The following is a 461373-nucleotide window of genomic DNA, read 5'->3' on the forward strand; positions in this document are numbered from 1 at the left end:
GCGCAATAGCGCCTAAGGCTAGCGCACATTGTTGGGCTGCCTTGATACGGGATGGGGTTTCAATGAACATACTATTGGAATGATCAAATACCATATAAACTGGCAAGTTTTGTTGTTCTTCGAATACGCGGACAAATAAGCGGCCTAATCGTTGGTAGACATGCCAGTCGATCGCGCGCAGCTCATCACCGGCAACGTAGGGTTTGTAATCAGCAAATTCGAGCCCTTGCCCTCTGGCATTGGTTTTTTGTTCGGCTAAGCGGCCGCCTTTGCCGGCCTGAGCAATACGCAAACTGAATTGTTGAATCTGCTCAATCAATTCAGCTTCAATTGGGGGCATCGAAAAATCGTTCATTCTGCTTACAACTCAGACAACAGTGTGTTGATGAGGGAGTCAGCAGTTTGATTTGACGCCTGAGCTTTAAAATTAAGCACAAGTCGATGGCGTAAAACAGGCAATGCCACTTTACGAATATCGTTTGCATAAACTTCGAACCTACCCTCTAACAGCGCTTCTACTTTTGCCGCTAACATGAGACTTTGAACCCCGCGGGGTGATGCGCCAAGACTCACAAAATTATTGACTGACGTAGTGGCATACTCACTAAACGGTTGCGTACCAATGACTAACTTAATGGCAAAATCCTTGGCGCTTTTGGATACCCCTACATCACGTACAATTTTTCTCATCGTCATGAGAGCGTCTCTGTTTGAAACCGCTTGCAGAGTCACGTCCTGGCCACTGGTGGTGCGATCGATAATCAACTGATAATCCTGTTCAGTTGGATAACCCACTATCAGCTTAAATAAGAAGCGGTCTAGTTGTGCTTCAGGCAATGGGTATGTACCTTCCTGGTCAACCGGATTTTGTGTTGCCATCACACAAAAAGGCTCTTCGAGCTCAATGGTGCGTCTGCCAACAGTAACCTGTTTTTCCTGCATGACCTCAAGTAGCGCTGATTGTGTTTTGGGCGTTGCACGGTTGATTTCGTCGGCAAGTACCAGGTTTGACACTATCGGTCCGGGCTGGAAGGTTAACTCATGACCGCCATTTTCAAGCTCCTGCAAAACCGAGGCACCCTGAATGTCAGCTGGCATCATGTCTGGTGTGAACTGGATGCGGGAAAATGGCAGGTCTACCGACCGGCTCAGTGCGCTAATTAGCATGGTTTTGCCAAGTCCTGGTACACCTTCTAGCAGTACGTGCCCGCCCGCACACAACGCTGCAAGTACTCCACTGACAACCTGTTCCTGACCAACGATCATTTTGCCTATTTCAGCTTTAATGGCATTAAAGGTATCACAGAAAAATAGGATATCGTTTTTGGCAGTGTCGGTTACGTCTTTCATCATGCCGCTAGTGTTCATCTGTTTTCTCACTCTGTTGTGATCGCTGATGTTGCTGACTAAAAAAGTCGCTCATCATTTGTTTTTGCCAGGACTGCATTATGGGTTTCTGGTGAAGTGTCGCTGACTGCGAGTTTTGACCTCGTGCTTGCGAAGGCTCCTCGGTGAAGGCCTGCTCTTCAGCTGGCTGTTGTTCGGGAGTGGACTTTTGCTGGCCGGGCCCAGGCGTACCAATAAACTGATCTTGCATTGGTACTGACAGCATCAGTTGATTAACACCCCGTGATTTCTTTTGTGAGCCATCACCTTGGGTACTTCTGTTTTGACTGTTGCTGTCTTGCTGTGAACCCGATGATTGCCGTTGTCCACTGTTTTTACCTGAGTCCTGTTGTTTGGATTTACGCTGAGCCTGCTTGGGGGCAACTCGTGAAGTGGGCGCAAGCGACCCCGGTTGCTGTTGTTTAGTTTGCTGGCTTCCAGTCGTAAAAGAAGACGGTGTATTGCTGTTTTTCTTTTGCTCACTACTGGGCTGGCTGCCATCAACCGCCTCACTGGATGCCCCATTTCCTGAGGGGGCTGTCGTTTTAGACGATGTCGTCGTACTGGGTTTTGTCAACTGTGTCGACGACGTTGAGCGTGTCGATGCCGACAACGGATTGTTGTGGTTGGCGGTTATATTTTTCGCTGACGCGTGCGGGGCAGTGTTACCGTCAGTGACAGCTGAGGTACCCATCGCCGATTCGGTTGAGGTTGAGTCTGGCAACGCATTGGCTTGCGTCGACAACGTTGTGCTTGCCCGCGAAGATGGGGTCTCTGAAGACGTAGTGCTTGGCGGCGTATCAGAGATTGGCGTTTGGGTATCCTCGATAGGTTCTTGTCTAACAAGGGGGGTATTGGTTTCTTCACTTTTTGCGGTGGAATGATTAACGTTGCCGTTATCAACGGTTTGTAACAGCCCGTTGCTAATTAGCGTTATGCCAGCCGCTGTGAGTATTGCCAGTACACTCATAGCGATCTGCGCTTTCGACGGTAACGAGGGGCACATAGGCATAGATAAAGGCGTCAGAGGAAGGTCTGTTGCGCGTTTCACACTGGTTGAGCAGTTCGCCAGTGCCGCTTGCTCAAAGCTTGTGGGAGATGAAATCCGTAGAAATTGATCGGCTATCTGCAAGTCGTCTTTCAGACCGAGTTGGTTATCAAGCAATGCCAGTGATTGTTGTCTGGATGGCGTGGTAGTTAATACTGCGAATAACACGGTAAACAGATAGGTTAGAAAAGGGATCACGACCATTCCCACCACAAGGACAATGAGGGTAGTGGTAACTGAAAGCTGCACCAAAAACAGTAATGTCAGGCTTAACAACGGCAAGGTAACTAACGATAAACACGCATTACCAGCCGCTTTAGGCCGACTGGATTTCATTGCCGTCTGGCGAATGATCTTGGTGCCTTTCTGCGCGAGCAAATCGAGCTGCGACGCGATTAGAGTTGCACTGGCGAGTTGCATTGTCGACCTGCGTTACGTAGTTCTTCCATGATTCTATTTCAACTCAATAAACTTGCACCAACCTTGCAAGCCGCTTATTTATTCTACTTTTTTACCTTTATTTAAAGCAATGCTTGTCGATCAGGCTCGTGCAAGGTTGCTGTGAAATAACTATGCCACATATGATTCCTTGCTGGAGAAAAGGTGTGTTCAAAAATAAGAAGCTTTGTGCTGGCGTAGTGTTGGGCTGTTTGCTCATGCTTGCTGGCTGTGCGACTGTCGTAAAGGCACCAGAAATATCGGCATTTGAAAAAATCGATATTCAGTACGATAAGTTCACGTTACCCAATGGTCTGACAGTACTTGTACACAGTGATCACAGTGTACCCAATGTGTATGTTGGTGTTTGGTATAAGGTAGGTTCCAAAAACGAGGCACAAGGAAAAACGGGGTTTGCTCACCTTTTTGAACATCTCATGTTCCAAGGAACCATTCATCGCGAAGGAGAATACTTTGCTCCACTAGAACAGATTGGCGCGGTAGGAATTAATGGTACGACTAACCTAGATCAGACCAATTTCTATCAGACTGTGCCATCAAATGCGATTGACGTGGCGCTATGGATGGAATCTGATCGTATGGCTTACCTTGGTGATAGCATTGATCAGACATTGTTGGATGAGCAGCGTGCGGTGGTTAAAAATGAAAAACGCCAACGAGAATTGCGTCCTGGAGCCAAGGTTTATGAGCGATTTCTAAAAACCTTTTACCCCAAGGGTCATCCGTACGATCACACTACCATTGGCTCAATGGACGATTTAAATAATGCCAGCTTAAAGGACGTAGCGGACTGGTTTGACATGGCCTATGGCGCGTCAAATGCGGTATTGGTGTTGTCTGGCGATATTGATTTAGCCTCGGCCAAGCAGAAAGTCGCACACTATTTTTCCGATGTGCCGCCAGGACAGCCGATCGACAAAATCAGTCAATGGATCCCAGAATTGACATCCATTAAACGCGATATCATTTATGACAAAGTCCCCACAGTAAATCTGCAACGAATTTGGCCTTTACCCCGCAGTAGCGATCAGCAAACTACCGTGATGGAATTAGTGGCTCGCTCTTTTGCCGGGGGCAAGAATACTCCCCTTTATGACCTGCTGGTGGATGACGAGGGCATTGCGCTCAATGCCAGCGCAAGAGTTCAGCCTAATGATATTACCAGTGCCTTTACTCTTTCTGTAACGCTCAAGCCTGGTGTTGACGTGCAAAAAGCCAATGGGCTTATCGATCAAGCTTTACAGCGTTATTTTAATCAGGGGCCGGAACAAGAAAAACTGGATGGGATAAACCTAGCTGGCGAGATATCGTTACTGAGGTCGATGGAAAGCAATGAGGAGATAGGCAGGCAACTGGTTAACGGGGAGGTTCATCATAGCGATCCTTTGTTTGTGAATACCCAACGACAATGGTTACAAAATACGACTCCAGCGCAAGTTACGGCTACCGCGCAAAAATGGCTATCGACACCGTATTACGAGATACAGCTTCATCCTGCACCTGAGGTTGTCAAAATGAATACTTCGGTGAATCGCGCAACGCTGCCAGAGGCGGGTGCTTTTACTGGCAAAGTATTGTTGCCTGGCATTGAAACTACAACGTTAGATAACGGTATGAAGATTGTGGTTGCCCGCCGTGACAATTTGCCATTAGTGGATATCGCCATGCAATTTAAAACTGGCTCTTTGGCAGACGCAAACTATGCACCAGATGCCGCTAGTAATGTATTTAGGCTGCTGACTAAAGGTACAGAACGTTTTACTGAGGCCGAGCTGTCTCGGAAAATGGAAGCGCTAGGGGTGCAATTTAACAGTGGCGCAGGCACCCAGCAAAGTGGCATAAGTTGGAATGCATTAAGTGAGAATCTCGATGACACATTCAAACTCGCAGCTGAGATTATCCGCCATCCTGTTTATCCAGAGTCAGAAGTTAACAAGGTACTCGACAGTATTGATACCAATTACGATGGCTATGAGCAGGATCCAATGCGCTCGGCTTCCGATGTTTTTGGAAAAGCGGTTTGGGGAGCAACTCACCCGTTTGGCAAAATTGTCAGTCGTGAAGAAGCAAAAACCCTTGATAGGGATACTATTGTGGCAATGTACCGTAATGAAGTGAGCCCTGAAAATGCCACTTTCTACATGGTAGGCGATATTACCCTAGCTGAGGCAACTCGACTGGCAAACGATTATTTTGGTGACTGGCGTAAACAGAAACCTTCGAATCTTGAAAACATCCCCCAGCCCCAAAGTGAAATGGGTAAAGTCATACTTGTAGATGCGCCAGGCGCTGTGCAAAGCAGCATTAGTGCTGGCCATATAACCGGGCCGTTCAATGAGCAAACTTCGGCGATTGAGTCGTTGATGGATGATGCCTTGGGTGCTGGGTTCAATAGCCGCTTGAATATGAATTTGCGCGAAGACAAAGGGTGGACCTACGGCTTTAGAGGGGGAATTAAAAATGCGCCTTCCGGCCCCCGCGTATTTATTGCCAGTGGCACCGTGCAGACCGATAAAACAGCTGCCGCGATGCAGGAAATTAAAAAAGAAATTACTGCCTATGTAACCGATAAGCCCGTCACAAAAGAAGAATTATTGCGTGATAAAGATGCTGCAATGTTCTCCATTCCTCAAGGGTTTAATCGAAACGGGGCTATTTTGAACAATCTGATAAATGCAGACCTGTATCAGTTACCTTATCGTCGTGTGGAAAAAGCTGTTGAAAGATTAAAGGCCGTCACTGTCTCTGAGGTGGAGTCGTTAGCAAAACAAACCATTCACCCTGAAGCACTTGTCTGGGTAGTAGTGGGCGACCTTAAACAGATAGAACAGGATATCCGCGATACACACCTTGGAGAAGTAGAAGTTTGGGATGTCTACGGCAATAAGGTGCGATAACAACCGATTTTTTATTGTGTGACCCTGACCCTTTGCCCGGTTCGATCCAGAGCCGGGCTTTTTTATGTCGTAAGGCATTTAACGAAAAATAAGCGACTGCCAGCACCACTCACCCTATTTAATGTCAATGTTAGTTCTCACTAATAGTACTGAGTACTGTACCAGGCTATTGTGTGTTGAATTTAAAATAATTCGAAGCCATTAGTTGCCAATCTACATGCCCGTTTAAGGTCATATAAAATTTTGCGGTAAGAAAAATATCTTCAATAGTAACCTGGCTTTTAAGTGAGTTCACTGAAGCTGATTGGACTCAAAGCTTCTAAAAGAAAGAGCGAATAGCAAACTGTTACCGTACCTTGGGTGTATGTCTGCTTAAGACAAGGACGGTCAACACTTTGACACTGAATTTCTGCATTTGGTCAAAAGCGGTCATTTCGATAAAGTCCACCAAGCTCACTCTAGAACCAATAATTTTCCTAAAGCGGACATTAACGCCTGCATCACCCGCAAGTCCAGAGCGAGGCACGAGCGACGGGGTGGTCGAGTGTATGTGCTTGTTAAACCCGCGACAAGCAAAATTGTTGATAATGCTAAACTCTTACTAAATCTACTTCCCATGAGGAAAGTTTGTTTTTATTGTGAAAGGCAAAACCTCGATTTTTATATGATTTGGAATCAGTCATCACTAAACTTTCTGATCCTGAGTATTGTCCGTCTTCCGTACTATATGATGAAAGTATAGTATCGCCTATGATCATGAATTTTCCTATCAGCATTCCCAACGCTGGATTCTCAGATGTCCAGAATGTAAAGTCTTTAGTAGGATCAAGTGACTCAATTGAATATCTATTCAAGAATTGCACTGGATCCGCTAATTTTAATTCCATGAAACCATCAAGAATCCATTCATCTTTATTGTGAATAATCTGTGTTTCCCCTATAACGTCTACACAATTATGGTTTCCATCGTAGTATTTTCCTGAGGCTTTCCAGCTAGCTTCTTCTAAAATGTATGTGTGTTTCATGTTTTATCTTGTCTTTTTTATAGGTTTGGACGTCAACTGTTAGGCATTTCTCAAACTACTAATCCAGTTATTTAATACACCTCTCGCTATGTATTCAAACATATGTAAAAGCATAGGTGTATCTTCTGCTAGCCATACCCCACCGAGAGTTGAGCAGGCAAGACCTGTCGGCTTCTCTGCCATACAACCCTCAATCATCATTTCCCCACTACACATAGGCTCGGGAAAGGGTATTCCTCCATGCAAAGCATCCGAGCGATACCCATATATTTTACCTAAAGCAGCTTTCATTGATGTTCGTGACCAACTTATTTTTGCCCATTCACGTGGGCGCTTTTCAGGAGGTTCAGGTGAATATTCCATCACAAACTTAATGAATTTGTTTGTAGCACCAAGAGAATGAACTATTTCTTTGGCTACACTTTCCGTGAGCCCCTCAATGCCATACTGAGACTTCATAGTAACACCCGTTTCCCCTGAAAAACCATTATCTGTGTTTTCATAGGAAAGAATGCTAGCCGTCCGGTTTACGTACAATTGCCGCCCCACAAGCTTTGTTGAAGGGCTTAAAAAGACAAGGAGTAGGCATTCAGGACTATGACACTGGATTTCTGCAATTGGTTGTGAGTTCAATTGATGTCTGCAACTGCTTCCCCTAGTTATGTTGAGGAGCTGAAGCTGACGCACTTCCACCTGTTACTGTAAATCTATTTTGTAACAATTTCTCTTCATTTCCCCTGAAAATCTGCATTCAAAAGAAAAAACGGTTCGGCGATAAATTCTTGGAGAATAGTTGACAGTTCACAAATTGATCTCTACATTTGTGGAAGTTAAATCTACAAATGTAGAGATTGAAATGAAATTGAGCGATTTTGAATTAGACGTTATGCAAATATTCTGGCAACAAGGGGCTTGTTCGTCGCCAGAAGTGTTTAAAAAAATTGGATCAGTAAAGAAGGTTACTTATTCCACTGTTAAAACGATTATTGATCGTCTTGAAGAAAAAGGAGCAATTGAGAGGGCCCGAAATGAAGGTCGAACTATTTATTATGTGCCCGCAGTTGAACAGTCAGCTATAACAAAGTCTGTGTTACCTGGATTTATTCGACGTTTTTTTAATGGAAAACCGACTGATTTAATTGCCCATTTGCTAAAGGCTGAATCACTCAACAAGGAAGATATTGCCTATCTGGAAGCTTTCTTGAAAGAACAAAAAGATAAATTTAAGGATGAATGACGATGGATTATATAGTGACTAACTGTCTTATTACGGCTATTTCGTTACTCACTTACGGACTTCTTAAAAACGCACCTGCCAGGCTGCGCTTTTACTCAGTGACAATTGCGTTAATCTCTTGGTTTATACCTTGGGAGCACATCGCCACTGTAAAGGCGCTATCCGATACATCGAAACCCTTTGCCAATGTGATATTCAGCTTACCGCAATTTATTCTTTATGGGGCTGATCACAGCAGCACACAAGGTCTGCCTCCACTAAATATCATTTCAGCACAATCTGACGTAAGCTGGCTTTCAATGTTATCAGCCAGCAATTTGTGGGGGCTTTTAGCAAGTGTCGGTCTTTTATTCTTCATCGTAAAAGTTTATGCCTATTTGCGCTTAATACGCGACTGCAGAATCCACGCTAAAGATGTGAGTCATTTATGGCAACAATATCAACTTGATGCAGGCTCAGTGTTTCTTTATGTCACAAAAAATTGTGACACGGCTATGGTAACTGGTATCAGAAAGTCGAAAGTCTGGATATCCGAAGCTCTTCTCGAAACGCCGGAGTTAAAGTCGGTGCTAGCTCACGAACTTAATCATGTGCGTCAGCATGATCCAGTTTGGATGTGGTTTATTACTTTTGCCCATTGTGTCTTTTGGTGGAATCCACTGGTTCGTTTATTAGTTTTCCTTGCGCGCCGTAACATTGAATTGAGTTGTGACGAACGTTGTCAGGAGCAGCTGAGCCATGATTACACTCGTGATTTAGCAAAACTTTTTTTACACCATCAAACTAACGCAGTTTATACGGTTATGCCTCTAAGCCATTTCCACAATTTTAATATATATCGCATTAAACACCTAAGTAAGGAAACAAAGATGAAAGCAAAATATATTGTAGTTTCAATTTTCGGTCTTACATTGAGCTTGCTTGCAGCCGCCACTATCAGTGAAACAGCACAAACCACGAATACCAATCAAGCTCAACCTATAACAAAAGAAACAAGGAAAAAGTTAGCTATTTTTAATGGCAATGTACTTCACGATAAACAAGTCAATGAACTCCTAACCATTTTAGATGGAGCAAAAAGCAACGATTCTGAAATACTCAATGATACTTATAGTGACTTACTGAACTGGTATGAAAACAGGTCTGACACTCAAGATCCCCAATCTGAATATTCTCTGAAAGTTATGAGTTTTACGATGATGAGTTATCTACTCGAAAAGTTACAGCGACCTCAAGAGATCCTGTCTCGCTATGATGAAATTTTTGATGGTGAGCCACTCAAGCGAGTGATGTTTATACAGCACCATCGAGCAATTGCGCTAATGGAGCTAAACTCAACGTCTGAAGCAATTGGTCTGCTTGAGCAAGTCATCAGCTTACAACCCACACCAAAACCAGGGTCGCTTTTATTGCTTGCACAGGCATATCTGCAAAATAACGATGGTGCCAACGTAATTCGTATCGCAAATAAAATAGTAGAATTGGGAAGTCAGAGTCAACTCGAGATGCTGGCGATAAATTATAAACGAGCTGGATATGAGGCGATAGGAAATATGCAGAAAGCCGCAGAGATGCGTCAACTATTGACAGAACGCTTTGAACGAACCAGTTGGGCTCCAGCGCCGATGAAAATGGGTTCACCATTGTTGGCTTACTTACCAGAGTCTGTATAAAGAATCTGAATACCACTTAGTGTTATTAAAAGTACTTTCAGTATCGCGCTCACAGCGCGAATACTGAAAGTTTAATCAAGTATAAGCCCAAGCCAAAAGAGTGAGTATTGGTAGAGCAATGCTGAGTAGCGGAGAATTTGTCCGATAGTAGTGCTTTATTACGCTTTACTACCATCAGGTAGTTCCAATTTTAATTGCTTGTTGAACTCTTTTGGCGTGGTAATGACTGCAATATCACTTAAATCACCTACATCTAATAAATATGGGCCAGGTTCAGCACGATTCAGATCAATTTTTACTCTATACTCGCGCTGATGAGAGAACATACTTCTCTTTTGGTATCCGAGCTTGTCATTTGGCATGTCTCCGTGAAATTCGTGCTCATTGAAATAATCAACCAAACCAAGATTGCCATTGACGTTTAGCTTTTTGATTGCAAGCTCGCAGCGCTCAATAAATTGTGAATAAATACCCACGCAGATAAGCTTTTGATAACGACTCCGTTGTATGTCCAGGAAACAGGCAGCTTATTTCAATACAATCTGTGTTCTTTTCTTTGTTAACATTTATTGAGGGGGCCTCATTATTTTTTTCATTTAAAATGTTAAAAGACAATTCTTCTAAGCTGTCAATATTCGATTTTTCTGAAGAAGTAGATCCCTCTAGGACTGAATCATTCCAGTAAAACAATGATAGACTGATAAATATAACGCAGCCCCAAATTACAATTCCAAATTTCATTTTCGTATTTCCTTATTAATTTTATGCGCAAAGGGTCAGGCCGAAAGCATGAACGTTCAAAGTTTTACCTGAAAAAGCTACTCTTGCTCTGACCGGTTGAAGCGAATGGTAAAGCGCGCACCGCCATCCTCTGCGTTCTCGGCGCTTACCGAACCATTATGTAAAAGCGTGATCGCTTTAACGATGGCCAGCCCCAAACCATGACCGTTGCGATTGGGTGGAAATTTCGCAAAGGGTTTAAACAGGTTGGCCAGTTTATCAGAAGGTATCCCCGGACCATGGTCGCGAACGCTAATGGAATAGTCAGCGTTCACGCTAAGTTCTACTGATGCGCCCGGGGAGGAGAATGACACGGCGTTGTCTATCAGGTTAGCAATAGCGACTTCCATCAAGCCCTCGTCGCCGGGAATGATTCTGGCTGGCCTTTCTGTGTCGAAGCAAAGTGTTACTTTCGCCGTTTCTGCAAAGAGTTGACGCTCTCTGATAACGCGCTGACAACACTGGACTAAGTCGATATCATGTTCATGTTGTCTAGGGCCGCCAATGCGCATCAGGCGTAACAACTGATTCACCAGGTGAGACAAGCGACGAACGTCATCAATCAACTTCTCTTTAAGTGTACCCTCGTCCATCATTTCCAGACGAGTACGCAGTACTGTTAAGGGCGTTCGCATTTCGTGTGCAGCAGTCGACAAGAAAAAATTATGCTGTTTCTGGGTTTCGTCGATACGAGAGAGCATCTCATTTACCGCCTGCACGAGTGGCAGTACTTCATTGGGTAACCCTTTTTCAGGAAGCTGATGATGAAGGTTCTTAGGGTTAAATGAATAGGCAACATTTGCGACTTTATTCATTAGTCGCCAGTTAAACAGTAGGATCAGTGCGGTAATGATGAAAACACCGGCAGCGGCCAGAATAAGGTTAAAACCTACATCGACTACGGTGCGTTTATAAAATCGCCAAAGTGACATCTTTGGGGGGTGTTCAGCGACCTCAATACCCGAAAATTCAAGGTAAAATTGGTAATTGTTACAGTTGCTATACTGCACGTAGCCATGGCTGTTATTGTCTGAAGTGGCGTTATAAAATGAGGTACACAAATCAGCATGGTTAACATCCTGACTGATGGTATCTATGTCATCCAGCCGATACTGCTCATAGTATTTAGGGGTTCTGCCATTACTAAAGCGCTCTCCATCGACCATAAAGAAATAGCTAAAATTAGGATTACGGCGCTCAAATTCGCTAAGTGATTCAGAAAGCGCAAAGGATTGCGCATCATTTTTACCTTCGTGCCTGGCATCCATGAAATCGCGAAATTCTCGTCTTACTTTTTCCACAGTAAAGTACACAGGATCTGGTTCGGTGAGATCTAACTCAGAAATTGGCAAATAGGCGATGTAGTAAATGGTGGCGCAAATAAACACAAACGACAAAATAAGCATCTGTCCAATCATCGAACGATGTATTTGCTTAAAAAAACGAAGGCTGAATATCCGTTTCAATTGCTTGTCCTTGTACGCGCGTAGCCTGCTTTAGCTTAAGGGTTGCCGTGAGAGTCAGTTAACAGATAATTTAGCTCATGCTATTGGGTCTAGCCACATGAGACAAGATATCACGAATGATGGCATCGGTAGTAATGGCAGATGCCTGCGCTTTAAAATTAACCGTGATTCGATGTCGTAGTACCGGCAAAACAATAGATTCAACGTCGTCGCAACTTACGGCAAAACGATTATTAAGTAGCGCTTTTACCTTTGCGGCGAGCATTAAGCTTTGGATGCCCCTGGGGGAAGCACCAAGCGAGACATACTGATTTACCATGTCAGTTGCATAGTCGCTGCCCGGTTGTGAGGCCATCACTAGTCTTATGGCAAAGGTTTTTGCAACAGAGGGGACCGGGATTTCCCGTACTGTTTGACGTAATTGCAGTAGTTCAGTAGCCGAAATAACAGCTTGTACATCGATAGTGGTGTTGCTGGTCGTACGGTCGATGATCGTATGGTAATCCGACTCCGATGGATAGCCGACAATCAGTTTAAACAAAAAACGATCCAGTTGCGCCTCGGGCAACGGGTAAGTGCCTTCCTGATCAACCGGATTTTGGGTTGCCATCACACAAAACGGATCAGGCATTTTGAGGGTTGTGCGGCCAGCTGTTAGTTGCTTTTCTTGCATCACTTCCAACAACGCGGATTGGGTTTTTGGAGTGGCGCGATTGATTTCATCGGCCAATACGAGATTGGATACGATGGGGCCTTGTTGAAACGTGAGTGTATGTTTACCGCTGCCATCGTCTGTGAGAACTGAGCTTCCTACAATATCGGCAGGCATCATATCCGGGGTAAACTGGATACGGTTAAACTGCAGGTTTGCTACTTTACTGAGCGTGCTAACCAGCATTGTTTTACCGAGTCCAGGCACGCCTTCGATGAGTACATGACCTCCTACCATCAACGCCGTGAGAACGCCTTCTACGACATCGCTTTGGCCAACAATGACTTTATTGATTTCATCACGAATTTTTTCAAATGACTCAGAAAACTGACGAACACGCTGGGTGGCTGCATCGATCGAATGTATTGTCATATATTGTATGGCTAGCGCTTAATCAGGCTGTAGCCAAGTCCTCGGGTAGTTTGAATTTTAATGTCGTTAGTATGATCTGCCAGGTTTTTTCGTAAACGGCTGACTTGCGACTCAAGGGAGTTTGGCGAGACGAATTTATCGTAACCATACACTTTAGATTCAATGGATTCGCGTGATACCAGGCTTCCAGGGCGTTGCATGAGTGCTTCTAATACCAACGCTTCTGTGCGTCTTAGATTCAGCTCTTCGCCGTTGATTGCAAAGCTCCGGCTTTCAACATCATAAGTGAGCGGGCCTAAAGTTTTGACCTCTCGTTTTATTTTTATAGGTTGTCGTAAGGCATTGCGAATGCGTGCTAATAATTCGCGTGGCTCAAACGGTTTCGGGATATAGTCGTGAGCGCCAGATTCTAGCCCTCTAACTCGGTCATCTACATCACCCAACGCGGTTAACAATATAACCCGTTGTGGTTTGCTGATATCTTCAAAGTAGCGAAGCATCGACATGCCTTCGCCGTCAGGTAACAGTCTATCTAATAAGACTAAGTCAAAATTGTTCTCGGCAACGGCCGCTTTGGCGATGCTCAAGGTGGGCGCCAGATCCACCACAAATCCGTTTTTTTCGAGGTAAGCTACTAAGGTTTCAGCAATATTCTCATCATCTTCAATAAGTAGTAAACGCATGCTAATACCTCCAAAAGCGAAAAAAGCGCCTCAAAAGAGGCGCATATGTGATGCTAGAACTCGTATCGAAGCTCCAGTGACAGGGTACGACCTGCTACGTTATAACGCGCGGGGTCGAACGGTAGCTTTTGAACCACGACAAACGGCGGGGTTCTGTCAAACAGATTACGCCCTGCAAAATTTACCTGCAACTCTGGGGTAAGCTGATAATTTACCGTTAAGTCAAAGGTTGTCATCGATCCAACGTTTTTAACTAGTTTAGGGGTTGTGTTAACTCCCCCTGTAACTAACGCCTCATTATCGTTGACATAGCCCGGTGTGTAATAGGCAAAAAGCATCGCGTTCAGATCGCCGTAATTATACCGTAGCGAAGCGTTAATCTTATACTCATCGATGCCCGTTAGCGTGCCGAGTGTTGACAACGCCTCAGTGTCAAAGAAAGCTTGAGTTTCTGATTTCAGGTTGTCCACATAGGTTATTTGTGGATTAAATGTCCCAAATTCAGTACGCAAGAGATAACTGACTTCATACATTAGCGATGAGTATTCTGAACCGACCAAGTTAAAGGTCATATTACGGAACTCTGTCACTTTGCCGTTTTCATCACGAGGGTAATATTCGTCTAGCTTATAAATATCAGCAGCCGGCATCAGGCGCGTTAAGTTGGCAGAATCGGCATACTCGTTGCTAACTTTGGTTTTATTATAGGTGACATCCACAGTTAGCCCAGCTAACACGTTGTCGGGATACCATGAAAAGGTATACGAACTCTGTTTTGATGTTTCTGGCTTCAGATCTGGGTTAGGGGCCAGCACTGCTGGCACGTAATACCCGAAATATTCGTCTCCATCATAGCTGTATTCGTAGTCACAACTACCAGACTCACGGCAATTGTATGTTGGGTCGTTAGCGATATCCGTGGAGTACTGTGTCGATCCGCTAACATTGAAAAGGCGAGTATAAGGTGGTGCCTTAAAGCCTTCGGTCCATTTGGCACGTAGGGTAATATCCTCTGTAGGTTGCCAGTTAAAACCGAAGGAGGGGGTTGTTCTGGCAAAGGTATTTTTGCCGTATATTATCTCGCCTCCCGCATCGACCGGAATATTATCAACGGTACCAATAGCGCCTTCAGTATTGTATTCATCGCGGCGTGCAGCAAGGCTCAGAGTCAGTGATTTAGCATAGGGTAGGTTAAATTCCCTACCAAACACGGGGATCGATGTTTCAATAAAATAGCTATCACGTGTACGGTTTACCGCTTCGCCCGTGCGGAAAGCTACTTCACCGCTGTCTACACCATCGTCGTTGTATTCGCCGCCCAATGCGTACTGTATTTTACCTGCGGGAAGTGCAAAGGCAGAGCCCGTTAGCCGTAATTCATAGTTTTCTAATTTTGAACTGCGATTCTCGGTGGCCTCCTGGTAGAAAAAGTCGTTAACAGACCCACCGCTGCCATCAGCAGAGGACTTCCAGGGGTTAAATGCTACGGTCGGATCAGAGCTGGTTAATGCCGCACATTGGCGGTCAAACAAATCCTGGTAATAGTCCTGTTGATCGCCATAGCGTCCCTGACTCAGGAAAAAGTTATAACAACTCCATCCGGTAGGGCTGGATGAGTCATTATTGATAGTGACTAATGAACTAGAGGTGTAACTGCTTCCACGAGTGCTTGAGCGCGATGTGGTATAAATAAAATCAAGTGTAGTATCGTCGTTGATTTCATAGGTCAACCCAAGGTTTAAAGTCCAGGCATCATTGGTACTTTCACTGTAACCTAATGGGAGCTCGCCCGAGGCAATTTCGTCTTCCGGGTAGTAGTACGCCGTCACGCCGGGAGACCAAGAGCTCATAGAATAAGCGGGAAATGGGTTATACGCCTGGCCGGGGGCTAAATTGAGATCTAATCCACCCCATTCAATGGCGTTTTGTGATGTTTCGGTACGGGTAAACAAGCCATAACCGTTCATAGTAAGACGCTCAGTAAGACGCTGTTCAAAGCTAAGTGTGGCACTTTTACTTTCTGACTCTGGCCCACCAACGCGGGGCACAAAATCGCGTACTTCACTACCATCTACGAGTATCATGTCGTCCAGCGTAGGTTGACCGGTAAACCCTGGGCGTACGGTATAAGCCTGGGGAATGGTTGTTGGTTCGAAGGTTACAGGATCCCATGTGGTAATCGAGTTATCGATATAGGCTGGCTGACCACCATCGGTGAATGAACGTTTGTCGTATTCTGAATTGTTGTCAAAGTATGGCGCGTAGTTATTGGTAACATACCCAGTTTTTCGATTAATAATTGGGTCACGTTTTGAATAATCGAGGATCAGGGAGATATCCCCTGACGTCCATGCTTTACCTGTATACAAACTGATGCGGGAATTATCTGCTCCGTTATTGGAGTTTTCATATTGCACACTAACGGTAGAGCCAGAGTAGCCACTTTTCAAAATAAAGTTAATTACGCCGCCCATGGCATCGGCCCCGTAAACAGCAGACGCACCATTGGTATTGATTTCAACCCGTTCGATTGCACTAAGTGGAATACCGTTTAGGTTAACAAAGCCATCTTCTATACCGGCTGCACCAGCAACGCGGCGGCCGTTGATCAGAATAAGAGTTCGCCCTGCGCCTAACCCGCCGAGGTTAGCAGCAGAAACGCCAAGTGCACCAATGGTCGAAATACTGCCATTATTACCAACACCTAACGGGCCTTTTGAATTTAAATTTGCCATGCCACCAATCGTTGCCAGGTTTTGTGGCAAAGTACGAATGAGCTCTTCTACACTAGTAACACCGCGACGCTTGATATCTTCAGACGTGATCACCGTGGGTTTGTTAACCTGATTGCCCTCTTTCAGGCGCGAGCCTGTTACCAGAATACGATCCTTTATCTCTGGTGAAGATGGCTGTTCATTCGCTTCCTGCGTCTGTATTTCAGTATCGTTTGTAGCTGTTACAGCAATATCAGATTCCTGAATCGTTGCTGCAAGGGTTGCTGTTGGTATTCCAAGTATCGCGATCGTGACTAACGAAAGCGGGAATTTATGGTTATTCACTTGTTAATTCTCCGAATTGAGTAAAGTTGCCCATTCGAGTTGGTGGCTAGCTTATGTTTTATTTTTATGACAAAGCTCGAACACCGTAGTTATAGCGAATAAACCTTGCACCAAACTGACAGCGGTTGTTTTTTAATCTCTTGGCATCATTATATCATTACCATTTTTCGACACTCGTTCCGCAACGCAATTGATTATATTTAAAATGTGCCGCCAAGCCTAATCTGGCTTGGCGTTAAGAGGGTGGTAATTGCGCCTCCAATAACCAAATCAACGAGTTTGGCTCACGCTGTTTACCTAACCATGAGGCGTTACTCAATTATCCAAAGAATACTGTAACGCGTTGTATTGTGATGGGGCTGAATAGTGTTAATTATTCGAGAAGATGACATTTTTACTATGAGCTAATCGCAAGTTGAGTATGCAAGCAATCAACAAGAAAAGTAACGACATGATTGCACTAATAGTGAAACATAAATGTTTTAGGCTGATTCTTTGGCCTTCAGCCAGCAACGTAATTCGTCCAGCGGCATTGGGTTGGCAAAGTAATATCCTTGTGCAAATTTGTTACCATTCTCAATAAGTAAATCACGCTGTGCTTCAGTTTCGACACCTTCTGCAATTAAATTGAGCTTATACCGCTCAGATAGTTGAGTAATTGACCCTAATGAGCCGATAGCAATAAGAAACTAAGTTCCTTTAAGTGGTGCTGCATTTCTTGATGTTTGAAGAAAAAAGCCCCTGGAAAGGGGCAAAGTGGATCATTGAGGAACACATTGAAAATGATGGTTTAGATAGGGTAGTTCCGGGCTTGTGTTTCTAGCGTAACCCATCTTAATTCTGTGAAAGAATCGATGCCGGCTTTACCGCCAAAGCGGCCATAGCCAGACTGTCCCACGCCGCCAAACGGCATCTGAAATTCGTCATGAACCGTTGCGCCATTAATATGGCAAATACCTGAGCGAATTTGTTTGGCTAGCACAAGGCCGCGGGCGGTATCACGAGTAAAGATGGCTGAAGAGAGTCCGTATTCAGAGTCATTAGCAATGCGGATGGCATCAGCGTCATCAGATGCTTTAATCACAGTGGTGATGGGGCCAAAGGTTTCTTCCCGGTAAATGCGCATTTCGCTGGTTACATCCACGAGTAACACTGCATCCATGGTAATGTTATCGCCCTTGTCGCCCACCAGTAATCGAGCACCCTTACTCATTGCGTCATCAATCAGGGCATTCACTCGCTCTACTGTTTTGATATCGACAACCGCCCCGAGAGGATGTTTAGCTTCGCCAGGGTCGCCGGCTGTCAGGGTTTGCACCTTCGAGCTCAACTTATCAACAAATTCATCATAAACCCGGGCATCAACGATAACGCGTTCGGTCGACATACAAATTTGACCCTGATTAAAGTACGCGCCAAAGGCCGCCGCTTTGACAGCTTCATCCAGGTCTGCATCATGCAGCACTAAAAAGGGCGCTTTCCCCCCTAATTCAAGCAGACAAGGTTTAAGGTGCTCTGCTGCGCGTTTAGCAATAATGCGTCCTACGGTAGTCGAGCCGGTATAATTGATTCGCCGTACCGCCGGATGATCGATTAACGCGCCCACCACATCTCCTGCGTCTTGCGGGGCGTTGGTGACTACGTTTACCGTTCCATCCGGGAAGCCGGCTTCATTAAAGGCATCCACGATCAGGGCATGGGTTCTTGGGCATAACTCGGAAGCTTTAAAAATAACAGTATTACCACAAGCTAAAGGCATTACGATTGCTCTTACACCCAGGATGATCGGCGCATTCCAGGGCGCAATGCCAAGTAAAACACCAACTGGTTCCCGGGTCGCCATAGCCACTGTACCGGGCACATCTGATGGGATAACTTCGCCAGCTATCTGGGTAGTCATGGAGGCGGCTTCGCGTATTTGTATTAAAGAACGCTGCACATTAAATTTGGCCCAGCCGAAGGTAGCACCCACTTCGTCAATCATAGCCTGGATCAGGTCGTCTTCCCGTTTTGCCATGCAATCTACGGCACGCATTAATACGTCACGTCGGGCATTTGGACCCATTGCTGACCACACCGGGAAAGCGGCTTCGGCTTTGGCGACAATAGGTGCAATATCTGCAACCTGCATAGCTTCCGCATGGCTGACTACCTTGCCGGTAATGGGATTCATTCGTTCAAATTTCATGATAGGTAATCCTTAAAACTAACTGTTCATATGGCGTATAGCCAGTATGGTTACTTAAGCCCTTTGCTGATCTAACTGCAGTGGCAGTATGGCGATCGCGGCCAGTACCGAGCCGATAGCCATTACCATCGCTACGGTTGGAAGAGACAAATCAATACTAAAAAGTAAGCCCGCAAGAATGGGGGAGATAATCGCGCCTGCTCGTCCTATCCCCAAGGTAAAGCCTGTTCCTGCACCTCTGACATTAGTGGGATATAGTGTTGCCATCGCTGCATACGCCCCGGCTAAGCCTGACACGCAAAAGAAACCATTTAGTGCGTTAAAAAACGATAAGGCAAATATCGAAGTGGCATTTTGACCAAACAATACCAGCGTAGCACCAGATAGAATCAACACAGCAACATATAATCCTTTAAGACGAAATTTTTGCGCCAGAAAACCAAACAGTATGCCACCAACTACGCCCCCTACGTTGCCCCATACCAGCACTGAACCTGCTGTAGACGGATGGTATCCCAAATCAGCTACTATCTTTGGAGCCCATTTCAATGTGAAATAAAAGGTCACGCTGTGCAGCAGGTAAGCAATGGAAATGAGTACGGTGCCTAAGACCAGCTCCTTAGAAAAAAGATCTCTAAGTTTGCCGTTGTACTGCGAGGTTTCAATAGTCGGTAGAGCGTTTATGACTTTATAGCCAAGTCGCTGCAGGGTTTGATTGGCTTTTACCAACCCATTTTTTGGATGCTTCCGACACAACCAGGGCAACGATTCAGGGAGGGTTAACCAGACAATCGGAATACACAGGCCGGTGACTACAGCACCAAAATAAAAGACTGAGCGCCAGTCGTAATGAGCCAGTAAGTTGGTCGCAACAAAGCCGCCAACTACGCCGCCAAGCGAGAAACCAATGACCATTAAAGCAATACATAAACGGCGACGGGGACCGTTGGAAAACTCAGATACCAAGGCATTGTTAACCGCCAGCATACCACCCAGGCCAACCCCGGTGATTACGCGATAAACCGATAGTGAAATTATGCCAGTAGCAAAAGTCGCAGCGACCATGCCAATCAACATAAATGTCAGGCATAACAGTGCGGCTGGCTTTCGGCCATAGCGATCAGCTACACTGCCCAGAAGTAGTGCACCAATTCCCATACCGATAAGTTCCATGGATAGCACAACCCCCAAAGCTGCACGAGTGACCTGCCACTCAGCCGCAATGCCAGGCGCGGCGAAGCTAATAGACAAGAGATCAAAGCCGTCTAACGCGTTCAAAAAAACGGTCATTGCTACCACCCAGATTTGCACTCGGCTCATTGGTGATGATTCGAGGCGCTGCAAGGGCGAAATTGGTTCATTCAACATAAGTTTTCCAGATAAAAGCAATAAGAAAGCGGTCTGCAATCATGCAGACCTTTGTTGATTTTACAAGCCCGCTTCGTCTGCGGTTACCCAGTTTCCGTGTAAGCCAAAACGTAATCTCACCGGGACATTAATAATCGTGATAGGCCCTTTAGCGATATCCAGTGCATCAAATAAGGCTAAGTCAGTAGTGTTACTGTTTAATCTGTTTATCACCATCGCAATCCATCCGTCAGCCTCTTTGGTACTGCCAGGACGGGGTATAAAGCATGGCTCCTGAAGAGAAGACGTGGGGCCGCACCACCAGGTCGTTTCTTTACCGGTTTTCACATCCAGCATTACCAGGGTATTGATTAAGAAGCGACCTGCACTCGAACCTTCTACTTCAGCAGGTTTACTCATATCAACCGATAACATCCAGGAATACTGATAAGCCTGAGTGGTAAAGCGGTCATCAATACGCGGAAATTCACAAACCAGCTGACCAAGTTGGGTTACTTCAAACTCCTCACTGTCACTATCCAGGTCTGCAGTCCAGCGCGTGATGCGTGGAGCAGCCTCTTTAGGATTGAACTCACCAGTATGATAGTCTGGAAAAAACGCAAAGAAGTTATTTGGCGATACCGGCATGTCCAGATGAACCTTATTGCCTTCCTGGAACGCTGCTACTACATGACTGGCCCAGGCATTAGCGCCTTTGAACCAGCGAATATCGTTAGCTGTTGTACCTGGTTTGCGTGGCATCACAGCCATGTAGGATGGTTTAGTGGTGTCAAAGCCAAAGTGTGGCAGACCTTTTTCTAAGCGCTCCCAACTGCTGGTAATGGGGGTTACTGAAAATAGTGCATAATCCGGTGTGATCGCAAAGTCATGCATCATGCAGTAGTAAGGCGTTTCAAACCATACGTCGTACAGTAACTCTCCCTCAGGTGATACTTCGTAGTAGGTCATGTCTTTAGTCAGTATGCCTTTGGAAGCGTAACCAAAACCTGCCATGTTGCCGGTCGCAGGATCAATTTTGGGGTGCGCGGTAAAGGTTTGCCCCTTCATTTTGTCTTTAAACCAGGTATACCCCTGGGTTTCCAGACTTACAGGATCCATTACCAGCGCCGGTGAATCTTCTTTCAATGCGTAAAGTTTCTTGCCGTGAATAAATGCATTGGTGTTGGCCGTGCCACGAATTTTGCCCTTTACGCTGGGATCATCAGTTAATGGATTTCGATACGCACCAAACAGTGCTTTACCAGCTTCCATTTCCAGGTTGAGCTTGTCGGTGTATGCCCAGCGTTGCTTAAAATCGACCTGGCCATTGTGAAAGCGAAAACGACTGATCATGCCATCGCCATTGAAGACAATGTCGTCGCCCAGTCTCGGGGGAAACGCCGGGTCAGGCTGCACCCTGAAAAATGCCCCATCTAACTCTTCAGGTACTTTTCCTTCCGCTACATTCAAAAAGGGAACATCAGCTTCGACACGAGAGGGCGTATGAGCCCCGGTAAAATTAGGAGTATTAGGAAAAGTAGTCATATCTGAATCCTCTTTAGCGGTATTTTTTAGTTTGGTTAATAGAATCAGTGTCTTATATCTTTATTCTGTCAATGGAACGGTATTCTATTTTCGTAATAGTACATTGAAATTAACATTTGGTAAACACTTTTCAGCTTCAAAATTTTCTTCATTTTAACTAATCCAACAATTTGACATTAGCGAAATTACGGAATAATGTAATTTATAGAATATCATTCTACCTGATAGAATTTAGTGTAGTTGAATAGGGCTTTGGCGTTCCTAAGTTGCTCTGTTGTAAAGCTTTTTATGCTGGCAGGGTAGCTTGGCAAGTCGTTGTCCCCGGTTACAGAAAATCTCAGTGTCAGGTGGATTAGCGGTACTAACCTGGAGAAGACTTAATGAGAATCGCTCGATTTAAAAACGGCAGAATTGGCGTAGTCAGAGGGAAAGAGATTACGGATGTGACCGACTTACTGGATATTGATACTGCGAGCTGGCCGCCGGTTGCGCCTGTTCAGCTGATTGATAAATTCGAACAGTACAAGCCAATTATTGATGCTGAAATAGATAACTTACCTTCATCCCCAGTAGCCGAAGCACTCTTGGATACGCCGGTTCCCTGGCCTAATAAGATTATTGCTTATCCCGTCAATTACCATGATCACGGTAAGGAAATGCAAGCGGGCTACAGGGCAACAAATCAAGGTTTCTTTCTGAAACCTAATTCATCATTGTGCGGTCCCCAGGACGAAGTGATTTTGCCACATGTACCCGGCCGAGAGGTTCATCACGAATGTGAATTGGGCATCATTGTGGGTAAAACAGCCCGGGCCATCGATGCGGACGACTGGCGTTCTTATATTTTTGGCTACGTATGTCTTATGGATATGGTGGTCAGAGGGCGTGAGGAACGGGTTTTCAGAAAGGCTTACGATACGTTTTGTCCGGTAGGCCCCTGGATCACAACGGCCGATGAGATATCGGATCCTCAATCACTGGAAATGAAGCTTTGGGTGAATGATGAACTGCGCCAACACGCCAACACCCGCGACCTGGTGCTGGATATTCCGGGCATGCTAAAAACAGCGTCTGATGTGATGACCCTGTACCCCGGCGATATCATTGCCACCGGCACGCCTGCAGGGGTTGCCCCCATTGTGGATGGTGACGTAGTGCGAATTGCCATTGACGAAGTGGGTGAGATGTCGCTCAAGGTACGTCAGGGCGAACTAGGGGCGACTGAAGTCTTTGCGCAGCCTTACGTACCACCCATTATCAAACAGGGCTAGTGTGATGAGCAACCAATCAATTAACACACTCGATGAGCTGTATCAGGCATTTGAAGGCCTCAACTCCGAAGGTGGCTGGCACCGTAAATTTCCTGCTTTATGGCCTGAGCCCAGAGCCAACTTTTTACCCACGCGATGGCGTTACCGCGACATGAAGCCTGTACTCAATGCCGCAGGCGACCTCGTTGATACTCAGTTTGCAGAACGACGCAACCTGACCCTTCGAAATCCGGCTGAAGGTAATCAATACGCCACGGTCAGAACGCTGGTGGCTGCTTATCAGATGATAAAGCCAGGCGAGACCGCGCGGGCACACCGCCATACCCCGGCAGCATTACGCTTAATCCTGGAAGGTACAGGTACCTACACAGTGGTTAATGGTGAGCGTATCGAAATGTGTCCGGGCGATGTATTACTAACGCCAAGTATGGCCTGGCACTCTCATGAGTCAGTAGGCAATGAAGATTGCTTCTGGATGGATTTTCTGGATGTTCCGCTAATTCATCTGCTTGAACCCATGTTTTATGAAAAACATCCCAACGAATTTGAGGCGGATCCCGTTGATGTAACGGACTCACCTGCTGCCTTTCGTTGGGAAGATACCCTGCGGCGACTAGAAGACGCCGCATATCAGCAGGATCCGCAGGCCGACAAGGTCATCGAATTAGGCTCGCCAGCTTTAACCACAATCGGCTTGCACATGCTTGCGCTGCTAAGCGATTCGCAGTCTGCCGTGATGCAAACAACGGCAAACAGTATTTTTGCAGTCGTCAAAGGGAAAGGCAGCGCCTGTATTGAGGGTGAAACCTTTGACTGGGAAGTGGGCGATACCATTGCGGTGCCTGCCTGGCGCCGCTATCAACATACAGCTAAGGATGACGCAGTATTGCTGCGGGTTACTGACGCACCGGTATTTGCCAAGTTGAACTTGCTCAAAACCCATGTGCTGGCGTCATTTTAAAGATTAAAAAGGTAACAACTATGAAAAAGAATTTAAAAGTAATTATTGCTGGCGGCGGTATCGGTGGCGCTGCAGCGGCTTTGGCGTTATTACGCGCCGGTTACGATGTTGAGGTTTACGAACAGGCAGCAGAGTTGGGCGAAGTCGGGGCTGGCGTACAGTTGAGCCCCAACGGTGCGCGCGCACTGGAACACCTGGGCGTGTTTGAAACATTAAAAGGCGTGTCCTGCGCGCCGGAGAAAAAGGAATTTCGTTTGTGGAACAATGGCTACCGCTGGCCAATGTTCGATTTAGGCGACAGGGCCATCGAAAAGTACGGTTATCCCTACCTTACGGTGTATCGCCCTGATTTGCTCGACACGCTGGTTAAGGCGGCGCAGGCAATTAAGCCGGATGTTTTCCATCTGGACTCTCGGGTAAAAGCCATAGGACAGGATGAAAACTCAGCTACGTTAACGCTGGATAATGGCACGGTAGTAAAGGGCGATATTCTGATTGGGGCTGACGGTGTTAAGTCTACGGTCAGACACGAATTATGGGGCCCTGACCTGCCTAAATATGCTGGCATGATTGCCTGGCGCGCGGTGATTCCGATGGAAAAACTGCCCAAGCATATGCAGGTTATGGTGGGGTCTACCTGGATTGGGCCTGGTGGCCACGTGGTGAACTATCCGCTGCGTGACGGCAGTCTGATGAACTTTGTGGGTACCATTGAGCGCTCAGACTGGACTGAAGAAGGCTGGCAGATTAAGGGGGAGGCCGAAGAGTGTTTGCGTGATTTTGCGGGCTGGCATGAGGACGTGACGACCCTTATTACCACTGCGCCATCCCTAGTTAAATGGGCGTTTGGTGAACGAGAGCCTATGCAGAAATGGAGCCAAGGGCGGATTTCCCTACTCGGTGATGCTTGCCACCCAACGCTACCTTTCCTCGCCCAGGGCGCGGTCATGGCCATTGAAGATGGTGTCGTTCTGGCCCGTTGTATCGATAAATATGCTCATGACAGCGTTGAAGAAGCGTTATTGCGCTTTGAACAGGCCCGGGTGCAGCGCACCAGCACCATGGTGAAAAGTGCCCGCGCTAATACCGATAGGTTCCACAGTGCAGAACTGGAAAGTGTTGAGCGTGCCGAGGTTTACCTTAGTCAGGAAATGGGCGCCGATCCACTTCATGAACGCTATAACTGGTTATACAGTTACGATGTCAGTACTACAGCCATTTAATGAAAGAGCATCCTGTGTTTAATTTTGATTGGTTGGGAAAGGGCAAATTATGACTGATAACAAAGGTGATAATACAGCCAATGCCAGGTTGCTAGAAGGCATTCGCGTACTTGATTTAACGAATGTGTTATCGGGCCCGTTTTGTACTTATCAGCTAAGCCTGCTGGGTGCTGATGTCATTAAGATAGAAAACCCCAACGGTGGTGATCTTGCCCGCCAGTTGGGGGCATCCGCTTCATTGAATAAAAAGCTTATGGGCGCGTCATTTTTGGCGCAAAACGCGGGTAAGCGTTCAGTAACGCTAAATCTCAAAACGCCCGAAGGCATTAGGATTTTTAAGTCTCTGTGTGAAAACGCAGACGTCGTGGTCGAAAATTTTCGTCCGGGCGTGATGCAGCGGTTGGGCATCGGTTATGAAGTACTTAAAGAACATAATCCCGGTTTAATTGTGTGTTCTATTTCCGGGTTCGGACAAGAAGGCCCGATGCATAAAAATCCGGCGTATGACCAGATTGTTCAGGGCCTTTCGGGCGTGATGAGCATCACTGGGAGTGACGCCGAAGGCACCGCACCATTGCGGGTGGGCTTTCCGGTATGCGATACCATTGGCGGTTTAACCGCCTCGTTTGCCATTGTCTCTGCATTAATGCATCGGGAGCGCACTCAAGAGGGACAGTTGCTGGATGTTTCGATGTTGGATTCCACGATTGCCACGCTTGGTTGGGTGGTTTCAAATTACCTCTCTGCCGGTGTGATGCCACAGGCGATCGGCAATGAAAATATGACAGCTGCACCCTCAGGGGCGTTTCAGACTGGCGATGGTATGCTCAATATCGCTGCAAATAAGCAAGAACAGTTTGAGGCGTTGTGTAAGCTCATAAAGCGGGATGATTTAGTGACAGATCCACGCTTTGCCGGGCGGGAAGATAGAAAGAAAAACCGGAATGTGTTGAATGCCGAGTTAACCCGCGCCCTGTTGGATAATACGGCAGCTTACTGGGAACAGCTGTTTAATCGGGCCGGAGTACCGGCTGGCAGAGTGCTGAGCGTGCCTGAAGTGCTGGAGCATCCGCAAATTGTGTCCCGGCAACTCGTACAGGAATTTGCTTCAGATATCCTGGACGATGGCCAACTACGGGTTACCCGTGCAGGGTTCACTTGTAGCAGCGGATTACCAGGAGTGAGTACAGTGCCGCCAACCTTAGGTGAACATACTGCCGAAGTTTTGCAGTCCATAGGCATTAACAACAAACAGCTCAGTGACCTGGCAAAAGCGAAGGTGATTTAGTGGGTACGGAATATAAAACAGAAAAAGAGGTGGCATGGTGAGTGATACTCCACGTACGGTGCATATTAACGAAGAGGGCCCTCGGGAGGGCTTTCAGATAGAGTCAGCAGCAATTCCTACCGCCGATAAGGTTAGACTGATTAATGCGCTGTCTGCGACTGGCGTTAAACATATTCAGGTAGTGTCTTTCGTCAATCCCAAAGCGGTACCTGGCATGGCTGATGCAGAGGATGTAGTGGCCGGAATGGAGTGTCATGCCGGTGTAGAGTATACCGGATTGTGGTTTAATGAGCGCGGATATCAGCGGGCGCTTAGCACCGGTCGACTGAGCGTCGAAGGCGCTTTAACGCTCTCGGCATCATCCGCTTTTTTAAAACGTAATCAAAGGCGTACACCGGAAGAACAGTTTGCCTTGCAGAAATCGCTGTTGGCCCAGTATAGAGCAGATAATGTACCGGTTGCCAGAGGCTTTGTGTCGGCTGCCTTTGGATGTAATTTTGAAGGGGATATTCCGGTGCAGCGGGTCGTTGAGCGAGTACGTGAGTTGCGGGAAATTGCCGCTGAACAAGGTACCGTCTTACCACGTATTGGCCTGGGCGATACTATGGGATGGGCAACGCCTGAGTCGGTTAAACGCGTTGTTGGCGCCGTTCAGGATGCTTTCCCTACACAAAAATGGTCTCTTCATTTACATGATACTCGTGGGATGGGGATTGCCAACGCCTACGCTGGATTGCTGATGGGCGTTGATGCTTATGATGCCTGCGTCGGTGGGCTTGGTGGCTGTCCTTTTGCCGGACATCGGGGGGCAGCAGGTAATGTATGCACCGAAGATCTGGTATTTTTATGCAACGAAATGGGCATAGAAACGGGAATTGATCTGGATAAGATGATTGAGTGCGCTAACCTGGCCGAGTCTATTGTTGGACACCCGCTGCCGGGGTCGGTGAAAACCGGCGGACGCTTACCAAGAACTTAATCTGCTATTGTCGTTATGTCGCTTAGTGCGGAGAAATTATGAAAAGAATATTGCCTAACGGGGTCAGTGCAACCCGGTTTGACTCAGCCATGCAGGAATTTGCAGGCGTAGTTGGACAAGAATGGGTACTCAATACCGATCAGGACAGAGATCACTATCAGGACTTTTTTGCTATCCATCCGGAAGAACATCATCCGGCGGGTGCGGTGGCGCCCGTAACCACGGAAGAAGTTCAGGAGGTGGTAAAAATTGCCAACCGCTACCAGATCCCGCTATGGGTGACCAGCCGCGGTAAGAATTTTGGTTATGGCAGCGCCGCGCCGGTAGTGGAGGGCTCCTTGGTATTAGATCTCACCCGCATGAAAAAGATCGACATTGACGAGGAGAACGGTACCGTCATCGTTGAGCCGGGCGTGAGTTTTTACGACCTGTACTCATTTATCCAGGAACGCAACCTGCCATATTGGTTATCGGTGCCGGGGAATAGCTGGGGCTCGGTCCTGGGCAATGCGCTGGAGAGAGGGGTGGGCTATACCCCCTATGGCGATCATGCGGCCAGGATTCACGGGATGCAGGTAGTCTTACCCGATGGCGATCTTGTGCGTACCGGCATGGGCGCAATGAACAATTCAAAACTATGGCAATTACATCCCCATGGTTTTGGGCCTAACTGGGATGCGGTATTTGTGCAGTCTAACTTCGGTATCGTTACGCAAATGGGCTTATGGTTAATGCCTGAGCCAGAATCGGTGATTACTTTGGATCTCGATCTGCAGGAACCGGATGATCTTGGCTGGGTGATTGATGCGCTGGCACCTTTTCGTCGCGAGGGCTTAATCAACCAGTCTCCGACTATCGGTAACTGGCTGAGGGCGATTGCTGGTAGAACAGTTCGTAGTGACTGGTATGACAAACCAGAGCCATTTCCGCCTGAAATCGTGAAGAAAGTAATGGAAACCCGCAATATAGGCTGGTGGGGCATTGGCGTGAACTTTTACGGCCGCTCGTCGGTGGCCAGCCCTGCTGCTGATATTGTTAAAGCCGCGTTAGACAAGGTAAGTCCTTATAAAGTTGAACGAAAAGTCTGGCAAAAAGGCGACAAGCGCCCGCCATTTCCGCCATTTGGTGTGCCCTATGCGCTGGCTCTAAAAAATGCCGGATGGTATGGCGGCAGAGGCGGGCATGTATCTTTCTCACCGGTATTGCCACAATCAGGTAAAGCGGCGCTTGAGTTATTCCACCAGAACTGGAAACGCTTTGACGAATTTGGCTTTGACTTCCATCCTGCGTTTAACCTGGGGGAGCGGCATTTAACCAATATTAATCAAATCCTGTTTGATCGGGATGATCCGGATATGCGTCGCCGCGCCGATGAACTGTTCAGGGCCATGGTAAAAGATGCCCATCAGTTGGGATATGGCGAATACCGGGCGCATATTTCTTATATGGATTTAATTGCTGATACCTTCGATTTTAATGGCCATGCGATGCAGCGACTGAATCAAAAGGTAAAATCGGCTTTGGATCCCAATGGCATTTTGTCGCCGGGTAAAAACGGCATTTGGCCGGGCAAAGCAGCAGGAGACAACGCATGAACCGCCAACTTATCAGCCTATTACTGGGTTTGTCTTGTGCTTCGTTTACTGCCACAGCTAATCAAACCCAGGTGTCGGTTAGCCGTGACAGCGGTAAAGCGTTGTTCGAAGAAAAATGTGCCATGTGTCATCGTTTCCTCGGTATGGGTACACGTAAGCTAGCGGAAAATTATCAGGTAGCACCAGAAGAGGCCTGGCTGGAACGGCGAGAGAACCTCCCCGCGGCTTATACCGAGTATGTAGTGCGTAACGGGAAAGGTATCATGTTTTCTTTAAGCCGTGCCGAAGTCAGCGATGAGCAGCTTAAACAAATAGCCCGGTATCTTGCTAAGGAGACTGAAGAATGAATCGCCGCAAGTTTCTGCAATTAAGCACTTCGGGGTCGTTGTTGCTCGCCGGTTTTCCTGTGTTTAGCTCGGAGTTTGCAAGTAATAACGAGAAAAGTACTTTTATGCTGGTATCAGAAGAGCTTGTTGCACCCTTAAAGCGGGCCTGGCCGTTAACATCAACTTCGGCTCAGTGGCTTGAAATACAGAGTGATCCTATTCTCCAATTCGCTGGGCTTGAGCAAACGTTATTAACAGAGAACGTCATTGTGGGTGTTTCGACCTGGATGGATTACATTGTCATGAGTGGCTTATTTCGTGAGCAAGGGCTCAGGGTAAATATGATCAAAGAACAGCTAATTACGGATAAACGCAATAACTCTATTAAAGCGTATCACTGGGTAGTTGTCTGACACTACCCAGATCGTTTTATTTAATTATCCAATTCACTAAATAGCCTGAATACCGAATTAGAAGCGCCCATTCGTAACGACAAGTTAATGGCTTCCTGAGTCAGTATTTGGGCTATTTCATTAGCTTTTTCTTCAGTAAAACGAAACAGCGGTCCGGTAACGGCTATCGCACCCAGCAGTTGGTGCTGGTGATCGATTATCGGTGCAGCAACCCCGGCAACTTCAGGATTCCTCTCGCCAAATGAGAACTGACAAAACGTCGCCGGGTCAAAGGGCTCACCATTATAGGTTGAGAAAAACTGTAACGATTTAGCCGAAGCGCCCCCCTCTGTAATTAATGAAGTGTCGCCAACTTTAAGATAATCCCGAATACGGTGATTTGTGTCACTACGAAACCTAATGACCTGGTAATCACCATCACGAACATAAAGTGAAGCACTTTCTTTGGTTATATCTGAAATAGTGTCGAGCGTTGGCTGAATAAATTCTGACAGTCGAAATGAGTCCAGGTATAGCTGGCCCAAAGCCGAAACGATGGGGCCTAGTTTGTAACGTCCATCAGGTATCTGGCGGATATAGCCAAATTCTTCAAGTGAATTCACTAGTCTAAGTATCGTGCTTTTGTATAAGCCAGTATGGGCAGCAAGAGCAGCTAGCGATAAGGCCCCTGCTTTACTGTCATTAAAAGCTTTGAGTATCGTTAGCGCGCGGTCAACTGCTGCAACACCATTGTTACTTTTATTATTAGGCATAGACTATCCATTCCGTGTTTAAGTTGGGTATATTAAATTAGCTTTGCAAGGCTTTCAATCTTATCTATACGGCTAATTAACGTATTGATTGCTAGTTGAATAAAAAAGCCCACTTATAGTTCAGTGGGCTTACTTAGTGTTTTGACGCATCAAAAATAAGCAAAAAAGTTATTGTTTTTATAGAGGTTTAGCAGAAAATCGATGACAAGGTCAATTCTCGGCAACCAAAAACAATCAACTACCTATTAATCAAAACGCTTGTTGAATATCAGCGATGCCGTTCTGGGGCGCGCTGGTGTCGCTAACACCGCACCTGCTGCTGCAAAGGCAAAGGAGGTTAGATCATAATATTCATCGGTAAGATTGGTGATAGCCAAAGCGATTGAAATATCATCGTCGGCATTTTTCCAGGTCAATTTTGCATTAGTTACTGTATATGATTCTATCAGACTGCCTGGTACGTTGGACAGTATGGTATAGATTTCATCCTGGTAAGACGCATCGACTCGCAAAGACACTAATCCGTTTTCCTCAAGCTCCCAAAAATACTGACCACCAATACTCCATTTGAGTTCCGGCATAAAAGGAGCTACCACATCAGGTGATATTGCGCCTGCATAATCAGGGTTAATGGTTTGAATTTCAAAATCGGTATAGCTAGCTGAGGCATCGATAGTAAATGAATCGGTTACATCAGCGGTCAGCTCTGCTTCAGCCCCGATAATTTCTACATCACCAATGTTCACGAACATTGCGCATGGCGATCCACTAAATGGTGTGCCGTCGGCATTGTCAGGGCCAAACCCTGGGCAACTCTGAAGTGATACCTGATAGTTTTCGTAATCGTTGAAATAGGTAGAAGCATTCAATCTTACGCGGCGATCAAATAAATCACTCTTGAAGCCGACTTCATAGACGGTGGATGTTTCACTTTCAAAGGACTGTACCTGTTCAGCAAAAAAAGCTCTTGGATTAATACCGCCGCCTTTATAACCTGTAGCAACCGTTGCATAAGTCATAAACTCATTATTCCAGCGTTTACTTAAACTGAGTCGGTAGTCCAGTTCATCAGCAGTATAGATACCAATTTCGCCGTCAGCGGCACCCAATCCAGGTACATCGGGTAATCCGTCATCCGGGTTTGCCGGATTGGCTCGATAAATTTCGATTTGTTTATCTTCTGACGTATAACGCAAACCTGCAGTTAAATTAATGGTGTCGGAAACATCCCACATTAAGGTACCAAAAACTGCCTGGGTTTCCATATCAACCGGATCGCGCTCCAGGAACTGTCCCGGGAACGGCGGAATATAACGTAAATCTACGTTACCCAGATTAAGCGTGGTTTGATCAGAGTAATAAACTCCAACTGTTGATTGTAAATTGTCGCTTAACTCATTATTCAGGCGTACTTCCTGGCTAAAAAAGTCGTGCTCCATGCCCCGGGTCTCGGCCTGCACATTGGCTGGCGATAAATCTCCATCTTTGCTTGAACGTGTAGAAAACTCGCGATAGGCAGTGATAGACGTCAGATAGGCTGTATCCGACAATGTATAGTCGACTTTTAGTGAGTAAGAATCGCTGTCAAATGTCGTATCTTCGTGCCCGCCGTTTGGCGCCAAAACGCGACCATCAAAGGTGCCGCCAACCCAGGTGCCACCTTCTGTGCCTGGCGCTGAGTAGTTACAAAAATCGCCGCAAATAAAGCGTTCATCAAAAGGAATGTTGGTACCCGATGGATAGACATTCGGTAAGTCCAGGTTACCGGCACGTAATACTTCACCGATACGACTTTGGTTTTGACGAACAAAGTCAGCACTAAAAACCATGTCTAACTGACGGTTAGGTGCATAGCGTAGCATTACCCGTCCAGCACTGTAACCCACACCGCCGTGTTGATCGCGAACGCAATCACCACCGGCTGGTACGTAAGCTTTTATGCCGCTATCAGGAAATGCACAGCCATAATCGATAACGTCAACATAGCCATCCTGAGATCGGCTAACTCCGCTTATCCGCATAAACAGATCATCAGCCAACGCAAAATCACCACTGCCGCGAATACCCAGCAGGTTATCTTCACCCATGGTCAGCTCAAAGTAACCAATGTCGTCGCCCTGCGGCTTTTTGGTGAACATCTTAATGGCACCACCAATAGAGTTTCGGCCGGTTAACGTGCCTTGAGGACCACGCAGGATCTCAATACGTTCAAGGTCGACCAGTTCCAGCATAGCACCGGTAAGTGTAGGGAAATACACATCGTCGACGTAAATACCGACACCTGGCTCCAGTGCAGGGTTAAAGTCGTTCTGACCAATCCCGCGAATATTTGCCGCCATGGCCGGACCGCCACCTGCATGAGTAGGGGCAAGGGTAACACTGGGTGCTTGCTTGGCAATGTCGGCGATATTAGTTTGGTTACGTTCATCAAGTAATTCTGCGCTAACAGCAGTAATTGCTATAGGGACATCCTGAACAGGTTGTTCTCTGAATTGGGTAGTAACAACTATCGACTCTATGGCCTTTTGTTCTTTTTTCTCACTGTCCTGAGCCACTGCCTGATAAATTGGACTCAATGCCATAGTGATGGCACTCAATGCAAAAAAGCATTGTTTACTGGTGGTTTTCATCTTGTTTTGTCCCATGTCATTCTAAGATCATAGTTTATGCACTGTTGACGACAATATTTTACTAAAAGGAATGCCGTTCTATTTTTAATGTTTGCAGCTTTATTTTACGCTGTCAATACAATATTTACAGTCTCTTAACAAATGGGCTGGTGGTTAGGTGTTTGTGTTAGTTTGGTCTCTGCTCATTTAAATGAAGTGTACCTTTAATAGTTTTTATAAATTAATGGTTTAACTTTTATTTCTACAAGTTTTAAAGAGTTTCAGATGCCGCCGTTGAACTAAATTATTCTACCTGTTGGCTTCTTATTGTTGGTAAATACGTCATATAAGAATTGTGAATGGCGGAACATCCACCGGTTTTTATCCGCATAAATTGGCTATATAAAAATATAGAACGTCGTTCTTAAATGTGTTAAAACTCTAAGTATTGTTTGTGAAGTAAATGTAACGACTTGTTGTTTCACCAAAAAAAGAATCATTATTGAGGAGTCCGGGGATAATCATGAGGCTAATTCTAAAAGTGATGGTGTTTGGGTTACTAGCTGTAGCAGCTGAGACCTTAGCACTTGTAAATGAAAAGGCGGACAATACGTCAATTACACCACAGCGTTTGTATACAGCAGATAAAGAAAGCGAGCAGTGGCTGGCAATTGGCAGAGATTACAAAGAGCAATTCTATAGTCCTTTGAATCAAATTAATGCAAACAACGTTGATGAGTTAGGCCTGGCATGGACTTTTGATCTGGACACCAACCGGGGGCAGCAAGCGGCGCCACTGATAGCCGATGGTAAGATGTATTTCTCTACAGCGTGGAGCAAAGTTAAAGCGCTCGATGCACTAACCGGCGAGCTCATATGGGAATATGATCCCCAAGTCGATCCGGTTAAAGCCACCCAAGCCTGCTGTGACGCAGTTAACCGGGGTATTGCCTTATGGCAGGACCGGCTTTTTGTTGCCACCCTTGATGGACGACTTGTGGCGTTATCACTGGCTAGCGGCGAACCCCTTTGGGATGTAAACACCATCCCGGAAAATTCACTTTATACCAGTACTGGTGCGCCCAGGGTCGCCAAAGGGATGGTATTTATCGGCAATGGCGGGGCGGAGTATGGAGCGCGGGGATATGTGACTGCCTACGATGCTGACAGTGGTAAACAACTCTGGCGTTTTTATACCGTGCCTGGCGATCCCGCTAAGCCCCAGGAGAATCCTGTACTCGAAGAAATTAAACATACATGGAATGGTGAATGGTGGAAACTCGGTGGGGGCGGCACTGTATGGGATGCGATTGTCTATGATGCGGAATTGGATCAACTGTATATCGGTGTGGGTAACGGCGGGCCTCATAACCCGGTAGTGAGAAGCCCTGGCGGTGGTGATAACCTCTTTGTCGGCTCCATTGTGGCTTTAAACCCGGATACGGGGAAATACTTATGGCATTTTCAGGCCACACCTGGCGACGCCTGGGACTTTACCTCAACACAACCTATCATTCTTGCTGATCTTAAAATTAACGGACAATTGCGTAAAGTGCTGATGCAGGCCCCCAAGAATGGCTTTTTTTACGTGCTCGACAGAAAAACCGGTGAGTTTATATCAGGCGAAGCCTATGCCGAGGTAAATTGGGCCAAAGGGTTAGATAGCAACGGGCGTCCCATCCTCAACCCTGAAGCGTTGTATTATAAAACCGGTAAACCCTATTTAACCCGGCCAGGTCCTGCTGGGGCACATAGCTGGCAGCCGATGGCGTTTAATCCGGATACCGGGCTGGTCTATATCCCGGTGATGGAATCGCCTTTTATCAGCATGGGCACCTATCAGATGGAAGGTGGCACTCACGCTAAAGTGCTTGAACCAGAAAGAGATGATCCAGAACTGGCTAAAACGCTGGCAACCATGCGACAAACCATTAAGACGGATTTAGACGGTTATTTGCTGGCGTGGGATCCGGTTAATCAGCAAGCCAGGTGGCGGGCACAACGCGCCAAAGCGTTTAATGGTGGCGTGATGACAACGGCTGGAAACCTCGTATTTCAGGGCGATGCCAATGGTGAGTTCGCTGCTTATCACGCAGAGACGGGGGAGTTACTCTGGCAGTATGACACCTATGGCGGCATTATTGCTGCGCCTTCGAGCTTTAGTATTAACGGTGAACAGTACATCAGTGTGATTCAGGGTTGGGGTGGTGGTTTTGCGCTGCTGGCCGGTGATCTTGCGCAACTTTCTGGCCCTAAACGTAATATTAGCCGGGTGCTGACGTTTAAATTAGGCGGCAAAGAAAGCTTGTCCAAACCATCACCGGTAACCCATATTGCGCCTCCGCCTGCTGAGGGCAGCGCAGACTCGGTTAATCTTGGCAAATTACTCTATGCTAAAAATTGTCGTCGCTGTCATGGTTCTAATGTTATATCCGGCGGCACGGTACCGGATTTACGCCGTAGTCCGATGCTGCATTCTTTGGCCGGATTCGAAGCGGTTGTAACAGGAGCGCTGCTGCCTCGTGGGATGCCTTCCTTTAAAGCACAGTTTTCTAAAAACGACATTGTGGCTTTGCGCCAGTACATACTGACTGAAGCAAATCGTGCTGACTGATAACCCTGACGTAGGAATAAGCTTATGACAGATATAACACTAACGGTAAATAATCAGAAGGTGACGGTCAGCGATGTTTTGCCTGATACGCCATTGCTTTGGGTGTTGCGCGATCATTTAAAGATGCCCGGCACCAAATACGGATGTGGTGCAGGCCAGTGCGGAGCTTGTACCGTTCACCTGAATGACCAGCCCGTCCGTTCATGCCTGTTACCTGTGAGCGCGATAGGCAATGCCAGAATTACCACCATCGAAGGTATTGCCAATGGTGAAGTGTTGCACGCTTTGCAGCAAGTTTGGATAGATCTCGACGTGCCGCAGTGTGGCTATTGTCAGGCGGGCCAAATTATGTCAGCGGTGGCGTTGTTGGAAAAAACACCATCGCCAACGGATGAAGATATCGACGCCGCGATGTCTGGTAACCTGTGTCGCTGTGCCACCTATGTGCGTATTCGCAAGGCCATTCATGTCGCCGCCGCTACCATAAAAAACGCGCAAACGCCGGAGGTGTAGAGTATGAAAAGTCACAAAACTTCGGCCCTAGCCGATGATGAGCGGCTGCATCAGGCGATTTATCAGCAGATGCTCAATAACAGTAACGCCCAGGCGATCAATCGCCGCCAATTTTTAAAATTAGCGGGTTTGGCCGGTGGTGGGTTTGCTATTGCCATAGTGTGCCCGCCCAAAGCCCTTGCAGCGGGGCGGATGGCCGATTTAAACGCCAGTGCCGTAAGCACAGAGCTCAGTGCATTTGTGCACATAAGAGAGGACGGAAAAATTGTGATACTGGCCAAAAATCCGGAAATAGGCCAGGGAGTTAAAACATCTTTACCCATGATTGTAGCCGAAGAACTGGAGGCAGACTGGGACGATGTTATTGTTCGTCAGTCGCCAGTGGATAGTGCAAAGTTTGGCATGCATCTGGCGGGCGGATCACTTTCGGTAAGTATGAACTGGGAACGGTTGCGTCGTGCTGGTGCCATGGCCCGAACATTATTGGTGAGCGCTGCGGCCAGCAAGTGGTCGGTGCCGGAAACCGAATGTGAAGCCCGACTCAGCGAGGTAAAGCATTTGCCAACGGGCAGAAAAATAACGTTTGGAGAGTTAGCTAAAGAGGCGGCTAACTTACCTTTGCCTGATGCAAAGTCGCTAACACTTAAACCGTCTAGTGAGTTTCGGTTATTGGGTAAGCGCATTAGTGGTGTAGATAACCCGGCCATAGTAACCGGTAAACCACTGTTTGGTATTGATGTGGATTTACCTGGATTAGTCTATGCGGCGTTTGTGAAGTGTCCGCGGGAAGGTGGCAAAGCTCTCAGTTTTAATCAATCTGAAATTCGCCAGCAGCCCGGTATTAATGATGCCTTTATTATACAAGCCGGTGGCGGACCAACCGCAGTTAAATCCGGTGTTGTGATTATAGGGCAGTCAACCTGGCATGTGTTCAGAGCTCGTCGGATGCTTACTATTCAGTGGGATTACAGTGAGGCTTCGTCAGACAGTTGGTCACAACTGGTTACTCAGGCTAACACTATTGCAAAGCAGGAGCCTCAGCATATTTATTATACGGCTGGCGAGCCTGCTGCCTCTTTGGCGCAGGCCAATACAACGGTTAACTCATTTTATACCTTTGGATTTGTTGGGCATGCCAATTTGGAGCCGCAAAATTGCACAGCGGTGATGCATGAAAATGCTATCGAGTTCTGGGCGCCTACTCAGGCACCGGACTGGGGCATAAAGCAGGTCGCCGAGTTACTTGCACTGCCGCCAGAAAATATTAAGGTAAACCAGACCCGTGTAGGTGGCGGTTTTGGTCGGCGCCTGCTAAATGACTACATGTGTGAGGTAGCATTAATCGCTAAACGCGTCACTACACCGGTAAAACTGGTTTGGAGCAGGGAAGATGACTTCCAACACGATTTCTTTCGTCCTGCTGGCTTTAATGCAGTGCATGCTGGCCTGGATGAAAATGGAGAGTTGATTGGTTGGTCTAACCATTTGATTACGTTTACCCATGATGGCGAGAAGCCGGTGATGGGCGGTGGCTATTTGTTTCCCGATACGGCGCAGTATGAGTTTCCCTCGGCTGCGACCGGGCACTATCAGCATGGTTATTCGATGCTCCCGCTAAAGACCATGACCGGGGCCTGGCGAGCACCATTTACCAACACCTTTGCCTGGGTAACGCAATCGGTTTTGCATGAGTTATCAACGGCATCAGCTCAGGATCACCGCGACTTTTTGCTCCGCCTGTTAGGACAGCCGCGCTGGCTGGTAGAAGGTAATCAGAATCTGCTGCATACCGGCAGGGCAGCCGGGGTCATCAGGTTGGCTGCAAACAAAGCAGGTTGGGGACGCCAGGAAGAACCCGGACGTGCCTTGGGCTTAGCATTTCACTTTTGTCATGGCGGACATTTTGCCATTTGTGCTGATGTGAGTGTCGACGATAGTAAAAAAGTCACCATTCACCACATCACTTGTGTGGGTGATATTGGACCGATAGTTAACTTATCTGGTGCAGAACATCAATGTCAGGGCGCGGTGCTGGATGGGTTAAGTACCATGCTGGATGCAGAGATCCATATCGAAAACGGCACAGTGAAGGAACACAACTTTCACCAGTACCCGCTGTTACGCATCGGTCAGGTTCCGCCGGTTGAGGTGTTCTTTATCGAGGGGGATTATACCCCAAGTGGTGCAGGCGAACCGGCACTACCGCCGGTGGCACCGGCTATATGTAATGCCATCTATTCGGTAACCGGGGTACGGATAAACACCATGCCGATATCCCGGCAAGGTTTCCGACTGTAAGTTTTCCAATGAGATGATGGCTTCTGGTAAGGGAATGTAAGAAGCCATATTTTTCGTTGTATCAATTAGTTATCTCAGGGAAGATAATACGAGGTCTTTACTTGAATGGCGCATATATCCACCACTTTTTAGCAACGTCATAATGTCTCACAGCTGGGAATGAGGTTTCACACCTACGCTAGCCGGTACAAAAACATACCCTAAAGATCAACACGCTTTTGTTAAATGGTAAACATGTTAAGAGTGCGCTTCGTGAGATAAAAATTGTAGTAACAAGCTATTAAATCGCTGACGCTTTTCCCATTGCACCCAGTGCCCACAATGGTTAAATACATGTAGTTCGGCGTTGGGAATTGCAGCTACCAGGCGAAAGCCAATATCCAAAGGTACGAATTGATCTTCACGACCCCAGATCACTAGAGTCGGACACGCTATTTCTGGTAAGCGATGATTTACGTCAGGGAACTGAGCAGGGTAACGTGACTGAGAAAGAATAAAATTGTTCAGGTACTCAGGATATGCCTGAATGCTTGTTAATCTGGCTTGTAGCATGTCTTCGCTCAGTGCGTTGGGATCAAACACAAAAATATCCATCATCGCTTTTAGGTTTGCCATTGTAGGTTGGCGATATACCTTTTGCAGGCGCTTAATACCTTCTGCAGGTGTTGGCTGAAACAGAGATTTTCCGCCGGTCCCACCGCCCAGTAACACCAACTTATTCACCCTCTGCGGATAAGTCAGTGTAAATGCAACAGCGACATGACCACCCATTGAGTTTCCGACCAAACTCACGTTGTTGATGTTAAGCGCCTCTAATAATCCCATTAACACTGTTGCATTTAAGTCAGAGCGCGAGGTTTCGCAAATAATCGGAGAGCTTTTCCCCCATCCGGGGCAGTCCATTAGTATCACGCGATAGCCCGCATCTGTTAACGGCGCAATATTGCCATTAAAGTTGTCCCAGGCCGTGGTGCCGGGTCCTGAACCATGCAGCATTACAATGACCTTATCACCGCTACCACAATCGTGATAATGGATTCGGTAATCGGTACCCTCGATAGAAATTTCTAATTGATGACTACTTGTTGCCTGTTCGTGTAATGCCATGCTTTATCTCTTAGTTATTCAATTAAATATGTATTTTAATAAATACACAATAGTATCCTAAATGTTGTTTTTATTTTTATCTTAAAAGTGAGCGGGTAAGTTAATTCTTTATTATCAATGTTATATTGGTTAACTTTCGGTGAGTCAATCAGTTGATATGTATAATTTCTGTTAATTTTTATTGATCTGAAACATACAGTTGTGTATTTTTCATGAGGTCCTACAAAAACAAGGTGAACACTCATGAAAACTATAAACAAACTTTTGGTAGGCGGTGTGATGGCGAGTGCTCTTTTGTGTCACTCAGCAGCCAATGCGTTAACACTGCGATATAACCAATGGTTTCCTTCACAGCACTGGTCACAAAAAGACGGCTTGCACGACTTTTTTGACGAAATTGAAAAGGTCACTGATGGCAGAGTAAAAGTGCGTCCATCGGCCAAACCGCTGGCGCCACCAACCAAAAATTACCAGGCTGTGGTGAGCGGTATTGCTGATATTGCCTGGGGACCACACGGGTATACACCTGGCGCATTCCCGCTTACCGAAATGGTTGAGTTTCCTTTTGTAACCATAGATGCAGGTATTAGTTCCAAGGCTTACTGGCGTACTTATAAGAAGTTTTTTGAGCCTACCGGGATGCAAGATAACGTCGTCACTCTGGGTATGCATGTTACCTCTGGCGGTAACATTCATATGCGCGAAGACCCAATTATCACGCCTGCTGACTTTGCCGGTAAAAAACTACGTGTGCCTACAAACGTGTTAGGTGAAGCAATCAAAACCCTGGACGCAGTGCCCATTTCAGGTTCGCTTAATGAACTAAGGGAGTTTCTCTCTCGCGGCATTATTGACGGCACTATGCTATCGGATGAGTTGTTGTTCGGATTTAAAGTGGACAAGTACGTTAAGCAGGTTACGCAGGTACCTGGCGGTATTTTTACCAATAGCGCATTCATCATTATCAACAAAGATCAATGGGAACGGATCAGCGAAAGCGATCGTAATGCCATCATGGCAATTGCCGGCGAAAAACTGTCGGTAAAAATGGGTAGCCTTTGGCACAAGAACGATTTGGTAGCCCAGGAAAAACTCAGCAAGCGCTTAGGTGATGACTATCAGGTTGCCAGTGACGAGTTAATTCAGGCGATTGATAAAGCCTTTGAGCCGGGTCGTGAAGCATGGTTTGAAGCCGCTGCCAAAGCGGGTATCGACGGCCAAGCCGCCTGGAATTATTACAAAGAGCAGGTGAAAGAGCTAAGTGCGCAATAATGTATTAATGTCTCTTTCAAGCAGGTTAATGATAGGAACATTTCATTATGTCATTGCTTAAAATACTGGAAGCATTATGCAGCAAGATATCCAGTTATACATTGCTGCTCATGGCTGTTATCACATTTGCCGACGTTTTTGGACGGGTTGTTTTCAACTCGCCCTTAGGCTTCGCTTATGAATTGGTTGCTATTCTTCTTGCGGTTTCTTTTTATGCGGGGTTGTACCACGTAAACAAGAAGCGCAAACATATTCAGATTGATCTACTTGAAAAATATTTTCAGGGGCCACTGGGAACTTCTCTCAACTGGTTTTGCTACATCGTCGAAGTGACTTTTTTTGGTGCTCTGGTTGTCATGATGTATGAGCAAACAATGCTCTCAAAAGACTTTGGTGAAGTGTTTATGTTTCTCGGCGTCGAGAAATGGAAAGTTCTGATGTTCATTTTTGGGCTCGCTGTGATTGCGCTAATCAGCCTGATTGAAGCGTTTCCTGATGTCGTAAGTTTTAACAAAAGTGAAAGTCGCTCATGATTATGACCATCGCGTTTATTGTTTTAATGCTGCTGTTGTTCATCAGAGTACCCATCGCAGTTGCAACCGGTACAGTTGGCGTGTTCGGACTGGCTTACTTTCAGGGCTGGGGACCGGCGCTTAGTCAGTTAGGCATGATTGCCACCGAAACCGTACTGTCTTATGAGTTTGCAGTGATTCCGTTGTTTATCCTTATGGGGAATATTATCGCGCGCTCCGGCTTAGCCGAAGAGCTATATAATGCAACCCATGCTTTAGTCGGTCATTACCGCGGCGGTCTTGCTATTACTACCATTGGAGCCTCGGGTGGTTTTAGCACCTTTTGCGGTTCGAGTTTTGCTACCGCAGCAACCATGGCCAAAATAGCCTATCCATCGATGAAGAAATATGGCTACAGCGACGAGCTGGCAACAGGCTCAATAGCTGCTGGTGGCACACTGGGTATCTTAATTCCGCCGTCAATAGCGCTGGTTTTCTATGGCATCATTACCGAAACTGACATAGGTGCATTGTTTGTTGCTGGCGCAATCCCAGGTATTTTAGGTGTAGTGTTATACATCTGTGCGGTACTTGCCGTGGTTTATTTTGGCAAAAATAAAGCCAAAGGCAGTGAAGAATGCAGCTTTAAAGAGAAAGTCAAGGCGCTAAAAGAGCTGTGGGCATTCAGCTTGCTTGTCATTTTTGTTCTGGGTGGGATTTACATGGGATTGTTTTCGCCTACCGAAGCTGCTGGAGTTGGCTCTGTTGGCGCCATCCTTATAACGTTTATCCGTGGTAAGTTTTCCTTCAAAAGCTTGCTCGCAGCGTTAGATGATTCGGCGTCTACTACAGTGTCGTTGGTTGCTATCCTGATTGGCTCGCTGATCTTCGCCAACCTCGTCAATGTATCTGATTTGCCGTTTGAAATTGTTGATTGGATCGACAGTATGGAACTTAGTCTGATGGGGGTATTACTGGTTATTATCTTCATCTATTTTGTGCTAGGTGCCGTTCTTGAATCCATATCAATGCTATTACTCACTGTGCCTGTGTTCTTTCCGGTAGTCTATGGTCTTGGTATGGATCCGGTGTGGTTTGGTATTATCGTAGTGGTGGCGACTGAAATCAGTTTAATAACACCGCCGGTCGGTCTCAATGTGTTTGTGCTTAAATCCGTTCTCCCCGATGTTCAGCTCAAAACCATTTTCAAAGGCGTATTTCCGTTTGTGATCGCTGACCTGGTCCGGCTGGTTGTACTGCTATTGTTTCCGGGGTTATCGTTGTTTCTGGTTGAACATATGTAAAATAACCGGACGGCCAGTGCGTTGGACTAAATCTATACAATAAGGGCGCTTTTAAGCGCCCTTATTTTTTGGGTATCACATCCGTCAGTAAGGCGGTTATCCTTTCTCCCCGTTCCTTGGCCTCCTCTCCCTTGAGTTCCGCCGGTAGTAAGCTGGTCATTTGCATGTAAGAGTAAAAGAGGAAAGCTAAATCTGCCGCTTTTTGAGGAGAATGTCCCAATTGCACAAACAGATTCTGAATAAACGATGTGCGGTATTTATCAATCTCTTCCAACGTCATTCGTGCCATTTGATCCCTGCGCGCCCAACCTCGCAAGGCCAGCTCAGTGGATGCGGCATCAAACGCACGCTGACCTTTTAATGGCAACTCCGCCAGACTGAGCAGTTGCTCCTGAGGCGATGTAAACTTATGTTGTAAACTGGTGATGACTGACTCTGTTGCCCTTGCCCGCCATTTATCCAGCATTGCCTTTAACAGTTCTTCGCGACTGTTAAAGTGATAATAAAAACTTCCCCGGGTAATGCCCAGTTTTTTAGCGAGTTTGTCAATTCTGACATGATCTATCCCACCACCAGAAAGCAGGACATCGATTGCTGCATCGATCCAATCATCCCTGGTCAGGCGCTTCTTTGCCATTGGTTATCTATCTCTTGTTCTTTTATTTAACTTGCATGTTAACGGTATTGAGTCGTTTGTTTTCCCTTAAAGCACTTACTAAGTCCTTTATTTAAATAGGATACATAATATTTTAAAAAAAATATGTAAATTCTCCCAATTAGATATGTTTAAATATTGTTAAGTACACATGTGTATGTTAATTTTCTCTATGAGAAGTTGCTCTGATAACAATAAGATCAAGCTGTAGCAATAAAGTATTCTCACCTCTATACCCTATTATAAAAAGGTGAAAGCGTATGAAGCTAAAAATTAATAAATTGGTATGTGCACTCCCATTAATAGCTTTGAGTACATCTGTGTATTCTCAGTCTGAAGAAAAAATAGACGCATTGCAGGCGCAAATAGAGTCACTGCAACGTAGCCTCGAAAGTTTAAAGAAAGAGCAAAAAGGTATTAAAGACGACCAAAGACAAGCTCAGATAGAAATTGAAGCGGTTAAAGCCAAAAGCCTGCTACCAGAAGGCAGTCCAGGCTTACTGAACAAAGTAGGTGAGAAAGCGGGTGTGCGTATTAGTGGTTTTGTACATCTTGACGCCGGAGTCATCGAAGACGGTTCGGGTATTAATGACACTAACTTTAGTATTTATGCACCTGTACTTAATGGAACGGTGATAAATCGTGATAAACGTGACACCCTTGACATGTCGATTCGACGTAGTCGATTAAATTTTGATACGAATCATGCTGTTAACGAGAAAAGCCTGAAGACCCATATTGAGCTAGACATGATTGGCACAGGCGGAGACGAAGCCTTCACAAATGGTTATGATGCGCGAATTCGCCAAGCTTATGCTACTTATGATGGTTGGCTTATTGGTCAGTCATTTACCACCTTCTTAAATTTCGCATCATTGGGTGAAATTGCTAACTTTGGTCAACATGCAAATGCCTTATTTATCCGTCAGGTGATGGTCCGATATACCGGTCAGTTTGAAGGAGGGAGTTGGAGTGTGGCTGCTGAAAATCCATATGAAAACAAAGTGCTTACCATTTCAGGAAGTACCGCAGACACTAATAAAGATGACCAGGTAATGCCGGACTTAATTGGACGCGTTGATTTTAAGGGCGAGTGGGGAACAGCGAGTTTAGCTACCTTAATGCGTAAGTTTGTGTTGGATGATCCAGCCATAGGCGGCCAGGATGATTCAACCTGGGGAAGTGCAGTGAGTGCTGTAGCACGCTTCCCGGTATTCTCCGGCAGCATTGGTTTTCAGGTCAACTATGGTGCTCTGGGCCGTTATCTTGAACTCGGTCCTTATCCGGATGCTTATGTCGAAGATGGGGAAATTAAGCCATACATTACTGGCGGTATTTCAGCGATTTACAGCCACACCTGGCGTAAAGGCTTACGCTCGACTTTTGCTTATGCTATCACCGATTCTCAAGAAGATATTGACGTTACTCTGCCAACATCCATTGACAAGACCTCGTCAATTCAGGCTAACGTCTTCTGGGATCCGATGGAAAGGACTACACTCGGACTGGAATACGGGCTCTATGGTATAGAGCTGGCCAATGGCTTAAAGCAAAATGTTTACCGCTGGCAGGCAACAGCACAATTTAACTTTTAATCGTCAGGTTTAAGCTGGCTAAAGTGAGAGGACATCGGTAACCCACGATGTCCTTTTTCCTGGCTAAACGTTAGAGATATCGGTTTAAAAATGCAATGCTGCGGTCAAATGCCAGCCTGTGACAGGCGGGTTCAAACGACGCGCGTTCGTTGCAACTAAAGCCATGTTCGGCGTCATACTCGTAAATTTCACCGTCTGGTTGGTTGGCTCTAATTGTCGCGACATCGTCGGCCGGAATGAATTTATCCAGTTTGCCAAAGTGGTATTGAACCGGCACCTGAGGTTGCAGCTTGCTCAGACCTGCTATTTGTCCGCCATAATAAGCGACACTGGCGCTCACCGATAACTCACATGCACACTTAAAGGCCAGACTGCCACCCCAGCAATAACCAAGTGTTGCCACATTACCGTACTGTTTGACCAGTTCAATGGCTGCGGTAATATCCAGCAAGGTTTCCTTTGGATCCAACGAAGTCACGTACGCCACTCCTTTTTTTACATCAGTATAGGGCACCACTAAAGCAGGCTGAATGCGGTCAAACAAATGCGGAATAACCACGTTAAATCCAGCATCACAAAACGCTTTGGCCACTGAGTAAATGTTATTGGTGATGCCAAATACTTCCTGAAGAATGACCAGCGACCCCTTTGAGCTATTCGTGGCCAGTCTTAGTGATACGGTGAACGTATGACCATCAGAGGCGGTCAGGGAGCGGGTTTCAAACAACGACTTAACATTTTCCATAGAACTCTCTTTTAATAAATATTTAACGTTTGTGTTATTAAAATACCGGATTCTGTACGTTTAAATACATTACTGTATTTTTTTAATTGGAGTCAAAACCATATTAAGTTAGTTAACAAAAACAATAGGGAGCAGATTGTTTGCTGACAGTACCGGCTAAAACAGTGGCTGAAGACTAATGACAGGCAGAATAGCTGACAAAGGCAGACTGGCTTAACTAATCAACCAGTCTGCTGATGGTTCGGCAGATTCGGACAACGCTATCCTAAAATGCGCAAATATCTAGAAAAGTGAGTCGAATATGCGGTTAATTTTCGAATCATCCAACTGTTTGCCAAGTACCGCTATGCCTTGCATTGCACAATAAAAACGCATGGCTTTCAGCTCCGCTTCAGCATCGTCATTACCCAGAGCTTTAAAATTTCCGGAAATAAAAGCTAAACGGTGCCTGTCGACTTCATCCAGCACCGAACTTACCTCGCGATCGCTTTGCGCCCAGTTACGTATGGCCTGTTCCAGGTTAGCCGCTTCGGCCTTCTGACTGCGTCTGGCAGGTAGTAAAAACAACTCTTTAAGCCGCTCTTCAGGGCTAAGGGAGGCGCTGCTAAGGCGCTCTATGATGGCACTGGTTGAGCGCGTTCTCCATCGGTTAATTATCTGATCTAAAAGCTCTTTCCTGTCTTTGTAATGCCAGTAGAAACTGCCTTTTGTGACGTTCAGTTTTTTCGCCAACGGCTCTACTCTGACCGCAGTAATGCCGTTTTTTGCTAATTCGAATTCAGCCTTGTTGAGCCAATCTTCAGCTGTCAGTCGCTGACTGGCAGGCACGGCGTCTGGCACTGATGGTGTTGCCATATCAAATACTCACCTCTTGCTAAATAACGGCATTGTAAATCAACTCACCGCAAAAAACGTATCCCTGTCTAAGATAACCACATTAACATACGGTAGCGTATTGACAATTCGGCCATCAAGTAATAACGTGATAAAAAAGTAAATAATTATATTTTCCTTATAGCAGGTTGTACGAGGTGCAAAAATGAAACAGGGCAATGTGCCTGGCAAAGGCAAAACCATTGAAGCGTTTGGTTTACAAACTAATTATCTGGAAGAAGGTGAAGGACAGCCGTTATTGCTGTTACACGGTTCCGGGCCTGGTGTTTCGGCCTACACCAATTGGCGTAAAATCATCCCTGAACTGGCTAAGCATTTTCGTGTCATCGCACCAGACTTAGCCGGTTTTGGCTATACCGAGCGCAAAGCGGACTTTTCTTACGATATTAAACACTGGGGTAAACACCTGCTGGCATTCCTTGATGCGCTGGGTATTGAGAAGACTCATGTGGTTGGTAACTCATTTGGTGGTTCACTGGCGCTGGCCACCGCAGCGCGTTTTCCCGAGCGATTTGAGCGAATTTGCCTTATGGGTACGCCCTGCGACAAATTTATGATGACACCAGGCCTGCGCGCCGGGTGGGATTACACCCCCTCACTGGAGAACATGCGCAAAACATTGTCTCACTTCCCATATTCCGCAGATTCTATTACCGATGAACTGGTGGAAGAACGTTACCAGACAAGTCTTATTCCCGGCGCGCAGGAAGGGCTTCGTAAGTTGTTAGCAGAGCCTAACCCTGAGGGCGATACCCCGCTGTCTGGTATGCCTGAACATATCGCTGCCAAGATTGAACATCCAACGCTCGTTTTACACGGCCGTGAAGATAAGGTTGTGCCAACTGAAATGGGTATGAAGTTAGGTCGCTCTATGCCAAATGCAGATATGCATATTTTTGCCAAGTGTGGTCACTGGGTAATGGCTGAGCGTCCTAAAGAGTTCCTTGACCTGGTTGTCAACCATTTCAAAGCCGCTTAAGTCACGGGAGTTTACGATGTTGTTTGTTTGCAAATTAGATGAACTTGAGCCTGGTGAAGCCATTAAAGTCGATTCAGTAAAGCCACCTATCGCGGTGATTAGAGGCGAAAGTGGCGAAGTCTATGCTATCGATGATACCTGCTCTCATGCTGAAGCTTCATTTTGTGACGGTTTTGTCGAAGGGGATACGGTTGAATGTCCGCTGCATATGTCAGTGTTTTGTCTTAAAACTGGCGAGCCGGAAAATCCACCAGCCACCAAGGGGGTGGGCACGCACATTGTGGATATCCGCGACGGTGAAATATACCTTGAGGTGCAGCGATGAGTGCGCCGATTGAATCGGTGATTGTGGTAGGTGCCAGTGCTGCTGGCATCAGCTGTGTTCGACAACTGCGTAAAGGTGGTTTCGAAGGCAGTATTACACTCATCGACAAAGATGAAAATGGCGCTTACGAACGCCCGCCGTTGTCCAAGCAGGTACTCATGTCTGCAGAGACTACAGCGCAAGATATCTTGCTCATCGACACTGCTGAGCTGGACGAGCTGAAGGTCACTACGCTGTACGGTAACGCACTGGTTGAACTGAAAGCGCAAACTCGCGAAGTCGTGCTTGCCTCAGGCGCAACGCTTACTGCCGACGCCATTGTTATTGCAACCGGCGGTGAAGCACGCCGCTTGCCCATTGAAGGCGCCGATCTACCTGAAGTGTTGGTAATGCGACATTATGCGGACGCGATAAAGCTTCGTGGAATCGTCAAGCCGGGCGCCAAAATTGCAGTTATAGGCGGAGGGTTTATTGGCGCTGAAACGGCAGCGTCACTGGCTAAACTCGGCGTTCAGGTTGAATGGCTTGATGCCGCCTCACTACCCATGGGTCATTTACTACCGCAATCATTGAGTGAAGCGCTGGTAAAACACCACTTGCAGTCGGGTATTAAACTCACCACAAATTGCCGTATCAGCAAATTTACTAACGAAGGCGACGCCGCCGTCACTATCGAATTTACCAATGGTGACAAACTAGAGGCCGATGCCATTGTACTGGGTGTCGGCATGCTCCCTCATTTACCGTTTATTGCCGACGATACCAGCAAGGAACTCCTGCTCAGCGATGCCGGCGGTATTAGCGTTGATGAAACACAATCAACACGCATTAATGGTATTTATGCCGCAGGCGATGTTGCGGCAGTAACCCAGGCAGACGGCACCACTATGCGTCATGAGCACTGGCAGTCTGCGCAGTTTCAGGGCGAGCGCGTAGCCGCATCGATTCTTGGCACTGAGCAGCCCGAAGCGCCTACACACTGGTTTTGGTCAGATCAGGGCGATCTGCATATCGAAATGGCTGGCCACATGCTAGCCGAGAGTGAATACCTGGTGAAACGCGAAGAAGGAGATTGGCCAGTGTATTTCAGTGTGAAAGACAACCGTGTGGTTGGCGCTGTCAGCGTCAACAACCCCAACGCTGTGCGCGTTGCACTCAGAATGATTAAAAACAACGTGAATGCTGATCCGGAGAAACTGGCTGATCCGGCAGTATCACTGCGTGCCCAAATGCGCGGCTAACGGCTGCGCTTACTCAATTTTAGGAGATGGATGATGTCAGAGATTAAAGCGCTAGGATACCTGGGCTTCTCAGTGTCAGACACCGACAAGTGGCGTGATTATGCTCAAAACGTGCTTGGTGTAGCCGTAAAAGAAGCCGACAATGGCGACCTGGTTTTACGAATCGACAGCTACGCCTGGCGAATCAAACTGGCCAAAGCAGACCATGACCAATTGGATTACGTGGGCTGGGAAGTTAGTGACAAGCAAGCCCTTGAGCAATTGAAACAACGGTTAAGTGCCGCCGGTATAGCCTGGGAAGATGGCGGTAGAGCGTTAGCCGATGAGCGCCTGGTTAAAGAACTTATTATTTTCAATGATCCCGATGGAACACGTTGCGAAGCCTTTTTTGGGCCGTTGCAGAAAACCAACAAGGCGTTTGTCAGTCCACAAGGCTTTCGTTTTATTACTGGCGAGCAAGGCCTTGGGCATATCGTACTGGTTACCCAGGACCACGCCGCTCAGGAAGCTTTTTATACCGAACTACTCGGTTTTAAAGTCTCTGATTATATCAACACCGAAGTGGTACCCGGTAAGCCACTAAGTATTACCTTTTTACGTTGTAACGGACGCCACCATTCACTGGCGCTGGCACCGGTTCCCATTCCGGCTAAGGTGGCGCACATTATGCTCCAGGTCGACAACATCGATGATGTTGGCCGCGCAATGGATAAAGCAGAAAAGGCTGGCTGTCACTTCTCGTTTACCCTTGGTCGTCATTCCAATGACGAAATGTTGTCTTTCTACACAATGAGCCCGTCTGGCTTTGATGTCGAATTTGGCTGGGGGGCAATCGAGGTAGATGACGACACCTGGCATGTCAAAACCCACGACGTTAACTCAGCCTGGGGCCATAAATTTCAGTTTCCGCCCCGTAAAAAGAAATAAAGTCAGGTCTGTACCCTATGAGTAAAGCAATTATAAAAGAGATGGCGTCGCATATCTTTGACGCATATCAAGGCACTGCAATTTCACCGATCCGTACGCTGATGGATCACCCACAGGTTGAGGACGCTTATGCAGTTCAACACCAAAATCACCTGCGCTGGACCGAAGCGGGTCGCCGCACTATTGGCCGTAAAATCGGCCTGACATCTGTCGCCATTCAAACTCAGTTGGGTGTTGATCAGCCTGACTACGGCATGGTTTACGCTGATACCTGTTACTGCTCTGGCGAAGAGATCTCAGCCAGTCAGTTTTTACAACCTCGTATTGAAGCGGAAGTGGCATTTGTTCTGAAGCGGGATCTGACCGCACCGGATATCACCATTATTGATGTGCTTAATGCCGTGGACTACGCCGTGGCGGCGCTAGAAATTGTGGATAGCCGTATCGCCAAGTGGGATATCTCGTTGTTCGATACCATCGCAGATAACGCCTCTTACGGCGGTATTGTGATGGGCACTACACCGGTGCCACTGTCGCAGTTGGATCTGGAAGGTTGCGCGATGCAAATGACCAAGGGTGACGAGGTTATTTCCACTGGCGTCGGTCGCGCCTGTTTAGGTAATCCATTACACGCCACCCTGTGGCTGGCTAAAACCATGATTAAAAACAACCAACCGCTTAAAGCCGGTGATGTTGTGCTGTCTGGCGCGTTAGGCCCGATGGTTCCCGTTAAGGCAGGTGATAGCTTTACTGCCACGATCGACGGCCTGAACGGCGTGTCTGTTCGGTTTACTGAATAGGAGATTTGTGATGTCTGATAAAGTAAAAGTAGCCATTATTGGCTCAGGTAACATCGGTACGGATTTGATGATTAAAATCATTCGTACTTCTGAACACCTTGAAATGAGCGTACTGGTGGGTGTCGATCCGGCATCTGACGGCCTTGCTCGTGCCAACCGTATGGGCGTAGCAACCACTCACGAAGGTATAAACGGCCTGATGGCGATGCCAGAGTGGAACGATATCCAAATCGTTTTTGATGCCACCTCTGCCGGCGCCCACGCGACCCACGCAAAGCTATGTAATGAAGCGGGTAAAACCATGGTTGATTTAACCCCGGCCGCCATTGGTCCGTTTACCGTACCAGTGGTTAACGGCGAAGAAAACATAAGTCAGCCAAATGTGAATATGGTGACCTGTGGTGGACAGGCAACAATTCCTGTTGTTTACGCGGTTTCACGCACCACCGATGTGCTTTACGCCGAAATTGTCGCGTCTATTTCGTCTAAATCCGCCGGGCCTGGTACCCGCGCGAATATCGATGAATTTACCGAAACCACCTCACACGCCATTGAGCAGGTAGGCGGGGCAAAGCGCGGTAAAGCTATCATTATTCTGAATCCTGCCGAGCCACCTATGATGATGCGCGATACGGTATTTACCTTCTCGCCAGATGGCGACGAAGCTGAAATCGCAGCCAGCATCGATGAAATGGTAAAAGCGGTGCAAAGCTATGTACCGGGTTACCGTCTGAAACAAAAGGTACAGTTCGATCGCTTTACCGATGACGCTCCGCTGGACTTGCCCGGTGTTGGCAAAATCAGCGGCTTGAAAACCTCAGTATTCCTTGAGGTGGAAGGCGCAGCGCACTACCTGCCGTCGTATGCCGGCAACCTGGACATCATGACGTCCGCAGCGCTGAAAACGGCGGAAAAAATCGCCATTGCAAAGCAGAACTAAGGCGGAGACAGACCAATGACCAAAAAATTATATATTCAGGATGTAACGCTGCGTGACGGTATGCATGCCATACGTCACCAATATGGTATCGAGCATGTTCGTAACATTGCCAAAGCGCTGGAAGAAGCCGGTGTAGATGCTATTGAAGTGGCACATGGCGATGGCCTCAGCGGCAGTAGCTTTAACTATGGCTTTGGCGCCCACACCGACTGGGAATGGCTGGAAGCCGTTGCTGATGTACTGGATAAGTCCGTACTGACTACGCTGTTGTTACCCGGTATAGGTACCGTAGAAGATTTAAAGCGCGCCTACGACTTAGGCGTGCGCTCAGTTCGTGTTGCAACACACTGTACTGAAGCTGATGTATCTAAACAACATATCCAGACCGCTCGTGAAATGGGCATGGATACCATTGGATTTTTGATGATGTCGCATATGACGTCACCAGAAAAACTGGCTGAACAAGCCAAACTGATGGAGTCCTACGGGGCCACGACTGTTTATGTGGTAGACAGTGGCGGCGCCATGAACATGGACGATATCGAAGCGCGCTGTCTGGCCATGCGGGATGTGCTCGAAGAAAGTACGGCGCTTGGCATTCACGCACACCATAACTTAAGCCTTGGCGTAGCCAATAGCATTATGGCGGTGAAAAGTGGCGTCACTCGCGTCGATGCATCCCTTACCGGCATGGGCGCCGGTGCAGGTAATGCGCCATTGGAAGTGTTTATTGCGGCAGTCGATCGCATGGGCTGGGATCACGGCTGCGATTTGTACAAATTAATGGATGCTGCGGAAAACCTGGTACGCCCTTTACAGGATCGCCCGGTTCGCGTTGACAGAGAAACCTTAACTCTCGGTTATGCCGGTGTTTACTCCAGCTTCTTACGTCACGCCGAACAAGCCGCTAAACGTTATAACCTGGATGTTCGGGAAATTCTGGTAGAAGTAGGTCACCGTAAACTGATCGGCGGTCAGGAGGACATGATTGTTGATGTGGCGCTGGATATTCTGGAAAAGAAAGGGCAGTAACCATGGCTAATCGTGAATTGGTAAATTCGTTGTACCAAAAAATGCGTCTGCCAACCATCATCGCGCCGATGTTTTTAATCTCGGGGCCGGATTTGGTTATCGCCGCCGCAAAAGCTGACATACTCGGCTGCTTCCCGGCCCCTAACGCCCGCACCATTGAGGACTTAAAAGGCTGGCTGGCCAAAATCGATGCCGAACTTGCAGGCACCGACAAGCAAGGCATGTGGGGCATGAATATGATCGTGCACAAGAGTTACGATCGTTTTGACGCCGAAATGGAGCTGGTAGAACAGTACAAACCCAAGTTCGTAGTGACTGCGTTAGGTAGTCCCAAACGTGTACTCGAACGGGTTCATGCCTTCGGTGGTAAGGTATTCGCCGATGTTATTTCTCTTGAACATGCCCGTAAAGCCACTGAAGCCGGTGTGGACGGTTTAATTCTGGTGTGTGCCGGTGCCGGTGGTCACACCGGCAACTACTCACCGCTTTCCTTTGTGGAGGAAGTTCGCCGTTTTTACGATGGCCCGCTGATTGTTGGCGGTTCTGTTCAAAACGCCAGTTCTATCGCAGCGCTGCTCGCATTAGGTGCAGACTTCGCTTACATGGGTACCCGCTTTATCAGCTGTAAAGAAAGCCTGGTTAACGACGACTACCGTGAAATGCTGGTTCGCGCCAGTATGGAGGATGTGGTGACTTCTGATGCGGTATCCGGGGTGCGTGCCAACTGGCTGAAAGAAAGTTTGCAACAGGCCGGCTTTGACCTGACTGCTAAGAAAGGTGGCACTACTGACATTGATTTTTCCAATATTCAGGGTGAAGGCAAAGCCTGGAAAGATGTATGGGGTGCAGGCCACGGTGTGGGTGCTACACAGCAGATAGAGACCGTTCAGCAAGTTGTGAATGCACTGGCTGACGAGTTAGAAACCGTTAAAACCGTGTTGGCTGACAAACTGTCTGCCTGGCCAAATCAATAAGGGAAGGACACAACATGCTTGAGCATATAGCAAACGAAAGCCCCGAACTGACAATGGGCACTCATGAAGTAGTTAAACAGGTTCTTGCTGGTGGTGGTGTGATTTTGCGTAATGCAGAAACCATCGACCTCGACGATAAAACCATGCTGGACTGTATTGATTTTTGGTCGCAGAAAAGTCCTAACATGGTGTTCTTACGCGAACGTACCTCCGATGGCTGGGCTGAAATCTCCTATAAAGAATTCAGTTTGCGGGTAAAAAACGTCGCCGGTCACCTTGGTACCCTGGAGTTGTCAGCCGAAAAACCACTGATTATTGTTGCGCCTAATTCAATTAATCACGCGATTGTGGCTTTCGCCGCAATGACCATTGGTGTACCAGTTACCCCGGTATCTGTGGCGTATGCGCAAATTGGTGATACCTTTGAGCGTTTACAGAGCATTATCAGCACGATTGAACCTGGCGCTATTTACTTTAGTGACACTATCTTTTTCAAACGCGCGATCAACGTTATTCAGTCTACGTTTGATATTCCGTGCATCGCCTCACACTCCAATAATGAGAAAGTGCCGGCAATCCGCAATATGCAAAGCATCAGTGAAGAAGAGGTTGCTGCCTTGCGGGCTAAGGTCACGCCGGATACCGTATGTAAAGTCATGATGACCTCCGGTTCTACTGGTGTGCCTAAAGGTGTTATCAACACCCATCGTATGATGTACAGCAACCAGGTTGCGGTTTATAAAATGTGGCCGATGCTGCAGGACCTGACGCCTAATCTGGTTGACTGGTTACCCTGGAGCCACACCTTTGGTGGCAATGCGGTTTTCAATATGGTGTTGTTCAATGGCGGTACTATGACTATCGACGATGGTAAGCCAGTGCCGGGTCAAATTGGCCGAACCGTAGAAAACATCTGCCTGATTCAGCCAAATATCCATTATAACGTACCGGTAGGAATCGAGGCGCTGGTTGCTCAGTTTGAAGACAACCCCGTGATCGCCAGGAAATTCTTCTCCGAAGTAAAGATTATCTTTGTCGCGGCGGCAGCGTTACCAGATAAAACCCGTAACCGGTTAAAAGAATTGGCTGTCGAAGCCGTGGGCAAAACACCTAAGCTGTTTGCTGGTTGGGGATCTACTGAAACGGCGCCGTTTTCTACCTGCCTGAACTTTGATTCAGACCTGTCGGTAAATATCGGTGTGCCGATTCCGGGTACTGAAATCAAACTGACACCGGTGCAGGACAGACTCGCACTGGCGGTGCGCGGTCCCAACGTGATGCCGGGTTACTGGCGTAACGAAGACGCCACCAGGAAAGCCATCGATGAAGAGGGTTTTTATTCAATGGGTGACGCCGGTCGTCTGATCAATCCGGAAAACCCCTCAGATGGTCTGGTGTTTGAAGGGCGTATTTCAGAAAACTTCAAACTCAATACCGGTACCTGGGTTAATGTCAATCAGGTACGTGTAGCCGTTTCTGCAGCGCTGAAAGGCTTATGTCTGGATGCCGTAATTACCGGCCATAACAAGCCCGATATTGGTGTGCTGCTGGTGCCCAATATAGGCAAGCTGACAGAGCGCTTTGAATTAAGTGATGCAGAACAAACGGCAGCGCATTTGCAGACCATCGAGGAGTACATCAGAGATGTGACTGAACGCCTCTCCGAATACAATGAAACGCATTATAGTGCAAGCACCCGTGTTCGTCGCTTTGCATTGTTGCCAGTCCCACCGTCCGTTGAGAAAAACGAGATGACGGATAAAGGTTACCTGAATCAACGCGCACTGCTGGACAACTGGTCTGAACTCATCGAAGCCATGCATGACCATAAGGCCAGCTCTTCACTCACTTTTCACGCTTTTTAAAGCAGGCCGGTGCGTGTTCACCGGCTTAGTTAGAGGAAATTAAAATGTCCATTAATTTTAAATCATTGATTGACCACGAAAAGGGCATCGTCGATCGCCGTATTTTCTGGGATCAGGAAATTTACCAGCAAGAACTGAAACAGATATTTGCCCGCTGCTGGCATTTTGTGGCGCATGAGTCACAGATCAAAACATTCGGTGACTTCATTACAACCTATATTGGTGAAGATGCCGTTATTGTTGCCCGTGCAAAGGACGGCAGCATTAACGTTATGCTTAACAGCTGTCCGCACCGTGGTAACAAAGTGTGCTTTGCTGGTGAAGGTAAAATCCGTTCATTCGTGTGTAACTATCACGGCTGGGCATTTGGTCTGGACGGTAAGTTAAACGGCATGCCGAATAACGAACTTTACGATAATACCGAAGGCTTCAATAAAGAAGACTGGGGATTACACAAAGCCCGCGTAGAAAGTTATAAAGGTTTGGTATTTGCCACGTTTGATCCGGAAGCACCTTCACTGGGTGATTACCTGGGGGACTTCCGTTGGTATCTGGATGCCATTCTGGACATTGATGAACAAGGTACCGAGTTCCTGCCCGGTACTACCCGTTCTGTGATGCAGTGTAATTGGAAATTCCCGGCCGATAACTTTGTTGGTGATATTTACCATGCACTGTGGACTCACCTCGGTGGCGCCGAAGCAACATTGAAAGAGCATGGCGGTGTTGTGGTATCTAACGAAAATTCTTATCAGGCCAGTGTTAACGGCCATGGTTGGGAATTCAGTTTGGGTAACAACTTTGGTAATGCGGCCACCATGGGCGAAAAGGATATCGTTAAATACCTGCGTGCCCGCGAGGAAGAAATCAGTAAACGTTTAGGCAGCATCCGCGCCAAAATGTGGGGCTCGGTCGCCTCAGGCGCTATCTTCCCTAATTTTGCGTTCTTGCCGGGTTATTTTACGTTCCGTACCTTTCTGCCAAAAGGCCCGATGGAAACCGAACTGCACAGCTGGACGCTGGTACCCAAAGAAGCGTCGGATGAAATTAAAGCCAAATGGCGTTTAGGCACCATGCGCACCTTCTCTCCGAGTGGCATTCTGGAAATGGACGACGGTGAAAACTGGGAACACGCCACCGCAGCGAACTCAGGTTACGTTACCCGACATCAGAAGTTGTGCTACAGCATGAATCCAACCAAAGGGCAGACAGTGCCATTGGATATGCCGGGTGAAACCGTCGTTGGTCAGTTGAATGACAGCAACCAGCGTTTATTCTTCAAACGTTATGCTGAGTTTATGGATGCAGCCAGCTGGGCTGACATTCCGTTAGCACCGATTACTAAATAGGGGGAGGGATAATCATGAGTACTAAAGAACAATTACTCGCTCTGGAATGCAAAGGCGAACACGTTGACATGCAAACCTATTTTAACGTTCAGCGTTTTGTAAATCGCGAAGCGAACTGGCTGAATCATGAGCTACTCAATGAGTGGAGTAACAGCCTGGAAGACGATCTTGTGTATTGGATCCCGCTGCGCGAAAACCGTTTGCGTCGCGATAAAACACCGGAAATCAGCCCTTTTTATGTGTCAATGTTTGACGAAGACAAAGCCTCTATCATGATGCGCCTGAAGCGTAACGATTCGGGTATGTGCTGGACCGAAGATCCGCCTACCCGTCAGGTGATGTCGGTTTCTAACCTGGAAGTATTCCACACCGATAAAGTCGATGAGTTTGAAGTACACACCGTATTTGCCTTGTACCGTAATCGTTTTGAACGCGACGATTCCACCATTATGGGTCGCCGTAAAGACATCTGGCGTAAGGTAGGCACTGAATACCGTTTGGCGGGTCGTCTGGTGCTGTTACAGCAATCCACGTTGCTGACCAAAAACTTAAACGTATTTATGTAAGCAAAGGTTATTCATGCAAATGTTACAAGACAGACGGGTCATTGTTACCGGTGCCGGCAGCGGCATTGGTAAAGCTATCGTCACCCGCTTTTTAGCCGAGGGGGCAAAAGTCATTGCTGTGGTACGCAAAGCGGAGCAGGTAGAGGCTTATACCGACACTGATAATTTTTGCTATGTGGTGGGCGATATCAACGACTACCAAACCAACGCTGAGGCTGTTGCAGTAGCTGAAGAAAAATGGGGCGGTCTGGATTCAATGATCGCTAATGCGGGCGTTTGGGATTTCTTTAAGAAATTGCAGAAAATGACCCCGAATGAGCTTGAAGATGGCTTCGGACAAATGATGAATACCAATGTCCGTGCCGTTCTGATGGCGGCTCACGCCAGCTTTGAAGCGCTTAAGGCATCCGGCGGTAATCTGATTGCCACTGGCTCCAATGCCTGCTTCAGACCAGGTGGTGGAGGTCCGTTATACGTTGCTTCCAAGTATGCTCTGCGCGGCGTTGTAGCACAGCTAGCGCTGGACTTTGCCCCCCACGTTAGGGTGTGCGGCGTCGCGCCGGGCGCCACCGATACCCCGATCAAGGGGACTGATGCGCTCAATCAAACCGAAAAAGCCATGAACAGCGATCGTTCACGCCTTGACACCATGGGCGAGCATATCCCACTGGGACGCGTTTCTGAACCGGAAGAGCATATGGACTTATATGTGTTGCTCGCCAGTAAAACCGGAGCGAGATACGTCACTGGTTCGATTCTGGTTAGTGATGGTGGCTTAACGTCAGGGCAGTAATTCTCCTCCTGCCTTGATTGTCCAAAATGCTGGTAGCCAATTGACTGCCAGCATTTTTTTTAGAAAGCATCATTGATGCCCTGCTTTTGTCACTGGCCATTTTAAGACTTTATCGATATGAAACCAGGTGATTTGAAGTTAGATTTAATTACTCTATAGATGCCCTTTAGTATGATGTGTCATTTCCAGCGCAATCTAATTTGCCAGGCCGCTGAAGCTATTGTGGGGATAAATGGGATGGCACGTTAGTGCTCTTCAAGATTACTTAGAGATTTAACGTTTAACTGGGAAAAAGCGTTTTTGCAGATGGGTTTTACGTTAATAAAATGAGTAGGACAGACTGTCTTACAGTAGGAAGGGTCTCGACCACCACCCGTATCAGATACTTCTGATGGCGGCCGAGGGGGCAAGGCGGATTTAATATTCTACATAGGGAATAAGGCGTCCACCTATAATTACGCAGGTCCAAATTAGCAGTGACGTACCGCTGGTCAACTTAGCCAGAACGTTCTGCGTTGTGCTACTGCGGCCAGCCAGTGAAGGGCGGAACACCGCAAACTCAAATACCAGGGCGTTAATACCCGCTACGAGAATTAGCAACATTTTTACCTGAAAGGCAATATTGATAAAATAACGGTCCGGATCGGCAAAAATAAAAATGATGCCAGTTAGCAGGTTGACCGAGAAGGCTATGAGCGCAATGGGGACAAACTTGTGAGCCGTTTCCATTGAAATGCTTTTTAAAAAGCCCATGCCGCGAAGGTCTACCACCAGTAATGCGCCGACTAACATCGTCAGGCCCATAAAATGGAGGGTCTCTGCCGCCGGGAAAATGACGTAACTTGAGGTGATGAATTCGTGCAGTGTGGTTGATTTCAACCAGCTTGAAAGTTCATTAAACATAAAGAATATATCCAATTAAGCGCCCTGATAAAACAACGCTAAGCCACCAGATCCCTAGTGTGATCGCCGCTATTATTTTATGGCTCTGGCAAACAGCAACTGCTCCATCGTTAACCATAGGTTTGAGCAAGTGCTTATCGAGATAAATAACCAGTATCAAGCCAATTATGATCATCAGAATCTTGATTTGAAATGCGATGTTAAAAAACAGCTCACTGGCTGCTGCCATAAACAAAGCAACGCCCGATACGAAATTCAGTAACAGGCCAAAAATCAGCACCGGGGCGAGCGTCCGAAGACTGGATGGCTTTACTGCTTTGGGAAATCCCAGGATATTGATAGCGATAATGGCCGTAAGGCCCACAACAATAGCCATACCTACCGCATGGGAGGCTAGTGTGATGGCATACCCCCAGGCGGAGGCGGCGACCCATTCGCCGATCGTGCTCTCTTCCAGGGACATTAAAAAGTCAATCATAGTCATGATTCCGAAATAACATGCAGTTTAATCTAATGCCTTGTCGAGGCCTTTGGGATCACCCATTACCGTACCGTCCGGCAGATGAATTTCACGTAAGTACATTAAAGGTGAGCCATCTTTTGAGGGGTGGCCAATCAGTGTGACAGTCATACCACGTTTTACTCCTTTAAAGTCCCAACCCCGGCGTCTTAACAGGTTTGCAGCCGCTGTTTCGACCTCCCATTCCTGGGCTTTGCCCTCAATGGTCACACCATCCTTTTCGGTCACTTCTATTTCAAGCGTGCCATGGGGATTTCTGAATCGTACTCTGGAGAGTTCACCTGTTATAGATATTCGGTTTTCGATATCATAGCCTACCGCTGAATGGTGAGCTTCCACCCGGTCAGATAAAAAACCACCCGCGACAAATAAACAACAAACAAGTAAAAAGTAATTTTTCATAACAACTACCTAAAATAGAACGTTGGTCTATTTTACATTTAAAAGGTCGATATACAATAGCTTTAAACAAAATAATTACCGATTGTTAACATCGGTTGCGATTTGTGTTTGGCAATAGATAACCCTGGGTACTTATTGTATAGATTGATTTCTCGCCATTTAATCCGGGTATTACCGGCCTTACGGGAAGGTTTTGTTCAGAGTGAAGTAAATCTTAAGTTGAGCAAAGCGATACCAATCACCTTAGCGGATTGGCAGGGTTGCATTGATGCTAAGGTATTTACTGCTTAGTTAAGGAGCAAATGTGTTAGCTTGAATGGTTCATAAAGCGAAGTGCTCTGATTAAGAACGCTTTGCTTAAACGTGCTGGGACAGCGTACGTTTAATACACCCTGATCAGCAATATCAGTCTGACCGATCTCCATGATATTATGCTATCAGCCTGACCATTCAACTGACTATTGGTGGCTCCGGCGGTGACCGGTCAAATATCAAAATTAGAGCTGATGCAGGGGAAAGGTGATGTTCTCGTTGGTTTCAGAGCTCACTGAGTTCGGTTACCAGTTGAGTACACCATGTCAGGATCCGTTCATCAGTTTGATCATATTGATTTTCGTCGTCCAGTGACAGACCGACAAAGTGTGAACCATCCTCACAAAGTGCTTTGGAGTGAGTAAATTCGTAACCCTGATTAGGCCAGTAACCAATAAACTGACAACCTGCTGGCTTAAGCGCATCGTGCAGCATGCCCAGCGCATCCTGAAACCAGTCTGCATAACCGAGTTGGTCGCCCAAACCATAGAGTGCAACAATTTTGCCCGACAAATCGAGTTGATGAACGTCGTCCCAACTGGACTCCCAGTCTTCCTGCAACTCGCCAAAATCCCAGGTAGAAATACCCAGAATTAAAATGTCATAACCAGCGGTCTGACTCAGTGAAACATCCTTTATGTTATGCAACTCCACAATCGGCTCACCCAACAGGCTATTTAGCTGGTCCTGAATTTTCTCAGCCGCCATTTCCGTATAGCAAGTGGTTGAGCCATAAAACAGGCCAATTTTTAATGCGGTATCACTCATTTACTGTTCTCTTGCTGGTGTTTCGTCATCCGACAGTTCGTTGGTGAATTCTACCGTGTCGCCATTACTACACAAGGCAATACAACGAACATTTTCAATATCGGGATCAATCAGCATCTGGCCAATGGCCGACTGATTAAGCAGTGCAATACTGTCGTTGCTACCAGGATGGCGGTCGTGTACCGACATATTTCGTCGCCGGGTAAAAATATTGAGTGGTGAACGAGTCCCGTAAAACCATTGATTGAATCGGTCGAGCCAACGAATAAGGGTATTCGGGAAGGTGTTTTTAATGCCACTACAGGTAAACTGGGTGATTTCAGGGCTATTTCGGCTGAAACGCAAACGCACATCGTAAACAAAGGAATAATGTACGTCGCCAGACAGAATAATAAAGTGCGGAGGCGTTTTATAGTGTCTGAAGATATTCAGAATCACACTGGCAGTACCTTTATGCGCCATCCAGTTTTCCGCATCTACCGTTAACGCTTTGCCGGCCAGGGTGAATAGTTTTTGAATAACCTCGATAAACTTTACCCCGTAAATGGGGGCGGCAGACACCACAATAACGGCGTCCTGACCGATAAGTTGATGCTGAAATTCACACAACGCTTCCCAGTCCATCAGACCTGATGGTTTATCAAGGCTGGATTCACTGCGCCAACGTCGGGTTCGGGTATCTAAAACATGTAAAGGTGGCTGGGTATCCAACTGGTAATGCCATTGCTCCCAGTCGAATAACGCGTCGATGAAGGCGGAGTGGTTTAGGATGCCGGAGGCAGTGAAGCTCTCATTTGCGAGCTTTTCTATGGCGCAAAAACTCTCGGGCTGATTTGCCCAGCCCTGACAAAGCCAGTAGCCGGCCAGGGCATTGCCTACCATACGACGGGATAACGGATGTCCGTATACCTCCTGCTCCCAGCCCCGGGTCAGGTTCCAGTCATCGGTGACATCATGATCGTCAAATATCATGTAGGTAGGAATGTGCGCCAGCGCCCGGCGAACCAGCGGTAATGATAGGCTGAACTGCTCTATAATGCCTGCTTCGCGGCTAAATAAGGTCTGGTGAACGGAGTCGACATCGTCGGCGTTAAATGAGATATCAGCCCACAGTGAATCCGACCATACCAACAAGTACATCGCGATCACTTCCGCCAGTCCAATAAGGTGATTCTGCGCGTTAACCGAAGTAAACACCGGTTTTTTCTTGGCGCCAAAAAAGAGTTTGGATAACGCCGTGTTGGTGGCTACCTGAGGCAGAATTTGCTGGCGGTGATAATAACAGTAAGGATGACCATCCAATTGGGCTGTGGATTCAACGATGGCCTCATCGAGGTCTTCATGAAATAACCCCAGTCGCCTGATGGTTTGCATAATCGCCTGAAGCATGGGGCCGGCTACGTCATCAGCGTAGATTTGATCGCCGGTCATCAGCAGTAGGTCAGGTCTCTGCGCGCCGCCCTCACATGCCTGATGAATGAGTTCATCCACCCGCACCAGGCTGTCTTCTGACGGGTGATGCGGTTTGCGACAACTGCCATGAAGCACATTGGATAACACGCCGGGCACGCGGAAATGCAGGTCGGCCTGGCCAGGGTAGCACAACGACGGTAACGCGCTTTGCCAACGCTTTTGTTGCTCAGGTTGGTCAAAATTGAGCTGGTAATGATACAGGGTATCGGTCGTCAGAGGCGTTTGTGGTGCACAGGTCACCACGTGAATAAACGCTTTCTTTCCCACCTGAATAACGCGGTCGGTGCTTTCACTGCTATGTTGCTGGCGGGCCTGATACACAGATACATCAATATCGGCCGGTTCACTGGTAACCAGCCACAAGGTAAAACCAGTCTGTTGCGTATGCCTTAAAACAGGACCGGCGATAACAAGAGGAAGGGGTGATGAGGTCAAAACTGCTCCTGTAGTAGTTACTGCCAGACTATACGGTGCTGTTCGGTTTCAGGCAAGTGCGCTTAACCGCTCAAGTCGTTTGCTTAACGGCCTTGACCGTAATGTGCCAGTGAGCGACGATAACCGCAAAATGACTACGGATTGGACCTGACATGAAATCAGCCTGGTTTTTAAGCCTGGTAGCCGCAGGCTTGCTAAGTGCCTGCAGTAACGACAAGCAACCTACCGAAAATAACCAACTTAAGGGAACGCCAAAAGAGCATGTACTGGCTGGCGCCTGGATAATGGAAGCGGCTGGAGGAGTGATGCTCGACCCGCAAACCTCCGGACTGACCCATGCTGATGGGATGCTCTACACCATCTCCGATGGCAGTGCAAAAGAGTATCAACGCCGCCGGCTGCACAAAATCGACCCTGCCAGCGCGACTTTAGCGCCACGTCCCGACGATATGGGCATGGCAAGCCGTGTTCGCCGCAGCTGTTTCTCCCAGTATCTGGCTGACGAGCCCGATCTGGAAGCCCTGGTGGCCGACCCCGAACGGCCCAAAGTGTTTTACACCGTCACTGAGGATGCCACGCGCACTGGTGCATTGTCGGACCGCTGTCAGCAACGCTATGAGGCAACCGGCTCAACCGATTACCCTACATTGCTGGTGCGCATTGAGCAGCACGACAGCGGCAACGCTACCATGACACACGTGCGCCCCCTGCAGTTTCCCCTCGATTTCGCCGTCGGCGATTTTCCGAATGACGGCATAGAAGGCATGGCATTGGGCCCAAATCGTACCTTATACCTGGCCCTTGAACGGGACAATGCGGGCAATCCGCGGGTATTTTCGGTCACCCTGGACGACGATTTCTGGGACAGCGGTGACTTTGCCGTAGTGACCGATCCGGGGCTGCAGGTCCCTGCGTTCGACAGTGGCCGCCACCCCATCAACGGACTGGAGTATTATCAGCCAGCCGGTGCTGACAGCGGCTTTTTACTTGCCGCCGCGCGTAACGATAACGAGTTGTGGGTGATTGACGCTGCGGGGCACAAGCCAACCCGGAAAATCCCATTGCAATTCAGTGCCCCCAGTGGCGATCCACAAAACTGCGTAGAGCAGGAAGTAATGGACAATGCTTCAATTGAAGGGCTGGCAGTGATTGGTGATACCCTGTGGATGGTGAACGACCCATGGAAAGTCAACTATATGAAAAACCTGCAATGCGAGGCTAATCGTGCTCGCTACGAAGGTATGGCGCCATTGTTGTTCAGCATGCCGCTGGATGCCAGCTGGTTTAATTAGGTAAAGAAATAGAGCGGGCTGGGATTTACCAGTCCATTTTGTTTTCAGCCCTTAACAACCTACTCCAGTACGTTGTTATCAATCCAAGTAGGGCCTTGCTGCACAGATATAAGCTAGCAAAGAAAGATGTTTATAGATTGTTGTCGGAGTCGCCGACAGCGACCAGAGGGGGTTGTGCGACCCCCTCTGGACTCCCCGCAGCCCTTATCAGTGAAAAGCGTCATCGTCTCTGGCAGAACAAACTAGACAGTCAATGACGGCACGTCCCTGTGCCGCATCGACTGAATCCCCATCCGTGATGATTCTTCTAGTTTGTTATGTATGCCAGAAACGATGACAACACTGAAGAAGGGCACAAATATTTTTCTTTCTTCGATTTAAATAGGGTCCGCTATAGGGGAATAAAGCAAACCCACTTTCTTTAGAAGGTAGATTCTTTAACGTAAACGTTCGGCAAAGGTCTTTTTGAACTTCGCCAGTTTTGGTGCGACAACCATAGCGCAGTATTGATTTTGCGGATTATTTTTAAAGTAAGACTGATGGTAATCTTCCGCGTCTGAATAATTAGATAACGGCACTACCTCGGTCACGATAGGATCTGGCCAGACCTGGTCGTCAGTCATTTCCTGAATAATCGCTTCTGCTGCGGCTTTCTGTTCCTCGTTATGATAAAACACCGCGCTGCGATATTGCTTGCCCACATCATTACCCTGGCGGTTTAACTGGGTTGGGTCATGCAGTGCAAAAAAGATTTCGAGAATTTCCCGATAACTGATTTGGTCCGGATAGTAAGTAAGCTGTACCACTTCCGCGTGGCCGGTATCGCCTTTACAAACGGCCTCATAACTGGGTGAGTCGGTGTGGCCACCGGCATAACCGGAGGTCGCCAGTTTAATGCCCTGAACCTGGTTAAAGGCTGATTCGATACACCAGAAGCAGCCGCCGGCCAGCGTGGCGGTTGCAGTGATTTCTGTCGCTGTGGTTGTCATAAAAAACTCCGCGTTTTTGTAATGCATGAAGTGTGGTGGCGTAAAGACAGTTCTTCAAGTCATCCAGGCGATAAATTTGTGCGTATAAGGAGGCATGAATACGAAAACAACCCCACAACTCACCATATTCTATGACGGCGGTTGCCCGCTATGTGCCATAGAAATGCGCCATCTGAAACGCCTCAATGAAGATAATAAGCTTGGCTTTGTCGATATTATGGCGGCGGACTTTGCGCAGCGTTTTCCTGAGCTGGACTGGCAGGCCCTCAATGACCGCATTCACGCTATGCGAGCCGATGGCTCCATGCTCATTGGCCTGGATGTCACCTACGAAGCCTGGCGGCTGGTGGGGAAAGGCTGGCTGTATGCGCCACTGCGCTGGCCATTGGTTAAACCGCTGGCCGACCGCTTTTACCTGTGGTTTGCCAAACATCGTTACCGTATTTCCTATTTGTTAACCGGGCAAAAGCGTTGCCAGCAGTGTGAGCTCAAAAAACCATGAATGTATTAGTGATTGGCAGCAGCGGTGCAATAGGAAAGGCGATTGCGTGGCAAATGCACAAGCAATTTCCACAGGCTACCGTTTACGCGGTTTCGCGTAAGGGGCAGGAGATCAGCGGCGCGGAAGCAAACCTGAAGTCGGTACAGCTGGACACAACGGATGAACAGGCGGTTACCGGGTGGCTGGCTGAATGCAAACAACACGACATGCAGTTTCACCATGTGGTGTGTACCACCGGCATATTGCATGACAACGAGGTGCAGCCAGAAAAACGGCTTGAAGACATCACGCCTGAAGCGTTGCAGCATTACTTCGCCATTAACACCGTGCTGCCGATGCTGTGGGTAAAGCAGTTGGTTGGCTTTTTTCCATCTGAACACTCAACCTTAGCCGTGTTAAGCGCCCGGGTTGGCAGTATCGAAGATAATGGTCTCGGCGGCTGGTATGGTTACCGGGCTTCAAAGGCGGCGCTCAATATGCTGATTAAAACAGCTGCAGTGGAATATAAGCGGCGAGCCAGGCAGACCAGCCTGATTTGCTATCACCCGGGCACCGTGGATTCGCACTTATCAGAGCCTTTTCAGCGTAACGTAAAACCGGAAAAACTGTTTACACCTGAATTTACGGCGCAGCAACTGGTCGCTATTATTCAGCAACGTGAAGTTGAACACAGCCCTTACTTTCTTGACTGGGACGACAAACCTATTCCCTGGTAAGTGGCGCGTACAGCGCTTGCCGCCTTCTGGCAGATTGCTTCCGATGAAACCCAAGACTTTTTTACAGGGTATTGATAGTATGCCTGTTGGAAAAAATCGGACGACAGGACGCAGCCAACCGTCATTACCAATAAAAGAAGTTGTGCGCACCGTTCCGAAGTAAAGCAACAATAAAAATCACAAGAGGAACTTATATGAGCGGGACCAGAGAACAGTTCGGATCGCGCCTTGGATTTATTCTGGCCGCCGCAGGCTCTGCGGTAGGTATTGGCAACCTGGTGGGATTTCCGGTCGGCGCTGCAAAAAATGGTGGCGGCGCATTCCTGCTGATGTATGCCATTTTTGTATTCGCTATTTGTTTACCGGTGATGATGGCTGAAATGTCGGTGGGACGGCATACCAAGAAAGATCCGCTGGGAGCCTATTCTGATCTCACCGGCAATTCGGCAAAGTGGAAGATCGCCGGTTGGTTGTCTATCGTTACGCCCTTTATGATTGCCGTGTTTTATCTGGTGATTACGGTATGGATATTTGGTTACTTGTTTTATGCGGTGACCGGCGATTTAGAATTACTCGCCGATCCCGCTACCTTCGGCAACTTTATTAACTCGCCGGTAATTTTTGCTTACATGGCAGCTGTTTTGGGCATTATGTACGGCATTTTACAGGGCGGGGTGAAACAAGGCATCGAGAAAGCCGCCAAGCTACTGATGCCCACTTTGTTTGTAATGCTGGTGTTACTGGTTATTTTCGTACTTACCCGCGACAACGCTATGGCCGGAGTGAGTTTTTATCTGGTACCGGATTTCACCAAAATTAATGCATCGGTGATCAACGGCGCCCTATCGCAGGCGTTCTTCTCGTTAAGTCTGGGGATGGGGATCATGATTACCTACGGTAGTTACATTGATAACCAGTCCGACATTCCTAACTCGGCTAAATTAGTCGCGATTACTGACACGGCGGTAGCGTTTACGGCCGGTCTGATGATTTTGCCCGCGATATTTTCGTTTAATCCGAATATTGATACTACCGAGCTGAGTGAATCATCAATAAGCATGATCTTCTCATTCTTGCCACAGATATTTCTGGCTTTACAAACCAGTATCGGATTCATTGGTGCCAGTATCGTGGCCAGCATCTTCTTCCTGCTGGTTTTCTTTGCCGCCATTACTTCCCTGGTCTCTATCTTTGAGGTGCCCGTAGCAGCTTTAATGGACGAAAAAGACTACAGCCGTCGCAAGTCGTTATTGGTTCTCGGTGTGCTGCTGGTGATCTTAGCCGCGTTATGCGCATTGTCGTTTGGTTTTGTGCCGGCCCTGACTGCGTTCACCGCTTACGCCGGAGCAGATAAGTCATTCTTCGATGTGGTGTATGACGTATTCTACGACACGATTTTGCCACTCAATGGCCTGCTGATTTGTATTTTTGTGATGTATCGCTGGAAACGTCATAATTTCAACAAGGCATTGCAGGTCGGTGCGCCTAACTACAAAGGCAGCTGGGTTGAACGCTATGTGGATATCTCAGTGGGGACCTTTATTCCGCTTATCCTGGCGGTGATATTCGTTAATACGGTAGCGCTGAAATATCTCGGTGTCAGTCTGATTGGCTAATTTTCGCCGGCGTCAGGCCGGCCATCAGGCCAGCTGCATTGTCCACGGTGTGGGATAAGAAAGCGTTAATCCCAGGCCGCTAAGGGTTGCCCCGGGATTAATTTGTTTACCTGAAGGCACACTTTCGCTGGTTAATTCGTCACTAAATTCAACGGCTGGTAACCCCAGCCGTTTTGCCATTTGCGGATAATATTCACCGCGCATGGGGTGCCCATCGCTACATAAATGCCAGAGCTTGTTGGCGGGCTTTTGCGTCATAAGGGCATGGATAACCTTTACCACATCATCCACATGTACCAGGTTGACTACCTGAGTCGCGCCACTGAGTGTTCTGCCTGCCAGAGTGTTTACCGGGTGCCGGTCGGGCCCGGTCAGGCCGGCCAGGCGTAATAGATAACCCGAGTCCGGTGCTGTGGTCTGAATCCATTGCTCAATTGCTACGTGGGCTTCACCCGACGCGGTGTTCGGGGCAGGCGTAGTGTTTGTAGTGATAATGCCTTCCTGATCACCATAAACCGATGTGGTACTGATAAAAATAAGTTGCTTGGGCGGTACCTGACTGTATAACGCGGTTATTAGTTGCTGCATCGCTGAGGTAAATTGACTCAAGTCGGTATTGCGTCTGCCCGGCGGAATATTAAGAATAAAGGTACTGTCAGGAGCTACCGCGAGAAGCGCTTCAGGGTTATTTCCCAGCGCAAAAGAGATGGCGTGAATACCTTGTTGATTTAAGTGCCTGGCTTTGTCTTCGCTACGGGTAGTACCGTAGATACTCATCTGGGAACGGAAATGGCTGGCGAGATATCCTCCCAGCCAGCCACAACCACACAGTATGAGTTTATTTTCTTGTTGGGATGTCATGTGCGCTACCGTTTTTTTGTTTGGCTCAAGCTTAACATTTCCGGTAGCGATTTCATTATTGTTTCAGCGCAGACTTACCGGTGGTTTCCAGTAAATCCAGCCCAGACAATCCAGCGATGTTCTTTTGCATGCGTGATTCGGCATAGTCAGCTTTAGCAAGCACGGTGCATAATGCTTCGGCTTTGCTTTCCAGTGCATCAGTCTGGCCTTCAACACGTTGTTCAAACATTTCACCAAAGTTTTCCATACGGCCGGCAAAAGCTTCCATGTCGCCGTCCTCAAACAGCATCTGGCGGCCAATTGCCATTAACAGGTGACCGGTAGAACGCTCAACCAGAGATTCAATTTTTTCATCAAACTCTTCGCTCCATGCCGCATCAGCCCAGTCGCCGTCCAGCCCCGTGCTGTCAAATTTATAAGTGCCATCGGCGGCGTAGAAACGCTCGTCAATCCGGGTCGACAGATCGGTGAACAGCGTATCAAAATCCTCAGTAAGGTCATTATCTTCACCCAGCAGTTCAGTGAATACTTCGGTGATGGCGAAGCTGGCAATCTTGATGCCGTCACGGGCAATTTCAACTGTCATGGGGATGGCGGTTTCAATACTGCTGTAATAATCAGACACCCAGCGTTGTTCGTCGTTATCCAGGTTTACTGCCTGATTATCAACGTATAGCTGGTGACTTGGCGTGATCAGAACCTTCTCGCCACTTTCGGTGGTGATGGTCAGATCGCCATGATCAAAGGTTACCGAGCCGTGCAGTTCCATATTACATTTATTATCAACTTCAACGTGTGCCAGTGCAGGTTGAGCAATCAAGGCGGTCGTTAAAATTAATGATGCAGCAACAGTTTTCATGGTTATCCTCAATTTTGCTTTTAAACAATACGAATGTCGTATCGCAATTCACAGGCCAATCTGTTAAATTTTTATAAAACAATGGGTTATGTTTTTTGTTGTACTAAAGTTGAGAATTTATTCCCTATTGTTTTGGAAGTAACACTAATTATTAGCATATTTGACCATGTTCATTATTCAGCGGAATATTGATTTTGCGCATGTTCATTTTTGTTTCCTTAGTGCATAATACGCGCAGAATTTTTATAGGGTAAAGATTATGAGTGACTGGATTGATGCAATTTTATTTGGTGTTGCGTTAGTAGCGTTTACTTTAGGCATGAGCAGCATAGTCATGGGCTTTATGTCTGGCAAAGAGGGCAGCGAAGCCCTGCACGAGCGCATTGAAATGGGTTATCTGGGTGTTAGTGGCCTGGTGATCAGCCTGTTGATGCTCTACGTCATCAGCTAATTAACGGCTCATCGACTTTCGGTAAAGAAAAAGCGCTCTTCAAGAGCGCTTTTTTTGTGTCAGTCTTTTACTGTCTCAGGGGCTTTATCCGTATGATTTTGTTGGCTTGCCGGGCCCGACAGAGCGGCCAGGTGACTGTCACGCTGATAGGCTCTTAGTTCAAACAACGGCAGCATGGCCATGATATGGTCGAAAATATCCGCCTGAACCTTCTCGTAGGCCACCCAGGACTTATCCCGGCAAAAGCAATACACTTCCAGCGGTAATCCTAACTCATTGGGCGGCAGTTGCCGGACCATCAGCGTCATGTCCTGATTGATTTTGGGGTGTTTGTCCAGATAGGCTTCCAGATAAGCGCGAAATGTACCAATGTTGGTTAACGCACGACGATTGAGTAAGTCACCCTCATCAATAGAATTGTCTTTATGATAACGCTGTAGTTCGTCAATTTTACTTTTGATGTAATCAGCAATAAAACGAATTTTTGCTACCTTTTGCAGGCTCTTCTCATCGTAAAGACGGATTGAATGGATATCGATATACACGGCGCGCTTGATGCGCCGCCCGCCTGACTCCTGCATGCCGCGCCAGTTTTTAATCGCTTCGTTGGTCAGTGAATAGGTTGGAATGGTGGAAATGGTATTGTCCCAGTTTCTGACCTTGACGTTGGTTAGTCCCAGCTCGATGATTTCGCCATCAACGCCAAACTTGTCAACCTGGATCCAGTCGCCATTGTTGAATAAACGGTTAGCGGTAATCTGGATGCCCGCTACAAATCCCAGAATAGTGTCACGGAATATCAGTAGCAGTACTGCAGCAATGGCGGTCAGGCCGGAGAGCAGTAACAGCGGGCTCCGCTCTACGATAAGCGATACGCTGAGTAACATCAGCACAATAAACAGCACTAGCTTGGCGACCTGAACAAAACCAGTAATCGATGCCTGTGCCGCAAAAGGAGTGGAGTTATACCAGTCTTCAAAGGTATTCAGTAACGCACTCACCGACAATGCTGCGACGGTCATCAAATACAATAATGAGCCTTTCAGTAACACGGTGTACAGCAGACTGTCGCTGGTCAGCAGCACATGAGTACTGGCAAAAATGATTAGCGCTGGCGCCAGGTGAATGAGTCGTTTGAAGAAGCCATGGCTGTGCAGTGCGTCATCCCAGTGGGTTTTGCTTCTCAGGATAAAGCGGGTGACAAACGAATTCAGCATGACCCGGCTAACTAACAGGCCGGTAACAGCCAGTACAAAAATGAGTAATAAGGAAAAGCTGTTGTACAGCGAACCGTTTAATACGATGTCGGTATCAACCTGCCTGAGCAGTCTAACGAAGTTTTCCCGAAGCGTTTCCGCTGTGACCATTTAATTACCCTTTTTTAATCCAATAATGTTGCGGTCTTTATCCTGCCACAGGGTATTTACCCATTGCTGGAAGCCGGCTTTAAACTGTGCATCGGTATAATAGTCGCCAATGGCTTGGGCTGGAATGTCAATCACATTCACATCCACAATGATTCGTCGCATTTGACCACTTAACATGGCCAGCATGGGATGCTTTGGATTATCCGGATAAAGCAGTGAAATATCCAGGATATTGGTAAACAGCTCGCCCATTGTTGCTAGAGTGAAAGCAATACCCCCGGCTTTTGGCGGCAACAGCTGCTGATAGGGGCTTTTTTTACTGGCATGCTTGGCCGGGGTAAACCTTGTGCCTTCAACAAAGTTGATCACCGTGGTGGGCTTGTGGCGAAATTTCTGGCAATAGCGTTTGGTCGTGTCGATATCAGTGCCCCGTTTATGCGGATATTTTTTAAGATAGGCTGGCGAATAGCGCTTCATAAATGGCATTTCCAGTGCCCAGGCAGCAAGCCCAACAAACGGAAGCCAGATGAGTTCTTGTTTTAAGAAAAACTTGGGGGCCGGGATCCTGAATGCCGAAAACTCAATGAGCAGGACGATATCCAGATAACTCAGGTGATTGGCAATAATCAGGTACCAGTTTTCTTTACTCAGCTGACCCCGCACCCGGTAATCAAGGGTGACCGGATTAAATAGTCGGATAAGCGCCAGACTGCATTTACCAAAACATAGCATATAAAAGTTCATCAGTGGTGCCAACGCGCGTTGTACTGCCGGAATGGGCAGCACAAAACGCAGCAAACCAAACATGATGACCAGGCCCCCCCACAAGGCCAGGTTAGCCAGTTGCAGAGGCAAATGGATAATAAATATTAGCGGGGACAGTATTGCTCTTAGCATTACTTACACCGTCTTCCAGTTTTCTAATCGCTGATCTTTCGCGCGCCATTGGGCATTGAGCCATTGCTGAAAACGGGCGCGTTGTTCCGGATTTTCAAAGTATTCCATGACCTTTATATCTTCCGGGAACAGCCCTTTCAGAGGTTTTACATCTACGTGCAGCTTTATGTTTCTGACCGAGCCGTTAATGAAATCCCAGAAAGAGGGAGTACCGGCCGGATAAAAAATGGTGACGTCGATAAACTGATGAAGTTGGCCACCCATGGCATTGAGCACAAACGCAATACCTCCTGCCTTGGGTTTTAACAGGTGTTTAAACGGCGACGATTGGCGGGCATGTTTTTCTTCGGTATAGCGCGTTCCTTCCACAAAATTCATAATGCTGGCGGGTTTGTACTTAAATTTCTCGCAAGCCTTTTTGGTGGTTTCCATGTCTTTCCCTTTTAAATGCGGGTTTTTGGCCAGAAACGATTTGCTGTAGCGGCGCATAAAGGGAAAGTCCAGCGCCCACCAGGCCAGACCTAAAAGGGGCACCCAGATCAGTTGCTGTTTAAGGAAAAATTTCAAAAATGGGATTTCACGGTTAAATATACGCTGAAGTAATAAAATGTCGACCCAGGATTGATGATTGGCAATGACCAGGTACCAGTCATTACGGGCTAGCCCTTCCAGCCCAGAGACTTCCAGCGTGGTGCGGCTGAATATTCGCTGATTAAAATTATTAACGCTGATCCAGCCTACGGCGCAGGCATCCAGCAGATAGGTCATAAAGGTCCGCCAGGGTTTGAGCGGAACAACAAGCTTTAACACCGCCAGGGCCAACACTAATGGTACCCAGAACAGCGTATTGAGCCCATAAAGTAGCGCCGACAGCGCGCCGTTGAGGCTATGAAACAGGGTTTTCACTACAGTCATCTTACCAGTTGCAAAATTGCGCACAGTGTAACGTAAACCGGGCTTAAAACCGATACTTAATCGAGTTAAGTAGGGATAAAAGTATATTCAGAGGGTGTTTTCATTGTGACTACTGAAACGCCCGGTGCGTGCCAGTTAAAGGGACATGAATGAAGTAAGATTCAACGGTAAGTCTAGCGTTTTTTAACTTTTTGTTTACGTTTTGCCGTCCTTTGATTGTGCCTGGTAACCCATCAGGTATGGTGCCAGTAATTCAATTGTTGAGGCATCCGATGAAACTACCCATCCACAAAAAAAGCACTATCGACCTGCGAGCCAAATGCCGGCTGGCAACCTGGCTGACTCTGGCTCTTACCCTCAGCGCTTGTAGCGAAAGTAATACTACAAACAGTGTAAATGAGAGTGAAAACTCACAAACTGAGCAGGTTCTGCCGTATCAGGATACGTCATTGCCGATGAATCAACGGGTCAATGACCTGGTGAGCAGAATGTCGTTGGCAGAAAAAGTGGCTCAAATGTACAACGATGCACCGGCCATCGAGCGGCTGGATGTACCCGCCTACGACTATTGGAATGAGGCATTACATGGTGTAGCCCGGGCAGGTGAGGCAACGGTTTTCCCCCAGGCCATTGGTATGGCAGCGATGTGGGACAAAGCGTTGCTCAATCAGGTTGCCACGGTAATCTCCGATGAAGGACGCGCGAAGCACCATGCCTTCAAGCAAGAAGGTTTGAGCTACCGCTATACGGGTTTAACCTATTGGTCGCCGAACATAAATATATTCCGCGATCCGCGTTGGGGGCGGGGCCAGGAGACCTACGGTGAAGACCCTTTCCTGACCGGCGAGCTGGGCGTAGCGTTTATTAATGGCCTGCAGGGCGATGACGAAACTTACTTAAAAACTGCTGCTACGGCCAAACACTATGCGGTACATAATGGTCCGGAAATATCACGTCATTCAGACGATTATGTCGTTTCCGATAAGGATCTCTACGAAACTTACCTGCCTGCTTTCGAAAAGGCGGTAGTAGAGGCCGACGTCGAAGCCGTAATGTGTGCCTACAACCGGGTGAACGGTCTGCCGGCCTGTGGCTCCGATCGGTTGTTAAAGGAAATCCTGCGCGGCAGTTATCAGTTTGACGGGCATGTAATGTCTGATTGTGGTGCCATTGCTGATTTTTACGACCCTAAAGCGCACAACGTAACGTCCTCGCCGGCGGCAGCTGCAGCCTGGGCGGTAAAAAGCGGTACCGATTTGAATTGCGGAACAGGGCGTCTGAGCAGTTTTGCTAACCTTACCTTTGCCGTACAGAAAGGCTTTATTGAGGAGTCGTTGATAGACCAGGCGGTAGGTCGCCTGATGATGACCCGGTTTAAGCTGGGTATGTTTGATCCCGACCGTGACGTGCCCTTTGCTGATATTCCGATAGAGGTGGTAGGGTCTGAAGAACATCTGGCACTAACGCAAAAAGCGTCGGAACGTTCCCTGGTCTTGTTGAAAAACAATGGTGTGCTACCTCTTAAGCCTGATGTCAAAGTGGCAGTGATCGGACCCAACGCGGATAATCAGGATGTTCTGCTGGGTAACTACAATGGTCTGCCGGTCAATCCGGTTACCGTACTTCAGGGCATTAAAAACTACACGGGCAATGAGGCAGTTCCTTATGCTCCCGGCAGTGCCCTGATTGACGACATTTACGGCCACTGGCAAATCCTGGATGATTCGGTGTTGTTCCATCGGGATGAAACCGGCGAATTAAGCCCCGGGGTGAAGGTGGAATACTATGCCGTCGCGCGTGAACCTATTACCGATTTCTCCTCATTAAGAGTGCCAGCTAAACAAACGGGAAGCGCAGTAAATTCTGAGTTACTAAGTAAATTGCAAATTCGTCCCCTGCGTTCGCCGGTTAGCGGGAAGTGGCTGGATGATTTTGCCATGGTGGCACGCGGCCAGCTTGTGCCACAGGAGTCGGGCAGTTACCGATTTGACGGGCCGGGTGAAGTTACCCTTAATGGTGAAGTGGTAAACGGCGCGGTGGAGCTTAATGCAGAGCAAAGCTACGACTTTAAAGTCAGTCATATGGTCGTCTCCAATCCGGTTAGTAATACCGCTGGCGGCCTGCGGGCAGAGTGGCAGTTACGTTGGGTAAACGAAAGTACAGACTTGCAAAAAGAGGCAATTGCCAAAGTACAGCAAGCCGATGTCGTGGTAATGGCTGTTGGCATTTCGCCTCGCATCGAAGGGGAGGAAATGCCGGTAAAACTGGAAGGGTTTAACTATGGCGATCGCACTAGTATTGACTTACCAGCGGAGCAACAGGCACTGATTAAAGCGGTAGAAAAGCTCGGCAAGCCTGTCGTGCTGGTTAACTTCAGTGGCAGTGCCATGGCGCTTAACTGGGAACAGCAAAATATCGATGCGATCATTCAGGCGTTCTACCCAGGTGAAGCGACCGGCACTGCCCTGGCCCGGATCCTGTGGGGAGAGGTGAATCCTTCCGGGCGCTTGCCGGTTACCTTCTACAAAAATCTTGATGGCTTTGCGCCACTGGATGATTATGCCATGGCTAATCGCACCTATCGCTACTTTGAAGGAGATGTACTCTATCCTTTCGGCTACGGTCTCGGCTACAGCACAATGCAATACAGCAGTTTACAAGCGCCTGCAACGCTGTCATCAGGTGAAGATTTAACCCTGCAAGTAACGCTTAACAACCTGGGGGAGCAGGCAGCCAGTCAGGTTACCCAGGTTTATGTGAGTATGCCGGATGCACCGGTGAACACACCGAAGCTCAGCCTCAAAGGCTTTACCCGCACGGATATTGGCGCGGGCGAACAACTGACGGTTTCACTCACTCTTAGCGCGGACGAGTTGGTATACATCAACGAACAGGGACAAAAAGTGCCTTATGTCGGCGCTCTCGATGTATACATGGGAGATGGTCAGCCAGGCTACGGTAATCCGGATGCGGTTGCCCACTCACGTATTGCGTTGCAGTAAAGGAGCCTGATGATGTTGAGTCGTCTGACGGCCTCGTTAATTCTGCCGTGTCTTGTTGCCAGCTGCGCCGCGAAGGCGGGAGCCGGTCTGGCCGACAAATATGAAGCTCAATTTCTGATTGGTACAGCGGTGAAATCAAGCGATCTGAGGTCAACGTTGCCGGCTAAGCAGGCACCTGTTTGTCGTGAATTTAATGCTTTCACCGCCGAAAATGCGATGAAATGGCAGCATGTTCAGCCAGAGCCAGGCGTTTTTTCCTTTGCCATGGCCGATCAGTTAGTCCGCATTGCTCAGCAATGTAACGGTAAAGTGATTGGCCACACGCTGGTGTGGCATCAGCAAACACCTGACTGGGTGTTTGAGGATGAGGCAGGCAAGGCGGTGAGTCGGGAGGTTTTACTCGCCCGCCTGCGCGAGCATATATATACCCTGGTGAGCCGCTATAAAGGGCAAGTGACAGGCTGGGATGTAGTGAATGAAGCACTGAATGAAGACGGCTCCTTGCGTGATACGCCCTGGAGGCGGATCATCGGCGACGACTACATTGAATACGCTTTTAAATATGCCAAACAGGCCGATCCATCCGCTGAGCTGTATTACAACGATTACAATCTGTATAAGTCGCCAAAAGTGGCGGGCGCAATCAGGCTGGTTAAACAACTAGCCAGCAAAGGTATTCAGGTAGATGCCGTGGGCATGCAAGGCCATTATTCGCTGTTTTATCCCGCGCTCAGCGACGTTGAGCATAGCATTATTGCCCTGATTGACGCCGGAACCCAGGTAGCCATTACCGAACTGGACGTCACAGTACTACCGCTTCCGGAAAATGCCCATACCGGCGCGGATATAACCCAGAGTTTTACCGCGCACCCGGTTTACGACCCTTATACGGCTGGCTTACCGGAGAAACAGCAGCAATTGCTGGCCAGCAAATATAAAGAATTGTTTGGTCTGTTTCTGAAACACGCCGGGCACATTAGCCGAGTCACCTTGTGGGGCAGTACCGACGGTGATTCATGGCGCAATAACTGGCCTATTCGAGGGCGAACGGATTATCCGCTGCTACTGGACCGTGAGGGCAAACCCAAAGCTGCCTACCTGGCAGTATCTGAGTTGGCTACCCACAATCACTAACGCAGAAACGCAGAAACGCAGAAACGCAGTGACAGTAAAGCGTGCGTTATAGGGATTTAAATTGCGAACAAAGTCTTTGGGAATATTCCCGGAGTGAAGTATCGCACAGGGGGAAACCACTGCCCGGTTAAACTTACAGGGCACCTGTAAAACCCGCTCAAACAGCGGCGTATCACCGTTAATGTAGCCAGGCTCAGGCGACTGCGCGCGCAAATGTCTGGCCAGATTTTGTTGATAGGCCGCGCAACCTGACTCCGTTATCGCTACATGCCCGGTAGGTTTGTAGCGGTAAAAGCTGGTTCCACCAAACGCAGGTGAGCAGAGGTTTTGGCGATAAACTCGGCCTGGCCTGGCATGTAATTCACGGATTTTCTGACGACCCGCTGGATCCCTTCAAGGCGTCGGGCCAGTTTATCATCCGGAAAAATGTCTGCCAGCGCGTGATATCCCTCAGGACGAAGACCTTGCCCATACATCACTTCAAACCAGCTTAAGTCACTAAACAATTCGTTATTAAAACGGCTAATGCGGCCGTTGGCCTAAAATGGTCGATTTTTTCCTGCAAGGTATCGGGAATAGCCATGTACTTACAGTACCGCCAGAACTCAGTATCCTCACGCTCGGTGGCATGATAGTGCAGGATCAGGCAATCGCGGATACGGGTGAAGTCAAAGTCCATTTCTGTGTTGTATTGGTCAATATCACTCTGGCACCGTTGTTGGAAAGGGAAGTAACTAAAGAATTTGGAGATAGCGACCTGCACCAGGTGTAAGCTGGTGGACTCCAGTGGTTTCATAAAGCCGCCAGATAACCCTACTGCCAGACAGTTCTTATGCCAGAACTTGTGCCGTTTGCCGGTCACAAAGTGAATTTGTCTGGGGTCTGCCTGGAAAGAGGCTGCTTATATTAAAGCCAATGCTGGTCTAAAAATATTCGGCGAAGGCGGGGTATCTATCAACAGAATGTTAAAAAATCACAAATTGAAAACCATATATATAGCATATAGCGACATTTCATTAGCACTTGTTTGGAGCAAAACGAAAGACTCTATTTATAGCGATGTTTCACATGGTGAGTAATGTAATGGATATCAGCGTCAGAGAGAAAGGGATAGCAAAAGTGTTATCCCTTCTAATATTTTAGTCTTCCCTCGCCAACATCGCTGCGAGTGAATAAACCAAAGGTGCATTCCAGTTTATAGTGACTTCGTTAGTTGAGTAACTACACCAACTGTCGGTATAAGAAGTTGCTGGCAAAGATGAAGGGTACCGGCAGTGATCCTGTTGACCATTCTGGGCTCCACCGGCTAAAAAGCCAGGTACTGGTTCTGCGATCCCATCAGCCTGTGACTGGCGATGATGAATAAACAGTGGTGTCTGTTCGCCATAGCCTGTGACATAGCTGTACCCGGTGGGATTTTTCCCTAATACGTAGTCCACCAGGCCGGTAAAAGCATGGTGGTAATCAGGGTTATTCGTAAGCCGGTAGGCGCTGGCCAGTATCATGGCATGGTTCATGGCGACACCATTGCTGCCCCAAACAAAATCCTGAGCGGCCATGGCAGTTCTGAATGGTGAGTTTTTGCTGGTTTTTACCAGCGTATCCGCATAATCCAGAAAACGCGTTCTAAGCAAATTATAACGCTGTGAGGGTAAAGTTCTGCGCCCCTCATCAGCGAGTAATGACAGATACGCTAATCCCATGGTGTTTGACCAGCCGGGGGTGGTTGGAGGGCCCAGATAGCGCTCTACCTGAGTGAGATAATGTTGCTCATCGGTAGCCAGAAACAACTCACTGGCGGCCCAGGCAAACTCATCTGTGAAATCGCTGTCGCCGTATTCGCCGGTTTTCACGTTGCCTTCATTGGTGTAACGAATATCCGGATGCTCTAGCGCCCATTGCCATGCCCGCTCTGCTGCGCCTAAGTAGGTATGCTGCATATCAGGATAAACGCGGGCTGCGGTGGCCATTACCGCAGCAAAATTGAGCGTAGCGGCAGTCCCCTTTGCCACCACAAAACGCTGATCGGTGGCTTGGTCTGGCATCACTGCAGGGGCAAAATTCAGGGTGGTGAGCTTGTGAAACACACCGCCATCAGCGTCCTGCATGGTAAGCATCCAGTCAAGATTCCAGCGAACTTCATCGAGAATGTCCGGCTGCGTATTTGTCGACTCAGGAATATTCCAGCGACGTTCGGCGTAAAATTTTGGGAAGTCAAGATAGGCCCGCATCAGGGTATAGGTAGAAATACCCGAATTAACAACATATTTGTTGTAGTCTCCCGCATCATACCAGCCTTTGGTACTGGCTATTATTTGTTGAGAGGCATTCAGGTTAATTACACTGGTATCCGGATGACCGGCTGCCCTGTGCCATTTTCCGGCAAAAGCCGGATCAAGCTCTATGCCTGCACGGTTATAATAGTATGCTTTGATGGTGGCGTCGTGCAGTGCGCCAAGTCGGGCAGGGGAAATTTTAAATGTGGTGTAATTATTATTACTTAGCTCCAGACGGTACAGACCAGGTTGAGTAATACTGCTGACGTCAGCGACCGAAACGACCTGATCAGCGAGAGACCAGTGCTCAGGTGAGCTGGCTGTGCCCTGCATTACCGTTTCGCCGGTCGCGGCATTCGTCACCGTAAACTCAACTGGCAGTGAACTGCGCACAATAACGTGCTTTTGCTGATCAGGTAAAAAGCCCACCTGATTCTTGTAAAAGGCAATTGTTGGGTCTGTCACCGTGTTGCCCTGAGCTGAGGGCGAAGTGTCACTGTTGTAGGCCGAGCAGCCAACCGTCGCGATTGTCAGAGATACCGCGATTGCCAGTCTGGAAAAACGTTTTACCTTATTATTCATTATTATTCCCCGCTGATGAAGGTTGCTGGTTACTGTCCGAGGGGCTGATTGTCAGGGAAAACGGTGCAGCAGGCAGACCGTTGCTGCTAAATATTCCGGGCTCCGGATTATCCGCCCAGCCATAACGAACGCTAACCGGATCACTGACCTGCTCGCTGGTTAATGCAACGGAGTTGGCATTGACTTTCGCGCTGGCCCAGTGATACTGCCCATTTTCGCCGGCAATTGCGAAACTGTATTGGAGCGGCGAGGCGGCTCGCAGACCTTCACCGGTATGACTAAATTGCACAACCACAGTCCCGCTATCCACACGCATTGAGGTAACTACCGGACCTTGGTAAGCGACGTCTTGTTCATAGGCCAGATGCCGGGCAGTTAGCGCTAATCGTTCACCTACGGCGGCTTTATTCACCGGATGAATGTCATTCCATTCGCCCACATCTATCGTCACTATCGAGGATGTATTGGCTAGCTCCGCGGCTTGTATTTGTTGATCACGCATAACTGCCCAGTTACTTTCTACAGGTTGGTTCTGGCGCTGCATGAAGTTGCTCAACTGGACGATTAAAAACGGCATATCCGGCTGTTGCCATTGGGTTCGCCAATGGTTAATCATTGCTTTGAGTTTTTCCGCGTAGTCACGGGGCGCCCCACTGTTTGACTCACCCTGATACCAAAGCGCGCCAGTGATGGGGAACCCGGTAGCCGGCGCAATCATGGCATTATATAACCCTGTCGGTTGCCAACGTATAAATGTCGAGCCAATCAGCGAGGGCATTTCGGCACCGATTTTATAACGCCATTCACCTGAAAGAGGATAACGGGCCTTATCAGTCCCTAAGAAATAAGCTTTATCTTTTACAAAACCGCTCTCGTTACCATTGGCGGTAATTCGGACTGCAATCACGTTATCACCTTTTTTCAGTATCTCCGGCGAGACGCTGTAGCGTCGTGGTGGATACTGATAACCAGTGTTGCCGACTTCATGGCCGTTAATATAGGCTATGTCTGCGTCAACAATGCGGCCTAAACGAAGTTTCACTGGCTGAGTGGGTACTTCATCCAGGTGGATAGTTTTGCGTAACCACCATACTCCGTTAAAACCTGGGCCTTTGATTGGCAGGTTGCCGGGTAGTGCGATGCGCTGCCAGTCGCTGTCATCCAGTTCCGGAGCAAACCATTTGGTCTCGGATTGCAGGCCTTTATCCTTTTGATTCAGGGTTGTATACCAGGCATCTGAACGGGCTTTGTCTTGTGCACGTGTCTGGGCATCCACCTGAGGGTCGGCGAAGCGTTCTGCTGCCGTTATTTTGTCCGGGTAGGGAGCCAGAATATCGCGGTGCATCCAGGCTTCAATCGGCGATCCACCCAGTGATGCATTAACAATCCCAACAGGCACGTTCTGGTCGAGATAAATATGTCGGGCAAAGTAATAAGCCACTGCTGATAGTTGACGAATATTTGCTTGTGTTGCCGTAAGCCATTGTCCGCCATTATAATCGTTGTTTGTACCATCAAACCGGTAGGTATCCGGAACGGTAAATTCGCGAATTAATGGAAAGTTGGCTTCTGCCACATCAAGAGGGTAAGCCTCTTCAACCCTGGCCATGGGAAGCTCCATGTTTGATTGCCCGGAGGTGAGCCATACATCGCCAAAATACAGATTGTTAATGGTAAGGGTGTCGGTACTTTTGATGATAAGTTGATGGGGGCCTCCGGCAGGCTGCGCTGGCAATTCATAGCGCCATTGACCATTAGCTGCGCTGGTTACACCGAGCAGGTTGCCATCAAAGAATACTTGAATCGGAACCTTTGAATCTGTTGTGCCAGTTAACGGGATAGGCTTATTGCGCTGTAACACCGCGTTGTCTGAAATAAGCCTGTGTAAGGTGGTGACTGCCTCAGCACATTGCGTCATCAGGCAGGTACATAGCAAAAGAATCCGAATCAAATTATATCTCCTTCAGAAACAAAAAAAGTGCAGAGAATGTCTGCACTTTTCTAAGTAAAAATAATAGCTTATCGGAAGATAACCTGGTTAACCTTGTTCTCCAGCAGTTCCTGCTTGCCCGATACCTGTTTCGGATTAAGCTGCTGTTCTGTAGCTAAGCCCGCCAGTGATTCCAGAGAAAAACCACCGTTGAGAATCTTCTCGCCCAGCTCGCCGTTCCAGCCTGCGTACCGCTTGGCTTTCGCATCGGCAATAAAATCATTTTCAAGCATCGCAGCCGCTTTCTTCAGGCCCAGAGCACAGGTATCCATACCACCAATATGACCGTGAAACAGGTCTGCAGCATCAATACTCTGACGGCGTAACTTGGTGTCGAAGTTGAAACCTCCTGAGGTGTAACCGCCGTTTTTGAGGATTTCGTAACAAATCAGGGTCATTTCTTCCACGCTGTTAGGGAACTGGTCAGTATCCCAGCCTAACTGAGCATCACCACGGTTGGCGTCAATTGAGCCAAATACACCCAACGCAAAAGCGGTCGCGATTTCATGGTGGAAAGAGTGGCCGGAAAGTGTGGCATGGTTGGCCTCAATATTCACCGCAAACTCTTTCTCCAGTCCGAACTCTTTCAGGAAGCCGTAAACAGTCGCGGTATCGTAGTCATACTGATGCTTAGTTGGTTCCTGCGGCTTAGGCTCAATAAGCAGCAAGCCGTCAAAGCCAATCTTGTGCTTATGTTCTACTACCATGTTCATAAAACGTCCGAGCTGTGCACGCTCTCGTTTCAGGTCGGTATTAAGCAGCGTTTCGTAACCTTCGCGTCCGCCCCACAATACGTAGTTAGCGCCGCCCAGGGTTTTGGTGGCATTCATCGCGTGAAATACCTGAGTTGCCGCGCGGGCGAAGATTTCGGGATCCGGATTGGTTGCCGCCCCGGACATATAGCGTGGATGACTAAAGACGTTGGCAGTGCCCCATAACAACTTCATGCCGGTAGCTTCTTGTTTGGCTGCCAGAACATCCGTCATTTCGCTGAAGTTGCGAATATAGTCGTTAACACTGTCACCTTCTGGTGCTACGTCGATGTCGTGGAAACAGTAATAGGGGGCCCCAAGCTTGGCAAAAAACTCAAAGGCCACATCGGCTTTTTGCTTAGCCCGTTCCATGGCATTGCCTGGTTGTAGCCATGGACGGTCGAAGGTATTGCCACCGAATACATCCGCACCATCCCAGCAGAAGTTGTGCCAGTAGCAGGAAGCAAAGCGCAAATGCTCTTCCATGGTTTTGCCTAACACCACTTCTTTGGGGTTATAGTGTTTGAAAGCCAGTGGGTTAGTGGACTCGGCACCTTCGTACTGAATGGGGCTGATGTCCTGGAAAAAATCCGCCATAGTTAACTCCTGAGTGGGCCGAATGGCCCGTTATAATGATAATTGCTAATACTGTGCAATCGGCGTGAATTCGACAATTATGTAAACTTCATCGACTTTTGTGTTTTTTGTTAAAGTTGTGAATTAACTGAAAAGTACAGCTCGCGAAACTGTTGGCGCCGCTGACTATAGTAGGCTTTGAGTGCAGAATCTGGCTCGTAACTGGCTACCAGTTCCGGCACCGGGCAGATATCTCTGACTGGCGTTTGCGGAGAAACGCCCATTTGGGCCAGTCTTGCCGCGCCCAGTGCTGGCCCAACGTCACCGGCTTTGCGGTAATTCATGGCAATACCACTGACGTTGGCTAGCAGTTGACGCCAGTAAGTACTTTTTACCCCGCCACCGATCAGGCTGATACCATCGACCTGAATGCCGCACCCATGCACCGCATCAATACCGTCGGCCAGCGCCATGGAAACGCCCTGCACAACGGCCTGGGCCATATGTGCCCGGGTTGTTGAGGCTGTCAGTCCAAAAAAGCCGGCTTTGGCATTGGGGTTATTGTGTGGCGTGCGCTCGCCGGTTAAATAAGGTAAAAAAAATGGTGTATTCGGGTCATCCGGCCGGGTGTTATTAACCACATCGTCAAACACTTCGGCTACTGAACTGTAGCCGGAGTTTTTGGCAAACCAGTCAAGACAGCTGGCTGCGCTTAACATGACTGACATCAGGTGCCAGCGGTGTCCAACGGCATGACAAAAGCTGTGGACGGCTGATTCCGGATCACTGCGGTAATCGTTGGTGACCGCGAAATACACACCGGAGGTGCCCAGCGATAGCATGGCCTGGCCTGCATCAATAATGCCGCAACCAACGGCTCCGGCGGCATTATCGCCCGCTCCTGCTACAACGGGAATAGCATTCATGCCCCAGCGACTGGCTACTTCTGTACGCAAATATCCGGTAATCTCATTACCTTCAAACAAGGCTGGCATGTGCTTTTCGCTTAACCCGCAGGCCATCAGCATGGATTTACTCCAGCTACGTTCACCAGTGTTCAGCCAACTGGTACCGGCCGAATCTGACATGTCTGAGGCAAATTCACCGGTAAGTTTGTAGCGTAGATAATCTTTAGGCAGAAGTACCTTATCTACCTGCTTGAACAGGTCAGGCTCGTTTTCCTTTACCCATAATAATTTGGGAGCCGTGAAGCCGGGCATCACCAGGTTACCCGTGATCACGCGCGCCTTTGCCACCGTGCTTTCCAGGGTCTTGCACTGCGATTCGCTGCGACCGTCATTCCATAGAATGGCAGGGCGTAGCACCTGACCCGCTTTATCGAGCAGGGTCGCACCATGCATTTGCCCAGCCAGGCCCAGGGCTTTTACCACCGATAAGTCGTTACGTAGCTTTAGTTCATCCAGCGTTTCACAGGTTGCTGCCCACCAATCCTTAGGGTCTTGTTCAGACCATAGTGGGTGTGGCATGGCTACCGTTAACGAAGAAGACGCTGAGTCTACCACCGTGCCACTTTCATCGGTCAAAATGGTTTTGACACCAGATGTGCCTAGATCAATACCAATATACATAATTGTTCTCATGGGAAATATTAGGGGCTTATGCTGATTGCGAAATCACTAAATCGCAATTACGAAAATTTGTTGTTTTTTTGTTAATTCGAACAAGGTGTATTAGTATGCTCTGAAACAAGAAATATCGTAAAAAAAAGTTATTTAATTTAAATAAAGTGGTTAATCAGTATACAGATTTTGAGTGTGACATTAATCGCTATGGGCACAACCGGCAAGCACGGAGCAATTTATGTTTGATAATAAACACAGTATTACGCTTTTATTCAATGCCAATAAAATCTACGACCGACGTATTATTGCGGGCGTGGGAGATTACCTGCAAACGTCTAAGGTTGACTGGGATCTGTATCTGGAAGAAGACTTTATGGCGCGCCTGGATCATCTTGATGAATGGAGCGGCGACGGTATTATTGCCGATTATGATAACCCGGAAATTCAGGCGGCCCTGCAAAAGGCTAACGTACCGGTGGTAGGCATTGGCGGTTCATATGCAAATCCGGCTGATTACCCCGATGTGCCTTATGTGGCAACTGATAATTATGCGCTGATTCAAGCCGCTTTTGAGCATCTTCGACAAAAAGGCATTCAACGTTTCGCCTTTTACGGCGCGCCGGTGAATGAGCATCATCGTTGGGCTCAGGAACGTGAAAATGCAATGCTGGAAATCACCCGTTCACAAGGTTATGAGTGTCATGTTTATCGTGGACATCCGGTTCGACCGGAGACCTGGCAGTATACAACCAAACGGCTGGCAGATTGGTTAAGAAGTTTACCCACGCCGGTGGGTATTATTGCGGTTACGGACTCACGAGCACGTCATTTGCTGCAGGTATGCGATCATATCGGCATGCTGATCCCTGATAGGATGTCAGTCATTGGCATTGACGATGATGAACTGGCCCGCTACCTGAGTCGGGTGAGTCTGAGCTCCGTACGCCAGGGCTGTTTTGAAATGGGGGTTCAGGCGGCGAAAACCCTGCATCGGATTCTTAAGGGGCATAACAAGCCGCGTAAGCCAGTGCTCATTCCGCCTGAATGTGTTGCCGAACGCCAGTCTACTGACTTTAAAGCCATTAGTGATCCGCATGTTATGCAGGCTATGCACTATATCCGTCAGAATGCGTGCCGCGGCATTAAGGTAGATCAGGTGCTTGACTACGTTGGAGTTTCACGCTCAAACCTTGAGCACCGTTTTAAAGAAGAACGTGGCCACAGTATTCACAGCGAGATCCATAACGAAAAGCTGAACCGTGCCTGCAAGATGCTGGAGAATTCTGACGAAGCAACTTCACAAATCGCCAAGATCTGTGGATATCCGTCGTTGCAGTATATGTATGCAGTCTTTAAAAAGCACTTCGATCAAACGCCAAAAGAATACCGCGACGCGCGGCGCGATAAGGAAGATCAGGACCTGGCATTGAAGGCTTCCTGAAAGGTATAGCAGGCAGCAGGACGGTATTATACGTCCTGCTTCCGGTAATTTGGCTCTGTCTCCCTATGCACTTTGAACATCTCTTTATTTCAATGGTTTAACTTAATACAGCGAACCATACTCTGGGCAGTTATTCGTTTACATTTAGTTCACAGAAAACGCAATTCAGGTTGGGATTTTTCATAACGCCAGCGCGTTGAAGCCTTGCTGGCTTTAACGTTAAATGCCAGTCACATTAATACACAGAGAATGTTTATGAAGCAGCGTGTTATTTTATCTTTACTGACCGGACTGTTGGTAACCGGGTGTCATTCCTCAGGCTCATCAGAGGCTGCGCAGCAGGCAATGGTGATGCCTGCAGAAGTTACCTTCGACTGGTTTAAGTATGCTACGCCGAATAACCGCCCCACGGCACCGGCCGGCGAGTTTGCCAATCCGGTTTTGCCCGGCTTCTATCCTGATCCGTCGATTACAAAAAAAGGAGAAGACTACTACCTGACTACGTCTTCTTTTAGTTATACCCCCGGTTTACCGATCCTACGCAGTAAAAATCTAACCGACTGGGAACTCGTGGGGTATGCGCTGAACCGCGAAGCGCAAATGGAATTCTCCGGTTCGCGCATATCGCGTGGCATTTTTGCGCCGACCATTCGTTACCATGATGGCCTGTTTTATATCATTACCACCTCAATAGATAATGGCGGTAATTTTATCATCACAGCCGAAGATCCGGCCGGTGAATGGTCTGATCCTATCTGGTTACCCGAAGTAGGGGGTATTGACCCGGATATCTTCTTTGATGATGATGGCCGTGTATATATTACCCACAACGAAGCACCTCCCGGAGAGCCGTTATATGAGGGGCACCGTGCTATCTGGATGTGGGAGTATGATCCGGCCAGTCAGAAAGTGTTACCTGATAGCCGCAAGCTGCTGGTCAACGGTGGCGTAGATATCAGTAAAGAACCTATCTGGATTGAAGCGCCGCATATCTACAAAGTGAATGGCTGGTATTATTTATCCTGCGCCGAGGGCGGCACCGGGCCACAACACTCCCAGGTGGTATTCAGATCCCGTTCGCTGGACAAACCTTTTGTTCCCTATGAAAACAACCCGATTCTGACTCAGCGAGATCTGAGTTGGCCACGACCCAATCCGGTGGATACTGCGGGTCACGCCGATATGATTCAGACTGACGCCGGTGAGTGGTGGGCAGTATTCCTGGGCACCCGGCCTTACGAGAACTTCCTGTATAATACTGGTCGAGATACTTTTTTACTGCCCGTGGAGTGGCGTAACGAATGGCCGCATATACTGCCGGCAAAAACGCCTATTCCACCTACCAGTCCGCGTCCGGCCGGTTCAAGCAAACAGCCAGGGACCGACTTTTATGATTGGTCAGATGAATTCAACGGCAACCAGCTCAGCGTGCGCTGGCAAACCCCGAGGGATTTCGATCGTCATTGGGTGAGTATAGAGAATGGTGTACTGGCCATGTCGCCACTGGAAAACCCGCTGTATACCAAAGAGATGGTCAGTTATGTGGGTTCCCACCAGGCTGCAGCATCGTTTGCGGCCAGCACCGAAGTAACCATAGCCAAAGCCTCAACTGCAGAGGCCGGTCTGGCGGCTTTTCAAAGTGCCGCCTACCACTATTTTCTTGGGGTACGTGGTGAACAAGGTCACTATGAGGCGTTTGTTGAACAGGTGGTTGACGGCAAGGTAACCACTGTTGCCCGCCGGGCGCTGACAACCGAAGTAGGTGAACCTGTAAAAGTGAAAGTGCACGGCGAGGGCGCATCAATCGAATTTGCTGTTGAACAGAAAGGTGAGTGGCTGGCGGTTGGCGAACCACAGGATGCTACCTGGTTGAGTACACAAAAAGCGGGTGGCTTTGTTGGCACCACTATTGGCCCGCACGCCAGAAAATAATCAGAGATAAAGGCATGATAAAGCGCTTTGTTAGTATTTTACTGTTGTGTCTCTGTACACCGGCCCTGGCGAGTGAGTATGTTGCCCATCAGTTTGCGGCAGGAGATTTCGTGGTGGCCGACAGCGCCGGAAAAAAAACGGCGACTATCTGGGTAGACAGGAAAGCCAATCCGGGGATCAGAATGGCGGCTGAATCGCTGCAGCAGGATATTAGTCGGGTAACGGGCCTCAAGCCACGCTTAACCAGCAACACAGAAAGTCTGTCGGGCCATGTGATCATTATTGGTGAGCGCGGCCAGGCTGCGCTGGTGGACAAACTGATTGCCAGTAATCAACTGACCGTACAGGCAAAAGCCCGGCAGTGGGAAGGCTATCAGCTTGATACGGTCGCCAATCCGCTCCCCGGAATTGAACAGGCCTGGGTGATCAGCGGTAACGATCGCCGAGGGGTGATTTTTGGTGTTTATGATTTAAGTGAAAAAATCGGTGTGTCGCCCTGGTATTGGTGGGCTGATGTACCGGTGGAAAAACACCAGACATTGGTCATTAAGGCTGGTACGCACATCAGCGATGCACCCAAAGTAAAGTACCGCGGGATCTTCCTCAATGATGAAGCTCCAGCCCTTACCGGTATGGTTCATGAAAAGTTTGGCGGCTACAACGCCAGGTTTTATCAGCATGTGTTTGAGCTGCTGTTGCGTTTGAAATCTAATTTTTTATGGCCGGCGATGTGGAACAATGCGTTTGCCGATGACGATCCGCAAAATATGTATCTGGCCAACGATATGGGCATAGTGATGAGTACTTCGCACCACGAGCCTATGATGCGCGCCGACAAAGAGTGGAACCGCTATGGCAGTGGCCCCTGGGAATATTCTACTAACCCTGAAAAGCTCTACGAATTCTGGGTTGAAGGCGCTAAACGCTACAAAGATAAAGAGGGTATTTTTACCCTGGGAATGCGAGGGCAGGCTGATACGCCCATGAGCGAAGGTGAAAATATCGGTCTGCTGGAGAGAATTGTTCACGATCAGCGCGAAATTCTCGCTGATGTAATGGATAAGCCACTTACTGAGGTGCCCCAGGTGTGGGCGTTGTACAAAGAAGTGCAAGGCTTTTACGAACGCGGTATGCGCGTGCCGGATGATGTGACCTTACTTTGGTCTGACGATAATGCCGGGAATATCCGCCGCCTGCCGACCAAAGCCGAGCGTGAGCGCAGCGGTGGTGCCGGCGTTTACTATCATTTTGATTATGTTGGTGGCCCACGTTCTTACCGGTGGATCAATACCGTGCCACTGGGCAAGGTTTGGGAGCAGATGAATCTGGCCTGGGAATATGGCGCCGATAAAATCTGGATCACCAACGTGGGTGACTTAAAGCCGATGGAATTACCGATCAGCTTTTTCCTGGCCCAGGCCTGGGATCCGGATGAGTTTAATGCGCAGTCGGCTGCGAGTTTCACTCGCAATTGGGTTGAGCAGCAGTTTAACGGCCAGTTTACTCATGGTATCGCTGAACTGTTAACTACCTATACATTGCAAAATGGCCGTCGTAAACCAGAGTCATTGAGTCCGGATACTTACAGTGTACTTAATTACAACGAAGCCGGTCGTATCAGCCAGGAGCTGGCAGCGGCTGCAGCGCGGGCTGAGAATATCTATCAGCGTATCGGTGCCGAATACCAGGATGCCTTTTTTCAGTTGGTCGGACACCCGGTATGGGCAACCCAGGCCATATTTGAGTTAAACCATGCGCAGGCACTTAATGCGCTGTATGCCGAACAGGACCGCGCCTCCACGTCGGCTATGGCGGCTACAGTGAATGCGTGGTTTGAGCGGGATGCCGAGCTTACTGAGAGGTATCACAGTATCAAGGGCGGTAAATGGAACCGCATGATGTCGCAGCCGCATATTGGTTATGTGTACTGGAATAATCCGCCGGCCAATATTCCGCCGGTGGTGCAGACTAAAGCGCTGGCGCAACCTACGGTGGCTGACATGGGAGTTGCGGTTGAAGGCAGTCGAGCTTACTGGCCGGCAACCGGTGGACTATCGTTGCCGGAATTTACGCTCTATGGTCAGGTGAGTCGTACCTTTACCGTGTACAACCGCCAGGGCAAAGCTTTCAACTGGTCGGCGACTGCCTCACACCCGTGGATTATTCTGGGGGAAGAGGGCGGTGAGTTGCTAAAGGATACGGCCGTGGCGGTTTCCATTGATTGGTCTCAGTTAGAGGCTGGTTATCATGAGGGCACCATTACAGTTAAAGGCACCGGCTGGGGCGGCGCGAACATCAAGGTTACTGCGCACAAACCGGAACTGACTGCCAACCCGGTTAGCGGCGATTTCATTGAAGCAGACGGTTATGTGGTAATGAATGCAAGTGAGGCCAAAGTAAAGTCGACCCCGAATGGCAGCTGGCATAAGGTAGCTGTACATGGGCGTACAGGTGATGCCATGAGTGCTGCGTTGCCTGCCTATACCAGCCTGACACCCCAACAGGCGCCGGCATTGGAGTTTCCGGTATTTTTTACTTCAACCGGTGAGTTTCCGCTAACGTTACAGTTGTCACCCTCCTTGCCGTTTGATGCGGCAACGGGCATTAAGGTGGCGGTCACGCTGGATGGTGAACCTTTGGCTACACTGGCGCTGCCTTCACAAAAAGACAAGCAAGCCTGGGCACAGGGAGTGATGGATAACGTGAAAACGCTTACTACTACATTGCCCGTTACTCAGGCCGGTCGCCATCGTCTGGCGGTAAAAGCCTTGACGCCCGGCGCCGTATTGCAACGGGTAATTATAGATACCGGGAATCTCAGGCCCAGCTATCTTGGACCGCCGGAAAGACGTGCGCCCTAAACACGTAACCCATTACAACCAATAAAAATAAAGGGGTCAGAGTACATTAATGAACATCGTTAATGTACTCTGACCCCTTTATTGTCTTTTAGAAGCTTACCCGTTCCCCTTCGTTGAGAATGTGTAAGGGAATATCTGAGGCCAGGCGCTCATGCATGGTAAGCAGCCGGAACAGGGCTGAATGGGAGGTTTTATCCCCCATCTTCCAGCTGTTATTGCCATAACCCCATGGCACCATCACTTTGCAATTGAGTTCTTTTGCTGCGATGAGAGCGTCTTCCGGTGTCATATGGACTTTTCGGTACCAGGCCGGCGACTCTGCGCTGAAATAAGAAGCAATGGGCAGTAAGCACACATCAATTTCGCCGTACTTTTCTCTGATTTGCTTAAAATGGGGGGAATAGCCGGTGTCACCAGCAAAGAATAATGTGTTGCCCTGATGTTCGAGCAGCCAGCCGCCCCACAGGGTTTTGTTCTCGTCTTCATACAGATAAGGCACCAGAATACGGTTGCTAAAGTGATGGCCGGGCACAAAATGCACATTCACTTTGCCCACCGGTTTACTGGCATACCAGGCCATTTCGGTAATGTTAAAATCGCCGCTGGGAAAGTGCTCAGCAAAGCCTAAAGGAGTTAAAAAGGTAGTATCGGCGGGGAATGTCTGGATATCATCTTTGTTAAAGTGATCGTAATGGATGTGCGAATACATCACAGCATCGGTTGCATCGAGCACTGACTTGGCTGGCTGTTCTGGTTCGTTACGGTTAAAGCCAGCCGAAAGTCGAAAAGCCCAGTTTACCGGCCAGTCAAACTGATTGAATACCGGGTCGAACAGAAATTGTTGGTTATCCGGGGTGGTGATCTGAAAGCTGGCGTGGCCATACCATTTAACCGTATACCCGGTGTTGAGCGACACCGGCGTTGAATCGCCGGTATAAGTGCATTGTTCCATGGGTTCATTACATGCCAGAAGATCACTGGGCTGGTAGCAGTCTTCACTGCAGGTTACCGGGTAGTCTTTAAATTTTGGGAACAGATTAATAAAGCGATCCTGATAGCCTTCCATGCTGGAATATTTTACCACTGAGTCGGGTGGGGTTAATCGTTCTGCTTGATTATTGCTGCTACAGGCTGCAATACAAAACGTTAGCGCTGAGGCAAGCGAAAAAGCGATGTACTTCACTGGTGTTTAGATCCCTTCGAATGTTCTGACCTTCAGTTTATCAACTGATGGCCGGCGACAAACGTAAAAAGATGTAAACAAACTTAACGGCTGCGGGCGGTTAGTGAAGTTTCGCACCAGTCAAGGCCGCTTAGATAACCGGACACTAGATAGTTAGATTTGTTTAGTCCGCAAAAGACAAAGTACGTTCAACACTCTGACACTGAATTTCTGCATTTGGTCAGAAGCGGTCATTTCGATAAAGTCTACCAAGCTCACTCTAGAACCAATAATTTTGCTAAAGCGGACATTAACGCCCGCATTACCCGCAAGTCCAGAGCGAGGCACGAGCGGCAGGGTAGTCGAGTGTATATGTTATGTGCGCTTAAATAATTCCTTTTTTACGGTTTATCGAGCCTAACTTTACCGTGAGCGAATAACAAATATTGGGGAGCAGAACCGGTGAATAATACACTCCCTGAAACATGCAACATTAAGGCACCAACGACAATTGCTATTAAGTCAATATAATGAAATGGCTCTAGAATTAATGCTTTAACTGCTGCTATTAATGCAATACCTGAACACAATACGAGAAAAAAGCTCAAAGCTCTTACAACAGGGCCCAACTTTTGTATTTCGGAATATTCTTCGTCCTGAGTAGTCATAGTTTTCCCTTTGGCAACGCCCTAATTTGGCGGCACAAACGCGTGGGCTAAACTGCGAAGCAGAGCCCGCGTGTCTGTGTCCCCAACGATTGACTGTATGCGCTATTGACCTATAACGCGCAAATACCATAGTTAGGTATATATTGGTACTTGGAGAAAGCAAATGGCTAAAAATACCAGCATTACCCTTGGAGACCATTTTGATGGCTTTATTGCTAGCCAAATTCAAACTGGTCGATATGGTTCGGCGAGCGAGGTTATTCGTTCAGCTCTCCGCTTGCTAGAAACACATGAAACCAAATTAAACACTTTGCGTCAATTACTTGTAGCCGGTGAAGAAAGTGGCGAAGCTGAATACGACCTTGAGCACCTGATATCAGAACTAGATGGTGAGTTAAAAGAGTGAAACCATTTAAGTTCACTGTTCTGGCAAAGTCCGATTTAAAAAATATCGCGTTGTTTACGCAAAGGAAATGGGGCCGAGAACAGCGAAATGTATATCTTAAACAGTTCGACGATTCATTTTGGATGTTGTCTAAAAATCCTGATATCGGCAAAAGCTGCGACGAAATAAGAGAAGAATACAGAAAATTTCCGCAAGGTAGCCTCGTTATTTTTTACAAACAAACAGGTAGCCAGGAAATTCTTATCATAAGAATCCTTCATAAAAGTATCGATGCAAATCCTGTACGCTTAGGTGCATAGACACAATGACTCCCTGTGAAATGCTAGCCTCCGCATTTTCGTGGGTTAGCTGAAAGCCACCGGAGCGCCGGCCGGAGCCATAATTAGTTTGCTTAAGACTAAATCATTTGGAGGCTAGCATGAACAAACATGGCATGATTTTTATCGGTTTGGATACGCACAAAGAATTCCATGAAGTGGCGTATTGTGAAGAACAACGTGGGGCGAGTCCTATTCATTATGGTCGCATTCCGTCTTCCAAAGTCAGTGTTAAAAAGCTGCTATGTCAGTTTGAATCTGAATATCCTGGGGCGACAATTCACGTTGTTTATGAAGCTGGCTCGTGTGGCTACTGGATTTACCGTTTGATTACCAGCCTAGGGCACTGCTGTTATGTGGTAGCCCCATCTCTCTCTTATTCCTAAAAAGCCCGGGGAGCGAATTAAAACCGACCGCCGGGATGCGCGAATTTAAGCTGTTTTCCGTGGAGGATGATGCAGAGAAGCCTTATATCAGCGTGTCGGCCATTCATGATGAGCGGGGTTACCATACTATCCGCGAGAAGCTGTCCGCTCCGTATAACTTAAGTAATCTGGAACCTAACATTCAGGTGTTCGATGTGGATGTTCGCGGCGACCGTTCTCTCACTTTACGTTATGTCCCGCAAAATGGTATTTCGCTGGCCGACAGTAAAGATAAGGTCATGCTACACCTTCACCGGCTTTGGAAATTTGACGTAAAACTGGGGCAATTACAGGACGACGGCGAACCTTCTGTCATTGCCCGTTGTGTGCGACAGTAACCGGGTCGTCATGTTAAAGCGCAAACCGACACCCGGTTTGCGCTTTATGTAATAGTTGAATACTCATGAGCCTAGTGTGGCGGTGGCTGTATTTCTCCGACAAGTTCTCGGGTTATGATAGATCTAACGTGGTAGGTCACAGCGTTTTTAGCAATACCTGAGCGCTGTTAATTGGCATTGATTATTTATCTTATTTTTTTGATAATGAGAATTATTATCATTAGATGGTTTTATCAATGCGCCCCTCACATTTTTCATTACTGCCCTTTTCTCATAGCGCGGGTATTATTAACGTCAGCCAACGTCGCACCGAAGTGGAACGCTTGTCAGCCGGAGTGAAGCTGGCGTTTATCAAAAGCGGTGAGTTTGATTTAGTCGTAAATGAACAACACAAGCTAAACGTTGTCGCTGGAAAGTGTTATTGCTTGTCCAGTCAGACTGATTGGCAGCTTGAACATGACTTTTTTCAATGTGTCCCTATTGAATATGTGACGATTGATCTGCACCACGACTTTGTAAAACAAAGTATTGCCTCTTTTGCTCCTTGGCTTTCTGGGCAACAGAAATTTAAGCTTTGTGATGTCGGTTTAGATGCAAGAATGGCCGCTATCATCAGTCAACTACTCTCATGTCCATATACGAACGCCGCCAACGAACTGTTTAAGCACGCGAAGAGCCTCGAATTGGCCGGCTTAGTAGCTCAGCATATGGCGACAAAACATCGCTGTGGTGGGTCAGCCTTACCAAAGGAGATTGAGCGCCTAAATGCGCTTGTTGACTACATACGCCGCGATTTATCCCAACAGTACCCGACGCCGCGTTTAGCTAGTCTCTCGGGCTTTAATATACGTAAGTTGAACCATTTGTTTTATTTAATCTACGAATGTTCCGCCGCTGACTATATTCGTCGTTTAAAGATGGAAAAAGCGTGGGAACTCATTGTCATTGATGGTCTCGACGTCACCAATGCTGCCTTATCTATCGGCTATAGTTTAGCCCACTTCTCTACGTTGTTTCAGCGCTATTTTGGCTGCGCTCCAAGTACCCTGCGTCATTAGCCTGTAAATCTAAAACAAAAAGCCGAATTTCTAAAACTTCTTTTCTGTAATGGCGATAAGCTCAATCGCGAATAAGAATCAATCTTAAATGTCCACGTTGGTTTTGTCGTCAGGAGCGCTCATCGCAGTGAGCGCTCTCGAGTCGAAACAATGGCTTAAACAGAATTAGGAGTAAGGTATTCGTGTTGGAGCTTTCATGCGTTCACAAACAGTCCCTATTTGCTATGACTTTGGTAACTTGTGCTGTTAGTAATGCAGTACATGCCAAAGAGGCTGACGCAGATGATATCCAAGATATCGAGCGTATTGTTATTACCGCAAGTTCAGAACCTGGGACTGATATAGGTTTAAAAATCCCAGCCAAAATTTCAGAAATTCCGCAAAGCATTACCATTCTCGACGAAGACAGGCTGAATGCCCAGCGCTTGGTTACGCTCGACGACGTTATGTTAAAAGCTCCCGGTATTACTACTCAACCCGGCGTTCAATTACGTACCGCATACTATTCAAGAGGTTTTGCGATTAGCTCTATGAGCTTCGATGGCATTCCAACTTCCGGCTGGAATGAGGCCATAAATACAGAAGACATGGCTATTTATGAACGTGTAGAACTGTTACGCGGGGCATCAGGCCTGCTGCAGGGCGTAGGCGATCCTGCAGGTACAATTAATTTAGTCAGAAAGCGTCCTACCGAATCGCTATTAGTCAAAGGCGCGGTCGTTGCGGGCAGTGACAGTAATTACCGAGCGCAAGCAGATGTAGGTGGGGGACTAAATAGGGATGGGTCTTTACGTGCTCGAGCTATCACTGTTTATGAGAATAAAGACTACTTTTATGATGAAGGAGATCGAGATAAAGCCCTGTTTTATGGCACGACTGAATGGAATATCTCACCAGATACAGTATTGGCGTTAACCGCCAAGTATCAGGATACCAAGGATACAGGAGTGATGATTGGCGGGTTACCGCGCAATACTGACGGTACTTCAGTTACGCTAAGTCGATCAGCCAATACCGGTACTCGTTGGTCAGAGAGAAACTGGGAAAACGCCCAGTACTTTGTTGAGCTGAAACATTATTTCAATGACAGCTGGTATGGAAAAATCTCGGTGTCACATATTGACGGCGATAGTGATCTTTCCTACGCGAGCTTATATGGTGGCATTGACAAGCGCACAGGTGACGGCGCAATGCTAATCAATGGCGCTTATGACTTCGATAATAAAGAAACCGATTTAGATGCGTACATCACAGGAGAGTATGAATTCCTCGGAGTTTCAAATCACTTAGTTGCTGGTGTCAATTATTGGGATGCTGATGAAGGGCAAACCTCTTATGCATTAGGGGGTATTAACGGCGATACGAATATCTATCGCTATCGTGCATCGGCAATAACGGCTCCTACTTCGAAAAGCCCCACCGGAGAACAGGTTACCAGTACGCGCCAATATGGTGGTTATTTTGCTAATCGCACTTCATTGGGCTTTGATTTAACGCTTATTTTAGGTGGCCGATTAAGCTGGTGGGACACCGACGTTAATCGTCGAGCCAGTGTCGGCGGCCCCTTGTCTCCGCTCGGCGACTATGACATTGATGCCGAATTCACGCCTTATGGGGGGATCGTTTACGCGGTCAATGACCAGGTATCTGCTTATTCCAGTTATACCGCCATTTTCAATCCCCAAAGTTATCGCGATGCTGCCGGAGAAATACTTGATCCAATGACTGGCTATAACTATGAGGCTGGCCTGAAAGGGTCGTTTTATCAAGGCAATTTATACAGCGCGCTTTCACTGTTCAGAATTAAGCAAGAAGATCGCGCTCAAGTCGATCCCAACGTTCCCTGTACTGGCGGTTCTGATTGTGTGTATATCGCTAATGGGATCGTAGAAAGCGAAGGAATTGATATCGAAGTATCAGGGTCATTGACGGATAACCTTAAACTTCAGTTCGGTTACACATGGGTTAATACTGAGTATGTTCGTGATCGCAATGCTGCTGGCGATGCGACCGAAAATGAAGGGCATCCCTACGCGAGTTTCACGCCTCGACATATGCTCAAAATATGGACCTATTATACCCCCTCATATTTCAATCAAGCGCTCAGTTTAGGTGCCGGCGTTAACATTCAGAGCTCACAGTACGTAGAAAGCAGCGGCACACGCCTAAGCCAAGGGGGATACGCTGTCTTTGATGCAGACGTGCACTACACGATTAATCAACAATGGCAATTATCATTCAATATAAACAACCTGTTTGATAAAACCTATTATGCGCGACTTGGCAGTGTTGGCTGGAATAACTGGTATGGCGAGCCCAGAAATATTCAACTTACGTTGCGCGCTCAGTATTAGGTTTGGTCATGAAGCTATTACGAACCCCTTCTCCTTTTATAGCTTTATCGAAAGATAATGTGTTATCGGTGTTAGATATAGGTAATGAAAAATGGCGCGGTGCAGTAAAAAAAGTTGATGGTTATGTATTGAGCGTACTCACCATAACTGAGGATAAAATGTTGCATCCCGATTTGTGGGAACGGCATACAAACGGTGATGAGTTCCTTTATGTGATCTCAGGAGAGATTAAAATCACCTCATCCCAACCGCAGATGGCCTCTTCAGAACTTTGTAGTGGTCAGGGTTGTATCGTGCCACAAGGCGAGTGGCACAGACTCAACCTGATCACACCAGCAACGTTGTTGTTCTTAACACCTACTCAAAACACTGAGCGAAAACCTGTCGCAGACGAACTGGAAGACCGATGAAGAAACGAACCTGGATGACCTTGCATCGCTGGGTCGGATTAGTCTCTGTGCTCCCTTTTATCGGTCTTGTTATTACTGGCTTAGTATTGGTCTTATTGGCACCGATTACATCGCAACAGCAAATAACAGCGAACCAACAACGGCTTGTTTTACCGCATATGGTCAACGCTATCGAGAGGTTGACCGCTGATCGACCTGAAGCGTCAATCACTATGCTCCTTCCAGGCGCTAAGGCGGCTGATGATTGGCGTGTCCAGTTCACCGACCGCTCGACTCTTTGGTTCACCCCTGACAGCGGCGAAGTGAAAAATGAGAGTAGTGATGGGCGATTTCATTCATGGTGGCTACATGCTCACAATACGTTGCTGCTTGGGCATTACGGTCTCTATTTCGTGATCATTTCCGCTTTTTGTATTCTCGCGCTAGCGATGAGTGGCCTGTGCACGCAATCCAATTTGTATCGTACCGTTGTCGCAAAACCTACGCTGACATCTTTTCGCTACTGGCATCGTTGGTTATCGGTCGTTTTTTCCATTTTTTTGCTGATCAGCTGTGCTAGCGGGGTACTGCTGGTGGGATACAAACTTGCCTTGCAAAGACATCACGATAGGCCCACCGCTGGTATTCAGCAGCCACCTCAGGCTTCATCGGTGATTAACATCAAACCCATTGTGGCTACTTTACTAGAACAACCGCAAACCCGTGTTGTGCAAGGTGTAATGGTTTCCCACTCAGAGCCTCAAATTGTGACGGTCATGATGCTCGATCGAGAGGCGGTCTGGTGGAACAAATCAATAGCGCTTTCTTTTGATGCTAAAACGGGGGAACAGCATGTTTCTCAGCCGTCATCCGCTTTTTGGAACGTTATGGTTGCGATAAAGGCTATTCATATTGGTATTTGGGGTAGTACAGCGACCGCTTGGTTATATCTGTTTTTTGCTACCGTCATGTTGTTTTCGATCGGCACCGGTTTAGTGCTCTGGGGACAACGTTGTTGGCGCGTAAACAATCGCTATTTAAATTCTTCGATGCAGAGCAAATATTTATGAAATATCAACATATGGATTTTAGGACTTGCACCAGCTTGGTCGCTGTTGGCTTACTGTATATTTGTCAGGGACTGCCATTGGGTTTAGCGATGGACTTTCTGCCGACTTACTTAAAAATACAAGGCGCCGATCTGCAACTACTCAGTTGGTTACCTATCATAGGCTTACCTTGGATAATAAAGTTCTTATGGGCACCATTTGTTGATAACCACTGGTACCGCAAACTGGGTAAACGCAAAAGTTGGATTTTGCCGATGCAAGCCAGCATTACGCTACTGCTAGCGATTGTCGCTTTTCTGAAAATTAATGAGAGTAATCTAGCATTATTGATCACCTTGTTCCTGCTGATGTCTATGGCGGCTGCGACACAGGATATTGCAACCGACGGCTATTTAGCGGAACGCTTTGATCGCGCTTTGCTGCCAGTTGCCAACGCGGTACAGGTGTCCAGTACATTAATCGGTTTTTTTATTGGTGGCGGTTTAGCGCTGATGCTCGTTAGCAAACTGGGTACAACGTTGGGGCTATTATCATTGTCACTCATTCCACTCGTCGGAATGCTCTTGTCGTTGTTGATGCCAAATAAACGCGCACCGGTGATACGTGCACGACATGATAAAACAGCTAAAACGACATCAGCAAGTTTACTCGGTTTTTTCGTCCGCAAAGGCGCGACCATGATTGTTTTGTTTGCTGTCATTTCGTCAGTGCTTGCGGTGGGCGGATTTTCTTTAGGGAAACTATTTTTGGCATCGCGAGATTGGAATACCTTTGAAATTGGTCAATTAGCGATGTTTAGTGGTGGGGTGACTATTTTCTTTGGTTGTGGGCTGGTTGCTTTAGCGATTCGCCGGTTTGGTATTAGGCCACTCGCTGTTATTAGCGTTAGTATGGCTATACTGGGAGCCTTAACCTGGTTAACGCTTATTTCTGGTTATCTCACACTCGACAAGCAATCGGTCTATGTTGCGGTTGCATTTGGTGCCCTTGCGACAGGTGGAATGTCAGTTTGCGTGATGACCATGGCCGCGCAATTTGCGTCATACGGCAAGCAAAGTGGTACAGATATGACGGCCGTACAAAGTGCCAGAGATCTCGGTGAAATGACAGCCTCATCGGGAGCTATCTCAATTGCTGCTGCAATAGGCTTTTCCAACACTTTTACCATATGGCTGATACTGGGAATCATTGCTCTGTTTTGCCTATTTATCTATCGTTATGAGGCGGTTTCGGTAAAGTACGATACCGGTTACCAGGGAAACTGAAATTTAATAAATTGCCGCGCAGGGATGCAGAGTGGCAAATCGACACGCGTCCCTGTAATGCCTTGGAATTGAGAAAGCGGGTATATGTGATACCTGCTTTCGCTAGTTTACCTAAAAACGCATACGAACGCCCAGGCTAAGATTCCTGCCTGGTAACGGAGCTTCGTCTTTCAGGTACGAAGAGTGGACCCTAGCCTCTTCGTCGGTGAGATTGTCCCCCTTAACGTAAAAGGTCATATCAACCCTATCCAGCTCAAGATAATAAATGGCTGATGCAGATAAGATTGTATAGCCTTTGGTTTTGGTTTTGGTTTCGCTAGCGGCAACTTTATCCTGACGGCTGTTATGTACGACTTCCACTTCTGAGTGCCAGTTATCCATTTCATCGTGCAATGATGAGTCAACGCGCATCGTAATATCCTTGGCACATTGCCGCGCTCATCCAGTTTGGCCCGGGTGTAATCTGAGAACACATTTAACCGTCACGCGTCAGCCAGATGCTAATCTAGCTGTGCTTCATAACCATAGAGTTCGGCATCCTGTTGGGAAATGGTCGCGACGTAACGTGGATTAGAGTGCAATGCCATCGTCATTTCTCTTGTGACGTTACAAGCGGTGGGCTGGGGCTTTTGTTGACTGACCAACGAGGTTGTTCATTTGTGGTGACTTTAGGCATAAATAACACTCATTTGTATTTATAAGCCACATTTTACAATGAGTACAGGCAGAAGTTATTGCGACAATTGGCCACATTATTATGCAATACGGTCAAATACACGTGCCTCAAGAATGGAAGGCGAGAGTCGGATAGGAAGAGGCGAGCTCGGCGATGCCCCGCTATTTTAATCGGTGTTAAATGTGTTCGGGGAGAATAATGCCGCGTGGCGAGGCCGGCTCTTTATCTGCCATACGATCGGAGAGATATTGAGCGGGGGGCTGGCCGACGGCCTTGCGGAACATGGTGACGAAGCCGCTGGCATTTTCGTAGCCCAACCCTAACGCCACGGTCTGCACGCTTTCACCTTTGGTCAGGCGCTGAAGTGCAAGGATCACATGCAGTTGCCGGCGCCAACGTCCGAAGTTCATACCGATTTCGTGTAGCAGAAGCCGACTCATGTTTCGTTCACTCATGCCAATACGAGCCGCCCACTCTTTTTTCAATGCTTTGTCTGTCGGATCCGCCAATAGCATTTCAGCCAGTTGGCGTAATCGTGGGTCCCTTGGCATGGGCAGGTGCAAGTTTTCAACGGGAGCCACGGTCAACTCATCCAATAAAGTGGCGATTAGTCGTTCTTCTCGACTGCCTAGCTCATACAACGCTGGAAAACTGACCACTTTAACCAGTAACTCACGCATGAGTGGCGATACGGAAAGGGTACAGCAGGTCTTAGGAAGATCTGGGGCGGCATCGGCATCGACGAATAGGCAGTAACACTCGGTTTCGCCAGAACCACGTGCCGAATGAGGTAAGTTTCCTGGTATCCATACCGCGCATTGCGGTGGGACAATCCAGACCCCGTCTTCGACTTCGCAGTTGAGGATGCCGCGAACCGAGTAAAGCAGCTGTGCCTTATTATGCTGGTGTTGGGCATGTTCCCAGTCCTGAGTTACCGAGGTCGCACTCAGAGCCACAGTCGGGCGAGGAACATTATCAACATCTTGGCTGGTGATCAGATCGGTGATAGCAATGCGAGACATAGTCAGTTTTGAACCTCAAAGCGAAGATGATGCACGATCAAAATGGCCGAATTGAAAAATAGTATGGCTAAATCATGCAATGACGTCCAGCAACTCTGTCAGTATCTTAATAGAGACGAAGTCGGCCAGCGTGACTGGATTGAGAAAAGAGGTTGTCTTATTAGAGAGCCTAGTCTATTCGCTGCGGTCCTGTTGTATTTTTTGAGATGTTTTGAAGGAGTTTTGCTATGCAGATTGATACGTCGCAGTTTCCCCTTGTCTGGATGCGCTTTAATACACCGAGTGCCGACGCTAATGCATCGCCATTTGCTGACTTTGAGGCATTGTTAGCACGTAATACAGTCTTCGTGTTACTAAATGATGAGGGGCTGGATAAAGGCGATCACGAACATTCGTCAGAAGATATGAAGCAAACATCGCGTTGGATGAAACGGCACAAAAGCGAATTAACCGCCTTTGTTAAAGCGGCTATCTATATCGAACCGAATATCGCCAAACGGGTCGCTACGAAAGCCTTCGCGTTGGTTTATGAAAAATTTTGGGGCTATCCGATGCTGATGGTGGCAACCAAAGATGAGGCGCTGACTTTAGCGCAGACATTGCTCTCAGACCAGAAAAGGGCGGTGGAACAGGGTAACCAATAAGCTTATATTGTAGAGCGGCTAACGGGAGAGCTTTAGAGTGAGGCTCTCCCGACAGCGTCACGCGAATGTTGCTCTTGAGCGGGATACTGCATCGAACGCAGCCGACCAGTGAACGCATCTTCATTGATTAATTTCACTTTTATCATCATACAGGTATGTGATATGTCTTTTGGGGCTTTCAGTAACTGATAAAGCACCAAGAAAAGATGTTATACGGCAGAGCGCTGCTGTTTACTCATTATTATGTAAGAAGATAACCCTTATGAATTCAATAATCGTATCAACATCATTGCTGCTCTGCAGTAATATTTTCATGACATTTGCTTGGTATGCACATATTAAAGAACTCGGGAATAAACCTTGGGTTATCGCCGCTTTGATCAGTTGGGGGATTGAGTATAAGAACTATTAATGCTATTGGCTAAGCATAGTGACAGCTGTATTTGAGTCTGGTTTTACTTTTTTCTAATAGGTATTTTGAAGAAAACATGGAATGGGTTGTCGTCAAGATAAGGAAATGATCGGGTCTTTGGTACTGAAATTCGATATGCTTCGATCGTCGAAAGTAATATGGATGGCGTTCGTTGCATGCCCTGAGTATTCGTTATGAGCAAAGTAACTCATTGCATCGAAAGTAAAGCGGTAATCATCAAGTGACTTACATACAATGTTCATATGCAATAAGCACATAACCTAAATCATTTTAATCCAGATCAAGTAGGTTGAAAGACCATATTACGTACAAAGCCGTCCTTAGGCCGTAATCCAGCTAACGTCCGCTGCTAATCATTATCAGTTTAAAACCATAACGCTCTCTAATATTGGCTATTCTGTTTACAGAGATAAACAGGCATAAAAAAGCCAGCGCAGAAGCGCTGGCAACACTGATTATTATAATTGTAAACAGTGCGGGAGTGGGTACTGCTATCCCTGCATTTGTTCCAGTTCTTTGCCTTTGGTTTCGTTGATAAACTTCACAACAAAGATAACCGAAAGGAACGCGAAGATGGCATAAATGCCGTATGCGCCACCTAAACCAATACCGGCAAGCAGTATCGGGAAGGTGATGGTAATGACAAAGTTAGCAGTCCACTGCACCAGGCCACTAACCGCAAGGCCTGAGCCACGGATTTGGTTGGGGAACATTTCGCCCAGCATAACCCACATTACCGGTCCCCAGGACATGTTAAAGAAGAACACGTAAAGGTTTGCCGCTACCAGAGCTGTTGTACCCCAGTCCCCCAGGATCAGCTTGCCGTCCGGACCTTGAGAGGCGTTTAAGAACGCTACAACCATAATCCCAAGGGTGACTGTCATACCGATGGAGCCCCACTTAAGCAGTGGCTTTCGGCCAATCTTGTCGATCACCAGTAAGGTAATAATACAGGCTGCAATACTAATAGCACCGCTCAGTACGTTAATTAACAAAGCATCTGATTCGGAAAATCCGACTGCCTGCCAAAGTACCGCGCCATAGTAAAATACCACGTTGATACCCACCAGTTGCTGAAACGCTGCCAGGCCTAAACCCACCCATACGATAGGGCGGACTTTGTTGTGCGTTTTATCAATAAGGTCTTTTAACTGTGGGCGGTGATCGTCGGCCAGTGACTGCTGAATTTCGGCGAGCTTGCGAGTGGCTGACGCTTCGCCAAGTAAACGGCCAAGCACCTGTTGCGCTCGTTCTGTTTTGTTACTGGAAACCAGAAAGCGAGGGCTCTCCGGAATGAACCATAACATGACAAAAAACAGCGTAGCTGGGATAAGTTCAATCCAGAACATCCAGCGCCAGGCCTCGAAGTTCAGCCATAGTAAATTGGTTGAGCCACCGGCTTCGCCGGCCAGCATGTAGTTGCTTAAAAACGCAACGAACAAACCACTGATAATGGCGATTTGCTGAATACTGGTTAGCATACCGCGGTAACGCGCAGGCGATACTTCTGAAATATAAGCAGGCGCCATCACCGACGCAGCGCCAACCGCTAAGCCACCCAACACCCGATAAATCACAAACTCAAAGGATGAAGTAGCGATTCCGGAGCCCCAGGCACTTAGAATAAACAGTACTGAAGCCGCAATCAGCAAAGCGCGGCGGCCGTATTTGTCGGCAAACCGGCCGGCAAAAAATGCCCCCACCGCACAGCCAAGCAGCATACTGGATACGTTAAAACCAGTACCGGCATTCTCTGAGTTAAAGGCTTGCTGCAAGCCATCCACCGTGCCGTTGATTACGCCGCTGTCGAAGCCAAAGAGAAATCCGCCAATGGTAGCTACAATACTGATAAAAATGACAAAACCGATATTTTCACCCGATGGGGTATCCATCGATGCTGCTGTTGCGGTTGATTCAAGCATTACTTCTGCTCCAGGTAAGGATCGATGGTAACGATGCTGCCATCCGGGTTATAGGTGAGTTCGGTCATTTTTACGCTACGCAGATGAGTCTGACCGCCGGACAGTGAACTGTCGTGGTAAAACAGATACCACTTACCGTTAAACTTGGCTATCGAGTGGTGGTTAGTCCAGCCTTCTACCGGCTGAAGGATCACCCCCTGGTAAGTAAAGGGGCCATAAGGATTATCGCCGGTTGCGTACACAATCTTATGGGTGTCACCGGTAGAGTAAGAGAAGTAATACGTACCCTGATACTTGTGTACCCAGGCAGCTTCAAAGAAGCGGCGGTCATTATCACCCTGCAATATGGGATCACCGTTTTTGTCCAGCAATTCAATTTCTTTAGGCGTTTCGGCGTAAGAGAGCATGTCATCCGCCATTTTGGCGATACGCGGTTTTACTGCCGGGGCGTCATCTGCGGGATAAACATCTTCAGGGTTGTAAGTGCCGCCTTCATAGCGTTGCAACTGGCCACCCCAGATACCGCCGAAGTACATGTAGTACTCGCCATCGTCATCTTTAAAGACGGTTGGATCCATACTGTAGCTGCCGGCAATAGGCTCTGGCTCGGCGGTAAAAGGTCCTTCCGGCGTATCACTGGTTGCTGCACCAATGTGAAACACATCGTTCTTATCTTTAAGCGGGAAATACAGGTAATATTTGCCGTCTTTCTCAGCTGCATCTGGTGCCCATAACTGACGTCCTGCCCATGGAATATCTTTAACCGACAACGCTACGCCATGATCGGTTACTTCACCACCCACTTCGTCCATGCTCAAAATGTGGTAGTCACGCATGTCGAAATGGTCGCCGTTATCGTTCTGGGGGATACCTGACTCCACATCATGTGAAGGGTAAATATACAGGCGGCCGTTAAATACATGGGCTGAAGGATCAGCGGTATAAATATGTTTTACCAGCGGCTCGGCAAGGCCACTTTTTACCTGTGGTTGTGCTTGAGGCTCAACTTGAGCCTCAGTGCTCTGGGCTTCAACGTTTTGTTGTTGTGGCTGACACGCTGTTAGCGCCATGGCTGATAACAACGCAGAAAAAGTCAGTGAATATTTTGGTTGAAACGTCACAATACGCTCCCGGTCAGTGATTAAAATTCAGTTCAAATAATGCAGCGACTGATAACAATCGGCAATGTTAACACGCTGTGAAACGATAAAAAGATAAAGCGGTAATGAATAACATAAATTCCACAGTAATCAGGCATTAAAAATACGCTTCTTAACTGAATAATCAGAAAAAAATCTTTTGGTTATAATGTCTTCGTTGTGGTCATAAAATAAGCTTAAGTGGCGTGGGAATCGTAAAAAACGTTGCGTAAATGTGAAAAATGACAATATTGCCTGAGGCTATCCACCGCTACTGTACTGCTTTTACGAGGTAATAATAGTCAACCCTTTGTGATTAGACACTATCTGTACAACTGGATAATTGGTTTTCTGCTGGTTTTTTATGCCACCGGTGGCATTGCTGCTGTCGCGTCAGACAAAGTGACATCATTAAATGTGGTGACGTCGCTCAGTAGCAGCGATCCTATGTATAAAGGCCTGATGCATTTTAAGCAGTTGGTCGAAACGGGCAGTAATGGCTCGCTTAACGTCAATCTGTTTATTGGCTCGCAGCTTGGTAACGACGATGACATTCTTGAACAAGCTATGGCTGGGGCCGGCATTGCAGTGTTGGTGGATGGCGGACGTCTATCGGTTTATGCTCACGAAATGGGGATCCTGGGAGCGCCTTATCTGGTGAGTAATCTGGCCGAATTACAACGGCTGGTTAGTTCTGATCTTTTTAATGATTGGAATATCACTCTGCAGCAGAATGCTGGTTTGAGGGTACTGGCATTTAACTGGTGGCAGGGGGCCAGGCATCTGCTTACCCAGCAGAGCGTGGCACGACCACAGGATTTACATGGTTTAAGGCTGCGCACGATCAGTGCTCCGGTGTGGATTAGCACCATCGAAGCTATGGGGGCCACACCTACACCTCTGAGCTGGTCTGAAGTATACAGCGCCCTGCAGCAGCGCGTTATCGACGCTGGCGAAGCTCAATTGGCAGCCGTATGGGGAGCAAGGCTTTATGAGGTGATAAGCCATGTGAGTAAGACTGGTCATATTCAACTGATTTCCGGTCTGGTGACCAGTGATGACTGGTTTAACCGTTTATCTCGCAAGGAGCAGGCGGTCATTATCACCGCAGCCGTTGCCGCCGGAGACTATGCAACCGGGCAGGTGCTGCAGGTAGAAAGTGAAATTGAAGCTTCGCTAGAGGCTGCAGGGGTGAATATTTCTCAGCCTGCTATTGAACCATTCAGGCAGGCAACCGAGTCTGTCTATAAGGAATTGGGTTACAGCCAGCTCCGCAACAAGGTTCGCACCGTGCTGAATGAGGGGGCGGAACAGTGAGCAGGTTAGATAGCATTGAACGTTTTGTATGCATTGCTTTGTTGTCGGCTATCGTTCTGTTGGTTTTTGCCGCGGCGATCATGCGTACCCTGGGATTACCGATTATCTGGTCGGTGGATATCGCTCAGCTTTTATTTGCCTGGCTATGCATGCTCGGCGCAAATCAGACCTTAAGGCATGCGCAGCATGCCACCGTGGATATTGCTACCCAATACCTGCCTGCACGTTGGCAGCAAAGGCTGTCGGGCTTGTCCTCGTTGATTATGATTGGCGTACTCGCCGTTATCGTGGTGTATGGCATTGCGCTGTTTAATCTAAATCCTCAACGTACCCTGGGCAGTACGCCGATTCCCTACCGTTACGTAGCCCTTGCACTGCCGGTTGGTGCCGGACTGATGCTGCTAAGTTTGCTGGAACAAAGCTGGTTTAAGTGGTTCTCGGCAACAAAGAGGGCGGCGCAATGATGATGCTGCTGGTTTTTTTAGCCTTGTTACTAGCCGGGGTACCACTGGCGTTTAGTCTGATGGCCAGCGGTCTGCTGTTTTTCGTAATGAATGACTCACTCCCGGTGTTGGTAGCCGTACAACGAATGGTTGCCAGTAGTCAGAGCTTTCCTTTGTTAGCGGTGCCGTTTTTCATTCTGGCCGGGCACATTATGAATGCATCGGGGATAACCACTCGACTGATTAGTTTTGCCAACCTATTGGTATGTTGGATCAGTGGCGGCCTGGCCCATGTCACTATTGTGCTCAGTGCACTGATGGGCGGTGTATCGGGATCGGCTATTGCTGATGCGGCCATGCAGGCCCGTATTCTTGGTCAACCCATGGAAGCCTCCGGCTTACCGCGAGGTTTTAGTGCCGCCATTATAACAGTGAGTGCCCTGATCACCGCCTGTATTCCACCCAGTATCGGCTTAATTTTGTATGGCTATATGGGCAACGTCTCTATTGGTAAATTGTTCATTGCCGGGCTGTTACCCGGAGCAATACTAACCATAGCGCTGATGCTATGTGTGCGTTGGATTGCCCGTCGCCAAGCACTCGGTGATGCCGATACTCATCATCCTCCGGCATTTAAGGAGGTTATACGTGCCGCCGGTCGTTGCAAATGGGCACTACTATTTCCGGTATTATTGATTGTGACCATTCGCTGGGGAATTTTTACGCCATCTGAGGCCGGTGCATTCGCCGTAGTGTATGCGGTTTTGGTAGGACTGTTTGGCTATCGGGAGCTCACGTTCGTGCAACTTTACCGTGCTTTAAATGAAAGTGTGCGGGATATCGGCATGATTATGTTGATTGTACTGGCAGCCGGAACGGTAGGGTACGTGATTGCTTTTCAGCAATTGCCGGTTGAACTGGCGCAAAGCGTATCTGCCGTCACCCAATCACCGCTGCTGGTGCTGATGATATGCCTGGCATTGTTGCTGGTGATTGGTACGTTAATGGAAGGCACCATTACGGTACTGTTACTAACTCCAATTCTGGTGCCTGTGATCCAAAGCGTGGGTATTGATCCGGTTCACTTTGGCATTTTGCTGGTGTTGGTCGTTACTTTTGGCGGCACTACACCGCCGGTAGGTATTGCCATGTACACCGTGTGCAACATTATGGATTGCTCCATCACCGAGTTTGTTCGCCATGTCTGGCCGTTTTATCTGACCGTGCTGGTGGTGTTGCTGCTACTGGCACTGCTACCTCAACTGGTGTTGTTTTTACCTGACTATGTTTATGCCACGCCTTAATCCGGTTTATAGATGAGATTTTACTATGAAAATTACTGACGCGTATGTGATTGTTTGTTCACCAGGTCGCAACTTCGTTACCCTTAAAATCGTAACCGATGAAGGGGTCTATGGCATTGGCGATGCAACGCTCAATGGCCGGGAGAAAACGGTGGCCAGTTATCTTGAAGATTACCTGATCCCGGCGCTAATCGGTAAGGATCCTGCGCGGATTGAAGATATCTGGCAATTTATTTACCGGGGCGCCTACTGGCGGCGAGGCCCGGTGGGTATGACAGCCCTGGCTGCGGTAGACATGGCACTTTGGGATATCAAAGGCAAAGTAGCTGGCTTGCCGTTATACCAGTTACTGGGTGGGCGAAGTCGTGACCGAATTATGACTTATACCCATGCTAACGGCAGTGATCTGGTGTCTACCCTCGAAGCAGTGGGTGAAGCTATCGATCAGGGGTATCAGGCAGTACGAGTACAGTCAGGCATACCCGGTATGGCGAGTACATACGGCGTAGCGAAAGAGGGTAAAAAATATGAGCCAGCAGACGCTGCGCTGCCATCCGAGGCGGTGTGGTCTACCGAAAAGTACCTGAACTTTGTACCACACTTGTTCAGTGAAGTGCGCCGTCAGTATGGCGAAGAAATCCATCTGTTACATGATGTTCATCACCGCTTGACACCGATTGAAGCCGCACGGCTGGGTAAGGCGCTGGAACCTTATCACCTGTTTTGGATGGAAGATGCAGTCCCTGCCGAAAACCAGCAAGGGTTTGAGCTTATCCGCCAGCACACCACAACGCCACTGGCCGTTGGTGAAGTGTTTAATTCAATTTATGACTGTAAGGAGCTTATTCTTAATCAGTCGATTGATTATATACGCTCCACGCTTGTTCATGCCGGTGGCATTACGCAAATGCGCCGGATTGCCGATTTAGCAGCCCTCTACCATATACGTACCGGATTTCATGGTGCAACCGATCTGTCTCCTGTATGTATGGGGGCCGCGCTTCATTTTGATTACTGGGTACCTAACTTTGGTATTCAGGAGCATATGCCGCACAGTGAATTAATGGAGTCGGTATTTAGTTTTGACTACCAGTTTGATCGTGGCTTTTTCATTCCGGGTGAAGCCCCCGGCCATGGTGTGGACATTAATGAACAACTGGCAGCGCGTTATCCCTATAAACGGGCTGCGTTGCCGGTTAATCGCCTTGAAGACGGAACCTTATGGCATTGGTAACGAAGTCCTAGTCTGAAGAGACGGGCCGGCAATTTCCGACCTGAACTCAACACATTCAATACAAGCCTGGTTGGAAAACCAGCTTTCAGCAAAGTACATCAGAACCTATCTTTCTGAGGGCCCCTGGTGGGTGCTCTAATTGTATCTATATGATTTTATTAAATAATAATGTTAAACAAATGAATTTGGTTTGTTAATAAACGTAAATTCATTGTTAATATTGTATGTTAATAATATATCCGGTGTGAGTGATATGAGTGCGCAAGCGACACGGGATGTTAGCTTGAACTTAAACTCACAGTGGCCTTCATTAAGGCTGAGAATCATTGAAACCGGAGGGCTGCAAAGCATGCCTAGAGCAAAGAGCAGAAAATTAGATTTACCAGGTGAGCAGTATGACTTACTTACCGGAGAGGCATTCCCGCGCTTTAAGAAGTCGCTACTTGCGGCTGCTATCATGTCGTGTACCACCGCGGTAATGGCACAAGAAGCGGTTGATGAAAACCAGGAAAACGAGGATACCAGTGCAGTAGAGGTTATCTCTGTTACGGGTCAGCGCCAGTCTCTGGAAAGTGCCATCGATTTAAAGAAGAATGCCGATACCATTGGGGATTCCATCGTACTCGATGAAGCGGGTAAAGTGCCCAGTACTTCATTACTTGAAATTCTTGAACGCTCACCGGGTGTCACCATGAACCGGGTAAGAGCGGGTAGTGAAGGGTCTCCGGACGGATTTGCCTTTGAAGGTTCGGGCATTCAGGTTCGAGGCCTGAATAAATCCAAAACACTGATAAACGGTCGGGAAGTATTTTCCGCCAACGGTGGGTCGGGGTTAAATTGGGCCGATGTAGGGCCAGAACTCTTGAAAGCAGTCACCGTTTATAAAGCCAGCCGGGCCGATCTGATTGAAGGTGGCGTAGCGGGCACGGTAAACCTGCAAACCCGTATGCCCTTTGACTTTGAAGGGTTTAAAGCGAATGGCTCAGTAACCGCTGATTACGGTGACTTTTCTGAAAAGTTGACCCCGGCTTATTCAGGCTTGATCTCGGATCGCTGGGAAACCGATTACGGTGAGTTTGGTGTGTTACTCAATATGGGTTACTCAAAAATCGCCTCGCACGACAGTAATATTATTATTCCCCCTTACCACGCGACTAACTACAACGGTCAGCGCGTATATGCCCCGGCTGGTGTTCGCTTTACCCAGGATCAGTTTGAGCGTGAACGGACCGGTTATTACGCGGCGCTGCAGTGGAAACCAAGAGAAAACCTGGAATTCTTCCACACTACTTTTATTTCAGAACGTGAGAGTAACCGCGATAGTCAGATTTTGACTATTGAGCCGGGCGCACCTGTAGGCGTGCTCGATGGTGCCCAGTTTGACGATGACGTATTTGTTAGTGGCGCAATTTCGAGCACTAATCTTACGTCGGGGCTGCCAGTGGCAATGAACTCCAGCTTTACACCCGGCTTCAGTAAAACGGCGGACCACAGCTTTGGTTTTGAATACGAGTCTGATTACTGGGATTTAAGCGGTAGCTATCAGTACGTTAAAGCTGAATCACGTTCAGGCAAATACAGCCTGGGTGGTGCGGTGCTTGAAAACATTATTGAAACCAATATGGATTTAACCGGCAATCGACCGGCGGTAACCTTTGGCAACCCACTGTCCACCGATCCAGCAGATACCGGCATGTCACGGATTAACTGGCTGGATATGGAAAATGAGGGCGAAGCACATGCCTTCCAGCTCGATGCAAATTTTTATCTGGAACATGACTTCTTCCGTAAAGTGGCTGTGGGCGGACGTGTTGCGGACCGGGAAGAATCAGACAGCTTCGTGGGTACCTGGTGGTCGGCAACAGGCCGCAACTGGAACGGCGTACCGCGGGCGTTTGTTGATACGGCACCGGAAGGCGACTTTTATTTAGAAGAGTTCTCAGACTTCTTTAAAGGTGAAGTGCAGGCGCCAGGCGCAGTGTGGTTAGGTACCGACCAAATCAACTCTGCCGACCAGTTTGTGCGTGTCTATAATACCTATACGGCCTGTGGACCGGATCTGTATTACCAGTGTAGCGATCCTGAAGCTAGTAACTACCTCTATGGCAACCCGCCAAATCGTAACTTTGATCAGCGTCCGTCGTTTTACGATACCAAGCATAAAACTCAGTCGTTATATGCCATGGTAGGGTTCGAGAATTACGGCGATTCGTTCTGGTCTAACTTTACCGGCAACTTTGGTGTGCGTTGGGTGAATTATGACATAGAAAGTGTGGGTAACTTTGCTTTCAATGGTGGTGCCCGTTATTACGCCAGCGTTGCTGATGCCCAGGCCTCGGTAGAAGCGATGGGCGGGCTGTCTAATATCCTTGCCTGGCAGGAAGCCAATGAAGGAGTTCAACCGCCGTTTACCCGCGAGAGTGTAGGGTTTGAAACCGAACGTGTGGGTGAGTTGACCAAAGACTACTTCCTGCCGTCCTTTAACATTAAGTTTGAACCGGTTGAAAACTGGATTGTTCGCTACGCATTTACCAAAACATTAACGCCGCCGCGTTATCCGGACATTCGTGCTCAGGGTATTGCCTCAGTACAAACTACTGAGAACGTGATTAACCAGGAACTGGATGCGTTGTATCCGGATGACGATGTATCGATTCCGGCTATTTTCTCGGGCTACACCAATACTTCGGGTAACCCGTTCCTGGAGCCGGAAATTGCCGTTAATCATGACGTATCCGTGGAGTGGTATCCGCGTAAAGGCTCTTCGGTGCATTTATCGTTGTTCCATAAAACCATTGAGAATTATATCACGTTCAATAACTTCTCTAGTCCGGGGGCGGAGTACTTTAATGAAGACAACTATCCACAGTCAGCGTTTACCGACGGCAGTGGCAGTTCCTTCCTGGAAGGGCCGGTACAGAGTCGAACCAACTTTAACGCAAATGAAGACACCATTATCAGCGGTTTCGAATTGGGTGGCAGGACCTACTTCGATGACTTGCCGGGTTGGTTAAGTGGTTTTGGGGTGGATGCTAATGTCACTTACATTGGTAACGACTCTCCGGATGCCTTCGCCCTGGATATTAATGGTGATGAACTGAATGTGCCTGTGATTGGTTTGTCTGAGTGGTCTTACTCAGCCACCCTGCTTTACGATAAAGGCGACCTGAGCGCACGTCTGGCCTATAACTGGCGAGACCGCTACCTGACCACCACCAATGACTCAAGTACTACGCGGGTGTATACCGACCCGTTCAGCGGTGATGATATTCAAATCGGTCTGCCGGTTTATGCAGCGGCCATCGGGCGTCTGGATGCCAGTGTCTCTTACCGGGTGACTGACGCCATCAACGTTAAGCTGAACGTACAGAACCTGACCGACGAAGATCAGCGTACCGAGATGGAAATCCTTGACGGAGTTTTTGTTGACCGGGCCGTGTTTGTAACCGACCGTCGTATCAGCCTGCACGTTGGATTTGACTTCTGAGCAGGCTGTTGAGATGGTCCAATTTAAGTTGTAAACAAAAGGTAAATGTAAGATGAGGAAGAGTGTATTGATTGTTGGCGGTGGCACCGCAGGCTGGATTACCGCAGCGTACATGGCACGGATGCTGGCAGCAGACACCCCCGGTGGCGTATCAATCACTCTGGTCGAATCTGAAGAAATCGGTATCCTCGGCGTAGGCGAGGGTACCTTTCCTATCATTCGTAAAACCATGGGCCGTATTGGCCTTGACGAAAGCGATCTAATTAAACACGCGGATGCCACATTCAAGCAGGGGATCCGTTTTAATAACTGGAAGAAGAACCCGGCTGACGACCCGGGTGACAGCTATTTTCACCCCTTTCAGGTAGCCTCCCAGCATACTGATATGGATCTGTTGCCCTACTGGTTGCTAGGCGTAGCAGGGGATGTCCCCTGGTCTGAATGCTGCACCGTGCAGGAGCGGGCGGTAGAGGCTAAACTAGCTCCTAAGCTAATATCGCACCCCAATTATGAGGCGCCACTTAATTACGCCTACCATTTTGATGCGACCAAGCTGGCTGCGCTGGTGCGTAAGCGGGCCACGGAGATGGGGGTAAAACGGCTCATCGACACCATCGACGATGTGAAGCTGGATGACGACGGTGCCATTGCTGCAGTTACTGCGAGGCAGCATGGCGATCTGACGGCCGATCTGTTTATTGACTGTACCGGCTTCAGCGCCAGACTCATTGGTGAAACCATGGGCTCGGAATTTACTTCCTATAAGAATGAGTTGTTCTGCGACCGGGCCGTTGCTCTGCAGGTACCCTATGAGCAGGCAGGATGTCCGATACCATCCTGTACTTATACTACCGCCAAAGATTACGGCTGGATTTGGGATATTGGATTGCATGAGCGCCGTGGATTGGGGTATGTGTATTCGTCGAAGTATTGTGACGAAGAAACCGCAGTCGCTACCCTCAAGGTGCATATCGGGCCGGCGGCCGATAACCTGCAACACCGCTTACTGAAATTTGAGCCGGGTTATCGTAAACTCCAGTGGCATAAAAATTGTGTAGGAATTGGCTTGTCGGTGGGCTTTATCGAGCCCCTGGAAGCCACGGGGATAAGCTTTGCTGAGGTGGCGGCACTGATGCTGTGTAACTTATTTCCGTGGTCCGGCGATTATGAACGGTCTGCCACACAGTTTAACAACGCTATGAGTAAGCGCTTCGAACACGTTAAAGACTTCATCAAACTTCACTACTATCTTACCGAGCGTGATGATACCGCGTTCTGGCGGGACAATCAGGACCCGGCCACGGCTTCTGAATACCTTAAAGGAAAGCTGGAACAGTGGCGTCACCGGCCGCCTTCGTTTTTAGATATTGATGCCAGCCACGATATTTTTGATGAAAACAGCTGGCAATATATTCTCTATGGTATGGGCTTTAAAACCGACATCTCGGCCCGTGAGGGCGCGTTGCGTTTCTTTGATGATGCACGTAACGAGTTTGCCAGCATCCGCCAGCAAAGCGAGAATGCCAAACGGGCAGTTCCCAGCCACCGGGAGTTGGTTACCGAGGTGTGTCAGAGTGGCTTTAAGCCACAACCACGGAGGGCTCGTCGATGACCCGGACTGCTAGCCCCGTCAATACACCTGAAGTAAATCGTGTGGTGATAGTAGGAGGTGGCACGTCAGGCTGGATGTGTGCTGCGGCGATTGCCCGCATTGCGCCGCCGGAAACCCATATTACCTTGGTGGAATCCGAAGATATCGGCGTGATAGGCGTGGGTGAAGCCACAATTCCAACGTTGATGGAGTTTAACGATTTTCTCGGCATAAAAGAGCACGATTTACTCCGCGAGTGCCAGGGCACTTACAAACTGGGCATCGACTTTGTCGACTGGTATCAAAAGGGGCAAAGCTACTTTCACCCGTTTGGGTTTTATGGCCGCGATACGCCGGAGTTCTCTTTTCATCAACTGTGGCTCCGGTTAAATGCAATGGCAGCAAATGGGGAAATCCCTGCCGATGCACCGGGTAATCTCAGCGATTATAATCTGTGTACCGTAGCGGCAAAGCAAGGTCGCTTTACGCCGCCTCAGGGGAGCGCTGATACCATATTATCGACCATGCGCTACGCTTATCATTTCGACTCTGCCCGTTATGGACAGATGCTCCGGCGCTATGCTGAACAACGTAATGTAGAACGCATTGAGGGCATTGTTAACCGTGTCGAACAAGACCACAGTGCTGGTCTGTTGAAATCAGTCACGTTACAAAGCGGGCAGGTACTTGCCGGAGACTTATTCGTTGATTGCAGCGGCTTTAAGGCGCTGTTGATTGATGGTGCAATGCAAAGTGAATTTGTCGACTGGCATCACTATTTACCTTGCGACCGGGCCATTGCTGTGCAAACCCAATTAACCGAAGCGCCCGACCCGTTTACCCGCTCCACTGCCGACGATGCAGGTTGGCGCTGGCGCATACCACTGCAAACCCGGCTGGGGAATGGCCATGTCTACAGTAGTGACTTTTTGGCTCAGGATGAGGCGTTGCAAAAGTTACTTGCAGGCGTTGAGGGGGAGCCGCAAACGCAGCCGTTGCCGCTTAAGTTTCGTACCGGGCATCGCAAAGCATTCTGGGAAAAGAATTGCGTGGCCATTGGCCTGGCTGGCGGGTTTATAGAGCCATTGGAGTCCACCAGTATTCACCTCACTCAAATGGGGATCCAGCGACTCGTGAATCTGTGGCCGGGGCGAGGCTGTAACCGCGCAGAGATAGCTCAGTATAATGCATTAATGTCCGCCGACTATGAACGCCTGCGCGACTTTATCGTGCTCCACTATAATGCTACAGAGCGCGAGGATACGGAATTCTGGCGCTACGTAAAGCATATGGATATTCCGGATTCGCTGGCAGCGAAACTGGAAATATTTCGCAGCAGTGGCCGGATAATTCCATCCCCGGAAGATCTGTTTACGCCCCATAGCTGGCTGGCCGTTATGCTGGGGCAGGGGATCTACCCGCAACATTACGATGTGCTGGTGGATAGGGTACCCGCTCAGGCGTTACTTAAAAACATGCAAATGCTGCGCATGTCTGTAGCGAAAACGGCAGAATCCATGCCATCGCATGAGGAATTTATCCGCCGTTACTGTGCTGTAGTTAGCGAATAGAGTTAAGTTCTGGAGCAGTGGACTTATTCGGATCACGTGTGCGGTTTAGTGCTCGAAACCACCATTATAAATTGACAAAAAGTCATCTGCCCTTTGTTTTTATGCCCTACGCAAGTAAACTACTTGGCCCCATCGCCATGGATCTGCTTGATGGTTACGTCAAAGGTTAGTTTCTAATATAATTTGTATAGGTAATGGTTGTGTCTAACTTCCCCTTAAATCGCACACTCTCAGTCGCGCCAATGCTCGATTGGACAGACAGGCATTGCCGGTATTTTTTGCGGCTGATATCCCGCCACACGCTGTTGTATACCGAAATGGTAACCAGTGGCGCGATTATTTATGGTAAAGGCGATTATCTCGGGTTCAATGAAGAGGAACATCCTGTGGCTGTGCAACTGGGCGGCTGCGATCCGGAGCATATGACACAATGTGCGGTTAAGTCCCAGGAATACGGTTACGATGAGGTAAACATCAATGTTGGTTGTCCTTCCGACCGGGTGAAAAACGGCAGTTTTGGTGCGTGTTTGATGGGTCAGCCTCAGGTAGTGGCGGATTGTGTCAAAGCCATGCGGGCCGAAGTGGATATTCCGGTTACCGTGAAATGCCGGATTGGCATTGATGATATGGACGAGTACGAAGACTTCAGCCGTTTTATTGATGTGGTGGCAGGGGCCGGATGCGATACGTTTATCGTGCATGCCCGAAAAGCCTGGCTGCAAGGGCTCAGTCCGAAAGAAAACCGTGATATCCCGCCACTCAACTACGAGCGGGTGTACCAGTTAAAAGCACAGCATCCCGAGCTGAACATTTCGATAAATGGCGGTATTACCAGCCTGGAACAGGCCGAAGTACATCTTAATCAGGTCGATGGCGTTATGATTGGCCGCGAGGCGTATTCCAATCCCTACATGTTGACCGGGGTTGACAAGCGCTTTTACGGTGACCACGCAGAACCGCTGGACCGGGCAGAAATTGTCCGGCTGATGCAGGCATACATTGAGCGTCAGGATGCGCCATACTTTAAGCCATGGCACGCCGCCCGGCATATGCTTGGGCTGTTTCAGGGGCAACCGGGTGGCAGAGTATGGCGACGTTACCTGAGTCAGCAGGGCACGGGCAAAAAACCGGATCCCAACTTGCTGATGAATGGTTTGGCAGCGATGCAGGAAACAGCATCGAAAGCGATAGAGTATCAATCAAAAGAAGTTGGTTAATTTCACAATGTTATTTGGTTAAATTAACCAACTGTTAGTGTGCATCTTTTTTATACGACAATTGGTGTGTCCGTCTGAAAATAAAAAGTCATTTAAATTCAATATATTAAAATATTTTGAAAGAATGGCACAGCTTTCGCTATCTAGTGTGTAACAAATCACTTGTTTAACTAAATAGAGGAAACACCATGAAAATCAAATCAATCATCATTACTTCAGTCGTTGCTTTAGGTCTGTCTGTTAGTGCTCAGGCTAATGCTCAGGAATCAGCGGTAGAGCGTTTAATGAGCAGCCTGATCTCCAGTGCTGTATCAGTGACTCAGGCCGAAATCAGCCGTGAAGTTCAGCAAAACATTGCTAACGCCACTTATCATATATCGCTGTCTGATGCGCCAGTAGGTAAAGTATCGGTACAGGAACTGACGGCAAATACTGCGCAGGAAAGCAAACAGGCTGATAGCGAGTAACAGGCAGCACTGGCTATGATGTTCAGCCATGCATTACTCGCCAGCTACGTAGTACTTTTACCGATAGTCAGCATAGGTCTTTGCGCTTTGGTGACATCAGCAATACGGAGCTACGTACAAAGGGTCAGATCCATAAGGTCCCAGGTCTTACTAAGACAAATTCGAAGGCACAGGTAACCGTAAAAACGTTACCTGTTTTTTTTTGCGCAGCTTTTTAGTTCTTTCCCTGTAAGCTCTGCCTGTCCTCCGGGCCCGATAAACCCTTTAATACTTCTTGCTATCCTGCATTTATCTCTTACCTGAAGCTCTCTTCTGCGTTTACTGGTGCCGTTTATCATTGATGTGAACATCTTTAACAGCGTCGGATTTCGCTTTTGGTCAATTAAGCTAAACAGTTAGTCAATATTACTAACATGTGGTTTTGATTGTGTTGGATTCGACGTGCTGAATAAAAGTTTTAATTTTAAGTCAATAAATTCAATTGGTTATAAGTTGGCATGCGAATTGTTATATCTAAGCAAGTGTTAAGTAATTTTTTAAAAATGTTTCGCCAATCGGAGATTTAATTATGGGAATGTTCACACGTATCAACGACATCATTCAGTCTAACATCAACGCGCTGCTGGATAAGGCAGAGGATCCTGAAAAAATGATCCGCCTGATTATTCAGGAAATGCAGGAAACTTTGGTTGAGATCCGCACGCTGGCAGCACAGCATATTGCTGAGCAAAAGCACCTTAACCGTCAAATTGATAATCTGGCAAAACGTGCCGCTCACTGGCAGGAAAATGCAGAACTGGCAGTCAGTAAAGGGAAGGACGATTTGGCTCGCGCAGCACTGAAAGAAAAGAAAGAGCTGGAAGCGAAACAAACCGAGCTGCAGGAGCACTTGCAGGTAATCGACGAAGCTCTGCTGAAAGTGCAGGAAGATACCGGTCGTTTAAATGAGAAGTTAAACGAAGCCAAAGCCAAGCAGAAAGCGCTGGCAGTGCGTCGTCAGTCGGCCTCAGTAAGAATGCAGGCCAAACAGGCAACGCACAGTGACAAGCTGGAAAGTGTTATGGGGCGTTTCGATCATTATGAGCAACGGGTCGATGAACTGGAAGCACGGGTAGAAGCTTATGATTTGACCGAGAGTGCTTCGAAGAACTCATTGCAGGCAGAGTTCGATGCCCTTGAGAAAGATGAGTCTATTGAGCAGGAACTGGCAGCGTTAAAAGCTAAACAAGCCGCTTAAACGCATAAGTGCCCGCACGGTGCGGGCCTCGCCAGCAACCAGTTCATTCAAGCAGGAGTTAGGTTATGAAAACTATTTATGAAAAAAAACGTCTTTCAAGAGATTTAGGTCGGGCCGTTATTTCAGGTGTATGTGCTGGTGTAGCCCGCTATGCCGATATCGATCCGGTTTGGGTTCGCGCCGGAGCCGCGTTAGGCTTAGTGTTCATGCCAATGATCACCTTGCCTGCTTATGTCGCGGCCGTAATCCTGTTACCAAGGAGAGCATAATGAAAAACTTTATTCTTGCCATCCTGATTGCCATTGTTCTGACCAAAGTACTGGGCGGCGTGGCATCCGACTGGTTTGATTTACATCTGGTAATGGGCGATGAGCTGGTTAGTGGTACGCTGGAATGGTTAATTATGGCCGGGGTTGGTGTACTGTTAGTCGTTATTGGCTTTGTGGTAGCCATGAGTATTGCCGCAGCCCTGGGCATCGCCGCCATTGCGGTACTCGGAGGACTGGTGTTTGCCGGGGTAGGTGTTTTCTGGCCGGTACTGTTAATTGTTGGCATTGTCATGCTGGTCGGGAAATCAAATAGCGCAACAGCCTGATTTCTCGTTCGCCAGCCTGAACCAACCTCCGTGGATTTACTTTCTGAGATGAACAACTTAGCATAATGGGCCATACTTTGAATGTATGGCAGCTTGTTCACCAGAAAGGCCAACCGCAAACAAGGAAAACTATGAAACAGTATTTAAATGTAAAAACCGTCAGTATAACCGTAGGTGTTTTGTTTCTGCTTCTTTGGCTGGTTGGTTTTTACTGGAGTTTCGAACCCGATACTTTCGACGTTAAAGCGAATGCCAGGGCACAAATGAGCAGCACCAATGCGCAGCCAGTGCCTGGTTATACCATTACTACCACGTTGATCACAGTTGCCGATACCCTTATGGATAAACCGGGCGGCTACTTATCAAACGATGTAATGCCACCTTCCGTGTTCCTCGATAATATGCCCAGCTGGGAATTTGGGGTGCTGGAAATGGTGCGTGACATGTCGCTGTCTATGCGCAAGGACTTCAGCCGTTCTCAGTCGCAATCGGTTGAAAACCCCCATTTGGTGAAGGCGCAGCCGAAATTCAATATCGACAGCCGTAACTGGCTGTTTCCTTCCGCGGAATCTCAGTATTCAGAAGCTATTGATTACCTGAGCCAGTACCGCGATGATCTGGCCGACCCAACCCTGGGTGACAGTCAATTTTACACCCGCGCTGACAACCTCCGTGAGTATTTAAAACAGGTTGAGAAAAAGCTTGGCAGTTTGTCGCAGCGACTCAGCGCCAGTGTTGAGGCCGAGCGGGTAAATACTGATCTGGCGGGCGATAAGTCTGCCTCCAACAGCACACCGCGTCCAAGCTCTATTCAAACCCGCACCAGTTGGTGGCAACTGGATAATGTATTTTATGAAGCCAGAGGTTCTACCTGGGCACTTTTACACCTTCTCAAAGCCATTGAAGTTGACTTTGCCAGTGTTCTTGAAAACAAAAACGCGTTAGTGAGTTTACAACAGATAGTCAAAGAACTAGAAGCAACTCAACAGACTATCTGGAGCCCTATGATACTCAATGGCAGTGGCTTTGGTATGTTAGCTAATCACTCGTTAGTCATGGCGAACTATATTTCTCGTGCAAATGCAGCCATAATTGAGTTATCTGAATTACTCAATCAAGGATAAACGATGAAAAAACGTGTCATTGCCGCCGCTCTTGGGGCGTTATGTCTTGCCCCAGCTACTAATGCAGATACTCTGCTGGGTATTTATGCTGGCGCCCAGGGATGGAACACTTCAACTTCGGGCGGTTTCTCAGAAACCTCCAATACGGCTGACTTTGATTTTGACAGTACTACAAACGCTTCACTCTACGTGGCGTTTGAGCACTTTGTACCGCTGGTCCCCAATGTAAAGGTTAATTATCTGCAATTGGATACCGACGGTGTAACCAACCTGAATGCAGCCTTTGAATTTGAAGGTACTGTATATGAAGCCAACACCTCGCTATTAACCGATGCAAGCATCGATAGTGCCGATCTGATCCTTTATTACGAGATCTTCGATAATGATCTGGTTAGCTTTGACATTGGTGTCAACGGTAAATACATCGACGGTACGTTCTACGTTGAAGACGTTGATAGCGGCGAAAATGGCGAGGCATCTTTCAAAGGCATTATCCCAATGGCCTACAGTCGGGTGGAGTTTGGCCTGCCATTCACTGGTTTAGGTGTTTACGCTGAAGGTAGCTATCTGGCCTTTGACGACCACGAGGTTCGTGATATACAGGCTGCACTAACTTATTCTTTTGTCGAGAATTTAGCTATCGATATGACCTTACAGGTCGGCTATCGTGATATGACTGTAGACATTGAAGATCTGGATGATATCTACGCTGATCTGGGCTTCGACGGCGTCTTTGCCGGTCTTGAAATTCACTTCTAGTATTTTAAGATATAAAAAAGTAATTTTAATTCTTTCCAGTTATCAAGAAAACTCATTAGCCTAGTAGTATGCAAATAAGGCTAATGAGTTATGTCAGCAAATTCTAACAACCAAAACACTTCAGTCGGTGCACCAGGAGCAATTCTGAGTGAGCCGCAATGGAATGCTATTACCCAGTCAATCTCCGGGTTAAACGCACAGCAGTTAACCTGGGTAAGTGGTTACCTGGCGGGTCTGGCTGCGTCCGGGCAAGCTTTACCACAAGGGCAGGCTGCAGCCGTGACCGCAGCGACCGGCGATGCGCCGGTACTAACCATTTTGTTCGGTTCGCAAACCGGTAACGCCAAGGGTATTGCCCAGTCGTTACAGGCTAAAGTGGAAGCGGCAGGTTACTCCAGTAAATTAATCAGTATGGCCGATTACAAACCGCGCCAGATTAAAAATGAAACGCACCTCGCCATTGTGGCCAGTACTCATGGTGAAGGAGAACCGCCGGATGATGCCATCGAGTTACATGACTTTCTGGGTACCAAAAAAGCTCCTAAAGTCGATAAACTGAAATACGCTGTATTGTCGTTAGGCGATTCAAGCTACGAGTTTTTCTGCCAAACCGGTAAAGACTTCGACGAGCGCCTGGCGAAGCTGGGCGGCAAACTGGTTGTGCCGCGCGTAGATTGCGACGTTGATTACGAAGCGGAAGCCCAGACCTGGGTAGATAAACTTATTGAAACGTTGAAAGAAGATTTTACTTCGGCAGGCTCTGCTGCCGTTGCGATGCAAACCGGTTCTGCCGTAGCGGCGGGTACTGCGGCGCAGGTGTACACCAAGAAAGCGCCTTATCAGGCCACCTTGTTAACCTCGCAAAAAATCACTGGACGTGATTCGGTTAAAGATATCCGCCACATCGAAATCAGCCTGGAAGATTCCGGTATTGTTTATCAGGCCGGTGATGCGCTGGGTGTCTGGTTTAAGAACGATGCCGCGCTGGCAGACGAAATTATTACGCTGATCCAGGCGTCTGCTGATCAGGAAGTGACTGTCGCTGAGCACAAGTTGTCGTTTAAAGACGCGCTGATCAATAAACTGGAGTTGACCCTGAGCTATCCCGGTTTTGTTAAAGCCTATCAGCAAGCTTCCGGCTGTGAAGCGTTAGGTAAATTATTGGAAGATAAAGCCGCGCTGCGCGATTACCTGGCCGACCGTCAGATCATTGATATTGTCCGCGACCATCCGCATCCGGTAACGGCTGAGCAGTTTGTGGCGGCTTGTCGTCCACTCACGCCACGCCTGTACTCTATTGCGTCGAGCCAGTCAGAAGTGGAAGATGAAGTTCACTTAACCATTGCACACGTGGATTACGATGCCTTTGGTAACCGTCATCAGGGTGGCGCTTCAGGTTTCTTGTGTGACCGTTTAGAAGAAGGCGGCGAAGTAGACATTTTTGTTGAGCCAAACGATAACTTCCGGCTACCGGAAAATCCTGACACGCCTGTGATCATGATTGGTCCGGGTACCGGTATTGCACCATTCCGCTCGTTCATGCAGGAACGCGACGCCCAGGGGGCTGAAGGGAAAAACTGGTTGTTCTTTGGTAACCCTAACTTTACTCAGGACTTCCTGTATCAGCTTGAGTGGCAAGGCTACGTGAAAAGTGGTCTGCTGAGCAAAATCAGCCTGGCTTTCTCCCGTGATCAGAAAGACAAAATTTATGTCCAACATCGCTTACTTGAAGAAGGTAAGGCGGTTTACGAATGGTTAGAAGAAGGTGCTCACCTGTATGTGTGTGGCGATGCTAACCAAATGGCCAAAGATGTTGAAAGTGCGCTGCTTGAAATCTTCAGGACCCACGGTGGTAAGAGTGATGAAGAAGCCAAGGCTTACTTACTGTCACTGCGCAAAGCCAAACGATATCAGAAGGATGTCTACTAATGAGCGATACTAAGTCTCCTTTTATTGTTGAAGGCAAACTGGCCGACAACGAACGCCTTAAGGCAGAGAGTCGCCATCTGCGCGGCACCATCGAACAGGATCTGCAGGATCCGTTAACCGGTGGGTTTACCGCGGATAACTTTCAGCTGATCCGCTTTCATGGCATGTATCAGCAGGACGACCGTGACATCCGCGGTGAGCGTACCAAGCAAAAATTAGAGCCATTGCACAACGTAATGCTGCGTGCCCGTTTACCGGGTGGCGTTTGCAACCCCGAGCAATGGCTGGCCATCGACAAGTTTGCTGATGAGTACACCATGTACGGCAGTATTCGTTTAACGACCCGTCAGACTTTCCAGTTTCACGGCGTGTTAAAGCCCAATATTAAGTTAATGCATCAAACCCTTAACTCGGTAGGGATTGACTCTATCGCGACCGCGGGTGACGTAAACCGTAACGTTCTGTGTACCTCTAACCCGGTTGAATCAGAAGTGCATCAGCAGGCTTATGACTGGGCTACCAAAATTAGTGAGTACTTACTGCCAAAAACCCGCGCCTATGCCGAGATTTGGTTAAATGGTGAGAAAGTGGAAACCACCGATCAGGAGCCAATTCTCGGTGACACCTACTTGCCACGTAAATTTAAAACCACCGTGGTTATCCCGCCGCAAAACGATGTGGACGTGCATGCTAACGACCTCAACTTTGTCGCCATTGCCGAAAACGGCGAGCTGGTGGGCTTTAACGTATTGGTAGGTGGTGGCCTGGCCATGACCCATGGCGATAAAACCACGTTCCCACGTAAAGCTGATGACTTTGGTTTTATCCCGTTAGAGCATACTTTGGCCGTTGCTGAAGCAGTGGTAACCACTCAGCGTGACTGGGGCAACCGGGTGAATCGTAAAAATGCGAAAACCAAGTATACCCTTGAGCGCGTTGGTGTGGATAACTTCCGCGCTGAAGTGGAAAAACGTGCCGGTGTAACGTTTGCCGAGAGCAAGCCTTATGAATTCACCAGCCGTGGCGATCGCATTGGCTGGGTGGAAGGTATAGATGGTAAATTTCACTTAACGTTGTTTATCGAAAACGGCCGTATTCTGGATTATCCGAATAAGACCCTGAAAACCGGTTGCCGCGAAATTGCCAAAATTCACCAGGGCGATTTCCGCATGACGGCTAACCAAAACCTGATTGTGGCCGGTGTGCCAGCCGATCAAAAAGAAGCTATTGAATCGCTAGCCAAAGAGCACGGTCTAATTCAGCCAGACGTATCGGCGCAGCGTTTAGACTCCATGGCTTGTGTAGCATTACCTACCTGTCCGCTGGCAATGGCGGAAGCCGAGCGCTTCTTACCCGGCGCAGTAGACCAGCTTGACGAGCTACTGGCCAAGCACGGTTTGAGTAATGACAGCGTGATATTCCGGGTAACCGGTTGTCCTAATGGTTGCGGTCGCGCCATGCTGGCGGAAGTTGGTCTGGTGGGTAAAGGTCCGGGCCGCTACAACCTGCACTTAGGTGGTAACCGCGAAGGGACTCGTATTCCTCGTATGTTTAAAGAAAACATCACCGAGCAGGAAATCATGGCTATTCTCGATGAGCTTGTTGGCCAGTGGGCCGGCTCGCGTGAAACGAATGAGTCATTCGGCGATTTCGTAGTGCGCACAGGCGTGATTGCCCCGGTGATCAACTCCGCTCAGGATTTTTATGACTGATCACGATCTTCAATCGATTCGTCAGCCGATTACCTCTGATACCAGTGATGAGGAACTGGCGGCGATCAATCAGGTGCTGGAAACACTGGATGCATCAGAGCGTATCCGGTGGGCCCTGGAGTATTTGCCGGGTAACCATATTGTGTCGTCAAGTTTTGGCGCACAATCGGCGGTTATGCTGCATTTACTTACCCAGGCAAAACCTGATATTCCGGTGGTATTAACCGACACGGGTTATTTGTTTCCGGAAACGTACCAGTTTGTTGATGAACTGGCTGAACAGCTCAAACTCAACTTAAAGGTGTATCGCAGTGATATGTCACCAGCCTGGCAGGAGGCGCGCTTCGGCCGCTTGTGGGAGCAGGGGATTGATGGCATCGAGCGGTACAACAAAATGAATAAGGTTGAGCCAATGCAACGAGCGTTAAAAGAGCTTGGTGCGCAAACCTGGTTTGCCGGGTTACGTCGTAGCCAGGCCGACACACGTCAGCATTTGCCAGTACTACAGCGAGCCGGTAACCAGTTTAAGTTGTATCCGATTATCGACTGGTCGAATAAGGATTTGCACTATTACCTCAAAGATAACGGCCTGTCCTATCATCCGCTGTGGGAGCAGGGTTATGTTTCCATTGGTGACTGGCATACCACCCAGTCACTACAGGAAGGGATGAGTGAACAGGATACCCGTTTCTTTGGGCTTAAGCGCGAATGCGGCCTTCACGAATTCGGTGACGGTATCTAAAGGCTGTAAGATGGTTGTTTACTCCACAATGAAATGTGGAGTAAACAGCGATTTAATATGTGCAGTAAACGCCTCTGATTGCTGTTTTGCCAGCAAGCGTGCCAACTCACTGCCTACCGAAGTAAACTTATAATACGTTATCAGCAACTGCTTGCTTCGCGCTTCTAACGTCAGGTTTTCGGTCGAAAACTTTAGGGCCATGGATACGCCCTTGTCCAGTAAACCAGTCTCAATCTCTGTAGAATACAATAACTTCATACTGCCCAACGCAAGAATATCGGTGTACGAAAGTCCAAACTGTGCGAGTTGAGTTTGTGCAGAGGGTGCCGTAAACAGTGTATTGAGCAATCCGGGTTGTTGATGGAATCCGGTAATGATTATGGGCGCCGGATCGCTGTTGCGCCGACAGGCCAACTGGCACGCCCGACTAAATAAGCCTGCATCCCGCTGGGTCAGTTTGGTTAGCGTTTCCAGACTGCGTAACGAAAAGCTACCAGGCCGCTGAACCTCCACCGCAAGAATTTTTCCCCACAACTCCTGCATGGTAGGTGAATAAATGTTTTCAGCCATGGAAATAAACGAGTGAAACCAGTCCGGGTCGACCTGTTCCTGTGACTGATCGCCGGTGGATACAGATAAGGCTACCGACATGATTTTTTGCAAGTTTTTCAGGCGCTTTTGTTCCCGTAAACGTTGATACTGGGCCAGTTGCCGGGAAGGGTGAGTGGAGTAGTCCAGCGCCGACTGCTCGATACCGATAGAGGAGAACCAGTGAGTTATGCGGTGTTGAGTTGAGCTACTATGCTGCGTAGAGCGGCGTTTGGCGGATGACGTTTCTTCACTGACAGACTTTGGGACTTTACGTTCCTTACCGGTAGCACCGGTAGCGCTGGTCCATTGTGTGGCTGAGGTGTGTGTGGGTATTTTCATCTCATAACATTAGCCGTAAACCCATAACTAAAAATACCCTGTTTCGACTTTAGTGTATAGGAAGTTTACTATGCAAAGCTCTATATTAGGGGTAGGATACTGATAATATTGGTCACAACGTACACAAGATGTCTGCGGAATACGATAACGATGAGCTGGTATTTCTTGATGAAGACACCCATCAGGAATTAGAACAGAGCAACAAACGGGAATGGAATATCTTGATCGTTGATGATGATGAAGAAATCCATACAGTAACCCGCTTCGCTTTATCCGACCTTGAAGTTCACGATCGCACGTTAAACTTTCTTCATGCCTATTCCGGCAAAGAAGCCAAAGCCATACTCGATGAATACGGTAGCAGCATTGCTATCATCCTGCTTGATGTGGTGATGGAAACAGATGATGCCGGCCTGAATGTGGTGCGTTATCTTCGTGAAACGCTGAACCACCATGAGCCGCGTATTATACTGCGCACTGGCCAGCCAGGTTTTGCCCCTGAAGAAGAGGTAATTAAAACCTACGATATTAATGACTACAAAACTAAAACAGAGCTGACTCGGGCAAAATTGCTCACTACGGTCATTTCTTCGGTTCGGTCATATCAGCAAATTCTGACCATTAATCAAAGCCGGATTGGTTTGCAGAAAATCATCCACTCAGTGTCCAATCTGTTGGAAGAGCATTCTATTAAAGGGTTTTGTGAGGGAATCGTTACCCAAATCAGTTCGATGGTAGGGCTGGAAGCGGAAGGTATTGTGTGTGCCCGGGCGGGTTCGGTGCTCGATCGCGATGATGATGGCGTTTACGTACTCGGCGCTGCTGGCGATTACGCCACCTACATAAATGAACGCATCGAGTCATTGCATAATGCGCTGATAGTTGAGCATGTCGGCCGCTGTTTACGTCTTAAGAAGCATATTTTTGACGCCGGTGTATCCGTGCTTTACTTAAATAGCTCGGGCTTTGAAGCGGCTGTTTATTTAAATCTGCACAGCGAGATCAGTGAGTTGGATAAGCAACTGCTGGAAGTGTTCCTGTCTAGTATCTCAGTCGGGTATGAAAACGTTTATCTGTTTCATGAGTTGCGTAACGCCGCCTTCAGAGACTGGCTAACACGGCTGCCCAACCGTAACGAGTTTATTAATATTCTCGATCACTCAAAAAACTACCATACCCAGGAACAGCTCTGCGCGGCGTTAATTGATATAAACCAGTTTTCAGATATCAACGACGGATTGGGACAGGAAGCCGGCAACGATCTTCTTAAAGCCGTGGCGCAACGGCTACACAACTGCTTTGGTGAAGAAGTTAAGAAAAGTCGTATTGCTGCCGACGTATTTGGCCTGTTTGGCAAATCTGAAGAGATCACCCCGGCGCTCATTAATCAGGCTTTTCAGCAACCCTTTAGTGCTGGTGATAACACCATGCCACTGAATGTCACCATTGGCTTGTGTTTGCTGGGGCGTAAGCCGGAAGCGGGTGTGGATATACTTAAACGAACCAACATTGCGCTTAACCGGGCAAAGAAAATCCCCACCACTAACTTTGAGTATTTTGCCCCTGAAATTGAAGAGCAAACCACTTGGCGATTGCATATGATCCGCCGTTTGCGAAACGACTTTACGGCCCGCAAACTGGAACTCTGGTTTCAGCCTCAGGTAGATATCTCTAGCGAAAGAGTCATTGGTATGGAAGGCTTATTGCGCTGGCCCGACGGCAACGGCGGCTTTATTTCACCAGCTGAGTTTGTGCCGCTGGCTGAGTACTCAGGGCTTATTGTTGATATTGGTTACTGGGTGGTTGAAGAGTCATGCAAACGGCTTCAGGAACTCGCTTTACTCGGTTATCCGAATCTCAGGGTTGCGGTAAATGTGTCTATTCCACAGTTTCGTGATCCGCAGTTTGTTAAGAGTATAAAACGCTTAATCACAGAGTCCGGGATAAGTCCTAGTTTACTTGAATTGGAGATTACAGAGAGTGTGGTAATGGATGAGCCGCAGATAGTCATCGATGCGCTCACTGACCTCAAACAGTTTGGTGTGACTATCGCTATCGACGACTTTGGTACCGGCTTTTCGTCTATGAGCTACCTGCAAAAGCTACCCTTGGATCGACTTAAGGTAGACCGCTCCTTTGTCGCCGAAATCCGTCCTGGCGAAACGGCCTTCATTGCCGAAACCATCGTTACCCTGGGCAGTAAACTCGGCCTTACCACCATTGCAGAGGGTATCGAAAAGCGTGAACAGGCCAGTTTTATGATTAAGCTCGGCTGTGATGAAGCCCAGGGATATTTGTTTGGTCGGCCTATGCCATTTCCGAGCCTGGTTGAGTTTTTGGCTGCGAAAAGCGCAAACTAACCAGAAATGAGATTCTTTTGATTTGTTACCGTCTATGTCATATTACTGTCATAAAGCTGTGATTTTGCAATTTGCTAATTGGACAAAAATACAGTACAGTAAACATATCGTTAACAAAAGGAGATAATCTCATGCGTAAAGTTGTATTAGCATCACTGTTGCTTGCTGGAGCTAGTGTGGCGCATGCTGACACCGGTAACGATAAAGCATTTTCTTGTATGGACGCTAAGACGTTTGAAATTAATAGTACATGTATGGTTGATACAATCAGCAACAACATGAACTTCCAGGCTGCTCAACAAAGTATTGTTGAAACTGCTGATACCAACAGCAGCAAGTATGCGATGGCAACTATGACTTTTAATGTCGAAGAAATGACTATCGATATCGTCGCTCACAGAGATGCACTGTTAGTGCGTAACGCCACCGAGCAAAAATAGCTTTCAGCATCGACTGAATAAAAAAACCGGAGTTTATCTCCGGTTTTTTTCGTTTCAGGCGTTAATATTTAGTCGCTAAAGACCCGGTTTAAACCATTGAGTGCGGCCACCCGATAGGCTTCCGCCATGGTGGGGTAGTTAAACGTGGTATTAATAAAATATTCAATGGAATTGCCACTGCCCTGTTGCTGCATAATCGCCTGACCGATATGAACAATCTCCGAAGCACGCTCACCAAAGCAATGGATACCCAGTACTTCTTTGGTTTCACGATGAAAGAGAATTTTTAAACTCCCGACCTGAGTAGACGCAATCTGCGCTCTGGCCAAGTGTTTAAACTGGGCACGGCCCACTTCATAAGGGACCTTAAGTTGCGTGAGTTCCTGTTCATTTTTACCCACAGAACTAATTTCCGGGATAGTGTAGATTCCTGTCGGAATATCTTCTACCAACTGGGCATTAGCATTACCGTGCAACATAGCTTCAGCCGCGAAACGACCCTGGTTATATGCGGCTGAGGCCAGACTGGGATAGCCAATAACATCACCGATGGCATAAATGTTATCTACCTCGGTCTGATAGTTATGATTTACTCTAAGCTGACCGCGAGAATCGGCTTTCAAGCCGATATTTTCCAGCTTGAGCATGTCGGTGTTACCGGTTCGGCCGTTAGCAAAAAGCAAGCAGTCGGCACGCATCCGTTTGCCGGATTCAAGGTTTAAGATAACCGAGTCTTCTCTGCCTTCAACTGAGCTGTAGGTTTCGGTATGACGGATCACAACGCCGTTATTCCATAAATGATAGCTCAGGGCGTCAGAAATCTCGGCATCAAGGAAAGACAACAGCCGATCACGCATATTCACCAGATCAACTTTTACGCCCAATCCCCGGAATATCGACGCATATTCAGTACCAATAACCCCTGCACCATAAATAATAATGGATTGCGGCTCATGATCGAGATTCAAAATCGTATCAGAGTTATAAATTCTCGGATGATTAAAATCGATGTCCTTTGGACAATACGGACGAGAACCCGTGGCGATAGCGGTTTTTTCGCCGGTGATAATTTCTTTGGAACCGTCGTTACGGGTGATTTCAACCGTGTGAGCATCAATAAAACTGGCTTCACCATGAATTAGCGTGACTCTGTTGCGATCATAAAAGGTTGAACGAAGCCGGGTCTGACTGCGGATCACGCCGCTGGCATGCTTCATGATGTCTGAAAAGGTGAGACTACGGGATACATGATTATCAGCGAATAATGGCGTGTTGTTATATTCAATCAAACGACTCACCGAATGCCGCAACGCTTTAGATGGGATGGTTCCCCAGTGAGTACAGCCACCACCCACTGCGTGATATTTTTCGATTACTGCGACTCGCTTGCCAGCTTTGGCCAGCTGCATGGCAGCACCTTCACCACCAGGACCGGTACCAATCACGATCGCGTCAAATTGATAGTTGGGTTTAGCTGTTTTCTTTTTGGTTGTCATAATTATGCGCTGTTCAACTTGCGTTAACTGAATAAGTGGGAGATATCAAAATTATAGTAGCAAAAAATACTGATATGTTTAGGATTTTCTGACTGCCTGCGGCAACGATTAATTCCTCGTTTCAGATAAAGGGGTTCTCCGCTTTTTTATCCTTGGCTAATTTATTTGTCAGTTTTCGCGCCGAGCGAAAAATCAGTTTGAAAGTTGTCCCCTTGCCTGGCGTTGATTCTACCCGAATATCGCCGGAAAAAGCCTGTTGTATCCAGACTTGCGCCATGTGCAGCCCCAGCCCGGTGTGTTCATGATGCCTTTTAGACGTGACAAAGGGTTCGAAAATGTGGGCTAACTCTTCTGCTGCGATACCTTTACCGTTATCACGGATCATAACGATAATATCGTTGCCATGCTTTTCGCAGCTTATTCCTATGCAGGCGCCCGCCATGTTATCAAAAGCATGATCGATGGCATTGTTAATAATAATTTGTACAATCTGACTAAATGCGCCGGCATAACCGGTAAGGGTTATATGGTTGGGGAGCCTGGTGTCCAGTCGAATGTTGTGTTTGTTCAACAGTCCGTGGATAGACTTGCAGAGATCATCAAGGTGCTGAGAGACATTAAAGGTATTGAGTTCATTATTGGCTCGTTCAAAGGTGAGGCGTTTAAAGCTCTGGATCAATTCGATTGCCCGTTGATTATTGCGTTTCGCTTGTTGTAAGGATTTACCGGACTGCTCAAGGTAGTTGTCGAATGCCGATTTGGTCAGACCGGTATTCTTATTCTCAATCAAGTTTTCCAGTAAAGATGCCTGACTGGAGAGTGCGAGTTGGGTAGCTCCTACAGGCGTATTAAGCTCGTGGGCAAGACCTGCGACCATGATGCTTAATGATGACAGCTTTTTGGTCTCAGCCAGTTCGTTGATAAGTGAAGACTGACGTTCCAGCGTGTTTTTCAGGGTGTCCCGTTCTTTCTCCAATTTAACACTTAGCGTATTCACTTCCCTGAGGTAACGGGAATACAAAGTTAGCAAAACCAAACCGGCAATAGCGGTAGCAAGGGCGAATAACGTGCCGTGCAACAGCGCTCGCTCCTTCAGAGTACTCAGTGCAAATGGGGCTGTTCGACTAATCACTACAATGTCTTGTAAACCGCCTTCGTTGTTATAAAGCGATTTAATGCGCTGTGCAGCATAAAGCTGATTGTTAATCTCAGCGCCTTGAGCAACACCATCATCTTCAATTAAATGCACCAATTCAGGAAGGTCTGTTGCGATATCAGAAGGCTCCGCGTTGAGATCGCTGCGCCATTCATGGCTCTTATCCGGGTGCACTATCCAGCGGTCTTCACCGGCGGCTACCAATACACGGATATCATTCTTGCTGAGAGCAGCCACTTCCTCCAGTAATGAGCGTAAATCAAAGTTAATGACCAGCAGACCGTCTCCCATACTCGCTAAACTGGCTTTGATTACTCCCCGCAGTGTAGGCTGAAATGGTTGCTCTACCACGCCTTGTTCTACATTAAGATCAATTTGAGAGATAAACACGTCATCGCTGGCCAGGGTAAGCCCAGCTTCAACGTAATAGCGGTTTAACTTGTTTTGTAATTCTTCGGTAGGCACAGCTACTACGTCATTGTTGACGGATTTATTCAACCGCACTTGTTCGAAGCCTTGTAGATTAATCCAACGTACCTGTAACGAATCGCTGTACAACTTGAACATGGAGATCATTGCCTGTTCAAGCTCAGTTCTCGTTGGCTGAAGTAACTCGAGCTCATGACGAAATAGTCGAATCTGCGTTTCTACCAGACTTACCCTGGAGTTCAGGAGTAGTGCGGCGTGATCGATAAGTGCGCCCTGGCGAATTTCATAGGGATACTTTAGTTCGTTGAAGCGATCAACGTAGGATAAGCGAAATACCAGTGCGCACATCAGAACAATGAAAAACAACCATAGGTATCGCCAACGAGCCGGTATATGCAATGTGCTTCTCTCTGTTTCAGTTTAGGTTTGATCCATCCAGCGTAACAGTTCATCGATGGGCATGGGTTTGGCAAAATAATAGCCTTGGGCATGCTGATAGCCATTCTCCATAAGCAGTTGGCGCTGCTCTTCGGTTTCCACGCCTTCTGCAATCAGTTTAAAGGCAAAGCGTTCTGCTAGTCGGGCTATCATCTGAATAATATGCAGGGTTTTATCCTTATTTTCAGCAGACAGATCGTTAACGAATTTTTGGTCCAGTTTAATGGTAGTGGCGGCTAAATCTGCAAGCTGAGATAGCGAGGAGTAACCGGTACCAAAGTCATCAATGCTCACGCCAACCCCTTTTTCCATAAAAGAGCGCAGAATGGGGTTGATAATGGCGTAGTCTTCCGTTGCCTGGGTTTCGGTAACTTCGATATCCAATAACGAAGCATCGATTTCATGCTCATCAATACACCGGTTAATTTCGTTAAATATAATCGGGCTGACAATATCACTGTTAGCCAGATTAAATGAAACCGGTAGTGCGTACCCCTCATGGTGTAAACGTTGAATCGCTTCAATGGTTTTAGCCAACACCATCTCCGATATTTCAAGGCTTAAACCCGACGCCTCAGCAATAGGAATAAACTCTGACGGCGGGCACAGCTTGTTGTCATCTATTCGCCAGCGCAGTAAGGCTTCAAAGCCGACCGGTTTTCCGGTGGCCAGATGAACCTTGGGTTGCAACACCAGGAAAAACGTTTCCCGGGTAGTTAAGGCCGACTTCAATGCGGTAAGAATTCGCATGCGGTTAGCGAGGTGTTGAATCATGGCATGGTCGAAGTGATAGATGGGCGTACCAGCCTGATAGGCTTTGGCCAGTGCATTATTGGCCAGCACCAGTATCTCAGAGAGTCTTAAAGACTGGCTGTCTTTAAAATCCATTATGCCTACCTGAAACTGAAGCTGAATGTCGAGCTCATCCATTTCAATAGTGGCTTGTCGAATTTGCGCAAGCTTGTCCTCAGAGGGCTTGTTGTCTAGTGTGAAAACCAGAGCAACGGTTTCTTCATCCCAGACGGCCAGTAAGTAATGGTTGTTGAGTTGTTTTTTGATAAAGTCACAAAACACCTTGAACATTTTGGTGGCATATTCACTTCCGGCTACCATTTCTGCGGTGTCGTAGTTCAGTAAGCGGAACAATACCAGTGAGCTGTTGTTAAGGTGATAGGAAGATTGTTGGTTTAATTCTCTTACCAACCAGTTGCGATTATGAATGCCGGTTGGCGTGTCAAGATAGGCTAACTGACTCAGCTTGCTCATTAGAGCCTGATTAATAAAACCGGAGCTAATGTTTTCTGCAAACACTTGTAAAAGATTAAGCTGGTTTTTATCAAGTGGGTTAGGAGAGTCCACCAACATAAGATATTGCTTGTTATCGTGCTCACTGGTGTCGAAAAACAGCAGTGAAAAATCCTTCTCGAAAATGTGCTGTTGAGTTTGCCAGGCATCGAAGATTGCTTTTTCGACCAACGCTTTTCTGTTTTTCTCATAAACAGTAAAGACTGATTCAAGGCGGGCATTGATAAACTCCCTGAAGTGGCTGCTGGTAGCCACGATAGGAGCCAATTGCAAACTTTCTATGCCCGACTTAACGATACAAACAATACCACCGGTGTTAGGGACGTTAAGTATTCTGGCTATTTCTTCTAACACCGTATGGGAAAATTCTGTAGTATCCTGCTTGGCGGTGAGCGACCGCGAGGCATCAACGATCATTTGTAAACCACGCCGTGCGATCTTGAGTTCCTGAGACATTTGCCAGGTTCTCAGGTTGCTTACTACCACACTTTTGAGCTTATCAGCGCTTAGATCGGTTTTATTCCAGTATTCCGAAATATTGTATTCGTTAATGGCCTTGTCGTGAGGTTTTACACCGGGCTGGCCGGTAAGCACAATAATTCTGACCAGGTCGTCGCCAATAATATTGCGGATTGTATCAATAAGGTAAAAGCCCGCATCGTCTGTTTCCATCACGATATCCAGCAGGATCAGGCTGATGTCCTGGCGTTTAGATAATATTGTTGCCGCAGATGCCGCTGATGACGCGCGCAGAAGCTCAATGGAGCGGCCTTCAAAGGTGACTTCCTGTAAGGCCATCTCCAGTACATCCTGGTAAGGTTGATTATCTTCTACACTGAGAACCACCCAACTTTTTTGTGATGTGTCGGCAATATCTTCCTCTGCGCTAAACTCAAACAGCTCGTTCATTCACACTCCCTCATCTCCTGCCAGAATTCATAGCCGGTGGTGTTTTGCGTCGAAATAAGTTTTGGGGTACAGGAGTAAGTTTCGTCGAAGTTTGAGAAATATCAAGTCAGGATGACAGAGGTAAGCGGAAAGTATACTGTGCAGAAAATTGTGGTGGGCAGTCACCCACCACGGAAAAATCGGGTAAGGGATTAGCTAAAGGAAAATTCCATCTGACTAAGCTTGAGCCATTTTTCTTTTTGTAGCAGCAATGATTGCTTAAGCTCTTTATATTTAAAGTCCAGTTCCAGCCGCTCCATGCTCTTTAACAGGTGATTCTTGCGTAACGTCATAATACGCTTTTTAGTGGTGTAGTAGTCAGTCATCTTCTGCATCAGTACATCATACTCGTGCTGCAGTTTTTGCATTACCTCTTCTGCATTCGGCAATTTAGACACTTTTTGGCTGGCATATTTTAACTGCATGGCCAAACGCGCTTTCTCTATGCGCTCTTCGGGGCAGGTGCGCAGGTTTTTGGTTAAGCCTATATAGGAAAGCCCCTTAATCAACCACTTGGTTGGGTCGTATTGATACCACCTAATGCCGTTACGATAATCGTACTCAAAAATGTGGTGGTAATTATGATACCCCTCACCAAATGTGAATAACGCGATTATTCCGTTGTCCCGTGCGGTATTGGTATCGGTGTAAGGACGGCTGCCCCAAATATGCGCAAGGGAGTTGATAAAGAAAGTCACATGGTGAACCATGACCAGGCGGAATACGCCTGCAATCAGAATCATGCTCAGAATGTCGCCATTGATCCAGCCAAGTAATGCAGTGATACCAAGGTTTGCCGCTAATACGATAGCCAGATAGTGATTGTGTTGCCACATAACCACTTTGTCTTTCAGCAGGTCTTTACAGTTGCTGTAATCGTTGTAGCGGTGTGACTGATACTCGCGCAGCATCCAGCCCATATGTGAAAACCAGAAACCTTTTTTGGCTGAGTAGGGGTCTTTGTCGTTTACATCAACATGGCGATGGTGCACCCGGTGATCTGAGGACCAGTGTAAAATACTGTTTTGCAGTGCCATGGCGCCGCCAATGGCAAGGAAGACTTTTACGACAGGGTGAGCCTCATAAGTTTTATGCGCCCACAAACGGTGATAACCGGCAGTAATAGACATGCCAGTGACGAAAAACAGTACAATAGTGGTGATTATTTCAGTGGTATCAAATCCATGTGAGAAAGCCCATAACGGAGCTCCTACAAATGCGATAAGTCCGGTCACCACAAAGACCAGCACATTAGTAATGATTAGACGTGGCTTATTCATTTATTTCTATCTCAGCTTACAACTGTACGCTAATTTAGCTTTAAAAGAGGTGTTTCGCAAGGGAAATACCGTTAAGATTAGTCTTAAGAATAAGCCATAGGTATCAGTCGGGGACAGTCGTTGAGCCGTCAGGAACAAAAACAAAAAACCAGACAAAATATAATAGCTGGTGCGTTTCAACTACTTAATGAAAATCGCACCCTGTCGGCGATTAGTTTGCGTGAAGTCGCTCGGGAAGCCGGTATAGCCCCCACTTCTTTTTATCGACACTTCAAGGATATGGACGAACTGGGTTTAACCCTGGTTGACGAAGCCGGACTAGCGCTACGCCAGTTAATGCGTCAGGCCCGGCGGCGGATTGCTTCCGGTGGTGGCGTTATTGATACGTCGGTGGATACCTTTATGGAGTTTATTTCTGCCAACAGTAACGTTTTTCGTTTGTTACTGCGAGAGCATACCGGCACTTCGGCTGCTTACCGACTGGCAGTGTCCCGTGAAATCCAGCACTTCACCGACGAACTGAGTGACTACATCATTGAGCAACTGCGTATTCCCCATGATATTGCCGTGTTACAGGCCGAAAGCATGGTACGCCTGGTGTTCAGTGCCGGCGCGGATGCCCTGGAGGCAGACACGATTCTCAAAAATGACATCAGTGACAGGCTAAAGCGCCAATTACGGTTTATCCAGTTGGGCAGCCTTGCCTATTGGCAAACGATGCCCGACACGCAAGCATAAAAAATCTAGGTTTTGCGAGTCAGCCACACTCCTGACTCCATGTGGTCAGTGAAGGGAAACTGGTCAAACAGTGCGGCTCGGCTTACTTTATGAGTTGCCGACAGTGCGTCGAGGTTAGCAACCAGCGTGTGCGGGTTACAGGATATATAAATAATGTTATCAAACTGACTAATCATTTGTGTGGTGGCTGGATCCAACCCCGCTCGAGGCGGATCAACCAGCACCGTATTAAACTGTCGTTCAGCCAACTCAATGCCTTTTAGCCGTTCAAACTGACGTTTACCGGCCAGTGCTTCAACAAACTCTTCGGCAGACAGCCGGGCAATCTGTACATTATCAAGCTGGTTTACCGCAATATTATATTGCGCCGCTTCCACCGAAGGCTTTGCTATTTCGGTGCCTACCACATGATTAAAGTGCGCGGCCAGCGGAATGGAAAAATTCCCCGCGCCGCAATACAGCTCCAGCAGATCGCCGGTTAACCCCTGGCTTTGCGCAATGGCCCATTCAATCATATGGGTATTCACGTAGGCGTTAGGTTGCGTAAAGCTGTTTTCGATATGTTTAAACCGGTACGTTTTGCCGTCGGCAGGCAGCTTCTCGATAACAAAGTCGTCACCCAGGATCACTTTTTGTTTGCGTGCACGACCGATAACGCTGACCTTAAACTCTTTGTTCAACTCGGTGCGCAGTGCTTCGGCTTGCGCTTGCCATTCTTCATCTAACTGGCGATGGTAAAGCAGGCTGATCACACACTCCTGCGATAACCCGCTCAGGAAATCGACCTGAAACAACTTTTTGCGGAGCACAGCATTGGGCTTTACCAGCTCAATAATACGCGGCATTAACGCATTGATGGTTTCTGAAGCCGCCGGGAACTCGTCGACCCGGTAGGGGGTTTTGGTCTCTTTATTGAACATGATGTAATAAAGATCATCACCATCATGCCATACGCGGAATTCAGCGCGCATGCGGTAATGCTGCTCAGGCGACGGGTAAACATCCAGGGTTTGCTTATAAAAAGGGTCCAGCAGTGACGATAAGGTGTCGACTTTAGCCTGAAGCTGGTCCTGATAGGTGATAGTAGTTGTTGGTGCTGTGCTCATTTTGTTCCCCGTACCGCATTTGCTGCGGCATTGTAGAGACTTTTCAAAAAACTTCCAATGTAGCGGCGCTACGTTAATTATGTATTAAAATTAAACAATCCTCATTAACTGCCGATAACTATAGTGAGGTGTGAGAGGATTAAATTATGAGTGTGGATTCAATTCCTGCTGCAAAAGGCAGCCAGGCGACTGTTGAAAAGCCTGACGTTGCCCTTAAAAAGCAGCTTCAACAAGAAGGCTTGCGGCAGGCACGCGAGTTTCAACAAAGTAGCCAGGCAACACAAGTGACTTTGTCACAAACCCGGGTGGGCAGTACCGTTCTGGTGAGCTCTCTCGAACAGGAAGTTGTATTAAATGAAAGGCGTTTCGATAACCGGCGGTTCGACAAAGCTGAGGAGAACAAGTCTGCCTTTGACTTTGAGAAAGTAGCGGCCAATGTTCTGAAGTTTGTCGGCGGTGTTGTGCGTGGCGCGGCAAAGAGTGGTGCAGATGAAGCACAGCTAACCGATTTAATTAGTCAGGCCCGGTCCGGAGTAGCCAAGGGTATTGCTATGGCAGAAAAAGACCTGGCCGGGTTTATGAATCCGGAAATCACCGATGGTATTCGTAACAGTAAAGAAGCCATTGGCGAAGGTATCGATAACATCGAAAAAGAAGTCTTATCGCCATTTCGCGGTACCATGGAAGTTGGCGCAACGCTATCTGCTCAGCATGCCCAGTCGCAGTCGGGTGGGCTCAAGATAACCACTAAAGACGGTGACGAGGTAGAAATAAACTTCGGTCAGTCACGTCACTATCAGTATAGTGCCCGTGAGCGGATAACGTCATCAGGCAATAGCGATGCGGATCCTAATGCATCTGCTGCACCGCAAAGTGATGTTGTTGCGCAGCGTTCGCTGAATGTACAGTTCTCTGAATACCGGGGTATTAGCTTTTCTGTGCAGGGGGAGCTTGACGATGATGAACTCGGTGCTATTTCTGATTTGGTGAAGCAAATTACCGATGTCAGCAAGTCATTCTTTAAGGGGGATTTGGATACTGCGCTGGATAAAGCCCTTGATCTGGGGTATGACGAAAAAGAGCTGGCGGGTTTTGCATTAAAGCTTAACAGCCGTGAAATCGTTAGCGAGAAAATCTCAGCGTATAAAGAAGTCAGTGATGGTGATTCATCAGAGCTCAAAAAGTACATGCGCCCTATTAAAGAGTATATGGATGAGCTGAAGTCGTTAAATCAGCTACTCGATACAACTTTAAAAGAGGGGGAAGGCTATAAGGAGTTAGTAACCGGCGTTATTAACCAGATGAAAGAGGTTCATGTTCCGGATGTGCTTTCGGCAATAAACCGCTTTCATTTGTTTAACGGGCGCATCAACGCACTTAAAGCAGAATGAAAAAGGCCCCGTGATAGGGGCCTGCTTATTTGGACTAATCGGTGACTTTGTCTTTCGCCGGTCGAACTTTTAAAGTGCGGTCCTGAAATACCGAATCATTAAACTGACCAATAATGGCCTCAACATCACCGTCGATGACTTCTATAAAACCATATCCTTTACGCTTACCGGTTTTCTTGTCTTTCATTAACCGTACCGATTGAATACGGATATGGTCTTCAAAGTAAGCTTTCACTGCTGCTTCATTTGCTTTGTACGGAAGGTTACCAACATATAATGTAGAAACGTTATCTGACGAAGAATCGGAGACAGGGTTTGTGGTGGGGGCAGGCCCCTGAGAATGACTCTGATTATTGGTTCCTATAAAAGAAGCAATCCAAGGCGTCACAATACCACTAATTAATAAAGACAACGCAACCACTGTTGGCGCTTGACCATCAAATGAAACCTGATGAGTAATTACAAATCCTAAAACAGCCAGAACAAGACTGACTAAAAAACACTGCATTAAGCTGACTTTCATAATGCTACCTTAATAATTGTTATGGGAAGAACGGGTCGGCTTTTTAAATTTTACTCATTTATAACAAAATGAACAATATTGATTCACATATATAGACAAAAGAATAACTCTCAGTATAGCTTTTGCTGTAAAAATAGACGCTTAAGCCTGATTTTCATAAAAACGCATTAAAAAAACAAAAAAGGGGTTGACGAAAAACCTCTGATGCGTAGAATGCGCCCCACTTCGACGGGGAACGTCACACGGGACACGAAGAAGGCGTTATGGAAGGTAAAGTAAGCCTTTAATAACGGTTTTCACCGAAAACAACTTGCGAAATTAAATTTCAAAAAGATGTTGACACTGAAAACCAAAAGCGTATTATACGCATCCCGCTTCGGCAGGTTCTTAAAGAGCGCTGAAGCAGCAAGCAGAGCTTGCATTGTTCTTTAACAATTTATAACAAGACAATCTGTGTGGGCACTCATTAAGAGTGTCAACAACGACAATTCAAAATTTCGATATTTAATTGAAGAGTTTGATCATGGCTCAGATTGAACGCTGGCGGCAGGCCTAACACATGCAAGTCGAACGGTAACAGGATTAGCTTGCTAATCGCTGACGAGTGGCGGACGGGTGAGTAATGCTTGGGAACTTGCCTTCAGGAGGGGGATAACAGTTGGAAACGACTGCTAATACCGCATAATGTCTCCGGACCAAAGCGGGCTTTTAGCTCGCACCTGAAGAGAGGCCCAAGTGAGATTAGCTAGTTGGTAAGGTAAAGGCTTACCAAGGCAACGATCTCTAGCTGTTCTGAGAGGAAGATCAGCCACACTGGGACTGAGACACGGCCCAGACTCCTACGGGAGGCAGCAGTGGGGAATATTGCACAATGGGGGAAACCCTGATGCAGCCATGCCGCGTGTGTGAAGAAGGCCTTCGGGTTGTAAAGCACTTTCAGTTGTGAGGAAAGGTTGGTAGTTAATACCTGCCAGCTGTGACGTTAACAACAGAAGAAGCACCGGCTAACTCCGTGCCAGCAGCCGCGGTAATACGGAGGGTGCGAGCGTTAATCGGAATTACTGGGCGTAAAGCGCACGCAGGCGGTTTGTTAAGCTAGATGTGAAAGCCCCGGGCTCAACCTGGGATGGTCATTTAGAACTGGCAGACTAGAGTCTTGGAGAGGGGAGTGGAATTCCAGGTGTAGCGGTGAAATGCGTAGATATCTGGAGGAACATCAGTGGCGAAGGCGGCTCCCTGGCCAAAGACTGACGCTCATGTGCGAAAGTGTGGGTAGCGAACAGGATTAGATACCCTGGTAGTCCACACCGTAAACGCTGTCTACTAGCTGTTTGTGGATTTAATCCGTGAGTAGCGAAGCTAACGCGCTAAGTAGACCGCCTGGGGAGTACGGCCGCAAGGTTAAAACTCAAATGAATTGACGGGGGCCCGCACAAGCGGTGGAGCATGTGGTTTAATTCGATGCAACGCGAAGAACCTTACCTACACTTGACATGCAGAGAACTTTCCAGAGATGGATTGGTGCCTTCGGGAACTCTGACACAGGTGCTGCATGGCTGTCGTCAGCTCGTGTCGTGAGATGTTGGGTTAAGTCCCGCAACGAGCGCAACCCTTGTCCTTAGTTGCCAGCATTTAGTTGGGCACTTTAAGGAGACTGCCGGTGACAAACCGGAGGAAGGTGGGGACGACGTCAAGTCATCATGGCCCTTACGTGTAGGGCTACACACGTGCTACAATGGCAAGTACAGAGGGAAGCGAGACAGTGATGTGGAGCGGACCCCTTAAAGCTTGTCGTAGTCCGGATTGGAGTCTGCAACTCGACTCCATGAAGTCGGAATCGCTAGTAATCGCAGGTCAGCATACTGCGGTGAATACGTTCCCGGGCCTTGTACACACCGCCCGTCACACCATGGGAGTGGGATGCAAAAGAAGTAGTTAGTCTAACCTTCGGGAGGACGATTACCACTTTGTGTTTCATGACTGGGGTGAAGTCGTAACAAGGTAACCCTAGGGGAACCTGGGGTTGGATCACCTCCTTACGTAAAGTCGTTGGACGACTTAATGTAGTGCCTACACAGATTGTTTTGTTATAGAAAGTAAAGAACACCAAAGGTAGTACTCACCTAAAACAGAGTATTGCGTAGCGGATTTGTTGTTCAGGCAACGCCGCGAGGAATTTGACGCAGGGAACAATCGTCTGATTGTGACCAAGCAAATTCCGGAGCAAGGCCGCATGAGCGACAAAGACCAAGCAATAGGCTTGTAGCTCAGCTGGTTAGAGCGCACCCCTGATAAGGGTGAGGTCGGCAGTTCAAGTCTGCCCAAGCCTACCATTTCTTCCTTATGCTTTGTTATCGCAAACCTCACGTGCTGAAGCACGCTTCGGTTGACGATGCCGCGCCTAAGAAAGAAAACACCGAGAAGTAACTTTCTTGGGGCTATAGCTCAGCTGGGAGAGCGCCTGATTTGCATTCAGGAGGTCAGCAGTTCGATCCTGCTTAGCTCCACCACTTCTAAGCGCATTTGATATTGAGTGCGTTTAGAAGTGGTTTAAGACCACGATATGTTCTTTAACAATTTGGAAAGCTGATATTAGTAATCAATCAATATTGAGTAACTGAGAGAATAAGCAGTAAGTTTAGTTTACACAACTGAGCGTACTGTGAGTCCTCCTTGCGCAAAAGTTTCCATCAACGCTAACGCAATGATGAAAATTTTGCACGAACTACTCTCTACTTGACATACGGTGTAGCAAGAAAGATGAGTTTACACTCTTGAGTGTACTGTTCGTCCTCCTTGCGCAAAAGTCGCCATCTTCGATGACGATTTTGCACCAAATTGATTAGACAGTCATGCATACAACAGAGATTCAATTCTCACCTGACTCCGGATAAAAAGGCGGAGGTAGGCGCAACGCAGTCCATCCTTTTAGCGTGTCGCACGCTTTGGGTTGAGTTGTAACGGCTATGGACACTTATGAGTCATGTCAATAAGTGGAAATAGCGACGATTGAGGTTCTGGGTAAGCGGCTACGACGAGTGAGCGAAGGCGTGTGTGAATAACACATAACTGAGCGAACGAGGACGTAACGCGCAACACAGGTTCTCAAGCGGAAGCTATTTAGGGTTGTATGGTTAAGTGACTAAGCGTATACGGTGGATGCCTTGGCAAATAGAGGCGATGAAGGACGTGTAAGTCTGCGAAAAGCTGTGGTGAGCTGACAAAACGCATTTGAGCCACAGATGTCCGAATGGGGAAACCCACCTGTTTACAGGTATCTGCAACTGAATACATAGGTTGTAGAGGCAAACGAGGGGAACTGAAACATCTAAGTACCCTTAGGAAAAGAAATCAACCGAGATTCCCTTAGTAGCGGCGAGCGAACGGGGAGCAGCCGATAAATAAAGTTGTAGTGGAACCTTCTGGAAAGTTGGACGGTACAGGGTGATAGTCCCGTACATGAAGCGGCTTTGTTTACATATTAAGTAGGTCGGAACACGTGTTATTCTGACTGAAGATGGGGGGACCATCCTCCAAGGCTAAATACTCCTATTTGACCGATAGTGAACCAGTACCGCGAGGGAAAGGCGAAAAGAACCCCTGTGAGGGGAGTGAAATAGAACCTGAAACCGTATACGTACAAGCAGTGGGAGCCTTTAGGGGTGACTGCGTACCTTTTGTATAATGGGTCAGCGACTTATATTTAGTAGCAAGGTTAACCATGTAGGGGAGCCGTAGCGAAAGCGAGTGTTAACTGCGCGTCTAGTTGCTAGGTATAGACCCGAAACCCGGTGATCTAGCCATGGGCAGGTTGAAGGTTGAGTAACATCAACTGGAGGACCGAACCCACTAACGTTGAAAAGTTAGGGGATGACTTGTGGCTGGGGGTGAAAGGCCAATCAAACCGGGAGATAGCTGGTTCTCCCCGAAATCTATTTAGGTAGAGCCTCGGACGAATTCCATTGGGGGTAGAGCACTGTTAAGGCTAGGGGGTCATCCCGACTTACCAACCCTTTGCAAACTCCGAATACCAATGAGAACTATCCGGGAGACACACGGCGGGTGCTAACGTCCGTCGTGAAGAGGGAAACAACCCAGACCGCCAGCTAAGGTCCCAAAATATTGCTAAGTGGGAAACGATGTGGGAAGGCCCAGACAGCTAGGAGGTTGGCTTAGAAGCAGCCACCCTTTAAAGAAAGCGTAATAGCTCACTAGTCGAGTCGGCCTGCGCGGAAGATGTAACGGGGCTAAGCAATATACCGAAGCTGCGGCAGCATGTTTACATGCTGGGTAGGGGAGCGTTCTGTAAGCCGTTGAAGGTGAACTGTGAAGTTTGCTGGAGGTATCAGAAGTGCGAATGCTGACATGAGTAACGATAATGCGGGTGAAAAACCCGCACGCCGGAAGACCAAGGTTTCCTGTCCCATGCTAATCAGGGCAGGGTAAGTCGGCCCCTAAGGCGAGGCAGAGATGCGTAGTCGATGGGAAACGGGTTAATATTCCCGTACTTATATAATCAGTGATGGAGGGACGGAGAAGGCTAAGCAAGCTTGGCGTTGGTTGTCCAAGTGAAAGCGAGTAGGCTGGAATTTTAGGTAAATCCGGAATTCTAAGGCTGAGACGCGAGACGAGCCACCAAGGTGGTGAAGTTGTTGATGCCCTGCTTCCAGGAAAAGCTTCTAAACGTATGATTATGTAAACCGTACCCCAAACCGACACAGGTGGTCAGGTAGAGAATACTAAGGCGCTTGAGAGAACTCGGGTAAAGGAACTCGGCAAAATTGTACCGTAACTTCGGGAGAAGGTACGCCCCTGATTGTGATAGGACTTGCTCCTTAAGCGGTCGGGGGCCGCAGTGACCAGGTGGCTGGGACTGTTTATTAAAAACACAGCACTCTGCAAACTCGAAAGAGGACGTATAGGGTGTGACACCTGCCCGGTGCCGGAAGGTTAATTGATGGGGTTAGCTTAGGCGAAGCTCTTGATCGAAGCCCCGGTAAACGGCGGCCGTAACTATAACGGTCCTAAGGTAGCGAAATTCCTTGTCGGGTAAGTTCCGACCTGCACGAATGGTGTAACCATGGCCACGCTGTCTCTACCCGAGACTCAGTGAAATTGAAATCGCAGTGAAGATGCTGTGTACCCGCACCTAGACGGAAAGACCCCGTGAACCTTTACTACAGCTTGGCACTGAACATTGAACCTACTTGTGTAGGATAGGTGGGAGGCTTCGAAGCAGAGACGCTAGTTTCTGTGGAGCCGTCCTTGAAATACCACCCTGGTATGTTTGATGTTCTAACTTAGGTCCCTTATCGGGATTGAGGACAGTGTCTGGTGGGTAGTTTGACTGGGGCGGTCTCCTCCCAAATAGTAACGGAGGAGCACGAAGGTTAGCTAATCACGGTCGGACATCGTGAGGTTAGTGCAATGGCATAAGCTAGCTTAACTGCGAGACAGACACGTCGAGCAGGTACGAAAGTAGGTCATAGTGATCCGGTGGTTCTGTATGGAAGGGCCATCGCTCAACGGATAAAAGGTACTCCGGGGATAACAGGCTGATACCGCCCAAGAGTTCATATCGACGGCGGTGTTTGGCACCTCGATGTCGGCTCATCACATCCTGGGGCTGAAGTCGGTCCCAAGGGTATGGCTGTTCGCCATTTAAAGTGGTACGCGAGCTGGGTTTAGAACGTCGTGAGACAGTTCGGTCCCTATCTGGTGTGGGCGTTGGATGATTGAGGGGAGCTGCTCCTAGTACGAGAGGACCGGAGTGGACGAACCGCTGGTGTTCGGGTTGTTTTGCCAAAGGCATTGCCCGGTAGCCAAGTTCGGAATCGATAACCGCTGAAAGCATCTAAGCGGGAAGCGAGCCCCAAGATGAGTCATCCCTGCACGTAAGTGCTGGAAGGGTTGTTATAGACTATGACGTTGATAGGCAGGGTGTGGAAGCGTTGCAAGGCGTTAAGCTAACCTGTACTAATTGCCCGAGAGGCTTAACCATACAACGCCTAAATGGCTTTACATTTAGAAGTTGATGGAATGGCTGACTAATTAAGTCAAAGAGAGTAGTGACGTTACTCAACAGATTGAATACGTATCAGATTCCAAAGTTGTTAAGATTTTAAAGTAAGGTTGACTTGACTCGCTGCAGAGCGTAAGTCGAGTCCTCCTTGCGCAAAAGAAATTGCTACGCAGTATTTTTTGCACCAAGTTTTGCCTGGCGGCAATAGCGACGTGGTCCCACCTGACTCCATTCCGAACTCAGAAGTGAAACACGTTAGCGTCGATGGTAGTGTGGGGTCTCCCCATGTGAGAGTAGAACACCGCCAGGCTCCCATTCTAAGAAAAAGGGCTATCCATGTGGATGGCCCTTTTTTGCATCTGGCGTTTAATAAAACGTAATCACAGCTTTCAACCTCATCAGGATAGCCCTTTTACTTAGAAAGCACTAAGGTGCTCTATCTCGATGCTCGTCCGCGGCTGAGCCGGGCCTTCAGTCTTCGCCAGAGGCGAAGCCGCTCCGAACGGCGCAAGCAAAACGGTTTGCTTGCTTGAAACCGTTCTCCGCCGGTGATTGCCCTAGCCTCATGTGAGAGAGAAATAGAAAAAAGTAGAACATAGTCCGTGCCGGCTATGGGATTAAGTATCTGTTTTGTTTTATTCGCTCATCTCATATTCAGTCTATTAGTGTTAGACTCCCATTTAATACATAAAGTAAAGATAAGCGCGTGATCAGAAAGCATTTTAAAACAAAGGGATTTATTGAAGGGGGAACGGTTACCAATCACCGTGGTGAAGAAGTTGACCTCTCCAAATTGCCTCCTTTCTTACGAACGTTATTAGTAACGGATGGAACAGTCACCAAAAGCCTTGAAGCGTATTATTGGGAACCTGTAATTGTTGTAAGTATTACGCAGGATTTGGTTGATCTACCAGCAAGGGAAACGGTGTTTGATACATCTTTACATAACCAGTATTTGCACAGAGAAATTAAGTTGGTTGGGCAGAACACCAATAGAGTTTATGCTACTGCTGATTCATACATTTGTTTGGATAAGCTGCCTTCTTCTGCGGCGCAACGACTCATTGCCAATCAAATTGGTATTGGTGAGCTACTTAGAGATGAGGGGCTTGAGTCTTATCGTGAGATCTTTGATTTTGGGCTCAATATTCAACATATTGCAGACGATAAACAACCGCAATCAGTTGCTTACCGTACCTACGTGATCAATATCAATGGTGCTAACGCGATAGAAATAGCAGAGTATTTCCCAGTCAATTGTTATCGCCTAGCTATAGATTAGTTAAAATACAGCTCTTCTACTGCACCACAGAGGATGTGGCCAAGCATAATGTGGCACTCCTGTATGCGAGCAGTATTCGAAGAGGGCATGCGCAGCGTACTGCACATATCTGCCATCTTGCCGGCCCCCTGACCGGTCCATCCCCATGTTTTGATGCCTTTCGCATTCGCTACCTTCACAGCTTGAACTATATTTTTGCTATTACCACTGGTTGATATGGCGATAAAAATGTCCTTGTCCTGACCAATACTTTCTAACTCTCTTGAAAATACATATTCATAGCCATAGTCATTGCCAATTGCGCTTAGCGTTGAACTGTTAGTCCCCAAAGCAACAGAAGCCAATGATGAACGTTCTCGCTCAAACCGTGCAGTAAACTCGGCAGACAAATGCTGGGCATCGGCAAAACTTCCCCCGTTACCACAAAAGATAATTTTACCGCCACTTTTTAAAGATGAGATACAAGCTTCTATTAGTGTCTGTAATTCTGAGAGCAGTGCCTCGTCCTGGATAACCAGTTCTTTAACGGTAATGGCGTCGCGTATTTTTGATTTTATTTGAGTTAGCATAGAGATCAATTTCAATTTATAAAAACTTGGAATATTATAACGTTAATTGTGACTTTATGCGTAATCCAGTTAATCCGCACATTCTGAAACCAACGGAACATTCAATATGCCAAAGCCAATGCATAAAGCATTTTTCCTCGACAGGGATGGTGTAATAAACATTGATCATGGCTATGTATGCGAGCCCGAGAGTTTTGAGTTTGCGTCCGGTGTGTTTGAGGCCTGTAAACGTATAGTGGATGAAGGTTATGCCATTATTGTTGTCACTAATCAGGCGGGTATTGGGCGTGGATACTATACCGAGGCTCAGTTTGCTGAATTAACCCGTTGGATGTGTCAGCAATTTGAAGAGCACCATATCACTATTACCGATGTCAGACATTGCCCACATCATGCCACTCATGGGCAGGGCGCTTATCTGAAAGAGTGTACTTTTCGCAAACCCAATCCGGGGATGATTATCGCTGCCGCTGAAAAACACGGAATTGATGTGACAAAATCCGTGCTGGTAGGTGACAAGATGTCCGATATTCAGGCCGGGCAAAGTGCGGGTGTGTCGCACCTTTATTTGGTTGACTCGGATTATAAGCCTGACGGTACGGCTACTGGCTACTCGCGCTGTACTGACCTGAAGGACGCTGTGAGCGCTTTCTTTGCGAGTAAACGCTAGTTAATTATGACATTGCTCTGTCGGACACCGACAGAGCAATGTCCGATCTCACGCGGATTAGAAGCTGAAACTAAAACCTGCCATCAGTGCGTTAGTACCGCTATATGACTCGTAACGAAACTCAGCTGCCGCTGCATCACTGATTTTATAACCAATACCACCGCCGATACCTGAGTCCCAGTCACCTTCTGATTCGGTGTAGCCTTCATATTTAACGCCAATGCGCGCGTAGGCATAAGAAGGGGCAATAAACGCATAAAACTGTTTGTTGAAATCATATTGAGCACGCACTGATAGTGCGGCAAATAATTCCAGCTCAATGTCGAGCTCTGAGCCGTAGATGAAATCGATGCTGTCATCCAGCAGACCGGTACCAAGACGCACGTCTGGTAAGATACTAAACTGGTCACTCACCGGATAGCTGTAGTTAACGTGTCCAACTACACCGCCTAATGAAATCGTTTCATTGGAATAGAGATCGATATCTTCAGACAGATTGAAATAGGAGATACCTGCATTCCATTGGTTTTCTGCTGCAAACGCAGTATGGCTGCAAAGTAGTATTGCCGAAGCAACGAGTACTTTTTTCATTTTAAAGTCCTTTTTTGGGGATTCTTCTTCACTTAAGCGTAATTTCAACATCACCTGATATCATCAGTCAATCACGCCGACGCCAGATTATCAGTGCAGGCAAGATGCTGCCAGACCAATACTGAATTATTCTGTAACAGATTGTTTGTAGGTGAAATAAGAGATAAGAATAGAAGCGGATTATTAGTGAAAGCATCAAGGCACCTTTGGGTGCCCTGATACTGTTGTTTTTATGCCTATACGCGTTCGAAGATAGTCGCAATACCCTGGCCTAAACCAATACACATGGTAGCCAGACCTATCGACTTGTTATTGGCTTCCATCAGGTTAATCAGCGTGGTGCTGATACGCGAGCCCGAGCACCCCAGAGGGTGACCAAGCGCAATCGCCCCGCCGTTTAAGTTAACGCATTCGTCGTACTTATCCAGCCAGCCAAGTTGCTTAATACAGCTTAGCGCCTGTGCCGCAAAGGCTTCGTTAAACTCCGCAATTTCAATGTCATCCATGGTTAAGCCCGCACGCTTGAGGGCTTTTTGCGTAGCCGGCACCGGGCCGTAACCCATGATCGCCGCGTCACAGCCAGCCACACCCATTGAGCGGATCTTAGCGCGTGGTGTCAGGCCCAGTTCTTTGGCACGATCGGCCGACATTAACAGCATTGCCGAAGCACCGTCTGAAATCGCCGAAGCAGAACCGGCGGTAACGGTACCGTTCACCGGATCAAATACCGGGCGTAGCGCAGCCATGGTCTCTGGTGTACTTTCCGGGCGGATAACTTCGTCAAAGTCGATCATCTTTAAAACGCCGTCGGCATCATGACCTTCGGTGGCGACAATCTCACTGGCCCAGCGGCCTTCCAGGTGTGCCTGGTGTGCTTTCTGGTGTGAGCGGGCAGCGAAGGCATCCTGCATTTCACGGGTAATGCCATTCTGGCGGCCCAGCAGTTCTGCTGTCATGCCCATGTTTCCAGAGGCTTTGGCAGTATATTTTGCCAGTCCCGGATGGAAGTCGAGGTTAAAGGTCATTGGCACATGCCCCATGTGCTCCACACCACCAATCATGTACACATCACCCTGACCGGTCATAATGCTTTTAGTGGCATCATGCAGCGCCTGCATGGATGATCCACATAAACGGTTAACCGTTACCGCAGAAGTACTGCGTGGAATTTCGGTTAACAGCTGGGCATTACGGGCAATATTAAAGCCCTGCTCTTTGGTTTGCTGAACACAGCCCCAGATAATGTCTTCAATTTCTGCCGGATCCACATTGGGGTTTCTGGCAATCAGGGCACTCATTAAGTGCGCCGATAAGCTCTCGGCACGAACGTTTCTGAATATGCCACCTTTGGAGCGACCCATGGGCGTGCGAATACAGTCAATAACTACTACATCTTTCATGATTATGTCTCCTAAGGTGATTAAGCGAAGTAAGATTTACCTTCAGCGGCCATTTGACGAACGCCGTCTGTAATTTGGTAAATCGGACCCAAATGGGCGTATTTGTCGGCAAGTTCGACAAAATTCGCTAATCCCATAGTTTCGATGTAACGGAAAATACCACCACGGAACGGCGGGAAGCCAAGTCCGTAAATCAGGGCCATATCAGCCTCAGCAGCGCTTGCCACGATACCTTCCTCAAGACAACGAATGGCTTCGTTGGCCATCGGGATCATCAGGCGGGCGATGATTTCATCACTGCTAAATTCGCTGGCCTCTGCCTGGTGAGGTTTAATCAGCTCATAAGCTTCTGGGGCTGCGTCTTTCTTCGGTTTACCACGCTTATCCTTGCTGAAGTTATAGAAGCCTTTGGCATTTTTCTGACCTAAACGCTCTTCGTTAAACAGCAGTGTAACCGGGTCGTTTTCGACTTTTGCCATACGCTCAGGAATACCGTCTGCCATTACAGAAGCTGCATGGTCTGCCGTATCCATCCCAACTACATCGAGCAGGTAAGCCGGGCCCATTGGCCAGCCAAATTGTTTTTCCATCACTTTATCGACGGCAACAAAGTCGGCACCATCGAGAACCAGTTTCGAGAAACCAGCAAAGTAAGGGAATAATACGCGGTTTACCAAAAAGCCCGGGCAGTCATTGACGACGATAGGCGTCTTGCCCATTTGCAGGGTGGTAGCCACTACCGCTGCAATGGTGTCGTCTGAGGTTTTTTCACCGCGGATTATTTCTACCAGTGGCATGCGGTGCACCGGATTGAAGAAGTGCATACCACAGAAACGCTCTGGTTTCTCAAGGCTTTCTGCCAGCTGGTTAATGGAAATGGTGGAGGTGTTTGAGCACAGGATAGTGTCATCATCCACATTCTGCTCAGTTTCTTTCAGTACTATGCTTTTAACCTTCGGATTTTCAACCACCGCTTCAATTACTAAATCAACGTCTTTAATGGCGCTGTATTCAAGTGATGGCGTAATGGCGTTGAGGGTTTTAGCCATTTTTTCAGGCGTGACTTTACCCAACTGCATCCCTTTGTTGAGGATCTTAGCAGCTTCAGAAAGGCCCAGGTCCAGAGCTGGCTGGTTGATATCTTTCATCACTACCGGCAACCCTTTTACGGCGCTTTGGTAAGCAATACCGCCACCCATGATACCGGCACCTAACACAGCATTCATTTTTACCGCTTTACTGGCCGACTTGGCTAATTTTTTACCTTTGCCTTTCACCAGCTGATCGGCCATGAAAATACCAATCTGAGCTTTCGCTGCATCGGTTTTGGCCAGTTTTACAAAGCCCTGGTTTTCCAGTGCCAGTGCGCCGTCACGATCCAGTGATGCGGCGTTTTTAACGGTTTCTACCATCATGTGTGGCGCTGGGTAGTGTTTGCCTGCCTTAGCTGCAACAAAAGCCTGAGCGGTAGAGAAACTCATCATGGCTTCGTTGCTGTTTAGTTTAAGCGGCGCTTTTTTGCTGGTCCGGCGAGCCTGCCAGTCAATGTTACCTGCGGCTGCATCGGCCACCATGCTTAGTGCGGCTTCAGTCAGCTTTTCAGGTGCAACAACGGCATCTACGGCGCCTTCATTCAGTGCCTGCTGACCTTTTCTGTCTTTGCCAGTGGTCATCCACTCAAGAGCGTTGTCAGAGCCGATGAGCCGTGGCAGACGAACGGTACCACCAAAGCCTGGCATCAGGCCTAATTTTACCTCTGGCAAGCCAATGGAAGCGGTAGTATCAACAACGCGAAGGTCACAAGCGAGTGCCATTTCACACCCGCCACCTAATGCAAAACCATTCACGGCCGCGACGGTAGGGACCGGCAGATCTTCGAAACGGTTAAACACTTTCGATGTTTCGGCAACCCAGGCCAGAATGTCTTCTTCAGGCTGAGCAAACATGTCGGTAAATTCTGTGATATCAGCCCCAACGATAAAAGCCGGCTTGGCGCTGCGAACTACCACACCTTTGACGTCGCGGTTGGCGGCGATTGCCTGGGTGGCTTCGTCCAGGTCACTGATTGTCTGGCGGTCGAATTTATTTACTGAGCCCTTGGCATCAAATACCAGCTCAGCAAAACCGTTATCCAACAGTGATACCGTTAGATTTTGGCCTTCGTAGATCATTGTTGTCTCCTTTCAGCGTTACGCGTGAAATTAATAAAATTGTAGGGAGGCGCGTTTTCTTTAAACCCTGATTCTTTCCAATGCAGAGAAAAATATCAACAAAAATTCAAACAGGTGTTTCAATTATGTTGAGTCAATGGTGTCTAAGGTAACGTTTTCAAGCCCTTTAACGCATATTTAATTTATTTATAGTTGTGTATAGCCATTCCTGTCGCTGCCATTTTTCGCCAATTTTGCTAAATTAGAACTACGGGCAGGCGATTCCGATAATGCTGTTATTGATGTTAGCACTGTTGGCTACTTTTTGCCCTGAAACTCGTACAAAAGCGAGTCATCGAATATCGCTGTCATCCCGGCCGCAGAGTCTCTACACTACGAGACTCTAATGTAGCCCGGGCAAAAAGGAGATGTTGTGCAGGCATTGCGGTTAGTACTGCTGTTCACGTTACTGAATTGGTTTGCTTCGTCGTATGCGGTGGCCGAAGATGGCAAACTGCGTGTAGAACAACGCGCACAATTTTTAAGCCTGGAGAAACAACTCAACACGCTGCCGGTATCTAAGCTGCCAGCGATCCATAAAGATATTGAGGGTCTGGCTAATTACCCGCTGGTGCCATATTTAAAGCTGCGACTTGCCGAGCGCACCCTGGGGAGTCTTTCCGACACCACAGTCAATGAATTTCTCGCCCGCTATGCTGGTACCCCTCTGGCTACGCAGTTACGCAAGCGCTGGCTGGACCTGCTAAGCGAGCAGCAAAGAAAAACAGCTTTTATAGAGGCCTATCAACCGGGACTTGGTACTAAATATACCTGCCGCTATCTGCACTATCAGTTACAAGAGTCCGACAATCCCGATTACTGGTTCGAGCAGGTCGATACGCTCTGGTTGTCCGGGCAGTCGCGTCCGGACGAATGCGACCCGGTATTCAAACAATGGCAACAGGCCGGCCACATGACTACCGATATGGTTCTCAGACGCATTGAAAAAGTCGTGCGCGGTGGTAATCGAAATCTGCTGGGGTATTTACAGCGCAGGCTGCCAGCCTCGCACCATTATCTGGTCGATTTATGGCGACAAACCCGTCGTTCATCGTCGACTGTCCTTAATTATCGTTTATTCCCGGGTAAATTCCCTGAGCAGGAAAAAGCCGTACTGTATTACGGTCTGATCCGGTTGGCGTGGCAGACGCCCACAAAAGCAATAAAAGCCTTTCAGTACTGGCAGGGGAAAACAGCCTTCAGTGAAGCTCAAGTCAGACAAATTTATCGCGCAATTGCCATTAGTCTGGTCATTGAAGGCGATGATAACGCCGGTGAGTGGCTGGCAAAGGCTAACGTCCCGGATGCCGAAGAAGATGTCAGGCACTGGCATCTTGCCTATACGTTGCGGCAAAATGACTGGCAGCAGGCTTTGGAAGTGATTCAAACTGCGCCGGCAGATGAGCAGCGTCAGGACGCGTTTCGTTACTGGCGGGCACGGGGACTTTCAGAGCTTAGTGCTGAGCAGGTACCGCAACAACTTTACGGTGAGTTGGCCAAAGAGCGTCATTATTATGGATTTTTGGCCAGCGCTCGCTTACAACAGGCCCCGGAACTGGCCGATCAACCCCTTGAAATGAGCGATTACACCCTGGCCAGAATGAGCACTGTGCCGGCAGTGCAACGCGCCTATGAGTTATTTAAGCTGGGCCGGTATGTGGAAGCCAGGCGCGAATGGTATTACCTGAATCGACGCCTGACCAACGAAGAAAAGCGTGCGGTAACGCTGCTTGCCAGTGACTGGGGATGGCACGATCAGGCGATTATTGGCTTTGCTCAAACCGGTTACTTTAACGATGTGCGTCGGCGCTTTCCCATGGCCTTTGCCGAAGAGTTCCAGCAGCAGGCCTCCCAGCATGAAGTAGATCCGGCGCTGGCAATGGCGATTGCCCGTCGGGAAAGCTCGTTTATGGTTGATGCCGTATCTCCGGCAGGTGCCCGGGGTTTGATGCAGTTGATGCCGGGAACCGTGAATTACATCAGTAAGCAGCGGGTAGGCTACCGCACTCTGCTGGAGCCCGAGCAAAATCTGGAGTTCGGCATTCAGTATCTAAAATACCTCAATGACAAACTCAATCATAATCCGGTATTGGTGTCGGCCTCTTACAATGCGGGTTGGCAGCGGGTAATGGAGTGGTTGCCAACCAGCGGTGAGCAGTCGCTGGATGTGTGGATTGAAAACATTCCTTACCGGGAAACCCGGCATTATGTGAAAGCGGTGATGGCTTACCGCTACATCTATCAGGTACAACTTGGCCAGCCGTCGCAGTTGTTCGATACTTTGAGTCGCATGAAACTCTCGGCAGACAGCCTGACTTTACCTTAGGCGCATGGTAGTGTTATGCGCCACAATACAAGCATAAAAGATAACGACAGAGGCACCATGACAGAGCATCACGACCTGTATGCAGCGCATATTAAAACCCTTCAGCAACGCACCCGCGAAGCCTTGGAACGAGAAGGTCTGGAAGGGTTGGTTATTCACTCAGGTCAAAGCAAACGATTGTTTTTAGACGACAACCATTATCCCTTTAAGGTTAACCCACAGTTTAAGGCCTGGTTACCGGTTATCGATAACCCAAATTGCTGGCTGGTAGTTAACGGGGTTGATAAACCCAAGTTAATTTTTTACCGGCCCACTGACTTCTGGCACAAGGTACCACCTGAGCCGAATGAATACTGGACCGACTGTTTTGATGTGGTAATGCTTAAGCAGGCGGATATGGTGGAAAAGCACCTGCCTTATGACAAGCGCAATTTTGCCTATGTAGGCGAGTATATTGAGGTGGCCAGCGCATTGGGCTTTAATAATGTGAATCCCGACCGGGCATTGCATTATTTGCATTATCAGCGCGCCTATAAAACCGACTATGAACTGGCATGCATGCGCGAGGCTAACCGTATAGCGGTGGCGGGTCACCGCGCGGCGGCGGATGCTTTTTTTGCCGGCGAAAGTGAGTTTAATATAAACTTGGCTTACAATGCCGCTACCCAGCAGGGCGACAATGACGTGCCCTATACCGGTATCATTGCACTCAATGAGCATTGTTCGATACTCCACTATATGCACTACGACACGGCTAAGCCAGACCAGCATCGTTCATTTCTGATTGATGCCGGTGCCAATTATAACGGTTACGCGGCTGATATTACCCGGACCTATACCATTGGTGATAATCCGTTTAAAGCGCTCATCATTGAACTGGATAAATTGACTTTGTCACTGGCAGAACGTTTAAAGCCCGGTGTAGAGTATGCCGATATCCACCTGGCAGCCCATGAAGGTATTGCCAATGTGCTGGTGCAGGCCGGTTTGGTCAACATGACTGCCGAGGACTGTCTGACACAGGGGATTACCCGTACTTTCTTCCCGCACGGGATTGGCCACTTCCTGGGGTTACAGGTACATGATGTGGGCGGACTGGTAATGGATGATCGTGGCACACCGAAGCCGGCCCCTGATGAACACCCGTTCTTACGATGTACTCGCGCTGTGGAAGCCCGTCAGGTATTTACTATCGAACCGGGTTTATATTTCATTGCGTCGTTGCTGGCCGACCTCAAAAGCAGTGAGTCATCAAAATATATCAACTGGGATGTGGTCGATACGTATCGGCCCTATGGCGGGATCCGTATTGAAGATAACATTATTGTTCATCGTGACAGTAACGAAAATATGACCAGGATTGCCGAACGGATTGCCGAACAAAAAAACTAAGAGCTCGCGAAATAACACGTTGGACGTACATTTTACAGAGGCAAGCGCGTGACAGACCCGTCGGTAGTATATGTAGTGATCGTTGCACTGGTGGCGGGGTTAGCTATGCCCGCCGGTGGCTTATTGGCCAAGGTTGAAGGCGTGTTCCCGGCCTGGCTGGATGAAGAGCTGCGTCACAGCATTCTGGCGATGGGGGCGGGGGCTCTGTTGTCGGCTGTGGCGCTGGTACTGGTGCCCGAAGGCATGAAAGACCTCGGTACCACGGCGTCCTGTGTTAGCTTTTTACTTGGTGCTTTTGCTTTTATGGGGCTGGATATCTGGCTGGCCCGCAATGATTTACCTGCCAGCCAGCTAGCGTCTATGTTATCTGATTTTATTCCTGAATCTATCGCCCTTGGCACTACCGCCGCATTAGGCGGAGGCAGTGTTTTACTGGGCTTGTTGGTTGCAGTGCAGAACTTTCCAGAAGGGTTTAATGCCTACCGGGAGCTTAAAGCGGCCGGACACTATAGCGCCCGTCGGATCCTGGTGATGTTTTTATTCATGGCGTTGCTTGGACCCGTCATGGCATTGATAGGCTATTATTTGCTGGCACAGTATACGGTAATTGTTTCTGCCATTATGTTATTCGCCGCAGGCGGCATTTTATATTCAGTACTGCAGGATATCGCGCCGCAGGTGCGGATGGAAAACAGTTGGGCACCGCCATTGGGCGGGATCCTGGGTTTTATGATAGGGATGCTTGGATTTAGCCTTTAGTTACTGCGGTCTACCGCAATATGAGCCAGCGCTATCAGCGCCTGCTTGTAGTCATTTTCGGGCAATACGTTAATTGCTGATATGGCCATGTCCGCCTCTTCAAGGGCCTTCTGACGGGTGTAGTTGAGAGCGCCCGTGTCATTCATCACTGTGACGATACGTTGTAAATGCGGTAACCCATTGGCCTTTTCGATGGCTTCACGGATTAACGCGGCATCTTCGCTACCAGCATGCCACATGGCATAAAGCAGTGGCAAAGTCGGTTTTCCTTCGGCCAGATCGTCACCTGCATTTTTACCCATGGCGTCGCTGTCTGACTCGTAATCAAGGATATCATCGGCCAGCTGAAACGCTGTGCCTAAGTGGCGACCATAAGCCTGCATGGCCTGTTCAATTTCTGTCGACTGTCCGGTTATTACCGCTGCTAACTGGGTAGCCGCTTCAAAAAGCCGGGCAGTTTTTCCGTAAATTACGTCGAAATAGCTGGCTTCGGTCGTATCTGGGTCGTTGCAGTTCATTAATTGCTGCACTTCGCCCTGGGCAATGCGGTTGGTTGAGTCAGATAAAATTTCCATTACCCGCATGCTTTGCAACTCAACCATCATCTGAAAACTGCGGGTATACAGGAAGTCACCCACCAGAACGCTGGCCTGGTTACCAAACAGCGCATTCGCCGTTTCGCGGCCACGGCGCATAGTTGACTCATCTACCACATCGTCGTGGAGCAGCGTTGCGGTATGGATAAATTCGATGATGGCTGCCAGCGTATGATGCTGAGCAGACTCAATTTGCAGTGCTCTGGCCGCCAGTACAGTTAACAGCGGGCGAAGACGTTTGCCGCCACTGTTGACAATATAAAAGCCAAGTTGATTGATCAGGGCAACATCCGAATCTACCTGTTGCTGGATCAGTTGATTAACTGCCTGCATGTCGGATTCGGCCAATGCTTTTATTTGATCAATATTCATAGCGTCTCGTAGTGTCCGGTACGTGTAAGCTGACTGGCAGCAGATTGTACATAAATATTACCGTCTATCCAGTGAATTAGATTAATTTCGCTATAATTAACAGCGTTACCGGGACAAACGACCCCGGATCCTGCGATCTCAGGATCCTGATCCCCCGGTGTTTGCGACAAACACCATCCAGGCTATGAGCAGTGTTAATATTCGCAGGAGCCTGAAATCATTGATAAATATAAATAAAAACAAGCGTTTTGGCTAACCGCTAAACCTGCTAAAATAGTCCCTCTGTCCGGGGATTGATAACTTCGTTCGAAAAATAAACTTTTTTCGCATTATGGGGGTTGTGATCGAAAATCGATTCACGTACAATTCGCGCCCTGTTTTAGAATTGAAAGCGCAATAAAATTAGGCGCAGAGCGGAGAAAGTTATGTACGCGGTTTTCCAAAGTGGTGGTAAACAACACCGTGTGGCCGAAGGTCAAACCGTTCGTCTCGAGAAGATCGAAGTCGCTCCAGGCGACAGCGTAGAGTTTGATAACGTATTAATGGTTAGCAATGGTGACGACGTAAAAATCGGCACACCATATGTTGCCGGTGGTAAAGTGACTGCTGAAGTTGTTACACACGGTCGTGGCGATAAAGTAAAAATCGTTAAGTTCCGTCGTCGTAAGCACTCGCGTAAGCAAGCGGGTCACCGTCAGTGGTTTACTGAAGTGAAAATCACTGGTATTAACGCATAATAGGAGCATAGACACATGGCACACAAAAAAGCTGGTGGTAGTACCAAAAACGGTCGCGACTCAGAAAGTAAACGTTTAGGTGTTAAACGTTTTGGTGGTGAGTCTGTGCTGGCCGGTAACATCATTGTTAGACAGCGCGGCACTCGTTTTCACGCTGGCAACAACATGGGTATCGGTAAAGACCACACCCTGTTCGCATTAGCTGACGGTAAAGTGAAGTTCGAAGTTAAAGGACCTAACAACCGTAAGTTTGTGAGCATTGTTGCTGAATAAAGCGCAATCGTTTACTGATTTAAAAAACCCCGCGCTCGCGGGGTTTTTTGTTGCAGGTAACATAGTCAGGTTATACTTAGCGGAGTGGGAATGCAGGCCATGTTGGCAGCGCACTTCGTGAAAGTGAGTTACACTTAAAAGTTTAGGGTTCGGTCCGGGGTAAACATGAAATTTGTAGATGAAGCTGAAATTCGAGTTGAAGCAGGTGATGGCGGCAACGGTACCATTGGATTTCGTCGCGAAAAATATGTCCCCAAAGGCGGCCCGGACGGTGGTGATGGTGGCGACGGCGGTAGTGTGTACTTACAAGCAGATGAGAACCTGAACACGCTTATCGATTACCGTTTTGAGCGTTTCCATCGCGCGGAACGTGGCCAGAATGGTATGGGCGGCAACTGTACCGGCAAAGCCGGTGAAGACCTCACGGTGCTGGTACCTGTTGGTACCCGTGCAACAGATGTTGATACTCAGGAAGTTCTCGGTGATTTAACCCGTCATGGCCAGCGTTTGAAAGTGGCCCAGGGCGGCTTTCACGGCCTTGGCAATGCACGCTTTAAAAGCAGTACCAATCGTGCGCCACGGCAAAAAACTAACGGTACCCCAGGCGAAATTCGTAACCTTAAACTGGAGCTAATGCTGTTGGCTGATGTTGGCCTGCTGGGCTTACCGAATGCCGGCAAATCCACCTTCATACGTTCAGTTTCAGCAGCCAAACCAAAAGTAGCGGATTACCCCTTTACCACGCTGGTGCCTAATTTAGGCGTCGTCAGACAGGATGCACAACGCAGCTTTGTCATTGCCGATATTCCCGGTTTGATAGAAGGTGCTTCAGAGGGCGCGGGTCTTGGTATTAGATTCCTCAAACATCTAGAGCGTTGTCGGGTCCTGCTGCACCTGGTTGATCTTATGCCGGCGGATCAGTCTGATCCGGCCGAAAATGCCATTACCATTATAAACGAACTGGAAAAGTACAGCCCCAAGCTGGCTGGTAAACCACGCTGGTTGGTATTTAATAAAATCGACCTGTTACTCGAGGAAGAAGCCGAGGAATTGTGCCAGCAAATCGTCGACAAGCTCGAATGGGACGGTCCGGTATTCTACATCTCTGCCTTCCAGCGCATCGGCCTTGAGCCGCTGTGTCACGAGATTATGAGTTTTATTGAGAATCTGCCGGATGAACTACAAGAAGAGCAGGATAAACGCGAAGTTGAGTTCAAGTGGGATACTTACACTCCGGAACCTGAAGCGGATGACGACGATGACGACTGGGATGATGACGACGATGATTACGACGTCGAAGTGATTTACCGTAAATAGTCAGGCATTAGCAGTAAGGTGGCAATAAATATGAAAATAGCGATGATTGCCGCAATGGCGAACAATCGGGTGATTGGTAAAGATAACCAGATGCCCTGGCATATGCCTGCGGATTTGGCCCACTTTAAACGCACAACGCTTGGCAAGCCTGTCATTATGGGGAGAAAGACCTATGAGTCTATTGGCAGAGCCTTACCAGGCCGGTTGAATATCGTGATCACTACTGATACCAAATATCAACTGGCAGACGCTGTGGTGGTTAATGCTATTGAAGACGCACTCACTCAGGCCCAACAAGATGCGCCCGAAGAAGTGATGATTATTGGAGGCGGCAAAATTTATAGCAGTCTGCTTCCTGAAGCCGACCGCCTGTATCTCACACTGATAGATTTAGATACTGACGGCGATACCCATTTTCCGGACTATCAGGCCGGTGGTGACTGGTTACTCGTTGATGAGCAGACATTTGAGCCAGACAAGAAAAACCCGCACCCTTATCGCTTTGTCACTCTGGACAGACAATAAACACAAAAACGCCCCTATCTAAGGGGCGTTTGTATGTCTGATTAGCTCAGACGGCTAAAGACGCTTTCTAAATCCAGGCCCTGACTGCTAAGCATGTCTTTCAGACGACGCAAGCCTTCTACCTGTATCTGCCGCACCCTTTCACGAGTCAGGCCAATCTCTGCGCCGACATCTTCCAGAGTGGATGGTTCGTAACCCATCAGGCCAAACCGTCTTGCCAGAACTTCACGTTGCTTGGCATTGAGTTCCTGCAACCAAGACACAATATTCTGTTTAATATTGCTATCTTGTAGCTCGTCCTCCGGACTTGACTCGTTATCGTCCGCCAGAATATCGAGCAGTGCTTTATCGTTTTCGCCACCGATGGGGGTATCAACGGAGCTGATGCGTTCGTTAAGACGCAGCATCTTGCTGACTTCATCAATAGGTTTATCGAGGTGCAAAGCAATGTCTTCTGCCGTTGGTTCGTGGTCAAGCTCCTGAGCCAGCTCACGCGCCGCACGCAGATAAACGTTTAATTCTTTCACCACATGAATTGGTAACCGAATGGTTCGGGTCTGGTTCATAATGGCGCGTTCTATGGTTTGACGAATCCACCATGTGGCATAAGTTGAAAATCTGAACCCACGTTCCGGATCAAATTTTTCGACTGCCCGAATCAATCCCAGATTACCCTCTTCAATAAGATCCAGCAAAGCCAGGCCTCTGTTATTGTAACGTCGGGCAATCTTCACTACCAACCTTAGGTTGCTAACGATCATTCGTTTGCGGGATGCATCGCAGCCTTTCAGTGCTCTGCGCGCAAAATGGACTTCCTCTTCTGCAGTGAGCAGGGGAGAATAACCAATTTCGCTCAGGTACAATTGCGTTGCATCCAGCGTTTTAGAGACCTCCTCCTGGTTAATCCAGGCTTCGGTCTTGGTTTTTTCATTTTCTACATCTAACAACTCGTCGTCTTTGATCTTTTCATTAACGTCGATGTTGTTTACTTCGTCTTGGGGTGTTGCGTCGATGACAGCGATATTTTGTTGACCCACAACTGTATCTCCTGCGTTGTTTTACCTTACGACGTTCTCCTGATTTCTTAATTATTATTATTATTTATTGTTATTGTTTGTTTGGTAGATATTTCATCGGTTCAACTGTTTTTCCCCGATAGCGTATTTCAAAATGGAGTTTCACGGATGTTGTACCGGTATCCCCCATTTTGGCAATTTCCTGACCGGCCTTAACCCAGTCCCGCTCACTGACCAGTATTCGGTCATTGTGCGCATAAGCACTTAAAAACGATTCGGTATGTTTTATTATTATAAGGTTCCCGTATCCGCGCAGCGCGTTACCAGCGTATACAACTTTCCCTGATGCAGCAGCAACAATCTCGCTGCCCTGATTAGAGTAAATGTCGACCCCTGTTTGGGTGATCTGACCGTTACTGTTTGATAATTTGATCCGGCCTTCTGCAGGCCACACCCATCTTTCTACACGTTGTGGAAAACCGTTTTTCTTTGGTTTACTCACAACTCCTTTTGTGTTGTTAACATCTGATTCACAATCACAATACGCCTGGCTATCTTTTTGGTCAATAGGCATTTTTGGGTTTTGCTTTCTGGTTTGACCAGTCACATTGTTGACAGTGCGTGATTTTTTTGACACCCTCCTTGATTGCTGTAAATTCAGTGTTTGACCGGGATAAATATTGTAGGGTTCAGGCAACGAATTCCATTTCGCAATGTCCCGGTAATCATTCCCTGTATACCAGGCAATCGCATACAGCGTGTCCCCGGCTTTTACCGTATAATGAGTGAGCTTTTCCTCGGTTTCAGGATAGTGCTGACTATTGAGTACCACCACTGGAGCCGGTCGTTCGGGACCTGCACAGCTCACTAATGCGATGCTGGCAACAATACCACTCAGTTTACGTATTAGGTTAGCGCGATGCCTATTCATCGTAGCATCAGGTAGGTGACAACCGCTAGTCCAACCACTGCCCACCCCAGAACCTCCACGTATTTACGCAATTGCTCTTCCATTTTCGCGCCGCCCCATTTCATGAGTGTTGCTACTAAAAAGAATCTCGCACCCCGGCCAATAGCTGATGCAATTAAAAAGGGCAGAAAAGCCATCTGTAAGAAACCGGCGCTGATGGTGAATACTTTATAGGGGATAGGAGAGAAACCGGCCAGGAAGACAACCCATACGCCATAGGTTTCGAACCAGCCAATAGCGGTTTCCAGTTTGTGCGTATAACCTGATGACTCGATAAATGGCTGTAACAATGTGTCGAAGGCGAAAAATCCCAACAGATAGCCAGCTATACCGCCAATGATCGAAGCCAGGGTTGTGATCATAGCAAAGTGCCAGGCTCGCGAAGGCTGTGAGAGTGACATGGGAGCCAACATCACATCTGGAGGTATAGGAAAAATCACCGATTCGGCAAAGCTCAGCAACGCGAGGTAACGACTGGCAGCCGGGTGTTTAGACCAGCGTAAGGCCAGGTCGTAACAAGGTTGGAATAGTTTCAAAGGAGGTCCCCGGCCACCAGGGGAACAAAACGCACGGCTTCCACAGTAGTGCTGTGTAGCTCGCCCTCAATTTTATCGATGCACAACAATTGTTGTTGATCATCGCCCACCGGGATCACTAGCCGGCCGCCTTCATTGAGCTGACCGGTGAGAGCGTCGGGTACGCTGCTGGCGGCAGCAGTGACAATAATACAGTCGTAGGGGGCTTTACTGCTCCAGCCTTGCCAGCCGTCACCATGCTTCATTTTTATGTTGTGTAAATCCAGTTGATTCATACGCCGTTTAGCCTGAAATTGCAGTGCTTTAATACGCTCAACCGAGAATACCTGGGGAAACAGCAGCGCCAGAATGGCAGTCTGGTAGCCTGAACCGGTACCGATTTCCAGTACAGAGCTAGCCGGATTAGGGGCTGCCAGTAGCAGCTCACTCATTTTGGCAACAATATAAGGTTGCGATATGGTTTGTCCCTGACCAATGGGTAAAGCCGTATTCTGATAGGCCTTATGCTGCAATGCATCCGGTAAAAAGCGTTCGCGGGGAACGCTGGCCACTGCATTGAGCACCTTTTGATTCGAAATCCCTTCGTCGCACAACAGTTGCGCCAGTGCATCGCCTTTTCTTGTTGTTCTCATGTGTCATTAATTCTTATTACGGGTTATTTTTCTTGTCGGGCCTACATTTCAAGCCATTTTTCCATTTCCGCGATACTGTCGCGGGCTGTCATATCAACACTTAAAGGTGTTACAGAACAATAGCCGTTAGCGATAGCATGAAAATCCGTTCCCGGTCCGGCATCCTGTTCTGCGCCGGCCGGACCGTACCAGTATATTGGCCGTCCAAAAGCATCTTTAGCTTTTACCATGGATTCCGCCCGGTGGCGTCGCCCCTGGCGGGTAACTTTCACACCTGCTAATTCTTCATAGGGTAGATCCGGCACGTTAATATTCAGGATCTGATTAGCAGGTAGCGGGTGAGTGGTTAGTTTTTCAATCACTTCTACTACTACCCGGGCTGCAGTCTCAAAATGACCACCGTCGTAGTTACACAGTGACACTGCAATGGCCGGTAGACCCATGTAACGGCCTTCGGTGGCCGCGGCTACAGTGCCGGAGTAAATAACATCGTCACCCAGGTTAGCACCGTGATTAATGCCCGAGACTACCAGTTCAGGATCCTCTTCCAAAAAACTGTTAACGCCCAGATGGACGCAGTCTGAAGGTGTGCCGTTGACGGCGAAAAAGCCACTGTCCATTTTCTGAATGCGCAATGGCTGATGTAATGACAAGGCATTACTCGCACCGCTACAGTTGCGGTCGGGGGCAATGACCGTTACATCATGCTGTTTTGCCAGCGCTGCATGCATGGTGGCAATGCCTTTGGCAAAAACGCTGTCGTCATTACTGAGTAGTATTTTCATAAGCTGTTAACGTATACCGGTTGAATCTACAGGGAATGTGTTCCATCAGGCTAATTCGGTGGTAAGCAGACACTCTCTTAAAACCGTGGTAGCAAAACAGCCTGAGGGCAGGAAAAACCGAATGTTTAATGTATCACCTTGCTGATTGCATTCAAGCCGTTGGGGCCAAATAATCGCAGCGCGACGCTCCATGCTAAGCTTCTGGTCAGCTAAAAATGTGGTCACTTCCGGATAACTGGCAGCTGTCTCCAGTTCTGCCGTTCTGGCTTCACCGGCTGAGCCGATATCACCTTTACCCCACAGCGGAACAGTGGTTGACAGGTCCTGCCGGTTTAATCGCTCACGAAGGACTTCAATCTCTTCATCGGCAATAAAAATGCTGTTTGAACCGGTCAGGTTGATCACATCGCCAGGTAAAATGGCCTGCAGGCAGCCCTCGGCAATGCGGGCAGACAACATTTCATTAAACAGCCAACTGCGTAACGCTGATAATGCCATAGACCGTTTATTGCGATTTTTAATGACCTCTCCATTAAGCATACGCTCTGCCATCATGAGATTCCCGCCGCGATTTACTTCGCCACTCTCATTAATGCGCTGGATACCAAAGCGCTGGCTGCCATAATAATTGGGTACGCCTTGTTGGGCGGCCAGCTGGAGCCGGTTTATTACTGCTTCAGGGGCGGTCACGTTCCGCAGGGTAATTTCAAAGGTATTGCCTTTTAATTGCCCGGTTCGCAATTTTTTATTGTGACGCTGCACCTGAAGAATTCGTGCGCCTTCAAGGGTAAAGTCGTGCCAGTTAAATGTTGTTTTGCCCGGTACATGTATACCAAACCACTGACGGGTGACGGCATATTTGTCTTTGCGACCGGCATAGGTCACCTGACGAAGCGGCAAGCCGCAGAAACTGGCTAGTTGCTCAGCCACATAGGCGGTATTGAGCCGCACTTTTTCAAGCTCGACATAAATATGCTCACCCTCGCCGGACAGCGTATAGCCGAGTTCTTCGGTCACTTTAAAGTCTTCGACCTGTTGTTTCAGCAGTCCGCTGGCGACGGGTTTATCATTGAGATACTGCCAGTGTTCAGTGTTTAATTGCATGGTATTCACTTGGTAATCAGCACAACTGCGTGCGCCGCAATGCCCTCTTTGCGGCCGGCAAAACCGAGCTTTTCGGTGGTCGTGGCCTTTACATTGATCTGATCGGTGTCGACTGCGCAGTCCTCAGCCAGTAATTGCTGCATGGTGGCAATATGAGGCGCCATTTTGGGCGCTTGGGCAACAACGGTCATATCAGCATTCACGAGCTTATAACCGAGGTTGTGTAGCCGGGCGACTACATCGCGTAATAGTTCGCGGCTATCGGCACCGGCATAGGCGCTGTCGGTATCCGGAAAGTGCTTACCGATATCGCCCAGTGCGGCCGCGCCTAGCAGTGCGTCGCAGAGTGCATGAATAAGTACGTCGCCATCTGAGTGGGCCAGCAGACCCTGTTCATAGTCAATGGAAACACCACCAATAGTAATTGGGCCTTCACCGCCGAATTTGTGAACGTCGTAACCGTGTCCGATCCGCATATGTGTCACTTACCTGCTTTGTTGTAAATAAAATTGCGCCAGCGGCAAATCTGCCGGGCGTGTAATCTTAATATTGGCCGGATCGCTGTCGATCAACTCCACCCTGTGGCCGGCAAACTCCATGGCCGAAGCTTCATCGGTAACGACAGCACCTGCCTGTAGTGCTGTCGCCAGCGCTTCACGTAACCTATCGGCTCTGAATAACTGAGGGGTTAGTGCATGCCAGAGGTTATCCCGCTCTTCTGTTTTGAGCACCACCGGGTTGGCATTATCTGCGTTGGCTCGTTTCATGGTGTCACGAACTGGCGTGGCAAGGATGCCGCCACCGAAATTCGCCGAGCCAGTGCGTTCAATTAAGCGGCTTATGTCGCGACTGCTAACGCACGGGCGCGCGGCGTCATGCACCAGCGCCCACTCGTTATCGGCTAACGCTGTCAGTGCATTGTTGACCGACTCTGCGCGACTCTCTCCCCCGTCGACAATAGTCAGCCATGTTGCATTCTGTAGGGGCAACTGGCAAAAATATCTATCGTCGGGACTAAGGGCAACTACCACCCTTGAGATAGCGGGGTGGGCCGCCAGTTTTAATAAAGTGTGCTCCAGAATCGTTTGCGAGCCAATGGTGAGGTATTGCTTGGGGCGGTCGGCCTGCATACGTGAACCAATACCTGCCGCGGGAACCACGGCAACAATAGGTGTATTAGCTAAGCTCAAAGGTCTGTTTCTCTTTGTTGTTGTTTTTGATGGCCATTGTCAAAGTAGATTAAAGAAACCAAGTTTACCTGTACCACTTAGTCTTGTTCGGTGGGCAATATGCGGTAAAAGGTTTCACCCCGTTTGATCAGGCCAAGCTCGTTTCTTGCTCTTTCTTCTACCGCCTCAAGGCCGATAGTAAGGTCGCTGATGTCCGCCTTTAACAGGGCGTTACGCTGCACCAGGTTAGCATTTTGCTGATGCTGCTTTTGCACTTCTTGTTGTTTGGTCAGATAGTCAGGAATACTGTTTTTCCCCAGCCATAGGCGATACTGCAGCGCGCCTAACAGCGCCAACAGAATAAAAAGGATTGCCCGATCTCGCCACACAATGAACACCTGTTCGAATAAGTCGAAGTTATTATGCCGCGCCGGATGCTTAACGTCCATCCAGTTTATCGAACAGTTTGTTCAGCAGCTTGTCTTTCTGTTTTTCCACCGCGTTTTTGAATGTGGCCTGCAGCAACTCCTGCAACGCGGCTTCATCGCGCTGAGTAGCGCTCATCCAGGTCGAGATATTGCCCAGTTCGCTAGCCAGGTTATCATCCTGACTGCCTACCATACCCTGCAATTTGCTGTTCAGTTCGTCGAGCTTATCCTGCTGTGAGGCGTTCAGACTAGATAACGCTGCGTTGGCCAACTGGCGGTCGAGGTCGGATGAAAAGCCAAAGTTCGGTGCACTCAGGGTTCCGCCAATGTTCATGGTCATGTCAAGTTGTTGCAGGCTATCGAGCAGGCTGGCAATGGCGTTGGTCAGGTTATCGCTGCCTGTAGCTGCCATGGTCAGCTTTGTCAGATCAACGGTGCCCGAACCATCAAGTGCATTATCGGTGATTTGCAGCGAGCCACTGGCTGCCAGTAATGCCTGTTTAATGGAAGCATCAAGGCGCGGATTTTTACTCAGAGAGACGCTGTCTAGTAGTAGTCCGGCAATATGCCATGTCTGTGACGCATCCAGCCCATTGGCGTCCATAAAAAACTGCCCTTTAGTGGCAAACTTTTGGGCGCCTCCGGCGGCTGCATTTAGCATGAAGGTGGTCGGATTACCAAATACCGAGTGCTTGTTGGTGATATTTTTCCAGTCACCGGTAAGCAGTGTATCCTGCCAGTTGACGGATATATTGGCCTGCCTGACTAACACGTCCAGTGGCGGACCAGACTGTTCTTCCGCCACCGGCGTTTCGCCGCCTTTGAGTAGGGGGACAAGTAAATCAAAAGCGCTGAATAAATAGCGGTTATACTGGGCAGCTTTATCGCCGAACACCGCCTCAGTGAGTTGTGACAGGGCCGCCTGATCGCCGGCATAAACGCCTTTGAGGAGTTCATAATCCTGCTTTGGTGCGGTTTTTAATGTTTCTAAAGTACCGCTCATAGCGGTTTTGGCTTCACTGGCTTTTTCTCTGAATGCGGTTATTTTTTCTTTATCGGTGCGGATTTGTTGCTTTAATTCATCAAAAGCGGCTTTGGCTTTTATTACCTCGGCTGGATTTTTAAAGTCCGTGTCGCGAAGTTTCTGAATTTCCGCTTTGTAGAACTCAAGGCGAGATTTGTCGGGTAACGCCTGATAATCAGTTTTCAGTTCAGTGGCATAGGTATTGTAGGTTGCTTTGGCTTTTTCTATTGCAGCGGTGGTTTTTAGTGGCGAGCGGTCCAGCAATTCATCCACCGTTGGCAAAGCTTCCTTCGCTTCGGTCAGGAGTTCATCGAAACTTTGTCCTTCGGGTTGTCGCAGCACTTTGCCCGGCACCGGACGCGGCTGATTAAACGCAACATCCAGTAAATCCACCTGATTCATGATGAGTTGGTCAGACAATAGGGGCATCAGTTCTACATCGCCTGCCAGACGCCCAATCACCAACTGGTTATTTTGAGGCTGAGCCGGGTCGGTAAAGCCAATTTCAGTCATTTCGACTTCGAGGGGGAACAACCGGTGCTCAAAACCGCCGATATTCACCTCTGCGCCATGAGCCTGGGTTAGCTGAGCCTGCAACACTGATTTAATCAGCATGTCGGCAAACAGCCAGTAAAGAATGACTGGGGTGAGAATTATCCCTGCTATCCAGACGGTAAACTTAGCGGCTCGACTCTGCATAACTTGCTCCTTTACTGTAATATACGCCATTTCCGTCGGGCTGTTAGATATCGCTTAGTGACGCAGCGCTCCGGCTCTGGCTTGACGCACAAAAACTGGCCGGTTAATGTGGCAACAAAATCTTACGTTAGTTCACCGGCTTTCTCGTCGCGGGCAGGTATGGGGGAATACCCCCGCGCAGTCGTCTTGGTTAGAATAGATAACCGTTTTTAAAAAGGCATCAATAGACGCTTCTACAAATAAAACAGTGATCTGTATTCAAACTTCCGCGTTAAAAAACGGTGATTATCTTAAATTTTATACGACAGAAAGTACACAAGGGGTTCAATGTTAACTAAAAGCACGTTTACGACTACCAGCCCGATCCGACAACTGATCCGCGATTATTATCGCATCCCTGAAACTGACGCGGTCGATCAGATCCTGCCGATTGCCGAAGTCAATCCCCGCGCCCGCAGCCGGGCATGGGAGCGTGCCCGACGCATGGTGCTTAAAATTCGGCGCGAGCAGGAGGGTCATGGCGGCGTTGACGCTCTGCTGAATGAATATTCTCTGTCTACCTCGGAAGGCGTGGTATTAATGTGTCTGGCCGAAGCGTTATTGCGGGTGCCGGATAAAGACACGCAGGACGAACTGATCCGCGACAAATTATCCAAAGGCCAATGGACCCCGCACCTGGGCAACAGCGAATCTTTGTTCGTTAACGCTTCATCCTGGGGCTTATTGTTTACCGGCAATATGGTCAACTATGCCGACAAACGTAAGAGCGAACAATTCGGTCTGCTGAAAAAGACGCTGGGTCGTCTTGGTGAGCCGGTGATCCGCCGTGCCATGAATATCGCGATGCGCGTAATGGGCCGTCAGTTTGTCATGGGCGAAAGTATCGAAGATGCGGTGGAACGAGCTCAGGAGAAAGAAAAGAAAGGGTACGTGTACTCCTACGATATGCTTGGTGAAGGTGCCCGCACCTTTGCCGACGCCGACCGTTATTATGATGCCTATGTAAAAGCCATTAAGGTTATTGGTAAAGCCGCCGCCGGGAAAGGGCCGCGTAAATCGCCCGGTATCTCCGTCAAACTGTCGGCAATTCATCCGCGCTATGAGTTTTCACATTACGAGCGGGTGATGGAAGAACTACCGGAAAGGCTTAAATCACTGTGCATGATGGCCAAGGAATACGACATTGGCCTCACGGTGGATGCTGAAGAAGCTGACCGGCTAGAAACTTCACTGGATATCATCGAAAAAGTGTTCCGCGATCCAGAGCTGGACGGCTGGGAAGGGTTTGGTCTGGCCGTACAGGCCTATCAAAAACGTGCCATCCATGTCATTGAGTGGCTGCGAGAGCTGACCCTGGATGTAGGCCGTAAGATGATGGTTCGCCTGGTGAAAGGGGCGTACTGGGATACCGAAATCAAGCTCACCCAAACGGCTGGTGTGGATGCGTTTCCGGTATTTACCCGTAAATCGTCTACCGACGTGTCGTATCATGCCTGTGCTAACCAGTTGCTGGCGTACCGGGATACGATTTATCCGCAGTTTGCCACACATAACGCCTATACCGCCTCGGTTATCGTAGAACTGGCCGGCGATGACAAGCAGGGATTTGAGTTCCAGTGTCTGCATGGTATGGGTGATACGTTGTACGACCAGGTAGTTACCGAAGAACAAATTCAGTGCCGTGTGTATGCGCCGGTGGGTATTCATGAAGATCTGCTGGCCTATCTGGTGCGCCGTTTGCTGGAAAATGGCGCCAACTCTTCGTTTGTTAACGCCATTGTCGATGACAGCAAGCCGGTCGAGGCCCTGTTGGAGGATCCCGTTGAACTGACCCAGCGCCTGACCTATCGCTACAATAAGCAAATTAACAAAGCCTCAGAGTTGTTTGCTCCGGAGCGGGTTAATTCCAAAGGCATGGATCTAACCGATCTCAATACCGTCAATACCCTTAAGTACAACTTAGGACGGTATGCACGTCAGTACGTTGTGCAGGCAGAGGATGTGCCGGAAGGCGCGGTGCCGGTGAAGAATCCGGCCAACCTTAATGACATTGTTGGTTATCACCATTATGCCGATGAAGCGGCAATCAAACAGGCCCTAGATAACGCCGAAAGCGGCTTTCCGGAGTGGTCGGAACGCTCTGCCAGTGAACGGGCAATGCTGCTGAATCAGGTGGCTGACTCCCTTGAGCGGCATATGGACGAGCTGATTGCTATTTGTATTCGCGAGGCGGGTAAGGTAACCCAGGATTCTATCGACGAAGTGCGCGAAGCCGTGGACTTCTGTCGCTATTACGCTGCCAGAGCCGTGGAACTTAGCCAGGATGAACGACTGGTTCCACGCGGGGTGGTGCTTTGTATCAGCCCGTGGAACTTCCCGCTGGCGATTTTCCTGGGTCAGGTCGTTGCTGCCCTGGCTACCGGTAACACCGTGGTGGCCAAACCTGCTGAGCAGACCAGTATGGTTGCCCTGCGTGCAGTGCAGATGATGCACTCGGTGGGTTTGCCGGATAACGCTCTGCAACTGGTTATTGCCAAAGGCCCGGATGTAGGCAACGTGTTGCTACCGGATGAGCGTATCAAGGCCGTTATTTTTACTGGCTCCACCCAAACCGGTACGCTGATTTCAAAAACACTGGCACAGCGTGGTGGCGAACAGGTACCGTTGATCGCCGAAACCGGTGGCCAGAACTGCATGATTGTCGATTCAACCGCTTTGCCTGAGCAGGTGGTTGATGATGTTATTCATTCTGGCTTTCAGAGTGCCGGTCAGCGTTGTTCCGCATTGAGAGTGTTATTCGTACAGGAAGACATTGCCGATAACCTGATCAAAATGCTTACCGGTGCGGTGAAAGAGTTGACCATCGACGATCCGTCGTGGTTGAGCACCGATGTGGGCCCGGTGATTGATCAGAAAGCCCTGTCTTCGTTGCAGGAACATGCCGAATACATGAAAGAAAACGGCAAATTGCTATATCAGTCGGAGCTGCCTGAAAACACTAAAGAGGGGACTTTCTTCCCGCCAACCCTTTACGAAATCAGTGATCTTAGCGTTCTCAAACGTGAAGTGTTTGGTCCGGTTGTGCACGTGGTGCGCTTTAAAGGCAAAGAGCTGGATAAAGTGCTTAAGCAAATTAACGATACCGGTTATGGCCTGACCATGGGTATTCATTCTCGTATTGAAGAACGGGCTTATGAACTGGCAGCACGCTCCCGGGTCGGTAATGTGTACATTAACCGCAATATGATCGGCGCCATTGTGGGCGTTCAGCCTTTTGGTGGTCGAGGATTGTCTGGCACCGGACCTAAAGCGGGTGGCCCAAGCTACCTGTCGCGTCTGATGATGGAAAAAGCCACGCCGAAGCCTACTATTCTGGAAGAGCCTGAAAGTATCGATGATGCGCTGTCGGGCGGCGATACCCAGCACGAAGAGGCGGCTGCCATTATGCGTAAGGCAACCGAGACGGAAGAGTCGTGGCGCTATCTGCCGCTACATGAGCGGATTTCCAAAGTACGTCAGCTGCTGGCCAAACTGGCCACGGTAGATATTGTTGAAGAGTTGGCCGACGACCTTAACCGCACACTGGCTTCGGCCCGTTCGCAGTTAATCAGCATTGATAAAAAGCTCGCGAAGCCCACGGTACTGCCCGGCCCAACTGGCGAGTCGAATAAACTCTACCTTGAGCCTCGCGGCGTACTGGTGTGTTTTGCCGATAAGGAAGTGGCGTTCGAATACTGGATGTTATCTATCGTGTCGGCACTGGCCACCGGTAACTGTGTGGTATCTGTTGTCTCTGATCTGTTCTATGAAGAGGCGCTGGCAGTGAAAGAGAAGTTTAAGGCTGTGGGCGCACCCGACGGCGTATTCCAGGTAGCCAGACTAAGCCACCTTGATGCACTGTTAATGGATGAGCAATTGGCTGGTGTGGTCGTCGACAGTAATACCGAGCGTACTGCCCACATTACAGCGATGCTAGCTGAACGCCAGGGCGCTATTTTGCCGGTCATCACCGCCGAATATAACGATAAGTTGATTCAGCGTCTGATGACCGAGAAAACCATCAGTATTGATACGACGGCGTCCGGTGGTAATACTTCGCTGATGACCATGGTGGATGAAGACGAGTAATTACGTCATCACCAACGAAAAAAAGGGCGCTTTAATAAGCGCCCTTTTTGATCGGAAAAACAATTACATCCAGGAGTCGTTGCGGCGACGACGCTTAGGAATAAACGTCACGATAATGCCAAGTAAAACGCCAGCGCCCGCAACAATACCGCCATAGCTGAACATCTTATAGCGTTCCTGCGTATCCTGATCGCTGATTTGCGCCTCCAGCGACGAAACCGATTGCTGTGATTCATTCAGCGCCGCTTCCAGTTGCGCATTTTGTTGTTTAACCTGCGCCAGCTCCTTGCTCAGTTCGGCGTTGCGCGACTGAATTCGGTTGAGCTGCTGTTCACTGTCGGCCAGACGTTGGCTTAGCTGTGGCAATTGCACCCGACGGGAAATGGTGTCGATAAGATATTGCGTTTCTACCCAACCCTCACGGCCGTCGGCATCGCTGATTTGGGCAAAATCATTTTCGCTATCAGTTTGAAGCACGGTTACCGGCAATCCGGCTTCAATAGAGCCCAGGATCCGATAATTTCGACCCGGCCCGGAATGCATGTAAACAATAAGGTTATCGGCAATATAATGATCGCTTTCGGCCGTTGAGTTGTTTGAAGATTGTTGAGCTGCGGCTGGCAGGCTCACAAAAACCAGGCCGAAAAGAAAAGGTAGCAAGCGCATGAGTGTCTCTACATCATAAAATAATGCTCTGATGTTAGGGGCTGATACCATGAAAGGCAAGTGCTTCGCGATATACCGTGTAATACAAAACAGTCAGAGGGCTGTCTGCGCCCAGAGCCTATTGCTAAATGACCCATCGGCAGGTAATGTAGCCGGACTATCTCGCAACTGCTTATGAGTACGACTGTTCCATGTCGGAAACCGAAATCAAATTTGTGCTGCGCGAAGATCCGTTGCCCGCACTTAAAAACAACCTCTTTACCGCCTTAACGTCTCAGGATGTAGCCATTGAGGAAAAAGGTCAGATTGATCTGCTCAACGATTACTACGACACCGCCGACCACTTGTTTCAGCAAAATAAAATAGGCATGCGGGTGCGTGGTGCAGATGGCCGCTATGAGCAAACGGTAAAAACCACCGGGCAAATCAGCGGCGGCCTGCATCAGCGTTTGGAGTTTAATGTAGATTTGGATAGCCCGGAGCCCGACCTGACAATGTTTAATGATGTGCCGTGGCCGCAAGGGCATCAGGCAGAAACATTAAACGAGCAGTTGGAAAAGCAGTTTGGCACTCATTTTAACCGGACCATCTTTGATATTAGCTATCCCGATGCCGAAATTGAACTGGTTTATGATAACGGCAAAGTTTCTGCGCAGCAGCAGGAAGCACCGATCCGCGAAATCGAACTTGAGTTAAAAAGCGGAGAGCTCAGCCGCATGTTCGACCTGGCAAACCAACTGGTGGATGCACTGCCTGCAAGGTTAAGTGATACCTCCAAAGCGGCCCAGGGTTACCAATTGCTGCACGGTGTTTCACACAAGGTCACGCCATTACCGGATTTTCTGTCCCTCAAAGAGAATATTTCTACCGAAGATGCTTTTTGCCGGGCGCTGGAATGCGGTTTACTGCATTGGCAAAAACATGAACATCGGTACTTTGAAACCGGCGCGACCAAAATGCTCACTGAGGTTACCCGCGCTGTTCGAATGCTGCTTCAGACGGTGTCATTGTACTTACCGGTTTTGCAATGCCCGGCTATGCTGACATTGCATAAGCAGCTGCTCAGTTATGCTGATAACTGGCTATGGCAGGATGATCTGCAAAGCTTACGGTTATTACTATCCAAGAAAAGCCTGTTTAATAAAAAACTGTCCCGTTACCCGGCATTAATGAGTTACCTGCAGGGGCGGCAGGCCGGGTTGGTACAGGCTCATGATCCCGCCACCAGGCTTTTTCAGGCAGCACCATCAAAACTCAAACTGGCAATCGCTGAGATGCTACAAAACAGGCCCTGGCGGACCGCGGTAAAAGGCTATGACATGCCTCTCATTGAACATGCTAAAGGCTGGCTGTCTCAGGGTTGGCAAACCATATTGCAGACCATGCCAATACAGCGCCGTATGTACGCTTCCAACTATACATCGGTAGAAATGCTGTTACGCCAGACGTTATTTAATGGCTTTTTACTGGCCGACTTATTTGAGGACAACCGGGGCCACTTCAGAGCACCATGGTTAGATATTTTAATTGGTATCGATGAGCTCAATGCACTGCTATTATTGAAAAAGTCAATTTTTGATGCCGAGTTGGCCGAGCAACAGGAGTTGCTTGAGTGGGTACACGAGAAAACCCATGGGCTGCTCAATGTGATGGAAAGAAGTCGCCAGGTTGCCATGACCGGCGAAGTCTACTGGTAACCCACTGGTGACCGATTCAGTTACCAATTACCGCGGAACAGAAACACAATGTTCACTCAACACATGATCCCTCTCTGGAGCGCAGGTGTACTCACTGTCCTGTGGCTGTGCCTGCTGCTTAAAGTCAGCAGGAACAAAATAGCGGCGAAAGGTTTCATGGGATTCTGGCCGGCAATGCTGAGTTGGCCCCTGCTACTTTGCAGCGAGTTATGGCAACTAGCGGGAGGAGCATCCCCCTGGCTGTCCGCTGCCGCTCTGGTGGCTCTGCCGATTCTGCTCGCCGGGGTTTACCGCAACCTGACAGCCATGCTGTGGCGCAAGCCAAAACAGGTAATGTGGCCGTTTTATGTGGTTGGAATTCTGTTATCAGCGTTAGTCGTCGTTCAGGGGTGGTTGTATGGCAGTGACTGGCATCAGTGGCCGGGTTTTGCCCAGGTAGGTGAGCCTCTGAAGTTCTGGGCAGTATATTTGAGCTGTGTCATTGCCGCGTTTTTGTTTATGTACATCAGTATTCTATGCATTGAACAACTGCAGCAATACCATAATGAGTTACCTTTGCAGGTGGTGGATACCGAGATGTATCAGATCAGAGGATTGAACGGCGCCTGCGGATTCGCAGTGGGAATGGCTTTTGGTCTGGTGATTATTGTGGCGGCGGTGGCCTTTGGCTTTTTGCCTTTTGCCAACTGGCTGAGCTGGTTTCATCTGAGCCTTGGACTGACGACGTTGGTGCTATTGGCACAGCTTACTCGTGCTCATAATTCCTCGCCATCGCCTTTCGACCACGACGCTATGAGTGAAGCGCCGAAAATGTCCCCGAGCACCGCACAGAGCATAGTAAAACGCGTTGAAGCAGCGGTGATCAATCAAAAAGCTTACAAGGAAATCGGCCTGACATTGGCTGTATTTGCCGAGCGGGCCGGGATGTCAGCCAGCGAAGTTTGTCTGGCGCTACTGGCCGTTAAAAAAATGCATTTTCGTGGGTTTATCTACCAGTATCGAATGAAATACGCCAAACAGGTGTTAATGAGTTCTGATACCAAGCTCGACAGTGTAACCAAACGCTTAAAACTTGGTGTGAATGGCACCGCCAGCCGCAGCTTTTTAAAATATCTCGAAAGCCGCCGCTAGCCATAGACAGTCACTACGCATACATGGCGGCGTATTTTTCTGCCAACTGATCAAGGGTTTCTTTATTTGCCGGGTCCTGCTCAATACATTCTACCGGGCAGACGTCAACGCAGCGGGGCTCATCGTAATGACCTACGCATTCGGTGCAGCGAGCGGTGTCGATCTGGTAAATTTCGTCGCCCATACTGATAGCTTCGTTCGGACACTCCGCCGGGCACAGGTCACAGTTAATACATTCTTCGCTAATTAATAAAGCCATGGTTACTCTCCGGGCCAGCCAAATTCTGTGACCTGACTGTATATAAGTCTTTATTTATATGCAAAGCCGTTAACGCTATCGCTTGATTCAGGTCAAAGGCAAAACCGGGAAACGATGATTATTGCTGAAAATAGGTCTGCAGGATTAGACTGGTGAACTGTTTACGCAGATAAAAGCCCCGTGGCCGGGTCTGAATTTTATTGCCCTCGACATCCAGGGCATCAGTTAACACCCGGCCGCTGGCTGCTTTAGGGCGAAGCTGCATAACTTCGCCATGGCGGGCAGTAATCGACTCAACCTTGCCAAGGGCTATCATTTCAGTGAGTTCTTCCCAGTCCTGCTGTAACAGGGCATTTTGTGTTTCGCTCGGTTGCCACAGAAAAGGCGTGGCAATACGTCGTTCAGCTACAGGTATTTGCCGCTCGCCCTCAACCGGGACCCACAGCACACATTGCAGTTTATTTTTGACATTACTGGTGTGCCAGGTGATTAACGGCGGCAGCAATAAGGGGGCGTAACACACGTAGGTGGTTTCCAGTGGCTGACCTAACTGATTAATTGGCAGAGTTTTAAGTTCAACACCGAGTTCGGGGAAATCCTGTTGCGGTTTAGAGCCGGCGGTGGCGCCTAGCCAGGTTTCAATTAACTGACCAGTCCAACCTTTGTGGCGTTTAAAGTCCCGTGGAATGGCAATGCCTGCCATGTTAGCCAGCTCACCAAGGCTGAATCCGGCAATCGCCTGGGCGCGGCTTTCCAGTTCTGATAAATCAGCAGGTGCACAGGTTGGTACTTGCAAACCTTCTATCCCTTAAAAAACCATTACGTTAAACATATGTGATAAATACTTTGCATGCACAAAGGTTTGTGAAAGAATGCTATCACAGAACAATATAAAGTGCCCGGGAGTCTGAGTGATAGATACCGATGGATTCCGTGCGAATGTGGGCATAGTGATTTGCAACAAAATAGGTCAAGTATTTTGGGCAAGACGTTATGGCCAACATTCATGGCAGTTTCCCCAAGGCGGAATAGATGAAGGGGAAACTGTAGAGCAGGCAATGTATCGTGAGTTACATGAAGAAGTAGGGCTTACCTCGAAAGATGTAAGCATTCTGAGCGTGACACGAAATTGGGTGCGATACAAACTGCCCAAACGGTTAATAAGGCAAGGCAGTAATCCGGTTTGTATAGGGCAAAAACAAAAGTGGTTTTTGTTGCAACTGGATTGCCAGGACAAAGACGTAGATGTACTGAAATCCGGTCATCCGGAGTTTGATGACTGGCGCTGGGTGAGTTACTGGTACCCGGTGAGAAATGTGGTGTCCTTTAAACGCGATGTCTACCGCCGTGTAATGAAAGAATTTGCCGGGACGGTGATTACCTCGCAGCCGCGACACCAGCATCATCATTCAAAGCAGCATCGTCGCAAACGACGCGGATAAGGGTAGGGTCACTCTTGGCGGCAGAAACGGGTCGAAAAAACAGTATTCTAACGGTACTTAAGAGTATCGTTCAGGAGGTCAACCAAATCCCCCGGTTGACCGATGCGCTGTTTCGCCTGGCTGAACGCGTCAAGCAAACCATGGGTGTTGACTCCTGTTCCATTTACCTTGCCGACTATAATTCTCAGTCTTTTGTTCTCAAGGCCACTGACGGCCTGGCGCCTGATGCTGTGGAGTTGGTCAAAATTGGCTTTTCTGAGGGGCTAATCGGGCTGGTAGGGCAGCGCGAAGAACCGCTGAATATCCAGGATGCGCCGAACCATCCCCGCTTTAAACACTACCCGGAAGTTAAAGAAGAAAGTTATCATGCCTTCCTTGGCACACCGATTATCCATCAGCGTAAAGTGCTGGGTGTTATCACCATGCAGCAAAGCGCCAAGCGCAAATTCAGTGAAGACGAAGAAGCCTTCCTGGTAACGCTGGCGGCACAAATTGCCCTGGAAATATCGCACGCTGAAACCCGCGGCGCACTGAACCCGATTGCCGGCATTTACGCCGGCCATATTCAAAAGAATGTTCGCGGCGTGCCGGGCTCTCCTGGCCTTGCTATGGGCGTGGGTTATTCGCCTCATGCGGCTTATACGCTGGCTACCTGGATTGTAAAACAGTCGGACAATACCCAGCAGGAAATTGATTATTACCGCAAAGGGGTAGAGGTTACCCGCACCCAGGTTGAAGCACTGTCGCAACGGTTGGAAGGTCAGGTACCCGACGATGTGCGGGCAATTTTTCAGCTTTACCATCAATTACTCGACGCCAACAGCCTGGGGCGGGAAGTCGAAGCAAAAATACGCGAAGGCTGGGATGCTGCTTCATCGCTGAAGCTGGTGGTGGAAGCCTACGCTGCCCGGTTTGAGGCGATGGATGACCCTTATATGCGGGAAAGGGCCATCGATATTGTGGATTTATCCAACCGGATCCTGGTCAATATTCTGCAGGTGATCAGTGGTAAAAACGAAGCGGTTAGTGAGCGCCCTAGCAAACCCAGTATCCTGGTCGCTGAGGAAGTCTCTGCGCCAATGCTGGCCGAGTTCCCTAAGGCGTATCTGGCCGGTATTATTTCTATTCGTGGTTCTAATAACTCACATGCTGCCATTCTCGCAAGGGCAATGGGTGTGCCTGCGGTAATGGGATGTCAGAATGTTTCCCCCACGCTGCTTGAGAAGAAAGAAATTTTACTTGATGGCTATGCGGGTGAGGTGATTGTCTCGCCCGAAAAGGCCATCAAAGCTGAGTTTAGTCAACTGATAGAGGAAGAGAAATTACTCTCCGATCGAATAGATAAAGAAGCCGATAAACCTTGTGAAAGCGAGGATGGCTGCTGCATTAATTTGCTGGTCAACGCCGGACTATCCGCTGAAATTGAAACGGCCGTGCGCTCCGGTAAAGTCGGAATCGGACTCTACCGCACGGAAATTCCGTTTATGATGCGTGAGCGGTTTCCCTCTGAAAGTGAACAGGTAGAGTTGTATCGCAATGTACTGTTAAGTGCACCGGATCGCGAAATAGCCATGCGTACGCTGGATGTCGGCGGTGATAAACCGTTGCCGTATTTCCCAATCACCGAAGAAAATCCGTTTTTGGGGTGGCGCGGAATTCGCCTGACCCTGGATCATCCGGAAATCTTTCTGGTACAAATCCGCGCCATGCTACGCGCCAGTATTGGCTTGCAGAATCTCAGCATTATGCTGCCCATGATTTCCAGTGTCGGCGAAGTTAACGAAGCTCGCCGGCTGGTGGAACAGGCGTTCTTCGAGGTAGAAGATGAGGCCAGACTGAAAGACGAACGGCTTTATCGCCCGCGTCTGGGCATTATGCTCGAGGTTCCCTCGGTGTTGTATCAGTTGCCGCAACTGGCCAAAAAGGTCGACTTTTTCTCGGTCGGCAGTAACGATTTAACCCAGTACCTGCTTGCCGTAGACCGCAACAACACGCGGGTAGCCAGTTTATACAACAGTTATCATCCCGCTGTACTCTCGGCCTTATATGACATTGCCAAACAGGCCGACCAGTATCAGGTACCTGTATCGGTATGTGGTGAGATCGCCGGTGAACCAGGCGGCGCCATTCTGCTGATGGGCATGGGCTACCGAAAACTCAGTATGAATGCCTTTAACCTGCGAAAAATAAACTGGGTAGTGCGCAACGTAAACCTCAGTGAAGCGCAGTCATTGTTGTCTTGTGCATTAACCTCCAACAGTTACGAAGAAGTGTTTAATCACATCAATCAGTATCTGGAAGTGAAAGGGCTCGGTGGATTAGTCCGGGCCGGTTCTTAAATTCATCCTATTAGAGGACTAGGCTAATCCCTCTGTAGGGGGACTTATGGTATGCTAGCAACCTCAATTATTACGGAGACTTAGATTGGATCCTCTGCTACTCATTTTCGTCAGTTGTATGGCCCTGGGAATGCTCACCGGGACGCTGGCTGGTATGTTAGGCATTGGTGGCGGCCTGATTATTGTACCGGTGTTGTCTGCGCTGCTTACCGGTATTGCCGGTATCAGTCATGAACTGGCGATGCCCATGGCCATCGCAACGTCATTGTTTACCATTATCGTTACCGGTTTTTTCTCTGCCAAAGCACACTATTCACTGGGCAATATTGTGCCGCGGGTCATTGGTTTAAGTGGCACTGGTATTGCTATCGGCGCAATCGCGGGTGCTCAACTGGCCAGTATGCTGCCAGCCGATATTCTCACCAAAGTGTTTGCCGGATTAGTCATGCTCATTGCCGCGCAGATGGTATTTGGCAAACGTACGGCGTCCAATAAGGCCTACACGCCAACCATTCTGATTATAGTTGGTGCGATAGTCGGAACCATCTCGGCGCTGATGGGAATAGGCGGTGGTGCCTTGCTGGTACCTGCACTGGTATGGTTTCAGGTACCTATTCGTCAGGCTATTGGCTGCGCGGCAGTCAGCGGTCTGGTTATCGCGTTATTTGGTACCGGAAGTTTTATTCACGCAGGGTGGAATTTGCCAGGTTTGCCAGACTGGTCGCTGGGGTATGTTTACTTACCAGCAGGATTTGGCATTATGGCTACTTCTATATTTACTGCTGGCTTTGGCGCCCGGTTAGGGCAGAATATGCCAACAGAATTACTTAAAAAGATTTTAGCGGCATTGCTGGTATTAGTCAGTATCCGCATGATTATAGGAATGAATTAGTACATGGGTGAAACAGACTTCCTGGTATTTCCCAATATCGATCCGGTTATTGTCAGTCTTGGGCCATTAAGTGTGCGCTGGTATGGCATGATGTATCTGCTGGGCTTTATTGCCGCTTACCTGCTGGCTAAAAAGCGCTTACCTAACTCGCCGTGGAACCGAGATCAACTCAGCGATCTGCTGTTTTGGGGTTTTGTCGGCGTGATTATTGGTGGCCGTCTGGGTTATGTGCTGTTTTACCAGTGGGGATTGTTTGTAGAAGATCCCGCCTACCTGTTTAAAATATGGACCGGCGGCATGTCTTTCCATGGCGGCCTGCTGGGCGTGATTGCGGCGATGGCATGGCAGGCCAAACGCCTGAATGCGAGCTTTCTTCAGGTCGCAGACTTTATCGCACCGCTGGTGCCTATTGGTCTAGGCGCCGGACGGATTGGGAACTTCCTCAATGCAGAACTGTGGGGGCGCACTACGGACGTACCCTGGGCGATTATTTTCCCGGGTGCAGGCCCACAACCGCGCCATCCTTCACAACTTTATGAATTTGCCCTGGAAGGGGTGTTACTGTTTATCATTCTCTGGCTGTATTCTGCACGACCAAGACCAACCGGTGCCGTAGGCGGGCTTTTCCTGATGGGATATGGCACGTTTCGCTTTATTGTTGAGTTTTATCGCGAACCTGACGCGCACATTGGCTTGTATCAGGTTGGTCTGAGTCAGGGGCAGTTATTGTGTATCCCAATGATCCTCGGTGGTCTGGGACTAATGGTATATGCCTATAAAAAGAATGGTGTCACAACAACACCAGCTAACAAAACGGTAAAGGGCTAGACGACGCATGAAAGAGTACTTAGCATTAATGCGCCACATTCGCGATAACGGCGTAAAAAAAGAAGACAGAACCGGCACAGGAACGTTAAGTGTATTTGGCTATCAGATGCGCTTTGACTTAAATGAAGGCTTCCCTCTGGTCACCACTAAAAAGTGTCATCTGCGCTCGATTATTCATGAATTGTTATGGTTCTTAAAAGGCGAAACTAACATTGCTTACCTTAAGGAAAATGGCGTTTCTATCTGGGATGAATGGGCCACTGATGAGGGCGAGTTAGGACCGGTTTATGGCCACCAGTGGCGCAGCTGGACCGGCGCCGATGGCGAGACCGTCGACCAGATTACCGCGCTGATCAACGAAATTAAAACCAACCCTGATTCCCGCCGTCTTATTGTGAGTGCCTGGAATCCGTCAGTATTGCCCGATCCAACGATGTCACCCAAAGACAATGCCGCCCACGGCAAGCAAGCGTTGCCGCCTTGCCATACCCTGTTTCAGTTTTATGTCTTGGAAGGAAAGCTCTCCTGTCAGTTATACCAGCGCAGTGGGGATGTTTTCCTTGGTGTCCCCTTCAACATTGCCAGCTATGCCTTGCTCACCCTGATGGTGGCACAAGTGTGCGATCTCGAACCCGGTGAATTTATTCATACCCTTGGCGATGCACACCTGTACCTTAACCATCTTGAGCAAACAGAGCTTCAACTGAGTCGCAAGCCCTTTGCGCGTCCAACTATGCGGCTCAATCCTGAGGTGAAGGATATCTTTGGTTTTAGCATTAATGATTTCACTTTAGAAAACTATCAGTCGCATCCGCACATTAAAGCGCCGGTAGCTATTTAATACTGCGCAACAGAGAGCGGCGTCAACTGCGACTACGGCTTAGTGATGCCATGTGGGGAATGGCTAAGCGGTTTGTGTAAAACCAGTTTTACCTGAACGGATTCCTTGCATATCTGCTATGGTAGTCGATTAACTGCCTGAAAGCACGCTGTACCTGCAGGGTAGCCTTGAATACTGCATTAATCAGTGTAAGGGGAGCCGTGGTTATGTCACAACATTGTATCGAGCGTATGCTATGTTCGGCAGTTTAGTGTTGTCCACCTTTATGGGGCGAGTTGTTAATAAGGAACCTTTATTATGTCTGGGTTGTTATCCACGTTAAGTGTGAAAAATAAACTGTTAGCGCCGGTGATTTTATTAGTTATTTTACTGGTAGTGGTGATCGCCTTCTTTTTTAGCAACGAGTCCACCATTGGTGACGCCAGACAATCAACCACTGAGAATACGGCGTTAATAAATAACATTTTTCGCTATTCAGAATTAGTTGAACGTTTTGCGACCAGTCATCAGGGGTACGATGAGACGATTGAGCTCTCGCAAACGATTCAAAATGCACTGCGTAGTAGCAGCATCGAAGGCGCTTCTGATTTAGCCGGTCAACTGAGTGCGCTACAAAAGGCTGTGAATGACATTCATAGCCTTTGGCAAACCAATGCAAAATTAGAACAACAAATGGACAGTGTAATTACAGGTTCTGTTGCACAATCTAATAGTTATATTGAAGAACTCGGTAACAAAATCAGCGATGAGCAGGGTCGTCAAACTGTCGCCGCTGTTGAGGGGGCAGTGTTAAAAGAAGCACTGGCCCACACCATTAATAATTATAAGATACGCTTGTTGTTTCAGAAATTGCGTGTTGACATTAAAAACGCTAAAGCGTTATTCAGTTATTTGGATGCGTTGGATGCAGCGTCCGACAAAGCAATAGCTCAGTTGCAAGGTTCACCTATGCTGGCTAAAGCCATGGCGGCACGAAAAGCCAATGCGCAGATCCGTCAGTTGTCAAATGACTATGTAGCGAATATCCGTACAGCTAACGATAACTTAAAGCAGGTGCTAAGTACGCTGAGTGGGATTACTACCGACTTGCAAGCGGTGAACAGCAAAATGATCAACGGTGTCTTCTCCAGTGTCAGTGATAGTTTGTTGCATATCATCATTATCCTGCTGGTGATCGTGCTAATCACCATCGCACTGTCGATTATGTTTGCTGCCAGTATTTCATCGCCGCTAAGTGAGTTAGAGCTGCGAATCAATGAACTCGCCAATAAAGGTGGGGATCTTACTTATCGTATTGCAATTGAACGCCAGGATGAAATTGGCAAACTCGCGACTGGTATCAACCGTTTCTTAGAAACCCTGCATAAAATCTTTAGCGGTGTGACCCATAGCGGTAAAGAAATATCGTTGAGCGCGGAGCTGGCAGTGGAACGCTCTCAAAACGCGCTGGACTATATGCAACATCAAAAAAATGAGACCAAGCAGGTTGCTCATTCCTTTAATGAAATGGAAGCTTCTATCCGGGAAATATCCGTGAGTGCTTCAACGGCGTCTGAAAACGTCAATGAGGCCAATAGGCTCGCGCTGTCGGTGGTGGAAATGATTCAGACCACTATCGGTAATATAACCAGCCTCGATACCAACCTGAAAAATGCCACACAAGTTATCGAGCAGTTAAATTCCGATAGCCAGAATATAGGCAGTATTCTGGATGTTATTCGTGGCATTGCTGACCAGACTAACTTACTGGCGTTGAATGCTGCTATTGAAGCCGCCAGAGCGGGTGAACAGGGGCGGGGCTTTGCAGTAGTGGCAGATGAAGTGCGTTCACTGGCCCAGCGTACCTCATCGTCTATCGAAGAAATTAATCAAATGATCACCCAGTTACAGGGCGCGGCAACAAAAGCCACCCAGGTGATTCAGCAGGGTAATGAGCAAATTGGGGTGACCACCCAAAATAGCCAGGTTGCCGGTAAAAGCACGAATGAAATTTCTACCCTGGTGGCGGCAATTTCAGACATGAACATGCAAATAGCCAGTGCGGTTGAGGAGCAAACCACGGTCGTGAGTGATATCAATCGTGCCATTAAGCAAATAGAGCAATTGTCCCAGGACGGTGGTGAGGCGGCCAGTGACTCTCACCAGGCAGCAGAAAAGCAACAAAACTCGGCACAAAGTTTGTTGTCATTAATTGATAAATTTAAAGTATAACCGCTACCCGATAAGTACTGGCTTATTGAGACTTAGTCAGCTTATTGAACAGGCCTGATAGCGGCTATTAAGCGCAATCAATATGTGCACAAGAGTATCTCATTGAGACCAATGGAGTTGGAGAGAGTTTGACCACCACAAACGTTCTTATTTGCGACGATTCGGCTTTCGCCAGAAAGCAGATGGCCAGGGCCGTTCCCGATGGCTGGGACGTGCTGTTACACTTTGCCAAAGACGGTCAGGAAGCGCTGGAAATGATCCGCGCCGGAAAAGGCGATGTGATGTTCCTCGATCTGAATATGCCAGTGATGGACGGTTTTGCCACCATGGAAGTCATCCGCCGGGAAGATTTACCTTGTCTGGTGATTACCGTTTCGGGGGATGTGCAGCCTGAAGCGCGTACCCGCATGCTGGCTATGGGCGCATTAGACTTTATTCGTAAGCCTATCGACAATCAAAAGCTTATCAACTTACTCAAGCAGTACGGCATTTACACCGGCGACGCCCGTTCAGAACAACGTAAGCAACAAACCAGTCTGGCCGGCAGCAATGACAGTGAAAAGCTTGATGCTTATCGGGAGCTGGTGAATGTGGCAATGGGCCGGGCCGGCGAAAACCTCGCTCGCCAGTTGGGAGAGTTTATCGACTTACCCATTCCCAACGTGAATATCATTGAGAACAATGAACTGCATATGGCTTTTGCCGAGGTAAACCGTAATGACAGTGTGTCGGCAGTGTCCAAAGGGTTTGTTAGTGCCGGTATTAACGGCGAGGCACTGGTGATGTTCAATGATACTGACTTTGAAAACATCATTTCGTTATTAAATTATGACCAGTTATCGGCAGCGCCCGCGCAGCTTGAAGCGCTGATGGATATTTCCAATATCCTGATTGGTGCCTGCCTGAACGCGCTCTCAGATCAGTTAAATGTGACCTTCAGCCATTCATCTCCCATTATCCTCGGACGTAACCGCGAACTGGAAAGTTTGTTGGCGAATACCAAACAACGTTGGAATCGTATTATGGCGGTGGAAATTGGTTACGGCATCAAACAGCGCGGCATTCAATTTGAGTTGCTGTTACTGTTCCCGGATACCTCCATGGAGCGAATTTATTCACGATTGGTAGATATTGAGGACTAATGCCGTGAACACTGATGTAATGGAAGAACTAAGCCGCCAGCATTGGTTACATGACTTACTGAGTTCTCTTGAAGTTGGGATAGTCGTGCTCGATCGCAACTTTAACGTGGAAGTGTGGAACCAGTTTATGGAGAACCACAGTAACCTGCGGCCCAGCCAGGTTGTCGGGAAGTCCCTGTTCCAGCATTTCCCGGAGATAGAACAGGACTGGCTAATGTTGAAAGCAGAACCGGTCTTTAATCTTAAATCCCCGGTGTTTCTGATTTGGGAGCAGCGCCCTTATTTGTTTAAGTTTGGTTGTAACCGGCCTATAACCTCTGAACTGGATGTGATGTATCAGAATGTAACCCTGTTTCCTTTGTCATCCCTCACGGGCAAAGTAGAGCGGATGTGTATGTTGGTTTACGATGTAACAGACCAGGCCAGTAGCCGGCTGAATATTGAAGGTCTTAATAATCAGCTCACTGAAATGAGCCGCGTGGACGGACTGACCCAGCTATACAACCGCCGTTACTGGCAGGAACGGTTTCAGAGTCTGCATCGGTTGGCAAAACGCCGTGAATCGGCCAACACCGCCGTGATGCTGGACATCGACAATTTTAAGGCGGTCAATGATCATTACGGGCATCAGGCTGGTGATAGGGTCATCCAGGCGCTTGCGCAGATTATCAAAGAACAAGTTCGGGAGACCGATCTGGCGGGGCGTTATGGCGGCGAGGAATTTGCCATCATCCTGACCGATGCAGATGGAACCGGGGCTATGCAGGTAGCGGAGCGGATCCGTAAAGCGGCTGAGGCAACTGAAGTCAGCCACGATGGTCAATCACTCCGATTTACTGTAAGCCTGGGGCTGGCGGAATATTCCTCCGCCTTTCACAATGAGATGCAATGGCTGGATGTTGCCGACCAGGCTTTGTATGAAGCCAAGGAAAGCGGCCGTAATCAGGCTATCCTGCGGGCCAAATAAACCCGCTGGAACTAACTGGCAGAATTGCCTTTTTCAATCGCCGTAATGTTATGCCTCAGCCGGTATAAAATCACCAGGCTAGGGATTACCATCAGCGCGGTGAGTACAAAAAACAGTGCCCAGTTGCCGCCCATTGCATCCACCAGAATACCGCTGGCCGAAGCCAGTAATGTTCTGCTGGCGACACTTAAAGACGCCATTAGCGCATACTGAGTGGCCGAAAAAGCCCGGTTACATAACAGCGATATAAAGGCCACCATGGCCACGGTGCTCCAGGCCGAGGTAAAACCGTCCAGCACGATAGTGACCACAAACCAGCCTTTATGAGGACCAATTTCGGCCATCCAGGCAAACATCAGATTACTTGCAGCCATGGCAATGCCGGCAATAAACAGGCCGCGGAAGATACCATAGCGGATATTCACCAGTCCGCCGATAATGGAAAACACAATGGTGACCCACCAGTTGAGTAATTTTGAATAGGTGCCAATGTCACTATTGCTGAAACCTATCTCTTTGTAAAACACAATGCTCATGCGGCCGAGGAACGCTTCGCCAATTTTAAACAAGAACACAAATAACAGTATCTGTAGTGCTAGTTTTACGCCGTTACGGCTGAAAAACTCTCGGAACGGTTCGACCAGGCTTACTAATAACCAGCTGGAGATCTTACCGAAAAGACTGTTGCCAGTGCTCAGCAATGCCTGATAGCGGGCGGTAGCGGCATCAAGCATGGCTTGTCGGTTTACCTGCGGCTCTTTGGCGACCACAAGGGTGGCCATCAGGCATAACGCCATAATGCCGGCCAGCAACAAATAAATATGTTGCCACTCCCAGCCCGGCATATCGGCCACCAAAAATGGAATCGCGCCGAGGCCGCCGTAACCTGTCCACCATCCGGCGGTGGCCAGTGAGGATGCTGCAGACATGGCGTCAGTCTCATGTTGGGCTATGGTGTCTATTCTGAAGGCATCAATGGCAATATCCTGGGTGGCTGAGCCCAGTGCGATAATAAAACCGCACAGTGCTATCTGATACAGCGAGCTTTGGGCATCGAGGGTAGACATCCACACACAGCAACCAATAATTAACAACTGCATTTGCCCTATCCAGCCTCGGCGTTGACCAAGCGCCAGCGGTTTGATGCGGTCGAGTAAGGGCGCCCATAAAAAGTTAAAGGAGTAAACAGCAAAAATAGCGCCAAACAGTCCGATGGCTGAGCGTGACAGCGATTCATCCTTAAGCCAGGCGGATAGTACCGAACCGATCATGACCCAGGGAAAGCCACTGGCAATGCCAAAAACAAAAATACTGAATAAGCGCTTGTCGCGGAAAATGGCCAGAGAAGTGCGCACTAGAGAAGACTCTTTTTAGCTATTGTTATGCGCTTATTGGATCACGGATAGCCAATGGCTGCAAGTAAAAGCCTGGTTAAAGATGGCGCGAGGAATACCGTGGCGTTAAGGACGGATACCGATGCAGTCCATGGGAAACTCCGACTCGCCTTTAAGGTAAGCTACGCAATGGGTTAATTCTTCGCGTAAAATTTCGTCGTCTATGAGCTGGTCCGCACGCCAGTAATGTATTTGGTGTAATAAGTGCCAAAAGACGCGTTCTTTGTGAGTGCTGGGCTCCAGATCGTCACTGCGATACAAAGACCACTCCTCAAGAGTGTCCCAGAAAAAATAATTGAGTTCCTGGTAATTCAGGGTGCCCTGCCAGAATGCGCGCAAATAAAAACACAGCTGACGGGATTTTTCGTCAATGAATTGACCGATACTCACGCTGGTAACTCTTTAAAAAAACATGATCGAAGTATAGTCCAAAATTTCTAATTCACCGCCAGAATTGCAAAAATGCGACGAGTGGCAGAATACCCCTGTATGTCTTTTAATACCTTATAGGGCGAGGGATGTAAGAGAATTGTCGGTCTTAATTGTGAACAATTTTAGAAGAACTTTCAGTCATTTATAAAGCCATTGAGACTTCAGCAGTTTTCGATTCTGAGTGAAAAATATAACGGTTTGTTACCAACCGAGGTAGCGTAACCAACTGTAAATCTCGGTGCCTAACCAGGCACTGCCCGGGCGGGGTAATCGGTCGCCGGCACCGCCATAACTTTGTTGTGCTGTAAACGTGCGTTGACGATAAAGTTGTTTCAAACTCATCGCAACGGCATTTCTGCGTTGCTCAACCGTGGCAGATTGCCATTGGCTTAGCGACGGCAAACTAATATCGAGCACCGGGTAACTGCTTTGTGCCAGCATCTCAGCCAGCGCATTGTTTTGTATTCTGGCCGGCCAGAAAGCGCCAACACTCACTAGTGTATCCGGCGCAGTGACCAACCCGTTGTGGATAGCATCCAGTAACACGGCGCTAGTCATGCCTTCGGCGATAATAAACGTGTATCCCTTAAATTGGTTGGCATGCGTGTAGGCTGCGTTAATCAAGCCGGTAATTTGCAGCCGGTATGCATCATAGTCTACCGGCGCAGTTAGCAGGTTAGCGACGGGTTTGTCACTGGTCACGGTTGCCGGTTGGGTGGCCTCGGCCTGATTAAAGTCGGTGGGAATAAGCAAGGTGCGCCAGCCTTTCTCGCCCAAACTTTCGGCCAGTACCAGTCCGGTATCCAGATTAATTGATGGGGACTGAAGTGATACCAGGATAATGGCAGTACCGCGCACTAACGGCACACTAGGTTGTATCTCAAGGGCCGGAATCTGCTGGTCTGCCACGTTTAGCGTCAGCAAGTCTTCATCATGAAAATATCGGGTCAGGTCGTCCATAGTCAGGGCCGCTAGCGGGCGGCTATAAACCAGTAAAGTCAGGGTTAAAGCAACGCTGATGAAGGCAAAGAGGCGATTCATGACTAAATTTTGCGGGTCCGGACAAACACTAATAGTAGGTTATCGGCGATGATCCGCAAACATTAAGCGCCCGGCGAATCTTCCGTATAAATATCAGGTTGGTAGTGGCCAAATGGGAGGGGGGCACAAAACCGCAGGCGTTTACCGCTGGTCGGGTGAGTAAATGACAGTGTCTCTGCGTGCAATTGTAATCGTGGTGCGCTGGCAATCACTGTGGTCGAGCCATACAGGCGATCGCCTAAGATGGGATGGCCAAGCTCAAGCATATGGACCCGCAATTGATGAGAACGACCGGTTATTGGAATAAGTGCCACGAGTGCCTCGGTATTTTCCTTTTGTACCACTTCATAATGGGTGAGTGCAGGCTTGCCGGACTCAAAATCGACCTTTTGTTTAGGCCGGTTTGGCCAGTCACAAATAAGTGGTAAATCGACCGACCCGGACGATTGCGCGGGCACACCGGCGACTCTGGCGAAGTATCGCTTAGCCGTCTGGCGCAGTTCAAACTGACGGGAGAGGTGGCGATGGCTGTCTTTATGCTGGGCCACTACCATCACCCCGGAAGTGGCCATATCCAAGCGGTGAACAATCCTGGCATGAGGATAGACACGCTGCAGTCGGCAAATCAAAGAATCCCGGTGCTCAGGGGCTTTGCCCGGTACACTGAGCAGCCCGCTGGGCTTATTGACCACAATCACATCGTCATCATGATACAACAAGCTTAAGTAGGGGCTCTGTGGCGGTCGGTAAACAAACTCAGGGTTGGCGCTCATAACAATTCGCTCACCTTAAGGGTTGTTTACCAGCACCCGCACGGCGTCGAGCTGCACGTCACTTTCCTGTAGCACCTTAGTTAACGCCGCCATCTGAATTTCGATAAATTCGATTTCACTGTCGCGAATAGCCGGATTTTGCTGCTGCAAATCTTTCAGGCGCTGCACTTCTGCCCCCAGAGTGGTTTGCATGGCATTCATGGCTTCGCCGAGTACATGATTTGCTTGTTTATGCGCCAGCTCGCGGGCATGCTGTAAATGTTGTTGTAATTGTGGGGTAAGCGCCTGTACCAACTGAGTTGCCACCTTGCGACCGAGAGGGCGATGCGCAGTGGTATCGAGATCAGATAGCTGACTCTTGGCGTCCAGACACAAACGGATCGGCGTTGGCGGCAAAAAGCGTTCCAGTTGCAGCGCTGCGGGCGCTTTGGCAGATAGCACAAACAGGGTTTCCAGATAGTAAGCACCTTTGGGCTGACTGGTATCGGCCACAAAGCCTACGCTGCTCTTACCATAAATGTCGGTCATTACCATTTCCATGGCATGATGAATAAGCGGATGATCCCAGGTTAAAAAGTGTACGTTTTCAAGTGTGGTTGCGGTGCGTCGACGATAGGTAACCGTCATACCTTCCGGGTCGAGGCCGGGCAGATGACCAATCATGGATTCGCTGGGCCGCAAAATAAAACAGTCCTGACCTTTTTCTTCCTGCTGAATACCAATGGCATCAAACAGACGGCCGGCAAATTTGGGTAACTCGCTGGCACTGTCCTGGGCAACGATTTGCTCCAGTAGTGTATCAACCCGGCCGACGCCGGCTGCGTTTAGTTCCAGTAGTTTATCGCGCCCGGCATCCAGCTTGGCTTTGAGTTCAGCGTTAAGTTGTTGGCTTTGCTCAATCAATTCCTGCTGAAGTTCGGTGTCGAAGGGGGTGAGACAGTTCATCACCAGGGTTTCTTCCACCGTATCGAATACCTTGCCGCCAGTAGGACAGGTTTGTTCAAACGCATTCAGGCCGTCGTGATACCACTTTAGCAACACAGCTTGGGCAGATTCTTCAATCACTGGCACGTGGATTTGGATATCCTGGGTCTGGCCAATCCGGTCAAGCCGGCCAATTCGCTGCTCCAGCAGGTCAGGGGTTAACGGTAAATCAAACAGCACCAGGTGATGGGCAAACTGGAAGTTACGCCCTTCGCTGCCAATCTCACTACACAACAGAATTTGCGCGCCGTTTTCCGAATCGGCAAAGTAGTGGGCGGCTTTGTCGCGTTCAACAATACTCATGCCCTCATGAAAAACGGCCTGACGAATACCGGTACGCACGCGTATTAGTTCGGCTAGTTGTTGTGCGGTGGCAGCACTAGCACAGATCAACAATACCTTTTCCGGCTTGATGTCGGGCAGCAGAGCTAACAACCACTCTACCCGCGGATCGGCATCGAGCCAGACATCGACAAGTGCCGGTTGACGCTCGGGATACAGGGCCTCGGTCAGAGACGTGATTTCGTCATTTTCGTAGAGCTCTGGTTTTGGCAGCGGATAGGCATGTAAATGACGTGACGGAAACCCTTCAATGGCGGCGCGGCGGTTACGGAACAATAACCGGCCGGTACCGTGACAATCGATAAGCTGATGCAAAATCGCATCGCGATTTTCAGTGTTGTTTACGTCCTCAAACTGGGCCATGATCTCAGGTGCCAGGGCCGTTAGTTGAGCCGTTTGCTCTGCACTTAACGCATCGCCTTCGATAAGCGGCGCTACCGCTTCCGCCAGTTGAGTGTACTGCGACTCTTCTTTTAAAAACGCCGGATAGTCATAAAAACGTGCGGGATCCAGTAAACGCAGGCGGGCAAAGTGACTCTCATGACCGAGCTGATCCGGTGTGGCGGTAAGCAGTAATACACCCGGTGTGGTTTCGGCCAGCTTTTCAATGGTTTGATATTCCAGCGACGGTTCGTCGGCAGACCAGGCCAGGTGATGAGCTTCATCCACCACCAGTAAGTCCCAGGACGTATCCTGGATCTGCTGCTGACGTTTAGGGTTACTGGTTAGCCAGTTAAGACCACACAGAATAAGCTGGTCGTTATCAAACGGGTTATCGCTTTCGTCTTCCAGCGCCACGCAACGGCTTTCATCGTAAATAGCGAAGGCCAGGTTAACCCGGCGTAGCATTTCTACCAGCCATTGATGTAGCAGGGTGTCCGGCACGACGATTAACACTCGAGACGCGCGACCGGTAAGAATTTGCTGGTGGATAATCAATGCCGCTTCGATGGTTTTGCCTAAGCCTACTTCATCGGCCAGCAAAACCCGTGGGGCATAACGGCGACCCACTTCAGAAGCGATATGCAACTGATGCGGAATAAGTTCGATACGCGCCCCCACCAGGCCGATGGTGTCAGACCTGGCATGGGCATGTTCATTGGTTAGCGAGCCAAAGCGTAAGTCAAACCATTTGGGGTGGTCGAACTGGTAGTTAAATAAACGCTTCTCAGGCTGATTTAATCGAATATGGTGGTCGAGGTTTGGCTCGGCCAGCGTAGTGACCTGTTTGGTATCTTCCCGTACTCCGTGATAAATCAATACGCCCTGTTGTTCGGTGATTGACTCAACACACAAGCTCCAGCCTTCCTGCGACTTCACCATTTCACCTTCGGAAAAGGTTAGGCGGGTGAGCGGGGCATCGGTTTTGGTGTAAATGCGGCTTTCTTCGGTGGCTGGATACAACACTTCAATGGAACGGAAATCCACGCGAATAATCGCGCCCAGTCCGAGATCGGTTTCGGTGTTACTCAGCCAGCGCTGACCAATGGCAAATTGTGTGTCGGTACTCATATTAAACTACTCCGCGATAACCGGGGGGCGTATTGTACTGATCCCGGCCTTAGCTGTCTTGCTCAATATAGCAATCAGCCGCGATCTTGTCGTACCTGATGGGTATGCAAACAACCGATTAAAATTAATTTACCCAAAAATGCCAAAAAAAAGTGAATAGTTTTAAAAACTGGATTATGGTGGAGTTGATGGTCGATGTGATGCGGAGTGTCAGTCGGCTTGTAACTCCGTGTACATCGGCTCGTAATAGCACGTCGACAATAAGACGAGCTTGGTCATGTTCATTGGAGTAACGGATGCCAAGAAAAAGCAATGCAGACACCAGAATATATGTCCTAGATACCAATATCCTGCTACACGAACCCCTCGCGTTCCTCTCTTTTAAAGAAAATGATGTTGTGGTGCCCATGACGGTACTGGAAGAGCTGGATTACATTAAAGACAGTAAAAAAGACGTAGCCCGCGACGCCAGGGTCTGTATTCGCGCCATGGAAGATTTATTGCGCGATGCCAGCCCTGAAGAAATGCTGGCCGGTGTGCCGCTGGAAGGGCTCGGAGCCGGCGAGAATCGCCCTACCGGAACGCTGTCGATTTATGCCGATCTGAACATGGCTGAGTCACAGCAAATTTTTGCCAGTGATGAAAACGACAACCGTATTATTAATGTTGCACTGCATTTGCAAACCGTGTTTGCCTCGCAAGAAGTAGTGCTGGTAACCAAAGACATTAACATGCGCCTGAAAGCCAAAGGTGCAGGCCTTGCTCATGTTGAGGATTACCGTACTGATCAGCTGATTTCAGACATCAAGTACCTGACCCGCGGATATCACCAGTTTGAAGGGGATTTCTGGGAGCGCGTGAAATCGGTAGACAGCCGCTCAGAAGGGCGTGACACCATTCATACCGTACCGCGCTCGTTATTACCCGAAGCTTATATCAACGAGTTCTTACTCGACGAAAGCAATCAGTTCGCTGGTCTGGTGGAGTCCATGGACAGCGACCAGATGGAAATTCTCGACCTTGGTTATGAGCGTCTGATGTCACGCCATGCCTGGGGGATTAACCCCAAAAATATCGGCCAGGCGATGGCGCTTCACTCGTTACTCGATCCGCATATTGACTTGGTGATCCTTACCGGTCCAGCGGGTAGTGGTAAAACGTTACTGGCGTTAGCCGCTGCACTCGAGATGGTCGTCGAGCGCAACATGTACGATAAGATTATTGTTACCCGTAATACGCCGGAAATAGCTGAATCTATAGGTTTTTTACCCGGTACCGAAGAAGAAAAAATGGCGCCCTGGCTGGCGGCTATTACCGACTCGTTGGAAGTGCTGCATAAGCATGACGAAAACACTAAAGGCTCCATGAGTTACATTATGGAAAAAGCCAATATTCAGTTTAAGTCGGTTAACTTTATGCGCGGCCGGAGTATTCAAAACTCCATTGTTATTCTGGATGAATCACAAAACCTTACAGCATCACAGCTTAAGACCATTATTACCCGCTGCGGTGAAGGTACCAAACTGATTTGTAGTGGTAACCTGGCGCAGATCGACAGTAACTATCTGAGCGCAGTGACTTCAGGACTCACCTATCTGGTGGAGAAGTTTAAAGACTTCTCGGGCAGTGCCACTATTAACCTTGATGGTGTGGTGCGTTCTCGTCTGGCAGATTTTGCCGAGCATCATCTTTAATTAAATACGGGGTCCAGGCTGGCGTATACCGCCAGCCTGAGGTAACTTACTTGTAAATGTTATTCAGTTCTTGGTTGATATAGTATCTGCACATGGCCATCGAGGCTAAGTAGTCAGGCGAACCATCGGTTTCAAGTGTGATCCAGCCTTTATATTGATGCTTTTTAAGCAACTCATAAAGCGCGGGGAAGTCCAGTACGCCTTTACCCAACTCCCAGAACCAACGTCTGCCGTCGTCCTGAATCTCCGGATCCCGCGAGAACCTTACTTCATCTGGCTGCTGGGGATCGGCCGTGTCCTTGAGGTGGAAACCACTGATACGCTCAGCATAGGTATCATAAAAATCTAATAGATCTTCACCCATAATGGCAATTTGGGCGGTATCTATACAGTAGTGTACGAAACGCGGATCGGTTAACTCAATAAATTCACGGTGCTCAGCCAGGTTGATCCCACAAAAGAATTCATTGTGAAGACCGAGCTTTACGCCATGATCGGTAGCGTAGCGGCCGATTTCGTTCATTACATTAGCACATTGAGCGACTTCTTCACGCGACAGCGGGCCAATGCCGCAGTAGTTGTCTGTAGGGCAAGTGTTCATCTGAGTTCCGCCAAATCCGACTATGGTGTCGACGGCCTCTTTGCCTGCCTTAATCACTTCGTCGAATTTTGATTTATCGTGACTGGCGTGGGCACCGTGGAACATACCGGTAATTTCAACGCCGCGTTCAGCGGCAAATTGTCTAAATGCATTGGCTGAACCAAACAGTGGAATAATATCCGCGAGATCCCAGGGCGCAACTTCTATACCGTCAAAGCCAAGGGCTTTTTGATATTTCAGCAAGTTATCCCAGTCGCTATAGTACGCCGTATTAGACTTATCCTGATAGTAAAACTCACGAAAATTGGGGATTTGCTGATAAGGAATGTTCTTCCAGTGATTCATATACGCATAGCGAATGTTTGACATGATTTAAACTCCTTTTCCCTGTGACACAAGTTGATTGACAAAGCGCTTGTCACGCAGCAATGCGCGCATTGGGTCACGGGTCTGGTGGTTACACAGGCAAATATCACCGCTATAGTCTTGCGCTTTTAAGGTTTCAATCACTTTTGCAAGTGGCACCGATCCGGTTCCTACGTCGGCAAATACCTGGGTAGCCTGCTGTGATGGAAACTCCGGGTTAGTAGACTGGCTAAATGCCTGACAATCCGTGAGATGAGTATCTGCTAATTGCACATAACCGATTGCCTCAGCATTCGCCTTAATAAATGCAATGGGATCCAGCTCTGCTAATTGCAAATGAGCGGTATTGACCGCAAGTTTTACATTCTCTGGACATTGATGAACCAGATCCACTAAAACCGGGATTGAAATCATTCCCCAGTATTCAGGGCGTAACGCCAGGCTAATTCCTGCTTTCGTGGCGGTATCACTGAGGGCTTCAATCAACTCTTTGGTTTGTTCAATGAACTGTTTATCGTCAACCTGCAGGTTCGGATGATAATGACGTAGGCGCCCTGCATAAGCTGTAGGTGATAGTACCAGTGTATCCGCTCCTAAATCAGCCGCAAACGCAATCGCCTGGTTGGCGAAATGGCCGCTGGCACCGAAATAAAACCCAAGTTGATCGTTGCGCACAAACAGGTTGGCGTTAAAGCTCACTGCGCTAACCCGGCTTATCCCCGAATTAGCCAACAGTTTGCGATATTGCTCGGTATTACCATATTTAGTATTAATTGAGTACTGCGTCATGGGAACGCCACTGCGTCCGCCGAATTGCCAGACGGGCTCATAGGGGATTTCAATACTGTCAAAGCCCGCTGCCGCAATTAGAGAGTAAAGCTCTTCCCAGTAGTATTTTGACTCGTATCGATTGCGGTTCGGCTCTGAATAATGACGATTGATCATATCCAGGCTGATAGCAAAGTGTTGTGTAGACATGTTGTCTTCCTTTCTAGCCAGCTGCGGATTAATGAATTAGCGAGCGAATATAGGTGAGTGCTTCGGGCGTGGAATCTTTGGTCGGGTAGCATTCGACGCCAATGGGCCCTGTATAGTCTGTACAGCTGATTTCTTTGAGCAGCGCTGGCCAGTCAAGCGTGCCTGCGCCCGGTTCACCACGACCAGGGTAATCGGCAAGCTGGATATGACCAATCTGGCTTTTTATTGTGTGTAAGGTTTCGGTCACGTTTTCTTGCTCAGCCGCTGAGTGATAAAGATCGTATAAAACCTTAACGCTTGGGCGGTTGAGTTTATTGGCAATGTAGTAGGTATCGGACGTATTGCTGAAAAACACGCCGGGGTGATCCACCTTGGTGTTAACTGCCTCAAGCAACAGAGTAACGCCCATTTCTTCCGCAATGTCAGCGGCTTTATCGATGGCTTCACATACGATGTCCAGTGATACCGCTCGGGGCAGAAATGGCGCACCGGTTCCTGAGCCGCAAACCAGGTTCTTACAGCCCAGTTTAATGGCTTGTTCGGCAGTCGCTTTAACAGTTTCGACAAATTTTTCGTGCGTATCCTTCAGTACCAGCATAATACGCGGATCAACCAGCATCGAGTGTAAGGTGACTTTATGCGCTGTTAATGCCTGGGCGATACTATCCACATCGCGTCCTTCAAGTGAAAAGATTTCAACATGGGTGATGCCTGCTGCGGCCGCCGCCGCTATGCGTTCTTCTATGCTCTCGCCGGCTTCTTTAAACATATATTCAAGGTTTGCGGAAATAGTAAACATGGTATTTTCCTCGTCGTTATAGACTTAGGCTTGCGCGTGTTTTAGCGAGTGCTTCGCGGGTTGATAAATCGTTGAGCTTATATTCAAGACCCAACCATCCGGTGTAGTTTTCGGTGTCTAACATTTGGCTTACTGCGTTCCAGTCAACGTCTCCGGTGCCTGGCGCTCCGCGACCCGGCATGTCGGCTATTTGAATATGTGCTACCCATTGGGTACGCCCGGCAATAATGGTTTCAATATCCTCACCCATCACAATGGAGTGATAGGCATCGTAAAGTAAACGCAGTTTAGGACTGTTTATGGCCTCAACTAAATCAAGACCAACCTTATTGCTATCGAGATACATGCCAGGGTGATCCACCCTGGTATTAATCGGTTCCAGTAGCAGGGTAACGCCAGTTTGTTCACCAATTTCAGCCGCTTTCCTCAAGGCTCTGAGGGCGAATTCGAAATGCTTTTCAGGTGAGGTATCAGGTAACAGAAAACCAGAAGCGATGATCATTTGTTTGCAGTTAAGTTGCTGTGCAATGTCAGCCGACTCGGTCACTGCGGTGACAAATTCTTCCAGTTGCGATTCATCCACTATGCTGCGACGAGGATCCACGCAGAAGCTGGTCAGGGTAATGCCGGTTTCCTGTAACGCTTGCTTAATCTCTGCAATGGGCTTGTCACGCCACAGGTGGAACTCCACCCCTTCAAGACCGGCTTCCTTTGCTTTATAAATCCGCTCGGCAATATTGTCCGTTTCGTCTTCAAAAAGCCATTCAATACATGCGGTTAACTTCATAGTTGTCTCCAATGTCAGCGTGCAGGCGCTGAAAGTATTTGTGATGAGGGATAGCAGCGTATAAGTGCTACTTGCAAAATAAAAATGACCAACGGTAAGAGGTAATAGACCCAGGCTATGGTGATGGTCGCACTATCACTGACGGCAGTTGGGTCATATCCGCCCCATGCCAGTGCATAGGCCACGCCGGCACCGCCAAACGCCATGCCTATTTTTATTGCCAGTGATACGCCGGCGGCCAGCAGACCTTCCTGGCGAACGCCAAACCAGTGTTGGTGGAAGTCAACGGCTTCTGAGGCCATGGCATAAATGGAAGTCATTGTGATGCTGATAAACAGTGATGACAGCACATACAAGCTGATAAACAGCCAGGGGGACTGTTCGCAAAACGGCAGCGCAGCGTAGCAAATAAAGCCGCCAATCAGTGCCAACGTATCCGCTTTAATCAGGCCGAGCCGATTTAACACCGGGCGGGCAATAAAGGCGCCCACGAGCAGGGTGCCGGATAGTGTTGGTAGTAGCACCGAAATCATCCAGGGTTGCTTGAGCACATTGATCGCAAAAAAAGGTGTAATAGAAAGCAAAGCGCCAAAGCGAATAAAGTTCAGCAGTGCAAAACCGGAAGCTACATTCCACGCCCGGTTCTTAAACATTTGCAACAGATCGGTTTTGAGCGTGATGGGCGTTTGTGTTTCTGGCGGCACTACCCTTTCCTGACAATGCCAAAAACAGTAAAAAAGCATCGCGGTTGCGATAGCGCTGACAATCCCACCCATCACTAAAAAGCCGTGCTGCTGGTCACCATTACCAAAATACGCTACGCCAGGCATGAAAAGCGCAGTCACAATGATCACGCCTACTGATGTCGCTACCGAACGCGCTGCACTTAAGTCAATACGATCTTTGGCAACATTACTCATCATCGGCAGCATAGCGCTGTACGGAATAGTGACTACAGACAGCAACAAGCCAAGTATAAAGTAGGTAAATAGTGCGTAATAAAAACGTCCGTCGTCGCCTAAATCCGGCACATAAAAAGTGAGAACACCAAACAACCCAAACGGAATTGCGCCAAACAATAAATAGGGACGGGCCCGGCCCCAGCGGCTGCGAGTGCGATCGACAGTAAGACCAATACCGACATCAAAAGCGGCATCGATAATTCGAGAAATGAAAAATAAAGTACCGATTGCGGCTGCTGGTAAGAGAGCGACATCGGTGTAGAACATCAGGGCAAAGGCACTGACCGCGTTCCATACCAAACTTGCTGATACATCACCAAAGCCGTAGGCGACAATCTCGCGACGGGATAGTATGCCTTTGTTCGCATTGTTAATTAACATAACAGAACACCACTGTTGGCGCTATTTAATGTCCTGGCGCAGTACAAAGGGCAGACAACATAAATCGGCAAGCTTTAACGGCTTGCATACCACTTCAATATCATATGGTAATTAGAATTCTAATATTAATTAGAAGTTATTGGCAACCTGTTATTTTAATTTTTGTAAATATTTTGTGTAAATTATGTCTGGCGATGAAATTATCAGGGGGTCGATTGAACTCACGTCGGCAAACCTGAGCTGAAGGTGTGGATTGGTTTGCCGGTTCGTGTCTTATGACGGAAAATAATCCGTTGCTGTTGGCATCACTACAGAACTTAGTTGTCTGCACTGAATCCTAATATTGGTCGATTCGTCATGCCTAACGTTGAATCGCAACAAGGTCGATAGCGGAAACAGGGGCTATAGTTGATCATTTTAACTGGTCAGGGTGGCCCAGCAGATAGTACAAAGAGATTTGACTGAGGTCGTCAAGCAGTTCCTGCCAGTCACCTTCGCCGGCTACACTATCCATAATACCTAAACCCAGATAGCGGGCAAGCGCTGCGTATATCACTTTAAAAATATGGTCAACAGCGCGATCGGGATCGGGTTGAGACATCTCGTCTTTGCATTCAAGAAGAAGTTGGATGAAGTCAGCTATATTTTGCGCTGCATGCTTTTTACCGTAAGCCAGCACGACTTCATCAATCGCCGATACTTCCATTAGAGGACGCAGTATACCTTTGTGTTTATCAAGTAGGTTGGCATACTCGGTGATAGTTTCCGGCACCAGCGCCCGTAGCTTTAATTTTTTGCGACGGATACGGGTGATAACCAACGCGGTTTCAACTTCCAGTGCGTCTAATTCGCGCTGCTGGAGCAAGCGAATCAAATCCTCCTTACTCTTAAACCGGTTATAGATGGAGCCAATTGATACTTTTGCACGCTTACTGACTTCCTGCAGTGTAAAGTCTTTATAGCCTTTCTCCACCAGTAACTCAGACGTTGCATTGAGTAGCCGTTCTAAAGAGGCTTTACTGCGAGTTTGTTTGGGTTCTTTTAAATAATTTTTGGGGGCTGCAGTCACTCGGTTTTCCTGACCTTGATAAATGAAATTGTTATTTTATCAAATTAGAATACATACATCTATTTTAGATATTAATGAAAAATTAATATTAAATCTATATAACCCGTTTAGCCTACTCTAAAGACCGATATGGGGCTTGTTTGTGTATCGAATAGCAACAGTCACTCTATTACAAGCCAGTGTTTATCACACCAATAATTCAGATAGCAGCCAGACTACTACTGGCTTTTTCTTTCTTAGTTTTAAGCTACCTCTTTCACTCATTATGATAACACGTCATAAATAATTATTTAACAATTGATCTTGATTGTATAATTAGAATATGTATTCTATATGAATCGTGTGTGTGAAGTGAGTATTCTAGGAACGATTGCAGATGAATAATATTGTTAACTTCTTTAAACGACTGACATTAGTGCCACAGGGGCTAATCATTGTCATTTCATCGTTTTTGCCGCTCTTTGCAATTGTTTCAATGTTTCCGGCGTTGCCATCGATTATTGACCATTTCAAGGATCACCCGAACGCCCGTGAACTGGTGCCGTTAATGGTATCGGCGCCGGGCCTGGCTATAGCACTAACGGCGTCGTTTGCCGGCGTGTTGGTCGATAAATTCGGTCGTGTAAAGCCACTGCTCTGGGCCACATTCTTTTATGGTGTGTTTGGTATGGCGCCTTTTTTTCTAACCGATCTGTATATGATGATGGGGAGTCGGTTTTTACTGGGTTTTTCTGAAGCCATTATTATTACCGGTGTGAATACGCTGATAGCTGACTACTGGGAAGACGAAGGTCGACGCGACTGGTTATTTTTGCAGGGACTTGCAGGGCCATTCCTAGGCGCTATCGTTATCCGCATGGCCGGACCTGCAACAGAAATCCAGTGGAACGGCGTATTCTTAATTTATGGTGTGGCATTTATAATTTTTGCGTTAATGACCCGTTACCTGACGGAAACACGCGCAAAATCGACATCACCAACCTCCGTTTCACAACAAGCAGCAGAGCTTACTAACGCAGTAAAAACGCCTTTCCCCGCAGCTGCCATGGTAATGGTAGGTGGTGTAACGCTCCTCGCATCGGCCCTTTATTATGTATTTATTATCTCTGGTGGCCTGGTGTTTCGTGAGATTGGTATAAACGAACCTTCCCGAATTAGTGAATTGTCAGCAATTCCAAGCTTGTTTGTTATGGTCGGAGCCTTGATATTTCGGTTGTTAGGTAAGCAATCTAACGCTATTCAGCTAGGGGCGTTCTTTGCAGTGCTATGCAGTGGTCTGCTAATTATGGGATTAGCGGACTCAGTACCGGTGCTGATTGCTGGTCTGGTGATCCAGCAAACCGGCGCTGGTATGTCAGTCCCGTGTTTGATTGCCTGGACCCAATCTAAAGTGACGCCTCAGCATCGCGGCCGAGGCATGGGGATATGGGCATCGTGCTTTTTCTTTGGACAATTCTCCAGTCCATGGCTGGTGGCTAAACTTGAGGGGGGTGTCGGCTCGGTACAAGGCGCATTCGAAACCGCCGGATTGGTTGGGATCGCTGCTGCAGTGATTGCTTTTATTGCACACATGACCGGCCGATCAAAAGCAAAACCGGTGTCTACACACAGTTAAACCTGATTTGATGCGGTTGCTCATCAGAAGAAGGTGAGCAGTGCATCTTAACCTGCAGCTGTTTTGAACAGGTGAGGGCCATGCAGGGCCAACGCGTGAGTTAAGTTAACTCACAAACAAAGACAATTGAAAACGCTATCGGAGATAGTTATGTCGATAAAACGAGGCGTCAGCCTTTACAGTTTTCAGCATGAGACCTTTCTTGGCAAAATGGACCTGGAAGATTGTATTCGCACTTGTGCTGAATTAGGTGCTTTTGGTATTGAAGTCATTGGCGAACAAAGCTTCTGGGGATACCCGGAGCAACCCGTTAAAGAAGCGGATATACAACACTGGCATGCATTGATGGAAAAATACGGTACAACGCCGATTGCCCATGATTTTATGCTGGATTATAAACGCTACAAAGGCCGCTTGATGCCGTTTGATGAACAGGTCGCGAGCATTAAGCGTGACATTGATTTAGCCAAGCGACTTGGCGCACCATACTTACGAGCGTTGGTGGCGATTGAACCAAAGGTACTGGTGGCAGCGGCGCCTTATGCCGAAGAGGCCGGCGTTAAATTATTGCTTGAAGTCCATGCGCCACTGCATTTTGATCACCCGTGGATCCTAAGACACGCAGAAGCCTATGAACAAAGTGGCTCTGACGCACTGGGATTTTTGCCCGATATGGGCATGTTCCTGGATAAATTCCCGCCAGTCTGGAAAGCCCGCTTTATTCGTAATGGCGTATCACAAAAGATTGCCGATTATATTGAGAAGGCGTATGAAGATCGCGTACTGAGTGAGTATGTTATTCAAAATGTACGTGAAATGGGCGGCAGCGGTCCGTCGATTGCAATGGCAGAAACATTACGCCACAACGCCGCCTACGATCCGCGACGTATGCTCGATCATATGAGTCGTATCCACAATATCCACGGTAAGTTTTATGAAGTGACCGACGACTTAATTGAGCCATCTATTCCCTATGATGACATTGTCAGAATACTCATGGAAGGGGGATACAATGGTCATATTTGTTCTGAATATGAGGGCAATCGCTGGATAGAAGATGTGGTTGAAGTAGATTCTGTTACCCAGGTTAGTCGTCAGCAAAGAATGCTCGATAAGCTAATTAGTCAATACGCTAAGTAGGAGGCGGCATGTTTGATAATAAAGTGATTGTTGAAGACAGTCTGGCCTCAGAGCAACTTGAGGATGGCAGCTACGGCTTCAGTGTACTGGCGCGTTTACCTTATTACCGGGGGCTGGGGTTGTCGATGGTCGAAAACATCGCCGTATCCATCGATGGACAGGACATTCAGCGTGATGATGTCAGATTTGCAGTACGCGGCAACACGTGGACGCTGGATGAAATGGAAACGGAATACGGCGACCGCTGGAACTTTGGTGAGAAAGCAAAGGTGATCGTAGTCACCAGGGAGCCGCTGGCCAGCGGTACTCATGAAGTGAGTGTCGCCATCACCATGCGCGTTTCTTACTTACCTTTTGTTCCTACAACCCGTGACGTTAAGACGTTAAACCTGTAGTTCACCCTATCAGGCACTAGCGCACGTTAGTGTCTGGCAACTATCGGAGACAATGATGTTGTGCTCTGTAAAATACCTTTACTTTTCTTTCTATGCGCGATTAAGCGCAGGTCTTTGTGGATTATTTCTGCTTTCCATCAGTGCCGTTGAGGCCGCAGAAAGTGTTGTGATCCCGGTACCGGACTATCGTCCACCGCAAACCGTTCAACGTGTAGCCGTCCCTATCGTGCCCGATAACAAAGTGAGCAATGTATTGATTGTCACAGGTGAAAGCTCCTATGAGCATGACTGGACTGGTGTAAACACGCAGCTACGCAGTTTAATGCTCAACAGCGGTGCTTTTGATGTACGGGTTATTGAAGACCCCCGGATACTCAACGCCGACATACTCACCCGTTACGATGTGGTTTTTATCAACTACCTGGGGCGCTGGAATTACAGTGACAGCGAGGAAACACGCTGGGGCCACATTGCTGAACAGGCGCTTTTTGACTATGCAAAAAATGGTGGAGGCGTGGTGCTGTATCATGCATCGTTCAACATGGGGGCTCCGTCATGGCCGGCCTTTGAGCGGTTGGCAGGTGGGACGATGCGTCCTCAGCACGGTAGCCGCCGGTCGCCCCCCGATGCGTTTCTGGTCAAAGTTGTCGATCATGATCATCCCGTCACGCAAGGCATGCGCGACTACATCTGGACGATGAATGATGACATGTACACAAATATGTATTGGGATCCAAAAGCAAAGGTGAGGGTACTTGCGACAGCGTTTGATGATCCGGATTTATATACCCAGGCGATCGCAGGACCTAAGTATCCACCAAGTCTGTATACGCCTGAGAAACTTGCCGGTATGTCAGCGATGGCAGCAGACAATCCGCAGGTCTGGACGGTGGAGTACGGCACCGGACGGGTTTTTTGTATCGCCCTCGGGCATGGTCCGGACACCTTGCTGCATGATGGCGTTAAGAGCCTGATCCTGCGGGGGACTCAGTGGGCTGCCACCGGCGATGTATCTTTGCCTATTGGTCCTAAAGCCCAGGCATTTACTGAATAAATGAGAATGGAATTATGAATTCAATCGAAAATCAACAGCGCAGAGTCTGGCTCAAGCAAGCCATGGCAGCCTGCGGTCTGATTATGGCACCCAGCGCCATATGGGCAGCCAGCAGTCCTGGCGGGGCAACCGCGCCTGCGTGGTTAACGGCAGTGTGTGATTGCGTTATTCCGGACACGAATGTTCCCGGCGCTGTTGCTGCAAAGGTTCCCGGGTTTGTGCAAATGGCTGCTGCTCATGGTTTGGAAGGGGCGAAGGCGTCGTTAATTGCGCAGTTTGAACATTTGTTTTATGAGTATTCAGGTAATGAACTGACTACATTGAATCAAACCCGGTTAGAAAAACTTCTCGAGCCGCTGGATAGTGCAGCCTATAGTCATCCCCGGGGACAAGCTTTACCTGATGTGTTTGCGGCTTGGAAAACGCTCAAGTCATTAATCGTGCTTGGTTACTACACGTCCGAAATCGGATCCAGTCAGGCGCTCAGATACGTACTCGTGCCCGGGAGGTTTGACCCCGATGTACCGCTTTCTGATAACCCCAAAGCGTTTTCTTCGGATTGGACAGGAGTAAAATACGGATGATACACAGCAAGCAGTACGACGCGATTGTCGTAGGTTCCGGTATTACCGGTGGTTGGGCCGCCAAAGAACTCACCGAAAAAGGTTTAAAGGTGCTGATGGTAGAGCGTGGCGAAAACATCCCGCATCGCTCGGGCTATAAAAACGAAATGAAAGCGCCCTGGGAAATGCCCTTTCGCGGTGAAGGCGACCAGAATTATCTGGATGAACACTATCCGGTGCAACAACACTCCGGGCATTTGGATGAATGGAATCAAGATTACTGGGTCGACGATAAAGCGCAGCCTTATCAAACGCCTGACGATACAAAATTTCGCTGGATCCGCGGCTATCACTTGGGCGGTAAATCATTAATGTGGGGGCGTCAGTGTTACCGCTGGAGCGATTATGATTTTAGTGCCAATGCGCGCGATGGTATTGGGACAGACTGGCCGATACGCTACAAGGATCTGGCACCCTGGTACGACAAAGTTGAGGCATTCGTTGGCATATCCGGGGCTAAAGAAGGGTTGCCTCAATTGCCCGATGGACAGTTTCAGCCACCAATGGCGCTCAATGTTGTCGAGCAATACATGCGCGACCAGATTAGCCAGCATTTTCCGGAACGACGACTCACCATTGGCCGAACGGCTAACCTCACTGAAGGAAAACCCGAAGAAGGCCGTGTACAATGCCAGAATCGTGCGATTTGCGCGCGAGGGTGTTCATTTGGGGCTTATTTTAGTACTCAAAGCAGTACCTTACCGGCCGCGCAAAAAACGGGTAATCTCACGCTAATTACCAACGCGATGGCGTCGCGCTTAGTTCATGATCCTGACAGCAACCGCATAAGCGGTGTTGAAGTGGTAGATACGCAAACCCGACAAACTACAACGTATCATGGCAAGCTGGTATTTTTATGTGCCGGTGCGTTTAATTCTGTGGCGTTAATGTTGCGTTCGGTGTCGGCGGCATTCCCGAACGGATTAGCTAACAGCAGCGGTGTGTTGGGTAAATATATAATGGACCATGCCAGTACCGTGGGCGTTGCATCAGTGATCCCCGGTTTTGAAGATCGTTATTACTACGGTAATCGACCGACCGGTGTGGTTGTTCCGCGTTTTGTTAATTTGGAAGAACAGGATCAACCATTTACCCGTGGGTTTTCCTATCAGGGCGGCGCCTATCGTGCGAGCTGGTCGCGGGGGATGAAGCAGGCTGGGATTGGTAAATCGTTTGCGCAACGTCTGCAAGGTCCGGGCGACTGGAAGTTTGTGCTGACCAGCTTTGCTGAGTGTTTGCCCCGCGCCGAGAATGCCATCACTCTGGAGCCGAATAAAACCGATGCCGATGGCTTTCCGCAGTTGCAGATCCGCTTTTCATTTGGTGAAAATGAATACAAACTGTTGCATGCGGCTAAAGAAGAGGCTGCAAAAATGGTGGTTGCCGCGGGCGGGAAGGTCTTGTTTGGCTCCGACCAGCCTAATCCAGGTGGCTCGGCGATTCATGAAATGGGCGGTGCTCGCATGGGACGGGACGCGAAAACGTCGGTGCTTAATGGTTATAATCAGGCCCATGATATCCCCAATCTTTTTGTTACTGATGGCGCGGCGATGGCATCCTCAGCCTGTCAGAATCCATCTTTAACCTATATGGCCCTCACGGCAAGAGCCGTTGACTATGCCAGTCAACAGTTAGCCAAAGGGCTGATCTAACATTCTTTAGCCTGTCTGCCCCTGGGGGTAGACAGGTGCACATAAAAAAGTAAGTCTACTATGAATAATCAAACATTTGAGTCGGAAGACTTTTCAGGTCAGGATCTTTCTGGCCGCTATTACTCCCACTGTCATTTCTATGCCTGTCGATTTGATCGTTGCGACCTGACTGACACGGTCTTTGAACACTGCAGTTTTATTGAGCCGGGTGCTCAGGGCGCCTGCACATTTAGCTTTGCGAAGTTAAACGATGCCCGGTTTGAGCAATGCAAACTGGCGATGGTTAATTTTAAGGGCGCGGAATGCCTTGGTATTGTGTTGCAGCATTGCGATATCAAAGGCGCTGACTTTACCCAGGCATCGTTTAGCAATCAGATTAGCCATAATGCCTATTTTTGTTCAGCAACCATCACCGACTGTAATTTAAGTTACGTTAACTTGTCTGGTGCGCGTTTAGAAGCGTGTAAACTGTCAGATAATCGCTGGATCGATGCTAACCTGAGTGGCGCCAGTTTACGCGGTGCTGATTTATCACGTGGTGAATTCTCGCCGGAATGCTGGTACCAGTGCGCCCTTCAAAACGCCGATTTACGCCATTGCGACTTGGTTGGTCTGGATATACGTCGCGTTGATGTTACCGGAATAAAGATAACCCAGTGGCAGCAACAGGAACTGCTTGGTCAGTTGGGTATCATCGTCGAACCGGATTAATGATATAAACCATTACCCATTACCCATTACCATACGAATTGCTATGCTCAGCCGTATGTTGCCTGGCAATTCCGGTTGAACGGTTTCGATGAGTCGTTGAGAGGAAATACAGATCGGCTGCTTCAGGGTAAATCTGCTGCGTTATCAATAAAAAAGGCCTGCAACGTAGGGCACATACGGCAGGCCTCACCAGAGCAACTCCAGTTGGGTAGGAGTGGCTTTGAAAGCGATTATTTATTCAAAATGTGTTCGCACATGCGATGATGGCGTCTGACCATTTCGAAGGCGCAGACTTCATCTGCGTTCCAGAACGCATGGCCTTCCCACTCACTCGACATACTGATAGTACGATCGGCGTTATCAAATATCGGTAAAATTCGGTAGTGATCGATAGACGGTGAGTCAGTGCATTGCTCGTTGACTTCGTAGAACTTTGCGTGGATGTGCACGGTACGATCAAGGATGTCGGCCCATTCTTCAGGTTGCTGTCTGCCAAACATGGTAAAAATCAGCTTTGACTGTAAAATCGGCAATTCAGGTTCGCCGGCTTCTTTAGCTTGTTCGGCGAAGGCCATGTAGCGCTGGAACGGGTGACCTTCTGATTCCCACATACTGATCAGTAGTTTTTTACCGTCTTCTGAAAGTCCGGCCTGGGCTAACTTATCTAACATACCTGGTGGGATCGCGCGCATACAGGAACTAAAATCCGGCACAAAACCGAGGTATTCAGAATCAATCTTTTCGTATACCTCACGTGTAGCCATCACCTTAGGTGTATTCGGGCCCTCCGGCGCGTGGATTTCCATACCGAGTTTGACGTTGGCTTTTGCTGCAATGGGTTCGAGCTTAGTTAACACTTCCGGCGTTAAGCCAATCTGGATCCGCATTACCGGGAATCCCAGTTCGCCTGCCATTTCGATTTGCGGGCGCATGTACTCAACGCTTTCATCGGTATCCATCCATTTATTGGGATTCAATGCGATGTCGGCATTTCCTGCCAGAGACGTTAAGGTAAGTTCGTTTCGTTCAATGGCATCTAAAAAGTGTTTCAGTTCCTGTTTATCGACTTTCCCCGGAAACCCCTTAAGGTTCTGGAATCCGATCATCTCCAGGCCCGGCCCCAGTTTACGTTTGCCAACCTCATCGATTAACTGTGGTAAAGTAAATTGTCCAGCCAACCATTCATTGGTCATCGAATATATTGTGGTGCCTAACATTATGCTCATTGAATAGTTACCTCTTTACTGACATCGGTGCGCTGAACAAGCGCAGTATCGGGGCCGATAATGATATAGGGAATGCGCGTTGCCATTGATACACTTAAACTGATGTTCTCACCTGCCGCCTTCGCAGATGGCGTATCGATAATGGCGGTTATTGGATCCTGTGTGAACCACCATTCATCGAGAAATTCACCGGCCTGAGTCACCGGAATATTGGTGCCATTGACCCGAATGGTCAGATCATCTGCAGCATATTCATGCCCATCAATCGTAATATTTAAATTTTCCAGGCACGCAATCGGTAACGAACGGTACCAGGCAATTCTGACATCCACTTCGTAACCTGAGGGCGTGCTTCGCACCGCATCTTGCTTAATTACACTGGCTTCGAGGGTCATTGTTGATTCCTACTCTTTGTTTCTGAGATCTAAAATCTAACATTCTTTTATATTAAAATGATAGTTCTAATACTGATTTTTGTTAAAATATTTTTATATTTCCATACATATCAAGTGATTAAATTATTAATATAGCTATATTTAATGGTAATTGTTAAATTAATGTTTAACTTTTATTTGTCACATTACTTGTAATATAAATTTATTAGAATTAATATTCTATAAAATAATAGTGACTTAAAGTGTGACAAAATGAAATATGACGCGATTGTTGTAGGCTCAGGGGCAACCGGTGGTATTGCGGCGAAAGAACTGACGGAAAAAGGGCTTTGTGTATTACTGCTGGAAGCCGGACCGGCTTTGGATGAGGAAATTTTTAAACGTCCTGGTTTAAAGCGTCAGGTTAATACCTGGGATCGCATTGGTGCCGGCATTAAAGGTCAGCATACCCAGGCCCGGTGTTCATGGTTTTCGCCTGACAAAAAAGAGTTATTTGTCAATGACCTGGAAAACCCGTACACCACGTCAACCGACCCGTTTCTGTGGATTAGAGGGCGTCAGGTCGGCGGTCGCTTTCAGTCATGGGGGCGCGTCGCTGTAAGAATGTCAGACTATGACTTTAAAGCGGCAAGTCATGATGGGTATGGAGAAGACTGGCCAATTGAATACCAGGATCTCGTTCCTTATTATGACAAAGTCGAGTCTTTTTTGCGTATCGCCGGTCGTAAAGACGGCATCGAAAACCTGCCTGACGGGAACTTTGCAACGGAAGCAGGCTTAAGTAGTTACGAAAAGAAATTCCAAAATACGGTTCAGGGAAAGTGGTCTGAGCGCCGGTTTACCCCCTGGCGTTATGTCAGTAGTGACGCGACGCACGCTGATGAAGAGGGTAAAACGCACACAACGTCACCGATAGCGGCAGCGCAGGCGACCGGAAAGCTTACCTTACGTCCCAACAGTGTTGTGAGTAAAGTCAATGTGGATAGAACGTCGGGTCTGGCGACGGGAGTTACGTTCATTGACAGGGAGTCGAAGAAAGTGCACGAGGTACATGCCAACGTGGTGATGTTGTGTGCGTCGACGATAGAAACAATAAGACTATTGCTGAATTCTGCAACGGCTGACGCGCCTCAGGGACTGGCTAACAGTTCTGGCGCGTTAGGCCACTATTTTATGGACCAGACCAATGGCGTGGTGTTCGGTTCGGTGCCCGGAGCAACCGGTTTTGAACTGGTTGACGGCAAACATCCCGGCGATAATCACGGTGGTTTTTATATTCCACGTTTTCAAAACCTCAAACAGGGTGAGAAAATAGATTTTATTCGTGGCTACAACATTCAGGGAATGGTTGGCCGAATTCCGGTGCCGGATCACATACCAACGTTATTCGGTTTAACCGTGCAAGGTGAGATGTTACCGGTCAAAGAAAATCGTATCTCGCTCAACACGCGCAAAAAAGATGCGTGGGGTATTCCGGTTGCCAATATTGATATTCGCATGGGCAAAAATGAGCGAAACATGGCAAAGGCGCAAATGGCGAGTATTCTCGAGATGGTCAATACTATGGGCTGGAATATCGAAATTGCTGCCAGTATTCTTGATATTCATAACCGCGACAATCTGATGCCAACCGGTAATTGGTTTGAACGTACAATGTTTAAATTGTCCTATCAAAAGAGTCTGTGTTTAGGATCGGCTATCCATGAATGTGGCGGTGCGCGAATGGGAAATGATCCGTCCACTTCGGTACTCAACAAACATAACCAGAGCTGGGACATTCCCAACTTATTTGTTACTGATAGCAGCTGTTTTGTTACCAATGGTGCGGGTGGACCGACATTAACGACTATGGCGCTCACGGCACGTGCAGCGGAGTATATTGCTCAGGAATATGCAGGTTCGCCAGACATCACCCGCGCGGTGTGAAAAGACGTATGATACGGGTGAAATGGTGACAACAAAAAACCAAGCAAACTCTGGGGCCGCTATTTGGTTTGTGTTGCTAGCGGTATTTTTTGACGCGATGGGGCATGGTCTTCTCGCGCCAATCATTCCTGAATTAATTCAGCAATTAGCACAGGTAGATGTGTCTGGCGCCGCTCTTTATGGTGGTGCCATTATCGCACTGTTTGCGACTATTCAGTTTTTTGCTACGCCACTGCTGGGATCATTAAGTGATGCTTATGGCCGCAGGCCAGTCCTGTTAATGTCATTTACCGCATTCGGACTCAACTATCTGCTTATGGGCCTCGCGCCGTCTATCGTCTGGCTATTTGCTGCGCAGGCACTCGCCGGCTTGTTTGGCGCTACGCCAGCGGTCGCCGCAGCCTTTATGGCGGATATTACCAGTGCCGAAAAACGGGCAAAGCGTTTTGGTTCGCTGGGTGCTGCATTTGGTCTGGGCTTTATGTTTGGCCCGGTATTAAGTGGGTTACTTGCCGATTACGGTTTACGGACACCTATTTTTGCTGCGTCTGTGCTGACGCTAACCAATGCCGTTGTTGGCTTCTTTGTGTTTCGCGAGTCCTTAGCGAAGCCTTTGCGCAAAACCTTTGAATGGCGAAATGCCAGCCCCTGGGGAGTTTTTACCCGGCTTAAGGTAACACCGCAAATCCCGCGGTTATTGCTGGTGGTGCTATGTTTACACATAGCGCTTAACACGGTGCCTACCGTGTGGCCATACTTTACGGCCTATCAATTTAACTGGACTGCCAAAGAAATTGGGTTATCCATGGGCCTTTATGGTCTGGTAAGTATTTTAACTCAGGGCGTTTTGGTGGGGAAAATTTCACAACGATTCGGCGACCTGGTCGCCAGCTTCACTGGAATGACCGGTTTACTGATTGGTTCTATCGCCTTTGCCTGCATCACCAATCAGTACGTTATTCTCGTGTTTATCATTCCCAGCGCGATGGGCTTTATGACTAATGCAGGGTTGATGAGTTACATGTCATCGCAAGTGGATGCCTCTAATCAAGGCACTTTACAGGGAGCATTTGCGGCTACTCGCAGTGTGGGTGCGATTATTACACCACTGTGCCTGCCCTGGCTTTTTCATCAGTTTACGACACCTGGCAATGCGTACCCGGTGTATCCGGGAGCCCCTTTTTTAGTTGCCGGTTTGTTGGCCATGTGCGCCATTGCGTTACTAATAAGGGTAAACCGGCTCGCTAAACATTAATGACTAACACTACTGACACTAAAAGGCGTGAATAGCATGACTAACACCTTATCCTACAAACCTCAGCATATGAAGCTCAGTATGCTTACTGCTGCGTTACAAGAATTAACGCCTCGCGACATTCGTGATGCCGATCCTGATCGGGCAATTGAAGACTGGTTGACATTTTCTGCGCAAATTGAGTGCCCTTATATTCAGCTCTCCGCTGCCATTCACCCCAGTTTGGCTGACGTACCGCCTGAAGCATTGCTGGACCCAGTTGCCAATACACTGGATTTACGTGAGTCGTTTAATAGTCAGCGGGCAAACCGCATCTTAGCGGCAATGAAAGAAACCGGGGTGGGGTTATCTGATTTAACCTATTTTGACAATCTATTAGTGCATGACAATGACGAGCGTAAAAAAAAGCATGATTTTATGCGCAAGGTCTTTGACGCCGCTAACCTGTTAGGCACTGACGCTGTGTGCGGTTTTATAGGCCGTAATATCCAGTTGTCGATGGATCAAAATCTGCAAATGTTTGAACAAGAATTTATCCCGTTGCTAAAAGAAGCAAAAGCGCGGGGGCTTACCTATCGTGTAGAGCAATGCCCGATGCCGGGCTGGAATCCCACAGATTGCTGGCACAATAACATTGCGTATACCCCCGCTACCTGGATTGCACTGCATCAAATTTGTGAAAAACATGGAGTTGGCGATCAGTTCAGAATCCATTATGACCCGTCTCACTCCGTTCTAATGGGGCAGGACACACGTTCGATGTTCCAGTATTTAAAAGATGAAGGCTATGGCTTTCTGATTGCCGGATTTCATGTCAAAGGCCAGGTGATTGACGCGAAGGGTGTGTCTGCCTGGGGCTATGGTGGTCAGACTATTCAGCGTGGCGATTGTAAAAATGGCGTTCCTTCTGATGATCCGGCTGATTTGCTGAATGCATGGAAAAAGCAAACCGTGTTGTGTGAGCATGAATTACCCGGCACAGCGCGGCACGATCCGCTGGCCTATTTACAAAACCGGACTGTGGATTGGCTGGACCATCAACTTGCCGCCAGAGAGTTACTGGATCTGGATGTGGCAAACACCTATCTGGTGGTTGAGCATGAGTATCCTGCTGCACGGATTCAGGATCGCGATAAACTGGCCCCTTTATTACAAGGGTCCGTGGATTTTTGCCGGGCTATCGATGAAGCGGCTGCGTCAATGTACGCCATTCAGCATCAGGTGTTACCGGCGCTGGATATTCCTGTTCAGGGCATTGGTCGTGAAGCTTACCGATCTTAATAAAAGGGGAGAAAGATGGACTTAACTTATCAGCAAGATGCCTTTTCCCGGCCGCTGAGGGCCGGTATTGTTGGCGGTGGTAGCGGCGCTTTCATTGGTGCGGTGCATCGCATGGCCGCACAACTCGATGGTCAGGCCCGGCTGGTGGCCGGCGCGCTGTCGTCGCGGGAACAGGTCGCCCATGAGAGTGCCCGGGAATGGTTCTTGTCACGCAGTTACAGCGATTATAAAGAGATGGCTAAGGAAGAAGCGGCGCGAGAGGATGGGATTGATTTTGTGATTATCGCAACGCCCAACTTTATGCATGCTGAGGTAGCGTTGACATTCATTGCGGCGGGTATTCATGTTATGTGTGAAAAGCCAATGACACTGACGGTCGGCGAGGCCCAGAACATAGAGCAGGCTCTGCAGCGTAATCCGGTTGTCTTCGGGCTGGCCCATACTTACACCGGTTATCCGGCGGTACAGGAAGCCAGGTCGATGATTGGGCAGGACCAGTTAGGGGGTATTCGTAAAGTGCTGGTGGAATACAACCAGGATTGGCTGATGGAATCACTGGAAGCTGGCGAAGACGCTAACAAGCAGGCCTCCTGGCGCACCGACCCCAACCGTTCCGGGATCAGTTGTTGTGTAGGTGATATCGGTACGCACGCAGCGAACATGGTTGAGTACATGACTGGTGATCGTATTAACGCGATCTGTGCTGACTTATCGACCTTCGTCGACGGGCGGCAGCTTGACGATGATGCCAATATGCTTATCCGGTTGGCCGGCGGCGGCAAGGGCACGCTGGTGTGTTCTCAGATTGCCTGTGGCGAGGAAAACGCGTTGTCGATTAGGATCTACGGTTCGAAAGGCGCCATTGAATGGCACCAGCAGGAACCCAATACGCTCATTTATGCACCGCAAGGTCAACCCAAACAATTACTGCGCACGGCTGTGAGTCTGCAGGCGCCAGAGGCCCAGTATTTGACCCGTACCCCGGGAGGTCATCCGGAAGGTATTCTTGAGTCCCTGGCTGGCCTGTATAAGCTGTTTATTGAGGACATTCGACGCTACTGTATGCAGCAACCGCTTCAGGGCGGATATCCTGGCATCAGTGATGGTGTACGAGGCATGCAATTTATCCAGGCGGCTGTCAATAGTGCAAAACGAGGTGCTGAATGGGAGACCCTACCCAACTGATCTGAATAAAACAGCGTCAGTTTGGCGCTGTTTCCCACCCTTTTGGATTGATTCTGAGCTGCAGCCGTTTCCGCAGAGCAACGACATACGGACAGCTTTATTGTTCGAACTATCTGCTTTATCAATTCCTGATATTCATGTTTCAAATTCAAATAAGATTGTTAATTCCAATTAGGGTGTTGGCTTGGTATTTTTTACGAAAAAAAATATCTATTTTAAATATATGATTTTTATGATTTTGATCTATATTTAAATTATTAGTTACTATTATGTTGTTATATAAATGTATATTTATTGTTGATCCTTTTTGTTTTTGTGTTTAAATGTGAATCACCATTCGCATTATGGGGGTGGCAAGAATTGGGGTGCAGAGTGAATCAGATTGACATTCAGGACTTTGTACATATTTGAGGTTGATACACCGATGCCTACATAAGAGGGTGTTTCATGTTGAATACACATCATAAAAAAGCCGTTTTAACCACCGCAGTATTAATCGGACTGTCAGCGGGTGCTAATGCACAAGACAATTCAGAACAGAAAAAAAGCAATCAGGATTTAGAGGTAATAGAAGTCACCGCACAGAACCGTGTGCAGTCTGCATCTGACGTGCCAATTTCCATGAACGTTGTGAGTGCCGAATTGCTGGAAAATGCCGGTGTTTCAGATATTCAGTCATTAAGCCGGGTCGCGCCTGATTTTGTTACTGCCAATGACTCAATAGCCACCCGTGTATCACTGCGCGGTATCAGTACCGAAAGCAGTGATGAAGCAGCAGACCAATCGCTGACAATTAGTATTGATGGTGAATATATCAATCGCCCCCGGGTGATGAACGCGGCGATGTTTGATGTCCAGCGTGTCGAGGTTCTGCGTGGACCACAAGGTACTTTGTATGGTCGTAATGCTACAGGTGGTGCGGTAAATATTATTACCAACAAGCCTCAACTCGACGAGTTCAGTGGTAATTTTTCTGCCGATGTCGGCAATTACAGTTCACGTGAGTTTAATGGCGCATTGAATGTACCGTTAGGCGACAGCGCAGCAATACGTGTTGCTGGTTTTTCATCGGTGCATGATGGTTTTCGTGATCATGGCGACGGTTTGAGATCGGGTGATAAGGACGTACAAGCTGGCCGTATTGGCCTGCAAGTGGAACCACTTGATAACTTGTCTGCGTATTTTGCGTACGAAACGAGCACTTTGGATCAGCAGGCGCCGTTTTTTGCAGCCTATAATATTAACGCAACCGGCCAGGCTGATGACGGTGCTGGTCAGTGTAATGTGGCTGCAGGCTGGGAACAAATTGCCAACGTCAATGGTGAAGTGTTGTGTACTCCCTCCAATACCAATAATCTGGCGGACATAGACAGAGAAAACTTTGAAGCGCCAGGCATGGCGGATCGGGCATTTCATAAGGTCGATGGCGATGCAGTCCGCGCGCACATTGAATATGTCACAGACTTTATGACGGTGAGCTATCGCGGCGGCTACCGTGACAGCACGGTTGATGCTGATGAAGCATTACATCCTAATTACATTTTCTTCCGTAATACCGATATTGAAACAACCAGCCATGAACTGCGGTTTAGTGGCGGGGAAGACCGTCTCTTCTGGCAGGGCGGTGTATTCCAGTTTGTTGAAGAACAGGATGTAAACTCAGGCCTTCTCAGTTATATCGGCGCTTACCCTAACGGGCCACAGGGCTTCTGGGCGAATACGTTCTACCGGCCTGATATCAAATCAAGATCAAATGCTATTTTTGGTCAGGTCGATGTGCCTGTGACAGACACTCTTACCGTAGTGGCAGGCGGACGCTACACCAAAGACCGCAAATCTGGCACCCAGACCAATCTGCCTTCGGGTTTGACGTTCGAAGAAAATCCACAGATTCGACCCATCGATACTGAGGGTGCAGTGGCAAGTGAACTGTTGGCTGAGGATAGTGAATTTACCTGGACGCTTGGCACCAACTATCAGCCGGATAGCGACAGTCTGTATTACGCTAAGATCAGCAAAGGCTACAAAGCTGGTGGCTTTGACAGTACCGGTAAGACTTACGATCCCGAAGTGTTGTACTCCTATGAAGCTGGTTTAAAGCTGGACAGAGATGAGTACAGCGTTACCGGCTCGGCGTTCTATTATGATTACAAGGATCTACAGGTCCCGATATTACTGGATACTAATTTAGGTGGTCAGGTCTTCAATGCCGGTAAAGCCGAAATCTGGGGACTGGAAGGGACGTACGATATCTGGTTAACGGAATCTGACAGTCTGGCTGTTTCATTAAATTACCTCAACGCGGAGTATGTTGATTTTACCGGTGCGATTCCAGTGCAGTGTTTAGGTGGATGTGACACTACTGCGGTGAGTGAAGTTGACGGTGAGCTGGTTAACCTGGCAGGCAACGCACCGTCGAATGCGCCGGAGTTGATTGCCACGCTGGCCTATGATCATTACTGGGAAATGGACTCAGGTACGCTGGTAGCTAGTTTATTTACACGTTATAAGAGTGACTATTATCTGTCACCGCTTAATGATAATGACAGTCAGCAAGATGCCTACACTCAGACAGATGCTACTCTGAAGTTCACCACGTTAGATGATAGCTGGGAAGCAATGTTGTATGTCAGAAATATCGAAAATGAGAGTCCGATCAGTTACTACACATACACGGCGGCTGGTCCGGATGACGTGCAATTATGGTCTTTCGGTGCGCCCAGAACGTTTGGGATGAAGGTAACTTACAAGTTCTATTAGGTTTAAAACTTAACTCATTAAAATACTTAAAGTAAAGTGTCGCCCTTACAATATTGTAGGGGCTTTTTAATGGAAATACAGGGCTGCTATTCGCACAATGTGGTCGATATCTGGTGGCTATGTTCGTATTTTTAATTCTGTTTCAGGTAGTGTGAATGATGAACCATCAAACCTATTCGTATGTTTCTGTTACACCAGAGGACATACCCGGCACCTGTATTGAATCCTGCATATTCATAGAATGTGACTTCAGCAGAGCCGACTTTTCTGGTTACCAGTTTAAGAATTGTAATTTTATTGATGGCCAGTCAGGCAAAGGATGCCTGTTCGAAAACACAGAACTTGAAGAAGCCAGTTTCATAAACTGCAATTTGTCGCACAGCACTTTTACCGGTGCTAATCTTTATATGGTTGAGTTTCGCCAATGTAACCTGACTGCTGCTGACTTCAATCGGGCAAAATTTGCAAAGTATTTTACTCAAGAAAAATATGACTGTTCGGCTTTCATTACGGCTTGCGATTTGTCGTATGCAAATTTGGAGAATCAGCGCATAGAGAAATGTGACCTGTTTGAAAACCGTTGGATAGGTGCAAACCTACACGGGGCAATGTTAAATGGCTCAGATTTAAGCCGCGGCGTTTTCTCCTCAGATGTCTGGGGGGTGTTTTCTTTTTCGCACGCTGATCTGAGTCACGTCGAATTGGAGGGATTGGATCCTCGTAAAGTGAATGTCGAAGGCGTCAGGGTGTGCCGGTGGCAACAAGAAGAATTGCTGGCTGCGATGGGTTTCGAATTAGTAAATGATTAATATGCTTTAGCCAATTAGTCTGGTGCAGTTTCGGCGCAATGATGCTTTTTTGTAGAGGCCCGGAAAGCGAAATAAAACCCTTTGAAACAAAGAGACACTGCAGCGAATGACCTCGGTCTCGCATTGACCGTGCTCATCAGAATATATCAGTTAACTCAAAAAATTGATTTAACAGCGTTGATATTGGATTGTATTTTTTGTCTTAACCATTGATGGACTGGATCACTGTCCTGGGTGGGGTGCCAGGTCATATATTCTTCTAATTTGGGTAATTCAAAGGGGATTCTAAGAATTTTTAATCGTCCGCGCTTCAATGGTTCCGTAGCAAAGCTGGATGGCACCAAGGCGACCCTGCTGGTATTACAAATTGCTAAGCACAGCGTATTGAAGTCATTGGTAATAATATCAATTTGTCTTTTCTGTCCACAATTTTCTTCAAACCAACTTTCAATACTAAACTGACTGTTTCGTTCAAATCCTACCGTAATGTGGCCGACGTCAAAAAATTGTTCAGTAGTAAGCGAGTCGTGCTCTGCATAGAGATTTACATCGCCTAAACATACCAGTTCATCGGCAACTAAAAACTGACTTGGGAATTCACTGTCTATTTTCGACTTGGGAGCGATAAATAAATCGGCATTGCCCTTGTTTAACGAGTCAGCGCCGTAACTAAAAGGCGTTAAAAACTCAAATGAGATGGTCGGAGCATGCAATTGCAGTTGGTTAAGAGTGGTACTTAGTAAGAGTTGGGCAATGTAATCTGAAGCAACTATTCTAAAATGCCTTTCACTGTTTTGTGGGTTGTTCTGTCGCTTACTCGTGATCGACGTTCGTACTAAATTCAAAACTTGCTTCACCGGCAGCGCCAGTTCGAGCGCATAGGGAGTCGGTTCCATTCGCCTGCCAATCTGGACCAGTAAGTCATCTTCAAAATACTGACGTAACCTGGCAAGAATGCTGCTTGTCGCGGATTGGCTGAGGTTCAGGCGTCGCGCTGAACGGGTAATACTTTTCTCTTCTAATAATATTTCCAACGCGTGTAACAGGTTCAAATCCAACTTTTCCACTCTCAAACTCGTTTCTCCTGCAGTCAAATACCAGAGTTAATGTATCTGCGAAAATGATAAATCGTATCTATAAAATTAATTTTTTTGATTCTACAAGATGGAATATAGTTGTTTAAATATTGTTAATCAATATTAAAATTCTAATTCACAAAGTTTACATGGTTTATGCAATAACAATATGAAATTTGCCACATTAAAATCACAGTCACCGGATGGGACACTTGTCATGGTCTCCAGAGATTTGAGTACCACGGTATCCTTGGCGGATATAGCGCCTACTCTCCAATATGCACTGGACAACTGGACAAAGTGTAAACCATTGCTGCAGGAGCGGTACGAGGCATTAAATGCCGGGCGCAGAAAAGATGCAATACCGCTGGAGTCTGAACAATTTGATGCGCCTCTGCCGCGAGCCTGGCAGTGGCTCGATGGCTCATGTTTTTTAAATCATGGTCATTTAATGCAGAAAGCCTTTCATCTGGACCCGATTGAGGATGCAGAAAAGTACCCGTTGGTATACCAGGGGGCGGGTGATAATTTCAGTGGCCCTAAAGATGACATTGTCGTTGCTGACGTTGCTCATGGCGCAGACTTTGAAGGCGAATTTGCCGTTATCACTGACAGAGTTCCGATGGGCGCCACCTTGGCCGAGGCCGAACAAGCCATCAGATTAGTCGTCATGCTCAATGATATTAGTTATCGGGGACTCGCACCTCGTGAAATGAAAACCGGCTTTGGTTTTGTGCAGGCTAAAGGCGCCACTGCGTTTGCACCGATTGCTGTCACCCCCGATGAGTTGGGAGATTGCTGGCGAGATAATCGTGTACACATGACGATGAATATTACCCGCAATGGTGTGCCTTTTGGTCATCCCCATGGGCGTGAAATGCACTTTGGTTTTGACCAACTGATTGCTCACGCCGCGCTCACAAGACAGCTGAATGCTGGCACTGTTGTTGGGTCTGGCACCGTATCCAATGACGATCCTGAAGTCGGACAAGCCTGTATTTCGGAGTTGCGCGCCAAAGAGCTAATTGCTTCCGGTGCGCCAAAAACCAATTTTCTACAGCATGGTGAAGTGATTTCACTTAAGGCAACAGATGATAGTGGGTGCAGTCTTTTTGGCGAAATCCGCCAGCATGTAAAAGTGGAGAATGAAAATGTTTAATTCGCAGCAATTTACGCTTATCGATTTATCGGTGACGCTTGACAATAACCCGCATACGGATCCACCTCCACTGCTGCCTAAAATTGACTACATGGATCATCAGCAAGGCTGGCCAGAAATGGCAGCCATGTTCCCTGGACTCAACAAGGAGCAGTTGCCCGGCGATGAGTCATGGGCAGCCGAAAGGTTACAAATAACCACCCACAGTGGCACGCATATGGATGCACCCTGGCACTACGCGTCAACGACTGATGGAGGCAAACCTGCATACGGTATTGATGAGATGCCGTTGGAGTGGTGCTTTCAGCCAGGTGTGAAGCTGGATTTTCGTGATCTGCCGGATGGCCATGTCATAACAGCCGCTGAAGTCGAAGAGGAACTGCTACGTGTCGGTCATGACCTGCAGCCTTTGGATATTGTTGTGGTGAATACCCGTGCTGGCGCGCTATTTGGTCAACCCGGCTATCTGGACGCCGGGGTCGGCATGGGCCGTGAAGCGACCATGTACCTGTTGGAGCGCGGCATAAAGGTTGTGGGTACAGACGCTTGGAGCTGGGATGCACCCTTTAAATTTACCCGCGAGCGCTTTGCTAAGTCTGGTGATGCGTCAATCATATGGGAAGGTCATAAGGCGGGCCGGGATATTGGTTATGGCCAAATGGAGAAACTGTCAAACCTGGAAGCCTTGCCCTCAACGGGTTTTTGGATCGCCTGTTTTCCTTACAAAATCAAACATGCTTCTGCTGGCTTTGTGCGGGCAGTTGCCTTTGTACCCCAAACAAAAAATTAGTCATGAATTCCTCCGTAAAGAGAGGGATAAACCCATGAGGACAAACGATGTTTAAGTATTTTCCAACCAACTATGTTTGGAACCTATCAGTAGATCTAGCGATTGAAATGGGCGCCCGTATTGGTGAAATAGAAGAAATGTGCGCGCCGCTGCAAGAGGCTGCAAAGCAGCCTGATAAGGAAGGCACGCAGGCGTTTCGTGATACCTGGGCCAATATGGCCGACAAGTTATGTGTACTGGCAGAAGAAGATGAACAGAAAGGGCGGATGTTTTCGGCTGGTGAGAAGTACATGCGTGCTTCGTCCTATTTGATTACGTGTGAGCGTTTACAAGGGCACAATGCACCAGGTCGCCTGGAACTGTATAAGCGTGAGCTCGAGTTGTTTGAACGCGGTATGGCGTTGAAGAAAGCTAACTGTACTCGTGTAGAAATCCCCTATGAAGGCAAGCACCTTTCTGCTTTGTATGTAAAAGCAAAAAATGTTGAAGGCCCTGCGCCCATTCTTATCCAGGTAAACGGTTTGGATTCAACCAAAGAAATGAAGTATTTGGTTGGCTTACCACAATGGTTGGCTGACAGAGGCGTTTCGTCGCTGGTACTTGATCAGCCTGGTACCGGTGAAGCACTTCGCCTACAAGGCTTTAACGCCCGTTTTGACAGTGAGTTCTGGGCATCCATCGTGGTTGATTGGTTGGAGCAACACCCAGAGGTTGATAGCAGTCGCATTGGTATGGAAGGGGTTTCTCTCGGTGGCTATTACTGCCCGCGGGCAGTTGCGAATGAGCCGCGTCTGGCACTGGGAGTGTGTTGGGGAGCGAATCACGATTGGCGTGATGTACAAAAACGCCGTTTAGAAAAAGAAGGCGATTTCCCTGTACCACACTACTGGAATCACGTTTGCTGGGTTTGGGGTGCCAAAGACCTTGATGAATTTATGGACATTGCAGAAAACGTTCATCTTGATGGTCAGGTCGAGAAAATCAAAGTGCCGTTTTTAGTTACCCACGGCTCTAAAGATTCGCAAATTCCGCTTAAGTGGGCGGAGCGCACCTATGAGCAATTAATTAACAGTCCAAAACGTGAACTGAAAGTCTTTACTGAGCGCGAAGGCGGTGTTCAGCATTCGAGTTTTGATAACAGCATTAATGCTGGCCACTACATTGCTGATTGGGTTGCTGAGACCTTCGGCGCCCATACAGCGTAATGGAGAAAATAATGAATATTATAGGCCCGGATTTACTTATTTTTGGTGTTGATGACGTTGAAGCCTGCCGTGAATTTGCATCAGATTACGGTCTGACTGCTGACGGTGAGTATCGGTATTTGTCTCTTGATGGTACAGGTATTGAGATCCGTGCAAAGGATGACCCGGCACTCCCTGCACCGCTGGAAACAGGCTCTATGCTACGTAAAACCGTCTATGGTGTTGCTGATCAAGCTTCCATTGATGCTATAGCTAAAGAGCTTAGCAAAGATCGTGACGTGACAACACTTGACGATGGCAGTATTGAGTCTGTTGATGATCATGGTTTTGTATTGGGTTTTCAGGTAACCATACGCAAACCACTAGACTTAGCCGCTGAAAAAATTAATGCGCCAGGTGCTCAGCCACAGCGCGGCGTTAACCAGGTTGCGGTAAGCAAAGAGGATTCACCTGAGCCAAGAACATTGTCGCATGTCGTGTACTTTGTTCCGGATGTGTCAAAACAGGAAGCTTTCTATCGCGATCGGTTAGGCTTTGTTACCACTGACCGCTTTACCCACGTAGGGCCGTTTATGCGTCCTGCTGGTACTACCGATCACCATACCGTGTTCTTCCTCCAGACCCCACCACATATGAAAGGGATTGAGCACTTTACTTTCCACATGGGCGGGCCAACAGATGTGGTTACTGCGGGTACCAAGATGGTTAATAAAGGTTATCAGAGTTTCTGGGGACCAGGCCGCCATATCTTTGGTTCGAACTGGTTTTGGTATTTCAAAAGTCCCTTCGGTTGCAACATGGAGTTTGATGCCGACATGGACTTGCATGATGACGAGTGGGAAGCACGTGAAGCCATGCCCGGTGCGGATAATTCTCAGGTCTTCTTATTACAGTATCACGAGAAATGGGCGCCTATGGGGCCTCCACCATCTAAGGGTGCGTAATGAACAATCGTGTCATGCTCTGTCGTGAAGGAGATATACCAGAGGTCAGCGCACGAGGTTTCGACCCTCAACGACAGGGTATAGATACTGTCTTCGTAGTGAAAAAAGACGGAGAGTACTTTGCCTATGCGGATGTCTGTCCTCACTACGGTGACACAAGTTTACCTTGGAAAAAAGACGCCTACCTGGATGCTGCAGGTGACAATATCGTATGCGCCGCCCACGGCGCGCTGTTTAATATTCGGTCTGGACTATGTACTTCAGGTCCTTGCAAAGGCGATGCTTTGCGACCGATACCGGTGATTCAAGAGCCTGATGGTTCACTTTGGATCATCTTGGAGGACTAGGAAAATGAGTAACTGTATCAACAATGTACTGATTATTGGTGGTGGCTTTTCAGGCATGTCAGCAGCCATTGAGTTGAGTAAAGCGGGTGTGGAAGTCGATTTAGTTGAAATCGATCCAAACTGGCGAGCTGATGGCGCAGGTATCACCTTGGGCGGAGCGACGCTTCGCACTTTCATTCAACTGGGAATTATTGACGAGTTTTTGGCTGTGGGCTGCGGCAACGCCGGTTTAGAAGTCCATGCACCAAATGGCATGCATCTAGCTCACATCCCGGCTCCGCCTTTACGTGAAGGGCTACCCGGTGCGGGGGCGGTAATGCGCCCGGCTCTAGCTAAAATTCTAGCGGAGAAAACCCGTACCACTAAAACCAATGTACGACTTGGAACAACCTTTGAATCTATCACCGATCTTGGCGATAGCGTTGAAGTGAGTTTTACTGATGGTACAACCAAGCAATACGACTTGGTTGTGGGGGCTGATGGTGTTTACTCTAAAGTAAGAGAAACCATTTTCCCGGACGCTGAAGCGCCTAAGTATATTGGTCAGGGTGTATGGCGTGCCGTATTGCCGCGATTACCTGGTGTTGATAACACAATGATGTGGGTCAGTCAGCACATTAAAGTGGGAGTTAATCCCATGTCAGAAACCCAAATGTACATGTTTGTAACGGAAAACCGGGAACAAAACGACTTTCGTGATCCGGCGACTTTCATCGCAACATTGCGCGGGTTAATGGCCGGTTTTTCTGCGCCTATGGTTAAAGAACTGGCAGAGATGCTCGATGAAGATAGCTTAATTCATTATCGCCCACTTGAGCGCGTAATGATGCCTGCGCCTTGGTACAAAGGTCGGGTGTTGTTAATCGGTGATACAGTACATGCCACCACACCACATTTAGCAAGTGGTGCCTGTATTGGTATTGAAGACGCCTTAGTATTAGCTGAAGAAATTGCCACTAAACCAACATTAAATGACGCTTTGGAAGGATTCCAGGAGCGCCGCTACGAACGCTGTAAAATGGTTGTGGAAAACTCCGGCCGGCTTGCAGAGATCGAAATTGAAGGCGGCGATAAAGAAGAGCACACAGACATTATGCGTCGCTCATCGATTGCCCTTGCACAGCCAATTTAATCGTCATTTTCTGACAAACACAAGCTTGCTGGGTGACCGGCAGGCTTTTTTATTTGAAAGGATCGCTATGATTGAACGTTCAGTAATACAAAGCCGTGGCGCTAGAAACATTACATTAGCCAATGGAAAGCCTGGTTTCCAGTTGCAACTGCGCAACCCAAATTATCGAGGTGTACAGGCCAGTTTAATCGACGGTATTGATATCACGTTGAATAATAAAACATATCCTGCTGATGCTGCGATTTGGACGCTACAAGGACAGACGAATTCACTAGCCGAATTACGCAAGAGTGAAGCCGTGCGCTGGCAGCTTGATGAACTGGCAACAGTGACCATTGAAATAGACGAGCCGTTGCAAAATGGTGTGTATGAGGTGAATGCTTGTATTTACATTCGCCGTCCCTATATACCAGGTCATTTCAGCCGCTCTCCCTTCAGAACCTCCGCAAAAGTAGTGGTTGTTAACGCTCAGCCATTAAGCGGGCCACAGTTAAGCGTATCAACCTACAGCTATACGGGTGATATGTATACTTTGTTGACGTTGGAAGACGTCATGGCAGATATTGTTGACCTGGGCGCAACGGGTATTGAAATGCTTGCGGAAGGTAACATACCTGGATACCCCCAACCCACCAACGCTTGGCGAGATGAATGGTTTAGACTATTAGAAACCTATCGTTTAACACCCACTAATCTGGGTACTTGGGTCGACACCACAATGTGGCTTGATAAAGACCTCACAGTAGATCAGGGCGAAGCGCAAATTAAGCATGATTTACAGCTTGCTAAGTCACTTGGCTTTACGTCAATCAGGCCAAAATTTGGTGTTACCACCATGGAGCTGGATCCGCATCCAATTTGGCAGGAATCCGTGCTTCGTTCATTGGATTTGGCTGAAAAACTCGACATTGTTATTTGTCCGGAAATTCACAGTCCAACGCCGATAAAGCACAAAGTGACACAAGATTATATCCGTTTTATTGAGAAGCATAAGTCATCGAAATTTAAGCTAATGATCGATACCGGTATCTTCCAGACGGAGCCATGTGATGACGGTCACGAAGGTATTGAAGTGAAAGGCGGAAAACGTCCACCGTTTTTAGAGCCATTAAAAGTGCCTATGAGCGATCTGCAAGAGATTCTGCAGCACGTTTACTTTATACAAACCAAGTTCTTTGAAATTGATGATCAATTAAACGATTTACATATTCCATGGGATGGCATTATTGATACTTTACAATCAGCAGGTTGGAATGGCTGGTTATCGAGTGAGTATGAAGGACGCAGAGAGCCCTACAGGGGACGTGATCAAGTGCGCAGACAACATGCACTACTACGTAATTTGTTAAAGTAATCTGTTCTATGAATTATTTTCTAAAATTGTATGAAGTGGGAAAGCTACTATTCAACAATTATTCGTACACAGACTCGCGCGATTGACTGTGTCACTGTCGTTTTCTGGTCCTTAAATAATATTAGAGTGCTAGTTCTATTGTTGTTAATGGGAACGGGTTGAGACCAGCAATTGTGTTGATGACTCTGTGACATTGAGTTATTCATCGTATCATCTGCGTGATAATGACATTGTTATCGTGGCTACGAATAATGACGTTAGCTAATTGATGTGCGGAACTGAAAATAGGTTTTTAATAGGCTGCCGGCAACGGTGGCATGTTTACGTTAAAAGGTAACGTTTTATGGCTACAACCAGCAGGAATATTCCACAGGGTATCGTGTTGCTATTTGTTCCCGTGTTTATCATGCTCGGGCCCGTTCTTATCTCACCAATAGTCGGTACGCTTTTTCAACACTTTCAGGGTGTTCAGTATGCTCAGGTACTGGTGCCGTTACTCTTAACTGCTCCGGCATTCTTTCTTGCTATTTGCTCGCCTGTTGCCGGTAAAATTGCTAATCGTATTGGTGGTAAGAAGGTGCTGGTCGCGTCTTTGGCTTTTTATGGTCTAATGGGCGCTGCACCAATGGTTTTAGATTCGCTTTATGGCATGTTAGCAACGCGCTTATTATTGGGGGTTGCCGAAGCCGGTATTATTACCGGTTGCATGGTACTTACCGCAGCCTATTTTAACGGTGATGACCGCCAGAAGTGGATTTCCTACCAAAACATTGCGTTACCTTTAGCGGGTGCTGTCTTGCTGTTTCTTGTGGGCCAGGTAAGCCGTATTGATTGGCACTACACCTTTGGCTTATATGGGTTGAGTTTCCTGGTATTTATTGCGGCGATATTTGTGCTGTATGAGCCTCGTTCTGCCACGGTTCAAGAGACCACGCCGGCTACCACCTCTAATCCAACTAAAAATGCTGTGCCTTTAGCTACTAAGTTGTTATTTATTGCTATGGCAATTCCTGGCTCATTGGCTTTTTACGCCGTACCCGTAAAGCTGTCTTTTGTATTACAGGAGCTTGGTGAGCCTTCCCCGGCAACCGTGGGTAAAATTATGTCTATGGGCATGATTTTTGGTTCTCCCGTTGGGGCGATACTTGCCCGACTCGTTAAAAGCTGGAAGTTTAGCTATGGTTTAGCGCTTTCTATGGTGATGATGGGCGCTGGACTTGTCATGCTAGGGTTGGCTGAGGATATGACTATGGTAACCGCTGCGGTTATTCTTCAACAAGCTGGTGGCGGTTTAATGCTTGTGGTTGCCATGACATATGTGCTGGCTGTTGCGCCGGTGAGTTTGAGTGGATCGTATTCAGGTTTTTGGTGGTTGGTATACACCTTGGCCAACTTTGCCACCCCGCTGGTATTAACCAGTATCGATGTGTTTTCTGGCAGTAGTGCAATGACAGTATTCTGCGTTGGTATTTTTATCTTTGTTATGCCGCTTTGGATACTCAATACCAAACGGTTAGCGGTACAAATGACCGATGATGCCCAGGCAAAGACTGTCGCCCTGTGCTAAAAGGAGCGGAATTTAAGGTTAACCTATGCTGGTGGTCAGGCGGTGTTTGGTTCAGACCGACCTAATCCCCAGGTGACTCGGCAATAGATGAAATGGGTAAAGTAATACTAGGGCGAGATCCAAAAACCTCGGTCCTTAATGCGTTTAAAGGATCGTTTCCGTATTGATGTTGTGATTGATTTATAAGCAAAATGTGTCGTTCTAACCTTGATGAATGGGATTAAGAGCGGCGGAAAGTAGATAATAACGTTGAATTTCAACGACCTCATCTAACAACTCTTGCCAGGTCAGGTTATCTGTTGTGGGTTCGAGACTGCCAAACCCTAGGTAACGTGCAAAGGAAACGTGGAGTATTCTAAAGCAGGAGTGAACGGCTTTCTCTTTATTCGTGCGTATGATCTCATCAGCATTTGCCAGAATTAAATTTTCATATAAGGCCTGGCTCTGATGGTAAATATGTGTACCGGTTTTAGAAATGATTTTTTCGGTCAGGGCTATCTTCATAAATGCTCTGATCAGCGGGGCATTTTCTTTTAAATGGTTAGCGTAGGCACGGTTTGCTGTTAACAGGGTTGAAGTCAGGTCTAGCTTCTGTTGTTCAATCCTGTTCATCGTGTCCGCAAAAGCCTGGTATATTTTTTTATATTCACGTTTTTGAAGTTCAGATAACAACACTTCTTTGTTATCAAAGCGATAATATATGGAACCTACCGATACTTTGGTACGTTTACTCAGTTCCTGCAGTGTAAACTCTTCTGGACCACGTTCTGTTAACAGGTTAATTGCACCACTAAAAATCTTTTCCTGAGAGGCTTTACTTCTGTTTTGTCGTGGTTGTCGTATCTTAGATGGGGTTGTCATGCTGTTAAACTCATTATCAAAAGCATCATAACGTTAGCTATTAACATTAACACGGATTATGGGTTAGGCCTATGTTGTGAATTTTGTCCAGGTCAGAGCCAACTACGCAGACGAAAAAGCCGTTCAGCTTTTTTCCCGATAATAGTAAGGACCGTTAATTGCCCCGTTTATAATGGTCTGGGCACCGCCGGAGGAATGACTTCCAGGGTGTATTGTTTTGAGGCGATAGCCTGTTTAGTGGACTGACTGATCTCACCCAGTTTCATTTGTGCCGGTCCGGTAGGATCGAGCAGAATAAACGGCATGCCGTCTATCATCATGGTGGCGTCTTTGGTGAGTGGCGTCATCGCAATGGCCAGTAAGGCATGGTTGCGTAACAGTACGAGTCGCATGGAGTTATTAGGCAAAAATGCTCTTATCAAAGACGCAGTGAGTACTGACTTACTATCGCAGTCACCGAGATTTTGATTAAGCACTGCCAGCGGCGGTGAAAAGCCCGAACCGTTACTCGAGGCCCGGTTAGTCAGTTCATCATAGGGTATAGACTGTGCCCAACTTAATAACAGGTTAAGGTATGAGCGTGCGTTGGATTGCTCATCAACGATATCGTAGAGTGACTGAGCTAACGGGATCAGTGGCAGTGTGCTTTCTTCAATGTAGCGTATGTGGTTGGGTTTAATGGCTTCCTGCAGCAGGGGCGTTTTGTAATGCTGAAAATAGCGTTCGGCCAGGTAGTTATCGATGGCGGTATCCTGGGTTTCTTTTAATTCAGTGGTCAGTTCTTCGAGGCGCTTTTCATCTTTACCGCTTAAGCTGAACTCCAGTGAATCATGCCGGTTGATCAGTTTAAAGCGGGCTTCCCGGGGATCAATTTCCCGCGCTGCTTTGAGTAATTCCACCTCTACTGCTCTGAGTGCCAGTGCAGGGTTGTAGTTAACCTGTTGAACAGGCAACTGCTGGCTATTTTCATCGGGCAGTAAAAATGAAATTTTACGGGGGGTGTTATCGTGATCGAGCCAGGCAAAGGTGTACTGAGTACCCTCCGCCGTTGCTGTTCGGCGATAAGCTGTTTGTTCTGCCTGAGCATGATTGAGTAAGCCGCACAAAAGGCAACAGCAACTTATAAAGCTAAAATATTTCATCGCGCAACTTAACAGTGTCATCCGTTAAGTGTAGCGCAATTTTTCAGCTTGCGGACAGCCTATGCTGGTTGGCCTGGTTCAAACCAGTTAAGTTGCTTGTGCAGGCTGACTACGCCACCCACAATGATCAGAGCTGGTGGTGCTATTTCAGCTAACTGCGGATGGTCAGGCATATCGGCCAGTGTACCGGTGATCACCTTTTGCTGGTGGGTGGTTGCCGATTGCACCAAAGCGATGGGCGTAGATGGCGCCAATCCATGTTTGATCAGTTGTTCACAAATAATCGGCAGGCCAGTTAGCCCCATATAAAACACGGCGGTCTGATTTGGCTGCGCCAGAGAGGGCCAGTTTAAATCGATGCTATTGTTTTTTAAGTGACCGGTAGCAAACACTACAGACTGAGCGTGATCGCGGTGAGTAAGTGGGATCCCTGCATAGCTGCCAGCACCGGCTGCAGCGGTGATCCCCGGTACCACCTGGAAGGAAATCCCTTCTTCTATCAGGCGTTGGATCTCTTCGCCGCCACGACCAAAAATAAAGGGGTCGCCGCCTTTAAGGCGTACTACCCGGTTACCTTCTTTGGCATATTTTACGAGCAGTTGATTGATATCGTCCTGAGGAACCGTATGGATACTTTTGGCTTTACCGACGTACACTTTTTCGGCGTCGCGACGTACCAGCTCCAGGATTTGTGGGGATACCAGGCGGTCGTAAACCACCACATCGGCCTTTTGCATCAGTCTTAGGGCACGGAAAGTCAGTAAGTCGGGGTCGCCGGGGCCGGCGCCAACCAGATATACCTGTCCCTCGGTTTGTTTGTTTTCAGCGGCAGCGGCGAGTGCTGATTCAAATTTTTCCTCAGCTTTTGCATTATTCCCCTGGGTGACTTCTTCTGCAATGTCACCATCAAGCACTGATTCCCAGAAATAACGGCGCGCAGTCACCGAAGCCAGCGTTGATTTAACTTTGTTTCTGAAATGTTCAGAAAAAGCACCAAGCTTGCTTATGTTAGCGGGAATTAACGACTCCAGCTTCTGACGCATATAACGCAGCAGTACCGGCGCATGACCGCCACTGCTCATGGCAATCACAATAGGTGAGCGATCAATGATCGAGGGAGTGATAAACCCGCACAAGGGCGTGTTATCCACTACGTTTACCAGCAAACCGCGAGCGGTGGCTTCGGCATGGATTTCCGCGTTGAGAGCTTCGTCGCTCGTGGCAACAAAAACTACCCTCACATTGTCGAGGTCTGGGGTTTCAAAGGGGCGTTGCTGAAGCGAAACCTGTGCAGAACTGGCCAGATGCCTGACCGTACCACAGATTTCAGGTGCTACTACCGTTACCTGAGCTTCGCTTTTTAACAGAAGTTCGAGTTTGCGAGCGGCCACTTCACCTGCCCCCACTATCAGGCAGGGCAGGTTCTGTGTATCAACAAATAACGGGAAGTAGCGCATATCAAACTCTCAGTGTTTACAATTGCAGCTAGTGTGCCCCGATATTTATATTGTTCAAACGAATAAAAAAGAATTTTTTAGACGTTATTGTTATTTATCGCGAGGTTTACCCCGGCCGGCACCTGGGCCCTTACCTTTACCTTTCGCTGGTGGCTTATCAGACCATTCGCGAAGCGCCAGGCGCTGGCCGGCAACGCGGGTACCCTGTAAGGTTTGACGAGTTTCCGCGGGCATTCCTTCGGGTAAGTCTACGGTACTGAAATTATCATAAATCTCGATAGCGCCAATGTGTTTGCTGTCGATATTGGCTTCATTGGCAATGGCACCAACGATGTTACCAGGTTTCACACCATGCACATGACCCACCTCGATACGGAAGCGCTGCTTACCTTCATCAGGACGACGACTGTCACGGGGTGACTTACGGCGTGCATCACGGCCTTTTCCGCTGTCACGGTCACGGCGCCCCGGGCCATCAAAGTCGCGGTCACGGCGTGGCTTGCTGTGCAAATCAGGACGGTCAGACTCTTTTAGCAGTAATGGCTCATCGCCCTGGGCAATTTTTACCAGTGCGGCCAGTAATACTTCCGGGCTGGCTTCGATTTCTTCACGCAGCATATCCACAATAGGCATCAGGTTTTCGATACTGTCGTCTTTGGTTGCCTCGGAGATGCTTTGCTTGAAATTGCTCAGACGCGTTTCGTTTAATTCCGTGATCGACGGAATAGGCATCGCTTCGATGGTCTGGCGGGTAGCCCTTTCAATCGATTGCAGCATGCGTTTTTCGCGGTGAGAGATAAACAGAATTGCATCGCCGAGTCTTCCTGCCCGGCCTGTACGACCAATACGGTGCACATAACTTTCTGTGTCGTAAGGCACGTCGAAGTTGATTACATGGCTAACACGTTCTACGTCAAGGCCACGGGCGACTACGTCGGTGGCAACCAGAATATCAATCTTGCCTTGTTTCAGACGTTCAACAGTTCGCTCTCGTGCATTCTGAGGGATATCGCCATTTAATGGCTCCACGTCATAACCCCGCGCGGCCAGCTTTTCTGATAATTCCAGCGTTGCGGTTTTGGTGCGCACAAAGATGATAACACCGTCAAAGGGCTCTACTTCCATTATACGGGTAAGCGCTTCAAGCTTATGGTGTCCGGCAACCTGGCAGTAACGCTGGCGGATAGTGCTGGCCGTACTTACCTTGGAGGCGATTTTGACATGCTTGGGATCTTTTAAATAACGTTCGGTTATTTTTTTGATCGGTCCGGGCATAGTTGCCGAGAACAGTGCGGTCTGACGTTCTGCCGGGGCATGACTTAAAATGAGTTCTACATCATCGATAAAGCCCATGCGTAACATTTCGTCGGCTTCGTCGAGGACCAAAAACTTCAGCTGGCCGAGTTTAAGCGTGCCGCGTTTAATGTGATCGATTACCCGGCCCGGGGTACCCACCACAACTTGCACGCCACGTTTTAACTGGCGGATCTGGTTATCGTATGACTGACCACCGTAAACCGGCAGTACGCGGATTTTTTTAGAGAAGCTGGCATAAGCCTGGAACGCTTCGGCTACCTGAATGGCCAGCTCCCGCGTGGGGGCTAGTACCAGCAACTGCGGATAGTTGCCTTCTACGTCAAGATTGGCCAGCATGGGCAATGCAAAGGCGGCGGTTTTACCGGTACCGGTTTGAGCCTGACCTAACAGATCGTGTCCGTCCAGTAATAACGGAATACTTTCCGCCTGAATTGGCGACGGTTTCTCGTAGCCAACTTTCTCCAGGGCTTGTAAGATAGGTGGCGGAAGATTAAGGTCTGTGAAGGTCAGTTCGACATTTGTGGTCATTAAATTACGGATCCTGAATAACTCGGATGGGGCATAGCAGAAAAGCCAGCTGATTATTAAAACACTATTATAGGCCAATAGTAATATGGATACCACGTCTGATTGGTATTAGTCGCTGCAACAATACGGAAAGTCTGGGAACCATTTGCAAGGTAAGCTTTATGAAAAGAAAGTCGTTTAAACTTAACATGGTATTCGGCGCAGTATTGCTGGGGGTTACAAGCCTGTCGCTGACTGGCTGTGGTCAGAAAAGCAGTGAAGAACATATGCTTGCAGCGCGCCAGTTTGTTGAGGCGAAAGACAATCAGTCGGCAATTCTCGAATATAAAAGTGCCATTCAGAAAGCCCCCAAGGATCCCGACGCGCGTTTTGAACTTGGTCAGCTCTACCTGCAACAAAGAGACTTTGTGTCAGCAGAAAAAGAACTCAACCAGGCGCTGGATCTGGGATATGAAGTCAGCGAAGTGCTGCCGTTAATCACCCGGGCCTACCAGGAAACCAATTCAGAAGTTGCTTTGTCAGAAATTAACCACAATGTGGATGGCCTGACGCCGGTAAAACGGGCCGAGGTAACCTACTACAAACTGGAAGCCCTGTTGCGACTGGACAAGAACAAAGAAGCCCGAGCCCTGCTTGAGGATATTGCAAAAATAGATACATCGAGTGTGTATAAGGGGTTATCGCTGGCGCTGGGTAAGGTGCTCGATGACGACTATGAAGGCTCATTACAAGCTATCAATACCCTGCATCAACAGGCACCGATGAATAAAGATGTGCTGATGCAGCAAGCCCGGCTGAATATGTATTTACGTCATCTGGACGCCGCCGTAACTGCTTACGATGCGTATCTGGACGTGTCGCCGGATGATACCGAAACCAAATTTATTCTTACCGCTATCCTGATGGATGCCAAGCGTTTCGAAGACGCCGCTCCATTAGTTGATGATCTGCTGGAGAAAGGCGCTAATAATCCGTTGCTGAACCAGTTTAAAGGCATCATTGAAGCGCGTGAGGGGAATTTCAGCGATGCCCTTAAGCACCTGGAAACAGCGATTCAGAATGGCCGTAATGATCCTCTTGCCCGATTAATAGCCGGTTTCAGTGCCTATCAGTTAGAAGACTATGCTGCCACCACCCGTCATCTGTCGATGATTGCTTCTGATTTACCGCCGTCACATGCGGCGCTGCGTATGCTGGCAAACAGTTTACTGCAGCAGGGGAAAAATGAAGAAGCTACCGATATCCTGGCCAGAGTCGACGGTGAAGCCAAAAATGATGCTATGTTGTTTTCTAAAGCCGGCTATCAGCTACTGCAAAGCGGCAACGTGGTTGATGCTAAGGCGATGATTGAAAAGTCTGTGCCGATTGCGACTTCGGCAGAAGACTTAACTCGTATTGGGGTGTTACAGCTGTCGATTAACGATGCCGAAGGCCTGGTGAATCTGGAGGCTGCGGTTGAGCGTGCACCAGAACTCACTATGGGGCAGCAAACGCTCGCAAACGCCTACATAGCTACGCGGCAGTTCGATAAAGCACTGGAAGTGGCAGAAAACTGGCAAAAAACTGAGCCACAAAATGCTCAACCCTGGCTGGTGAAAGGGCAGGTGTATCTTGCGCAGCAAGACTATCCTGCCGCCGAAGCCGCCATAACCAAAGCTGAAGCTTTAGACAGTAAGAGTATCAAAGCCAAAATCCAGCGAGTGTCGCTGGCTATGGTACAGAAACAGCCTCAAGAGGCACTGAATGCCATTAATGCCGCGCTTAAGATCGACGCTACTGATCAGGCATCGCTGGCGCTGTTGTATATTGTGCAAAAGCAAATGGGCAAAGCCAATGAAGCGGTTAATACCATTCAGGAAGTGGTGGCCCGCAATCCGGATGACGACCTACCAAAAACCGTGTTGGCCCGAGTCTACCTGGCAGAAAAAAGAATTACTGATGGCATTGAGCTTATCGAACAGGTACCGCTTAACGGAGATACGCCCGATTTATTCTGGGATACCAAAGGCCGGTTATTGCTGGCGGGCGCCCGCGTAGACGAAGCGAAAGCGCATTACGAGGCCTGGCTGAGTGAACAGCCAAACAATAAGACGGCTGTGCTGGGCATGGCGATGATCCTGGATTTACAAAGCCGTTTTCAAAATGGCGTGGAGTTAATGGCCGGCTTTTTAGAAAAGCGTCCAGACCGGCAAATTGAGATAGTCAAAGCGCATTTCCATGCCATGTTACGGCAAATTCCACAAACCGAAGCCATCCTGAACCAGTTATCGGCGCAAGAGCAGCAGTTGCCTTATGTAAAAGGGATCAAAGCGCGGTTACAGCTTTACCGGGATAATCCCACGGCGGCCATTCCCAATGCGCTAGCCGCGTATGAGGCCATTCCCAATAGCCGTAATCTGCTGCTAGCCATGGCTGCCCACGAAATGGCCGGTCAATCGGACAAAGCGTTTGAACTAGTCACTGCATTCAGGAAAAACAATCCAGACAACACTCAGGCGATGTTGCTGTATGCAGAGCGTCTGATTCAACGTGATCGTAGCAAAGCGATCGATGTTTACCGCCAGCTTGCTGAAAAGCAGCCAGAGAATGCTATTGCGCTCAACAACCTGGCTTATCTTGAACATCAGGAGGGCATGCTTGATGACGCCGAAGTTCATGCTCGCCAAGCACTTAAAGTTGTACCTAAAGCGCCTGAAATAGCCGATACCCTGGCGCAGGTGTTAATCGATAAAGGCGAAACTGAGGATGCCAAGGCGATCTACGATAGCGTGATGTCAGAAGAAGTTCGTAGCGAAGAAATCTACCTTAACTATATTGAACTGTTGTTGAAAATGGATTTAAAACCTTTAGCTAAACGTCGCCTTGCCGATCGCATTTTCGATGCGGCTGATTCCAAAACTCGGGTGGCCGAACTGGAACAGCAATATAATCTGTAAGGGTTTTGTGGTGATACAAGCGCCGACTTGTATCACCATTACATCCATTTGTTACTCTGCTCAGAAACCAATTATCGCCGGGATCCGGCAGAATGCCCTGACACCACTCAACCTGGTCTGCTTTTTGTGCCATGATGGTAAATGACACAACAATAAAAAGAGAGCACTAATGACAATCATTAAATCACTACTCACGCTGACCGTGGGGGTTTCACTGCTAGCATCCCCGTCTGGCTATGCTGAAGATTACGGTCGCGCCATCGAACCCGATAGTACCGTGGTAACCGAACATAAAACCACTATTAACGGCGACAGGCTAAACTACATTGCCACTACCGGAACGCAGCCGGTATGGAACGACGAAGGGGATGCAGTGGCTACGTTGCATTACACCTATTACAAGCGCAGTGATATTAAAGACGACAGCACCAGGCCTCTGGTGATTAGTTTTAATGGCGGACCTGGCTCTGCCTCGGTTTGGATGCACATTGCCTATACCGGGCCAGTGATCCTGAATATTGATGACGAGGGTTACCCGGTGCAGCCTTATGGCGTTGAAAGTAACCCTTACTCTATTCTGGATGTTGCCGACATTGTGTATGTCAATCCGGTAAATACCGGCTACAGTCGTGTATTAAAGAATGAGGAAGGTGAGCTACCCTCGAAAGAAGCACAAGAAGAGATGTTCTTTGGGGTAAATGCCGACGTCAAATACCTGGCTGAATGGCTCAACACTTTCGTTACCCGCAATAACCGCTGGCGTTCGCCAAAGTTCCTGATTGGTGAAAGTTACGGTACTACAAGGGTTTCCGGGTTGGCATTGGCACTGCAAAACAGTCAGTGGATGTATCTGAATGGGGTGATTCTGGTTTCACCAACGGATTTGGGGATCAAGCGAGATGGCCCGGTAGACGTGGCGAACCGGCTACCCTATTTCGCTGCGACCGCATGGCACCATAAGTTACTTGCGCCGAAGTATCAGAATATGGCGCTTGAAGCGTTTTTGCCTCAGGTTGAAGCTTTTGCGCTGAATAAGCTGTTACCAGCGGTAGCCCGTGGCGGTTTTATCAGCGAGGCTGAAAAACAATCTGTTGTTGCCCAGGTAGCAGCCTACTCAGGATTATCCGAAAAAACCGTGGAGCAAAACAATCTGGATGTGAGCACCTGGTTTTACTGGAAAGAGCTGCTTCGTGAAGAAGGTAAAACCGTCGGCCGCCTCGATAGTCGTTACCTGGGGATTGATGGCAAAGACAGCGGCAGTCGGCCCGATTACAATGCCGAACTAACCTCCTGGCTTCACTCGTTTACCCCGGCACTGAATTACTATTTACGTGAAGTACTGAATTATAAAACCGATGTAAAGTACAACATGTTTGGACCGGTGCATCCCTGGGATCGCAGCAACGATAAAACCGGCGAAAACCTACGCCTGGCCATGGCGGCAAACCCTTATCTGCATGTGATGATCCAATCAGGCTATTATGATGGGGCGACTAACTACTTCGACGCCAAATACACGCTATGGCAACTCGATGCCAGCGGTAAAATGAAAGACCGATTGAGTTTTAAAGGTTACCGCAGCGGTCATATGATGTATCTGCGCCATGAAGATTTGAAGACGGCAAATGATGACATCCGGGCGTTTATTAAAGCCTCTCTGCCGGGTAAAAATGAGCCGGCTAAATATCTACGTTAATTGGGTTTATTTGTAGTATCACCTATTCCGTCTTCCTGGAAAGCACGCAGTGCTTATCCGGGATCTCCAGAACAGACTGGCTAACTCAAAATAGCTTTTATATATCCACAAAAATATCAGCATTTTGTCGGGTCGCCGACTGCGACCAGGGGTGGGAGCGAGCCCACCCCTGGACCCCGCTCAGTTCTAAATTGCGAAAAAGCCTATTGGGAGACAAAAAAGCCAAACCTAACTGGCTGAGAGGGCGTCCTGCCCGCGCAGCCTTGGCTCGTCGTCCGTGACGAGCCTACGCTTTGGCGAATAATTTTTTGTCTCCCAATAGTTCGCAATAACCGAACAGGTAAAAGCGGATGTTTTAGCCTAAGGTAATACATCTCCAGCCAATACACTTTTGTCAAACTGTTAGCCGGGATTAATTATTCCGTCTTCCCGGAAAGTACTTAGTGCTTATCCGGGATCTCCTGAACAGGCTGGGTAAGCTTATTAGCTCTTCTTTTGGTTCTTTATTATCGCGAAATACTGATAGCGTGCAGAATAAGTAAAAGCGTAGAGACGTCATGGATGACGTTTCCGTCCAGCGAGGGCAGGACGCCCTCTCTGGACGATAGGTTTTACCTGCACGGTATCAGTATGCTTCTTCGCGATTAAAGAACTGGTAGGTTTCCAAAGGGGAGCCACCTCCCCTTTGGGTGCAGTCGGCACCCCGACAAAATGCTGAGATACCTTCAGGCTTTAAAAAGTACTTATGAAGTTTTTAGGGCGGAAATTTCTAGCCCTCGATAACTTGTAAGGGGGTCCCGGATAGGCCCTTCGGGCCTTCCGGGATGACACTCAGCCCCCGGATAACGCAAAGCATTTCCGGGGATATTAAGTTTTGGTTAGCATTGATATGAGTACGAGAGTGAGCCAATACAACATCATCTACCGGCTTTGAGCCGGTATTACTTACTCCGTTGTCCCGGCAAGCACGCGGTGCTTATCCGGGCTCTCTTGAACAGACTTGCTCAGCCTATTAAAGCGCCGTTATTCCTTACGCTGCATCCCATCAATTTTCTTTTCGAGTCGCTGCAGGTGGGCGGCGATATCGTTGATGGTAGGCTCATCTTTATGGGCTTCACGGTAAGCTTTGGCATTTTCTTCCTCCATCACATTTACCACAATACCAATCACCATGTTTAAAAATGCAAAGGCGGTAAAAAAGATAAAGCTCAGGTAGAAGAACCAGCTTAACGGATAGACTTCCATGGTTTCATACATGACGTCCGTCCAATCTTCAAAGGTCATCACCCTGAATAACGTTAACAACGAAATCGTAATGTCGCCCCACAGATCAGGGTTAATACTCTCAAACAGGGTGCTGCCGATAGCGGCGTAAATGTAGAAGATAATGAACATTAGCAGCATCACATAGCCAAGCTGCGGCAAGGCCTTCATTAGCGAGACCAGCAGTATTCGTAATTCCGGAATGATAGATATCATCCGCAATACCCTGAATACTCTTACCAAGCGGGCAATCAGTGCTGTATCACTATTCTCCAATGGTAATAAACTGACTAACACAATCAGCGTATCAAACCAGTTCCAAAAACTTTTAAAGAAATCGAGTTTGTTTCTCTCTCCTAAAAAACGAATAGATATTTCAATTAAAAAGAACGCGCTAATCAGCCAGTCGAGTACATTGGTGATCTGATTAACGGTACTTGGCATGTCGTAGGTTTTTGCCCCTACCAATAATGCCGAAAATAAAATGACAGCAATAACAAAAAGTTCGAATACTTTATTAGTACGAACCTGTTCAAATTTGAGCTGGAGTTGAGATGCCTTCATGGTCAGATAGTTTCGTTTGTGAATCGTGAAATAAGACTATATTATTGGTTTGAACTCATTTTTCAGGCCGTATCATGGACGACAGCAGCGAAAGTTTGCAAGCTAAATTAGCGCAACTGGCAGAACAATTAAATAACCATGCGCCGAGTATTGAAGAGACCCTTAAAATTAAGGCGTCGATGGAAGAAATTCTTCAACGTCTCGAGGCCTTACAGTTTACATCTAAACCCTGATAAATCATTTTGCCAATAAAAAACGCGCCGCAAGGGCGCGTTTTTTGTGTCTTGCCAAAGCTAATTACTCGCTGTCCATTGGCGCGTCTTTCAGGCCCTGACTAATCAACTCAAGGTCACTGGCGGTAAGATTACCTGCGGCTTCTTTAAGTGTAACCATCGCCTGAATAAAGTCATAACGCGCGCCCGACAGGTTAGCACGAGCGTCGAACAAATTACGGGTACTGTTAAGTACATCTACAATGGTACGCGTACCCACATCAAAACCCGCTTCAGTCGCTTTCAGGGCGCTCTCTGCAGATAATACCGCTTGTTCCAACGCGCGAATGGTTGAGATAGAGGCTTTTACATCATTGTAAGAACTACGAACCGATTGAATAGCCTGACGGTGGGCTAGTTCCAGATCCTGACTAACAGAAACATAAAGCGCCCGAGCTCGATCAGCCTGAGCGGATACCGAACCACCCTGATAAATCGGAACATTTAATGAAACGCCGATACTTTGACTATCAAAATACGGAGTAGTGTTTTCGAAACTAAACGGAGTATCTGCTGAAGCGCTATTAGATTCAATTTTAGTTTTTGAAGCTCCATAAGAAGCAGTCAATCCCAATGTTGGGTAATGACCAGCTGTAGCAATATCAATATCTTTTTTCGCTACATCTAATGCCAGTCTCTGGGCCAGCAGGGTCAGGTTAGCATCTTCAGCAATGTCCAGCCATTCAGTCACAGCCTGAGGTACAGGCGCTGAGGCGGCGAAACGTTGGGTGTCCAGCACATCCAAACGGTCATGGTATTTACCGGTAATCACGCGCAGTGCCTCACGGGCCAGTTCGATGCGATTCTCGGCCACAATTTCCTGGGCAACAGTGTTATCGTAGTTTGCCTGTGCTTCGTGTACATCCGTAATGGCGGTTAAGCCCACTTCAAAACGTTGTTTGGTTTGCTCTAGCTGGCGCTCAATGGCGCGCTTTTCGGCTTGTACAAAAGTCAGGTTATCCTGAGCTCGCAGAACATCTAAGTAGGCGGTAACCGTACGCACAATCAATTGCTGCACCGCTGCTGCATAGGTAGCATCGCTTTGTTCCGCAGACAGTTCAGCTTGATCCAAGCCCAGCCAGTTGGAGTGGTCATACAATGACATAGTAAGGTCAATACCATAACTGCTTGAGGTAGTATCGTTATCAGTATCGATGACCACAATTCCAGTAGAGCCATCATCGTTTTCTACCTGAAGATTCTGTTGGCTCTCCCTGGATGATTTACTGTAGCCCAATGAACCTGATATTTGCGGTAACAGCGCGGCACGGCTAAGTGGAATTGCCTGATAGGCCGCGTCGCGTTGTGCTTTTGCACGGTTAACAACCGGATCGTTGGCCATGGCTTGTTGATAAACGTCCAATAAGCTATCTGCTAATACTGGTGTGGTCATTCCCAGACCAAGCATCAGCGATAAAAGTGTTTTTTTCATGTGTGTGCCTTCAATCTCAACTGTGTTTACTAACTAAATGGGTGATATGGGTAGCTAAACTACGCTAGTATGGTTAACGGGTATGCCTTTGCCCGAACCATACACCCAAATGACGATCTCACTTCAATTACAATGGTGTACTTTAAAAAAATCGCATAATAAAAGACACAACTAAGTCGTAACAGAGCTTGCGTAAGTGTAACAGAATATGTGTCTTATTTACCTGAGTGTATGTATGCAAAAATTATATATACACGCATGATCGTAAATACTCAAACGCGTATAGTAACTGGTTTAACCAATAAATGAGAATGCAATGACAGCGAAAATTCAACGTTTCAACTCAGAAGACGTCAAAATCGCGGCAATTGAGCCTTTGTACGAAGGTTTCTTTACGATGGTTCGCTATGATTTTTCGCACAAAAAATACGACGGAAGCTGGACTGGCACTATTAGTCGGGAGATTTTCGAGCGGGGGCACGCTGTCGCCGTATTGCCTTACGATCCGGTTCGTCAGGAATTTGTGCTGATTGAGCAAATTCGGATTGGCGCGTTGCCCACCACCAATTCGCCCTGGCTGATTGAGATCATCGCCGGGATTATCGATGAGGGCGAAACTCAGGAGTCGGTATGTCACCGGGAAGCGCAGGAAGAAGCGGGGATTGCGCTGACTCATCTTACCAAAGCCTTGAGTTACCTGGCGAGCCCGGGTGGCACCACCGAAAGGCTACATGTGTACGTGGCCTGCACTGATGCGGCAAATGCTTCCGGTGTGCACGGACTGGAGTATGAATCAGAAGATATTTTAGTCCACCGGGTGGCAGAGGATACCGCCAGAGAGTGGCTGGAATCGGGTAAAATAGACAACGCGGCAAGCATAATTGCGTTACAATGGTTCTTTATGAACAAACACACTTTGTTAGAGCAGTGGCAGTCCGGTGACCAGTAATAAGCGTAAATATGTACCTAATTTACCTACCTTGCAGGCTATCTGCGAGCGTAATTATGTACATCTTTTAACTATGCTCCCCGACTGCGATACCGAGGATCTGACTTACCGGTTTACTGCGGGCCTGGGGTTGTCTTACCGTATTCAGATTGTTGAGTCGGCACGTTATACCAGTACCATTTTGGTGGAGCAGGTGAATGTTTCCACGCCCGGTTATCTTAAGCCATCTATGACAGTGAGAATGTACCATGATGCGCGAATGGCAGAAGTCACCTCCAGTCAGAATGCTGGCGCGCTGGCGCCTTCTTACGAATACCCCAATGCCAAAATGCGGCTTCGCAACGAAAAGCACATGGTGAATTTATTTTTAACCGAGTGGCTGCATTTTTGTCTAAATCACAACGCACAACCCATTGCCTCAACCTGAATGAAGCTGCTCCAAATATCTGACTGTCATTTATTTGCGTCGCCCGAATCTACCGCTTACGGCGGCATTAATCCCGCTGAATCCTTAACTCAGGTGTTAATTGCAGCCCGTAAAGAACAACCCAACGGTCTGCTGTTTACCGGTGATATTTCCAGTGACGAAAGTGCCGCAAGTTATCAATTGTTTTTGACGCTGGTTAAGCGATGGGGCGGCGAAATTCCATGGCGGGTGATCCCCGGTAACCACGACAACAACCCCTATTTTAATAAGCTGCTGACAAACAACTGGTTACAGGCTGGTTCACCCTGGCTGCTGAAAGGCAACTATATTCATGGCCTGGATACGCGCCTTGAGGGAACACTTGGTGTGATTGAAGAGGGGCAACTGGCTAGTGTTGCAACCAGCATATTCCGGGCACCGGATGCCGGGCATCTACTGGCAATCCATCATCACCCTGTTGCCACGGGCAGCTGGATGGATAATCATGCGCTGCAAAATACTGAGGCCCTTACTCGCTGGCTTGCAGAGCACCCGGTAAAAGCCGTATTACATGGTCACATTCACGCCGAAACCCAGGCTCAGCTCAGCGGTATACCCGTGCTTGGTGTGCCTTCTTCCTGCTGGCAGTGGCAACTTTCAGCCCAGTACGGCCTGGCCAGCGAACCAGCAGGGTTTCGGGTAATTGAATGGGCAGAAAATGGAGCTTTTACCTCCCACATACATCGGATAACGCAATAAACAGGAGTCGTCATGGCGTCGATACTTTATTTACATGGATTCTTAAGCTCTCCAAACTCGTTAAAAGCCAACCAAACCCGGGCGTACCTGCTGCAACATTCACCAGAGACAACCTTTATTTGCCCTGAATTATCCAACAGCCCGGCAGAACTCGAAGCGCAATTGCAGGCGCTGCTAAAAGATCACCCTGATTTATTTTCCGAGGGGCTGAAAGTCATTGGCAGCTCCATGGGCGGCTATCTGGCAACCTGGCTAATCGAGCAGTACGGCGGCAAAGCGGTGCTAATCAATCCGGCAGTAGCCCCTTTTGAATTACTCAAAGATTATCTCGGCGAACATGAAAACCCCTATACCAATAAGCGCTTTGTGCTTACCGAAGCTGACATTGAGCACATACGCCAGTTCTATCAGCCGCAACTGAGTTTTCCCGAGCGCTACAAGGTATTGCTGCAAACCGGCGACGAAACGCTCGATTATCGTGAAGCGGTAAAACATTATACCGGTGCCGATGTGTATATAGAAGATGGCGGCGATCACAGTTTTGTGAACTACGAAGCCCATCTGGAAGGAATAATGGCTTTCCTGGATTCGGCCGAACCAACACCAGGTTAGGTCAAATTGCGCTTCTGACAGACCCCTGATAACATCAGTTAAAAGGTTGCCTTAATGGCGTCTGTTCGCGGCGCTACCATGGCAACGTGTGTGCAGCTCAAACAAAGAATAATCACAATAATGTCGAATCAATATAATTCAGATGCAATTGAGGTCCTAAATGGTCTGGAGCCGGTTAAACGGCGTCCGGGAATGTACACAGACACGACCCGCCCGAATCACATGGGGCAGGAAGTGATCGACAACAGTGTGGACGAAGCACTGGCGGGGCACGCCTCGAATATCAAAGTTGTGCTATATGAAGACCAGTCCCTGGAAGTTGTGGATGATGGTCGTGGTATGCCGGTAGATATTCATCCGGAAGAAAAAATATCCGGGGTTGAGCTGATCATGACCAAGCTCCATGCCGGCGGTAAGTTTTCAAATAAAAACTACGAGTACTCCGGAGGTTTGCACGGCGTGGGGATCTCGGTGGTAAACGCGCTTTCTAACCGGGTAGAAGTCACTATCCGTCGTGACAGTCAGGTGTATTTTATTGCTTTTGCCGATGGCGACAGAGCGGAAGATCTTAACGTTATTGATACCTGCGGCAGGCGCAATACCGGCACCAGCGTACGTTTCTGGCCCGATCCGCAATATTTTGATTCGGCAAAGTTCTCGGTGTCAAAACTGTGTCATAACCTACGCGCTAAAGCGGTGTTATGCCCTGGGTTGCGCATTAAGTTTGAAGACAAAGTCAATAAAGAAACCCACGAATGGCATTACGAAGATGGCCTGCAGGATTATCTGTTAAGCGCGGTTAAAGACTACATTACCGTACCCGATGATGTGCCCTTTACCGGCAGTTTCAGTGGCAATGGTGAAGCGGCCGACTGGGCTGTAATGTGGTTGCCGGAAGGTGGTGAGCTCACTACCGAAAGTTACGTTAATCTTATTCCCACCGCACAGGGCGGTACCCACGTTAATGGCTTGCGTCAGGGATTGTTGGAATCTATGCGTGAATTCTGCGAATTCCGCAGTTTACTGCCGCGCGGCGTTAAATTAACGCCGGATGATATCTGGGATCGCTGCGCTTATATTCTCTCCACTAAAATGCACGACCCACAGTTTGCCGGCCAGACCAAAGAGCGATTGTCATCGCGTCAGGCGTCGGCGTTTGTTTCCGGCGTGGTTAAAGATTCGTTCAGTCTGTGGCTTAATCAACATACCGACATCGCTGAAGCGCTGGCCGAAATGTGTATCAACAATGCACAGCGCCGTTTGCGTCAAAACAAAAAGGTCGCCCGTAAGAAGGTTACTCAGGGTCCTGCGCTGCCGGGTAAGTTAACCGATTGTGGCTCGCAGGATATTACCCAGTCTGAACTGTTCCTGGTGGAAGGGGATTCCGCTGGTGGTTCCGCCAAGCAGGCCCGCGATCGTGAGTTCCAGGCCATCATGCCGCTGCGCGGTAAAATACTGAACAGCTGGGAAGTGGACTCCGGGCAAATACTTGGTTCGCAGGAAATTCATGATATTTCGGTCGCACTGGGTATTGATCCCGATTCCGAAGATTTAACCGGTTTGCGTTACGGTAAAATTTGTATTCTGGCCGATGCCGACTCAGACGGTTTGCATATCGCTACCTTACTATGTGCTTTATTTGTGCGTCACTTCCGTGCGTTGGTGAATGCCGGTCACGTGTACGTTGCCATGCCACCATTGTTTAGAATCGATGTGGGTAAAGAAGTGTTTTATGCGCTGGATGAAGCCGAAAAGCAGGGCATTCTGGATCGCATCGAAGCCGACAAAAAACGTGGCAAAGTAAACGTGCAGCGCTTTAAAGGTCTCGGTGAAATGAACCCGTTACAACTGCGCGAAACCACCATGGACCCAAATACCCGTCGGCTGGTGCAATTAACGGCTGACGATAACGATGAAATGCTCGAAATGATGGATATGCTCCTGGCGAAGAAACGCAGTGGTGATCGTAAAACCTGGCTGGAAAGCAAAGGTAATCTGGCCGAGGTAGTGTAATGGCAAGCCCGGAAACACTGTTGCAGGCTATTTTATTTGACCATGATGGAACGCTGATAAATTCGGAGGCGGTTCACTTTAAGCTATGGCAGCAAACTCTCGCGCCTTATGGTGTGGAATTAACCGACGCTTATTATAACGAGACCATGGCTGGTGTGCCCACCTCGCAAAATGGCGTGGACGTGGTGAGGGATTTCAATTTATCGGTTGAACCGGAGGCGTTAGCGAATACCAAAACCCGCCTGACCGAAGAGCATCTGCATAAATCACCCTTCCCATTAATGCCTGGCGCACAGGAAACCATGACACTTTGTCATGAGCAGGGGCTTCGCATTGCCATTGTGACAGGCGGTAGCAGGTACTCGGTTCAACGTACGCTGGAATGTTATGGCTTTGCCGACTGGATAGAATGCGTAGTGGCGGTGGAAGATGTTGAGCACAGTAAACCTGCCCCCGATTGTTACTTAATGGCACTGCAACAAATGAACCTGACAGCAGATCAGGTTATGGCAGTGGAAGATACCGAGCACGGTCTGGCCGCCGCGGTAGCTGCCGGGCTGCGTTGTGTGGCTATTCCCACTGCACAATCTGCAGGTCATGACTTTACCTCTGCGGCCGCAGTGTATTCCTCTTTGTCCGATTGGACTGACAGAGAATTTAGCTAATAGCCTGCGCTGAAAGGATTTTAGGAACATGTTAGGCCGTTTTCTGCTTTTTATTATTTTGCTGCTGGTCGTGGCACTGGTGCTGCTTGGCGTGCTGGTGGTCGATGGCTCTCCTAAGGTCAGTCGCGTATCCTCCCAGCAGGTCGATAACGCTGAAACGGTGCATGCCTTACTTCGCCAATTAAAAAACAGTCTTGAAGATCGCCATTCTCAGCAGCGCGTTGAAGTGTCTGAAGCGCAGTTTGAAAGTCTGATGGGATTTGCTCAGCGCGCCGTGCCGGGCTTTAATGGTGCGGTCGAGGTGGAAACAGAGCAAACGCTTATCGCTGCAAGTATTGCTTTGCCGGCACCAGCCGATGAATTTTATATTAACCTGTCTGCTCAGGTGATACCTGGCGAGGGGATTAACATCGACCACGTAAGGGTTGGTAACCTGGTGGTGCCAGGGGATACTGCGTTATCGAGCGCGGTATGGCTGGTAGACCGATTTACCAGTAGTGATGTAGCCAGTACCGCGGCGAACCAGATTACCCAAATCACTATGTCTGATGAGCGGTTGGTGCTGGACATGCGCCCACTTGATGAATTACTCCAGCAAATCGATGTTGCCCGGGAAAACATCAGTACCGGTGTGGATGAACTCGGCGAGTTAACCTCCGATTATCTGGCTTACATTAATGGCTCGCCTTTAGGGCGCTCGCCATCGCCGCAGTCGGTTGCTAATTACCTTAACCTGATGCTCAGCCGGGCCGCTTCACTGAGGAAAGATGGCGATCCGGTAATGCATAATCAGGCTGCGCTGCTGGCTTTAGCCATCTTTCTGGGCGATCACAGGATCAGCGGACTAGCCGGGGCAAGTCAGCCACAAGGGGAATTGCCGGTTGAGTCTAAAGCGCCGGCCGTGCTCGCCCAGCGTAACGATCTGGCTCGTCATTTTACTATTTCTGCGGCCTTGCAAATTCTTTCTCAGCAAAACATGACACTGGCCATTGGCGAATTTAAGGAACTGATGGACCGGGCTATGGGTGGCAGTGGCTACAGCTTTGTTGATCTGGCGGCGGATATGTCGGGAATGGCGTTTGCGCGTATTGCTACTCAGCCAGACAGCGCGGTGCAACTCCAGGAACTGGCGCAACAGGGCCTTCGTGAGCGGGATATTCTGCCGTACATCGGTGGCTTACCGGAAGGACTGAGCAAGCAGGAGTTCCGGCGCCGCTACAGCGAGGTAGACAGCCCCGCTTACCGAAAGCAGGTTGCTGAGATTCAACAGCGTATTGATAACCTGCCGCTATATCAGTAGCGACAGCGGGCTTATTTCTTCACGCTGCTGACAAATTGCTGCAGGGTGCTTAGTGCCAGTTCTATTTTCTTTACTAATGGCAGCAGTGCCTGTTTAGCATCTTCATCGTTAAGTTGTTTGAGGGCTTGCCAGTCGGCGGCAATTTCTTCCACGTAGGGGCCAAAGCGTTTTGAGCGGGTGGTAAAGCCACTATCATCAGCAAAGATGGCAGCAAACTTGCCCTGCTGCTGGTGCTGCAACTGATCAAGGATCTGATCAGCATCTACCGCTTTGCGATAAAGTGTTTGTAGCGTTTCCTGTAATTGCTGGTGAACAGAATCCAAAGAGCGCTCCTTAAGTAAAACAGAAAAAAGACTAAAGAATGGTTAAGGTCTGCCGATATAGCAGTGAGGTGGGCAATTCTGCCCACTTTTTAACGTTGCTACAAGTAAATAAGGAAACTGGTATGGATATTCAAGGTGCAGGCGCCTCTGGAACGTCCGGTGCGTCGCTTGAGTTGGCTTCTCTCAAACTGGCCAAGGGCCAGCAAGAGCAGGAAGGAAAGGCGACGCTTCAGTTGCTGGAATCAGCTGCTGACGTACCAAAACCTACGTCCGCCAACCCGGCTATCGGTGCCAACATCGATACGTACGCGTAATACAGACTGAGCCTTAGGGATTAGTCTTGCGGATAAAGACGTAAGTCAACCGGCGTTTTGCCAGGCTGGCCACCAATTTCGGTAACGAGTTTGGGAACCATGAAGCCTGGTAATCGCTTTATCACTTCGGTCATTATTTCCCTCGCTTGTTCTACATCAATATCAAAATGCGCAGCACCCTGTACCTTATCTAACAGATGCAGGTAGTAAGGCATAATGCCCGCAGCAAACACCGTTTCGTTTAACCGTGCCTGCGTATCGGCGGTGTCGTTTACCCCTTTTAGTAATACTGCCTGATTAAGCACTGTGACTCCCGCCTGACGCAAAGGCGCAAGTTTTTCGGCCAGTTCAGTCGACACTTCATTGGCGTGGTTGATATGCAGTACCAGTACACGTTGCACGGGTAGCCCGGCAAACCAGCGATAGAAAGAAGCGTCGAGCCTCGAGGGCATTACCACCGGCAGGCGGGTGTGGATACGCAGTCTTTTTACATGGGGAATGGCGGCTATCTTTTCGGCCAGAGCGGCGAGTTTGCTGTCTTTTGCCATTAACGGGTCGCCACCAGAAAGAATGACTTCGTCAATGGCTGGACTGGCAGCAATATAAGCAATATTGTTTTCCAGCTCGGAATTGTTCAGTGCATTATCGGCGTAGGGAAAATGCCGGCGAAAACAATAGCGGCAATTTACGGCGCAGCCGCCTTTTACAATCAATAGCACGCGGCTGTGGTACTTATGTAACAAGCCGGGATTCGCGGTATCATGTTCTTCAAGCGGATCCGGGCTGAACCCTGGCGCTGTGAGAAATTCCTGTTTGCTTGGCAGCACCTGCAATAAAAGCGGATCTTGCCAGTTGCCTTTTTCCATTAATGAGGCAAAAAAACGCGGTACCCGCATAGGAAATAAGCGACGGGCTTCGGCATCGGAGCCAAAGTCGGATGGGTCCAGATCCAGGTAACTGAGCAGTGAAAATGGATCAGTAAAGCCACTGGCTAACTCTTTTTGCCAGTTTTGCTCTACAGTTATGCTATTTTTTTGTATTATTTGCGCCACTAATACTAAAACCTACAGTGTTTATTGAGGAATTATGGCTAATTTCAGCACTAACGAGTTCAAAGCGGGCCTGAAAATCATGCTCGACGGCGAACCTTGCAACATTCTTGAAAACGAATACGTTAAGCCGGGTAAAGGCCAGGCATTTAACCGGGTTAAAATTCGTAAACTGATTTCTGGCAAAGTGCTGGAAAAAACCTTTCGCTCCGGTGAATCAGTCGAAGGCGCAGACGTAATGGATACGGAACTGGCCTACCTGTATACCGACGGCGAATTCTACCACTTTATGAATAATGAAACATTCGAACAAATCGCTGCCGACGAAAAAGCAGTGGGCGAGAATGTTAAGTGGTTGGTAGAAAACGATGTTTGCACCATTACTTTATGGAATGGCACGCCTATCACTGTCAGTCCGCCAAATTTTGTTGAGCTGGAAATTACCGAAACCGATCCAGGTCTGAAAGGTGATACGGCTGGTACCGGTGGTAAACCTGCTACACTAAGCACCGGCGCTGTAGTTCGCGTACCGTTGTTTGTGCAAACCGGCGAAGTTATCAAGGTTGATACCCGTACCGGCGAATACGTTTCCCGCGTACAAAAATAACCCCTTCACTGCGTACCTTCCGGCCGGACAGGTACGCAGATTTACCAGCGTACCCTATGACAACTCCAGACAACTGGCGGCCCACCGCCTCATTACAAGCCCTGCGTGAACGCGCTCAACTCTATGCAGCCATTCGCCGTTTTTTCACCGAACGTGAGGTGTTGGAAGTCGATACACCAGTGTTATCTCACGGTACCGTCACCGATGTTTTTATTGATGGCTTTTCCACAAATTTCGCCTACAGCGACAGCGGCCATAATGAAACACTGTATTTACAGACATCGCCCGAATTCGCTTTAAAACGCTTACTCGCCAGCTACCAGACATCCATTTACCAGATGTCAAAAGCGTTTCGCCATGAGGGCTTCGGCCGTTTACATAACCCCGAATTTACCATGCTGGAATGGTATCGGGTTGGGCTTAATCACCATGAGTTGATGGATGAAATAAGTGACCTGCTTAAAGCCCTTATTGGCGTGCAGCACACCGAGCGCATGACCTATCAACAGGCCTTTCAAAAGTACCTGAAGCTTGACCCGTTAAGCGATAGTACCCAGCGTATTGCAGAAGTTTTTAACGATTGTAATATCGATCTCAGTGATGAATATCCCATTGATCATGATGGCATGCTGCAGTTGTTGTTTAGTTATGAAATTGAGCCCAAGATTGGCCTGCAGTTTCCCTGTTTTATTTATGACTACCCGGCCTCGCAGTCGTCACTGGCAAAACTTAACCGCGATGATCCGCGGGTAGCCGATCGTTTCGAACTCTATTTTAAAGGCACCGAGCTGGCGAACGGATTTCATGAGTTGCAGGATGCATCGGAGCAGCGCAAACGCTTTGAGCACGACAACCGTTTGCGCCGCACCTTCCGGTTGGAGGAAAAACCCCTCGACGAACGCTTCCTTGGCGCGTTAGAGGGGGGGTTACCTGCTTGTGCAGGTGTGGCCATGGGCATTGACCGTATTTTAATGCTCAAACATGGCTACACACACATCGAGCAGGTGCTGGCGTTTCCGGTTAATCGCGCTTGACTACTTTAAAAGGGATTTAAGGTATAGCCCTGCTGTTGCAGCAGTGCATGAGCACTCATAGCAGATAGTGCCACTTCTACTCCGGGCAGAAAAGCATCATTAGCATAGCCATGGCCCGCGGCAGACTGACCGCACACAATCACCCGAACCTGATGCGCCATCAGCGCATTTAATAACGGTCTATTGGCATTTTTTACTCCCTGTTTTTGTTGGTAGGCAGCGTCAGCGAGTAAATCCAGTGTGGCACTGCCGTGCACCACCAACGCCAGTTGAATATTTTCAACGGGTACACCGCTGGCTACATGCATATTAATGAATCGGGCAAGACTGTCGAACTGACGGTTTAACTCACCCGGCTCAGCCCCTTTTGCGACATCGAAAGCCACTTTAAATTGCGTGTCGGCGTTAAACTTAACTCCCTTAACCTGCACCTTTTTGCCATAGTCCTGAAACACCGGTCCTGCGCTAAATTCAGCGGCAGAACAGACGCTGGCAACCAAAATGCAGCTTAAGATAAGCCTCGAAATACACAATGAAACCGACTGACGAATACTCATGTTTTCTCCATAGATAAAAATACTGAATCGATAGTGCTGTTATTTTCACCATAACGGAATACACCAAATGGATACAGTACTTAAATAACAACAGCCAAAACCTTAACCTAAACCACAAAAAAATCACTCGGTTATCAAAAGGATTATTTTTATTGGTTTAAAATGAAAGTAAGTGCTTACATTAACTGGCTTGGGAATGTTTGCTCAGCGACCATTTGCGTAATTTCGTCGGTAACCGGCGCTTGACGAAATCGTAGTAGAAGAGGTAATGTTATATTGTAACATTAACCCTTATCGACAGATTCAAGGTCAAACTAAAAATGAAAAGACAAACCGTAATTGGTGCTGCAGTTTTTATGGCATTAACCGCCCAGGCCGCCTCGGCAACCACAGTAAAGGGTAAAGTAACTAATGAAGCGGGTGAGCCTGTCGCTGGCGCTGAAGTGCGTATAGAAGGCTCCAAGCAGGTCACTTCTACTGATGCTCAGGGTAACTATGAATTTACTGGCGTACAGTTACCCCATGTGCACCTGCATGTTTATTCTCCCGATTATGTGCATGGTGATAACGACCTTGGTGATATTAATAGTGACCAGGTAGCAGACTTTGTCCTGACTCCTGTATCCATTGAAAACATAGTGGTTACTGCCAGTGTACTGGGGTCTTCGGTACTGGAATCGGTCACACCGGTGTCGGTTATCGATGAATACAAACTGCGAAAAATTCAGGCTGAAACCTTGGGGGAAACGTTAAAGAATACGCCCGGAGTACACAGTACTTACTTTGGCCCGGTGGCTAGTAGCCCGGTGATCCGCGGAAACGATGGTCCACGGGTAAAAATCGTGCAGAATGGCCTGGATGTATCAGACGTATCGCGTATCGGCCCGGATCACAACGTGGCAGCAAACAGTACCAGCGCCACTCAGGTTGAGGTGCTGCGCGGCCCGGCGACGCTGCAATACGGTAGTGGTGCTATCGGTGGGGTAGTGAACGTGGTAGACAATCGTATCCCCCGCGAAGTGCCGGCCGGGATAGAAGGGGATGTGGAGGCCAACTACGCTACGGTTAACGATGGCAAGTTCGGCCGCTTCAATCTGACCGGTGGACAAAACAATATCGCTTTTCATGTGGATGGTTTTAAACGTAAAACTGACAACGCGGATATTCCGGGTTACGCATCGGTAATGCCCGATGAAGACGAGCAGCCGGGTACCCTGGAAAGCAGCGCAATGGATACCACCAATGTAACCGCTGGTTTGTCTTTGGTAGACGAAGAAGGGTACTTTGGTTTCTCGGTGGAAAAACTCGACAATTTTTACGGCGTGCCAGGCCATCACCATCATCATGAAGAAGAGCATGATGAGGCTGAGGGTGAAGCGCATGACGAACACGACCATGAGGAAGAAGGCGGTACCAACCTCGACGTGGATATGACCCGGTATCAGGCCGCCGGTGAGTGGTATTCACCGTTTAAAGGCATCAGCTCACTTAAGTTTGGCGCTGCGTACACCGATTATGAGCACGTAGAGATTGAAGACGACCAGGTGGGAACTCGCTTTACTAACCAGGGCAGCGATATCCGACTGGCAGCAACTCATACAGACATTGATGCCTGGCACGGCGTGTTTGGTTTGCAATACCACAACAGTGATTACGCTGCTGAAGGTGATGAGGCCTATACGCCACCAACAGAAACCGAAAGCATGGCGTTGTTTTTGGTTGAGCAGAAGAAATTTGGTTCCCTGATCCTTGAGTTGGGCGGACGCCTGGAGCGTACTACCTACAACGCTGACACGGTAGATTTTGAACTCGAAGTTGCAGAACACGAAGAAGACCACCATGACGAAGATGGTCATGAAGAAGAGCATGACCATGCGCTCGAGTTTAACTTCGATGAGTACGCCTTCACCAGTAGCTCGCTTTCCGCAGGTGTTAACTGGGAATACACCCCGGGCTACTCTGTAGCCCTTACGCTGTCTCGTAATGAGCGCGCCCCCAGCCAGCAAGAGTTATTCTCTGCCGGTCAGCATCTGGCTACGCAAACCTTCGAGGTGGGCCTGGTTTATGATATGGATGAAGACGGTGAGGTGTCTGAAACGCTTCGTGATGTGAAAGAAGAAGTGAGCAACAACATCGACCTCACCCTCCGGAAGTTCAGTGGCGACAGCGGTTACACACTCTCGTTCTTCTATAATCAGGCTGATGACTATATTTATCAGAGTGCCACCGAGCTGACTGCACTGGCGCACGACCACGAGGAAGCAGTTCACGACGAGTCTGAAGAACACGAAGATCATGCTGAAGAGGGGACTCCGGTTTATTACTTTAACCAGGACGATGCCACTATCTACGGTATGGAAGCTGAAGGCTTTGTTGATCTTAATGTTAACTGGCGTCTAAGCGTGTTTGGCGACTACATTCGCGCCAAAATCGACGCCGATAACCTGCCACGTATTCCGCCTTTACGGTTGGGCTCCACCATCAGTTATGAAGGTGAAGCGCTAAGCTCAGAACTATCGGTAGTGTGGTATGACGATCAGACTAAAACCACCGTGTATGAAACCCCGACAGAGGGGTACACGCTGGTGAATGCCTCGGTAGATTATCGCTTGTCTGATACCCAGGACTGGACGGTATATGTAAGAGCCAATAACCTGTTTGATGAAGAAGCCCGGGTGCATACTTCATTTTTGAAAGATCAGGCGCCATTGCCCGGTCGTAACTTTACGGTAGGAACGCGATTGCGTTTTTAAGATTTTGTCTGACATTATTCCCATACCTTGGCGGCATTTATGCCGCCTTTTTTGTCTGCGACTTTTAGCTTTTAGTTCTCTTTTTAGTCTTTGATTTGTAACTAAATGTAATGATGTGTAAAGAGTTGTACCGGTAAAGAACCAAACCAGAAAAAGAGCGTCTGTTGAGGGTGGCAATGCGTTTTTGTTTTGCCGCTCATCCGGTTAAACGGGAAAACACATATATTATCTAAGGACAATCTTTGACTATGAAAACTTCCGTATTCTATGGTTACATTCGCTTTGCGTGCCTGTTGTATTTGATCTCTATTTTAGGTGCATGTGGCGGCTCAGGCGGCTCTGACGACAGTGATTACAATGAAGCGTATCTGCAGTTTTATAATGGCTCCCCCAATGGCGCTACGGTCTATATAAAAGAACTGGATGGTAGCAATTTGGGCAGCGCGCAATTTGGCGATAGCAGTGCCCTGATAGGCCTGGAGAAAGGAGAAATTGAACTGGAGTTTTATCGCTACGATGCTGACGACAAGCAGGTTGTCATCGATACCCTTAGCGTGGATCTTAAAGAGTCCCATAAAACCATGGTGTTTTTAAGTGGCGATTTTTCTGACCCAGTGTTTACGACCGAGCAATTTAAGCGGGAGACGCTGGAAGACCACTTCAGGCTTATGGCAATGTCGGTCATGCTTGATGACACCAAACAGTATGACCTCTACATGAGTGACGCCGGAGACCCGTTCGAAGCGGCGAACATGCTGGGCACGATTGTGCCGGGGAAGCTGACTGAATATGAATACTGGGATGGCGATGCCGACAGCGACGATTTTAATGAAGATGAATATACGATTTATCTCACCGAGCCAGGTTCAACTGAGGTTGTTTTTGAATCGCCGACAATCAATTTTGAATATGCGACTGAATACGTCTTAGTGACGCGGGACATCTCCGGTGCGATTCAAAATGGCATGATAGTAGACATGGTACTTAACTCGTCAGCGGTCAGCAGCATTACGGATGTTGACGCATCTTCGCAATACCGTATATACAACAGTGTCCAAAGCGATTCGCCGGTTACCGTGAAACTGGTTGGCGACAACGCAGATGAGGCTATTAGTGTTACCCTGGCAGCTGGTGAAGTTAGTGAATTTACAGAGATAGAGTATGGTGATTATAGCATTGAGGCCTCGCTCCCTGATAACAGTTTGGCTGCGTTAACCAATAAATTAATCACATTGAACCAAAGTGAGAGTAAAGCAATTGTACTGCATGAGGAAAACAATGCTTTAGCGACAGTGACGTTTGTTGAAAGCGCTTTATCTCAGGCATACGATAAAACAATTAATTTTGTAAACCTGGTCGATGCGTACAACGACGTAGACTTTTATCTTGTACGTCAGGATGAAACCATTGATACGGCTCAATTTACGGCAAAGTTCGTAGAGTATTTAGAAACCGAAACCATTGTCGTACCCGGTGACTATTACGAAATCATCGCTATCCATGAAGATAACAATGATGAGCGTTATCTGCTTTATAGGTTAGCGTTATATGGTTTTAACGAGGAATCGAACTACATTGTTACCCTCGAAGACGCCGAAAATAGCGGTGGCTTTAAGGTTACTGTCATCGATTAAGCAATAATTGTTGATACCCCGCCAGTAAAAACAGGCCGTAAGCCCTGCTTTTACTGGCATTAGTGGCGGTATTCGGTTAACTTAGCTGGCGCTACTAAATAAATCCCCAATTAGTCAAAAATAATTCAAATTCCCGCTACACTCCCTCCATCTTTTCTGTTATTATTTCGCGCCCTTTTTAGCGGGGTATGGTTTAAAAATGGTCAAAAAGATCGTTTTTAACGCAATCGGAGACTCGAGAGAGTCATAATTAACAGCGGAGCATTAATCATGATCCAAATGCAAACTAACCTGGATGTTGCCGACAACAGCGGCGCTCGCAGGGTTCAGTGTATTAAGGTTCTTGGTGGCTCGCATCGCCGTTATGCAGGTATCGGTGACATCATCAAAGTTACTGTTAAGGAAGCAATTCCTCGCGGTAAAGTAAAAAAAGGTGATGTTCTGAACGCAGTGGTGGTGCGTACTAGAAAAGGCATTCGTCGTGCAGATGGTTCTACCATCCGTTTCGATAGTAATGCGGCTGTTTTGCTTAATGCAAACAAGCAACCAATTGGTACGCGTATCTTTGGACCGGTAACCCGTGAGCTGAGAAGTGATAACTTCATGAAGATCATCTCACTGGCCCCAGAGGTACTATAAGGAGTCACGATAATGGCTAATAAAATTCGTCGTGATGATGAAGTAGTCGTATTAGCGGGTAAAGATAAAGGCAAGCAAGGCAAAGTCGTGCGTGTCCTGAACTCTGATGACCGTGTAGTCGTTGAAGGTGTAAATCTTGTCAAGAAACACCAAAAGCCTAACCCACAACTGGGTGAAGCTGGCGGTATCATTGAAAAAGAAGCATCCATTCACGTTTCTAATGTTGCGGTAGTTAACCCGGCCACGGGTAAAGCTGATCGCGTTGGTTTCCGTACTGAAGACGGTAAGAAAGTTCGTTTCTTTAAGTCTAACGGCGAACTCGTTTAATTTATTGGAGAGTACGATGGCGAAACTGCATGATTTCTATAAAGAAACAGTAGTAGCTGAACTTGCGAAGCAGTTCGGATACAAAAGCGTCATGCAAGTCCCTCGGATTGAAAAAATCACTCTAAACATGGGTTTAGGTGAAGCAGTTGCTGACAAGAAAGTTCTTGAGCACGCGACAGCAGATATGACTGCTATCGCTGGCCAAAAGCCAATTGTTACAGTTGCACGTAAATCAGTAGCGGGTTTTAAAATCCGTGAAGGTTATCCGATTGGCTGTAAAGTAACCCTGCGCGGCGAGCGCATGTGGGAATTCTTAGAGCGCTTAATTTCGATTGCAATTCCACGTATCCGTGACTTCCGTGGTCTGAACGCTAAGTCGTTCGACGGACGTGGTAACTACAGCATGGGTGTACGCGAGCAAATTATCTTCCCTGAAATCGATTTCGATAAGGTAGATAAAGTTCGTGGTATGGATATCACCATCACTACCAGTGCTGGCACTGACGAAGAAGCGCGCGCATTACTTAGTGCGTTCAACTTCCCATTCAGAAAATAAGGTGTAGGGTTATGGCAAAAGAATCAATGAAGGCCCGTGAAGTAAAGCGTGCAAAGCTTGTTGCTAAGTATGCTGAAAAACGTGCTGCGCTTAAAGCGATTATCAGCGATGTTAACGCCTCTGAAGAAGAGCGTTGGGATGCTGTATTGAAGCTACAACAACTACCACGTGATAGCGCCAAATCTCGTCAGCAAAACCGCTGCCGTGTTACTGGTCGTCCACATGGTTTCCTACGTAAGTTCGGTCTGAGCCGTATCAAGTTGCGTGAAGCAGCGATGCGCGGTGAAGTCCCTGGCTTGAAAAAAGCCAGCTGGTAAGGAGTAGCTGATATGAGCATGCAAGATCCTATCGCGGATATGTTTACCCGCATCCGTAACGGCCAGATGGCACAGAAAGTTTCTGTACTTATGCCTTCTTCTAAGCAACGTGTAGCAATTGCTGGCGTACTTAAAGCTGAAGGTTATATTACTGACTTCGCTGTATCTGGTGACGTTAAGCCTGTTTTAGAAGTGACCCTTAAGTACTTCGAAGGCAAGCAAGTAATCGACACAATTGAACGTGTAAGCCGTCCTGGTCTGCGCATCTATAAGAAAAAAGATGAGTTGCCAAAAGTAATGGGTGGTTTAGGTGTTGCTATCGTGTCAACTTCTAAAGGTGTGATGACTGACCGTGCTGCGCGTAAAGCAGGCATGGGCGGTGAGATCATCGGTTATGTAGCGTAACGGAGGAGTTGAAATGTCACGTGTAGCAAAGGCCCCTGTTGACCTCGCCTCTGGTGTAGAGATTTCGATCTCAGGTCAAGAAGTCACAATCAAAGGTAAAAATGGTACATTGACCCGCGTGTTTAACGACGCAGTTGAAGTAGTACAGGAAGAGAACCAGGTTAAGGCGTTACCTCGTGAAGGTTTCCCTGATGCATGGGCTCAGGCTGGTACTGTTCGCGCACTGTTAAACTCAATGGTTCAAGGTGTATCGCAAGGTTTTGAGAAAAAACTGCAGCTGTTAGGTGTTGGTTATCGTGCGCAGGCACAAGGTAACAAACTGAATCTGACTCTGGGTTTCTCTCATCCTGTAGCATATGAAATGCCGGCAGGTATTACAGTTGAAACTCCGACCCAAACTGAAATCGTCGTGAAAGGCGCCGATAAGCAGGTAGTTGGTCAGGTTGCGGCGAACATTCGCGCGTACCGTCCACCAGAGCCTTACAAAGGTAAAGGTGTTCGTTATGCAGACGAGCATGTGCGTCGTAAAGAAGCTAAGAAAAAGTAGGTGGGTGATACGATGGATAAGAAAGCAGCACGCTTGCGTCGCGCAACTCGCGCACGCGCTAAAATTCGTGAACTGGCCGCGCATCGCTTGGTGATTAACCGTACACCTCGCCACATCTATGCTCAGTTAATCGCTCCTAGCGGTGCTGAAGTATTGGCGGCGGCTTCTACGGTTGAAAAAGATCTGGCTAAAGATCTGAAATCAACTGGCAACGCTGAAGCAGCGGCTTTAGTAGGTAAAGCAATCGCAGAACGCGCTATCGAAAAAGGCATCAAAGATGTTGCTTTCGATCGTAGCGGTTTCAAATACCACGGTCGCGTTAAAGCATTAGCTGATGCAGCTCGCGAAGCTGGCCTTCAGTTCTAGGAGTTAATAATGGCTAAACAAGAAGTTCAAACAGGTGAACTGTTAGAAAAATTGATTGCTGTTAACCGCGTATCTAAAGTGGTTAAAGGTGGTCGTATCTTCAGTTTCACTGCATTGACAGTAGTTGGTGACGGCAATGGCCGTGTTGGTTTTGGTTACGGTAAAGCACGTGAAGTGCCAGCCGCTATCCAAAAAGCGATGGAAAAAGCCCGTCGTAACATGGTTAACGTGGACCTGAATGGTCACACGCTGCAGCACCCTATTAAAGGTCGTCACTCTGGCTCGAAAGTTTACATGCAGCCTGCATCAGAAGGTACCGGTATCATCGCCGGTGGTGCGATGCGTGCAGTACTTGAAGTAGCTGGTGTGCAGAACGTACTTTCAAAATGTTACGGCTCTACAAACCCAATCAACGTTGTTCGTGCAACCGTTAACGCGCTGACCGAGATGAACTCGCCAGCCGGTATCGCTGCTAAACGTGGATTGTCTGTAGATGAAATTTTGGGGTAATCAGACATGGCAACGATTAAAGTAAAGCAAACTAAAAGTGCAATTGGCCGTCTGCCAAAGCACAAAGCGACGCTTAAAGGTTTAGGCCTGCGTAAAATCAACCATGTTCGTGAACTCGAAGATACCCCTGCCGTACGTGGCATGATCAACCGTGTATATTACATGGTTGAGATCGTGGAGGAGTAAGACATGCGTTTAAATACAATTTCTCCTGCCGAAGGATCAAAGACAAGCGCTAAGCGTGTTGGTCGTGGTATCGGTTCTGGTCTTGGTAAAACTGGTGGTCGTGGTCATAAAGGCCAAACCAGCCGTTCTGGCGGTTCTATCAAGCCAGGCTTCGAAGGTGGTCAGATGCCTATTCAGCGCCGTCTGCCTAAGTTCGGTTTCACTTCTCGTAAGAGCTTTGTATCCGATCAGGTTACACTGACTGAAATCGCTAAGGTCGAAGGTGACACAGTAACGGTAGACACTTTAAAAGCAGCAGGTCTGATTAAGAAAGACGTGCTGTTCGTTAAAGTACTTAAGAGCGGTGAAGTATCACGCGCTGTTACTGTTAGCGGGTTGAAGGTTACTAAAGGTGCCAAAGAGGCGATTGAAGCTGCTGGCGGTAAAGTAGAGGAATAAGCTAAATGGCGAAACCAGGATTGGATTCGGGCGCAAAAAGCGGCTTGAGTGAGCTTAAAGCAAGGTTGTTGTTCGTACTTGGTGCGATTGTAGTATTCCGGTTGGGTTCATATGTGCCTATTCCTGGTATCGATGCTGCAGTATTGTCGCAACTGTTCGAGCAACAAAAAGGTACTATCGTAGAGATGTTCAACATGTTCTCCGGTGGTGCGCTTGAGCGTGCATCAGTTCTGGCTTTGGGGATTATGCCTTACATTACTGCATCGATTATTATGCAGCTGCTCTCTGTTGTGCATCCGCCAATGGTTGAGTTGAAAAAAGAAGGTGAAGCAGGCAGACGTAAAATTAGTCAGTATACGCGTTATTTAACGCTGGTATTGGCAACGTTCCAGTCTATCGGTATTGCTACCGGCCTGCCTAACCTGATTAGTGGTTTGGTGATTAATCCTGGCTTCGGATTTTACTTTACAGCGGTAGTAAGCCTGGTCACCGGGACAATGTTCCTGATGTGGCTGGGTGAGCAAATTACCGAGCGAGGTATCGGTAACGGTATCTCTATTTTGATATTTGCTGGTATTGTTGCCGGTCTGCCAACAGCGATAGGTCAGACCGCGGAACAAGCAAGACAGGGCGACATCAATATGTTGTTGTTACTGTTGATTGGCGCCATTGTAGTAGGCTTAACGTATCTGGTAGTGTTTGTAGAACGCGCCCAGCGTCGTATTGTGGTAAACTATGCAAAACGTCAGCAAGGCCGTAAGGTTTACGCTGCTCAGAGCACACACTTACCACTAAAAGTAAACATGGCCGGGGTAATCCCACCAATCTTTGCTTCCAGTATCATTCTGTTCCCTGGTACCATAGCGGGCTGGTTTGGACAAAATGAATCAATGGCCTGGTTACAGGACGTAGCATTATTGCTATCGCCCGGTCAGCCGTTGTACGTGATGTTATATGCAGTAGCGATTATCTTCTTCTGTTTCTTCTATACTGCGCTGGTATTTAACCCGCGCGATACAGCAGACAACCTGAAGAAATCCGGTGCATTCATTCCTGGCATCCGCCCGGGTGAACAAACCTCACGTTATATCGATAAGGTAATGACTCGCCTGACACTTGCTGGCGCTTTGTATATAACCTTTATTTGTTTAGTGCCCGAGTTCATGTTGATTGCGTGGAACGTGCCTTTCTACTTCGGTGGAACGTCACTGTTGATTATCGTAGTCGTTATCATGGACTTTATGGCACAGGTGCAGACCCATCTGATGTCCAGTCAGTATGAGTCTGTTCTGAAGAAAGCGAATCTTAAAGGCTACGGCCGCTAAGATAAGCCTACTACGGAGTGATGTAATGAAAGTTCGTGCATCAGTTAAAACGATTTGCCGTAACTGCAAAATCATCAAGCGCAACGGCGTTGTGCGTGTGATTTGTAGTTCTGACCCTAAGCACAAGCAGCGTCAGGGCTAATCACCATAACGGTGAGTAATTTGTTAAACCTGTAAGCAGAGCCTGACATCAGGTTCTGCTTTCGGCGCAGATAAGTTAATCACCTTTTATTTGCAATTTGTTCGACGGGTAAGTATCCTATCGGGCTTTTTAGGCCGTCGACTATAATTAAGAGGAGTGCTGTTAATGGCCCGTATCGCTGGCATTAACATTCCTGAGCACAAGCACGCTGTGATCGCCCTTCAGGCAATCTTCGGCGTTGGTCCTACACGTGCGAAAAGCATTTGTGCAGGCGCTGGTGTTGCAGAAGATACAAAAATCAAAGAGCTTGATGAAGCTACAATCGAGAAGCTTCGTGAACAAGTGGCGTTATTCACCGTAGAAGGTGACTTACGTCGTGAAGTTTCTATGAGCATCAAACGTTTGATGGACCTGGGTTGCTTCCGTGGTATTCGCCACCGTCGTAGCTTGCCTCTACGTGGTCAGCGCACTAAAACCAATGCGCGTACCCGTAAAGGTCCTCGTAAGCCAATTAAGAAGTAAACGGGGAGTATAAGTTATGGCAAAAGCACCAGCTCGTAGCACGCGTAAGCGCGCTAAACGTCAGGTTGCAGACGGTATGGCTCATATCCATGCGTCTTTCAATAACACAATTGTGACTATCACAGATCGTTCAGGCAACGCACTTGCATGGGCAACTTCTGGTGGTTCAGGTTTCCGTGGTTCACGTAAATCTACCCCATTTGCTGCACAGGTAGCTGCTGAGCGTGCCGGCGTAGCCGCGCAAGAATACGGTCTGAAAAACCTTGAAGTATTCGTTAAAGGTCCAGGTCCAGGCCGTGAGTCTGCGATCCGTGCCCTGAACGCTACAGGTTACAAGATCACAAACATTACCGATGTGACGCCTATCCCTCACAACGGTTGTCGTCCACCGAAAAAACGTCGCGTTTAATCGACGGACAGTTGGAGAAAGAACATGGCAAGATATTTGGGTCCAAAACTCAAGCTTAGCCGCCGTGAAGGAACAGACCTGTTCCTGAAAAGCGGCGTTCGCGCAATCGATTCTAAATGTAAAATCGACACTGCGCCTGGTCAGCACGGTGCCCGTCGTGGTCGTCTGTCTGACTACGGTGTGCAGCTGCGTGAAAAGCAAAAAGTCCGTCGTATGTACGGCATTTTAGAAAAGCAATTCCGTAACTACTATAAAGAAGCCGCTCGTCTGAAAGGCAACACTGGTGAAAACCTGTTGCAACTTCTTGAGCAGCGTCTTGATAACGTAGTTTATCGTATGGGATTTGCCAGTACTCGTGCAGAAGCACGTCAGCTGGTTAGCCATAAAGCTATTTTAGTAAATGGTAAAGTGGTAAACATTCCATCGTTTAACGTTACTGCCGAAGACGTGGTTTCTGTTCGTGAAAAAGCTAAAAAGCAAGCGCGTATCGCGGCTGCTTTGGAACTGGCTGAACAGCGTGAGAAGCCAACCTGGATTGAAGTAGACAGCAACAAAATGGAAGGTACGTTCAAGCGTGTTCCTGAAAGAACTGACTTGTCTGCCGAAATTAACGAACAGTTGATCGTCGAACTTTACTCTAAGTAAAGCTAACTAAAGAGGAAGCATTGTGGGTTCTGTGACTGAATTCCTTAAACCGAGATTAGTTGAGATCGAAAACGTTTCTCCTACTCGTGCCAAAGTAACTTTGGAACCCCTGGAGCGTGGTTTTGGCCACACTTTAGGTAACGCCTTACGTCGCATCTTACTGTCATCCATGCCTGGATGTGCGGTAACTGAAGTTGAGATCGACGGCGTCCTTCACGAGTACAGCACCAAAGAAGGTGTTCAAGAAGATGTAATCGAGATCTTGTTGAACCTTAAAGGTTTGGCGGTACGCTTAGAAGGCAAAAACGAAGCGACTCTGACTCTGGTGAAATCTGGCGCTGGCCCTGTTGTAGCTGGTGACATCCAGCATGATGGTGACGTAGAAATCGTAAACCCTGAGCACGTAGTTTGTACTTTAACTGGCGAAGCTGAAATCAGCATGCGCATCAAAGTAGAAATGGGTCGTGGTTACGTTCCAGCGTCAACTCGTCGTTCCTCTGAAGAAGATGATCGCCCAATTGGTCGTTTATTAGTAGATGCATCATACAGCCCAGTAGAGCGTATTGCTTACACCGTAGAATCTGCGCGTGTTGAACAGCGTACCGACCTGGACAAACTGATCATTGATATGGAAACGAATGGTACTTTAGATCCTGAAGAAGCCATCCGTCGTAGCGCAACCATTCTGGCTGAACAGCTGGATGCCTTTGTTGAACTGCGTGATATCTCTGAGCCAGTGCAGAAAGAAGAGAAACCAGAGTTCGATCCTATTCTGCTGCGTCCGGTTGATGACCTGGAATTAACAGTACGTTCTGCTAACTGTCTGAAAGCAGAAGCTATCCAGTATATTGGTGACCTGGTTCAGCGTACCGAAGTTGAGTTACTTAAAACTCCAAACTTAGGTAAGAAATCGCTAACTGAGATCAAAGATGTTCTCGCTTCACGCGGACTTTCTCTGGGCATGCGCCTGGAAAACTGGCCGCCTGAGAGCATCGCTGAAAAAGATTAATCAGGTTTAAAAGAAACTGATTTTTTAGAAGGATAAAACTATGCGCCATCGTAAGAGTGGTCGTCAGTTGAATCGCAACAGCAGCCATCGTCAAGCTATGTTTAAAAACATGGCCGGTTCTTTGGTCAAGCACGAAGTGATCAAAACGACGTTACCAAAAGCGAAAGAATTACGTCGCGTAATTGAGCCTCTTATCACTCTGGCTAAGCAAGACAGCGTTGCAAATCGTCGTCTGGCAATGGCCCGCACTGGTGATAAAGAAGTAGTAGGTAAACTGTTCAACGAGCTTGGTCCTCGTTACGAAACTCGCCCAGGCGGCTACCTTCGCATTTTGAAATGCGGATTCCGTGCTGGCGACAACGCGCCTATGGCCTACGTTGAGTTAGTTGACCGCCCGGTTGTAGAAGCTGAAGAAGAAGCAGTTGAAGCAACTGAAGAGTAAGCAATTACTCGATAACGGCTAAGCACACGCTTAACCGATTCGATTAAAAAACCCGCCAGCGGCGGGTTTTTTGTTTAACGGCCTTTACTTGAAGAACAATCATACTTTTATTTATGACTCTTGTGTCAGTTGAATTTTATCTATTAAGTGAACAATGATGGGGAAAAACAGTCCGGCCAGACAGGATGCAATTATATCTAGCCAGTCGAAGTAACCCAGTTTGAAAAAAGGTTGGATGCATTCATAAATTGATGCACCAAGCGCCGTTGCTATTGCAATAGAACAGGAGTTTGCCGAAACATCCCGATAGTAAAAGTAAAACATTGCGCACAACGGACCCCAAAAGCTCACTGAGGATCCGCCAACGCCAAAATCATGAATTTGATTATTTAGAATGAATGACCTGTAGCAAGTCTGAAAAAATAAACAAGCTATAATCGAGGCTATAGCTAGAAAAAGGTATAGTGCATGTCTTTGTGAATGTGCGGTCTTCATTTCTATTCATCTTGATCAGTCTCAGTTTTGTGAAAAGCCTCACTGCAATCGACTGCATTTTGGTTTCGGCCTTATTTTGCTGTAATGTCATAGTAACGGGCAATGGTATCGCCATTATAGCTATCTTAGTAACCAATTATTTGCCACGTTGCATATTACCGCCAGTAGTCTCACCGTATTCCGTATTTGAAAGCTCTTCGTAAGCGGCTTTAATCCCTTCGTAAACAATACCGCCGACTACGATATTAACGACATAAACCAAAATAGGGTTCCCACCTGTTACGGCTTTCTGTTCGGCTATACTTAACTCATACATTGCATTCTCCTAATGATCGTTGAGATTAAACTCTATTGTGAAACTAAAGGACAAACTACTGTACTAAGAATTAATGCGCTGTTCCCCTTTTGGGTTTTGTATGTAACGCAAAAATGAAATACACAGTTGTAAACAATACTTTGGTTCTATGTTTTAATTACACAGACAAACTGGGAAAGCTGCATGGCTTAACGAGGACAAATTTGTCTCTATTCGTAGTATAAGACATCATGCCTAAAACCATTGTGGTAGCGATGGCAGATACCCAACCCTGCCGAGAAATGTAGCCTTAAAACCTTTCTGATTTTAGTTTAAAGCGCAAAGTGATGGATGAAGTTGAATGCAAGGCTCAAAATCAAAGAATCCCAGGTTATGATGTTGGTATTGTCCTGAAGAAATGCAAAGGAATGCTGAAGGTGATAGAGTACAGTAAATTTTCAAATGTTGTTCAGGATAAAGCCGCTATGAAAATAAATCGAGTTAATACACTATCCATTTAACAAGCAATTTTTTAAACAGCTACTGAGCAATAGCCATTGTTTTCATAAAGCATTTAACAGTAAAACAGACAAAAGCAGCTAAACTATCTTGATAGATATTTAGAATCAGTATTAATTCCGCATTAATGGTTTTGTAGAGTAACCAATGACAGTTCTTTTAACACTTTCTAATACGCCGGTTTGGCAATCGGTTGTTGCCAATAGTAACTTCCCCAAAATTAAGTACGTTTCTGGTTCCCAAATCACTGAACAGAAAATATGTGTCGAAGACTCAGTTAGTGTTGCTGACCTGCAAGATTTGATTGCTTTAAGGTCAGATATTGTTCTTTGTTATGAATCACCGGATGAAAGCCTTGCTGATGCCTTTTCAAGAAATCAATGTGTTGATGAAACAATAGAATATTACGTTTCGCTCTATGCTGAATTATTAAATATTCATCGCAAGTCACGCCGCAAACTGTCATTAATCAATTTAAGCCAGATTACAGGTAGTGGAGTTGATAGGGCTCTACTAAGGGAAAAGCTGGGACTTACCTGTGATATTGCAGTCTCAGAGAGAATTGAAATAACAGGTGTGGATAGGTTGATCGCCCTGAAAGCAATAGAGCAGCACGAAGAATTGGAAGCGCTTTGCCAATCTTTGCAAGCAAGTAGCATTGTTGGAGCAGCCAATAAAAGGCAATTTGATATATCGCTGCTTGTGAAGCACGAATTTACACAAAACGAATATAAGGACAGATTGGAAAAATCGAATCAGGCACTTCAACTTGATTATGAAAATTGTAAGGTGGCGCTGGATGATTTAATTAAAGAGCAGGAGTTGCTCCGCGACACTGTTGTCGAGTTACAGGATAGGCTGGAAGCTGACATACAACGTTTCAATGAACTTCAGGAACAGTTACTACGGGTTCAAGATGAAGCTCATAAATCAGCTGTACAAAATGCGGATCTATTAGCGGAGAGACAGGTTCTCCAAGACAACCTGAGTACTTTCCAAATAGAGTTAGAATCGAAACAACAACGATTAATTGAGCAGGATGAGCACATCGCTGCGATACAACATGATCTTGAATTGTTGGTGTCAGAAAATGGAGAGTTGCAAGCCGAAAGAGCATTAATTGTTAAAACGGTATTGTCATTACAAGATGAATTGCAGTTAAAACAATCTTTAGCTGCAGAGCTTGAACAATCCCTACGAAATACGAAAGTGAAGGAATCGAAAGTACGGCAGTCATTCGAACATCAATTATCAGAAAGTCACGCAGAGAAGGAGTTACTTGAGGCCAGGGTGAATATACTCGCGAGCGAATCAATAAAATTAGAAAGCGCGATAGAAGATATTAAGAACTTAAAGCATGAACTTGAAGAAACTCATTCAGCAAAATTATTCAATGAAGATAAAGTCAATGAGTTACTCCCGGTATTAGAGAAGTCCAGCGCAGAATTGAGCAAACTAAAGAAAGAATTAACCAGGCTGAAAGATGAAAAGGCGCAGATTAAAACGAAAAGTCTTGGGGATAACAAGCGCTTAAAACGTGAAATAACTCAGTTGGAAAGTAAGTACGAGAAGATAATGAGGGAATTACTCAGTACTACCGACAAGCTACAACATGCTGAGTATGAACTGAACAACATTAAATCCTCGGCGACCTGGAAGTTAGGGGCACCTGCTCGGGCAGTGTCTAAAAAGCTGAGGAAAGAAGATAAAGATAATGAAATACTCAAGCAGAATATTGGGGTGTTATATACCAGTGAATTATTCGATGTAGATTGGTATCTTGGATCTTATCCGGATATTAAAGAAGCAGGAATAGATCCAGCCCAACATTACCTTGTTCACGGAGCAAAAGAAGGTCGTTTGCCCTGCGCGGCATTTGATGGCGATTGGTACTTGCGTCAAAATCCTGATGTTGCAGAGTCTGGCATGAATCCTTTGATTCATTACATAAAATACGGAATGGCAGAAGGTCGCGTGGTTTCTCCAAAGTTATTGAAAAAGGATTAGTGCGTAAATGAAACCAATTTTATTCTGGCTAGGCGCTGGCAAGGCCGCATCCATCGCAATAGATCCTAATAGCTACGAGAAAGTTATCCTGGTAGAGGCTCTACCAAACCTTTGCGATAAATTAAGAACAAAGTACCAATCTGTCGAGCATGTAGAAATCATCAACGCATGCCTTGCAATAGAAAGCTCGGCCACTGTTAAACAGTTTAATGTTTTCAATGTTAATGAGTTTTCATCTTTTAAAACACCCACGGGTCTTAAAGAGCTTTTTCCAGGTTTGCAAATAACCAAAACCTTCGAATTTGAAGTCTCAGGGCTCAATACAATACTGGGAAGTTTACGGCCCGATATAGATTATGAGTTGATAATCGATTTACCTGACATCGCTGGTGAGATTATAGAAACATTATCCTCGCAAGAGCTTATCCACTATTTCAATAAAATTATGATTACCTGTGGTACAACGTCGTTGTATGAAGGTGCCCATAATTATGCGCAGATCGCGAGTGTGTTAGAAAAACAATTCTTCGAAGAATCATCGATAGACGATTCAGACCCTGATATTTTGGTAGTAAGTGCTGTTTATGACCACAAGGCCAAAATGCTGGCCTCGCTGGAAGAAGAGTCAATTAAGCTCAAGCAAATGCTTGATGAAGAAAAGCAAAAAAGTGAATTGCTGGCGGATGAGCGGGAACAGTTTAAAGGGCAGTCAGAAACCCTTTTAAAAGAAAACGAAAAATTAAAAAAGCAATGCGAATTATCATCACTACAAAACAGAGACTTAAACCAGCAACTTTCCGCTAAAGTGAGTGGTTTAAAGGTATCCGCCCAAAAGCTTGATGCGATTACCGCACAACTGGATACATTAAACGCTGAGCTGGCTGATAAAAACGAATTAAATAAAAGTCTCGAAATTGAAGTTGCTAGTCTGACGTCAGATTTAGATGAACAACGTTCTGTTATTACTGCATTCCGCGCAAATTGTCAGGAGTTGAGCGATGCGGTTGAGCTTAAAACAGAGTGCATTCGCGCTGCTGAAAATAAGATTCAGGCACTGGAAGAATCCTTAGAGCAACATGCACTGGATAAAGCAGAATTAGAAGAATTAATGTCTGCTAAGCAGAGAGACATTGAAAAGTATATAGAACAAGTCGAACAAGCCAAGGAAGCTAAACAGCGCGATGATGAGGCCAGGATCAAGTTAGAAGAAAGCCTAGCTCAAATTAAAGCCGAAAGCGAAACGTCCGCACAGCAGTGGTCGCAAACCTTACAAGAAACGCAGGAAAGCCTGACGCGAACCCAGGAAGAGTTAGCAGGTTTACGACAAGACAAACAGGCGGAAGAAGCAGCGCGTAGCCAGTTAGAAGAAAGCCTTGCGAAAATTAAAAACGAAAGCGAAACGTCTGAACAGCCTTGGGCGCAAACATTACAAGAAACGCAGGCAAGCCTGACCCGTGCTCAACAGGAGTTAGAGCGTATGCGACAAGACAAACAGGCGGAAGAAGCAGCGCGTAGTCAGTTAGAAGAAAGCCTGGCTCAAGTTAAAGCCGAAAGCGAAACGTCCGCACAGCAGTGGTCGCAAACCTTACAAGAAATGCAGGAAAGCCTGACGCGAACCCAGGAAGAGTTAGCAGGTTTACGGCAAGACAAACAGGCGGAAGAGGCAGTGCGTAGCCAGTTACAAGAAAGCCTGGCTCAAATTAAAGCCGAAAGCGAAACATCCGCACAGCAGTGGTCGAAAACATTACAAGAAACGCAGGAAAGCCTGACGCGAACCCAGGAAGAGTTAGTAGGTTTACGACAAGACAAACAGGCGGAAGAAGCAGCGCGTAGCCAGTTAGAAGAAAGCCTGGCTCAAATTAAACAAGAAAAACAAGAAGCTGAAGAACGTTTTCAATCGCTTAAAGGCAAATACAAAGCACTTGAACAATTTAATGAGGCGCTAAAACGAAAAGCCGATGAAAGTAATAAGTTAAGTATTCAACACAGTGCCACGTTGGAGTTAACGACTAAGCAAAATATGAAGCTACACATTGACCTTGATAATTTAAGGGTAAAGTATGCGGAAAAGTTAGAAAGCGAAACATCCTTAAAGGAATTGATTGCTGAGTTGCACGAGAAACTTCAGCAAGCTGCCAATTTTTATCGGAAATTAGAAAGTAGCAATCCGGAGCTGTTAGGCGGAAATAGTGAATAATATTCAAAAGGATTTTGTAACGCTTCATAATGAATTAGCAGAAGCGTTAGCGTTAATAGAAAAAACAGGGGGTCACAAGTCTTTTAACGCTGATCCGGGTGAAATTCAGGTAAGCGAAACGCAAAGTTTGTTAGACCGATGCAAGCAGGTTGTGGCTAAAGCCTATGCAAAACCACAATTGCGCATTATTCATCATTTGGCATGTAGCGGCGGTACGTTAGTTTCTAAATGTCTTGCCGCATTACCTAATATTTACCTGTTAAGTGAACTGCATCCCACTACAACGCTGCACCAAGGTGGGGGTAAACCCAAGTTTTTGCCCGCAGATGTCACCACACAGGCCAGATACGCACATGTGCCATATATAGACACCCTGGCATGGAAACTATTTAAATCTAATATCATTCAAACCTATGACCATATTGCGCAATATTCGGGAACGCTAATTCTAAGGGAACATACCCATTCCGATTTTTGTGTTGGCGAAGATTTCAGCGATCATTCTGCCGTTGCGCGGGCGTTATCTGATGATTTTGATTTGCTTAGAGCGGTAACATTAAGAGATCCTATCGATTCCTATATTTCCCTGGTTAAGAATAACTGGGTGCACTTTTCACCCGGCACGTTCGATGAATATTGCAAAAGGGTGTGGATATTCTTATCTGAGTACGACGATAGCCAGGTTTTTCGTTACGAAGACTTTGTAGAGAACCCAAAAGACGTTATGGTAGCAATTGCCGCGTTACTTAACATTATTTACGACGAGAGCTTTATCGATACATTTAGCATTTTTCAGGTAACGGGTGACAGCGGGCGCTCAGGCGATATAATTGCCCCGCGAGCAAGGAGAGAGCTTACAAACGAAGAACAAGAAGAATTTGAAAATTCTCAATATTACAAATTAATTGCGGACAGATTTAACTATAACTCATTGGAGAAGAAGCAGAGTGATTAGTGTGTTTTTCCCTTATTATCAGTGCGGAGATGCTGATAGACAGAAGGAAATTGATTTATGCCTCCGGCAAAATGCTGACAATCCGCATATAGATAAACTGGTTGTTGTAATTGATGACGGTTGTGATGTGCCATTTACTACAATCAACATGACTGTTCTGCATGTTGATAGGCGCATGACTTATAAATACTGGATAGAGCTTACGCAATTGAGTTGCAGCCATGGCATTTCAGTACTCTGTAATTCTGACATCTACTTTGATGATTCCATTATTAAACTTAAAGACGTACTTGCCAGGGGAAAATCGTTCTTAGCGTTATCCCGATGGGAGCTGTTAAGCGGCGAAACCGAAAAGCATCCTAACCCTCACTGGTCGCAGGATACCTGGGCGATGAATGTGGGTGAGAAACTCTCTGCCAGTTTCATGCACCAGTTAGAATTTCCCATGGGTGTTCCTCGTTGTGACAACAAAATTGCGTACTTGTTTGCGGTGCATGGTTGGTCGGTACATAACCCGGTAGATTTTATTAAAAGTATTCATGCCCACGAAACGCAAATGCGCACCTACAATAAAAAGATCGATGAGCGTATTATGGGGGGAGTGGCCTATGTTCTCCCCGGAGAGGCCATCGATACGCCGGCGAGTTTAGATTTTGACGTGTGGGTAAGAGAGTCCGGCAGTAAAATTAATGCTGTGAAGATTAATAAAACGCTTGAGCGGTGGAGAAAAGAGGCTGCGGATACAGGCCTCCCGCATACCCTAACAGAGCTGGCCTTAGAGCCGGTTAAACAAGTGAAAGCGGCCGAGCTTCTGGAAGCGATGAGAAATGGCACGTCCACGAACATCAAAGCCCCTAACTTCAAGCAAATTGAATACAACAACCGGGTTTACTTTAACAACCTGTTTGCTTTCCAGTACCGAATATCGGTAGATGCTCAAGCTTATACAAATAACAAAACTTATTACAATGTAGCAGGCTTAATACCACCCGTGTTAAGCACGTATGTTGATGAGATTGGGTTGAAGCCATCTAACTCTAGCGACATCAACTTTTGGCAATATCCGTGTGCAACAGAAAAACAAGCATACGAAAATCACTTAAGCATCAAGCCCGGCGATCACATTGATATAACGCATAAGTTAGTGCACATATATATACCTTTACCCTGGGCAACCTATGTAGATAAGAAGCTCTTTCCAGAGTCTTATTTATTACGTCTTAAAAGCTTGATTAAGCAGTATAAAGAGATTGCAGAAACTAATGGGTTTAAGCTGTTAGTTCACAGTGTTTGTCAGCATATCCACTGGATAAGAATGCTTGAAAAGGCAGAATGGCTTGGCATTACGGATTTCTATCTTTCCCATAAAGATTCCAAAAGCGACGCCATTCAGCAAGAAGTGGGAACAAACCTGAACCTGCATGGCTGGACGCTTATTGCGGTAAATTATGAAGCCCCAGAAAGAAGTGAAGGCATGGAGCGCAAGCCGATGGCGGAGCGAAACCTTCTTGCTTCCTTTATTGGTGCCCACATGAAGCACTACCGAGACGACAGCCGTATAAAACTGTTTGAAGCCGCCAAAGCCTGTGGCAGAGATGATGTGTTTGTAGACCTGGGTAATGAATGGCATTTCAATAAAGTGGTGTACGAAGAACAGGTACTCAACCGGGAAATTGCCGCACACCATATCGACGAACATCATGAGCGAACGTTCAGATACAATACTATACTTTCTGACTCCAAGTTCTCACTCTGCCCAGAAGGTGCTGGCCCTAATACTTTGCGTTTTTGGGAATCGATAGCGGTGGGCAGTATTCCTGTAATATTTTCTGATGATTTGGCAATATTCAAGGAGTCAGATTATGGCAAAGAAATATTGGAATGTTGTGTTATTTGGAAAGGGCAAATTGATAACTCTATCTTCCAATTTCTTGCTTCGATATCTAAGCGAGATATAGAAATGCGCACTTCAAAGTTAACTAGGTTATACTCGAAAATATCTGGAATAAAGACCAAATAAATATGAAAATCGTTATTTTCGGAGCTAGTGTGACAGCTCAAAAAGGGGCTACCGGCTATATTGAACAACTATCAAAGCTTGTTGGCGATCAAGTAGAAATCGTAAGATTGCCCTTCGGTGCTAGCCATCTTCAGTATGCAGGTTTGGCCATGATTCAAAAAGTTCTGAATGAGAAACCTGATTACTGTATTCTGGATTGGGTTACTCCCTCTACAAAGAGTTTTCCCGAAGGTATAGTTGAAAGAATCAATAATATTTTACTCGTAAACAGGATTACTCCTATATGGGTTTTATTCCCAAGGACTGATGACACTAATGCTAGCAGGGAGTGTTGTCAACAAGTCCTAGCAACACAATCTGATTTTGTCAAAGTATTCAATTTTCAAAAATCTGAATACCGCGAGTCTGATTTATCGTTAATTCTTCGAGATGTCGTGCATACAAATCTCGAGGGGGCAGAAAGATACGCTAGTTTTGTATACCAAATTATCAAAGAAAGTTGTATGAATGAAAGTCTAATCGAAAGCTTTCCCATAAAGTCGATAATGGTGCCTAAGCTAATTACTTGCGAGGGACAGCTTTCACAAAGCCTCTCCCTAACTGTTTCTTTTAAAGTGTTAGAAGAATGTAATATTGCTCTTTTCTGTTTGGCGAGTATCGGACCTGCTTCACCGGTTATAGAATTGCAACTTATAAGCAGTGGCAAGGTAATACAAAGTCAACTAAGAAATGTTGTAGACCCATGGTGCTACTATGAGCGAATAATGTTGTTAAGCCTACCAAGCTTAAAACAAGTTTCTAAAGGGAATTACAGTTTGCGAATTCTAATGAGCGCAGCAGATCCATTTGAAACAATAGAAACGTTAAAGCAAATTCCTGAAGAACAAAAAATAGACAATCATTGTGATAGATTTTTGAATATAACGGAGCTGGCCATAGATGGCGCAGTGGAAATAGAGGAATATCAATATGGCTTATAAGCCCACATACACTTGGCCAAATCCAGCTTTTCCATTCAGAGTGTATTATGATGGGCCAGAATGCAGGGTATTTATCATTGAGAATATACAGCATAATTGGAATTGGTTGTCTGAATATCATAACAAAATCAGAAGTAATGATTTCTTCTTTGTCTATTGCGGTTGGTATCATAGTGAAAACTTCGCAAAAGAAGCTGATGTTATTTTTACAGAATTGAAATTAAACAAAGATAGCTTCTTTATTATGTTTAATTCTGAAAAGGAAATGAGCAACTTTTTACCTTATGGATTTAAAGGTGATGTGATTAACCACAATGCTTGGCTAGATGAAAATTTAGTCATGAAGGTACAACCAAATATCGCAAAAGATTACGATGCAATTTACATTGCTAGACTTAGTGCTTTTAAACGGCATGAACTAGCTAAAAAAGTTCCTAACCTGGCTCTTGTGGCTGGTATAAATCATGGCAACCCAATCAACGACAATTTACCCCCTCATATTTATAAAAACGATGTACCGCTGTCACCTGATGAGGTTTGTATGAAGATTAACCAATCCAAGTGTGGACTGCTGCTGTCGGCTGTCGAAGGTGCCTGCTTTTCATCGAGCGAATATTTGCTTTGTGGTATCCCAGTTGTATCTACAATCTGTGAAGGTGGAAGAGACGTCTGGTATAACCAATATAACTCTATAAGAGTGGAACCTAACGAGGATGATATTGCAGAGGCTGTGAAGTTCTTCATCGAAAATCCTAGAGATCCTTATAAAATTAGAAATGATCATATTTCACTCGCTCAAGTTTTTCGAAACAGATTTATTGATGAGTTGGGACGTATTTTTTATCAAAACGGTGTTTTAATCGACCCTAGGAAATACTTCGAAGAGAATTATTATCATAAGCTAAGAAAATCTTATCGTCCAAATTTTAATGATATTTTTTCTTGCTGAAATGGAGCGAGACTTGAAAAACTTAGAGAATTCCATCGAAGTTGTTAACAATAATGAACATTTAAACCAACTAGCTCTAAAATGTGAAGTCGATTTTTTCAGTGGTTTTTCTGAAATTGTTGAAAATTTAAAGTTAATTCTGAAGTCCGATTCTAGCTTGTATTTGAATTGTACTAGGGTTTTGATATCTTTAGATCCAGAAAATGTCTCGTTTTGGATGTTATTAGCTGAATATTGTAGTTATAAAGGTATGAGGCTAGGAAAAATTTTAGCTATTAAAAAATGTCTTAAAATAGCTGAAAGTAGAGCGGTTAAGCGGCCTAATGAGTTAAATAGATTTAATTACATTTTAGGTCTTGCTTATATTGATAATTTGCAATTCGAAAAAGCTGGAACATATATCGAAAAATCAAATCGTTGTTCTCCTGATTTCAAGAAGAGGCGAGCGCTTGATGGTCTGATATTTTACAGGGAATCCGAAGTTTCATTATTAAGAAAGTTTAATTATCATAAAGAGGATTTGGATTTTTTAAATCCTGACGGTGTTATTGATAAAATTGCGGGTGCAATTTTAGAGAAGCGACCATTTTCATTTATTAGGCTTGGGGATGGCGAGGGTAATCTAATTGCGCGCTTTCAATATTCAGAGAATTTATTTGTAGATGACTATTATATTCGTATATTGCAAATAATGTTTGGAGAAGAATTTTCTCTCTTTGATTTATTTATAGAGAGAATTAAAGATAACTTTTTATGTTCATTGAGAACTGCAGACATTCTTGGGTACTGTGCGAATTTCGAAAAAAATTTAAATAGGTCAAGATCGTTTGTTTCAGATCGGGTTCTGGCTGGGCAGTTAGCAACGGTTAATTTTGTGAAAAATGAATACCAAAGAAGAAACTTAAGCGTTAGTACAGCTGTTGTGATTCATAATCCTGTATCCATTAGAAAACTATTTTCAATTTTACAAGGTCAAAACTTCCTCGGACTCGTTTGCTGTCATGATAACTTAAAAGACAAAATTCGAACAAACCTTGATATTGCAAAAGTGGTGCATCACAAAACACCAGGTGAAGCCAAGACAATAGGTAGTTTAGGAGATATTCCATCTCACTTTCCTGTTCAATTTGATAATATAATGAGTCAAATTGAAGTGCCGTATATGGGGGCCGTTTATTTAGTTGGCGCAGGTTTATTGGGTAAAATTTATTGTGGTGAGATTAAGAGGCAAGGTGGAATAGCGATAGATATAGGTTCCGTTATGGATGCCTTGGCTGGAGTTAAAACCAGAGGTAACGAAAGGTTTAGTGATGATGAATTCAAAAATCGATGGGAATCTTATATTTTTAATTAGGAGAGTTAAATGAAAAATGTTTTGGTTGTGTCTCATCGAAGATCCGGTACACATTTAACAATAGATGCAATTAGAAACAACTTTGAGGCTTTTTCAGATGTTGGGAAAGTGGCAGATTTAACGCTAGATAATTACACTGAAAGAAAATCGAAAGGTGACTTTTCAAAATTGCGTCATCTAGCTTTAAGATTTAATGATAAAAATTGTGTGTATAAGGTTCACGCCAATGTGAATATTCAGGCGTATTTTGGTCGTTCGATTAAAGCTGCTGATGGCTTTATCAGTCGTCTCTTTGATAGCTCAAAAATTATTTACGTTTACCGTGATGGGAGAGATGTAATGACCTCCTTATATCATTATCAAAGACAGTTTTCGGAAGAGGTTAAACGTCAAAGTTTTTCTGAATTTCTCAGAGGAGTTAATACAACGGATAGCTATTCTTATGAGGGAGAATTAAGTAAGGTAGGGTATTGGGCTCATCATGTTTCCAATTGGTTAGAGCGCAAGGAAACTCTTCCATTGAGTTTTGATGATATTAAAGGTAATTTTCGAGAGAGTTTATCAAGAATATCTAATCACATAGGTGTAGAACCGAATAGCAATATGATCGACGTTACTATGGAGAAGTCGGAGCAAGGCCTTATTCGAGATAAAAGTGCTTCACGCTCATCGGTTTCTTTTAGAAAAGGAATAAGTGGCGATTGGAAGAATGAATTTACTTCTGATGATTTAGATTATTTTTATAATGAAGTCACATTAGTTTCACCTACCTTATTTAATAGGCTATATAGTAAATAAATATGAAAAAAGCACTTATCACCGGTGTAACCGGCCAGGACGGCTCTTATTTAGCCGAGTTTTTACTAGAGAAAGGATACGAAGTGCACGGTATAAAGCGTCGTGCATCGTTATTCAACACTGAACGTGTTGATCACATTTATGAAGATCCGCACAACGAAAATCCAAAATTCCATCTTCATTATGGCGATTTAACGGATAGTTCTAACTTAACTAGAATCATTTCTGAAGTGCAGCCTGATGAAGTCTATAACCTTGGCGCTCAGTCTCATGTTGCAGTAAGTTTCGAATCCCCTGAATACACGGCTGATGTGGATGCTATGGGTACATTGCGCTTACTTGAAGCGATTCGGTTTTTAGGATTAGAAAAGAAGACTAAATTTTATCAGGCATCCACCTCTGAGCTCTATGGCTTAGTACAGGAAATTCCACAAAAAGAAACTACGCCATTCTACCCGCGTTCGCCCTATGCTGTAGCTAAGATGTATGCGTACTGGATCACGGTAAACTACCGAGAATCTTATGGCATGTACGCGTGTAACGGTATCCTGTTCAACCACGAATCCCCACGCCGTGGCGAAACGTTTGTAACCCGTAAAATCACCCGTGGTATTGCCAATATTGCCCAAGGGCTTGAGAAGTGCTTGTATTTGGGCAACATGGATGCACTGCGAGACTGGGGCCATGCAAAAGATTACGTACGCATGCAATGGATGATGCTGCAGCAGGATCACGCTGAAGATTTCGTCATAGCAACCGGCAAACAAATTTCTGTACGTGAGTTTGTACGTTTGAGCTGCAAAGAAGCGGGTATCACTGTTGAATTTAGTGGTGAAGGCGTTGATGAGATTGTTACCGTAGCTGCAATCGACGGTGATAATGCACCGGGTGTAAGCGTTGGTGATGTGATTGTTAAAGTGGACCCGCGTTACTTCCGCCCTGCAGAAGTAGAAACCCTGCTGGGCGATCCTGCAAAAGCTAAAGAGAAATTGGGCTGGGTACCAGAAATCACGGTAGAAGAAATGTGTGCAGAAATGGTGGAAGGCGACCTGCAAAAAGCCAAGCAACACGCCCTGCTCAAGAAACATGGTTATTCTGTAGCGGTCGCTAAGGAATAATACTGTTTTTAATTGATACCCTCATCGTTTGAGGATGAGGGCATCATTCTCTAAAATATGCCCCGATAATCCCAATGAAAAGATATAACCCCAAAGATCCCCTGATTTTTATACATGTGCCAAAAACGGCCGGACAAACGGTTAAACGCATTGTAAATAGTTGGTTTGGGTCTAATTTTTACCCTCATTACTACAATGAAGTGGAAGGGGGAATGCCGCCTCAAAGAGATTTTGATGTGCTGGCCCAACATGAAGAAGCCGTGATATATGGCCATTTTAACCGGTTGAGAGGATTTGGCATTCAGGATTATTACCCTCAGGCCCGCCAGTTTGTCACGATTTTAAGAGATCCACTGCAGATGGCCTTGTCGCATTATTTTTATGTGAGAAAGTCCGCTTTAACCTGGAAGGATAAAACAAGGCTTTCACAACAGGAGGTTAGTGCTCATATTGCAACAACTAAACTGAATATGTTGAATCACTTTCCAGTTGAAGTAACACCAGATAACTACCGGGATGTTGTTCAGGCGTATTTTATTTATATTGGTATTACAGAGAGGCTACCGGAAAGCCTGAGCAATATTGCACAATTACTCAATAAGCCTGCTCCACTGGAAGTACCAACAATAAACGCGACTGAACGAAGTGATCTGAGTTTATCACAAGATGTGGTCGACGCCTTTAAGCGTAACAATTCGCTTGAATACAACGTGTATGATTACGTAAAGAATATGAACTTCGCAAATGTATAAAGCGCATAATGTAAACGTTACGACAATAAGGTTAGTTAACTTTTTATGCTAGACAAAAGAGTAGAGCAAGTGTTGGTTGTGTCGTTACCCGAAGACACGGCGCGAAGAGTACATGTACAAACCCATTTTAAAGAAATAGGTATTAATGACTTTGATTTTGTTGATGGAGTTGTGCATACCAGCGAAATGGTTAAACAGTACTATCTCTCTGGCAGGGTTAAATCTTTTCCTAACTGCTTTCGCTGTGATCAGGAAAGCTGTAATTGCGCCAATAATATACTTATTCGCCAACAAGTCGCTAACTGGCTGGCGTTTAAGAAAGCCTGGGTAAAAGCCGCAATTGTGGATGGGCTTACCCTTATATGCGAAGACGATGTACTGTTTTATCCTGGTGCAATGAAATGGCTCTCCGTGGCACTCAATAAAATAGAGCTTAACACCGCTAAACCCCTATTGATAAGAATGGCCTACTCGGGCTTGGATTGCTCTACGAATCTCGAAGAGATTGAAGATATTAAAATCACCAAACGATTGGTAATGAGCAATGTGGCTTATATTGTAAATCCGGCAATGGCTACCTTACTGGTAGATAAGTTTACTAATATAGCCTCCACCTCCGACGCTTATGTTCATCGTTGGACACCCATTCGGGAAGATATCGACGTACACACTATCGAGCCACTACTGGCTACGGATCTCTCGTTTAACAAAGACAATGCCCGATTTGTTTCTCGGATTCATCCAAAGGGCATTGATGCTGAAGATACAGAGCGCATGAGTAAACACGTTAAACGTGTTGAGTCTGCAGCGCAATACGCTTCTGTGTTAGAGCAATGGCTTAATGCATAGATAATCGAAACTTAAATATAACGAGCCTCCATTAATGCAACAAACTGCCTGGTTAAATTTATGAAAATTGGTTTCTATTTAGAGAATATCAATATTCAAGAAGTTGACTTAACTCATCCCATCCTTGGTAACCCTGGTGTAGGGGGAACCGAATACAATTTTGTAACTTTAGCTTATGAGCTGGGCAGGCGGTTTAATCATCTTCAGATAATTGTTTTTGCTCAGTCCACAGCGCTTTTACCATCATCGTTAAGTGTAATCCAAGTGAATTCTTGTATAGATGCGGTCGAATGTGCCGTCTTAGAAGGTGTTGAACTTTGTGTTTGGCGGCCAACAGTAAGAGAGGATACTGCATCTCTTATAGAACATATTCAAAATTACCCCTTGAAATTTATTATATGGGCACATAACACTCCTCACTTTGACGTTTTAGACAAGTTGGCAAAAGCAAAAAACGTCTGTCGGATAATACCCGTGGGGAATTGGCAGGCTAGGCGGATGTCCCACCCATCAATAAACTCCAATCTCACCCCTATTCACAATGGCTTTTATGATCAGGCATTCATCGGCGAAGCAAAAAAAGATCCAAACCTTGTGGTGTACACGGGGTCATTAGTGCCAGTTAAGGGCTTTGGGATGTTAGCTAAAGTATGGCCAACAGTGCTTAAGGCGTGCCCAATGGCCAGGTTATGTGTTGTTGGTTCTGGCCAGTTGTATAACCGCAATGTTGAGCTTGGCCCATGGGGTATCGCCAGCGAAAAATTTGAGCGTGAGCAGATTATCCCCTATTTGATTGATGAATCAGGGAAGCTACTTCCCTCAGTCGTGTTTAAGGGGATAATGGGGGTAGAAAAGATTCCACTTCTTAAACAGGCAATATGCGGGGTAGTCAACCCTACCGGGCGTGGTGAAAATTGCCCAGGTTCTGCAATTGAGTTTTTGGCAAGTGGCACGGCGGTCGTTTCCGCTGCAAGAGAAGGTATTCTTGATGTAGTGGATGATGGCGTTACGGGATTGCTGGGTGACGGTGAAGCTGAGCTTGCGACAAACCTGATTTTTATGCTTAAAAATCCACAATATGCCGAGCAGTGTGGTAAAAATGGGCCACAGGTGGTGCGGGAACGTTTTAACTATAACAAAATTTGCGATGAGTGGATGGTTGTTTTTTTACAAGAAAGCAACGCTTTAGTAGAAAACTAATTGGCAAATCTAACATCCGGCGGTGTTTTAAATCCTCTTTACTGAGAGCTTGATTTGCAGTCGTCACTTCTCGGCTTTTGTTGTTTGTCGAATAATTTCGAGTTTTAGGGTTCATAAAACAGAAAGTGCAATGTTGATTTTGACATACGATAGATTTACTACTATTTAAAAGCAGTAAGAGAATGGAGGTTAGTAGTAAACAATTGTCATGGTAAGGTTATTATTGAGTTCCCGATTTTTTTCATATTGGGTCATTGGTCTTTATTCTTGCCCGTTAATCAAAAACAGCTGTTATTCAGGAGTTCGGTGTATTACGTTGTAGTTGTAATGTCGGTAAACAGTTTCTAATGTCATTTGGCTTCAACCTTTCCAATCCATAACGATAAAGCGTTTTCAATAAAATCATGTCAGCAAAGTATGCTATTTCTCAATCTGAGATTACTCGTGCCATAACCAATTTCGACTTCGAAGAAGCTTTGGATGTTTTGGATAAATTAGGCGATAAAACAGTGTTTTATTGGTCTAGTAAAGTCAAACTTCTTTTTTTATTAGACAGGCGCGATGAAGCTATGTTGGCATTTGAGCAATCACCATTTAAAGCCAGCGAAAAAATGGTGATAGAAGTGGTAAAAGGCCTCATATCTACGTTGTATTTTGCTAGAGCACGCGCTCTTGCAGAGTCTGTATTAATCGCACAGCCTACATTCAACTCTTTGTTGAATGTGTATTTCCAATTTCTTGTTGAGCTTGATCTGTTAGATGAGGCTTACGCATTTATTACTCAAAACATTCACAAAGCTAAGCTAGTCCGATACAACTTTTTAGTCCGGCTTGCTACCCGATTGATTATTCGGGAACAGCAACAACAAGCAATGCATGTTTTTAGAATAATGAAAAAAAGCCAAGGAATTGACTTTTCGTTCTCGCAAATACCCTGGTTAATGGATGCTTTAGGATTCAAGGCAGAGGTGAATAGCTGTTTAGACTACATGGCGATAGATGAGCCATCAAAAGTTTTCAACAATCATTTTCATTATTTGCTAACAGAGCACCCTGATTTATATAGAAAGCTGGCTGATGTAACGCCAGATCTAAAGCCAAGCCGAGTAAACCAACTAAGCGGTAACAGTTTTTTCGATATATTGTCTAAAGAGCAGGCAGTTAAATTTAATGATGAATCGTGTATTTTAACCAGCTTATGGTTTTGTGCGAGGCGCTTGCAAAGTTATACTGGTTGTTTGGTTAATTGGTATCAAGATAATAAATGGATGCTTAACCTCAGCCGATCGGTTGTGACAAGTTTGAACTCAATAGATGCTATCAGATATTTAAGAGAAAAATATACCGATGGATTAGTTGAGATACAAAATACCCTCAATCAGGAGCATGGGCCTGTCGTGCTCGTTACCACCCATCTGGTATTTCCAGGGGGGTTGTACCCTCTTTACGATGTATTTAAAGATTTGCATTATGTGAAAACGCCGGTAGGAGCAGATCTGGTTAATGAGGCAGTGTTTAATCCAATATATATTGGGCCTAAATTTATGAATAAATTAAATATTTTATCCTGGCAAAAGTTTTTAAATGTGATGAAAAAACAGGGGGTCGTGCTGGTTAATTTAGATCAGCAAATATTTAGCCAAGCAGATAAAAGCGAGGGTGGTAGTGCTAATCGGGCATTCTCTTATAATTTCTTTTTTGCACAAATGATATGGACGCTACAGATAACTAGTTTTCTCATCGATGCTGACTTTTCTGAAGGTAAATATCGCTATACGATTAAATCGATGCCTGACACCAGGAAATTTGATTGTATAGAGGTGTGGAAAAGTGCTTTTCTCGACCAATATGATGAGCATATGAAAGCCAGAATAAGGGGGGACATCGGGTTAAATAATATAGAACAGGACCATATCACAAAATCCATTCTGGAACGTGAAGCTAGAAAACAGCTACGGATAAACGAGACTCTGGGTTAGTTGCAATCGGAAAAACAGCGGGAATTAAGGATTAAAAATGAAGTATGCTAGCGCTTTATCTAGTACCTTGTTGAGTCGTTCTAACAAAGTGACTCTTGCCCAGTTAGCTGACGCCAAATCAAATCAGTTTATTGAGCTAACCGGCAGTCAGGTTGATTGCAAAGCTAGGATTTTCGCAAATTCGTTAATTCAGCATCAACTTTCAGGTAGGACTGTTCTCGTAGTGATGGATGCTGGAATTGAATTTACAGTAGCGCTGATAGGCTGTATTTATGCTGGAGTGACAGTGGTTCCTATGCCTGTTCCCAAAAAAACAGATAATTCATCGCGAAGGTTACAAGCAGTCTTATCAGACTGCAAGAGCGATAAAATACTTACGTCTGATAAATACATTGGCCTACTAACTTCTCTGGAATATTGTAAAGATTTTGCTGCTATTTCTTATGAAGCACTGTCTGGTGGCGTGGAGATGGTCGAAGCCTTTAAAACCTATAAGGATGATATTGCTGTTATTCAATACTCATCAGGCTCCACTAGTCAGCCGAAGGGAGCCAAAATTTCAACCAATAATATTCTGGCTAATCAACAAGATATTAGTGTTCCCTGGCGTATGCGTGAAGGTCGTAAGATGTTGATTTGGCTGCCAAATTATCATGATATGGGGTTATTTTCAATACTGCATTCCTTGTCGCTTGGCATGAGTATTGATCTCATGACACCTTTTGATTTTATCAGACGACCTGCTAAGTGGTTGGAGTTAATCAGCTTACGCCAAGTAAATGTTTCGGGTGGACCTGCATTCGCATTCTCTCTTGTGGTAAATGATCCAGGATTACAAAAATTAACAGATATCGATTTGAGTTCATGGGATGTTGCGTTTTGTGGTGCAGACTACGTCCCGATAAACACAATAGAGGAATTTGAAAACGCAGCCGAACCACTTGGTTTTAAGCGAGGTAGTTTGTTTGCCTGTTATGGCATGGCAGAAGCAACAGTTCTGGCGGGTGGAGAGCCGGTGCCTTATGAATTGCTGGATAGAAGACTATCAAAATACAAAGCTTTAGCTGCATGCTATCTGGGAGAGCCTCTCAAGCCTAAAATTGCCATATTTGGTCAATCTAATATACCTGTAGATGATGGTTGTGAAGGTGAGATTTGTTTGACAGGTGAAAATATCACAAAGGGTTATGTGTCAAACGAAATGAATACGTTTAGATTTGATAATCAACAATGGTTCAGGACTGGAGACCTGGGAATTATTGATGGTTGCTGGCTAACCGTTAGCGGTCGAAAAAAAGATCTTGTCAAAGTTCGCGGGGTTGGAATTTACACCATAGACTTAGGAATGCGCTCGGAAGAGTTTTTCCCAGAGTTAAATGCAAAAGCCTGTGTGTTCATTAATATAGATGGGATGCAACAAAATTTTAGAATCGAACTTCACAAAAAGGTTACTTTTAGCCACAGCCGTAAAATGGCTAATGAATTAAAGAGCAAGCTCAACGAAGCTTTTGGATTGTGCCTGACCAACGTGGATATTTTACCCAGGGGAGGGTTAACAAGGACAACGAGCGGTAAAATCCAGCGTTGGTAAAGATACACAAATTCCTCTAATTGTCAGATTAGATTTAATTTCATAGGTGAAATGAGACTGTAATGCAGGAAAAGTTTGAGAGTGTTAGTGACACAGATATAGCCCATAAAATTTTAATATCGAGGCAGTTTTCAACCCGTCCTGTGAGTAAGTATTTGCGTAAACTCAACTCAAAAATTGAACAAGACTTATCTTTCTTGATCCAATTTTCAGATAATTTACTGCTTTTTATGGATGGCGCTGCTCACATCTCAATAAAAAAGAAAATGCCCAAAGTACTTAATTCTCAATCAGTATCTTTGTACAAAGTCACAATTCAGGAGTGCTTGGAGACAATTTTTGCTCAGATACCGGATAGCGGCGAAATGGATTTCGTCTCTCACGTTACTAATCCCTTGTATACACTTATCGTTGAACGTGTGTGGGGAATTAAAGTAAGTTCAAGCGAAGTGCTTCATGGCGCAGTTGATACCATAGCAATACTAATTGAACCATTGGTTTCTGTGCGTAAATTGCTTAAACATCAGCAATACACTAAAAGCCTGATAGAGGATATTTCTACTCAGTTAGAGTTAATAGGGAATAAGAATTTATTAGCTCCGCGACTTAAAAGGGTCTTTCCCGAAATGCCGCAAGAGCAATACTCTTATCTAGTCTTTTCATTGATCGCTGGGATGAGGTCAGCATTTGATACCTTTAATAATATTTTTCTGTCATTTTTAAAGTATGAACAAGGTAACGAAACTAAGTGGCAAGATACGGATTGGGTCGATAGCCACTTTGATACATTAGCGCAATTATTTAGTACATCAGAGTCTCTAATAAGATGCTGCAACCGGCAAACACAAATTGGTAGCCAGACTTTCTTAGAAGATCAGGTTTTAGCACTCGATATGAAAAGAATTAACCAGGTTCCTAACGCAATGAATATCAGTACTAGCAGTATTGAGCACTTGTCCGAAAACAAGAGTCGTTTGCTTACCTTTGGTGCTGGCAGCCATAACTGTCCAGGGAAATCATTGGCGCAATTATTTATTAAAGTGGCCGTGCCTTTTGTAGCGGGAAAACTCAATAACGCAAAATTGGCTAATGGCGCGATCAGTTTTGAATCGTCGGAAATGACAAAAAGAGTGATTGGTCTGCCCTTTATCAATAGTGAAAATCCGAGGGGATTATGAATACTAAGTCTAAGTTTGAAGATGCTGAAGGCATAGTATTCGTTAACGATTTTAATCTGGCAAAACAGATTTTGGATAATGAAAATTTTCAGGTGCCCGATTTATATCATTTTATTTCGCGTTTAGAAAAAGCGACAAGTTTAAGTTTTGAACACTTAAAGCTTTTTGTTGATTACTCACCTTTTTTTTTAGAGGGAGAGAAGCATACCTTTGTTAGGAAAACTTACTTAAAATACATCAACAATAATACGTTAAAAATATGGAAGCCTTTCATTTATCAAGCCATCGAAAAAGTCGTAGGTGCGCTTCCTGAAGACAAACCCTTTGATGTTGTCAACAGTATTGGGAACGCGGTTTTTACCGAGCTGGCGAGGCCTTTATTAGGAGTTTTCCCGCAGGATGAAATGGTTTTTGACAATAAAGCGATGGCGTTACAAAGGCTTGTTGAGCCAATGTTATCAATTAGTAACCTAAAGCTGATGGATCAGGATTTGAGCGATTTATTAGCACAGTTGCATAATTCCGAAAATGCAATAGAGATACAGAATTTTCCCTCTCCTCCGTTACTGTATAACCTGATTAAAGAAGAGGAATTTTCTAACAAAGATGCATATGCAATGGTGACTACCTTGTATGCCGCCATGGCACCTCTGGCGCAAACAATTACAAATATCGTTGCTGAATTTTATGGCGGAAGTACCCATCACTTGCCAGATATTGATGGCAATATTGAAAGGTACATACAGATAGGTGTGGCGCCAAAATTTATTCACAGAGTGGTGAAGCGTGATTCGAGTATTGATGGGGTAGAGTTTTTGGCCGGCCATACAGTACTGATAGAAATAAGGAAGGCGAGATTAGACATTTCGGATACTATTCATAATCTCAATTTTGGGCATGGTTTACACTTTTGTCTTGGGGCTGCACTATCCAGGCTCGTGATAAAAAAAACATTACCTGAACTTATTAAAAAGATAAACCGAGCGCAGATATTAGAAAGAAAAATCGATAATGGTAATAGCATTGCATGCGCATATAAAAAATTAGTCGTTAAAAAGGTAAACTAAAGTGAATACCCAATCATCAGATATTGTTAACTTTATATTAGACTCGGTAGCAGAGTTAACGAAAGCAAATAGGGAACAATTACTTCCTGATACTCGCTTGGCAGCCGTAGGTGTAGACTCATTAAATGCAGTGTTGCTATGCGGTAAGCTCGAAGACGAGTATAAACAAGAAATTGAACCAATAACTATGTTTAAATATAAAACAGCAAGCGAAGTAGCCGCAGCACTTATTGAGATGAAAAATAGCCAGTGAACTTATACTCTATAGGCTTGTCGACAACCGGACACGATCCAGCTTTGGCTATTGTCTGCCCCGCAGGGCGAGTGATTTTTGCCGAGGCTACCGAGCGCATATTGCAGATAAAGCGCGGTTGGGGGGCTCAACCAGACCAACTGCAGCTCATTCAGCCTGTTCTCGAAGGCATTATAAAAAAAGATCCACAAGCATGTTTTCAAATTGCGACTAGCTGGTCAGGCATTAAGGCAGATTTACCTACAGATATGGAGAGTCCGTTTATATCCACTTCGATGCTGCAGTGGATGACCGGGTTACAAAAACATCTGCAAATATCAGCCGGTGATAACATTCGTTTCCTGTATGGCAGCCGAATTACAGGTGAAGTATTAAGGTTCGATCATCATTTATGCCATGCGATAAATGCAGTATATTCAGCTCCATTCAATGAAGCATCCTGTTTGGTTCTAGATGGCGAAGGCGAAGTAGGCGCTGCCAGTCTTTATTACTGGAAAGAGGGTTTCATAACTCGGAAGTGGCGCTCATGGGGGCCTGGAAGTTTAGGGTCTTTCTACACATGGGCCACGGAACTTTGTGGATTTACCCCCTTATATGGTGAAGAATGGAAGGTTATGGGGCTTGCTGCATATGGGAATGTCAATGAGGATTGGTCTGCTCGTTTAAAGCGGTTATTTAAAATTGAATCGGGCCGTATCCTATGGAATGAAAGAACGCAACTCAAGAAAGATATTCAATTCTTTAACTCGTTAAAAAATAGTCAACCTGGAAATTACATGCAAATGGCAGATTTAGCTGCCACAGTACAACATGTTTACACAATTTGTGCCGCAGAAGTTCTCAACGACATATACGTTCAGGAAAAGCAAAAGAATTTAATATTTACGGGAGGATGTGCACTAAATTCTTCTTTTAATGGGCAGATAAAACGGCTCACACCGTTTGAAAACCTGCATGTACCTTCGGCTCCTGCTGACGATGGCAATGCAATCGGTGCAGCATTACTGGCCTGGCAACAAGCTGGCCAATCGAATACTGGCCATTTGCCACCGATAAAATATGCGCAAAAAAGCCCATTTTTAGGTTCGGTGCCCAATAAGGCCGAACTGCAAAAAGTTGCGAGTGAGTTTGGCAACAACGCTGTTGAACTCAGTACTGACTCTGCATCACATATTGCAAAAATGCTGGAGTTGGGAAAGATTATCGGGGTTATGCGCGGTGCGGCCGAATTTGGCCCGAGGTCTCTGGGAAATCGTTCAATATTAGCCGACCCAAGACCGGCAAACATGAAGCAGCGTATCAATGAGGTGGTAAAAGGCAGGGAAGGTTACCGGCCTTTCGCACCAGTAATTCCTGAAAAATTTGTATCACTATGGCTAGAAGACGAAGTATGCTCCCCATATATGTCGTTTGCACTGAAGTGGAACTACACTCAGTTAAACAAAGTTCCTGCAGTTGTGCACAAAGACAATACAGGTAGGTTGCAGACAATAAACAAAACTGATAATCCATGGTTAAGTGATGTTGTCGATCATTTTTTTGATTTGACTGGTGTTCCTGTAGTGTTAAACACGAGCTTTAACATTATGGGGAAGCCAATAATTCATAGTGTAACTGATGCTGTGGCTGTTCTAATGAGTTCAGGATTGGATGCCATTCTGATAGAGGATACGTTGATCCAGAAGTGTTGAGTGTGGCTCCCTTATGTATTTTGCTCTGATTTTTGTTGTGTAACGATATGAGTCTTCGTTAAAGTTTCAAACTAAAAAATATTGAAACGACAGGCAATTTTTGAGTTGCCAAATTGCTATGCTTACTAATATGTTGTTACTCATACTCTAAATCGTTTAGTATTAAAATAAAAGTGACACTAAGCGATACTCCCACCAAAATATTTCTGGATAAAAACATAGGGGATCTAAAGCTTCTCTTCTAAAGGTAATGCTGTGATTAATTCGAGAGTTAATAAAGGTTACGTAATTTCGTTACCTAATGAACATAAACTTCGAGAGCGCACCCTGTCACATTTTAAGGAAAGAGGAATAGCTAACTGCGAATTTGTTGATCGCTATTCACCTGAAAGCACACCGGTTAAAGACCTGTACATAAAGGGTGGCGTAAAGCCATTTACAAGCTGTTTTCGCTGTGGTCAATTGGAGTGTGATTGCCCAAACAATATTATTACGCTATCGGAGGCAAGCAGATGGCTTACCTACAAAGCTGTCATGGAAAGTGCAGCCGTTAGCAAGGGTTGGTCGCTGATTAGTGAGGGTGAACTTTATTTTGAGTTGGATGGGCTGGAAAAATTATCCCGAATGCTCGCTGATACGCAGCCTGCTTTCAATGATAAACCAGCGGTAATCTTGCTTAAGCCGGTCGGTTTGGTATCCGGCGAGACATTGCATACTGACCAGTCGACTGAAATTAGCAATGTTGCCTGCCTTATGAATCATCATTGCGCTCAGTACCTGCTTAACAGCTTCGACCAGGTGAATTCCGTCTGTGACAGCTGGCTGTTCGAAAGTGAAGAGATTACGGTAATGCCACTAGCACCAGAGATTGCGTCGGGCTTGCATTTTAAAACGCGGGAAGAAAGTGAGGTAGTTGAATTATCGCCTGCTATACAATATGAAAGTCGCGCAGAGAGTTTAGATCACTATATTCAGCTATTGGGTAAGTGGCTGGATACTGATGATGCGCTGTCGATTTTTCAGCGGGCCGCTTTCAAAGAGCTCTCCGTTAAACAATCCGAACTGATCAAGAAAAATTCGCCAAATCAGCCTAAAAGGCAATACACAGGGCAATTGGATAAGGCGTTGCAGGACGAATATGGCTTTGATAATACCTTTGAGAACTGGACAAGTGTAAACCGCGGTGGCCAGCCAATCCCATGGATGACATACAGCGCCATACATTACCTGGATTCGCTGGATTTATCGCAGTGCCGCATTTTTGAGTGGGGGAGTGGTAACTCCAGCCTTTATTTTGCCGACAGGGCAGCATCTGTTATCAGTATTGAATCAAACCCCGATTGGTTTGCATACGCCAGTGCAAATAAACGCGCAAATTTAACGACAAAATTGCGTGACGCAGAACACTATTGCAGCGTAGTCAATGAAGACGACGCACGGTATGAGGTTATCATCATTGATGGTGACATTTTCAGAAGGTTGGAATGTGCTCATGTTGCAATCGAGCGATTAGCTCCAGGCGGCATCATTGTTTTGGATAATTCCGATTGGCTATCGCATACCGCTGCGTTTTTGCGTCAGCAAGGGTTCACCCAGATTGACTTTAGCGGTCCCGGTCCTATCAATACTTACCTTTGGTGCACGTCTGTTTTCTTTCGGCATGTCATTCTTATTCCGCATAAAGAAAGTGTTTCTCCTGGTGCGTTGCTTACGGGAAGAAAAAATAAAAGGGATACGGTATTACCCGTGCATTCTTCGCAAGCGAAGTCAGTTACCGCTCGGCAGTTTACAAACGAATACCCATGGGTAAAAGAACGGCTTCTTCCGGCCTATGCAGACATCTTTACCGCTCAGGAAGGTGAGGATGCGTTGTTAAAGCGTCTTCTTAAAAAGTACTACCATCAAAATGGCTTCTATGTAGATGTGGGGGCGCACCATCCAACCCGTTTTTCTAATACCTACCATTATTATTTAAAAGGCTGGCGCGGCATAAATATCGATCCTATACCCGGTGTAATGGCATTGTTTAACGAGCAACGTCCGGATGATATTAATTTGGAAATGGGGATTGCAAATCAAACGGGTGCCCTAACGTATACCGTTTTTAAAGAGCCTGCCTTTAATACATTTGATGCCCAGAGCGTCGCCTATGCCGAAACACGCACTCAAAAGCTTGGCGAGCATGAGATAATGGTAAAACCATTAGTTGATGTGTTAAAAGAGTATCTGCCAGAAGGTACGCCTCTGACCTTTTTAAGCGTGGATGTAGAAGGTTTTGAGCTTCCAGTACTACAGTCTAATGACTGGCAGCAATACCGGCCGATATTTGTTATTGCCGAAGCGCTGACCGGTGAAGCGCTTGCTGGTATAAGCGAGTATCTGGCAGCGGTTGGTTATGAGCGTGTAGCTTCCACTAAAAATAGTTATTTCTTTTGTGAAAAAGATGCCTGGCAAGAGCTAAGTTAGCCAGGCTATTAATTTGAGTTAAATTCGGGTCACTCAGTAATTATCGGATATGCGTAATCTTATTATTGCGTTAGCTCGACATTGCCGCATGTAACATCAGTTTTTGTGCGCTGTTTACCATCCGGCCAGGTCACTGTAATGGTTGCCTGCTCTGCTTTATCAAGGCCAAATAAATGTATCGCACTGTCCTGGGAAAAGTAGCCACTGCCAGCCTGTATTTCTCGGGTTGTTTTGTTACCGTTGCTTCTGGCAACGTCAATACGAGCGCCAATGGCGGTAGGGTTGGATTGTGCGCCTTTCAGGTGCAATGTTATTGCACAATTACCTTCAACCCCGCCATTCTTAAACAGCATCGGGCGCTCATCATTGATGCCTACGGCGATATCTACCCAGCCGTCTTTGTTGTAGTCACTCACTGCTACACCACGCCCGTCATAAGGCACAAATAAGCCGCTTTGGGTTGAGGGAACTTCGGTGAAAGTGCCGTCGCCATTCCCCCTGAGCAAATAGCTTATTCCGCCGGCAAATTGTCTGAACTCGTGATCCATATGGCTAAAGTTACCGGCAACATACAGATCTTCGTGGCCATCGTTATCAAAGTCGGCCGCGGTAATGCCATAGCCCGTAGTAGCCTGAACCAAGCCAGGCAGTGCGTTCATGGTAAATTTGCCTTTGCCATCATTAATAAAAACGGCGTGTTTTAGCGTATTGGCTTGAAGCGTGATTACGTCGCTACTGTTCAGGCGATCACCGTAAATATCGCTAAGGTTTGCCTCAGCGTAAGCGCGAAAGGTATCAAATTTCTCGTAAACATATGGCATTTCAGCGCCCACCATACCGCGCTCCCGCATGGGTCTGAGAATGCCCTCTACATATTCGGCTTCCACAATATCAAGGTCGCCGTCGCCATCTATGTTGCCTGCGTAGAGCATTGCCGGATACTGTTCCGATGCTGTGTAGCGTGTGTTCATTCCCCAGTTTGCTGCGGCAAAGTCCATGTGGCCGTCTTCATTAAAATCGCCTGCGGTAATGCCTGTCCACAGGCCATGCCACTGCGCCAGGCCGGCCGCTCTTGTTGCATCGTCAAACGCCCCGTTCTGATTTAAAAACAAACGTACCGGGCCGTATTCGGTCGCGATTAACAAATCGCTGTCGCCATCGTTATCTACATCCAGCCACATGGCACCGGTTGCCAGGCCAAGTTTGAGTAGCCCCGGTGCCTTCTCGGCGGTAATGTTGGTGTATGAGCCGCCATCGTTACGATAAATATAACTGTCAGCGGGTAAAGGCCATTGATTAGCAATGGCTCTGCCGCCAATAAAAACATCAAGATCGCCATCGCCATCTATGTCATTTAATGCCAGCGCGCCACCTGAAGCATCTGCTTTTAAAGGTATGGTGTTTTTATCACCAAAAATAGCCGCTATTGGCGCGTTGGGTACTTCATAACCACTAAAACTGGAAATAAGGGTGCCATCGGCATGCCACACTGTTGCCAGTTCTTCCAGTGCGGCAGGGTTGAGCTGGTTTAATATGAGTTCGAAACGTTCATTACCAAGGTTTTGATACACTGCGCCGTATTGTCCATGGGCGCCTGCCACATAGAGGTCATCATCACCATCGCCATCCATATCTGTCCAGGATACCCCGGGGCCAATTGCCGAGAGCCGGCGTGGTAATAAAGGCTGTTCTTCAAAGTCATCGTAGCCTTCGTACTGGTGATCATCAAAGTTTGCTTCCACATGAGGATGGGATAACCCGGCCTGTAAACCAACCTCAACAAACTGCGGGTTTTGTGCCCGTAAAGGTTGGGGCGGTGCCGGTATACTTACCGTATCGGGCTCTGCAATCACAAAGCGCTGATTAGCCACTAATACTTTGTTGTTAATGTCGGTGAAAGTCTGGTGATGCCCTGAAGGCCAGTTAACTTCTATTTGTTTAATGGTCTCAGCGTCACCCAGGCCGAAGGTCAGTACCGGTGCGTGGCCCGAGAGGTAACCGCCGGAAGTCGTCATCATCCGGGTTTGCTGTAGGCCATCGTCTGTTAGTACTGTTACACGAGTGCCAATGCCAAAGGCGTTAGAACTATAGCCCACCAATTCTACCTGCATCCGGTTTTTGTCAGCGTTATTGCGGTAAACCCCCAGTGGTTGATTAAGAAAGTTATCCACCTTGTCTAAATCGCCATCATTATCCAGATCGGCCAGTGTAGCGCCATGGGCAATGCCCTTATTATCTATGCCCCAAAGTGTGGATACGTCGCTAAAGGTGAGATCGCCGTTGTTACGAAAAGCAACATTCGGCGTATCAAGCTTCGGGTAATTCTCGTAATAAGCCGGGGCATTTTTAAATTGCGGCAGATTGATATTGGCCAGTACATCACTGTCCATCAGATCACCAATCATACCGTTGCTAATTAACAGATCCACGTAACCGTCCAGGTCGATATCGGCGAATTTGGTTGACCAGGTCCAGTCGCTTGCGGCAACGCCGGCAAACCAGGATATTTCGCTAAAGGAGCCATCACCATTGTTCAGATACAGGCCATTGTGCATTACCTGCGCCGCTGATTCATCCGGTGGCAACGTGGTATCCATCAGGCCATGCTGAGTCAGCCTCAAGGTGGCATCCTGACTCAGCATATCGCCCACAAAATAATCTACCAGTCCGTCGTTGTTGATATCGGCAAAGTCCATTCCCATGGCAAACATGGGGGTTTGCTGCACCAGGGGGGCATCGATTAACGTAAAGGTGCCGTCACCATTGTTATGATAAAAGGTATCGGGAGACCAAAAATCGTTGGTCACATATAAATCCGGCCAGCCGTCGTTATCTACATCGCTGAACGATGCCGATAAGCCCCAGTACCCGCCGGAAATACCCGCCTGCTTAGCCACTTCCGTAAAGGTGCCATCACCATTATTGCGGTAAAGTAAATCAGGCTCCCCTAACTGGCGAACGCTCAGTCCTTTTTCGGTTTCAAATAACTCAATCGCGCTGGTCAGATCGTCGGGAATAACAATTTTGCCGTTTTTCATCTCCAGTTTTGGCGTACCGATCTCGGCTGCGAGATCCGCCGGGCGATAGGTGGCAACAAAAAAGTCCAGATCGCCGTCTAGATCGTAATCGGCAAAGGTGGCGGTAGTTGAACCGCCGTTATAACCCACCCCAGCTTTATTTGTAATATCGGTAAAGGTGCCGTCGCCGTTGTTTCTGTATAATTTGTTAGGTCTATGCCATTGAGTTAAGAACAAGTCCAGATCGCGATCGTTATCAATATCCGCAAAGCTGGCACCAATGCCAAACCCTTGCTCTTGTTGAATAAGGCCCGCTTTGGCGGTGACATTCTCAAAGTTAAAGCCGCCCAGGTTGCGATAGAGTATGCTCTGGCCTTCCTCCGTCACCAGGTACAGGTCGGTTAGTCCATCACCATCAAAATCACCGGAGGCTACCCCGGCACCGTTAAAACTAAAGTTGCGTTGGTTTTCTACCGAAAGTTGGTTGGAAAACTGAATACCGGTGTCTTTGCTACTTAAGCGGGTAAACAGCTTATTATCCTGATGCACCGGTTTGGCCAGCGGGGTTGCATAAATATTGCCCGGGGAGACATGAGGAATCGTTTTTGCTTCCTGGGTTTTAGCTACTGTTTGGCTGGCGGGGCAGGCAAACAAAAAAAACAACGAAAACCAGGGAGCTAAGCGGATGTGAGGTCGTCCCTTACAGAAAATATTAAACACTAAAAGTCTCCAAAAATCGTGTTACCCAAAGTTAACGGTCTACGGGCAATTCGCTCGGCACGGTTTGAGGAACCAGGTACAGCAAGTCTCCTGTCGAGGGTGACGTTAAAGCTTCTAAAAAAGCAATTAACTGCTCGGTTTCCCGTTCGGTCAGCTGAGGTACAGCATTGACTTCGGATGAAAACGTTTGCGCCATAACCAGTATGGTTGAGGTATTCAACCGAAAGGATTTTTTTAAATTAGGATCAAGTTGTGAAATGTCATAATTTTGCAGCATTTCAAGCGGTTCTGAATGATGTTCTATTACCCCTTTTAACGAAGTATAAGAGCCGTTGTGCATCCAGGGGCCGGTAATTGCAACATTACGCAGAGGGGGAGTGCGAAAAGCAAAGGCATCTTTCTTTTTATCGGTGACCCGCGCTCTGCCAATATCAAAACCGGAGCTGTCACGATGGCCGGGCCCAATCTGCGGCACTAGCAGGTTATAATACTGTTGGTCTGTCATTAAAGTACCGCTATGGCAGGAGGAACACCCTGCACGACCATAAAATAAAATGGCCCCTTCTTTTGCGGCGGAAGGTAATGCCGCCTGGTTTCCTCTTAAATAGTGATCCCACGGGCTATCTTCAAAGGCAAACGAGAATGTCTGAAAGGCCGATAACGCATTTGCCGCATGAGCAAAATGTAAATCATCGGTCGCTACGCCGGGGTAGGCTTTATTGAACAGCTCCACGTATTCTGGAATGGCCAGAACCCTGGCCATTATCTGCCCCCAGATTTCTTCAAAATCGGTATCGCCTAACGCTGCCAGGGTATTTGCATGTCCATCAATATCGAGGTCAGCTTTTCGGCCGCGCATTTCTTGTCGTGAAGTCACGGGAAACATTGCTTGCATGGCAACAATATCTTGCAGGAGCGCCGCCGGTAGCTTTTCATCTGCAGGAGAAACATGGCGGCCATCTGAAGTCAGTTCAACTCGCCCGTCCCAGAACATCGTTTGCCATTGTGGCGCGCCGCGATTAAAAATCTCAGGGGCATTTCGGGGGATTACACGCCTGGTCTCACCGAGGACCCGTGTATAGCCTAGACCATTGCCGCCAACACCTATAGAAAGGCTCAAATCGTCACCCGAATTTAGTGCAGGATGATGGCAGGTAGCGCAGGCTATATCCTTACTGCCACTCAGTATTTTGTCGAAAAACAAGGCTTTGCCCAGCGCTACCTGTTCTGGGGTCTGAGTTTTGGGAGTATGAATTGCGGTAATGCTTTGTGCTTCGATTAATTGTAGGAGTTCTCGATCCAAATAGGAGGGGGCATTATCATGATTTACTATTACCTCCGAATCGGCATACGTTTTGTTTATCATGCCAGACAATAAAAGCAGAACGGCAGAGGTCAACCAGCCAATTAATATAGTGGTATTTCGTTCCTTTTTAGCGAGGCGAGGAACCGCTGTTATGATCTGTCGGGTAAGTGTATGCATCAAATTCCAATACAGCATCGGTAGGTTTTACCGGGATTTACTTAAATTCAAAATACTGCAATAAGTTTGCAAATTTTTGCTCGGCTGTTGCTTTTTCTGCGCGGGGTACCAGGCACTGAATCAGTAAAAAGCGATTTCCCTGATAACTCAATATCTGCTTCATCCAAAAACTTTCGCCTGCCACTGTAATAAAAGCTTCAGTGCCTAATGCAGGCATGTGCTTCAACTGCGTTTGCTCGCTAAACCGGATTTCGATTTCTGTTGGGGCTAAGCCTTTACTGATAATCTGCTCTGCCAGCTCTTCGATGCTTGCGTTCTCGCTGGTACCGTGGCTAATCACTACCGAGCTTTTTTCTGATCCCGTTGATTGAGGAACCATGACAACAGAATTACCAAAACGTTTGGTGATTCGGTACCCCGGAGTCTGGGTTAATCTGAAAGGTAAGCCGGTAAACAGTCTCAGCTTATTCTCCGCTTTAACGTTCAGGCTCATTAACGATTGATGAACAGCTTCCTTGTGGTGGCTTCTGGCACTTTCCGGATAACTGGTTTCTACCACTACAGAAGAAAGCTGATCGCCACAAATCAGTAATTGTTTGTCGAAAACCGTGCCAGAGATAGCTTGTTTGGCGTCCAACAGTTCGCACTCGGCATTTTCAACCGTTACTGCCTGCTTTGCCACCAGTTGCAGTTTATGCTGGGCAAGCCGAGCTTTAGTCAGGCTTGCCAGATAGGTCTGATAGGGCACCTCTACTTCATACACTTTTATTCGTGAAAAACTTTCCGGTTGAATAAAACCGTAATGTTCAGGTGTCAGGAGAAAGCCTTGTGGTGCTGCCAGACTAACTTGTAAGCCATCATTAAGAATAAACCGTTGAGCCTTAACTTGCGCTGGGGATTGTACTTTCTTTTCGGGAGAGAGAGGGGAAGTAGACGTGCACGAAAATAAGCACAAACCACTTAGCAAAACAAAAAAATTATTTAATTGCATACTCTAAATTTTACTTCTATATAAATGAGAAGACACCGGAGAATCGTGGCTAGCATAGTTATACAATCCACATATTGCCAGTATATATTGGTCAATTAGGGCTGCATATTTGATAAAAGTCAAAATTTTTGTTTTTTTATGATTAATTAGTCTAAGTAGTCTTGTAAACACTCGTATTACCTCTAAACTTTTATACCGATTTTTAAAAGCATCCCGGTGCTGAGCCGTTTCGTGCTGACAAACAATGGTTGTAGCATACGTATGTCTGGTTGATTGCGTTTTTGTGGTGTAGCATAAAAACAGCCGAGCAGGCCAAAGGCCTTCGTAAGAAGGGCAATTTACATAATTGGAAAACACAATGATTCAGTTTTTTACGGCTTGCCATTTTAAGACTCGTATTCAGGGATTATGGTTATTGTTCTTTTGTCTTGCCTGTATCATTGCAGGCATGGCAAGTGCACAGGCCGGAACGCCAACGTTTTCGGCTGCCTTTTCGCCAACAACTATTGCACCAGGCAGCGTATCAACACTCACCTACACTATCGATAACTCAGCAAATGATACGTCGGTACTGGATGTTGCTTTTTCCAACGCATTGCCAGCTGGTGTTACACTTGCCTCGCCGGTAAATATAACCGACAGTTGCAACGGCGTTGTTGCCGCAACAGCCGGTAGTTCCAGCGTTAGTTATTCTCTCGACCGCTTTGGGCTTGGGCAAACCTGTGTTATTTCGGTGGATGTGACCAGTAGTACAGCAGGTACCTACAGCAATACTACAGGCGATCTTACCAGTTCAGAAGGAAATTCCGGCAATGCCAGTGCTTCGCTGACGGTTGATGGTTCCATTCCTCAATTATCTATCGCTGTCTCCCCATCAACCATTGCGCCTGAGGCAGTCAGTACGCTTACTTATACCTTTGACAATTCTAACAATGGTTCGGATATGGCGGCCCTGCATTTAAACAGCGTGCTGCCAGATGGCGTTGTGGTCTCTGACCAGCCTAATCCGGCCACCAACTGTACCGTGGTGAGTGACTATCAGAGACAGTACAGCGGGGTGACTGTCACGCCGGGAAGCAACGCAGTTCGCCTGGGGTATTTTGAAGTACCGGCAGGAGGCAGTTGCACCGCGAGCTTTGATATCACAGCGTCATCCGTTGGTGCTTATTCCATCGATTCCGGAATGCTCTACAATGCAACGGTACAAAATTTTGGCAGTATTACTCTTGTCCAAAACCCGGTGAGTTTGGGAGTTCAGAACACTACACTATTGAGCATCGAACGCTCATTGTTAAACATCAGTGCGCCTGCCTCTGCGTCGCCGGGTCAAACCATAACCCTTACCTTTGATTTGTTAAATAACAACCGTGATCAGGATATTACCAACCTGTCGTTTACCAACGACCTCAACGCGGCGTTAAGCGGTTTAGCCGCCACGGCATTACCAGCAGATGGCTTTTGTGGTTCAGGCTCTGTTATATCAGGTTCATCTTCGCTTTCTGTGTCGGGCGTCAGCCTCGCATCTGGTGCAAGCTGTAGTTTTGATGTCAGTGTACTGATCCCCACCAACGCCGCTGCGGGCAGCTACACCAATACGACCAGCAGTATTGCATATGATTTGGGTGGTTCGGCAACTACGGGTACAGCAACCAGCAATATAATCAGTATTTACAAAGCGCCAACGGTAAATATGTCGTTTATTGATGACCCGGTGGTTTTAGGCGGCGATGTAACGCTGCGCTATACTGTTGCCAATACCGACACGACTAATGCATTGAGTGATGCCACTTTTCAATTGGGCTTAAATAATCAGATATCCGGTATGCTTATAAAAACCTTACCGGCAGCTAATAGTTGCGGTAGTGGTTCTACGTTTTCTCAGCAAACTATCAGTGACACAGCATATTTTGTTATGGCTGGTGGTGCGCTGTCGGCCAATGATTCATGTACCTTTGACTTAGTGTTAACGGTGCCTTCGAATGGTAATCTGGGCGACTTCGACTTTACCACCAGCAATATCAGCGGCACCGTAGCAAGCGAGTCGTTATTTGGTAATACTGCCAGCGATACCCTGTCTGTAATCGGAGCGCCAGCACTGGCAATTTCGTTGTCCAGTGTTGCTGCGCTACCAGGCGATACCGTTACAGCAACCTTTACTTTGGATTACAGTGCCAATGCCGTAAGTGATGCCACTAATGTCGGTTTTACGCTGGATCTGGACGCAGCGCTCACCGGGCTTGTTTCCACCACAGGCACCACTAACGACGTGTGCGGCAGTGGCTCTGCTATTTCCGGTAGTTCGTTACTAACACTTGCTGGCGGATCGTTATCGCCCGGAGACTCCTGTACTTTCTCTTTATCTCTGCAAATACCGGTAACCGCCGCCAGTGGAAGTGTTTCTTTGGATTCAAGCGTGGTAAGCGCCACTGTTTCCAGTACCTCCGTTTCTTATGCAGCAGCCAGTCAGAGTTTATTAATTTCCGGACTGACGGCCAGTAAAACCTTTTTGACTAATCCGGTACTGCCTGGCAGCCAAAGTACGTTAAGGTACACATTTGCCAACTCGGCCAATGCCGCCGCGGCCACGGCAATCGAGTTTACCGATAGTCTGACTTCGGTGATCAGTACTATGGCGGCGAGTAGCCTGCCTGCAACACCTTGCGGTAGCGGCTCATCCCTATCCGGCACAACCCAGTTAAGTTTTTCCGGTGGCGAATTGCAACCGGGGGATACCTGTACCTTTGACGTGCCGGTGAATATCCCGGCTGGGGCTACCGCTGGTACTTACACCAGCACCAGCTCAACAGTATCGGCAACCGTTAACAGCAGTTTAGTGACTGCCGGTGCAATCAACACAACGCTAGCGGTAGAGACATTAACGGTTAACTTAAGCTCTACGGCGAGTAACCCTACGTCGGGCCCAACCATTCCGGTAGCCATCAGCTTTAGTCGCGATGTCGTTAACTTTGAGGCTGCGGATTTGGTCGTTGGAAATGGTTCGGTAACGGATTTTGCAGGTAGCGGAAGTAACTACACAGCAGAAATCACACCAACAAGCGACGGTGCGGTAACCATTGATTTGCCGGCTAATGCAGTTGATGATGCAGTGGATAGTACGGTTAAAAATCCCGTCGCCACGCAACTTTCGGTAACTTACGAGTCGGTGCCAGCAATTGCAGATCCTGTCATTGCCATAGGGTCTCCTGATGCATCATCAACCAATACCGGGCCGGTAACTTATACTGTTAGTTATACCGACACTACGCAGGTAAACCTCACTACAACAGCGATTGCCCTCAATAAAACAGGCACTGCTAATGCAACGGTTTCAGTAACTAATGGCGATACCGACACGGCAACGGTGACGTTATCCAGTATTACTGGTGATGGTTCGCTAGGGATTAGTATAGGCTCTGGTACAGCCAGAAACTCAACCAAGGTGGCGGGGAATGCCGGGCCTTCCGGCACGTTTACGGTTGATAACACCCAGCCAGGTGTAACCATCACGTCTTCGTTGTTAGGCAGTAGCTTTAATAACAGTAGCTTTACTGCCACCTTTACCTTTACTGAGGCAGTAAGTGGCTTCGTCATTGGGGATATTTCTGCGGGTAATGCCAGTCTGAGCAATTTTAGCGCTGTGAGTACGTCTGTTTACACCGCTACCGTTACCCCGGACGAAGACGGTCTGGTAACGCTGGATGTGGCAGCAGGTACTGCACAGGACAGTGTGGGCAATAGTAATACCGGTGCAACACAGTATCAGGCCACTTACGATAGTACATCGCCAACCTTAGCTATTACCTCGGACATAGTTGGTACTGCCACCAACGGTAGTTTTACCGCCATCTTTACCTTTAGTGAGCCGGTAACAGGTTTCTCGGCGGCCGATGTTACTGCGGTCAACGCATCGGTTGGTACCTTATCGGCAACCAGTAGTTCAGTGTATACCGCAAAGATATCGCCAACTAACGAGGGGGTCGTTACTTTAGATGTGTCGGCCAATGCTGCTCAGGATAGTGTGGGAAACAATAACACGGCAGCTACTCAGCTTGGCACTATCTACGATACTACTGCACCAACAGTGGTTATTACCGCCAGCAGTGGCGCGCTCACTAATTCAGCGTTTACTGCCACGGTGACGTTTAGTGAAGACGTAAGCAATTTCAATATTGCAGATATCGTTGCGGACAATGCTATATTAACTCATTTTAATTCAACCAGTGCATCAGTTTATACGCTAACGGTTACGCCGATCAGTGATGGTGCGGTGACCTTAAATATTGCTTCCAGTGTGGCTCAAGACAGCGCTGGTAACAATAACTCTGCGGCTACTCAGTTCAGTACTTCTTACGATGCCACTACACCCACTGTGGCCATTACAGCTAACAGCGGCTCACTGACCAATGGTTCATTTACCGCCACCTTTACCTTTAGCGAGGCAGTGAGTGGTTTTACGGCAGCGGATATTACGGCCGCCAATGCCTTAGTGAGTGTTGTTTCGGTTACCAGCAGTTCCGTGTATACCGCCACCATTACACCAGTTGCTGATGGTTCAGTAACGCTGGATGTGGCCAGCAATGTGGCACAAGATAGTGCGGGCAACGGCAATACGGCGGCCACCCAGTTTAGTACCTCGTATGATGCAACTGCCCCCACAGTGACGATCTCTGCCGGCAGTGGCAGCCTGACCAACGCCGCCTTTACCGCCACCTTTACCTTTAGCGAGCCGGTGAGTGGTTTTACCGCAGCGGATGTCACGGCAAGTAACGCAACCGTAGGCGTGATTTCGGCCACGAGCAGTTCAGTGTACACCGCTACCATTACCCCAACGGCTGATGGAACTGTGACGCTGGATGTGGCGGGCAATGTGGCTCAGGACAGCGCCGGTAACGGCAATACAGCAGCTACGCAATTCAGCACCTCTTACGATGCTACCGCGCCAACGGTCGCTATCACGGCTAATAGTGGCACGGATACCAACGCGGCCTTTACGGCGACTTTTACTTTTAGCGAAGCGGTAACAGGGTTTACGGTAAGTGATATCGTGGTTGCTAACGCCATACTTAGCTCTTTTAACGCAACAAGTAGCTCGGTTTATACCGTTACTGTTACCCCCAGCGCAGATGGCATGGTCACGCTGGGCATAGCCGGCAATGTGGCGCAGGACAGTGCGGGCAACGGCAATACGGCGGCCCCCCAGTTTAGTACCTCGTATGATGCCACCGCGCCAACGCTGGCGATTACTGCCGACAGCGGTAGCCTCACCAACGCCGTCTTTACCGCCACCTTTACCTTTAGTGAACCGGTGAGTGGCTTTACCGCAGCAGATGTCACGGCAAGCAATGCTTCAGTGGGTGTTGTTTCGGCTTCGAGCAGCTCGGTATATACCGCCACCATTACACCAACCGCTGATGGCTCGGTTACGCTCAATGTGGCAGGCAATGTCGCGCAGGACAGTGCGGGCAACGGCAATACGGCGGCCCCCCAGTTTAGTACCTCGTATGATGCCACCGCGCCAACGCTGGCGATTACCACCGATAGCGGCAGCCTCACCAACGCCGTCTTTACCGCCACCTTTACCTTTAGTGAACCGGTGAGTGGCTTTACCGCAGCAGATGTCACGGCAAGCAATGCTTCAGTGGGTGTTGTTTCGGCTTCGAGCAGCTCGGTATATACCGCCACCATTACACCAACCGCTGATGGCTCGGTTACGCTCAATGTGGCAGGCAATGTCGCGCAGGACAGTGCGGGCAACGGCAATACGGCGGCTACCCAGTTTAGTACCTCATATGATGCAACCGCGCCAACGGTAGCGATTACCGCCGATAGCGGCAGCCTGACCAACGCCGCCTTTACCGCCACCTTTACCTTTAGTGAACCGGTGAGTGGCTTTACGGCAGCAGATGTCACGGCAAGTAATGCCTCAGTGGGTGTTGTTTCGGCTTCGAGCAGTTCGGTATATACCGCCACCATTACGCCAACCGCTGATGGCTCGGTTACGCTCAATGTGGCGGGCAATGTCGCGCAGGACAGTGCGGGCAACGGCAATACGGCGGCTACCCAGTTTAGTACCTCATATGATGCAACCGCGCCAACGGTAGCGATTACCGCCGATAGCGGCAGCCTCACCAACGCCGCCTTTACCGCCACCTTTACCTTTAGTGAGCCAGTGAGCAGCTTTACGGCAGCAGATGTCACGGCAAGCAATGCCACAGTAGGCGTTGTCTCGGCAATCAACAGCTCGGTATATACCGCCACCATTACGCCCAGTGCTGATGGCACGGTCACACTCAATGTGGCGGGCGATGTCGCTCAGGACAACGCAGGTAATGGTAATACAGCGGCTGCTGAATTTAGCACCTCATACGATGCTACGGCACCAACAGTGGCGATCACCGCAGATAGCGGAGAACAAACAAATGCCGCCTTTACCGCTACGTTTACCTTCAGTGAGGCGGTGATTGGCTTTAACGCTGCAGATATTACTGTTAGCAACGCGACGGTAAGCGGATTTTCGGCAACGAGTAGCTCAGTGTATACTGCGCTGATGACTCCCACCAGTGATGGTTTGGTAACGCTGGAAGTGGCCGCTAACAGGGCACAGGACGCTGCCGGTAACGCTAATACGGCGGCCACCCAATTTAGTACCTTATATGATGCTACCGCTCCCTCGCTGGCGATCACTGCCGACAGCGGCAGCCTCACCAATGCGGCCTTTACCGCTACCTTTACTTTCAGTGAGTCGGTAAGCGGCTTTACTATGGCAGCCATCATGGCAGGCAACGCAAGCATAAGTAATTTTGCTCAAAGCGGTTCATCGGTATATACGGCCACGGTTACACCTGAAAATGATGGTGCCGTAACCCTGGATGTGGCGGCTGACGTCGCTCAGGACAGTGCCGGTAACGGTAACACTGCTGCAAAGCAATTTAGTACCCTCTACGATAACAGTGTGCCATCGGTGGTAATAACAGCCGAAGTATCCGAAGTAACCAACGCTCCGTTTACCGCGACTTTCACTTTCAGTGAAGCAGTAAATGGTTTTACGATGGCAGATATAACGGTAACTAATGCTGCGGTTAGCGCTGTTTCGGCAACCAGCAGCTCGGTATATAACGCGACGATTTCACCGTCGGTTGAAGGGCAGGTAACCGTGGATGTTGCAGCCAATGTGGTGCAAGACGCAGCCGGCAATAGTAACACTGCAGCAACCACGTTTACCGTGGACTACGACGCTACTCAACCTCAACTGCTAAGCTCTTCGCCAAAACATGAAGAAATGGACGTGGCGAATAACCGTTTACAGGTAAGCTTAACCTTTGATGAAGACATCAGGGGTGATAACGGGAATATAGATTTAGTCAGGCAGGCCGATAATACCGTTGTAGAAACGCTCTCTCTGGCGGGCGACTCGGTAACCATAACAGCGAAGGTACTGAAGGCTTCTTTTGCGTCAAAGTTAGCGCAAAATGAGGCATATTCAATTGTTATAAATAGCGGCAATATTTCCGATGTTGCCGGTAATGCATGGTCAGGCCTGGCTACTGATGCACTGGTATTTACCGCTGCCAACGAACCGCCGGGAAATAACGACGATACCGCGACAGTTGACGAAGATAGCGAAGTAATAATACCAGTACTGGCAAATGATGAGGATCTGTCTGACGGATTAGACATTACCAGTGTAACCATTGATACAAATCCTCTGCAGGGTTCGGTTAGCGTGGATTCGCAAACCGGAGAGGTGACGTACAAACCCGAAGCCAACTTTAACGGCGTGGACAGCTTTACTTATGTAGTCTCTGACACCCAAGGCAGTACTTCTGAACCCGCAACAGTAACGGTTACGGTGAATGCCATAAATGATGAACCGGTAGCTGCCAGCGACACCGTGTCGACCACCGAAGAGCAACAACTGGTTATCGACATTCTTAGCAATGACACGGATATCGATGAGCAGAGTAACCTGGATGCCAATGCCATAGACCCGGCTACTGTGGTAATAATCGATGACGTGGATAACGGCACCCTGGTGATTGTAGATGCTCAGGCCGCGGCGGACGATAGTTCATTGCAGGTGGGTCAGGTCATCTACTCGCCTGACGTTAACTTCTTTGGAACCGATGTGTTTACCTATTCAGTCAGGGATACACTGGGTGCAGTGAGTGCTGATGCCACGGTAACCATAAGTGTTGGTGCGGTTAACGATCAACCCGTTGCCACGGATGACAGCGCAACAACCAATGAGGACGAAGCGGTTATCATTGATGTAGTGGGCAATGATTCAGACAGTGAAAATGACCTTAACGAGCAGAGTGTGATAGTAGTCAGCCAGGGAAATCTGGGCTCTGCCAGTGTAAACAGCAATACCGGAGAGGTAACCTATACGCCAGATGCAAATGTCTTCGGTACAGATAGCTTCTTCTACACCGTTGCGGATCAACAAGGATTGGTGTCTGCTTCAGCGAAAGTGACGGTAACCATTATACCAGTTAATGACGCACCGGTAGTCACTGATGATTATTTTGAAATTAGTACTCGGGAGCCAATGGTACTGGATGTGCTGAGTAATGACAGTGACCCTGACACCATTTCAGATGTGAATAATAGGATAGATCCAGGCAGTGTGGCTGTTGTGATGCAGCCGGCCCAGGGTTCTGTAACCATTAATGATGTTACGGGCGCTATCAGTTATACACCTGATGATGAGGCTACTGTCACAACAGATTCCTTTAGCTACCAGGTAATGGATTTCGAAGGTGAGTTGTCTGGTATAGCAACGGTTGAAATTAGTTTGCAGCTCAAGTCTGTCAGTCTGGTGGCTAGCAATGACAGCACCGAAGCGAATGAGGACACAGCGGTAACCCTTAACATACTGGCAAACGACGGCGATCCTACCCGCACGCTGGATGTATCGGGGATTAGCGTTACCGAACCGGCGAGCAATGGGGTTACTCAGGTAAATAGCAATGGAACGGTAACTTACACGCCAAATACTGACTTTTATGGCGAGGATATATTTGCTTACACAGTAAGAGATACTGATGGCGATGTGTCAAATGAAGCAACGGTGACTATTACCGTGATCCCGGTAAATGACGCGCCAGGTATCTCCGGAACACCTGTTACGTCTGTAATTGCTGGCAACACCTACCAGTTCGTGCCCAATGCCACCGATATCGACAGTAGTCTGCTGATCTTCACTATTCAAAACGCGCCGGCCTGGAGTACCTTTAATCCGACTACCGGAGTGCTTACCGGCGTACCGGAAGAGGAGCAGGCAGGAGCGTACGAAAATATCGTTCTCACAGTAACCGATGAAGAGGGGGCTAGCACTAGTCTGCCTGCGTTCTCTATTGAAGTGACAAGTAAAGACTCGTTATCGCCAAAAGCAGATAGTATCAGCGTGGAAGTAGAAGAAGATGGCAGCGTAACATTTACCGTGTCGGCTACCGATCCGAATGATCAACCACTCACATTCGAAATTGTCGGGCAACCTATGTCGGGAGAGATTTCCGGAACATTACCTTTGGTAACGTATACACCAGAAGAAGATTTCTTTGGTGATGACAGTTTTACCTTTACGGCCAGCAATGGTGAATATACATCGTCACCTGCGATGGTTTCGGTTTTAGTTAGCCCGGTAAATGATGCACCAACGGCAGTGGATGATGAAGCGACAGTTGTCTCGGGGTCTGCGGTTATCATTGATGTATTGAATAATGATACAGATGTAGACGATGAAAGCTTAACCGTGATTAGCGCAAGCAGCTCGCAAGGCAGCCTTACTGTGGTGGAAAATCAACTGAATTACACGGCCGAAGAAAACTTTAGTGGTCGGGTGGTTATTGATTATACCGTGGAAGACAGCGAAGGCTTAACGGCCTCGGCGCAAGTGGTGGTAACGGTAACCAGTGACGATAACAGTGGAGCAGCGCTTTATCTAACAGTACCGGAGGACGTTGAAGTTGACGCAACAGGCCTAATCACCCGCGTATCTCTGGGTCTGGCACAAGCCAGCGATGAGGACGGAAATGCGATTCCGGTATCACTACAAACTCCGCCATTCTTCAGGCCTGGTAAGCATTCGGTTATCTGGCAGGCAGAACGTGGCGATGAGATTGTGCAAGGCTCTCAACTTGTCACTGTTCATCCTCTTGTGAATATTGATAAAGCGCAACGAGTGGAAGAAGGCCGTAGCGCAACTATTAAGGTTGTGCTTAATGGTCCGGCGCCAGAGTACCCGGTGTTTATCCCTTACACTATTTCAGGTACCAGTGATAATGGCGATCATAATTTATATGACGACACATTAGTTATTAATAGCGGAATGCAGGGCACTATATCGGTTGATACCGTTAACGATAGTCTAACCGAAGGTGATGAAACGCTGGTGGTGACACTTTCACCATCGTTAAATGTAGCTAATTCACAACATACTTTAACAATTGTTGAAACTGTTCTTGCGCCTAAGGTTCAACTGTCTGCATTGCAGGACGGTCAGTCATTAACCACTATCTACCCGCAAGCCGGTATGGTGGATGTATATCTGACTCTGGAAAACAGGGAAGCAAGTGAGATTGCTTATGTAGACTGGAGCGCCAGTTCTGCAGACTTGCCCGCACTCAATATCTCTGCTGAACCCACCTTATTCAGGTTTTCTCCAGAGACCCTGACACCGGGGGTGTATTGGGTAGAAGCGAAAGTAACGGATGTAAATGGTCTCACTGGTACAGCCCAAGCGCTGTTGAAACTCAACGCTGAGACTCCAGAGCTTGGCGGTGCCGATACCGATGGTGACGGCATCGCAGATAATGAAGAGGGCTACGCGGATAACGACGGTGACGGCATACCCAATTATTTGGATGCCTATGATAGCTGCGAAGTTCAGGTGTTCTCATTAACACCCGGGAATACCTACCTGGCTGAGGGTGATACAGGACCTTGTCTGATTTTAGGCGATGTTGCGCTAGCTACCTCCAACTCGTTGGTCATTAACGAACACTCGTTGCCATCAGATACAGGGTTTATTCCGGTGAATCCGATAGTGGACTTTATTGTTAGTGGGCTAAACGAAATCGGATCAAGCTACAGTATTGTTATTCCGCAGCAGAATGTGATTCCGGCCGGTGCGGTTTACCGTAAATACCATTCTGTACTGCAAAGCTGGCAGGATTTTGAACTGAACGGCGCGACCGATGCTATTCATTCGGCTAAAGGCGAACCGGGTATTTGCCCGCCGCTTGATGCTCAAAGCTGGACAGAAGGCTTAACAGAAGGGCACTGGTGTATTCGCCTGACCATCAGTGATGGTGGCCCTAATGATGATGACGGTGTAGCTAACGGCATAATTGTCGATCCGTCTGTGCTGTCTGTTATGAGTAGCGAGAATCAAAAGCCGGTGGCACAAGATGATGAGCTGTTCTTTAAAACCACTACCTTGGCAGTATTGAATGTACTGGCGAACGACAGTGATGTGGATAGCGATACGCTTACCCTGGTATCTGCCAATGCTTACTTAGGTTCCGTAGAAATTGTTAATAACGAGCTTATTTACGAGCCGCCTTCAGCCTTTATTGGGCAAGACTCTTTGGTCTATGCCGTGTCGGATGGCAATGGCGGGGTTGCCATGGCTACCGCTACGCTGAACGTCAATATCAATCGCGGCCCGCAATTGCAGGATGATACAGCGAGAATGAACAGCAAGGGAACCATAGTGGTAGACGTATTAGCCAATGACATCGACCCGGATGGAGATGTGCTGACTATAACCGATGTAACAGCCTCTGGCGGCACCGTTGCTATCCAGAACAACGAAATCAGCTATACACCCGTTGCTGATATGGCGGCAACCGTGACTATTATCTACACTGCTACTGACGGCGAACAACAAGTTAGTGCAACCCTGACCGTTTATGTATCGAATCCGCAACCATCTAATGGCGGTAGCTTATCTGCCTACGTGCTTGGATGGTTGTTAATGATCCTGATTTACCGCTTGTACAGTAACTCGAATTCGGCTCAAAGGCCGGGTAAAAGGAGAGTACTGTGACAAGCAGATTAATTATCCAGTTTTTTACGATGCGACCTGAGTATTTTGAGGAGTAAACATAGTGTCTTTTAGCAGCAGAAAATTAAAACTTATGACATTACAGGCGGTGTTTACGACTTCACTGCTGGTCAATGTTTCAGATGCCTTTGCTCAGGAGGATCGCGGTGTTGACGCTGAGCAAATAAGGGAAAGGATGTTACAGCAAAAGCATCAGGAAGAACTTAATAATACGCAGGGAAAGGGAATGGTAGTTACTCTGTCAGACCGTGATTTAAGCGTATTTACATCCGATTATTACGATAAATATGTTTTCACTATCACTAATCTGCAAGGGTTTAAGCAAACTGTTGATAACACTTACGGTAGTTTAAATATCTATGATCTGAACTTACCTTACGATGGCAGATACGAGTATGAAGTTTTAGCAATCAGGATTACAAATGAAATGATAGCTGATGTCCATAATAACGGGAGAGAGCGAGGCGGCCAGACCAATATGGCCGTGTCTAAAAAAATGACCGGTTATTTTATGGTGAAAGACGGTGGTATAGAGGTACCCCAAATGGTTACAGAGCCAAAGGCCGGTGAATTGCCGGGACGACCAGAATCATCCATTGTTGAATACTGAATTTTTGGGGTAGATGTATTATGAAGCTTAATACCACACTTTTAACCAGCGCAATAAGCGTAGTACTTTGTTTACCCATTACAGCGGTTGTTGCCGATCAGCTGTTCCAGGATGATGTAATAGTGTCTGGCAGTTTATGTGTAGGCTTTGATTGTTCTAATGGCGAAAATTTTAATTTTGATACTATTCGTCTTAAAGAAAATAACCTGCGGATAAGGTTTACTGATACCAGTGCGTCGGGTTCTTTTCCCACCAGAGATTGGGAGATAACCATTAATGATTCTGCAAATGGTGGTGCAAACTATTTCCGAATCAATAATATCGATAATGGTACTTATCCATTTACTATAATGGACGGTGCTGGCAATAATTCTCTGGTCGTCGCCGCAAACAGCAATATAGGGTTTGGTACGTCCAGTCCGGCGGTAAAGTTGCATGTAACCACGGGTAACAGCCCAACACTGAGACTGGAACAAGACTATTCTCAGGGGTTTGCGGCGCAGTCATGGGATGTGGGCGGCAACGAAACCAATTTCTTTGTTCGGGATGTTACCAGCGGCGGTAAGTTACCCCTGCGTATTAGAGCAGGAGCTCCGGCAGGGAGTATTTATATTGACACAGATGGTGATGTAGGTTTCGAAACCACTTCACCCGATGGCTTGCTTGATATTGCCCATCCCGCTGATGCAAATAATCATGCTGTGCTGGTGAGTCCTGCAGGATTTTTTGGCATTAATATTGATAACGGTTTTAACCCAACAGGACTGTTGGATGTGCAAACTACCGGTGGTGCCTCGAAGTTTACCGTAGCATCCGATGGTGATGTGGGAATAGGCACCAGCGCACCAAGTGGGCGTTTTGAGATTAAAGATGCTGCCGGTGCAAATACTTATTTTAATGTTGATGCCGATGGAAAAGTAGGTTTGGGGGCTATCGCGAGTTCGTCTGCAGTCACTATTGAAGATACAGTTAGTGATACAACCCCAACACTACTTTTAGAGAACACCAATACCGCTAATCAGAACGCGGTGCTTCTATCCCTTCGTAATAACAACAACTCCTACATTGAGTTTGTGAATACGGCTGCTTCACCAGATGTCGAAAAGTGGTTTTTGGGAATAAGAGCTAATGGTGATATTTCAATTGCCAATACAGCAACAAGTGGCCGGCCTTTTAACCTGGATAAAAACGGTAATCTGACTGTAAAAGGTACGGTATCAGGTGGCTCCAGTTTCAAACTCAAAGAAAACATTGCTTCGGTAGATACAGGAAGCGTGCTTGAAAAGGTTTCTCAGCTAAATATACTTAAATGGAACTACATTAACGACGATGATAGTGTCCAGCATCTGGGGCCATTGTCGGAGGATTTTCATACATTGTTCGGCTTAAATGGTGCAGAAAAAGAACGCATTTCGTATAACGATTTAGCCGGGGTGTCGCTGGCAGCCATTAAAGCACTCATTGAGAAAAACAACGAGCTAGAGAGAAAGATTGCTGAACTAAGCGAGAAATTGAATAAATAAGTAATAAGTTTGTATATCAAGAGGGGCTTATATGCCCCTCTTAGTGTAATTAAAGTTTGGCATGAATGTCTTAAGCCATGTCCTTTGCCATAAAGTCGTAAAAAGGATGGCCATTCCCCATAATGGAATGATTATAACGCCCCGCCAGTTTTCGCAATGAGTAAATGAGCAATGTAACTGCTGAATAGGTACCAATAAAGACATTAGCCTGAGAGGCAATTTCCATTTCTGCGAGCAATAACAATAGATTGTCTCTCGATCGTATGCCTGGTTTCCCATCATAAGTGTCAGGACATAGCGAGAGAATATCGAACTGTTCACGATATTTGTTTATCAAGCTTCTAAGTGGGTCATATTCGTCGCCCATAAAAAAAACTGTTTTTACAGAGGGATATATTGCCAGTTTTCGCTCAAAGGCTGCCAGAATAGCTTTGTTATCCAATCCGTTTTGTTTTGATTTATCGCCTAATCTGAAGTGTGTCGCGAGGCAAATGTTACGATCGGCAATCGTCGCTTTTTTATCCTTTACGAAAGATGCAGTTTCAGCATTAAATTCTAATAATTTTGCCAGGTACTTAAGGTAAAACTCCGGGTCATTATTAATATACAACTCCCAGTACAGCAGGCCCCACTTAATATCTTTATCAGTACAGTCAAAGACTTCAGTGACTTCATTGGGCTCATAAGCTGGGTAAAAGTAACTATTTTGGAAATAGTCTCTCCACTTACCGTATACCCACTCAGAATCGTTAAGGGCAATTTTCTTGTTGGATAACTGAGCGTGATGTATAAATCCAAGCAACGCCATTACAATATGGCCAAAACCTGGATGAGGCGAGCCTGCCTTACCAATTTTGATTTCTATCATTTGAGACCTAAGTACTGCCAAACCGGATCATAAAGGCCTGCCTGCCCCTTATATTCTTCCGAACGTTCCAGGTCGAGAAAAATAACATTATTCTTTTCTTGCAAACTGCTTTCACAATCCTCAACCCGTGTTACAAATGCAGCCTTGCTGTCACGCCACTTAAGGTTACTCACCGCGGTATTTAATGCGTTATATCTGTCTTCCGAAAGGAAGAACAGATCATATGAAAGCCCTACATCTTCTGCTGTCTTTTTAAGATTAGGTTGTATGCTTGACCATATACAACAAACGTTCGAATATTCTTCTTCAAACATTTTTCTTACATGGTGTTGATGCCTGCTGACTAACTCATCAAATCCTGGTGCTAAATCTTCCGGCGTTTCAATTGGAAATAGTGACCTGGGCATTATCTTCTCCAGATGCCACCAGAGATATCCCGGTTCTTTGACTGATCGGACATGGTTTGGGTGGAATACCTCAATGTCAGAAAGTGACGTTAAAAACGGCACTTTCTTATTGAAAAATTTTGCTGTTGCATCTGGCGTCGTTATGCACCAATCGAATAAGTGGCTATCCTGAGTTCCATACTGAGAAAAACTAAAATCCAACTGGAACTGATTGATACAAGAGCAGCCAATCGGTAGATACAGCACCTCATTTTTTATTAATGCCATTAAGTCCTCTTAAAAATATCAGGCAGGTTTGATTTTTAAATCACTGTAAAATTTTAAATCTTAAAGTTATGTTCGGGGCCAGTTAAATCTTGCCTTAATGTCTGCGCTGTTTCTTAACAGCCATTGTCTAGCCAAATTTAGTATATCACTGCCGTATTTAATCGCTATTTAAGAAGTCAAAATCTGATGTGTCAACATTCGGAGTTGAATTCGTGCACTCTGGAGCTTGAGTTGAAATACGAGCCCTTTATATATAGTCTTTGGCACCCCTGTTGCCAATATTATGGCAGCACAAACGTAGAGGCTTAGTTTTATAAAAAGTGTGCCCACTATCCTGAAATCTCATATGTGGGAGTTTTACAGCTCATCTATTGGCTTGTAATCTATACTAGCCTGAATAGTTGGGGGCATTAATTATCATCGCAGTGCTTAGAGTTTACAATTTTTAACAGAAGTGAAGTATGAATGTAAAAACCTGGTCAGAAGGTGCTGAGCAGTTCGGCGCATTAAACCTTATCGCCTTTTGGAAACATCACCCGGTTGCTGACCAAGCAGCACATAGCCTGAGCCACGATATCGAGGCGTTTTACCGCCAGGTACCCAGCGATATCATAAAGCTGACGCCGGCAGGTAACTATCAGGTGGCAGAGCGCGGCGGCATTGCCCACTGGCAGAACGATGTGCTGGGTCGTCGTACTTTTAATGCGCGCTTTGTGAAAGGCGAGCAAGAACTTAAAGCGCTTGCTGCGTTACCAGAAGTACTTTCCCTGATTGAAGAGCAGATAATCGAAGCAGGTCGCTTACTGGTAAAAAATCATACCCGGCCCACCTATGCCACGATTTTTACGCCGCTAACACAACTTTTTATGCTGGCGGGTGAAGAACAACTAGTTAACGGTATTTATAGCATGCCTCGCTTGATACTTGCAGTACTGGATAAACTTACCCAACTCACCCAGTTATTGGTAAGCCGCTATTTGCAAGCTGGCGTTCAACACTTTTACCTGGCGATGCAACACCGCTCAGAAGCAATTTTGCCTGTTGAGTTTTACCGGCTGCTGGGGGATTCCTCTGATGAAAAGTTGATTGCGTTTATTCGGACCCACCTGACTGACGAGAGTGCTTACCCTTCGGTAATACTGCATGTGCATGGCAGACAGGTTTATTTTGATGGCCTGCCAGATACTACAGATGTTGCTGTTCATTATGAACTGACGGAAGATAACCTGCCGCTGGAAACCTTTTGTCAACAACGTAACAATGAATTGGTAATTGGCTTACCCCTGGCATTTTGGGAGGATTGCTCGGTAATGCAACTGCGAGATAAAATTAAGCAGGTTCAATATGTTACCCAGCAGCGCAGAACACTCTTTACCGCTCCCTGCGTAGTGCCACTAGCTGTGCCTGCGAAGAGTATTTCACGCTGGGTCGATAAGTTTAAAAGCGCAGTTTCTCTGCTTAATGCATAACGAGAACTTAAGCAAATGTTGAGTCCAAACAGTTTGTCTAAGCCTACCCCTTGGGCGACCGAAGAGTTAAATGCCAGTGTATTTAAACGTTTTCAGTTGATTGCCAGACAGTACGCTTCGCGTACTGCAATTTATAGCACCAGTGATCAAGCAGTTAATTATAAGGCGTTGTATGAGCAGTGTTTAACGCTGGCAGCAGGTTTGCACAGAGTAACAGAGAAAGCCGAACAGATGGGGGATTGCCCAAGCTTGTTACAGCCGGGGAGAAGGCCTGTAGCAATTTTGCTGCCGCCGGGAACGGCCATTATCAGTACCATGCTGGCGGTGATCCGACTGGGCAGACCCTATGTAACGCTGGACCCTAATCACCCTCGCGAACGCATTCTCGCTATTATACATCATGCTGGCTGCCGACTGGTTGTGTGCGAGGATGATGAGGCGCTTCGCGACGATATTCAGGTCGTCTGTCAAACCGTTTCGCCCAACGATTTAAAGAGTGCAGGCGATGCATCTTATGTACTCCCTCCCGAACCTCAGGCCACTGACAACGCCTATATTTTATATACCTCCGGGAGCACCGGAACACCTAAGGGCGTGTATCAGGATCAGCGCGGCTTATTACACGATGTCATGCAATACAGTAAAGCAATTGGTATTAGTAGTTTGGACTGTTTTAGCGGCTTTTATTCGCCCTCTGTGAACGGTGCTATCCGCGATATCTGGGCTGCGTTACTCAACGGCGCTGCACTGGTGCCGGCAAGTCCGCAAACCATCGGCTTTATCGGTATGGCAAGCCTGGTAAGTGATTTTAAAATAACGGTTTTTCATGCTATACCACCTTTGCTGCGGGCATTTTTAGCCAGTCAGCCTAATCCTGAAGCCTTAACTTCAGTGCGCTTATGTTACATTGCTGGCGACAAATTTTTTGCTAAAGAAGTCAACCTCTTATACCAGAGTTTTCCGGGTAACGTCCAAATCTATACAGGGATTGGCAGCACGGAATGTGCCACGCTGTACCGGCATTGGTTACTCGATAAACAAACGCAATTATCCACTACTCTCTTGCCAGCCGGATATGCCATTGAAGACCGAAAAACCCGGTTGGTAAAACAGGAAACCTTAACCGATACCAGCGATGTAATGCCCGGCGAAGTTGGCTTTGTTCAGGTCGAAAGTGCTTATTTGGCCAGAGGGTATTGGCAGAACCCTGAGCTAACTCAGTCGGCATTTATCCATGTGGAAGGCGAAAGTGAGACACGACGATTTATGCCAGGAGACTGCTTTAGGGAGATACCTGGTGGGCTATTAGAATACGTGGGGCGCGCCGATTCACAAGTAAAGGTACGTGGCCATCGAATCGACGTTGCCGACCTTGAAGCGTTTAGCCGGGAATGGCTGAGCAAGCATAAAAATGCACAACATCCGGATGTGTGCAAGGTACTTGCGCTGGCTCGTAAAAACCAGGCGGGTATCGATGATTCACCCTCACTTATCTGGGTACTTGCGGCGGACTTGTTGGATAGTCCACTTTTACAGGTGAGCAATGCGATTGTACCCGCGCTAAAGCAGGCATTGGGCAAAGCATATTCTGCTGCTGCACAGCCTGTTGCCGTGCTGGTGCGAGAAACATTGCCAAGGTTACCCAACTATAAGTTAGACATGGCCGAGCTTAAACGATGGGCCGAAGCGAAACTCTATAGCGAACAGCCAGTTATAGTGCCTTTGCAAGGTCAGTTTGAAGAGGGTATTGCAGCTTTTAATGCGCAGCCTCAACACACTGATTGGTTAAAGGTAATGCTATGGCAGTGGTGTACGTTTTTTGGGGTAACACCCACAAATGGGATGGACAGCCATACTTGGGAGACAGTGAATGCCGATTCCCTTGCCATCATGAATTTTTTTGCGGAACTGGATAATCGCCTTGGGATCCGTATTGATTATCAAAACATTGCTTTACCTTTTAGTTTAAAGGGCTTGTATGTTCACATTGCCGAGCACAATCAACCGCAAGCCGAGAAAATAAACAGTGATAAGAACCTCATTGTTGTGCCGCCATTTGTGGGCCTCGCCGGACTAGGGGAGTTTGATCATTTACTGGATCCGGATATCAGGATCACTAAAGTTCCGACAACTGCTTTGTATAATCCTATTGGTGAGATGCAACCCCAGCTCAGTGATGTGGTGGATAAGTTGGTTAATTACATAGCGCAACTGGGCATTAGCGGTCCGCTATATTTTTATGGGATCAGCAGCGGGGCTAAGCCAGCTTTTTTTGCTGCCACGCAGTTTCAAAAAGCCGGTGTCGATGTGCGTACCATCTTTATTGGCGACGCAGGGCCCCATGGCAGGGCACAACATTTTGGTGCTGAAAGGTTAAGGGCTTTTTCCTGGTTAACCAAGGATATTCCCAAATTCAATGCAACGGTTATCGAAGTAGTTGCAATGAAACACCGGCCTAACCAGCAAGCGCCTGCTAACACTGAGGAATGGAAAGATTACGGTATGTTGGGGTGGCATCAGTATGCTGCAAAAATTGGTTTTGTTACCATACCACATGATCACGTTGCTTGTTTGACCGATAGGCGGGTAATTGAGGCGATTAATGCTGAAATACAGTCGAATGGTTCACAACAAGTCGAGCGTGTTGGGGTTGATAGCTGTAACGTGGAAATAGTGAAAAAGCATGCACAGAGGTTGTTCTTAAGTAACAATGCACAACAGTTGGCCGATGCTGTGTGCTGGTTTGAATTACTGTTTGTTTTAAAGCCGGAACTAAAAGCCATTTATCATTTTAACGGGCCTTACTCGCGCTTGCGGGCAATAAACCGGCTCAATTGGCTGAAAGATTAAAAGCCGTTTCCCAACCGCGAGGCTTGTGGTCTCTCTGCTTGCAAAGTATCCTTAAAGATATTTGATTTTGCTATTAGCTAATAAGGTAAACCAAAAGCAATGAAAACCGTATTTGTAGCGGGCCACCGGGGCATGGTGGGCGCAGCCATTGTAAGAAATTTAGAGCAGCGTGGTGGCGTTTATATTATTACCAAAACACGTAGCGAACTGGATCTCACCAGTCAGGCGGCTGTTTCACAGTTTTTTGCTGACAACAACATTGATGAAGTGTATTTAGCCGCAGCCAAAGTGGGCGGTATTCACGCCAATAATACCTATCCGGCTGAATTCATTTACGAAAACCTGATGATTGAAGCAAACATCATTCATGCGGCCCATGCTAATGATGTGCAGAAGCTGTTGTTCCTGGGCTCAAGCTGTATATACCCTAAGCTGGCTGAGCAGCCTATGACCGAAAAAGCCCTGCTTACCGGAACCTTAGAAGAAACCAACGAGCCGTATGCTATTGCTAAAATCGCCGGTATTAAACTGTGCGAAAGTTATAATCGCCAATATGGTCGCGATTATCGCTCGGTAATGCCCACCAATCTGTATGGCCCCAATGATAACTTCCACCCGGAAAACTCCCATGTGATTCCTGCGCTGTTACGTCGTTTTCATGAAGCGGCACAGCGCGGTGATGCCGAAGTGGTTGCCTGGGGTAGTGGTAAGCCTATGCGCGAGTTTTTACATGTGGATGATATGGCTGCAGCCAGCGTACATGTAATGGAACTTGATAAAGCCACCTATGATGAAAACACCGAGCCAATGCTAAGCCATATTAACGTAGGTACCGGCGTAGACTGTACCATTAAAGAGCTGGTGGAAACCGTAGCCAAAGTCACCGGATTCAAAGGAAACATCGTGTGGGATAGCACCAAACCAGACGGTGCGCCACGCAAGTTGATGGATGTGTCACGCTTACACGCACTGGGTTGGCAACATACCTATAATCTGGAAGACGGCTTGCGTCATGCCTTCGATTGGTTCCTGGCAAATCAGGATAATTTTAGAGGTTAAGGTCCGGTGTCTACGGATTAGATTAAAACGGTTGTACTTTGTGAAGAGATTAAAATGAAAATTGCTGTCGTCGGAATGGGATATGTCGGGTTGTCAAATGCAGTATTACTTGCACAGCATAACCCTGTAAAAGTATTAGAAATTGTGCCTGAAAAAGTCAAAATGGTAAACGACAGGGTGTCGCCTATAGAAGATAAAGAAATTTCACATTTTCTTGCTACTAAAGCACTTGACCTGATTGCTACCAGCGATGCAAATGAAGCATTAAAAGATGCAGAGCTTGTCGTGATTGCTACACCAACAGATTACGACCCAGATACAAACTACTTTAATACCAGTACGGTAGAAAGTGTTATTAAACAGGTGCAGACATTAAATTCCAATGCGGTAATGATCATTAAGTCAACTGTACCCGTAGGTTACACCCAATCTGTTAAAGAGCAGTTTAATGCGCAAAACATAATTTTTACGCCTGAATTTCTGCGTGAAGGTAAAGCACTGTATGACAACTTGCACCCGTCGCGTATTGTCATTGGTGAGCGTTCGGAACGAGCGGAAAAGATTGCAGCGTTGTTTGTTGAGGGTGCCGAAAAGACCAATGTTGATGTGTTGTTCACAGACAGTACAGAAGCAGAAGCGATTAAGCTGTTTTCCAATACCTACCTGGCGATGCGTGTCGCTTATTTCAATGAACTTGACAGTTACGCTGAGAGCCATGGCCTGGATAGCGGTCAAATCATTGAAGGTGTAGGCCTCGATCCTCGAATTGGAAGCCATTACAATAATCCAAGCTTCGGTTATGGTGGTTACTGTTTACCTAAAGATACTAAACAATTGTTAGCCAACTACAAAAATGTGCCTAACAATATGATCCAGGCAATCGTTGAAGCTAACCGGACGCGGAAAGACTTCATTGCAGACTCAATCATTAAACGAAGCCCGAAAGTGGTTGGCGTTTATCGCTTGGTCATGAAGTCGGGTTCGGATAATTTCAGAGCGTCCGCCATCCAGGGCATCATGAAACGTATTAAAGCTAAAGGGATTGAAGTGGTCGTTTATGAGCCTGAACTGCATCAGGAAGACTTCTTTCATAGTAAAGTGATTAATGACCTTGACGAATTCAAGGCTATGTCTGATGTTATTGTTGCTAATCGCCAGGCCGAAGTGCTCAGCGATGTCGCTGAAAAGGTTTATACACGAGACCTGTTTGGTAACGATTGATCTCAGAGAGTTAAGTACTTGGTTTATAAAAAAGCGATTCGTTTAATATCCGTTCTAATTGATGTTTTTCGGAAGAAGAGCGGCATCTCTCATAAGGACAATATAGCTGTCTTAGGGGCCTCGCTAAGTGCGCAAACCGTGAATCACAAAACCGGTGAGTTAACCGGTTATGTAGAAGCGTTCAGGCGGCGATGCAAGGTAGAGTTAGCATTGCCGCCAGAATGCGTTAAACGTTTTCGTATGGCGGAAATCGCCTTTTAGATGCAGGGCGAATCAGATTAGAAGACGTTATCGAAGCTAAACCCTCAGTATGTATTGTGGAACCAATACTCGAAGACATCTCCCGCGGCAGCGAAGCCGGAGAGGCTGAATATCTGTATGTATTCAAGAAATTAATTTCGCACAACATACTCCCGGTTGTATTTTGCGTTCCATTACCTCTAAATGATGAGGTAACGAAATCGCAAAGGTATAAAGCGTGTAAAAAGCTGTGTGATCAGTATCAGATTCCAAGTCTGAGTGTTGATCTCACTCGGGCCGTTGAATCAGGTATTGTGTTCGAAGGTCTGCACACAAAATGTGAAAGCGCTGCTTTTGTTGCAAACGCGTTGTTTGAATTTGTTCGTGCGTTGCCGATCAAGCAGAGCTTGAAAAGGTTGCAGTCGTTAAAGTCGCTTCCGCTATCTACTTATACCTTTAAACGAATCGATACAGAGCAAATTAGCCGGTGGCGTTCATTACAATTCACCTACAAGGTTGATAAGCCGTTCAGACTGAAGGTTATACAGCGGCAAAATATCGGGTCTTTTCTCCTGTAATAAATGTATCAACGATTGATCCTAAAACTAATGTTGTGACAGCTACCAGAAAGGTGTCGGTGTGGGATCGCTATTGCTATTATCAAAGATCATCTTTCGTAATTTTGTGTGATATTGAACTGGCTGAATTACGTGGGGTCGTAAAGTTAGAAGTGGTCGATGACGATCCGGATTCTCGAAAATGTTCTAAATTTAATGGAACCTGGCCGTTAGCCGACGAGCGCAGATTGGATCCTATCAGCCCTTTGTTTATACTTGCTGACTGTCAATTTGAAGTTATTGAACTGTTCTTTGAGTTCAAAGATAAAATGAATGACGTTCCGGTGAAGTAAAGTTGTCAGCCAGCACTACGTTCAATCTATTATCACGTTTGTCAACTAACCAACTATGTTTTTATACTGGTTGCATAGAATAATCCTGACGTTTATGATTGCGAGCCCGCACAGGGGAGGGCTTTCGATTTAATAGCTGTAACGTTACTCATTAATACATGATGGAATTTAAAGATGTTCATACCCTTACGTAATCGTCCTTTTTCAAAAAAGAAATCAGCCAGACGTCAGGTTGAACTTATAAAAAAGTCAGGGCTTTTTGATTCTGAATGGTACCTCACACAATACCCTGACGTTAAGGCATCACAGCAAGATCCTATTGAACATTACTTACTGAATGGCGCACAGGAAGGTCGAAATCCCAGCCCGAACTTTGATACTAACTGGTATCTTAAAACCTACCCAGATGTCAGGACCGTTGGGATTAACCCTCTCTTACATTACATTGAGCATGGCAAGGCTGAAGGGCGGGTGACTGTCGCAGGCAAGGCAGCTTTTGTCGTGGAACCAGGCCTATCCAGAGTCGCTGAATTAAGCAAAAAGCTATGGGGCGGATTCAGCCGCCCTGCTCATGAGGAAATGCAAAATATTGCGGAAGATAATGCCATTCCAGCAAAGGATAGGGCAGCAGCACTTTATTCACTCGCGCGTTGGTATGGCACAAACAATAATTGGGCGGAAGTGAACACCTGCATCAAAAAGATCCGCCCACTTAATCTTCAATTTTATCGTTCTAAAAGAGTGAAGTTACTGCTGGTGGAAAGTTATCTTCAGCAAGGTATGCATGACAAAGCTTCAGATTTTATTCAACCAACATTGGATGCTAAGTTTGACAGTGATTTTGTGTGCGCACTGTCGAATCAACCCCTATCGGGGGATGAACGACTTCAGACCCTGAATCGAATTTATTCTCACTACGGATTGGCAGAGTTGAGTTTTGTAGATCCTGATAAGGGCATGATATTTGGTAACCTTGATGTAAAGGCTCCACTCTTGAAAATCAGTGGCGGTCCCAAAATCAGTATTCTAGTACCGGTTTATAAAGCAGAAACCTTCATCAAGGTAGCGATAAATTCATTGCTGGCACAAACCTGGGGCAACATTGAAATTATCGCGGTAGATGACTGTAGTCCTGATAATTCCTTTACTATTTTGCAACAAATTGCAGAGACGGACTCTCGCCTGAAAGTGTATAAAAATGACGTAAACTTAGGCGCATATGGAACCCGTAACAAAGCGTTAAGTCTGGCCCGGGGAGACTTCATCACCGTTCATGACAGCGATGACTGGTCGCATCCACAAATGCTGGAAGTTCAACTCGGTGCGATGATGAGTGAGCCTCGACTAAAAGTAACTTGTTCAATGATGGCGCGGGTGCATGATGACATGCGGTTTGTTTTGCGGCCACAACGCAATAATCTTGATTATGTTCACCGTAGTTATCCCTCCGTGCTTATTCGAAGAATCGATCTTAAACATCTTGGCGAGTGGGACGGTGTTTCCGCAAATGCAGATGACGAGTTTGTCCAAAGAGCGCGTATTTTATGGGGCAAGGACTCGGTTAAGGACATATTAACTGGTGTTCCTTTATCTTTCTTTTTAGTTCATGAAAACTCATTAACTCAGAACAAGAAAACGAGCCTGAACAGTTTGACTTTTGGTATTAGACAGGAATATTCAAGACAGGCTAAATATTGGAAAGATCACAAAGTTGATAATTTGGCAGAGAATGTGATAACCAACAGAACCAGCTTAAAATCACCGTTTCCGATTCCTGCCGGTCTGGCACCAAACAATTGGCCGATAAACAGAAATTATGACCTGGTTATTATTTCAGACCTAAGTTTACTAGGGGGCACGAGAAGATGTAACGAAGGTTATATTTTGGCTGCGCTGAATGCAGGTCTTCGGATAGGTTTATTCCATTGGCCCCGTTATGATTTGAAGATTGCTGAAATTGCCAATGAATACACAGAATTAAGTTACAATGAAAATGTCGATTTCCTTGTGCATGAAGACGAAATTACCGCGAATCTGGTTATTATTCATCACCCTCCAATATTAAAGTATGAAATTGATGCAATACCTAAAATTGATTGCAAAAAGGTGTGTATTTTAGTTAATCAGTCGCCTATGCAGTTATGGACAGAAGCGCCGCATTATTACAACGAAGACGATGTGAATAGTTTATGCGTTCGATTGTTCAATCAAACTCCGATATGGATACCAATCTCTTCTGTTGTTGAGAAAACATTGAAGCTTGCTGGTGGAGGAAGTTCTCTACATAACGAAGTATGGTATCCGCCTTATAATAATGACTTACCCAATACATTACCTGGCTTACCTCTGGGGTTCGGTCAGGACAGAAAGATTATTCTGGGCCGTCACAGTCGTGATCATTGGACCAAATGGCCTAAAACAGCCAAAGACCTGAAATATGCCTACTGCGCAGGTAGTAATGTGATTGATGTCAGAATTCTTGGCGGCGCGAAAACTCCTAAAAGGTTATTGGGAGACATGCCAAAAAACTGGGAGGTTTTAAAATTTGATTCTGTCGGAGTTTCAGACTTCGTAAGTGAACTGGATTTTTTCCTGCACTTTACCAATGAGGATTATATTGAAGAATTTGGCCGTAATATTATGGAGGCAATGGCAGCAGGAAAGGTCGTTATTTTACCAGAAAGCTACGAAATTGTTTTTGGAGATGCTGCGATTTACGCAAAACCAAAGGATGTTGAATCCGTCATTCTTACCTACTGGAAAGATGCTGATAAATATTCCGCCCAAGCTGCAAAAGGCTTTGAATTTGTACTACAGAACTGCAGTAGTTCTGTAGTAGAACAAAAAATTAAAAGTTTACTTAACTAAGGAAAGTGCTGGTTAATGTTATTCGGAAGTAATTTTATTGAAATGTTGTGCGAGTCAGAAAATCTGGAAGAGATTTCTCACCTTGCTCAGCGGAACAAAGTTCTCTCTCTAAATGGTCCAGGGAAAATGATGCCAATGGAGTATTGTTAGATTGTGACAGAGAGTTTGCAAATCATACGGATTTTGAATTTTTACCTTGGTTAACTATTGATATATAGCTAAAGTAACGAGATATTGAAATGAAGCAAAAGTTAAAATTTATAGTGTTTTTGAAATGAAAAATGTTCGAATTCTTGGTAGCTGTGTAACGCGAGATGCTCTTGAAATAACTACGGATTTTAAGTTAATTGATTATACAGCGAGAACCAGTTTAGCGTCACTGGCAACCAAAAGCAGAATAGACTCTACAATACTAAACAATATTAAATCTACTTTTCAAAAACGAATGGTAGAAAGAGATATGACTAAGCGTTTTTGGCTTAGTTTAGAAAAAAGTCAAAATGATATTATTATTATTGACCTAATTGATGACAGATTTAATCTCAAGCTTTTTGATGATAATTCGTCACATACTGTTTCATCTGAGTATAAAACGGCATCGAGCACTCAAGGTCAAAATGGTCGTATAATCAAAAGCGCCTCTAACGAATTTAAAACACTATGGGAAGCAGGTTTAAAACGTCTAAAAGGGCATTGTGATGAACTTAAGTTAGATAATATATTTATCAATTGTGTTTTTTATCAACCAACAGGCAATATTTCCATAGATTCCTCAGCGAAGATTTCAGAAAAAAACGAATATTTGCGAGCAGCTTATGTCAAGCTAGAAAATACCTTTGGAAGTCAGGCAATGATTGAGTACCCGGAAGGCATAATAAAAGCAGATATTGAGCATAAGTGGGGTGTAGCGCCCTTCCACTTTACTTCGGAAACATACAAGTTTTTTCTTTCCGAGTTGATAAAGAAAACGGCATAATATATGTAAGAGTTAACTATAGAATGTTGTGCCGTTGGTTAGAAGCGTCAGGCAATAAATAGTGTTTGAAGACTTAGAAGTACGGTATTTTTTGAATTACTGTAAATTTATATATTTCAGCATAGCATATAGATGCGTCTGGAATTATTAGGGGTTTATTATTGTGAACAACTCATCAATGGAAAAAATTGGTTTCCCCATTTCCGGCAGGAAGGGGGAGCGCGGAAATTGGGAAGATGCTAGACCCGGTGGTGCCGATTTATCAGCTTTAGATTTGGCCGTTAAAATGTCACAAATGGGTTTTCAAATCGTCGTGATAATAGATAACGACGGGCCAACTGTTGATTATATCTTACGCCTTGGTTTAGATTATGTCGTTATTGAATTGCCTACTATAGATAAGAGAGCTCCTTTTGACGACTCTGTGATTAAAAGCATCAACAAACATTCTTCTGATGTTGAGAGACATCTAATCAGAGAATCGATTGGAACCATCCATACAAATGATGCGGGTATGCATAGAATTTGGGGGGCTTTGAAACAAAAAATCGAATTTATTCATGTATGGCATGAACGAGGATTGTTTCAGCACCCGGCTAAAGCTGAAGAGTTTTTACTGGCGGCTGATATGGTATTGACGATTACAATGTTTGTAAGAGATCGTGCGCCAGAAAATATTAGAGAAAAAGTAATAGTAGTAGATGATCCAATTACTATTGAAGGGGTTTATGATCGCAAACAAGATAGTTATTGGTTAAAGAATGAATTTGACATTCCATTGGATGCCAAAGTCTTTACTATGATTGCGAATGGCAATAAAAGAAAGCGCTGGGATATGTTTTTTGAGGCTGCTGCAAAGTCAATCAAATCTAATAAACGGCACTATTTTATTTCTGTCGGGTTAACTGTACGCAGTGAAATCAATGAGTTAAAGCACAAGTATATCTCATCTGATGTTGCAAGCAATGTTATCATTGCAGGGTATCGATACGATGCTTTGCGAATCGTTTCAGGTTCGGATGCGTTAGTTTCTACTGCGAAAAATGAGCCATTAGGACGTACTATAGTGGAAGCCGGTATGTTAGGCACCCCGATGATACTTTCCTCTGAGGGAGGACATAAAGAACTACTTCAACAGCTTTCACCGTTTTGCCTTGTAGAACAGGCTAATGCCAACAAGTTTAAAAATGAGTTTGAAAAGATTGACGAATTATCTGAGCTTTATGTGGGAGTTAGAGATGATGTGGCAAATAGTATGTCCTGGCGTTTTGCGCCAGAAAGGCATGTAAAGAGCGTTGCTAACCTCTATATGTCTGTTCTTGGTATTACTGTATAAGTTCGAGTGTTTAATTTTTCTATCAGATATTAAATAGCTGTTTTGTTGCAACGCCTAACTTTATGTTCTGCACAAGTGCCTTTAAAAACTATGAAGCCTGAAGATTTAACGTTAATTAAAGATATAGCTGTTTCTCTTGAAAGCATCGATCTAAGATTGTCTTATAAACTTATATCATTAGTGGATAAGTATTGCGAAAACGATTCTTTTATCAATAAAAGAATAAATTTTTACCAAGAACAGTTGTTCGGCATGGTTTTGACTGCTCGCACAGATGGTACAACTGAGCGTATCAATGCGATTGTTAATGGGCTACTACTATCGCGAAAATTCAACCTAGACTTCTATTTCAGTTGGGTGGGAAAGTCTAGCAATACTTATCATTGTACTACTGAGGAATTACCCGATATATTTTCAGATGAATTTGTCAAGCAACACTTCAAGCCTCTCGATGTGTTTCAACGATATACATACTCAAAGTTGGATAAACGACAAAGTTCTGAACTAGCGAATGGCTCTCAACCTCGAGGTAGTAGCGAAAATCGTGAAAAAGTTATCGAGAATGCCAAGCTTAAAAAAGGAAACATCGTACCTGCAACCTATAATTACGGTAATAAATACGCTGGTGTTATTGGTAAGGTTTTTAGTCAAAAATACCTTGATATTAAAAAAAATAAAGCCATCTCCGATAAAAACTATATTGCAATACATTATAGAGGTGGGGATGTAATATACGGCGTAAGTCGGTTTGATGAGTCAGCTTTATTTGGAAAGTCAGCATGTTTGAGTATGATAGAAAAAATCATATGTGAGAATAAAAATAGCAATATTCTTTTATTTGGTACTCCGGTAAACGAATCGTTAGATGATTTGAAATTTTTAAAATCAAAGTATAAAAATATTACTCTAGCAAGTGAAGTGCACACTGACGGTCTGAATCCAGTTATCGAAGAGTGTTTTGTTATGGGACTGTGCAAGCAGGTATACAGCACTAAAGGAACCGGTGTTGTCAGGCTTGCTACAAAAATATCGCCAGCGATTAAAGTGGTGTATTACGATGACGTTTTTTCCGAGCAAGAACTATTTAAGTGCCTTATAAACGGTATTGATAACCCCGAGTATAACGCTCTTCAAAGAGCAAACCATGCTAGGAAAGCGCTATCAATGGCAATGGGGTTCGAGGACGAACTTAAATCCCATATTGCTAAACTCGATCCTCAATAATTAGTTTATATATTTTTGTAGTATCCAGTTTGATAGAAGTAGAACTAAGGTTTGTTATGGAGAAACTCGGCGCGAAGTCTGCGAAGGGTGTAAGCTTCCCGAAAACTAGAGCTTCAGTAACCCTCGAATTCCGAAAAGGCGACGTTCGCATCTTCTTGGAAGACGATGCGCTGATTGATGATAGTGTTGGAGTAATGAACTTTTTTATCAGATAAACAGCCTGACGATTGGGAAATAATCCTGTACAGTCCACTATAAAGAATTAAGTCGAATGGACCTTTGAAAGGTTACAAAGGTAACAAGTGTACAATGTCGATAGGTTCTATTTGGGATGAATAAAATCCATTTTGTGACATACGCAAATGAAAAATTCGCTTTAGCGAAGTCGAGATTATTAAAACAAGCGCAATATTTTGGTGTCTTTGATTCTATTTCGGGATATGGTCCAGAAGATCTACCTGAAGAGTTTAAACTGAATTATTTCGATATTTTGAGTGAGCAAAGAGGCGGTGGATATTGGATATGGAGGCCCTGTGTTTTCCAGGATATTCTTAACAAAATTAATGATGGTGAAATTGTCCTTTTTCTAGATGCCGGTTGCAACTTAAATTACAGTGGGAAATCAACATTTTTGAGAAATTTTTGATTACTTTGATATACCTGTCAACTCTCCAATTTGAAACTCTCCTCAATACTCTGGAGGTATCATAATTCTCAAGAAAAACCCTCATTCTTTACAATTTGTTAGTAAGTTCAATGAGGTGCTTAGGAATTCACCTTATTTACCGATAAGTTTAATAGTTTAAAACATCAGGTAGCGAGTTTTAGAGAGAATAAGCATGATCAAAGTATCAGTACGATGTTGAAGTATCTTGATGGAACATTGGGAGTTAGTATTGATGAACTCTCGGACCCATAAATAGCCCATTTTTAATTACCCGTTCTAAGAAATAAGGCAGAGTTGTCAAACAACATTACTCAATCTAAGCTAAAGAGCTTTCATATTCTTGTTATGTTCAAAATTAAGGGAGTACTCTTGGCTGTATACAGCCGATGATAAGTTATTTTTTGAAGATATCTGCTTTATTCAAAACAAACAACATTAAATTGGTAGACTTTCTAAAAGTTATGTTTAGAGATGAAAACAATCAGGAGACTCACTATGTTTAGAAAGAAAAAGGTGGTTTCCCACTCATATGTAGATGTTGATTGGTATCTAAAAACGTACCCGGATATCGCTGCAGCAGGCGTTGATCCAAAATTACATTTTGAAAAGTTTGGTAGGTTTGAGGGGCGAATTCCTTGTTCACTTGATGCGCTATCTCTAGAACGAGATTTATGGGCAAATGCGTTTAATCCCGATGAAAAAATTCGTACTCTAAAAGAGCAGTCAAGGTATGCTAGTGTGAATGGTCTGTATGCTTGCAAAGTATTGGCTGTCTTTTACTTGTTCAGACTGAACTTAAATGAATCTGAAACTTTCGCACAAAAACTCATCGAAAATTTTGAAAAAGCTAAGTTAGTTATTAATGACAATACTATTTTTTTGGTGGCTTTCGAAACTGCGTTTTTAAGCAGAAATTTTATTAAAGCCGGTGCTTTAGTGAAAGATCGCAGGTGGTCTGATTGCAATTCGAAATTGCTAGCCCGCCAGATGCTAGAAAATGCCAATGGCTCTTTGAAATACCTTAATAAAATTTACCGAAAATATAGGCTCCAACCCATTAAATGCTCAAGTGATAACATTTGCCTTGATTATCTTCAGAGTAGCAGTAAAGGCCTTTCAATTCCGCGTTGGTTAAATAAAACGGCGGTTCCCTTAGTCTCTGTTGTTGTTCCAGTTTATAATGCAGAGTCAACCTTGCAAGTAGCAATTGATTCTTTATTGGCCCAAAGCTGGCGTGCTTTGGAGATTATTGTTGTTGACGATTGCTCTACTGATAATTCTGTAATTGTTGCACAGAAATACCTTTCGCATCCAAATGTAAAATTTGTTCGAAACGAAAAAAATTTAGGAGCGTACCCAACAAGGAATATTGGTGCTAAGTTAGCAAGTGGTGATTTTGTAACTATAATGGATGCTGACGACTGGGCTCATCCGCAGAAAATTGAAAAGCAGATAAAGCCATTCATCAAAGATCCAAACTGCATCGCAACATTATCTCATTGGGGAAGATGTGATGAAAAGTTGAATTTTTCACGGTTAAAGATAGAGGATTCTCTTATATACCGGAATGTATCTTCCTTGATGGTAAACAGGAAAATATTCAACACCATTGGGTTGTGGGACGAGTTGCGAGCAAGTGCTGATACTGAGTATTACTGGAGAGTTATTTTTACTTTTGGTCATAACAGAGTTGTGGAAGTTTTGCCTGACGTTCCCTTATCGCTTGGGCGGGTGCATAGTAAATCTCTAACTCAGGTTTCTACTACTCATTTGGTTACTCAGTTTGGTGGAGTACGTCAAGAGCATTTAGCTTTTGCGACTGCGTGGCATATTAATGGTAAAAAGCCTTTGTTCTTTGATCCCAGAAATAGTCCTTTTCCTGTGCCCTTGGAGCTTTGTCCTAAGCCAGAGACGCGAAATTCAAGTTTGAGTGAGCTACAACGTTGGCGAAGAGCGTTTGATAACAAGTGGTATATTCGGACGTATTCCAGCGTTAATGTGATGGGGCGATCGGTTTACGACCATTTTTGGCTTGAAGGAGAACCGATGGACCTTTCTCCTTCACCGTTATTTGTCCCTAGTGCATATCATCTGAAGTTCAGGTTGAAACCTGGAAAATCGGCTACTTGGCATGCTTTATCTAATAATTGGCCATTTGAGGAGGCCGTCACTATTAACGGTACAGCTCGCAACCGCAGTAAATGTATTGCGCTGTTTTCACATAGTGTATCAAATCACGTCTTCGGCGCTGAATTGAGTCTCATTGATATGGCTGAAGCTTGCTTTGAATGCGGGTATCGAGTGTTCCTATTTTTACCAAATGCAAGCAATCCTGAATATATTGAATCACTTAAAAATTATGTTGAGGAAATTACTTTCATTCCTTTGCAATGGTTTCATACAGAGAGGCCAACGGATTCCTTCCTGACAGATTACATCACCGAGTTTTACCAAAAGCATCAAATTGAGTTGGTGTATATTAATACCATTATGCTTTATGAACCCTACCTTGCAGCGAATCAATTACAGATAAAAACAGTGACGCATGTTCGCGAGTTACCAGAACACGATGAACATATTAGAGGTTTGTTGGGGGAGTCGGCTAGGCAGACCATTCAAAGATTACATGAGTTATCGGATTACTTTATTGCTAACTCTAACCTGACTGCCAGTTGGTTGTGTTGTGACGCTGCAACAAAGGTTATTTATAATCAAGTAAAAAAGCCGAATGTTTCAGTATTTAATGAGATGTCAATGACTCTTCAGGTTTGTATGCTGAGCAGCAACATACGAAAGAAAGGTATTGAGGATTGTTTTAAAATTGCTTCTATTCTTAAAGGGAAGCCAATCAAGTTGAATCTTTATGGGCCTGAAACTCATGAATTAAAGTTACTTCTTGAAAAAGCTAAAGATGATAATTTAAGCATTGAGTTTAAGGGGTATACGGCAAACCCCTACCATGCGATTCAACAAAACGATGTGGTTATTTGCTTGTCTTGGTTCCAAGAGTCATTTGGCAGAACAGCTGCGGAGGCGATGATTAACGGGCGAATTGTGGTTGGATATAATTGGGGGGCATTGAGCGAAATAGTTGATGATTCGTGTGGAATTTTAGTACCGTTTAGGGATACAGAGTGTGTTGCTGAGGCATTAAATTCATTAGTTAAAGACACAGTTAGAAGAAAGCAACTCTCGAACAATGCTAAAGTCAGAGCCGAGACATTATTCAGTTCTCGCACCTATCAGGCTACTCTACGTGAAACATTTGAATCAATCCTACAAGCCTAAATTGTTTCTAATAGAATTCCAGTAAAAGTTAAAACGGGACATTCATGGAACTGAAAATTCATATAGGGCCACCTAAGACAGGCACATCTGCGATACAGAAGTGGTGCTTGGAACATCGGGATCAGTTACTAGAATACGGTATTTATTACCCGAAACATGAACTTGATGTTAATGGTGTAAGTTCTGGTAATTTGTTGAGCATTTATGATCGCATAAATGATTCTCTAGTCTTTTCTAGCGAAAAATACAATCAGATTGTTGCACAGGCTGAGTCGTTTGGAGCTGGTACTATTTTGCTTTCATCTGAGTTCTTCTTTAAGCGTGTTCCGGAGCTAGCTGTCAATATACCAATCGCAGTATTTTTGAGTTATATACGATTTGAGCTAAATATCGTAGAGTCCAGTTATAATCAAACTGTAAAACGTCACAATAATGGTGGCTTGATTGCAATACCCGAGCGTGCTCGTTCTCAAAGCTTAGGGTTATTAAAGAGATACATTGCAGAATTCGGAGCTGAGAGATTCATACTAAGGGCCTACGAGCAGGACGCGTTTTATGGCGGGAGCATTACGAGTGATTTGCTTAAGGCGTTAAATTTAAAGGAGGAAATGAAAGCTGATTTATTGTCTCCGAAACGGGTGAATAACGGTTATTCTTTAGAATGTTTAGAATACAAACGATGGTTCAATAAATTCGATCTGAGACTTCTACAAGTTCCTTTAGACAGCTTTTTGCAATCGACCTCTTCAAACAATACCCCTTTCTCGCTGCTTTCTGCGGAAGATTTCAACAGACTAAAAGAGTTATTTTATATTGAACTCCGCCGATTCTGTAATGAAAATACTGTCGAGAACGTGAATATACTGCTAGAAGCAGCTCAGAATAAAAGTCAAGAAAAAATTGTTTTACAGCATATTTCTTTAGAGAAATTTTGCCAATTAACTCAAAGTTTCATTGATGCAGAGCCTGAAAATGCAGAGTTGTTAATTCAGTTTATCTCAGAAACTAAGACAGTTGATTTTGGCGTCCAAGACTGGTTGAGGTTCGAAGCTATCAGGAATTTAGTTCAACAACGCGCTTTCAAAAGATATTCGCTTGAACATCTATTTTCAAAAGTCAAAAGGGGACTGGGAAAGACTAGAGAGGGATTTTTTGATGATAAAAAAAGAATTTCGAATGTCGCTTCGTGTAACTATATTGAAGTACTATCTCACAATATACCTTACGTATTTGGCTCTCGACTATTCAACGATTTCGAGAAGCTATTTGGCAAAGGTGCAGTTCTTACAGTCGACAAGAAAGAGCAAGTTAAGCAATTGAATGCCGGTGAGCAAATTGTCATCCCTCGTAACACAAGAGTGATTCACGGTCATTTTCGCCCACATAGAAAACATATTCAGAGTTTTCCAAAAGCTTTACATGCCTTATGGGTTAGGGACCCGCTTGAGAGAATCTGGATACATTTCGAGTATGCTCTTAATGTAAAATCACCTAACTGGCTTTATCGCTGCTTGTTGACATTAGCTGAAGAAAAGCAAATTGTTAGTAAAGAATGTTTGTTTGAGTCTATGTTGCAAAGCGAGACGTTTAATGATGTCAAGTATATTTATTCTAATTATACTAAGTCTCTAGGTATTCAATCATTTGATTTTGTGGGTTCTGTTCATAAATATAGTGAATCTATAAAGCGACTGTCTGAATTGGTGGAAGTCACTGGTTTTAACAATGTGATTAATGTTGAGGATTTTCAAAGTCAAGTGCCCCCGCGAATAAGGAAATTAGAGTCATTATTGAGCAGTGAGTATGAATTACTTGATCAATATTTGTAGAGTGCACAAAGAAAATTAAATATGTTGTAATAAATTTACAGTGTAAGTAACTAGGTCCACGGAGTATGTGATGAGAAAAGGAATAATTTTAGCGGGCGGTTCGGGAACGAGACTCCACCCGTTGACTAAAGTTGTTAGCAAGCAATTAATGCCTGTATACGATAAACCAATGATCTACTTCCCATTGTCTACATTAATGATGTCAGGGATCAGGGATATTCTTATCATCACAACACCAGAAGAACAATCTAGATTTATTGATCTGCTGGGGGATGGTAGCGCCTGGGGCCTGAATCTCCAATATGCAGTTCAGCCTTCTCCGGATGGTCTTGCCCAGGCATTTCTTATCGGTGAAGACTTTATAGGTAATAATAGTTGTTCCCTCGTGCTGGGTGACAATATCTATTACGGTCATGATTTACGCCAATCACTAAAAAATGCGAATGCACAAACTGAAGGTGCAACTGTATTCGGCTATCATGTTAACGATCCAGAACGCTATGGCGTAGTTGAATTTGATGATCATTGGAATGCTTTGTCTATCGAGGAAAAGCCTAAAGTAGCCAAATCCAACTATGCGGTTACTGGCCTTTACTATTACGACAATCGTGTGGTGGATTTTGCTAAAGAGGTAAAGCCATCCCCGCGTGGAGAGCTGGAAATCACCGACCTCAATAATATGTATCTGAAAGATGGTTCACTTAAGGTTGAATTGATGGGGCGCGGCTCCGCGTGGCTGGACACCGGGACACTGGATAGCCTGTTAGATGCCGCGAACTTTGTGGCAGCAATTGAAAAACGTCAGGGACTTAAAATTTGCTGCCCGGAAGAGGTGGCTTTCCGCATGGGGTATGTTGACGCTGAACAGCTTGAAAAGCTGGCTGCGCCGTTAGTGAAAAGCGGCTATGGCACCTACCTTTTGAAAGTGATTAAAGACCGGGTTAAATAACTCCAGTTTCAAGAAGTTTTTATAAGGAGCAAACATCGAGCTCTTCTAGAATCAGATTCTTTTACAAATTTTATTCTAGCAGGATAGAAATCGGAATAGTGGATATAAATTGTGTTTTCCAAACTTTTTAAGATATTCGTTTTAACGTCGTTCCTGATAGCACTTATTTTCTTGAAGGAAATTTTTCCTGGGAAACAAGAAGAGATAAACACATTATACCGACAAGATTTTGAAGATATGTCGCTTAATCAGAATTGGTTTAGTCCTGTATTGATGATTCTGAAAGACAAAGAGCCAAAAAGCGATGAGTTAATCTTACGTCAAAAATATGAACCGTCTCCTACGGGAACGCCCTTTATCGGGAAACGTTTTAAATTGAGAGAAAGTGTTCAGGAAGCCACACTTTCTTTTGATATGAAGATTGACCCTAACTTTCAGTTTGTCAAAGGTGGGAAACTTCACGGTTTAGGAGGAGGTACAGCTACCACTGGATGTAAAAGTATCAATCCAAATGGTTGGTCGGTTCGCCTGATGTGGCGGCAAAGAGGCAAGCCTGTATTGTATATTTACGACCAGGAAAGGAAAAATCGCTGTGGGGATGATGTTGAGGCGTCATCTGATTTTACTTTTAAAAAAGGGGTTTGGTACACAGTAGCAATCAGTGTAAAACTGAATTCCGCTGTTGGTAGTTTGGATGGCGCTGCAGGTTTATTTATTGACGGGAAGAAATTAATAGAAATTCGTAATTTGAATTTAACCGGAAATATGGATTCAAAGATCGACTACTTTATGTACAACTCTTTTTATGGCGGTAATGATCAATCTTGGAGCCCAACAAAAGAAACTTATATTTTCTTCGACAACTTTCAGGTTAAACCCGGAAGCCTATTTAGTTCAGATAATGAATAATGAAGTCTGTGCTATTATTGCTTATCGGCCTAAGACTAGCTTTATGTGTCAGTCAATTTCGAACTACTTTGTCAGTTTGATACGAAAGGGATGTCCTGGAAATTTATATCTACCAAAGGATTATTAAGTAATGCAAGTAGTGAAAACCGACATCCCGGATGTCAAAATTATCGAACCACGTGTATTTGGTGATGAGCGTGGTTTTTTTATGGAAACCTTCCGTACTGACTGGTTCAAAGCGGAATGCGCCGACGTCGAATTTGTCCAGGACAATCATTCCAAGTCCAAGCAAGGTATTTTGCGTGGCTTGCATTATCAGTTAGAGCAAACCCAGGGTAAACTGGTTCGCGTAGTGTCTGGTGAAGTGTTCGATGTAGCCGTGGATATGCGTAAAGACTCTGAAACTTTTGGTAAATGGGTTGGCGTGTACCTTTCAGCCGAAAACAAACGTCAGCTTTGGGTACCTGCTGGCTTTGCTCACGGCTTTTACGTAACCAGTGAGTCAGCGGAGTTTGTGTATAAATGTACAGACTATTACCATCCCGAGTCTGAAGTGTCGGTGAAATATGATGATCCAACCATTGGTATTCAGTGGCCGTTAGTAAATGACGAAGCCCCCTCTTTGTCTGGCAAGGATGAAGCCGGTTCAGCATTCGTCGATGCGCCAACGTTTTAGGGTATTGTCATGACAAAACTAGTGGTTATCGGTAAAAGCGGTCAACTGGCCTGGGAGATTGCACGACTGGTACCGGATGCGGTGTGCATGGGACGGGATGATATTGATATTACCTCAAGCGAGGACATCGCAGCGAAACTGGACCCAATTAGCCCTGATGCAGTGATCAACGCATCAGCCTACACCGCGGTGGATAAAGCCGAATCTGACGAAGCCAACGCCTATTTGCTCAATCAAACTGCCGTGGCAAACCTGGCGCAATACTGTAAGAGCAATAATACATTCTTCGTGCATGTGTCTACCGATTATGTCTTCAATGGCGAAAAAGGTTCGCCCTACACTGTAGATGATGCGATTGAACCACAGGGCATGTATGGCAAAACCAAAGCGGCTGGCGAGGCGGAAGTCACCGCTACATTGCCTGGTGCCAGTGCCATTCTGCGTACTTCCTGGGTATATTCCAGCTACGGCAATAATTTTGTCAAAACCATGCTGCGCCTGATGGCTGAAAAGCCGCAGTTAGGCGTCATTGACGATCAAATTGGTAGCCCCACCTGGGCCAAAGGCCTGGCGCGCGCTTGTGTAGAGGCGGCTTCCCAAAAGACAGCGGGTATTTACCATTGGTCTGATGAAGGTGTATGCAGCTGGTATGACTTTGCCATAGCTATTCAGCAGTTGGGGCTTGAAAAAGGGCTGCTAAAACAGGCTGTGCCAGTGAGTCCAATTCCGAGTTCAGCCTACCCAACGCCCGCTAAGCGCCCTCATTACAGCGTACTGGATAAAACCTTAACGCGAGAAACCTTTACCTCACCACTTAACCACTGGCGCGAACAGTTAAGCGCCATGATGGATGAGTTAGTGTAAGCGCAGCAGAGAATTAAAGAAGATGACAACAGCAAAAACCATTATTGTAACGGGCGGCGCAGGGTTTATTGGCTCCGCCGTAGTGCGCCATTTGATCAACGACACTCTCCATACCGTGGTAAACCTCGATAAGCTGACTTACGCGGGTAACCTGGAATCCTTGAAAGAGGTGGACTCAAGCGAGCGTTACCACTTTGAACAAGTGGATATCTGTGACGGTGCGGAAGTAAAGCGAGTACTGGATACCTTTCAACCGGATATCATTATGCACCTGGCCGCGGAGAGCCACGTGGATCGCTCTATTGATGGCCCCGGCGAATTTATTCAAACCAACGTAGTAGGTACTTACGTACTTCTTGAGCAAGCGCGGGCTTTCTATGCTCAACTAAGTGAGGATAAAAAAGCCGCATTCCGTTTTCACCATATTTCTACCGATGAAGTCTATGGCGATCTGCCACATCCTGACGAACTGGCGGCGGGTATGGAATTACCTCTGTTCACAGAAGAAACGGCTTATGAACCCAGCTCACCGTATTCAGCCTCTAAAGCGGCTTCGGATCATCTGGTACGTGCCTGGTTACGCACCTTTAAATTGCCAACCGTAGTCACTAACTGCTCTAACAACTATGGCCCTTATCATTTTCCGGAAAAGCTCATTCCGCTGATGATTTTAAACGCGCTAGCTGGCAAGCCTTTACCCGTTTATGGCAAAGGTAATCAAATTCGCGATTGGTTATATGTTGAAGATCATGCCAGGGCGCTGGTGGTAGTGGCTACTCAAGGGGAAATTGGCGAAACCTACAATATCGGTGGGCATAATGAAAAACAAAATATCGAAGTGGTTCACACCATTTGTGACATTCTTGATGAAGTAAAACCGAAGGCTGATGGCAGCTATCGTGACTTGATTACCAGCGTAGCGGATCGTCCCGGCCATGATATGCGATATGCTATTGATGCCAGTAAAATTCAGAAAGAATTAGGCTGGACGCCGCAAGAGACATTCGAAAGCGGCATTAAAAAAACTGTGGAATGGTATTTAGACAATACTGCCTGGTGGCAGGCTGTCGTAGATGGCAGTTATCAGGGGGAACGCCTTGGCACCGCTTAGTTAGAATGCTAGCTAGGGTTTAAAGAACAGGGGGCAGTTTGCCCCTTTTTGTTTTTTGAGCGATACTGCGCGGAAGTTACTGTTTGTGACGAGCAACTGCACAATTACTAATCAAGGATAGTGAATTCTTCGCGCATGTCTTTTAAAAAATATACCATGATGGCGATCAAGACGAGTGTAGGCTTGGTGCCCAAGCCGGTTCGAAATTTCGCTAAAAAAAATCCGGCGTTAACGTCTTTTTATAGCCGGTCATTGCAAAAATCAGGCTTATTCTATGGGATTCCAAGTAAAAAGAAGCTGAAAGCACTGTACGCTGCGGCACTAAAACGTCAGGCTCGTTTAATACGTAAGGTACTTGAGCAACCAGTTATACATCGAGAGTGTGACGTTCTCATTCTAGGCTCGAAAGACACTGCGATCGTCTATACCTGTCAGTCACTTATAAAACAAGCGGAAGGGGTTGGTACGATTTATTTGGAGTCAGTAAACGGTATTGATAACAGTAATATTAGTGCAGCGTTGCACGTAAAACCTATAGCGTCACTAATTGACTCTGTTACACCAAATAAACCGTTATTACTGCTTAATGCCGGGGACGAGCTCCACTCTGAGGCAATGGGAGTGCTAATCAGACAGGAATTCAATGGTGTGTTATTTGTTGATACTGATGAAAAATCTGCTGCTGGCCGGTTCGAAAATGCTCGCTGTTTACCAGACTGGAATCCTGATTATCAATTGAGTTGTGGTTACATTCAGAGCGGTTTAATGGTTGCTACAAAGAATGTGGAAGACTTTCTCCGCGCTTCGTCAACGACCATCGCCGGTAAACTGACCGAATGTTGGTTGAATAATCCTGCATTAAACGTTAAGCATTTAGCACTAGCGTTAGTGCATTTTAAAGACAGTAAAATGCGTCAGACTCTGCAGTTGCAAGAAATTGCCACGTCTCTCGGCTCTTTTGGCACCAAGGCTACGAGCCTACTTAAGGAGCAAGTCAATACCGTTCAATGGCCAGTCACCCAGCAACCACTGGTTTCTTTAATAATCCCCACCAAAAACGCCAAAGAACTGGTTAAAGACTGTATTGAGTCGATACTGAATAAAAGCACCTACCAGAACTATGAAATCCTGCTGGTGGATAATAATTCAGATGAGCCCGAATCCCTGGCTTATTTCGAAGAGCTCAATCAGCACGATAAGATCAGGGTATTAAAATATCCCCAGCCTTTTAACTACTCCGCGATAAACAACTTTGCAGTAAAGCATGCTAAGGGCGATGTGATCGGGTTGATTAATAACGACATCGAAGTGATTACCCCGGACTGGCTGGAATATATGGTAGGCCATGCACTAAGGGATGATATTGGTTGTGTGGGCGCAAAGTTAATGTACGGTGATGATCGTATTCAGCATGCCGGAGTGGTGTTGGGTTATGGCGGTGGCGCCGGCCATGCCCATAAATACTTTCCTCGCTATCACCCTGGCTATATGAACCGGCTTATCGCTTCGCATAATTACAGTGCAGTAACCGCAGCCTGTTTATTAATAAAAAAATCGTTATTCGAAGCGGTGGGGGGCCTTAACGAAACCGACCTGACGGTTGCATTTAATGATGTAGATTTTTGCCTGCGGGTGAGGACGCAAGGGGTAAGAAACCTTTACTGTGCCGAAGCAGAGTTGTATCACCATGAATCGGTTTCGCGTGGGCTGGATGTCAGTAAGGAAAAAATGGCCCGCTTCAATGCCGAGCTCGATTACTTAAAATCCCATTGGTCAGAAGTGATTGCTCACGACCCGGCCTACAACCCTAATCTTACGTTACGTCGGGAGAACTTCTCGATTAAAGACCAGAAAGAGTGGAATGAATTACTGGCAAAGCAGCATAATTAATTGTCCTGCTGCACGGCGGCACTATATTCTTCTTCACTGGCACCACCATTAATAGCGAAACGTTTGAGGGACGCTTCATCTACCCCAGCCTGATGTGCCGCTTCAATAATCTTACGTACCTGTTCCCGTTGCTCGCCGGATTCACGAACCGCCGTCGTCACTACCGCTTCTGCTTCACCCGGGAACACTGCCAGTAAGGCATCGACCACATATTCACCAACCAGCGGTACGGCACGAATAGCGCTGGAAAGAATATCAACCAATTCATTAGGGTGCTCAGTGGTGAGCGTTTGTACTATGGTGTCGGCGGAGTCCGGCTCAGTAAGAACAGCTACTCGTACAATGTCTTTTAGCTGGTCAGGGTTAGAGTGGGCTGCGGCACCCACTACGAAATCCACGTAACTGGGATCTGCCTGTATAGCCAGTTCTACTATATTAGGGCAACTGCTGACTTCTTTATCTATAGCAATCTTTACTATCTTGGAAGTAGCGTTAGGATGCGAAGAAATCGCCGCGTGAATGATCTCCTGGTAATTATCCGGATATAAATCCAACGCCGTTGCCACAATGGTTTCAACCTCATTTGGATAATTACTGGTAATTGAGCCAACTGCCCGGCCCACCGACATAGACTGATTAACCTGGCGCTTAATAAAAACCTGTAGCACCTTATTTTCATTTTCTTGTATGGCACTGTCTGTAATGGCGAAAGCGCAGTGGCCGGTGAGTAACATCAGCGAACCAAGGACATAACAACAACTACGATTCATGTTCAAACCCTACTTTTAGTAGTAAAGAAACCCGTTAGCTAAATTTTGAACAGCACTTTACGATTTAGTTCAATAATAGCTGACAAAATTGTCACATTGGTTACAAAGTATCCGTTCGATCGCAAAATTACAAGAAATGTTAGGTATGGGTATTGACCTTTAATTATAAATCTCTAAAATGCGCCCCACTTCGAAAGGGAACGCCTCAACAGGCCAACCCACATAACGCGAAAGCCTTATGTGAAGCGGTATACAGCGACAATGCTTCGAAAATAAATTTTCAAAAAAGTGTTGACGCAGAAAACCAAAAGCGTATTATACGCATCCCGCTTCGGCAGGTTCTGAAAGAACGCTGAAGCAGCAAGCGGAGCTTGCATTGTTCTTTAACAATTTATAACAAGATAATCTGTGTGGGCACTCATTAAGAGTGTCAACAACGACAATTCAAAATTTCGATATTTAATTGAAGAGTTTGATCATGGCTCAGATTGAACGCTGGCGGCAGGCCTAACACATGCAAGTCGAACGGTAACATTTCTAGCTTGCTAGAAGATGACGAGTGGCGGACGGGTGAGTAATGCTTGGGAACTTGCCTTCAGGAGGGGGATAACAGTTGGAAACGACTGCTAATACCGCATAATGTCTCCGGACCAAAGCGGGCTTTTAGCTCGCACCTGAAGAGAGGCCCAAGTGAGATTAGCTAGTTGGTAAGGTAAAGGCTTACCAAGGCAACGATCTCTAGCTGTTCTGAGAGGAAGATCAGCCACACTGGGACTGAGACACGGCCCAGACTCCTACGGGAGGCAGCAGTGGGGAATATTGCACAATGGGGGAAACCCTGATGCAGCCATGCCGCGTGTGTGAAGAAGGCCTTCGGGTTGTAAAGCACTTTCAGTTGTGAGGAAAGGTTGGTAGTTAATACCTGCCAGCTGTGACGTTAACAACAGAAGAAGCACCGGCTAACTCCGTGCCAGCAGCCGCGGTAATACGGAGGGTGCGAGCGTTAATCGGAATTACTGGGCGTAAAGCGCACGCAGGCGGTTTGTTAAGCTAGATGTGAAAGCCCCGGGCTCAACCTGGGATGGTCATTTAGAACTGGCAGACTAGAGTCTTGGAGAGGGGAGTGGAATTCCAGGTGTAGCGGTGAAATGCGTAGATATCTGGAGGAACATCAGTGGCGAAGGCGGCTCCCTGGCCAAAGACTGACGCTCATGTGCGAAAGTGTGGGTAGCGAACAGGATTAGATACCCTGGTAGTCCACACCGTAAACGCTGTCTACTAGCTGTTTGTGGATTTAATCCGTGAGTAGCGAAGCTAACGCGCTAAGTAGACCGCCTGGGGAGTACGGCCGCAAGGTTAAAACTCAAATGAATTGACGGGGGCCCGCACAAGCGGTGGAGCATGTGGTTTAATTCGATGCAACGCGAAGAACCTTACCTACACTTGACATGCAGAGAACTTTCCAGAGATGGATTGGTGCCTTCGGGAACTCTGACACAGGTGCTGCATGGCTGTCGTCAGCTCGTGTCGTGAGATGTTGGGTTAAGTCCCGCAACGAGCGCAACCCTTGTCCTTAGTTGCCAGCATTTAGTTGGGCACTTTAAGGAGACTGCCGGTGACAAACCGGAGGAAGGTGGGGACGACGTCAAGTCATCATGGCCCTTACGTGTAGGGCTACACACGTGCTACAATGGCAAGTACAGAGGGAAGCGAGACAGTGATGTGGAGCGGACCCCTTAAAGCTTGTCGTAGTCCGGATTGGAGTCTGCAACTCGACTCCATGAAGTCGGAATCGCTAGTAATCGCAGGTCAGCATACTGCGGTGAATACGTTCCCGGGCCTTGTACACACCGCCCGTCACACCATGGGAGTGGGATGCAAAAGAAGTAGTTAGTCTAACCTTCGGGAGGACGATTACCACTTTGTGTTTCATGACTGGGGTGAAGTCGTAACAAGGTAACCCTAGGGGAACCTGGGGTTGGATCACCTCCTTACGTAAAGTCGTTGGACGACTTGATGTAGTGCCTACACAGATTGTTTTGTTATAGAAAGTAAAGAACGACCAAGATTTACTCGTAAGGGAAATCACTGGGGCTATAGCTCAGCTGGGAGAGCGCCTGATTTGCATTCAGGAGGTCAGCAGTTCGATCCTGCTTAGCTCCACCAAACTCTAGTAAGCTGATAACTATCAGGTTGCAAGCAGTTAAGTGTTAGAGCAAGGCGACTGAGAAGTGAGTGAAGGCGCATACAGAGGTATGCAACTGAATGAGCGCCGAACAAAGCCGCAGCGCAACGCTTAAATGCGCAGTAAGCTGGAGGCTTGTAGCTCAGCTGGTTAGAGCGCACCCCTGATAAGGGTGAGGTCGGCAGTTCAAGTCTGCCCAAGCCTACCATTTCTCGCTTACTCGGCGTTGAATAAAACCTCATGTGCTGCGCGCACACTACGGTTTCATTCGCCTTGATTAAGCAAGAAATACGCTAGTACCTGGTCGAAGGAAGGAATCAAATCCTAATGAATATTTACTCATTGAGTAAGCATTGATTAGGGTTTTTTACTCTAAGAATGTTCTTTAACAATTTGGAAAGCTGATATTAGTAATCAATCAATATTGAGTAACTGAGAATATCGAAAGATGTTCTTTCAAGACTACTCTCTACTTGACATACGGCGCTGTGAAAACAGCAATGTAATTTGATTAGACAGTCATGCATACAACAGAGATTCAATTCTCACCTGACTCCGGATAAAAAGGCGGAGGTAGGCGCAACGCAGTCCATCCTTTTAGCGTGTCGCACGCTTTGGGTTGAGTTGTAACGGCTATGGACACTTATGAGTCATGTCAATAAGTGGAAATAGCGACGATTGAGGTTCTGGGTAAGCGGCTACGACGAGTGAGCGAAGGCGTGTGTGAATAACACATAACTGAGCGAACGAGGACGTAACGCGCAACACAGGTTCTCAAGCGGAAGCTATTTAGGGTTGTATGGTTAAGTGACTAAGCGTATACGGTGGATGCCTTGGCAAATAGAGGCGATGAAGGACGTGTAAGTCTGCGAAAAGCTGTGGTGAGCTGACAAAACGCATTTGAGCCACAGATGTCCGAATGGGGAAACCCACCTGTTTACAGGTATCTGCAACTGAATACATAGGTTGTAGAGGCAAACGAGGGGAACTGAAACATCTAAGTACCCTTAGGAAAAGAAATCAACCGAGATTCCCTTAGTAGCGGCGAGCGAACGGGGAGCAGCCGATAAATAAAGTTGTAGTGGAACCTTCTGGAAAGTTGGACGGTACAGGGTGATAGTCCCGTACATGAAGCGGCTTTGTTTACATATTAAGTAGGTCGGAACACGTGTTATTCTGACTGAAGATGGGGGGACCATCCTCCAAGGCTAAATACTCCTATTTGACCGATAGTGAACCAGTACCGCGAGGGAAAGGCGAAAAGAACCCCTGTGAGGGGAGTGAAATAGAACCTGAAACCGTATACGTACAAGCAGTGGGAGCCTTTAGGGGTGACTGCGTACCTTTTGTATAATGGGTCAGCGACTTATATTTAGTAGCAAGGTTAACCATGTAGGGGAGCCGTAGCGAAAGCGAGTGTTAACTGCGCGTCTAGTTGCTAGGTATAGACCCGAAACCCGGTGATCTAGCCATGGGCAGGTTGAAGGTTGAGTAACATCAACTGGAGGACCGAACCCACTAACGTTGAAAAGTTAGGGGATGACTTGTGGCTGGGGGTGAAAGGCCAATCAAACCGGGAGATAGCTGGTTCTCCCCGAAATCTATTTAGGTAGAGCCTCGGACGAATTCCATTGGGGGTAGAGCACTGTTAAGGCTAGGGGGTCATCCCGACTTACCAACCCTTTGCAAACTCCGAATACCAATGAGAACTATCCGGGAGACACACGGCGGGTGCTAACGTCCGTCGTGAAGAGGGAAACAACCCAGACCGCCAGCTAAGGTCCCAAAATATTGCTAAGTGGGAAACGATGTGGGAAGGCCCAGACAGCTAGGAGGTTGGCTTAGAAGCAGCCACCCTTTAAAGAAAGCGTAATAGCTCACTAGTCGAGTCGGCCTGCGCGGAAGATGTAACGGGGCTAAGCAATATACCGAAGCTGCGGCAGCATGTTTACATGCTGGGTAGGGGAGCGTTCTGTAAGCCGTTGAAGGTGAACTGTGAAGTTTGCTGGAGGTATCAGAAGTGCGAATGCTGACATGAGTAACGATAATGCGGGTGAAAAACCCGCACGCCGGAAGACCAAGGTTTCCTGTCCCATGCTAATCAGGGCAGGGTAAGTCGGCCCCTAAGGCGAGGCAGAGATGCGTAGTCGATGGGAAACGGGTTAATATTCCCGTACTTATATAATCAGTGATGGAGGGACGGAGAAGGCTAAGCAAGCTTGGCGTTGGTTGTCCAAGTGAAAGCGAGTAGGCTGGAATTTTAGGTAAATCCGGAATTCTAAGGCTGAGACGCGAGACGAGCCACCAAGGTGGTGAAGTTGTTGATGCCCTGCTTCCAGGAAAAGCTTCTAAACGTATGATTATGTAAACCGTACCCCAAACCGACACAGGTGGTCAGGTAGAGAATACTAAGGCGCTTGAGAGAACTCGGGTAAAGGAACTCGGCAAAATTGTACCGTAACTTCGGGAGAAGGTACGCCCCTGATTGTGATAGGACTTGCTCCTTAAGCGGTCGGGGGCCGCAGTGACCAGGTGGCTGGGACTGTTTATTAAAAACACAGCACTCTGCAAACTCGAAAGAGGACGTATAGGGTGTGACACCTGCCCGGTGCCGGAAGGTTAATTGATGGGGTTAGCTTAGGCGAAGCTCTTGATCGAAGCCCCGGTAAACGGCGGCCGTAACTATAACGGTCCTAAGGTAGCGAAATTCCTTGTCGGGTAAGTTCCGACCTGCACGAATGGTGTAACCATGGCCACGCTGTCTCTACCCGAGACTCAGTGAAATTGAAATCGCAGTGAAGATGCTGTGTACCCGCACCTAGACGGAAAGACCCCGTGAACCTTTACTACAGCTTGGCACTGAACATTGAACCTACTTGTGTAGGATAGGTGGGAGGCTTCGAAGCAGAGACGCTAGTTTCTGTGGAGCCGTCCTTGAAATACCACCCTGGTATGTTTGATGTTCTAACTTAGGTCCCTTATCGGGATTGAGGACAGTGTCTGGTGGGTAGTTTGACTGGGGCGGTCTCCTCCCAAATAGTAACGGAGGAGCACGAAGGTTAGCTAATCACGGTCGGACATCGTGAGGTTAGTGCAATGGCATAAGCTAGCTTAACTGCGAGACAGACACGTCGAGCAGGTACGAAAGTAGGTCATAGTGATCCGGTGGTTCTGTATGGAAGGGCCATCGCTCAACGGATAAAAGGTACTCCGGGGATAACAGGCTGATACCGCCCAAGAGTTCATATCGACGGCGGTGTTTGGCACCTCGATGTCGGCTCATCACATCCTGGGGCTGAAGTCGGTCCCAAGGGTATGGCTGTTCGCCATTTAAAGTGGTACGCGAGCTGGGTTTAGAACGTCGTGAGACAGTTCGGTCCCTATCTGGTGTGGGCGTTGGATGATTGAGGGGAGCTGCTCCTAGTACGAGAGGACCGGAGTGGACGAACCGCTGGTGTTCGGGTTGTTTTGCCAAAGGCATTGCCCGGTAGCCAAGTTCGGAATCGATAACCGCTGAAAGCATCTAAGCGGGAAGCGAGCCCCAAGATGAGTCATCCCTGCACGTAAGTGCTGGAAGGGTTGTTATAGACTATGACGTTGATAGGCAGGGTGTGGAAGCGTTGCAAGGCGTTAAGCTAACCTGTACTAATTGCCCGAGAGGCTTAACCATACAACGCCTAAATGGCTTTACATTTAGAAGTTGATGGAATGGCTGACTAATTAAGTCAAAGAGAGTAGTGACGTTACTCAACAGATTGAATACGTATCAGATTTTCCTAAATTGTTAATACAAGTTTTGCCTGGCGGCAATAGCGACGTGGTCCCACCTGACTCCATTCCGAACTCAGAAGTGAAACACGTTAGCGTCGATGGTAGTGTGGGGTCTCCCCATGTGAGAGTAGAACACCGCCAGGCTCCCAATTCAAAAAACAAAGAACCCAGCGAAAGCTGGGTTTTTTGCGTTTAGGACTGGTACTCACCTACCACGCCATGAAGACCTAACCCTCGAAGGTCATATCCATTAAAGCTCTCCCGAACAACGTCGTCCGCTAATGATACCAATTGCCTTAAAAGTTTGATCTAATGACGCTATTCATATTCGAGTGATTTTTATATGCATACAGCCGACGACTTTAAGCAATTAGCAAAGCATACATCCAACGGGCAATTACGGACCCGCTATCTAGCTTTGTATCATTTCAAATGTGATAAGCCTTATGGGTATAATATATAGCAATAAATAATAAATAATATAATCATAAGCCTGTGAGATGGTTTTACCATTTTTTCACAATAAACACGCGCGCTGTTTTTGCCTTTAACCAATTTACTACAACTCCCGTCATATCTACCACTTAGGTCTTATATCTACTTTGAGATAAGTCTATAAAGTGTCAGTCTTTGCGGCTGCCCTGCCGCACCTAAACGCACCTTTTTCACACTCTGGTGCGTTCTTTTCCTTTTCTGTTAAGTATGGAGCTTTCATGTTTTCTCATTCCAGAATTCTGTGCCCTGAATTACAACAAAAAATCATGACCGCCGATCAGGCAGCCGACTTTATTCGTGACGGTGATACCGTTGGTATGAGTGGCTTTACCGGTGCAGGCTATCCTAAAGCTTTGCCCGGCGCGCTGGTGAATAAAGCGCAAATTCAACGCGACCTTAAAAAGCCCTTTAAGATTAATTTATGGACTGGCGCGTCAACCGCGCCGGAGCTGGACGGCGTGCTGGCCGAGGCCGATGGCATCAATTTACGGCTGCCTTACCAGTCGGATCCCGTTTGTCGTCAGCAGATTAACAGTGGACAGATGCACTATATTGATTTGCACTTGTCTGAAGTGTCGCAATACGCGTGGTCAGGTTTTTTAGGTGACCTGGATGTGGCGGTTATCGAAGTGGCGGGCATTCGCGAAGACGGCCTCATTATACCTTCCTCTTCTATTGGTAATAATAAAACCTGGGTTGAACAGGCAGATAAGGTTATTCTGGAAGTGAATAGCCAGCAAAGTCTTAAACTGGAGGGAATGCACGATATTTATTACGGCACTGCTTTACCGCCGCATCGCAAACCCATTTTACTCAATGAACCAGCCGATCGCATTGGTAGTCAGTATCTGGATATTCCCAAACAGAAAATTGTTGCTGTAGTCGAGACCTCTGCGCCCGATCGTAATAGTCCGTTTTCACCACCAGACGCCGTATCAGAGCAAATTGCCGCTAATATTCTAGAGTTTTTTGAACATGAGATTAGCAAAGGCCGTTTACCAGCTAACCTGTTACCGCTGCAATCAGGGGTCGGTAATATCCCTAACGCGGTATTAAACGGTTTGGATAATGGCGGCTATAAAAACCTTTCGGCGTACACCGAAGTGATTCAGGATGGCATGCTGCAAATGCTTAAAAGCGGCACCTTATCGGTGGCTTCGGCAACCGCATTTTCATTAAGCCCGGACGCGTTGGCGGAGTTGAATGAGAATATCGACTTTTACCGTGAAAAAATCATTCTGCGCCAGCAGGATATTAGTAACCACCCGGAGATAGTCCGTCGTCTGGGGATTATTGCCATGAACGGTCTGATAGAAGCCGATATCTACGGCAACGTGAATTCCACCCACGTTATGGGTACACGTATGATGAACGGGATTGGTGGCTCGGGCGACTTTGCCCGCAACGGCTATCTGTCGATATTCATGACGCCATCTACCGCGAAAAACGGTGCTATTTCAGCGATTGTGCCTATGGTCTCCCATGTGGATCACAGCGAGCATGACGTAAAAGTGGTGGTTACGGAGCAGGGCCTGGCTGACTTACGCGGGTTGTCGCCTCGCCAACGGGCTCGGGTCATTATTAACCAGTGTGCCCACCCTGACTTTAAGGATCAACTGCTTGATTATTATGAGCGCGCTTGTGCCAGTGGCAGGGGTATGCATACCCCTCATTTACTCAACGAAGCACTGAGCTGGCATGAGCGGTTTGAACAAACCGGCTCCATGCGTCAGGATTAAAAAAGCCCGAGTTGCTGGCTGGCCAGCGACTCAAAATCGCCGCCTATGGCTGGCAGAATACTGTCAGCGATGGGCCGGATCTGTTTTTCTATATAGTGGTCGTAATCCAGCGGCTGATTGCAATGTTCAACCACCTGCGGACCGTTAGTAGTCATTACGTAGCGAATTTTAGTGCGCTTCTGGTAGCGCAATGGTTTGCCTGTTCGGGCATTTTCTTCGTCGGCATGGCGTGCCGCTTTTACATGGGGCGGGGCAGTTTTGGTGTAGTCCTTTAAGGGCTTGCGTAATTGTTTGGTATACACCAGGCCATCATCAAATTCGCCCTGCTTGATGCCGCTGATGACCCCCATCACATAATCGTCGATCGGCTGATCGTTGAAAATCCGGGTATAGAGTTCCATCTGAAAATCCTTGGCCAGCTGGGTCCAGTCTGAGCGCACGTTTTCCAGCCCTTTAAACACCAGTTTCGCGTTACCCTCACGGCGTATCAAACCGGCGTAGCGCTTTTTGCTGCCCGCTTCAGAGCCTCGAATGGTTGGCATAAAAAAGCGCTCGTAGTGAGTTTCAAACTCGATTTCCAGTTCGCACGCTAATTCAAATTCATCGCGGATCCGTTGCTGCCAGCGCCGGTTAATGTCCCGTTCTAATTGTTTGCCAATCTCCCATGCCTGATTTGCGGTAACATCTTCAGCAATGTGCACAAAGGTGGAGTCGGTATCGCCGTATATCACATCAAAACCGGACGCTTTGATCCACTGGGCGGTGAGTTGCATAATTTCGTGGCCTCGCATGGTAATGGAACTGGCAAGACGGGTATCGTAAAAAGGGCATCCACCACTACCTAGTACCCCGTAGAAAGAATTCATTAAAATCTTAATGGCCTGCGAACGCGGCTTATCCTGCTGGCGTTTGGCTTCGTCACGTTGCTGCCAGAGGTTGGTAATAATATCCGGTAAAAAATGGCAGTGACGGTCAAAACTGGCACCTTTAAAGCCGGGTATAGCATCCTCGGGTGACTCAAGCCCCTCCACTAAGCCTAAAGGATCGATTTTAAAGGTCCGTATAATGGAGGGGTACAGGCTCTTAAAATCCAGTACCAGAACATTTTGATAGAGTCCGGGTTTGGAGCTCATTACATAGCCACCGGGACTGGCCAGTCCGCCATCCGTCGGACGATTAGGCGAGATGTAACCGGCGCGATGCAGTTTGGGCAAATACAGGTTTATAAATGATGCTACAGACCCCCCTGGGCGGCCCAGGCGCAGGCCGGTCAGTTCACTGCGCAAAATAAGAAAATCAATCAGTCGCACCTGTTCAGCAATTTCATTAACCAGGACACAGTCTTCAAAGTTATATTTTGCCAGCGCTAACTTGTCGTGGATGAAGAGTTTTTTTATGGCGCCGAGCTTGTCGGGATCATCGATGAGTTTGCGTTTACCGAGTAATTCGCTGGCAACATTGTCCAGGGCAAAAGAGTCGAACTGAAAGGTCATGGTTTTGAGCCCTTCTATACCATCGATAATGGCCCGCCCGGGTACATCCACTAAGGCTCGGTTATCATCGAATATTTTAATGTCCACACTACTTTGTTGTCGGCCGAGAGCTAGTTTCATACCGCAGCGGGTCGCCGCATCATGTAATACCGGCAGGTCGAATTGTTTGATGTTCCAGCCAATCAGTAAGTCTGGATCGTGGTGCGCGATGAGCTTGATAAAATGCGTTAACAAGGCAGTTTCGTCAGCGCACCAGGCTATATCGAAGGGCAAATCAGCGTCTTCAGGTTCGCCAATCATCAGTACAATATTTAACGTTGAGGAGGCGATGCCTATGGAATATAAATGGCCACGTTCGTCGCATTCTATATCAAAGGAAAACGCGCTCAGCTCGCAGCGGTAAGCCGACGGCTTTAATCGTGCCTGCGTCACCGTCTTGCCGTGTTGTTGAGTAACTCCCTGAAAATGCACCCCACTGGTGATGAAACGCTCCATAAAAAAGCGATCCGGGGTTTTGATATCCGCCTCAAAGAGGGTTACGCCTTGTTCTTCACAGTGGCGTCTGAGGCTATGCAACTGCCGGTCCTGCGGGCATTTAATAACGCTTACAGGTTCATGTCCAAAGGTGTTAAGCGGTATATTTTTCAGGCTGGTATTTAACTGCTGGGCCCGGCTAACAGCCGCAACCTTACTGGCTGAATTTTGTGTGACAAAACAGGTTGCCGGTTGTACCGGCGTGATTAACTTTACCGGCCCCTGTTCGGTGGCAAGCCAGATTTCGAGGGTTTGTTGAGAGCCCTTTGGCAGCACTCTGGCGGTTAGCACCATGCCCTGACCGGTTAGCGTCGTCGTCATTTGGTAGCGCCGCCCGGTAAATCTAACGCACTGTGGCAGAAGTCATGAAATGGCAATGGTATAGTAAACGCAGATTTGTTTAATATTGTAGTGCTAATGATAACGCCAAGTACCCATTCGATACCAGCCTCGGGCCGCTTTTGTGAGGTCGCCGCGGGCGTTTACTGGCTTCGTATGCCGCTGCCTTTTGCCCTTGATCATATCAATCTGTATATACTGGAAGCCGATGAAGGCCTTTATGTGGTAGATACCGGGGTACAAAGTGAGCGCAGTAAGGCGATCTGGCAGCAGGTCTTCAGCACCTTGGATAAGCCGGTTGCAGGCGTAATAGCAACCCATATGCATCCTGACCATTGCGGATTAGTGGGGTGGATGTGTCAGACGTTTAAAGTGCCATTGTATATGAGCGCGCTCGAATATTATGGGGCCATTGCTTATTTCTCACCCAACCCGGGTGCGGATACGTCAGTGGAAGTGGATTATTTTGTCCAGGCCGGTTTAAGTCAGGCTGAAGCCGAGAGCTATATAAGCGATCACAGCCAGTATGTTGAATCTGTTGCGCCTCTTCCTTTGGCATACCAGCGCTTGCTAGCGGGCGAGTCACTGCGTATCGGCAACCGGCAATGGCAGATCCTGACCTATGGCGGTCACTCGCCAGAGCACGTTTGCTTGTTCGATGCCGAAGCCAACCTGTTAATTGGCGGCGATCAGATCCTGCCTTATATTTCGCCCAATATTGGTGTCTACAGTCGCGAGCCCGAGGCCCAGCCCTTAACCGAATATCTACGTAGTTTACAGCAGCTCAAACAGTTGCCGTCAGATACGCTGGTCCTCCCCGCCCATAACCAACCTTACACCGGGCTGCACGCGCGCTGCGACGAACTTGCCAGTCATCACCAGGCATTGCTCGACCGGTTGCTGGCGCATTGTAAAACGTCTCGGTCACTTGTGGCGTGTCTACCGGTACTCTATGAACGAAAGTTAAGCGGGCAGATGTTGTTTTTTGCGCTGGCAGAAGGTCTGGCCCACCTCAACCATCTGCTAAAGGCTGGGCTGGTAACCCGCCAGCGCGATGAGCAAGGCGTTTATTGTTACCAGACCTGTGAAAACCGTTAACCGTCTGCTGCCGTTCCGGCGAGCCGGCGAATTTTACTGAGCAGCTGTTGATCATTAAATTATTTGGCTTGTTGCCAGTTGATGTGGGTCCATTGCAGTGCCTGTTGTGGTTCGGCCGCGAGGTACAGGTAATAGAGCGCAACTTCAGCGGCATGGGTAGTATCGCCACGTTGTTCGCGAGTAAATAGCCGTTGTCCACTTTTGGCCCTCGCCGATCTGCTGTTCTCCAAGCGCCAGGTAAAGTAGTGCGCTGTCGTTGACAATCTTAGGGGCCTGCCCGGCCAGTATGTCATTGCCTTGTTGCAGGACCAGCTTGGCTTTCGATCAGGTAACCCAGCTACTGATTGGCCACTCGCTGTCAGGTTGCTGCTCAATATGGTTGATGGCTATGCCGGGCTCATTGGCAAATAGTGCCAGATCGGCCAGTACTTCGTTAACCCACAGTGCCACCTCTGTCGACGCCGCCGGAAACTTTTCGCTAATGTTGTGTAACTGCCAATAATAATGAGTTGACGGCGATAGCTGCATGTTGGCCTCCAGTAAACAGGTTTGCCTTGCCAGTCCCTGATCCCCCTGGTTGAGTTGAACATTCGCCTGTAATAATAACGCTGATGGCAGGTCAGGGCGCTCTGCCAACAGCGTATCGAGCTCATCCATGCATTCATTTAACTTAGGGTGGGCTAATTCACTGGCAGCAATATTGCTGTTTTCATTCGCGTGGTGATCATCGTCATCCAACGGTGTTTCGTTTCTAACTTTGTGGTGGCGCATCAGATCTAATGCCCGGTAGCGGGCAATGCTAATGATCCAGGTTAATACCGTGCCTTTCCCCCGTTGGTAACTGCCGGCGCTGGGGGATCCCCTCATAATTCAGGCATCCCGGTAACGTGAACCCGCTGAATATATTGGGCTATGGCCCAGCGAATTTCAGAGATAGAAACCGGGTAGTCCCGCCACCGTTTCCGAACTTCCCGGCCCAATCTTATTAGTGATAGAACCGGCCGGTACCGGATAGTATTGGCCTGGAAGGCCCGCTGCCATTGATGCTTTTGAGCAATGATGCCAATCAACCGTAACAGCCACTCGGCAAGCATAGCAATGAGCAACAGCATATCGAAGCGTTTAGGGCAGCGTGTTCTGCTATGACGGAGCCCTAATCCGTACTGAGGACTTTTGATATCGCGGAAACTTTCTTCTATTTGCATTCGCTTAGCATAGAGGTTGACGAGCTTCTTTGAGGTCAGCGATTCGGCAGGAACATTGGTTGCCAGTAGCCAGGGCTCTTTGCTGCTATCACGATAATTTTGTTGTGCATTGTGATGACGGCCAGCTTTCGAAGAACGCTGGTCTTTACGACCTTTGGATTTAGCTTTATACAAATGTAGATAGGCATCAATAGGCCTTTTGCGCCCTAATTCCCCGAAGCCCAGGTAACGTGCTTTGGCGTTAGCAGAGGGATAAAATGACTTATTACTGAGCCATTTAGATTGGCCATGTTCACGAAAGCCGACTTCACCACGGACACGCCCAAGCCAGAACCAACCAAGTTTCTCCACTTCCCGGAACCAGGTGTTGCGATAACCGGCATCCGTCACTATCAGAGGGCAACAGCGCTCTGGCAGTATGGCAGCCAATTCTTGTAGAAAGGGGTTGTGGCTGACCGGTGAGTTATATTGGGAAAATGGAAATACTCGTTCATAGAGTATGACGGAGCGCCCCTCAAAACTCACTGAGGCACGCAAGGTTTGATGACGCATTTGTTCTCTTACATCAGACCAATCTATAAGAATTATCGGCATTGGGTTTGCCCCACACAGCAAACGTGCATGCCAGCAGTAAATATCCATCCGCTCCTGGTACAACGCATGGTTGCCCAGCAAACGGTCAATACGTTTAATATTGTGTTTAGCCGCAACTGGTCCGGAGATATTCCGGCCCAGTTCAGTCAGTGAGAGCTGCTGCCCGTCAAGCAAGGATTGCACAGCAATCATCAGAGAGGAAAGCCGTTTTTGATGTAAATTAGGGCATTGATTCTTAAGCAAATCATGTAAGATAGAGATATCACGCATGGTGTGTGGTTCTACTTGGTTTTTGGCGAAATGAATTAGATCAAATCGCGCCATGCGTGTCTATATTATTGAATCTGCTTTAATTTATGAGGGGATTCGTTAGCTGCCGGCGTTATGCCACACAACAAAGGTAATAAGGTTTTCTGTTCGGTTGTTTCCTCAATTTTTGAAGGGCCTGTTAGGCTTATAACGATTCAGTGCTGGGTTTGGATGCAGGTTTGTTCTCTTCTTTCTCTTTTAACAGGGGTAAGCGCAGCTCTATCACGGTGCCTTTGCCTTCGCGGCTGTTAATCGCCAGTTTCCCTTTGTGTTTCTCGATGACGGAATAGGCAACTGAAAGGCCGAGCCCCTGACCTTTGCCTTCCGGGCGGGTCGTAAAAAACGGTTCGAAAACGCGCTTCAGATTGGCTTCACTGATCCCGCAGCCGGTATCGACGATTTTTATGGCGACACCGCCGCTGCTGGATTGTTTGATATCGAGCATCACCAGGCCGTTTTCGTCAATCGACTGCGCTGCGTTCATCATCAGATTAGTCAGGGCCTGTTTAAGGCTGGCGGACTCACAATACCATTTTAACTGGGCAGGCTCACAGGTTACCTTGAACCTCGGACGTTTAAACTGCGTGCTGATGAGTTGGACCAGTTGATTGGCCGTGTCGTGCAAGTTCAGGTAACCCCAGGTATGCTGCGGCTCTTCGGCAAAGGAGCGCAATGTAGAGACAATGTCGCTGACCCGCTTGAGGCCATCCTTAGACTCCTGAATCAGCGGGCTTATGTCCTCTTCGATAAGCTCTATATGGGTGGCATCAAATAAATCCTCCAGTGCCTCAATATGCTCAGGTGCATGACTGGCAACCAGCTTTTTAGTGGCCTGACAGGTTTCCAGTAAATTTTGTGCGTATTGTTCCAGCGTATTTAAATTGGCCGTAACGAAGCCCATGGGGTTATTGATCTCGTGCGCAATGCCTGCGGCCAGCTGACCTGTAGAGGCCATTTTTTCTGCCTGAATAAGCTGTGACTGGGCTCTGTCGAGTTTGCGGATGAGTTTGCGCTGGGCTTCGTGTTCTGTTTTTAATGCCTCGGCGAGCTGAGCCTGGGCTTTAAAATAACTGGCCTGAGCGGTGACATCCTGGATCAGAATGCAAGCGTACTGTTCGCCGGTTTCGGTGTCCTTATGGGGTACAATCTCCATATTTTGTACCATCTGAGTTTCTTCGCCGGTGATTGGTCGGCTGCTTTTGAAAGGAAAGATATGCGGGCGTTGTTCCCAGTAACTGAAACTGGGATGTTTAAGGACAAAAACCGATTTAATGCGTCGCTTAAGAAACTTGATTTGCTCAGGGAAAATATCACCTAACGGTTTACCCAATGCATCATCGCGCAGTTCCCCTGCCATGCGGTCCAGAAAAAAGGCATTCAGGTAAATGATTTCATAGGACTCATTAACCAGACAAATTCCAACTGGTAGTTTATCCAGTAACGGATTGCTCATGAAACACTAACTCAACAGTTCGTCTATGGTTAATTTGAGCCGGGTTAGCGATGCATCGTCCAGACAGAACACCACGCGCATGGTGAACGATGAAATCTGGATGTCGAACTTTACTTCCATCACCAGGCTGTGTTGCCAGTCATATTGTGAAAAGTCACTTTTCTGTGGCGCGAATAACGTTGGCATCTGCAGATTGGTGGCCAGCTCGAGCTGTTCAGACAATCCGGCCAGACACGCGCCGGCAAGAATGTTGGACAGCTCCAGAATCGTTTCGTTGATGTCGTTTTCTGACAGCGGCTGCTCATATTCGAGTAGTTCCGCTACTTCCGTTAGCCCATGCTGGGTGAGAATCGACATGACCTCGCCATGAACGTCGCCCATAAAAGACTGGCGGGTGTAATAGGCCTGTTGATTATGACTGACTAACTCATAAAGTCCGTCCGGGGTAACAGCGGTGATTTTAGGGATCGAGATGCCGATTTTGGTTTCGATTAAATGGGCCAGGCTGTTGGCCGCCTGACCCATGGAAATGTTCATTAGTTCCTGTAAGGCATCCCGTTGGTCTTCAGACAGGGCAATTGAATCGTTCATAGATAACCCAACTCAAATAAGGTCATTGCCAGCTCTTCATTATTTAGGGGTTTACGTAAAAACCGTTTGGCACCCAGCGACATGACTATTCGCTGTTTCTCCGGTTGGAAATCAGCACTGATAACAATTACATCTGGAGATGAAGGCTGCTTAGAAAGGTATTCAAGCACGCCCACACCATCAATTTCAGGCATGGTTAAGTCAAGCAAAACCAGTTGCACGGTGGTATCGGACAAGGTTTCGATGGCCTCTTTTCCATTGGTGGCTTCTATGACTGTGGTATCAAGCTCCGGTGGCAACGCTCTGATAACGCTGCGCCTGGATAGCTTTGAATCATCTGCCACCAACACTGTTAAACTCATAAAGGACTCCGACTTCCGATTTCATATAAGTATTTGCCATTTTTACAATCCTGCAAGTTAGATGCGGTCATTTATCTGAAAAGCGAATCACCGCTTATAAGAATGAAAATAGTGACAAATGTGACTGTTGGTTATTTTATGGGGCGGATTGGTGTTAGGTTTATTTAATCTTATACCTGAGTATTCAGGATGATAAGTAACGGCCGGGTGTACTGAAAGGTACTGTAAGCGTGCGAACCGGCCCACCATAGGAGGCCGGCCCGGGGAGATTAGCGTTTCTTGCGAATAAACTCAGCCAGTTTACTGCCGCTAATCAGTTTAAAGTTTTGTGGGGCGGTTGGCATAACGTTACGGCCATCCTGAACCACCATGAGTCCGTCAGGGAACTGCGGCCCAAGTGCCATTGAGGTGACTTCAAGACCGTCGGTTTCCGATACGCCATCAATCCGTCTGGTGCCGTTGATGCCTACCCGGAACGTTCCCAGTATGCGGTTACCATCACCAAGAGCATACACCGCAAACCGGCTGTTGCCCTGACTGGAGGCGACCAGGAAGCGTTCACCGTCGAGGCGGTAAATACCCATGCCTTCAATATCGGCCTCCACCTCTTGCCCCACAGAGGCGATGAGGCGCGGTGAGCTGAACGCTTGAGAGAGTGATTTCTGCCAGATGCCGGCAGCTTCTTCCCCCATATAGAGCATTTGATTAGCATCATCGACCACACATCCTTCGGGTTGACTGGGCAGGTTAAACTCACTGACGAGTTGTGCCAAGGGGCCATCCTCGGTAAAGGTAAAGGCATATTGCTGATAGCGACCGTCGGTATCATTAATAAACGTATGCAGCTGGCCATCGATAACCCCATTACATAAACCGTAAACATCCGATAAGGTGGTGGGGAGTTCGCCCGCGTGGGTCACCTTACCCGTGGCGGAAATGTAATACACCGATAGCGTTTGTGATGAACGGTTACTGGCTACGGCAATATCCTGCTTACCGGTTGGCGTATCAATCTGATAACGCACGTCCACATTATTGACCCGGCCGGTAGGCAATGATTGCAACTGCTCACCACTTAGCGAATACACATTGAGTCCGTATTTTTTATCGGTGCCTAAAACAAGGCTGGCGGCCGGGTTGAGACTGTTAACCCAGATAGCCGGATCATCCGCGGCATCGCCATAGCGGTTGACCGGCTCGGTTTGCACGTCAGCGCTCAGGGTATATACCGGTTCGGGAGCGCTGGGGGCGGGCGCGGTGTTGTTAAGCGAACCGGTGAATAATTTGCCGCTGGCTTCATCAAAAGCGCCAAGGTAAAGGGTGTCGCCGGCTACGGCGGCACTGACTGACTTAAGCTCACGTTCTGCGGCCAAGGGCCATTGGCGGTTACGCTGACCGCGCTCATAAATGAGCGGTTCGTCGGTCGCTACAACAAAATAGCGGCCATCGTCTAAGGCTGCAACCGACTCTAGTTCCGGGCCGGTGGAGAAGTAATCCAGACTACGGGTATTTTCGCCTTCTGCATTGGCACTGTAGTGCCAGATGCCAGTGCCTTCTTCAGCAATTAATAACGTGTTGCTCTCATCGATCACTGCACAAGACGACAGATCGGGCCCCACCATCATCTGTCGGACAGGTGTGATTTGCCAGTCCTGCCCGGTATTCAGCAGGTAATGAGACATTAATCCCCGGGCATCGGAGCTGAACAGGTATAGCGTATCGTCCTGACGGCTCAGACAAATCGTTTCCCGGTCGGCAATGTCAGAGGGCACCGATGCCCGTAAGTGAAATTCTCCGTTTGCCGTATTGAGCGTGACCAGGTGCAGGGCAGAAGTATTTTGATCAATGGCGGCAATGGCAATCACGTTGTCAGAACCGGGTAGCAGACGCCAGTCTGCCTGCGCAATATGGCCAGTAAACTGACTGAGCTGCTGACCTTCAGGCGAGAGCCAGAGAAGTCCCTCTGCTTCACTGGTGACCAGGTAGCCTTCGAGTGTGTTGATGACCACAGGTTTGAGGCTTTCACCCGCCACAGGGAGTGCACGCAGTGTGAGTGTTGAGGCGGGTTCAGTAGGCTGAGCACCGGTTGGGTCGCTGGCCGTACAGGCGCCCAGCGTGAGGCTTGCAATCAGCCCCAGGGTAAATTTAAGGGTTTTCATTGGGCTGACTCCCGGCTTTTATCCAGTGCATACTGATAGATGACTTCGCCTTTATCATCAATGAATTCAAGAGCGAATTGTTGTTGATTAACCCGTACAACGGCAAAGCCGGCGGAGGATTCGGCAAAAGTGGTAAATTCGCGCTGCGCCACCGGACGGATCTCAGAACCGCCACCCGACACAAAGTGCTCTACCTGGCTGCCGGCGGGTTGATTGTGTTGCAGATCGTGTTCGTGACCGGCGATATAGGCATCTACCTGATATTGTTCCAGCAACGGTTCTATTACGCCGCGCACTGCACTGGTTTTCCCGTAACGTTTGCCGCTGGAATAAAGAGGGTGATGGCCAATCACAATGGTCCAGTCGGCCGCTTTATTACGCTTCAGGGTCTGCTCAAACCAGGCCAACTGGGCCTGACTGTCCTGACGCTGGGTTTCCTGATATTTGGCCTCGTGCTGATAATCCGGATTCAGCGGGCTGGTATCCAGAAAAACGAGGTGCACTGTACCGCCTTCCTCTAGGGTGATCAGTTTGTCAAAATACTGAGCGGGCATATTCCAGCGGCGGCTGATATTTGAGTAGTCGATTTGAGCCTGCCAGTTACCCCGGTAATCATGATTGCCTAACACCACATACCAGTCGATGAACAGGTGCGGGCCATGATAAATATTCTCATAGGAGGTTTGCCAGTAAGGGTCATTCACCGAGGCAATGCCGTTATCATAAAAATTGTCGCCGGTGGAAATGATCATATCGGCATCAAACTGATAAGACGCAATATCCATCCATTTGGCCACGCTGCGCTGAGCAAAGTGACCATTGCGGCCCCAGTCGCCAACCACCAGAAAGGTGTAATCATTATCGGTCTTGGTTAATGAAGACGGGATCTGATTGGTCTGATAATAGTCCTCACCATAGACATCCTGTTGTGCAGACTGAACCTGGGTCAGTGGCGCGCATAGCAATGTGGTGAGCGTGAGTAGTTGTATAAGTTTCATTGAAAACCTTAAGATGTAGGCGGGCTCGGGCCCGCCTTGTTTACCGATTGAGCTTATAGCTGCCAGTTAAAACCAATTTCAAAGGTGCGGCCGTACTCTTCGTATTGGGCATTTTGACTGCGACGGTCGAAGTAGTGATAGTAGGGCTCGTCATTGATATTGATGGCGTTGAAGTAAACCGTCAGATCCTGGTTAATATAGTATTTACCCATAAAGTCGAACTGCTGGTGGGCATCTTCCATACGCAACATGTCACCGTCGATTTCTTCCAGGTTTTTGCTCTTGTAAGTCATGGCCAGACGCAGACTCCAGTCGTTGTCTTCGTATCCTACAGTAAGGTTACCAACGGTATCAGACTGGTTAGGCAGGCTGGTTTTGTATGCTTCGCCGTCTAGCAGGGTAGTGGCATCAGATGACGAGAAGGTACCGTTAGCAGAAAGCAGTAAGCCGTTATCAAAGGCTTTTACCCAGGAAAGCTCTAAACCGGTCAGGTCGGCAGTTTCGCCATTACGCGGCTGAATGACTTCGTCGTAACCTTCCCAGCCTTCCATACCTGCTACATCGGTGTAGATCACGAAGTTGTCGATTTGCTTATAGAATAAACCGGCAGACAGCACGCCTATCTGGCCTGGGTAATATTCAATCGACAGGTCAAAGTTGTCTGACTCGTACGGCAGCAATTGTGGGTTACCCACTTCGGCTTCACGTTCAGTGACAAACACACCATCGTCTTCTTCGGTTTTGCTTTCAATAATCTGGAAAGCGGCCGACTCTTCAAACCCAGGACGGGAAATAGTTTGGGTGTAAGCGCCACGCACAATCAGCTGTTCGGAGATGTTGTATTTAACGTTAATGCTGGGCAGGAAGTGATCGTAGTTACGCTCTGACTGCCATGGCGTGTTAACCACTTCTTCCACGTCAAGCTGTTCATCTTCAATCAGCTCAACACGCATACCGGCGGTATCAAAGTCGGTTTTCTCATAACGAACACCGGCTACAATATGCACATCGTTAATATCAAAGGTACCCATAAAGTAGGCGGCGAAGATATCTTCGTTGGTTTCGTAAGATGCACCGTTCGACTCCAGTTCAGAGTCCAGATCGGCCAGCTCCAGCGAACCACGGTTCTGGTTGAAGTAACTGCGCATCTCACCGCGGTTCAGACCAGGGCCAAAGTCACCCAATCCCCAGTCTACGTCACCGGCAGCAAACTGTGTGGGATCCATAGCATCGAAGTCACCGTCGTAAATGTAGATGTTACTGTCGACGGTTTTAGTGCGCGTACGGTATTTAACACCGGCTTTGATTTCGCTGAGATAAGGGTCTTCAGCAAAGGTTTTGCTCAGGTTGGCTTTAATACTGTTTTCAGTATCCTTCGCGTAGTTATCTTCAAAGCTGATTTCGTCGACTTCGTAGTTGCTGAAGTCATTCACTGACTCGGCGTAAGTAATAGTTGGGATAACGCGCTGCATATCACCATCAATGCTGTCATCTTCAGTGACAAAGGTATAGTAAAGTGCATCCGGCTCATCTTCGTCAGACCTGGCGTAACCAAGCTGATAGTCGAAAGTCCACTCGCCACGCACATGCTCACCACCGGCGGCGATGGTCAGGATAGACTGTTCTTCATAACGGTCTTTAGACTCACGTTCTACTTCAGAGTCTTCACCGTCAAACACAAAAGTATTGCGCTGACGGTATTCTTCGTCGGAGAATTCGCTGTACAGGGTGCGCAGGAAATATGAGTTATTGAAATCCGGGCGATAGTCGAGGTTAACCGCCGCGCCCAAACGCTCACGGGTAATGGAGTAATGACGTTGTTCAATTTCGTCATCGGCGTTGGATTCGATATTGTCTGAACCAAAATCACGTTTTAAGTAAGACAAGGCTGCCGCCACACCAAAAGTATCGTTCCACAAATTGGTGTAAGTACCGGAAAGCTTAGGGCTCATTTCATCGCGCAATTCGTTCTGGCTTAGTTGGCCCGATAAACTGGCGGTCTGACCTTTACGGTCGAAAGCGCTTACCGATTTAACTTCTACCGAACCACCGATAGCGTCGCCGTCCATATCTGACGTGACAGACTTAGAGACTTCCAGGGTCTGAATTAACTCAGATGGGATTACATCCAGAGCAACGGAGCGAACACCGCCCTCTGGAGAGGGCACGTTGAGGCCGTTGATGATCACGTTATTGAGGTTTGGGTCGATACCGCGGATCCCGACAAAGCGGCCCTCACCCTGGTCGCGTTCGATAGACAGGCCCGGCAAACGTTGCAGTGACTCGGCAGCGTTTTGGTCTGGGAACTGACCAATGGCATCGGCAGAAACAATGGATTTGATATTGTCTGCCATGCGTTGCTGATTGATGGCGCTGGCCTGGCCGCCGCGCTGACCGCGAACCATGACTTCTTCCAGTGATTCATTGGCGCCTTCCAGGGTGATTACCGGCGTAATGTTTTCTCCTTCGGTCAGGGTTATGTTGCGCGTGACTGGCTCTGCACCAAGGTAAGTCACCACCAGGGTGTAGTTACCGGCAGGCAGGTTATTGAAACGAAAAGTGCCATCACGGCGAGATTGGGTTTCTTTGCCTAATTCGGTAATTTCAATTTTTGCCCCGGCAAAAACGCGGTCCTGGCTACTGTTGGTCAGCTGGCCAATTAAGCCGGCATTATCCGCTGCCACCGAAACAAATGAGCAACAAACGGTACTGACAGCCAACGCCAGGCTGGATAGACGATTTTTCATGAGTGTTCTCTTAAGTTGTGTGTATGTGTTGGCGGCCACGGTAGAAAGCAAAAATGACAAATCGATGACGGCGAATGGTGCCATTGCCTGAAAAATGACCGCAAATACCCATTGATGCGCTTTTTTCAAATCCAGTGAGCTGAAATGACCCCTGTTCAACCCGTTGTTTCTCATTGAAAAAATGAAAATAAAAAGGCGGGAAGGGTAAAAACATCACACCAGTGTCATATTCCTGAGCCAGAATGACCCCTAAGATTATTGGCGTCTCAATTAACAATAGGCGCAGGTAAAATTGTTTTGCATGCGGAAATCATGATGGATTTTAGTTTATTAACACGTCACCGGGGCTTACTGGTATTTGTGCTGCTGGTGTTGGGACTGGCAGTGACATTATGCGTTACAAATGGCCAGTTGAAAGATATCGCAGAGGTCGAGTGGTTGGATGTCGTGGGCGAAGGCAGCATTTGTCTGCTCACTTTGTGCTGGATAACCGCGGTGATGATCAGCCGCCCGCCGGGCAAGGTCACGGCGTTGCTGGTGGCGGGCCTGTCCTTTTTTAACTTTTCCGCCATGCTTGACGTGTTCGATGAATTTACGTTTTACAGCGATGCTGCTCATTGGCTCAGTGTTGTGGAGTCTATTCCGGCTGCGATGGGAATGATTGTGATGAGCGTTGCGTTGTACTGGTGGCATCAGGAGCAGTTGGCGCTCAACAAACAGCTGCAACGCCGCGAAATGTGGTATCGCGCTCACGATCAAATTGATGTGATCACGCAGCTTTACCGGGCCGACTACTGGCGAGCACGAGCCATGGAGTTGCAGGAACAAGGCGTTAAAGCCGCCGTAGTGGTACTGGATATTAACGATTTCTCACAGTTCAACCTGCGCTACGGCCATGCCGAAGGGGATCGTTTCTTAAAAGAGATTTCACAGTTAATTGTGATGAACCTCAGAGCTGTTGACCTTGCTTGCCGTTATGCCGGTGACCGGTTTGTTATCCTGATGCCGGAAATTGCCGCCGATGAAGCCAGCGAGTTTGCCCGTCAGCTAGAATGCAGCATTCGCAACGTAGCATTTAGAAGTGGCGGCCAGACTACTGCGATTTTTCACTCAGTACGCAGTGTTAGTGCTCAGTTGCAACAGCAGGTAACCCTGGCTGAAATGATGGCCGGCCTGAATCGTCAGTTAGATGAGACGTCCCGGCAGGCAGCCTGATGACGCATAACGCTTTGCTGACCCGTACCGATAAAGCGCTGCCTGCCAGACAGCTTGCCCAGAGTCTGGTGCAGGTAGCTGTGGCCCGTGGCGCCCCGGAGCAAAAGCTCTTGCGAGGTACAGGAATATTTAGTGAAGACTTACTGACTGCAAAACCATTAAGCTGTAATCAACTGCAACGTCTTTGCGGTAACGCTACTCAACATTACAAAGGCTTCGACCTGGCTTTTCAGTTTGGTCATCATTTAGTGTCGGCTTTTGTTAACGATGCGTTGCCTTACTTTACTCATGCCCGTGATTTTGGCGAATGTTTGCGGGCGCTGCCCTCTTTTCAGACCCGGCTGTATCCTTTCATTTCAGCCTTTCGCTATGATGAAGACGATGCTTTACTGCTGGTATTGCAGGACGCCATGGGCAGCGGTAAACAATTCCGGTTTATGGCTGAAGCTTATTGTGCCGCGCTGGTGGCGCTAGCCCGACATTGCACCGGTAGACGTCTGGCGCTACACTTTTCTTTTCCTTTTTCGCGGCCAAGGCAGATTCAGGAATATGAGGAAGGACTGGGATTCAGACTGGCTTTTGACCAACCCTTCTTTACCATTAAAGTGGCAAGAGCAGAGCTGGCAACGCCGTGTTTACAGCCTAATCGAATGTTTAAGCAGTTTGCCCTGCGTCGCTTTCTGGAGCAGCGCGAGTACCGCGTAACTTTGCTTGATGCCGTGCGCTATCACCTGCGCCGCAGCACCAATGCAACCCTACCGGCCATTGCTGGTGAACTCGGCTTAAGCCCGGCGTCACTTAAGCGTAAACTGGCGGAGCACGACACTACCTTTAGTTTGTTGCACGATGATATTCGACGACAGCAGGCCATCTACTATTTGCAGGTGCAGAAACTCAACAACGAACAGAGCGCGTTGAAAATGGCCTTTACGGATATTACGAATTTCCGTCGTGCGGTGAAACGCTGGACCGGACTGACGCCGAGTCAGTTACGTGAGGTCTGAGATCAAAAAAAGCCATCGCTGAGGATGGCTTTTGCTGAGAATTGTATTGACTGCTTTGTTAATACTTCGGCATCTCTTCAAGGCGGGCCACACCCGAATCGATGGCTGCCTGAGCTACAGCCGTGGCGATCCTTGCACACAGGCGAGGATCCATCGGTTTAGGAATAATGTAATCCTTGCCGAAGGTCAGACTGTCTACATTGCTGGCTTTTAATACCGAGTCTGGCACCGGCTCTTTAGACACTGCGCGCAGCGCTTCAACCGCAGCCACTTTCATTTCATCGTTAATGGCAGAAGCCCGAACATCCAGTGCACCACGGAAAATAAACGGGAAACACAATACGTTGTTAACCTGATTAGGGTAATCAGAGCGACCGGTAGCCATAATTAGATCGGAACGGGTAGCCAGAGCCACTTCAGGTTTGATCTCCGGATCCGGGTTTGAACAGGCAAATACTACCGGGTTAGGCGCCATTAATTCCAGTGCCTCAGGTGGCAGTAAATCCGGGCCAGATACGCCAACAAAAATATCCGCGCCGTCCATTACGTCTTCCAGAGTGCGCTTGTCGGTGTTGTTAGCAAACAGCATCTTGTGCGGCGTGAGATCGTCACGGCGGGTATGAATAACCCCTTTGCGATCCAGCATGTAAATACGCTCACGCTGGGCACCACATTTTATTAATAATTCCATACAAGCAACGGCAGCAGCGCCGGCACCCATGCACACAATTTTTGCATCGCCAATTTCTTTGCCCTGAATTTCCAGCGCATTAAGCATACCGGCGGCTGTTACAATCGCGGTACCATGCTGGTCATCATGGAAAACCGGGATTTTGCAGCGTTTGATCAGTTCCTGTTCAATCTCGAAGCATTCCGGCGCTTTAATATCTTCCAGATTAATACCGCCGAAGGTATCAGCAATATTGGCAACTGTATTGATAAATTCTTCGGTGGTACGGTGTTTTACTTCGATATCAATCGAATCAAGCCCGGCGAAGCGCTTAAACAATAAAGCCTTACCTTCCATAACGGGTTTTGAGGCCAGTGGACCGAGGTTACCTAGCCCGAGGATAGCGGTACCGTTACTGATAACGGCGACCATATTGCCTTTCCCGGTATAGGTGTACGCGGCGTTTGGATCTTCAGCAATTTCGCGGCAGGGTTCCGCTACGCCGGGGCTGTAAGCCAGGGCGAGATCATCAACACTTTCTGCCGGTTTGGAAAGTTCTACCCGGATTTTGCCCGGCGTAGGTTTTGCGTGGTAGTCGAGGGCACGTTGGCGAAAATCTGACATTTTTGTAAGTCCTGTAATTTTTATCTTGTAAGCCAGTCGCTAGGTTATTGTTATTATAAGCGAACTGTATCACAGCGCATGTCATATGGCATGGTATCTATCAACTAAAAAAGTGATAACACCTTACAAACTTGTGAATGCTATCTAACATAACGCGAACAGGCTTTGAACGCCACGTTGCCGAAGAAATAATCGTAATTTGTTTTACTTATAGAAAATGGCTTTACCATTACTGTAATCAATTAACATAATGATAAAAAACAGGCATGAAAAAAGCGCCTCTAGGGCGCTTTTTCTTCAAGGCTTTTTCTTCAAGAGCGGGCTTATTTTTTGCCCAGTGCGCCAAAACGCTTCTTGAAGCGGTCAACACGACCACCGGTGTCAACGTTACGTTGCTTACCAGTGTAGAAAGGGTGACAAGCTGAACATACGTCCAGGTTGATGTCTTTGCCCAGTGTTGAACGAACTTTGATTTCGTTACCGCAAGAACAGGTGGCAGTAATTTCTTCGTATTTAGGGTGGATATCTTGTTTCATGGGATTACCTCAAAATAAGGCCGTATCGCTAACCAACCCGAAGTTGGCCACCATACGTGACTAATTTTCACTACAAGCGACATACCGCCTGCTTTTTAGAGCGGCGCATAGTAATGGATGCTGAATAATCAATCAAGTATTTTCGTGCAATACTTTGCTATCCGCATGTTAGGATAACGGCTATTTAAAATCAGCCTGATAATGTCTTTTGTTCAAAGTTCACTATGCCAATCATTGATGTAGCCGTTCCGGTCCCCCTTCGGCAAGCCTTTAGTTATACCTGCGAGCAAAAGCTGGAACCGGGTGTGCGAGTGAGTGTGCCCTTTGGTCGCCGCCAGTTAATAGGGGTAGTAACGGCAAGTTTCGATGACCCGGTCGACAAGACGGAATCGGAAATTAAACTAAAAGCGGTAACCGAAGTCCTTGATGAGCAACCGCTTTTTGATGCCACATTGCAGGCGTTAACCCAGTGGCTTGCTAGCTACTATCATCATCCTATTGGCGAGGTCTGGGCAACCGTAATGCCCTCGCGGTTGCGCAAAGGCGCGGCGTTGAGTGATAGCGTTTCGGCGTTAACCTTAACCGACGCCGGACATGCAGAAGCGCAAACGCTTACTTTACGGGGTAAAAAACAGCTCGAGTGCATTGCGTTGCTGGCACAAGGGCCTCTGGCAAGTGAAGAAATCAAAACCAAGTTTTCTAATGTGGTGTTAAAAGCGCTGGCAGATAAAGGGTTAACCACTGATACCAGCATTCGCCTGACTGAAAAGCAGGACTGGGCGTCATTCAGTCTGCAGCAAACACCGCCTGTCGCTTCTACCGAGCAGGGCGTAGCGATTGCGGCCATCAACCAGCAAGCCAGCCATTTTGTGCCATTTTTATTGGACGGTGTAACGGGTAGCGGTAAAACCGAAGTGTATTTGCAGGTGATTGAGCCGGTACTTAAACAAGGCAGGCAGGTGCTTATTCTGGTCCCTGAAATTGGCCTGACACCGCAAACGGTAGGACGTTTTGAACGCCGCTTTGGTATTACTGTTGGCGTGTTGCACTCACAAATGACTGATCTGGCTCGGGTGAAGGTCTGGCAACAGGCACGGCGCGGAGAGGTGGGGATCGTCATTGGTACCCGTTCGGCTATTTTTACGCCGCTCAAACGACCAGGTATGATCATTGTGGATGAAGAGCATGATGAGTCTTTTAAGCAACAGGATGGCTTACGCTACCATGCAAGGGATCTGGCGGTTAAGCGCGCCCATACCGAAAACGTACCATTGATTCTGGGCAGTGCCACGCCATCATTAGAGAGCCTGAATAACGCGTTGAATAGACGCTATACCCATTTAACCTTGAGTCAGCGGGCCGGAGGTGCCAGTCACACCCAGTTAAAGGTGCTCGACTCACGGGATCAGCCGCTGCATGCCGGCATAGCTCAGGGCCTTATCAGTATTATGCGCAGCCATCTGCAGCAGGGTAATCAGGTATTGGTGTTCTTAAATCGTCGCGGTTTTGCACCTGCAGTGCTGTGCCATCACTGTGGTCAGACGGTCGATTGCAAAAGCTGCGAGCGGCCGTTTACCTATCATAAATCCCAGGGGCGGTTACAGTGCCATCATTGTGGTGCTAGCCGGCGAATGCCGCAGCAGTGCAGCGAATGCCATAGTCACGACCTGCAAACCTCAGGGATAGGTACCGAGCAGTTGGAGCAAGGGCTTGGTCAGCTTTTCCCCGATGTAAAGCAAGTGAGAATTGACAGCGATGCGGTGAAAGGCAAAGATAAGCTCATCACCCGTCTTGATGAAATCAATGCGCGCAAGTATCAGTTGCTGGTGGGTACGCAGATCCTGTCGAAGGGGCATCACTTTCCTCATGTTACGCTGGTGGTCGTGCTCGACTGCGATGGCGCGTTATTCTCGGCCGACTTCCGGGCTGCAGAAAAGCTCGCGCAGTTGATTACGCAGCTGGCAGGTCGCGCAGGTCGCGCCAGTAAACCGGGCGAAATGTGGCTGCAAACCGACAACCCCGGCCACCCACTGCTGCAGGATCTCATCAATAACGGGTTTGCTCATTTTGCCCGCCAGGCATTACAGGAGCGTAAGTTGGGGGCTTTACCCCCGTATAGCAGTCAGGCAATTTTTCGCGCTGAAGCCCGCGAAGCCGGACTTGCCGCTGACCTTTTACAGCAAATACGCGATTGCTATCGCCCCAGTGTGAACGCAGCAAAAGGGCAGTTTATCGGGCCATTGCCCTGCTTGATTGAGAAACGCCAGGGGCGTTTTCGCTACATGTTGGTATTACAGAGTCAGCAGCGTGCCGCGCTGCATGGCTGGATAAAGCACCATCTGAAAGAAATAGAATCTTTGCCTCTGGCAAGTAAGGTACGGTGGAGCCTGGATATTGACCCGGTCGACCTGAGTTAAGAGTGGTTACTGGTAAACTTTCAGCGTTAACTACACTTTAAAGCAGCATTTTTGCCAAAGAGCAGGTACACTGCCTGCAGATAATCATCATCATCCACACAGGGAAATCGAAACAGCATTATGTCTCAACGCGATTACGTTTCTCGTGGACGTGCGCCACAAAAGAAAAATAACAAGAAAACAAAAAGCAAAACGACCGCCAAACGAGGCCGCAATCAGCAGGAACCTCAGGTAACCGTGCCATGGGTAACAGTGGTCGTTGTCGTGGCTTTGTTACTGGGCTTTGCCTGGTTCCTGTGGTCAATTAAAGATAATGCCGACCCGGATACCGCGCAACCGCTTACAGTTGAGCCCGCGCCTATCGAAGATGAGTTACCCGAACTACCCGAAGAAGAATGGGAATATATTAAGACCCTGCCGGGTTACGAGGTAGAAGTAGAAGTCGCCGAACAGGAAAAATCCGACAAGCGCTACCTGATGCAGTGCGCCTCGTTCAGAACCCGCGCTCAGGCCGATGAAATGCGCGCTAAAATTGCGTTTCAGGGACTCGAAGCACAGATCCGGCACAGTGATGGCGCTAATGGCGAATGGTTTCGTGTGATCCTTGGCCCCTTTGACGCCAAGCGCGACGCCGAGCGTGCCAAGCATGCACTACGCAAAGTGAACATTACCACCTGTCAGATTTGGTTCTGGAATTTGTAAATGCTTAGAGCCGGCACCCGCCGGCTTTTTTCGCACGGCCCTTCGGGAGCTTCACTGCGCTTATTACTTCGTTATGCTGGTTTGAAAGATAGACGACATTCCTTCACCAACAGGCCTTGTATTGCAAGCGCTGTGATAGCTCTGAAACGTGTATTTTTGAGGTGATACGGATATATAAGTCTTGAAAAATCGCCAGGCTCCCCCACCTACTACTCATTGTCAACGCACAGACCGTGAAACGGCATGCTGTGCCAAACCACTACAGTGGAGTAAACGTGACTACAATAGTATCAGTCAGACGAGATAATCAGGTTGTCATGGCCGGCGATGGCCAGGTGTCATTGGGCAATACCGTAATGAAAGGCAATGCCCGCAAAGTACGCCGCCTGTATCAAAATAAAGTATTAGCCGGTTTTGCCGGTGGTACCGCCGATGCGTTTACCTTATTTGAACGCTTTGAAGCCAAACTGGAGCTGCATCAGGGCCATCTGACCAAAGCGGCAGTTGAGCTGGCCAAAGACTGGCGTACCGATCGCATGTTACGGCGTTTGGAAGCCTTACTGGCGGTGGCCGATGAAACGGCTTCTTTCATTATCACCGGTAACGGCGATGTGGTGCAGCCAGAGCAGGATCTGATTGCTATCGGCTCGGGCGGTAACTATGCCCAGGCCGCGGCCACGGCGTTATTGAATAACACGCAGTTAACGGCACACGAAATTGCCACCCAAAGTTTATCTATTGCCGGCGACATTTGTGTGTTCACCAACCATAATCAAACGGTTGAAGTACTCGATTACTAAATGAATTGTGTTGGCAGTGGCCTGGGGGCGGCTGCCATACTGACTACCGTCAGTTTTACATAAGGGTTAATTATGTCTGAAATGACACCAAGAGAAATTGTCCATGAACTGGATCGTCATATAATCGGCCAGCAAAGCGCTAAGCGCGCGGTCGCCATTGCACTGCGTAACCGTTGGCGCCGAATGCAGTTAACGCCAGAGCTGCGCCAGGAAGTCACACCGAAAAACATTCTAATGATTGGCCCAACGGGTGTGGGGAAAACCGAAATTGCCCGCCGCTTGGCCAAGCTGGCTAATGCACCGTTTATCAAGGTTGAAGCGACAAAATTTACCGAAGTAGGGTACGTGGGTAAGGAAGTCGAAACCATCATTCGTGACCTGGCTGACATTGCGGTAAAAATGACCAAAGAGCAGGAAATGGAAAAGGTGCGTTATCGCGCCGAAGAAGCCGCCGAAGAGCGTATTCTGGATATCCTGATCCCGCCAGCGGAAAATGCCTGGGGTGAAAAAGAGCGGTCGGAAGATCGCGGCACCCGTCAGTCTTTCCGCAAAAAGCTGCGTGAAGGCAGTCTGGATGATAAAGAAATCGAAATCGACGTCGCTCAGCAGCAAATAGGTGTAGAGATCATGGCACCGCCGGGGATGGAAGAAATGACCAATCAGTTGCAGGGGATGTTTGAGAACCTGTCTTCTTCTGGTTCACAGAAGAAGAAAAAGAAAATGCGCATTAAAGATGCCATAAAGGTGCTGATTGAAGAAGAAGCCGCGCGTTTGGTTAACAAAGAAGATCTTAAGGAAAAAGCCCTCGAAGCGGTGGAACAACACGGCATCGTATTTGTAGATGAAATCGATAAGATCTGTAAGCGTGAAGGCGCTAACTCGGCCGATGTCTCCCGCGAAGGTGTACAACGTGACTTATTGCCTCTGGTAGAAGGATCCACGGTCTCTACCAAGCACGGCATGATCAAAACCGACCATATTTTGTTTGTGGCATCCGGTGCTTTCCAGATGAGCAAGCCGTCAGATCTGATCCCCGAATTACAGGGCCGTCTGCCTATTCGCGTTGAACTCTCGGCGCTGAAAGTGGAAGACTTTAAACGTATTCTAACTGAGCCTAATGCATCGCTTACCGAGCAGTACATAGAGTTGATGAAAACCGAAGGGGTAACCGTTGAGTTTGCCGAAAGCGGTATTCAGCGTATTGCCGAAGCGGCCTGGCAGGTGAATGAGAAAACCGAAAACATCGGTGCCCGCCGTCTGCACACCGTGCTGGAACGTTTGATGGAAGATATCTCTTATGATGCTTCAGAAAAGCAGGGCGAAACCTACATCATTGATGCCGATTACGTCAATCAGCACCTTGAGAGCCTGGTGGATAACGAAGATTTAAGTCGCTTTATCCTCTAAGCCCGAATAGACAAACCGGCCGGTACGTCTGTACCGGCCAGGCTTTACCTGCCGCACTCCCATTACACTGTGGGAATTTGTGTGTACAGCGTTCTGAAATAGCGGGCCATCAACGCTGCCCGGTTACGGATTTCCAGCTTGCGGTAAATATTAGCGCAGTGAAACTTAACCGTTCGCTCACTGATAAACAATTGCGAAGCAATGGTTTTGTTTGGTAAGCCTTCGATAATTTTATGCGCCACCTGAAGTTCACGTTTAGACAACTGTTCCAAATGTTCAGGGCTTAATAACTCTTGATCAAACATGATGATCTCCTTGTTGAGTGGGGGTTGGTAAATCAGGCGTATAATTAATGGCTACTTCCGTCAGCTGGCCGCCTGCCAGGTGATACCGCTGATGGGCCATTTGAATGGTTTCGCGCCGATGGGCAATAACCACCCGGGTCATAGGTAAACGGGAAAGCTGTTGATTGATAAGCTTTTCACTGTTGGCATCGAGATGGCTGCTGGCCTCATCGAGTAACAGCAGAGCCGGGCGCTGATATAACGCCCGGGCGAGAAATAAGCGCTGTCGCTGGCCGCCGCTAAAGTTAGTACCCCCTTCCTGGAGCAGGGTGTAATACTGCATCGGCAGCCTGCTGATGGTGTCATGCAGGTTGGCCAGTTGGCAGCATTCTATTAATCGGGGCATGTCGATATGTTGCTGAAAGCCACTGACATTGTCGATAACGGTGCCGGACAGACACACATCATCCTGCATCACGGCGCTGATCCGCTGACCGGGATCGCGACTGTTGAGCGGTTTATCGTCAATCAGAATCTGGCCTGAGGTGGCCGGCAGCAAGCCGGTAAGGCATTTGGCCAGGCTGGACTTGCCGCTGCCGCTTACGCCGGTGATTACCACCATCTGCCCTGGTAACACTGTCATATTCAACCGCTCGAATAGCGGCGGCTGCCCCTGATAGGCAAAACTTAAATCCTGAATCGTCAGCTTGTGCGCGACAGGTAAATGGTTCGGCGGACAGCAAGATGTTGGGGCCAGTGAGGCAAAGTCCGCCGGTGTTTGCACAATGTCTGCCAATCTGTCGAGGTGCACGCGCAATAAGCGCCACTGGAGTAATTGCTCAAGCAAACCGTTTATGGCTGAGTTAAAGCGGTTCTTGTAACTGGTAAATGCGTACAACATGCCAACGGTAAAAGCTTGTTCCATGACCAGTGTGGCAGCAAGATAAACCACCAGCAGGTTTTCAATACCAAACAGGAGCAGGTGGACAATGCTAAAACCCATGTCCCAGCGGCGTAAGCGAATATCGCGGTTTAAGGTATCGGTAAGTAGATGTTGCCAGCCATGTAACCGGAAGGATTCTAGCCTGAGCATTCTGATTGACTGAATGCCCCTCAGCGTTTCTATGAAGTGGCTGTTTTCCTTTGCGGCACAGGCGATTTTTTCTTGTTGTAAACGCTGCACAGGGCCAAGCAAAATTAGTCGCAGGGCAAGGAATAAAAACGCGATGCCGACCACAACCAGCATAAGCTTGAGGCTGTATAGCGCCATTAATATCAGTGTGCACAGCATGATCAGGGTATCTAAAATAAGCGCGACGATGCCCTGACTGATAAACCGTCTGACTTCCTGCAAACTGCCAAAGCGAGCCACCATATCGCCGATATGACGCTGCGAAAAATAACTGAATGGTAGCCGGATCAAGTGGGTAAAGACATTTACCGAGAGTTGCTGGGCAAGGTGCCCAGACATAGAAATACCGGCTGTCTGGCGGGTAAGGTTGGTGATCGCTTCCACTACAATCAGCAGGAAGAAGCCCAGAAACAGTACATTCAGTAGCGAGGCATCGTTATTCACAATAACGGAGTCGATAACCAGTTGCATGTAATAAGGTGATGCCAGTGCAAAACATTGCAACAACAATGACAAGATAAACAGCACCAGCAAGGAGCGCTTAATCCCCACGATACGCTGCCACAACTGACTGAGCTTCAATGGCTGGCGCAGGTTTTGTGGTCTGAAGTTACTGCCTGGCTGCAGCTCCAGGGCAATACCGGTAAACGCGTCACTGACCTGCGGCCAGGTAAGGCGGCGTTTGCCACATGCAGGGTCCTGAATCTCAATGCCCTTCGCTGTCACCCGGGTTAACACAACAAAGTGCTGCATATTCCAGTGCAGAATGCAGGGCAGTCGCAGGTCGGCCATGTCTTCTGGTTCCAGCTTTAATGCCCGGCTGTTAAGGTTTAGTGAGTGTGCAAAATCAATAAGTTGTTTGAGGTTAGCACCTTGCTGGCTGAATGCACGTAAACTGCGGAGATGGGCTAAATCTATATTGAGCCCGTGATAACCGGCTACCATGGCGATACAGGCCAGACCGCATTCGGCGTTTTCGGCTTGCAATATCTGCGGTGTAGCGCGGCGCCAGCCTAGCTGCAATGGCAGTTTGAATAGCATCGCGGTGCTCATATTACACCTCCACGCAGTTCATATAGTGGTTCGAATAACCACTGCATCAGGTTGCGTTCGCGAATGGCTATTTCAGCGGCAAAGGTCATGCCGGCTCGCAGTGCAATACGTTGATTGAAATGTTCAATACTGGTGGTTTGCAGGGTCGCCTTCGCCAGATACACCGGGGTGTTGATTGCCAGCGGTTTTTGCGCGACCTCCTGTGGCAGCAACAGGTGTGCTGATACTGAATCAATGGTGGCTGTATAAGTGCCAAATTGCGTATGCGGAAAGGCATCGTAGCGTAAACTGATGGATTGTCCCGGGGATATCTGGCCTGCCGCGGCAACCGGAATTAACAGTTGCGCGGAGACCTCGGCGTTAAATGGCATCAGAGAAAGCAGCGGCACGTTACTTTGTATGCTTTGGCCTGGCTTTGCGTTGAGGTTGGTTACCCTGCCATCTATTGAAGCGGTAATAATGATTTCCTGCTGACTGTATTGCTGATCCAGGCTTTTTTGCAGCTCACTGATTTGGTTTTCGATATTCAGCAGTTGTAACTGATGGGCATGTTCCGCTTCGCGAAGGGCAAACTGGTTGTCTTCAATGGCTTGTAAGGTAGCAATCCATTCACGTTCAAGATTCTGACGCTGATAGGTTTCGTCGATTCGCTGGGTCTTTAAAGTTTGCAATTGCTGGCGACTGGAAAACCCCTGGTGGGTTAATTCAGTGAACGACTGAATTTGCTTATCCAGTAAACCCATTTTGTCATCCAGCAACAGGCGCATGGCGGCGAGGCGAGAGCGGTCCTCGGTCAGTCGTTCGGTCGCTTTAGTCAGGCGTTGCTGTTGGGTGGTGAAGCCCTTCTGAGTAAGCCTGTACTGGCTTTGCAGGCGCTCAATTTGGGTGTCGAGCTCCTTAATGAGAGCGTCATTAATACTCTGGCCGTTATGTAAAATTGCGTCCCGGGTCAGCCTGATAAGTGGCGTGCCTTTTTGCACCTGTGCGTTTTCGTTAACCAGTACCTCGCTGACAATTGCGCCGGATGCCGGCCCGTAAACCGGCGTTATACCACGGGCGGGCTCCAGCCAGCCTGTTACAGTTTGGGTATAGGTGTAGCGTCCTGCCAGTAGCCAGCTCATCACACCAATTAACCAGCTACATAGCAGCACGGTAATCATAAGAGTGGGCAGTCTGGGCTTGAGTAATATTGCTCCATCGATTTTTTGCTGCTGTGAAACGACGGCCTGTTGGCGAAATAATGTTTGGCTTTGCATGGCGTCCATTCCTGCTGTGGTTGATGATTCAACCTTATGCCTGAGTAGGCTTATTCACGGTGAAGGTCAGGCCCGGTGCGCTTTTTGGGGGGACGATGGCCGGCAGGTGTCTCAAAATGCAAGTGCATGTCTCATTTGTGCAAGCCATTGAAACACTGGTCTAACAATTGTTGCAGGTCAAATAAGAACTGACGGCGGCTTTCCTAATGTGGATGGTTAATATATTGTGGTTAACAAAGAAAGTTCTACACTTGATGTATGTTTTGCCAAGGAAGCCGTAGTTATGTTTATACCCAGTATTTTGCTCCGCCAGTTGTATACCCATGGGAGCCTGACGCAAACGGAAGACGGTTTGCAGTTTATGCTTAAAAACCGGCTTAAAGATGCCGTGCTCAAACAGGTAGACAGTATTGCCATTAACGGAGAAGTCATCGCGCCTGAAAATGTTACGCTGCAGGTTGGCCCCGAGCAAATCATGTCGATGGCAGAGCTGAATGAAAGCGGCGAAGTCCCCTTTGAACTCAAGCAGGCCATTACGGTTTACTTAAATAAAACCCTGCCGGTGAGCCCGGAAAAACATACTATTGAACTGGTATTCAGAGCGTCACCTTTTGGCAAACTGAAATTCAGTGTGGAAGATAACGTGTCGGCACCGAATCTGGCCGAAGGGCATATTCCCCGCGATCCCCATGATGATTACTCGCCGGGGATTATTGAAAAGCGGCAGAAATTTTTTGAGCATTTCTCCGGCGCCAATATCCATCATGTTGGCCAGTATTCTATCGATCCAAACACTCTGCGCGGTAATATTGAGCACTTTATAGGTGTGGCCCAGGTGCCGGTTGGTGTGGCGGGGCCGGTCACTATTGACGGCGAGCATGCCAAAGGCGATTTTTTGATCCCTATGGCAACCACTGAAGGTACTCTGGTGGCGTCCTATAATCGCGGCATGAAGTTGCTCAATATGAGCGGTGGAATAAAATCCACGGTGGTCGATGATGCCATGCAACGCGCCCCGGTATTCGTTTTTTCAGATGCCCGCGGCGCTCGGGACTTTGTGGCCTGGGTTAACGAAAATATCGATAAAATCCGTGAGGAAGCCGAAGCTACGTCATCCATTGCTAAACTGACTTACGTTGATAGTTTCCTGTCAACCAAGTTTGCCTTTTTGCGCTTTAATTACCGGACCGGTGATGCGGCCGGGCAGAATATGGTAGGGCGCGCCACGTTTGCCGCCTGTGGCTGGATCCTCGATCACTACGAAGGCATCGAAAACTTTTATCTGGAGTCCAACTTCGCTACCGATAAGAAAGCGTCGCAAATTAATATCATGCGTACCCGGGGGAAGCGCGTGATTGCTGAGGCAACCATCAAGCGCGAGCATCTGCTGTCGGTAATGCGGGTGGATCCTAAACAGATTGATTACCATGGGCGGGTAGCGGGCGTCGGCTCCTTTTTATCGGGCGTCAATAATACCGGTTTGCACTCACCCAATGGTATCACCGCCATGTTTATTGCCACCGGGCAGGACGTAGCCAATGTGTCGGAGTCGTCAGCCGGTATTATGTACTCTGAACTTACCGAGGAAGGCGATTTATATATCTCACTGACCATCCCGTCGTTAATCGTGGCTACGTATGGTGGCGGTACCGGCATTGGTACCCAGCGCGAGTGCCTTGAATTACTGGGCTGTTATGGCCGGGGTAAAGTGTATAAGTTTGCCGAAATTGTAGGCGCGGTGGCGCTGGCCGGTGAAATTTCACTGGCCTCGGCAATCTCCAGTTCTGACTGGGTGTCCTCGCATGAGCAGTATGGCCGCAACCGTTAATTTATCGGCTTTTGATCGGGAGGGCTGGCCCTCCTGGTTGGCCGTAGTTCCCGGCTAAAACGATCCGAACACCCCGTTTACTCCGTTAACAAGCTAACTAAACCGGACGGTTATCATGATGAATGACAATAAGGCTCGTACGTCTTGGAGCTACTGCGTAGCGCTGGTGTTTCTATTTTGCGGTCTGCTGGCCGGGTGTACCAGTAACAAGCCACAAATAAAAATGCGTGAAGAGACTAACTTTGCCGCGCTGAAAACGTTTTATGTTCAGCCACCGCTCAACTCATTTAATCCCACCTTAGAGCAACATATGGCGTCTACCATTAGCGCCGTGTTGCAAGGCAAAGGGCTGACGGCAACAGACGAAGCTGCGGCTGATATAAGAGTCGGCTTTTTTCCATCCAACCGCGTGGAAGAGGGGGGCTCGTCGGTAAGCATCGGGCTTGGCACCGGTGTGTTTGGCCGTTCAGGCGGCATTTCACTGGGGAGCATCTTTAGTGTGCCGGTGGGTGAGCAGGTGACCGAATACCAGAATCTGCAAATTGAAGTGGTGCAAAACGGCGAGTTTATTTACAGCGCTGCAGGCAGTGCAGAGATCGAATCCAGTGATAGCATTACCGTACAACAGGCGTTAACCGAATTGGTCGAAGCTCTGTTACAACCTTTCCCCGCTAACCGCGCAAACTAGCTGCGACGTGTCAGAATCGCGCAGCCAGTGGGATTGTGAAAGTGGATTTAGTCCCCAGTTTTATACATCAATTCATAATTAGATGAGGGCAGCGTATGTCACGCCACTTTGAACAAGCAGAAGGCTTGTGTGAACAAAAAGACCCGGCTACCGACGGCTTTGTATTTAACCAGACCATGTTACGGATAGCCGATCCGCAGCGTTCGCTGGATTTTTATACCCGTGTGATGGGAATGACCTTGCTGCGCAAGCTCGACTTCCCGGAAATGAAGTTCAGTTTATATTTTCTCACCACTGGCGAGGATTTTTCTGACATCAGCGAAGATGACAGCCAGCGCACGGCACAAACCTTTGGCCGTCCGGCCATGCTGGAGCTTACCCACAATTGGGACGACAGCGCCGAAACCTCGAGTTATCACAACGGTAACAGCGATCCCCGCGGCTTTGGTCATATTGGTTTTCATGTACCGGATCTGCAAAGTGCGTGTAAGCGTTTTGAAGAGCTGGGCGTCGAATTCCAGAAACGCCTGGAAGATGGCAGTATGAATTATCTGGCGTTTATCAAAGACCCCGACGGTTACTGGATAGAAATTTTTGATGCCAACGGGGTGGCAAACCCCAACAGTTAATTAACCGGGGCCGAAGTGGCCCCATTTTCTTCGTCCTGAATCGCATCCTTTGGAGTTGTTGCGTTTAGCGTAGTTTGCCGTCCGTTTAAAGTTTTGCCTTATTGCCAGTACCAAGCGCTGTTGTCACTGTGCTATTCAGCTATCTGCTAAAAGAGACTACCTCAAACTATTCGCTCCCTAACTAAGTAGCTTCCCCTGCTAGCAGTGTCGCATTGCAGCCTTTTTCCGCAGACTAAGCGCTATCATTGTATTGTTGTGTAGATTGTTAAAATTCATTAGTAAACAGATGCTTGTAATATTTTTCGATGCGTGTGCAGAGTAATTAAATCATCACTCGCGTGTTTTTTATCGGTCTTTGTGAATCCACCCATCTTTAATTTTTAGTTTTAGTACTAATTTATTTTTATTGATTGAACGTTCAATTAAATATAAGATCGTCGCCGTGCTGTAAGGACGGGCCACTTTCTTCAAAAACAACAAATTGGGAAACACATGACTGCAAACTTACCGTTAAACAAACGATTACTGGCTATTTCTATAGTCTCTTCCTTTTCTGCTCTATCGGGCACTGCTATGGCGCAGGACGATAATGAGCAAAATAAAGTAACTAAGGATAAGTACGAGTCCATTGAAGTGACAGGACGCAGCGTATCGTATGCAAACAACTCTTCTTCTGAATCAATGAAGCTTCAGCAAAGCGGCATGACGAGCGCTCTGGCATCGGTAGATAATTTGCCCGGGGTATTAATTAACGAAGGCGACCCGTTTGGTTCAGACGAATGGTCTACGAGCATTTCAATGCGTGGTTTTCAGTTAGATTTGGAGTCTCAGCAAATCGGTATGACCATGGATGGGATCCCAAATGGTAACTCCAACTATGCTGGCGGCACAAAAGCCAACCGGTTTGTTGATACTGAAAACCTGGCAACCAGTGAAGTATCACAGGGTACCGCAGATATCGCATCCCGTTCCCATGAAGCTCTGGGTGGAACTATCAATTTTACCAGTATCGATCCGGCTTTGGATGAACGGCTGACGATTAGCAGTACCTTAGGTGAATACAACGCGCAAAAACTTTATGCTCGCTACGATACTGGCGAAGTGGCGAAAGATACCTTTGCATGGATCAGTTTATCCTCGCAACAAAACGATGACTATATGGATGGCTCGGCAACCAATACTCGCGATCATATTGCGGCCAAGGTAATTAGCCGATTTAACGAGACAGATGTTGTGGGTTATATCAGCCACGACGATGCCCGGGAATACACCTACCAGCGAGTTTATGGGCTGGCTCAATATGAACAGAACCCGCATTGGGATGGCCTACTCGCCGACTGGACGGGCAACCCTTACCAGGATCAGGCATGGCGTCAGGGCTGGGGCACAGCCCGCGAGAACACCCTTGCCTACCTGAAAGCTGAGCGTGAGTTTGATGACATCATCATCAGTGCCAATACGTATTACCATAAAAATGAGGGGAGAGGCATTTGGATCCCTTACTATATGGCTGATGTGACTGATGATGGGGAAGGCAACGCACATTCTGAACTGGATGGTTCCACTACAGTATATGGTGGCGATTACTCTGATTTGATTTATTTTGTGAATCGCGACGGCCAGTCTCTGTCACCTGTCGAGGGCTGTCAAAGCAGTATTGCTTATCCTTATGGTGGCGGTGGTGCTGAGGTTGATGGCGACTGTTATGAGCAAGGGGCTATCCCGGTAAGTTCGCGTCGACACACTCATTATCAAAAAGAGCGTTACGGATTTAATGCCGATTTTGTCTGGAATACCATGCTGGGGGATATGCCTAATGTGGTTCGCGCGGGTGTTTGGTACGAAGATTACACCCGGGACATGGCACGTGACTGGCACAAAACTATCGATGCCGCAACGGGCCCGCGTTTCGAAGATACACCTTACTGGGTTCAGTATGACCGTAAGTTTCTGGTCGAAACACTTATGTATTATGCAGAGGATGAGTTGGATGCAGGGTTCGCTAAATTTCGTCTTGGGATAAAGCAATTTAAGGTTGACCTGGAAAAAGACGACCAGATTGATGCCATCAATGATGTTTCGGTCTCTTCTGATTCTGATGTATTGCTCTCGGTCGGTGTGGTTGCACCAATCCCGGCAGTACGCGGACTGGAAGCCTTTGCTGGTTACACCGAAAACTATGCGGCAATAAAAGACGTTATTCTTGAAGACAATAACAATGATGTGAGCAATGTTGAGCCGGAAACCGCGGATAACATTGATGTGGGTCTGCGTTATTCAAGCCCTGGGTTTAATGCCAGCTTAACCTATTACGATATTCGCTTCGAGAATCGAATCACCTTTTTCAGCGTTGCTGAAGTCGACGGGATTGATTTCCTTGAGTCTGCAGAAGGGGCTTATATCAATGTTGGCGGTATTGATTCACAAGGGATTGAAGCTTCAGTGGATTACGCAATCACTGACCGCTTAAGTGTGTATGGCTCTTATACCTATAATGATTCGACCTACAACGGCGATGTGCAGAACGCGGGCAGTGAAAACAGTATTGCCGGTAACCGGGTTCTGGGGTCGGCAAAAGAAATGGCGGTTGTCAGTGTTGATTATAGTCACGATGATTACTTTGCCGGTATCAGCACCAAGTATGTCGGGCCTCGGTATTTAAACCAGGCTAACTCGCAAAGCACAGATTCATACATCATTAGTGATTTCTATATCGGTAAAACGATTTATGACATTGGGCCTGGTTTCGATAGCCTGGAAATGCGTTTGACGGTGAATAACCTGTTTGATGAAGACTATCTGGGTTCTATCGCGCCAAATGCTGGCTGGATTGGTGCGCCGAGGATCGCCGCGTTAAACGTTAAACTGGCATTTTAATGTGAATAAAGAAAGTCGCTTCACTGGTGAGTGAAGCGACTCATTTCATACATTCCTGGTTATTACTGTGGTCATCCTATGCTTGTCTCAGCATGGCATTAAATAGAAACGCGTTGTGAGTGTTATAGTGGTGTACCAGTTTGTTTCGTGATGATAGTGATGTCAGCTAAGAACGTTGTGTTTTCACTACCGGAACAGACACAAAAATGACTCAAAACCGAACTATAGTCATACAGAGTTTTGCAGGTGTCGACGAACATGCTGATACTTGTGCAAATGTGAAACCCAGTTAAATAACAGAGAGTGCGATGCCAAAAGTTGGAATGGAACCGGTCCGCCGTCAGCAACTCATCGATGCCGCCATTGAAGTGGTTGCCGAGGTCGGATTAAAAAGTGCAACGATAAATCTGATTAGCCGCAAAGCCGGTATGTCATCCGGGATCATTAGCCATTATTTTGGTGGGAAGCAGGCATTGATTGAAGCTTCAGTCCGCTACCTGGTTTCCAGGTTGACAATGACAACGCCATTGTCGAACCCCAAAGACAGGCTTATGGCGATTGTTGAACTTAATTTTTCGGCGGTACAGCAGGCCGAATCAAGCACTAAGACCTGGTTAAGTTTCTGGGGGCAGTCTATGCATGATGCCAACCTATACCGACTCCAGGAAGTGAATAAAAAACGTCTGGTCAGTAATTTGCGATACAGCTTCAAGCAATTGCTGAGTAACGAACAGGCGAGTGAAGAAGCTGAAATAACCGCTGCCTTAATCGATGGTTTCTGGCTTCGGTGTGCGCTCAGCGGCGCACAGCCAGACAGCTTTGAAGCTGCCAAGCGGCGAATTAAAAAATATATCTGCGCTGTACTTAAGCATAACGGCGTTGATGAATAAAGACAGTTAACGGGAGCTAGTCTTGTCGATTGAATTACTCAATAACTATGTGCATGGCCAATTTATTACAATGGCGCACGGTTCAACCTTTGATGTCCTGAACCCAGCAACGGGAAACCGTATTTACTCGGTTCAGCAAGCTGATAAACAGGTAATGGAGAGTGCCATAGACAGTGCCCGGGAGGGATTCAATACCTGGTCACATATGCCTCCGGTAGAGCGGGCGCGGATTTTACAACACGCTGCCAGGTTATTGCGGGAACGAAATGATGCGCTGGCCGAAGTAGAAGTGCTGGATACCGGTAAACCCTGGCAGGAAGCGGTGGCGGTTGACGTGCAAACCGGTGCCGATGTGATTGAGTATTTTGCCAATCTTTGTCCGTCACTGATGGGCGAGCAACAAAGCGTTGGACAGGATTTCTTTTATACTCGTCAGGAACCGTTGGGGATTTGTCTGGGAATTGGCGCATGGAATTATCCGTTACAAATTGCCTGCTGGAAAGCGGGCGCTGCCCTGGCTGCGGGTAACAGTATGATCTTTAAACCGTCTGAGGAAACCCCTCGGGGGGCGTCAATGTTAGCCGAAATTTTTACGGAAGCGGGCGTTCCTGCGGGCGTGTTCAACGTAGTGCAGGGCGATGCGGAAGTTGGCAAATACCTGGTTCAGCATCCGGCAATTGCCAAAGTGTCGTTAACCGGAGAAGTGGAAACCGGGAAACGGGTGATGGCATCTGCCGCCGCCTCCCTTAAACAGGTCACCATGGAGTTAGGCGGCAAATCACCGCTGATTATTTTTGACGATGCCGATATCGATGAAGCGGTAACCGGAGCCATGCTGGGAAATTTTTACACCCAGGGCGAGGTTTGCACTAACGGCACTCGCGTTTTTGTTCACGAAGCCGTGGCTGAAGATTTTATCAATCGGTTACTCGAACGCATCAATAACAACATTATTATTGCTGATCCTATGGACCCCAAAACCAATGTGGGGGCTTTAATTTCCGGGTCGCACCTCGAAGCTGTGCTTGCCTATATTGAGTCTGGAAAAAAGCAGGGTGCCACGCTGGTAAGCGGCGGGCATCGTGTGCAACCCAAAGGTTGCGAAGGGGGCTTTTTTGTAGCGCCAACGGTGTTTACTGACTGTTCTGATGAAATGACTATATGTCGTGAGGAAATATTTGGTCCGGTCATGTCGGTCCTCACATTCTGCGATGAAGACGATGTGATACGCCGTGCAAATGATACGGATTATGGCCTGGCAGCCGGTGTTTTTACGCGTGATATTCGCCGTGCACATCGCGTTATTGGGCAAATCCAAGCGGGAATTTGTTGGCTCAATGCCTATGGTAACTCTCCTGCTGAGATGCCGGTGGGCGGCTATAAGCTGTCGGGAATAGGGCGTGAAAATGGTGTTCAAACACTTAAATCCTATACCCAGACAAAGTCGGTTTACGTAGGTATGCAACCACTTGAGGGGCCTTTTTGATGGGGCCGTTTTCAGACTTCGATTATATTATTGTTGGCGCGGGTTCTGCTGGTTGCGTACTGGCCAACCGACTCACGGAAGACCCTGCATGTCAGGTGTTGTTGCTCGAAACCGGTGGGTCGGACCGCAGTATTTTTATTCAAATGCCCACCGCTTTATCGATTCCCATGAATACTGAAAAGTATGCATGGCAGTTCCATACAGAACCTGAGCCTTTTTTGAATAACCGTCAAATGCATTGCCCCCGGGGCAAGGTGTTGGGAGGCTCTTCGTCTATCAATGGTATGGTTTATGTGCGCGGTCATGCGCGGGATTTCGATGAGTGGGAAGCCCAGGGGGCCGCTGGCTGGAATTACCAGCAATGTCTGCCGTATTTTAAAAAGGCGGAGGACTGGGCGTTCGATGAGGATGATTATCGCAGTCAGGGGGGGCCGCTGGCGGTTAACAATGGCAACAATATGCAAAACCCCCTTTATGGTGCTTTTGTCGAAGCCGGACAGCAAGCGGGTTATCTGTATACCTCCGATTACAATGGTAAACAGCAGGAGGGCTTTGGAGCCATGCATATGACCGTAAAGAACGGCGTGCGTTGGTCTACCGCAAATGCGTATCTACGACCTGCTATGCAACGCGCAAACCTGCATATCCGAACCGGTGTACAGGTAGAGAAAGTGCTATTGGACGGCAAGCAGGCTACCGGTGTGCGCGTCAGGCAAAATGGCCGGTTTTGCGAGTTTCATGCGAACCGGGAAGTGATTTTAAGTGCCGGCTCAATTGGTTCGCCGCACATTTTGCAACTCTCAGGTATAGGCGACCCGGCTGTGCTGGAAAAAGCCGGGGTTACTGTAAAACATGCCTTGCCAGGAGTCGGTAGCAATTTGCAGGACCACCTGGAATTCTACTTTCAGTATGAGTGCAAAAAACCGTTATCACTTAATAGTAAATTGGGGCCGCTCAGTAAGCTGGCTATTGGGGTACGGTGGATATTATTTAAAACCGGATTAGGTGCCACAAACCACTTTGAGTCCTGTGGTTTTATTCGCTCGAAAGCTGGTATCGAATGGCCCGATTTGCAGTATCACTTTTTACCGGCGGCGATGCGCTACGATGGACGCTCCGCCTTTGCCGGACATGGCTTTCAACTGCATATCGGGCATAACAAACCGAAAAGTCGGGGGTGGGTAAAAATCCAGTCCGACGATCTGGATTGTCCGCCGAGAATTCAGTTTAATTATCTGCAACACCCCGATGATATTGAGGCATTTCGTGCGTGTGTGCGATTGTCGCGGGAAATTATTGCGCAGCCTGCGATGGATACCTACCGTGGTAATGAAATTCAACCGGGCGCAGAGGTTGTGACGGATGAACAAATAGACCGTTTTGTGCGTAGCGCCGTAGAAAGCGCTTATCATCCTTGTGGCACCTGTAAAATGGGGGCAATTGACGATCCAGCTGCCGTGGTTGACAGTGATACCCGCGTAATTGGCTTGCAGCGACTGCGTGTAGTCGACTCTTCCATCTTTCCTACAATCCCTAACGGCAACCTCAATGCACCAACCATTATGGTTGCTGAACGCGCAGCAGACCTCATTAAACAGCAGGCTGCTTTGCCGGGCGAGTCAGTAGCGGTGGGCCTGGCTGAGCACTGGCAATCACAACAACGCAGCCACACGCCACTTCGAGGATAGCAAAATGTCGTTATTAGTGGGATGCGGAATGGTGTTTATTTTGCTGGTAGTGGTGTTCATTTTACTGCGTTGGGGACGACTGCCCCTAAAAGGAAAAACGCCGGTGGCTCCGTGGGTGTTTGTCGCCATTTTGTTCACCTCCGGATTGGATGTGGGGCTGATTATGTTTCCGCTGACCGAGTTTCCTGTTTACGACAACCTGGCGAAAAACAGTGAATACGCCTTTGCCAACCCGCTCGCGATAGAGTTTGGGTTCTGGGGATTTATGGTCTGGGCGATTTATTTTGCTACCTGTTTCTATTTTTGCGCGTTGGAGCCGAGACTTAAGTTTTTCCAGATTCGCTGGGTGAAAGGGTTGAATAATGCCGTTATTATTGGCACCTGTGCGTTTACCGCACATTTGTTATTCGCCAACCTGAGTTGGTATCTGCCTTCCCTGTCTGCAAGCGATGACGTTTCATACGGATATTTTGCAATTGTTGGCCTGACGATAATGGCGGCGGTGTACTCCAGTACTGAATTAAAATACGTCAAAATACTCAGTGTTTCCTCAGGGGTGGTGTTCTTTGCACTGGCGATAGGGTTGGGGGTGTATGCGGTACAACAACCGAATATTGCTGCGAGCGATTATTTGTCAACTTTACCACTGCTAACCGACTACTTTACGCATTTATATAAATTTGTTTTACCAATAAATGATTACCACGCGTTCTACCTGTTCTGGTGGTTTGCCTGGAGTATTATGATCGGCCAGTTTACAGCTCGCTTTGTCGGCAATATGCAAGCTATCACGCTATTTATTCATATGCTGTTGTGGCCTTCTATTTCCCTGGGGTTGTGGTTTGCGGTGTTGTACCTGCTTTACATAAATGGCGTGGATACCAGTGGACTCATCAATCAGATCATGGTGGCTGTCGGGATTGTGTTTGTTCTCAACTCGTTGGATTCATTGATACGCCTTTATTCAGATAACCTGGGTCTTACCGTCGAGCGTTATGGCAAGGCGAAGTACCTGTTATTACATGGCATGTTAATGCTGAGTCTGACTACCTTGTTTGGTCTTCAGTTTATTCGTATTCAGTGGATCGGTGCTTTGGTGATTGGCATTGGCCTGTGTTGCGTTGTTTACCTTTGTCGCTCGCAGCATCGCGGCCGGTTACCTGCAGCACGAAGTCTGCTGAAACTGTAAATCAAGTCATCATTTTTACGCCTGGAGTGCGCTCATAGATAGCATTGCAGGCGATCTCTCTTTTGTTAGTGAAGGACCCGTTGTCAGTATGGTTGAAAATATAAAACGTATTGTTGTTGCTGTTAGTCTGGTGTTAATGCTGTCGGCTGTTGCTAGCGCTGAAGTGACGATTACTCAAGGGAAAACTCTCATTCCTGATGGCGAGGCCAATCACGTTAAGGACCTCACAATACAAAACGAAAAACTGGCTTTTGCGCTGGCTATCGAATCTGCTGCGCCTTGGGGCGTACCGCGCGGCGCGCTGGTGGATTTGTCTGTGGTCACTAACGGACGACTTGAGGGGGATAAAATTGCTTTCGCTGACTTCATTCCCAATAGCTGGTCTGCCTGGCCAAACGACAGTAAAGTGGTTGAGATTATTGAGAATACTCCCCAGCGGGCGACCATTAAGATTCGACGTAATTTTGCCGCTGTAGACATTACTACCTGGTATAGCCTTGCCGCTGGTGACGATCAGATAAAACTGAAAACTGAGATGCGCAATAATGGTGAGAAATCCTTATCCCTTACCTCGGGCTTTACGTTGTGGGCCGATGCTGGACATATGTTTGAGGTGCCTGGCCTTAATGATGAGAAATTCCGGCACAGCAAGACTTTAAGTGACAGGATCGTTGGTTACGAGCAAGACTGGGCTTTTGCTTTGCACGCGCCCTATTTTGATCGCAATACCTATGGCGGGCGGGATATGTACAAGGCCCATACGCTAAAACCCGGAGCTCGACAGACTTTTGAAGCTGTATTGCAAGTGGTGCCTGCGGGCGACCTGGCACCTATCGTTAAGGCAGAAGCGGCTCGTCGCGGCGAGGCGACAGGGACCCTTCATGGACGAGTCAGTGCACAGAACGGAAAAGTACCCGATAACGCCATGGTCATCGTCCGTCGGCAAAACCATCTGTATGCCTGGACTTTAGCGACCAATGGCAGTTATCAAATTGATTTGCCGGTTGGGGAATATGAGGTGTTTGGTACGGCATCGGGTCATGCTGATAGTGCGGTGCAAAAGATAACCGTCACAGCCGACAGCGACCAGTCATGTCACTTTACTCATCTGGCTTTGCCTGGAGAACTACTGTTAAAGGTTGAAGATGCCGACACTGCAGCACCACTTGATGCCCGGATCAGCATCGCCTCTGGACAAGAACCGTTGGTAGCCTTCCTCGGACGACAAACATTTTTTACTGAACTCACGCCTATTGGTCAGGCTAAGGTGGCGCTGGCGCGGGGTCAATATACTATTAGTATCGACGCCGGCGCGGGTTTTGAGCGGCCGTTGCAACACCTTGAGGTAACGCTGAAAAGCGGTAGGGTCAGTGAATATAAGGTTAAAATAGCATCGCTAACGGATACCGCAGAACACCATTGGTACGGTGCCGATTTACACCACCACGGCAATGTACTGGAGGCCACTACACCGCCTGAAACGGTGGTACGCTCTCAACTTGCGGCCGGGTTGGATCTGACCTTTATCAGTGAGCACGACTCTATCGTTAACTTTGCCGAATTTGCGGCGTTATCCGCACAGCGCAAGGTTCCGTTTATTCCATCAATAGAGGTGTCTCCTTCGTGGGGACATATGAATCCGTTTCCAATTGATCTGGACGCAACCTTTAACGTTGACTCTGGGACTGATGACATACACACATTGGTAGAGGCCATGGAAAATATGGGAGCCGTGGTTATTTCGATGAATCATCCATACAATGATTTTGGCTATTATACCAATCTGGCCAAAAATGAAGTGACGGGCGGTGCTACCGATGCTTTTCGTTTACTGGAAATCAATATAGCAGCAGATAATGCACCCACACTCTCACAGTTGCATCGTTTGTGGGATGAACGGGAGCCCGTCTACATTACTGCCGGTACTGATACTCATGATGCCTGGAGTCAACGTTCCGGCGCTATTCGTATGCTGGCGCATGTCAGTGAGTCACTTACACCACACTCCTATGCGCAAGCATTAAAGGCCGGACACAGCTACGCAAGCACCGGGCCGCTGATTTATCCTCGTCGCGTAAGCTTTGGTGATACAACTCATCCGGGTCAAACCTGGCCGGTTGATGTGGTGGCCGTCAACGGGCTTAAGGAAGTACGTTTAATCGGCCAGGGCGGAAAGGTGTTACATACCGTTTCTTTTGCTAATCAACCGTTATCTCAGCACAGTCGGGTGATACTGCCCATTGCAGCCGAAGCACAAAACTGGGTCAGTATTGAAGTGGATGATCAGGCCGGGAAAAAAGCCTGGTCAAATCCATTGTGGCTAACCGGTAACTGATTATGGACTGTTAAAAGCCGCCTTAATCACCTCTGTTACACAGGCATATCTCGCCGGCAGAGTGCGGTAACGGGAGCAAACCAGATAAAGCGGTTCTGATACCGTGCTGGCAGAGGGGTAAACCGTAATATTTCTGCCGTGCCCTGCATGCTTCTCAACGCTGGCCGGTAGTACGGTAAATCCCACTCCTGTACTCACCGGCAGTAAAATTTGCGACAGCTGGTTGATGTAACCGGTGCGTTTTAGTTTTGGTACTTCTAGGTTAGCCAGGCTCTTTTCGCCACTATGATTGCAATAAAGCTGCAGGTAATGGGCGGCATCCGGGTGATCAATTAAGCCCAGCTGATTCAGCGTGGTGTTAATGCTTGTGAAGTCGGTGACAGTGGCCGGTAGAAATAAGTGTAATACCTCTTCTGCCAGATAGTCTGCACAGAGAGATTCGTCCGCTGGTGTATTGGTCACAATGCCGATATCAATGGTTCCCTGTTTCAAACTTTCCACAATGCGATGCCGGGGAGCAACTTCCAGGTGAATTGCCAGGGCAGGGTATTTGTCCTGTAAAGTCGTAAGCCCTGGGTATATTCGGAGGGCCACCGCGCCTGAGCAGGCCAGGGTGCAGTGCCCCTGATAGGGCTCATCAAATTTTAACTGTTCGAGAAACTGCTGTTGTCTGGCCTCATCTTCCTGGGCATAGCGGTAAACCAGCCGACCCTGTTCGGTAAGTTCGATGCCCTTTCCCAAACGAACGAGCAGTTCACATTCACAGCTTTGCTCCAGCTTTTTAACATGCTGACTGACACCGGGTTGAGTTATAAACAACAGCTCGGCGGTTTTGGTAAAGCTGCCGGTTTCTGCCAGGGTTGCAAAGGTTTTAAGATATTTAGGGTTTAGCATGTTATAAATTTAAATTATCAATTTAAGAAAATGTGATAATTTTATGTTTTCGTTGTGTCCAGTTACTCTGACTCCATCGTAATCACTCAGGAGTTATCCATGACAGACAATAGCCAAAAACCTTATCCTCGCACTTTTTCACATATTGGTATTTCAGTGCCAGACCTGGACGCAGCAGTTAAATTTTACACCGAGGTCCTCGGTTGGTACCTCATTATGAAGCCCACCGAAGTTGTTGAAGATAACTCAGCCATAGGTGAAATGTGTACCGATGTATTTGGTGCGGGGTGGGAGAAGTTTCGCATTGCGCACTTATCTACGGGTGACAGGGTTGGCGTGGAAATCTTTGAATTTAAGGATCAGCAAAGTCCGGATGATAATTTTGAGTATTGGAAAACCGGTATTTTCCACTTCTGCGTACAGGACCCGGATGTGGAAGGGCTGGCAGAGCGAATTGTGGCTGCCGGTGGGAAAAAGCGTATGCAAGCGCCGCGTTATTATTATCCGGGGGAAAAGCCCTATCGGATGATTTACATGGAAGATCCGTTTGGCAATATTCTGGAGATCTACAGCCATAGCTACGAGCTTCACTATGCCAGCGGTGCTTATCAATAGTTCGCAAAGAGGCGGAAAGAAAAAAGCCGGAACACAGGTTCCGGCTTTTGCTGTTAGTGGTTGGTATGCTTCCAGTGATACTGGTGTGCCTTGGCATCCACTTCTGCCGCTGTTTGTTGCGGCATAAAGGCTTTGTTGTTTCCTTCGAAGAAGAACGGCTGGCGTTTTTGCTTGCTGCCCATTTCGTTCATGGTGGCAACGTCATACACGCGGCCGTTAATTACGGTGTAGGTGACATATTCACTGCGGCGGATGTCGTTTAATACGTTGCCGTCGGTGATCATCAGATCGGCCAGTTTACCGGGTTCGATGCTGCCGAGGTCTTTACCCATACCCAGGTGTTTGGCGCCATCGATGGTGGCACCGCGCAGGGCTTCCCAAGGTGTGAAGCCGCCCTGATTCATCAGCCACATTTCCCAGTGCGCGGCTAACCCTTCACGCTGACCGTGCGCACCAATGTGTACACTCACACCGTTATCACGCAGCTCTTTCGCGTAGGATGCGACATTGACGTGGTTGTATTGATCATCCGGCGCGGTAGGGCGGCGAATGGCACGGGCATCCAGAATAGTGGAAGGCACATAACGCAGCAGACGCTCGTTTTTCCACACTTCGGTGCGATCGTACCAGTATTCTTCACCCATCAGGCCACCGTAAGACACCACAAAGGTAGGCGTGTAGCCAAAGTCGGTGGCTTTCCAGAGCTGGGTCAGGTCGTCATAGCCACGGGCAATGGGCAGTGAATGCTCAAGGCCGGTATGACCGTCAACCAGCATGGTCAAGTTTTGCTGGAACTTACCGCCGCCTTCCGGCACCACCATCATTTGCTGGTTATTAGCGGCCCATAACACTTGTTGACGTTGATCCCGGCGTGGCTGGTTATAGCTTTTCACCGAAATAGCGCCGGCGTCTTTTAAGCGCTGAACATGGAAGTAAGCATCGTCATAGTTGTTAATTTGAGCTTTATAGCCGATACCCTCCGCACCGTACAAAATAGTTCCGGTAGAGTAGATGCGGGGTGCAACGCGTTCACCCGTTCGCTGTAGCTCCGAAGCTGCAAAGATCTCGGTGGTATCGTTCGACGGATCGTGAATAGTGGTCACCCCGAACGACAGGTTGGAATACTGCATCCAGTTTTGCTGCGGAATGATTTCGTTGCGACCCTGGCCGCCGTGGGCGTGGGTATCCACTAACCCCGGTAAAACGGTTTTACCCGAGGCATCGATCAGCATAGCGTCGCCGGGAATATCTACCTCACCGCGCTGACCTACGGCGGCAATGCGGTTATCCAGGATCAGCACCACACCATCTTCGATAACTTCCCGGGTATTGTCGGCATCGCGCATGGTAACTACCGTGCCCCCTACCAGTGCCTTGTAGCCGCTCGGCTTATCACTGGAGGCGGTGAAGCTCAAATCCAGGCCTTCAGAGAGCGGATCCGGAAGTTCATCGGCTGCTTTAGCGCCGGCAAAAGCAAACGCATCTTCCAGCTTACGCTCGAAATAGTAGGGGCCATGGAACCAGCCAACACTGCTGCTGTCGGCTGCCCAGGTGAGGTATTCACCGGCACGATCAGACAATTGAGTGACGGGCAGAGACGACATATTCGGGCCAATAGTCACTTTCTTACCGTTGTCGACGTACGGTGTAACATAGGTATTAAACTGATGAACAAATGCTACCCATTTGCGATCTGGAGACAGGCGGTATTCCGCCACTTTGTCGGCGCCGTATAAGTGCACCCGGTGGTCGTCGCCATTGAGATTAACACTGGCCAGTTGGGTTGCGCCGTAGGGTGAATCATAACTGCGTTCGGTAAAGAACAGACGTGCATTGTTGCCGGCGAAGTGTGGCTGCATGCCTGAACTGCTGACCTTTTTTGGCTCGCCTTTATCCAGGTCCATCACGTATAAGCCTGGTTCCACCGAATACTTGGGGTCAAGCAGGTAACCGCCGGTAAATTTACGGTAGGTAACTAACTCGCCGTCCGGTGAAAACGCCGGTTCAACGTAGTGTCCGGGCTCAGGCGTAATCACTTTACCTTTGCCACCGCGGGCTGAGATTATGCGTACATCCCCTAACTTCTGATCGTTCCAGGTGGTGTAGATAATGCGCTTACCGTCGGCAGAATAGCGCGGATAGTATTCATCATGATCGTCCTGACGGGTGAGGCGTTTCGCTTTGCCACTTTTTAAATCTTTAACGTACAGTTTGCCCAGCGCCTGAAACAGCACAGATTTACCGTCCGGCGATTTTTGCGACCAGCGGATCATTTTTACGTTAAAGGTATCCGGTGCCACGTCTACATCAAAACGCAATGCATCGGCGTATTGCAGTGTGGCCTCAACGGCTATATCGATGGTGTCTACCGATTGGTCTTTAACGTTGAGCTTATGAAACTTACCCCCGGCCCAGTACACAATAGCTTTGCTGTCAGGTGTCCAGTCAAAGTAGGCATAGTAGCCTTCTACGCCAAAGCCTTCCTGCATGTCGCGCTCCATGTCGCGGCTTAGCAGGGTCTCTTCACCGGTGGCCAGATCTTTAATAAACAGGGCGGTGTCGTACTTTACCCGGCGCAAGAAAGCGATGTATTTACCATCTGGTGAAGGGGCTGGCACCACAGCGCCGCCGGTACCGGAGATGACACGATCTTCTTCTCCGGTAGTGCGATCAAAGCGGGTAATGGCAAAAATGCCTTCCAGTGGATCGCGGTTGTAGTCAAAACGGTATCCGCCAGAAGTACTCTGGGTGTAATAGATATACTTGCCATCGTGTGAAAACACCGGATCGGTAATGTTGTTCTGTTCACGTTTGCCGGATACCCGTTCTTTAATCGGCAGGCCGCTGCCGCCGGAATGGTGATAAATCCAGATTTCGCCGGCCGGGATACTGCGGGTTGACGTAATGCCTTTGGTCACCACAATATACTCGCCATCCGGGCTCCATTTAGGGGAGTGGATGGTGTTGTTTTTCTCTTTGGTGACCTGGCGCAGGTTTTCCCCGTTGGTATCCATCACCCACACATTAGACACGCCGCCGCGGTCTGAGATAAACGCTATTTTGCTGCCGTCAGGTGATATGGCCGGGTGAATATTCCAGGCAAAGTCCTGGGTCAGCGGTTTCGCGTTGCCGCCGTCGAGGTCGGCTTGATAAATATCGCCGAGCATGTCGAACAGGAAGTATTTGCCATCAGGTGCTACGTCGAGGCTCGACCAAGTGGTTTCGCTGGTGTTGATGGTGACATCGTGCAAAGGATAGGGTGGGTTAGTGACTTCCCACTTATCTTCGGTAGCAGTGTCATCGCTTTCCTGTGCTGCCAGCGGTACGCTGAGCAGGCAAAGCGAGGTCAGTACCGAAGCACTTAACGAGGTTAGTTTTTGTTTATGGGTGTGCAGATTTGTCGTTAGCTTCATTGTTATTCTCATCGTCTTTTTTGTTGTAATGCCCGGGCTTGCGCCCGCAGCAAATCAATCTTCCCTGGATTGTTAACAGTTAGTATAAAGTATGTTTAGCGTGAGATGTTGCAGTTCATCGGATAAGTTTGGAAGGTAGACTGCCCGGTTTATTCGGGGTCGGGGAATTGGTCGCGAATGGCAGTGAAGGTGGCAAAGTTAGCCAGCAACAAATCAACCAGCCCGGGGTCAAACTGCTTGCCCCGTTGCTCAATGAAGTAGTCACGAATTTGGGTTTCAGACCAGGGGCCTTTGTAACAACGCTTACTGCCCAGCGCGTCAAACACATCGGCAACGGCGACGATACGTCCTGCAACGGAAATAGCCTGTTCGCTCAGACCATTCGGGTAGCCGCTGCCATCCCAGCACTCGTGGTGTTCATAGGCAATGGTGGCGCCAAGTTGTAAAATGGGGTTATCACTCTTACGTAGCATGTCGTAGCCGGCTTTGGCATGAGTTTGCATTATCTGCCGCTCTTCATCATTGTGCGGGCCGGGTTTGTTTAAGATTACATCCGGAATGGCGACTTTGCCTACGTCGTGCAGTGGCGATGCCAGTTTTATCATTTCGGCTTGGCTGTCGGGTAAGCCGAAGTACCTGGCCAGTAAGGCACTGATATGCGCTACCCTACGCACATGTGAACCGGTTTCCTTGGAACGCAGTTCGACCGCCTCGCCAATAATGTACGAGAGCTCACGTTGCGAATCCCGGATCACTTCACGTAGCTTGAGGTTCTCATGGGACACGGCTATGTTGTTGGCAAAAAACGATAGCAGATGATGCTGAACGGGATCGAGCGGCTCGTTTTTAGCCACGTACAGCACACTTTCCATCCCCCTGCGGGTGGTGAAGTAGCTGACAAAGTAATCGTTGCCCTGAATGCTACTGTGCTGGTTTAATGCCTCTTCTATGCGAGTTTGTACCTTCGCCGGGATGGTTGATAACGACTTGCCCTGTAAGTTGGTGGCCAGAATTTTATACTGGTTGCCGCTTCTAACGTCGCGGGTAATGGCACAGCAAATAATATCGGACGTCTCGATAGCCAGCAGTACGGAAATTTGATTTAAGATGGCGGAGGCAAATTGCGGGAGAGTGTCGCACTCGATAAATTCGGTGGTGGCGCTGATGATTTTTTCCAGGCCTTGTCGGTGACGTTCAATCAGGCGAATGTCACGATAGGCACGAAGCGCAGCATAAATACTGGTTTTCAGTCGTAACGCAGTGAGCTCGGTTTTGTTTTTATAATCGTTGATATCGTAATCACGGATCACGCGTTCTTCCGGTGCCTCGCCGGGTTGACCAGTACGAAGGATTAGCCTGATCACGTGATTATTCAGTGTCTCACGTACCCAGTGAACCAGCTCCAGACCTGCCTGGGTGGTTTCCATTACTACGTCGATAATGGCTACCGCAATCGCATTGTGCGTATCAGCAAGTAAAATATCGCGGGCTTCTGCGGCACTGCTGGCCGTGATAATGTTCAGCGATCGTTGCTCAAACACAAAATCGCCCAGCACCATACGGGTTACGGCGTGGATTTCGGGCTCATCGTCAACCACCAGTACCGTCCAGGCAGCTAACAGCTCTTCTTCAAGGTCGGTTTCGTCATCATTGATAAAAAGTAATTCGTCACCGAGCATTATGTGGTTACCTCGTTGCCACTGTTACGACCACTCAGGGATTTAAGCGGTTTTAGTAATAACTATAGTACGGGGTAACTGAATTTGCCTGCCAGTTTGTATCAGCATGGAACAACTGATTCAGAGAGCCTCATGGTGCCTTTGAGTACATGTTTACTGAAGTATCTTGTAGCCAGTGAAAAAGGTCGATTGTTTGAACAAGTTCACTGAATATGTTAATTTTTTATTACTAGTCTATGGAGGCTAGCATTGAACAAAATGGATTAATGGATTAATGGATTAATGGATTAATGGATTAATGGATATACAAACTTTCACAAAAAACGCTTTAATTTCAGTAGTTACGTTTTTCGTTTCTGCTTATCCGCTGCATACCCAAGCCAACTCCTTGGGGGTTGAAAGAGGAGAGGTCTGTGCTACAACGCTTAGCAGCGATTTCACTGCCTGCCCACAAAATTTTACCAATCACGCCCTGTCAATGAGTTACCTGCATTCTGAAACGACTGAATGCGAATCGTCGGGTTCAATGTGTATTGGCGATGATATAGCCTATCAAAGTAAAACGGATTATTTTACTTTTTTTGATGTCGATAATGAACAAACGGTAAAGTACGAAATTACCATACATCCTAATGTTTATGACCCCATGGGTAACCTTGTCATATCCGGTAATAAAACAGCCGTTGAAATACAGCCCACCAACCACGAACTTGAAGCCACTGAAACACTTGCTGAAATCGCAGAACTCAGGCAGTCGATAGTTAAAAAGTTTACGTTGGAATTGGACGAGTACGGGATCGTTACCGATGCAACAGGGCAGAGTGCTTCAACAAGAGTGGAAAACGCTGCTGTACAGTGTTTAACCGCGCTTGACTATACCAGTATAGACGTCAATTGTGCCGGTTCCCTAAATACAGATATTGATAACGCCGTCGCCAATGATGCTGGTTTCCACGCCTTTATATCAGCAGTAACTAAGCTTGAAGGTGTCATTAACTTTGTTAGTCCATTAAATATGGAATTATCCTCACTGAAGAACCTCTCTACCTTTAGAGTAAAAATTAAATACGCGGATGGGTCTGAGTTGGTGGTAGATGTTACGGTAAAAGAAGGGGTGGTTGAAATAGTATTAAACAAAGACGCGTCAAGAACCAGCGAGAACAGAACGTTTACTCAAGCTGAGAGTCAAGGTACCTCTTCACAGGGTAGTCTTAGGGAAGCTAAGAGGGTAGCTTCTTCAAAAGATATACCAAAAAGTTGCAAACCGACGACATTTGTTAACACTGGCTGGGTCGTTGTGGAAGTGATCACTACAGTCTATCCAGACGGACGAACTGAAGTGGCTAATATTTATCGGCAGCAGGATACTTACATAACTTATCTGCAGTGTTAACGCTGTTTGCCCGATACGAGATTTTATCTCACTAAGGGTCACGTATATGTTGGTTTCAGGTCTGCGGAGCTTACAAGTGCTAATAAAAAAGCTGACCAACACCGGTAACGGGTGGTCAGCTTTTTTATATTATGCGTGAGCAAACGTAACGTTTTATTCTCCCGGACGATGGTATACCCCGGGCTTTGGTTTACATCGTCACGTATTCTTCGGCGCTGGTGGGGTGAATGGCGATACAGGCATCAAAGTCGGCCTTGGTAGCCCCCATCTTGATTGCCACGCCGAAGCCCTGCAGAATTTCGTCCATAGCGTAACCAATGCCGTGTAACCCCACCACTTTCTGTTCTTCGCCGGCACAGATGAGTTTCATGCTGGTGAGCTGACGGTGGTGAGTCACCGCAGTATACATGGCGGCAAAGTTAGAACGGTAAATGGTCAGGTTGTCTTTACCGTATTTGGCTTCAGCCTCACTCTCTGTCATACCTATGGTACCAATGGGCGGATGGCTGAATACCACTGTAGGCACTAAATCGTAATCCAGGTGGGCGTTGGTTTGCCCGTTAAACAGACGCTCGCTTAGCAGGCGACCAGCTTTAACCGCTACCGGTGTTAATTCAGGCTGGCCGGTAATATCACCCACGGCATAAATGCCCTCAACGTTGGTGTTCTGGAATTTATCCACCACAATCTGCCCGTTATGGCGCATTTCTACATCAGTGTTATCCAGTCCAATGGTTGCTGTGTTCGGCTTACGGCCGGTGGCCCAGATCAGGCAATCCACGGTGAGCGTGTTGCCGTCTGTCAGAGCCAGCTCCAGATCGCCATTGTCGAGCCTGGTGACTTGTTCGATTTCGGTTTTTTCATGAATGTCGATGCCTTCTTCCAGCATCAGGGTTTTCAGTGTTTCCTGCAGCATGGCATCAAAGCCGCGCAGAGGTAACTCCTGACGTAAAATGGAATGGGTTTCGCTACCCAGTGCATGCAGCACGCCAGCCAGCTCCACACCGATGTAACCACCGCCCACCACGGCAACGCGCCTTGGCTGCTCGTTGAGTTCGAAAAAACCGTCGGAATCGATACCGTGCTCTGCCCCAGGGATACTCGGACAGAAGGGCTTACCGCCGGTGGCGATTAAAATATGTGGGGCGGTGTATTGTTCACCGTTTACTTCGACGGTGGTGTTGTTGACAAATGTTGCATAGCCTTTAAGCAACGTGACCTGGTTATTGCCCAACACCCGGTCGTAAGAGGCATGAATGCGAGAAATGTACGCCTGACGGTTTTTAATCAGCGTGGACCAGTCAAATTTATTCACCGTCACATCAAAGCCATAGTCCGGACCGTACTTATGGATGGCTTCTGCTACCTGAGCGCCGTACCACATGGCTTTTTTTGGCACACAACCCACATTTACGCAGGTACCGCCCACGGCTTTTGCTTCAATCAGCAGGACTTTCTTGCCGTGTTTTGCTGCCCGGTTCGCTGAGGCAATTCCGCCACTGCCGCCGCCAATACAGATATAGTCAAACTCTTGCATCGCAAATTCTCTCGTCATTGTTGTGCTGCTATTGTGCATGATTTCGTATAACCGGACAAACTTACTCGTAGGCGCGCAGAAAGGGCTCCAATTGTTCCGGGTTACTCTAAAGACCTGTTATCCGGTTAATTGCTTTCATCTTAAAGTTGTTCTGAAGAATTTACATGAGGATGCATTATTTACCTTCACTGCAGCGCCAGGAGGACGTTGGTGGATTGAGCATAATAAGGCTGCTCGCCTTTAATAACGTGGCCTCTGCTGTTTCGATACATGTCGGCACAGGCTATGCATCCTGTTAATCGTAAGAATTTAAAAGGTTGATTACTAGTTCAGCTTTTAACCACTTTTAACGAGCAGGAGGAATTATGAGCAACGTGAAAATTGCAGAATTTACCGCCCCAGGGATTAAAGATAATGCAGCGAAAGAGGCTATCTCTGTGCTTGATGACCGCATGGTCGCGCTGATTGACTTACAGTTAACGCTTAAACACATTCATTGGAATGTGGTGGGTCCTAACTTTATCGGCGTGCATGAAATGCTCGACCCGCAGGTTGAGGCCGTCCGTGAGATGACTGACACTATCGCTGAGCGTATTGCAACCCTTGGCGGTGTGCCGGTAGGTACACCGAAATCGATTGTTGAGCGCCGTCGCTGGGACGACTATTCAGTCGGCAAAGGCTTGGTTACAGACCATCTTACCGCACTGGATAAGGTCTATAACGGTGTGAATGAAGACCACCGTAAAGCCATCGACACACTAAGCGAATTGGATCCGGTATCCGAAGATATGGTGACTGGTCAGTTGGCCCATCTTGAACAGTTCCAGTGGTTCGTTCGCGCCCACATTGAATCTGCAAGCGGCGAACTGAAAGGCTAACAGCTCCCTGTAACATTTCTTTCTTCATGTGTGTAACGTCCCATTTTGCCCGTAGCCCTCTGGCCGCGGGCTTTTTTTTGGCCAAACATGCCGATTAAGAGTATAGTGTAGCAATATGTAGTTTTTTGTAGCATTTTAATTGAGGGCTGAATGGGCATTGTTAAAATATCCGATCAATTGCATGAAGAGGTGCGCAAGCACAGCGTAGTGATGGAACGCTCGATGAATTCGCAGGCTGAATTCTGGATGAAAATCGGCCGGTTAGCAGAACAAAATCCTTCGCTGACTTACGAACAAATTCTGGAGCAGGAAATGCGCCAGCAAAAAATCAACAAGGTCCGATTGGTTAATGAGTAACGTGATAATTAAAACGCCACAGGAAGTGGCATTAATGCGCGAAGCCGGTCAGCTACTGGCCAGTGTATTTGTGGCATTGGATGACTTTGTCGAAGTGGGCGTGACGACCATGGCTATCAACGAGTTTGTCGAGCACTACATCGTTAATACGCTTAAAAGCCGGCCCGCCAGCAAGGGCCAATATGGCTACGAATATGCGTTGAACACCTCGGTAAATGAGGTGATTTGTCACGGCGTACCCTCAGATGCCAGGCCGTTGCGCCAGGGGGATATTGTTAATCTGGATATCACTCTGGAAAAAAATGACTTTATTGCTGACAGCAGTAAAATGTACTGTATCGGAACGGTATCTCCGTTGGCTCACAAGTTGGTAAAAGTGACTTATGAGGCCATGTGGAAAGGGATTGAATCCGTCAGGCCCGGGGCCCGGCTTGGCGACATCGGTGATGCCGTGCAACGTCATGCCGAGCAGCATGGCTACAGTGTGGTGAGGGAATATTGCGGTCACGGTATTGGGCGGGAAATGCATGAAGAACCACAGATTCTGCATGTGGGAACACCTAATACCGGGTTGGTTTTACGGGAAGGGATGGTGTTTACCATTGAGCCTATGATTAATCAGGGGACCCACAAAACCAAGCTGAAAAAAGATGGCTGGACGGTGATTACCCGCGATAGAAAGTTATCGGCACAATGGGAGCACACCATTGCCGTAACAGCCGATGGCTACGAAGTATTAACGCTGCGCCCTGAAGAACAGTTACCGGCAACTTCAAACTGAGCAGTGCGGCAGCGCTACAGTGGCTGTCGCACTGCCTGGTTAGACAGAAGCCTGTCTAGGTTGTTTCTTCATTATTTTCATTTTCAATAACAATTTCAAAATGATGTTTGTGCTCTCGCTCATATTGTTTCAGTTTGGTAATCGTCGCCTCAGAAAAAACATGGCCCGAAGGCAACAGCAGTATATGATTCTTATTATACAGGTTATTGCCTAACACCATGCCGGCAGTGAGTTCATCACTGGTTAAGTGATTCTCTATAAAGCTGGGTTTATCAATATCATGGTCGGTAAGCAGTAAATCGAGAATTTCGCCGTCATAGCGGGTGTTGCGGTGTTTTTTCAGCTCTGCTTTAGCATCTCTTGGCTCCATACGCTGGGTACTCATGCGGCCGCTAACCAGGCGCCAGTAGTCCCGGGCGATGGCATGAATGCGTGCCCCCAGAGGAATTTCCTTGGCGACTTTGTGGTATAAACCGCTGCCATTGTAGTGCTCAAACTGAAACTCGATGATTTCACTGATGGGCTGCATATGTTCGGCTGGTGCCAGGATCATCTTGGCCAGATGAGTCTGTGACATGTAATCTTTTTGCTGCTGATAAGTCAGTTTGGCAAACGGTGGGCGGAAGTTTTCTGGTTGTAAACCTAACAATCCCAATTCACCAATCAGACTGGCGTAGGTATAAAGTTTTCTCTCATCTGCGCTGCAGCCGAGCTTTGCGGCAAGTTTTTTACTAAGCTCACTCACCTCGATGGCAAATTTACCGTCGATATCCGGATTAATGGAAATAACATTAAACAATACCTGCTCCAGTGCGCGGTTGCGGGTTTCAATACGGTTAAGCGCCGCTTTGATTTGCCGGGTGCGCTTCTGTACGGTTTTTTCCAGATCGTTATTCACCTCTTTTAACTTGGCATTTTGCAGGCGGGTCAGCTTTTGCAGACGAGCATTCTCGTCTTTGAGCTTAATGCGTTCGAGCCCTTCTTCGATGGTATTAATCAGCTCCTGATTGTCCCAGGGTTTTTGTAGGTAACGATGAATTCGGCCCTGATTGACGGCTTTGATGGTGGCGTCGATATCGGCAAAGCCGGTGAGTACCACTCGAAACGTATCAGGATATTTAGCGGCGACTTCTTCGAGCAGTTCGGCGCCGGTCATGTGCGGCATTTTCATATCCGAAATGACCACATGTATGGTTTTTTCTTCCATAATCGCTAGGGCCTCTTCACCACTTTCTGCCAGCGTCAGATCGATTTTCAATGAAAACAGCGCTCGCTTGATGGAGCGTAAGATATTTTGTTCATCATCAACACAAAGTACTGAGTATCTTGGCGTTGCAGCTTCGGTGTTCGGCATAGTAATTCCTCGATGCTCCTGACCGCTAGTGTTGCGCTGCGGTATGCTGTTGGTCATCTTGACCGTTTATGGGTAAGGCCAGCTCAAATACACTGCCTTCGCCTGGCGTACTGGATACGTGAATCTGGCCGCCATGCTCCTGAATAATTCCGTAGGTAATAGACAAGCCCAATCCGGTGCCTTGTCCCTCAGGTTTGGTGGTAAAAAACGGATTAAACAACTTGTCGAGATTTTCCTGACTAATCCCACAGCCGGTGTCCTGGATACGGACTTTCACAATATCGCCGTCCTGCATTGTTTTGATACTGATTACGCCCTGCTTACCGGTGGCTTCTATCGCCTGGCCAGCATTGATAAGCAGGTTGGTAAAGACCTGAGTTAACTTGCCCAAATTAAAGTACACTTTGGGCAAATCTGCGAATTGCTTTTCTACCTTGCAGATATACTTGAGCTTGTTATTGACCATCGTCAGCGTGGTATTGAGACAATGGTTAAGGTCGTACCATTGCAACTCTTCTGAGTCGATTCGGGAAAATATTTTCAGACCTTTGACGATCTCGCTGATCCGCTGCAATCCCTCTGCTGACTCTTCAATCAGAGGCCCAACATCTTCACCGATAAAGTCCATATCATGCTGCGCGTAAAATGCCTGTAGTTCGTCAACGCGGACCTTTAATGCGTCGATGGATTCATCGCTATGGAGCTTCTTCGCCATGTCCAGCAGAATTTGAAACAGCGATAGATAATCTTTTAATGTGCTTAAATTACTGCTAACAAAGCCTATCGGATTATTGATTTCATGAGCAACACCGGCGGCTAGCTGGCCAACTGAGGCCATTTTTTCCGCCTGCAACAGTTGCTGCTGAGTTTCTTTAAGGTGTTTGTTTGCTTTCTCCAGTTCGCTGTTTTTATCGCTGAGCGCATAGGTTCGCTCCTCTACGATACGTTCAAGCGAACGATTAAGCTCTTTTAATTCGTGCTGTACTTTGCTTCTGTTTCTGCATTCTTCAGCGAGTTTATCGACCAGAGTGTTGAACGACTGGGCCAGTTCTGCAAGCTCATCCTGACCTTTAATAGGTATCGAGACATTACTAAAATTCCTAGTTGGTATCGCTTTAAGCATATCTTTGGCGCCCTGACGTAAGGACTTCAACTGGGATGTCAGATAAGTCCCGAGGCCAAAGGAAAACAGCGCTACCAGGACCATCTCCAGCAAAGCCAGTGAGATGATCCAGTTACGAATTTGGATGAGTGAGGATTGTACTGATGTTACGTCGATGCCCAGCTGAACCTCGCCAAAGTATTTGCCGGCTACAGTAATCGGCTCACGGGCGTCATAAACGGAGTCGTCAATAGCCTGAACCGACGAATCCGGAGTAAATGGCCTCTCTGTGATACCTTCACGGCGACGTTGAGCAAGTACTCGTTGCTGACTGTCGAGCACCCTGGCGTAAGCGATATCCGGGTTATTCATGAGCTCTTCCACCGATGCTTCAAGCGAAGCCAGGTCGAGGGATAGCAACGGATCACGGGTGATTGAAGAAAACAGATTAGCGGTGGTTTGCGCACGTTTTATGACGTTTTCTTCGATTAATGCGTTAATAAACGTCAGGCTCGTTATGATCAGAACGAGCAGCAGTGTCGCTTCGATTAACGCCGTACCGGCGATGGTTTTGGTACGTAATGAAAGGCGCATGATGTTGACTCAGAAATCCGGTCTCGACAGCGAATTAATGCCTAATGCGCGGATGTCATTCCAGTCTCTATCCTGAGCAGCATCGAGTCGATTAAAATTGAGTTGTTTGAGTAAAGCTCTGCCTTGCTCGGTGGTGATCAGTTTTTCCATAGCGGCGACCAGTAGTTGCTGGTGGGCAAGAGGGACCCTGCTGTGTGCAGCAATCGCATGACTGGTATAGGCTTTACTTTGCCATAAGATTTTAAGTTCAGAGCGTTGTGCCGCTGGTAAATTTTCCAATGATCGGATAATACCGCCCCCTGCCGGAAAGAGTTCTTTTATTACATTAAGATAGACTGAATCGTGAGAGTTTACATAACGCGGGCTAATACTAATGCCCGCGCGATTGAGTTCGGCACGCGGAATGATGCTGGCTGCAAAAGCGGCCGGGGCCGGGAAAGCGAGGGTTAATCCCTGTAATTGTTTAATGCTGAAGATATTGCTGTCTTTACGGACCACGATAATGCCCCGCAGGCCTTTTTCAGAATCTCTCACCAACGGCTGATAATCTGACCTGCTGTGAAATACAACGTAATGATAGGGATTCATATAAGCCAGATCATAATTTGCCGCGGTTAACTCATCCTCAAAACTAGGGATGTCTTTGGCAGTAATGAAGTCTAATAACAGACCGGTTTCCTGCGACAGATGCTTGAGCAGAGGAGTCCACATCTGAGCCAACCTGAAAGCAGATTGTTGCGGGACCACACCGAATGTATATTGTGCTGGCTGGCCCGCGGTGGCCAGATCGGCGGCTTGTGTACCGGCAAAAGTGTTGGTTGCCGCCAGGAATGCCAGTATAAAAAGCACATACTTCATATCGCTCTCCGCCTCTAATAGCCGGTTTATACCTGCATGAACTGTTCGAACAATTGAGTCAGGTCGTGGTTTGAAAAAGGTTTGGTAAGTGTCGCGTCGGCGCCGAGCTCTTTGGCTTTTTCCAGGCTGGCGTCGTCGAGCGCCGAAATGACAATAATTTTCAGGCCACGTTGAGAATCCTGTTCGCGGGTGTATTGCAAAACGCTGTAACCGTCCATGCCGGGCATGCTTAAGTCTAGGGTCATCACCCGTGGCGAGTGCTGACTAAGCATCATGCCTGCCTGAAAGCCGCCGGTGGCAATCAGGGTATCGTAACCGGCTCGTCGCGCTACCCGCTGGATAGACTTGGCGACGGGCATTTCATCATCAACAATCAGAATAAGCGGGGATGCTTCGGGCTTCAGACTATCCGGAATAGGCATGTTATGGCGTTCCAGAAAATCAATGAAATCGTTGATCAGAACCCTGTTGTTACCACGGCCAGGCAATTTAAAGCCTTTTAATTTACCACTTTCCAGCCATCGGATAACCGTTCGGAGGTTAACGTCACAATATTCAGCGATCTCGCCGGATGTCAGAGTTTTCACAGGTGATCCTCGTTGGTCAAGTTTTCGTCGAAACACAGTTATAGCATTCTTAACCAAATATGGCAATTAAGTAAAATGTATAATTTGCGACATTAGTGACATTGTGCTAACTTGTGACAACGAAATGAAATGTCTGTCAGCAGGGAGTCGCACGTCGGATAGTTGTTATCAGAACAGAGGTAGATAGCATGGCTTGTGATACTCAGGGGGCTCAAAAACAAAAAGCACTTAACGTGCTGTTGGTTGATGATGAAAAAAGGGTGGTTAGTGCACTCAAGCGTGAACTCAAAGATATCAACTGCAACATAATCACCACTACATCCGGTCGCAGAGCCATGACGATTTTGCGTGAGCAGGATGTCGCATTACTGATTACTGATCACAAAATGCCAGAAGTGAATGGTGTCGATCTGGTGCGTTTCGCCAGGCAATATTCACCAGACACTCGTGTTTTTATGCTTAGTGGTAAGGGGGATTTACAGGCGGCAGTGGAGTTGTTGAATCAGCGCATGCTCACCAAATACCTGACTAAACCCTGGAGTCGTCAGGACATGCGTATTGAAGTAGTTAAAGTGCTGAATCAGTGTTGTGAGGTAGGACAAAAAACCGCGGCGCAACAACTGGCCCACTTTAATCAAGAGAATGACAAGCCAAATCTTCGCGACTTTGCGTCCGTGGTGCTTATAAAGCTTATGAACGTCTCTGACATTAGCCTGGCTCACGGCGAGGCGGCATCGTTGGATACTGAAGCCTATGTGGGCCAGCGTCTGGAAAATATGGTTACTCAGCCTCACCTGTTGCAACGCACTCAGGCCGGGGTGTTTGCACTATATCTGAAAGAATCTACCATCGAAATTACCCGCTCGCTGTGTTGTCAGATTCGCCAGCAATTGCAGCGTACCTTCACCATTAAAGGGTTATCAATATTTTGTCAGGTAGGCGTGGGCTTTCGTAATCTCCGGGAGGCGCAACTCGACCATAATATTCTGATCAGCAGCCTGGTTGACACTATTGTTCGCGACAGCCATCGCATCAGTATTTCGCAGTTGGATAACTCAACTATTAGTCTGTACCGCCGTCAGCAGCAACTGAGTGCAGAGGTGCAAAGCGGGCTGCGAAATCAGGAGTTTAAGCTGGCATTTCAACCCAAGGTTCAGTTGAGCTCCGGCATGATAAACAGTGCGGAAGTACTGCTGCGTTGGCAACATCACAGCCTGGGATGGGTTCCTCCTTCAGAATTTGTCCGTCTTGCCGAACTGGATGGTCAGATAGAGGCTATCGGTGAGTGGGTGCTGGATCAAGGTTTTAAAGTCGCCAGCGAACTACGACGTTTTAGTACTGAGTTAGGCAGTATAGCCATTAATGTTTCTGCCAAACAATTGCAATCGTCGCGCATAGTGGAGTTTATTGGTGAACGCCTACAGCACTATTATTTGCCTCCTTCGTTTATTGAGCTTGAACTGACCGAAACAGCCCTAGCTGAAAACTCTAACTATCTTGAAGAGTTGTTGTGGCAACTTAAATTACTCGGGGTAAGACTTGCCGTTGATGATTTTGGTGCTGGCTTTACGTCGTTTTCGTATTTGTCCAAATTGCCTATCGATACCCTGAAGCTCGACAAGGTGATGATTGATAAGCTGCATACCGATAGTCACCGGCAGGAGTTTATTCATAACCTGATTGTCAGCTGTAAGAAACTGGGTATCGAAGTGGTTGCTGAAGGTGTAGAGGAAGAAGCGGATTTGTGCTGTCTGCAAGCCATGCGTTGCGACAAGATTCAGGGCTATATTTTTAGCCCGGCAGTGTCTCGTCAGGAATTTGAAAAACTCATGATAAGACAACCTTTCTATGCCAAATTTAAGGCGCAACAAGTGAGTTAAGCCAGTAAATTAAAAAGCTTGATGTAGCGCAATAAATGACCTCCAGGCAGCTTGAAAACCCTATGCCGGCAAACCATATTTATTATGCAGGAAGCGGAAAGTTACCCACATTGAGAAGTAATGTCGGGGGCTGGTAACGGAGGACGGTTAGCAAACAATCGGTATCGATTAAGGAGGGGTTATGAGTTTATTTCCAAGTGTGTTTGGTCGTAAGCACCCTGGTGCATTAAGAGGCGAAATTGATCGTGTTTTTGATGATTTCTTTACTGGTTTCCCGGCTATGGCCGGTTGGTCTTCCGGTGATACAGGCTATATGCCGGCGCTGGATTTGAAAGAAACCAAAGAAGGCCTTGAGTTAACCGCAGACTTGCCGGACATGAAGAAAGAAGATATTCATCTGGAAGTCCAGCAAGACCGCTTAGTGCTTTCAGGGATGCGTAAACAGGAACAGGAATCCACAACAGACGAAGGCTTTCATGTCAGAGAGCGTCGTAGCGGCAGCTTCAGGCGGGTTATCGCCTTACCATTCGCCGTTAATGACAACGCTGATGTGGTAGCGCGTTATGACAACGGTGTGTTACGGGTTCTTATCCCACGTCCGGCCAATCCGGTTGATAATACGCAGCGTGTTACTATCAGTTAGGTCAGGTGAGAGTGCATTTATTTTCGCGCGGATTGCAGCGCCGCTAACCGAAATGTCATTGACTGAACCAAATTGACTTTATCACGTAAAAAATCCAGGCCCCGCTTGCTGCGGGGCTTGTTTTTTTAGCGTGTAAACCCCATCACTACAGCAATATTAATTTGGCAACGGATCCTAATAACGACTATGACTACACTTGCACTCCAACAGGTAGATGGCCTGCCACGTTTTTCTCAGATTACCCCGGATCAGGTGAAGCCTGCCGTCACCAAAGCCATTGAAGATTGTAAGCAAACCATCGAGGCAGTCGTTGCCAGTGGCGATTATTCTTATGCCAATGTGGTTAGTAAAATCGACGAGGCCGATGATGTGCTGGGTAAGATCTGGTCACCGGTTTCGCACATGAATTCAGTGGTCAGCAGTGATGAGTTACGTGAGGCGCACGATGCCTGTTTGCCACTGTTATCAGAATACGGTACCTGGGTAGGACAGCACGAAGGTTTATTTCAGGCCTACAAATCCTTGCGAGACAGTGAGGAGTACTTCCTGTTAGATGAACCCCAGCGCAAAGTCATTGATAATACGTTGCGCGACTTCACTTTGTCTGGTGTGGCGTTACCGGCAGAGAAAAAGCAACGCTTTGCGCAAATTCAGGCGCGGCTGTCTGAACTGTCATCGACCTTCAGTAATAATGTAATGGACGCCACCATGGGCTGGACCAAACACATTACCGATGAAGCTGAACTGGCCGGGTTGCCAGAGTCAGCGCTCGATGCTGCGCAGCAAGCTGCTCGTCAGAAAGATTTACAGGGCTGGCTGTTTACGCTGGATATCCCCAGCTACCTGCCTGTGATGCTGTATGCCGATAACCGCGCACTGCGCGAAGAGATGTATCGCGCATATGCCACCCGTGCATCGGACCAAGGGCCAAATGCAGGGCAGTGGGATAACACCGCTATTATTAATGAAACGCTGGCACTACGCTCAGAAATTGCAGCGTTATTAGGTTTTGCCAGCTACGCAGAACGCTCGCTGGCAACCAAGATGGCTACGTCTACCTCTCAGGTTGTTGGTTTTTTGCGCGACCTGGCCGCGAAATCCAAACCTCAGGCGGTAAAAGAGCTGGCCGAAGTGCGGGCCTACGCCGCTGAGAAGCACCAGATGGACGAGCTTGAAGCCTGGGACGTACCCTATTACAGCGAGAAGCTAAAGCAGGAGCGTTACAGCATTTCGGATGAAATACTGCGGCCCTATTTCCCTGAGAGCAAAGCGCTGGCCGGTTTATTTTCGGTAGTGGAAAAACTCTACGGCCTGAATATTACTGAGGTCGACAATGCCGATACCTGGCATAAGGATGTGCGTCTGTTCTCAATTACCGACAAAGAAAACATCCTGCGTGGGCAATTTTATCTCGACCTCTACGCCCGTCCTAAAAAGCGTGGCGGTGCCTGGATGGACGAGTGCCGGGTGCGCCGTTTTCAGGCCTCCGGCGATCTGCAAACCCCGGTGGCTTATCTCACCTGTAACTTCAACGGACCGGTTGGTGACAAGCCGGCGCTGTTTACTCACGATGAAGTGGTAACTTTATTCCATGAATTTGGTCATGGTATCCATCACATGCTTACGCAAATGTCGGTGCCAGGGGTCTCTGGCATTAATGGTGTGCCATGGGATGCGGTTGAGTTACCCAGCCAGTTTTTAGAAAACTGGTGCTGGCAGGAAGAAGCACTGGGCTTTATCTCTGGTCATTACGAAACCGGAGAGCCGCTGCCGAAAGAATTACTGGATAAAATGCTGGCAGCCCGGGACTATCAGGCGGCGATGCAAATGATTCGGCAACTGGAGTTCAGCCTGTTCGACTTCCTGTTACATATGGAAGACGGTGAGCATGTGGACGTTCAGCAAGTGCTTTCGCAGGTGCGAAGCGAGGTAGCCGTTATTCAACCGCCTTCGTTTAACCGTTTCCAGCACAGTTTCGGGCATATCTTTGCCGGTGGTTACGCGGCAGGTTATTACAGCTATAAATGGGCCGAGGTACTTTCTGCCGATGCCTTTAGCCGTTTCGAAGAAGAAGGTATCTTCAATCCGCAAACCGGCGCCGATTTCCTGCATAATATTCTTGAAATGGGTGGCAGTCGCGAGCCAATGGATTTATTTGTGGCGTTCAGAGGGCGCGAACCCAAAGTCGACGCACTGCTTCGCCATAACGGCATTGCGGCGACAGATGCCTGATGGCAGCGGAATCCTTTGCCGCCATCTACGCTCGGGCGGCTGAACGAAAAGGCGGCGAGCGAGGGCTGGAAGCTATTGTCAGTCAGCCTTTATCGCCCGCTGGCGTAAAAACGCTTAGTGATGACCGGGTGCTGTCGGCCTTCACCAAAAAAGTTTTTCAGTCAGGTTTTGTCTGGCGCGTGATTGAGCAAAAGTGGCCGGAGTTTGAGGCATTGTTTTTTAACTTCGATGTTGAAAAAGTGCTGCTGATGTCCGATGAAATGCTCGAACAGCGGGCGACGGATAAACGGATCGTACGTAATCTTAAAAAAGTGATGACGATTCGTGATAACGCCCTGATGCTCAATGATATACGTTTATCCCACGGCAGTTTCGGCGAGTTCGCCAGTCAATTCACCGGTGCCGCGCTGATTGATCTATGGGCTCACCTTAAAAAACACGGTGCCAGGCTGGGCGGCAACACCGGCCCCTACGCGCTGCGAGCTCTGGGAATTGATACATTTTTGCTGAGTCGGGATGTGGAAGGGTATTTCCGCGCTTATGATTTGATCAGTGGTGGCCTTACCTCGAAACAGAGTCTTACCACCATCGCGACAACATTTGCAGACTGGCAGGTGCAAAGTGGCCGCAGCCTGCAGGAGCTGAGTCAGATCCTGGCATACAGCTGTGGCGATAACCGTGTTTAAGCAAACCAGGTAGCCTGTCATGGAAGAGAAAAAATACCCCTATGTGCTGTTTGATCTGGATGGGACGCTGGTAGACAGTGTACCGGATCTTGCCTACTGTGTGGATGTGGCCATGCAAACGGTAGGGCTGCCAGCCCGGGGCGTTCAGGCCGTAAGATGCTGGGTGGGTAATGGCATCGAGAAGCTTATGCAACGCGCGGTATCTGGCACCATGGATGGGCAGCCCGATGAGCGTATATTTACTCCCGCCTATGATGCATTTCTGGCCGCTTATAAAGCGCATAACGCAAAGCGCAGCAACGTTTATGAGGGCGCGATAGCGGCTCTTGAATGGTTAACGGCTAACGGGTACAAGCTTGGTTGCGTGACCAACAAAGCCGCAGCGTTTACCTTGCCTTTGTTGGCAGAGAAAGAGCTGGACCGCTACTTTTCGGTGGTGGTGAGCGGTGATACCTGCGAGCATAAAAAGCCTCACGCAGCGCCTTTGCTGTTGGCGCTGGATATGCTTGGTGGATCCCCGTCGCAGGCGCTGATGATTGGCGATTCCAAATCCGATATTCATGCCGCCAGAGCAGCCGGTTGTGCGGTCTTCGCGTTACCCTATGGGTATAATCATGGCGAGGCAATAGAGAATTATCATCCGGACCGGGTGTTAAATTCGCTGGCCGAATTACCTGCAGTACTTGCGACCGGTCAATAACATCGGTTGAGTCACTATTAACAGGATGGTAAGCGCCCACGGTTTTGGTTACACTTGCCGCATTGCATCAGCCGGCTCATCATTCTTTCTCGCGCTTTCAGGGTGTTGAGATCCCGGACTCTAAAAAGAAGAACTTACCCATGTCAGAACAACAAACACCAAACAGTGATGAAACCAGTTCACCTGAACAATCGACGCACTTCGGCTTTAAAACTGTCGATCGGACTAAAAAGGCGTCAATGGTGGCCGGTGTCTTTGATTCTGTCGCAGCCAAATATGATGTCATGAACGACTTTATGTCGATGGGCATTCATCGTTTATGGAAACGCTACACGATTGATTGCAGCGGGATTAAAAGTGGCCAGAAGGTCCTCGATCTGGCGGGCGGCACCGGCGATCTGGCGGCCAAGTTTTCCCGTCTGGTTGGCCCCACCGGTCAGGTAGTACTGGCCGATATTAACCACTCAATGCTTTCAGTTGGCCGCGACAAACTGCGCGACAAAGGCGTGGTTGGCAATGTTGACTATGTGCAGGCTAACGCTGAAGCACTGCCATTTCCGGATAATCATTTTGATTTGGTCACCATGGCGTTTGGCTTGCGCAATGTGACGGATAAAGATAAAGCGCTGGCGTCTATATTCAGAATCCTGAAACCCGGTGGTCGCCTGTTGGTACTGGAGTTTTCCAAACCTACCAATGAGATGTTGTCGAAAACCTATGACTGGTATTCTTTCAATGTGCTACCTACCATGGGGCAATTAGTGGCTAATGACCGCGAGAGCTACCAGTATCTGGCCGAGTCCATTCGTATGCACCCGGACCAGGAAACTCTTAAGTCCATGTTTGAAAATGCCGGATTTGAACACTGTGATTATCAGAACCTGACCGGCGGCATTGTCGCATTACATCGGGGTTACAAATTTTAATGCCTGCATTACCTCTTCTTACCGCCACCATAGAAACGGTACTGAATAAAGTGCTGTCGCTTGATCCTGATGCGACGGCAAAGCTGAGCCGCTTGCAAGGGAAGCGTCTGATAGTAGAGCTTGATGACCTGCAGCAACGTATTGCGTTGGTGTTTTCCAGTAAGGTTGATGTACTGGCTCTGGCTGACGCACCGGACCCGGTAACTGATGATGAATGTATCATCAAAACCCGTTTGAATGTTCTACCACGACTTCGGGATACCAGTCAGTTAACCCGGTTAATTAAAAGCGGCGATCTGGAGGTGAGTGGCGAGCTGGCCATTGCCCAGGCGTTTTCTGGTTTACTGCAATCGTTAAACATTGATCTGGAAGAGCAACTGGCAATCAGAACCAATGATGTTTTCGCCCATGAGTTGTTTGGCATGGCGGCAAAAGCGCAGGCACAGTTAAAAAAAACCAGCCGCAAAGCAGAGGCAATTCTGGGCAGTGCGCTTACCGATGAAAAGCAATTAGCGGCTCACAAACTGGCAGTTATGCATTTTTCCGATCAGGTGAGTAGCCTGCGTGACGATACCGAGCGTTTAGCAGCGCGTCTTGAACGCCTGGAACGGAGCAAACAGTAGGGCTTATGCAGTTACTGAGGATTTACCATATTAACCGGGTCATGCTTGAACATGGTCTGGACGAACTGATTCCTGCCAAATGGTTGCCCTGGTATGTGCGACTCATGCGGATGAGTATTTTCTGGATCCGTAACCAGCACAAAGAGAAAAATGCTGGCGCTCGTTTGACCCTGGCGCTACAGGCACTTGGTCCGGTGTTTATTAAATTTGGCCAGATGTTGTCGACCCGGCGTGACTTACTGCCGCCCGAGATAGCCAATGAGCTAGCCATGTTGCAGGACCGGGTTAAACCCTTTGATAGTCAGCGCGCCACGGGCATTATCCTCAAAGCGCTGAATATTCCTTCCCTTGATAAGGTGTTCAGCGAGTTCAGCGAAACTCCGCTGGCCTCGGCAAGTATTGCCCAGGTACATGCGGCAAAGCTGAAAGACTGCAATACGGATGTGGTGGTAAAAGTACTGCGGCCGGATATTCGCAAAACCATAAAAGCCGATACTGAGCTGATGCTGACCTTTGCCAAAGTGCTGCAGAAATGGTTGCCCGATGGTAAACGTTTGCGCCCGGTTGAAGTGGTTAAAGAGTATGAAAAAACTATCGTAGACGAGCTCGACCTTAACCGCGAAGCGGCAAACGGTATGCAGCTAGGGCGTAACTTTGAAGGTTCTGAAGCCTTATATGTTCCGAACATCTACAGTGATTTCTGTACTAAAAATGTGTTGGTAATGGAGCGTATTTACGGCATACCAATTTCTAATATCGAAGCGCTGATAGAGCAGAATACTAACCTGCGAATTCTGGCCGAACGAGGGGTAGAGGTGTTCTTTACCCAGGTGTTCCGCGACAGCTTTTTCCACGCGGATATGCACCCCGGCAATATTTTTGTGTCGCGGGATAATCCACAAAACCCCCAGTACATTGCTATCGACTTTGGCATTGTCGGTACGCTCAATCAGGAAGACAAGCGTTACCTTGCCGAGAACTTTATCGCCTTTTTCAATCGTGATTATCGAAAAGTCGCGCAGTTACACGCCGATTCTGGTTGGGTACCCTCGGATACCAATATCGATGAATTTGAGGTCGCTATCCGCACGGTTTGCGAACCGATTTTCCAAAAGCCACTGGCGGAAATCTCCTTTGGTAATGTGCTGGTGCAGTTATTTAATACGGCACGACGATTTAATATGGAGGTCCAGCCGCAACTGGTACTGCTGCAAAAGACTCTGCTTTACATAGAAGGACTTGGCCGGCAGTTATACCCGCAACTGGATTTATGGCAGACCGCCAAACCTTTCCTGGAAAACTGGATGCGCGAACAAATTGGTGTGCGTGCAATGTTTTCCAAGGTGAAAGCCAACCTGCCGTTCTGGAGTGAAAAGTTGCCGGATATGCCGGATTTGCTGTATGACACGCTTAAGCAGGTGAAGCACTTTCCGGAAAAACAGCAGCAGGCCAATACGGCATTACTACAGCAACAGAAACGAGCGCAAAAGGCATTACACTCTAGCATAGTGGGTGCAACCTTCATTATTGTGGCCGCCATTATCCCTTTATATCCCGCCCACTGGAGCCTGTCGGCAGGGCTTACTGCACTGGGTACTGGTTGTTGGTTTGTAGCGTGGTGGAAGGGCCGGTACTGAGTTAAGAACGTAACTGAAAGGTCAAATTTTGTATGCGAATCAGTTATTTCAATATGACCTTAAAATTAATTTTTAATGAAATTATAAGAGTTTGGGTGATTTTAGTATCAATTTACTCAGCGTGTGGTTATAGTGGTATTGTTCTTTAAATAGTTGTGCTTTCGTTCGTTACTAACGTCGCGCAGTTATAATCGCTAATGAAAGTTAGCGCTGTATGACCTGTTTGATAGTTTTGCCGTGAGTCACCCCTAGTTAAAGAAGCAAGTCCGTGTCACATGGCACAAAGGTTTTACAGAGTTTTTTTGAGGTTTTCATGTCTAAAGTAACTGGTACCGTTAAGTGGTTTAATGCTGAAAAAGGTTATGGCTTTTTAACGCAGGACGACGGCGGTAAAGACGTATTTGTTCATTTTCGTGCGATCATCTCTGATGGGTACAAAACCCTGGTAGAAGGTCAGAAAGTTCAATTTGAAGTTGAACAAGGACAAAAAGGTCTGCAGGCGGCTAACGTACAAGCCATCTAAATGATTTGTGAGGCCCTTGCTGAAAGGTAGGGGCCTTTTCTATTCTGAATCACCACTCAGGTGGCTCATTGGTAAACCAATCACAGTTGCTGTGAGCGGTACGCTTACGTCCTGCATGGCGAATGTGTGTTAAGAGCATTGTAACCATGAAGCGCGTTTTTCAATTTTTTCTGTTCTTTATTTGTTGTTTCCAGCCGTCTTACTCGCTGGCAGACGATAAATCCGTTGTTGCATTTAACACGCAAGTATTAAAGGAAAGCGACTTTAAACCTACGCCTGAAGAAATGACCGGTCTGCAAGAAGATCCCATGGGTGCTGAGCGCCGTGAATTGCAGAACTTTTCTAAAATCGTTGAGTTCATCGAGCATCAGTTTGTGACTGATTACGCAGCCAAACATGACCTGACAGCCGCACCGCAATTTGTTGCTTCATTTAAAGCGGCTTTTGGTAGTGAATCACTCAGCGGTGACAAACTTGACGAAGTGGCTCACTTTGCCGCTCTGCAATTTACCGTGGATGCTCATTTGTACAGGGTTCATGGTGGCCGGGTTGTATTCGACCAAAGTCATCCCATGTTCCCCATTGAAGCCTACTATAAGGCTTACAAAGCTCACAATGAGAGTCAGACACTGGTGTTTTTTGATGAAAACATTGCCAACCTCTGGTGGTTGGGGTTTGTCAGACCCAATGCGATTGAAATTGCTGCTGAAGATGTTGATTACAGTGCACCCTGGTGGCATAAGCTCGGCTAAATAGTTTGCTCAAAAAGGTTTGTTGAGAAGTAACGCTCGGCGCTGTCGGCCAGCATAGTGACAATGGTTTTACCCTGAAATTCAGCCCTGCGTCCCAGTGTCATAGCGACAGCGACAGTCGCGCCGGATGATATGCCCACTGCTACACCTTCCTTGCGGGCTAACAGCCTGGCGGTATCAATGGCCTGCTGGCAATCGATGGTTAGCACCTCATCTATCAGACTTCGATCCAATCCTTTCGGAATATGCCCGGGGTTGATGCCCTGAATGGCATGTTCGCCACTTTCCCCTTTGCTTAACAACGGACACGCACTGGGTTCTGCAGCAATGATTTGAATAGCCGGATTTTGCGCTTTAAGGTAGCGGGCCATACCGGTAAGCGTGCCCCCCGTGCCCATACAGGCAACCAGTGCATCAATCTGGCCATTTGTTTGCTGCCATACCTCACTTGCTGTTGAATGTTGATGGGCGGCGGCATTGGCCGGGTTCGCAAACTGATCCATCGACACAGCCCCCTCGATTTGGTCCAGCAGCCTTTCTGCATGAGCGATTGCGCCGGGCATACCGCCAGCCTGTGACGTTGTGATCAGATTAGCACCATAATGACGAATCATTAACTGCCTTTCTCTGGACATGTGTTGTGGCATAACTATGGTAACCGGGATGTCATAAACCGCGCCCAGCCAGGCGCAGGCGACTCCGCTGTTGCCCGAAGTGGCCTCAATAATGTGTTTTATGCTGCCGTTATGCTGACCCAACAGATCCTCCAGCATCGACAACGCTGCGCGGTCTTTTATCGAACCCGCCGGATTAAAATACTCCAGCTTTGCCAAAATGGTGGCCTTAACATCCCTTGATGCAGGCAGTCGATTGAGTCGCACCATGGGAGTGTTGCCAATGGTTTGTGTAATACACTGGCGAAAGGCGACGGGTTGCGAAAAATCCAGAGCTGAATCAAACATCAAAGTTACTCATTAATATACACAGAGGAGATAAATAGTATGGCTTACCAGGTGTGCAAGAAGTTGCTAAATATTTCGATAAGTTTCATGGTATATTGATATTTATTTCTAGTTTTTATTTGTTGTATGGAAAATAAATCTATGGATTCGATAGACAGAAAAATTCTCTCACTATTGCAGCGCAACAGCGAAATAGCAGTACAGGAGATTGCTGAACAAGTCGGACTGACCACCACGCCGTGTTGGCGTCGTATTCAGCGTTTACAACAACACGGGCCGATTACGCGTAAGGTAGCGTTGCTTGATGCTGAAGCCTTGGGATTAAAGCTTACCGTCTTCGTACAGGTAAAGGCTGCGCGGCATGATGAAAAGTGGTTAACCGAATTTGCCCGCCACTGCAGTGCTTTTGATGAGGTGATAGAGTTTTACCGCATGTCTGGTGAGTACGATTATATGCTCAAGGTTATGGTTGCCGACATGCAAAGCTTCGATCATTTTTACAAGCGATTAATTAAGAACATGCCAATGGGTGATGTGACCTCAAGTTTTGCGATGGAACAAATAAAGTACACAACGGCACTGCCGTTAAGCGGGATTTAGCCAGCTTAAAGGCGGAAAAGTGTATAATGCTTACCATAAAAATACCCTACCTAAATTACTAGCAGGAGATGAGGATGTCGGTTAACCCCTATTGGCAGGATATGTTAATGCTGGATACTCAACTAAGTGATGAAGAGCGCATGTTGCGCGATTCTGCCCACCAGTTTTGTCAGGAAACCCTACAGCCGGGCATTTTAAAGGCTAACCGGGAGGGCCGGTTCGATCCGCAGATCATGCGTCAGTTTGGCGAGATGGGGTTGCTGGGAGCAACCATTAATGGTTATGGCTGTGCCGGGGTCAGTTACGTGGCTTATGGTTTAATCGCCCGCGAGGTCGAGCGGGTCGACAGCAGTTATCGCAGTGCTATGAGTGTACAGTCTTCGCTGGTGATGCATCCCATCTATCAGTTTGGCAGCGAGGAGCAAAAGCAACGATACCTGCCAAAGCTCGCCAGCGGTGAACTGATTGGTTGCTTTGGATTAACCGAACCCAACGCAGGTTCTGATCCCGCCAGTATGGAAACCCGCGCTGAACCCGTTGAAGGTGGCTATCGAATAAACGGCAGTAAGATGTGGATCACTAATTCACCAATTGCTGATATTTGTGTGGTGTGGGCGAAGAATAAGGCGATGAACAATGCAATTTGTGGATTTATTCTGGAGCGTGGTATGCCGGGGCTGTCAACACCAGAAATTAGCGGTAAATTGTCGCTTAAAGCCTCGATCACCGGCGAAATCGTGATGGATGAGGTCTTTGTACCTGAGCAAAATCTACTACCGGGTGTTAGCGGCCTGAAAGGGCCTTTTAGCTGTCTTAATATGGCCCGGTACGGCATTGCGTGGGGGGCCATGGGCGCAGCGGAGTTTTGCTGGCTAGCGGCCCGGCAGTATGGTCTGGACCGCAAACAATTTGGCAAGCCGCTGGCGCAAACTCAGCTGTTTCAAACTAAACTGGCAGATATGCAAACTGAAATCACGCTGGGTTTACAGGCTGCACTACGAGTAGGGCAGTTGATCGATGCGGGGCAGTTTGATCCGGCCATGATTTCCCTGATAAAGCGCAATAACTGTGGTAAAGCGCTCGATATTGCCAGAAAAGCGCGGGATATGCATGGTGGTAATGGGATCTCTGATGAATACCACATTATGCGCCATATGCTGAATCTGGAAACGGTGAACACCTACGAAGGGACTTACGATATTCATGGTTTGATACTCGGTCGCGCACAAACTGGCTTACAGACATTTTTTTAAACCATCAAAGCCTTTAGACGTTAGCACGGCCTGTTAAATTGAACTGACCATAAAGGCAAGAACCATGTCACCAACGTACTGACAAGGAACAATGCAACAAAGTGTATCAACCCGACTGAAACTTATAGCCGGTCCTGACACCAAAGGGCCCTGGATAATTGAAGACAGCCGTGGCCAGTTCCGGTTGTGTATGGCGAACACGACAGCCTCTATCAACAGTGTTGAATAAATCCTGCAAAATGGCGAGTGGGTTGGGCAGTGGCATGGTTCACAGTGGTAAATTTTTCCTGTCTTCATTATTAGTCCTGATTCGACTGGAAAATTGTTAAGAGCCACGAGAATATATGGGGCTAGCGATGCGCTTACCTCTGAAGTCACTGCTGCGGGGGATGAATGCTTCGAGTCATAAGCCCGAGTTGGATTTTAATTTATCCCCTTTGTTTTCCAGCATCGATGGTGTTCAGTTTTCTCAGCTGATTGTTGCAAACAAAGTCGTGTCACTTCACGACACGCTTATGTCGAATTGCTGGCGATCGTTTATCGAAGCTGAGGGAAAGTTAGTGTGCGTAGACGCTCTGTAAACAATGTCCCACTGGTTGGTTCAGGCAGATGGCTGGATATCAGCAAACTGACTGTACGCCAGCCCTTTGGCTGCCGGGTAAAGTTTATTGTTTTGGTAGATAAAGAAGTTATGGTCAGTGATTTGTTGGCGGGTAGACAGCAGATATTCTTTAGCCATGTCACTGTCTGTACCTTCCTGATTGATTTGCACTGCATAGTCTTTGGCAGTCGTCATTTCGTTTAGCTGCGTTAACGATAGCAATTTATTCATTCTGTCACTCAGCCGGTTATCTTTATTCAGGTAATCAACAAACCTTTGCTCTGCTTTAGTGTCCCCCCCGGCAGATGCTGAACTGTACTGCCATTCACCATTTGCATAGCCAAGGTCGGGTAAAACGCTGAGATCAAATCTCTGAGCCAGATCCTCAACTTCGGACGCAACCCGCTGTTGATAAAAGTCGAGCATGTCGGCAATAGTTTGTGGTGAAGCATTGGATTCACCGTTTTGAATTTTCTCTACCAGGTCGTCGATACTGTTAAGATTCACCAAACCCGACTCGACCTCCTGTAAGGCTTCTCGTTGCGCACTACCCGGACGTTTAGATAGCGCCGCCAAATCGTTCACGCCGTTTTCATAGTTTTTAATGTAGTCGAGTAATGAGAGGTTACCGGTTACTGTTGGCGTCATGATGTAAGGTTACCAAGTGGCTGAAATCAGCACAGAGCAATGCAGGTTTAGTACCAGATAAACTATTGCGGGTCAGGACTGCGATAACAAGAACGATAGCGGAATTGCCGCTATTCAACTGCGTCAAAGGCGGCAAGCGCGATGCCATGTCTGAGTCAGTGCCGGCAAGTCATTGCCATACCGCAAGCAAGTGCCTTCAGGTTTAAGCCATCTCAGCGTTATGGCTCTGACAAAGGAATGAGGAGTTTGAGACGGACTGCTTACCAACGCTGCAGCATGCGTTTATAGACTTCTCGGTCCAACAATGTTGGTCGTGGCAGTACCGGTTGGGCATTAAGTTGTGCTTGCGCATCGGGCCAGCGACTAAATTGCTCACCATCAATCACAAACAAAGAGGCTTGTCCTGGTTTGGTTTTATCCAGTGGTAAAACACCTTTTTGCGACATCGGTGGAACGTCTGTATGATGCATCTTCGAGCTGGTTATCCAATCCGCGGTACCGTCACCATTGATATCCATGCTGGTCCAGCCAACCGCCATTGTCACGTTAAACCGGCCATCCCGCTGGATGTCGCGAATGTAAGTATCAAACTCATCCAGTAGCTGTTGGGCATTTGGATAATCCTTGTGCAAGCTGATTGTTATGGCTGATGTCACCAAAGGATAGGGTGAAACAAACAAGGGCTTTTCGCCGTCGTTGATAAGCATTCTGTTAAATTCGGCAATTATCAGCCAGTCTTCAAAAACATAGTCCGCACGTTTTTCTGACAGTTGACTGAACATGTCGAAAAGGGTCGGGTTACGTACCCAGGATACGGGTTTCACATTACGCATTGCTGGCGTATTGGCAATACGGTTGGTCGTTGCAACCCGACTATTGCGAATGTGGGAGAACTGGGTAACTTCATCGAGTGGAAACTTACGGCTGGCTACATACAGTAGGGCGGGTAGGTAGGCTTTGCTATAGAGCAGGTTGTCGCGCTGTTCCTGCAGGGCAAAATGCGCAAATTCGCCGTCGTACTTGCCGGTAAGTAAACCGCTGCCGGAAAAGGCTGGACGGTCGACCGCCAAGGTGACTTCTACGCCCAGCTTACTGAATGCCTGTGCAATCAGTTGATTGAGCCTGGCATTTTCGAACTCTTCGCTCACCAGAGTGGGTAAAGGGTTAGCAACTAACGTGATGGGGGATTGCGCCGCAGCAGGAAAAGTTAATACCATTAACCATGCTGACAGAAGGCTAATCACCACACCGTTTAATTGCATCTTTACCATACCTCTTTAAACATTACTCGCCAAACGCTCCTGCGGCACCCGGAAACACAACCGGGCTCTCAAAGCCATCTTTACTGACACTGGCCACGCCGAAGAAGTAGTTATCAATCACTACGTTCTGTAAGGTAAATTCGGTCACATCACCGACAAATCGGCTAAATTGCCACTGTGGGGCGTCGGTGTAGCGCCAGTAAATCTTATAGCCGGCTAAGTGCGGGTTTTGCGCTTTGTCCAACGCCTGCCAGCTCAGGGTGGTAGAAGGTTCTACAGCCCCTTTAATGCTGACGTCGATAGGCGGATTGGGGGCCCAGGCCATACTTGCCAGACTTACCGCATTCAGCGCAGTGAGTTTAGCGGCATAATCAAAGTTAACGCCATCAATCGTATCGCCATATTTGATACCGTTTTCTTCCCGTAAGTCCTGGTGCTGGCGAACGTAGTTTTCATTGGTTTCCATGATCCGTACACCGGGGAAGCCAAGGTCGTTGAACGGGCGATGATGTCCGCCGCGACCGAATCTGTCCAGGCGATAAACCACCATGGTATCCAGGTTAGGAATATAGCGGTCGGCGACTAAATCAATATAGCGGGCCAGGTTGCGGCTAGGCGAGTCAACCTCACCGCCGGTGAAGCGGCGAATGGTTGCTTCGCGGTCGGTTTCGGTCTGACGCGTGCCTTCGGCAAAAATGCGGGCGGTGGTGTTGTTGATAACCCCGTTAATCCCTTCAATATTGCCAATCATATCGTTATTAAGTACAGCTTTTAACCGCCAGCCAGCTTTAGCGGCTTGCTCAGCCAGAATTTTACCGCCAAATAAGCCCTGCTCTTCGCCAGACAGTGCAGCATAAACAATGCTGCCGTTAAAACGATACTGACTGAGTACGCGAGCGGCTTCCAGCGTGCCTGCTACCCCTGAGGCGTTGTCATTAGCGCCGGGGGAGTCTGAGGTGGCATTCATCACATCAGATACCCGTGAATCAATATCGCCCGACATCAACACATAGCGACCCGGATCGCTGACGCCGCGCTGTACAGCAATTACACTGACTACTTCAACCGGATCAGGGATGCGTTTCTCACCACTGATGGTGGCAGAACTGTAATACACCTCCAGGCAATTGCCACACGCGGCAGAGATGCGCTCAAACTCGGCTTTTATCCAGCGGCGTGCGGCACCAATACCCCGGGTATCCGACTCGGTATCAGAGAGCGTGTGGCGGGTACCAAAACTCACCAGCTTCTCGATATCCTGTTCTATTCGTTCGGCAGAAACATTGGCCGCAATATCATGCAACTGGGGTTGATCAACATACTCGAGCGGAGCAGCCTGCAAAGCGAAGCTGCCGCTAAAAAACAGTAACGTAAGTGGACGTATTATTTTCATTATAACCACCGTCAGTGCGTGAGATTAAATAAACGCGTAGGCGTCGCCAAACAGGTTTTCTTTTCTCAGGCCACGTTCGAAGAAATCGTCGCGGGCGACCTTGGCCATGTCGAAGCGCCCGGCGATATAAACCTGTACGCCGGATAAGTCGGCGTAATCAGCCAGCACGGCATGGTGTACCCAACCCTTGCGACCCTCCCAGTCATCGGCTGCGTTTTCGACTACCGGAATATAGGTCAGGTGCGGATGGTGTGCGGCCAGCGAAACCAGTTCTTTATGGTAATACAGATCCTCCAGGTGCTTTCCTCCCCAGTACAGGGTGATTTCACGGTTCGGATTGACCTTCAGTGATTGCATAAGAATGGAATAAGTGTAAGAAAAGCCGGTACCACCAGCGACCAGAATGATTGGCATATCACCGTCTTGCAGGGTGGCCTGGCCATGCCCGCCGGAGATGAAAATGGCTTTTTCCTGACGCATGCGGTCGAGCACTTCGCCAGCGTAACTGTTACCGGGCTCTGCCCCAATATGCAGTTCAAGACGGTTGTTGTCGTGCGCCGCATTGGCGATAGAAAAAGGACGTTTATCGTCTTCAGCCATGTGTACCAAAACGTACTGTCCCGATTGGAAGTCGAGAGAGACATCGGGGGTCAGATCAACCCGATAAACCGTCTTGGTCAGTGGTGCTATACCTTCAACCTGGCATCTAATTTGTGACATGTATACAGAATCTCTTATTGTTTGTAGGTTTACGTTATTGTCCGGAATTTGCACTGTTGATGATACCGAGTTCATCCCAGATTGCATCTACCCGGTCTTTTACCGCTTGCTCCATAACGATGGGCTCACCCCATTCCCGGTCGGTTTCGCCGGGCATTTTATTGGTGGCATCCAGCCCCATCTTGGAACCCAGCCCTGATACCGGCGAGGCGAAATCAAGATAATCTATGGGCGTGTTTTCAATCATTACTGTATCACGGGCGGGATCCATTCGGGTAGTAATCGCCCAAATCACATCCTGCCAGTCGCGAGCATTGACGTCGTCATCGCATACCACAACAAATTTGGTGTACATAAACTGACGTAAGAAAGACCAAACGCCCATCATCACCCGTTTGGCGTGGCCGGGATACTGTTTCTTCATGGTCACTACCGCCATGCGATAGGAACAGCCTTCCGGCGGCAGATAAAAATCCACAATTTCAGGAAACTGCTTTTGTAGGATTGGCACAAACACTTCATTGAGCGCTACCCCGAGGACTGCGGGCTCATCTGGCGGCCGACCGGTGTAGGTAGAATGATAAATCGGATCCTTACGGTGAGTGATATGAGTGACCGTAAAGACCGGGAACTCATCTACTTCGTTGTAATAGCCGGTGTGATCGCCATACGGACCTTCTGGCGCGGTTTCGTCCTGGGCAATATAGCCTTCCAGCACAAACTCAGCACTGGCTGGTACCTGTAAATCATTGCTTACCGACTTCACAACTTCGGTTTTATCGCCGCGCAACAGTCCGGCAAACGCATACTCAGAAAGCGTATCCGGTACCGGCGTCACCGCGCCAAGAATAGTGGCCGGATCGGCACCCAAAGCTACTGATACCGGATAAGGCTCGCCGGGGTGAGTCTGGCACCATTCGCGAAAATCCAGTGCACCGCCGCGGTGGGACAGCCAACGCATTATAAGTTTGTTTTTACCCAGTAACTGCTGACGGTAAATCCCCAGGTTCTGGCGTTTTTTGTGCGGGCCTTTGGTAACTGTGAGCCCCCATGTGATAAGCGGAGCGGCGTCACCAGGCCAGCAATGCTGAACCGGCAAGCGGGTGAGATCAACCTCATCACCACTTAACACTACCTCCTGACAGGGGGCTTTGCGGACTTCCTTGGCCGGCATATTCAGTACCTGCTTAAATACCGGGAGTTTTTCCCAGAGATCTTTGAGTCCTTTGGGCGGTTCAGGTTCTTTTAAATAGGCTAGTAGTTTACCGACTTCACGCAGAGCGGTTACCGAGTTTTGTCCCATGCCCAGCGCAACACGCTCGGGCGTACCAAACAGGTTCATTAATACCGGAATATCAAAGTCAACCGGGTTTTCAAATAACAGCGCAGGGCCGCCGGCACGCAGGGTACGGTCGGCTATTTCGGTCATTTCCAGTTTGGTACTGATTGGTTTGGTGATGCGCACTAAATCGCCGTTTTTTTCTAACTGACTGATAAAGTCGCGTAAATCTTTATACTTCATAGTTTGTGGCTATCCCAGCTGCGTGCTTTGGGTTTTTATGATACCCATCAAAACAGGATTATTTTCAGGAGTATACCATTAAAGACCCTGAGCCGATCACTCATGGACGTGGATTCAGCGTTTTCTGCCCGAGGCTGTTATTAGCTGGTTGCGTTTTTGCCAATAAGGGTATTATATAAACATTGAGTGAATGGTTTTAAAAACCGGTTGGTGAGCGCTGAATATCGTCATGACTTGTTGGCTATACAAGCGCATACTGGCTATACAAGTAAAAGAGAATAATTGCCTGGAGTCCTTATGGCTTTTTCACACGACGTCATCGAAGAGCTAAACCTGTTATTGAAGTTTCCTGCCGAAAGTCTGATGCAGGGATTAAAAATTCACCACGATGCCACTCAGTCCATTGTTGAAGCCGCAGCACGGCTGTATTCCAAAGGGTTGATAACCCAGGTAGACGGGGGCTATCTTACCGAGCTTGGTATTGACGTAGTAGAACATACGCGGCGGATTAACAGCGCCATGAACATTAAATTTAATTAGGTTTTTGTGCCGCCGGCCGATAAAACGCCTAGAGGCGACGAGTTAGCTGGAAGAATGTGATATGCAGAACATAGGTGGTTTATTACTGATGCTCTCAGTCCTATGGCTGGGAGTCGGTAGCGCAGTGAAGGCGCAGGAGATTAAAGCGGTACAGCTTTATACTCAGGACGAGTTGATCAATATGATTAATCGTAATGAGCATCTCGACCGGGTGGTGATGGATCGTTGCCAGTTAAATCAGGATATTGAAGCCAGAGCAGAAGTACTCAAAGTGCCTGCCTATCAGTTTTTGTGGGGCGATATGCTGGCCTGGGGTGTTTGTGTCGAAGCCGATCCGGAAAGAGGCGTCGATTTTATGCGTCAGGCCGCCGATCAGGGCCTGCCGGCGGCACTTGAGCAGCTTGGCCGCTATTACAGCAAAGGCACGCTGGTGCAACAAGACCGCAAACGGGCAGTGATATATCTGCGCGAAGCCTCAGCATTGGGTAATCTGAAAGCCCAGATGCAACTGGCCGAACTGTTTATCGACGGCTATGGTTCACCGTATGACTATCAGGACGCCTACCAGTGGTTGTACAACGCGGTAACGGCAGATAAACAAACTCACCAAACTATCGCGACCTACCTCAAAGAACTCGAAAAGCTCATGCATCCCCGGGCGGTCAGGGCAGCACGAACGCCTCTCGATTCTTAACTCCACTGCTCGTTCAGGTCCTATAAGAAACGACCGCAGGCCTGTTGGATTTCTGTATACTTGAGCAAAATCATAGGATTAACTCATATTTGCGGCAAGGAACAGGGCAGTGCAGGTAAACCAACAGGAAATCAACGTCGTTGACGCAAAACTCAACGGGCAAAACGGATTAAAAGCAGCGCTGGCGGTGGCGTTCTGGTCGGTACCCATACTAGTGCTATGGTACTGGCTTTATCTGTATGACGACCGCTTTGCACCGATCATGCTGGCACTCAGCGGCGCGGCAATTGGCATTGTTGTGCGGTTCTACGGACGTGGTTATCAGCCTTCTTTCGCGGTAATGGCATTTTTGGCTCACCTTACTGTGGTCGTGGCGGCTTTTATGTTTGGCCTGAGCCTCGGTGAAGGGCAATCGGTACGGGCTTTTATTTTAGTCGGTCTGTACGGTATTGGCGCCTGGTCGGCGGCGTACTTGGGCAGGCTAACTATTCCCTTTGAGCTGCACCGGGCATTTTACGTCCTCACTGAAGAAGCACCGCATACCAGCAGCAGGCGCCTGAAGAACCGTTGGTTTTTAATAATGCCGTTGGCGGTAGCCGGTTGCTGCCTGACTCTGACGGCCTCTTTATTCGGATTAACCGGCTTCGAGATATTTCGGGCATCGCAATCTCATCACGAAAGCCGTATGGCCAAGCGCGAAGCGTTTGAAGCACGGGCTATCGACGTCAGATCTGCAAACCTTGATACCTTGTCCACAGAGGAAGCGATGCGCCACGCATTTGCTTTCTTCACCGGACGTTTACCCAATAATAAAGGTAATCGCTACACCAATTATCCGAAGTTTGACTATAAAGCAAAACGCATATTGTCCTACCTCACTGAAGAGCGCGGTAATGTCAGAGCAAAGTTTATTCTGGGTAAGCTTACCTACAACGAAAACGGTTTAGCATTGATCCAGCAAGCCGCCGATGAAGGTGATATCTACGCGAAGATTCATGTGGCGACAGAGTTTGGTTGCTATGGCGAGCCTGAGAAAGCCACACAACTACTTAATATGCTAGCGAAAACTACCGATGAAAAAAGTGCGCTGGATGAAATTTATTCGGTGTTAAGTGTGAGTTATGAACAAATCTGCGCTGAATACCGTGTTCCTGATTTTGCCCGGATGTATATTCCTTAATCCCGGCAAAAGTCATCAACAAAGGGCCTGCACAGACCCCTTGCTGAAGATGCTTAATTGACAAAGTGTTCGGTATGGCGAGTAAACACGGTAAAATCTTCGTTGCTGATGTTACTGACATAGTGCCACTGGGTGGTTACCATGGAGAGGTTAAATGACATGGTCATGTAGCCTCGCTCATGAAGATTACAGTAACTGAGATCATCTATTAGCAGGGGCAAAGCGTCGGCCAGTCGTTTGGCTTGGTCTGTTTTAAGGCCAAGGTAATCTTCCATGCCTGGTGAGGAAACACTCGGCGTTGCATATTCCATGGCCACGGTTTCGCCGCGGTTATCAGTAAGCTTACTGACCCAGCCGTTATGCGTATCTCCGGCAATGACCAGTAAGGACTTTTGCGCATCCGAGAATAACCCGAGTACTTTGTCACGCTCTGCGGCATAACCATCCCAGGCGTCCAGATTGTAGGGGAGTTTGGTGGTTAAACGAGCTTGTTCTTGGGCACTCAGGATGGCACCCGCTTGTTGTTTTTTGAGCAGGCCGAGTAATTCTTCGATAGCACCTGCAACGGCTTCGCGCTGGCTGGTTAATACCTCAGCCGGATAATGCATTTTACCCATCAGGACCTGCTGGCCCAGCACCTGCCAGCGGGCACTACTTTGTTTAACTTCATTGGCTAGCCAGTTAAACTGGGCATCGCCCAATAAGGTGCGGTCCGGGTTATTGAGTGCCTGCATAAATGCCTTGCTGTCAAGCTGGCCATCGGCCTGTTTATAATCGGCCATATTAAGTTGCTTTTCCCGGCCAATTACACGTGTATCTAGCATGTACAGGTTAACCAGGTTGCCAAATTCAAAGCTGCGGTAGATCTGCGGATTATCATCGCCCATGGGGGGGCGAATCGGTAACCATTCGTAATAGGCTTGAATAGCCGCGGTGCGCCGGACAAAAAAATCTCCCTCGTCGGCAGAATGGTTCTGAGCGCCCAACATATAGGTGTCATTGGCAATTTCGTGGTCATCCCAGATGGCAATAAAAGGCTTACGTTGATGCAGCAATTGCAGGCCGTTGTCCTGCCGGTAGGTTGCATAGCGCAGCCGGTAATCCTTAAGCGTGAGCAGCTCACCTTCATTACCCGGCAAAAAGTCGCGGCCTATGGATTCTGCGTTGGCCGTGGCATAACCGCCTTTCGGGTATTCATATATATAATCGCCCAGGTGCAGTACTGCATCAACTTCACTGTCCTCGGCGGCCGCTTTGTAGGCGTTGAAATAACCGGCCGGATAATTGGCGCAGGAAAAAATAGCAAATTTCAGCTTATCAATTACGCCCGTAGACAGGGTACTGGTGGTGCCCGTGACGGAGCGGTTTTCGCTGGTAAAAAAGCGGTAATAGAACGACCCGCCTGCGGGTAAATTCTGCACATCAATTTTGACGGTGAAATCGTTGTTGCGAGTGGTTTTTGCTACGCCGTCGCGCAGCGGTGAGTTGAAGTCTGGCGACGTCGCAATTTGCCAGCGCACATAACCACTGTCTTCGTTGTCGGCGGGCACGGCTCGGGTCCACAGGATCACGGCATTGGTGGTTGGATCGCCACTGGCTATGCCATGGGTAAATTCAACCGCCGGAAAATACGCTTCGTTTTTGGGTGCCGAAGCACAACTGGTTAACTGGGTCGACAGGGTAAGACTACCGCTGAGTAAAGAAGAAAGTTTAATGAATCGTCGTCTGTCCATGGCACTTAAGAACTGTAAGAAAATGAATGCTCACTGTAGCGTAACTGGCGCAGCTTGCCTACCTTCTGCCGTCCGACACAACGCTTTGCAATTTAGCCGGAGCTGGATAATAGTTAGGATTACCTTTTGGCTACACAGTGAGGGTAGCACATGGAACTCGGCGCATTTTCGGTAAGTTTATCGGTAAAAAATATCCATACTTCAAAGGCATTTTACGAGAAACTTGGCTTCAGCGAGTCTGGCGGTGACATTAACCAGAACTGGCTGATTATGAAAAATGGCAAGAATGTCATTGGCCTTTTTCAGGGCATGTTTGAAGGCAATGTACTGACTTTCAATCCAGGGTGGGATCAGGGGTGTGACCCACTCGAGTCATTTACGTCGGTGCAGGAAGTCGAGTCAGTTCTGACCGATGCCGGTGTAATTCTGACCAAGAAAACCCAATCAGGCTCTTCGGGGCCTGACAGCATCGCCATGATTGATCCCGACGGCAACGCTATCTTAATCGATCAGCATGTCTGACTTGCGGTAAACAAAACTGCATATCGGGTCAGTAGCATCGCTGACATATTTGTTTACAATCCTGTCTAACCGGTGACTGGCGCCTTGCGGCGCTTTTCTTTATGGTGTGATGTGTGAAAATTCGTTCCGACAGCTGTATTGTTTAAAGCCGGGTCGGTCTGGAAGTTTCAACTCACTATATTAACGCTACATAAGGTAACATTTTAATGAAAAAGCTTTTGATTGCAGGTGTGGTCTGTGCTGCACTGCTTGGCGGATGTGCCACAGAAAAAGCTCAGGCGCCGGCCAGTCCGGTTGCTACGCCAGAGAGCGTAATGGTATCGCCTAACGACGACAGACAGTACGATACTTTTACTTTGCCCAACCAACTAGAAGTGATGCTGGTTTCTGACCCGGCAGCCGAAAAATCGGCCGCATCACTGAGTGTAAGTGTAGGCTTGTTGCACGACCCAATGTCTCAACAGGGTATGGCGCACTATCTTGAGCATATGCTGTTTTTAGGTACAGAACGTTACCCGGATACCAAAGGGTATACCGAGTTTATGACCGCCAACGGTGGTCAGCACAATGCCTATACCTGGTTGGATATCACCAACTACATGTTTAAAATCAATAACGATGCCTACGGCGAAGCCCTCGATCGTTTTTCTGATTTCTTCAAAGCGCCCAAGCTTTACCCTGAGTACACCGACAAAGAAAAAAATGCGGTCAATGCGGAATGGTCTATGCGCCGTGAGATGGATTACTTTGGTCAGTTTAAACTGGCACGTAGTCTGATGGGCGACCACCCGGCTAACCGCTTCCTAATTGGTAACCTGGAATCCCTCGGTGATAAGGAAGGCAGCAAACTGCATACCGAAACGGTGAATTTCTACGAGCGTTATTACTCGGCCAACATTATGAAACTGGCGATGATCAGCAACCGTCCGCTGGACGAAATGAAAGCGCTGGCGGAAGAATACTTTGGCAATATTGAAAACAAGAATATCGACAATCCTACGGTTGACGATAAGCTCGACTTTTCCAAAGTTGGCGGCAAGCGAATTCATTACGTACCCAATGAAGATGTGAAAAAGCTCAACATTGATTTCACCATCAGTGATAACAGCGACGAATTTGCCACCAAGCCTAACCAGTTCCTCACTTACCTGATTGGTTCTGAGATGCCTGGTACGCCGGCTTATCAGTTAAAAGCGATGGGGCTGATTTCGAATTTGTCAGCCTCAGCGTCACCGAATATGTATGGTAATTATGGCTCGTTCAGCATTAACATCGACCTGACTGATGCCGGTATGCAAAATCGCGAAGCCATCGTGGCAGTGGTTATGCAATATATCAATCTGATCCGCGAACAAGGCGTTGATGCCAAATACTTCAGTGAAATTCAGACCAGCCTGAACAATCGTTTCCGCTTCCTGCAAAAAACCGATGAGTTTGGCTATGTGTCGAATCTGGCGGCGGCCATGCAGGAAGTACCGGCTAAGTTTGCGGTATCCTCACCGTTTTATTACGAAAGCTTTGATGCTGAAGCTATTGAAGATGTCCTGGCGCAGTTAACACCCGAACGCGTTCGTATCTGGTATATCAGTAAAAATGAGCCATCAGACAGCCAGCTTCACTTCTACGATGGTAAATATCAGGTTGACACCATTAGCGAAGATGAAATTGCCACCTGGCAACAACCCGCCCAAATCGCGCTGAATTTACCGGCGGTAAATACATTGCTACCGGAAGAATTTGCCCTGAAGCCGCAGACGCCACAGGAAAAACCTGAGCTGGTGATTGATGAAAACGGCGTTAAAGTGTGGTCGTTCCCTAGCCAGGCGTTTACCGAGCAACCGCGTGGTGAAATGACCGTATATATCAATTCAGGTGTGCCGGAGACTGACGTCAAAGCAACGGTAATGACAGCCCTGTGGCAAGACCTTTACAGCCTGCAACAAAGCGCGTTGATGACCGAGGCAAGCATTGCCGGGATGTCTTTACGCTTCAATGACGGTAATGGTATCAGTCTGGCCATTGGTGGCTTTACCGATAAACAGCCTGAGTTACTGACCAAAGCCCTCAATGCACTGGTGGTGGATGTTAACGAGCAGAACTTTGCTCAGGCAGTCGATCGCTACGTGCGCGGTTTGCAGAATGCCGGCAAGAAATTCCCTTTCTATCAGGCGTTTGATGCTTATAACAATCTGATCCGTGAAGGTAATTTCAATACTGAATCACTCATCAGCGCGGCTGAATCGTTAACGGTGGCCGATATGCAGGCATTTATGCAGGCATTGTTAAGTGAAAACCAACTGCGTATTTTTGCCTTTGGTAACTATGACAAGGCCGATCTGGATAACGCGGTAGCTTTGGTTAAAGACACTCTGCCGGACAATCGCACCAGCGTAAATTACGACATGCGTGAGTTCTGGCAACCGCAGGCTGAGCAGACCCTGGTTTGGCAGCAGGACCTGACCGTTGCCGATGTGGCACTGATTGATGTGATGGTGCACCCAGAACCAGGTTTTGATACCCGGGCCGCCGGCACAGTATTACGTGGTCACTTCAGAACCGTCGCCTTTGACAAACTGCGTACCGAAGAGCAACTGGCTTATGCCGTGGGTGGCATGGCAACCAGCATTGGTGACTACACCGGTTTTGCCATGTTTATTCAAACCCCGGTTAAAGATGTGGCGGCCATGCAGGCGCGTTTTGATGCATTTAAAACACAATACAAAGATGCATTGGATGCCCTAACGGAAGCAGAATTTGCCAAGTTAAAAACCAGTGCACTGGTGGCGCTGAAAGAGGCGCCTAAGAACATGCGTGACGAAGTGGTACCGTTTATTTCAGACTGGTACCGGGAGAAATACGACTTCGACAGCGAGCAAAAGCTGATTGCCGCGGTTGAGAAAGTGACCCTGGAAGACGTTAAAGCGTTTTATCAGCAAACTATGCTTAACGATAAAGCCGCGCGAATATCTGTGCAACTGCGTGGCACCAGCTTTGTGGAACAACCTTTTGCGAATATCGAAGGGGCCACGAAAGTTGACGATCTGGCGGGTTTCCACGAGTCGATGAAAAAACAATAAGCGAAAAACGCTTTACTGAAACGCAATCCAAAACGGTGGCTCAGGCCACCGTTTTTTTATGCTGTGGTCCGTTATATACTGGCACCACTACAATTCTTATACGCAATTGAGTATTTAATGAGCCAGATTAGTATTATACTGGCAGCAATACATCAAACCACAGAGTTTATATGACAGATGATCCGCACTACGAGCGGGAAAAAGCCAAGTACGACAATCCGGTAGCCAGCCGAGAATTTTTGCTGGAAACCCTTAAAGAGCATGGCAAGCCCATGGCCTTTATGGACATTTGCCAAAGTGTAAATGCCCAGGACGAAGACAGCCGGATTGGTATTCAACGACGCCTGCGCGCCATGGAGCGTGAGGGGCAAATTCAATTTACCAAACAAAAGCGATATGCCGTTCTGCAACAGGAACAGCTTATCCGCGGGCGCGTTATAGGCCACCGGGACGGTTACGGTTTCCTGCGCCCGGACGACAATTCCGGTGATTTGTTTATCAGCGCCGGACAGATGCAAATGTTTATGCATGATGACAGGGTGGAGGCTCGCGAAAGCGGTACTGACCGCCGTGGTCGTCGCGAGGCCTACATTAATCAGGTGATAGAACCACGAAAAGAACCCATTGTTGGCCGCTATTTTACAGAGCAGGGCATGGGGATGGTTATTCCTGATGACAGCCGCATTAATTTTGAAATCATTATCCCTCCAGAACATGCACATGGCGCCAGGCAAGGCAATGTAGTGGTGGTGGAAATCACCCAGCGACCACGCCGTCGGGTAAGCCCGGTTGGCCGCATTATTGAAGTGCTCGGTGAACACATGGCGCCGGGGATGGAAATTGAAATGGCCCTGCGCACCTTTGATATTCCGCATCAGTGGCCCAAAGGGGTTAGCCGCCAGATTGACGGGTTAACCGACAGTGTCAGGGAAGAAGATAAAACCGGTAGAGTCGATTTGCGTCAGTTACCGCTTGTCACCATCGACGGTGAAGACGCGCGTGACTTCGACGATGCGGTGTTTTGTGAACCGCTGGAAAACGGCGGCTGGCAGCTGTGGGTGGCCATTGCTGATGTCAGTCAGTATGTAACGCCCGGCAGTGCGTTGGATGCTGAAGCATTAGAACGGGGGAACTCGGTATATTTCCCTGAACAGGTTATCCCTATGTTGCCGGAAGTGTTGTCTAACGGGTTATGTTCATTGAACCCGGAAGTCGACCGTCTCTGCATGGTTTGTGAAATGACCATCAGCCCGGCCGGTAAGCTGGATAAATACCAGTTTTACGAAGCGGTGATGAATTCCCATGCCCGCTTTACCTACAGTAAAGTGTGGCAAATATTAAGTGGCAATAAAGAGCTTCATCAACGTTACGAAGCGTTTGTGCCGCATTTGCGTCACTTACACGATCTTTACCGTGCACTGAAAAAAGCCCGTGCGCAACGTGGCGCTATCGAATTTGAGACCCAGGAAAGTAAGTTTGTTTTCAATGCCCAGCGGAAAATAGAAAACATCGTACCCATTGAGCGTAACGATGCGCACAAACTTATTGAAGAGTGCATGATCATGGCCAACGTCAGTGCGGCCCTATATATTGAAAACAATCATGCACACTCACTGTTTCGGGTGCATGATAAACCCGATGCGGACAGACTGACGGCGTTTACCTCTTACCTGGGAGAAGTGGGTATCCCGCATAGTATTGTTGAGGGCGCGTCGCCGGCCGATTTTACCGCGGTGGTCAGCAAAACCCGTGGTCGTCCTGATCAGGAACTGATCCAGACCATGTTGTTGCGCTCCATGAAACAGGCTATTTACGACGGTGACAATATCGGCCACTTTGGCCTGGCACTGGACGCTTACGCCCATTTTACCTCGCCGATACGCCGTTATCCGGATCTGGTGGTACACCGCACTATTAAGTCGATCCTTAAAAAGCATGGTCAGACCGTTCATGGTGCCAAGTCATACAGCGAAGAGGAAGTTGCGCAATTAGGCGAGCAATGCTCAATGACCGAGCGCCGCGCCGATGATGCTACCCGGGACGTTAGCGACTGGCTCAAATGCGAGTTTATGCAGGACCACGTGGGCGAAACCTTTGAAGGCGTAGTGAGCTCGGTGACCGGTTTCGGTATTTTCGTGCGCATCACCGAGTATCATATAGACGGTCTGGTGCATATTACCTCCCTCGACGATGACTACTATCGCTACGATGAAGTGAAGCAAACACTCAGTGGCGAGAGCGGAGCCCGTCAGTACCGCTTAGGCGATCAACTGGAAGTCAAAGTAGCGGCTGTGAATCTGGATGAACGCAAGATAGATTTGGTGCTCGATAGCAAATGGCTACGCTCCCATGGCGGTAAAAAAGCTAAGGTGGCCAGCAAGCGCAGTGGTGATGAAAAATCGACTGGCCGCCAGCGTCGTAGTGCTAAAGACAGCGATAAAAGCGGTGCGAAAAACTCAGGTAAATCACGACGTAAGCCAGCGGCAAAGTCTGGCAGTACAGCTAGTAAGCGCGGTAGCTCCAAGAAGGGGCGGCCGGCAAAAGGTAAGAAAGATTAATGGCACAGCAAGAATGGTTATACGGCCTGCACGCCATGCAGGCAGTAATTGAAAACGAACCCGAACGATTGATTGAAATCTGGGTGTTGAAAGGGCGTGATGATGAGCGTCTCGTGAACATTGTAAATCAGGCCCGTCGGTTCGGTGTGGCGGTGCAGTTTTGCCATCGCAAAGTGCTCGACGATAAAGTGAAAGGAGAGCAACACCAGGGCATAGTGGCCCGTGCAAAACCAGCCAAAACCCTGGACGAGAGTGATTTGGACCGCTTGCTTGACTCAACCCCTGCGCCTTTATTGCTGGTGCTGGATGGGGTGACCGATCCGCATAATATCGGGGCGTGCCTGCGGACCGCAGACGCGGCCGGGGCCCATGCGCTAATTGTGCCTAAAGACAAGTCCGGAGGATTAACCGGCACGGCCAGAAAAGTGGCTTGTGGTGCGGCCGAAGTGGTGCCTTTTATTCAGGTCACCAACCTGTCGCGAACCTTAAAGCAGTTGCAGGATAAGGGCGTTTGGGTGATAGGGACGGCCGGCGAAGCCGAGCAACTGATTTATGATTGCAAACTAAGCGGACCTATGGCGTTGGTCATGGGCGCCGAAGGCAAGGGCATGCGCCGCTTAACCAGAGAAACCTGCGACGAACTGGTAAAGCTGCCCATGGCTGGCAGCGTATCCAGTTTAAATGTGTCGGTTGCCACCGGGATCTGTTTATACGAGATTGTCCGTCAGCGCGGGTTATAACAGCCCGTGCAATCTATAGAGCAACTAGAACGTTGGATGACGGCGATATCTGAGCCACATATTGTGCTGGGCTACGGCAGTTTGATGAATGGTGACTCGCGTAGTCGACATTCCGGTATTCCCCATGATGGCGTTGAAGTTGAGGTCTATGGTTTCGAGCGAGGCTGGATAACCCGCTCAGAACCCGAATTGCAGACCTACGTAGGGGCTTATCAGAAAATCAACGGTTGGCTGAATGCCCAACTGGTCCCCACGCTTCTGGATCCGGGGCTGCAAAAGCGTGAACAGGACTACCGTTTTACGCCTGTTAGCATCGGACAACTCAGTTTTGAATTACCAGACGAGCTGACCGGGCGCTTGCTGGAGTGGTTAAAGCAGCGTGATATCTGGATTTGTGAATCGCTGAAAATTGAGCCCTCCAGCCCCAACTATCCGGTGTATCAAAGTTACATTGATACCTGCCTCGCCGGTTGTCTGGAGTTAGGGGGGGAAGCTGCAGCCAGACGATTTATGGCATCGACCACAGGTTGGCAGCATCACCGGATGAACGACCGTGTTGCGCCCAGGTATCCACGGGCCGCGCAGGTAAACCCAGACTACTTTGCGGTGATTGACCAACTGCTGGGAGAGCAAGAGTGAGCTTCGAGTCAGAGCGCCTCAGGCTACGTCGCCTGTGCCGTGACGATGTTGACTTTATTCTGGCCGTGACCAACGATGAACAATGGCTGGCGTATATCGGTGATCGTGGGATTCATGATAACGGTCAGGCAAGTCAGTATATCAGTGTTACCAGTGACAGTTTTGCAGCCAAAGGGTATGGCTTATGGCTGGTTGAAGCGAAAGCTGCAGAGGGGGATCCGCGGATTGGTTTGTGTGGTTTTATTCGTCGTTCTTTTCTGAATTGTCCTGACCTTGGCTATGCCTTTTTACCCCGAGGACGCGGAAAAGGTTATGCGTCCGAAGCGGTAAATCTGGTACTAAGTTGGGCTGCCTTCCATACCAATGAACGTCAGGTCAGTGCTATCTGCCGGCCAGACAATTTCGCCTCCCTGGCGGTTTTGGAACGCACCGGCTTTAAGCGCATCGGCAAATTGTTTCAACCCCAGCAACTCCCTCACGATTTCTTCCTGCATCGCTTGTAACGAGGTAAAACACACTCTGCCGGGCATGGACAATTTGCCTTTGACTTAAGTTGCATATGCTATACTTTAGTAGATATTACTCTATGTAGAGTTTATTCAGACAGGGAGCAGGGACGTCTTGGGCTCAATCGCATCTATCAAAAGCCAACTTACCCTCATCAGCCAGCGCTACGGCAGAACGCTGACGCTTATGGCGGTTGTGTTGTTTTTGACGTTTGATTTCGTGGCGCTATCGCTTAATGTCTGGCTGTCCTACCGAATTGAAGCCGCTGCCATCAACATAAATCTTTCAGGCCGGCAGCGTATGCTGAGTCAGCGTCTGGTGAAAGACTTGCTGATGATGGAAAACGCCTACACTAACGAAGAAGCCTACAGTGCCTCTCTGAACGAGCTCAGAGAAACGTTTAAGCGGTTTGATCTCACGCTTGACAGCTTTCATCGCGGGGGACGAACATTTTCAGCTGACCATAATGTGATTGAAGTGGCACCTTTAACCAGTGAAGCGACAATGCAAATAGTACAACAGGCATTATTGGAATGGTCACCTCTCAGGCAAAAAGTCCGGCAGCTAATTGGTCGCGAGTACGACCAGTTGCTTCTGCAGCAAGCCATTGATGTGGCGCAGCGCAAGAACCTGACACTACTTGATTTAATGAATAAACTGACCGTTGAACTTGAGCACGAGACCCAGGCAGAAGCCATGTCTATTCGTTTTTATCAGGGCCTGGCTTTTTTTCTGGCCATTATTAACTTTACCCTGGCCATCCTGATGTACCGATTACGAGTACGTAAAGCGAATCATTCCGTAGATTTGGTTGATAACATTATGAACCAGGTGGCTACTGGTATTTTGGTGGCCGACGAAAACGGCAAAATTATCCGGGCGAATAAGCTCATTGAAGACATGAGCGGTTACGCTATGACCGAATTACTGGGGCGTAAAGTCGAGACGTTATTGTACGAGTATGAAGGCGAAATGTACGGTGTACGTAAAATAGGTGAGCAGTATCATTGTCAGGTGGAAGTCAGCGAAGTCAAGATTGGCAGCCGTCCGGCAACGGTCTACACCATCATTGATGACAGTCAGCAAAAAGCGCAACAGCAGGAACTCACGCTGCTGGCTTATCACGATCAGCTAACAGACTTACCTAACCGTCATTTGTTTAATGACCGCTTATCGGTAGAAGTTAAACATGCGTTGCGTCGCAACGAAAAAATCGCCCTGTTGTTTATCGATCTGAATGGTTTTAAAGGGGTTAACGACCGCTATGGCCACAAGTTTGGCGACTTATTACTCGGGCGTGTTGCAGTCAGAATGAAGCAAACCGTGCGGGATTCAGATACCGTTGCCCGTCTAGGTGGCGATGAGTTTACGTTGTTGCTCACCGATATCCAGTCTTACCAGATGTGTCAGTCGCTGGTAGAAAAAATCATTGAGGCGATTTGCAAACCTTACCTTGTTCAGGATGTGCTGGTTGAAATTGGCGCCAGTATCGGTGTGGCCTGTTTCCCGGACGACGCTACCAATGAACAGGAACTGCTGAGTCTGGCAGATAAGGCTATGTACCGTTCCAAGGCCACTGGCGAAAGTTGCATTACCTTCGCCAGCGACTGGTTATCGCATACACCAGAGAAACAGCAGGTCGATCAGAACTGAGGTGGAAGTAGCACCGCTTTATTAATGATGATTGGCTCCACCGGCGCATCGGCAAAGCCTATGGTTGCTTTGTATTCGGTTTCTACCTCACCCATAGCATCGACTACCTCATAGCCCTCCACCACCGCTCCGAATACGGTGTAACCCCAGGTCCGGCCGGGGTCGAGATTGTCGTTCTCATCTAAATTGAAGAAAAACTGGCGGGTTGCGGTATGTGGATCGTTCTGACGGGCCATCGCCACTGAGTACATGGTATTTTTCAGGCCGTTACCGGATTCGTTAAAGATCGCCGGGTAGGAGGATTTCTCTTCATAGTCAACAGTGTAACCGCCACCCTGGACAATATAGCCGGGAATAATGCGCTGAAAAATAGTGCCTTCATAGCTGCGCTTATCTACATAACGCAAAAAGTTGTTCACTGTGATTGGGGCGCGGCGACGGTCGAGTTCTATAACAATGTCACCCATAGTGGTTTCCAGTTTGACTCTTGGGTAATAATTATCGGGCTGGATTTGAGAACCGTCTTCAGCCTCTTTTGCGGCCTGAGCCGTCATGGTGAAAATCAACAGTGAGAATAGCAAAGCTCTGAGCATGGGTTGTCCTTATCGTTTTGCTGCACTAAAAATAACAAACTTGTTTTGACTGGCAACGGTGGTAACGCCGCCAAACAAACGTTTAAGGGTATGGTAATAATCGAGATGTCGGTTGGCTACTACAATCAGATGACCCCCCTTATCAAGAAGTTCATAAGCATCGTGAAACATCTGCCAGGCAATGTGATCGGTAATGGTGTTTTGCTGGTGGAATGGTGGATTGCACAACACTTTGGTAAAAATTGGGCGAGCCTGTTGCTGAAGCAATGACTCCAGACAGTTACTGGCTACAAAACGGCACTGTTCAAGTTGCTCCGGGAAATTCGCTTCGACATTTTGCCGGGCTGATGCAATGGCCATATAGGACTCATCAACAAAGGTTACTCTGGCACCGGGGGCTATGCTAAGAGCATTAAGACCCAGCACGCCATTTCCACACCCCAGATCGAGCAGGTTATCATGGTTGCTAACCCGCATATGCTCAAGTAAAAAGCGTGCCCCAATATCCAGTGACTGGCGGGAAAACACATTCGCATGATTCGCTACCTGCACTGTTTGACCATTGGGTAAGCAACAAGGCCAGACAGTGGGATACGGATCTTTGATCTTGCGCTTGAGTACCTCAGGGTCCGGATGGCAAAAAATCAGTCGGGACTTCTTTTTAGCCAGCGAGGTTTTAGTCGGGCCGATGAGCCGTTCAAACATCGCCAGCACCGAACGAGTCACTGTTTTTACTTTTGCACCGGCGACGATTACCGTTTCCGGGCCCGCTACTTTGCGCAGCGCCAGTAATTGACTTTCCAGCAGCGCCAGTGTGCGGGGAATTTTGATGATCACCAAAGTCGGAGAGGCAGGCAGGGGGGCAAGACAATCTTGTTGTTTCAGGTCTGGCAGTTGGTTGGTAATCAGGTTTTCAGTACAGGATAACTCTGCAATTTTGGAGTCTGATACCCACACCGGCTGCTGCTGGGCAAACATACAGCCCAGAGCTCCGAAATCATCGTTGAGTATCAACCAGGGCTGCCTGCCTGATAGTTCGGCAAGTTCCTGCCTGATATGTTCTATCAGCAGTTCATCAGCGCTGTCCCAGGCCTGCAGACTTTTATGCTGATGTTTGGCCGGATAGCGGACCAGCGTAAATTTGCGGTCAAATAGTGTAAACTCAGTGTTCATGATGTATGGTTTGCCCGGTGTTATCGATAATGCAATTTAACTTATTTGCCAGTCAGACGGCTGCGCTGGCACCTGTTTCACTGCCCGATGCAGATATCCGGTATCAGTCTGACTGGCTGCCAGCTGAGCAGGCAGAAGCCTTATTCAAACAGCTTCAGCAAGAATTACCCTGGCGCCAGGATACTATCAAATTGTACGGCCGAGAGGTAAAAATTCCGCGTTTACAGGCGTGGCATGGCGCGCCCCACTGTGAGTATATCTACTCGAATTTACGCATGCGGCCACATCCTATGCCGGTTATTTTAACTCATTTACAGCAACGTTTGATTCATGAGCTTAACGCACCGTTCAATTGTGTACTGGCAAACTGGTATCGTGATGGTAGTGATGGCATGGGGATGCATGCCGATAATGAACCGGAACTCGGCCCCCGGCCGGTCATTGCGTCAGTTTCTCTTGGCAGTGTCAGACGGTTTAGCTTTAGGCATTTACAATCTGGCCAGCGCTCAGAACTCATGCTGGAGCCTGGCAGCCTGCTGGTGATGGCCGGCGATACTCAGCAACATTACCACCATGGACTCAGCAAGACGCGCAAACCTATAGGTGGTAGAATTAATCTTACTTTTCGTTATATTCCCGGAGCTGAAGACTCCATTGCAGGTGATCATAAATGATGCAGGTAAAACCCTTTATTGAGCAGCAGCTAAATAACGAACTAGCGCCGCAATATCTGGAGATTCTGGATGAAAGTTACATGCACAATGTGCCGGAGGGGGCGCAAAGCCATTTTAAGGTAACTGTTGTCAGCGAAGCCTTTGAAGGACTCCGTCTGATTGCCCGCCACCGTCAGGTAAATGCGCTGGTGGCAGAAGCGCTGGCCGGACCGGTTCATGCGTTAGCGTTACACACGTATACCCCGGCTGAGTGGCAAAAACGGAATCAAATCTCTGTGGATTCGCCGGCGTGCCTGGGCGGCAGCAAACTCGGTTAAGTCTTTTAGGCGCGCAGGGGCTCACAGTAGCCCCTGTCCGGAGAGAAAATCAAAGGCTGCGATGGTCAGCGGCAGCGATAACACGGTAGTGATGGCTATAATACTGGCTGCCAGCCGGTAATCCCCTCCAAGCGTGCGGACCATAACGTAACTGGCCGCCGCGGTGGGCGCTATGGTCATTAACAATACAATACCCAAAGGCATTCCCCGCAGCCCGGCTATATAAGCTATCCCTACCATTACCGCCGGATAAAAAATACACTTACTCAACGAACTGAGACTGATATTAAACCAATCGGCACTGAATGATCGAAACTGCAGAGAAGCGCCGGTACACAACAGGGCCAGTGGTAATGTAAGTTGTGCAAAGTACTCGCCGGTGGTGGTTAGCAATACCGGCAACTGCCAGTCGAAATAAGAAAACGGTAACGCAATAACGATGGCTATTATCAACGGGTTCTTCACAATTCCTTTGATTTGAGAAGTAAGTGAGCGCTTGCCTTCCTGATAAAAATTGAGAATGAAAACCGACAATACATTAAACAAAATCGTGACCATTCCAAGGTAAACAGAAGCGGCAGCGAGGCCATCGTTCCCGTAGGTCTGCGCACAATAGGCCAGGCCAATAATGCCCATGTTGGCTCTGAACCCTCCCTGAGTAACCACACCCGTTGCCTGGCGATCCGGCACCATCAGGTGGCTGGTTGCCATCAATACCAGGAAGTAGCCCAGTGTGCCGGTTAACCCGGTAACAATCAGTACCGGGTTAGCTGCTTTACTGAAATCAGCCTGGCTTATTGAAATAAAAAGCAGTGCTGGCAGGGCTACGGTAAATACCAGTTTTGAGCCGGTGGCTACAAACTCATCGTTAATGAGTTTGGCGCGCAGTAATACATTGCCCATGATAAGTAATACGAGTACCGGGCCAATAACGGTAAGGGCAAAGTCAAAGGTGGAAGATTGCATAGCGGTTGAGAACCCCGTGAAGATCATGAAAGCGTTATGAAAACAACAGCATATCACCGATTGACAAGCACCGGGCAAGGTTAATGTAGCCACTACTGTATCAGTTTGCGCATAAGTACAACGGACACAACACCAGATTAGATAATTTTCTTTATAAGCTTTTACTAATTAGGCTATATTTTAGCCAAGGATCGATATATTGAGCAATTGAATGATTTTCAGACGTAGCCTACCCGAAGCCGAATTGGCCGAGATCGAACGTTTAAAAGCAGAGAACGCCCGCCTGGAACAGAACCTGTCTAATATGGAGCAGCAACTGCATACCGCCTATACCGATGCAGAAGTACTGGCCAGTAAAGTGGCCGTAGAAAGGAAGTTGGTGGAGAACTTTTTCCATTCGCTGGAAATGCTCGATTCGGTACGTACTGATGTTGCCGCGTCGGCCACTGAAGTGGGCCACGAAAAAGACCGTCTCGAAGGCACTCTCAGTGAGTTCTCCGTGATTAGTAGCACCCTGACTCATTGCGTGAGTGTACTGCAAACCCTTGCGGGTAAATCTGAGTCGATGAACCAGGCTATCGAGGGGCTTTCTAACTCAGCCAGCGAAATACAGACCTTTGTGACGCAAATTCAAAGCATTGCTGAACAAACCAATTTGCTTGCGCTTAACGCGGCTATCGAAGCGGCCCGGGCGGGTGAGCAGGGACGAGGCTTTGCGGTAGTCGCTGATGAGGTCCGGGCCTTGGCGGCTCGCTCGGCGGATGCTTCGAAACAGATTTCTACCCTCACCCAGACAACCAGTCAGCAAACGGATACTACTAAGCAATATATCGCCCAAAGCCATGCTGAGACACTGGATGTGTCGGAGTCGGCCACCAAGATAAATCAGTCTGTACATGAAATTTCAGCAATGGCCAGTGAGATGGCGAAAGCGATTTCAACGGTGAGTCTGAGTACCTTCGTACAAACCGTCAAGCTCGATCACCTGGTGTGGAAGGTTAACGTGTATAAAGCCATCCGGACGGAAAATAGTCAACAGGCCGGGCAACTGGCTGATCACCATCAGTGTCGTCTGGGCAAGTGGTATTACGAAGGTGACGGTAAAAAGTTGTATGCCTCATTTCCTGAATTTAAAAAGCTGGAAGCCCCTCATGCGCGGGTGCATAAGTCTGGTATCGAAGCATTAAAGGCGAGCGCACAAGGGGAATCGCAAACACTCATCAACAAATTGCAAATGATGGAAGAGGCCAGCGTTGATGTGTTTGAGTGCCTTAATGCACTGAAAGCCAGAATTACTCAGATGTAGCAGGGGGAGACTCTTTAGCAAGCACTTCCTGTAATCCTTTTTGCATCAACGCGGTGCGGCGTTGATTAATCATTTGACGTGAGATAATCAGCCCAAGTAATAAAGCCACTATGGGTAACCAACCGCCGTAGCCAAAAAACGAATACAAAATGCCGCCAAGGCCAAAAATCATAAACACCGGTAACAGCCAGCAGTAAATTTGGAACATACGCTTTGCCGGCGGATTAAAACTAATGTCACGGGCTTTTTCCAGCAACGTAAACTGCTCATGACGTTCGCGTTCGGCGATTTCCGGAAACTGGTCGATATACTCTTTAATATCCATAACTAACGGTTCGAGATTATTTTTGCTGCAAAGTGTAGGCGTAGCGAATTCACAATGCAATCCTATGACAAGTTAACCTGGTTAAGCAGGATATTCACCGCCTGCTCTACCCATTCAGCGATAGCTTTTTTGTCGGGCACGAAGTCCGGGTGCAACAAACAGTACATTTGTGATTTACCCCGTAAAATCGTAATAAAATCGGTAGCCAGACGCAGCGGATCGCAATGAGTGTCCGTCAGTTCGTGCTGTTGTAAAGCACGGGTGATCGCTTTGGTGATTACCGGCAGGATACTGGCAGGTCCGGCATCGTAAAAGGTTTTTGCCAGTCCCGGGAAACGGGGCGCTTCGGCCACCACTGCACGAAATAACGCCAGGTTTTCAGAAGCCAGTAATAAGGTCAGGTAGGCGGTACCGATGCGAGATAAGGATTCTGAAAATTCAGCATCCGGCAAACCAATGGTTTTGACCTGGTCGATAAAATGTTTGCACTGTGTATTCACCACTGAGGCAAATAAGCTCTCCTTGGTAGGAAAATAATTATACAAGGTTGCTTTGGAGACGCCGGCTGCTTTCTGGATAAGATCCGTGGTGGCACCGTTGTAACCATATTGCAGAAAATAGCCGCAAGCCGCTTTAATAATAGCCTGATTTTTTTGCTGTTTCTTACTGAGAGGCATGACGTTTTTGCGAGCGAAAGTGTTAACTACCATGTTAGTGGCTATTCGGGGCTAAGCAATGTTGTACAGGACGGGTACGACGGCGTTTATCGCAACCCGGGGCAGATTTTACAAACTGTTAAAGGACAAACGGGGCTGGTAATGGTAGGATCGCCGACCGATTTTTAACCACCTCAGTGCTGAGATAGTAATGTTTGATATCATCACGAGTAAAGAAAGTAACGTAAAAAATGACGTGCTCTCCGGAATTACCGTTGCCCTGGCATTGGTTCCTGAAGCCGTTGCTTTTGCATTTGTGGCTGGCGTCGAGCCGATGATAGGGCTGTATGCAGCCTTCATGATGGGGTTGATTACCTCTGCCATCGGTGGCCGTCCGGGCATGATCTCCGGCGCAACGGGCGCTATGGCCGTGGTTATGGTTGCCCTGGTAGCTGAGCACGGCGTGCAGTATTTGTTTGCTGCAGTGTTGCTGGCCGGTTTACTGCAAATATTGTGTGGCGTGTTTCGCTTAGGAAAGTTCATTCGCCTGGTGCCTTACCCGGTAATGCTGGGCTTTGTAAACGGTCTGGCAATCGTGATTTTTCTGGCCCAGTTAGGGCAATTTAAGGTAACCGGCGCGCTGGGTAACCAGGAATGGATGAGCGGCACCATGCTCTACATCATGCTGGGGCTGGTGGCGTTAACCATGGCAATTATCTATTTATTGCCAAAACTGACCAAAGCAGTACCAGCATCGCTGGCGGCCATTATTACTATCACTTTGTTAGTGCACGGACTGGATTTAGAAGCCCGCACGGTCATCGACTTTGTGCGCGATATGTTACCGGTAGATCAGCGTGACAGCGCCACTCTGGCCGGCGAATTACCGACTTTTGCTATACCTATGGTGCCATTTACCTGGGATACACTGATGATTATCTTGCCCACCTCGGTGATTCTATGTCTGGTGGGTCTGATTGAATCACTGCTAACCCTTACATTGATTGACGAAATGACGGATACCCGTGGCCGCGGTAACAAAGAATGTATTGGTCAGGGTGTTGCGAACACCGTGAACGGTTTCTTTGGTGGTATGGGTGGTTGTGCCATGATTGGTCAGAGCATGATCAACATTAACTCTGGTGGTCGCGGACGCTTATCAGGTATCACTGCCGCCATCGTACTGCTGGCGTTTATTTTGTTTGCTGCGCCGCTGATTGAGATGATCCCACTGGCAGCACTGGTTGGTGTTATGTTTGTGGTGGTAATAGGCACTTTCGAATGGGCATCGTTCCGCATTATCCGCGGCGTTAACAAGGAAGATGCCTTTGTATTGTTCCTGGTGACAGCCGTTACCGTTATTGCCGACCTGGCGATTGCCGTGGTGGTAGGCGTTATTGTGTCTGCTCTGGTCTTTGCCTGGAAAGCTGCCCGTTATGTTGATTCTAAATCACATATCGATAATGATGGCTGGAAAGTTTACGAGCTGCGTGGCCCGGTATTCTTTGGTTCGGTAAGTCATTTCAAAGAGTTATTTGACATAGCCAATGACCCGGATGATGTGGTTATCGACTTTAAGAACAGCCGTATCTGGGATTCATCAGGTATCGATGCGCTGGATGGTCTGGCCGATAAATATGAACAGGCGGGTAAGAAACTGCATATTCGCCACGTCAGTCAGGAATGTCAGAGTTTGCTTAATAAAGCCGGTAAATTTGTTGAGATCAACGTGAACGAAGACCCCCGCTATCGGGTGGCAACCGATAAACTGGCCTGATAAGGCCAGCCCACAAAAATAAAGAAATAAAATAAAGGGGTCAGAGTACATTATTGCAAAAGCAGTAATGTACTCTGACCCCTTTATTTGTTGTCTGACGCAAAGTGCGGTTAGTCGCGTTTTGCTGCCAGGTAGTTAAACAGTTCGAGACGTTCAGTTGGTGTCAGATCCCGGCCAATCTGCACTTTATACTTACCGTTAACAATGAACGTAGGCACTGAACGCACTTCGCGGCGATAATCTTCTACGACTTTATTGTTCTTGCCCAGCATTGATTTAACGCCAAAACTTTTGGCCAGCTTATCGAATTGCGCTGAATCCACGCCGTTGATAATAAAGATGTTGCGGATGTCCTTTATGCCGGTAATGGTGGCTCGTTGCTTGTGAATATAATTGAAGATGGCAGCGCTCAGCTTGTCTTCTTGCTTCAGCGCTTTCGCGATTAACATGCCCGTAGTGACTTCATCCTGCACTTCCTGGCTGGCGTAAGGCATAAAGTTAACGTGAACTTTTTCAAACTTAACACCTTTATCCAGTGATTTTTTCAGCTCCGCCACAAACGGCTCTGTACGGTAGCAATGCGGGCACCAGTAAGAGAAAAACTCCACGACTTCTGGCGAGTCACTTAAGGGCTTATCGATTTCTTCATAATGTTTACCTTCTTCCCACTTAACAGCGGCAGAGGCCTGTAATGGAATTAGCAATGCTAGTACAGCCCACAAAGCAAACTTCTTCATTCGAGTGTTTTCCTTTCTAATTCAAATAAACGTTGAGATTATCATACCGCTAAATAATCGCCTAGTCAGTGACGACCAGGCGAATTAAACGGCGATTAACGGTTAAAAGCGATAGCTGGTGTGTACCAGGAAACGCCGCTTGGATCCGCGGTAGCCAATGATATCTTCATAGTCTTCAGACAATGCATTATCCACTCGGACCCCAAGCTGCCACTGTTTGTTCCAGTCATAGTTAACGTTAATGCTGGTTAACCAGTAAGGGTCAAGGCTCAGGACGTCGCCGCTGAATGACGTTGGTGGATAAAAGATATCTTCACGAACACCGGTGTAATCGGCTTTGATATAAACAGATAATCCCTGAACCGGCAATGAATGGCGGTAAGTCACTGAGCCGGTGTGATGTGGCCGGCGCAGTTCAACGGTCTGATCGGCACCATCGCCACTGGTAGCATCGAGATAACTATAGTGTGCGGTAAATTGCCACGTATCAGCCGTCCATTTTAGCGACGCTTCAAAGCCGTCGCGGCGGGAATCCTGGCTGGTATTGGCTACCGAACTAAGACCACTGGCGCTGTCCCATACACTGGTAATTTCATTTTCCAGTCGGGTGCTGTACACACTGAAGTCGGCCGACAGCTGGCGGGTAAAGGTAGTTTGCAAACCCACTTCAAACTCGCGGCTTTGTTCGGGTTTCAGATTGGGATTACCAATGAACTGTGCCGGGTAGTAGCCGTAGAGCTCGGTAAAGTTAGGCGTTTTTACCGCCTGACTGAAGCTGGCAAACACGTTAACCTGACGGGTCATCGCATAATGCGCACCGGCCCGATAGCTCCAGGCTTTTTCAAACTGTTCGTTGTCGTCATAGCGAATGCTGAACTGTGTAGACAGTTCATCGGTACCCAAGCCGGTTAATTCGGCAAACACGCTGCTGGTACTGTCATCACCACGGTAGTTCGGATCACCCCAGTCAGCCGGACCTCGCTGTTCAAACTCACGGCGAAGCAACTCACTGCCAATGGCTAACTGGGCAACATCGGTAGTGATAAACTGAGTCCAGTTGAGTTGTTTGCGTTCTCCGGTGGTACCGCCTGCGTCAAAGCCGCTCGTCAGATTATCATTATCGTCTTTGTGGTACTGGGCCTTAAGTTCGCTGGTATAGCCCAGTTCAGCGATGGAGAAGTTCCATTGCAAGTAAGAGGTCAGCTGTTCGCCATCGGTCACGTTGTCGGCATCAGCCGGCAGGCCAGTGTTGAAGTCGGTGGCGTCATAGTCGTTGCGATAATCTACCAGACGAGCGCCGGCCTTCAGGGTATTGCTGGCTGAGGCCTGCCAGTTCAAACCAAAACCGGCGGTAGTGTTGCGGTAGCCATCATCTTCGCCGCCGGAACGCGACACGTTGTCTCCATCGGTATTAAAATGATTGGCGTACAGTGACACATTCAGGTTTTCCAGTGACTGCTGTGTTGAGACGGAGGCACGATAGGTGCTGGCGTTACCAATACCTGCACTCAGTGAAGTACTGTGGTTACTCTCAGTACCCGCTTTGGTGGTGATGCTGAGTACACCAGACACCGCGCCACTGCCCCACAGAGCACTTTGGGCACCACGGAGCAATTCAACCCTGGCAATGTTATCAGCGGTGAGATGAGCAAAATCTACCAGTCCACCCTGGCTAAGATCATTCACAATCACACCGTCAATCAATACCAACAGGTGATTGGTTTCGCTGCCACGCAAACGTAGTTCGGTTAATGAACCGGGGCTACCGGACTGACTCAGGCTAACGCCGGGCATGCCGCGTAATAAATCGGTTAACTGGGTAGCACCTGCTGCCTGAATATCTTCTTCGGTGAGTACTGATACTGAGGCCGCCAGTTTTTCGAGGCTAACCGGTAAACGAGAACCGGTAACGGTAATGGTTTCTACAGAAGAATTCTGGGCGCAGGCAACGTTCGCGGCGCACGCAAGGGCTACCGCACATGAAAGGGATCGAATTTTCATAAAAAGGCTCTTTTTATAGCACTCCCGCCGAGTGCCAAGACGGATTAGAACTGGCAACCGGCCCGATTCGGGCAGTTGCCGACGAAGCGCAGGCCGGTCTCCGGGCTTTCAGTCATGCCATAGCATGAATTCCCGCCTTCCCGATAGTCGGTGGCGTAGGGGAATCGTATTAATACATTAAATACGTGATTACCGTTGCGGGGGCAGCGTAAGCTTTTCACTTACTTCCCGATTATCCTGATGACGCGTCATCAGGCACCTGAGCGGGCGGGATTATAACGGTACCACGGCCGGATAAATACCCCCGGGGGGAAAAATGCCAGCTGATCCGGCTGTGAATCGATAATCCTGCCATCGCTTATTCACCGCGCCAGGGTTTTACGGGCAATCTAACTTGCGTGTCGTTATGCCACTTTAAGCTCAAAGGCTCACCGGCATCGGCAACGCACTCGTTATTGACCGGTTTGCCTGAACCATGATTAACCAGAGCATCCTGATTTTTATTGATATTAAGCACTACAGCAAGATGGCTACCCGGATCAAGAAGTTTCGCTGTCATCCGTGCATTAACAATGGGCGGGGAAACTTTCTTACCCGGCGTGTACAACTTGCGCTGTAGCGTGGACTGTGCGTAGCTGGTACGACTGCGATAAGTATTTAAGTGAAAAACGTTATCAGCAGGTGAGAGAGCATAAAAGTTATAGCCAATATCAACATCCCGCTTATTGGTGCTGATCACAAGGGGCTTGTAAAGGTGCCTGCCAGCTCCATAGGCGCTGCAAAAGGTTCAGTGACATATAACAACCCATTGCCTTCGCTGCTCTCACCGGGATAACCGCTTTGAGTACATGACAAAGGTGGACATTGGTAATGAAAGAAATTACCTGTTCGTCATCCGGTCCCGGCAGTTTCTGATGCCGCTTTAGCAGATTGATGACGTAGTCCAGCGCCCTTTGTTTTGACCAGCCAAGCGTGTCCTGTCACTGAGATTACCCCTCATTACTCAGCTTACTGGCCTGGCGTTCTAAATGAGTGGTGAGTTGCTCGCTAAGCTCACCCTCCGGTGCTGTGGGGTTCTGCACCAACGTTTCGTGAGATAACCCTCAACTGGTATTGATTATAGTTTGCGACATTACCTCCCCCCGAGCTGGCAAATCTAGGGGGAAGCCCTGTTTGAATACTACAGTATTGCGGTGCGTGATAGTCCAATAGCTCGTAGCGAATATGAAACTAAAATAGGCATCGGGTTGATTTACCTGTTCTGAAAATAATAGTCGGTTAAGAGCTAGAGAAACGTAATCTGCAGACTACCTGTTACTCTGTGGCCCGCCGGAGATCAATAGGGTACCAGAGAGAGCGGCGGCTCCTGAAGGGTGGCAAATTGCTCTTTCAGGGCCAGGATTTGCTGTTCCCAATAGCGGTTTTCGGCAAACCAGGGAAAGGCTCTGGGAAATGCAGGGTCCTGCCAGCGATCGGATAACCACGCCATGTAATGCACCATGCGCATGGCCCGCAATGGCTCCATTAAAGCCAGCTCTTTGCTGTCGAATTCACAGAACTCTTCATAAGATTCAATCAGTGTTTCAAGCTGTATTTGTTGCTGCGCGCGGTCGCCGTTGAGCATCATCCATAAATCCTGAACTGCCGGACCCATACGGCTGTCATCAAGGTCAACAAACATTGGACCATCACGCCACAAGATATTACCGGCATGGCAATCGCCGTGTAGACGAATAAGTTTACCTGGCTGGTAAAGCTTTTTGGTCAATTCGATGACCTGATCGAGTATGGTGAAAAATGCGGTATGCAAAGATTCGGGTAACAATGTGCTGTTGGCCAGAGTTTGCCGGGGTTTGGTCAGGTAGCTTTCAATATCCATGGTCGGACGATGGGTGAAAGGCGCACTGCTTGCCACTTTATGCATGCGGCCAATAAACCGGCCCATCCATTCCAGATGGTCGAGGTTATCGAGTTCGAACTGACGCCCCCCCACAGAATTGAATAAAGCAAAGCGGTATTGCCCGGCAAAATGCAGCGTCTGACCCTGATGGGCAAGCGGTGCAACAACCGGTATTTCAGCATCAGCCAGGGCTTGGCTGAAAACATGTTCTTCGAGAATTTGCTCGTTAGTCCAGCGCTGTGGGCGATAGAACTTCACTACGTAGCGCTTTTGCTCATCGCTTAAAAACTGGTACACCCGGTTTTCGTAGCTGTTGAGCGCAAGGAGTCCTGATTGAGGAAATATGCCGCACTGTTCCAGTGCGGCAAGGATCATATCGGGTGACAGTTCGGCAAAGGTAAAGTCACTCACATTAAGGCCTGTTTATCGATAAAGGAATTTCGATGGTTCGCTAACCTCTACAACAGTGCCGTCTGCTTCTTTGGTGGAAACATTAAAGTATATTTCGGTGACCCGGTCAGACAGGTTGTAGGGATCAGTTGCGACAGATACAGGCAGGCTGTATACATCGCCACCACCCACGGTAACAACTTGTTCGCCAATGTACTCGTATTCAGGCAAACCTTCTACCTTAATTGTATAAGTGTGTTCAGTTTGTGACTTGTTGAGCACCTTCAGGGTGTAAACATTCTCAATATCGCCGTTCATATTTTCACGGTACAGTGAGTTACGGTCGCGAATAATATCCACTTCAAGGGGGACCCGGGTCACGATATCTGCTATCAGTAAGCCACACATCACCAACAGAACTATCAGGTAACCAAGTAATTTTGGCCGTATAATATGGGTCGTTCCGCCTGCCAGCTCGTGTTCAGAAGTAAAGCTGATAAGCCCTTTGGGATAATCCATCTTTTCCATCACGCCGTTACAGGCATCCACACAGGCACCACAGTTGATGCACTCGTACTGCAAACCGTTACGAATATCGATGCCGGTAGGGCACACCTGTACACACAGGTTACAGTCGATACATTCGCCCAGGCCTTTTTCTGCCAGATTTTCATGGGCTAGCTTACGTGAGCGTGGACCTCTTTGCTCACCGCGACCCGCATCGTATGAAACCGTGAAAGTATCTTTATCAAACATTGCTGACTGGAAACGGGCATACGGACACATGTGTGTACACATAATTTCTCGCATCCAACCAGCGTTGCCATAGGTACATATGGTAAAGAAGATAATTGTGAATCCGGCCCAAAAACTGGTATTAAAGGTGAAAAAATCGACATAAAGTTGTGCTACCGGTGTGAAGTAGCCAACAAAGGTCATCGCCGTCAGCAGAGCAACCAATAGCCATGCGGTATGTTTGGCCGCTTTGCGCCAGAACTTGTCGAAATCCATAGGGCGTTCGTCCAGCTTTATGCGCTTATTACGGTTGCCTTCGAAAAGTTCTTCAAACCATACGTAAATATAAGTCCAGGTGGTTTGCGGACACATAAATCCACACCAAACGCGGCCTGCAAAGGTAGTAACAAAAAACAGCGCGAAGGCGGACACAATAAAGATATAAGCCAATAGCGTCAGATCCTGTGGCCACAGGGTGAGTGAGAAAATCGTAAAGCGCTGATCCACAATATTCAGCAGCACAGCTTGGTGGCCGTCATACTGGATCCAGGGAATGGCAACGAATAAGGCAATAAAAAAGAAGCCGAAGAATCGACGGAAGTTTTCCAGCGGGCCTTTTACCGAACGAACATAGATTCGGTCACGCGCCGTATAGCGTTTTGACTCATCGAGTTTTTCGGGTTTGTGAACTTTTACCGGGGTAACGTTTTTCACCGGGATCTGATCGTTCATGGGACTACCTTCATTGAAGCTAAACATGATTACGGCAGCAGTATACCTGTCATATATTAATATTACTTAATATAGATCAATCGCATTCTGATTTGCCGCGGCGATAGTGTAACGTATTTTTTAAGTGTACACACTCGGTGTCAGGCCCGTGACAAACAGGTTAGGTGAACAAATGCACTGTTCTGAACAGCTATAACTCTTAATAACTAGGTATAAAACAGGTACCTTATTTAACGGTTAGACGTGGGTTAAGCTTGGACCACTAGTTTGGGAGAAGTATAAAACATGTTTCGTTCAATCGCTGTCATCATTGAAATCGCTATTTTGGTAGTGGTATTACAGCTACCGTTTGTTCAGTATCTATTCTCTGACGTTCAGGATACGCTGAGTGACTGGATGGAAGAGATCGCTACGCGTGAAGAGCGCCAGCAACTGGCTGAAATTAAAGACAGCCTGGCGGTGCAGTACTCGGCAATGCGTCCCTACCAAAAGAGTTACCTCGATAACGTCCTGTCTTCGCGGGCCCGAACCCTGCAATTTTATGATGCCTATTGTGAGCATTCCGACAGTAACCCGTACATTTACGGCGTTACCTTACACTCGTTTTGTTCTGAAATTCGCCGCTCTCCGGTATTGCGCGAAGACAGCCAAAATAGCTGAGCAGCATCTGTTCATCCCCGGTTCAGCTGACTACTGATAGATTAAGAGATACGATAAAACCATTAAACTTTTTGCCGGTTTATTGTTCTAATAGTTGGTTGAGTACGTATATACTCTGACTTCGAACCAAACCTTCGGGGGGATTCTACAATGCGAAATGTAAAAGCGTCGTGGTTACTTGCGCCTGCGCTAATGATGCTTTCAGGCGCCAGTCTAGCCCAGAAAAGTACTGACGGAGCAGCAGAGGCGTTGCCCAAAGTTGAAATCACCTGGCAAGAGCCCAACTCGTATACTGATGTCAGACCGAGTAATGAGTCACGTAAAAGTTTTCGTAATCGTGTTTTCAATTCGCTGGATAAATACTTCAATGAACTTGCGGAAGCACTGCCAGCAGGGCAGACCCTTGAAGTGACCGTTACCGATTTGGATTTAGCCGGGCAGGTCTGGCCAACCATGCGGGCGGGGGCTTTCGATATTCGAATTATCGATACGGTGTATATTCCGCGAATGGAGTTCAGCTATCAGTTAAAAGAAGGCGATAAAGTGGTAAAGTCGGCCGACGTTAACATTAAGGAAATGGCATTTATGAATCGGGTTAGCCGTATTCGTAGCAGTGATCCTTTCCGGTACGAAAAAGATATGATCAAACGGTGGTTTGATGATGAATTTGAAGACTCTATCGCGAAAAATTAACCATTGAAAAGGCCGCCAGCAGCGGCCTTTTTTGTACCCGTGCCTTCGACTTACAGATAGTCAAACTCACTGCCCTGAACCGCCAGCAAGGTATCGGCTGACGCTAACATTGCCGCTTTATGGGCTGAGATACGTGGCAATATCCGTTGTATGTAAAAGTCACAGGTTTTCTGTTTACCCGCCGCAAGCACCGGATTGTCGCCTTGTGCCGCGCAATCCGCCATGGAATACCATAACACGCCAAGCAGGCAGTAACCGCTGTATGCCAGATAATCACAAGCGGCACCGGCGGCCTCCACCGCACCGAAGGCTTTCACCTGTAACGAGGTTTGATACCACTCGTCCAGCAATGCAGAGGCTTGCTGTCGGGCAGCATCGTCAGTCATAGCCTGCACCAGCTCAGCAAAAGCATTCCGGGTAACGCCGAGCATGTCGCTCCGGTCGCGGGTAAGTTTACGGCCAATCAGATCGAGCGATTGAATACCGTTGGTACCCTCATAAAGCATGGCGATGCGTACATCTCGCATCAGTTGTTCCATGCCCCATTCGCGGATGTAGCCGTGACCGCCAAAAATCTGAATACCCAGGCTGGTGGACTCTAATCCTGCATCGGTCATAAACGCTTTACAGATAGGCGTAAGAAACTGCAGGATGGCTTGTGCATTGTCATGGGCCTCGCCGCTTGAATTATGCCCTATGTCCATATACTTGGCATATAACATAGCCAGCGCTCGGTTACCTTCTGTCAGTGCTTTTTGCGTGAGCAGCATACGTGTAATATCGGGTTGATAGATAATGGCATCAGCTTTGTCATCCGGTTGTTGTACGCCCTGTGGCGCACGGGATTGAAGACGTTCCCGTGCATAAGTTAAGGCGCCCTGAAAAGACGCCTCTGAAGCCCCCAGTCCTTCAAGACCAACCTGAAAACGGGCGTCATTCATCATGGTAAACATGCAGGTCAGCCCACGGTGAGGCTCGCCAATCAGCCAGCCTTTGGCACCATCAAAATTCATCACACAGGTTGGGCTGGCTTTAATGCCCATTTTTTTCTCCAGCGCACTGGGCGTAAGGTCATTACGCTCCCCTGGCTCTCCTTTTTCGTCGAGTAGGAATTTCGGCACCAGAAACAGGCTTATGCCTTTTACGCCGGCGGGTGCATCTGGCAAGCGAGCTAGCACCATATGAATAATATTTTCGGTCCAGTCATGGTCTCCCGCAGTAATAAAAATTTTACTGCCGGTTATGCTGTAACTGCCGTCTTCGTTAGGCTCAGCTTTAGTGGCCAACAGGCTCAGATCACTGCCAGCCTGCGGCTCGGTAAGATTCATTGTGCCGGTCCACTGCCCGCTGACCAGTTTTTCCAGATACAGTGCTTTCAGTTCATCTGAAGCGTGCTTAGTGACGGCAAGTACCGCGCTTTCGGTAAGCATGGTCGTTAATCGCCAGCTTAGACTGGCCGAGTTAAGCATTTCGTGTACCGGCACGGCCATTGAGTAAGGCAGTCCCTGCCCACCATATTCAATATCGCCAAGCATGGCATTCCAGCCGTTGTCTACGTAGCTTTGATAGGCGGCGGCAAAACCGTCCGGGGTGACCACCTGGCCGTTATTCAGTTTACAGCCCTGCTCATCGCCTTCACGGTTAAGCGGTGCCACAACGTCGGATGCAAACTTACCTCCTTGTTCAATAACCTCAAGCGCTAACTCCGCGTCGAACTCATCCAGGCCCAATGACTGATAAAGCTCGTCTGTCTTTAGCCAGTCTTTAACCAAAAAAGTAAAATCAGCGAGTGGTGGTGTGTATGCCGGCATAATATTCTCCTTTGTACAATCAGGTCTGATTGTTTGATATTTCTACCATACAACGCCTGTATAAAATGCAAAATCAAAGTGTGTCATTAACTTGAGCCAGCGCAATAAAGCACACAGGCTGGCTGACTAGAGTTCTTTTCCTGCCAGTACAAACGCGTCTCTTAGCGGAATCAGATCATCATTAAAACGTAATTCTTCATCAGTTATTTCAAACGGGCTTATCCGTAGCAGTTCGGACACTTCCTCTTTCGCCCAGTCTGGCGCTGGCACGCGTTCTGCCAGCGCCGCCAGTGATGCATCACCGGTGCAAAGAAACACCGGCATTCCTGAGGAGGAATAGGTAAGCAGTTTGCCTACTTCGAGGTTAAACCCGGTTTCTTCCCAGGTTTCCCGGTGTGCGGTACAACGCAGACTTTCATCACCTTGCTTGCCTCCAGCCGGAAAATCCAGTTTGCCGGACAAACGATGCCTGA

General features: G+C 47.6%; 377 protein-coding genes, 4 tRNA genes, 6 rRNA genes, 5 pseudogenes and 1 riboswitch (2 of these 393 only partly in view). Of the genes and pseudogenes, 250 read left to right on the plus strand and 142 right to left on the minus strand.

The window, feature by feature from the left end; all coding sequences use genetic code 11:
• The 3 genes in view from AC2T0J_RS10220 to AC2T0J_RS10230 are tightly spaced (at most 5 nt apart) and all read right to left on the minus strand, a layout consistent with a single transcriptional unit that may run on beyond the window.
• Positions 1-355, minus strand: the start of a protein-coding gene (locus AC2T0J_RS10220) for a DUF58 domain-containing protein (protein WP_489810028.1). Its footprint begins 542 nt before the window's first position; the window shows 355 of its 897 coding nt (coding positions 1-355); the start codon lies at positions 353-355; its stop codon lies beyond the left edge, outside the window.
• A 5-nt stretch (positions 356-360) separates the two neighbouring features.
• Positions 361-1368, minus strand: coding sequence for an AAA family ATPase (locus AC2T0J_RS10225; RefSeq protein ID WP_489810029.1), 1008 nt, complete (start codon positions 1366-1368; stop codon positions 361-363).
• Positions 1358-2854, minus strand: coding sequence for a hypothetical protein (locus AC2T0J_RS10230; RefSeq protein ID WP_489810030.1), 1497 nt, complete (start codon positions 2852-2854; stop codon positions 1358-1360). The genes AC2T0J_RS10225 and AC2T0J_RS10230 overlap by 11 nt, the downstream gene beginning before the upstream one ends.
• A gap of 185 nt (positions 2855-3039) precedes the next feature.
• Here AC2T0J_RS10230 and AC2T0J_RS10235 point away from each other — a divergent pair, with 185 nt between their 5' ends.
• A complete protein-coding gene (locus AC2T0J_RS10235; protein ID WP_489810031.1) occupies positions 3040-5790 on the plus strand; it encodes a M16 family metallopeptidase in 2751 nt (916 codons plus the stop codon).
• 590 nt (positions 5791-6380) lie between these two features.
• On the opposite strand, the gene AC2T0J_RS10240 is transcribed toward AC2T0J_RS10235, so the two are convergent.
• Positions 6381-6815 carry a hypothetical protein gene (locus AC2T0J_RS10240; protein WP_489810032.1) on the minus strand — a complete coding sequence of 145 codons (435 nt, stop codon included), beginning with the start codon at positions 6813-6815 and terminating at the stop codon, positions 6381-6383.
• Positions 6816-6854: 39 nt separating this feature from the next.
• Complete coding sequence (locus tag AC2T0J_RS10245) at positions 6855-7274, minus strand: hypothetical protein (RefSeq protein WP_489810033.1); 420 nt, start codon at positions 7272-7274, stop codon at positions 6855-6857.
• A 364-nt stretch (positions 7275-7638) separates the two neighbouring features.
• Between AC2T0J_RS10245 and AC2T0J_RS10250 the strand changes: the two genes are divergently transcribed.
• Positions 7639-8052 (plus strand): BlaI/MecI/CopY family transcriptional regulator, encoded by a 414-nt coding sequence (locus AC2T0J_RS10250; RefSeq protein ID WP_489810034.1) that lies wholly within the window; start codon positions 7639-7641, stop codon positions 8050-8052.
• A gap of 2 nt (positions 8053-8054) precedes the next feature.
• The gene (locus tag AC2T0J_RS10255) at positions 8055-9725 is read left to right on the plus strand and encodes a M56 family metallopeptidase (RefSeq protein WP_489810035.1); all 1671 of its coding nucleotides are present in this window, start codon (positions 8055-8057) and stop codon (positions 9723-9725) included.
• A gap of 158 nt (positions 9726-9883) precedes the next feature.
• Here the strand turns inward: AC2T0J_RS10255 and AC2T0J_RS10260 are convergent, their stop codons facing one another.
• The 10 genes from AC2T0J_RS10260 to AC2T0J_RS10305 form a co-directional block, all read right to left on the minus strand.
• On the minus strand, positions 9884-10201 hold the full coding sequence (locus AC2T0J_RS10260; protein ID WP_489810036.1) for a hypothetical protein: 318 nt from the start codon (positions 10199-10201) through the stop codon (positions 9884-9886).
• Positions 10176-10466 carry a hypothetical protein gene (locus AC2T0J_RS10265; protein WP_489810037.1) on the minus strand — a complete coding sequence of 97 codons (291 nt, stop codon included), beginning with the start codon at positions 10464-10466 and terminating at the stop codon, positions 10176-10178. Before AC2T0J_RS10265 ends, AC2T0J_RS10260 begins: the two co-directional genes overlap by 26 nt.
• 77 nt (positions 10467-10543) lie before the next feature.
• The gene (locus tag AC2T0J_RS10270; protein WP_489810038.1) at positions 10544-11971 is read right to left on the minus strand and encodes a sensor histidine kinase; all 1428 of its coding nucleotides are present in this window, start codon (positions 11969-11971) and stop codon (positions 10544-10546) included.
• Positions 11972-12041: 70 nt separating this feature from the next.
• Positions 12042-13055 (minus strand): AAA family ATPase, encoded by a 1014-nt coding sequence (locus tag AC2T0J_RS10275; protein WP_489810039.1) that lies wholly within the window; start codon positions 13053-13055, stop codon positions 12042-12044.
• Positions 13056-13066: 11 nt separating this feature from the next.
• Complete coding sequence (locus tag AC2T0J_RS10280; RefSeq protein ID WP_489810040.1) at positions 13067-13738, minus strand: response regulator transcription factor; 672 nt, start codon at positions 13736-13738, stop codon at positions 13067-13069.
• Positions 13739-13791: 53 nt separating this feature from the next.
• Complete coding sequence (locus tag AC2T0J_RS10285) at positions 13792-16797, minus strand: TonB-dependent receptor domain-containing protein (RefSeq protein WP_489810041.1); 3006 nt, start codon at positions 16795-16797, stop codon at positions 13792-13794.
• 482 nt (positions 16798-17279) lie between these two features.
• Positions 17280-17480: an EAL domain-containing protein gene (locus tag AC2T0J_RS10290; protein WP_489810314.1), complete on the minus strand. Its 201-nt coding sequence runs from the start codon at positions 17478-17480 to the stop codon at positions 17280-17282.
• 107 nt (positions 17481-17587) lie between these two features.
• Entirely contained in the window at positions 17588-18985 is a 1398-nt protein-coding gene (locus tag AC2T0J_RS10295; RefSeq protein ID WP_489810042.1) for an aldehyde dehydrogenase, read from the minus strand.
• A gap of 54 nt (positions 18986-19039) precedes the next feature.
• Positions 19040-20353, minus strand: coding sequence for an MFS transporter (locus AC2T0J_RS10300; protein ID WP_489810043.1), 1314 nt, complete (start codon positions 20351-20353; stop codon positions 19040-19042).
• A 60-nt stretch (positions 20354-20413) separates the two neighbouring features.
• Positions 20414-21877 carry a carotenoid oxygenase family protein gene (locus AC2T0J_RS10305; protein WP_489810044.1) on the minus strand — a complete coding sequence of 488 codons (1464 nt, stop codon included), beginning with the start codon at positions 21875-21877 and terminating at the stop codon, positions 20414-20416.
• A gap of 380 nt (positions 21878-22257) precedes the next feature.
• Between AC2T0J_RS10305 and AC2T0J_RS10310 the strand changes: the two genes are divergently transcribed.
• The 8 genes from AC2T0J_RS10310 to AC2T0J_RS10345 are packed head-to-tail and all read left to right on the plus strand — an operon-like array spanning position 22258 to position 29933.
• The gene (locus tag AC2T0J_RS10310) at positions 22258-23148 is read left to right on the plus strand and encodes a fumarylacetoacetate hydrolase family protein (RefSeq protein WP_489810045.1); all 891 of its coding nucleotides are present in this window, start codon (positions 22258-22260) and stop codon (positions 23146-23148) included.
• Between the two features lie 4 nt (positions 23149-23152).
• On the plus strand, positions 23153-24109 hold the full coding sequence (locus AC2T0J_RS10315) for a cupin domain-containing protein (RefSeq protein ID WP_489810046.1): 957 nt from the start codon (positions 23153-23155) through the stop codon (positions 24107-24109).
• Between the two features lie 20 nt (positions 24110-24129).
• A complete protein-coding gene (locus AC2T0J_RS10320; RefSeq protein ID WP_489810047.1) occupies positions 24130-25332 on the plus strand; it encodes an FAD-dependent monooxygenase in 1203 nt (400 codons plus the stop codon).
• Positions 25333-25381: 49 nt separating this feature from the next.
• The gene (locus tag AC2T0J_RS10325; protein ID WP_489810048.1) at positions 25382-26620 is read left to right on the plus strand and encodes a CaiB/BaiF CoA transferase family protein; all 1239 of its coding nucleotides are present in this window, start codon (positions 25382-25384) and stop codon (positions 26618-26620) included.
• Positions 26621-26654: 34 nt separating this feature from the next.
• Positions 26655-27599 (plus strand): hydroxymethylglutaryl-CoA lyase, encoded by a 945-nt coding sequence (locus AC2T0J_RS10330; protein ID WP_489810049.1) that lies wholly within the window; start codon positions 26655-26657, stop codon positions 27597-27599.
• A gap of 38 nt (positions 27600-27637) precedes the next feature.
• The gene (locus tag AC2T0J_RS10335; protein WP_489810050.1) at positions 27638-29194 is read left to right on the plus strand and encodes an FAD-binding oxidoreductase; all 1557 of its coding nucleotides are present in this window, start codon (positions 27638-27640) and stop codon (positions 29192-29194) included.
• Entirely contained in the window at positions 29191-29541 is a 351-nt protein-coding gene (locus AC2T0J_RS10340) for a c-type cytochrome (protein WP_489810051.1), read from the plus strand. Before AC2T0J_RS10335 ends, AC2T0J_RS10340 begins: the two co-directional genes overlap by 4 nt.
• Positions 29538-29933 (plus strand): hypothetical protein, encoded by a 396-nt coding sequence (locus tag AC2T0J_RS10345; RefSeq protein ID WP_489810052.1) that lies wholly within the window; start codon positions 29538-29540, stop codon positions 29931-29933. The genes AC2T0J_RS10340 and AC2T0J_RS10345 overlap by 4 nt, the downstream gene beginning before the upstream one ends.
• 20 nt (positions 29934-29953) lie before the next feature.
• Here AC2T0J_RS10345 and AC2T0J_RS10350 read toward each other — a convergent pair whose 3' ends face one another.
• On the minus strand, positions 29954-30685 hold the full coding sequence (locus AC2T0J_RS10350; protein ID WP_489810053.1) for an IclR family transcriptional regulator: 732 nt from the start codon (positions 30683-30685) through the stop codon (positions 29954-29956).
• 245 nt (positions 30686-30930) lie between these two features.
• Positions 30931-33315 carry a TonB-dependent receptor gene (locus AC2T0J_RS10355; RefSeq protein WP_489810054.1) on the minus strand — a complete coding sequence of 795 codons (2385 nt, stop codon included), beginning with the start codon at positions 33313-33315 and terminating at the stop codon, positions 30931-30933.
• A 502-nt stretch (positions 33316-33817) separates the two neighbouring features.
• On the opposite strand from AC2T0J_RS10355, the gene AC2T0J_RS10360 reads away from it, so the two are divergent.
• From AC2T0J_RS10360 to AC2T0J_RS10370, 3 genes are read left to right on the plus strand one after another with little or no spacing between them, the layout of a single operon-like run.
• Positions 33818-35908, plus strand: coding sequence for a PQQ-dependent dehydrogenase, methanol/ethanol family (locus AC2T0J_RS10360; protein WP_489810055.1), 2091 nt, complete (start codon positions 33818-33820; stop codon positions 35906-35908).
• Positions 35909-35932: 24 nt separating this feature from the next.
• On the plus strand, positions 35933-36421 hold the full coding sequence (locus AC2T0J_RS10365) for a (2Fe-2S)-binding protein (RefSeq protein ID WP_489810056.1): 489 nt from the start codon (positions 35933-35935) through the stop codon (positions 36419-36421).
• 3 nt (positions 36422-36424) lie between these two features.
• A complete protein-coding gene (locus AC2T0J_RS10370) occupies positions 36425-38719 on the plus strand; it encodes a xanthine dehydrogenase family protein molybdopterin-binding subunit (RefSeq protein WP_489810057.1) in 2295 nt (764 codons plus the stop codon).
• A gap of 237 nt (positions 38720-38956) precedes the next feature.
• On the opposite strand, the gene AC2T0J_RS10375 is transcribed toward AC2T0J_RS10370, so the two are convergent.
• A complete protein-coding gene (locus AC2T0J_RS10375) occupies positions 38957-39826 on the minus strand; it encodes an alpha/beta fold hydrolase (protein WP_489810058.1) in 870 nt (289 codons plus the stop codon).
• Positions 39827-40069: 243 nt separating this feature from the next.
• Between AC2T0J_RS10375 and AC2T0J_RS10380 the strand changes: the two genes are divergently transcribed.
• From AC2T0J_RS10380 to AC2T0J_RS10390, 3 genes are read left to right on the plus strand one after another with little or no spacing between them, the layout of a single operon-like run.
• Positions 40070-41098 carry a TRAP transporter substrate-binding protein gene (locus AC2T0J_RS10380; protein WP_489810059.1) on the plus strand — a complete coding sequence of 343 codons (1029 nt, stop codon included), beginning with the start codon at positions 40070-40072 and terminating at the stop codon, positions 41096-41098.
• Positions 41099-41145: 47 nt separating this feature from the next.
• The gene (locus AC2T0J_RS10385) at positions 41146-41631 is read left to right on the plus strand and encodes a TRAP transporter small permease (RefSeq protein ID WP_489810060.1); all 486 of its coding nucleotides are present in this window, start codon (positions 41146-41148) and stop codon (positions 41629-41631) included.
• Positions 41628-42914 carry a TRAP transporter large permease gene (locus tag AC2T0J_RS10390; RefSeq protein WP_489810061.1) on the plus strand — a complete coding sequence of 429 codons (1287 nt, stop codon included), beginning with the start codon at positions 41628-41630 and terminating at the stop codon, positions 42912-42914. Before AC2T0J_RS10385 ends, AC2T0J_RS10390 begins: the two co-directional genes overlap by 4 nt.
• A 61-nt stretch (positions 42915-42975) precedes the next feature.
• Here AC2T0J_RS10390 and AC2T0J_RS10395 read toward each other — a convergent pair whose 3' ends face one another.
• The gene (locus tag AC2T0J_RS10395) at positions 42976-43551 is read right to left on the minus strand and encodes a TetR/AcrR family transcriptional regulator (protein ID WP_489810062.1); all 576 of its coding nucleotides are present in this window, start codon (positions 43549-43551) and stop codon (positions 42976-42978) included.
• Positions 43552-43829: 278 nt separating this feature from the next.
• Between AC2T0J_RS10395 and AC2T0J_RS10400 the strand changes: the two genes are divergently transcribed.
• Positions 43830-45164, plus strand: a complete 1335-nt coding sequence (locus AC2T0J_RS10400) for a DcaP family trimeric outer membrane transporter (protein WP_489810063.1) — start codon at positions 43830-43832, stop codon at positions 45162-45164.
• 70 nt (positions 45165-45234) lie between these two features.
• Here AC2T0J_RS10400 and AC2T0J_RS10405 read toward each other — a convergent pair whose 3' ends face one another.
• Together AC2T0J_RS10405 and AC2T0J_RS10410 are read right to left on the minus strand one after the other, a co-directional pair.
• The gene (locus tag AC2T0J_RS10405) at positions 45235-45909 is read right to left on the minus strand and encodes a dienelactone hydrolase family protein (protein ID WP_489810064.1); all 675 of its coding nucleotides are present in this window, start codon (positions 45907-45909) and stop codon (positions 45235-45237) included.
• 282 nt (positions 45910-46191) lie between these two features.
• Positions 46192-46764 carry a TetR/AcrR family transcriptional regulator gene (locus AC2T0J_RS10410; protein WP_489810065.1) on the minus strand — a complete coding sequence of 191 codons (573 nt, stop codon included), beginning with the start codon at positions 46762-46764 and terminating at the stop codon, positions 46192-46194.
• Between the two features lie 184 nt (positions 46765-46948).
• On the opposite strand from AC2T0J_RS10410, the gene AC2T0J_RS10415 reads away from it, so the two are divergent.
• Genes AC2T0J_RS10415 through AC2T0J_RS10470 form a run of 12 tightly spaced genes read left to right on the plus strand, consistent with a single transcriptional unit; the run spans position 46949 to position 58594 of the window.
• Positions 46949-47782: an alpha/beta fold hydrolase gene (locus AC2T0J_RS10415; protein ID WP_489810066.1), complete on the plus strand. Its 834-nt coding sequence runs from the start codon at positions 46949-46951 to the stop codon at positions 47780-47782.
• Positions 47783-47798: 16 nt separating this feature from the next.
• On the plus strand, positions 47799-48107 hold the full coding sequence (locus AC2T0J_RS10420; RefSeq protein ID WP_489810067.1) for a bifunctional 3-phenylpropionate/cinnamic acid dioxygenase ferredoxin subunit: 309 nt from the start codon (positions 47799-47801) through the stop codon (positions 48105-48107).
• A complete protein-coding gene (locus AC2T0J_RS10425; RefSeq protein WP_489810068.1) occupies positions 48104-49348 on the plus strand; it encodes an NAD(P)/FAD-dependent oxidoreductase in 1245 nt (414 codons plus the stop codon). Before AC2T0J_RS10420 ends, AC2T0J_RS10425 begins: the two co-directional genes overlap by 4 nt.
• 30 nt (positions 49349-49378) lie before the next feature.
• The gene (locus AC2T0J_RS10430) at positions 49379-50275 is read left to right on the plus strand and encodes a VOC family protein (protein WP_489810069.1); all 897 of its coding nucleotides are present in this window, start codon (positions 49379-49381) and stop codon (positions 50273-50275) included.
• A gap of 17 nt (positions 50276-50292) precedes the next feature.
• Positions 50293-51075 carry a 2-keto-4-pentenoate hydratase gene (locus AC2T0J_RS10435; RefSeq protein ID WP_489810070.1) on the plus strand — a complete coding sequence of 261 codons (783 nt, stop codon included), beginning with the start codon at positions 50293-50295 and terminating at the stop codon, positions 51073-51075.
• 10 nt (positions 51076-51085) lie between these two features.
• Positions 51086-52015: an acetaldehyde dehydrogenase (acetylating) gene (locus AC2T0J_RS10440; protein WP_489810071.1), complete on the plus strand. Its 930-nt coding sequence runs from the start codon at positions 51086-51088 to the stop codon at positions 52013-52015.
• Between the two features lie 15 nt (positions 52016-52030).
• Complete coding sequence (dmpG, locus tag AC2T0J_RS10445) at positions 52031-53047, plus strand: 4-hydroxy-2-oxovalerate aldolase (protein ID WP_489810072.1); 1017 nt, start codon at positions 52031-52033, stop codon at positions 53045-53047.
• Positions 53048-53049: 2 nt separating this feature from the next.
• On the plus strand, positions 53050-54021 hold the full coding sequence (locus tag AC2T0J_RS10450) for an NAD(P)H-dependent flavin oxidoreductase (RefSeq protein WP_489810073.1): 972 nt from the start codon (positions 53050-53052) through the stop codon (positions 54019-54021).
• 14 nt (positions 54022-54035) lie between these two features.
• On the plus strand, positions 54036-55886 hold the full coding sequence (locus AC2T0J_RS10455; protein WP_489810074.1) for an AMP-binding protein: 1851 nt from the start codon (positions 54036-54038) through the stop codon (positions 55884-55886).
• Positions 55887-55930: 44 nt separating this feature from the next.
• Positions 55931-57235, plus strand: a complete 1305-nt coding sequence (locus tag AC2T0J_RS10460; protein WP_489810075.1) for an aromatic ring-hydroxylating oxygenase subunit alpha — start codon at positions 55931-55933, stop codon at positions 57233-57235.
• 14 nt (positions 57236-57249) lie between these two features.
• Positions 57250-57801 (plus strand): aromatic-ring-hydroxylating dioxygenase subunit beta, encoded by a 552-nt coding sequence (locus AC2T0J_RS10465; protein WP_489810076.1) that lies wholly within the window; start codon positions 57250-57252, stop codon positions 57799-57801.
• Between the two features lie 13 nt (positions 57802-57814).
• Positions 57815-58594, plus strand: coding sequence for an SDR family NAD(P)-dependent oxidoreductase (locus tag AC2T0J_RS10470; RefSeq protein ID WP_489810077.1), 780 nt, complete (start codon positions 57815-57817; stop codon positions 58592-58594).
• Between the two features lie 417 nt (positions 58595-59011).
• On the opposite strand, the gene AC2T0J_RS10475 is transcribed toward AC2T0J_RS10470, so the two are convergent.
• The 5 genes from AC2T0J_RS10475 to AC2T0J_RS10495 form a co-directional block, all read right to left on the minus strand.
• On the minus strand, positions 59012-59497 hold the full coding sequence (locus AC2T0J_RS10475; protein WP_489810078.1) for a DUF6644 family protein: 486 nt from the start codon (positions 59495-59497) through the stop codon (positions 59012-59014).
• Positions 59490-59975 carry a hypothetical protein gene (locus tag AC2T0J_RS10480; RefSeq protein WP_489810079.1) on the minus strand — a complete coding sequence of 162 codons (486 nt, stop codon included), beginning with the start codon at positions 59973-59975 and terminating at the stop codon, positions 59490-59492. The genes AC2T0J_RS10475 and AC2T0J_RS10480 overlap by 8 nt, the downstream gene beginning before the upstream one ends.
• A 27-nt stretch (positions 59976-60002) precedes the next feature.
• A complete protein-coding gene (locus tag AC2T0J_RS10485; RefSeq protein ID WP_489810080.1) occupies positions 60003-60419 on the minus strand; it encodes a DUF6152 family protein in 417 nt (138 codons plus the stop codon).
• A gap of 537 nt (positions 60420-60956) precedes the next feature.
• The gene (fldB, locus tag AC2T0J_RS10490) at positions 60957-61499 is read right to left on the minus strand and encodes a flavodoxin FldB (protein WP_489810081.1); all 543 of its coding nucleotides are present in this window, start codon (positions 61497-61499) and stop codon (positions 60957-60959) included.
• Positions 61500-63407 (minus strand): metallophosphoesterase family protein, encoded by a 1908-nt coding sequence (locus AC2T0J_RS10495; protein WP_489810082.1) that lies wholly within the window; start codon positions 63405-63407, stop codon positions 61500-61502.
• Between the two features lie 152 nt (positions 63408-63559).
• Between AC2T0J_RS10495 and AC2T0J_RS10500 the strand changes: the two genes are divergently transcribed.
• Positions 63560-64699 (plus strand): hypothetical protein, encoded by a 1140-nt coding sequence (locus AC2T0J_RS10500; RefSeq protein ID WP_489810083.1) that lies wholly within the window; start codon positions 63560-63562, stop codon positions 64697-64699.
• A gap of 437 nt (positions 64700-65136) precedes the next feature.
• Here the strand turns inward: AC2T0J_RS10500 and msrA are convergent, their stop codons facing one another.
• Positions 65137-65688 (minus strand): peptide-methionine (S)-S-oxide reductase MsrA, encoded by a 552-nt coding sequence (gene msrA / locus AC2T0J_RS10505; protein ID WP_489810084.1) that lies wholly within the window; start codon positions 65686-65688, stop codon positions 65137-65139.
• 94 nt (positions 65689-65782) lie between these two features.
• On the opposite strand from msrA, the gene AC2T0J_RS10510 reads away from it, so the two are divergent.
• The 3 genes from AC2T0J_RS10510 (at position 65783) to AC2T0J_RS10520 (ending at position 68522) form a co-directional block, all read left to right on the plus strand.
• Positions 65783-66190, plus strand: a complete 408-nt coding sequence (locus AC2T0J_RS10510; protein WP_489810085.1) for a thiol-disulfide oxidoreductase DCC family protein — start codon at positions 65783-65785, stop codon at positions 66188-66190.
• Positions 66187-66906, plus strand: coding sequence for an SDR family NAD(P)-dependent oxidoreductase (locus AC2T0J_RS10515; protein WP_489810086.1), 720 nt, complete (start codon positions 66187-66189; stop codon positions 66904-66906). The genes AC2T0J_RS10510 and AC2T0J_RS10515 overlap by 4 nt, the downstream gene beginning before the upstream one ends.
• A gap of 194 nt (positions 66907-67100) precedes the next feature.
• Positions 67101-68522 carry a sodium-dependent transporter gene (locus tag AC2T0J_RS10520; protein WP_489810087.1) on the plus strand — a complete coding sequence of 474 codons (1422 nt, stop codon included), beginning with the start codon at positions 67101-67103 and terminating at the stop codon, positions 68520-68522.
• A 24-nt stretch (positions 68523-68546) separates the two neighbouring features.
• On the opposite strand, the gene AC2T0J_RS10525 is transcribed toward AC2T0J_RS10520, so the two are convergent.
• Together AC2T0J_RS10525 and AC2T0J_RS10530 are read right to left on the minus strand one after the other, a co-directional pair.
• A complete protein-coding gene (locus AC2T0J_RS10525; RefSeq protein ID WP_489810088.1) occupies positions 68547-69383 on the minus strand; it encodes an NAD-dependent epimerase/dehydratase family protein in 837 nt (278 codons plus the stop codon).
• Positions 69384-69438: 55 nt separating this feature from the next.
• Positions 69439-70242: a YggN family protein gene (locus tag AC2T0J_RS10530; protein ID WP_489810089.1), complete on the minus strand. Its 804-nt coding sequence runs from the start codon at positions 70240-70242 to the stop codon at positions 69439-69441.
• A 259-nt stretch (positions 70243-70501) separates the two neighbouring features.
• Between AC2T0J_RS10530 and AC2T0J_RS10535 the strand changes: the two genes are divergently transcribed.
• Entirely contained in the window at positions 70502-70693 is a 192-nt protein-coding gene (locus AC2T0J_RS10535; protein WP_489810090.1) for a hypothetical protein, read from the plus strand.
• Positions 70694-70752: 59 nt separating this feature from the next.
• Here the strand turns inward: AC2T0J_RS10535 and AC2T0J_RS10540 are convergent, their stop codons facing one another.
• From AC2T0J_RS10540 to yihG (AC2T0J_RS10550), 3 genes are read right to left on the minus strand one after another with little or no spacing between them, the layout of a single operon-like run.
• Positions 70753-72060: a mechanosensitive ion channel family protein gene (locus AC2T0J_RS10540; RefSeq protein ID WP_489810091.1), complete on the minus strand. Its 1308-nt coding sequence runs from the start codon at positions 72058-72060 to the stop codon at positions 70753-70755.
• Positions 72061-72957 carry a 1-acylglycerol-3-phosphate O-acyltransferase, YihG family gene (yihG, locus tag AC2T0J_RS10545; protein ID WP_489810092.1) on the minus strand — a complete coding sequence of 299 codons (897 nt, stop codon included), beginning with the start codon at positions 72955-72957 and terminating at the stop codon, positions 72061-72063.
• Between the two features lie 3 nt (positions 72958-72960).
• Positions 72961-73872, minus strand: a complete 912-nt coding sequence (gene yihG, locus AC2T0J_RS10550) for a 1-acylglycerol-3-phosphate O-acyltransferase, YihG family (RefSeq protein ID WP_489810093.1) — start codon at positions 73870-73872, stop codon at positions 72961-72963.
• Positions 73873-74144: 272 nt separating this feature from the next.
• Here yihG (AC2T0J_RS10550) and AC2T0J_RS10555 point away from each other — a divergent pair, with 272 nt between their 5' ends.
• Positions 74145-76874 carry a glycoside hydrolase family 3 C-terminal domain-containing protein gene (locus tag AC2T0J_RS10555; protein WP_489810094.1) on the plus strand — a complete coding sequence of 910 codons (2730 nt, stop codon included), beginning with the start codon at positions 74145-74147 and terminating at the stop codon, positions 76872-76874.
• Positions 76875-76883: 9 nt separating this feature from the next.
• Positions 76884-78008, plus strand: coding sequence for an endo-1,4-beta-xylanase (locus AC2T0J_RS10560; protein ID WP_489810095.1), 1125 nt, complete (start codon positions 76884-76886; stop codon positions 78006-78008).
• On the opposite strand, the pseudogene AC2T0J_RS10565 reads toward AC2T0J_RS10560, so the two are convergent.
• The 7 genes and pseudogenes from AC2T0J_RS10565 to xylB form a co-directional block, all read right to left on the minus strand.
• Positions 77937-78272: pseudogene (locus tag AC2T0J_RS10565) on the minus strand (DUF6445 family protein); the annotation flags it as partial. The gene AC2T0J_RS10560 and the pseudogene AC2T0J_RS10565 sit on opposite strands and share 72 nt — an antisense overlap.
• On the minus strand, positions 78272-78487 hold the full coding sequence (locus AC2T0J_RS10570) for a hypothetical protein (protein WP_489810096.1): 216 nt from the start codon (positions 78485-78487) through the stop codon (positions 78272-78274). The pseudogene AC2T0J_RS10565 and the gene AC2T0J_RS10570, both read right to left, overlap by 1 nt.
• 11 nt (positions 78488-78498) lie before the next feature.
• Positions 78499-78870 (minus strand): tryptophan 7-halogenase, encoded by a 372-nt coding sequence (locus AC2T0J_RS10575; RefSeq protein WP_489810097.1) that lies wholly within the window; start codon positions 78868-78870, stop codon positions 78499-78501.
• 277 nt (positions 78871-79147) lie between these two features.
• Entirely contained in the window at positions 79148-80866 is a 1719-nt protein-coding gene (locus tag AC2T0J_RS10580; RefSeq protein WP_489810098.1) for a glycoside hydrolase family 9 protein, read from the minus strand.
• Positions 80859-82817: a sialate O-acetylesterase gene (locus AC2T0J_RS10585; RefSeq protein WP_489810099.1), complete on the minus strand. Its 1959-nt coding sequence runs from the start codon at positions 82815-82817 to the stop codon at positions 80859-80861. Before AC2T0J_RS10585 ends, AC2T0J_RS10580 begins: the two co-directional genes overlap by 8 nt.
• Positions 82818-82885: 68 nt before the next feature.
• On the minus strand, positions 82886-84205 hold the full coding sequence (xylA, locus tag AC2T0J_RS10590; protein ID WP_489810100.1) for a xylose isomerase: 1320 nt from the start codon (positions 84203-84205) through the stop codon (positions 82886-82888).
• A gap of 110 nt (positions 84206-84315) precedes the next feature.
• A complete protein-coding gene (xylB, locus tag AC2T0J_RS10595; RefSeq protein WP_489810101.1) occupies positions 84316-85773 on the minus strand; it encodes a xylulokinase in 1458 nt (485 codons plus the stop codon).
• A gap of 232 nt (positions 85774-86005) precedes the next feature.
• Here xylB and AC2T0J_RS10600 point away from each other — a divergent pair, with 232 nt between their 5' ends.
• The 3 genes from AC2T0J_RS10600 to AC2T0J_RS10610 all read left to right on the plus strand — a co-directional run bounded on the left by AC2T0J_RS10600 (position 86006) and on the right by AC2T0J_RS10610 (position 92001).
• Entirely contained in the window at positions 86006-87208 is a 1203-nt protein-coding gene (locus AC2T0J_RS10600; RefSeq protein ID WP_489810102.1) for a XylR family transcriptional regulator, read from the plus strand.
• Positions 87209-87463: 255 nt separating this feature from the next.
• Positions 87464-89140 carry a glycoside hydrolase family 43 protein gene (locus AC2T0J_RS10605; protein ID WP_489810103.1) on the plus strand — a complete coding sequence of 559 codons (1677 nt, stop codon included), beginning with the start codon at positions 87464-87466 and terminating at the stop codon, positions 89138-89140.
• Between the two features lie 14 nt (positions 89141-89154).
• The gene (locus AC2T0J_RS10610) at positions 89155-92001 is read left to right on the plus strand and encodes a glycosyl hydrolase 115 family protein (protein ID WP_489810104.1); all 2847 of its coding nucleotides are present in this window, start codon (positions 89155-89157) and stop codon (positions 91999-92001) included.
• An 88-nt stretch (positions 92002-92089) separates the two neighbouring features.
• Here the strand turns inward: AC2T0J_RS10610 and AC2T0J_RS10615 are convergent, their stop codons facing one another.
• The gene (locus AC2T0J_RS10615) at positions 92090-93184 is read right to left on the minus strand and encodes an MBL fold metallo-hydrolase (protein WP_489810105.1); all 1095 of its coding nucleotides are present in this window, start codon (positions 93182-93184) and stop codon (positions 92090-92092) included.
• Positions 93185-93564: 380 nt separating this feature from the next.
• Positions 93565-93831, minus strand: a complete 267-nt coding sequence (locus AC2T0J_RS10620; RefSeq protein ID WP_489810106.1) for a hypothetical protein — start codon at positions 93829-93831, stop codon at positions 93565-93567.
• A 163-nt stretch (positions 93832-93994) separates the two neighbouring features.
• Here AC2T0J_RS10620 and AC2T0J_RS10625 point away from each other — a divergent pair, with 163 nt between their 5' ends.
• The 9 genes and pseudogenes from AC2T0J_RS10625 to AC2T0J_RS10665 all read left to right on the plus strand — a co-directional run bounded on the left by AC2T0J_RS10625 (position 93995) and on the right by AC2T0J_RS10665 (position 101453).
• Positions 93995-94237 (plus strand): type II toxin-antitoxin system ParD family antitoxin, encoded by a 243-nt coding sequence (locus AC2T0J_RS10625; RefSeq protein WP_489810107.1) that lies wholly within the window; start codon positions 93995-93997, stop codon positions 94235-94237.
• The gene (locus tag AC2T0J_RS10630; protein WP_489810108.1) at positions 94234-94536 is read left to right on the plus strand and encodes a type II toxin-antitoxin system RelE/ParE family toxin; all 303 of its coding nucleotides are present in this window, start codon (positions 94234-94236) and stop codon (positions 94534-94536) included. The genes AC2T0J_RS10625 and AC2T0J_RS10630 overlap by 4 nt, the downstream gene beginning before the upstream one ends.
• Positions 94537-94655: 119 nt before the next feature.
• A pseudogene (locus tag AC2T0J_RS10635) lies at positions 94656-94980 on the plus strand (IS110 family transposase); the annotation flags it as partial.
• A pseudogene (locus AC2T0J_RS10640) lies at positions 94976-95317 on the plus strand (SpoVR family protein); the annotation flags it as partial. The pseudogenes AC2T0J_RS10635 and AC2T0J_RS10640, both read left to right, overlap by 5 nt.
• 236 nt (positions 95318-95553) lie before the next feature.
• On the plus strand, positions 95554-96375 hold the full coding sequence (locus tag AC2T0J_RS10645) for a helix-turn-helix domain-containing protein (protein ID WP_489810109.1): 822 nt from the start codon (positions 95554-95556) through the stop codon (positions 96373-96375).
• 182 nt (positions 96376-96557) lie between these two features.
• On the plus strand, positions 96558-98729 hold the full coding sequence (locus AC2T0J_RS10650; RefSeq protein ID WP_489810110.1) for a TonB-dependent siderophore receptor: 2172 nt from the start codon (positions 96558-96560) through the stop codon (positions 98727-98729).
• Positions 98730-98737: 8 nt separating this feature from the next.
• Positions 98738-99139 carry a cupin domain-containing protein gene (locus AC2T0J_RS10655; protein WP_489810111.1) on the plus strand — a complete coding sequence of 134 codons (402 nt, stop codon included), beginning with the start codon at positions 98738-98740 and terminating at the stop codon, positions 99137-99139.
• A complete protein-coding gene (locus AC2T0J_RS10660) occupies positions 99136-100188 on the plus strand; it encodes a PepSY-associated TM helix domain-containing protein (RefSeq protein WP_489810112.1) in 1053 nt (350 codons plus the stop codon). Before AC2T0J_RS10655 ends, AC2T0J_RS10660 begins: the two co-directional genes overlap by 4 nt.
• Entirely contained in the window at positions 100134-101453 is a 1320-nt protein-coding gene (locus AC2T0J_RS10665) for an MFS transporter (RefSeq protein ID WP_489810113.1), read from the plus strand. Before AC2T0J_RS10660 ends, AC2T0J_RS10665 begins: the two co-directional genes overlap by 55 nt.
• A gap of 111 nt (positions 101454-101564) precedes the next feature.
• On the opposite strand, the gene AC2T0J_RS10670 is transcribed toward AC2T0J_RS10665, so the two are convergent.
• Together AC2T0J_RS10670 and AC2T0J_RS10675 are read right to left on the minus strand one after the other, a co-directional pair.
• Positions 101565-101864, minus strand: coding sequence for a hypothetical protein (locus AC2T0J_RS10670; protein ID WP_489810114.1), 300 nt, complete (start codon positions 101862-101864; stop codon positions 101565-101567).
• 441 nt (positions 101865-102305) lie between these two features.
• A complete protein-coding gene (locus AC2T0J_RS10675) occupies positions 102306-103151 on the minus strand; it encodes an AraC family transcriptional regulator (protein WP_489810115.1) in 846 nt (281 codons plus the stop codon).
• 227 nt (positions 103152-103378) lie between these two features.
• Here AC2T0J_RS10675 and AC2T0J_RS10680 point away from each other — a divergent pair, with 227 nt between their 5' ends.
• Complete coding sequence (locus tag AC2T0J_RS10680; RefSeq protein WP_489810116.1) at positions 103379-103795, plus strand: hypothetical protein; 417 nt, start codon at positions 103379-103381, stop codon at positions 103793-103795.
• A gap of 262 nt (positions 103796-104057) precedes the next feature.
• A pseudogene (locus AC2T0J_RS10685) lies at positions 104058-104204 on the plus strand (DMT family protein); the annotation flags it as partial.
• A 515-nt stretch (positions 104205-104719) separates the two neighbouring features.
• Here the strand turns inward: AC2T0J_RS10685 and AC2T0J_RS10690 are convergent.
• Positions 104720-106120, minus strand: a complete 1401-nt coding sequence (locus AC2T0J_RS10690) for a sugar porter family MFS transporter (protein ID WP_489810315.1) — start codon at positions 106118-106120, stop codon at positions 104720-104722.
• Between the two features lie 29 nt (positions 106121-106149).
• Entirely contained in the window at positions 106150-107220 is a 1071-nt protein-coding gene (locus AC2T0J_RS10695; protein WP_489810316.1) for a glycoside hydrolase family 43 protein, read from the minus strand.
• Between the two features lie 381 nt (positions 107221-107601).
• Between AC2T0J_RS10695 and AC2T0J_RS10700 the strand changes: the two genes are divergently transcribed.
• The 17 genes from AC2T0J_RS10700 to AC2T0J_RS10780 all read left to right on the plus strand — a co-directional run bounded on the left by AC2T0J_RS10700 (position 107602) and on the right by AC2T0J_RS10780 (position 128018).
• Positions 107602-108606 (plus strand): C4-dicarboxylate TRAP transporter substrate-binding protein, encoded by a 1005-nt coding sequence (locus AC2T0J_RS10700; protein ID WP_489810117.1) that lies wholly within the window; start codon positions 107602-107604, stop codon positions 108604-108606.
• Positions 108603-109070: a TRAP transporter small permease gene (locus tag AC2T0J_RS10705; RefSeq protein WP_489810118.1), complete on the plus strand. Its 468-nt coding sequence runs from the start codon at positions 108603-108605 to the stop codon at positions 109068-109070. Before AC2T0J_RS10700 ends, AC2T0J_RS10705 begins: the two co-directional genes overlap by 4 nt.
• Positions 109067-110353, plus strand: a complete 1287-nt coding sequence (locus tag AC2T0J_RS10710; RefSeq protein ID WP_489810119.1) for a TRAP transporter large permease — start codon at positions 109067-109069, stop codon at positions 110351-110353. The genes AC2T0J_RS10705 and AC2T0J_RS10710 overlap by 4 nt, the downstream gene beginning before the upstream one ends.
• Positions 110354-110378: 25 nt before the next feature.
• On the plus strand, positions 110379-111587 hold the full coding sequence (manD, locus tag AC2T0J_RS10715; RefSeq protein WP_489810120.1) for a D-mannonate dehydratase ManD: 1209 nt from the start codon (positions 110379-110381) through the stop codon (positions 111585-111587).
• Positions 111588-111936: 349 nt separating this feature from the next.
• Positions 111937-115074 (plus strand): TonB-dependent receptor, encoded by a 3138-nt coding sequence (locus AC2T0J_RS10720; RefSeq protein WP_489810121.1) that lies wholly within the window; start codon positions 111937-111939, stop codon positions 115072-115074.
• Positions 115075-115126: 52 nt separating this feature from the next.
• Positions 115127-116686 carry a tryptophan halogenase family protein gene (locus AC2T0J_RS10725; RefSeq protein ID WP_489810122.1) on the plus strand — a complete coding sequence of 520 codons (1560 nt, stop codon included), beginning with the start codon at positions 115127-115129 and terminating at the stop codon, positions 116684-116686.
• A complete protein-coding gene (locus tag AC2T0J_RS10730) occupies positions 116683-118236 on the plus strand; it encodes a tryptophan halogenase family protein (protein ID WP_489810123.1) in 1554 nt (517 codons plus the stop codon). The genes AC2T0J_RS10725 and AC2T0J_RS10730 overlap by 4 nt, the downstream gene beginning before the upstream one ends.
• A gap of 194 nt (positions 118237-118430) precedes the next feature.
• Positions 118431-119453, plus strand: coding sequence for a tRNA dihydrouridine(20/20a) synthase DusA (gene dusA, locus AC2T0J_RS10735; protein ID WP_489810124.1), 1023 nt, complete (start codon positions 118431-118433; stop codon positions 119451-119453).
• 188 nt (positions 119454-119641) lie between these two features.
• The gene (locus tag AC2T0J_RS10740) at positions 119642-119920 is read left to right on the plus strand and encodes a hypothetical protein (RefSeq protein ID WP_489810125.1); all 279 of its coding nucleotides are present in this window, start codon (positions 119642-119644) and stop codon (positions 119918-119920) included.
• 568 nt (positions 119921-120488) lie between these two features.
• Positions 120489-121157: a phage shock protein PspA gene (gene pspA, locus AC2T0J_RS10745; RefSeq protein WP_489810126.1), complete on the plus strand. Its 669-nt coding sequence runs from the start codon at positions 120489-120491 to the stop codon at positions 121155-121157.
• 65 nt (positions 121158-121222) lie between these two features.
• Positions 121223-121426 (plus strand): PspC domain-containing protein, encoded by a 204-nt coding sequence (locus tag AC2T0J_RS10750; protein ID WP_489810127.1) that lies wholly within the window; start codon positions 121223-121225, stop codon positions 121424-121426.
• A complete protein-coding gene (locus tag AC2T0J_RS10755; protein WP_489810128.1) occupies positions 121426-121752 on the plus strand; it encodes a hypothetical protein in 327 nt (108 codons plus the stop codon). The genes AC2T0J_RS10750 and AC2T0J_RS10755 overlap by 1 nt, the downstream gene beginning before the upstream one ends.
• Before the next feature lie 131 nt (positions 121753-121883).
• The gene (locus AC2T0J_RS10760; protein WP_489810129.1) at positions 121884-122876 is read left to right on the plus strand and encodes a DUF2333 family protein; all 993 of its coding nucleotides are present in this window, start codon (positions 121884-121886) and stop codon (positions 122874-122876) included.
• Between the two features lie 3 nt (positions 122877-122879).
• On the plus strand, positions 122880-123635 hold the full coding sequence (locus AC2T0J_RS10765; protein ID WP_489810130.1) for a TIGR04219 family outer membrane beta-barrel protein: 756 nt from the start codon (positions 122880-122882) through the stop codon (positions 123633-123635).
• Positions 123636-123725: 90 nt separating this feature from the next.
• Complete coding sequence (locus tag AC2T0J_RS10770) at positions 123726-125564, plus strand: assimilatory sulfite reductase (NADPH) flavoprotein subunit (RefSeq protein ID WP_489810131.1); 1839 nt, start codon at positions 123726-123728, stop codon at positions 125562-125564.
• A complete protein-coding gene (gene cysI / locus AC2T0J_RS10775; protein WP_489810132.1) occupies positions 125564-127276 on the plus strand; it encodes an assimilatory sulfite reductase (NADPH) hemoprotein subunit in 1713 nt (570 codons plus the stop codon). The genes AC2T0J_RS10770 and cysI overlap by 1 nt, the downstream gene beginning before the upstream one ends.
• Positions 127269-128018 carry a phosphoadenylyl-sulfate reductase gene (locus AC2T0J_RS10780; protein ID WP_489810133.1) on the plus strand — a complete coding sequence of 250 codons (750 nt, stop codon included), beginning with the start codon at positions 127269-127271 and terminating at the stop codon, positions 128016-128018. Before cysI ends, AC2T0J_RS10780 begins: the two co-directional genes overlap by 8 nt.
• Before the next feature lie 18 nt (positions 128019-128036).
• Here the strand turns inward: AC2T0J_RS10780 and AC2T0J_RS10785 are convergent, their stop codons facing one another.
• Positions 128037-128948, minus strand: coding sequence for a TIGR03899 family protein (locus AC2T0J_RS10785; protein WP_489810134.1), 912 nt, complete (start codon positions 128946-128948; stop codon positions 128037-128039).
• Between the two features lie 128 nt (positions 128949-129076).
• On the opposite strand from AC2T0J_RS10785, the gene AC2T0J_RS10790 reads away from it, so the two are divergent.
• Entirely contained in the window at positions 129077-131308 is a 2232-nt protein-coding gene (locus AC2T0J_RS10790; RefSeq protein WP_489810135.1) for a bifunctional diguanylate cyclase/phosphodiesterase, read from the plus strand.
• A 131-nt stretch (positions 131309-131439) separates the two neighbouring features.
• Positions 131440-131748 (plus strand): pyridine nucleotide transhydrogenase, encoded by a 309-nt coding sequence (locus tag AC2T0J_RS10795; protein WP_489810136.1) that lies wholly within the window; start codon positions 131440-131442, stop codon positions 131746-131748.
• Between the two features lie 68 nt (positions 131749-131816).
• Here the strand turns inward: AC2T0J_RS10795 and sthA are convergent, their stop codons facing one another.
• From sthA to AC2T0J_RS10815, 4 genes are all read right to left on the minus strand, one after another.
• Positions 131817-133244: a Si-specific NAD(P)(+) transhydrogenase gene (gene sthA / locus AC2T0J_RS10800; RefSeq protein ID WP_489810137.1), complete on the minus strand. Its 1428-nt coding sequence runs from the start codon at positions 133242-133244 to the stop codon at positions 131817-131819.
• A 121-nt stretch (positions 133245-133365) separates the two neighbouring features.
• Complete coding sequence (locus AC2T0J_RS10805) at positions 133366-135228, minus strand: sensor histidine kinase (RefSeq protein WP_489810138.1); 1863 nt, start codon at positions 135226-135228, stop codon at positions 133366-133368.
• 21 nt (positions 135229-135249) lie between these two features.
• Positions 135250-137481 carry an EAL domain-containing protein gene (locus tag AC2T0J_RS10810; protein WP_489810139.1) on the minus strand — a complete coding sequence of 744 codons (2232 nt, stop codon included), beginning with the start codon at positions 137479-137481 and terminating at the stop codon, positions 135250-135252.
• A 191-nt stretch (positions 137482-137672) separates the two neighbouring features.
• Positions 137673-138800 carry an acyl-CoA desaturase gene (locus AC2T0J_RS10815; RefSeq protein ID WP_489810140.1) on the minus strand — a complete coding sequence of 376 codons (1128 nt, stop codon included), beginning with the start codon at positions 138798-138800 and terminating at the stop codon, positions 137673-137675.
• 120 nt (positions 138801-138920) lie between these two features.
• Between AC2T0J_RS10815 and fabR the strand changes: the two genes are divergently transcribed.
• The gene (gene fabR, locus AC2T0J_RS10820) at positions 138921-139538 is read left to right on the plus strand and encodes an HTH-type transcriptional repressor FabR (protein ID WP_489810141.1); all 618 of its coding nucleotides are present in this window, start codon (positions 138921-138923) and stop codon (positions 139536-139538) included.
• 5 nt (positions 139539-139543) lie between these two features.
• Here fabR and trmA read toward each other — a convergent pair whose 3' ends face one another.
• Positions 139544-140644: a tRNA (uridine(54)-C5)-methyltransferase TrmA gene (gene trmA, locus AC2T0J_RS10825; RefSeq protein WP_489810142.1), complete on the minus strand. Its 1101-nt coding sequence runs from the start codon at positions 140642-140644 to the stop codon at positions 139544-139546.
• A 146-nt stretch (positions 140645-140790) separates the two neighbouring features.
• On the opposite strand from trmA, the gene AC2T0J_RS10830 reads away from it, so the two are divergent.
• Positions 140791-142035, plus strand: a complete 1245-nt coding sequence (locus AC2T0J_RS10830) for a DUF5610 domain-containing protein (protein WP_489810143.1) — start codon at positions 140791-140793, stop codon at positions 142033-142035.
• 34 nt (positions 142036-142069) lie between these two features.
• On the opposite strand, the gene AC2T0J_RS10835 is transcribed toward AC2T0J_RS10830, so the two are convergent.
• Positions 142070-142558 (minus strand): RNA recognition motif domain-containing protein, encoded by a 489-nt coding sequence (locus AC2T0J_RS10835; protein WP_489810144.1) that lies wholly within the window; start codon positions 142556-142558, stop codon positions 142070-142072.
• A 505-nt stretch (positions 142559-143063) separates the two neighbouring features.
• On the opposite strand from AC2T0J_RS10835, the gene AC2T0J_RS10840 reads away from it, so the two are divergent.
• The 6 genes from AC2T0J_RS10840 to AC2T0J_RS10865 all read left to right on the plus strand — a co-directional run bounded on the left by AC2T0J_RS10840 (position 143064) and on the right by AC2T0J_RS10865 (position 149862).
• A 16S ribosomal RNA gene (locus AC2T0J_RS10840) occupies positions 143064-144597 on the plus strand.
• Between the two features lie 217 nt (positions 144598-144814).
• Positions 144815-144891, plus strand: a tRNA-Ile gene (locus AC2T0J_RS10845).
• A 101-nt stretch (positions 144892-144992) separates the two neighbouring features.
• A tRNA-Ala gene (locus AC2T0J_RS10850) sits at positions 144993-145068 on the plus strand.
• A gap of 622 nt (positions 145069-145690) precedes the next feature.
• Positions 145691-148559 (plus strand): 23S ribosomal RNA (locus tag AC2T0J_RS10855).
• Positions 148560-148774: 215 nt separating this feature from the next.
• A 5S ribosomal RNA gene (gene rrf / locus AC2T0J_RS10860) occupies positions 148775-148890 on the plus strand.
• The 16S, 23S and 5S rRNA genes sit together here with 2 tRNA genes alongside, the layout of an rRNA operon.
• A 396-nt stretch (positions 148891-149286) precedes the next feature.
• A complete protein-coding gene (locus AC2T0J_RS10865) occupies positions 149287-149862 on the plus strand; it encodes a chorismate--pyruvate lyase family protein (protein ID WP_489810145.1) in 576 nt (191 codons plus the stop codon).
• Here AC2T0J_RS10865 and AC2T0J_RS10870 read toward each other — a convergent pair.
• A complete protein-coding gene (locus tag AC2T0J_RS10870) occupies positions 149859-150431 on the minus strand; it encodes a D-sedoheptulose-7-phosphate isomerase (protein ID WP_489810146.1) in 573 nt (190 codons plus the stop codon). The two genes, AC2T0J_RS10865 and AC2T0J_RS10870, sit on opposite strands and share 4 nt — an antisense overlap.
• Before the next feature lie 106 nt (positions 150432-150537).
• On the opposite strand from AC2T0J_RS10870, the gene AC2T0J_RS10875 reads away from it, so the two are divergent.
• Entirely contained in the window at positions 150538-151101 is a 564-nt protein-coding gene (locus AC2T0J_RS10875; RefSeq protein ID WP_489810147.1) for a D-glycero-alpha-D-manno-heptose-1,7-bisphosphate 7-phosphatase, read from the plus strand.
• A 57-nt stretch (positions 151102-151158) separates the two neighbouring features.
• Here the strand turns inward: AC2T0J_RS10875 and AC2T0J_RS10880 are convergent, their stop codons facing one another.
• The 3 genes from AC2T0J_RS10880 to fadB all read right to left on the minus strand — a co-directional run bounded on the left by AC2T0J_RS10880 (position 151159) and on the right by fadB (position 155263).
• On the minus strand, positions 151159-151692 hold the full coding sequence (locus AC2T0J_RS10880; protein WP_489810148.1) for an outer membrane beta-barrel protein: 534 nt from the start codon (positions 151690-151692) through the stop codon (positions 151159-151161).
• A gap of 236 nt (positions 151693-151928) precedes the next feature.
• Positions 151929-153092, minus strand: a complete 1164-nt coding sequence (fadA, locus tag AC2T0J_RS10885; protein ID WP_489810149.1) for an acetyl-CoA C-acyltransferase FadA — start codon at positions 153090-153092, stop codon at positions 151929-151931.
• Positions 153093-153112: 20 nt separating this feature from the next.
• Entirely contained in the window at positions 153113-155263 is a 2151-nt protein-coding gene (gene fadB / locus AC2T0J_RS10890) for a fatty acid oxidation complex subunit alpha FadB (RefSeq protein ID WP_489810150.1), read from the minus strand.
• Positions 155264-155675: 412 nt separating this feature from the next.
• Here fadB and AC2T0J_RS10895 point away from each other — a divergent pair, with 412 nt between their 5' ends.
• From AC2T0J_RS10895 to AC2T0J_RS10905, 3 genes are read left to right on the plus strand one after another with little or no spacing between them, the layout of a single operon-like run.
• Complete coding sequence (locus tag AC2T0J_RS10895; protein ID WP_489810151.1) at positions 155676-157628, plus strand: transglycosylase SLT domain-containing protein; 1953 nt, start codon at positions 155676-155678, stop codon at positions 157626-157628.
• A gap of 57 nt (positions 157629-157685) precedes the next feature.
• Positions 157686-159020 carry a Xaa-Pro dipeptidase gene (gene pepQ / locus AC2T0J_RS10900; RefSeq protein ID WP_489810317.1) on the plus strand — a complete coding sequence of 445 codons (1335 nt, stop codon included), beginning with the start codon at positions 157686-157688 and terminating at the stop codon, positions 159018-159020.
• Positions 159021-159068: 48 nt separating this feature from the next.
• The gene (locus AC2T0J_RS10905) at positions 159069-159779 is read left to right on the plus strand and encodes a ZIP family metal transporter (RefSeq protein WP_489810152.1); all 711 of its coding nucleotides are present in this window, start codon (positions 159069-159071) and stop codon (positions 159777-159779) included.
• Here the strand turns inward: AC2T0J_RS10905 and ispB are convergent.
• Positions 159776-160747, minus strand: a complete 972-nt coding sequence (ispB, locus tag AC2T0J_RS10910; protein ID WP_489810153.1) for an octaprenyl diphosphate synthase — start codon at positions 160745-160747, stop codon at positions 159776-159778. The genes AC2T0J_RS10905 and ispB overlap by 4 nt on opposite strands.
• Positions 160748-161172: 425 nt before the next feature.
• Here ispB and rplU point away from each other — a divergent pair, with 425 nt between their 5' ends.
• The 4 genes from rplU (at position 161173) to folA (ending at position 163599) form a co-directional block, all read left to right on the plus strand.
• The gene (gene rplU / locus AC2T0J_RS10915) at positions 161173-161484 is read left to right on the plus strand and encodes a 50S ribosomal protein L21 (RefSeq protein WP_105935712.1); all 312 of its coding nucleotides are present in this window, start codon (positions 161173-161175) and stop codon (positions 161482-161484) included.
• A 15-nt stretch (positions 161485-161499) separates the two neighbouring features.
• The gene (rpmA, locus tag AC2T0J_RS10920) at positions 161500-161757 is read left to right on the plus strand and encodes a 50S ribosomal protein L27 (RefSeq protein WP_105935713.1); all 258 of its coding nucleotides are present in this window, start codon (positions 161500-161502) and stop codon (positions 161755-161757) included.
• 165 nt (positions 161758-161922) lie between these two features.
• On the plus strand, positions 161923-163074 hold the full coding sequence (gene cgtA / locus AC2T0J_RS10925) for an Obg family GTPase CgtA (protein WP_489810154.1): 1152 nt from the start codon (positions 161923-161925) through the stop codon (positions 163072-163074).
• Between the two features lie 30 nt (positions 163075-163104).
• Complete coding sequence (gene folA / locus AC2T0J_RS10930; protein WP_489810155.1) at positions 163105-163599, plus strand: type 3 dihydrofolate reductase; 495 nt, start codon at positions 163105-163107, stop codon at positions 163597-163599.
• Positions 163600-163640: 41 nt separating this feature from the next.
• Here folA and rpoS read toward each other — a convergent pair whose 3' ends face one another.
• The 10 genes from rpoS to AC2T0J_RS10980 all read right to left on the minus strand — a co-directional run bounded on the left by rpoS (position 163641) and on the right by AC2T0J_RS10980 (position 171962).
• Positions 163641-164546 (minus strand): RNA polymerase sigma factor RpoS, encoded by a 906-nt coding sequence (gene rpoS / locus AC2T0J_RS10935; RefSeq protein WP_489810318.1) that lies wholly within the window; start codon positions 164544-164546, stop codon positions 163641-163643.
• A 160-nt stretch (positions 164547-164706) separates the two neighbouring features.
• Positions 164707-165450, minus strand: coding sequence for a peptidoglycan DD-metalloendopeptidase family protein (locus AC2T0J_RS10940; RefSeq protein ID WP_489810156.1), 744 nt, complete (start codon positions 165448-165450; stop codon positions 164707-164709).
• A gap of 92 nt (positions 165451-165542) precedes the next feature.
• Complete coding sequence (locus tag AC2T0J_RS10945; protein WP_489810157.1) at positions 165543-166121, minus strand: YqaA family protein; 579 nt, start codon at positions 166119-166121, stop codon at positions 165543-165545.
• On the minus strand, positions 166118-166753 hold the full coding sequence (locus tag AC2T0J_RS10950; RefSeq protein WP_489810158.1) for a protein-L-isoaspartate(D-aspartate) O-methyltransferase: 636 nt from the start codon (positions 166751-166753) through the stop codon (positions 166118-166120). The genes AC2T0J_RS10945 and AC2T0J_RS10950 overlap by 4 nt, the downstream gene beginning before the upstream one ends.
• 41 nt (positions 166754-166794) lie before the next feature.
• Positions 166795-167538 (minus strand): 5'/3'-nucleotidase SurE, encoded by a 744-nt coding sequence (surE, locus tag AC2T0J_RS10955; protein ID WP_489810159.1) that lies wholly within the window; start codon positions 167536-167538, stop codon positions 166795-166797.
• Positions 167539-167583: 45 nt separating this feature from the next.
• The gene (gene truD, locus AC2T0J_RS10960) at positions 167584-168642 is read right to left on the minus strand and encodes a tRNA pseudouridine(13) synthase TruD (RefSeq protein WP_489810160.1); all 1059 of its coding nucleotides are present in this window, start codon (positions 168640-168642) and stop codon (positions 167584-167586) included.
• A gap of 5 nt (positions 168643-168647) precedes the next feature.
• On the minus strand, positions 168648-169118 hold the full coding sequence (gene ispF, locus AC2T0J_RS10965) for a 2-C-methyl-D-erythritol 2,4-cyclodiphosphate synthase (RefSeq protein WP_489810161.1): 471 nt from the start codon (positions 169116-169118) through the stop codon (positions 168648-168650).
• 9 nt (positions 169119-169127) lie between these two features.
• On the minus strand, positions 169128-169772 hold the full coding sequence (gene ispD, locus AC2T0J_RS10970) for a 2-C-methyl-D-erythritol 4-phosphate cytidylyltransferase (RefSeq protein ID WP_489810319.1): 645 nt from the start codon (positions 169770-169772) through the stop codon (positions 169128-169130).
• Between the two features lie 137 nt (positions 169773-169909).
• Positions 169910-170260: a cell division protein FtsB gene (ftsB, locus tag AC2T0J_RS10975; protein WP_489810162.1), complete on the minus strand. Its 351-nt coding sequence runs from the start codon at positions 170258-170260 to the stop codon at positions 169910-169912.
• Positions 170250-171962 carry a TIGR03545 family protein gene (locus tag AC2T0J_RS10980; protein WP_489810163.1) on the minus strand — a complete coding sequence of 571 codons (1713 nt, stop codon included), beginning with the start codon at positions 171960-171962 and terminating at the stop codon, positions 170250-170252. The genes ftsB and AC2T0J_RS10980 overlap by 11 nt, the downstream gene beginning before the upstream one ends.
• A gap of 327 nt (positions 171963-172289) precedes the next feature.
• Between AC2T0J_RS10980 and putA the strand changes: the two genes are divergently transcribed.
• Complete coding sequence (gene putA, locus AC2T0J_RS10985; protein ID WP_489810164.1) at positions 172290-176090, plus strand: bifunctional proline dehydrogenase/L-glutamate gamma-semialdehyde dehydrogenase PutA; 3801 nt, start codon at positions 172290-172292, stop codon at positions 176088-176090.
• A 63-nt stretch (positions 176091-176153) separates the two neighbouring features.
• On the opposite strand, the gene AC2T0J_RS10990 is transcribed toward putA, so the two are convergent.
• Positions 176154-176807, minus strand: a complete 654-nt coding sequence (locus AC2T0J_RS10990; RefSeq protein ID WP_489810165.1) for a TIGR04211 family SH3 domain-containing protein — start codon at positions 176805-176807, stop codon at positions 176154-176156.
• Positions 176808-176947: 140 nt separating this feature from the next.
• Between AC2T0J_RS10990 and AC2T0J_RS10995 the strand changes: the two genes are divergently transcribed.
• Positions 176948-178453: a CYTH domain-containing protein gene (locus tag AC2T0J_RS10995; protein ID WP_489810166.1), complete on the plus strand. Its 1506-nt coding sequence runs from the start codon at positions 176948-176950 to the stop codon at positions 178451-178453.
• Positions 178454-178501: 48 nt separating this feature from the next.
• A complete protein-coding gene (locus AC2T0J_RS11000) occupies positions 178502-179584 on the plus strand; it encodes a helix-turn-helix domain-containing protein (protein ID WP_489810167.1) in 1083 nt (360 codons plus the stop codon).
• A gap of 13 nt (positions 179585-179597) precedes the next feature.
• Here the strand turns inward: AC2T0J_RS11000 and AC2T0J_RS11005 are convergent, their stop codons facing one another.
• Together AC2T0J_RS11005 and mutH are read right to left on the minus strand one after the other, a co-directional pair.
• Entirely contained in the window at positions 179598-179843 is a 246-nt protein-coding gene (locus AC2T0J_RS11005; protein ID WP_105935727.1) for a YfhL family 4Fe-4S dicluster ferredoxin, read from the minus strand.
• Positions 179844-179961: 118 nt separating this feature from the next.
• Positions 179962-180639 (minus strand): DNA mismatch repair endonuclease MutH, encoded by a 678-nt coding sequence (mutH, locus tag AC2T0J_RS11010; RefSeq protein ID WP_489810168.1) that lies wholly within the window; start codon positions 180637-180639, stop codon positions 179962-179964.
• Between the two features lie 115 nt (positions 180640-180754).
• On the opposite strand from mutH, the gene rppH reads away from it, so the two are divergent.
• The 8 genes from rppH (at position 180755) to AC2T0J_RS11050 (ending at position 190505) form a co-directional block, all read left to right on the plus strand.
• Positions 180755-181285 (plus strand): RNA pyrophosphohydrolase, encoded by a 531-nt coding sequence (rppH, locus tag AC2T0J_RS11015; protein WP_489810169.1) that lies wholly within the window; start codon positions 180755-180757, stop codon positions 181283-181285.
• A 44-nt stretch (positions 181286-181329) separates the two neighbouring features.
• Complete coding sequence (ptsP, locus tag AC2T0J_RS11020) at positions 181330-183624, plus strand: phosphoenolpyruvate--protein phosphotransferase (RefSeq protein ID WP_489810320.1); 2295 nt, start codon at positions 181330-181332, stop codon at positions 183622-183624.
• An 85-nt stretch (positions 183625-183709) separates the two neighbouring features.
• Complete coding sequence (locus AC2T0J_RS11025; RefSeq protein WP_489810170.1) at positions 183710-184516, plus strand: sulfite exporter TauE/SafE family protein; 807 nt, start codon at positions 183710-183712, stop codon at positions 184514-184516.
• A gap of 3 nt (positions 184517-184519) precedes the next feature.
• Positions 184520-185344 carry a prolipoprotein diacylglyceryl transferase gene (gene lgt / locus AC2T0J_RS11030; protein WP_489810171.1) on the plus strand — a complete coding sequence of 275 codons (825 nt, stop codon included), beginning with the start codon at positions 184520-184522 and terminating at the stop codon, positions 185342-185344.
• Between the two features lie 7 nt (positions 185345-185351).
• Positions 185352-186185, plus strand: a complete 834-nt coding sequence (locus AC2T0J_RS11035; RefSeq protein WP_489810172.1) for a thymidylate synthase — start codon at positions 185352-185354, stop codon at positions 186183-186185.
• 297 nt (positions 186186-186482) lie between these two features.
• Positions 186483-188396 carry a methyl-accepting chemotaxis protein gene (locus tag AC2T0J_RS11040; RefSeq protein ID WP_489810173.1) on the plus strand — a complete coding sequence of 638 codons (1914 nt, stop codon included), beginning with the start codon at positions 186483-186485 and terminating at the stop codon, positions 188394-188396.
• A gap of 182 nt (positions 188397-188578) precedes the next feature.
• Entirely contained in the window at positions 188579-189538 is a 960-nt protein-coding gene (locus tag AC2T0J_RS11045; protein ID WP_489810321.1) for a response regulator, read from the plus strand.
• 19 nt (positions 189539-189557) lie between these two features.
• Positions 189558-190505 (plus strand): sensor domain-containing diguanylate cyclase, encoded by a 948-nt coding sequence (locus AC2T0J_RS11050; RefSeq protein WP_489810322.1) that lies wholly within the window; start codon positions 189558-189560, stop codon positions 190503-190505.
• Positions 190506-190516: 11 nt separating this feature from the next.
• Here the strand turns inward: AC2T0J_RS11050 and AC2T0J_RS11055 are convergent, their stop codons facing one another.
• The 5 genes from AC2T0J_RS11055 to rapA all read right to left on the minus strand — a co-directional run bounded on the left by AC2T0J_RS11055 (position 190517) and on the right by rapA (position 196983).
• Complete coding sequence (locus tag AC2T0J_RS11055; RefSeq protein ID WP_489810174.1) at positions 190517-191860, minus strand: AmpG family muropeptide MFS transporter; 1344 nt, start codon at positions 191858-191860, stop codon at positions 190517-190519.
• Between the two features lie 105 nt (positions 191861-191965).
• On the minus strand, positions 191966-192289 hold the full coding sequence (locus tag AC2T0J_RS11060; RefSeq protein WP_489810175.1) for a hypothetical protein: 324 nt from the start codon (positions 192287-192289) through the stop codon (positions 191966-191968).
• Between the two features lie 243 nt (positions 192290-192532).
• The gene (locus tag AC2T0J_RS11065) at positions 192533-193372 is read right to left on the minus strand and encodes a DUF3530 family protein (RefSeq protein WP_489810176.1); all 840 of its coding nucleotides are present in this window, start codon (positions 193370-193372) and stop codon (positions 192533-192535) included.
• Positions 193373-193434: 62 nt separating this feature from the next.
• Entirely contained in the window at positions 193435-194145 is a 711-nt protein-coding gene (rluA, locus tag AC2T0J_RS11070; protein ID WP_489810177.1) for a bifunctional tRNA pseudouridine(32) synthase/23S rRNA pseudouridine(746) synthase RluA, read from the minus strand.
• Positions 194146-194160: 15 nt separating this feature from the next.
• Complete coding sequence (gene rapA / locus AC2T0J_RS11075; protein ID WP_489810178.1) at positions 194161-196983, minus strand: RNA polymerase-associated protein RapA; 2823 nt, start codon at positions 196981-196983, stop codon at positions 194161-194163.
• A gap of 296 nt (positions 196984-197279) precedes the next feature.
• Between rapA and AC2T0J_RS11080 the strand changes: the two genes are divergently transcribed.
• On the plus strand, positions 197280-198677 hold the full coding sequence (locus AC2T0J_RS11080) for a PhoH family protein (RefSeq protein WP_489810179.1): 1398 nt from the start codon (positions 197280-197282) through the stop codon (positions 198675-198677).
• 46 nt (positions 198678-198723) lie between these two features.
• Here AC2T0J_RS11080 and AC2T0J_RS11085 read toward each other — a convergent pair whose 3' ends face one another.
• The 6 genes from AC2T0J_RS11085 to AC2T0J_RS11110 form a co-directional block, all read right to left on the minus strand.
• Positions 198724-199647, minus strand: a complete 924-nt coding sequence (locus tag AC2T0J_RS11085) for a sugar phosphate isomerase/epimerase family protein (RefSeq protein WP_489810180.1) — start codon at positions 199645-199647, stop codon at positions 198724-198726.
• Between the two features lie 3 nt (positions 199648-199650).
• Positions 199651-200622, minus strand: coding sequence for a sugar phosphate isomerase/epimerase family protein (locus AC2T0J_RS11090; protein ID WP_489810181.1), 972 nt, complete (start codon positions 200620-200622; stop codon positions 199651-199653).
• Between the two features lie 28 nt (positions 200623-200650).
• A complete protein-coding gene (locus AC2T0J_RS11095; RefSeq protein WP_489810182.1) occupies positions 200651-201421 on the minus strand; it encodes a TIM barrel protein in 771 nt (256 codons plus the stop codon).
• Positions 201422-201437: 16 nt separating this feature from the next.
• Positions 201438-202208, minus strand: coding sequence for a TIM barrel protein (locus AC2T0J_RS11100; RefSeq protein ID WP_489810183.1), 771 nt, complete (start codon positions 202206-202208; stop codon positions 201438-201440).
• A 14-nt stretch (positions 202209-202222) separates the two neighbouring features.
• Positions 202223-203551, minus strand: a complete 1329-nt coding sequence (locus tag AC2T0J_RS11105; protein WP_489810184.1) for an MFS transporter — start codon at positions 203549-203551, stop codon at positions 202223-202225.
• Positions 203552-203963: 412 nt separating this feature from the next.
• Positions 203964-204620 (minus strand): TetR/AcrR family transcriptional regulator, encoded by a 657-nt coding sequence (locus AC2T0J_RS11110; RefSeq protein WP_489810185.1) that lies wholly within the window; start codon positions 204618-204620, stop codon positions 203964-203966.
• Between the two features lie 376 nt (positions 204621-204996).
• Here AC2T0J_RS11110 and AC2T0J_RS11115 point away from each other — a divergent pair, with 376 nt between their 5' ends.
• From AC2T0J_RS11115 to AC2T0J_RS11145, 7 genes are all read left to right on the plus strand, one after another.
• Positions 204997-206235 carry an MFS transporter gene (locus tag AC2T0J_RS11115; RefSeq protein ID WP_489810186.1) on the plus strand — a complete coding sequence of 413 codons (1239 nt, stop codon included), beginning with the start codon at positions 204997-204999 and terminating at the stop codon, positions 206233-206235.
• A 150-nt stretch (positions 206236-206385) separates the two neighbouring features.
• The gene (locus AC2T0J_RS11120; RefSeq protein WP_489810187.1) at positions 206386-207375 is read left to right on the plus strand and encodes a sugar phosphate isomerase/epimerase family protein; all 990 of its coding nucleotides are present in this window, start codon (positions 206386-206388) and stop codon (positions 207373-207375) included.
• 8 nt (positions 207376-207383) lie between these two features.
• A complete protein-coding gene (locus tag AC2T0J_RS11125; protein ID WP_489810188.1) occupies positions 207384-207770 on the plus strand; it encodes a C-glycoside deglycosidase beta subunit domain-containing protein in 387 nt (128 codons plus the stop codon).
• A 52-nt stretch (positions 207771-207822) separates the two neighbouring features.
• Positions 207823-208824: a ThuA domain-containing protein gene (locus AC2T0J_RS11130; RefSeq protein ID WP_489810189.1), complete on the plus strand. Its 1002-nt coding sequence runs from the start codon at positions 207823-207825 to the stop codon at positions 208822-208824.
• Between the two features lie 14 nt (positions 208825-208838).
• On the plus strand, positions 208839-209408 hold the full coding sequence (locus AC2T0J_RS11135; RefSeq protein ID WP_489810190.1) for a gluconate 2-dehydrogenase subunit 3 family protein: 570 nt from the start codon (positions 208839-208841) through the stop codon (positions 209406-209408).
• The gene (locus AC2T0J_RS11140; RefSeq protein ID WP_489810191.1) at positions 209405-211099 is read left to right on the plus strand and encodes a GMC oxidoreductase; all 1695 of its coding nucleotides are present in this window, start codon (positions 209405-209407) and stop codon (positions 211097-211099) included. Before AC2T0J_RS11135 ends, AC2T0J_RS11140 begins: the two co-directional genes overlap by 4 nt.
• 60 nt (positions 211100-211159) lie before the next feature.
• On the plus strand, positions 211160-211810 hold the full coding sequence (locus AC2T0J_RS11145; protein WP_489810192.1) for a Qnr family pentapeptide repeat protein: 651 nt from the start codon (positions 211160-211162) through the stop codon (positions 211808-211810).
• Positions 211811-212040: 230 nt separating this feature from the next.
• On the opposite strand, the gene AC2T0J_RS11150 is transcribed toward AC2T0J_RS11145, so the two are convergent.
• Positions 212041-213036 carry a sugar phosphate isomerase/epimerase family protein gene (locus AC2T0J_RS11150; RefSeq protein WP_489810193.1) on the minus strand — a complete coding sequence of 332 codons (996 nt, stop codon included), beginning with the start codon at positions 213034-213036 and terminating at the stop codon, positions 212041-212043.
• Positions 213033-213431 carry a C-glycoside deglycosidase beta subunit domain-containing protein gene (locus AC2T0J_RS11155; RefSeq protein WP_489810194.1) on the minus strand — a complete coding sequence of 133 codons (399 nt, stop codon included), beginning with the start codon at positions 213429-213431 and terminating at the stop codon, positions 213033-213035. The genes AC2T0J_RS11150 and AC2T0J_RS11155 overlap by 4 nt, the downstream gene beginning before the upstream one ends.
• 252 nt (positions 213432-213683) lie before the next feature.
• Here AC2T0J_RS11155 and AC2T0J_RS11160 point away from each other — a divergent pair, with 252 nt between their 5' ends.
• The 6 genes from AC2T0J_RS11160 to AC2T0J_RS11185 all read left to right on the plus strand — a co-directional run bounded on the left by AC2T0J_RS11160 (position 213684) and on the right by AC2T0J_RS11185 (position 222647).
• Entirely contained in the window at positions 213684-215357 is a 1674-nt protein-coding gene (locus AC2T0J_RS11160; protein ID WP_489810195.1) for a GMC family oxidoreductase, read from the plus strand.
• 22 nt (positions 215358-215379) lie between these two features.
• Positions 215380-216612, plus strand: a complete 1233-nt coding sequence (locus AC2T0J_RS11165; RefSeq protein WP_489810196.1) for an MFS transporter — start codon at positions 215380-215382, stop codon at positions 216610-216612.
• Between the two features lie 36 nt (positions 216613-216648).
• Positions 216649-217893, plus strand: coding sequence for a sugar phosphate isomerase/epimerase family protein (locus tag AC2T0J_RS11170; RefSeq protein WP_489810197.1), 1245 nt, complete (start codon positions 216649-216651; stop codon positions 217891-217893).
• A gap of 15 nt (positions 217894-217908) precedes the next feature.
• On the plus strand, positions 217909-219078 hold the full coding sequence (locus AC2T0J_RS11175) for a Gfo/Idh/MocA family protein (protein ID WP_489810198.1): 1170 nt from the start codon (positions 217909-217911) through the stop codon (positions 219076-219078).
• Positions 219079-219525: 447 nt separating this feature from the next.
• Positions 219526-221838, plus strand: a complete 2313-nt coding sequence (locus AC2T0J_RS11180) for a TonB-dependent receptor (protein ID WP_489810199.1) — start codon at positions 219526-219528, stop codon at positions 221836-221838.
• 155 nt (positions 221839-221993) lie between these two features.
• The gene (locus AC2T0J_RS11185; RefSeq protein WP_489810200.1) at positions 221994-222647 is read left to right on the plus strand and encodes a Qnr family pentapeptide repeat protein; all 654 of its coding nucleotides are present in this window, start codon (positions 221994-221996) and stop codon (positions 222645-222647) included.
• Between the two features lie 155 nt (positions 222648-222802).
• On the opposite strand, the gene AC2T0J_RS11190 is transcribed toward AC2T0J_RS11185, so the two are convergent.
• On the minus strand, positions 222803-223714 hold the full coding sequence (locus AC2T0J_RS11190; protein WP_489810201.1) for a LysR family transcriptional regulator: 912 nt from the start codon (positions 223712-223714) through the stop codon (positions 222803-222805).
• Between the two features lie 178 nt (positions 223715-223892).
• Here AC2T0J_RS11190 and AC2T0J_RS11195 point away from each other — a divergent pair, with 178 nt between their 5' ends.
• The 8 genes from AC2T0J_RS11195 to AC2T0J_RS11230 all read left to right on the plus strand — a co-directional run bounded on the left by AC2T0J_RS11195 (position 223893) and on the right by AC2T0J_RS11230 (position 232221).
• Positions 223893-224882, plus strand: a complete 990-nt coding sequence (locus AC2T0J_RS11195) for a fumarylacetoacetate hydrolase family protein (protein WP_489810202.1) — start codon at positions 223893-223895, stop codon at positions 224880-224882.
• The gene (locus AC2T0J_RS11200) at positions 224875-225672 is read left to right on the plus strand and encodes a cyclase family protein (RefSeq protein WP_489810203.1); all 798 of its coding nucleotides are present in this window, start codon (positions 224875-224877) and stop codon (positions 225670-225672) included. The genes AC2T0J_RS11195 and AC2T0J_RS11200 overlap by 8 nt, the downstream gene beginning before the upstream one ends.
• Positions 225673-225719: 47 nt before the next feature.
• Positions 225720-226877, plus strand: a complete 1158-nt coding sequence (locus tag AC2T0J_RS11205) for an alpha/beta hydrolase family protein (RefSeq protein ID WP_489810204.1) — start codon at positions 225720-225722, stop codon at positions 226875-226877.
• A gap of 11 nt (positions 226878-226888) precedes the next feature.
• On the plus strand, positions 226889-227821 hold the full coding sequence (locus AC2T0J_RS11210) for a VOC family protein (protein ID WP_489810205.1): 933 nt from the start codon (positions 226889-226891) through the stop codon (positions 227819-227821).
• The gene (locus tag AC2T0J_RS11215) at positions 227821-228168 is read left to right on the plus strand and encodes a Rieske (2Fe-2S) protein (protein WP_489810206.1); all 348 of its coding nucleotides are present in this window, start codon (positions 227821-227823) and stop codon (positions 228166-228168) included. The genes AC2T0J_RS11210 and AC2T0J_RS11215 overlap by 1 nt, the downstream gene beginning before the upstream one ends.
• Before the next feature lie 4 nt (positions 228169-228172).
• Positions 228173-229300 (plus strand): FAD-dependent oxidoreductase, encoded by a 1128-nt coding sequence (locus AC2T0J_RS11220; protein WP_489810207.1) that lies wholly within the window; start codon positions 228173-228175, stop codon positions 229298-229300.
• Positions 229301-229367: 67 nt separating this feature from the next.
• Positions 229368-230654, plus strand: coding sequence for a C-glycoside deglycosidase beta subunit domain-containing protein (locus tag AC2T0J_RS11225; RefSeq protein WP_489810208.1), 1287 nt, complete (start codon positions 229368-229370; stop codon positions 230652-230654).
• Between the two features lie 343 nt (positions 230655-230997).
• Positions 230998-232221 carry an MFS transporter gene (locus tag AC2T0J_RS11230; protein ID WP_489810209.1) on the plus strand — a complete coding sequence of 408 codons (1224 nt, stop codon included), beginning with the start codon at positions 230998-231000 and terminating at the stop codon, positions 232219-232221.
• Between the two features lie 201 nt (positions 232222-232422).
• Here the strand turns inward: AC2T0J_RS11230 and AC2T0J_RS11235 are convergent, their stop codons facing one another.
• The 4 genes from AC2T0J_RS11235 to AC2T0J_RS11250 all read right to left on the minus strand — a co-directional run bounded on the left by AC2T0J_RS11235 (position 232423) and on the right by AC2T0J_RS11250 (position 237526).
• A complete protein-coding gene (locus tag AC2T0J_RS11235; RefSeq protein ID WP_489810210.1) occupies positions 232423-233082 on the minus strand; it encodes a TetR/AcrR family transcriptional regulator in 660 nt (219 codons plus the stop codon).
• 167 nt (positions 233083-233249) lie between these two features.
• Positions 233250-234188 (minus strand): hypothetical protein, encoded by a 939-nt coding sequence (locus tag AC2T0J_RS11240; protein ID WP_489810211.1) that lies wholly within the window; start codon positions 234186-234188, stop codon positions 233250-233252.
• Positions 234189-234283: 95 nt separating this feature from the next.
• A complete protein-coding gene (gene cysG / locus AC2T0J_RS11245; protein ID WP_489810212.1) occupies positions 234284-235681 on the minus strand; it encodes a siroheme synthase CysG in 1398 nt (465 codons plus the stop codon).
• 90 nt (positions 235682-235771) lie between these two features.
• Entirely contained in the window at positions 235772-237526 is a 1755-nt protein-coding gene (locus AC2T0J_RS11250) for a DEAD/DEAH box helicase (RefSeq protein WP_489810213.1), read from the minus strand.
• Between the two features lie 161 nt (positions 237527-237687).
• Here AC2T0J_RS11250 and prsT point away from each other — a divergent pair, with 161 nt between their 5' ends.
• Together prsT and AC2T0J_RS11260 are read left to right on the plus strand one after the other, a co-directional pair.
• Entirely contained in the window at positions 237688-240462 is a 2775-nt protein-coding gene (gene prsT / locus AC2T0J_RS11255; RefSeq protein ID WP_489810214.1) for an XrtA/PEP-CTERM system TPR-repeat protein PrsT, read from the plus strand.
• Between the two features lie 169 nt (positions 240463-240631).
• A complete protein-coding gene (locus AC2T0J_RS11260) occupies positions 240632-242158 on the plus strand; it encodes a S10 family peptidase (protein ID WP_489810215.1) in 1527 nt (508 codons plus the stop codon).
• Positions 242159-243181: 1023 nt separating this feature from the next.
• Here the strand turns inward: AC2T0J_RS11260 and AC2T0J_RS11265 are convergent.
• Positions 243182-243985, minus strand: coding sequence for an ion transporter (locus AC2T0J_RS11265; protein ID WP_489810216.1), 804 nt, complete (start codon positions 243983-243985; stop codon positions 243182-243184).
• Positions 243986-244059: 74 nt separating this feature from the next.
• On the opposite strand from AC2T0J_RS11265, the gene AC2T0J_RS11270 reads away from it, so the two are divergent.
• A complete protein-coding gene (locus tag AC2T0J_RS11270) occupies positions 244060-244218 on the plus strand; it encodes a hypothetical protein (protein ID WP_489810217.1) in 159 nt (52 codons plus the stop codon).
• Positions 244219-244282: 64 nt separating this feature from the next.
• Here AC2T0J_RS11270 and tolC read toward each other — a convergent pair whose 3' ends face one another.
• Positions 244283-245689: an outer membrane channel protein TolC gene (gene tolC, locus AC2T0J_RS11275; protein WP_489810218.1), complete on the minus strand. Its 1407-nt coding sequence runs from the start codon at positions 245687-245689 to the stop codon at positions 244283-244285.
• 316 nt (positions 245690-246005) lie between these two features.
• Here tolC and nudF point away from each other — a divergent pair, with 316 nt between their 5' ends.
• From nudF to AC2T0J_RS11310, 7 genes are all read left to right on the plus strand, one after another.
• Positions 246006-246638 (plus strand): ADP-ribose diphosphatase, encoded by a 633-nt coding sequence (nudF, locus tag AC2T0J_RS11280; protein WP_489810219.1) that lies wholly within the window; start codon positions 246006-246008, stop codon positions 246636-246638.
• A 31-nt stretch (positions 246639-246669) separates the two neighbouring features.
• Positions 246670-247065 carry a DUF1249 domain-containing protein gene (locus AC2T0J_RS11285; protein ID WP_489810323.1) on the plus strand — a complete coding sequence of 132 codons (396 nt, stop codon included), beginning with the start codon at positions 246670-246672 and terminating at the stop codon, positions 247063-247065.
• Positions 247066-247803, plus strand: a complete 738-nt coding sequence (locus AC2T0J_RS11290) for a metallophosphoesterase family protein (RefSeq protein ID WP_489810220.1) — start codon at positions 247066-247068, stop codon at positions 247801-247803.
• A gap of 12 nt (positions 247804-247815) precedes the next feature.
• The gene (locus tag AC2T0J_RS11295; RefSeq protein WP_489810221.1) at positions 247816-248415 is read left to right on the plus strand and encodes a YqiA/YcfP family alpha/beta fold hydrolase; all 600 of its coding nucleotides are present in this window, start codon (positions 247816-247818) and stop codon (positions 248413-248415) included.
• A 120-nt stretch (positions 248416-248535) separates the two neighbouring features.
• Positions 248536-250428 carry a DNA topoisomerase IV subunit B gene (parE, locus tag AC2T0J_RS11300; RefSeq protein ID WP_489810222.1) on the plus strand — a complete coding sequence of 631 codons (1893 nt, stop codon included), beginning with the start codon at positions 248536-248538 and terminating at the stop codon, positions 250426-250428.
• On the plus strand, positions 250428-251093 hold the full coding sequence (locus AC2T0J_RS11305; protein ID WP_489810223.1) for an HAD family hydrolase: 666 nt from the start codon (positions 250428-250430) through the stop codon (positions 251091-251093). Before parE ends, AC2T0J_RS11305 begins: the two co-directional genes overlap by 1 nt.
• 28 nt (positions 251094-251121) lie before the next feature.
• Complete coding sequence (locus AC2T0J_RS11310) at positions 251122-252393, plus strand: hypothetical protein (protein WP_489810224.1); 1272 nt, start codon at positions 251122-251124, stop codon at positions 252391-252393.
• An 11-nt stretch (positions 252394-252404) separates the two neighbouring features.
• Here the strand turns inward: AC2T0J_RS11310 and priC are convergent, their stop codons facing one another.
• Positions 252405-252716 carry a primosomal replication protein PriC gene (gene priC / locus AC2T0J_RS11315; protein WP_489810225.1) on the minus strand — a complete coding sequence of 104 codons (312 nt, stop codon included), beginning with the start codon at positions 252714-252716 and terminating at the stop codon, positions 252405-252407.
• Positions 252717-252838: 122 nt separating this feature from the next.
• On the opposite strand from priC, the gene AC2T0J_RS11320 reads away from it, so the two are divergent.
• On the plus strand, positions 252839-253030 hold the full coding sequence (locus AC2T0J_RS11320; RefSeq protein WP_489810226.1) for a hypothetical protein: 192 nt from the start codon (positions 252839-252841) through the stop codon (positions 253028-253030).
• 20 nt (positions 253031-253050) lie between these two features.
• Here the strand turns inward: AC2T0J_RS11320 and epmB are convergent, their stop codons facing one another.
• Positions 253051-254082, minus strand: a complete 1032-nt coding sequence (gene epmB / locus AC2T0J_RS11325; RefSeq protein ID WP_489810227.1) for an EF-P beta-lysylation protein EpmB — start codon at positions 254080-254082, stop codon at positions 253051-253053.
• Positions 254083-254116: 34 nt separating this feature from the next.
• Between epmB and efp the strand changes: the two genes are divergently transcribed.
• Both efp and epmA read left to right on the plus strand, forming a co-directional pair.
• Positions 254117-254686 (plus strand): elongation factor P, encoded by a 570-nt coding sequence (gene efp, locus AC2T0J_RS11330; RefSeq protein ID WP_489810228.1) that lies wholly within the window; start codon positions 254117-254119, stop codon positions 254684-254686.
• A gap of 56 nt (positions 254687-254742) precedes the next feature.
• Positions 254743-255720: an elongation factor P--(R)-beta-lysine ligase gene (epmA, locus tag AC2T0J_RS11335; RefSeq protein WP_489810229.1), complete on the plus strand. Its 978-nt coding sequence runs from the start codon at positions 254743-254745 to the stop codon at positions 255718-255720.
• Between the two features lie 5 nt (positions 255721-255725).
• Here the strand turns inward: epmA and AC2T0J_RS11340 are convergent, their stop codons facing one another.
• Entirely contained in the window at positions 255726-256277 is a 552-nt protein-coding gene (locus AC2T0J_RS11340; protein ID WP_489810230.1) for a DsrE family protein, read from the minus strand.
• A gap of 320 nt (positions 256278-256597) precedes the next feature.
• Here AC2T0J_RS11340 and AC2T0J_RS11345 point away from each other — a divergent pair, with 320 nt between their 5' ends.
• From AC2T0J_RS11345 to rplQ, 19 genes are all read left to right on the plus strand, one after another.
• Positions 256598-259030 carry a TonB-dependent receptor gene (locus AC2T0J_RS11345; protein WP_489810231.1) on the plus strand — a complete coding sequence of 811 codons (2433 nt, stop codon included), beginning with the start codon at positions 256598-256600 and terminating at the stop codon, positions 259028-259030.
• Positions 259031-259278: 248 nt separating this feature from the next.
• Positions 259279-260664 carry a DUF4397 domain-containing protein gene (locus AC2T0J_RS11350; protein ID WP_489810232.1) on the plus strand — a complete coding sequence of 462 codons (1386 nt, stop codon included), beginning with the start codon at positions 259279-259281 and terminating at the stop codon, positions 260662-260664.
• Positions 260665-260934: 270 nt separating this feature from the next.
• Positions 260935-261303: a 50S ribosomal protein L14 gene (rplN, locus tag AC2T0J_RS11355; RefSeq protein ID WP_105934286.1), complete on the plus strand. Its 369-nt coding sequence runs from the start codon at positions 260935-260937 to the stop codon at positions 261301-261303.
• Positions 261304-261315: 12 nt separating this feature from the next.
• A complete protein-coding gene (rplX, locus tag AC2T0J_RS11360; RefSeq protein WP_489810233.1) occupies positions 261316-261630 on the plus strand; it encodes a 50S ribosomal protein L24 in 315 nt (104 codons plus the stop codon).
• A 16-nt stretch (positions 261631-261646) separates the two neighbouring features.
• Positions 261647-262186 (plus strand): 50S ribosomal protein L5, encoded by a 540-nt coding sequence (gene rplE, locus AC2T0J_RS11365; RefSeq protein WP_105934288.1) that lies wholly within the window; start codon positions 261647-261649, stop codon positions 262184-262186.
• Positions 262187-262197: 11 nt separating this feature from the next.
• Positions 262198-262503 (plus strand): 30S ribosomal protein S14, encoded by a 306-nt coding sequence (gene rpsN / locus AC2T0J_RS11370; RefSeq protein WP_070125769.1) that lies wholly within the window; start codon positions 262198-262200, stop codon positions 262501-262503.
• Between the two features lie 12 nt (positions 262504-262515).
• On the plus strand, positions 262516-262908 hold the full coding sequence (gene rpsH, locus AC2T0J_RS11375; RefSeq protein ID WP_105934289.1) for a 30S ribosomal protein S8: 393 nt from the start codon (positions 262516-262518) through the stop codon (positions 262906-262908).
• A gap of 13 nt (positions 262909-262921) precedes the next feature.
• A complete protein-coding gene (gene rplF, locus AC2T0J_RS11380) occupies positions 262922-263455 on the plus strand; it encodes a 50S ribosomal protein L6 (protein ID WP_279321295.1) in 534 nt (177 codons plus the stop codon).
• Between the two features lie 12 nt (positions 263456-263467).
• A complete protein-coding gene (rplR, locus tag AC2T0J_RS11385) occupies positions 263468-263821 on the plus strand; it encodes a 50S ribosomal protein L18 (RefSeq protein WP_123324942.1) in 354 nt (117 codons plus the stop codon).
• Positions 263822-263830: 9 nt separating this feature from the next.
• Positions 263831-264331 (plus strand): 30S ribosomal protein S5, encoded by a 501-nt coding sequence (rpsE, locus tag AC2T0J_RS11390; protein ID WP_489810234.1) that lies wholly within the window; start codon positions 263831-263833, stop codon positions 264329-264331.
• A 6-nt stretch (positions 264332-264337) separates the two neighbouring features.
• Positions 264338-264517, plus strand: a complete 180-nt coding sequence (gene rpmD / locus AC2T0J_RS11395) for a 50S ribosomal protein L30 (protein ID WP_014950907.1) — start codon at positions 264338-264340, stop codon at positions 264515-264517.
• A gap of 3 nt (positions 264518-264520) precedes the next feature.
• Complete coding sequence (gene rplO, locus AC2T0J_RS11400; protein ID WP_279321298.1) at positions 264521-264955, plus strand: 50S ribosomal protein L15; 435 nt, start codon at positions 264521-264523, stop codon at positions 264953-264955.
• Between the two features lie 5 nt (positions 264956-264960).
• The gene (secY, locus tag AC2T0J_RS11405; RefSeq protein WP_487122170.1) at positions 264961-266280 is read left to right on the plus strand and encodes a preprotein translocase subunit SecY; all 1320 of its coding nucleotides are present in this window, start codon (positions 264961-264963) and stop codon (positions 266278-266280) included.
• A 25-nt stretch (positions 266281-266305) separates the two neighbouring features.
• Complete coding sequence (gene rpmJ, locus AC2T0J_RS11410; RefSeq protein ID WP_070176336.1) at positions 266306-266422, plus strand: 50S ribosomal protein L36; 117 nt, start codon at positions 266306-266308, stop codon at positions 266420-266422.
• Positions 266423-266587: 165 nt separating this feature from the next.
• Positions 266588-266944: a 30S ribosomal protein S13 gene (gene rpsM, locus AC2T0J_RS11415; RefSeq protein ID WP_070176335.1), complete on the plus strand. Its 357-nt coding sequence runs from the start codon at positions 266588-266590 to the stop codon at positions 266942-266944.
• Positions 266945-266960: 16 nt separating this feature from the next.
• Entirely contained in the window at positions 266961-267353 is a 393-nt protein-coding gene (gene rpsK / locus AC2T0J_RS11420; protein WP_012519215.1) for a 30S ribosomal protein S11, read from the plus strand.
• 24 nt (positions 267354-267377) lie between these two features.
• Entirely contained in the window at positions 267378-267998 is a 621-nt protein-coding gene (gene rpsD, locus AC2T0J_RS11425; RefSeq protein WP_489810235.1) for a 30S ribosomal protein S4, read from the plus strand.
• 19 nt (positions 267999-268017) lie between these two features.
• Positions 268018-269007, plus strand: coding sequence for a DNA-directed RNA polymerase subunit alpha (locus AC2T0J_RS11430; protein WP_123324765.1), 990 nt, complete (start codon positions 268018-268020; stop codon positions 269005-269007).
• Between the two features lie 40 nt (positions 269008-269047).
• On the plus strand, positions 269048-269449 hold the full coding sequence (gene rplQ / locus AC2T0J_RS11435) for a 50S ribosomal protein L17 (RefSeq protein WP_070176332.1): 402 nt from the start codon (positions 269048-269050) through the stop codon (positions 269447-269449).
• Between the two features lie 631 nt (positions 269450-270080).
• Here the strand turns inward: rplQ and AC2T0J_RS11440 are convergent.
• A complete protein-coding gene (locus tag AC2T0J_RS11440) occupies positions 270081-270260 on the minus strand; it encodes a hypothetical protein (RefSeq protein WP_489810236.1) in 180 nt (59 codons plus the stop codon).
• Between the two features lie 645 nt (positions 270261-270905).
• Here AC2T0J_RS11440 and AC2T0J_RS11445 point away from each other — a divergent pair.
• From AC2T0J_RS11445 to AC2T0J_RS11535, 19 genes are all read left to right on the plus strand, one after another.
• Positions 270906-272765 (plus strand): hypothetical protein, encoded by a 1860-nt coding sequence (locus tag AC2T0J_RS11445; protein WP_489810237.1) that lies wholly within the window; start codon positions 270906-270908, stop codon positions 272763-272765.
• 7 nt (positions 272766-272772) lie between these two features.
• Entirely contained in the window at positions 272773-274962 is a 2190-nt protein-coding gene (locus AC2T0J_RS11450) for a hypothetical protein (protein ID WP_489810238.1), read from the plus strand.
• The gene (locus AC2T0J_RS11455) at positions 274955-275917 is read left to right on the plus strand and encodes a hypothetical protein (protein WP_489810239.1); all 963 of its coding nucleotides are present in this window, start codon (positions 274955-274957) and stop codon (positions 275915-275917) included. The genes AC2T0J_RS11450 and AC2T0J_RS11455 overlap by 8 nt, the downstream gene beginning before the upstream one ends.
• Positions 275910-277937 carry an exostosin domain-containing protein gene (locus AC2T0J_RS11460; RefSeq protein WP_489810240.1) on the plus strand — a complete coding sequence of 676 codons (2028 nt, stop codon included), beginning with the start codon at positions 275910-275912 and terminating at the stop codon, positions 277935-277937. The genes AC2T0J_RS11455 and AC2T0J_RS11460 overlap by 8 nt, the downstream gene beginning before the upstream one ends.
• Before the next feature lie 2 nt (positions 277938-277939).
• On the plus strand, positions 277940-278917 hold the full coding sequence (locus AC2T0J_RS11465) for an SGNH/GDSL hydrolase family protein (RefSeq protein WP_489810241.1): 978 nt from the start codon (positions 277940-277942) through the stop codon (positions 278915-278917).
• Positions 278907-279866, plus strand: a complete 960-nt coding sequence (locus AC2T0J_RS11470; RefSeq protein WP_489810242.1) for a glycosyltransferase — start codon at positions 278907-278909, stop codon at positions 279864-279866. Before AC2T0J_RS11465 ends, AC2T0J_RS11470 begins: the two co-directional genes overlap by 11 nt.
• 13 nt (positions 279867-279879) lie before the next feature.
• The gene (locus tag AC2T0J_RS11475) at positions 279880-281220 is read left to right on the plus strand and encodes a GT-D fold domain-containing protein (protein WP_489810243.1); all 1341 of its coding nucleotides are present in this window, start codon (positions 279880-279882) and stop codon (positions 281218-281220) included.
• Positions 281221-281229: 9 nt separating this feature from the next.
• Positions 281230-282018, plus strand: coding sequence for a sulfotransferase domain-containing protein (locus AC2T0J_RS11480; protein ID WP_489810244.1), 789 nt, complete (start codon positions 281230-281232; stop codon positions 282016-282018).
• Positions 282019-282020: 2 nt separating this feature from the next.
• Complete coding sequence (gene gmd / locus AC2T0J_RS11485) at positions 282021-283136, plus strand: GDP-mannose 4,6-dehydratase (RefSeq protein WP_489810245.1); 1116 nt, start codon at positions 282021-282023, stop codon at positions 283134-283136.
• Between the two features lie 74 nt (positions 283137-283210).
• Positions 283211-283888, plus strand: a complete 678-nt coding sequence (locus AC2T0J_RS11490) for a sulfotransferase family 2 domain-containing protein (RefSeq protein WP_489810246.1) — start codon at positions 283211-283213, stop codon at positions 283886-283888.
• Between the two features lie 45 nt (positions 283889-283933).
• Complete coding sequence (locus AC2T0J_RS11495) at positions 283934-284737, plus strand: glycosyltransferase family 25 protein (RefSeq protein WP_489810247.1); 804 nt, start codon at positions 283934-283936, stop codon at positions 284735-284737.
• A 60-nt stretch (positions 284738-284797) separates the two neighbouring features.
• Positions 284798-285937: a glycosyltransferase family 4 protein gene (locus tag AC2T0J_RS11500; RefSeq protein ID WP_489810248.1), complete on the plus strand. Its 1140-nt coding sequence runs from the start codon at positions 284798-284800 to the stop codon at positions 285935-285937.
• Between the two features lie 404 nt (positions 285938-286341).
• A complete protein-coding gene (locus AC2T0J_RS11505; RefSeq protein WP_489810249.1) occupies positions 286342-287916 on the plus strand; it encodes a hypothetical protein in 1575 nt (524 codons plus the stop codon).
• Between the two features lie 37 nt (positions 287917-287953).
• On the plus strand, positions 287954-289507 hold the full coding sequence (locus AC2T0J_RS11510; RefSeq protein WP_489810250.1) for an AMP-binding protein: 1554 nt from the start codon (positions 287954-287956) through the stop codon (positions 289505-289507).
• Between the two features lie 62 nt (positions 289508-289569).
• A complete protein-coding gene (locus AC2T0J_RS11515) occupies positions 289570-290685 on the plus strand; it encodes a cytochrome P450 family protein (protein WP_489810251.1) in 1116 nt (371 codons plus the stop codon).
• Entirely contained in the window at positions 290682-291752 is a 1071-nt protein-coding gene (locus AC2T0J_RS11520) for a cytochrome P450 family protein (protein ID WP_489810252.1), read from the plus strand. The genes AC2T0J_RS11515 and AC2T0J_RS11520 overlap by 4 nt, the downstream gene beginning before the upstream one ends.
• Before the next feature lies 1 nt (position 291753).
• Complete coding sequence (locus AC2T0J_RS11525; RefSeq protein ID WP_489810253.1) at positions 291754-292005, plus strand: acyl carrier protein; 252 nt, start codon at positions 291754-291756, stop codon at positions 292003-292005.
• Positions 292002-293696 (plus strand): carbamoyltransferase family protein, encoded by a 1695-nt coding sequence (locus AC2T0J_RS11530; protein ID WP_489810254.1) that lies wholly within the window; start codon positions 292002-292004, stop codon positions 293694-293696. The genes AC2T0J_RS11525 and AC2T0J_RS11530 overlap by 4 nt, the downstream gene beginning before the upstream one ends.
• Positions 293697-294230: 534 nt before the next feature.
• Positions 294231-296162: an FkbM family methyltransferase gene (locus tag AC2T0J_RS11535; RefSeq protein WP_489810255.1), complete on the plus strand. Its 1932-nt coding sequence runs from the start codon at positions 294231-294233 to the stop codon at positions 296160-296162.
• A gap of 62 nt (positions 296163-296224) precedes the next feature.
• On the opposite strand, the gene AC2T0J_RS11540 is transcribed toward AC2T0J_RS11535, so the two are convergent.
• From AC2T0J_RS11540 to AC2T0J_RS11550, 3 genes are all read right to left on the minus strand, one after another.
• Positions 296225-299899 (minus strand): CRTAC1 family protein, encoded by a 3675-nt coding sequence (locus AC2T0J_RS11540; RefSeq protein ID WP_489810256.1) that lies wholly within the window; start codon positions 299897-299899, stop codon positions 296225-296227.
• 31 nt (positions 299900-299930) lie between these two features.
• Positions 299931-301202: a cytochrome-c peroxidase gene (locus tag AC2T0J_RS11545; RefSeq protein WP_489810257.1), complete on the minus strand. Its 1272-nt coding sequence runs from the start codon at positions 301200-301202 to the stop codon at positions 299931-299933.
• Between the two features lie 217 nt (positions 301203-301419).
• Complete coding sequence (locus tag AC2T0J_RS11550) at positions 301420-302373, minus strand: hypothetical protein (protein ID WP_489810258.1); 954 nt, start codon at positions 302371-302373, stop codon at positions 301420-301422.
• A gap of 358 nt (positions 302374-302731) precedes the next feature.
• On the opposite strand from AC2T0J_RS11550, the gene AC2T0J_RS11555 reads away from it, so the two are divergent.
• The 3 genes from AC2T0J_RS11555 to AC2T0J_RS11565 all read left to right on the plus strand — a co-directional run bounded on the left by AC2T0J_RS11555 (position 302732) and on the right by AC2T0J_RS11565 (position 316576).
• Positions 302732-314425, plus strand: a complete 11694-nt coding sequence (locus AC2T0J_RS11555) for an Ig-like domain-containing protein (protein ID WP_489810259.1) — start codon at positions 302732-302734, stop codon at positions 314423-314425.
• 61 nt (positions 314426-314486) lie between these two features.
• On the plus strand, positions 314487-315053 hold the full coding sequence (locus AC2T0J_RS11560) for a hypothetical protein (protein ID WP_489810260.1): 567 nt from the start codon (positions 314487-314489) through the stop codon (positions 315051-315053).
• Between the two features lie 20 nt (positions 315054-315073).
• Positions 315074-316576: a tail fiber domain-containing protein gene (locus AC2T0J_RS11565; RefSeq protein ID WP_489810261.1), complete on the plus strand. Its 1503-nt coding sequence runs from the start codon at positions 315074-315076 to the stop codon at positions 316574-316576.
• A 70-nt stretch (positions 316577-316646) separates the two neighbouring features.
• Here AC2T0J_RS11565 and AC2T0J_RS11570 read toward each other — a convergent pair whose 3' ends face one another.
• Both AC2T0J_RS11570 and AC2T0J_RS11575 read right to left on the minus strand, forming a co-directional pair.
• Entirely contained in the window at positions 316647-317444 is a 798-nt protein-coding gene (locus AC2T0J_RS11570; protein ID WP_489810262.1) for an O-fucosyltransferase family protein, read from the minus strand.
• On the minus strand, positions 317441-318118 hold the full coding sequence (locus tag AC2T0J_RS11575) for a hypothetical protein (RefSeq protein ID WP_489810263.1): 678 nt from the start codon (positions 318116-318118) through the stop codon (positions 317441-317443). The genes AC2T0J_RS11570 and AC2T0J_RS11575 overlap by 4 nt, the downstream gene beginning before the upstream one ends.
• Before the next feature lie 461 nt (positions 318119-318579).
• Here AC2T0J_RS11575 and AC2T0J_RS11580 point away from each other — a divergent pair, with 461 nt between their 5' ends.
• From AC2T0J_RS11580 to AC2T0J_RS11675, 20 genes are all read left to right on the plus strand, one after another.
• Entirely contained in the window at positions 318580-319587 is a 1008-nt protein-coding gene (locus AC2T0J_RS11580) for a uroporphyrinogen decarboxylase/cobalamine-independent methonine synthase family protein (RefSeq protein ID WP_489810264.1), read from the plus strand.
• A gap of 15 nt (positions 319588-319602) precedes the next feature.
• Complete coding sequence (locus AC2T0J_RS11585; RefSeq protein WP_489810265.1) at positions 319603-322437, plus strand: AMP-binding protein; 2835 nt, start codon at positions 319603-319605, stop codon at positions 322435-322437.
• Between the two features lie 99 nt (positions 322438-322536).
• Positions 322537-323496, plus strand: coding sequence for a GDP-L-fucose synthase (gene fcl, locus AC2T0J_RS11590; RefSeq protein ID WP_489810266.1), 960 nt, complete (start codon positions 322537-322539; stop codon positions 323494-323496).
• A gap of 54 nt (positions 323497-323550) precedes the next feature.
• Complete coding sequence (locus tag AC2T0J_RS11595) at positions 323551-324717, plus strand: nucleotide sugar dehydrogenase (RefSeq protein WP_489810267.1); 1167 nt, start codon at positions 323551-323553, stop codon at positions 324715-324717.
• Positions 324718-324855: 138 nt separating this feature from the next.
• Entirely contained in the window at positions 324856-324978 is a 123-nt protein-coding gene (locus tag AC2T0J_RS11600; protein ID WP_489810268.1) for a hypothetical protein, read from the plus strand.
• A 56-nt stretch (positions 324979-325034) separates the two neighbouring features.
• Complete coding sequence (locus AC2T0J_RS11605) at positions 325035-325535, plus strand: hypothetical protein (protein WP_489810269.1); 501 nt, start codon at positions 325035-325037, stop codon at positions 325533-325535.
• Positions 325536-325570: 35 nt separating this feature from the next.
• Positions 325571-325867: a hypothetical protein gene (locus AC2T0J_RS11610; RefSeq protein ID WP_489810270.1), complete on the plus strand. Its 297-nt coding sequence runs from the start codon at positions 325571-325573 to the stop codon at positions 325865-325867.
• Between the two features lie 174 nt (positions 325868-326041).
• The gene (locus tag AC2T0J_RS11615) at positions 326042-328735 is read left to right on the plus strand and encodes a glycosyltransferase (RefSeq protein WP_489810271.1); all 2694 of its coding nucleotides are present in this window, start codon (positions 326042-326044) and stop codon (positions 328733-328735) included.
• A 274-nt stretch (positions 328736-329009) separates the two neighbouring features.
• Positions 329010-329711, plus strand: a complete 702-nt coding sequence (locus tag AC2T0J_RS11620) for a DUF6270 domain-containing protein (RefSeq protein ID WP_489810272.1) — start codon at positions 329010-329012, stop codon at positions 329709-329711.
• 163 nt (positions 329712-329874) lie between these two features.
• Positions 329875-331047 carry a glycosyltransferase gene (locus AC2T0J_RS11625; RefSeq protein WP_489810273.1) on the plus strand — a complete coding sequence of 391 codons (1173 nt, stop codon included), beginning with the start codon at positions 329875-329877 and terminating at the stop codon, positions 331045-331047.
• 90 nt (positions 331048-331137) lie between these two features.
• Positions 331138-332271 carry an O-fucosyltransferase family protein gene (locus AC2T0J_RS11630; RefSeq protein WP_489810274.1) on the plus strand — a complete coding sequence of 378 codons (1134 nt, stop codon included), beginning with the start codon at positions 331138-331140 and terminating at the stop codon, positions 332269-332271.
• 331 nt (positions 332272-332602) lie between these two features.
• On the plus strand, positions 332603-332917 hold the full coding sequence (locus AC2T0J_RS11635) for a hypothetical protein (protein WP_489810275.1): 315 nt from the start codon (positions 332603-332605) through the stop codon (positions 332915-332917).
• 516 nt (positions 332918-333433) lie between these two features.
• Positions 333434-336226, plus strand: a complete 2793-nt coding sequence (locus tag AC2T0J_RS11640; RefSeq protein WP_489810276.1) for a glycosyltransferase — start codon at positions 333434-333436, stop codon at positions 336224-336226.
• Positions 336227-336270: 44 nt separating this feature from the next.
• Positions 336271-338055, plus strand: a complete 1785-nt coding sequence (locus tag AC2T0J_RS11645) for a hypothetical protein (RefSeq protein ID WP_489810277.1) — start codon at positions 336271-336273, stop codon at positions 338053-338055.
• A 70-nt stretch (positions 338056-338125) separates the two neighbouring features.
• Entirely contained in the window at positions 338126-339004 is an 879-nt protein-coding gene (gene rfbA / locus AC2T0J_RS11650) for a glucose-1-phosphate thymidylyltransferase RfbA (protein WP_489810278.1), read from the plus strand.
• Positions 339005-339115: 111 nt separating this feature from the next.
• On the plus strand, positions 339116-339913 hold the full coding sequence (locus AC2T0J_RS11655) for a polysaccharide lyase (RefSeq protein WP_489810279.1): 798 nt from the start codon (positions 339116-339118) through the stop codon (positions 339911-339913).
• A 130-nt stretch (positions 339914-340043) separates the two neighbouring features.
• Positions 340044-340589: a dTDP-4-dehydrorhamnose 3,5-epimerase gene (gene rfbC, locus AC2T0J_RS11660; protein WP_489810280.1), complete on the plus strand. Its 546-nt coding sequence runs from the start codon at positions 340044-340046 to the stop codon at positions 340587-340589.
• A gap of 9 nt (positions 340590-340598) precedes the next feature.
• A complete protein-coding gene (rfbD, locus tag AC2T0J_RS11665; protein WP_489810281.1) occupies positions 340599-341453 on the plus strand; it encodes a dTDP-4-dehydrorhamnose reductase in 855 nt (284 codons plus the stop codon).
• Positions 341454-341475: 22 nt separating this feature from the next.
• Positions 341476-342564 (plus strand): dTDP-glucose 4,6-dehydratase, encoded by a 1089-nt coding sequence (gene rfbB, locus AC2T0J_RS11670; RefSeq protein ID WP_489810282.1) that lies wholly within the window; start codon positions 341476-341478, stop codon positions 342562-342564.
• Between the two features lie 135 nt (positions 342565-342699).
• Complete coding sequence (locus AC2T0J_RS11675; RefSeq protein ID WP_489810283.1) at positions 342700-344454, plus strand: glycosyltransferase family 2 protein; 1755 nt, start codon at positions 342700-342702, stop codon at positions 344452-344454.
• Here the strand turns inward: AC2T0J_RS11675 and AC2T0J_RS11680 are convergent.
• On the minus strand, positions 344451-345224 hold the full coding sequence (locus tag AC2T0J_RS11680) for a hypothetical protein (protein WP_489810284.1): 774 nt from the start codon (positions 345222-345224) through the stop codon (positions 344451-344453). The two genes, AC2T0J_RS11675 and AC2T0J_RS11680, sit on opposite strands and share 4 nt — an antisense overlap.
• A gap of 460 nt (positions 345225-345684) precedes the next feature.
• On the opposite strand from AC2T0J_RS11680, the gene AC2T0J_RS11685 reads away from it, so the two are divergent.
• From AC2T0J_RS11685 to scpC, 6 genes are all read left to right on the plus strand, one after another.
• A 16S ribosomal RNA gene (locus tag AC2T0J_RS11685) occupies positions 345685-347218 on the plus strand.
• Between the two features lie 96 nt (positions 347219-347314).
• Positions 347315-347390, plus strand: a tRNA-Ala gene (locus AC2T0J_RS11690).
• 150 nt (positions 347391-347540) lie between these two features.
• A tRNA-Ile gene (locus AC2T0J_RS11695) sits at positions 347541-347617 on the plus strand.
• Positions 347618-348210: 593 nt separating this feature from the next.
• Positions 348211-351079, plus strand: a 23S ribosomal RNA gene (locus AC2T0J_RS11700).
• 129 nt (positions 351080-351208) lie between these two features.
• Positions 351209-351324, plus strand: a 5S ribosomal RNA gene (rrf, locus tag AC2T0J_RS11705).
• 569 nt (positions 351325-351893) lie between these two features.
• Positions 351894-353414, plus strand: coding sequence for a succinyl-CoA:acetate CoA-transferase ScpC (gene scpC, locus AC2T0J_RS11710; RefSeq protein WP_489810285.1), 1521 nt, complete (start codon positions 351894-351896; stop codon positions 353412-353414).
• On the opposite strand, the gene AC2T0J_RS11715 is transcribed toward scpC, so the two are convergent.
• Entirely contained in the window at positions 353411-355762 is a 2352-nt protein-coding gene (locus AC2T0J_RS11715) for a DNA polymerase II (RefSeq protein WP_489810286.1), read from the minus strand. The genes scpC and AC2T0J_RS11715 overlap by 4 nt on opposite strands.
• 96 nt (positions 355763-355858) lie before the next feature.
• Between AC2T0J_RS11715 and AC2T0J_RS11720 the strand changes: the two genes are divergently transcribed.
• Positions 355859-356878, plus strand: a complete 1020-nt coding sequence (locus tag AC2T0J_RS11720) for an MBL fold metallo-hydrolase (RefSeq protein ID WP_489810287.1) — start codon at positions 355859-355861, stop codon at positions 356876-356878.
• A 59-nt stretch (positions 356879-356937) separates the two neighbouring features.
• Here the strand turns inward: AC2T0J_RS11720 and AC2T0J_RS11725 are convergent, their stop codons facing one another.
• The 9 genes from AC2T0J_RS11725 to AC2T0J_RS11765 form a co-directional block, all read right to left on the minus strand.
• Positions 356938-357141, minus strand: coding sequence for a hypothetical protein (locus AC2T0J_RS11725; RefSeq protein ID WP_489810288.1), 204 nt, complete (start codon positions 357139-357141; stop codon positions 356938-356940).
• Positions 357142-357202: 61 nt separating this feature from the next.
• A complete protein-coding gene (locus AC2T0J_RS11730; RefSeq protein WP_489810289.1) occupies positions 357203-357745 on the minus strand; it encodes a hypothetical protein in 543 nt (180 codons plus the stop codon).
• Entirely contained in the window at positions 357742-358947 is a 1206-nt protein-coding gene (locus AC2T0J_RS11735) for an IS4 family transposase (RefSeq protein WP_489810324.1), read from the minus strand. The genes AC2T0J_RS11730 and AC2T0J_RS11735 overlap by 4 nt, the downstream gene beginning before the upstream one ends.
• A gap of 184 nt (positions 358948-359131) precedes the next feature.
• A complete protein-coding gene (locus AC2T0J_RS11740; RefSeq protein WP_489810290.1) occupies positions 359132-360439 on the minus strand; it encodes a PAS domain-containing sensor histidine kinase in 1308 nt (435 codons plus the stop codon).
• Between the two features lie 6 nt (positions 360440-360445).
• On the minus strand, positions 360446-361030 hold the full coding sequence (locus tag AC2T0J_RS11745; protein ID WP_489810291.1) for a chemotaxis protein CheC: 585 nt from the start codon (positions 361028-361030) through the stop codon (positions 360446-360448).
• Positions 361027-361392, minus strand: a complete 366-nt coding sequence (locus AC2T0J_RS11750) for a response regulator (RefSeq protein ID WP_489810292.1) — start codon at positions 361390-361392, stop codon at positions 361027-361029. Before AC2T0J_RS11750 ends, AC2T0J_RS11745 begins: the two co-directional genes overlap by 4 nt.
• Before the next feature lie 269 nt (positions 361393-361661).
• The gene (locus AC2T0J_RS11755) at positions 361662-363551 is read right to left on the minus strand and encodes a phytase (RefSeq protein WP_489810293.1); all 1890 of its coding nucleotides are present in this window, start codon (positions 363549-363551) and stop codon (positions 361662-361664) included.
• A complete protein-coding gene (locus AC2T0J_RS11760) occupies positions 363548-364549 on the minus strand; it encodes a purple acid phosphatase family protein (RefSeq protein WP_489810294.1) in 1002 nt (333 codons plus the stop codon). Before AC2T0J_RS11760 ends, AC2T0J_RS11755 begins: the two co-directional genes overlap by 4 nt.
• 53 nt (positions 364550-364602) lie before the next feature.
• Positions 364603-367296 carry a TonB-dependent receptor gene (locus AC2T0J_RS11765; protein ID WP_489810295.1) on the minus strand — a complete coding sequence of 898 codons (2694 nt, stop codon included), beginning with the start codon at positions 367294-367296 and terminating at the stop codon, positions 364603-364605.
• Between the two features lie 312 nt (positions 367297-367608).
• Between AC2T0J_RS11765 and AC2T0J_RS11770 the strand changes: the two genes are divergently transcribed.
• Together AC2T0J_RS11770 and AC2T0J_RS11775 are read left to right on the plus strand one after the other, a co-directional pair.
• Positions 367609-368511, plus strand: a complete 903-nt coding sequence (locus AC2T0J_RS11770; protein WP_489806017.1) for a GGDEF domain-containing protein — start codon at positions 367609-367611, stop codon at positions 368509-368511.
• Positions 368511-369515 carry a helix-turn-helix domain-containing protein gene (locus AC2T0J_RS11775; RefSeq protein ID WP_489806018.1) on the plus strand — a complete coding sequence of 335 codons (1005 nt, stop codon included), beginning with the start codon at positions 368511-368513 and terminating at the stop codon, positions 369513-369515. The genes AC2T0J_RS11770 and AC2T0J_RS11775 overlap by 1 nt, the downstream gene beginning before the upstream one ends.
• 58 nt (positions 369516-369573) lie before the next feature.
• Here AC2T0J_RS11775 and AC2T0J_RS11780 read toward each other — a convergent pair whose 3' ends face one another.
• Positions 369574-370809: a malic enzyme-like NAD(P)-binding protein gene (locus AC2T0J_RS11780; RefSeq protein WP_489806019.1), complete on the minus strand. Its 1236-nt coding sequence runs from the start codon at positions 370807-370809 to the stop codon at positions 369574-369576.
• Between the two features lie 323 nt (positions 370810-371132).
• On the minus strand, positions 371133-371345 hold the full coding sequence (gene rpmE, locus AC2T0J_RS11785) for a 50S ribosomal protein L31 (RefSeq protein ID WP_489806020.1): 213 nt from the start codon (positions 371343-371345) through the stop codon (positions 371133-371135).
• Between the two features lie 224 nt (positions 371346-371569).
• Between rpmE and priA the strand changes: the two genes are divergently transcribed.
• The 4 genes from priA (at position 371570) to hslU (ending at position 376671) form a co-directional block, all read left to right on the plus strand.
• Positions 371570-373762 (plus strand): primosomal protein N', encoded by a 2193-nt coding sequence (gene priA, locus AC2T0J_RS11790; protein ID WP_489806021.1) that lies wholly within the window; start codon positions 371570-371572, stop codon positions 373760-373762.
• 120 nt (positions 373763-373882) lie between these two features.
• On the plus strand, positions 373883-374464 hold the full coding sequence (locus AC2T0J_RS11795; RefSeq protein WP_489806022.1) for an SPOR domain-containing protein: 582 nt from the start codon (positions 373883-373885) through the stop codon (positions 374462-374464).
• 275 nt (positions 374465-374739) lie between these two features.
• Positions 374740-375264: an ATP-dependent protease subunit HslV gene (hslV, locus tag AC2T0J_RS11800; protein ID WP_123323762.1), complete on the plus strand. Its 525-nt coding sequence runs from the start codon at positions 374740-374742 to the stop codon at positions 375262-375264.
• Positions 375265-375336: 72 nt separating this feature from the next.
• Positions 375337-376671 carry an ATP-dependent protease ATPase subunit HslU gene (hslU, locus tag AC2T0J_RS11805; protein ID WP_489806023.1) on the plus strand — a complete coding sequence of 445 codons (1335 nt, stop codon included), beginning with the start codon at positions 375337-375339 and terminating at the stop codon, positions 376669-376671.
• Positions 376672-376733: 62 nt separating this feature from the next.
• Here the strand turns inward: hslU and AC2T0J_RS11810 are convergent, their stop codons facing one another.
• Genes AC2T0J_RS11810 through AC2T0J_RS11820 form a run of 3 tightly spaced genes read right to left on the minus strand, consistent with a single transcriptional unit; the run spans position 376734 to position 380396 of the window.
• On the minus strand, positions 376734-376976 hold the full coding sequence (locus AC2T0J_RS11810) for a helix-turn-helix domain-containing protein (protein WP_123323764.1): 243 nt from the start codon (positions 376974-376976) through the stop codon (positions 376734-376736).
• Positions 376969-379140 (minus strand): peptidase domain-containing ABC transporter, encoded by a 2172-nt coding sequence (locus AC2T0J_RS11815; RefSeq protein WP_489806024.1) that lies wholly within the window; start codon positions 379138-379140, stop codon positions 376969-376971. The genes AC2T0J_RS11810 and AC2T0J_RS11815 overlap by 8 nt, the downstream gene beginning before the upstream one ends.
• Complete coding sequence (locus tag AC2T0J_RS11820; protein WP_489806025.1) at positions 379137-380396, minus strand: HlyD family secretion protein; 1260 nt, start codon at positions 380394-380396, stop codon at positions 379137-379139. The genes AC2T0J_RS11815 and AC2T0J_RS11820 overlap by 4 nt, the downstream gene beginning before the upstream one ends.
• A 283-nt stretch (positions 380397-380679) precedes the next feature.
• On the opposite strand from AC2T0J_RS11820, the gene AC2T0J_RS11825 reads away from it, so the two are divergent.
• The 9 genes from AC2T0J_RS11825 to AC2T0J_RS11865 all read left to right on the plus strand — a co-directional run bounded on the left by AC2T0J_RS11825 (position 380680) and on the right by AC2T0J_RS11865 (position 394006).
• Positions 380680-382224: a hydroxymethylglutaryl-CoA reductase gene (locus AC2T0J_RS11825; protein ID WP_489806026.1), complete on the plus strand. Its 1545-nt coding sequence runs from the start codon at positions 380680-380682 to the stop codon at positions 382222-382224.
• A gap of 115 nt (positions 382225-382339) precedes the next feature.
• Positions 382340-382912: a DUF4136 domain-containing protein gene (locus AC2T0J_RS11830; protein WP_489806027.1), complete on the plus strand. Its 573-nt coding sequence runs from the start codon at positions 382340-382342 to the stop codon at positions 382910-382912.
• A gap of 95 nt (positions 382913-383007) precedes the next feature.
• Positions 383008-383541, plus strand: a complete 534-nt coding sequence (gene gloA, locus AC2T0J_RS11835) for a lactoylglutathione lyase (RefSeq protein WP_489806028.1) — start codon at positions 383008-383010, stop codon at positions 383539-383541.
• A 492-nt stretch (positions 383542-384033) separates the two neighbouring features.
• Positions 384034-386418, plus strand: a complete 2385-nt coding sequence (locus AC2T0J_RS11840) for a TonB-dependent receptor domain-containing protein (RefSeq protein ID WP_489806029.1) — start codon at positions 384034-384036, stop codon at positions 386416-386418.
• A 308-nt stretch (positions 386419-386726) separates the two neighbouring features.
• Positions 386727-387308 carry a transcriptional regulator BetI gene (betI, locus tag AC2T0J_RS11845; protein ID WP_489806030.1) on the plus strand — a complete coding sequence of 194 codons (582 nt, stop codon included), beginning with the start codon at positions 386727-386729 and terminating at the stop codon, positions 387306-387308.
• A 22-nt stretch (positions 387309-387330) separates the two neighbouring features.
• A complete protein-coding gene (gene betB, locus AC2T0J_RS11850) occupies positions 387331-388794 on the plus strand; it encodes a betaine-aldehyde dehydrogenase (protein ID WP_489806031.1) in 1464 nt (487 codons plus the stop codon).
• Positions 388794-390482, plus strand: a complete 1689-nt coding sequence (betA, locus tag AC2T0J_RS11855; RefSeq protein WP_489806032.1) for a choline dehydrogenase — start codon at positions 388794-388796, stop codon at positions 390480-390482. Before betB ends, betA begins: the two co-directional genes overlap by 1 nt.
• A 4-nt stretch (positions 390483-390486) precedes the next feature.
• Positions 390487-391671 (plus strand): BCCT family transporter, encoded by a 1185-nt coding sequence (locus AC2T0J_RS11860; RefSeq protein WP_489806033.1) that lies wholly within the window; start codon positions 390487-390489, stop codon positions 391669-391671.
• Between the two features lie 88 nt (positions 391672-391759).
• Complete coding sequence (locus AC2T0J_RS11865) at positions 391760-394006, plus strand: CehA/McbA family metallohydrolase (protein WP_489806034.1); 2247 nt, start codon at positions 391760-391762, stop codon at positions 394004-394006.
• Here AC2T0J_RS11865 and AC2T0J_RS11870 read toward each other — a convergent pair whose 3' ends face one another.
• The gene (locus tag AC2T0J_RS11870; RefSeq protein WP_489806035.1) at positions 394007-394900 is read right to left on the minus strand and encodes a LysR family transcriptional regulator; all 894 of its coding nucleotides are present in this window, start codon (positions 394898-394900) and stop codon (positions 394007-394009) included.
• 99 nt (positions 394901-394999) lie between these two features.
• Here AC2T0J_RS11870 and AC2T0J_RS11875 point away from each other — a divergent pair, with 99 nt between their 5' ends.
• A complete protein-coding gene (locus AC2T0J_RS11875) occupies positions 395000-395515 on the plus strand; it encodes a lactoylglutathione lyase family protein (RefSeq protein WP_489806036.1) in 516 nt (171 codons plus the stop codon).
• 53 nt (positions 395516-395568) lie between these two features.
• Here the strand turns inward: AC2T0J_RS11875 and AC2T0J_RS11880 are convergent, their stop codons facing one another.
• Both AC2T0J_RS11880 and AC2T0J_RS11885 read right to left on the minus strand, forming a co-directional pair.
• Positions 395569-398928: an amidohydrolase family protein gene (locus tag AC2T0J_RS11880; protein ID WP_489806037.1), complete on the minus strand. Its 3360-nt coding sequence runs from the start codon at positions 398926-398928 to the stop codon at positions 395569-395571.
• A 149-nt stretch (positions 398929-399077) separates the two neighbouring features.
• Positions 399078-400607 carry a DUF3369 domain-containing protein gene (locus AC2T0J_RS11885; RefSeq protein WP_489806038.1) on the minus strand — a complete coding sequence of 510 codons (1530 nt, stop codon included), beginning with the start codon at positions 400605-400607 and terminating at the stop codon, positions 399078-399080.
• A 298-nt stretch (positions 400608-400905) separates the two neighbouring features.
• Between AC2T0J_RS11885 and AC2T0J_RS11890 the strand changes: the two genes are divergently transcribed.
• Positions 400906-402000 carry a hypothetical protein gene (locus AC2T0J_RS11890; protein WP_489806039.1) on the plus strand — a complete coding sequence of 365 codons (1095 nt, stop codon included), beginning with the start codon at positions 400906-400908 and terminating at the stop codon, positions 401998-402000.
• A gap of 190 nt (positions 402001-402190) precedes the next feature.
• Here the strand turns inward: AC2T0J_RS11890 and gorA are convergent, their stop codons facing one another.
• On the minus strand, positions 402191-403537 hold the full coding sequence (gene gorA / locus AC2T0J_RS11895; protein WP_489810325.1) for a glutathione-disulfide reductase: 1347 nt from the start codon (positions 403535-403537) through the stop codon (positions 402191-402193).
• A gap of 365 nt (positions 403538-403902) precedes the next feature.
• On the opposite strand from gorA, the gene dps reads away from it, so the two are divergent.
• The 3 genes from dps to map all read left to right on the plus strand — a co-directional run bounded on the left by dps (position 403903) and on the right by map (position 405553).
• A complete protein-coding gene (gene dps, locus AC2T0J_RS11900) occupies positions 403903-404415 on the plus strand; it encodes a DNA starvation/stationary phase protection protein Dps (RefSeq protein WP_489806040.1) in 513 nt (170 codons plus the stop codon).
• 150 nt (positions 404416-404565) lie between these two features.
• On the plus strand, positions 404566-404772 hold the full coding sequence (locus AC2T0J_RS11905) for a ParD-like family protein (protein ID WP_489806041.1): 207 nt from the start codon (positions 404566-404568) through the stop codon (positions 404770-404772).
• The gene (gene map / locus AC2T0J_RS11910) at positions 404765-405553 is read left to right on the plus strand and encodes a type I methionyl aminopeptidase (protein ID WP_489806042.1); all 789 of its coding nucleotides are present in this window, start codon (positions 404765-404767) and stop codon (positions 405551-405553) included. The genes AC2T0J_RS11905 and map overlap by 8 nt, the downstream gene beginning before the upstream one ends.
• A gap of 55 nt (positions 405554-405608) precedes the next feature.
• Here the strand turns inward: map and nosR are convergent, their stop codons facing one another.
• The 4 genes from nosR to AC2T0J_RS11930 are packed head-to-tail and all read right to left on the minus strand — an operon-like array spanning position 405609 to position 410048.
• The gene (nosR, locus tag AC2T0J_RS11915; protein ID WP_489806043.1) at positions 405609-406907 is read right to left on the minus strand and encodes a response regulator c-di-GMP phosphodiesterase, NosR family; all 1299 of its coding nucleotides are present in this window, start codon (positions 406905-406907) and stop codon (positions 405609-405611) included.
• Between the two features lie 25 nt (positions 406908-406932).
• Positions 406933-408603 carry an ATP-binding protein gene (locus AC2T0J_RS11920; protein WP_489806044.1) on the minus strand — a complete coding sequence of 557 codons (1671 nt, stop codon included), beginning with the start codon at positions 408601-408603 and terminating at the stop codon, positions 406933-406935.
• A 9-nt stretch (positions 408604-408612) separates the two neighbouring features.
• Positions 408613-409461, minus strand: a complete 849-nt coding sequence (locus AC2T0J_RS11925; protein ID WP_489806045.1) for a phosphate/phosphite/phosphonate ABC transporter substrate-binding protein — start codon at positions 409459-409461, stop codon at positions 408613-408615.
• Positions 409462-409487: 26 nt separating this feature from the next.
• Complete coding sequence (locus AC2T0J_RS11930) at positions 409488-410048, minus strand: response regulator (RefSeq protein ID WP_489806046.1); 561 nt, start codon at positions 410046-410048, stop codon at positions 409488-409490.
• 188 nt (positions 410049-410236) lie between these two features.
• On the opposite strand from AC2T0J_RS11930, the gene AC2T0J_RS11935 reads away from it, so the two are divergent.
• The 10 genes from AC2T0J_RS11935 (at position 410237) to AC2T0J_RS11980 (ending at position 420650) form a co-directional block, all read left to right on the plus strand.
• Positions 410237-411928, plus strand: a complete 1692-nt coding sequence (locus AC2T0J_RS11935) for an EAL domain-containing protein (protein ID WP_489806047.1) — start codon at positions 410237-410239, stop codon at positions 411926-411928.
• A gap of 181 nt (positions 411929-412109) precedes the next feature.
• Positions 412110-412571 carry an Hsp20/alpha crystallin family protein gene (locus tag AC2T0J_RS11940; RefSeq protein WP_489806048.1) on the plus strand — a complete coding sequence of 154 codons (462 nt, stop codon included), beginning with the start codon at positions 412110-412112 and terminating at the stop codon, positions 412569-412571.
• Between the two features lie 186 nt (positions 412572-412757).
• Positions 412758-414803 (plus strand): oligopeptidase A, encoded by a 2046-nt coding sequence (gene prlC / locus AC2T0J_RS11945; RefSeq protein ID WP_489806049.1) that lies wholly within the window; start codon positions 412758-412760, stop codon positions 414801-414803.
• Positions 414803-415489: a DNA-3-methyladenine glycosylase I gene (locus AC2T0J_RS11950; RefSeq protein WP_489806050.1), complete on the plus strand. Its 687-nt coding sequence runs from the start codon at positions 414803-414805 to the stop codon at positions 415487-415489. Before prlC ends, AC2T0J_RS11950 begins: the two co-directional genes overlap by 1 nt.
• 19 nt (positions 415490-415508) lie before the next feature.
• Complete coding sequence (locus tag AC2T0J_RS11955; RefSeq protein ID WP_489806051.1) at positions 415509-416189, plus strand: phosphoglycolate phosphatase; 681 nt, start codon at positions 415509-415511, stop codon at positions 416187-416189.
• 140 nt (positions 416190-416329) lie between these two features.
• Positions 416330-417115 (plus strand): bifunctional demethylmenaquinone methyltransferase/2-methoxy-6-polyprenyl-1,4-benzoquinol methylase UbiE, encoded by a 786-nt coding sequence (gene ubiE / locus AC2T0J_RS11960; protein ID WP_489806052.1) that lies wholly within the window; start codon positions 416330-416332, stop codon positions 417113-417115.
• Complete coding sequence (locus AC2T0J_RS11965) at positions 417115-417738, plus strand: ubiquinone biosynthesis accessory factor UbiJ (protein WP_489806053.1); 624 nt, start codon at positions 417115-417117, stop codon at positions 417736-417738. Before ubiE ends, AC2T0J_RS11965 begins: the two co-directional genes overlap by 1 nt.
• 5 nt (positions 417739-417743) lie before the next feature.
• Entirely contained in the window at positions 417744-419375 is a 1632-nt protein-coding gene (gene ubiB / locus AC2T0J_RS11970; RefSeq protein WP_489806054.1) for a ubiquinone biosynthesis regulatory protein kinase UbiB, read from the plus strand.
• A 313-nt stretch (positions 419376-419688) separates the two neighbouring features.
• Positions 419689-419898, plus strand: coding sequence for a transcription antiterminator/RNA stability regulator CspE (gene cspE / locus AC2T0J_RS11975; protein ID WP_105932863.1), 210 nt, complete (start codon positions 419689-419691; stop codon positions 419896-419898).
• A 146-nt stretch (positions 419899-420044) separates the two neighbouring features.
• Positions 420045-420650 carry a hypothetical protein gene (locus AC2T0J_RS11980; RefSeq protein WP_489806055.1) on the plus strand — a complete coding sequence of 202 codons (606 nt, stop codon included), beginning with the start codon at positions 420045-420047 and terminating at the stop codon, positions 420648-420650.
• Here the strand turns inward: AC2T0J_RS11980 and AC2T0J_RS11985 are convergent.
• On the minus strand, positions 420647-421612 hold the full coding sequence (locus AC2T0J_RS11985) for a PLP-dependent cysteine synthase family protein (RefSeq protein ID WP_489806056.1): 966 nt from the start codon (positions 421610-421612) through the stop codon (positions 420647-420649). The two genes, AC2T0J_RS11980 and AC2T0J_RS11985, sit on opposite strands and share 4 nt — an antisense overlap.
• Positions 421613-421753: 141 nt before the next feature.
• On the opposite strand from AC2T0J_RS11985, the gene AC2T0J_RS11990 reads away from it, so the two are divergent.
• From AC2T0J_RS11990 to AC2T0J_RS12000, 3 genes are all read left to right on the plus strand, one after another.
• On the plus strand, positions 421754-422212 hold the full coding sequence (locus tag AC2T0J_RS11990; RefSeq protein ID WP_489806057.1) for an Lrp/AsnC family transcriptional regulator: 459 nt from the start codon (positions 421754-421756) through the stop codon (positions 422210-422212).
• 74 nt (positions 422213-422286) lie between these two features.
• Positions 422287-423465 (plus strand): acyl-CoA dehydrogenase, encoded by a 1179-nt coding sequence (locus AC2T0J_RS11995; protein ID WP_489806058.1) that lies wholly within the window; start codon positions 422287-422289, stop codon positions 423463-423465.
• A gap of 356 nt (positions 423466-423821) precedes the next feature.
• On the plus strand, positions 423822-424046 hold the full coding sequence (locus AC2T0J_RS12000; RefSeq protein WP_489806059.1) for a hypothetical protein: 225 nt from the start codon (positions 423822-423824) through the stop codon (positions 424044-424046).
• Between the two features lie 20 nt (positions 424047-424066).
• Here AC2T0J_RS12000 and AC2T0J_RS12005 read toward each other — a convergent pair whose 3' ends face one another.
• The 5 genes from AC2T0J_RS12005 to ubiD form a co-directional block, all read right to left on the minus strand.
• Entirely contained in the window at positions 424067-424714 is a 648-nt protein-coding gene (locus AC2T0J_RS12005) for a hypothetical protein (protein WP_489806060.1), read from the minus strand.
• Between the two features lie 260 nt (positions 424715-424974).
• On the minus strand, positions 424975-425976 hold the full coding sequence (locus tag AC2T0J_RS12010; RefSeq protein ID WP_489806061.1) for a substrate-binding periplasmic protein: 1002 nt from the start codon (positions 425974-425976) through the stop codon (positions 424975-424977).
• Positions 425977-425998: 22 nt separating this feature from the next.
• Complete coding sequence (locus AC2T0J_RS12015; protein WP_489806062.1) at positions 425999-427369, minus strand: M28 family metallopeptidase; 1371 nt, start codon at positions 427367-427369, stop codon at positions 425999-426001.
• 24 nt (positions 427370-427393) lie between these two features.
• Entirely contained in the window at positions 427394-428089 is a 696-nt protein-coding gene (gene fre / locus AC2T0J_RS12020) for an NAD(P)H-flavin reductase (RefSeq protein ID WP_489806063.1), read from the minus strand.
• 34 nt (positions 428090-428123) lie between these two features.
• Complete coding sequence (gene ubiD, locus AC2T0J_RS12025; RefSeq protein WP_489806064.1) at positions 428124-429611, minus strand: 4-hydroxy-3-polyprenylbenzoate decarboxylase; 1488 nt, start codon at positions 429609-429611, stop codon at positions 428124-428126.
• 297 nt (positions 429612-429908) lie between these two features.
• Between ubiD and AC2T0J_RS12030 the strand changes: the two genes are divergently transcribed.
• The 3 genes from AC2T0J_RS12030 to AC2T0J_RS12040 all read left to right on the plus strand — a co-directional run bounded on the left by AC2T0J_RS12030 (position 429909) and on the right by AC2T0J_RS12040 (position 432025).
• A complete protein-coding gene (locus tag AC2T0J_RS12030; RefSeq protein ID WP_489806065.1) occupies positions 429909-430151 on the plus strand; it encodes a TIGR02647 family protein in 243 nt (80 codons plus the stop codon).
• 88 nt (positions 430152-430239) lie between these two features.
• Positions 430240-430845 (plus strand): tetratricopeptide repeat protein, encoded by a 606-nt coding sequence (locus AC2T0J_RS12035; RefSeq protein ID WP_489810326.1) that lies wholly within the window; start codon positions 430240-430242, stop codon positions 430843-430845.
• A gap of 109 nt (positions 430846-430954) precedes the next feature.
• A complete protein-coding gene (locus tag AC2T0J_RS12040; protein WP_489806066.1) occupies positions 430955-432025 on the plus strand; it encodes a hypothetical protein in 1071 nt (356 codons plus the stop codon).
• A gap of 53 nt (positions 432026-432078) precedes the next feature.
• Here the strand turns inward: AC2T0J_RS12040 and AC2T0J_RS12045 are convergent, their stop codons facing one another.
• A complete protein-coding gene (locus AC2T0J_RS12045; RefSeq protein WP_489806067.1) occupies positions 432079-433758 on the minus strand; it encodes an alkaline phosphatase D family protein in 1680 nt (559 codons plus the stop codon).
• Between the two features lie 150 nt (positions 433759-433908).
• Here AC2T0J_RS12045 and AC2T0J_RS12050 point away from each other — a divergent pair, with 150 nt between their 5' ends.
• The 7 genes from AC2T0J_RS12050 to AC2T0J_RS12080 all read left to right on the plus strand — a co-directional run bounded on the left by AC2T0J_RS12050 (position 433909) and on the right by AC2T0J_RS12080 (position 443454).
• The gene (locus AC2T0J_RS12050; protein ID WP_489806068.1) at positions 433909-434280 is read left to right on the plus strand and encodes a VOC family protein; all 372 of its coding nucleotides are present in this window, start codon (positions 433909-433911) and stop codon (positions 434278-434280) included.
• A 206-nt stretch (positions 434281-434486) separates the two neighbouring features.
• Positions 434487-437357, plus strand: coding sequence for an insulinase family protein (locus AC2T0J_RS12055; RefSeq protein WP_489806069.1), 2871 nt, complete (start codon positions 434487-434489; stop codon positions 437355-437357).
• 170 nt (positions 437358-437527) lie between these two features.
• Positions 437528-439915 (plus strand): ribonuclease R, encoded by a 2388-nt coding sequence (rnr, locus tag AC2T0J_RS12060; RefSeq protein WP_489806070.1) that lies wholly within the window; start codon positions 437528-437530, stop codon positions 439913-439915.
• Complete coding sequence (rlmB, locus tag AC2T0J_RS12065) at positions 439915-440655, plus strand: 23S rRNA (guanosine(2251)-2'-O)-methyltransferase RlmB (protein ID WP_489806071.1); 741 nt, start codon at positions 439915-439917, stop codon at positions 440653-440655. Before rnr ends, rlmB begins: the two co-directional genes overlap by 1 nt.
• A 36-nt stretch (positions 440656-440691) precedes the next feature.
• Positions 440692-441294 (plus strand): gamma-glutamylcyclotransferase, encoded by a 603-nt coding sequence (locus tag AC2T0J_RS12070; protein WP_489806072.1) that lies wholly within the window; start codon positions 440692-440694, stop codon positions 441292-441294.
• Positions 441291-441797, plus strand: a complete 507-nt coding sequence (locus AC2T0J_RS12075) for a GNAT family N-acetyltransferase (protein ID WP_489806073.1) — start codon at positions 441291-441293, stop codon at positions 441795-441797. The genes AC2T0J_RS12070 and AC2T0J_RS12075 overlap by 4 nt, the downstream gene beginning before the upstream one ends.
• 118 nt (positions 441798-441915) lie before the next feature.
• On the plus strand, positions 441916-443454 hold the full coding sequence (locus AC2T0J_RS12080; RefSeq protein WP_489806074.1) for a diguanylate cyclase domain-containing protein: 1539 nt from the start codon (positions 441916-441918) through the stop codon (positions 443452-443454).
• On the opposite strand, the gene AC2T0J_RS12085 is transcribed toward AC2T0J_RS12080, so the two are convergent.
• Together AC2T0J_RS12085 and AC2T0J_RS12090 are read right to left on the minus strand one after the other, a co-directional pair.
• Complete coding sequence (locus AC2T0J_RS12085; protein ID WP_489806075.1) at positions 443445-444047, minus strand: peptidylprolyl isomerase; 603 nt, start codon at positions 444045-444047, stop codon at positions 443445-443447. The genes AC2T0J_RS12080 and AC2T0J_RS12085 overlap by 10 nt on opposite strands.
• 9 nt (positions 444048-444056) lie before the next feature.
• Positions 444057-445220, minus strand: a complete 1164-nt coding sequence (locus AC2T0J_RS12090) for a methyltransferase (RefSeq protein ID WP_489806076.1) — start codon at positions 445218-445220, stop codon at positions 444057-444059.
• Positions 445221-445249: 29 nt separating this feature from the next.
• Between AC2T0J_RS12090 and AC2T0J_RS12095 the strand changes: the two genes are divergently transcribed.
• Positions 445250-445894, plus strand: coding sequence for an alpha-ketoglutarate-dependent dioxygenase AlkB family protein (locus tag AC2T0J_RS12095; protein WP_489806077.1), 645 nt, complete (start codon positions 445250-445252; stop codon positions 445892-445894).
• Positions 445894-446211, plus strand: coding sequence for a BolA family protein (locus AC2T0J_RS12100; RefSeq protein WP_489810327.1), 318 nt, complete (start codon positions 445894-445896; stop codon positions 446209-446211). The genes AC2T0J_RS12095 and AC2T0J_RS12100 overlap by 1 nt, the downstream gene beginning before the upstream one ends.
• A 21-nt stretch (positions 446212-446232) precedes the next feature.
• Here the strand turns inward: AC2T0J_RS12100 and AC2T0J_RS12105 are convergent, their stop codons facing one another.
• A complete protein-coding gene (locus tag AC2T0J_RS12105) occupies positions 446233-447177 on the minus strand; it encodes an AEC family transporter (RefSeq protein ID WP_489806078.1) in 945 nt (314 codons plus the stop codon).
• A 565-nt stretch (positions 447178-447742) separates the two neighbouring features.
• Between AC2T0J_RS12105 and AC2T0J_RS12110 the strand changes: the two are divergent.
• Together AC2T0J_RS12110 and AC2T0J_RS12115 are read left to right on the plus strand one after the other, a co-directional pair.
• Positions 447743-448075 (plus strand): annotated as a pseudogene (locus AC2T0J_RS12110) (methyl-accepting chemotaxis protein); the annotation flags it as partial.
• 24 nt (positions 448076-448099) lie between these two features.
• Entirely contained in the window at positions 448100-448483 is a 384-nt protein-coding gene (locus tag AC2T0J_RS12115) for a CZB domain-containing protein (protein ID WP_489810328.1), read from the plus strand.
• Here AC2T0J_RS12115 and AC2T0J_RS12120 read toward each other — a convergent pair.
• Both AC2T0J_RS12120 and AC2T0J_RS12125 read right to left on the minus strand, forming a co-directional pair.
• Positions 448470-448808: a MerC domain-containing protein gene (locus tag AC2T0J_RS12120; protein WP_489806079.1), complete on the minus strand. Its 339-nt coding sequence runs from the start codon at positions 448806-448808 to the stop codon at positions 448470-448472. The genes AC2T0J_RS12115 and AC2T0J_RS12120 overlap by 14 nt on opposite strands.
• A gap of 62 nt (positions 448809-448870) precedes the next feature.
• Positions 448871-449518, minus strand: coding sequence for a TetR/AcrR family transcriptional regulator (locus AC2T0J_RS12125; protein WP_489806080.1), 648 nt, complete (start codon positions 449516-449518; stop codon positions 448871-448873).
• A gap of 157 nt (positions 449519-449675) precedes the next feature.
• On the opposite strand from AC2T0J_RS12125, the gene AC2T0J_RS12130 reads away from it, so the two are divergent.
• The gene (locus AC2T0J_RS12130) at positions 449676-451241 is read left to right on the plus strand and encodes a SulP family inorganic anion transporter (RefSeq protein WP_489806081.1); all 1566 of its coding nucleotides are present in this window, start codon (positions 449676-449678) and stop codon (positions 451239-451241) included.
• A 110-nt stretch (positions 451242-451351) separates the two neighbouring features.
• On the opposite strand, the gene AC2T0J_RS12135 is transcribed toward AC2T0J_RS12130, so the two are convergent.
• From AC2T0J_RS12135 to ccoG, 5 genes are all read right to left on the minus strand, one after another.
• The gene (locus tag AC2T0J_RS12135; protein ID WP_489806082.1) at positions 451352-451978 is read right to left on the minus strand and encodes a thiol:disulfide interchange protein DsbA/DsbL; all 627 of its coding nucleotides are present in this window, start codon (positions 451976-451978) and stop codon (positions 451352-451354) included.
• Positions 451979-452080: 102 nt separating this feature from the next.
• Positions 452081-453979: a TonB-dependent receptor plug domain-containing protein gene (locus tag AC2T0J_RS12140; RefSeq protein ID WP_489806083.1), complete on the minus strand. Its 1899-nt coding sequence runs from the start codon at positions 453977-453979 to the stop codon at positions 452081-452083.
• Between the two features lie 74 nt (positions 453980-454053).
• Positions 454054-454257, minus strand: a riboswitch (cobalamin riboswitch).
• Between the two features lie 80 nt (positions 454258-454337).
• Entirely contained in the window at positions 454338-454718 is a 381-nt protein-coding gene (locus AC2T0J_RS12145; RefSeq protein WP_489806084.1) for a hypothetical protein, read from the minus strand.
• 597 nt (positions 454719-455315) lie between these two features.
• Complete coding sequence (locus AC2T0J_RS12150) at positions 455316-456290, minus strand: serine/threonine protein kinase (RefSeq protein WP_489806085.1); 975 nt, start codon at positions 456288-456290, stop codon at positions 455316-455318.
• Positions 456291-456302: 12 nt separating this feature from the next.
• Positions 456303-457736: a cytochrome c oxidase accessory protein CcoG gene (gene ccoG / locus AC2T0J_RS12155; RefSeq protein ID WP_489806086.1), complete on the minus strand. Its 1434-nt coding sequence runs from the start codon at positions 457734-457736 to the stop codon at positions 456303-456305.
• A gap of 285 nt (positions 457737-458021) precedes the next feature.
• Between ccoG and AC2T0J_RS12160 the strand changes: the two genes are divergently transcribed.
• Positions 458022-458396 (plus strand): hypothetical protein, encoded by a 375-nt coding sequence (locus AC2T0J_RS12160; protein WP_489806087.1) that lies wholly within the window; start codon positions 458022-458024, stop codon positions 458394-458396.
• A gap of 150 nt (positions 458397-458546) precedes the next feature.
• The gene (locus AC2T0J_RS12165; RefSeq protein ID WP_489806088.1) at positions 458547-459089 is read left to right on the plus strand and encodes a DUF3016 domain-containing protein; all 543 of its coding nucleotides are present in this window, start codon (positions 458547-458549) and stop codon (positions 459087-459089) included.
• A gap of 50 nt (positions 459090-459139) precedes the next feature.
• Here AC2T0J_RS12165 and AC2T0J_RS12170 read toward each other — a convergent pair whose 3' ends face one another.
• Entirely contained in the window at positions 459140-460900 is a 1761-nt protein-coding gene (locus tag AC2T0J_RS12170) for an acyl-CoA dehydrogenase family protein (protein ID WP_489806089.1), read from the minus strand.
• A gap of 126 nt (positions 460901-461026) precedes the next feature.
• Positions 461027-461373, minus strand: the 3' portion of a protein-coding gene (locus AC2T0J_RS12175) for an NUDIX hydrolase (RefSeq protein WP_489806090.1). Its footprint extends 211 nt past the window's final position; the window shows 347 of its 558 coding nt (coding positions 212-558); its start codon lies off the right edge, out of view — the gene reads right to left on this strand; the stop codon is at positions 461027-461029.

This window comes from Alteromonas sp. ISO5 (assembly GCF_058105165.1).

What these genes read in the sequence shown, in the direction of transcription:
- AC2T0J_RS10225 (WP_489810029.1), bottom strand. Translation starts at nt 1,368, where the DNA reads ATGAACACTAGCGGCATGATGAAAGACGTAACCGACACTGCCAAAAAC.
- AC2T0J_RS10230 (WP_489810030.1), bottom strand. Translation starts at nt 2,854, where the DNA reads ATGCAACTCGCCAGTGCAACTCTAATCGCGTCGCAGCTCGATTTGCTC.
- AC2T0J_RS10240 (WP_489810032.1), bottom strand. Translation starts at nt 6,815, where the DNA reads ATGAAACACACATACATTTTAGAAGAAGCTAGCTGGAAAGCCTCAGGA.
- AC2T0J_RS10245 (WP_489810033.1), bottom strand. Translation starts at nt 7,274, where the DNA reads ATGAAGTCTCAGTATGGCATTGAGGGGCTCACGGAAAGTGTAGCCAAA.
- AC2T0J_RS10255 (WP_489810035.1), top strand. Translation starts at nt 8,055, where the DNA reads ATGGATTATATAGTGACTAACTGTCTTATTACGGCTATTTCGTTACTC.
- AC2T0J_RS10265 (WP_489810037.1), bottom strand. Translation starts at nt 10,466, where the DNA reads ATGAAATTTGGAATTGTAATTTGGGGCTGCGTTATATTTATCAGTCTA.
- AC2T0J_RS10275 (WP_489810039.1), bottom strand. Translation starts at nt 13,055, where the DNA reads ATGACAATACATTCGATCGATGCAGCCACCCAGCGTGTTCGTCAGTTT.
- AC2T0J_RS10280 (WP_489810040.1), bottom strand. Translation starts at nt 13,738, where the DNA reads ATGCGTTTACTACTTATTGAAGATGATGAGAATATTGCTGAAACCTTA.
- AC2T0J_RS10295 (WP_489810042.1), bottom strand. Translation starts at nt 18,985, where the DNA reads ATGAAATTTGAACGAATGAATCCCATTACCGGCAAGGTAGTCAGCCAT.
- AC2T0J_RS10300 (WP_489810043.1), bottom strand. Translation starts at nt 20,353, where the DNA reads ATGTTGAATGAACCAATTTCGCCCTTGCAGCGCCTCGAATCATCACCA.
- AC2T0J_RS10305 (WP_489810044.1), bottom strand. Translation starts at nt 21,877, where the DNA reads ATGACTACTTTTCCTAATACTCCTAATTTTACCGGGGCTCATACGCCC.
- AC2T0J_RS10310 (WP_489810045.1), top strand. Translation starts at nt 22,258, where the DNA reads ATGAGAATCGCTCGATTTAAAAACGGCAGAATTGGCGTAGTCAGAGGG.
- AC2T0J_RS10315 (WP_489810046.1), top strand. Translation starts at nt 23,153, where the DNA reads ATGAGCAACCAATCAATTAACACACTCGATGAGCTGTATCAGGCATTT.
- AC2T0J_RS10320 (WP_489810047.1), top strand. Translation starts at nt 24,130, where the DNA reads ATGAAAAAGAATTTAAAAGTAATTATTGCTGGCGGCGGTATCGGTGGC.
- AC2T0J_RS10325 (WP_489810048.1), top strand. Translation starts at nt 25,382, where the DNA reads ATGACTGATAACAAAGGTGATAATACAGCCAATGCCAGGTTGCTAGAA.
- AC2T0J_RS10330 (WP_489810049.1), top strand. Translation starts at nt 26,655, where the DNA reads ATGGTGAGTGATACTCCACGTACGGTGCATATTAACGAAGAGGGCCCT.
- AC2T0J_RS10335 (WP_489810050.1), top strand. Translation starts at nt 27,638, where the DNA reads ATGAAAAGAATATTGCCTAACGGGGTCAGTGCAACCCGGTTTGACTCA.
- AC2T0J_RS10340 (WP_489810051.1), top strand. Translation starts at nt 29,191, where the DNA reads ATGAACCGCCAACTTATCAGCCTATTACTGGGTTTGTCTTGTGCTTCG.
- AC2T0J_RS10345 (WP_489810052.1), top strand. Translation starts at nt 29,538, where the DNA reads ATGAATCGCCGCAAGTTTCTGCAATTAAGCACTTCGGGGTCGTTGTTG.
- AC2T0J_RS10350 (WP_489810053.1), bottom strand. Translation starts at nt 30,685, where the DNA reads ATGCCTAATAATAAAAGTAACAATGGTGTTGCAGCAGTTGACCGCGCG.
- AC2T0J_RS10355 (WP_489810054.1), bottom strand. Translation starts at nt 33,315, where the DNA reads ATGAAAACCACCAGTAAACAATGCTTTTTTGCATTGAGTGCCATCACT.
- AC2T0J_RS10360 (WP_489810055.1), top strand. Translation starts at nt 33,818, where the DNA reads ATGAGGCTAATTCTAAAAGTGATGGTGTTTGGGTTACTAGCTGTAGCA.
- AC2T0J_RS10365 (WP_489810056.1), top strand. Translation starts at nt 35,933, where the DNA reads ATGACAGATATAACACTAACGGTAAATAATCAGAAGGTGACGGTCAGC.
- AC2T0J_RS10370 (WP_489810057.1), top strand. Translation starts at nt 36,425, where the DNA reads ATGAAAAGTCACAAAACTTCGGCCCTAGCCGATGATGAGCGGCTGCAT.
- AC2T0J_RS10375 (WP_489810058.1), bottom strand. Translation starts at nt 39,826, where the DNA reads ATGGCATTACACGAACAGGCAACAAGTAGTCATCAATTAGAAATTTCT.
- AC2T0J_RS10380 (WP_489810059.1), top strand. Translation starts at nt 40,070, where the DNA reads ATGAAAACTATAAACAAACTTTTGGTAGGCGGTGTGATGGCGAGTGCT.
- AC2T0J_RS10385 (WP_489810060.1), top strand. Translation starts at nt 41,146, where the DNA reads ATGTCATTGCTTAAAATACTGGAAGCATTATGCAGCAAGATATCCAGT.
- AC2T0J_RS10390 (WP_489810061.1), top strand. Translation starts at nt 41,628, where the DNA reads ATGATTATGACCATCGCGTTTATTGTTTTAATGCTGCTGTTGTTCATC.
- AC2T0J_RS10395 (WP_489810062.1), bottom strand. Translation starts at nt 43,551, where the DNA reads ATGGCAAAGAAGCGCCTGACCAGGGATGATTGGATCGATGCAGCAATC.
- AC2T0J_RS10400 (WP_489810063.1), top strand. Translation starts at nt 43,830, where the DNA reads ATGAAGCTAAAAATTAATAAATTGGTATGTGCACTCCCATTAATAGCT.
- AC2T0J_RS10405 (WP_489810064.1), bottom strand. Translation starts at nt 45,909, where the DNA reads ATGGAAAATGTTAAGTCGTTGTTTGAAACCCGCTCCCTGACCGCCTCT.
- AC2T0J_RS10410 (WP_489810065.1), bottom strand. Translation starts at nt 46,764, where the DNA reads ATGGCAACACCATCAGTGCCAGACGCCGTGCCTGCCAGTCAGCGACTG.
- AC2T0J_RS10415 (WP_489810066.1), top strand. Translation starts at nt 46,949, where the DNA reads ATGAAACAGGGCAATGTGCCTGGCAAAGGCAAAACCATTGAAGCGTTT.
- AC2T0J_RS10420 (WP_489810067.1), top strand. Translation starts at nt 47,799, where the DNA reads ATGTTGTTTGTTTGCAAATTAGATGAACTTGAGCCTGGTGAAGCCATT.
- AC2T0J_RS10425 (WP_489810068.1), top strand. Translation starts at nt 48,104, where the DNA reads ATGAGTGCGCCGATTGAATCGGTGATTGTGGTAGGTGCCAGTGCTGCT.
- AC2T0J_RS10430 (WP_489810069.1), top strand. Translation starts at nt 49,379, where the DNA reads ATGATGTCAGAGATTAAAGCGCTAGGATACCTGGGCTTCTCAGTGTCA.
- AC2T0J_RS10435 (WP_489810070.1), top strand. Translation starts at nt 50,293, where the DNA reads ATGAGTAAAGCAATTATAAAAGAGATGGCGTCGCATATCTTTGACGCA.
- AC2T0J_RS10440 (WP_489810071.1), top strand. Translation starts at nt 51,086, where the DNA reads ATGTCTGATAAAGTAAAAGTAGCCATTATTGGCTCAGGTAACATCGGT.
- dmpG (WP_489810072.1), top strand. Translation starts at nt 52,031, where the DNA reads ATGACCAAAAAATTATATATTCAGGATGTAACGCTGCGTGACGGTATG.
- AC2T0J_RS10450 (WP_489810073.1), top strand. Translation starts at nt 53,050, where the DNA reads ATGGCTAATCGTGAATTGGTAAATTCGTTGTACCAAAAAATGCGTCTG.
- AC2T0J_RS10455 (WP_489810074.1), top strand. Translation starts at nt 54,036, where the DNA reads ATGCTTGAGCATATAGCAAACGAAAGCCCCGAACTGACAATGGGCACT.
- AC2T0J_RS10460 (WP_489810075.1), top strand. Translation starts at nt 55,931, where the DNA reads ATGTCCATTAATTTTAAATCATTGATTGACCACGAAAAGGGCATCGTC.
- AC2T0J_RS10465 (WP_489810076.1), top strand. Translation starts at nt 57,250, where the DNA reads ATGAGTACTAAAGAACAATTACTCGCTCTGGAATGCAAAGGCGAACAC.
- AC2T0J_RS10470 (WP_489810077.1), top strand. Translation starts at nt 57,815, where the DNA reads ATGCAAATGTTACAAGACAGACGGGTCATTGTTACCGGTGCCGGCAGC.
- AC2T0J_RS10475 (WP_489810078.1), bottom strand. Translation starts at nt 59,497, where the DNA reads ATGTTTAATGAACTTTCAAGCTGGTTGAAATCAACCACACTGCACGAA.
- AC2T0J_RS10480 (WP_489810079.1), bottom strand. Translation starts at nt 59,975, where the DNA reads ATGATTGACTTTTTAATGTCCCTGGAAGAGAGCACGATCGGCGAATGG.
- AC2T0J_RS10485 (WP_489810080.1), bottom strand. Translation starts at nt 60,419, where the DNA reads ATGAAAAATTACTTTTTACTTGTTTGTTGTTTATTTGTCGCGGGTGGT.
- fldB (WP_489810081.1), bottom strand. Translation starts at nt 61,499, where the DNA reads ATGAGTGATACCGCATTAAAAATTGGCCTGTTTTATGGCTCAACCACT.
- AC2T0J_RS10500 (WP_489810083.1), top strand. Translation starts at nt 63,560, where the DNA reads ATGAAATCAGCCTGGTTTTTAAGCCTGGTAGCCGCAGGCTTGCTAAGT.
- msrA (WP_489810084.1), bottom strand. Translation starts at nt 65,688, where the DNA reads ATGACAACCACAGCGACAGAAATCACTGCAACCGCCACGCTGGCCGGC.
- AC2T0J_RS10510 (WP_489810085.1), top strand. Translation starts at nt 65,783, where the DNA reads ATGAATACGAAAACAACCCCACAACTCACCATATTCTATGACGGCGGT.
- AC2T0J_RS10515 (WP_489810086.1), top strand. Translation starts at nt 66,187, where the DNA reads ATGAATGTATTAGTGATTGGCAGCAGCGGTGCAATAGGAAAGGCGATT.
- AC2T0J_RS10520 (WP_489810087.1), top strand. Translation starts at nt 67,101, where the DNA reads ATGAGCGGGACCAGAGAACAGTTCGGATCGCGCCTTGGATTTATTCTG.
- AC2T0J_RS10525 (WP_489810088.1), bottom strand. Translation starts at nt 69,383, where the DNA reads ATGACATCCCAACAAGAAAATAAACTCATACTGTGTGGTTGTGGCTGG.
- AC2T0J_RS10530 (WP_489810089.1), bottom strand. Translation starts at nt 70,242, where the DNA reads ATGAAAACTGTTGCTGCATCATTAATTTTAACGACCGCCTTGATTGCT.
- AC2T0J_RS10535 (WP_489810090.1), top strand. Translation starts at nt 70,502, where the DNA reads ATGAGTGACTGGATTGATGCAATTTTATTTGGTGTTGCGTTAGTAGCG.
- AC2T0J_RS10540 (WP_489810091.1), bottom strand. Translation starts at nt 72,060, where the DNA reads ATGGTCACAGCGGAAACGCTTCGGGAAAACTTCGTTAGACTGCTCAGG.
- yihG (WP_489810092.1), bottom strand. Translation starts at nt 72,957, where the DNA reads ATGCTAAGAGCAATACTGTCCCCGCTAATATTTATTATCCATTTGCCT.
- yihG (WP_489810093.1), bottom strand. Translation starts at nt 73,872, where the DNA reads ATGACTGTAGTGAAAACCCTGTTTCATAGCCTCAACGGCGCGCTGTCG.
- AC2T0J_RS10555 (WP_489810094.1), top strand. Translation starts at nt 74,145, where the DNA reads ATGAAACTACCCATCCACAAAAAAAGCACTATCGACCTGCGAGCCAAA.
- AC2T0J_RS10560 (WP_489810095.1), top strand. Translation starts at nt 76,884, where the DNA reads ATGATGTTGAGTCGTCTGACGGCCTCGTTAATTCTGCCGTGTCTTGTT.
- AC2T0J_RS10580 (WP_489810098.1), bottom strand. Translation starts at nt 80,866, where the DNA reads ATGAATAATAAGGTAAAACGTTTTTCCAGACTGGCAATCGCGGTATCT.
- xylA (WP_489810100.1), bottom strand. Translation starts at nt 84,205, where the DNA reads ATGGCGGATTTTTTCCAGGACATCAGCCCCATTCAGTACGAAGGTGCC.
- xylB (WP_489810101.1), bottom strand. Translation starts at nt 85,773, where the DNA reads ATGTATATTGGTATTGATCTAGGCACATCTGGTGTCAAAACCATTTTG.
- AC2T0J_RS10600 (WP_489810102.1), top strand. Translation starts at nt 86,006, where the DNA reads ATGTTTGATAATAAACACAGTATTACGCTTTTATTCAATGCCAATAAA.
- AC2T0J_RS10605 (WP_489810103.1), top strand. Translation starts at nt 87,464, where the DNA reads ATGAAGCAGCGTGTTATTTTATCTTTACTGACCGGACTGTTGGTAACC.
- AC2T0J_RS10610 (WP_489810104.1), top strand. Translation starts at nt 89,155, where the DNA reads ATGATAAAGCGCTTTGTTAGTATTTTACTGTTGTGTCTCTGTACACCG.
- AC2T0J_RS10620 (WP_489810106.1), bottom strand. Translation starts at nt 93,831, where the DNA reads ATGACTACTCAGGACGAAGAATATTCCGAAATACAAAAGTTGGGCCCT.
- AC2T0J_RS10625 (WP_489810107.1), top strand. Translation starts at nt 93,995, where the DNA reads ATGGCTAAAAATACCAGCATTACCCTTGGAGACCATTTTGATGGCTTT.
- AC2T0J_RS10645 (WP_489810109.1), top strand. Translation starts at nt 95,554, where the DNA reads ATGCGCCCCTCACATTTTTCATTACTGCCCTTTTCTCATAGCGCGGGT.
- AC2T0J_RS10655 (WP_489810111.1), top strand. Translation starts at nt 98,738, where the DNA reads ATGAAGCTATTACGAACCCCTTCTCCTTTTATAGCTTTATCGAAAGAT.
- AC2T0J_RS10660 (WP_489810112.1), top strand. Translation starts at nt 99,136, where the DNA reads ATGAAGAAACGAACCTGGATGACCTTGCATCGCTGGGTCGGATTAGTC.
- AC2T0J_RS10670 (WP_489810114.1), bottom strand. Translation starts at nt 101,864, where the DNA reads ATGCGCGTTGACTCATCATTGCACGATGAAATGGATAACTGGCACTCA.
- AC2T0J_RS10675 (WP_489810115.1), bottom strand. Translation starts at nt 103,151, where the DNA reads ATGTCTCGCATTGCTATCACCGATCTGATCACCAGCCAAGATGTTGAT.
- AC2T0J_RS10680 (WP_489810116.1), top strand. Translation starts at nt 103,379, where the DNA reads ATGCAGATTGATACGTCGCAGTTTCCCCTTGTCTGGATGCGCTTTAAT.
- AC2T0J_RS10690 (WP_489810315.1), bottom strand. Translation starts at nt 106,120, where the DNA reads ATGGATACCCCATCGGGTGAAAATATCGGTTTTGTCATTTTTATCAGT.
- AC2T0J_RS10695 (WP_489810316.1), bottom strand. Translation starts at nt 107,220, where the DNA reads ATGGCGCTAACAGCGTGTCAGCCACAACAACAAAACGTTGAAGCCCAG.
- AC2T0J_RS10710 (WP_489810119.1), top strand. Translation starts at nt 109,067, where the DNA reads ATGATGATGCTGCTGGTTTTTTTAGCCTTGTTACTAGCCGGGGTACCA.
- manD (WP_489810120.1), top strand. Translation starts at nt 110,379, where the DNA reads ATGAAAATTACTGACGCGTATGTGATTGTTTGTTCACCAGGTCGCAAC.
- AC2T0J_RS10720 (WP_489810121.1), top strand. Translation starts at nt 111,937, where the DNA reads ATGCCTAGAGCAAAGAGCAGAAAATTAGATTTACCAGGTGAGCAGTAT.
- AC2T0J_RS10725 (WP_489810122.1), top strand. Translation starts at nt 115,127, where the DNA reads ATGAGGAAGAGTGTATTGATTGTTGGCGGTGGCACCGCAGGCTGGATT.
- AC2T0J_RS10730 (WP_489810123.1), top strand. Translation starts at nt 116,683, where the DNA reads ATGACCCGGACTGCTAGCCCCGTCAATACACCTGAAGTAAATCGTGTG.
- dusA (WP_489810124.1), top strand. Translation starts at nt 118,431, where the DNA reads ATGGTTGTGTCTAACTTCCCCTTAAATCGCACACTCTCAGTCGCGCCA.
- AC2T0J_RS10740 (WP_489810125.1), top strand. Translation starts at nt 119,642, where the DNA reads ATGAAAATCAAATCAATCATCATTACTTCAGTCGTTGCTTTAGGTCTG.
- pspA (WP_489810126.1), top strand. Translation starts at nt 120,489, where the DNA reads ATGGGAATGTTCACACGTATCAACGACATCATTCAGTCTAACATCAAC.
- AC2T0J_RS10750 (WP_489810127.1), top strand. Translation starts at nt 121,223, where the DNA reads ATGAAAACTATTTATGAAAAAAAACGTCTTTCAAGAGATTTAGGTCGG.
- AC2T0J_RS10755 (WP_489810128.1), top strand. Translation starts at nt 121,426, where the DNA reads ATGAAAAACTTTATTCTTGCCATCCTGATTGCCATTGTTCTGACCAAA.
- AC2T0J_RS10760 (WP_489810129.1), top strand. Translation starts at nt 121,884, where the DNA reads ATGAAACAGTATTTAAATGTAAAAACCGTCAGTATAACCGTAGGTGTT.
- AC2T0J_RS10765 (WP_489810130.1), top strand. Translation starts at nt 122,880, where the DNA reads ATGAAAAAACGTGTCATTGCCGCCGCTCTTGGGGCGTTATGTCTTGCC.
- AC2T0J_RS10770 (WP_489810131.1), top strand. Translation starts at nt 123,726, where the DNA reads ATGTCAGCAAATTCTAACAACCAAAACACTTCAGTCGGTGCACCAGGA.
- cysI (WP_489810132.1), top strand. Translation starts at nt 125,564, where the DNA reads ATGAGCGATACTAAGTCTCCTTTTATTGTTGAAGGCAAACTGGCCGAC.
- AC2T0J_RS10780 (WP_489810133.1), top strand. Translation starts at nt 127,269, where the DNA reads ATGACTGATCACGATCTTCAATCGATTCGTCAGCCGATTACCTCTGAT.
- AC2T0J_RS10785 (WP_489810134.1), bottom strand. Translation starts at nt 128,948, where the DNA reads ATGAAAATACCCACACACACCTCAGCCACACAATGGACCAGCGCTACC.
- AC2T0J_RS10790 (WP_489810135.1), top strand. Translation starts at nt 129,077, where the DNA reads ATGTCTGCGGAATACGATAACGATGAGCTGGTATTTCTTGATGAAGAC.
- AC2T0J_RS10795 (WP_489810136.1), top strand. Translation starts at nt 131,440, where the DNA reads ATGCGTAAAGTTGTATTAGCATCACTGTTGCTTGCTGGAGCTAGTGTG.
- sthA (WP_489810137.1), bottom strand. Translation starts at nt 133,244, where the DNA reads ATGACAACCAAAAAGAAAACAGCTAAACCCAACTATCAATTTGACGCG.
- AC2T0J_RS10810 (WP_489810139.1), bottom strand. Translation starts at nt 137,481, where the DNA reads ATGAACGAGCTGTTTGAGTTTAGCGCAGAGGAAGATATTGCCGACACA.
- AC2T0J_RS10815 (WP_489810140.1), bottom strand. Translation starts at nt 138,800, where the DNA reads ATGAATAAGCCACGTCTAATCATTACTAATGTGCTGGTCTTTGTGGTG.
- trmA (WP_489810142.1), bottom strand. Translation starts at nt 140,644, where the DNA reads ATGAGCACAGCACCAACAACTACTATCACCTATCAGGACCAGCTTCAG.
- AC2T0J_RS10830 (WP_489810143.1), top strand. Translation starts at nt 140,791, where the DNA reads ATGAGTGTGGATTCAATTCCTGCTGCAAAAGGCAGCCAGGCGACTGTT.
- AC2T0J_RS10835 (WP_489810144.1), bottom strand. Translation starts at nt 142,558, where the DNA reads ATGAAAGTCAGCTTAATGCAGTGTTTTTTAGTCAGTCTTGTTCTGGCT.
- AC2T0J_RS10870 (WP_489810146.1), bottom strand. Translation starts at nt 150,431, where the DNA reads ATGCTAACTCAAATAAAATCAAAAATACGCGACGCCATTACCGTTAAA.
- AC2T0J_RS10875 (WP_489810147.1), top strand. Translation starts at nt 150,538, where the DNA reads ATGCCAAAGCCAATGCATAAAGCATTTTTCCTCGACAGGGATGGTGTA.
- AC2T0J_RS10880 (WP_489810148.1), bottom strand. Translation starts at nt 151,692, where the DNA reads ATGAAAAAAGTACTCGTTGCTTCGGCAATACTACTTTGCAGCCATACT.
- fadA (WP_489810149.1), bottom strand. Translation starts at nt 153,092, where the DNA reads ATGAAAGATGTAGTAGTTATTGACTGTATTCGCACGCCCATGGGTCGC.
- fadB (WP_489810150.1), bottom strand. Translation starts at nt 155,263, where the DNA reads ATGATCTACGAAGGCCAAAATCTAACGGTATCACTGTTGGATAACGGT.
- pepQ (WP_489810317.1), top strand. Translation starts at nt 157,686, where the DNA reads ATGACAGAGCATCACGACCTGTATGCAGCGCATATTAAAACCCTTCAG.
- ispB (WP_489810153.1), bottom strand. Translation starts at nt 160,747, where the DNA reads ATGAATATTGATCAAATAAAAGCATTGGCCGAATCCGACATGCAGGCA.
- rplU (WP_105935712.1), top strand. Translation starts at nt 161,173, where the DNA reads ATGTACGCGGTTTTCCAAAGTGGTGGTAAACAACACCGTGTGGCCGAA.
- rpmA (WP_105935713.1), top strand. Translation starts at nt 161,500, where the DNA reads ATGGCACACAAAAAAGCTGGTGGTAGTACCAAAAACGGTCGCGACTCA.
- cgtA (WP_489810154.1), top strand. Translation starts at nt 161,923, where the DNA reads ATGAAATTTGTAGATGAAGCTGAAATTCGAGTTGAAGCAGGTGATGGC.
- folA (WP_489810155.1), top strand. Translation starts at nt 163,105, where the DNA reads ATGAAAATAGCGATGATTGCCGCAATGGCGAACAATCGGGTGATTGGT.
- AC2T0J_RS10950 (WP_489810158.1), bottom strand. Translation starts at nt 166,753, where the DNA reads ATGAGAACAACAAGAAAAGGCGATGCACTGGCGCAACTGTTGTGCGAC.
- surE (WP_489810159.1), bottom strand. Translation starts at nt 167,538, where the DNA reads ATGAAAATACTACTCAGTAATGACGACAGCGTTTTTGCCAAAGGCATT.
- truD (WP_489810160.1), bottom strand. Translation starts at nt 168,642, where the DNA reads ATGCAATTAAACACTGAACACTGGCAGTATCTCAATGATAAACCCGTC.
- ispF (WP_489810161.1), bottom strand. Translation starts at nt 169,118, where the DNA reads ATGCGGATCGGACACGGTTACGACGTTCACAAATTCGGCGGTGAAGGC.
- ispD (WP_489810319.1), bottom strand. Translation starts at nt 169,772, where the DNA reads ATGCAGGCCGACCGCCCCAAGCAATACCTCACCATTGGCTCGCAAACG.
- ftsB (WP_489810162.1), bottom strand. Translation starts at nt 170,260, where the DNA reads ATGGACGTTAAGCATCCGGCGCGGCATAATAACTTCGACTTATTCGAA.
- AC2T0J_RS10980 (WP_489810163.1), bottom strand. Translation starts at nt 171,962, where the DNA reads ATGCAGAGTCGAGCCGCTAAGTTTACCGTCTGGATAGCAGGGATAATT.
- putA (WP_489810164.1), top strand. Translation starts at nt 172,290, where the DNA reads ATGTTAACTAAAAGCACGTTTACGACTACCAGCCCGATCCGACAACTG.
- AC2T0J_RS10990 (WP_489810165.1), bottom strand. Translation starts at nt 176,807, where the DNA reads ATGGTATCAGCCCCTAACATCAGAGCATTATTTTATGATGTAGAGACA.
- AC2T0J_RS10995 (WP_489810166.1), top strand. Translation starts at nt 176,948, where the DNA reads ATGTCGGAAACCGAAATCAAATTTGTGCTGCGCGAAGATCCGTTGCCC.
- AC2T0J_RS11000 (WP_489810167.1), top strand. Translation starts at nt 178,502, where the DNA reads ATGTTCACTCAACACATGATCCCTCTCTGGAGCGCAGGTGTACTCACT.
- AC2T0J_RS11005 (WP_105935727.1), bottom strand. Translation starts at nt 179,843, where the DNA reads ATGGCTTTATTAATTAGCGAAGAATGTATTAACTGTGACCTGTGCCCG.
- lgt (WP_489810171.1), top strand. Translation starts at nt 184,520, where the DNA reads ATGGGTGAAACAGACTTCCTGGTATTTCCCAATATCGATCCGGTTATT.
- AC2T0J_RS11035 (WP_489810172.1), top strand. Translation starts at nt 185,352, where the DNA reads ATGAAAGAGTACTTAGCATTAATGCGCCACATTCGCGATAACGGCGTA.
- AC2T0J_RS11040 (WP_489810173.1), top strand. Translation starts at nt 186,483, where the DNA reads ATGTCTGGGTTGTTATCCACGTTAAGTGTGAAAAATAAACTGTTAGCG.
- AC2T0J_RS11045 (WP_489810321.1), top strand. Translation starts at nt 188,579, where the DNA reads ATGGCCAGGGCCGTTCCCGATGGCTGGGACGTGCTGTTACACTTTGCC.
- AC2T0J_RS11050 (WP_489810322.1), top strand. Translation starts at nt 189,558, where the DNA reads ATGGAAGAACTAAGCCGCCAGCATTGGTTACATGACTTACTGAGTTCT.
- AC2T0J_RS11065 (WP_489810176.1), bottom strand. Translation starts at nt 193,372, where the DNA reads ATGAATCGCCTCTTTGCCTTCATCAGCGTTGCTTTAACCCTGACTTTA.
- rluA (WP_489810177.1), bottom strand. Translation starts at nt 194,145, where the DNA reads ATGAGCGCCAACCCTGAGTTTGTTTACCGACCGCCACAGAGCCCCTAC.
- rapA (WP_489810178.1), bottom strand. Translation starts at nt 196,983, where the DNA reads ATGAGTACCGACACACAATTTGCCATTGGTCAGCGCTGGCTGAGTAAC.
- AC2T0J_RS11080 (WP_489810179.1), top strand. Translation starts at nt 197,280, where the DNA reads ATGCCAAGAAAAAGCAATGCAGACACCAGAATATATGTCCTAGATACC.
- AC2T0J_RS11085 (WP_489810180.1), bottom strand. Translation starts at nt 199,647, where the DNA reads ATGTCAAACATTCGCTATGCGTATATGAATCACTGGAAGAACATTCCT.
- AC2T0J_RS11090 (WP_489810181.1), bottom strand. Translation starts at nt 200,622, where the DNA reads ATGTCTACACAACACTTTGCTATCAGCCTGGATATGATCAATCGTCAT.
- AC2T0J_RS11095 (WP_489810182.1), bottom strand. Translation starts at nt 201,421, where the DNA reads ATGTTTACTATTTCCGCAAACCTTGAATATATGTTTAAAGAAGCCGGC.
- AC2T0J_RS11100 (WP_489810183.1), bottom strand. Translation starts at nt 202,208, where the DNA reads ATGAAGTTAACCGCATGTATTGAATGGCTTTTTGAAGACGAAACGGAC.
- AC2T0J_RS11105 (WP_489810184.1), bottom strand. Translation starts at nt 203,551, where the DNA reads ATGTTAATTAACAATGCGAACAAAGGCATACTATCCCGTCGCGAGATT.
- AC2T0J_RS11115 (WP_489810186.1), top strand. Translation starts at nt 204,997, where the DNA reads ATGAATAATATTGTTAACTTCTTTAAACGACTGACATTAGTGCCACAG.
- AC2T0J_RS11120 (WP_489810187.1), top strand. Translation starts at nt 206,386, where the DNA reads ATGTCGATAAAACGAGGCGTCAGCCTTTACAGTTTTCAGCATGAGACC.
- AC2T0J_RS11125 (WP_489810188.1), top strand. Translation starts at nt 207,384, where the DNA reads ATGTTTGATAATAAAGTGATTGTTGAAGACAGTCTGGCCTCAGAGCAA.
- AC2T0J_RS11130 (WP_489810189.1), top strand. Translation starts at nt 207,823, where the DNA reads ATGATGTTGTGCTCTGTAAAATACCTTTACTTTTCTTTCTATGCGCGA.
- AC2T0J_RS11135 (WP_489810190.1), top strand. Translation starts at nt 208,839, where the DNA reads ATGAATTCAATCGAAAATCAACAGCGCAGAGTCTGGCTCAAGCAAGCC.
- AC2T0J_RS11140 (WP_489810191.1), top strand. Translation starts at nt 209,405, where the DNA reads ATGATACACAGCAAGCAGTACGACGCGATTGTCGTAGGTTCCGGTATT.
- AC2T0J_RS11145 (WP_489810192.1), top strand. Translation starts at nt 211,160, where the DNA reads ATGAATAATCAAACATTTGAGTCGGAAGACTTTTCAGGTCAGGATCTT.
- AC2T0J_RS11150 (WP_489810193.1), bottom strand. Translation starts at nt 213,036, where the DNA reads ATGAGCATAATGTTAGGCACCACAATATATTCGATGACCAATGAATGG.
- AC2T0J_RS11155 (WP_489810194.1), bottom strand. Translation starts at nt 213,431, where the DNA reads ATGACCCTCGAAGCCAGTGTAATTAAGCAAGATGCGGTGCGAAGCACG.
- AC2T0J_RS11160 (WP_489810195.1), top strand. Translation starts at nt 213,684, where the DNA reads ATGAAATATGACGCGATTGTTGTAGGCTCAGGGGCAACCGGTGGTATT.
- AC2T0J_RS11165 (WP_489810196.1), top strand. Translation starts at nt 215,380, where the DNA reads ATGGTGACAACAAAAAACCAAGCAAACTCTGGGGCCGCTATTTGGTTT.
- AC2T0J_RS11170 (WP_489810197.1), top strand. Translation starts at nt 216,649, where the DNA reads ATGACTAACACCTTATCCTACAAACCTCAGCATATGAAGCTCAGTATG.
- AC2T0J_RS11175 (WP_489810198.1), top strand. Translation starts at nt 217,909, where the DNA reads ATGGACTTAACTTATCAGCAAGATGCCTTTTCCCGGCCGCTGAGGGCC.
- AC2T0J_RS11180 (WP_489810199.1), top strand. Translation starts at nt 219,526, where the DNA reads ATGTTGAATACACATCATAAAAAAGCCGTTTTAACCACCGCAGTATTA.
- AC2T0J_RS11185 (WP_489810200.1), top strand. Translation starts at nt 221,994, where the DNA reads ATGATGAACCATCAAACCTATTCGTATGTTTCTGTTACACCAGAGGAC.
- AC2T0J_RS11195 (WP_489810202.1), top strand. Translation starts at nt 223,893, where the DNA reads ATGAAATTTGCCACATTAAAATCACAGTCACCGGATGGGACACTTGTC.
- AC2T0J_RS11200 (WP_489810203.1), top strand. Translation starts at nt 224,875, where the DNA reads ATGTTTAATTCGCAGCAATTTACGCTTATCGATTTATCGGTGACGCTT.
- AC2T0J_RS11205 (WP_489810204.1), top strand. Translation starts at nt 225,720, where the DNA reads ATGTTTAAGTATTTTCCAACCAACTATGTTTGGAACCTATCAGTAGAT.
- AC2T0J_RS11210 (WP_489810205.1), top strand. Translation starts at nt 226,889, where the DNA reads ATGAATATTATAGGCCCGGATTTACTTATTTTTGGTGTTGATGACGTT.
- AC2T0J_RS11215 (WP_489810206.1), top strand. Translation starts at nt 227,821, where the DNA reads ATGAACAATCGTGTCATGCTCTGTCGTGAAGGAGATATACCAGAGGTC.
- AC2T0J_RS11220 (WP_489810207.1), top strand. Translation starts at nt 228,173, where the DNA reads ATGAGTAACTGTATCAACAATGTACTGATTATTGGTGGTGGCTTTTCA.
- AC2T0J_RS11225 (WP_489810208.1), top strand. Translation starts at nt 229,368, where the DNA reads ATGATTGAACGTTCAGTAATACAAAGCCGTGGCGCTAGAAACATTACA.
- AC2T0J_RS11230 (WP_489810209.1), top strand. Translation starts at nt 230,998, where the DNA reads ATGGCTACAACCAGCAGGAATATTCCACAGGGTATCGTGTTGCTATTT.
- AC2T0J_RS11235 (WP_489810210.1), bottom strand. Translation starts at nt 233,082, where the DNA reads ATGACAACCCCATCTAAGATACGACAACCACGACAAAACAGAAGTAAA.
- cysG (WP_489810212.1), bottom strand. Translation starts at nt 235,681, where the DNA reads ATGCGCTACTTCCCGTTATTTGTTGATACACAGAACCTGCCCTGCCTG.
- AC2T0J_RS11250 (WP_489810213.1), bottom strand. Translation starts at nt 237,526, where the DNA reads ATGACCACAAATGTCGAACTGACCTTCACAGACCTTAATCTTCCGCCA.
- prsT (WP_489810214.1), top strand. Translation starts at nt 237,688, where the DNA reads ATGAAAAGAAAGTCGTTTAAACTTAACATGGTATTCGGCGCAGTATTG.
- AC2T0J_RS11260 (WP_489810215.1), top strand. Translation starts at nt 240,632, where the DNA reads ATGACAATCATTAAATCACTACTCACGCTGACCGTGGGGGTTTCACTG.
- AC2T0J_RS11265 (WP_489810216.1), bottom strand. Translation starts at nt 243,985, where the DNA reads ATGAAGGCATCTCAACTCCAGCTCAAATTTGAACAGGTTCGTACTAAT.
- AC2T0J_RS11270 (WP_489810217.1), top strand. Translation starts at nt 244,060, where the DNA reads ATGGACGACAGCAGCGAAAGTTTGCAAGCTAAATTAGCGCAACTGGCA.
- tolC (WP_489810218.1), bottom strand. Translation starts at nt 245,689, where the DNA reads ATGAAAAAAACACTTTTATCGCTGATGCTTGGTCTGGGAATGACCACA.
- nudF (WP_489810219.1), top strand. Translation starts at nt 246,006, where the DNA reads ATGACAGCGAAAATTCAACGTTTCAACTCAGAAGACGTCAAAATCGCG.
- AC2T0J_RS11290 (WP_489810220.1), top strand. Translation starts at nt 247,066, where the DNA reads ATGAAGCTGCTCCAAATATCTGACTGTCATTTATTTGCGTCGCCCGAA.
- AC2T0J_RS11295 (WP_489810221.1), top strand. Translation starts at nt 247,816, where the DNA reads ATGGCGTCGATACTTTATTTACATGGATTCTTAAGCTCTCCAAACTCG.
- parE (WP_489810222.1), top strand. Translation starts at nt 248,536, where the DNA reads ATGTCGAATCAATATAATTCAGATGCAATTGAGGTCCTAAATGGTCTG.
- AC2T0J_RS11305 (WP_489810223.1), top strand. Translation starts at nt 250,428, where the DNA reads ATGGCAAGCCCGGAAACACTGTTGCAGGCTATTTTATTTGACCATGAT.
- AC2T0J_RS11310 (WP_489810224.1), top strand. Translation starts at nt 251,122, where the DNA reads ATGTTAGGCCGTTTTCTGCTTTTTATTATTTTGCTGCTGGTCGTGGCA.
- AC2T0J_RS11320 (WP_489810226.1), top strand. Translation starts at nt 252,839, where the DNA reads ATGGATATTCAAGGTGCAGGCGCCTCTGGAACGTCCGGTGCGTCGCTT.
- efp (WP_489810228.1), top strand. Translation starts at nt 254,117, where the DNA reads ATGGCTAATTTCAGCACTAACGAGTTCAAAGCGGGCCTGAAAATCATG.
- epmA (WP_489810229.1), top strand. Translation starts at nt 254,743, where the DNA reads ATGACAACTCCAGACAACTGGCGGCCCACCGCCTCATTACAAGCCCTG.
- AC2T0J_RS11340 (WP_489810230.1), bottom strand. Translation starts at nt 256,277, where the DNA reads ATGAGTATTCGTCAGTCGGTTTCATTGTGTATTTCGAGGCTTATCTTA.
- AC2T0J_RS11345 (WP_489810231.1), top strand. Translation starts at nt 256,598, where the DNA reads ATGAAAAGACAAACCGTAATTGGTGCTGCAGTTTTTATGGCATTAACC.
- AC2T0J_RS11350 (WP_489810232.1), top strand. Translation starts at nt 259,279, where the DNA reads ATGAAAACTTCCGTATTCTATGGTTACATTCGCTTTGCGTGCCTGTTG.
- rplN (WP_105934286.1), top strand. Translation starts at nt 260,935, where the DNA reads ATGATCCAAATGCAAACTAACCTGGATGTTGCCGACAACAGCGGCGCT.
- rplX (WP_489810233.1), top strand. Translation starts at nt 261,316, where the DNA reads ATGGCTAATAAAATTCGTCGTGATGATGAAGTAGTCGTATTAGCGGGT.
- rplE (WP_105934288.1), top strand. Translation starts at nt 261,647, where the DNA reads ATGGCGAAACTGCATGATTTCTATAAAGAAACAGTAGTAGCTGAACTT.
- rpsN (WP_070125769.1), top strand. Translation starts at nt 262,198, where the DNA reads ATGGCAAAAGAATCAATGAAGGCCCGTGAAGTAAAGCGTGCAAAGCTT.
- rpsH (WP_105934289.1), top strand. Translation starts at nt 262,516, where the DNA reads ATGAGCATGCAAGATCCTATCGCGGATATGTTTACCCGCATCCGTAAC.
- rplF (WP_279321295.1), top strand. Translation starts at nt 262,922, where the DNA reads ATGTCACGTGTAGCAAAGGCCCCTGTTGACCTCGCCTCTGGTGTAGAG.
- rplR (WP_123324942.1), top strand. Translation starts at nt 263,468, where the DNA reads ATGGATAAGAAAGCAGCACGCTTGCGTCGCGCAACTCGCGCACGCGCT.
- rpsE (WP_489810234.1), top strand. Translation starts at nt 263,831, where the DNA reads ATGGCTAAACAAGAAGTTCAAACAGGTGAACTGTTAGAAAAATTGATT.
- rpmD (WP_014950907.1), top strand. Translation starts at nt 264,338, where the DNA reads ATGGCAACGATTAAAGTAAAGCAAACTAAAAGTGCAATTGGCCGTCTG.
- rplO (WP_279321298.1), top strand. Translation starts at nt 264,521, where the DNA reads ATGCGTTTAAATACAATTTCTCCTGCCGAAGGATCAAAGACAAGCGCT.
- secY (WP_487122170.1), top strand. Translation starts at nt 264,961, where the DNA reads ATGGCGAAACCAGGATTGGATTCGGGCGCAAAAAGCGGCTTGAGTGAG.
- rpmJ (WP_070176336.1), top strand. Translation starts at nt 266,306, where the DNA reads ATGAAAGTTCGTGCATCAGTTAAAACGATTTGCCGTAACTGCAAAATC.
- rpsM (WP_070176335.1), top strand. Translation starts at nt 266,588, where the DNA reads ATGGCCCGTATCGCTGGCATTAACATTCCTGAGCACAAGCACGCTGTG.
- rpsK (WP_012519215.1), top strand. Translation starts at nt 266,961, where the DNA reads ATGGCAAAAGCACCAGCTCGTAGCACGCGTAAGCGCGCTAAACGTCAG.
- rpsD (WP_489810235.1), top strand. Translation starts at nt 267,378, where the DNA reads ATGGCAAGATATTTGGGTCCAAAACTCAAGCTTAGCCGCCGTGAAGGA.
- rplQ (WP_070176332.1), top strand. Translation starts at nt 269,048, where the DNA reads ATGCGCCATCGTAAGAGTGGTCGTCAGTTGAATCGCAACAGCAGCCAT.
- AC2T0J_RS11440 (WP_489810236.1), bottom strand. Translation starts at nt 270,260, where the DNA reads ATGTATGAGTTAAGTATAGCCGAACAGAAAGCCGTAACAGGTGGGAAC.
- AC2T0J_RS11445 (WP_489810237.1), top strand. Translation starts at nt 270,906, where the DNA reads ATGACAGTTCTTTTAACACTTTCTAATACGCCGGTTTGGCAATCGGTT.
- AC2T0J_RS11450 (WP_489810238.1), top strand. Translation starts at nt 272,773, where the DNA reads ATGAAACCAATTTTATTCTGGCTAGGCGCTGGCAAGGCCGCATCCATC.
- AC2T0J_RS11465 (WP_489810241.1), top strand. Translation starts at nt 277,940, where the DNA reads ATGAAAATCGTTATTTTCGGAGCTAGTGTGACAGCTCAAAAAGGGGCT.
- AC2T0J_RS11470 (WP_489810242.1), top strand. Translation starts at nt 278,907, where the DNA reads ATGGCTTATAAGCCCACATACACTTGGCCAAATCCAGCTTTTCCATTC.
- AC2T0J_RS11480 (WP_489810244.1), top strand. Translation starts at nt 281,230, where the DNA reads ATGAAAAATGTTTTGGTTGTGTCTCATCGAAGATCCGGTACACATTTA.
- gmd (WP_489810245.1), top strand. Translation starts at nt 282,021, where the DNA reads ATGAAAAAAGCACTTATCACCGGTGTAACCGGCCAGGACGGCTCTTAT.
- AC2T0J_RS11490 (WP_489810246.1), top strand. Translation starts at nt 283,211, where the DNA reads ATGAAAAGATATAACCCCAAAGATCCCCTGATTTTTATACATGTGCCA.
- AC2T0J_RS11495 (WP_489810247.1), top strand. Translation starts at nt 283,934, where the DNA reads ATGCTAGACAAAAGAGTAGAGCAAGTGTTGGTTGTGTCGTTACCCGAA.
- AC2T0J_RS11500 (WP_489810248.1), top strand. Translation starts at nt 284,798, where the DNA reads ATGAAAATTGGTTTCTATTTAGAGAATATCAATATTCAAGAAGTTGAC.
- AC2T0J_RS11505 (WP_489810249.1), top strand. Translation starts at nt 286,342, where the DNA reads ATGTCAGCAAAGTATGCTATTTCTCAATCTGAGATTACTCGTGCCATA.
- AC2T0J_RS11510 (WP_489810250.1), top strand. Translation starts at nt 287,954, where the DNA reads ATGAAGTATGCTAGCGCTTTATCTAGTACCTTGTTGAGTCGTTCTAAC.
- AC2T0J_RS11515 (WP_489810251.1), top strand. Translation starts at nt 289,570, where the DNA reads ATGCAGGAAAAGTTTGAGAGTGTTAGTGACACAGATATAGCCCATAAA.
- AC2T0J_RS11520 (WP_489810252.1), top strand. Translation starts at nt 290,682, where the DNA reads ATGAATACTAAGTCTAAGTTTGAAGATGCTGAAGGCATAGTATTCGTT.
- AC2T0J_RS11535 (WP_489810255.1), top strand. Translation starts at nt 294,231, where the DNA reads ATGGAAAGTGCAGCCGTTAGCAAGGGTTGGTCGCTGATTAGTGAGGGT.
- AC2T0J_RS11550 (WP_489810258.1), bottom strand. Translation starts at nt 302,373, where the DNA reads ATGCAATTAAATAATTTTTTTGTTTTGCTAAGTGGTTTGTGCTTATTT.
- AC2T0J_RS11555 (WP_489810259.1), top strand. Translation starts at nt 302,732, where the DNA reads ATGATTCAGTTTTTTACGGCTTGCCATTTTAAGACTCGTATTCAGGGA.
- AC2T0J_RS11565 (WP_489810261.1), top strand. Translation starts at nt 315,074, where the DNA reads ATGAAGCTTAATACCACACTTTTAACCAGCGCAATAAGCGTAGTACTT.
- AC2T0J_RS11570 (WP_489810262.1), bottom strand. Translation starts at nt 317,444, where the DNA reads ATGATAGAAATCAAAATTGGTAAGGCAGGCTCGCCTCATCCAGGTTTT.
- AC2T0J_RS11575 (WP_489810263.1), bottom strand. Translation starts at nt 318,118, where the DNA reads ATGGCATTAATAAAAAATGAGGTGCTGTATCTACCGATTGGCTGCTCT.
- AC2T0J_RS11580 (WP_489810264.1), top strand. Translation starts at nt 318,580, where the DNA reads ATGAATGTAAAAACCTGGTCAGAAGGTGCTGAGCAGTTCGGCGCATTA.
- AC2T0J_RS11585 (WP_489810265.1), top strand. Translation starts at nt 319,603, where the DNA reads ATGTTGAGTCCAAACAGTTTGTCTAAGCCTACCCCTTGGGCGACCGAA.
- fcl (WP_489810266.1), top strand. Translation starts at nt 322,537, where the DNA reads ATGAAAACCGTATTTGTAGCGGGCCACCGGGGCATGGTGGGCGCAGCC.
- AC2T0J_RS11595 (WP_489810267.1), top strand. Translation starts at nt 323,551, where the DNA reads ATGAAAATTGCTGTCGTCGGAATGGGATATGTCGGGTTGTCAAATGCA.
- AC2T0J_RS11615 (WP_489810271.1), top strand. Translation starts at nt 326,042, where the DNA reads ATGTTCATACCCTTACGTAATCGTCCTTTTTCAAAAAAGAAATCAGCC.
- AC2T0J_RS11620 (WP_489810272.1), top strand. Translation starts at nt 329,010, where the DNA reads ATGAAAAATGTTCGAATTCTTGGTAGCTGTGTAACGCGAGATGCTCTT.
- AC2T0J_RS11630 (WP_489810274.1), top strand. Translation starts at nt 331,138, where the DNA reads ATGAAGCCTGAAGATTTAACGTTAATTAAAGATATAGCTGTTTCTCTT.
- AC2T0J_RS11635 (WP_489810275.1), top strand. Translation starts at nt 332,603, where the DNA reads ATGAATAAAATCCATTTTGTGACATACGCAAATGAAAAATTCGCTTTA.
- AC2T0J_RS11640 (WP_489810276.1), top strand. Translation starts at nt 333,434, where the DNA reads ATGTTTAGAAAGAAAAAGGTGGTTTCCCACTCATATGTAGATGTTGAT.
- AC2T0J_RS11645 (WP_489810277.1), top strand. Translation starts at nt 336,271, where the DNA reads ATGGAACTGAAAATTCATATAGGGCCACCTAAGACAGGCACATCTGCG.
- rfbA (WP_489810278.1), top strand. Translation starts at nt 338,126, where the DNA reads ATGAGAAAAGGAATAATTTTAGCGGGCGGTTCGGGAACGAGACTCCAC.
- rfbC (WP_489810280.1), top strand. Translation starts at nt 340,044, where the DNA reads ATGCAAGTAGTGAAAACCGACATCCCGGATGTCAAAATTATCGAACCA.
- rfbD (WP_489810281.1), top strand. Translation starts at nt 340,599, where the DNA reads ATGACAAAACTAGTGGTTATCGGTAAAAGCGGTCAACTGGCCTGGGAG.
- rfbB (WP_489810282.1), top strand. Translation starts at nt 341,476, where the DNA reads ATGACAACAGCAAAAACCATTATTGTAACGGGCGGCGCAGGGTTTATT.
- AC2T0J_RS11675 (WP_489810283.1), top strand. Translation starts at nt 342,700, where the DNA reads ATGTCTTTTAAAAAATATACCATGATGGCGATCAAGACGAGTGTAGGC.
- AC2T0J_RS11680 (WP_489810284.1), bottom strand. Translation starts at nt 345,224, where the DNA reads ATGAATCGTAGTTGTTGTTATGTCCTTGGTTCGCTGATGTTACTCACC.
- scpC (WP_489810285.1), top strand. Translation starts at nt 351,894, where the DNA reads ATGTTTTCTCATTCCAGAATTCTGTGCCCTGAATTACAACAAAAAATC.
- AC2T0J_RS11715 (WP_489810286.1), bottom strand. Translation starts at nt 355,762, where the DNA reads ATGACGACGACGCTAACCGGTCAGGGCATGGTGCTAACCGCCAGAGTG.
- AC2T0J_RS11720 (WP_489810287.1), top strand. Translation starts at nt 355,859, where the DNA reads ATGATAACGCCAAGTACCCATTCGATACCAGCCTCGGGCCGCTTTTGT.
- AC2T0J_RS11730 (WP_489810289.1), bottom strand. Translation starts at nt 357,745, where the DNA reads ATGAGGGGATCCCCCAGCGCCGGCAGTTACCAACGGGGGAAAGGCACG.
- AC2T0J_RS11735 (WP_489810324.1), bottom strand. Translation starts at nt 358,947, where the DNA reads ATGCGTGATATCTCTATCTTACATGATTTGCTTAAGAATCAATGCCCT.
- AC2T0J_RS11740 (WP_489810290.1), bottom strand. Translation starts at nt 360,439, where the DNA reads ATGAGCAATCCGTTACTGGATAAACTACCAGTTGGAATTTGTCTGGTT.
- AC2T0J_RS11745 (WP_489810291.1), bottom strand. Translation starts at nt 361,030, where the DNA reads ATGAACGATTCAATTGCCCTGTCTGAAGACCAACGGGATGCCTTACAG.
- AC2T0J_RS11750 (WP_489810292.1), bottom strand. Translation starts at nt 361,392, where the DNA reads ATGAGTTTAACAGTGTTGGTGGCAGATGATTCAAAGCTATCCAGGCGC.
- AC2T0J_RS11755 (WP_489810293.1), bottom strand. Translation starts at nt 363,551, where the DNA reads ATGAAAACCCTTAAATTTACCCTGGGGCTGATTGCAAGCCTCACGCTG.
- AC2T0J_RS11760 (WP_489810294.1), bottom strand. Translation starts at nt 364,549, where the DNA reads ATGAAACTTATACAACTACTCACGCTCACCACATTGCTATGCGCGCCA.
- AC2T0J_RS11765 (WP_489810295.1), bottom strand. Translation starts at nt 367,296, where the DNA reads ATGAAAAATCGTCTATCCAGCCTGGCGTTGGCTGTCAGTACCGTTTGT.
- AC2T0J_RS11770 (WP_489806017.1), top strand. Translation starts at nt 367,609, where the DNA reads ATGATGGATTTTAGTTTATTAACACGTCACCGGGGCTTACTGGTATTT.
- AC2T0J_RS11775 (WP_489806018.1), top strand. Translation starts at nt 368,511, where the DNA reads ATGACGCATAACGCTTTGCTGACCCGTACCGATAAAGCGCTGCCTGCC.
- AC2T0J_RS11780 (WP_489806019.1), bottom strand. Translation starts at nt 370,809, where the DNA reads ATGTCAGATTTTCGCCAACGTGCCCTCGACTACCACGCAAAACCTACG.
- rpmE (WP_489806020.1), bottom strand. Translation starts at nt 371,345, where the DNA reads ATGAAACAAGATATCCACCCTAAATACGAAGAAATTACTGCCACCTGT.
- priA (WP_489806021.1), top strand. Translation starts at nt 371,570, where the DNA reads ATGCCAATCATTGATGTAGCCGTTCCGGTCCCCCTTCGGCAAGCCTTT.
- AC2T0J_RS11795 (WP_489806022.1), top strand. Translation starts at nt 373,883, where the DNA reads ATGTCTCAACGCGATTACGTTTCTCGTGGACGTGCGCCACAAAAGAAA.
- hslU (WP_489806023.1), top strand. Translation starts at nt 375,337, where the DNA reads ATGTCTGAAATGACACCAAGAGAAATTGTCCATGAACTGGATCGTCAT.
- AC2T0J_RS11810 (WP_123323764.1), bottom strand. Translation starts at nt 376,976, where the DNA reads ATGTTTGATCAAGAGTTATTAAGCCCTGAACATTTGGAACAGTTGTCT.
- AC2T0J_RS11815 (WP_489806024.1), bottom strand. Translation starts at nt 379,140, where the DNA reads ATGAGCACCGCGATGCTATTCAAACTGCCATTGCAGCTAGGCTGGCGC.
- AC2T0J_RS11820 (WP_489806025.1), bottom strand. Translation starts at nt 380,396, where the DNA reads ATGCAAAGCCAAACATTATTTCGCCAACAGGCCGTCGTTTCACAGCAG.
- AC2T0J_RS11825 (WP_489806026.1), top strand. Translation starts at nt 380,680, where the DNA reads ATGTTTATACCCAGTATTTTGCTCCGCCAGTTGTATACCCATGGGAGC.
- AC2T0J_RS11830 (WP_489806027.1), top strand. Translation starts at nt 382,340, where the DNA reads ATGATGAATGACAATAAGGCTCGTACGTCTTGGAGCTACTGCGTAGCG.
- gloA (WP_489806028.1), top strand. Translation starts at nt 383,008, where the DNA reads ATGTCACGCCACTTTGAACAAGCAGAAGGCTTGTGTGAACAAAAAGAC.
- AC2T0J_RS11840 (WP_489806029.1), top strand. Translation starts at nt 384,034, where the DNA reads ATGACTGCAAACTTACCGTTAAACAAACGATTACTGGCTATTTCTATA.
- betI (WP_489806030.1), top strand. Translation starts at nt 386,727, where the DNA reads ATGCCAAAAGTTGGAATGGAACCGGTCCGCCGTCAGCAACTCATCGAT.
- betA (WP_489806032.1), top strand. Translation starts at nt 388,794, where the DNA reads ATGGGGCCGTTTTCAGACTTCGATTATATTATTGTTGGCGCGGGTTCT.
- AC2T0J_RS11860 (WP_489806033.1), top strand. Translation starts at nt 390,487, where the DNA reads ATGTCGTTATTAGTGGGATGCGGAATGGTGTTTATTTTGCTGGTAGTG.
- AC2T0J_RS11865 (WP_489806034.1), top strand. Translation starts at nt 391,760, where the DNA reads ATGGTTGAAAATATAAAACGTATTGTTGTTGCTGTTAGTCTGGTGTTA.
- AC2T0J_RS11870 (WP_489806035.1), bottom strand. Translation starts at nt 394,900, where the DNA reads ATGCTAAACCCTAAATATCTTAAAACCTTTGCAACCCTGGCAGAAACC.
- AC2T0J_RS11875 (WP_489806036.1), top strand. Translation starts at nt 395,000, where the DNA reads ATGACAGACAATAGCCAAAAACCTTATCCTCGCACTTTTTCACATATT.
- AC2T0J_RS11880 (WP_489806037.1), bottom strand. Translation starts at nt 398,928, where the DNA reads ATGAAGCTAACGACAAATCTGCACACCCATAAACAAAAACTAACCTCG.
- AC2T0J_RS11885 (WP_489806038.1), bottom strand. Translation starts at nt 400,607, where the DNA reads ATGCTCGGTGACGAATTACTTTTTATCAATGATGACGAAACCGACCTT.
- AC2T0J_RS11890 (WP_489806039.1), top strand. Translation starts at nt 400,906, where the DNA reads ATGGATATACAAACTTTCACAAAAAACGCTTTAATTTCAGTAGTTACG.
- gorA (WP_489810325.1), bottom strand. Translation starts at nt 403,537, where the DNA reads ATGCAAGAGTTTGACTATATCTGTATTGGCGGCGGCAGTGGCGGAATT.
- dps (WP_489806040.1), top strand. Translation starts at nt 403,903, where the DNA reads ATGAGCAACGTGAAAATTGCAGAATTTACCGCCCCAGGGATTAAAGAT.
- AC2T0J_RS11905 (WP_489806041.1), top strand. Translation starts at nt 404,566, where the DNA reads ATGGGCATTGTTAAAATATCCGATCAATTGCATGAAGAGGTGCGCAAG.
- map (WP_489806042.1), top strand. Translation starts at nt 404,765, where the DNA reads ATGAGTAACGTGATAATTAAAACGCCACAGGAAGTGGCATTAATGCGC.
- nosR (WP_489806043.1), bottom strand. Translation starts at nt 406,907, where the DNA reads ATGCCGAACACCGAAGCTGCAACGCCAAGATACTCAGTACTTTGTGTT.
- AC2T0J_RS11920 (WP_489806044.1), bottom strand. Translation starts at nt 408,603, where the DNA reads ATGCGCCTTTCATTACGTACCAAAACCATCGCCGGTACGGCGTTAATC.
- AC2T0J_RS11925 (WP_489806045.1), bottom strand. Translation starts at nt 409,461, where the DNA reads ATGAAGTATGTGCTTTTTATACTGGCATTCCTGGCGGCAACCAACACT.
- AC2T0J_RS11935 (WP_489806047.1), top strand. Translation starts at nt 410,237, where the DNA reads ATGGCTTGTGATACTCAGGGGGCTCAAAAACAAAAAGCACTTAACGTG.
- AC2T0J_RS11940 (WP_489806048.1), top strand. Translation starts at nt 412,110, where the DNA reads ATGAGTTTATTTCCAAGTGTGTTTGGTCGTAAGCACCCTGGTGCATTA.
- prlC (WP_489806049.1), top strand. Translation starts at nt 412,758, where the DNA reads ATGACTACACTTGCACTCCAACAGGTAGATGGCCTGCCACGTTTTTCT.
- AC2T0J_RS11950 (WP_489806050.1), top strand. Translation starts at nt 414,803, where the DNA reads ATGGCAGCGGAATCCTTTGCCGCCATCTACGCTCGGGCGGCTGAACGA.
- AC2T0J_RS11955 (WP_489806051.1), top strand. Translation starts at nt 415,509, where the DNA reads ATGGAAGAGAAAAAATACCCCTATGTGCTGTTTGATCTGGATGGGACG.
- ubiE (WP_489806052.1), top strand. Translation starts at nt 416,330, where the DNA reads ATGTCAGAACAACAAACACCAAACAGTGATGAAACCAGTTCACCTGAA.
- AC2T0J_RS11965 (WP_489806053.1), top strand. Translation starts at nt 417,115, where the DNA reads ATGCCTGCATTACCTCTTCTTACCGCCACCATAGAAACGGTACTGAAT.
- ubiB (WP_489806054.1), top strand. Translation starts at nt 417,744, where the DNA reads ATGCAGTTACTGAGGATTTACCATATTAACCGGGTCATGCTTGAACAT.
- cspE (WP_105932863.1), top strand. Translation starts at nt 419,689, where the DNA reads ATGTCTAAAGTAACTGGTACCGTTAAGTGGTTTAATGCTGAAAAAGGT.
- AC2T0J_RS11980 (WP_489806055.1), top strand. Translation starts at nt 420,045, where the DNA reads ATGAAGCGCGTTTTTCAATTTTTTCTGTTCTTTATTTGTTGTTTCCAG.
- AC2T0J_RS11985 (WP_489806056.1), bottom strand. Translation starts at nt 421,612, where the DNA reads ATGTTTGATTCAGCTCTGGATTTTTCGCAACCCGTCGCCTTTCGCCAG.
- AC2T0J_RS11990 (WP_489806057.1), top strand. Translation starts at nt 421,754, where the DNA reads ATGGATTCGATAGACAGAAAAATTCTCTCACTATTGCAGCGCAACAGC.
- AC2T0J_RS11995 (WP_489806058.1), top strand. Translation starts at nt 422,287, where the DNA reads ATGTCGGTTAACCCCTATTGGCAGGATATGTTAATGCTGGATACTCAA.
- AC2T0J_RS12000 (WP_489806059.1), top strand. Translation starts at nt 423,822, where the DNA reads ATGCGCTTACCTCTGAAGTCACTGCTGCGGGGGATGAATGCTTCGAGT.
- AC2T0J_RS12005 (WP_489806060.1), bottom strand. Translation starts at nt 424,714, where the DNA reads ATGACGCCAACAGTAACCGGTAACCTCTCATTACTCGACTACATTAAA.
- AC2T0J_RS12010 (WP_489806061.1), bottom strand. Translation starts at nt 425,976, where the DNA reads ATGCAATTAAACGGTGTGGTGATTAGCCTTCTGTCAGCATGGTTAATG.
- AC2T0J_RS12015 (WP_489806062.1), bottom strand. Translation starts at nt 427,369, where the DNA reads ATGAAAATAATACGTCCACTTACGTTACTGTTTTTTAGCGGCAGCTTC.
- fre (WP_489806063.1), bottom strand. Translation starts at nt 428,089, where the DNA reads ATGTCACAAATTAGATGCCAGGTTGAAGGTATAGCACCACTGACCAAG.
- ubiD (WP_489806064.1), bottom strand. Translation starts at nt 429,611, where the DNA reads ATGAAGTATAAAGATTTACGCGACTTTATCAGTCAGTTAGAAAAAAAC.
- AC2T0J_RS12030 (WP_489806065.1), top strand. Translation starts at nt 429,909, where the DNA reads ATGGCTTTTTCACACGACGTCATCGAAGAGCTAAACCTGTTATTGAAG.
- AC2T0J_RS12035 (WP_489810326.1), top strand. Translation starts at nt 430,240, where the DNA reads ATGCTCTCAGTCCTATGGCTGGGAGTCGGTAGCGCAGTGAAGGCGCAG.
- AC2T0J_RS12045 (WP_489806067.1), bottom strand. Translation starts at nt 433,758, where the DNA reads ATGGACAGACGACGATTCATTAAACTTTCTTCTTTACTCAGCGGTAGT.
- AC2T0J_RS12050 (WP_489806068.1), top strand. Translation starts at nt 433,909, where the DNA reads ATGGAACTCGGCGCATTTTCGGTAAGTTTATCGGTAAAAAATATCCAT.
- AC2T0J_RS12055 (WP_489806069.1), top strand. Translation starts at nt 434,487, where the DNA reads ATGAAAAAGCTTTTGATTGCAGGTGTGGTCTGTGCTGCACTGCTTGGC.
- rnr (WP_489806070.1), top strand. Translation starts at nt 437,528, where the DNA reads ATGACAGATGATCCGCACTACGAGCGGGAAAAAGCCAAGTACGACAAT.
- rlmB (WP_489806071.1), top strand. Translation starts at nt 439,915, where the DNA reads ATGGCACAGCAAGAATGGTTATACGGCCTGCACGCCATGCAGGCAGTA.
- AC2T0J_RS12070 (WP_489806072.1), top strand. Translation starts at nt 440,692, where the DNA reads ATGACGGCGATATCTGAGCCACATATTGTGCTGGGCTACGGCAGTTTG.
- AC2T0J_RS12085 (WP_489806075.1), bottom strand. Translation starts at nt 444,047, where the DNA reads ATGCTCAGAGCTTTGCTATTCTCACTGTTGATTTTCACCATGACGGCT.
- AC2T0J_RS12090 (WP_489806076.1), bottom strand. Translation starts at nt 445,220, where the DNA reads ATGAACACTGAGTTTACACTATTTGACCGCAAATTTACGCTGGTCCGC.
- AC2T0J_RS12095 (WP_489806077.1), top strand. Translation starts at nt 445,250, where the DNA reads ATGCAATTTAACTTATTTGCCAGTCAGACGGCTGCGCTGGCACCTGTT.
- AC2T0J_RS12100 (WP_489810327.1), top strand. Translation starts at nt 445,894, where the DNA reads ATGCAGGTAAAACCCTTTATTGAGCAGCAGCTAAATAACGAACTAGCG.
- AC2T0J_RS12105 (WP_489806078.1), bottom strand. Translation starts at nt 447,177, where the DNA reads ATGCAATCTTCCACCTTTGACTTTGCCCTTACCGTTATTGGCCCGGTA.
- AC2T0J_RS12115 (WP_489810328.1), top strand. Translation starts at nt 448,100, where the DNA reads ATGGCGAAAGCGATTTCAACGGTGAGTCTGAGTACCTTCGTACAAACC.
- AC2T0J_RS12120 (WP_489806079.1), bottom strand. Translation starts at nt 448,808, where the DNA reads ATGGATATTAAAGAGTATATCGACCAGTTTCCGGAAATCGCCGAACGC.
- AC2T0J_RS12125 (WP_489806080.1), bottom strand. Translation starts at nt 449,518, where the DNA reads ATGGTAGTTAACACTTTCGCTCGCAAAAACGTCATGCCTCTCAGTAAG.
- AC2T0J_RS12130 (WP_489806081.1), top strand. Translation starts at nt 449,676, where the DNA reads ATGTTTGATATCATCACGAGTAAAGAAAGTAACGTAAAAAATGACGTG.
- AC2T0J_RS12135 (WP_489806082.1), bottom strand. Translation starts at nt 451,978, where the DNA reads ATGAAGAAGTTTGCTTTGTGGGCTGTACTAGCATTGCTAATTCCATTA.
- AC2T0J_RS12140 (WP_489806083.1), bottom strand. Translation starts at nt 453,979, where the DNA reads ATGAAAATTCGATCCCTTTCATGTGCGGTAGCCCTTGCGTGCGCCGCG.
- ccoG (WP_489806086.1), bottom strand. Translation starts at nt 457,736, where the DNA reads ATGAACGATCAGATCCCGGTGAAAAACGTTACCCCGGTAAAAGTTCAC.
- AC2T0J_RS12160 (WP_489806087.1), top strand. Translation starts at nt 458,022, where the DNA reads ATGTTTCGTTCAATCGCTGTCATCATTGAAATCGCTATTTTGGTAGTG.
- AC2T0J_RS12165 (WP_489806088.1), top strand. Translation starts at nt 458,547, where the DNA reads ATGCGAAATGTAAAAGCGTCGTGGTTACTTGCGCCTGCGCTAATGATG.
- AC2T0J_RS12170 (WP_489806089.1), bottom strand. Translation starts at nt 460,900, where the DNA reads ATGCCGGCATACACACCACCACTCGCTGATTTTACTTTTTTGGTTAAA.